The organism is Pseudomonas sp. MBLB4136 (assembly GCF_051904765.1).
Taxonomy (GTDB): Bacteria; Pseudomonadota; Gammaproteobacteria; order Pseudomonadales; family Pseudomonadaceae; genus Aquipseudomonas.
In genome coordinates, this window is the sequence record NZ_CP196713.1 from 787,132 (window position 1) to 1,237,798 (window position 450,667).

A 450,667-nucleotide genomic window follows, 5' to 3' on the forward strand; every position below is an offset into this window, starting at 1 on the left:
CCGGCGAACAGGGCGAACATGCGCATGCTGAAGTTCAGCTTGAGCAGCGAGCCGGCCTTCTGCAGGGCGGGCAACACCACGCCATGCAGGAGCATGCCGTTGAAGGTCAGCAGCATCACGATGGTGATCTTGGCCTGCAGCTTGGGGTTGAGCAGGTAGGACAAGCCGCTGGCACTGATATCCAGCCAGATGATCGCCACGCCACTGAGCCAGAGGACCGCCAGGGCGGCGGAAACGGATTTCTGCAGGCTTTCCATATGCTGGCTGTCTTGCAGGTGGGAGTTTCCACCCTTGAACAATTCTTTGATCATCGCGAAGTCGCTGGTCAACACCATGCCGATGGCGACGCAGCAGGCGATCAGGTGCGCATAAACAATCCCTAGGCGCATAAACTCCATGGTGGTCTTCTGCTCGAACAGCGCAGTAATGAAAGTGAAATCCATGGGTGCCTCTTTTTATCAGGTGAGCCACACAATCAGGGCGTTGTGGGCATTAGGTTTTTACATTTGCAGTTAAGAAACGCTTCCAGAGCCGATCTTCGGTTTCAGGACGAAACGGTCGAACCGGTTACAGCCTGGCGAATGAGCCTTCAGTCATTCGATTTCCTCTTTCAAAAGTAAAAGCTCCCCCTGCACATGACTCGTGCCTGTGAGAAAAAGCTCCTGGTTTGCTGGAAGGCGGGGCGAATGCCTCCGCCGTCGTCTGGCTACTCTCTGAGCGGGCAGAAATCGCTTTGTTCATTTTTTGAGCGGTGGCGGCGACGAACGGTAGTGCCGTTCAGGGTGCGTGAATTACTGGCTATTTAGCGGCCAGGCACCCGCCATCCGCTCTGCAACGAGGCCTGGCCGGTGCATTGCGCGCCGATACCGAGGACGGCTTAATAGGCGCTGGGTCTACAAGCGTCGTGAAGGGCGCTACGTTATCAGTCGGGGTGGTGTTGACCGGGCGCCTGATGCTGCTCATCGAAAGGGGCGTAGCTGGCGCATAGGGCACAATGACGGGCAGGATGGCGTGCTATTGCTGAAAGATCTGCACGCTCGTTATGGCAACGACCTACTGAGCATTTCCAATGAGGGCGTGGTGCGTTTGACTCAGGGAGTCTTTGAGGGCAACAGCGAGTGTAGCAACCGTCCGGAGAAAGGCAGTTAGTCGGGATGTAGTCTGCTGGACAAACAAAAAAGGGCTTAGCTTTCGCTAAACCCTTGTTTTGTTTGGTGGCTACGCAGGGACTTGAACCCCGGACCCCAGCATTATGAATCACCTGAGCGGCTACACTCTGAGCCAGGAAAGCCCATAAAACGGGGCTTTCAGCCTGCCTCGGCCCTCGTCAAAACAGAGCTTTCCAGAAAAACAGGCCGATGTAGTCACCGCTAGCATTGCTCCGCAAGACGATGTCATACACCTAAGATAAGATTGGAGAAATTCTTGGAGGCTAGGAGGGCTGTATGGGGCTTGAGGATCGAGAGTGGCGTCGTGAGGAGCTTCGCCAGCAGGGGCACAAAGCCTCCTGGGATAGCTTCAGGGCTGGTGGGCCCCCGGCTCAGCCCGCTAAGCAGCGTCCTTCAAATGTAGAACGCATTGAGCGATCTGCTAAGTCTCGGACGCCACCTTCTTACGTCCATCTTCAAGCTCAGGAAATTTTGAGTTCACGATCTGTACGTTCTGCTTACTTCTGGCCTGTCACCGTCTGCGTTTCAGCTATTGCTGTTGCTCTAGGCTACGCGTATTTCTTGCTTTGAGGGCAGAGATAAAGAGGTGACACTTTGGGACACCATAGAAGAAGGGGCTGAATAGCCCCGGATTGAGCTCAAGAGGTGCCCATGTGCGGTCGATACGTCAGCCCCGACGAAGCAGCCATGGAGCGCTACTGGCACATCGGCGCGCGCAACTCCGGGCGGTGGATTCAGCGGATCTACAATGTAGCCCCGACCATGACGGTGCCTATCGTCCTGAACAATGACGACGGATCGCCCGAGGTCGTGCCCGCTCGCTGGGGGCTGATTCCGGGGTGGTGGAAGAAGCCAAGCCTGCCGACCCTGACCTTCAATGCCCGCAGTGAAGAAGCCGCCGAAAAGCCCATGTGGCGGCATAGCTACCGTACCCAGCGTTGCCTGATGCCCGCCCAGGGCTGGTACGAATGGAATGCCCACGAATCGGCACGCAGCCCGAGCGGCCGCAAGGTCAAGCAGCCGTACTACATCCATGCCCCTGATGACTCGATGCTGGCCTTCGCCGCGCTGTGGTCCAGCTGGCAGGGCCCGGATGATCAGCAAGTCTTGTCTTGCGCACTGCTCACCACGGAAGCGGCACCGTCCATTCACGCCATCCACAACCGCATGCCCGTTGTCCTGGCCCCGGAGCAGTTCGACCTGTGGTTGTCGGCCAGTCTCTCGACTGACCAGGTTGGCCAAGTGGTGGCCCAGGCTCGGCATGACCTTATCGCCCACCCGGTCAGCACAGAGGTCAACAACACCCGCAATGACTACCCTGAGTTGTTGCACGCCGTGGAGCTATCCACCGGCAATGAACCGCTCTAGTTCCAATGTTTCAGCCTTTGCGGCATTATCCGGTATCGCTAATGGCCAAGTGCCAAGGAATAGGTAGGAACCAGGGATGGCACGTCGCAAGAAAACCTCGCCTTTTGAAGACCTTATTTTCATCGCCAGCCGTCTGCCCTGGTGGGTAAGCCTGCTGATCGCCTTGGCCGCCTGGCTGTATCTCCATTCTGTAGCGACCACGCCGCAAGCGACCTTCACCAGCCACAAGGAGTTTTCTTCTGCACTGACGGGGCAGCTCTGGCAAAGCTCTGCCATGGTGCTTCAGTTCGTCATTCCAGGCGCATTCATCCTTGGTGCTATCGGCTCTGTGCTCGGCCGAGCGAAGCGCCGCAAGCTGATGGAGGACGTGGCTACTGCTACCAAGCCCGGCAAGACCCTCGACGGCATTAGCTGGCAGCAGTTCGAGCAACTGGTGGGCGAAGCTTTTCGCCGGCAGGGCTTCACCGTTACCGAAACGGGCGGCAACGGCCCGGATGGTGGCCTTGACCTGATTCTGCGCAAAGGCAGCGAGAAGCACCTGGTCCAGTGCAAGCAGTGGCGTTCACTCAAGGTCGGCGTTGCCGTGATACGCGAGTTCTTCGGTGTGATGGCGGCGGAAGGGGCGGTAGGTGGCTTTGTCGTCACCTCGGGCACCTTTACCGATGAGGCTAAGACCTTTGCCAGCGGCCGCAACATTCGCCTGGTCGAAGGCGCCGAACTCAATCGTTGGATTGCGGCAACTCGCAGCACGCAAACCAAGCCCCCAACACTAACCCCGACCCCTATAAAACCGCTTCAGCCTCAACAGACACTCGCGCCCAGTTGCCCGGTGTGCAAGTCGGCCATGCTGAAACGGATTGCAAAGCGCGGCTCCAATGCTGGTAATGAGTTTTGGGGCTGTTCGCAGTATCCGAAATGCCGTGGAGTTGTCCCTGTTTAAGGAGGTCAGAGTAGAAAAATAAAACTGCTCCCTTCTATTATTTTATAAATATTCGCTGCGCTCCTGATTCTCCGGTGAGCTAAGCGTTAGGCATAAGTGAGGCACATCGGTATGGCATTCAGAGCAAAGAAGCGTATATCTGAGCGAAACGCCTACAACATGATTTTGGCTCTGGCATTTCATGGCAATCACTACAATGACATTCACGGACAAATTCGGGCAGTGTCTGATGTGAAGGCGCACTATGCTCAGAACGGACGCGACTTCGCACGCGTTGTCGCTCATTGCAGAGATTTTTCGCAGAGCGTGCCCATCTACGAGAACCTCATCGGTGCTCAATGGACTGCGGAGGGAGTAACGGTATCCCGGCCCAATCACATCACAGGTGAGTACGAGTCTGTGGTTAGCGGCGATGGTGTCTATAACGAAAGTGACTATTGGGCGACGTTCGAGATAAGCAAGGAGGATTTCGATAGTGCGATCCAGACCGGTCGTTGGGAGCGCTTCTTAGCTGCGGTGAACGCGGGGATCGCGGCAGTTGAGGCTTTTCTGAATCATCAATACATGACTCGGCTCCGCGCATCCGGCGATAATGTCGCTCTCAGAGAAAATATCGAAACGAAAATGAAGACGTGGCCGGCTAAGCTAACGGGGAGTGCATTCGATCTTTCGGGTCGCTCATGGGCGTCATTTTCTAAACTAAAGAAACTACGCGATGACGGGTTCCAGCATCGCAAGGCGATAACTACCGGTATTTCGCGGAAACAACATCTTGAGCTGTTGAATGAGTACAAGCAAGCAGTGCCACGACTGCTCTTTGATCTTCACGTTCATTTTGATGTCCGTTGTCCAAGCGCGATCATTCGCTATGCGTATTATCCAGAAATCGAAATGGAGTCGCGCGCACATGCTTAACACGGTACTTCAGAGTGACCTACAACCGTACCACCCCTTTCGCCGTTCTGCGGCAGCGGTCGCCTAAGCTTGGTCTTTACGTATAAATATATGGGGGCAAGGCTAAAGGGGTCGGAGTGATCTGATTGTTAATCACTCTGGCCCCTTTAGCTCTAACTTCTTTAGCTAATGTTATGCAACCTTTTGCAGAGGGCAATATGAGTCGAATTATTCTAGCTTTGTCAGCAATAGTTATTCTATCAGGCTGCGGTTCATTCCCGACAATCACAGAGGAGCGGCAAACGGTTTCTTCTGGACACGTTGGCTGCCCACCAGCTGATATTACGATTGCTGATAATGAACGATACACTTGGACTGCAACATGTAATTCTAAGGTTTACTACTGCACTGTCGCGCCAAGCCCTGCATGTACAGAGAGGTCGAACTAAAGTGCTATGCGGTCGCATAATTAGACGCAGCACAAAATTATATATGGGAATAGATCATGGTTTTTAGATGGATAGGGCTACCACGTTTTTTCGCGTAGTCCTTCAATGCACTCCTTTACGTCATCATCAATGACGTTTCCCGGCTTGATGCATTCCTTCATGCTTTTGCGAGTGCCGCGATTGGCTTCCCGCTCGCGCTGATCCTGCATTTTGAGGTTGGCGCGCGCACCTTCGGCCATCGGGCCTTTGCCGCCGGCCATGACCTCGGCAAGGGTTCTGCTTACGCTTTTGCTAAAGGCTTCCACGTAGGGGGAAATGGTTTCTGCCGCTTGGGTAGCGACGGGCTTTTCGTCATCGGCAAAAGCGGGCGCTGACAGGATGAGTAAGGCGATAAGTGCTTGCTTCATGATGTTGCTCCGTTCCATCGGAAATACCGCGACCCGTATGCCTGCCTAGGGGCGTGGCAATGCGATGGTCATGCCGCCCAGCAATGCGCCTACCGAAATCAGCCATAGCAGAGTGCCGATAAGGCTCAGCACGCTGCCGCCGACGATGATGCCCAGGGCGATCTGCTTCCAGAGCCCCGCATATTGGTTAGGCTGATGCCGTCTGAAGGTCGGCGCCTCGCGCTCGGCCCGGATGTTCTCAAAGCTCTCTTTCACTCGATCTCTCCACCTTTCGGGCGTACCAGCGTCTAGTCACTTCCGTTGTGATTGCTATCCCGCGTTTTGACCGATCAAGTTTCGATTGGCTTCGTCATAGTCCGGGCTGGTCTCTCCATTGCCTGGATCAATCCTGCCGGTTCTCAGCCACAGCGAATATTGAGGGTAATGCTCTGCAATGAGGTCGAGCTCATTCGTCCTGAGGTTGGCTCTCTTGTCGTACCTGATGGTTTTGCAGCGCTCCTCTTTGATGCCAGTAGCTTCACTCACCTCTCGGTGACCAAGCTTAGACATAAAGTGCCTAACCCTATCCTGCGTTGATTCCATAAAGGTCTTAAAAACCGTCTGTTGAAATATTCCACCTGCGTGAGCCGGTGGTATTATTCCACTCGAACTGTGGAAATATTCCACGAATCAGTGGTTAAGGTTCATCGGATTATAGGGGCTTTCACATGGAACAGTCTGGAGTAGTGGGGTTCAACGCACAGGGAAACGCAGAGCGCATCACCGACTTCCGTGATTCGCCGTTCTGTTCCCAGCTGGTTTTCGCCGAAATGCTCGGCATCGAAGACGTCACCCAGGACGTGGTGCGCGGCTGGGTGGAGTCGCAAGCCATCCCGACCGTGAAGATCGGCCGCCGCCGCGTCATCAACCTGCACCGCATCCGCCGCGACCTGGAAAAGGGCAAAACCATCTTCTGCGCCGGGGATTACGCCGATGACTAGCGCTCCCTGCATCGTCGAGGTCGCCAGCTTCCATGGTTCAACCCATCAGAAACGCTGGCAGCGCTGCTTTCGGGGCGAGTCTCGCCGCGAATGTCATCGCTTCATTGATCTGGCGGTATCAGCGGTGGTCGCTCACGACCCGCTGACCTCGATGCTCGCCCAGGAACACGCCCGGGAGCATTTCCGCATCACCAGACTGAGGGGATTGGTATGAGCCATGCGACTCGAACACTCCGCGGACTGCGCCTGCTCTGTCTGCTGGTCCAAAGCCGAAATGGCCAGGCCCGATCCTTGCCCATCCACACCATGCGCCCTATGCCGCCGCGCCTCTGCGCTGCCGATTCGCGTCGTCAAGATGGGTTTCGTAGCTGGCGCCTGGAAGGTCCTGCTCTCGGACTGGGCAGTGACACCGGCCTTTATCTGCGAGAAACACACGCCACCGCTCCAGCCGCCGAAGTACTGGAGCGTTGTGCAGGACAGCGGCCCAGCCGTTCCATCACTGCCGCCAGTGGATCTCTTCTATGACTTCTGAACAGATCGTCCTGCTCATCGTCCTGGCGCCGGCTGCCTATATCGTCGGCCACGGCATCACCCGCTACCTGTGGCGCGAGTGGCTGGCCTGCTGGTTCGTCAAACCCGAGCCTCGGCGCGCTTTTGCTTCTCCTTCTTCTCAGGTGCAAACCTGCTTTGCCCAAGGCCCGAGTGGGGCCCCACGTGTGGGGTCGAGGGCTGACAGATATCCACGGGCGCAGCCGGTGGGTATCTGTCCCAGGCAACTCGGTTTGCGCATTCATGCCTCGATTACGCGGGTTGAACATGAGCGATGTTGAAGTTCTGAACGGTGGGGAACCTGACTAAAACAGTGTGTTTCGGACTTACCCCTTCAACTTGATGTTTTTTTAACCGTGAATTTTTGGCTAATTGATCGCGTATAACTAGGTACACATAACCCCCTGCAAGCCGCACCACACCTGGCAGATAGCGAACTTCATCAGTTTATCTGCTCGGGATCGTTCGGCCTGCTGAAAGGCAAAACCGCGCAATAACGCGCAACTCAACGAGGAAATACCAATGGCACGTTCAACTATGGAAGTTGCATTTCTCGGCACTCAGATGACCCAGGTCGATGACGCCAAATACGCCAAGATTTTCTATGGCGATGAACCGGACGGCAAAAGCGAGCACGGTCTTTCCATCATCGGCATGGCCATCGCCGAAGACGTGGCCGATGAAGTGTTCGCCGCCGGCGCCCAGTTCGACCCGCTGCAGAAGGTGCGCATCACCTTCGACGTAGCCCGAGGCGGGCAGAACAAGGGCAAAAATCTCGCCCTGCACATCGAAGCCGTCGACCCGCGCCCGGCCTCCCGCCAGACCCCGGCCAGCCCTCAGCGAGCGGCCCAACAGCCGTCGCCTGACGCGGCCAAGAGTTAAGGGGAGGGCTGCGCCGTGCTGATCTTCGACCGCGTGCTTTGTGACCTGTGCATGGCCCCCATGGGGCAGCTGCACAACATGCCGGCCGCGCAGAGCGACTTGCTCTCGGACTTCCGTACGGCGCCTGACTTTTGCGTCTGCCCTGACTGCCTCGATGTATCTGAGCCAGTCGACGTACCGGGCGACGCCTGAACATGGCCACTGAATTCATTCAGGCCTGCCGCGCCTGGACCACCCACCCGGACAACTCCGTGTCCTGCACGTCACTTGAGTGGATTCAAGGCTATGTGTTGCCGCCCGAGGCGGGAGGCCAGTTGGACCTCCTGATTCAAGGCGGCTTTGACGCCGAACTCTTCCGTATCGGCTTTCTGGGCACGTTGGCCCTGTTCGCCCTGGGGTTCGGAGTCGGTTTGATTATCTCCCAACTGCGCAAACTCAAGAGGTAGCACCCATGAAACAACTGAAACAACACGCGGCCAAGTTCGGTTCCCAGCTGTCCTTCCGCAACGCCTGTATTGGTGTCACCGGCTTCGCCGTGGCTAACAGCGCTTTCGCCATCGACACCACGGCGGTGACTACAGCGATCGATGCCGCCGAATCCGATGCCCTCACCGTTGGCCAATCGGTGATCGCCGCCGTCGCCGCCCTGGTGGTGATCGGCATCGTTATCGCCGTCGTGAAAAAGATCTGATCGATGATCTGGTCACTGCTACTCGGCGTTCTCATGGCGGGCGCCTTCGTGCAAGGCCTCCGTTCCGCCGAGTATCTGTGAGGGGAGGGGTCGCAAGGCCCCTTTTTTATTGATGGTTAATCCGCGCATTAAATTTCTATTATTTTTCCTAGTTAGCCTCTCCAGTTCGGTCGTTTATGCAGCCGATTACTACTGGACGCGGGGCGGATATGGCAATTACTCGAGTGCAGTAGCTGCTTGTCAGGCGATTTATCCAGGAGTAGATAACGGCGCGAAATTCACTCATTTGACTTGGGTCCATGCTGGCAAGGCTGCTTGTAATGCTGCTTTTGCTGGTGGTGAGCCTTTTATGGGTGAAACGGTCGACCGTTCCGGTGACGGTTGCGCACAGGGCCAACAATACAACGGCTCAACAGGTGGTTGCGAAGCGCCGCCTCAGCCGTGCCCGGCAGCCGGCACCTCGATCACCGCTGCCGTGCAATGCTCCCTGGTCGGCGGCAAGTACGTGCACACCGACTCCATCACCGTCGAGGGTTGCGGCTACACCAGCGCCCCCAATGGCTACTTCAAGCCCTACCCGAATCACGACAACAAGGCCCTAACCTTTTGCATGGCGACCTTTGCCGCCACTGGCCTGCCGTCCAGCGCCGGCGAAAACAATCCCGACATCCCGCCTGAGCAAACCGCCCCCACCCCCAGCGAAGGCAACGACCAACCTTCCTGTCTGCGTGTCGATACCCACGAGTTCTGCCAGGACCCCAAGCAACCGAACTGCGGCACCCGCGATGGCAATCCTTATTGCTACGGCGAAACCGACACCTGCGGCGAACTCAACGGCCAATGGGTATGCCTGCCCAACGGTGCGCGCAAGTGCACCTACGTCAACGGCTCCTATGAGTGCGTCGACCAGAAGACCGGCGAGAAGATTAGCTACGACAGCCCCGACCACCCAAACAATGGCGGCAACGCCGACGGCAATCCCAATAACGACGAACAGGCCCCTGGCAACGTCGTGGTCGGCGGCGGCGCCCAGGGCACCGACAAGGGCGCCACCAACAAGGCCATCAACGATCTGCAGCAGGCCCTGACCGAGCGCCTGGACGCCATCGGCGAAGCTCTGACCGAAGAAACCGAGTCCAGCCCCAACGCACCCGAGGCCCCGAATGAACGCGGCAGCTTCGACCTCGATGCATGGGACCAGAAGATCGAGGACGCCAAGCTCGAGCTCTCCACCCTGACCAACCAGTTCGGCGACCTGTTCCAGGGCGTCACCGACCTCGGCCTCTCCGGCAGCGGCGGGCAACTGGCCTGCGAGACCTTCACCGTGGCGGGCAAGACCCACGAAATCTGCCTGAGCGAATACGCCGACCAGCTTTCCGGCATCGGCGCCATCATCGTCTTTCTCGCGGCCCTGCTCGCCACTTACATCATCTTCATTCGCGAGTGAGGCAGGCCATGGACTTCTCCTTCATCACCGACTTCTTCACCGGCATCAACGCCTTCATTCAGGACGCTTGGAACTGGCTGTACCTGGGCATCTATGACTTCATCAAAGAGGTCATGGTGGTGCTGACCAAGGCCATGATTTACGCCTACTTTCAGTCGCTGATCTTCGCCGCCGAGATCGGCTATGAGGTGGTGCAGGACATCTTCCATGACCTGGGCGTCACCCAGCAGGTGCAGAACGCCTACTCGACCATCCCTGAGGACATGCGCAACACCCTGGCGTTCTTCCGCATCCCCGAGGCGCTGACCATCATCTTCTCAGCGGTGCCGACCCGCTGGGCCATGAAGTTCATTCCCTTCATAGGCCGCTGACATGTCGATCAAGATTCACCATGGTCCAAACGGCAGCTTCAAGACCTCCGGCGCCCTGCAGGACGACGCCATCCCGGCGATCAAGGAAGGCCGCACCATCATCACCAACATCCGCGGCTTCACCCTGGATCGGGTCTACGACGTCTTCCCCGACTGCCCCAAGTCCACCGAAGTCATCAACTTGTCGATGGAATCCACCGAGGATCTGGAGAAGCTGCGGCGCTGGTTCATGTGGGCCCCGCGCGGCGCCTTCCTGATCTTCGACGAGACGCAGATCCTCTTTCCCAAGAGCTGGCGAGAAAAAGACCTCGAGCAGTTCGACTACCCCGGTGGCATCGAGAAGGCCAAGGAAGCCGACCGCCCCACCGGCTGGCTCGATGGCTGGACCCGCCATCGCCACTGGAACTGGGACGTGGTGCTGACCACCCCGAACATCCGCTACATCCGCGACGACATCCGCCTGACCTGCGAGAAGGCCTATCTGCACGCCAACCTCGCCCTGATCGGGATCAAGGGTCGCTACAAAGAGGCCATGCACGATGCCCAGGAAAACCGCCCCCTGTCAGATGGTTCTTCCATCGTCGAACTCAAGAAGATCAGCGCCGACACCTTCCGCCTCTACGAGTCCACCGCCACCGGCCAGGTCCGCGATACCGCTGCCGGTAAGAACCTTCTACTGTCGCCTAAGGTTCTGGGTCTTCTGGGCTTTATTGCCGTTCTTGTCGGCTCTATTTTCTCTGGCGACTCCGCTGCTCTGTTCACTGACGGCCTCACTCACCACAAGTCTCAAGCGACTGCTGCTGCCGCCCCTGCGCCTGCTGGGCAAGCTGCTCCTGCGTCTGCTGCTGTGGCTGGCGATCCTCTGGCTGACGGCCAAGCTGATCGGCCTCCTGCTGTAGGACCAGACAAGCCCGGCTCCCACCCTTTTTGGAACCGCACCCTGGTGGTGAAAGTCGCCATGAGCGGTTACCACAATGAAATGGGCAAAGAGCTGGTGTTGTTCCACTTGCTCGACGAGAACGGCTTTTACTTCCCGCAGACCTCCAACGACCTGCGCGCCCTGGGCTATCGCCTGCGGGTGATTACGCCGTGCTACGTCGAGCTGCGGCGCGAGGCCTGGAGTGGGGTGGCCCTATGCCAAGGCTCGGACCCACAACTGGCCCAAGCCGAAGCCGCCAACCGACCGCAGCCATCCGCACCCGAACCGAAGCTCACCGCGCAACAGCGCTTCGAGGCTAACGCCCCGCGCGTCACGATCATCGAGGACACCTCGCGCGATGAAAAACCGTTCTCCAACTAGCGCGCCGCGCGCCGGCGGAGCGGCTCGGTGCAGAGCGACAACGGCGCGCGGCGCGCCCCTGACGTCCCTGTAACACGTCAGATAAACAGAAGTGAACGACCAGACTAAACCAGAGTGAAAGGTGTGAAATGGCCAGAGCAAAGGACTTCTCCCGTATCGATATAGAAACCGGCTTGGAGAATTCGAAAAGTCGTCTTTTCGTCGATCCGGGCCATATGGGCTTCGTCGACCTGTCAGGCGTTCGCCTGCTCCGGTGCGGCGTCGATACGGTGCGGCAGCTGTACCGGGGCATGATCCGCCCGGAAATCATGGCGCTGTTTGAGACGCCGGGCACCATGGTCGATTTTGCCGGCCAGCGCTGGCACTCGGGACGGGTAGGGCGCGATTCGGGCTACCAGTACAAGCTGCAGAACGCCGACCTGGGCATCATCTTGTTGGTGAAGAACTTCAACGCCAAGCTCGACAGCATCGGCCCCCATCTGAAAATCGAGGTGTCGCCTCACGCCATCGACGCCTTCTCGCCCGAGCGTCTGCAAGAGCGCCTGGACTACTACGCCGACGCCGTGCTGACCCATCTGGAAATGAACCAGTGCGCGGTCCATCTGGCGCTGGACCTGCAGGGCTGGGCTCCGCCTGCCGATCTGGTTGCCCGCATGCACTGCAAGGCGCGCACGCACCGCGACATATCCGGCATTAACGAAGTCCATTGGGCCACTAAATCCAGCGTCTACGGGCGTGGGGAAACCTCCATGTTCGGCTCCGCCGGTGGCGTGCAACTGGCCATCTACAACAAGACCGAACAGGCCCGCGCCACGGACAAGCTCGACTACTGGGAAAGCGTCTGGAAGCGCCGCGACAGCTTCGATGAAGGCGACCCGGAGAACTATGATCCGGCGCAAGACGTCTGGCGCGTTGAGCTGCGCTATCACCACTCGATCATCCAGCAATTCGCCAGCGGCTCCATCGACGTCAGTACGGGGGAAGCCATCGACACGCGCTCCTATGCGGCGTTCTCGGGGCATTTGGACGGCCTTTGGCGCTATGGCCTGGGGCAGTTCAAGTTGCTGGCCCGGCCTGGCTATTTCGAGCCGATCTGGACCCTGATCCGCGATGACGTGCGGGTCGATCTGCCGGTGGACTCGTTGCTCGATCAGACCGAATACAAGCGCTACTACAAGACGAGCCGGGGCTTCTCCGGGAAGAACGTCGAGCTATTCCTGGGAAACTTCGTAAGCCTGCTGGCAAGGGAGCGGGTGGGCGCAAAAAAGGCCTTTGAGACCCTCCAGCAGTGGGACTGCTGGCCGGTGATCCGCGACCACTACGCCGCCAAGGACATGAGTGAGCACGACCTGTACAAGCACATCAAGGCGCTGCTCGAGGAACGCAACGTCAGGTGGGGCAGGGCGGTATGACCGTTCGCAAAAACGGCAAAACATGGATGGCGGACTTCTATGAGAATGGCCGCACTGGTCGGCGAATCCGCAAGAAGGGTTTCGCGACCAAGTCAGCCGCCCAGCGTTTCGAGTCGGATTACTTCGCGTCGCTAGAGAAGACCGGAAGGCCGCTCGATGATCGCCTCTCCGATCTGGTCACCGTCTGGTATGACCTGCACGGCTGCTCGCTCAAGGATGAGAAGGCCCGGCTGTCTCGGACCATGGCAGTGGTGCAGCGCCTGGGCGACCCTCGCGTCTCCGACTTCGATGCCCTGGCCTGGGCCCGCTACCGTCAGTCACGCTTGAAAGACGCGACGCCCAGCACGGTCAACCACGAGCAGCGCTACCTGTCCGCCGTGTTTTCCGAACTGATTCGCCTGGGCGCGTGGGCGGGCAACAATCCGTTAGCCAAGGTCCGGCAGATAAAGACCGATCAGACCGAGCTGTCATTTCTGAGTCTGGAGCAGATTAGTCAGCTGCTCGATGAGTGCAGCAGGTCGACGAACAACCACACCTATCCAGTGGCGCTGATCTGCTTGGCTACTGGCGCCAGATGGGACGAAGCGGAGAGTCTGACGCGGGGCGCGATCTTCGGGGGGAAGGCCCATTTTCACCGGACCAAGAATCGGCAGTCGCGCTCGGTGCCGATACCCAGGGAAGTCGAAGACGCCGTGTTCCAGGTGGCAATGCCTGGGAATGGTCGGCTGTTCATGTCCTGCCGGGCTGCATTTCGTAGCGCCTATGAACGCTGCGGCTTCGACACGCCAGGACAGCTAACCCACATCCTCCGGCACACCTTCGCCAGCCATTACATGATGGCCGGTGGTGACATCCTCAGCCTGCAGCGCATCCTTGGGCATTCTTCGATCACCATGACCATGCGGTACGCGCATCTTTCGCCGGATCATCTGGAGTCGGCCTTGAGGTTGTCGCCCCTTGCGCAGTGCAGATACACTTCTGAGTGATTGCAGTGCAATCAATGATTTCATTCGGAGGCGATATGGCCAGCATCACTATTCGTAACCTAGACGACGACCTCAAGGCTCAACTGCGTGTGGTTGCCGCAAGCCATGGCCGTTCGATGGAAGAGGAGGCGAGAGTCATTATTCGTCAGGCGTTGTTCAAGTCGGAAAAGAGCGGTGGCCTGGGTAGTCGCATTCATGCTCGATTCGCTGCCCTCGGTGGTGCAGACCTTGAGCTGCCTGAACGCAAGGACAAGGCGCGTGCGGCGAGCTTTGACGAATGATCTTGCTTGATACCAATGTGCTTTCCGAGCTGATGCGGGCTAAACCTGCTGCCGAAGTCTTGGCTTGGGTTGATGCTCAGCCTTCAAGTGAGCTGTTCACCAGCGCTATCACCGTTGCCGAGATTCTTTACGGCATCGCGCGCATGTCGGACGGTAAGCGCAAGCAAGGTTTACTAGAGCTGGCGACGCTGATGTTCGAGGAAGATTTTGCCGGCCGCATTCTTCCGTTCGATACAGAGGCGGCTGTTCACTATGCCGGCTTGGCGGCTGAGAGTGAGGCGAAGGGGAAGGTCGCGGATATGGCCGATGGGCAGATTGCCGCAATCGCCGCTTTGCATGATGCGCAAGTGGCAACGCGCAACGTGAGGCATTTCGACTACCTGGGCGTCCCCGTAATCAATCCTTGGGAAGCGTGACGCGGTCAGTTCACCGGTAGGCGCTGCGTAGTCACTTGGTAGTCACTTCGGAAAACAAAAAAGGGCTTAGCTTTCGCTAAACCCTTGTTTTGTTTGGTGGCTACGCAGGGACTTGAACCCCGGACCCCAGCATTATGAATGCTATGCTCTAACCAGCTGAGCTACGTAGCCGAGTGGCGCGCATTATTCGCGGATGGCGGGCTGCTGTCAACCCTGTTTCGCGAAGATTTCTGCGCGCGATCAAGCGCTTAGACGTTGAAGCGGAAATGCATGACGTCGCCATCCTTGACGATGTACTCCTTGCCCTCCAGGCGCCACTTGCCGGCCTCTTTCGCCCCCGCTTCACCCTTGAACTGGATGAAGTCGTTGTAGGCGATGACCTCGGCGCGGATGAAGCCTTTTTCGAAGTCGGTGTGGATCACGGCCGCGGCTTGCGGGGCGGTGGCGCCGACGCGTACGGTCCAGGCGCGTACTTCCTTGACCCCGGCGGTGAAGTAGGTCTGCAGGTTGAGCAGTTCGTAGCCGGCGCGGATCACCCGGTTCAGGCCGGGCTCTTCCAGGCCCAGGGACTCGAGGAACATGTCCTTCTCCTCGCCGTCTTCCAGCTCGGCGATTTCCGCTTCGATCTTGTTGCACACCGGGACGACGATGGCGCCTTCCTCGGCGGCGATGGCGTTGACCACGTCGAGCAGCGGGTTGTTCTCGAAGCCGTCTTCGGCGACGTTGGCGATGTACATCACCGGCTTGCTGGTGAGCAGGTGGAAGCCCCTGACCAGCTGCTTCTCCTCGTCGCCCAGGGTCTTCAGCAGGGTGCGCGCCGGCTTGCCTTCGCTGAAGTGGGGGATCAGCTTCTCCAGCAGGGCCTTCTGCGCCACGGCTTCCTTGTCGCCGCCCTTGGCATTGCGCTGGACCTTCTGCAGCTGCTTCTCGCAGCTGTCGAGGTCGGCGAAGATCAGTTCCAGCTCGATGATCTCGATGTCGCGCTTGGGATCGACGGTGTTGGCCACGTGGATCACGTTGTCGTCCTGGAAGCAGCGCACCACGTGGGCGATGGCGTCGGTCTCGCGGATGTTGGCGAGGAACTTGTTGCCCAGGCCCTCACCCTTGGAGGCGCCGGCGACCAGCCCGGCGATGTCGACGAACTCCATGGTGGTGGGGATCACCCGTTCCGGCTTGACGATGGCCGCCAGGGCGTCCAGGCGCGCATCGGGCATGGGGACGATGCCGCTGTTCGGCTCGATGGTGCAGAAGGGGAAGTTCTCCGCGCTGATCCCGGCCTTGGTCAGGGCATTGAACAGGGTGGACTTGCCGACGTTGGGCAGGCCGACGATGCCGCAGTTGAATCCCATGGTGTGTTCCTCGCGGAGGTGAATTCGGTGGAGAGAGGGTCAGGCTTTCTGGCTGTGCAGTTGTTGCATGGCCTTGGACCAGTCGCCGGCGAGCATTTGCGGTAGCACGCCGAGGGCGAAATCGATACTGGTATCGAGCAGTTCCTGCTCGCTGCGCGGGGCGCGGCCGAGCACGTAGCCGGAGACCATGCTGCTGTGCCCGGGGTGGCCGATGCCGAGCCGCAGGCGGAAGAAATTATTCTGATTGCCGAGCTGGGCGATGATGTCGCGCAGTCCGTTATGGCCACCGTGCCCGCCACCCTGTTTGAGTTTGGCGACGCCGGGGGGCATGTCGAGTTCGTCGTGAGCCACCAGGATCGCTTCCGGGGGGATGCGGAAGAATTTCGCCAGCGCCGCCACGGACTGGCCGCTGCGGTTCATGTAGGTGGTGGGGATCAGCAGGCGAACGTCGCGGCCCTGGTGGCTGAACTTGCCCACCAGGCCGAAATACTTGCGATCTGCGCTCAGGTTGGCGCCTTGGCTGGCTGCCAGGCGCTCAACGAAAAGGGCCCCTGCATTGTGCCGGGTCTGGTCGTATTCGGGGCCGGGGTTACCCAGGCCAACGATCAGTTGTACGGCGGTCATGTCAGGAGCCCTTTAGTGAAAATAGCCCGGCCACCAGGGTGGACGGGCTGTTTTCGGCGGTGCGAGGGTTACTCGGCAGCGCCTTCACCTTCTTCGCCTTCGGCTTTGCTTTCGGCTTCGTCTTCTTTCACCACGCGGGAAGCATGGATGTTGGCTACGGCCAGGTCGTTGCCGTGTGCCAGTGCAACCAGCTCGACGCCCTTCGGCAGGGTCAGGTCGGACAGGTGAACGACTTGGCCCAGCTCAACCTTGGCCAGATCGACCTCGATGAACTCCGGCAGGTCCTTCGGCAGGCAGGAAACTTCCACTTCCACCAGGGTGTGGGAGATTTCGCCGCCGCTCTGCTTGACGCCGACTGCGGTTTCTTCGTTGAGGAAGTGCAGCGGTACGTGGGCAGTCAGCTTCTGGCCAGCGATCACGCGCTGAAAGTCGGCATGCAGGACGAAGCCCTTGGCCGGGTGACGCTGCAGCGCCTTGATCAGGACGCTTTCGTTGCTGCCGGCGACGTTCAAGGTCAGAACGTGGCTGAAGGCCGCTTCGTTCTCCAGCAGCTTGGCGAAGTCCTTGGCCAGCAGGCTGATCGATTGCGGGGCTTTCTCGCCACCGTAGATTACGGCAGGAACCAGGCTGGCGTTACGACGCAGGCGGCGGCTCGCACCTTTCCCCAGGTCGGAACGCACTTCGGCATTCAGGGCAAATTCAGTCATTTCATTTCTCCAAAATAACCAAACCGTCCTTCACGCTTGCGACCAGCGACCGGACGGTTGGGCAAAAAGCCCCGCTCGAGGCGGGGCGCATTTCGTTCAGCGGTGATTCCGGGTTAACGGAACATCGCGCTGATCGATTCTTCATTGCTGATGCGGCGGACCGCCTCAGCGACTACCGGTGCGATATCCAGCTGGCGAATACGCGGGCAGGATTGCGCGGCGGCGGACAGCGGGATGGTGTTGGTCACCACCAGCTCGTCCAGCACGGAATTCTCGATGTTCTCGATGGCGCGACCCGACAGCACGGCGTGCGTGGCATAGGCGAAGACCTTGGCGGCGCCATGTTCCTTCAGGGCCTTGGCCGCGTGGCACAGGGTGCCGGCAGTGTCCACCATGTCGTCGACCAGGATGCAGGTGCGGCCTTCCACGTCGCCGATGATGTGCATCACCTCGGAGTGGTTGGCCTTCTCGCGACGCTTGTCGATGATCGCCAGGTCCACGCCGAGGGACTTGGCCACGGCGCGCGCACGCACCACGCCGCCGATATCCGGGGAAACGATCATCAGGTTGTCGAAGCGCTGATCTTCGATGTCGTCCACCAGTACGGGCGAGCCGTAGATGTTGTCGACCGGGATATCGAAGAAGCCCTGGATCTGGTCCGCGTGCAGGTCGACGGTGAGAACACGGTCGATGCCTACAACGGTGAGCATGTCGGCCACTACCTTGGCGCTGATAGCCACGCGGGCGGAGCGCGGACGGCGATCCTGGCGGGCATAGCCGAAGTAGGGGATGACAGCGGTGATTCGAGTGGCCGAGGAGCGGCGGAAGGCGTCGGCCATTACCACCAGTTCCATCAGGTTGTCGTTGGTTGGCGCGCACGTCGGCTGGATCAGGAAGACGTCTTTACCGCGGACGTTTTCGTTGATTTCAATGCTGATTTCGCCGTCGGAGAATTTACCGACAGAGGCATCGCCGAGGGGGATGTGCAGCTGACGAACAATACGTCGCGCCAGATCGGGGTTAGCGTTCCCCGTAAAGACCATCATCTTGGACACGCGCAGTACCTGCCGGCTGAGGGTATACCTGGATGAGTATAGAAATGGCAGGGGCGGCTGGATTCGAACCAACGCATGCCAGGATCAAAACCTGGTGCCTTACCGCTTGGCGACGCCCCTGTATCGTGTGTAACCCAATGCTGTCAGTCGTACTCACAACGCCTGTGGCGTTGATGGCAGGGGCGGCTGGATTCGAACCAACGCATGCCAGGATCAAAACCTGGTGCCTTACCGCTTGGCGACGCCCCTAGTACAACTCACTCTTACGCATTCACTTCTTGGCCAGAGCTGCGAGCCTGCGATGCAACATCGAGATGTTGCGACCTTGAGCGACAAAGCTCGGCAAAGCGGCTGGAAGTTGGCGGGCGACTTTATCAGCATCGTCCCGGTTTGGGAAGCTCCCAAACACACAAGCTCCAGTGCCGGTTAATCTGGTTGGAACAAATTTGTTCAACAAGATCAAAGCGTTACGAACAGCTGGGTAACGCTTCTGGACAACCGGCTGGCAGTCGTTACGACCACCCCCCTCAAGAAGGCTGCGAACTTTAATGGGCGGCGTATCGCGTGTCAACTCGGGGTCGGAGAAAACTTCCGCTGTGCTGACAAGCACTTGCGGGATGGCCACGAGAAACCAGGGTTCGGCGAGCTCGATCGGGGTGAGTTTCTCGCCGACGCCCTCGGCGAAGGCGGCGCGGCCGCGCACGAACACCGGGACGTCGGCGCCGAGGCCGAGGCCAAGCGCGGCCAGGCGGTCCTCGTCCCAGCCCAGCTGCCAGAGGTGATTGAGACCGAGCAGGGTAGTGGCGGCGTCCGAGCTGCCGCCGCCGATGCCGCCGCCCATGGGCAGTTGCTTGTCCAGCCAGATGTCGGCGCCCAGTGGGCAGCCCGACTGCTGCTGCAACTGCCGGGCGGCGCGCACGATCAGGTTGCTGTCGTGCGCCACGCCGGGAATCTCGGTGTGCAGGCGGATCTGTCCGTCGTCGCGCAGGGCGAAGCCCAGTTGATCGCCGTGGTCGAGGAACTGGAACAGGGTCTGCAGCTCGTGGTAGCCGTCGGCGCGGCGACCGAGGATGTGCAGCATCAGGTTGAGCTTGGCCGGCGCCGGCAGGGTCAGCTGGGCGGCGGCGGGAATGGCCGGCTGGGTCATTGGCCGAGCTGGCGCGGTTGCCAGTCCTTGATCACCAGGGTGACCTGCAGGTCGTGGCCGTCGAGTTTGATGCGCTCGGGCAGCCAGTAGCCGTTCTGCTCGGCGTAGCGCAGGTAGTCGACCTGCCAGCCGTCCTGCTTCAGTTGCGCCAGACGGCTGTCGCCATCCAGGGTGACGCGACTCCTGCTGTCGGGCGAGGGCAGGCCGCGGATCCACCAGAGCAGGTGCGAGACCGGCAGGTTCAGGCCCAGCTGCTGTTGCAGCAGGGCTTCCGGCGAGGCGGCCTGATAGCGGCCCTGGTTGGCCACTTCCAGGAGGATCGCCCCCGGGCGCCCGGTCAGGCGGGCGGCGCCGCGGCCCAGGGGGCCGGACAGGCGAATGTCGTAGTAGTCCTGGCGCTGCAGCCAGAACAGCGTGCCGCTGCCGGAGTCGCGCGGGGCGCGGATGCCGACCTTGCCGCTGATCTGCCAGGCGTCGAGGGTGCTGACCTGCTGCTTGTGCAGTTTCCAGCGGGCCGGATCGCCGGCGCCCTCGAGCGCTTCGCGGGAGGTCAGGCCGGCGCAACCGGCGAGCAGGATGGACAGGCCGAGGAGGATGAGGGGGCGGGCGAGCATCACAGGGTCTCGGAACCGGTCAGGCGCAGCAGGGTGCTGCGCAGTACGGTGCTGTCGGGTTGATCCTTGAGGGCACCGGCCCAGACCTTCCTGGCCTCGCGTTGCTTGCCCTGGGCCCAGAGCACTTCACCGAGGTGGGCGGCGACCTCGTGGTCGGGGAAGCTGCGCAGGGCCAGGCGCAGCAGGCGTTCGGCTTCGTCCAGGTTGCCCAGGCGATAGTGCACCCAGCCCAGGCTGTCGAGAATCGCCGGGTCGTCCGGGCTGATCTGGTAGGCCAGCTCGATCAGCTCCTTCGCCTCGGCGTAGCGGGTGGTGCGGTCGGCCAGGGTGTAGCCGAGGGCATTGAGCGCCATGGCGTTGTCCGGCTCGCGCTCGATGATGAAGCGCAGGTCCCGTTCCAACTGGCCCAGGTCGTCGCGCTTCTCCGCCAGCATGGCGCGGGTGTAGAGCAGGTTGAGGTCGTCCGGGAACTGCTCGAGCGCCTGGGCAATCAGGCTCCAGGCGGCTGCATGTTGCTGCTGCTTGGACAGTGCTTCCGACTCGATCAGGTACAGCTGGATTGCATAGTCGGGCTGCGCTTCGCGCGCCTTGCGCAGGCGTGCTGAAGCTTCTGCGCCGCGCTGCTCGGCCAGGAGCAGTTCGGTCTGGCGCGCCTGGGCTGGCAGGTAGTCATTGCCGGGACCGACCAGGGCGTATTCCATCAACGCGTTCTTCGGCTTTTTCAGCGCCTCATAGGCGCGGGCCAGATTGAAGTGGGCGGCGTCGACGTGGCTGCCGCGCTCGACCAGCTCCTGCAGGTAGACGATGGCCTCTTTCCAGGCTTCGGCTTCCAGGCAGACCAGGGCCAGGGAGAAGCGCAGGTCGTCATCCGTGGGGAATTGCTGCAGGAGTTTGGCGAACTCGCCCTTGGCGTCCTCCAGGCGGTCCTGGGTGACCAGTATGCGCGCGTAGGTCAGGCGCAGGCGCTTGTCCTCCGGGTGGCGCTTGAGGCCCCGCTCCAGCAGGGGCAGCGCTTCATCACCACGCTCGAGGCTCTGCAGCAGGCGTGCGCGCAGCAGCAGTGGCGCCACATTGTCGAGCTTGGCGGCCTGCTCCTCGAGCAGTTCGAGGGCCTCCAGGGGGCGTTCGTCCTGCTGCAGCAGCAGGGCCTTGCCGAACAGCAGTTGGCCGTTGTCCGGGTGCTTTTCCAGCAGCTGGTCGAAGCTTTGCAGCAGGCCGGCGCGGGTGTCCGGGTCGGTTTCCGCGGCGGACAGGGCGAGGAAGTCGAAATGGGTATCGCCCTGACGTTGCAGGACGCTCTCCATATAGTGCATGGATTCGTCGTATCGCCCGGCGCGGGCCAGTTGCACGGCGGCGGCGCGCTGGGCGTCGAGGTTGTCGGGGGCGTTCTTCGCCCAGATCAGCGCGGTATCCAGCGCCGCCTGCTCGGCACCGAGGTATTCGGCGATGCGGAAGCCGCGCTCGGCCACCCCGGCGTCCTGGGTGGCGTTGGCCTGCTGCACGTAGTTGCCCAGGGCGATATCGAAGCGGTTGCGCTGCCCGGCCAGCTCGGCGGTGAGCAGGGCGAACAGGGTCTCCTGGCTGAACGAGGCATATTCCTTGGGCGTCGGCGCTTGCGGTGCCGGGGAGGCCTCCTCCACGGGCGGCGTGCCGTCCGGAACGGCAGGGCTGAGCACTTGGCAGCCGCCCAGCAAGGTCAGGGCGGTCAGTAACGCGAAGGATCTATTCATAGGGGCAAAGACGACTAACCTGCGGTCGGGGCATCATGACACAAGCCGTAGGGCAAGCCCATGGGGCAGGCCTCACGGCGCTGCAGTGGCGCACACGCTTGGCTAGGACAGTGGCCGGCGGTGGTTGTTCTCGTACCGGCGAAGTAGGACAATTGCGCGCTTCCCTCTTCTGTCAGCGACCTTGCATGGCCTTCATCGCCCTCGGCATCAACCATAAAACCGCCTCGGTGGACGTCCGCGAACGCGTGGCCTTCACCCCCGAGCAGTTGGTTGAAGCCTTGCAGCAGCTGTGCCTGCGCACGGCGAGCCGCGAGGCGGCGATCCTTTCGACCTGCAACCGCAGCGAGCTGTACCTCGAGCAGGACAGTCTGGCGGCCGAAGCGGTGCTGGCCTGGCTGGCCGAGTTTCACCAGCTCAACCTCGATGACCTGCGCGCCTGTGCCTATGTGCACCAGGACGACGCGGCGGTGCGCCACATGATGCGGGTGGCCTCCGGGCTGGACTCCATGGTGCTCGGCGAGCCGCAGATCCTCGGCCAGATGAAGTCGGCCTACGCCGTGGCCCGCGAGGCCGGCACCCTGGGGCCGCTGCTCGGCAGGCTGTTCCAGGCCACCTTCAGTACCGCCAAGCAGGTGCGTACCGATACCGCGATCGGCGAGAACCCGGTGTCGGTGGCCTTCGCCGCCGTCAGCCTGGCCAAGCAGATCTTCAGTGACCTGCACGACAGCCAGGCGCTGCTGATCGGCGCCGGCGAGACCATCACCCTGGTCGCCCGTCATCTATACGAGCAGGGCGTCAAGCGCATCGTCGTGGCCAACCGCACCCTGGAGCGGGCCAGCAGCCTGGCCGAGCAGTTCGGTGCCCACGCGGTGCTGCTCTCGGACATTCCCGAGGAGCTGGTGAACAGCGACATCGTCATCAGCTCCACCGCCAGCCAGCTGCCGATCCTCGGCAAGGGGGCGGTGGAAAGCGCGCTGAAGCGGCGCAAGCACAAGCCGATCTTTATGGTCGACATCGCCGTGCCGCGGGACATCGAGCCCCAGGTCGGCAAGCTCGACGATGTCTACCTCTATACCGTCGACGACCTGCACGAGGTCATCGCGGAAAACCTCAAGAGCCGGCAGGGCGCCGCCCAGGCCGCCGAGGAGCTGGTCAGTGCCGGGGCCGAGGACTTCATGCTGCGCCTGCGTGAGTTGGCCGCGGTGGATGTGCTCAGGGCCTATCGCCAGCAGGCCGAGCGCCTGCGCGACGAGGAGCTGGCCAAGGCCGTGCGCCTGCTCGGCCGCGGTGCCTCGGCCGAAGAGGTGCTGGCCCAGCTGGCCCGCGGGCTGACCAACAAGCTGCTGCACGCGCCCAGCGTGCAGCTGAAGAAACTCTCCGCCGACGGCCGCATCGATGCGCTGGCCGTGGCTCAGGAACTCTTTGCCCTCGATGAGGGCGTGCCGTCCGACAAAGGCCTGTGATGAAAGCTTCACTGATCAACAAACTCGACTTGCTGCAGGATCGTTTCGAAGAATTGACCGCGCTGCTCGGTGATGCCGAAGTCATAAGCAAGCAGAGCCAGTTCCGCGCCTATTCCAAGGAGTACGCCGAGATCGAACCGGTGATCCTGGCGTTTCGCGAGTTTCGCAAGGTGCAGGGCGACCTCGAGGGCGCCCAGGCGCTACTCAAGGACAGCGACCCGGACCTGCGTGAGATGGCCGAGGAGGAAGTGGCCAGCGCCAAGGCCCAGCTGCTCGAGCTGGAAGACCGCCTGCAGCGCATGCTGCTGCCCAAGGACCCCAACGACGGGCGCAACGTCTACCTCGAGGTGCGGGCCGGTACCGGCGGCGACGAGGCGGCGATCTTCTCCGGCGACCTGTTCCGCATGTACTCGCGCTATGCCGAGAAGCAGGGTTGGCGGGTCGAGGTGCTGTCGGCCAACGAGGGCGAGCACGGCGGCTACAAGGAGGTGATCGCCCGGGTCGAGGGCGACAACGTCTACGCCAAGCTGAAGTTCGAGTCCGGCGCCCACCGCGTGCAGCGCGTGCCGGAAACCGAGTCCCAGGGCCGTATCCACACCTCCGCCTGCACCGTGGCGGTGTTGCCGGAGCCGGACGAGCAGGCGGCGATCGAGATCAACCCGGCGGACCTGCGGGTCGACACCTACCGCTCCTCCGGCGCCGGTGGCCAGCACGTCAACACTACCGACTCGGCGATCCGCATCACCCACATCCCCACCGGCATCGTGGTCGAATGCCAGGAGGAGCGCTCGCAGCACAAGAACCGCGCCAAGGCCATGGCCTGGCTCGCCGCCAAGCTCAAGGACCAGCAGGAGGCCGCCGCGCACAAGGAAATTTCCGACACGCGCAAGCTGCTGGTCGGCTCCGGCGACCGTTCCGAGCGCATCCGCACCTACAACTTTCCCCAGGGCCGGGTCACCGATCACCGCATCAACCTGACCCTGTATTCGCTGTCCGAGGTCATCGCCGGTGGCGTCGACGCGGTGATCGAGCCGCTGCTGGCCGAGTATCAGGCCGACCAGCTGGCCGCGCTGGGCGATTGAGTCCTGTGGTGCACATAGTGCTCCCTATGGCGTGCCATGTAGGGTGCGCCGCGCGCACCACCCACCCTGCGAGAGGAATATGGCCAGCATCGAATCCCTGTTGAGCGCGGCCGAGCTGCCCGACTCGCCGACCCCGCGGCTGGATGCCGAGCTGCTCCTGGCCAGCGCCCTGGGCAAGTCGCGCAGCTACCTGCACACCTGGCCGGAGCGCGAGGTGGAGGCCGCGCAGGCCGAGCGCTTCGCTGCCGACCTGACGCGCCGCCGCGCTGGCGAGCCGGTGGCCTATATCCTCGGCCAGCAGGGCTTCTGGAGCCTGGAGCTGGAGGTGGCGCCGCATACCCTGATTCCCCGCCCGGACACCGAACTGCTGGTGGAGACCGCCCTGGCGCTGCTGCCGGCGACGCCGGCCAGCGTGCTCGACCTTGGCACCGGCAGCGGCGCCATCGCCCTGGCCCTGGCCGCCGAACGGCCGGCCTGGCGGGTCACCGGCGTGGACCGGGTGTCCGAGGCGGTGGCCCTGGCCGAACGCAACCGCCAGCGGTTGAAGCTGAACAATGCCGCCTTCTGCGCCAGCCACTGGTTCGCCGCCCTGGGCGCACGGCGCTATGCCATGATCCTCAGCAACCCACCCTATATCGCCGCCGACGACCGGCATCTGCGCGAGGGCGACCTGCGCTTCGAACCGAGCAGCGCGCTGGTCGCCGGCGCCGACGGCCTGGACGATATCCGCGAGATAGTCGCCCAGGCTCCGCAGCACCTCGAACCGGGCGGCTGGCTGCTGCTCGAGCATGGTTTCCAGCAGGCCGTGGCGGTCCGCAGTCTGCTGAGCGCGCGCGGGTTCGTCGAGGTGCAGAGCCGGCGCGACCTGGGTGCTCATGAACGCATCAGTCTGGGACGTTTTCACCATGAATGAGCCGAACACGCTGAACGATGACGAGCTGCTGCGCTACAGCCGGCAGATTCTCCTGGCGCAGATCGATGTCGAAGGGCAGCTGCGCCTCAAGGGCAGCCGCGTGCTGATCGTCGGCCTCGGCGGCCTCGGCTCGCCGGTGGCGCTGTACCTGGCGGCGGCCGGTGTCGGCGAGCTGCACCTGGCGGACTTCGACACGGTGGACCTGACCAACCTGCAGCGACAGATCGTCCACGACAGCCAGAGCATCGGCCGGGGCAAGGTCGACTCGGCCATGGCGCGGCTGGCGGTGCTCAACCCGCAGGTACGCCTGCAGGCGCACCGCACCGCCCTGGATGCCGACTCGCTGGCCGCCGCGGTGGCGGCGGTGGATCTGGTGCTCGATTGCTGCGACAACTTCGCCACCCGCGAGGCGGTCAACGCCGCCTGCGTCGCCGCGCGCAAGCCCCTGGTCAGCGGCGCGGCGATCCGCCTGGAAGGGCAGTTGTCGGTGTTCGACCCGCGCCGCGACGACAGCCCCTGCTACCACTGTCTGTACGGCCATGGCAGCGAGGCCGAGTTGACCTGCAGCGAAGCCGGGGTGGTCGGTCCGCTGGTGGGCCTGGTCGGCAGCCTGCAGGCGCTGGAGGCGTTGAAGCTGCTGGCCGGCTTCGGCGAGCCGCTGATCGGCCGGCTGCTGCTGGTCGATGCTCTGGGTTCGCGTTTTCGCGAGCTGCGGGTCAGGCGCGATCCGGCCTGCAGCGTCTGTGGCGGTGGCCATGGCCAATAACGCGCCGGTCGGGGTATTCGACTCCGGCGTCGGCGGCCTCTCGGTGCTGCGCGAGATCCGCGCCCTGCTGCCGGGCGAGTCCCTGCTCTATGTGGCCGACAGCGGCCATGTGCCCTACGGCGAGAAGAGCCCGGAATTCATCCGCGAGCGCTGCCGGACGATCGCCGATTTTCTCCTCGGGCAGGGCGCCAAGGCGCTGGTGCTGGCCTGCAACACCGCCACCGTGGCCGGTATCGCCGAGCTGCGCGAGCTGTACCCGCAGCTGCCGATCATCGGCATGGAGCCGGCGGTCAAGCCGGCGGCGGCGGCGACCCGCGCCGGGGTGGTGGGCGTGCTGGCCACCACCGGCACCCTGAAGAGCGCCAGGTTCGCCGCCTTGCTCGACCGCTTCGCCAGCGACGTGCGGGTGGTGACCCAGCCTTGCCCGGGCCTGGTGGAGTGCATCGAGGCCGGCGAGCTGGACGGCGCGGCGACCCGCGAGCTGCTCCAGGGCTTCGTCGCCCCGCTGCTGGCCGAGGGCTGCGATACGCTGATCCTCGGTTGCACCCATTACCCCTTTATCAAACCACTGCTGCGTGAGCTGCTGCCGGCTTCGGTCAGCCTGATCGATACCGGCGCGGCGGTTGCCCGGCAGTTGCAACGGCGTCTCGACGAGCGGCGGCTGCTGGCCGCTGGTCCGGCGCTGGCCGGGCGCTTCTGGAGCAGTGGCGATCCCGGGCAGATGCAGGCGGTGCTGCCACTGCTCTGGGGCGAGGCGGCGGCGGTGCGGAAGCTTTGACAGCGGCCCGGTGGGCTGCTGTTATGCAGGTGTCTGCTTGTATTAATAACCAAGACTTCGATACTTTCAGGTGACTGCACGGGGATGCCCCCGGACCTGGTGATAAAAGGAAATTTCCAATGAAGAAGTTGTTCGCTTTGGCTGCCCTTGCAGCCGTGACCATGGGATCAGTGGTGTCGGCGCAGGCGGCCGATGTGACCTTCTCCGTAGGCAGCACCGACGAGTCGACCATGGTCTACCGCCTCGGTACCCAGTTCGACTTCAGCAGCCGCTGGCTGGAAAGCGGCACCGGCCATCTCGGCGGCTACTGGGATGCCGGCTACACCTACTGGCAAGGCGATGAGTCGGCCAGCAACCACAGCCTGTCGTTCTCGCCAGTGTTCGTTTATGAGTTCGCCGGGGACAACGTGCGGCCCTACATCGAGGCCGGCATCGGCGTGGCCTTCTTCTCCAGCACCGAGCTGGAGGGCAGCAAACTGGGTTCGTCCTTCCAGTTCGAGGATCGCCTCGGCGTCGGCCTGCGTTTCGCCGACCAGGAGGTGGGCCTGCGCGCGTGGCACTACTCCAATGCCGGGCTCAAGGAGCCGAACAACGGCATCGAGGCCTATACCCTGCATTACCGCATGAGTTTCTGAGGCGCGGCGTCAGACCGCAAAAAAACCGGGCCATGGCCCGGTTTTTTCGTTTCGGCGGGGCACCCTCAGCGATAGATGCCGGCCATGCCCTGACGCTCTTCCAGGCACTCGCCCGAGCCCATCTCGAAATCACGGCAGATCTGCGGACGCTGTTCGTAGATGCTGCAGCGCATGCTGTCGCGATCAAGGGCCGCGCACCAGCCGTCGTCGAGGCGGCGCATCACCTCGCCGCCCCAGGCATCGGTGCCGATGAAGCGTTGCGGCACGCCGGTGTCGCTGATCAGCATGACTTCCAGCTGGCAGCAGCAGGCGGCGCAGTTCGAGCAGCTGACGGCCGGCTCATCGGGCAGTTGGGTGTGGGCAATGGGCGGGAGATGACTCATGGGCCGCAGTGTACGCCAGCCGTGGCCGCTGCGGCGCTCAAGCCGACCGGCGCGCGCGCAGGCTCTGCTGGTACTGGCTGCGATAGAGCTTGGCGAAACCGTGCAGCACGGGCATCACCAGGGCCCAGATCAGCGCCAGCAGGGCCAGGGTCGGCCAGGTGCCATAGGGCAGGGTGACGCCGGCCAGCTGGGCGCCGGCATAGTAGGACAGCGGCCCGCCGACGGCGCCGAGCAGGCTGCCACGCCACCAGGGTTGCGCCGTCCAGGCCAGGCAGTGGTTGAGGGTGGTCGCCAGCAGCAGCCAGAGCAGCGCCAGCCACAGCGGGATCAGGGTGCGCGGCTCGCCGAAGTCGAACACCCCGAGGTTGAGCAGGAAGCTGTCCAGGGCGCTGCCGGCGAGGAACACGCTGAACAGCAGCTTGCCTTCGGCGGCCCAGCTGGCGGTCCACAGCAGGTGCACCGCGACGGCCAGGGCCACCAGCAGCAGCCAGGGGCCGCCGCCCAGCACGCAGGCCAGCCAGCCGAGTTGGAACAGCAGGGCGTTGGCGATCAGTTTAGGCATCCAGGCGTCCCAGTAGCGGTTGCGGTCGCGCCGCCGGCTTGGCCAGCAGCAGTTGAGCGGTGCCGATGGTGCGCTCGATGAAGCCGCCCTCGCAATAGCACAGGTAGAACTCCCACAAGCGGTAGAAGTGCTCGTCGTAGCCGAGCTGTTCCAGCTTGTGCCGCGCCTGGCGCAGGTTGTCGTGCCACAGGCGCAGGGTGCGGGCGTAGTGCAGGCCGAAATCCTCCATGTGATGCAGGTTCAGGTCGGTGCGGCTGCCGACTATCTCCAGCATCTTCTGCAGCGAGGGCAGGGCGCCGCCGGGAAAGATATAGCGCTGGATGAAGTCGACGCTGCGCCTGGCCTGCGCATAGCGCTGGTCGCGGATGGTGATGGCCTGCAGCAGCATCAGGCCGTCGTCCTTGAGCAGCTTCGCGCACTGCTGGAAGTAGGTGGGCAGGAAGCGGTGGCCGACCGCCTCGATCATCTCGATCGACACCAGCTTGTCGTACTGGCCGGCGAGGTCGCGGTAGTCCTCCAGCAGCAGGGTGACGCGCTCGCCCAGGCCCTGCTCGGCGATGCGCCGGGCGGTGTAGTCGTACTGCTCGCGGGACAGGGTGGTGGTGGTGACCCGGCAGCCATAGTGGCTGGCCGCATAGATCGCCATGCTGCCCCAGCCGGTGCCGATCTCCAGCAGGTGGTCGTCGGGGCGCAGGGCCAACTTCTGGCAGATGCGTTCGAGCTTGTTCAGCTGGGCCTGTTCCAGGCTGTCGTCGGGGCCCTCGAACTGCGCCGCGGAATACATCATGGTCGGGTCGAGGAACTGCTCGAACAGCGCGTTGCCCAGATCGTAGTGGGCGGCGATGTTCTTGCGCGAGCCGCGCCGGGTGTTGCGGTTGAGCCAGTGCAGGCCCTGGATCAGCGGCCGGCCGAGGCGGGCCAGGCCGCCCTCCAGGGCATCGAGCACCTCAAGGTTGCTGACGAACACGCGCACCACCGCGGTCAGGTCCGGGCTGCTCCAGTAGCCATGGATAAAGGCCTCGCCCGCGCCAATCGAGCCGTTGCCGGCGACCAGGCCCCAGACGGCGCCGTCGAGCACCTCGATCTGCGCGCTGAGGCTGGCCTGCGGGTCGCCGAACGCCAGGCGCTGCTCGCCCTCGATGATCAGCAGGTGGCCATGGCGAAGCTGGCTCAGCTGGTGCAGCACGGCGCGGCGCAGCAGGCCGGCGCCGAGGCCCTGGCCGGCGACCAGGGAGTATTTGCCGGTGGTTGGGCTAGAGCTTTTCATGGGATACGTCCTTCGCGTGTGCCCGGGCCGTGCGGAAGCCGTCGTCCGCGACCTGGTGGCTGAACAGGGGAGTGCGTTTGAGCAGCAGGCGCAGGGCCTGCCAGTAGATGGCGGCGAGGGTCTTGCCGGTCATCCAGGGGAAGCGCAGCAGGTAGCGGTGCAGGCTGGCGCGGTCGAGGGGCTCGCGTTGCAGGCTGAGGCTGGCGTCGAACAGCTTGTCCTCGCCCTGCCAGTCGGCCATGTGCAGGCCCAGGCGCTGGCCGGGCGCGGCGAAGCTCATGCGGTATTGCAGCTCGCGGGGCAGGAACGGCGAGACGTGGAAGGCCTTGGCCACGGCGACGTGCTGGTGGCCCGCGCCTTGTGCCGGCAGCACGTAGTGGTAGCGCTCGCGCCAGGGCGTGTTGCTGACTTCGCAGAGGACTGCCGCCAGGCGCCCGTCGGCCTCGAAGCAGTAGAAGAAGCTCGCCGGGTTGAACGCCAGGCCCCAGCTGCGCGGCTGGGTCAGCAGGCGGATCGCCCCCCCGGGCGCCTCGCCCAGGGCCTCGGCGACCCGCTGGCGTACCGCGTCGACCAGGCGCATGCCGTGCCTGGTGAATTCCGGCAGGTAGTCGCTTTCGCGGAAGGCGAAGGGCGCCCAGCGACCGTCGCCGGCCAGGGGCGAGAGTGCCAGCACCTGCTCCTGCTCGGCCAGATCCAGGTACAGCAGGCCCATGCGGTAGCGGAAGCTATGGCTCCTGGGGGCGAAGCGCCGGTGTTGGACCCAGCCGCTGTACAGGGCGCTGTGCATCAGAGCTCCTCGCCGAAGGCGCGGGCCACGTGCAGGGCGCTGACCACCCCGTCCTCGTGGAAACCGTTGGCCCAGTAGGCGCCGCAGTAGTAGCTGTGCCGGGCGCCGAGCAACTCCTGCCAGCGCGCCTGGGCGGCCATGCCGGCCAGGCTGTACTGCGGATGGGCGTAGCGGTAGCGGCCGAGGATCTTGTCCGGGTCGATCGCCGCGGTCTGGTTGAGGCTGACGCAGAAGGTGGTGTCGCTGTGGATGCCCTGGAGGATGTTCATGTTGTAGGTCACCGCCGCCGCCTGCTCGCTCGGCCCACCCAGTCGATAGTTCCAGCTGGCCCAGGCCAGGCGGCGCCGGGGCAGCAGGCGGGTGTCGGTGTGCAGCACCACATCGTTGTCGGCGTAGGGCAGGGCGCCGAGGATCTCCCGCTCGGCCAGGCTCGGCTGGGCCAGCAGGGCCAGGGCCTGGTCGCTGTGGCAGGCCAGCACCACCTTGTCGAAGCGTTCCGTGCCGGCGGCGCTGTGCAGGGTCACGCCCGCCTCGTCGCGCTCGATGCGCTGCACCGGGCAGTTCAGGCGGATGCGTTCGGCGAAGGGGGCGCTCAGCGGCGCCACGTAGCTGCGCGAGCCGCCTTCGATCACCCGCCATTGCGGGCGGTCGCTGACCGACAGCAGGCCGTGGTTCTTGAAGAAGCGCACGAAGAACTGCAGGGGGAAGTGGAGCATCTCGGCCAGGGACATGGACCAGATCGCCGCGCCCATGGGCACGATGTAGTGCTCGATGAAACGGCTGCCGTAGCCGCCGCGCTGCAGGTAATCACCGAGGGTGACATGCGCCTCCATGCGCCCGGTGCCGAGGTCGGCGAGGGCTTCGCGGTTGAAGCGCAGGATGTCGCGCAGCATGCCCCAGAACACCGGCGACAGCAGGTTGCGGCGCTGGGCGAACAGGCTGTTGAGGTTGTTGCCGTTGTATTCCACGGCGCTGTGCGGATCGCGCACCGAGAAGCTCATCTCGGTGGCTCTGGAGGCGACGCCGAGCCGGTCGAGCAGGCGGATGAAGTTGGGATAGGTCCAGTCGTTGAACACGATGAAGCCGGTATCGATGGCGTAGTCGCGACCGTCCACCCGCACATCGACGGTATGGGTATGGCCGCCGACCCAGTCGCCGGCCTCGAACAGGCTGATGTCGTGACGCCGGTTGAGCAGGTAGGCGCTGGTCAGGCCGGCGATGCCGCTGCCGATGATGGCGATCTTCATGGGCGTTCCTTCGACGATGTTTCGCGGCGCACCATGCGTCGGCCGATGGCCAGTTGCAGGCGCCCCGGCAGGTGGGCGAGCAGCCGCAGCGCGGCGATGAACGGCCGCGGGAAGGCGATCTCCAGTGGCCGCTTGTCCAGGCGGCTGGCGATATGGGCGGCGGCCCGCTGCACCGGCCAGCGCATCGGCATGGGGAAGTCGTTCTGCCGGGTCAGGGGGGTGTCGACGAAGCCGGGACTGACCAGGGTGACGTCGATGCCTTCGTCGGCCAGGTCGATGCGCAGCGCCTCCAGCAGGTAGCGCAGGCCGGCCTTGGAGGCGCCGTAGGCCTCGGCGCGGGGCAGGGCCAGATAGGTCACCGAACTGCCGACGCCGACCAGGTGCGGCTGCCAGCCGCGGCGCAGCAGCGGCAGGGCGGTCTCGATGCAGTAGCTGGCGGCGAACAGGTTGACCCGCATCACCCGCTCGATCATCGCCGCCTCGAAGGTCCGGGCATCGACGTACTCGCAGGTGCCGGCATTGAGCAGCAGGGTATCCAAGGCACCCCAGCGCGAAGCGATGCGCTCGCCGATGTCGCGCACTTGCTCGGCGTCGCCGAGATCGCCGGGGGCCAGCAGCACCTGTTGTGGATAACGCTCGGCCAGGGCCCGCAGTGGACCCGGGCGGCGCGCGCTGAGGGCCAGGCGGTGGCCAGCCTTGAGCAGCAGTTCGGCCAGGGCGGCGCCGATGCCACTGCTGGCGCCGGTGAGCCAGATGCGTCGCGATTCGCTGTTCATGCCAACCTCCGCTTCAGCCAGCGGATCAGCCGGCCGATCAGGGGCGCGTGCTCGTAGAGCAGGGCGCCGGCGTCGAAATAGTCGCGGTGGCGATGGACCTTGCCGTTCCACAACAGATGGGAGCAGCCCTCCACGCGGATCAGCTGGCCGCCGGCCAGGCGTGGGTGGCGGTAGCTCATGGTCCAGCGCAGGTAGCCCTCGCCCTCGCGGACCTGGTCGAAGCCGTAGAAGTCGAAGCGCAGGTCGCTGACGTTGGCGTACAGCTGGGCGAAGTAGCGGTGCAGGTTGTCCAGCCCGCGCACCTCGTGCAGCGGGTCGCAGAACAGCGCATCGTCGCTGTACAGCTGGCCCAGGCGCTCGAGGTTGTCCTTGTCGAGGCTGGCGAAGTCCTTGGCGAAGCGGCGCAGGAAGTCGCTCATCAGCTGGCCTCCCGAAGCAGCGGCGGCAGGTTCTTGAAGGCCGCCAGGGCCCGTTCGCGACTGTGGCTGAGGTCGACGATCGGCCGTGGATAGTCGAGCGCGTCGAACAGCCCGCCGCGCACCGTGCTCGGGTCATGGATGGCCTTGTCGTCGAGCCCGGCCAGCTCCGGCAGCCAGTGGCGGATGAAGCGGCCCTGGGGATCGAAGCGCCGCGACTGGCTGACCGGGTTGAACAGGCGGAAGTAGGGCACCGCGTCGGTGCCGGTGGAGGCGCTCCATTGCCAGCCGCCGTTGTTGGCCGCCAGGTCGCCGTCGATCAGCTGGCGCATGAAGTAGCGCTCGCCGGCGCGCCAGTCGATCAGCAGGTTCTTGGTCAGGAACATGGCCACGACCATGCGCAGGCGGTTGTGCATCCAGCCGGTGGCGTGCAGCTGGCGCATCGCCGCGTCGATCAGCGGGAAGCCGGTGCGGCCCTGCTGCCAGGCGGCCAGCTCGTCCGGGGCGTCGCGCCACGGCAGCGCCTCGGTCTCGGGGCGGAAGGCGCGGTGCCGCGAGACGCGCGGGTAGCCGACCAGGATGTGTTTGTAGAACTCGCGCCAGAGCAGCTCGTTGATCCAGGTGACGACGCCGTTGTTGCCGCCATCGAATTCGCCTTGGTTGACCTGCAGGGCGGCGTGCAGGCACTGGCGCGGCGACAGCACGCCGGCGGCGAGGTAGGCCGACAGCTGGCTGGTGCCGGGCTTGGCGGGGATGTCGCGGGCGTCCTGGTAGTAGTCGATCTGCTCGTCGGCGAAGCGTGCCAGGCGCTCATGAGCGCTGGCCTCGCCGGCCGGCCAGAGCTGGCGCAGCGCCTCGGCCGCCGGGCTGAAACCGGCGGCAGCGGCGGGCACGGTATCGCTCGCGAGCGCCAGGGGCGCCTGCGCCGCCGGGGTCGGCAGCAGGGGCGGCAGGGCGGTGTGCAGGCGCTGGTAGCAGAGCTTGCGGAACTGGCTGTAGACCTTGAAGTAGCCGCCGGACTGGGTCAGCAGGCTGCCCGGCTGGAACAGCAGCTGATCGAGGTGACCGTGGAAGGCCACGTCCTGTTCGTCGAGGCGCCGGGCCACGGCCTGGTCGCGGCGCTGCTCGTTGATCCCGTACTCCTCGTTGACCCGCACGGCGCTGATCCGCAGCTCGCGGCACAGCGCGCCTATCACTGCGGGGGCGGCGTCCCAGCTGTCGGCCTGGCGGATCAGCAGCGGCACGTTGAGCCGGCCCAGGGCGGTGGACAGCTCGGCCAGGTTGCGCAGCCAGAAGTCGACCTTGCACGGCGCGTCGTCGTGCCGCTGCCACTGGCCGGGGCTGAGCAGATAGAGCGCCACGGTCGGCCCGGCCGCCATGGCGGCGGCCAGGGCGCTGTTGTCGCGTACGCGCAGGTCGCTGCGCAGCCAGATCATTTGCCGCATGGGGTCACCTGTGAAGGGGCCTGTAGGTTGAGCTGGTCCAGCGCTCGCAGCGCCGCCAGCGGGTCTTCCGCCAGGCGCAGGTCGGCGCGCGAGGCAGTCAGTTCGGCCAGGGCCTGTCGATGAATACGCACGGCCGGCCCGGCCAGCACCGTGGGGCAGCGGCCGGCGCCGAGCAGGCGTGGCAGCTGCTGGCCGTCGAGGGCCTGGCTGGCGTACAGCAGCAGGGCGCAGGGGCGGATGCGTTCCAGGGCCAGGCCCAGCTCGGCGGTCGGCACCGGCCAGTCGAACACCTCCACCGCATGCCCGGCACTGCTGGCCAGCCAGGCGCTGAGCCACAGGCCGGGCTCCATCGGCGGTTCGCACAGGTTGATCAACAGCACCGGCGCGCCGCCATGCAGACGGTTGTTGTGGTACAGGCGCGCGCCGAGCTTGCTGCGCAGCCAGGAGAGGAAGAACACCCGCTCCAGCTCCGCGCCGAACTGGCCGCGCCAGCGCAGTTCCAGGGCCTGCAGCAGCGGCAGTAGCAGTTGCTGGCACAGGGTCTGCGGCGGGTACAGCGCCATTTCGCCGTTGAAGCAGTCGTCGAGGCGGCGTTCGGCCAGGTCGCCGATGGCCGCCAGCAGCTGGTCGCGCTTCTGACCCCACTGCGACAGGTTTTCCTCCGGTGCGCTGCGTTCCGCTTGCAGCAGGCCCTTGACCTGGCTGACCGAGACGCCGCGCTCGAGCCAGGTAAGGATCGCCTGGACCCGTGCGATGTGCGCTTCGGAGTAGAGTCGATGGCCCTTGGCGGTGCGGTGCGGCACGATCAGGCCATAGCGCCGTTCCCAGGCGCGCAGGGTGACGGCATTGACGCCGGTCAGCCGCGCCACCTCGCGGATCGGCAGCAGGCCCTTGCCCAGCGCCTCGCTGGCCGAGTCGCCGCCGGGGGCAGCAGGGCGGGCGTCGCCGTTCATAGGGCGTTGCGCAGGCTGAGGTTTTCCGGATGGGGCTGCAGGTAGGCCTGCTGCGCCACGTAGGCGTCCGGGTGGCGGCGGAAATGATGCTTGAGCAGGGTCAGCGGCACCACCAGCGGCACCATGCCGTCGCGGTACTGGCCGATCAGCTGGTGCATTTCCTGGCGCTCTTCGCGGCTCAGGCCCTGCTTCAGGTAGCCGCACAGGTGCTGCAGCACGTTGCTGTGGGTGCCGCGGGTGGCGCACTGCTTCAAGGCGGCCATCAGCTCGCTGAAGTAACGCGGCGCCAGTTGCGCCAGGTCATGCCGGCCGAGGTCGCCGAGCAGTCGGCCGAGGGCCTTGTACTGCAACGGCGCGGTGGCCATCAGCAGGTACTTGTAGCGCGAGTGAAAGGCGATCAGGGTCTTGCGCGTCAGGCCTTCGTGAAGCAGGCGCTGCCACTCGGCGTAGGCGAATACCCGGGTGAGGAAGTTTTCGCGCAGCACCGGGTCGTTGAGCCGGCCATCTTCTTCCACCGGCAGATCGGGGTGGCGGGCGATCAGCGCCCTGGCGAAGATGCCCTGGCCACTGGCCTCGCTGGGCCGGCCGCGGTCCTGGTAGACCTTGACCCGTTCCATGCCGCAGGACGGCGACTTCTGCATCAGGATGTAGCCGCAGATGCCGTCCAGTTCCTCGGCCATGCGCGCACCGTAGGCCGCCAGGCGCTCGGTCACATCCAGGGTCGGATCGACCGTGCCGACTGCGCGCGGCGCCTGTGGATCACCGACCAGGCGGATGGGTTCGCGCGGCGTGCCGAGGCCGATGGCGACCTCCGGGCACAGGGGCACGAAGTCGAAGTGTTCACCGAGCACCTGGCTGCACAGGCGCGATTCCTTGTGCCCGCCGTTGTAGCGCACGGTGTTGCCCAGCAGGCAGGCGCTGATGCCGAGCTTGGGTCTGGCGTGGTGGGCTTGGGCAAGGGACATGGCGCGACCTCCGATGAAGACTTGTACAGGTAATATTTCCTGTACAACCTGTGTCCATCATAGGAGTGAGGCTGGCCTTGTACAAGTATTTTGTACAAGATTTGTATAGGTCGTGTGTGGGGAGGGGGGGTTACTGCCAGCCCATGCGCCAGTGCCGGGCGTCCTGCAGGGCGCGCCAGGGCAGGCGCTGGTTGCGTTGACTGAGCACCGCCTGCAGCTCGACCGCGACGACGTTGTCGTCCTCGTCGCGCAGCAGTTCGATGACCAGGAAGTGCTTCTCGCGGTTCTGTGGCTGTACCGCTGTCCACTTGGACAGCAGCAGCTTGCGCGGATTGAGGCGGTGGCGCGGCAACCCGGCGTTCATCGTCCCGCTCCGGCTCCGCTCACTGCAGGTGGCCGAGCAGCTTGCGCGCCGCCTCGTGGCCGCTCAGCCAGGCGCCCTCGACGCGACCGGACAGGCACCAGTCGCCGCAGGCATACAGCCCCAGGTCGGCGTCGGCCAGCGCGCCCCACTGGTGGGCGTTGCCCGGGCGGGCATAGAGCCAGCGATGGGCCAGGCTGAAGGACGGCGCCGGCACGGTGCAGCCGATCATCTCGGCGAAGGCGCCGAGCAGGTGCTCGATCACATCTTCCTTGGGCAGGTCCAGGTGCTGCTTGCTCCAGCTGCTGCTGGCGTGCAGCACCCAGGTGTCCAGGGTGGTCTCGCGGCCGGGCTTGCTGCGGTTGCGCGCCAGCCAGTCGAGGGGGCTGTCGTGCACGAAGCAGCCCTCCACATCGGTGTCCAGGGGGCTGTCGAAGGCCAGCGCGGCGGCCCAGGTCGGCTCCATCGGCACGCTGGCGGCGGCCGCGGCGAGCTTGGGGGCGCTGGCCAGCAGGGCGCTGGCCTGGGGCGCCGGGGTGGCGATCAGGACATGGCTGAAGGGGCCGTGGCTGCGCCCGTCGGCATCCTGCAGGTGCCAGTACTGTTCACCGCGGAACACCTCGGTGATGCGGCAGGAGAAGTGCACCGGCAGGGCGCCGAGCAGGGCGCGGGTGATCGCGCTCATGCGTGGGATGCCGACCCAGCGCAGCTGCTCGTCCGGCGAGGAGGCGAGCTGGCCGTCTCGGTAGTGGTAGAGGCTCGGTTGCCATTCGGCGACCCAGCCGCGGGCCTGCCACTGCTGGACCGCCTCGACGAAGCGGCGGTCGCGCGCGGTGAAGTACTGCGCGCCCAGATCGAGGGCGCCGGCGTCGCTGCGCCTGCTGGCCATGCGCCCGCCGCTGCCGCGACTCTTGTCGAACAGCTGCAGCTCGTGGCCCGCGGCGTGCAGGGTCTGGGCGGCCGACAATCCGGCCATGCCGGTGCCGATGATGGCGATGGGGGCGAGTGCTGTCATGGTCTACCTCATGTGCTAGAGCGCGAGATTACGCTTTAGACAAAAGCTATACAATATTATAGTTGTGTATAAACTTGTGCGGTTCCTCGGCCGTCTCTCTATATTTAGGACAACCTGCCTGGGGATAAAAGGCACGTGCCCCTCTTATAAAACAGACTAGGGCGATAACCCGCTGTTACGCCATGCGAGGAAGATGCCATGCACATATTGCTGACCGGCGGTACCGGTTTGATCGGACGTGCCCTGTGCCGCCACTGGCTTGCCCAGGGCCACCAGCTGACCGTGTGGAGCCGCAGTCCGCAGCGGGTATCGAGCCTGTGTGGCGCCGCGGTGCGCGGCATCGGCCGCCTCGAGGAGCTGGGTGAGGAGCCGCTGGATGCGGTGATCAACCTGGCTGGCGCGCCGATCGCCGATCGGCCCTGGACGCGCAAGCGCAAGACCCTGCTGTGGGCCAGCCGGATCGGCCTCACCGAGCAGCTGCTGGCCTGGCTGGGGCAACGCGGGCAGAAGCCGCAGCTGTTGCTGTCCGGCTCGGCGGTGGGCTGGTACGGCAATGGCGGCGAACGCGAACTGCTCGAGGACAACCCCCAGGTCACCGACGACTTCGCCGCCCAGCTGTGCGGCGCCTGGGAGGAGACCGCGCAGCGCGCCGAGGCCATGGGCATCCGCGTGGTGCTGGTGCGCACCGGCCTGGTGCTGGCCAGGGAAGGCGGCATGCTCAAGCGCCTGCTGCTGCCGTTCAGGCTCGGCCTGGGTGGGCCGCTGGGCGACGGCCGACAGTGGATGCCGTGGATCCACCTGGACGACCAAATCGGCCTGATTGATTTTCTCCTGCACCAGCAGCAGGCCGCGGGTCCCTATAATGCCTGCGCGCCGGCGCCGGTGCGCAACGCCGAGTTTGCCCAGGCGCTGGGCAAAGCCTTGCACCGTCCGGCGATTCTGCCCGCCCCGGCTTTCGTGCTGCGCGCCACCCTGGGCGAGCTGTCCGAGCTGCTGCTCGGTGGGCAGCGCGCGCTGCCGGCGCGCCTGGAGGCGGCGGGCTTTCGATTTCGCTTTACCGATCTGGATGCGGCCCTCGAGGATCTTCTGGCCGGCCGCCATTGAATAGGACTGTTTATGACCGATCACGCCCTGCTGCTGGTCAACCTGGGCTCCCCGGCATCGACCGACGTGGCCGATGTGCGACGCTACCTCAATCAATTCCTCATGGACCCCTACGTCATCGACCTGCCCTGGCCGCTGCGCCGGTTGCTCGTGTCGCTGATCCTGATCAAGCGTCCGGCGCCGTCGGCCCATGCCTATGCGTCGATCTGGTGGGACGAGGGCTCGCCCCTGGTGGTGCTGAGCCGCCGCCTGCAGGAGGCGATGCGCGGGCACTGGAGCCAGGGGCCGGTGGAGCTGTCGATGCGCTACGGCGAACCGTCGATCGAGTCGGTGCTGACCCGGCTGGCCGCCCAGGGCATTCGCCAGGTGACCCTGGCGCCGCTCTATCCGCAGTTCGCCGACAGCACGGTGACCACGGTGATCGAGGAGGCCAAGCGGGTGGTGCGTGACCAGCGCCTGAAGCTGGACTTCGCCATCCTGCCGCCGTTCTACGACCAGCCGGAGTACCTCGATGCCCTGGTGGACAGCGCCAAGCCCCACCTGGAGCAGGACTTCGACCACCTGCTGCTGAGCTTCCACGGCCTGCCCGAACGCCACCTGCACAAGCTCGACCCCAGCGGCCACTGCCTGAAGGGCGCCGACTGCTGCCGCACGGCACCGCCCGAGGTGCTCGCCACCTGCTACCGCGCCCAGTGCCTGCGTAGTGCCGAGGCCTTCGCCGCGCGCCTGGGGCTGCGTCCCGAGCAATGGTCGGTGTCCTTCCAGTCGCGCCTGGGCAAGGCCAAGTGGATCGAGCCCTACACCGAGACCCGCCTCGACGAGCTGGCCGGGCAGGGGGTGAAGAAGCTGCTGGTGATGTGCCCGGCCTTCGTCGCCGATTGCATCGAGACCCTGGAGGAAATCGGCGACCGCGGCCGCGAGCAGTTCCAGGCGGCCGGGGGCGAGAGCCTGCAGCTGGTGCCTTGTCTCAACGATCACCCGAGCTGGGTGGCGGCCCTCAAGCGCCTGTGCGAACGCGCGCCGACGATGCTCTAGAGCCTGGCGGCGATCTTTTCTGGGGGTATTGGTGCGCGTGGCGCACCCTACGGGAAATCGTGAACTGGCTGTAGGCGGCGTGTGCAACGAAGAAGCCCCGCATCGGCGGGGCTGCTTCGTCTGGGCCGCTTAGCCCTGCTCTTCGCTCAGCGCCTTGCTGCGCCAGCCCTGGCCGCCGGGTAGCAGCAGGTTGAGCAGGATGGCGATGATGCCGCACAGGGAGATGCCCTTGAGGCTGACGTCGCCGGCGCCGATGACCATGCCGCCGATGCCGAACACCAGGGTCACGGCGACGATCACCAGGTTGCGCGCCTCGGACAGGTCGACCTGGTGGCGGATCAGGGTGTTCAGGCCGACCACCGCGATGGAGCCGAACAGCAGGCAGAGGATGCCGCCCATTACTGGCACCGGGATGCTCTGCAGGGCGGCGCCGAACTTGCCGATGAAGGCCAGGGCCATGGCGATCAGTGCGGCCCAGATCATCACCTTGGGGTTGAAGTTCTTGGTCAGCATCACCGCCCCGGTGACTTCCGAGTAGGTGGTGTTGGGCGGGCCACCGAGCAGGCCGGCGGCCGAGGTGGCCAGGCCGTCGCCGAGCAGGGTGCGGTGCAGGCCGGGCTTCTTCAGGTAGTTCTTGCCGGTCACCGTGCCGATCGCCAGCACGTCGCCGATGTGCTCGATGGCCGGGGCAATGGCCACCGGCAGGATGAACAGGATCGCCCCCCAGTGCAGCTCCGGGGCGACGAAGTTGGGCATGGCCAGCCAGGGGGCGGCAGCCACGCCGCTGAACTCGACCACGCCGAACAGCACGGCCAAAACGTAGCCCACGGCGACGCCGCAGAGGATCGGGATCAGGCGGAAGATGCCGCGGCCGATCACCGCCACGATCAGGGTGGTGATCAGCGCCGGCAGGGAGATCATCAGCGCCGTGTCATAGGGCACCAGCTGCACGCTGGCGTCGCCGGCCTTGCCCATCGCCATGTTGGCCGCGACCGGCGCCAGGCCCAGGCCGATGGCCATGATCACCGGGCCGATCACCACCGGCGGCAGCAGGCGGTCGATGAAGCCGGTGCCCTTCAGGCGCACCGCACCGGCCAGCAGCATGTACATGCCGCCGGCGGCCACCAGGCCGCCGAGGGTCGCCGGCAGGCCGAAGTCGTTCTTCGCGGCGAGGATAGGAGCGATGAAGGCGAAGCTGGAGGCGAGGAACACCGGCACCTGGTTCTTGGTCACCAGCTGGAAGATCAGGGTGCCGAGGCCCGCGGTGAACAGCGCCACGTTAGGGTCCATACCGGTGATCAGCGGCATCAGCACCAGGGCGCCGAAGGCCACGAAAAGCATCTGCGAGCCGGCCAGGGCCTGGCGCCAGGTGGGGTCCTGCATGTGCTCCTGCATGCTCAGGCGTCCTTCTGCTTGGTGCCGAAGATCTTGTCGCCGGCATCGCCCAGGCCGGGAATGATGTAGCCGTGCTCGTTGAGCCGCTCGTCGATCGAGGCGGTGTAGATCTGCACGTCCGGGTGGGCGTCGTTGACCACCTTGATGCCTTCCGGTGCGGCGACCAGCACCATGGCGCGGATTTCCCTGCAGCCGGCCTTCTTCAGCAGGTCGATGGTGGCGACCATGGAGCCGCCGGTGGCCAGCATCGGGTCGATGATCATCGCCAGGCGCTCGTTGATCTCCGGTACCAGCTTCTCCAGGTAGGTGTGCGCCTGCAGGGTTTCCTCGTTGCGTGCCACGCCCACGGCACTGACCTTGGCCCCGGGGATCAGGCTGAGCACGCCGTCGAGCATGCCGATGCCGGCGCGCAGGATCGGCACCACGGTGATCTTCTTGCCGGAGATCTTCTCCACCTGCACCGGCCCTGCCCAGCCCGGGATCTCGTAGCTTTCCAGGGGCAGATCCTTGGTCGCCTCGTATGTCAGCAGGGCGCCGACTTCCTGCGCCAGTTCGCGGAAGTTCTTCGTGCTGATGTCGGCGCGGCGCATCAGGCCGAGCTTGTGGCGGATCAGCGGGTGGCGGATCTCGAGAATGGGCATGCGGGGTCTCCGACGGGGCTGGCGAAAAATGGCGTTAGAGTAATGCATTGCGCCGGGCAAGTGGTGCGCGGTTTGCCGAGTCTTGCCGGAGGATTGCGTTTAATATCCCCCCGTTCGCCGAGGTAGCCGGCTTGTGGCCACGTTTGTCCGCCGGGGCTTGCTCCGCGCCGGCCGGATGCGTACCTTTGCCGACTTTTATTTTGACGACCCGATCAGGTTCTCTGCCTCGAGCAGGGCCATTCACTCAAGAGGAATCATCATGCCCGCCGATCTCGCGCACATTCGCCAAGTCATGGCGGAAGCCGATTGCCTGTACAGCGAAGCCGAAGTGGAAGCGGCCATCGACCGGGTCGCCGCGGCGATCAACGGCGAGCTGGCCGAGCGCAACCCCGTGGTGTTCTGCGTGATGAACGGCGGCCTGATCTTCTCCGGCAAGCTGCTGCCCAAGCTGAACTTCCCCCTGGAGCTGTCCTACCTGCACGCCACCCGCTACCGCAACGAGACCAGCGGCGGCGAGCTGTTCTGGAAGGCCAAGCCGGAAATCTCCTTTATCGACCGCGACGTGCTGATCATCGACGACATCCTCGACGAGGGGCACACCCTCGGCGCGATCATCGACTTCTGCCGCCATGCCGGCGCGGCGGCGGTGCACACCGCGGTGCTGATCGACAAGGACCACGACCGCAAGGCGCGCCCGGACCTCAAGGCCGATTACGTCGGCCTGCCGTGCATCGATCGCTACATCTTCGGCTACGGCATGGACTACAAGGGCTACTGGCGCAACGCCGCCGGCATCTTCGCGGTCAAGGGCCTGTAACGCCATGGCCGCGCCGCGCTTTCTCGATCTAGCCCTGTTTACCGAGTTGGCCGGGAAGGCCGCGGCCAACCCGCGCCAGCGCCAGCACCATACCTTCCATGCGATGGAGGAGCCCTGCCACCGCATGGCCGTGGGCCTGCAGCCGGACACCTATATCCCGCCGCACCGCCACCTTGCGGCGGACAAGGCCGAGGCCCTGCTGGTGCTGCAGGGGCGCCTGGGCCTGCTGATCTTCGACGAGGCCGGTGCGCTGCAGGACCAGCGGGTGCTGGAGGCCGGCGGCGACTGTGTCGGCGTCGACCTGCCGCCGGGGGTGTTCCACGCCCTGGTGGTGCTGCAGGCCGACAGCATCCTGTTCGAGTGCAAGGCCGGGCCCTACCGGCCGGTCGGCGAGGGCGAGCGCGCGCCCTGGGCGCCGAACGAGGGCGAACCCGGCGCGGCGGCCTACCTGTCGTGGATGCGCGCGCAGTTCGCCTGAGTGCGGCTGTGCCGAATTCGTCAGTTTCCCCGGCTAAACGGCTCAAGCCGCTGCAGGTCCGAGGCGCCACGCTAGCCGTTGGTTAGCAGAGGAGCCGCACCGTGATTCGATTGACCCTGGAACAAGCACGCGAACTGGCGCAGGACATCCTGCGCCGCAATGGCTTCAGCGAGCCCCACGTGCAGGCGGTCAGCGCCACGGTGCTGGCCGGCGAGCGCGACGGCTGCGCCTCCCACGGCCTGTACCGGCTGCTCGGCTGCGTGCGCTCGCTCAAGGCCGGCAAGGTGGTCGCCGACGCCGCGCCCGAGGTGTTCGACCAGGCGCCGGCGATCGTCCGCGTCGATGCCCGCGGCGGCTTCTCCCAGCTGGCCTTCCAGGCCGGCCTGCCGGTGCTGCTGAGCAAGACCCGCGACTGCGGCATCGCCGCCCTGGCGATCAACCATTGCGTACATTTCTCCGCCCTGTGGGTGGAGATCGAGGCCCTGACCGCGGCCGGCCTGGTGGCCCTGGCCTGCACCCCCAGCCATGCCTGGGTGGCGCCGGCCGGCGGCAGCCAGCCGGTGTTCGGCACCAACCCGATCGCCTTCGGCTGGCCTCGGGCCGGGCACGACCCGTTCATCTTCGACTTCGCCACCAGCGTCATCGCCCGCGGCGACATCGAGCTGCACCGCCGCGCCGGCAAGCCGATCCCCGAGGGCTGGGGCGTCGATGAGCAGGGCCGGCCCAGCACCGATGCGGCGGCGGTGCTGCGCGGCGCCATGCAGACCTTCGGCGGGCACAAGGGCTCGGCCCTGGCGGCGATGGTCGAACTGATCGCCGGCCCCCTGATTGGCGACCTGACCAGCGCCGAGTCCAAGGCCTTTGACGCCGGCGGCGACTGCTCGCCCTATCACGGCGAACTGATCATCGCCCTCGACCCGCGGCGCTTCCTCGGCGACGCGGCCGCACAGCACCTGGCGCGGGCCGAAACCCTGTTCGAGAGCATCCAGGGTCAGGGCGCGCGCCTGCCGTCGCAGCGCCGCTATGAGGCGCGGGCGCGCAGCGCCGAACAGGGCGTGCAGATTCCCCAGGCGCTGTACGACGACCTCCAGGCATTGCTTGTCGCCGGATGATGGGCTGAGCGGATAAAAAAGCCCCGGCTCGATAAGCCGGGGCAAGACAGCAACCCTGGGACCTGGCCGACAACTATCAGGTCAGGGCTTGCCGCGTGGTCTCGCCGTCCACCAGGCGGGCGATGCCCAGTGGGTTGGCGTTCTGCAGGGCGGCCGGCAGCAGCGCATCCGGGCAGTTCTGGTAGCAGACCGGGCGCAGGAAGCGCTCGATCGCCAGGCTGCCGACCGAGGTGCCGCGGGCATCGGAGGTGGCCGGGTAGGGGCCGCCATGGACCATGGCGTCGCCCACCTCGACCCCGGTGGGGTAGCCGTTGAGCAGCAGGCGCCCGGCCTTCTGCTCCAGCAGCGCCAGCAGTGGTGCACAGCTGTCCAGGTCCGCCGGATCGGCGATCAGGGTGGCGCTCAGCTGCCCGTGCAGGCCATGCAGGGCCTGGGTCAACTCGGCCATGTCGGCCACCTCGACCACGATGCTGGTCGGGCCGAACACCTCTTCCTGCAGCAGCTCGTCGCCCTCGCGCAGCAGGCGGGCATCGGCCTGGAACAGCTGCGGCTGGGCCTGCTTGCCGGCCTGCGTGCGACCCGCCAGGTGGCGAATGCCCGGGTGGCCGTGCAGCGCCGCCACGCCTCGCTCATAGCTGCGCAGGGTGCCGGCGTTGAGCATGGTCTGCGCCGGCTGCTCGGCCATCCGGGCGGCCAGGTCCTGCACCAAGGCGCTGAACTCGGCCGATCGGATGCCGATCAGCAGGCCGGGATTGGTGCAGAACTGGCCGCAACCCAGCACCACCGAGGCGCTCAGCTCGCTGGCGATCTGCGCGCCGCGCTGCGTCAGGGCTGCGGGCAGCAGCAGCACCGGGTTGATCGAACTCATCTCGGCGAACACCGGGATCGGCTGCGGGCGCGCCGCCGCCAGGTCGCACAGCGCCCGGCCGCCCTTGAGCGAGCCGGTGAAGCCGACGGCCTGGATGGCCGGGTGCCTGACCAGGTCGGCGCCCACGCCGTTGCCGTAGACCATGTTGAACACCCCGGCCGGCATACCGGTCTTCTCCGCCGCCTGGATGATCGCCTGGGCGACCAGTTCTGCCGTGGCCATGTGCCCGCTGTGGGCCTTGAACACCACCGGGCAGCCGGCGGCCAGCGCCGCGGCGCTGTCGCCGCCGGCGGTGGAGAAGGCCAGGGGGAAGTTGCTGGCGCCGAACACCGCCACCGGACCGAGGCCGATGCGGTACTGGCGCAGGTCCGGGCGCGGCAGCGGCTGGCGCTCGGGCAGCGCGCGGTCGATGCGCGCGCCGTAGAAATCGCCACGGCGCAGCACCCGGGCGAACAGGCGCAGCTGGTTGCTGGTGCGGCCGCGTTCGCCCTGGATGCGTGCGGCGGGCAAGGCGGTCTCGCGGCACACCAGGGCAACGAAGTCGTCGCCCAGGGCGTCGATCTCGTCGGCGATGGCCTCGAGGAACTCGGCGCGGCGCTCGGCCGAGAGTTGCCGGTAGCGCGGGTAGGCGGCTGCCGCGGCGCGGGCGGCGGCATCCACCTCGGCCTCGGTGGCCTGGTGGAAGCTGTAGGGCAGCGCCTCGCCGGTCGTGGCGTCGAGGCTCTGCAGGATGACCTCACCGGCGGCGCTGCGGTCGCCGGCGATGAAGTTGTGGCCGATGGTAGCGGGCATTGCTAGCTCCTGTTGGGGGCCTATAAACAGGTACGGAATGTTCGGTTGAACTCGGTTATTGCAGGCCAGATCGGCCGACTGCGCTGGAAGCACCCGGCCGAAGTACCGCGATCAGGCGAGGTTCTGTTCGGCCGACCAGTTGGCGTACCACTGGCGGAACAGGTTGTACTGGGTCTCGGCGTAGTGACGTTGGGCGGCGCTGAGCGCATCGGTTTCGTTGAAGTGCAGGGCGTATTCCTGGTCGCCGCCCAGCACCATCAGGTGTTTGTAGTAGAGAACCAGGTCGGTGCCTTCGTCGAAAGACGACAGCACGTTCAGCGCCTCGGACAGCTCCAGGGCGCGGCGGCGGGCAATGGCGTCGCCCTTGGCGGCCTGCTTGCTCAGTTCCACCAGCTGCAGCACTTCGCGCGGCAGGGCGTTGCCGATACCGGTGATGGCGCCGGTCGCACCGCAATTGACGAAGCCATGCATGACCTGGGTATCGACGCCGGCCATGAGAATCACTTCGTCATCCTGCGAGGTGATGTGCTCGGCGGCGTAGCGCATGTCGGCGGCGCCGCCGAATTCCTTGAAGCCGATCAGATTAGGGTATTGGCGGCGCAGTTTGAAAAACAGTTCGGCGCGGGTTGCAAAGCCGTAGTACGGGCTGTTGTAGATCACCGCCGGAAGCTGCGGCGCCGCTTCGAGAATGGCGGAGAAGTGCGCCTCCTGGGCGGCTGGCGAAGCACCACGGGACAACACGCGCGGGATGACCATCAGGCCATGGGCGCCGACCTTGGCGGCGTGGGCGGCGTGGGATACTGCTTCGCGACTGTTCACCGCACCGGTGCCGACGATAGTCGGGATGCCGGCGGCCACCAGGCGCGCCACCCCTTCCTGGCGTTCGGCTTCGGTGAGCAACGGCCAGTCGCCCATGGAGCCGCAGTAGACCACCGCGCTCATGCCGGCTTCGATCATTTCGCGGCCCTTGCGCACCAGGGCGTCGAAGTCCGGCTTGCGCTCGGCGGTGCAGGGGGTCATCAGGGCGGGGATGGTGCCGGTGAAGATGGTGCTGTTCATGCTGTCGCCTCCTGGGCAGATTAAATGTATTTCGTATACGAAAATTAATGGCCGTTATAAGCCCTTGTTGCCATGGGTTGGGTCCAGGCCCGGTTCATCGCGCCGGCGAGGCGGCGGTTTTCAGATCCTCAAGAAACAGGGTTTACGGCTACAGCTGGACCGGCCAGGTATCCGAGAGGCGGTAACCGGTCGGCCAGGGGTCGCTCGGGTCGAGCAGGTGCTGGTGGGTGCCGGTGATCCAGGCCCGGCCGGACAGGCAGGGGATGATCGCCGGGCGCCCGGCCACCTCGCTCAGGCTGTCGATGCGGCAGTGGAACTCGGAGCCGATGATCGAGCGGCCGATAAAGCGCTCGCCCACCGCCAACTGGCCCCTGGCATGCAGCACCGCCATGCGCGCCGAGCAGCCGGTGCCGGTGGGCGAACGGTCGACCTTGCCGGGGCGGATCACCACGGCATTGGCGGCGCTCAGCACGCCCTGCTGCCGCTGCAGCGGGCCGGCCAGCTGGCAGAAGGAGATATGCTCCCAGTCGGGGTTCAGCGGGTGGACGAAACCCAGCTGCTCATTGGCCGCGCGGGTGATCTTAAGGCCCATGGTCGCCAGGTCGGCGGCCTCGTCGGCGCCCAGGGCAAAGCCCAGGGCCTGGGCGTCGGCGATGACGAAGCTGTCGCCGCCGTAGGCGGTGTCCACCTGCAGCGAGCCGATGCCCTCCACCTCGATCCAGGCGTCGAGCTGGTCGGCGAAGGAGGGCAGGTTCTTCACCTCGACCCGCTCGACCTTGCCGTCGCGGCACTGGGCCAGCGCCTCGATCAGGCCGCCCGGCGCTTCCAGTACCAGGCGGGTCTCGGGCTCCGTCATCGGCAGGATGCCGCTCTCCAGCAGCACGGTGGCCACGCACAGCGAGTTGGAGCCGGACATCGGCGGGGTGTCGGCCGGCTCCATGATGATCCAGGCCATCTGCGCCCGTGGGTCCTTGGCCGGCAGCAGCAGGTTGACGTGGCGGAACACCCCGCCGCGCGGTTCGTTGAGCATGAAGTTGCGCAGCCACTGGTCCTCGGCGATCCAGCGCGATTGCGCCCAGACCGTGTCGCCGGGTGGCGGCGCCACGCCGCCGACTATCACGTCACCCACCTCGCCCTCGGCGTGGCAGCTGACCACATGGATGATCTTCGATGAACGCATGAATGACTCCTGGTGTGCTGTCTCGCTGATCCGTTGTTCAAGCGTCTGCGCTTGGCATCTGTAGGGTGCGCCCCGCGCACCATTGACATTGTTGCTGGTGCGCAGGGCGCACCCTACGCAGCAGGCTAGAGCACGGACTTGAGGAAGTCGGCGGTTTCCGCGCGCTGGGGATTGATCAGCACCTGCTCGGGCGTGCCGATCTCGTGCACCAGGCCGTTGCGGAAGAACGCCACGCGGTCGGACACCTCACGGGCGAAGCTGATCTCGTGGGTCACCAGGACCATGGTCATGCCTTCCTCGGCGAGCAGGCGCATGGTGTCCAGCACCTCGCCAACCAGCTGTGGGTCCAGCGCGCTGGTGGCCTCGTCGAACAGCATATAGTCCGGCGACATGGCCAGGGCGCGGGCGATGGCCATGCGCTGCTGCTGGCCGCCGGAGAGCTTGCCGGGGAACACCTTGAGCTTGTCGCCCAGGCCGACGTGGGTCAGCTGCCTGACCGCCATTTCCTCGGCCTGCTCGCGGCTCTGGCCGAGCACCTTGCGCGGCGCCAGCATGACGTTCTCCAGTACGGTCAGGTGGGGGAAGGCGTTCCACTGCTGGAAGACGATGCCGATCTTCTGCCGCAGCTTGTTCAGGTCGGTGGCCTTGGCGTGCACCTCGGTGCCGTCGACGCGGATGCTGCCCTGCTTGATCGATTCCAGGCCGTTGATGCACATCAGCAGGGTCGACTTGCCCGAACCCGAGCCGCCGATGATCGAGACCACCTCGCCCTTGTTCACCGTCAGGCTGACGCCCTTGATCACATCCAGGTCGCCGAAGGATTTGTGTACGTTGTCGATCTCAATCATTTTCCTGCCACCTTTTCTCCAGTTGGTTGCCCAGGCGGGCAACGACCAGGCTGATGAAGTAGTAGATGAGCCCGGCGATGCACAGCACCAGCAGCGGCTCCTGAATGCGCGTGACGATGGTCTGCGAGGCGCGCAGCAACTCGATGATGCCGATCCACATGACCAGGGCGGTGTCTTTCATCACCGACAGGCACAGGTTGAGCCAGCCGGGAAAGGCGATCCGGGTGGCCATCGGCAGGACGATATGGCGCAGGTCCTGCCAGTAGCTCATGCCGAGCGAACGGGCGGCGCGGCGCACGTTGGGCGACACCGCCAGCACGCCGCTGCGCACGATCTCCGTGCAATAGGCCGCGGCATACACGCCGAGCACCCCGCAGGCGACGGAAAAGGCGCTCCAGTCCAGGCCGGCGATGCTCTTGAGTGAATTGAACAGGACGAACTGGATCAGCAGCGGCACGCTGCGAAACACATCCAGCAGCCAGGCCAGCGGCAGGCTGGCGCGCGGCAGGGTGGCCCGCAGCAGGCCGCAGAGCACGCCGCCGAGGGTGCCCAGGAGCATCGCGCCGAGGGTCAGCAGGATGGTGGTCCAGGCGCCCTGCAGGAGGAACAGCAGGTCGGTCGAGGTAAGGCTGGTAGCGAACATGGCCATGGCCCTCTCAGTAGCGGAACAGGCGCCAGCCCAGCAGGCGGGCGGCCAGTACGATGGCTTTGGCGATCAGGTAGTAGAGCACCGCCGCCAGGGCGAAGTACTCGAAGGTGCGGAAGGTCTTCACGTTGTAGTCCTGGGTGACCCCGGTGAGGTCGTTGTTGAGGCCGACGATCACCCCCAGGGAGGTCATCAGCACCGCCCAGACCATCTGGTTGGTCAGCGGGTAGAAGACGATGCGCAAGAGCTGCGGCACGACGACCAGGCGGTAGGCCTTGAAGGCGCTCATGCCCAGGGAGCGGGCCGCGCGCATCTGCGTCTCCGGCACCGCCTTGAGGCCGCCGCGGAAGTTTTCCGCCAGGTAGCCGGCGTTGTTGAAGGTGATCCCCGCCAGCAGCGCGGCCCAGGAGCTGATATGCAGGCCGAAGGAGCCGAGGCCGAAATACAGCAGGTAGATCTGGAACAGCGACGGCGTGTTGCGCGCCACCGACACCCAGGCATCGGCGAAGCCGCGGGTCAGCGGGTTCTTCATCTGTCGCATCAGGGTCAGGCACAGGGCGATCAGCACGCCGAAGATCATCGACAGGGCGGCGGTCTCGAAGGTCACCCAGGCGCCGCTGAGCATGTCGGGCAGGGCCTTGAGGGCCGAGCGCCAGTGGAAGCTGTAGTCGAACATCGCTCAATGGCCTCCTTCGCTGCTGGTGGCCGGGTTCAGCCAGGCCGGCAGCTCGCCGCTGGCCTGGCCGCTGCACGCGGCCTCGACGCACGCCGACAGGCCGGCGAAGTGCACGCGGCGGCCGACCAGGCCCGGGGCGTAGTGGGCGTACTTGCCGGAGTTGGTCATCAGGGTGGTGGCCGCCACCGGCAGCACCGGCTCGCCGAGCATGCACCAGCAGGTGTCGGTGACGAACTGCGCGCCGAAGGCCGCAAGCGCGGCGACGTGGCCGGCCTGGCGGGCCTGCTCGAGCACCTGGCGACCACAGGTGATTACCAGGGCCACGTCGGGGTGCTTGCGCCGGCCGGCGCAGAGACGGGCCAGGGCGGCGCATTCGCTCAGGGAGAAGTGCGGGTTGCCCAGGGCCACCAGGCCCAGCTGCGGGCTGTCGGCGCTGTTCAGCTCGCGCCAGCTGGCGAGCAGGTCCTGCACAGTGATCCTGAGTCGGCGGCGCGGCGGCATGCCGACCAGGGCCTGCTCGGCCATCGCCGCCTCCGGGGTCACCCCGGCGATATGGAACATCGGTGCGCCGGAGGTGGTGGCGAAGGCCGCACCGAAGGCCTTGAGCTCGTCCAGGCTCGGCGCGCTCTGCTCCAGGCCGGTGATCAGCGGGATCTGGCTGCCGGCCAGGGCGCCGATGTGGTAGCCCAGCAGCGGATAGTAGGCATCGTCGCGCCGCTCCGGCGGCGTCACCTCGACCAGCAGGCTGGGCACCCGGCCGCTGTCGAGATGGCAACCGGAACGTGGCGCGCGGCCGGTCAGGGCGATGCAGATGTCGAGAAAATCCGGGTATTTCTGGGTGCGCGCGGCCAGCACGCTGTTGGCGTACACCACCGCGTTGGACTCGGCCCAGACCACCTGCTCGCCGGCCTTGGGCGCGCTGTCCAGCAGGTAGGGTGCGCAGGTGAAGCTCATCTGCGCACCCATTGCCATGTAGACGTCACCCAGGGCGCTGGCCGGTTCGCCGAAGGCCGGGTCGATGCCCTGGGCGCGCCAGAGACGCTGGTCCACGGAGATGGCATTGAGGGTGGTCGGCACCCGCACCTGCGCGCCCCAGTCGAGCAACTGACGGGCGAAGCGCAGGCTGGCCGGGCCGGTGTAGATGCAGCCATCGATATGCGCCTGGGCGATGTCGATCAGCTCGCTGGCGCCCTGCAGCTCGGCCATCTGCAGGACGATCTGCATGGCCACCTGGGCGGCCTTGCCGTGGTGGCCGTCGAGCAGCGCGCGGTCGCCGTCGCTGAGTCTGAAGCTGCTGGCAACGGGATGGCTCGCGAGATCGTCCGACTTCGGCCGCCAGGCGTCGGCGGGCGGCGCGTCGAAGGCCTCGACCCGACTGCCTTCGACCCGCACGAAGCGGCAGTCCTGCAGGCAGGCGAAGGCCTCCTCGCCAACGCAAACCACCGGCAGGTCGCGCTCGAAAAGGGCCTGGGCCACCAGCACGCCCAGGCTGAGAATCTCCTCGGGCTGCGCCACCACCAGGGCGGCGGGCCCATGACCGTTGAGAATCAGTTCCAGCAGCACGCTGCTGCCGGTGCAGGAGCCGCGACCGCTGGGGATCGCCAGCACGCGCCCGGCGATGACCCGGCCACTCAGGGGGTGATGGCGATCGATCACCTCGCCGCTGCTGGGGTCGACTCCGCCCCAGAAGCTCAAGCCAACATCGGCATACAGCAATTCGCCTTGCGCGTTGCCGGCAACCAGGCTGCGCGCTTGTATCGACAGTTCAGGCATCTGTAGCTCCCGTGCGACCCCTGGGGCCGCACGTTGATTGGTGAATGTGCGCGGGTTTGGCTGGCTGTGCGGCTCAGTAGTACACGCCCGGTACGGCCAGGTTGGCTGGCGCGACCTCTTCGCCGACCCACTTGTTCCACAGTTCCTGGTAGCGGCCGGTGCGCACCTGCTGATTGACGAACAGGTTCATGTAGTTGAGCAGGCCGTACTCGTTGCGCTTGGCCGCCAGGGACACGTAGTCGATGGTGTAGGGCGCGTCGCCGGCGATCTTCAGGCCCTTGTACTTGCCGGATTTGAGGGTCGAGGCGGCCACCGTGTTGGTCACCACCGTGGCGTCGATGTGACCCTGGGTGACGGCGAGGATGGTGTCGTTGAGGCTCTGGTAGGCGCGGAAGCTGCCGCCGCCCCAGGCCTTGACGTCCTTCTCCAGGGCGATGGCCTCGTAGGTGCCGCTGGTGTTGCCGACTGGGCGGCCCTTGAGGTCCTGGTAGCTGCTGATGCCGCTGTCGTCGCGGGTCAGCACGACCATCTGGAAGGCGAAGTAGGGCACGGTCATGCCGACGGTCTTGGCCCGCTCGAGGGTGTCGGAGGTGGAGGCGACGATGACGTCGGCGCGGCCGGAGATCAGCGCAGGGATGCGGTCCGGGAAGGGGGTTTCCACCACCTCAGGGGTGACGCCGAGGATCTTCGCCAGGTCGGCGCAATAGTCGACGTCGAAGCCGGCGGGGTTGTTGCCTTCGTCACGGAAGCCCATGGGCGGGAAGTCCAGGGTCACGGCGCAGCGCAGCTTGCCCGACTCGATGATGTCGTCGAGCTTGTCGGCCTGGGCCAGGTTGATAAAGGAGGTGCTCAGAACAGCGGAGAGGGCTACGGCGATTGTTGGAGTTTTCATAGGGGCCTCGTGGTCTGGTGGGTCGAGCGTTGGGGTATCTGATTTTTCGTATTGCAGATTTCGTATACGATATTAGATATGCACCGACTGTGCCAGAACCCTGGTTGGGGCGACGCGATTGGGCAGGAGAGAGGAGGAGGGGGCCGCAGCCCACGACACGCGGGGCGTCAGGCCTGGCCCGGGCCAGGTCGCAGGCGCGACTGCAGCCGTCGCGGGTGAGCCCTTGGCGGGGCGTGGCGTCACAAAATGAAGCAGGACGAAGCGGGTTTGCACCCAAAGGTGACAATGGGGGTAACAGGCGACGAAGCGATGACAAGGCCGAGGGGCCGCCGGGTGTGGGGTGTTTGGTGCGCGCGGCGCACCCTACGGGTGTTGATGTTTGGCCTGCGGCGGCGCCCTGCCGGTTGGTCGTCGAATCGACGTAGGGTGCGCCATGCGCACCATTGGCTCCGGGTGTGGGGTGTGTGGTGTTTGGTGCGCGCAGCGCAGCGCACCCTACGGGCCGCGTTGGCGTTCGCGGTACTGGCTGGGAGAGAGGCCGGTGAGGGCCTTGAACTGGCGGCTGAAGGCGCTGTGGTCGGTGTAGCCGCAGCGCAGGGCGATCTCGGTGATTGGCAGTTCGCCGCTCAGCAGCTGGGAAGCGGCGCCCAGGCGTGCGCGGTGGATCATCTGCCGCGGGTTGAGGCCGAAGATGCGCTTGCACAGGCGCTCCAGCTGGGCGACGGACAACCCGGCGATGGCGCAGAGGTCCTTCACCGCGATGGGCTGGGCATAGTGCTGGCGGATATGCGCGTCCACCGCCGCCAGCTTCTGGTAGGCCGGGTGGCTGGCCTGGGGCGCCTGCAGGTCGGCGGAGATGCCGGCCATGCCGATGATCGCGCCGTCACGGTCGCGCAGGGCCAGCTTGTGGGTCAGGCACCAGCCGGGCTGGCGGCCGGGGTAGAGGTGCAGCTCCAGCTGGTCGCGCAGTTGCTCGCCGCCCTCCAGCACGCGACGGTCCTGCTCGGTGTAGAGCGGGCCGAAACGCGAGGGGAATACCTGTTCGGCGGTCATGCCGAGCAACGCCTGGCGCTCCTTGAGGGCGCAGCGTTGCAGCAGGGTCTGGTTGACCAGCACGTAGCGCGCCTCGGTGTCCTTGATGAAGAACACCAGATCGGGCATGGCATCGAGCAGGGGGGCGATCAGCTGCAGGCTGCCGAGCAGTTCCGGCAGGTCGCGGGGCGTGGGCAGGTGCTGGAGCTGGAGCGGCATGCGCAGGCGAGGTCCGGGCAGGGCGGGAAAGGGCGCGCTCGCGAGGCGAGCGCGGCCCTACTCTACGACCCGCGCCGCGCTCGGGGAAGCGCTGGCTCCTCGGCCGGGCGTGTCTGGGGCACGTCGGCCAGTTGCAGCAGGCTGTCGATGCGCGCCGGCGAGAAGGGCGGACGCGGCGCCGGGGCCGGCCAGTCGAACAGGAAGCGGGTGGCGCCGCCACAGATGCGCCCCTGGCAGGCGCCCATGCCGCAGCGGCTGTGCAGCTTGGCGTCGGTCCAGTCGCTGCGCCCGGCGAGCGCGGCATAGGGCACATCCTCGCAGCGGCACACCAGGGTGTCGGCCTCGGCCAGTTGCTTGAGTCGCGGGTCGAGGGCGAAGCGGCGGCCGAGCTGCGCGGCGAAGGCCTGCCAGCGCCGCCGTTGTGGCCACAGGGCGCGGGCTTCGGCCTGTTGGCCGACCGCGGCGTGGCCGGCGATGGCGCCCTCGACCAGGGCCAGCTCGCTGCCGCCGAAGCCGGTGCATTCGCCGGCGGCGTAGTGGCCGTCCAGGCTGCAGGCCTGCCAGGCATCCACGGCGATGGCCTGTTCGGCCAAGTCGCAGCCGAGGGCCTGGCCCAGCTGGGTGTTGGGGATCAGGCCGAAACCACAGGCCAGGCGCTCGCAGGCCATTTCCACGACCTTGCCGTCCTGATTCAGGCGCACCCCTTCCAGACGCTCCGTGCCGAGGGCAGCCAGCACGAAGCTGCCGCTGCGGTAGTGGCGGTCGAACAGCTGGGCGGCCTGCAGCAGCTTGCCGGGCCAGCGCGGCAGTTGCAGGGCGAAGGCCGCCAGGGCGCCGAAGCGAGCCTGCTCGGCGATGCGCAGCAGCTGGGCGCCGGCCTGTTTTGCGGTGGCGGCGCCGGCCAGCAGCAGTGGACCGCTGCCGGCGATCACCAGGCGCTCGCCGGCGACCGGCACGCCGCCCTTGATCAGCGCCTGCAGGCCGCCGGCGCCGGTCACCCCGGGCAGGGTCCAGCCGGGGAAGGGCAGCAGCAGCTCGCGGGCGCCGGTACAGAGGATCAGCTTGGCGTAGCGTGCCTGCCAGACGCTGCTGTCGTCCTCCAGCAGCAACAGCTGCGGGGCGGCGATTGCCACCACCCGGGTGGAGCTGAACAGCTGGATATTGCCCGCCGCGGCCAAGGCCTCGCGGTAACGCAGGGCATTGACCGGCAGCTGCGCCCGCACGCCATCGCGCCAGATCTGCCCGCCGGGCGCCGGGTTGTCGTCGATGATGGCGATGCGCGCGCCGCTGGGGGCGGCGGCCAGGGCCGCAGCCATGCCGGCGGGGCCGGCGCCGATGATCAGCAGGTCGAAGTCGCGGGTCATGGCCGGGTCTCCACCTGCATGCCGGGCTGGCACAGGGTCTGGCAGGCCAGGCGCCGCCGGCCGTCGATGCTGACCCGGCACTCCTGGCATACCCCCATGCCGCACAGCGGCGCGCGACGCTGGCCGCCGACCGCGGTGCGGCTGCTGCCGTCGCCACCCAGGCAGAGCGCGGCCGCCACGGTGCAGCCGGCGGGCACGCGCAAGGGTTGGCCATCGAGGCTGAGTTCGATCATGCGCCTTGCTCTATGGGGACAGTCATGTGGATGAAACGCTCGGGGCGGTAGGGCTCGAGGTCGATGGCCGGGCGCTCGTCGAACAGCTGGGCGGCGAGCAGCCGGGCGCTGCCCGGCGCGGTGGTGACGCCGAGTCCCTCGTGACCGACCGCCAGCCACAGGCCGGGCTGCTGCGGATGCTGGCCGAGCAGCGGCAGGCCGTCCGGGGTGGCGGCGCGAAAGCCGGTCCAGCTGCGGATGGCGTTCATGCTCGCCAGCCCCGGCAGGTAGTCGAGGGCGCGCGCCAGCATGCGCGCCAGCAGTGGGCCCTCGACGGCGGGGTCGAGGCTGTCGAACTGCCGCGAGGAGCCAAGCAGGATCTGCCCGGTCGGCCGGGGCTGGGCATTGAATGCCACCGAGTTGCCGTTGTTGGCGTGGGCGCTGGCGGCATAGCCGAGTTCCACCAGCTGATGCTGGATGCGTCCGGGGTAGCGGTCGGTGATCAGCAGGTGGCCCTTCTTCGGGCGGATCGGCAGTTCCGGGCACAGCTCGCTGGCATGGATGCCGGCCGCCAGCACCACGAACTGGGCCTGCAGCCACTCGCCGCCCTCCAGGCGCAGGCGGTTGCCGGCGACCTCGACGACCCGCGCCCGGCGCTGGCGGATGCGCATGCCGCCCTGGTCCAGTAGCCAGCGCGCGGCATTGGGTGCGTAGAGGATGCTGTCGCCTGGCACCTTCAGGGCGCCGCTCAGGTCCTGGCGCAGCATCGGCTCGGCCTGACGCAGCGCGGCGGCGTCGACCATCTGGCAGGCGATGCCGGCCGCGCTCAGGGTGTCGCGCTTGTGCTCGGCGGCGCCCAGCTCCTCGCGGTCTGTGGCCAGCCACAGGGTGCCGCAGTTATGGTAGGCGCAGTCGGCGGGGAGCTGCGGCGCCCACTGGCGCCACAAATCGATGGAGTAGCGGCTGAGGGCCAGCTCCGCCGGGTTGTCGTCCATCGCCACCAGGTGGCCCATGCCCACCGCCGTGGCGCCGCCGCGCTGGCTGTCCAGCACCAGCACGTCGAGGCCGCGGCGGGCGAACTCATGGGCGCAGGCGCTGCCGACTATGCCGGCGCCGATGACGATGACATCGGCATTCATCCGCGAATGCCCCAGGCGAAAGGATCGTCGTCCTCCAGCAGCAGGGTCGCCTCGGCGCTGATATGGGCGCGGCCGCGGATGGTCGGGACGATGCGGCGCTCGTCCTGCCACTCATAGCTGGCCTCGAACTGGCTGCCGATCACGCTGGCCTGGCGCCACAGCGCGCCGGGCGCCAGCTTGCCGTCGGCGGCCAGGCAGGCCAGCTTGGCGCTGGTGCCGGTGCCGCAGGGCGAGCGGTCGTAGGCCTTGCCGGGGCACAGCACGAAGTTGCGGCTGTCGGCCTCGGGGTCGTCGGCGAACAGTTCGATATGGTCGATCTCTCCGCCGTCCTCGCCGCGCAGGCACTGGCTCTCCAAAGTCTGGCGCACCGCCCAGGTGTAGGCGGTCAGCGCCTCCAGGTTGTCGCCGGCGATGCGCTGGCCGTGCTCGGCGATCAGGAAGAACCAGTTGCCGCCCCAGGCGATATCGCCCGTGACGTTGCCGTGGCCCGGCACTTCCAGGGGCACCGCCTGGCGGTAGCGGTAGGCGGGCACGTTGCGCACGCTGACCGAGCGATCCGCGTGCAGGGTCGCCTCAACAGTACCCACCGGTGTCTCGATGCGGTGCAGGCCGGGCTGGATGCGCCCCAGGTGGGCCAGGGAGGCGATCAGGCCGATGGTGCCGTGGCCGCACATGCCGAGATAACCGCTGTTGTTGAAGAAGATCACCCCGGCGCTGGCACTCGGGTCCACCGGCTCGCACAGCAGCGCGCCGACCAGCACATCGCTGCCGCGTGGCTCCAGCACCGTGGCGGCGCGCCAATCGTCATGGTGCTCGGCCAGGCGCTGGCGGCGTTCGAGCATGCTGCCGCGGCCCAGCTCGGGAAACCCGCCGATTACCAGGCGGGTCGGTTCGCCGCCGGTGTGAGAGTCGATGACTTGGATGCGTTTCATGGCGCCGGCACCTGTACAGAATGGATGCCTGTAAGACTGGCGTCTCGAGGCGGCGCCGGCTTGATGGCTTTCGTGCTGCGCGATGACGAAATCGGCACAGCTCGCACTTTAGTGAACGTGCCTTTGCCTGGCCTCGCAGCAGGCAGGCTTAGGCGCGCTTAAGGCCCTGGCCGGCAATCTCGTCACGGGCCAGGCGCAGCTGGGCGGCGTCCTGATTCATGCGCTGGATCAGGTTCAGCAGTTGCTGGCGGAGCACTTCATCGCCCAGTCGCTCGGCGGCGCGCATCACCGTGACCGTGCCGGCCTCGTTATTGGCGGCCACCATATCCAGGGTCTTGCAGAGGGTGCGGGTTGTTCGGCTCACGTGCCCATCGTCCTTGTGAAAGCGTGCCGGCACTCTAGAACCGGGTTGTTTCAGTTTGATGGCGGCATCTGCGCAGCGGTCCGGGCGCTTGCCAGGCCGCCGGTTTCCTGAGAAAACGCTGCCCGGTAGGCGGCCACCGGCCGGCGAACTGACAGGAGGGTGTGATGATCAGCGAATTGCAGGTGATAGATATTCAGCTGGGCGACGGCAAGGAAGTGGTCAAGGGCGCCTTGATCACCACCCAGTACCGCGGCTTTCTCGAGGATGGCACGCCGTTCGATTCCTCCTACGAACGTGGCAAGCCGTTCCAGTGCGTGATCGGCACCCGGCGGGTGATCCAGGGCTGGGACAAGGGGTTGATGGGCATGCGAGTCGGCGGCAAGCGCAAGCTGCTGGTGCCGGCTCACCTGGCCTATGGCGAGCGGCAGATCGGCGAGCATATCCCGGCCAACTCGAACCTGATCTTCGAGATCGAGTTGCTCGAAGTGCTGACCCGGGACGACTGAGTGCCTGCCCCGGGCGGCGCGATCAGCTGGGGCTGAGCCGGTTCGGCAGGTGCTCGTAGAGGGTGCGGCAGACGCCGACGATGTGCTGCTCGATCAGTTCCGCGGCCTTGTCGGCATCGCCGGCGCGGCAGGCGGCGAGGATCTCGCGGTGTTCCTGGTCGGCGCGGTTCTTGCCGGCGGACAGGCTCATCTGCATGCGCAGGTAGCGCTCGACCTTGTCATGGATGGAGCGGATCAGGTTGACCAGGAAGGGCCGTTGCGCCGGTTCGTAGAGGCAGGCGTGAAGTTTCCAGTTCAGCTCGGCCCAGTGGCCGATGTCGGTCTCGCCGACGAACTCCTGGCAGATGCTTTCGGCGCGGGCGAAGGTTTCCTCGGTCATGTTCGGCACCGCCAGGCGGATCGCCTGCACCTCCAGCAGCACCCGCACCTCGAAGATCTGCGCCAGTTCCGGTTCGGAGATACGCGTCACCACCGCGCCCTTGTTGCGCTGGAACACCACCAGGCCCTCGGCCTCCAGGCGCTTGAGCGCCTCGCGCACGGGGATCTTGCTGACGTTGAACAGGCGCGCGACGTCGTCCTGGCGGATCGGCTCGTCCTCGGCGAAATGGCCGCCGATGATCGCCTCGCGCAGGTGCTTGGTGATGACTTCCGAGGCGGTCGGGGTGACGCCGAGGTTGGGGGCGTTGAAACTGGGCAGCGGCAAGGGAAGGTCCTGCAATGGTCGGTGGTGCGGATATTGTATACGAGGCGCTGGGCCTTGCGCCTGCCGCTCGCCCACTCGGAGCGAGTCGCGCTGGGGGGATCGGTGCTCCGTGAACGCGGTCACGCGTTGAGCGCCGGGGCGTGGCGGAGGTACACTGCCGGCCCCGTGTGGCCTGGTTAGCTGGAGTGAATGATGCGCAAAGACAAGAAGCAGGTGATTGGCGAAGAGATCGGTGACGAGTCGATCAAGCTGTTCCTCGACGTGGAGCCGGCAGATGCCACGCCGCCAGCGCTGCACAAGCTGATCAAGGCCTACCGCGGCCTGCGCATCGACGACTTCGAGCGTTTCGTCGGTTTCTTCGTCGAGGCCGGCTACGACCTCGACGCCAAGGACGAGCAGGGCAACGACTTCATCGCCCTGATCCAGGATCAGCGCCAGGCCGAGCCCTATATCGAGGTGATCAAGGCCGCCCGCGGCTGATCGCTCGAACGAATCGAGAGCCCGCCCAGCCGCGGGCTTTTTTCTGCCTGCGCTACAGCACCCCGGCCTTCTTCCAGGCTAGGTAGCGGCTGACCAGCTGCGGGCCCAGCTCGCTGGGGCGGGCATCGAGCACCGGCACGTTATGCGCGGCCAGGCGTTCATGCAGGCTGGCGCGGGCATTGAGGTAGTCCACCGTGCCGCAATAGGTCAGCGCACCCTCGAAATCCTCCACCGGCGCCTGGCGCAGGTGGTCGAGCACCTCCTCGCGCAGGCTGGCGATCAGTACCCGGTGCTGGCGGCCCAGGCGCCTGACCGCGGCCAGCAGGTCCTCATCGTCTTCGTCGCGCAGGTTGCTCACCAGCACCACCAGGGCGCGGCGCCGCTGACGGCTGAGCAGCAGATCGGCGGCCGCGGCGAAGTCGGCCGGTTGGCCGGTGGTCTGCAGGTCGTACACGGCATTGAGCAACACCTTGAGCTGGGCGGCGCCCTTGACCGGTGGCAGGAAGCGGCTGTGCTCGCCGGCGAAGGTCGCCAGGCCCACCGCGTCGCCCTGGCGCAGGGCCACGTAGCTGAGCAGCAGGCTGGCATTGAGGGCATGGTCGAAGTGCGCCAGCTCGCCGTCCTGGCTGCGCATGCGGCGGCCGCAGTCGAGCAGGAAGACGATCTGCTGGTCGCGTTCGTCCTGGTATTCGCGGGCGATCGGCGTGCGCTTGCGCGCCGTGGCCTTCCAGTCGATCTGGCGCAGGCTGTCGCCGTCGCGGAACTCGCGCAGCTGGTGGAACTCCAGGCCCAGGCCGCGCCGTGGGCGCTGGCGCACCCCGAGCTGGCTGAGCCAGTCGTCCACCGCCATCAGCTGGGCGCCGTAGAGGCGGGCGAAGTCCGGGTAGACCCGGGTTTCCCCGGCCAGCGCCAGGTGGCGCCGAGCCTGCCACAGGCCCAGGGGGCTGGGCAGGCCGATTTCGCACAGGGGGAAGTGGAAGTGGCCGCGTTGCAGCGGGCGCACGCGATAGCCGACACGGGTCAGTTGGCCCGGCAGCAGGGCGACGCGCTGCGGCAGGTGCTCGACGGCCATGCCGGCGGGAACGTGATCGAACAGCTCCAGCTGTAGCGCGCGCGGATAGTCGTGGTGCAGGCACAGCTGCACCCCGTGCCAACGCCCCAGCGGCAGGTTGCCCGGTAGCTGGCGCTCGATGCGCGGCGAGGGCCGGCGGCGCAGGCGCAGGGCATCGAACAGCGCCGCGCCGAGCAGGGTCAGCAGCAGCGCCCACCAGAGCGCCGGCAGCGTCGGCGGCAGCTTGATCGCCAGGGCGTGCAGGACGCCGAGCAGCAGGGCCAGGCCGAACAGACCGGCGACCAGCGCCAGCAGCAGGCGCGACGGCTTCATGACGCCTCCCTGTTCGAGTCGCTCATAGGCGCGGCGCCGCCACCTGGTCGAGCAACTGCTGCAGCACCTGGTCGACCGACAGACCTTCGATATCCAGCTCCGGTGCCAGGCGCACGCGGTGACGCAGCACCGCCAGGGCGCCGCTCTTGATGTCGTCGGGCAGGACGAAGTCGCCGCCGCGCAGCAGCGCACGGGCGCGCCCGCCGCGCACCAGGGCGATGGAGGCGCGTGGCCCGGCGCCGATGGCCAGGCCCGGCCAGCTGCGCGTGGCGCGGGCCAGGCGCACGGCGTAGTCGAGGACCTGGTCGTCGATGGGCAGGTCGCTGGCGATCTTCTGGATGGCCAGCATGTCCTTGGCCTGCAGCAGGGTGCGCAGCGGGGTGACTTCGAGCATGTCGGCCTTGGTCGAGCGGGTGACCTGGCGGACCAGGCGCAGCTCCTCGTCCTGCTCCGGGTAGTCCATGCGCAGCTTGAGCATGAAGCGGTCCAGCTCGGCTTCGGGCAGCGGGTAGGTGCCTTCCTGCTCGATCGGGTTCTGCGTGGCCAGCACCATGAACGGCAGCGGCACCGCCAGAGCGCGGCCCTCCAGGGTCACCTGGCGTTCCTGCATGACCTCCAGCAGGGCCGCCTGGGTCTTGGCCGGGGCGCGGTTGATCTCGTCGGCCAGCAGCAGGTTGGTGAACACCGGGCCCTTGCGCAGCTTGAACTGCTCGCTGGCCAGGTCGTACACGGCATGGCCGGTGACGTCGCTGGGCATCAGGTCCGGGGTGAACTGGATGCGCGCGAACTCGCCGCCGAAGCAGCGCGCCAGGGCGCGCACCAGTAGGGTCTTGCCCAGGCCCGGCACGCCCTCGACCAGCACATGGCCGCCGGCTACCAGGGCGGTGAGCACGTCGTCGATCACCGCGGTCTGGCCGATCAACGCCTTCTGCAGCTCCAGGCGCAGGGCCTGGAGCAGCTGGCTGGCGCGCTGGCGCTGGGGCATCGGATTGACCGGGGCGGTCGCCGGCGCCGTGGCGGCAACTGGGGCGTCGACAGCCGGGCTGTCGGGCTGTTCGGGCGTGTATTCGCTCATAGGGCATTCCTGAGGGTTTGCAGGTGCGCGACCTGACGGGTGAAGTCGGCGGCGGCCAGGCGCTGCTGGGGCAGCGGCCGCATGGCTTGGCTGATGGCTCGGGGTGGCAGGCGGCTGAGGCGGCTGAGCAGCTGCCACTGGTCGGCCACGCCGAGGCGTTCGAATCCGGGGTGACGTTGCCGCGCGCGGCGCTGGATGTCCTGCTGCAGGGCTTGCAGCAGGCTGTGCTGGCCGCTGCGCCGGAGCAGGAAGTCGGCGCTGCCGCGCAGGTGCTCGCGCAGCTGCCGGCGCGCCCGGCTGGCCGCCGGCTGCAGCGGGCCCTGGCGCATGCCGACGTGCCACAGGCCGAGGACCAGCAACAGCCCCAGGGCCGTCAGGGCCAGGGGGAAGTGGCGCAGCAGCAGGCTCGCCAGGCCGTCGCGCTCGGCGCGGTAGAGCAGGGTCACGGCGCTGTCCTGGCTGAGGTACCAGAGCAGCCAGGCGTTGTCGTATTGATCGATCTTGTCGTTGCGCCAGATCCAGGCGTCGCTCAGCACGCTGATCAGGCCGTCGCCGTGGTACAGCTGCAGCATGTGCGTGGCGGCGCCGCTGTTGGCCCAGGCATGGGCACGATTCTGCGCGTCGTACAGGTGGAAGTCGGTATCGAACTCGATGTAGGCCGGTGCGACTTCGTTTTCCAGGTACAGCTGGGTCAGCTGCGGGTAGCGATTGGCCTCTTCGAGGGGCTCGGGCGGCGCATCGCCTGCGCCTGCTTCGGCCTCGCCGTCCTCCTCGTCGAGCGCGTCGCTCTGGTACTGCTGGATGCCCAGGCGATCGAGCAGCAGGTCGCCGCTGGCGCCTGTCTCTTCGTTCCACAGGCGTTCGGCGACGAACAGCAGGTGGCCGCCCTTGGCCGCCCACTCCAGCAGGCGGTCGGTCTGGCGCGGGGTCATGCGCTGACGGTCGCCGAGCAGCAGCAGGGTCTGGCCGGCGCTGGGCAGGCTCGACAGCTGCTGCAGGCTGTCGGCGCGCTGCACCTGCAGGCCCTGGCGGCGCAGGAAGTGCTCGGCGGCCAGGTAGGGATTGACCCGCGCCTCGGGGGCCGGGCCGTGCTCGAGGGTTTCCTGGTAGGGCTCCAGGCGCCCCAGCAGGTACACGCCGAGCAAGCCGAGGGCCAGGCTCAGCGCGCAGACGAGGACGAAGCGGCGCTGTCGGTTCATTGCCGCACCTCGCCTGCAAACAGGCGCCGCCAGCCGTCGCACAGTTGCGCCTTGAGCTCCTCCGGCGGCAGGCGATGGCCATAGGCGAGGTTCTGCCAGTGCTGGGTCAGCGCCCGGCTGAAGCCATCCAGTTCGCCCTGCTCCAGGGTTGCCACCAGGCGCAGCATCTCGGCCTCGGTGTGGGCGCCGCTCAAGGGCAGGCGATAGTCATGCAGCAGGCGGCTGAGCAGGGCGCGGTAGAGCAGGCCGAGGGCGGCGCGGGGCTGCTCGGCCCACAGTCGTTCGGCTTCTCCGGGGACATCCGCGGGCAGGCTTTGCGGCGCGACTTCCAGGCCGAACAACTGGCTCGGCGGCGCGGCTATGGGGCGCGGTGCCACGCCCAGGCGGCCGGCGAACGCCGCGAGCCAGTCGCGGTAGCGCCAGGCCAGCATGGCCAGCAGGGCGAACAGGCTGGCCCACAGCAGTACCTCGAAGAACAGTGCCACGCTGTCCAGGTGCTTCCAGAACTCGACCAGCGCGCGGAGTTTCTCCAGCAGGGCCTCGAGGTCCAACTCCCCGGACTGTTCGGCCGCCTCCTGGGCGCCGAAGCGCCAGAGGGTGACGGTTTCGCGGTGCTCGAACGGCGGCTCATCGAGCAGCTGGGCGATGCTCCGCTGCGCGGCCTGGCTGGTCAGTGGCTGCTGCAACAGGCGCGGCGCCTCGGGGCCATGGGGATCCTCCTGCGGCAGGGGGCAGCTGCTGCCGGCGGCCAGCGCCACGCCCGGCGTCTGCGCCAGCAGCAGGCCCAGGCCGAGGACCAGGGCGTAGGCCACGCCGGTCAGGCGCTGGCGCAGCCGGCGGAAGCTCAGCTCGATGTCCCAGGCCTCCAGCGCAGTGCGCCGGTTGAGGTAGAGGCTGAAGCCACAGGCCACATAAATCGGTTCCCAGAGTACCAGCACCAGGGCGTAGAGCAGGTTGGACAGGTGCTCCAGCCACAGCCAGTCGCTGGCATCGGCCTGAATCAGGCTCTGCCAGCTCCAGTCCAGCTCGATTTGCTGCGGCAGCAGCAGATAGAACAGGCTTACCAGGCCCAGCCACAGGGCCATTTCCAGGTGCACGCCTACCAGGGTCAGCCAGGTCGCCGGTGCCGAGTCACGCTGACCCAGCACCGCCAGTCGCGCGCTGCGCGCCTGTCCGGCCAGGCCTTCGAGCTGCAGCACCGGCAGGTCGAAGCTGCGGGTGGGGCTGAGCCGGCGCCAGGTCAGGCTGGCCAGCAGCTGCGGCTTGAGCAGGCCGGGCCAGGCCTTCAGGGCCTGCTTGAGCGTCGGCGTATCGCCGAACAGGGCGCGGCCGAGGATATACAGTGGCAGCCGCTCGAAGGCCGGCTTCAGCCACCAGAAGGCGAGCATGGCCCAGCCGGGGGAGTCCCACAGCAACAGGCAGAGCAGGGCGAACACCGGCAGGCTGACCAGCGCCCAGCTGGACATCAGCAGCCCGGCATGGCGGCGCGCCAGGAGCACGCCGAGGTCCAGCGCTTCCCAGGCGCTGCGCGGGCGGATCGCCACGCTGGCGTCAGTCAGGCGCATGGCGACCTCGCCCGGCGAGCAGCAGGTAGGCCAGCACCAGGGCCCAGAGCCCGGCCCCGACAAGGTACTTGAGGTTGGCGCTGGCCAGGGTCATCGACGACCAGTAGGCCTCGATGAAGGCCGCCAGCAGGAGGAACAGGATGACCCCGCCGACCAGGCGCACGCTGCGCGCGGCGGCCAGGCGCAGGGCTTCGCCGCGCGGCAGGCGGCCGGGGGCGAGCAGTGCCCAGCCGAGCTTGAGGCCGGCGGCACCGGCCAGGGCGATGGCGGTGAGCTCGAAGGCGCCGTGGCCGATGACGAACGACCAGAAGGTCTGGCCATAGCCGATCTGCGTCAGGTGGCCGGCCACCGCGCCGATCATCAGGCCGTTGAACAGCAGGTAGAACAGGCTGCCGAGGCCCAGCAGCAGGCCGCTGGCGAAGGTCTGAAAGGCGATGCCGATGTTGTTCATGATGTAGAAGCCGAACATCATCCAGTCGTCGCCCGAGTCGCGCTCGGCGAAACGCCCCAGGCGGCTGGCGTCCGGGTCGTACATCCGCTCCATGCTGCCCACCTGCTCCGGGTCGACCAGGCTGTAGACCAGATCCGGGAACAGGTAAACCAGCACGCCCATGCCCAGCAGGCTGCCGAAGAACAGCAGGCTGGCGCTGAGCACGCAGCGCCATTCCTCCCGCACCAGACGCGGAAAACCGCCGAGCAGGAAACCGAGCAGCTGCGCGCCGAGCGGGCTGCGGTGGCGGTAGAACTGCTGGTGGCCGCGCATGGCCAGCTGCTGCAGCTGCTCGACCAGGCGGCTGCTGTAGCCGCGCGTCTGGGCCAGGGCCAGATGCTGGCACTGGCGTCGGTAGGCGGCGGCGAAGCCGCGGCTGTGCTGGCTGTCGGCCTTGCCGCGCTCGAGTGCCTCGAGCTGGCTGGCGAAGGCCTGCCATTCGGCCTGGTGGCGGCTTTCGAACAGGCTCTGCTTCATGTCGACCCCAGCAAGCTGCGGGCGATGCCGTGGAGCCGCTGCTCGGCCTGCTCCGGCGGCACCTGCAGCGGTTCGGCGAGAATCGCCGCCAGTTCGCCGCGGCGGGCGCTGGACAGCTGCTCGGCGCGCTCGGCGAATGCCAGCACGGCGCGCTGTTCGCCCAGGCTGAGGCCGATGGGCGCCGGCACGGGCTCGGCGGACGGCAGGCTCTGCGGCGCTGGCGGCGTGTCGCGATAGACCACCAGGGTGCCGGCGGCGAGATCGCCGAGGCGCTTGAAGGCCGGGTGGTTGAGGCAGCTGAGGATGCCCAGGAAATAGGCGAACGGCAGGATATCGACGAAGCGCAGCAGGTTGCGGGTCAGCGAGGCGGCCCAGCCGACCGGCGTGCCGTCATCGTGCACCACGCGCAGGCCGAGCAGCTGTTTGCCCGGCGAGCGCCCCTGGTTGAGCACCTCGAACAGCACCATGTACCACCAGGTCACCAGGAACAGCATGATGGTCGCCAGGCCCATGCCGAACTGGCCGAGCAGACCGAGGACGATGAACAGCGCCGCCAGCAGCAAGCCGCGGATCAGCAGGTCGACGGTGAACGCCAGGGCGCGCGGCACCAGGCCGGCGGGGCGCAGGCTCAGGTCGATGCCTTCCGGAGTTTCCACCGGGTAGCGGGTGTCCAGTGGCGGGCGTTGCCCGGCGCAAGGGGAAATGGCGGAGAAAAGCGGCATCGGCAGACTGCGTCGAAGAAAGCCCGATGCTAGCCAGCAGCAGGCGGGTAAGCAACCGGGCTCAGTGACGGGCCCGGTGCCTCGGGTGCGTGGCTAGCGAGCCAGTGCTCACTGGGCCACGGGTAACACGCCGAAGATGGTGCGGTAGAGCACGCCCATGGCGACGACGAACAGCGGAACGCTCCAGATCAGGCCGATGCCCAGGGGAAGGACGGCGATCAGGTTGATCAGGCAAAGCAGCAGGAACAGGCCGAAGACCTTGAACCAGTGTTGGCTGATGGCCTTGCGCGAGGCTTCCAGGGCCTGCCAGGGCGACAGGCGCCGTTCGACCACCAGGGGGATCGCCAGCAGATAGGCGATGGACAGGTAGATGCCGGGAATGACCAGCAGCATAGAGCCCAGGTTGACCAGCACCAGCATGATGATGGCGGTCACGATCAGCGGCAGGCTGCGACCGAGGTGGGCGAACACCTCGCTGAACCTGATCGGTTGATCGGCCGCCCGACGGATGCCGACCATGTTGATGCCGGCCATGAAGGGATAGGCCAGGGAGGTGATCAGCAGGGACAGCAGCATCGAGGCGACCATCAGGGTCGTCACGTCGTGGCTGATCATCAGCACGAAGCTGAACGCCTGGCTGAGGACCAATCCGCACAACATCAGGGCCACGAAGCAGGCGATGAAACCGCCGATGATGATGCCTTTGGTGCCTTCGACACGCTGCCAGGATTCGCTCAGCAGTTCGCCGATACGGAAGTCGTAACCACGGCTCAGGGCTTGCTCGATGCTCGGTGCCTGGGCGTCGTCGCGGGCTTCCTGCAGGTCGCTGGTCGGCGTGGCGTAGGGGGTGGGGCTGGTGATTTCGCTCATGGGACATCCTTGTGCGCGAGTTGATCGAGGCAAGCACTCTAGCCCCGCCGGTAGGCCGAGGACAAGGCGCGCGCCGGCCTGGCGTGCGCTGGTGCAAGGTTCGCTGGCGACGATCCGTCGTGGCCCGGATGCTAGACTGCCGCGGCCTCTGACTCAGGACAGCCACGTGACTTCCATCTTCTGGTACGACTACGAAACCACCGGCATCGACCCGCGACGCGACCGCCCCTTGCAGGTCGCCGGCATTCGCACCGACGAAAATCTCCGGGAAATCGGCGAACCGCTGAACATCTACTGCCAGCCCAGCGACGACATCCTGCCCCATCCTGCCGCCTGCCTGGTCACCGGCATCACCCCCGGGCGGCTGGCGCAGCAGGGCCTGGGCGAGGCCGAGTTCATGAGCCGCGTGCATGCCGAGCTGGCGCAGCCCGGTACCTGTGGCGCCGGCTACAACAGCCTGCGTTTCGACGACGAGGTCACCCGCTACAGCCTCTACCGCAACTTCTTCGACCCTTATGCCCGCGAATGGCAGGGTGGCAACAGTCGCTGGGACCTGATCGACCTGCTGCGCACCGCCTACGCCCTGCGCCCGGAGGGTATCGTCTGGCCGGAGGAGGAGGGCCGCGTCAGCCTCAAGCTCGAGCGCCTGACCCAGGCCAATGGCATCGACCACGGCCAGGCCCACGATGCCCTGTCCGATGTGCGCGCGACCATCGCCCTGGCGCGACTGGTGCGCGACAGGCAGCCGAAGCTGTACGACTACCTCTATCAGTTGCGCAGCAAGCAGCGCGTGCTCGATCAGATTCGCCTGCTGCAGCCGTTGGTGCATGTGTCCGGCCGCTTCGCCGGCTCGCGCCATTACCTGGCGCTGGTCCTGCCCCTGGCCTGGCACCCGCGCAATCGCAATGCCCTGATCGTCTGCGACTTGCAGGCCGATCCGGCGCCCCTGCTGGCGAAAGATGGGGAGATCCTGCGCCGACGTCTGTACACCCGGCGTGAGCAGTCGGCCGAAGGTGAGCTACCGGTGCCGCTGAAGTTGTTGCATATCAACCGTTGTCCGGTGGTGGCGCCGTTGAAGGTGTTGCGCGACGAAGATATTCAGCGCCTGCAGTTGGATATGCCGGCCTGCCAGGCGCGGGCCAAGCAGCTCGCGGACACTCAAGCACAGTGGCAGGACAAACTTGCCCAGGTCTACCGCGAGGAAGACTTCGCCGCGAGCGAGGACCCGGAGCAGCAGTTATACGAGGGTTTTATCGGCGATCGCGACCGGCGACTGTGCGAGCAGGTACGTAATGCCGAGCCGCAACTCTTGGCCACGCAGAGTTGGCCGTTTGACGATGCGCGGCTGCCGGAGTTGTTGTTCCGCTATCGTGCGCGAAATTGTTTCTCCAGTTTGACCGCGGCTGAACAACAGCGCTGGCGCGAGTTCTGCCAGCTGCGATTAAGCCGGGCCGAGTACGGGGCGCCGAATACCCTGGCGAGTTTCGAAGCGGCGGTGGCGGAAATAATCCCGACGGCGTCGCCGGAGCAGCAGGCGATATTGGCCGAATGGCAAGGTTACGCGCAGCAGTTGCGTGAGCGTTATGCGCTTTAAAAAGCGTACCGGCACGCGGTTACTGCCGCTGGTGTTTGGTTCGCCATAATTGGACTGCGGGGTCGGCAGTCGATACTGGCCGGTCAATAGTGGTCGCTTGCTGGTGGTGAGAGTCTTGCCGGCGAACGGTGAGTCGAATCGTTCCTGCGTTTCGGTTTGTTTCGCGCATTAACGCAGCCTTCGCCCCGGTGCTGGATGAAGTTGCGCAGTTGGCGATAGCTGCGCTCGGGCTGCTGTTTGCGCTGAGGGGCTTTGCCGGGTTCAGGTGGCGATAGCCCGCGCGTATATCACCGAACCAGCGTCGATGCGCACATTCCTGCAGCCATAAAAAACGCCGGCATGGCCGGCGTTTTCTGTGTGCTGAGAAGCAGCCTAATAGTGGGAATCAACCCAGCAGGGTGGCCCAGCTTTCTACGGTGTCGGCGCCCCACTTGGCTTTCCACTCTTTCAGGGTCTTGTGGTTGCCGCCTTTGGTTTCAATCACTTCACCAGTGTTGGGGTTCTTGTACTGCTTCACCTTGCGCGCGCGCTTGGCGCCAGCGGGCTTGGTGGCACGACCGGCTTTGCTGACCTTGGCTTCCGGGTCGAGCAGGGCGATGATGTCGCGCAGGGACTTCTGGTATTCGCCCATCAGTGCGCGCAGCTTGCCTTCGAACTCCAGTTCCTTCTTCAGTTTGTCGTCTTGCGACAGGGTTTTCAGGCGTTCTTGCAATTCTTTGATGGCTTCTTCGGCGGCGCGATATTCGTTGATCAGCGACATGGGGTTTCCTTGGTGCGCAAGTGGCAGATGGCTAAGTGTCAGTAATAATAGTCAGGCACTTTTCACAAGTAAACTGCTTTGTTGAAAATTGCCAGTAGTTGTCATATTTAGTTGCGCCTTTAGCCGCGAACTAACTCCTGGCTGCGACGGGTGAGGTAATTGTTTGGGGCGTGTAAACGGCGTGGCCGCGACGGCAAACTCCCGGCGTCTCACTCTGGTCCACGGTTTGCTGGTTGCCTCGTACCATTGCATGTGGATTTTTCGATGCCCCAGCCACGCTACTGCAGTTTTCTCGCGTGCTGGCTAGAATGGCCGCCTTTGCGAAAACTCTGGAGTCTCTAATGCGCACTTTTCGTCTGGTCATTGCCTGCCCGGACCGTGTCGGTATCGTGGCCAAGGTCAGTAACTTCCTGGCGACCTATAACGGCTGGATTACCGAGGCGAGCCATCACTCGGATACCCAGAGCGGTTGGTTCTTCATGCGTCATGAGATTCGCGCCGATTCGTTGCCGTTCGATATAGATGGCATGCGCCAGGCGTTCGCGCCCATCGCCCGGGAGTTTTCCATGGTGTGGCGGATTACCGATTCGGCGCAGAAGAAACGGGTTGTGCTGATGGCCAGCCGTGAGTCGCATTGTCTGGCGGACTTGTTGCACCGCTGGCACAGCAATGAGCTCGACTGCGATATTCCCTGTGTCATTTCCAATCATGACGACTTGCGCAGCATGGTCGAGTGGCATGGCATTCCCTACTTCCATGTTCCGGTCGACGCCCAGGACAAACAGCTGGCCTTCGCCGAAGTGGAGCGGTTGGTCAAGGCCCACGCGGCCGATGCCATCGTCCTGGCCCGCTACATGCAAATTCTGCCCGAGCAACTCTGCGCCGAGTTCGCCCAGCGGGTGATCAACATCCATCACAGCTTCCTGCCGTCGTTCGTCGGCGCCAAGCCCTATCATCAGGCGTCGCTGCGCGGGGTGAAACTGATCGGCGCCACTTCGCACTATGTCACCGAGGAATTGGATGCCGGGCCGATCATCGAACAGGACGTGGTGCGGGTGAGCCACCGCGACAGTGTCGAGGAAATGGTTCGTCTGGGTAAGGATGTGGAGAAAATGGTGCTGTCCCGTGGACTACGCTATCACTTGGAAGACCGGGTGCTGGTACACGACAACAAGACGGTGGTGTTTGACTGAAACTTGCTGACGTGGGCCGCTTGGGGTGGACGATACAGGAGTTCGCTAATGCTCAAGTCAATCAAGGTGCGGGACTACATGACGCGCCACCTGGTGACCTTTCGGTCCGACACCGATCTGTTCACCGCCATCAACCGCCTGCTGGAGCACCGCATTTCTGGTGCCCCGGTGGTCGACTCCCAGGGCCATCTGATCGGTTTGCTGTCCGAGGGCGACTGTCTGCGCGGAATACTCTCCGGCGCCTACTACGAGGCCATCGGTGGCACGGTCAGCGGCTATATGGTCACCGAGGTGGAGACCATCTCGCCGGAGGTCGACATCATCGAAGTCTCCCAGCGCTTCCTGCGCGGCCGTCTCGGGCGCATTCCGGTAATCGAGGGCGGCCGGCTGGTCGGTCAGATCAGTCGCAGCGACGTGTTGCGGGCGGTCAAGGAGTTCGCTCAACACGAGCAGGGCGCCAGGCAGGAGTAGCTCCGCTAGCCACTGCTCGGAGCCTGGTCGCGCGACCGGGAGCGGCTGAGCCTTGCGCCGAAGTTGGGCGAGGCGGATGCTGCAAGGCGACTCGCCCCGTCAGCCAACGAGAATCAAGTCATGACCGATCCACTCGAGCGCGCCACCTCCAGGCCGCCGCCGACGCTCGGCGAGGGATGCGTGCGGCGTTACGACCCAGAGGCCATGGATGACAGCGTCGGCAGCGATTTTCCCGGCGCCGCCGAGCTGTGGCAGCAGCTGCAGACCGAACAGGCGCAGGCGCAAAAACCAGAGCCGCCGCACAAATGAAACGGGGCACTGTCTGAGCGCCCCGTTGTCGTTTCCCGGCGGGATCAGATGCGGAAGCTGTCCACCAGCTGCTTCAGGCGCGCGGCTTGCTGCTCCAGGTCACCGCAGGCACGCAGGGTGGCGTGGAGGTTTTCCACGCCTTCCTGGTTGAGGGTGTTGATTTCGATGATGTCCATGTTCAGCGACTCGATCACCGAGGTCTGCTCTTCAGTGGCGGTGGCCACCGACTGGTTCATGCCGTCGATCTCGCCGATGCGCTGGGTCACGCTGCCCAGCCGTTCGCCGGCCTGGTTGGCTATTTCCACGCTCTCCTCGCTGTAGCGCTGGCTCTCGGTCATGGTGGTGACCGATTCGCGCGAGCCGACCTGCAGTTCCTCGATCATCTGCTCGATTTCCTGCGCCGACTCCTGGGTGCGGTGGGCCAGGTTGCGCACCTCGTCGGCGACCACGGCGAAGCCCCGGCCCGCTTCGCCGGCCCGAGCCGCTTCGATGGCAGCGTTGAGCGCCAGCAGGTTGGTCTGTTGGGAGATGCTCTTGATCACCTCGAGGATCTGGCCGATGTTCACCGTCTTGCTGTTCAGCGTTTCGATGTGGCTGCAGGAGCTGCTGATCTTGCCCGACAGGTCGTTCATCGCGCGGATGGTCTGCTCCACCACCTGGCGGCCGTCCTCGGCCTGGCCGCGGGCATCGGAGGCCTGGGTCGAGGCGTCGGCGGCATTGCGGGCGATCTCCTGGGCGGCGGCGCCCAGCTCGTTGATCGCCGCAGCCACGCTGTTGGTGCGGCTGGCCTGCTCATCGGAGTTGAGCATCGAGGAGTTGGAGGCATTGACCACCAGCTTGGCCACCTCGTTGACCTGAATGGTGGCGGAGGACACCTCGCGGATCGAGGCGTGAATCCGCTCGACGAAACGGTTGAAGGACTTGGCCAGCTCGCCGAACTCGTCGTTGGACTGGATCGTCAGGCGCTTGGTCAGGTCGCCTTCGCCCTGGGCGATGTCCTGCATGGCCTTGCCCATCACGCGCAGCGGCTGCATCAGCACGCGGATCAGCATGCTCAGCAGCAGGATGATCAGCACCACGGCGATCAGGGTGGCGACAATGGCCGAGGCGCGGAACTCGCTGAGCATCGCGTAGGCCTTGGTCTTGTCGATGGACAGGCCGATGTACCAGGAGACCGAGGGCAGGCCCTTGACCGGGGTGAAGGTGAACAGGCGGGTGCTGCCCTCCACGTCGGTCTCGCTGAAGTCGCTGCCGATGCGCGGGGTGTCCTGGGGGAACACTTCCTTGAGACTCTTCATCACCAGGGTCTGGTCCGGGTGCACGAGAATCTTGCCGTCGGCGCTCACCAGGAAGGCATAGCCGGTGCCGTTGAAGTCCAGCGAGTTGATGATGTTGACCAGGGTGCTCAGGCTCAGGTCGCCGCCGACCACGCCGGCGGGCTTGGCCGGCGTGGCGATGGTGATGATCAGCTCGCCGGTGGCGGCGTCTACATAGGGTTCGGTGAGGGTGGTGCCGCCAGCGGCCATGGCGTCCTTGTACCAAGGGCGCACGCGCGGATCGTAGTCGGCGGGCATCTCTTCATCGGGACGCATGGTGAAGCTGCCATCGTCGCCACCGAGGTAGGTGAAGGCGAAGGTCGACGTCAGCGCGCGCTGTTCCAGCAGGCTGGCGACCTTGTCGGGCGAGGCGTCCCTGGCGAGCGACTGGGCCGTGTTCTCCACCAGCAGGATGCGCCCGGACAGCCAGTTCTGGATGGTGCCGGCGGTGACGTCGCCCATCTGCTCTAGGTAGTTCTCCAGGTTGGCGCGAATCGCGTTGCGCTGCAGGTAATCGTTGTACAGGGTGAACAGGGCGAAGGCGGCAAATACCACCACAGAGGCGGCGAGCAGGATCTTGTGGCTGAATTTCAGGCTGTGGGTCATGGCTTATGCTGTCCGTTAGAGGCGGCTGCCAGTCTGGGCTGGCTTCAGGTTTCAGGCGGTGCCGGAAATGGGGGGGCAGGCGGCTGGCGCTACCCTTTTGTCGGCATTCGTGGACGAAAGCTTTAACTTTGGAGACACCGAAATGTCCGTATCCGAACAGTTCTTTTTGGGCGCCGACAGCGCCGGTCAGCCGGTTGCGCAGCCTCTGCGCCTTGCCAACCGGCACGGGTTGGTGGCGGGGGCGACGGGCACGGGCAAGACGGTGACCCTGCAGCGCCTGATCGAGGGGTTCAGCGATGCCGGGGTGGCGGTGTTCGCCGCCGACGTGAAGGGTGATCTCTGCGGTTTGGGCGCCGCCGGCGCGCCCCAGGGCAAGGTGGCCGAGCGCATCGCCAGCATGCCCTGGTTGGATCACCGGCCGACGGCTTACCCGCTCACCCTGTGGGATATCCACGGCCAGAGCGGGCACCCGCTGCGTACCACCCTGAGCGAGATGGGGCCCTTGCTGCTTGGCGCGCTGCTGGAGTTGACCGACAGTCAGCAGGCCGCGCTCTACGCCGCCTTCAAGGTGGCCGACCGCGAAGGCTTGCTGCTGCTCGACCTGAAGGACCTGAAGGCCTTGCTGGCTCATCTCAAGGCCCACCCTGAGGTCCTCGGCGACGACAGCGCGCTGTTCACCAGTGCCTCGGCGCAAGCCTTGCTGCGCCGCCTGGCGGGTCTCGAGCAGCAGGGCGCCGAGGCCCTGTTCGGCGAGCCGGCCTTGCAGCTCGAGGATATCCTGCATCCCGATCGCGATGGTCGCGGGCGCATTCATCTGCTCGATGCCAGTCGCCTGGTGCATGAAGCGCCCAAGGTCTATGCGACCTTCCTGTTGTGGCTGCTGGCCGAGCTGTTCGAGCAGCTGCCCGAGCGCGGCGACGCTGACAAGCCGGTGCTGGCGCTGTTCTTCGACGAGGCGCACCTGCTTTTCGCCGATACCCCCAAGGCCTTGCAGGAGCGTCTGGAGCAGGTGGTGCGGCTGATCCGCTCGAAAGGTGTCGGGGTGTATTTCGTCACCCAGTCGCCCAGCGACTTGCCCGATGACGTGCTGGGCCAGCTCGGCCTGCGTATCCAGCATGGCTTGCGCGCCTTCACCACCAAGGAGCGCAAGGCCCTGCGCGCGGTGGCCGACGGTTTCCGCGCCAATCCGGCGTTCGACACCCTGAGCCTGCTGACCGAACTGGGCATCGGCGAGGCCCTGGTCGGCACCCTGGAGGACAAGGGCACGCCGGCCATGGTCCGGCACGTGGCCATTGCTCCGCCGCAGTCGCGTATCGGCCCGCTGAGCGAGCGGGAGCGCGCCGCACTGATCCGCCAATCGCCCCTGGGTGGGCGCTACGACCAGGCGGTCGACCGCGAGTCGGCCTATGAACTGCTGTCAGCCCGTGCCGCCAAGGCCTGTGCCGAGGCCGCCGAGCTGCAGGCGCGACAGGCCAGTGAGCAAGCCGGCAAGTCGACTGGAGGAATCGGCGGCATGGCCGGTGGGCTGCTCGGCAGCCTGGCCAGCCAGGCGGTGAAGAGTGCGGTGCGCCAGGCCGCCAATCAGATCGGTCGACAGCTGGTGCGGGGGCTGATGGGCTCGTTGCTGGGCGGCAAGCGGCGCTGATCGGGCATCCTCGCTGGCCGGCCCGGCCAAGGCAGCGCCGGGTCGGTCATGCGGATCAGCCGCCGTTGCCCGCAGCACCGGCGAGTCGGCGCCGTCAATCTTGCGTTTTTTCGGCTTTGCTCTGCAGGTCTTTTTCGATCTTTTCCAGTTCTTTCTCGAATGCTTGATCGAGAAGATTGGCCTTCTTGCGCCAAGGCTTGCGCTCGGGATCAGGTTGAGCGGCGTAGGTAATAACTTCCCCGCCGTATACGTCCTTGTAACGCTGCGCCTGGCGCTCGAGTTCGGCGCGCAGTTCGTCTTTCGTCACGTGGTTACCCATGGTCTGGAACTAATGAGGTGACAACGTAAGGCTGCCTGCCTTACTGCTACGGTCACCGGTTGCGGTGCAGTCGGAGCTGCTTTGCTTTTCTTGAGTATGTTTTGAGCGATGTTGGATAAGTGATAATTATAGTAAAAACAACAAGTTAGGTTGGTTGGAGGGCATTATCACGGCGCTTGTTAAGGGCGCGGTAATAATTATGGCGAACACGCGCTAAAAGTCTAGCGCTGTCTGGAGTTCAGTTAAGAACAGTGCGTGTGGCCTGTCACGAAAGTCGTGTGCCGGCGATCGTCCATGTAACGCCTCGATATTGATGCGTGCCAGGGAGAATGCAGTAGCGTGACCGCTCGGTCGCTATATGGGCTGGCGTGCCACTTGTATTTTTCTTGATGCCCGTTTGCTCGCCTAACTTCGGCGGAAAAAGAGCGTCGGGCCGCTTTCGTGTTCGTTGCAGCGGACTGTCGCGATGCTCAAGTTGTCCCCCGAGGGTGATGCGGGACCTGGCGCCTGGGAATATGTCGAACTCAACGTTTCCAAGGACCGGCCGACCTGCGATCCTCGCGGACTTCGGCAACCCCTTGCGCATGAGGTAAGCATGCTCATCAGCTCCGACTTCGACAGCGGTAATATCGAGGTACTCGACGCCAGCAATCCACGCCAGGTCCGGCTGGCCATGCGCCCGGACCTCAACAGCCATCATTTTCAGTGGTTCCACTTCAAGGTGGCGGGCATGAGCCCCGGCCAGCGCTACGGCTTCAGCCTGTGCAACGCCGGCCAGTCGGCCTACCGTCAGGCCTGGAGCGGCTACGACGCGGCCGCCTCCTACGACCAGGCCAACTGGTTCCGCGTGCCCAGCCGCTTCGAGGCCGGGGCGCTGCGGTTCGAGCTCGAGCCGCGCGAGGCCCAGGTCTGGTTCGCCTACTTCGAGCCTTACAGCCGCGCCCGCCATGACTGGCTGATCGGCCAGGCGTTGGAGAAAGCCGGCGCCGAGCTGTTCGCCTGCGGCAAGAGCATCGAGGGCCGGGACATCCAGTTGCTGCGGATCCGCCGCACGCCTGAGGCCAGGCGCAAGATCTGGATCATCGCCCAGCAGCATCCCGGCGAGCACATGGCCGAGTGGTTCATGGAAGGGCTGATCGAGCGTCTGCAGGACCAGGACGACGCCGAGCTGAATGAGCTGCTGGCCCAGGCCGAACTGTACCTGGTGCCGAACATGAACCCCGATGGCGCCTTCCGCGGGCACCTGCGCACCAACGCCGCCGGCAAGGACCTCAACCGTGCCTGGCAGTCGGCCAGCGAGGCGGAGAGCCCCGAGGTGTTCTTCGTCCAGCAGCAGATGCGCCGGGTCGGTGTCGATCTGTTCCTCGACATCCACGGCGACGAGGAGATTCCCCACGTGTTTACCGCCGGCTGCGAGGGCAATCCCGGCTACAGTCCACGCCTGGCGGCGCTGGAGGATGAATTCAGGCGTCGCCTGGTGGACATCGGCGCGGAGTTCCAGACCGCCTTCGGCTACCCCCGCGACGAGCCGGGCCAGGCCAACCTGACCCTGGCCTGCAACGCGGTCGGCGAGGAGTTCGACTGCCTGTCATTCACCATCGAGATGCCGTTCAAGGACCACGACGACAATCCCGAGCCGCTGACGGCGTGGAACGGTCGGCGCTCGAAACGTCTGGCCCAGGATGTGCTCAGCGTGGCGGCGGCGATGGTCGGCACGCTGCGCTGATCGGCTCGTCGGCGGTCAGCCGGGGAGCGTGGCCGCGCCGTCGTCTTCGGCGGGGCCCTGCATGGCGGGCAACTGGAAGCAGTTGCCGCCGCTGCCTTTGGCGCCGTACATGGCGTCATCGGCGTGCTTGAGCAGTTGCTCGACCGTATCGCCGTGCTCGGGGTAGAGGGCGATGCCGATGCTGGGCAGGATGCACAGGGCCTGGCCGGCCAGATCCATGGGCAGGTTGAGCAGGCGGCGAATCTTCTCCGCCAGGTGCGCCGCTTGCTCCGGCGTCTGGAGGCTCTCGAGCAGCACCACGAATTCGTCGCCGCCGATCCGGGCAACCGTGTCGACGCCGCGCACGCACTGCTTGAGGCGGCTGGCCACCTCCTGCAGCAGCAAGTCGCCGGCGGCATGGCCGAGGCTGTCGTTGACCTGCTTGAAGCGGTCCAGGTCGAGGTACAGCAGGGCCATTCTGTCCTGTTCCCGCCGCGCCCGTTCCAGGGCCGTCTTCAGGCGATCATGCAGCAGGCCGCGATTGGGCAGCTGGGTCAGCTGATCGTACTGCGCCATGTGCCGCAGGCGGGCCTGCAGCTGCTTGCGCTCTATGGCGGCGGCCACCTGATTGGAGACGAACTGCAGCAGTTCGGTGTCCTTGTCGCTGTACTGCGCGCCGCCGCGGTAGCTCTTCAGCGCCAGGGCGCCGATGACGCCGCCCGGCGAATTGAGCGGCACGCCCAGCCAGCACAGGGCGTCCTGGTCGGTGCTCGGCCGCAGCGGCTCGGCCGGCTGGCCCAGGCTCTCGGAAGTCAGCAGCAGCGCCTGGCCGCTGCGGATCACCTCGGCGCAGAGCGCGCCTGCGGTCGAGTTGCCGGAAGCGTCGGACTGGTCGCGCTCATCGACGTGATAGGGAAAACTCAGCCGGTCGTGGAGCGCATCGTATAGGGCCACGGAAAAGTTCTGCGCCGGCAGCAGCTCGCCGATGATCTGGTGAATCTGCCGAAACAGGGCCAGCAGGTCCTCGGCGACGTGCGCCGCCTCGGAGATGGCGTAGAGCGCGGCGTGCAGAGACTCGGCCTGCTTGCGCTCGGTGATGTCGCGGGCCACGGCAATGCGCAGCTGGTCGGACTCCGACCAGCGCGCCGACCACATGATGTGGGCGATCCGGCCGTCCTTGTGCCGGTAGCGGTTCTCGAAATAGGGCTTGGCCTGCCCTGCCATGATCTCGCGGGCCGTCTCCAGGGTCTTTTCTCGATCCTCGGGCAGCACCAGGTCGATCATGCTCATGCCGATCATTTCTTCCGGGCGATAGCCGAAGATGCGCTCGCAGGCCGCGCTGACGAACACGAAGCGGCCCTCGGCGTCGACCGCGCACACGGCATCGAGCAGCAGGTCCATGAATCCGGTGGGCGGCGAATAGGGGCTCGTGTCCATAGGCGCTACGTACTGCCTCACTGGCTCGGCGTTATGTCTGGAGCCCGACCGCGCCTTGGCCGCTTGGGCCGCCCCATTGCAGCGGGCGAAGATCCAGCGCTCCGCGGTGGCGGCGGGTATCGCGTTGGGCAGAATGACTCGAAAGGTCCGGGCACGCAGTGGCGGGGACTTACCCTGCATTCTGGCTATCAGATCGCGATCGGGCAAGCCATGAGGCGTGCAGCGGGGGCTCTAGCGCGATTGATGCGCCAGGAGGCCCTCGCCGGCAGGCGGCGAGGGCCGGGGGATCAGCCGCGGTAGTAGCGCTGCGGCACGAAGGGGGTCTTGGCTACTTTCATGGCCACGCGCTTGCCGCGCACCAGCGCCCAGACCTCGCTGTCCACCGCCACATGGCTGCTCTGCACGTAGCCCATGGCCACCGGCGCGCCGAGGGTCGGGCCGAAGCCACCGCTGCACACCTGGCCGATCACCTGGCCGTCGGCGTCGACGATTTCCGCGCCTTCGCGCACCGGCACGCGCTCCTGCGGCAGCAGGCCGACGCGCTTGCTGGCGACGCCTTCACGCTGCTGGGCGAAGATCCGCTCGGCGCCGGGGAAGCCGCCGGCACGGGCGCCGTCGGCGCGGCGCGCCTTGGAGATGGCCCACAGCAGGCTGGCCTCGATCGGCGTGGTGCTGGTGCTCATGTCGTGGCCGTACAGGCACAGGCCGGCTTCCAGGCGCAGCGAGTCGCGCGCGCCGAGGCCGATGGCCTCGACTTCCGGCTCGGCCAGCAGGCTGCGGGCCAGGGTCTCGGCGTGCTCGGCCGGGACCGAGATCTCGTAGCCGTCTTCGCCGGTGTAGCCGGAGCGGCTGACGTAGCAGTCGACGCCGAGCAGGCGCACGGCGGCGAACTGCATGAAGGTCATCTTCGCCACTTCCGGGGCCAGGCGCGCCAGCGCGTCCACGGCCTTGGGGCCCTGCAGGGCGAGCAGGGCGCGGTCGAAGTGCGACTCGATCTGGCACTGGCCAGCGATGTGCTGCTGCAGGTGCATCAGGTCCTGCTGCTTGCAGGCGGCGTTGACCACCAGGAACAGGGTGTCGTCGCCCAGGTTGGCGACCATCAGGTCGTCGAGGATGCCGCCATTGTCATCGGTGAACATGGCGTAACGCTGCATACCCACCGGCAGGTCGACGATGTCCACCGGCACCAGGGTTTCCAGGGCCTTGGCGGCCTCGGCGCCGCGCAGAACGATCTGGCCCATGTGCGAGACGTCGAACAGGCCGGCCTGCTCGCGGGTGTGCAGGTGTTCCTTCATCACGCCGAGCGGGTATTGCACCGGCATGTCGTAGCCGGCGAACGGCACCATGCGCGCGCCTAGTTCCAGGTGCAGGGCATGCAGAGGGGTTTTCGCCAGGGTTTCGGTGGTCATGCAATGTCTCCGGTAGGGTGCGCCATGCGCACCGTTAAAGATTTGGGTGCGCCGTGCGCACCGGAAGGGCGTTGGTGCGTGGGCGCACGTGTAGAGCATTGGTGCGCATAGCGCACCCTACAAATCAGCATTCGATGATGTTGACCGCCAGGCCGCCGCGGGCGGTTTCCTTGTACTTGCTCTTCATGTCGGCGCCGGTCTGGCGCATGGTGCGGATCACCTTGTCCAGCGAGACGAAGTGCTGGCCGTCGCCGCGCAGGGCCATGCGGGCGGCGTTGATCGCCTTCACCGAGCCCATGGCGTTGCGTTCGATGCATGGCACCTGGACCAGGCCGCCGATCGGGTCGCAGGTCAGGCCGAGGTTGTGCTCCATGCCGATCTCGGCGGCGTTCTCCACCTGCGCCACCGTACCGCCGAGCACTTCGCACAGGGCCCCGGCGGCCATCGAGCAGGCCACGCCGACCTCGCCCTGGCAGCCGACCTCGGCGCCGGAGATCGAGGCGTTCTCCTTGTAGAGGATGCCGATGGCCGCGGCGGTGAGCAGGAAGCGCACCACGCCGTCCTCGTTGGCGCCGGCGATGAAGCGCATGTAGTAGTGCAGCACCGCCGGCACGATGCCGGCCGCGCCGTTGGTCGGGGCGGTCACCACGCGGCCGCCGCTGGCGTTTTCCTCGTTGACCGCCAGGGCATAGAGGTTGACCCAGTCGAGCACGCTGAGCGAATCACGCAGGGCCGCTTCCGGGTGCTTGCACAGCTGGCGGTGCAGCGCGGCGGCGCGGCGCTTGACCTTGAGCCCGCCGGGCATGATGCCCTCGTTCTGGCAGCCGGCCTCGACGCAGTCCTGCATCACCTGCCAGATCTTCAGCAGGCCTTCGCGGGTTTCCGCCTCGGGGCGCCAGGCGGTCTCGTTGGCCAGCATCACCTGGCTGATCGACAGGTTGTGCTCGGCGCAGTGGGCCAGCAGCTGCTTGGCGGTGGTGAAGGGATAGGTCAGGGGCGTGCGGTCCTCGACGATGCGGTCGGCACCGGCGGCTTCCTCGTCGACCACGAAACCACCACCCACCGAGTAGTACTCGCGCGAGCGGATCTGCAGGCCGGCGCCGTCGAAGGCGCGGAAGATCATGCCGTTGGGGTGGTAGGGCAGGGGCTTGCGGATCATCGCCAGGTGTTCTTTCTCGACGAAGCGGATCGACTTCTCGCCGAGCAGCTTGAGTTCGCCGGCCTTGCGCATCGCCGCCAGGCGCGAGTCCACCGTGCGGGTGTCGACGGTATCCGGTTGCTCGCCTTCCAGGCCGAGCAAGACTGCCTTGTCGCTGCCATGGCCCTTGCCGGTGGCGCCGAGCGAGCCGTACAGCTCGACCTTGATGGATTCGGTGCTGGCGAGCAGGTCGTCGCGGCGCAGGCCTTCGACGAAACGCACGGCGGCACGCATCGGCCCGACGGTGTGCGAGCTGGAGGGACCGATGCCGATTTTGAACAGATCGAAAACGCTAAGTGACATGCTGATCTCCGGCTTCTGGCGGAACGGGCGGCGCGCCCAGGAGTGGGCGCGCTCCGGGCCAGGAAGCGACCTTATCTATTCAGCGTAGACCGGGAAGGTGGCGCACAGGTCCGCGACCTGACCACGGACCCGTTCGATCGCGCTGGGGTTGTCCATCTCGTCGAGGATGTCGCAGATCCAGCCGGCCAGCGCGCGGCACTCGCCCTGCTGGAAACCGCGGGTGGTCACCGCCGGGGTGCCGATGCGGATGCCGGAGGTGACGAACGGCGACTGCGGGTCATTGGGCACGGCGTTCTTGTTCACCGTGATATGCGCCGCGCCGAGCGCCGCGTCGGCGGCCTTGCCGGTCAGGCCCTGCTTGATCAGGCTGAGCAGGAACAGGTGGTTGTCGGTGCCGCCGGAGACCACCTCGAAGCCGCGGCCGACGAACACCTCGGCCATCGCCTGGGCGTTGTCGATCACCTGCTGCTGGTAGGCCTTGAAGCCGGGCTCCAGGGCTTCCTTGAAGCACACCGCCTTGGCCGCGATCACGTGCATCAGCGGGCCACCCTGGGCGCCGGGGAACACCGCGGAGTTGAGCTTCTTCTCGATCTCCTCGTTGGACCTGGCCAGGATCAGGCCGCCGCGCGGGCCGCGCAAGGTCTTGTGGGTGGTGGTGGTGACCACGTCGGCGTAGGGCAGCGGGTTGGGGTACAGGCCGGCGGCGACCAGGCCGGCGACGTGGGCCATGTCGACGAACAGCAGCGCGCCGACCTGGTCGGCGATGGCGCGGAAGCGGGCGAAGTCCAGGGTGCGCGAGTAGGCGCTGAAGCCGGCGACGATCATCTTCGGCTGGTGTTCCACGGCCAGGCGCTCGACCTCGGCGTAGTCGATCAGGCCGTTCTCGTCGATGCCGTACTGCACCGCGTTGTACAGCTTGCCGGAGGAGCTGACCTTGGCGCCGTGGGTCAGGTGACCGCCGTGGGCCAGGCTCATGCCCAGGATGGTGTCGCCGGCGTTGAGCAGGGCCAGGTAGACAGCGGCGTTGGCCGAAGAGCCGGAGTGTGGCTGGACGTTGGCGTAGTCGGCGCCGAACAGTTGCTTGGCGCGTTCGATGGCCAGTTGCTCGACCTTGTCGACGTGCTCGCAACCGCCGTAGTAGCGCTTGCCCGGGTAGCCCTCGGCGTACTTGTTGGTCAGCCCGCTGCCCTGGGCCTGCATCACGGCCGGGCTGCAGTAGTTTTCCGAGGCGATCAGCTCGATGTGGTCCTGCTGGCGGCTCTCTTCGGCGGCGATGGCGTGGGCCAGGGCCGGATCGTAGTCGTTGAGGGTTAGGCTCTTGTGGAACATGGGAGAGGTCCTTGGCGAAGGGCGCGACCGTCAACCGGCCGCGCCAGGGTCATGCGAGGGGTTAGCGTTGTACGACAGCGGCGCCGCCGACGCTGGCCTTGTTGGCGAAATGGTCGCGGGTCAGCTTGACCACCACCGGGCTGAGCAGCAGCAGCGAGAGCAGGTTGGGCAGTGCCATCAGGCCGTTGAGGGTGTCGGCCAGCAACCAGGCGAAGTCCAGCTGGGCGATGGCGCCGAACGGCACGGCCAGCACCCAGATGATGCGGAACGGCATGATCGCCTTGGTGCCGACCATGAACTCCCAGCACTTCTCGCCGAAGTAGCTCCAGCCGAGGATGGTGGTGAAGGCGAAGACCACCAGGGCGATGCTCAGCAGGGCGCCGCCGAAGCCGGGCATGGCCGCTTCGAAGGCCGCCGCCGACAGGGCCGCACCGCTCTCGCCGCTGGTCCACACGCCGGAGGCGATGATCGCCAGGCCGGTCATGCTGCAGATGATGATGGTGTCGATGAAGGTCCCGAGCATGCCGATCATCCCCGAGCGCACGGCGCTGTTGGTGGTGCCGGCCGCCTGGGCGATGCCGGCGGTGCCCAGGCCCGCCTCGTTGGAGAAGATGCCGCGGGCCACACCGAAGCGGATCGCCGCCATCACCGCGGCGCCGGCGAAGCCACCGGCGGCGGCGATCGGGCTGAAGGCGTGGGTGAAGATCAGTTCGAAGGCGCCGGGGATGGCGTCGGCGAAGGCCACCAGCACCGCCACGGCGGCGACGATGTAGGCCACGCACATGAACGGCACCAGGGTCGCGGCGACCTTGCCGATGCGCTGGATGCCGCCGAGGATCACCAGGCCGACCAGCACCATGCTGACCAGGCCGGTGGCCCACAGCGGGATGTCGAAGGTGCTTTCCAGGGCGTGGGCCATGCTATTGACCTGGACCATGTTGCCGATGCCGAAGCCGGCCAGGCCGCCGAAGATGGCGAAGGCGGTGCCCAGCCACAGCCACTTCTTGCCCAGGCCGTTCTTGATCGCGTACATCGGCCCGCCGACGTGCTCGCCGCGGTCGTCCTTCTCGCGGTAGTGCACCGCCAGCACCACTTCGCAGTATTTGGTGGCCATGCCGACCAGGGCGGTGCACCACATCCAGAACAGCGCGCCGGGGCCGCCGAGGAAGATGGCGGTGGCCACGCCGGCGATGTTGCCGGTACCGACGGTGGCGGCCAGGCAGGTCATCAGCGCCTGGAACGGGCTGATCTCGCCGCTGGCCGCATCGTCCTTCTTGCGCCCTTGCCACATCAGGGCGAAGCCGGCGCCGATCTTGCTCAGCGGCATCAGCTTCAGGCGCAGCATGAGGAACAGGCCGGTGCCGAGGATCGCCACCAGCATCGGTGGGCCCCAGACCAGGCCGTTGATTTGATTGACCAGATTGGTGATGAATTCCATGTAACGCTCCTTTTCTTGTTGTTAGGGCGCAGGGGTGGCCTGCTTCGAATAAGGGCTGTTAGGCGGTCGTGCCGCGATGGGAATTGCTGTTTTGCGCTAAACGATCCGCCGTGGAGCGGCGAACCGGTTGTGGGTGCGCGCTATGTGCCATGGGTTTGCCGACACAGGGACGCACACCGCGCACCCACAAACTCCTGCCGGCCTCGAGCCGCTCAACGCCGCTCGAGGCCACGGTTGGCTGGCCCGGCGCGCGGCCGGGCCAGGGCTACTGCTTAGGCGTCCTGGTAGGCCTCGATCGACGGGCAGGCGCAGATCAGGTTGCGGTCGCCGAACACGTTGTCGACCCGGCCGACCGGCGGCCAGTACTTGCCGTCGATCAGGGAGGCGAGCGGGTAGACCGCCTGCTCGCGGCTGTAGCCGTGGGTCCACTCGCCGACCAGTTCCAGGGCGGTGTGCGGCGCGTTCTTCAGCGGGTTGTCCTCGGCGTCCAGGTCACCACGCTCGACCGCGCGGATTTCCTCGCGGATGGCGATCATGGCGTCGCAGAAGCGATCCAGTTCTTCCTTGGATTCGCTCTCGGTCGGCTCGATCATCAGCGTGCCGGCCACCGGGAAGGACATGGTCGGGGCGTGGAAGCCGAAGTCGATCAGGCGCTTGGCCACGTCGTCGACGCTGATGCCGCTGGACTCCTTGAGCGGGCGGATGTCGAGGATGCACTCGTGGGCCACCAGGCCGCCTTCGCCGCTGTACAGCACCGGGTAGTGCTCTTCCAGGCGACGGGCGATGTAGTTGGCGTTGAGGATGGCCATCTGCGAGGCGCGCTTGAGGCCTTCGCCGCCCATCATGGTGATGTACATCCAGGTGATCGGCAGGATGCTGGCGCTGCCGAACGGCGCCGCGCTGACCGCGCCTTCCTTGCGCGCCATCTTGTCGTGGCCCGGCAGGAAGGGGATCAGGTGCGACTTGACGCCGATCGGGCCGACGCCCGGGCCGCCGCCGCCGTGGGGGATGCAGAAGGTCTTGTGCAGGTTCAGGTGCGAGACGTCGCCGCCGAACTGGCCCGGGGCGCAGAGGCCGACCATGGCGTTCATGTTGGCGCCGTCGATGTACACCTGGCCGCCGTTGTCGTGAACGATCTGGCAGATCTCGCGGATGCCTTCCTCGAACACGCCGTGGGTCGACGGGTAGGTGATCATCAGCGCGGCCAGGCGGTGCTGGTGCTCCTGGGCCTTGGCGCGCAGGTCGTCGATGTCGACGTTGCCGCGGGCGTCGCAGGCGGTCACCACCACGCGCATGCCGGACATGCTGGCGGTGGCCGGGTTGGTGCCGTGGGCGGACTGCGGGATCAGGCAGATGTCGCGCTGCTCCTCGCCGCGGCTGCGGTGGTAGGCGCGGATCGCCAGCAGGCCGGCGTACTCGCCCTGGGATCCGGCGTTCGGCTGCAGGGACACGCCGTCATAGCCGGTGGCGGCGCACAGCATGGCCTCCAGCTCGTCGGTCAGCTGCTGGTAGCCCTGGCTCTGCTCGGCCGGGGCGAAGGGGTGCAGGTTGCCGAACTCCGGCCAGGTGACCGGGATCATTTCGCTGGCGGCGTTGAGCTTCATGGTGCAGGAGCCCAGCGGGATCATGCTGCGATCCAGGGCCAGGTCCTTGTCGGCCAGCTTGCGCAGGTAGCGCATCAGCTCGGTTTCGCTGTGGTAGCGGTTGAACACTTCGTGCTGCAGGATCGCCGACTGGCGCAGCAGGGCCTGGGGCAGGCGCGCGGCGGTGGCGGCGGCCAGCTCGGCGAAGTCCGGGAGGTTCTGGCCCGGCTCGGCGAAGACTTCCCACAGGCGCTCGACGGCGGCCTGGTCGGTGGTCTCGTCCAGCGACAGGCCGAGGCGCTCGGCGTCGATCTCGCGCAGGTTGATGCCCATCTCGCGGGCCTGCTGGTGCAGCTGTGCGGTGCGCGCGGCGGTGGCCAGGGTCAGGGTATCGAAGAAGCTCTCCTGCTCGGCGGGCAGGCCCAGCTTGGCCAGGCCCGCGGCGAGGATGGCGGTCAGCTGGTGCACGCGCTGGGCGATGGCGGTCAGGCCCTGGGGGCCGTGGTACACCGCGTACATGCTGGCGATGTTGGCCAGCAGCACCTGGGCGGTGCAGATGTTGCTGGTGGCCTTCTCGCGGCGGATGTGCTGCTCGCGGGTCTGCATGGCCAGGCGCAGGGCCGGCTTGCCGAAACGGTCGACCGAGACGCCGACCAGGCGGCCGGGCATGTCGCGCTTGAAGGTGTCGCGGGTGGCGAAGTAGGCGGCATGCGGGCCGCCGAAGCCCAGCGGCACACCGAAGCGCTGGGCGCTGCCGATGGCCACGTCGGCGCCGAACTCGCCCGGGGCGCTGAGCAGGGTCAGGGCCAGCAGGTCGGCGGCCACGGCGACCAGCGCCTTGGCCTCGTGGAAGCGCTCGACCAGTTCGCGGTAGTCGAAGATGTCGCCGTTGCTGGCCGGGTACTGCAGCAGGGCGCCGAAGTAGGCGCTGGCGTCGTCGATGGCGCGCTCGTCACCGACCACCACTTCGATGCCCAGGGGCTCGGCACGGGTGCGCAGCACGTCGAGGGTCTGCGGGTGGCAATGCTGCGAGGCGAAGAAGGCGTTGCTGGCCTTGTTCTTCGACAGGCGCTTGCAGAAGGTCATGGCCTCGGCGGCCGCGGTGGCTTCGTCCAGCAGCGAGGCGTTGGCGATCGGCAGGCCGGTGAGGTCGCTGATCAGGGTCTGGAAGTTCAGCAGCGCTTCCAGGCGGCCCTGGGAGATTTCCGGCTGGTAGGGCGTGTAGGCGGTGTACCAGGCCGGGTTTTCCAGGAGGTTGCGCAGGATCGGGCTCGGCGTGTGGGTGCCGTAGTAGCCCTGACCGATGTAGGTCTTGAACTGCAGGTTCTTGGCGGCGATGGCCTTGATCTTGGCCAGGGCATCGGCCTCGCTCAGGCCCGGGGTCTGGCCGAGCACGCTGGAGCCCTTGATGCTCTCCGGGATGACGCTGGCGATCAGCGCCTCGACGGAATCGAAGCCCAGGGTGGCGAGCATGGCGGCGGTGTCGGCGTCACGCGGGCCGATATGCCGGGCGATGAATTCGTTCTGGGTCGTGAGTTCAGGCATGGCGCGGCCCTCAGGCTTCGTCGTTGGCTTTGAGCAGACGCTGGTAGGCGTCCTGGTCGAGCAGGGCGGCGACAGCGCTGGCATCGGTGGGGCGGAAGCGGAAGAACCAGCCCTTGTTCAGCGGGTCTTCGTTGACCAGCTCCGGGCTGCCTTCCAGCTCGGCGTTGACTTCGACGATCTCACCGTCCAGCGGCATGGCGATGTTGCTGGCGGCCTTGACCGACTCCAGCACGGCCACTTCGTCGCCCTGGGCATAGCCCTGCGCATCCGGCAGCTGCACGAACACCACGTCACCCAGGGCTTCCTGGGCATAGGCGGTGATGCCAACGGTAACCAGGCCATCGGCATCCTGACGCAGCCATTCGTGATCGACGGTAAAACGCAATTCGCTCATGTGAACTCCTCAAGTGGGCGGGTTCGCCCGTTTCTGCTGCGGGCGTGATCGGGCGCTCGTGTCGGGCAGCGAGCTATCTGCTGGTGATCTAAGCAAAGCTGGTGCCAAGTGACATAAATATAATAAAAACAATGACTTACGATTTATGTGTGGGTGGGATACAAGTGCTGGCTGTATCGAATTCGATACAACTGCTGCCGGCGCAGGCCGTGGCGGCGGGAAAAGGCCCGTGATGTCGCGGTTTGGCAGGTATGCGTCGCTTTTGTGTCGCTTTCGTTACGCCGTATTGAAATCGATACGAGTGGGTCTGCCTTGCCCTACGGCTGCCGCTGCGTGGGTGGCGCTCCCGGCGTCACATCAGCCCATCAGGCGTTCCATGAAGTCTGCCAGCCTGGTCGCCAGGGCGCGGCGCCAGGCCGGGCTGCGGGGATTCGCCAGCACCCGGTCCTCGTGGCGGAAGCTGCTGGCGATGGCGTTGTAGCCGAGCCAGCGCCAGGGCTCCGGCTCCCAGGCGCGCAGGCTGGTCAGCGGCCGCCCGGCGAACACCCAGGGTTGTTCGGTCAGGGGGCTGGTGTGGCCGAGCATGAGGTCGGCCAGGGTGCGCCCGGCCAGGTTGCTGGCGCCGACGCCCTCGCCGCCATAGCCGCCGGCCAGGGCGATGCGGCTTTGCCGGTCGAGCAGCATGTGCGGCTGGATGCGCCTGGCCATGCCGAGGTTGCCGCCCCAGGCATGGCTGATCTCGACATTGCGCAGCTGGGGGAACAGCTCGCCGAGCAGCTCGCGGCGCAGGCCGATTTCCCCGTCATCGAGGGTGAAGTCCTGGCGCAGCCGGCCGCCGAAGCGGTAGCCGCCGCGGGCGCCGAATACCAGGCGGTCGTCGGCGCTGCGCTGGCCGTAGGTGACCTGGCGGCTGAACTCGGCGAAGGCCTGGCCGCGGTCCAGGCCGATCTCCTGCCACAGCGCGCGCGGCAGGGGCGCGGTGGCCACCATCAGGCTCTGCACCGGCAGTTGATAGCGGCCCAGAGGCGGCAGTTCGGCGGCATAGCCCTCCACGGCCGGCACTATCCAGTCGGCCCGCAGCTCGCCCTGGGCGGTACGCAGCAGGCCCGGCTGCCAGTGGCTGACCCGGCTCTGCTCGAACAGCCGTACCCCCAGGCGCTCGACCGCCAGGGCCAGGCCACGGACCAGCCTGGCCGGCTGGATGGTGGCGCAGTGCGGGCTGTAGATGGCGCCGAGCGCGCCGTTGAGGCGCAGCTGCCGGTTCAGCTCGGCCGGCGTCAGCCAGCGGTAGTCGGCCTCGCCCAAGCCCAGGCGATGCAGCGCGTCGAGCCAGGCGCGCAGGCGCCCGGCCTGCTCCGGATAGCGCGCCGCGCAGTGCAGCACGCCGCCCTTGCGGTAGTCGCAGGCGATGCCCTCGCGCTGCAGCACCGTCGCCACCTCGTCGGGAATGCCGTGCAGCAGCGCGAAGGCCGCGTGGTGGCGCTCGGTCGGCAGGTCGCCGAGCAGGCGTTCCTCGCCCAGCAGGCCGCCCAGCAGCCAGCCACCGTTGCGCCCCGAGGCGCCGAAGCCGGCGTACTCGGCCTCGAGCAGGGCGATGCGCAGCGTGGGCGCCTGGCGCTTGAGGTAGTAGGCGGTCCAGAGGCCCGTGTAGCCGGCGCCGATGATCGCCACGTCGACTTCCAGGCTGCCGGCCAGCGCCGCACGGGTCGGCGCGGGCGGGTCGGCTTGCTCCATCCACAGGCTGATCGGCGGCCGGGCCGGCATCGCGGAGCTCCTTCTGGTGTGTGGCGCGGCGCGGCGGCGTCAGTGCAGCGCCGGGCTGGCGCTTAGCCGACGCAGGCGCTCGCCGAGCTGCAGGCGCTGGGCCGGCTCGTCGCACAGCAGCAGGGCGCGCTGCAGGTCGAAGCGTTCGGCCTGGGGGCAGTCCAGCTGGTGGTAGAGGTCGGCGCGGGCCAGGTGGTCGGCGACGCTCGGCGGGCCCAGCTGCAGCACCCGCTCGGCATCCTTGAGGGCGGCCAGCGGGTCGTCGTTGAGCTGATGCAGCTGGCGCAGGTTGCGCGACAGGCGCTGCAGCATGGCCCCGGCATCGCAGCTCAGCAGATGCGCGGCCGTCAGTTCGGCGTGGCCACCGAGCTGGCGCAGCAGCAGCTCGCGGCAATCGCGGGTGTACAGGCGCCGCCCGCCGCAGGGGTCGAGCAGGTGGTCGGCACCCGGCACGCGCAACAGAAAGCGTCCGGGGAAGTTCACCCCCTGCAGGGGAATCTCCAGGCGCCTGGCCAGCTCCAGGGCGATCAGCGCCAGCGACAGCGGCTGCCCGCGGCGCTGGCGCAATACCAGGTGCAGCAGGGCGCCACGCGGTTGTGGCGGACTGACATCGTCCTCGTGGAAGTCCAGCTCGTTGAGGCGGCGCAGCAGCGGCTGCGCCAGTTCCCGCGCGGGCAGGTCCGGCAGGCCGTTGGCCACCAGCTGCTGCAAGGAGTGCAGCTCGCGCAGCAGCTGCTGCGGCTGCAGCGCCGGGTCGTGCTCGGCGGCAATCCACAGCGCCGCCTCGAACAGGGCGGGCGGCTCACGGTCCAGGCAGGCAAGGCAGGATTGGCGGGGGCTCATGGTCACCTCGGCGGATCACTGGTTTGTAGCCGGCCAGGACGCTGGCGTCCAGTCTTGTGTCGGCTTGCCCCGGCGCCTGCGAAGGGCCTGCCTATACTGGCGATAACGACGATGCTCGGCGGTAGCGGCAAGCGGATCGAGCGCCGCGCCGTCGCGAGCCCAAGGAGCCACAGCATGTTCGCCATGATGGAAGCCTCGCGACTGGAGGAACTGCACCTCGCCCAGGACCCGGCAACCGGGCTCAAGGCGGTGATCGCCATCCACAGCACCCGCCTGGGTCCGGCCCTCGGCGGTTGCCGCTACCTGTCCTACCCCGACGAGCAGAGCGCCATTCGCGACGCCATCGGCCTGGCCAAGAGCATGAGTTACAAGGCGGCGCTGGCGGGCCTGGAGCAGGGCGGCGGCAAGTCGGTGCTCATCCGCCCGGCCCATGTGGCGAATCGCGGCGCGCTGTTCGAGGCCTTCGGCCGCATGATCGAGAGCCTGGGTGGGCGCTACATCACCGCCGTGGACAGCGGCACCTCCAGCGCCGACATGGACTGCATCGCCCAGCACACCAATCACGTCACCAGCACCACCCGCGGCGGCGACCCCTCGCCGCACACGGCCATGGGCGTGTTCGCCGGGATTCGCGCCACCGCCCTGGCCCGCCTGGGCAGCGACGACCTGACGGGCCTGCGCGTGGCCATCCAGGGCCTCGGTCACGTTGGCTACGCCCTGGCCGAGCAGTTGCACGCAGTCGGCGCCGAGCTGCTGGTCAGCGACCTGGACGCCGGCCGGGTGCAGCTGGCGGTCGAGCAGCTGGGCGCCCAGGCGGTGCCCAGCGAGTCCCTGCTCGCCACACCCTGCGACATCCTCGCGCCCTGCGGCCTGGGCGGCATCCTCGACGCCGAGACGGTTCAGCAGCTGCGCTGTTCGGCGGTGGCGGGGGCGGCGAACACCCAGCTGGCCAGTGCGGAGGTCGCCGACACCCTGCAGGACCGGGGCATCCTCTATGCGCCGGACTACGTGATCAATTCCGGCGGGCTGATCTACGTGGCGCTGCAGCACCGTGGCGCGAGCCTGGCCACCATTACCGCGCACCTGACCAAGATCAGCGAGCGCCTGACGGAAATCTACGCCCACGCCGAGGCCGAGAAACGCTCGCCGGCACGGGTCGCCGACAGCCTGGCCGAGCGCCTGCTGTACGGCCGCTGAGGGGGCGTGCCGAGCGCCTTGCGACAGAGCGGGATGCCCGCCTACCGGCGGCGCCCCGGGTCAGCCCGCCGCCACGAGCGGCGGGTGCCGCTCAACCACCTACCAGGTGCCGAGGAGGTTTTGCATGCCTGAGAGTCTGAAACTGCCCTACACCCGTTACCTCGATCCGCATGGCGGCCTGCTCGGCACGCTGCCGGATTGGGCCGACGACTTCGACCTGCTGATCCGCCTGTACCGGCAGATGGTGCTGACCCGCCTGTTCGACCAGAAGGCCGTGGCCCTACAGCGCACCGGACGCATCGGCACCTACGCGCCGACCGTCGGCCAGGAGGCCATCGGCGTGGCCATCGGCGCGCGGATGCGCCCCGAGGACGTGCTGGTGCCCTACTACCGCGACACCGCGGCGCAGGTCATGCGCGGGGTGAAGATGGAGGAAATCCTCCTCTACTGGGGCGGCGACGAGCGCGGCAGTGCCTACGTCGATCCGGCCGTGGGGCAGGACTTCCCGCTCTGCGTGCCGATCGCCACCCAGGCCCTGCATGCCTGCGGGGTGGCCACGGCGATGAAGATCCGTGGCGAGCACCGGGTGGCGGTGACCACCTGCGGCGATGGTGCCACCAGCAAGGGCGACTTCCTCGAGGCGCTGAACGTCGCCGGCGCCTGGCAGTTGCCGGTGGTGTTCGTGGTCAACAACAACCAGTGGGCCATCTCGGTGCCGCGACGCATCCAGTGCGGCGCCCCGACCCTGGCGCAGAAGGCCATCGGCGCGGGCTTTCACGGCGAGCAGGTGGACGGCAATGACATCCTCGCCGTCTACGACCGCATGGGCAGCGCCCTGGAGCGCGCCCGCCAGGGCAAGGGACCGGTGCTGCTGGAATGCCTCAGCTACCGCCTGGGCGACCACACCACCGCCGACGACGCCAGCCGCTACCGTCCGGCCGCCGAGGTCAAGCAGGCCTGGCAGGAGGAGCCGATCAAGCGCCTGCAGAGCTACCTGGCGGCCCAGGGGGTGTGGGACGAGAAGCGCGAGCAGGAACTGGTTGGCGAGTGCCAGACCCGGGTCCAGCGGGCGGTGGAGGCCTTCGAGGCGGCCGGCGAGCAGCCCGTCGACAGCGTCTTCGACTACGTCTACGCGCAGTGGCCGGCGGCCCTGGCCGAACAGCGCGAGGCGCTCAGGGAGCGGGCCGCGCGCCGCGAGGAGAAGCGCCATGAGTGAGCAGAAGCTGAGCCTGCTGGAGGCGGTCAACCTGGCCCTGCACCGGGCCATGGCCGAGGACGAGAATGTCGTGGTGCTCGGCGAGGACATCGGCGTCAACGGCGGCGTGTTCCGCGCCACCCTCGGCCTGCGCGAGGCCTTCGGCTTCAAGCGGGTGATCGACACGCCGCTGGCCGAGACCATGATCGCCGGCCTGGCGGTCGGCATGGCCGCCCAGGGCCTCAAGCCGGTGATGGAGATCCAGTTCATGGGCTTCATCTACCCGGCCCTGGACCATCTGGTGTCCCACGCCAGCCGCCTGCGCAACCGCACCCGCGGCCGCCTGACCTGCCCCATGGTGCTGCGCACGCCGATGGGCGCCGGCATCCGCGCCCCGGAGCACCACAGCGAAAGCACCGAGGCGATGTTCGCCCAGGTGCCCGGTCTGCGCGTGGTCATCCCCTCGTCGCCAGCGCGGGCCTATGGCCTGCTGCTGGCGGCCATCGACGACCCCGACCCGGTGATCTTCCTCGAGCCGACCCGGTTGTACCGGATGAACCCCCAGGTGCTGGTCGACGACGGCAAGCGCCTGCCGCTCGATAGCTGCTTCACCCTGCGCGAGGGCAGCGACCTGACCCTGGTCAGCTGGGGCGCCAGCGTACACGAGACCCTGCAGGCCGCCAGCCAGCTGGCCGAGCTGGGCATCGCCGCCGAGGTGATCGACGTCGCCTGCGTCAAGCCGCTGGACCTCGACACCCTCGAGGCCTCGGTGCGCAAGACCGGGCGCTGTGTGATCGTCCATGAGGCGCCGAAGAGCTGCGCGGTCGGCGCGGAGATCGCCGCCAGCCTCTACGAGCGGGCGTTGCTCGACCTGCAGGCGCCGATCCAGCGGGTCACCGCGCCGGACATTCCGCCGCCGCTGTACCGCCTGGAGCAACTCTATATCCCGGGCGTCGAGGACATACTCGCCGCCTGCGAGACGGTACTGAACTACGCCTGAGGCGCTGCCGCGCCGATGCGCCCTCGTGCACGGCGCATCCTCCGTAGGGTGCGCCCCGCGCACCGGCAACACTGGCGGTACGACGGAGCGCGCAGCGCACCCTACCCAGGCAAACCGTAGGGTGCGCCGTGCGCACCGGCAGCACCACCGCAGGACGACGGTGCGCAGAGCGCACCCTACTCAGGCAAACCGTAGGGTGCGCCGTGCGCACCGGCAGCACCACCGCGGGACAATGGTGCGCAGAGCGCACCCTACGCGGGCTCAAGGCCAACGAGGAGATGCAACGATGAAATACTTCAAGCTGCCCGACCTGGGCGAAGGCCTGCAGGAAGCCGAGATCGTCGAGTGGCACGTCAAGGCCGGCGACGAGGTGAAGACCGACCAGCTGCTGGTCTCGGTGGAAACCGCCAAGGCCATCGTCGACATCCCCGCGCCCTACGACGGCGTGGTGCACAAGACCTTCGGCACCGAGGGCGACATCCTGCATGTCGGCGAGCCGCTGCTGGCCTACGAGGGCGAGGCCGACTCCGGTACCGTGGTCGGCCGCCTGGAGGGCGGCGGCGAGGCCCAGGCCGACAGCTTCTTCGTCGGCGCCGCGCCCTCGACCCGCGAGCACCTGGCGCCGCGCGCCACCCCGGCGGTGCGCCAGCTGGCGCGCCAGCTGGGCGTCGACCTGGGCAGCCTGAGCGGCACCGGCAGCGACGGCCTGATCACCCGCGCCGACGTCGAGGCCGCCACCCAGACCGCCCGCGACAAGTTCGGCGGCGAGAAGCTGCGCGGCGTGCGGCGCAGCATGGCGATCAACATGGCCCGCTCCCACGCCGAGGTGGTGCCGGTGGTCATAGTCGGCGACGCCGACCTGCATCGCTGGAAGCAGGCCCGCGACCCGCTGGTGCGTCTGGCCCAGGCCATCGCCGCGGCCTGCGCGGTGGAACCGGTGCTCAACAGCTGGTTCGACGGCAAGAACCTGTCGATCAAGCAGCACGAGCAGCTCGACCTGGGCATCGCCGTGGACAGTCCCGAGGGCCTGTTCGTGCCGGTGCTGCGCAACGTCGGCGCGCGCAGTGCCGAGGACCTGCGCGAAGGGGCGACGCGCCTGCGCGCGGACGTCAAGGCGCGCTCCATTCCGCCCCAGGAAATGATGGGCGCGACCCTCACCCTGTCCAACTTCGGCACCCTGTTCGGCCGCTACGCCAACCCCATCGTGGTGCCGCCGCAGGTGGCGATCATCGGCGCCGGCGGCATCCGCGACGAGCCGGTGGCGGTGGACGGCAAGGTGGTGGTGCACCCGATCCTGCCGCTGTCGCTGACCTTCGACCACCGCGCGGTCACCGGCGGCGAGGCGGCGCGCTTCCTCAAGGCGCTGGTGCAGGCCCTCGAGCAGCCGGACGGCTGATCCAGCGTCTGCGCCCCAACCTATAATTTCTCTTGGGAGACTCCTCGCCGGTACCTGCGCCCGGTTACGCAGTCGGCGAACCGCCATGGCAAGCGCGGGCGTCCTTGCCTGGGGCTGCGCGCCGAACGCAGCCGAGGAGGCCAGATGACTCGCTGGAGCTTCGAGGCGGACTACTTCACCGCCTGCAACTGCGACTGGGGCTGCCCGTGCAACTTCAACGCGCGACCCACCGAGGGGCGCTGCATGGGCTGGGGCGCCTGGAGCATCCTCACTGGCCAGTTCGCCGAGCTCAAGCTCGATGGCCTGCGCTTCGCCCTCTATTACAAATTTCCCGGGCTGGTCGAGGAGGGCCAGGGCAGTGCCTGCCTGTACCTCGACAGCCGCGCCGACACCGAGCAGCGCCAGGCCTTGCAGGCCATCGGCAGCGGCCAGGCCGGCGGCGGCATCTTCGAGCTGTTCGGCACGCAACTGGTCAGCCAGTGGTTGCCGACCAAGGTGGCGCCGATCGACTTCGAGTTCGCCGGCGGCCAGGGCCGGGTGCGCATCGAGGGCTTCGCCGAGGCCGAGAGCGAACTGCTCAGCTACCCCGATGGCAGCGTCATCGAACCCTGGGTCGACCTGCCCCACGGCATCGAATACAAACGCGGCCTGATGACCAACGCCAGGCGCTGGTGGTGGCGCGACGAGCAACTGCTGGCGAGCTACGCCAACAAGTACGGCGCCGTGGCGCGGGTCCGGTTCAGCGAGCAGGGCTGCGTCGGTTGAGTGCTTGGCGGATCTGGACGGGTCATCTGGGCCTACTTCAGCCCTTGCCCCGCCTCGCCAGCAGTTCGCTCGCGCCCCGGGGCTTGCGGGTGAACCACAGCACGCGGCTGACGCCGCGGGTGATGGCGACATACGCCAGGCGCAGGCTTTCGTCCTGCATGGCCTGGTCGTAGCTGTTGCGGAAGAACCCCGACTGGGCGTAGAGGGCGTTGCGCAGCGGGTGCTTTTCCGGCGGCACGCAGTCGTCGACGATGACGGCGACCTCGGCCTGCAGTCCCTTGGCGCGGTGGATGGTGTAGGCCTTGACCGGTAGCTTGCGGTCCAGCTGGGCCTGGATGGCCTGCAGGGGCTGGTTGCGCCGGCTCAGCACCAGCACGGCGGTGCGCTCGCGGCCGGGGCGTGCGGCGGCATGCCGGCACTGCGCCTCGATTTCCTTGATCAGCTCCGGCAGGCGCGCCTTGAGGTCGAAGCCCGCTACCAGCCTGACGCCGTGATCGCCCGGCTGCGCGGCCTTGAACGCCTGGCTGCGCTTGGCCTGCTTGAACTCCACCGCCGCCAGCACCGCCTCGCCGTCGCGGATCACTGGCTCGATGGAGCGGTAGTTGGTTTCCAGCATGAGCACGGTGCTGTGCTTCGCGCGGCCGCGGCCGGGGAAATGCCTGTCGAAGTCCATGAACAGTTCGGGCGAGCTGCCGCGCCAGCCGTAGATCGACTGCCAGTCATCGCCGATCGCCATCAGGCTGACCGCCTGTTTCTGGCGCTGCAGGGCGCGGTGCAGGGCCTGCAGCCACTGCACGATCTGCGGCGAGATGTCCTGGAACTCATCGATCAGCAGGTGCTGGAAGGGCGCCAGGGCCTGGGCCGGGACGCCGGGCGCGCCAGTGGCGAGGCTGTCGGTGAGGCGCTGGAAGGCGCCGTTGAAGGTCATCAGGCCCTGGGCCTGCAGGCTGGCCTGGAAGCAGCGCCAGAACGGGATCAGGGCCTCGACGAAGGTGCGCTCGCCGGCGCCGCAGGACAGGCCCGCCGGCTGCAGCCGCTCGATGCGCAGGCCGATGCTTTCGATGAAGCCGGCCTGGGCATGGAAGGCCTCGTACAAGGGCGCCGCGGTGAGCTCGCCAGCCAGCTTGAAGCCGCCCAGGGGCGCCTTGGCGGCCGCCTGGCGCCGGCCTGCGTCGGCGGGCGGCAGCCCCAGCAGGCTGTGCACCCGCTGGCGAAACTGCGCGTCCTGGTCGTAGCAATCCTGATACGCCTGCTTGAGCACGCGCGCCTGGGCCGGGCGCAGCCGCGCACCGGTCAGTGGGTTGTCCGGCTCGCCGCCGGCCTTGTCGTCCAGCTGTTCGAACCAGGCCGGCTGGTCGAGCACTTCCCGGGCCAGGGCGGCCATCGCCGAGTGGAAGGTGCGCACCGTTTGCCGGGCCATGGCGGCGTCGAAGGGGAACTGCCAGAACGCCAGGACCCGCCGCAACTGCTCGCGCAGCTCGGCGCAGGAGGCGTTGGTGAAGGAGATCACCGTCAGCCGGCCGGGCTCGATTCCCAGGTGGCAGAGCATGAACACCACGCGCAGCACCAGGGTGGTGGACTTGCCCGAGCCGGCGCCGGCGAAGATGCGCGTGGCCGGCGCGCGGCAGAGGATCATCGCCCATTGTTCCTCGGAAGGCGGGCTGATCACCCTCGCGGCCACGGCGGCGGCGGCCCGCTCGCGCATCGCCTGTACCTGCTCATCTGCGACCGGCAGCGGGGCCGGGCCGTAGATGCCGGTGCTGGCCTGCTGGGTGGCCTTGCTAGGGCCGGGCGCCTTTTTCCGGGGAGTGCTCGGCTTCCTGGCACTGGCGGCGCCGGGCTTGCTCGAGCGGCGGGCGGGAGGCGGCTCGCCAAGGCCGGCCTCACGCTCGGCGCGCAGGTAGGCGGTGGTGCGTGGGAAATAGCGTGCCAGCGCCCCGGAGAGCAACAGCTTGTAGCGGGCGACGGCAGCCAGCATTCGATGAGGTTCCCTTGGTCATTAGGTATCTCATTGAATGATATGTGTTTTCTGCATGCGCCTGGCAGCTGTCGGGTTGTTTGCGCCGCGCTTGGGTAAGCGCGGCCGCTCCCGGGCGCGCAGCGGCTCCAGTTGGCGGCGAGCTAGAAGTAGCCTTCGATCTTCTTCTCCATCGCGCCTTCCTGATCGTGGTCGATGATCCGCCCCTGGTGCTCCGAGGTGGTGCCGGTGAGTATTTCCTGAATGATCTGCGGCAGCTCGCGGGCCGTGGAAGCCACCGCGCCGGTCAGCGGATAGCGGCCGAGGGAGCGCAAGCGCACCCAGCGCGGCTGGACGCTGGCACGCTGCTGCGCCGTCGGGTGCGGCAGGAATGAATGATGGCGTTCATGGCAGCCTCAGGGGTTGCACAGCTGGCAATCGGCCGGGTCGGCCCAGCCCTGGATTTCGCGGCTTTCGCCATGGCTGCAGGCCGGGCACAGCCAGTGCTCGCGCGTCGCCCTCCGGGTCGGGTAGTCGCAGGCGCGGCAGCGTTGGCCGGCGTCGATGCGGGCCAGGGCGAAGCCCGGTGCCGTGCATTGCGGGCAACGGCAGCTGAGGCGCTCGGCCAGTCGCCCCGCGGCGCTGCGGATCACCCGCTGGCGGCTCGGGTTGAGGTGCGCGCGCATGTCGCTTTCCAGCCAGAGCTCGCCCTGTGCGGCGAGTATCGCAGCGGCCTGCTGCAGGGCGCCGGCCACGCGCAGGCCCTTGCTGAACCAGGGCTCGCCGCTGCGCCCGAGGATCAGTCCGTGCTCGGGGAAACCGATCTGGGTGGCGAACTGCTCCACCTCGTCCAGGCGGGTGACCAGGCGCTGCGCATAATTGGTGTCGCTCGAACCCTGGCTGGCGTAGACCGGGTAGCCGCGCTCGCGGTCCCACCAGCACAGCAGCTCGCTGTCCCAGGGCAGGCAGCCGAGATACGGGTCGCGGCCGAAGCTGCCCTCGCTGCCCAGGCCGAAGCGCGAGCCGGCGCGCTCGGCAGCCATGCGCGCCTTGGCCAGGGCGGTTTCCTGGGCGCTGCCGGGGCGCTCGACTTCGCGGCTGAAGGTGCCGAAGCGGTCGGTGTCGTAGTCGCCGACCGTCAGCACCTGGTAGCCGCAGGCGGCCAGGGGCTCGGCCACCAGCGGCGTCTTGCCGTGGCAGGTCAGGAAGGCCAGTGTCTGCATGGGATGCCCCTCAGCCGTGGACCGCGGCGTAACCGGGTGCGCCGTCGAAGTTGTAGAGGTTCTCGGTCTTGATCGGCTCGAAGCCGGCCATGTACAGGCGGGTTTGCAGTGACAGCAGCTCGCCGAAGTCGAGGGTATCGCCTGAGTCCGCGAGGAAGCGGCAGCGCCAGTGGTCGACGCAGAAGGTCTCGGGGAAGCCCTTGGGCCACACCTTGACCCCGCGGTTGGTGATCACCGACAGCGGCAGGCCGGGGATGCCAAGGGACTTGAGGCGCTGGCCGAGGGCGTCGGCATCCCGGCCCTTGTGCTGCAGGAAGATGTCCACGCCCACCAGCTGTTTGCGCGCGGCCGGGCGCTCGGCCAGCGGTTTCAGGGTGATGCGGCTGTCGTCGGGGTAGTCCACGGCCTTGAGCCGCTCGGGGCGTTGGCCGAGGCGGGCGATGATGGCCTCGGCGAACTCGCGGGTGCCGAGTTTCTGACGGCTGTGCTCGGCATCGAAGATGTCGTAGGTGTGCAGGCCCTCTTCCAGGGTGCGCAGCCAGGCGTTGTGGATGCGCGTGGCCACTTCGCCCTGGCCGATGTGCAGGAGCATGAGGATGGCGCCCTGCAAGAGGCCCGAGGGGTTGGCCAGGTTCTGCCCGGCGCGCCGCGGCGCCGAACCGTGGATGGCCTCGAACATCGCGCACTGCTGGCCGATATTGGCCGAGCCGGCCATGCCGACGCTGCCGGCGATCTGCGCGGCGACATCGGAGAGGATGTCGCCGTAGAGGTTGGGCATGACGATGACGTCGAACAGCTCCGGCGTGTCGGCCAGCTTGGCCGCGCCGATGTCGACGATCCAGCAGTCCTGCTCCAGCTCCGGGTAGTCGCGGCCGATCTCATCGAAGACCTGGTGGAACAGGCCGTCGGTGAGCTTCATGATGTTGTCCTTGACGAAGCAGCTGACCTTGCGCCGGCCGTGCTGGCGGGCGTATTCGAAGGCGTAGCGGACGATGCGTTGGCAGCCTGGGCGCGAGATCAGCTTGAGGCACTGGTAGACCTCGTCGCTCTGGCGGTGCTCGATGCCGGCGTAGAGGTCTTCCTCGTTCTCGCGGACGATCACCAGGTCCATGCTCGGGTGGCGGGTCGCGACGAACGGCGCGTAGGCCACGCAGGGGCGCACGTTGGCGAACAGGCCGAGGGCCTTGCGGGTGGTGACGTTGAGGCTCTTGTAGCCACCGCCCTGGGGAGTGGTGATCGGCGCCTTGAGGAACACCCGGGTGCGCCGCAGCGAGTCCCAGGCCTCGGGGGCGATGCCCGCGCTCTCGCCGCGCAGGTAGACGGCCTCGCCGACCTCGATCACCTCGGGCGCTATCGCCGCGCCGGCGGCCTCGAGGATCTGCAGGGTGGCCTGCATGATTTCCGGGCCGATGCCGTCGCCGTAGGCCACGGTGATGGGCGTCTTGTACATGGGAACCTCGTCGTTTCGGGGGGCGAGGCTATTCTCGGAAGAATTCTTCATTGTTGATAATCGATTTAACTGCAAACAAGCATCGCGGATAAGCAATGGAAAGACTGCGTTTTCACACTCGCCAGACCACCTTCCGTCAGCTGGAGATCTTCCGCGAGGTGGCCGAGCGCCTGAGCGTTACCGAGGCCGCCCATGCGTTGCACCTGGCCCAGTCGTCGGTGTCCAGCCAGTTGGGCAAGCTGCAGCAGGCCCTGGGCCTGAGCCTGTTCGAGCAGATCGGCAAGCGCCTGTACCTGACCGATGCCGGACGCGAGGTGCTGCACAGTACCCGCGAGCTGTTCGATACCCTCGACCGCCTGGAGATGCGCCTCGGTCAGTTGCATGGCCTGACCGCTGGCCAGTTGCGCCTGGGCGTGGTGACCACCGCCAAGTACCTGGTGCCGCGCCTGCTCGGCCCGTTCTGCCAGGCGCACCCGGATGTCGAGGTGCAGTTCAACGTCGCCAACCGCTCCGAAGTGATCCGGCGCCTGCAGGACAACCTCGATGATCTCTACGTGTTCAGCCAGCCGCCCGAGCACCTGGATATCCAGGCCACGCCCCTGGCGGACAACCCGCTGGTGGTGATCGCCCCGGCCCGCCACCCGCTGGCCGAGCGTCGCAACCTGCGCTGGGAGGACCTGGCCGACCAGCGTTTCATCAGCCGCGAGGCCGGCTCAGGTACCCGGCGCGCCATCGAGGAGCATTTCGCCCGCTGCGGCTGGACCCTCAAGCCGCACATGACCATCGAAAGCAACGAAGCGATCAAGGAGTCGGTGGCCGCCGGCCTGGGCATTGCGATCCTGTCACGCCATACCCTGGTGCATACGGCACCGGGCAACCTGGTGGAGTTGGATGTGGAGCAGTTCCCGATCCCCAACCGCTGGTACCTGGTGCGCTGGCGCAGCAAGCCGCCATCGCCGGTGGCGCAGGCGTTCTCCCGCTTCGTCAGTTCGGGCGCTTCATTGCTGTAGGGCGGCGCCGGGTTCCGCCGCCGGATCGATGGATTGGCCGTCGGCGGGCGCTGACTGCGGTTAAAATCGCCGGCCACGCCTTAGTGAATGCGAGTCATGAATCCTGCCGCCCTCGACACCCTGCAGCAACACCTGCTCGACGCCTTGAATCCGCCGCCGGCCGAGGCTCGCCGGCTCTTGCACGGCCGCGGGCGACGCTGGCCGGGCCTGGAGCAGCTCACCGTCGACTGGTTGCAGGGGGTGCTGCTGGTGGCGCTGTTTCGCCAGCCGCAGGCGGACGAGCTGGCCGGGCTGCGGCGGACGTTGCTGGCGCTGGCCGAGTCGGCGGCCTGGCGCGCCAGCCAGGCCCAGGCGATTGTGCTGCAGCACCGCTACCTGCCGGACAGCCCCGGCGAGTGGTTGCTGGGCGAGCCCCGCGAGCATTGGCTGATCAGCGAAGGTGGCCTGCGTTTCCAGTTGGACCTGGGGCGAAAGCAGAACACCGGCCTGTTCCTCGACATGCGTTATGGCCGCAGCTGGGTGCGTGAGCACGCCCGAGGCAGGCGGGTGCTCAACCTGTTCGCCTACACCTGCGGTTTCTCGGTGGCGGCGCTCGCCGGTGGCGCCGAGCATGTGCTGAACCTGGACATGGCCAAGGCCGCGCTAAGCCGGGGGCGGGACAATCACCGGCTCAACCGGCACGACCTCGCCCGGGTCAGCTTCCTCGGCCATGACCTGTTCAAGTCCTGGGGCAAGGTGAGGAAGTCCGGGCCCTACGACCTGCTGATCATCGATCCGCCTTCCTTCCAGAAGGGCAGCTTCGTGCTGACCCAGGACTACCAGAAGGTGCTGCGGCGCCTGCCCGACCTGCTGGCGCCGCAGGCCATGGTGCTGGCCTGCCTCAACGATCCAGCCATCGGCGCGCAGTACCTGATCGAGGCGATGGCCAGCCAGGCGCCGGCGCTGCGCTTCGTCGAGCGCCTGGACAATCCCCCCGAATTCGCCGACGTCGATCCGCAGGGCGGGCTCAAGGCGCTGGTGTTCAGCCTGGCTGCGCCGGCCAGCTGAGCGCCCCGCGGGTCTTTGCCGCTCAGTCGCTCAGCACCTGGTCCAGCGCCTGTTCCAGGGTGTCGACGGTGCGCTGGATGTTGTTCAGCTTGTCCAGGCCGAACAGGCCGATGCGGAAGGTCTGGAAGTCGGCCGGTTCGTCGCATTGCAGGGGCACCCCGGCGGCAGTCTGCAGGCCGTGGGCGGCGAACTTCCTGCCGCTCTTGATGCCCTCGTCGTCGGTGTAGCAGACCACCACGCCGGGCGCCTGGAAGCCCTCGGCGGCCACGCTGCTGAAGCCGCGGGCGGTCAGCAGGGCGCGCACCCGCTCGCCGAGCTGCAGCTGTTCGTCGCGCACCTTGGCGAAGCCGTAGGCCTGGGTCTCCAGCATCACGTCGCGAAAGCGCGCCAGGGCGTCGCAGGGCAGGGTCGCGTGGTAGGCGTGGCCGCCCTGTTCGTAGGCCTGCATGATCTGCAGCCACTTCTTCAGGTCGCAGGCGAAGCTGCTGCTCTGGGTCGCCTCGACCCGTGCCAGGGCCCGTTCGCTGAGCATCACCAGGGCGCAGCAGGGCGAGCCGCTCCAGCCTTTCTGCGGGGCGCTGATCAGCACGTCGATGCCGCAGGCCTGCATGTCGACCCACAGGGTCCCGGAGGCGATGCAGTCGAGCACGAACAGGCCGCCGACCGCATGCACGGCATCGGCCACGGCGCGCAGGTAATCATCCGGCAGGAGCATGCCGGAGGCGGTTTCCACATGGGGGGCGAACACCAGCTGCGGGCGCTCGGCGGCAATGCTCGCCAGCACTTCGTCGAGGGGCGCGGGGGCGAACGCGGCCTGGCGGCCAGGCTCGACCGGGCGGGCCTTGAGCACCGTGCAGGCGGCCGGGATGTGGCCCATCTCGAAGATCTGGCTCCAGCGGTAGCTGAACCAGCCGTTGCGGATGACCAGGCACTGCTGCCCGGTCGCCAGCTGGCGCGCCACCGCCTCCATGCCGAAGGTGCCGCTGCCCGGCACCACCGCCACGCCCTGGGCGTTGTAGACCTGCTTGAGAGTGCGCGAGATGTCGTTCATCACCTGCTGGAACGACTGCGACATGTGGTTGAGCGAGCGGTCGGTGTAGACCACCGAATATTCGATCAGGCCGTCGGGATCGATACTGGGGAAGAGCTTCGACATGGGGGCTTCCTGCGGCAGAGACGTTGGTCTGGTGACCCTGCCGCAGTCCCGGGCAAATGACAAGCTTGTGCCAGTGCCAGCCGCTGCGCCTTACTCGGCGCTGTCGTCCTGGCCCAGCTCGCTCAGGGCGTCGGGCTGGTTCTTGAAGGCCTTGGCGAAGATGTCACGGTTCTTCGCCATGTAGATGCCCAGTTCCTCGCCCTGTTGCTCGTTCAGCGAGGGCACCGCCTTCTGCAGCACCTCGGTGAGCAGCTCGGCCAGTTCGAGCATCTTGTCGTGACGGTCGGCTTCGGCCTTATCCATAAACAAACGCTCCAGATCTCGACTGCTGCGGTACACCACTTCGACGGCCATTCATCACCTCTACGCCTTCACGCTGATAGGGTTGCTAGAAACTGTTTATTTATACAGTGGTGGCGCAGTGTAATGCACTCGCGTCGGCCTGCAAAGCCCATGGCGCGGAAGGCGCCGGCGCCGCGCCTGTGGGCGGACGGCGATTCAGTCGGTGTAGCGCCGGACGATCCGCTCGATCTCCTGCGATTTCTGCAGCTGCCGCAAGGCCGTGTTCAGCTGGCGGACGAAATCCTGTTTGTAGGGGAAACGCCCACCGCTGCGGGCGCTGAAGCCGACGTAGCTGTTCTCCATCGAGATGGTCGGGCCCTCGACTATCAGCGTGGCGTCGCTGTCGGCCAACCGGCCTTCGCGGCGCATCTGCGTCAGTTCGGCGAGGATCGACAGGCGTTCGTTGAAGTAGCAGTCGATACGCCGGTGCAGCAGCTTCTGCAGGTTGGCCCGGTTGCCCGGGGCATCCTCGACGGCGATCAACTCGAGATCCACCGCCCGCCAGAACGCCGGGTCCGCCGACAGGTAGCCCGGGTTGTTGCCGAAGCGCAGGCCCAGGTAGTCGTCCGGCCAGCGCGGTCGCGGCGCCTCGGCAAACACCTCGTGGTGGCAGAACACCACCACCCGCTCCTGCAGGATCGGCACCGAGTAGGGGTTGATCCATGGCCGCTCCTTGGGCCGGTAGTAGGGCGGAACCACCGCCAGCGCCCGACCGGCCTCGATCTCGGTCATCGCCCGGCGCCAGGGCATGGGCTGGAACTCGAGGCGGTAGCCGCGCAGAAGCGGCGCGGCGGCGCGCAGCACGTCGACGTAGATGCCGGCGGCCACGCCCTCGGCCGCGCGATAGGTGAAAGGCGGGTAGTCCTCGTCGACCAGCAGGGTCACCAGCGTATCGGCGCGCGGCGCCATTGGCGCCAGCAGCATCAGCAGGCTCAGGAGCAGCGAGCCGGCTCGCCAGGGCTTGAAGTGGTGCATCGGCGGGTTCCCTCGGTGGTGGCCATTCGGCGGCGATAGGGGCGGGCGGCTCGGCCAGGCATCGCCCCAGCGCGCCTCAGGCGATCCGATCCACTCCCTGTGAACTATGGTGATAGCTAAGGCTTCACCCCGTCCTTCTCGCGCTGCCGATTCCGGTGCCCGTTGACTACGCCTGGGATCGGCGGGGGTAGGTGATGAGAAACAGCATAGCTTTTCGCCTCAATGCGCTGTTCGTGGTGCTGGTCACCCTGTTGCTCGGCTGTTCCGGCGCGCTGGCCTACTGGAGCATGCGCAGCCAGTTGCTCGAGCAGTACCAGGGCACCCGCGACAGCGTGCAGCAGCGCCTGCAGACCAATCTGGTCAACCCGTTGTGGAACTTCGACACCACCACCCTGCAGGAGAACCTGGCGGCCGAGCTGAAGCCCCCGGTGCTGGGCATCCTGGTGCAAAGCGAACACGGCGAGCAGGTGGCCGCGGTCGGTGTGCTGGAGCCGGCGCGCAGTCGGGCCGGCGACTACGAGCAGCTGAGTTTTCCGGTGTACAACCGTGGCCGCAACGAGCAGCAGGTGCTCGGTCGGACGCAGGTGCTGCTGTCGCGCCAGGCCATGCAGGACACCCTGAACGAACAGGTGTGGCGGCGCTTCCTGGAGATCCTCGCCCTGGACGTGCTGCTGGTCGCGGCGCTGTCGCTCAGCCTGCGCCTGCAGGTGCTCAAGCCTCTGGCCGGGCTGCGCGACGCGCTCAACCAGGCGGCCGAGCACCGCGGTCCGCCCGAGTCGCTGGAGCTGCCGAGCACCCGCCTCGACGAGTTCGGCGAGGTGCTCGGCGGTTTCAAACGCATCACCCGGCGCCTGGCCGAGGACCTGGATGCCAGGCGCCAGGCCGAGGGCGATATCCGCCGGGCCTACGAGGAGCTGCAGCGCGCCCAGGCCACGCTGATCCAGGCGGAGAAGCTGGCGGCCCTGGGCGGCCTGGTCGCCGGCGTCGCCCACGAGATCAACACGCCCCTGGGCATCACCCTGACCGGCGCCAGCGTGCTGGCCGAGCAGACCCGCCGCTTTGACAGCCAGTTGCAGGCCGGGCAGCTCAGGAAGTCCGATGTCGAGGGCTACCTGCGCACCGCCGCCGAGAGCGTCGAGCTGATCCTGGCCAACGCCAACCGCGCCGCCCATCTGGTGCACAGCTTCAAGCAGGTGGCGGTGGACCAGACTAGCGAGGCGCGGCGCGAATTCAACCTCTCCCGCTACCTCGACGAGGTGGTGGAGAGCCTGCGGCCGACCTACAAGCGCCTGCCGATCGAGGTGAGCAACAGCTGCCCGGCGGACATCCAGCTGGACGGCTACCCCGGCGCCCTGGCCCAGGTGGTGACCAACCTGCTGGTCAATGCGGTGACCCATGCCTTCTCCTCCGGCGCGGCGGGGCGGGTCGAGCTCAGCGCCCGGACCGAGGGCGAGTGGGTGGTCCTGCGCTTCGAGGATGACGGCCAGGGCATCGCCGCCGAGCACCTGCCGCACATCTTCGAGCCGTTCTTCACGACCAAGCGCGGCGTCGGCGGCAGCGGTTTGGGCCTGCATGTGGTCTATAACATTGTGACCCAGCGCCTGGGCGGGCAGATTCAAGTGGCAAGCACGGTCGGCAGTGGCACCTGCTTCACCCTGCACGTGCCGCGCACGGCCCCGCACCCGGCGGAGGAGGCGACGTGAGCAACGAACATCCTGACGAGGCGGACAACTGGCTGCTGGACGACAGCGCCGTCGCCGCTCCCGACAAACCGCTGGCGCCGTGGCGGCTGCTGATAGTCGACGATGAGCCGGACGTACACCGGGTCACCCAGCTGGCGCTGCGCGGCATCGAATACAAGGGGCGTGGCCTGGAGTTGCTCAGTGCCTATTCCGGTGAAGAGGGCTATGCCCTGCTGCGGGACCAGCCGGATATCGCCCTGACCCTGCTCGACGTGGTGATGGAGACCGATGACGCCGGTCTGCGCCTGGTCCAGCGGGTGCGCGAGGAACTGGACAACCAGCTGGTGCGCATCGTCCTGCGCACCGGCCAGCCGGGGCAGGCGCCGGAGCAGGAGGTGATAGTCGCCTACGACATCAACGACTACAAGGCCAAGACCGAGCTGACCCTGCAGAAGCTCTACACCACGGTGATTTCCTCCCTGCGCGCCTACGAGAGCCTGCTGGCCATCGAGCGCAGCCGCCAGGGCCTGAGCAAGATCCTCGAGGGCTCGGCCAACCTCTACCAGATGCACTCGTTGCGCGAATTCGCCTCCGGCGTACTGGCGCAGATCGGCGCCATCCTCGACGTCGGCACCCATGGCATCCTCTGCGTGCGCCGCGGCGCCGGTTCGGGGTCGGTGGCCCTGCAGGTGCTCGGCGCCACCGGCAGCTTCGCGGACATGGCCCAGCACGACGAGCTGGACGAGCAGCACCCGGCCTACCCGCTGATGCTGAAGGCGATCGAGACTCGCCAGAGCCTGTATGACTACCCCAACGAGGTGCTCTACATCCCGACCCAGACCCGCCACGAGTTCCTCCTCTACTTCACCCCGCCCTGGCCGCTGACCGCGGTCGACAAGGACCTGCTGGAGGTGTTCTGCAGCCGCATCGCCTCGGCCTTCGACAACCTGCACCATCACCTGCAGATGACCCGCGCGCAGGAGGCGACCGTGGTGGCCCTGGCCGATCTGGCCGAGTACCGCGACAGCGACACCGGCGACCACGTGCTGCGCGTCGAGCGCTGGACCGCGCGCACCGCCCGGCGCATGGCCGAGCGCGGCGACTACCCCGAGCTGCTGACGCCCCGCTTCCTCGAACTGGTCGGCATGGCCAGCATCCTGCACGACGTCGGCAAGGTCGCGACCCCCGACCTGGTGCTGTTCAAGCCCGGGGTGCACGACGACGCGCAACGCGAGGTGATGCGCCGCCACGCCAGCATCGGCGCGGCCATCCTGCAGCGTTCGGCGCGCATGGTGGAGGGCCAGAGCTACCTGTCGATCGGCGCCGAGATCGCCGGTGGCCACCACGAGCATTTCGACGGCAACGGTTATCCACAGGGGCTCAGGGGCGAGGAAATACCGCTGGCGGCGCGCATCGTCGCGGTGATCGACGTGTTCGATGCGCTGATGCACCGCCGCCCGTACAAGGAACCCTGGTCGCTGTCCGCGTCCCTGGACTACATCCAGGAACGCAGCGGCAAGCAGTTCGACCCGAAGGTGGTCGCCGCCTTCCTCGAGGTGGCCGCGGAAGAGTACTCCTAGGGCCGGGCGCCATGCTCCATCCGGCCCCGAGGCGCGGCGTTGGCGGCTCGCTGCACTAAACTGACAAAGAGGCGGTGATGATGGCCGCCAGGCTCGCCAGGGAGGTTGGCGGCCGCCCGTGGCGCGCAACCGGCGCGCGGCGACAACGACCGGCGGCGCAAGCACCGGTTCTCGCGGGTTTCATCGGGACGATGGGGCCGGCGTCAATCCTCAGGCCAGCGGCAGGAGGTGCAGCATGACCATGGCCAATCGTTTGCAAAACTATCTGTCGGAGCATCATTCGCGTTACGACATGCTCCAGCACGACCCCTCGATGACCAGCCGTGAGGCGGCCCGGCGTGCCGGCGTGCCGCCACACCTGATGGCCAAGTCGGTGATCCTCGACGACTTCCAGGGCCACTGGCTGATGGCGGTGGTACCGGCCACGCGCCAGGTCAACCTCAACAAGGTGCGCAAGCTGACCAAGCGCCATTGGCGCCTGGCGCGGGAGAACGAATTCACCCCGCGTTTCAGCGACTGCGCCAACGGCGCGATTCCGCCGGTGGGCAGCGCCTTCGAGATGGACACCGTGATCGACGAGTCGCTCAAGGAAGTCAAGGACCTGTACTTCGAGTCCGGTGACCATGAGGGACTGGTGCACATGAGCGCCAAGCAGTTCCTCAAGCTCATGCCGACCGCCCAGTGCGGCGCCATCAGCGAGTGACCCGGGCGGCGCCCTGATCAGGGCGCTCCTTTCTTGAACTCTGCGGCGATGCGCCGCAGAGCCTTCGTGCTGCATCCAGTTAGTATCGTTCGCGCGAGCCGGCCCGTTCGGCGGCGGGCTGGCCCCGTTGCTGCATAAGTAATTGTCACTTGGGGGGCTCGACCTGGCGCCGTCCAACCTGCCGGCGTGCAGCGCTGCGCGGCACACGCCCTGCTGGGGGGCGGTTTCGAGGCTCATGCCCCCATTAGGCGTTTTCGTGCAGCCTGCTGGCCGGCGAGCCCAGCTGTCACTGTTTCTGGACTGATTTGAGGTAACCGAGGATGAAGTGGGCCGTAAGCAGCCGCAAGCGTATGCATGATGGGGCAAACTCCATAGGGAATCTGCTGGTCGAGGGGTTCCACTACCTGGGCTTGTTCGTCATCGGGGCGGCCACCGCGTGGGCCTCCGTGATGGCGTTCATGGACATGCTCGACAAGGGCCACGCGAGCATAGACGACATCCTCTTGCTGTTTATCTACCTCGAGCTGGGGGCGATGGTCGGCATCTATTTCAAGACCAACCATCTGCCCATCCGTTTCTTGCTGTACATCGCGATCACCGCACTGACGCGCTACCTGATCGGTGACGTGTCGCACCACAAGGCGCCGGATATCGGACTGCTTTACCTGTGCGGCGGGATATTCCTGCTGTCGCTCTCGGTCCTGGCGGTCCGGTTCGCCTCATACAAGTTTCCTTCCAGCAAGGCGATCGACGCGAACGGGGAGGTGGTCGGGGACAATGTTTTGGACAGTTGATCTGCCGGCTGCGCAGGCGCCGCCACCTGGCCGGTGGTACGGCGGAAAGAAGGCGAGCAGTGAGGCCGCGCTCTGCACACCTTTGGTGCTGACCGTAGCCCGGATGTAATCCGGGACAAAGATCGATGAAACATCGTGCCCGGATCTCCTCCGGGCTACGGGCTGGGCCGATCCGTCAGTCCAGGGGGGCGAACAGCGCTTGCAGGTCGTCCTCGCTCAGTTGCCACTGCGCCTGGCTGCCGCCCTCCAGCACGCCCTTGGCCAGGTCGGCCTTGGCCTGCTGCAGTTGCTGGATCTTCTCCTCGACGCTGCCGCGGGCGATCAGCTTGTAGACGAACACCGGCTTGTCCTGGCCGATGCGGTAGGCGCGGTCGCTGGCCTGGGCCTCGGCCGCCGGGTTCCACCAGGGGTCGAAGTGGATCACCGTGTCGGCGGCGGTGAGGTTGAGGCCGGCGCCGCCGGCCTTGAGGCTGATCAGGAACACCGGGAACTGCCCGGCCTGGAACTGCTGCACCGGGGTGCGGCGGTCCTGGGTGCTGCCGGTGAGCTTGGCGTAGGCGATGTGCCGGGCCAGCAGCTCCGCCTCGATCAGCTCGAGCATCGAGGTGAACTGGGAGAACAGCAGCACCCGCCGGCCTTCCTCGACCAGTTCCTCGAGCATCTCCAGCAGGGCGCTGAGCTTGCCGGAGTCGCCGCTATGCAGCTGACCCGGCTCGTCGCCGAGCAGGCGCAGGTCGCAGCAGGCCTGGCGCAGGCGCAGCAGCGCCTCGAGGATGACGATCTGGCTGCGCGCCAGGCCCTGGCGGGCGATCTCGGCGCGGACCTTCTGGTCCATGGCCAGGCGCAGGGTCTCGTAGCGGTCGCGCTGGGCCTCGCTCAGCTCGACCCAGTGGGTGATCTCGGTCTTGGGCGGCAACTCGCGGGCCACCTGCTCCTTGGTGCGGCGCAGCAGGAAGGGCTTGATGCGCCCGTGCAGGTGCGCCAGGCGCTGGGCGTTGGCCTGCTTCTCGATCGGCGTGCGGTAGTCGCGGGTGAAGCTCTTGCTGTCACCGAGCCAGCCGGGCATCAGGCAGTTGAACAACGACCACAGCTCGCCCAGGTGGTTTTCCAGCGGCGTGCCGGTCAGGCACAGGCGCTGCCGCGCCCTTAGCTGCCCGGCGGCGAGGGCCGCCTTGCTGCGCGGATTCTTGATGTTCTGCGCCTCGTCGAGAATCAGCAGCTGGTAGGGCTGCGCGCCCAGCACCTTGAGGTCGCGCGGCAACAGGGCGTAGGTGGTGAGGATGATGTCGTGCTCGCCGATCAGGGCGAACTGGCTGCGGCGCTTGGCCCCGTGCAGCGCCAGCACCTTCAGTTGGGGGGCGAAGCGCGCCGCCTCGTCCTGCCAGTTGGGGATCAGGCTGGTGGGCATGACGATCAGCGCCGGCCGGCCGAGGCGCCCGGCCTGCTTCTCGCAGAGGATGTGCGCCAGGGTCTGCAGGGTCTTGCCCAGGCCCATGTCGTCGGCCAGCACGCCGCCGACTTCCAGCTCGGCGAGGGCCTGCATCCAGGCCAGGCCGTGCAGCTGATAGGGGCGCAGCTTGGCCTGCAAGCCGGCCGGGGCCTTGACCCGCTTGCTCGGCAGCGCCTGCAGGCGCAGGGCGAAGCCGCGCAGCTGTTCGCCGCCCTGCCAGCTGAGTGCCGGACCCTGTTCCAGGCCGCTCAGGCGCGCGGCATCGGCGCGGCCCAGGCGCAGGCGCTGGCCGAGTTCGTCCGGCTCGCGGAAGAACAGCTCGCCGAGGGTGCCGAGCAGCGGCTTGAGGCGGGCGAAGGGCAGGGCGATGCGCCGCGCGCTGTGCGGCAGGTTGACCAGCAGCATCTCCTCATCGGCGCGCTGGGCCAGGGCGTCGCCGGTGAGCAGCCAGGGTTTCTGGCGGATCGCCTGCAGCAGGATCGGCAGCAGGCTGATGCGCTGGCCCTCGACCTCGATGCCCAGCTCCAGGTCGAACCAGTCGTGCTCTGGAGCATCCTCGACCTCGGCGTACCAGTCATCCACCTGCGCCAGGTTGTACTGGAAGTCCGGCTGCATGCGCACCAGCCAGCCCTCGGCGCGCAACTGCGGCAGCTGCTGCTGAACGAACGCCAGCCAGGCCGCCTCGTCGAGCAGCTCGAAGTGCTCGCCGGGGTGCTCGGCCAGCGCCTCGCTCTGGCGAAGCGCCACCTGCAAGCCGCTGCCGAGCAGGCGCTGGCGCAGCGCGGCCTCGGCGCCTGCGTCGCGGACGATGCGCAGGTTGAGCCTGGCGCTCTGGCGCACCACCAGGTCCTTGGCGACCTTGCCGTAGGCCAGGTGGCCCTGGTAGTCGAAGGCCAGGGCGGCGCGGTGCTGGGTCTGCTCGTGCATGCGCCCCTTGCGCGCATCGAAGTGCACCCGCACGTGGCTGCCGAGGCTCAGCACCGGCTGCGGCGCGAGGCCCTCGAGGCGCTGCTCCTCGGCGTCCTTGCTCGGCACGATCAGCGGGCTCAGGTCGATGCCGGCGAGCTGTTGCTGTTCCAACGTCAGCAGGGCGGCGACCACGTGCTTGCAGTTGAACCCCACCGGGCAGTCGCAGTGGCCGGTGACGTCCCAGTGCTGGCCGCGCGGATGCAGGCTGATGCGCTGGCGGTAGGTATTCGCGCCGGAGCCGCGGCAGCTGGCCAGCAGGGTATGGTCCTTGAGGCTGAGCAGGCGGCTGCGGCCCTGCCGGGCATAGCCGAGGCCGCGGGTGAAGTCGCCGTCGCCGACGGCCGCCCGCCACTCGTCCTGGTGCAGGTGCAGAATATCCAGGCTCATCGGCTGAGCCCCGTGGGCAGGTGGTCGAGTCTTGGCATGCTGGTGCCGAACGCTGAACAGCCGATGATTTTGACACAGCCGCGCCGGCTTGCGGGCGTCAGCCGGCGAATGCGCTGCGGTACTGGCCCGGGGTGGCGGCGAACGCCTGGCGGAAGCGATTGCTGAAATGGCTGGCGCTGGCGAAGCCGCAGGCCAGGGCGATTTCGCCGAGGGGCAGGGCGCTCTGGCGCAACAGCACCTGGGCGCGGGCCAGGCGCAGGTTGAGCAGGTAGCGGTGCGGCGGCAGGCCGAAGCTCAGCTGGAACATCCGCGCGAAGTGGTATTCGGACAGCGCGCAAAGCGCGGCCAGCTGGCCCAGGCTCAGGGGCTCGGCCAGGTGGCTGTCGATGTACTCGCGCAGCCGCCGCCTTTGCACCGGCGCCAGGCCGCCGGCCAGGCGCAGGTCGGCGCGGCGACCGACCTGGGACAGCAGCGCGCGATCGAGCAGTTCGTGGGCCAGGCTGCTGGTCAGCAGGCGCTCGCCGGGCTCGTCCCAGTCCAGCTGGGTCAGGCGGCGGAACAGGCTGGCCTGCAACGGATCATCGAGGAAGGTGCGCTCGCGCAGCTGCAGCTCGCGCGGTTCGCGGTCGAGCAGGCGCACGGCGCCGAGGGCGAACTGCTCCTGGCTGACATACAGGTGCGCCAACTGGATCTCGCCATTGATCACCCAGGCCGACTGGTGGCCGGCCGGCAGGATGCACAGCTTGTCAGGCCCGCCCTTGCTGTGCGGCTGGTCACGGCGGAAGGTGCCGGTGCCACCGGCCAGGTAGCAGGACAGGGTGTGGTGGCTCGGCGCCTGGTAGTCGCGGCAGTCGTGGTGGTTGCTCCACTGCGCCGCCCCCAGCCCGTCGCCCAGCGCGGCACTGCGCAACAGGCGCGCGTGCGGCGAGCTGTTCATGCTCTGGAAGACCTGCAGCTGATCGAGTGGTGCCATCGATTGTTCCTCTGACCCGGCCATGCTACGCCACTGCTGCGCAACCGCCAGCCTGTGGATCGAGAAAAGCGCAGCTCATCCCAGGGGCGGGATTCTCTCCGTCACGCCGACGCCCATCTGCGCCCGTTCCCTCACTCCACGTGTCTTGTCCGCCAGGTGCCATAAGCGCCCATCGCTGACCAATTGCACCTCCGACATCACTGGACCCTGTTCGCCGCCCGACGCGGTCGGGTGAGTGCACGAATGGATCGCAGATAAACGGCCATTGACAGCACCATCGCAAGCGATGTTTATTGTGCATATCAAAAATATATTTCAAATATTGTTTGGATAGATGAGCGCAGACATGACCTACACCCGAAATCTCCCCGCCGGATTCAAGGCCGAGTTGAATTGCTTCGGTCACTTCGATGTCGTTGTGGTCGGTGGCGGCCCGGCAGGCATCGCCGCCGCCGTCACCGCCGGCGAGCGCGGACTCAGCGTGCTGCTCATCGAGCGCCTGGGGTTCTGTGGCGGCGCCGCGGTGGCTGGCCTGTCCGGCACCATCTGCGGCCTGTACATGACGGTCGAGGACCCGAGCAAGGCCACGCCCGAACAGATCATCTTTGGCTTCGCCGAGCGCTTTCGCGATGCCCTGTACCGCGAGGGCGGCCTGACCGAGCCGCAGATCTACGGCAAGACCTGGGTCGCCACCCATGACTGCGCCAAGTACAAGAAGGTCGCCACCGACATGTTGCGGACGGCCAGGGTGACCGTGCTCTACCACACCCAGATGATCGATGTGATCGCCGAGGAGGAGGAGCTCAAGGGCATGGTGCTGCACACCAAGTCGGGGTTCACCGCGGTGTATGCCAGGAAGGTCATCGACGCCAGCGGCGACGCCGATGTGGTCTACAAGATGGGCCTGAAGACCACCAAGGGCAACAACGGCGTCATCCAGAACCCCTCGATGATGTTCAAGGTCGGCAACGTCAACCTGCCGAAGTACCTCGCCTACTGGGGCCAGGACACCATCTCGCCGCCCAAGGTGGTAAGCATGTTGGAAGCCCAGGACGAACTGCTGCGCAAGAAGGTCTGGCTATTCCCCACGGTCAATCCCGGTGAACTGCTGGTCAATGCCACCAAGATCACCGGCTTCGACAAGCGTGCGCTGGACGTCACCGACCCGGTCGACCATAGCGAGGCGGAGCAATTCTCCATCTACCAGGCCAAGGCCTTCTTCGACTTCATGAAGGCCAACCTGCCGGGCTGCGAAGACAGCTACTTCATCGACTACGCCACGGAAGTGGGCGTGCGCCAGACCCGCTCCATCGACGGCGTGGCGCGCCTGACCAATGACGACGTGACCAGCAAGCGCAAGTTCAGCGACGCCATCGCCAGAACATCCTGGCCGATCGAGCTGCACTACGGCGCCAAGCCGAAGACCGAGTGGCTGGTCGACGACTACTACGAAGTGCCGTTCCACACCCTGGTGCCCAAGGTCGGCAGAAACCTCATCGTCGCCGGTCGCTGCCTGAGCAGCGAACACGAGGCGCTGGCCAGCTGCCGGGTCACCGCGCAGTGCTTCGAATACGGCCGGGCGGCCGCGTTGGCGGCGGACCTGGCGATCAAGGAAGACCTGGCGTTTCAGGTCATCGAAGGCGGACATATGGCCTTCCTGATGCAGCAGTCCGGTTGACGGGCCGGTTGTTCAAACAATTCGTGGCAACTACAACAACAAGAGGTGCTTCAGTGAACATAAAAGCAATGGATATTCCAGCCGAGGAGGCTGCGGTCGAGCGCATCGCCATGCCCATCGAAACCAACCGGCAGATGCAGATCATCAGCCTGTTGATCATCTGCGCGGTGGCGATTCCGCTGGTGGCGTTCCCGGACGAGGGCGCCAGCACCATCAATGCCGTTTTCAAATGGATGACCCACACCTTCGACTTCGTCTTTCTCGCCGTCGGCCTCGGTGCACTGCTCTTTATGCTGGCCCTGGCCTGCTCCAAATACGGTGAGATCAAGCTCAGTGCCGACAAGAACGCCGCGCCCGAGTTCACCAGGTTCGGTTGGGGCACCATGGTGTTTCTCGCCGGCATCGCCTCGGGCCTGATGCTCTGGGCCGGTACCGAGTGGGGCTACCACTTCGCCTGGACGCCGTTCGGCCTGGAGGCCAAGACCAGGGAGATGTACACCGTGGGCCAGGCCTACGGCATCTTCCACTGGGGGCCTACCGCCTGGGCCATGTACTGTGTGCCGACCATCGCCATGTCGTACATCTACTACGTGCGCCAGAAACACATCTACAAGATCAGCGAGGCGTGTCGCGGGGCGCTGGGCGACCTGGTGGACGGTCCTGTAGGGACGTTCATCAACTACCTGTTCATTCTCGGCGTGCTGGGTGCGTCCGCCACCTCGCTGGGGCTGGGCACACCGATGATCGGCGGCGCCCTGGCCGAGGTGCTGGGCATTAGTGGCAGCATCTACCTGGACATGGCGATCATCCTCGTCTGCACCGCGGTCTTCACCGTCAGCAGCGGCCTGGGCCTGGCCAAGGGGATCAAGCGTCTGAGCACCTTCGCCACCGTGGTTACCCTGGCGATCGTGGTCTACGTCCTGCTGGTCGGGCCGACCAAGTTCATCCTGGGGCTGGGCATGGACTCGCTCGGCTATATGGTGGAGAACTACATCCGCATGAGCACCTGGACCGACAGCGTCAACCAGAGCGGCTTCCCGCAGGCCTGGACGGTGTTCTACTGGGCCTGGTGGGTGGCCTACGCGCCGTTCATGGGCATGTTCGTCACCCGCATTTCCCGTGGCCGTACCATCCGCGAGGTGATCGTCGGCATGCTCACCTATGGCACGTTCGGCTGTGCGCTGTTCTACATCGTGCTGGGCGGTTATGGCATCAACCTGCAAATGACCGAGACCCTGGCGCTGTCCGAGCTGGTGAACACCAACGGCGTCGCGCCGGCGATTCTCGAGATGTTCAAGACCCTGCCCATGAGTGGTCTGGTGCTGCTGGCGGTCGCGGTCTCCGGGATCGTGATGCTGGCCACCACCTTCGACTCCGCCGCCTACGTGATGGCTTGCGCCACCACCAAGCAGCTTGGCGAGGGGCAGGAGCCGCAACGCTCCAACCGCCTGTTCTGGTGCTTCGCCATCGCCATCCTGCCCCTGGCGCTGCTGTTTCTGGGCGGCCTGAAAACCATGCAGACTACCTCGGTGATCATCGGCTTGCCGCTGATGGTGATCATGGTGCTGATGATGTTCACCACCATTAAATTCATCAAAGAAGACAACGCCTGATATGACCCAGCCAATTGTGAAAAACATCGAGATCTTCGCGATTGGCCCGGACGGCGAGAAGATCAGCTGGTCTTCTCACCTGGGGCCCATGTACGAAGCGCTGATCGTCGCTCGCCTGACCTTCGATGACGGCCTGCAGGGCATCGCCGGCCTGACCACCTATACCGAGCATGAGTTCGACCAGACGGCCTTCCATAGCCTGGCGTTGATGGCGCCGTTCCTGCTGGGCAGGGGGCTGTACGAGGCGCCGCAGATCGCCAAGGCCATGGCCGGCAAGTACGTGCCGCTCAAGCACCTGGCGATGTCCCTGTTCGACATCGCCCTGCACGATGCCAAGGCCAAGGCGCTGAACCTGCCCATCTACCAGATGCTCGGCGCCGCCAAGCACAAGATCCGCGCCTATGCCTCCAGCCCGGTCATGGCCGGTGTCGATGAGTACATCGAGTACTGCCACCGGATGCTGGGGCAGGGCTTCAACGCCATCAAGATCCACCCGCGCTGCGTCTTCGCCGAAGACGTCGCCCTGGTCCATGCGCTGCACGAGGAGTTCGGCGGGCGCAATATCGGCTGGAGCCTGGATATCGACGCCAACTACGGCTTCCAGGAGGCCCTGCAGATGGGCCGCCTGCTCGACCGCTACCAGTGGGAGTTCTTCGAGGAACCGCTGCCGGACGCCGACCTCGATGGCTACAAGAAGCTGGCTGCGGCCCTGGACCTGGACGTGATCAGCGGCGGCAACTCGCTGCCCAACCTGCAGTTGATCAAGCACGGCCTGCAGAACCACTGCTGGGACCGCAGCCGCTTCGATGTCACCAGCATCGGCGGCTACACCGGCGCGGCCCAGGTCATGGGCGTAACCCGCGCCCAGGGCCTGAAGGCGGAGCTGCAGTCCTGGGGCTATACCCTGACCCAGGCGGCCAACCTGCACCTGATGCTGGCCTATGACAATTGCGAGTATTTCGAGCAGGCCGCGCCCTACGAGAAGTACGAAGTGGGTGCCCGGCAGGTATTTCGCCCGGACAGCGAGGGCTTCATCCACCCCACCGGTTTGCCGGGCCTGGGCGTCGAGCTGGATTGGGATGTGCTGGAACCCTTCATCTACCAGCAGCGCCAGTTCAGCTTGGGGGGCGGACAATGAGCGTGCGGATCGACAGTGTCGAGGTCATCTGCCTGCAGGACCCGCAAGCGGACTTCGTCCGCTTCGAGGGCAGCTACCAGAACGCCCTGGTCGTGGTGCGCGGCGACAACGGCCTGTATGGCATCGGCGAGACCGACTCGCCGCCGCAGGTGATCAAGGCGCTGATCGAGTCGCGGCCCTACAACTGCCTGTCTTCGGGACTGGCCAGCGTGCTGGTCGGCGAAGTGCTGGATGACCCGCGGCGCCTGTGGCGCAAGATGTACCAGGGCAGCAACTGGCATGGCCGCTACGGCGTCGCCATCCATGCCATCAGCGCCCTGGATATCGCCCTGTGGGATCTGTTCGCGCGCAGCGAACGGCGGCCCTTGCACAGCTACTTCGGCGGGATGAGGCACAGGCAGCTGCCGGTGTACGCCACCCTCTACCCGATGCAGGCGGAGCCGGAGCTGTTCCAGCAGCAAGTCGGCGCCTGCCTGGAACAGGGCTTCAGGCGCATCAAGATCTGCGTCGAGCCTTGGTGGCAGGCCCCGGCGAAGGCTATCGGCAACCTCCAGCGCCTGCGCGAGTTCGTCGGCCCCGACATCGAGCTGATGCTGGACGTGGCCATGGAGTTCACCCGTTTCGAGCAGCTCGGGCCGTTCCTCGACACCTTGCAGGCGCTGGACTTCAAATGGATCGAAGCCCCTTTCGATGCGGACAACCTCGACGACCATCGGCGGCTGCGCGCCACGACCGCCATCCCGGTGGGGGTGGGCGACCTTGGCTTCACCACCTGCAAGGAATTTCAGCCCTACCTGGCGGCCGATGCATTCGACATCGCCCAGCCGGACCTCACCCTGTTCGGTGGCGTCAGCGAGGTGATGAAGCTTCGCGATCTGCTGGCGCCGCAAGGCAAGCGCATCGTGCCCCACGCCTACAACACCGACCTGACCATAGCGGTAAACGCCCAGTTCCTCTGCACGCAGGCGCGCATCGAGCCGCTGGAGTATTCGACCAGTCCATCGCTTCTTCGCCGGCAGCTGGTGGTCAATCCACTTCGCCCGGACGAGCAGGGTATGATCACCCTCGAAGAAGGCGCACACGGGCTCGGACTCGAGCTCAACTGGGACTTGATCGACGCATGCAGAACACCGTAGATAAACGCAGCAAGGCTGAAATCGCCCATGACGAACTGGAGGCGGCGATAGTCGACTGCCGCCTCGCCCCGGGCACGGTCATGACGGAAACCGAGATCAGCGAGTACCTCGGCCTGGGCCGTACCCCCGTGCGTGAGGCGCTGATCGAACTGGCCAACGAGAACCTCGTGCGCCTGTCGCGCGCCGGCGTGGTGATCCCCGAACTCAACCCGCTGACCATGCTCAAGCTGCTGGAGCCACGGGCGCTGATCGAGCGCCTGTGTATCGAGAAAGCGGTCGAACGACTGGTCGAGGACGACAAGCCACCGATCCGCGAGGTGATCCAGGCGCTTGAAAGCCTGGCGAGCGATGACCGCAAGGGCTTCATGGCCCAGCTGCGGCGCATGCATCACATCCTGGCGCGTTCCTCGAAGAACGAGTTCATTCTCTCGAGCATCAGAACCACCCAGGGCCTTTCCCGGCGCTTCTGGTGCTACTACGCGACGGCTGAAGATCAGGCCTACTGCACCCGGCTGTACATCAAGCAGATGCGCGCCCTGGTCGATCAGGACAAAGACGTCGCCGTGGGGGCTTCTGCCGAGCTCATGCACTACCTGCACGAGTTCACCAGGGCGCATCTGGAACACTTCAAGTAGGCCCAGGCTAGAGGCTGGCCGACCTTTCTCGGTAGTGAACCTGGGCGGCATCAGGCGCTGCGAGAGCTCCTTGCCGCCGCAAGGCCGGCCGGACAATGGCGCTGGGCAGGGTGGACAAGGAGTACTTGTCCGCCAACTTCTGCGGCTGGCCGCAATGCATCGACTGCTGCCGGCCTTGACTGGCCTCAACCGGCCAGGCGCTGCCCCTGGGCGCCTACGAAACCCCAGGGCGGCTCACCGGGAGGAGCCCCCAAGAAACGGAAACGGCCCCTCGCGGCTGAGAACCACTTCTGGGCAGAACTGATTTCGGGGGGCAGGCCGCGCTACTTGTCCTGCATGCGAACCTGACTGGCACGCCGGGAGGCAGACTCGAAGGTATCGTGATAGCAGTAGCTGTTGCGGATGGGCTCGATGATCTTCCAGGTTGCGCTGGCGCCCGCCTCGATCGTCAGGAAATCGCCTGGTTGCAGGTCAACCACCTCGCCGTCCGAGAAGGTCAAGTCGGCTCTTCCCTGATGCACATAGAGCGAAACCCTGCGCGCGTAAGCGTATTGGAACTCGGGATCGGCACAGTCCCATGTGGCCCAGTTGGCGATCTTGCGTTTGGTGTCTTCGGTGGCCTTGCGGCGCTTGAAGAACCGGGAATCGACGATACGTTCGTGCAGACGGGTCATAACGCTCTCCTTTTCAGATGGCACGGTGATACGCAACGAACTCTGGAGTCAGAGGCGTTTTGCCGAGGATCAGGTCGGCGGCCTTCTCGGCGATCATGTACACGCAGGCATTGATATTGGCGCTGGGCACGGCGGGGATCACCGAGGCATCGACGATGCGCAACCCTTCGATGCCGCGCAGCTTGAGGTTCAGGTCCACCACGGCGCGCTCATCGCCGCTCGCCCCCATGCGTGCCGTGCCGCAGGGGTGGAAGGCCGAGGAGGCATCCTTGCGGATGAATTCATCCAGCTCCGCATCCGTTCGCACATTCACGCCGGGCAGGTCCTCCCGTCGGTGGAAGCCCTTGAAGGCAGGCTGCGACAGCAGCTCGCGGCCCATCTTCAGGCCCTGGCGCATCTCGTACCAATCCCGCTCGGTGGCGAGGTAGTTGGGGTCGATCAGCGGCGCATCCAGCGGATTGGCCGAGGCCAGCCGGACCCTGCCGCGGCTTTCCGGGCGCATCGGGCCTGCCCCCAGGCGATAGCCGTTTTTCGCCGGGTTCGGGATCCAGTTTTCGCCGAAGAACACCGGGAAGAAGTGGAACTGGATATTCGGGTGCGTGACATCCGCATCGGTGCGCAGGAACGCCCCGACATTGCATTGGTTGATCGAGGCCACGCCGCCCTTCCAGCCGAACCACTGCAGCCCGGCCCAGAGCATCAGATGGGGCTTGAGGTATCGATTCAGGGACACCGGCTGGTCCGTCTCCACCTGGATATGCGCCTCCAGGTGGTCCTGCAGGTTCTCGCCCAGCATGGGCGCAGGGTGGACGACCTCGATGCGGTGCTCGCGCAGATGCTTCTCGGGGCCGATCCCCGAGAGCATCAGAATCTGCGGCGTGCCGAACACCCCGGCCGACATCACCACCTCGCGTGAGGCTTGCACCCTGTGGATGCGCCGGCCCTTGGCCAGTTCCACGCCCGTTGCGCGGCCGTTCTGGACGATGACCCGCAAGACCTTGACGCCGGTGACCACATGCAGATTGGCGCGCTTGGCCTGGGCATGCAGGTAGGAACGCGCGGAGCTGCTGCGCACGCCTTTTTCCACCGACATCTCGAAGCGGCTCACGCCTTCCTGCGCATAGCCGTTCACATCCTCAGTCAGCGCATGCCCGGCCTGCTGGCCCGCCTCGAGGAACGCGGCGTTCAACGGGTTGAGGTCCTGCTGGGTCTTCACCCCCACCGGGCCCGAATGACTGCGGTAGTCGTCCGCCGGACCGTCGCGCCGCTCGAGCTTCTTGAAATACGGCAGGCAATCGGCGAAGGACCAACCGCTGCAGCCTTCGATATCCGCCCAGTCGTCATAGTCGCGCGGATTGCCGCGCAAGAAGGTCATGCCGTTGATCGAGGACGACCCGCCCAGCACCTTGCCGCGTGGCTGGTCGATCGCACGATTGTTCAGCTGGCGCTGCGGCGTGGTCTTGAACCAATAGTTGTACGTGCTCGTCGGCTTGAATGCCGAACGCAAGCCGGCCGGCATCTGGATGATCCAGCTGCGGTCATCGCCGCCATGCTCCAGCAACAGCACCGAATACTCGCCGCTTTCGCTCAGCCGATGGGCCAGCACGCAGCCGGCGGTGCCCGCGCCAACGATGATGTAGTCGTAACGGCTGTTCACAGATAGTCCTCCTCGAACGGGCAGTCGCTCAGCGGCACGGGACCATCCTTGGTGATCAGCACGGGCTGTTCGAGCTTCACCCCTTCATCGCCACCGACCGCGCCGATGTAGCTCTCGACGCACACGCACATGCCCTCCTGGAAGGTGCCGGCGTACTGCCAGGTTTCGTGGTCCTCGGGGTAGTAGATCACCGGGAACTCCACGCCGAAGCCGATGCCGTGGACCATCTCGGCATAGCGGTTGGGCACATAGATGTCGGGCATCTTCCAGGACAGTTCGCCGAATTCAGCGAAGCTCATGCCCGGGCGCAGCAGCGCCATGTTGTGCTGCAACTGCTCATGGGCGTGGGCATACAGGCGCCGTTGCTCCGCCGTGGGCCGCCTGTCGCCGATCACGAAGGCGCGGGTCTGGTCGACGAAGACGCCGTCCGGGCCGATCAGGTCGCTGTCGAAGACCAGCATCTCGCCCGCCTCGATCACCTTGCTCGAGGTCTCGGTGAACCAGGGGTTGGTGTGATGCCCCGAGCTCAGCAAGCGCGTCTCCTGCGCTTCGCCGCCATGCTCCAGGTTGTACTGGTTCATCAGCGACATCAGGTAGTTCTCGGTCACCCCGGGCACGGCGTGCTGACGCATGAAGGCGATGGCATCGGTGCAGACCTGCATCGAGTTCCTGATGATCGCCACCTCATCGGCCGACTTGATCGAGCGGGCGATCTCCATTGGCGCCTTGGCGTCCATCATCTGGATACCGCGCTTCTGCAGGGCCAACAGCGGCAGCAGATCGGCCCGGTCGATGCCCAGGGTGGCGCCGCGTCCGCAGGTGGTGTGCAGCAGGTCGACGATCTCTTCGGCCCACTTGCCGGCGTGCTCTTCGGCGCGGCTGCCGGAGCCGAAGTAATCCCAGGACTTCGCCGGTCGGGCCTCGTCGATGGTTTCCAGGTCATCGGACAGGTGCAGCGCACCGCCGTAGTCGAACAGCACCACGGGTCCTGCCGCCGGGACGAAGACGTAGCGCGCCAGGTGGTGCGAGGTCCAGACCTGCATGTTGCGACAACCGGTCGCGTAACGCAGGTTCAGCGGATCGAAGAGCACCGCCGCGTCCATCTTGAAGTGGGCCAACAGTTCGCGCGTGCGCTCGAGCCGATAGGCACGGACGCGTTTCTGGTCGAGGGTGGCGGACAGATCCAGCATGACTCACTCCAAAGGAAGGCTGTTGGGCGAGTATGGAAGGCTGCTATGGTTAATAAAAACTAAATAATTTTACCTTGTAGGTAAGGGAAATTTAATCATGTTGCCGGCGCTAGACCTCGAACTCATTCGGACGTTCCAGACCGTCCTGCAGGAAGGTGGCTTCAAACCCGCGGCCGAAAGGCTCAATAAAACCCCCGCCGCTGTCAGCATGCAGATCAAGCGGCTCGAAGAGTTGCTGGGCCAGCGGCTTCTGGAACGCAGCAATCAGGGGATTGCCCTGACCGCCGCCGGGGACATCCTCAAGGAGAAGGGCGAAAAGCTGCTGGGCCTGAACTACGAACTGCTCAGCGATCTGCGCCAGGGCGAGTTGTTCGGCAAACTGAGTTTCGGCACCCCCACCGACTATGCGCCGACGCTGCTGCAGAAACTTCTGCCCATCTTTGGCCGTGAGTTCCCCAAGCTCACTCCCACCATCATTCTCGAACCCAGTCGCTCGCTGCGAGCACGCATCCAGTCCGGTGCACTGGATATGGCCATCGTGGCGCAAGAGCCCGGAACCGATGAGGGGGCTCATCTCTGGTCGGAAGAAATCGCCTGGTTTGGTGGCGCAAGAACCCAGGACGGCAAAGCCAAGGTGGGGGTGCTGACGACCAACTGCATCTTGCGTGATCGCGCGCTCGAAGACCTGAAGACCGTGCCCCGTGAGCACAAGCTGGTGCTTGAGGCCGCGACAGTCGCCTCCCTGCGAGATGGCGTCGAAGAAGGGTTCTGCCAGGCCTTTTTGCCGGTATCCATGGCCGGCAGACTCGTGCGCTCCAAGGAGATCAGGCCGTCCCATTCGCTGATGCTGAACTTCGTCCTGATTGCCGGCGTCGGTGCCGACGGCAGCAAGACTCATAGTGTCGCGTCCAAGTTCAGGCGAGCGCTCCTGGGTTAATCCCAGCGTTCGCCTGGATCAGCAGACCACTACACTGGTCTTTCAGCTAAATGACCCTGTGAGACAAGGCTATGTTGGATTTGCCATATACGTCGGTGATTGAAGGGAATGCAGTGAGGTGGGGACGCTGTGGCAGTGGTGCCCCCTTGGTCGCTATCCATGGCACACCGTTCTCATCCCAGGTCTGGCGCAGAATCATTCCCCATCTGGTCGATCAGAGGACGGTTTATTACTTCGATCTGGTGGGGTACGGGCAGTCCGAAATGCGGGCGGGCCAGGATGTCTCCCTGGCAATCCAGAACAAGGTGCTCGCCGCCCTCTTCGAGGAGTGGGGCATCAGCCGACCTGACGTTCTGGCCCACGATTTTGGCGGAGCCACGGCCCTGCGTGGCTACTACCTGAACGGGCTTCGCTATTCCTCTCTCACGATCTTCGACGCTGTGGCGTTAGCCCCATGGGGCTCGCCATTCGTCCGCCATGTTCGTCAGCATGAGGCCGCATTCGCCGGCATGCCGGACTACATGCACCAGGCTTTGCTCAGGGCGTATCTGCAAACCGCCGCGTGTAATCCACTGTCCGAGGAGGCGATGCAGCTGTACAGCAATCCATGGGTGGGAGCAGTCGGCCAGGCGGCCTTCTATCGACAGATTGCGCAGATGGATGAACGGTTTACCGATGAGGTTCAGGGCCTCTATGGCGCAATGGATTGTCCTGTCAGGGTCTTGTGGGGGCAGGAGGATGCCTGGATCCCAGCGGAGAAGGGCAAAGTGCTCGCCGAGTCGATCTCGGATCGGCCGTGTTTCCTGGTTGAAAACTCCGGGCACCTCATGCAAGAGGATCGCCCGGAGGCGATCGTTGCGGCAGTGCTCAAACAGATCGGCTCCGCCTGAAGCCGAGTGTCGGCTATTGGCTGGTTTTCGCCTGATACGACAGGCGCCTTGGGGCGACTTCCGCCAGGCAGCGGACGCGGAGCCCGGCAAGGAGCGAGCGTTCACTGCAAGTCGGGTAGTTCCGCCCCTCTCTCGCTCATAAGCCACTGCCGAACCGCCTGGGTCGGCTCGGGGTGGCGTTGCCGGCGGGGGGCCACGACGTAGAAGTCCTGGGTGCCGCGCATTTCGGCAGTGAACGGTTGCACCAACAGACCCGAGGCCAGTTCTGCCTGCACCAGAAAACGGCTGGCCAGGGCGAACCCCTGGCCAGCAATGGCTGCATCTATGGCCAGGCTGGTCTGGTTGAACTGCATGCGCTTGCTCCCGATGGCATTGGCCTGGCCCAGGGCCCGTTCAAGATACTCGGGCCAGAGGTTGTGGCTGTCCTCGAGCAGCACCTGGCCGCGCAGGTTCGCCGGGGTCATCGGTGCGTCCAGGGACGCAAGCAGGGCGGGGCTGCAGACTGCAATCAGTGTCTGCGCAAACAGAAAATCCACTTCCAGCCCCGGCCCGAACGGCGGTCGTCCCTGGCGAATGGCCAGGTCGACGCCATCGGCGTGGAAGCTCGACAGCTGCTCGCTCGCCAGAATGCGCAGGTCGATCAGCGGATGGGCGGCGACGAATCCGGGCAGCCTGGGCAGCAGCCATTTGGCCGCAAAGGTCGGGGTCGCGCTGATCGTCAGGCGAGTGGGGGCGGTGCGCAGGTTTGCCGTGGCGTCGCCGATCAGTTCGAAGGCCCGGCGGATGTTAGGCAGGAAGGTCCGTCCCGCGTCCGTCAACGCCACCCCATGCGCCTCGCGTATGAACAGGCGGATGCCCAGATCATCCTCGAGCTTGCGAATCTGCTGTGCCACCGCCCCCTGGGTGACGTTCAGCTGTTCGGCCGCCAAGCGGAAGTTCAGCTGCTGCGCGACCACGTCGAAGACGCGCAGGGCATTGAGCGGCGGCAGCCGCGTTGAGTTAGTTGTAGTCATGTAGTTTTTCTATAGTCACAAGGCAGTCGATCTGGTTCGAACGCGGGCGCTCATATCCCTATAGTTCAGGGAATTCATACGGATTTCCAGCAGCGATTTCCGGCATTCATGAGGAGGCAGCATGACTATAGAAAAAGTAGCCATCATTACCGCCGGTGGCAGCGGCATGGGGGCAGCCAGCGCCAAACGGCTGGCCAGCGACGGCTTCAAGGTGGCGATCCTGTCGGCTTCGGGCAAGGGCGAGGAGCTGGCCAAGCAACTGGGTGGGCTGGGCGTCACCGGCTCCAACCAGTCGAACGATGATCTGCAACGCCTGGTAGACCTGACGCTTGAACGCTGGGGGCGCATAGATGTGCTGGTCAACAGCGCCGGCCATGGGCCGCGCGCACCGGTGCTCGAGCTGAGCGACGAAGAGTGGCACAGAGGGCTGGAGGTCTACCTGCTGAACGTGATCCGCCCGACGCGCCTGGTGACGCCAGCCATGGTCGCCCAGCAGTCCGGCAGCATCATCAACATCTCGACCTTCGCGGCGTTCGAGCCCGACCCGGTGTTTCCGACTTCTGGTGTCTTCCGCGCCGGCCTGGCGGCGTTCAGCAAACTCTTCGCCGATCGCCATGCGGCCGACAACGTGCGCATGAACAATGTGCTGCCAGGCTTCATCGACAGCCTGCCGGAGAAGGAGGAGTTCCGTACGCGCATCCCCATGGGCCGTTACGGACGCGCCGAGGAGATAGCCGCGACCATCGCCTTCCTCGCCAGCGAGGGGGCGGGCTACATCACCGGGCAGAACCTGCGGGTCGATGGCGGCATCACCCGCTCGGTCTGATCAAGGGAACGACCCTAGCGGGAGCAGGGAGCCGGCAGAAGCCAGCCAAGAGCAAACTGATCCGTACCAAGCTGAACGGGTCTCACGTAGAGGCGTCTAGGCATCTAGGCGCGCGGGCCGATTCAATACTCCGCACCCGGCAGCGCCTGGTCCCAGTAAGGTTCCTCACCAAAATACTCGGCGTAGAAATCGATAAAGGCCCGCACCTTGGGGGCTAGCAGGCGTGAACTGGGGTACATCGCCCAGATCGCGGTTTGTGCAAGCAGCGGGCTGTGCGGTAGCACCTGGACCAGTTCGCCACGCGCCAGGTGTTGGTAGACGCTCCAGGTCGAGCTGATGGCGATGCCCAGTCCGCTGACACAGGCGTCACGCATGGCCTCACCGTTGTCGGTACGCAGCTGGCCATGGGTTTTGATGCTGAGCGGGCCATTCGCCGTGGCGAAGACCCAGGTCTCCAGCCCCAGCAGATTGATGCATTGATGATTGAGCAGATCCTGGGGCGAGAGCGGTTCTCCGTAATGCTTCAGATATTCCGGCGCGGCGCAGAGGATGCGCCGGTCCGGCGCCAGCCGGCGGGCCACCAGGCTGGAGTCCTTGAGCTCGGCATTGCGGATCGCAATATCGAAGCCGCCCTCGACCAGGTCGACGATCGAGTCGGACAGCCGCAGATCCAGCGACAGGTGCGGATAACGGGTGAGAAACGTCTTCAGCGAAGGCAGCAGATGCATGCGCCCGAACGAAGCGGGTGCCGTGACCCGCAACGTCCCCCTGGGCGCCGTGCTGCCCGCGCCCACCGAGGCGCGCGCCATCTCCACACTGGCCAGCACTTCTTCGGCATAGGGCAGAAAGGCCTCGCCCTCCTGAGTGAGCGACACCTTGCGTGTGGTGCGATGCAGCAAACGCACGCCAAGCCCTTGCTCCAGCTTGCTGATATGGGCGCTGGCCACCGCCGGCGACAGGCCCAATTCCTGGCCGGCCTGGCTGATGTTGTGGGTGACCGCCAGCCTGACGAAGAGCTTGAGATGCTCGATGTTCATGGTCGATATTCAACAAAATCTAAAAAGTTATTGCTTGTGATGGTCGATTATCAATGGTCTGTCTGTCAAATATGCTGACCCCATCAAGCACACAGCGCTCACGGCAAGCCGTCAGTTCAGGGTGCTCGAATCATGGGCTGGATGAGTCAGCCTGAAGCATCACACCGAGTGGTCCGCACACAGCCTGTATTGCTCTCAGTGCCTCGACCACTTCCCGATATAAGCAGGAGATTTCCCCATGAAAGCGATGATCCTCGAGCAGTACGGCGAAAACGCCGCCTTCCAGGTTGCCGATCTGCCGAAGCCGGTGGTCAGGGCAGGCCATGTGCTGGTGCGCATCGCCGCCACCAGCGTGAACACCGTCGACACCATGATCCGCCAGATGGGCCAGGACCTGCCGCTGTCGCCGGCCCTGCCCGCCGTGCTGGGGATGGATTTCGCCGGCACCGTCGAGGCCGTCGGTGAAGGCGTCAGCGGCTTTGCGCCGGGCGATGAGGTGTACGGCTGTGCCGGTGGTCTGGCCGACCTGCAAGGCACGCTGGCCGAGTACATGCTGGCCGACGCCCGCTTGCTGGCCCACAAGCCCAAGTCGCTGTCGATGCGTGAGGCGGCCGCCTTGCCACTGGTGGGCATCACCGCCTACGAAGGGCTGCAGCGCGCCGGCACCCACGCCGGGCAGCGCGTGCTGGTGCACGGTGGTGCCGGTGGAGTTGGCCACGTGGCCGTGCAACTGGCCAAGCACCTAGGCGCGGAGGTGTACGCCACCTGCTCGGGTGAGCAGCAGGCCAGCGTGATTCAGGGCTATGGCGCCACGCCGATCAACTACAGGAGCGAGTCGGTCGCCGACTATGTGGCGAAGCACACCGACGGGAAGGGGTTCGAGGTCGTCTTCGACAGCGTTGGCGGCGCCAACATGGCCAATTCCTTCGAGGCCGCCGCGCTGAATGCTCAGGTGGTGACCACCGTTTCCATGCTGGAGCTTGACCTGACGCCCGTGCACTTCAAGGGCCTGTCGGTGCACGTGGTGTTCATGCTGATCCCCATGCTGCACAACCACAAGCGTGAAGAGCATGGCGCCATTCTCACCAAGCTCGCCGAGATCGCCGATGCCGGGGCCCTCAAGCCGCTGCTGGACGACCCGCGGTTTGCCCTCGAAGACATCGGCCAGGCCCATGCACGCCTGGGCAGCGGCCAGGCGATCGGCAAGGTAGTGGTCGAGGTCTGACCACGCACGGTGGGGCGGGCCCAGGGTTGGAGCCCGCCGCACTCATGGCAAGAGGTGCAGCAATGCTGTCCGAACAACAGGGGTTCGCCCCCATCAATCAGGGCTACGAGGCTGTCTTTCGCCTGAACAGGCTAAGCCTCGGCCTCGTGGTGCCCATCGAGCGCTATGCGGACAGTCCTGTTCCCTCGATGCGCGCTCACCTCGAGCGGGTCAGGCTGGCCGAGCAGCTGGGGTTCGCCGCGGTCTGGCTGCGCGATGTGCCGTTCAACGTGCCGTCATTCGGCGATGCCGGCCAGCTCTACGATCCCTTTGTCTACCTGGGCCTGCTGGCCGGGCAGACCGAACGCATCGCGCTGGGCGTCGCCAGTCTCGTGCTGCCCTTGCGTCATCCGGCCCATGTGGCCAAGGCCGCTGCCAGCGCCGACGCCCTGTCGGGCGGTCGCCTGCTTCTGGGCGTCGCCTCGGGCGACCGGCCGGACGAATACCCGGCCCTCAAACTGAACTATGAGGATCGTGGCACGCGCTTTCACGACAGCCTCGACTACATCCAGCGGGTCTGGCAGCACGCGCCTGCGTTCGACAACCGCTATGGCAGCCCTGGCGGGGGCATGGACATGCTGCCCAAGCCCGTCGCAGAAAAAGTGCCGTTGCTGATCACCGGCGCCAGCCAGCAGAACCCGGACTGGCTGGCCAGTCATGGCGACGGCTGGATTACCTACCCGCGGCCCGTGGCGGTTCAGCAGCAGATCATCGGCGACTGGCGAGCTCGGGCAGCTGCCGCCGGCCACGGGATCAAGCCCGCCATGCAGTCGCTCTATATCGACCTGCTCGAGAAGGATGATGCGCCGCCCCAGGCGATCCACCTCGGCTTTCGCGCGGGCATCCACTACCTGCGGGCCTACCTGAAATCGCTCGAATCCATCGGCATCAACCATGTGGCGCTGAACCTGCGCTTCAACCAGGCCGATATCGAAACCACGCTGCAGCGCATCGCCGACGCGCTGTTGCCGGACTTTACTGCGTGAGGAGGTGACCCATGCAAAAGACCATTCTGATTACCGGCGCCACGGACGGCATCGGCCTGGAAACGGCCAAGCTCCTGTGTTCCCAGGGGCATCGGGTGCTGTTGCATGGCCGCAATCCGGCAAAGCTGGAGGCGGCCCGGCAGGCGCTGTCGGGCGGCTACACGGAGACATACCTGGCCGACCTGTCCGACCCGAGCGAAGTCGTGGCGCTCGCCCAGGCCATCATCGAGCAGCACGACAGGCTCGACGTGCTGATCAACAACGCGGGCATCTTCCGCTCCGAGCAAAGCCGCACAGCCGAGGGTTTCGATGTGCGCTTCGCGGTCAACACCCTCGCCCCCTACCTGTTGACCCAGCGGCTGCTGCCCGTGCTGGGCCCGGATGCCCGGGTGGTCAACCTGTCGTCTGCCGCGCAGGCGCCCGTTGACCTGGATGCGTTGGCTGGGCGGACGCCGATTGCCGACCAGTTCGAAAGCTATGCCCAGAGCAAGCTGGCCCTGACCATGTGGACCCATGGCATGGCGCATGCGCTGAAGGGCAGGGGGCCGTTGCTGGTGGCGGTGAATCCCGGCTCCCTGCTGGCCACCAAGATGGTCAAGGAAGGCTTCGGCATGGCCGGCAAGGACCTGCGTACGGGGGCGGACATATTGGTCAGGGCGGCACTCTCGGATGAGTTCGCCACAGCCTCCGGCCGTTACTTCGACAATGACGCCGGCTGCTTCGCCGCGCCGCATCCTGACGCGCTGGATCTGCAGAAGTGCCAAGAGGCCGTTCAGCTTATCGAGGTGGTGCTGGCGAAATATAGCTAGCGCCACTCTTGTCTGTCCTGACATCACCAAGCTGGATTTAGATGCATGTCAGCACTGTCTACTTCGGGCCGACGCCCCTTGGGCAGATGCCCGCTTTCGGCCGATTCTGTTGAAAAAGTAGCTGCCACCCCGAGACGCCGGCAGAATTGCTCTGTCAGCGAGCGCGGGGGCGAACAGCATGATGGGACAGTTACCGGGAGGACAGCAGCGGCTGTTCTACTCGTTCAACTTGGAAGAGCATGTCCCGCCGCAACACCTCCTGCGCAGCATCGACCAGTGCCTGGATCTCAGTGACCTGCGCGCCCACCTGGCGGATTTCTATAGTCCCATCGGGCGACCCTCGATTGACCCGGAGTTGATGGTGCGCATGCTGGTCGTCGGCTACTGCTATGGCATCCGCTCCGAACGACGGCTATGCGAAGAAGTGCACCTCAACCTGGCCTACCGTTGGTTCTGCCGGTTGGGTCTGGAGGATGAAGTCCCCAATCACTCGACCTTCTCGAAGAATCGCCACGGCCGCTTCCGTGACAGCGGCCTGTTCCGCTGGTTGTTCAATGAGGTGCTGCGACGCTGCATGGCGGCCGGCCTGGTCAAGGGCGAAGGCTTCGCCGTCGACGCCAGCATCATCAAGGCGGATGCCAGCCGGCAACGTGGGGTGGCGGGAGATGAAGTCGATTGGAGTGATCCAAAGCTCAGCAGCCGCGCCGTACGCGAGTACCTCGAAGCCCTTGATGAAGAGGCGCTGGCTGAGACTCTTCCCAAGAAAATTTCGCTCACCGACCCTCAGTCCCGTTGGACAGCAGCGCCAGGCGGCCCGGCTTACTTTGCCTACTCCACCAACTACCTGATCGACACCGAGCACGGCGTGATCATGGATGTAGAGTCGACTCCGGCGCATCGTACCGCCGAGGTCGATTCGACCAGGACGATGGTTGAGCGTGTCGAAGCGCAGTTCGACCTCACACCGGAACGCCTCATCGGCGACACCGCCTATGGCACTGCGCCGATGCTGGCCTGGATGGTCGAAGAGAAGAACATCGAGCCGCATGTGCCGGTGTGGGACAAGACCGAACGCAAGGACGACAGCCTCTCCAGTAATGACTTCCACTGGAATCAGGAGGCCAATGAATACCGCTGCCCAGCCGGCAAACCGCTGCGCAGTGCATGGCGCACCTTCACCCAGCAAAGATCGCGGGTGACCAAGGCCAACACCATCATCTACCGCTCCAGCCAAACTGACTGCGCCACCTGCCCGCTGAAAGCGAAGTGCTGCCCCAATACCGCATTCCGCAAGATCGCTCGGAGCATCCATGAAGCGGCCCGTGACGTGGCGCGACGCATCGCCAAGACGCCGGAATACCTCGTCTCTCGTTGCGAACGGAAGAAGGTGGAGATGCTGTTCGCCCACCTCAAACGGATCATGAAACTCGACCGTTTACGACTGCGTGGACTGACGGGTGCGACTGACGAATTCACCTTGGCGGCGACCGTGCAAAACCTGAGACGTATGGCCAAGCTACTGCCTCACGGGCCGCCGATCACGGGATAGGTGCGCCTGCGGCGAGCAGAAACCCTCGAAATAACCTTCAGACCTGGGCAAGGAAGCTCAGTGATACGCCGAAAGGCAACTTGAAGTGGCTTCCAGCCACTTCGACAGCAGGCACATCCGGCCGGCTGGCTGCCGCTGAACCTACTTTTTCAACAGAATCGGCCAGTAGCGGCCGCTTGTATAGAGCCTGAGAATCCCGGGGCGATTCATAGTGGACGCTGCCGTACGAGCACATTCAAGCATGCTGCGCATTCGGTAAGCGACGTTCGTACCACCAAATCAGCAGGTAGATCAGCGTGACGACGCTACCTGCAACCGCCATTACTGTGAAGATCAGAGCCGCTTGCCTAGGGATGAATTCCAGCAGTGAGGTCAGAAACTGGCCCGAGAAGATGGCCATCGACAGGTAAGCTAAATTGCAGCCACGCCTTGCGGCTGGTGTGCGCGCCACTGTCATGTGGTTCACCAGCGGAATCGAGAAGCCGAAGCCGATACCGGAAAAGAGGGCGCCGAGACTCATTAACTGCATGTCCTCGGCGAGGCCGAACAGGATCAGACTGGTCGTGAAGCTTGCAAAGGCCAGCGTCAGGGTAATGATCTCGCCGATCTGCCTGGCAACCCAAGGCAGTAGCATGGCTGCCGCAACCGCTACCAATGAGATGGCAGCCAGAAAGAAGCCGATCTGCGTCTCGCCCAAGCCCATGCCGGATAACTCCAGTGGTAGCAATACAAAGGGCGTGAAGAACAACATCATCGCTGCTGTGGCTGCGAGGTAGACCCATCCCATGCCGGTAACAGAATCAGAGGATGTATCTGTCGCTATGTCAGCGTGTTCATCTGAGGGTGTGCGACTGGGTACCCATGCACGCAACATCAACAGCATGACCCAAGCCAGCAGGTAGACCGCAAAGGGCCAATGCCAGCCGATCCCGGCAAGAATGCCGGCGGCAGTGAGGAACAACACGCCACCTAGTTCGATAGCCATGCCTTGCTGGGCGAGCACCTTGAGACGCTCATGCCCCTGATACCAATGCGAGATCAGGCTGGTACCAGAGACCATCACCACGGCTGTAGCGCCTCCCAATAATACGCGGTCGGCAAACACCAGCGCCGGGCCTGACAGCATGGCGCCAGCTACGCCCAGCAGACCGTAGCTGGCCAGGCCCATTTGCAGCGCCGTATAGGCACCAACACGATCAATCAAGCGCCCGGCCAGTGGCGCAAAAAGAATAACGCCCAGTGCTGGAAGGGTGACCAGCCAGCTGGCGTGGCTACTCACACCCAGAGCAGAAGAAATGATGGCCAAGCCGGGCGCTACTACCGAGCCCACCATGATGATCAGGCAGGCCACGGCCAGCAGGGTAAAGCGTCCGCGTGACGAGAGAGAGGCTGGGCAGGTGTTGGGTTTTCCATTCATGAACAGGAACCTTGTTTGATGATGGCGCGACGGGTTCCCCGCGCACTGTTATCCGGCGCTATACAACCGGCTCTTGGGGATAAAAATGTTGCCTACGATCAGGCGGCAGCCGATTCGAAGCTCTTGTCTGTCCAGCGCATGGCAACGTGCAGAAGCAGTGCGCTCGCTGACAGGGCGACGCTGAGCCCCATCACACCCTGCCAGCCGTATGCCGTCATCATTCGGACGCCGGAGGCGGAGCCAATGGCGGCGCCGAGGTAATAGGACAGCATGTACACGGCGTTCAGCCGGCTTTGCGCGGATGGCTCGATAGCGAATACGCGCACTTGATTGGGCACCTGGGCGGCAAACACACCGAGGTCTATCAGTACGATGCCGGTGACCAAGCCGATGAGTGAGTACGAATAGCCCCACATCACCAAGGTGCCTACCAGCAATACCAAGAGCGCCGAACAGATAGTCCTCCAGGTGCCCAATGCCCCGACCCAGCGACCGGACACTTTGGCGCCGACAACGCCGGCCATGCCGGCGATACCGAACATGCCCGCCTGTTGCAGGTTCAGGTTGAGTGGTGCATTGGTGAGGTGCAGCGAGAAGCTCGCCCAGACCGCGTTGAAGGCGGCGAACCACAGCGCGCCGGTCAGTGCCGAGACCCTCAGCAGGGCATGCCTGCGCAGGAGGCTGAACATCGAGCCGATCAGCGCTGGGTAACGCATGACGGCGACCTGCGAGGTTTCGTTTGGCAGCAGGCGCCAGAGCAACAGCCCCCAGATCAGCGCTGTGGAAGCGGCCATCCCGTACACGGCCCGCCAGCCCGTGTGCTCGGCGATACTGCCGCTGAGCACGCGAGACAGCAAAATGCCTGCGGTCAGCCCACTCATCAGCGTGCCCAGCACTCGACCGCGCTGTTGTGGTGAGGACATAGAGGCGGCGAGTGGAATCAGTTGCTGGGTGATGTTGGCGCCGAGGCCCATCAGAAAAGTGCCAAGCACCAGGATCAGACCGCTCACCGTCGTGGCCTGCAGCACCAGCGCGCCCACAAGAAGGCAGGACAACAACCCAATCAGTTTGCGGCGTGGCATGACATCGCCCAGCGGCGAGATCAAGAGAATGGCGGCGGCGTAGCCGATCTGGGTGGCGAAAGGCACCAGGCCCAACTGCGTGTCGCTCAACGATAGGTCATCACGCAGCGCGGGTAATAAAGGTTGGTAGTAGTAAAGGTTGGCCGCCGTGAAGGCGACGGCCATGGCCATGAGTACTAGCAACACGCAGGAGGGCGCCTCTATCCCGGCAGGGGGTACTGATGCCTGGTTCGCGTGGGTAGATGACATATTTGAGTCTCTGCGAATGTGCCCGTGTAGCGAGCAATGCGCAGATTCTAGTGATGCCTATCTAATAACAGAAATGATGATACGGTATCTAACCTATGCTGGATTGGTATCAATCAAGGCGGCGTGATGGAGCTCAAAACCCTCAGAACCTTTGTCGCGGTGGCGGAGTTACGCAACTTCTCGGCCGCTGCACGTCTGCTGCATACGGTCCAACCCGCCGTCAGCCGGCAGATTGCCGAACTGGAAGAGGAGCTGGGTACGCCGCTGCTGTGGCGCAGCACGCGGGAGGTGAGGGTTACTGCCGCCGGTGAGGTGCTGCTGGAGGATGCCCGTCGTTTACTCGCGCTTGAGGTCGAGGCGCGCGAGCGGGTGACGCGCGCGGCCCGTGGCCAAAGTGGTCAGCTGCGAATCGGCTACATGAGTTCGGCCTCTGCACGCTTCTTGCCTACTCTATTGCAGCACTTCAGTCAGCGTAATCCGGAGGTGCACGTCGAGCTTTTCGAGATGACTGCTCAACAGCAGCTTGAAGCCTTCGCCCGCGACGAAATTGACCTGGGTTTCTCACGGCCGTTGCCCAAGCCTGCGCCTCCGGGTCTGGAAAGCCTGTTGCTCTACCAGGACCGTTTGATGGCAGTCCTGCCGCAAGCGCATCCGTTGGCCAAGGGTAAGCAGCTGTCACTCAAGGCATTAGCTCGAGAAGATTTCGTGCTTTTCGAACGTGGGCAAGCCAGTGGCCTGTTCGACGGAATCATCAGCGCATGCGGGGAGGCGGGCTTTTCCCCGCGAGTGGTACGCCAGCCAGCGCAGATGCAGACACTGCTCAGTCAGGTAGCCAGCGGCATGGGCTTGGCGATCGCGCCGGCCTGCATTCGTTATCTGCAAAGTGACGGCTGTGTCTTTCTCAAACTGTATCCAGCTCCGCCGCCCATTGCGCTAGAGCTGCACTACCTTGGGAATCCACTGCGGCCGACCGTTGAAGTCTTCTTGGAGGAGGTCGGCCAGATGCGAGAGCAGATTAAAGCGCAGATGGAACCTGAGTGATCTGCGTTGATTCATCGCTCTGAATGCGCCGGTCGTGTGCCGAAAGAATGGTTCCCTTCTTGTAAAACGCAGCCGTGCATCAGTAATGAAGTGTTTGGAATCTAGTCGTCGACACCACCACCTAAAGCCTTGTACAGGGTGATGCGATTGGTTTGTTCGATCAGGCGCAGGCTGATCAGGTTCTGCCGCGCGGCATACAGCTCACGCTGCGCATCGAGGACATCCAGATAGCTGCTGGCACCGTTGCGATAAAGGGCATCAGCCAGTTGAAAACTCTTGGCGGTAGCGTCAGTGAGTGCCTGCTGTGCATCCAGGCGTTCCGTGAGGGCGTCGCGTGAGGCCAGTGCATCGGCAACTTCCTTGAAGGCGACCTGAATACTCTTCTCATAGGTAGCAACCTGGATCGCCTTCTCGCTTTGCGCGGCATTCAGGTTGGCTCGGTTGCTGCCCGCGTCGAAGATCGGCAGGGTTATGCTTGGGGCGAAGCCCCAGGTGCCGGCGCCTTTGAACAGTGAGCTGAGTTCGCTGCTGCCCACACCGGCGACAGTCGTCAGGTTGATACTCGGAAAGAATGCCGCACGAGCAGCGCCGATGTTGGCATTCGCCGCCTTCAAACTGTGTTCGGCGGCCAGCACATCGGGTCGCTGTAACAGCAGGTTTGACGACAGACCGTTGGGGATACTCAGGAGCTGTGCGGCGTCGTCGGCCAGTCCCGCTGGCAGGACTGACTCTGACAGACTTTCACCGACCAGCAGATTGAGTGCATTGATATCCAGCCGTACCTGGCTGCGATAGTTGGCTACATCGCCCCGGGCCGACTCAACGGTGGTTTGCGCCTGAGCCAAGGCCAGGCCAGAGGTGTTGCCTAGGGCATGGCTGCGTTGTTGCAGGTTGTAGCTGGCCTGCTGATTGGCCAGGGTTTCCTCGGCCAGTTTAAGCAAGTCGCGGTCGGCGGCCAGGGTCAACCAGGCATTGGCGATTTCGGCCACCAGGCTGATCTGCGTGCTGCGCTGGGTCTGCTCAAGAGAGAGGTAGTCTTCCAGGGCGGCGTCGCTGAGGTTGCGGATACGGCCAAATACATCCAGCTCGTAAGCGCTAAGGCCCAGTTCGGCACTGTATTGGTGACTGGTGCTAGCTGTACCGCTCAGGCTGTTCGACGTACGGCCGTGGCTGGCGCTGGCTCCTGCGTCTAGCGTGGGCAGAAGCTCGGCACGTTGCACCCGGTACAGAGCCTGCGCCTTCTCGACATTCAGTGAGGCCACACGAAGATCACGGTTGTTGGCCAAACTTTGCTTAACCACTTGCCGCAGGCGTGTGTCGAGCAAGAAAGCTTGCCAGCCGATCTGTATCGAGGTGCTGCCGGATGTGTTCGTTACCGACCATTGTTCGGGAATCGGTGCCGGTGGTTGTTGATAGTCCGGGGCCAGGTTGACGCAGCCAGCCAACAGCAGGGCTGACAGCAACGGGATGCAACGAGATGGGCGAATCATGCTTCTACTCCTGCGCCATGGGGCGCTGGAGCGCGCCGGGCGGCTAGCTGTCGGACCAGAACAAAGAACAGCGGTACGAAGAAAACCCCCAGCACGGTGGCGCTGAACATGCCGCCGAGTACGCCGGTACCGATGGCCTGGCGCCCGCCGGCGCCAGCGCCGCTGCTCAGGGCTAGCGGCAGCACGCCGAACATGAACGCCAGGGACGTCATCAGGATTGGTCGCAGGCGCTGACGGCAAGCTTCTAGCGTCGCGCCGACGAGATCCTGACCCTGTTCTTGAAGCTGCTTGGCGAACTCGACGATGAGAATCGCGTTTTTCGCCGCCAGGCCCACGGTGGTCAGCAGACCGACCTGGAAGTACACGTCGTTGGCCAGCCCGGCGCCAGCGGTGCCGAGCACGGCACCGACGATGCCCAGCGGCACCACCAACATGACCGCGAAAGGCACTGACCAGCTTTCATACAGCGCGGCCAGGCAAAGAAATACGAACAGGATTGAGATTGCATACAGCAACGGTGCTTGCGAGCCGGAGAGGCGCTCCTGGTAAGACTGTCCCGACCATTCATAGCCAATGCCGGCCGGTAGCTGGGCGAGCAGGGTTTCCACTTCATCCATGGCTTCACCGGAACTGACCCCGGCGGCCGGATCGCCCACGAGCTCTACTGAAGAGTTGCCGTTGTAGCGTTCAAGCAGGGGCGCGCCGACGCTCCAGGTGCTGCTGGCGAAGGCGCTGAAGGGCACCATCTCGGCACTGCTGTTGCGTACGTACCAGCGATTGATGTCTTCAGCCTGCATGCGCGCCTGGATATCACCCTGTACGTAGACCTTCTTTACCCGGCCATTGTGGATGAAGTCATTGACGTAGCTGCCGCCCATGGCGGTGCCCAGGGTGCTGTTGATGTCGCTGGTGGCCAGGTTGTAGGCGCCGGTCTTGCGGTCGTCGATCGCCACACGCAGCTCCGGCGTGTCGTCGAGGCCAGTGTTGCGCACCCCCACCAGTTTGCTGCTTTGTCTGGCCAGGCTGAGGAACTGGTCGCGCGCGGCAATCAACGCATCGTGCCCGACCCCACCGACATCTTTGAGTTGCAGGCTAAAGCCGGAACTGCTGCCAAGACCGCGAATGGCCGGTGGTTGAATGACGAAAATGTTCGCATCGCGCAATGACGACAAGGCGATGGTGGCCCGTCTGGCGATGGCGGCAGCGGCCTGCTCGGCGTCTTCACGCAGGCTCCAGTCTTTCAACTTGATGAAGGCACGACCAGAGTTCTGCGCATTACCATTCAGCCCCAGGCCGGTGATTGTGACCACTGCATCGACTTCCGGCTGAGCGCGGATGTAGTCGACAAACTGCTGGGTGGCAGCCTGAGTGCGCGCATCGGTGGCGCCGACCGGGAGCTGGATCATGGCCATCAGCATGCCTTGGTCTTCATCGGGCAGGAATGAGCCCGGCAGGCGCGTATAACCCACGGCCAGCGCCACCAGAATCAGTGCGTAGAGGGCCAGCATGCGTGGCTTGTGGCGCAGCACACTGCCAATGTTGCGCTGATAGAGCTGAGCATTGCGCTCGAAGGTGCGGTTGAACCAGCTAAAGAAGCCGCGGCGCGGAGTGTCACTGTGGTTGGGTTTGAGCAGGGTGGCGCACAGGGCCGGGCTGAGGGTCATGGCCACCAGAACAGACAACAGCATGGCACTGACGATGGTGACCGAGAACTGCCGATAGATCACTCCGGTGGAGCTGCCAAAGAAGGCCATCGGAACAAACACCGCCGACAACACCAGGGCTATGCCGACCAGGGCACCGCTGATCTCCCCCATCGATTTGCGCGTTGCTTCCAGCGGTGACAAGCCGTCTTCGGCCATCACCCGTTCGACGTTCTCTACGACTACGATGGCGTCATCCACCAGCAGGCCGATCGCCAAGACCATGGCGAACATGGTCAGGGTGTTGATCGAATAGCCGAACATGGCCAGTACACCAAAGGTGCCGAGCAGCACCACCGGCACGGTGATGGCAGGTATCAGGGTTGCGCGCCAGTTCTGCAGAAACAGAAACATGATCAGCACCACCAGAGCGATGGCTTCAAACAGCGCTTTGACCACTTCCTCGATGGACAGGCTGACGAACGGCGTCGTGTCGTACGGCACGGAGGTTTCCAGCTGCATTTCGGCCGGGAAGTTCGCTGCCAGTTCGGCCACCTTGGCCTTGACTGCCGCGGCGGTATCCAGCGCATTGGCACCTGTGGCCAGGGTTACGCCCATAGCCGAATTGGGCTTGCCGTTGAGCGCGGTCACCACGTCGTAGCTCTCGCTGCCCAGCTCTACTCGCGCGACATCAGACAGCAGCACCAGAGAGCCGTCGCTGGCGGACTTGAGGACGATGTTGCGAAATTGCTCTACGCTCTGCAGCTTGCTACGTGCGCTGATGGTGGCATTCAGTTCCTGCCCCGCGGCAGCTGGCAATGCGCCGAGCTGGCCGGCGGATACTTCGGTGTTCTGCGCCTCCAGTGCGTTGCTCACATCACTGGGCATCAGCGCGTACTGTTGCAATTTGGCCGGGTTCAGCCAGATACGCATGGCATACGCCGAGCCGAGCATCCGCACTTCACCGACGCCGTCGACACGACTGACCTGGTCAAGCAGTGTGCTGTCGATAAAGTCGCCAATGTCGGTGCTGCCGACGGTCGGGTTGCTTGAGCTCAGGGCGACGATCAGCAAAAAGTCGGAACTGCCTTTGGTGACGGTGATGCCCTGGTTCTGTACCGCCTGGGGCAGACGTGATTCGGCCTGCTGCAGCTTGTTCTGCACCTGCATTTGCGCCACATCGGCATCGGTGCCGGCGGCAAAGGTCAGGGTGATGCTGGCGCTGCCTGCCGAGCTGCTGCTGGCGGACATGTACAGCAAGTTATCGAGCCCCTTCATTTGTTGCTCGATCACTTGGGTCACCGAGTCCTCGATGGTTTTCGCCGAGGCCCCGGTGTAGGTCGCAGAAATACGCACGGTGGGCGGCGCGATACTTGGGTATTGCTCCAGCGGTAGCTGGCTGATGGACAGGCCGCCGGCCAGCATGATGACGATCGCAATGACCCAGGCGAAGATTGGCCGGTTTATAAAGAAATGTGCCATGTGCAGCCCTCAGTTACTCGCCACTGCTGCGGGGCCAGCCGATGGCTGGACCTTCACGCTGCTGACGGCATCGCCAATGCGTACTTTTTGCCCGCCTTCGACAATGACCTGGTCGCCCGCGGACAATCCGCTACTGACCCACCATTGGTTACCAACGCTGCGTTCGATGCTGACCACGCGCTGCTCAACCTTGTCATCGGTCACTACCAGCACGCTGGTCGCACCGCTGTGGCTGCGCGTGACCGCGCGTTGCGGCACCAGTAGCGCTTGCGGGTCGATGGCTGCTGTCACTACGGCACGCACATACATACCCGGCAGCAACAGGCCGTCGGGGTTCGGCACTACGGCGCGCAAGGTCACGCTGCCGGTACTCTCGGATACGCTGGCCGCGCTGAATTGCAGCTGTCCGGCGTGGGCATAGTGGCTGCCGTCCTCAAGAATCAAGTCGATATTCACACTGTCCTGATCGGCTCCTGCGAGGGTTCCAGCCGCCAGCTCGCGCTTGAGGCGCAGCACTTCGGCGCTGGACTGGGTAATGTCGACATACAGCGGATCAAGCTGCTGCACGGTGGTCAGCACGCCGTCCTGACTGGCTGTCACCAGTGCCCCAGGGGTGACGCTGGAAGCCTCGATGCGGCCGGTGATGGGGGCCGTGATGGTGGTGTGGCCGAGATTGATGCGCGCACTTTCAACATTGGCCTGGGCCGCTTGGTATGCAGCCTCGGCGCTGTAGAGGCTGGCTTGGGCGTCCTCATTGTCTTGCTGGCTGACGGCATCTATTTTCGCCAGTTCGACGTAGCGCTTGGCTTTGAGCTGGGCGGATGCAAGCGTGGCCTTGGCTTCGGCTGCACCGGCCTTGGCCTGGGCGTAAGTCGCTTGATAGGGGGCTGGATCGAGTTGGTACAGCGCATCTCCGGCCTTGACTACGCTGCCTTCGGTGAACAGCCGTTGTTTGACGATGCCACTCACCTGGGGGCGAATCTGCGCACTCATCCACGCCTTGGTGCGCCCTGGCAGTTCCCTGGTCAGGGTTTGTGGTTGTGGCGTCAGGGTGATGATGCCAACTTCCCTTGGGCCTTTCTGTGGCGGCTTGGGCGCGGGCGAGCAACCGGTTAACGCAAGGCTTATCGCCAAGGCAAGGGTAGCGAGGGTGCGAGGGGTGAGGCTGGGCATGGAAGGTCTCCAACCGGCAGGGCCGTGCTGTGTCTATGCCGTTCATCCTGCTGGGCAAATGTGCAGAAAATTTGGAGATTCCTCCCTAAGCGTTGAAAGCTGTGGGGCGCTCGCTCTTAATACGCACATATATCCGCACATTGGCTCGTCATGAAACTCAGCTTGTCACGCAAACTCTTTCTCGCCGTACTGGGCACTTCCTTGCTGGCTGTTCTAGCCATGGGCGTGGCCGACAAGGTGAGTTTCGCGAGCGGGTTCCTCGGCTATATCAACGGCCAGGCCGAGGAGCGCATGAGCAGCGTGGTACCCAACCTGCGTGATTACTACATCCAGCACGGCAGCTGGGATGAGCTGCGTGCTGAGCATAGGAACTGGCTAAAGCTGATACGCCCGCCCAGCAGGCTGGACCCGAACCCGGCCAATTGGACGGTGCCGGTCTCTGACCTGACTGGCGCGATGTTCCGTATCGCCTTGCTGGATGAGCGTCAGCAGCTGCTCGTCGGTTTTGTCGAGCCGCGCGCGAGCGACCCGCACATACCGATCGAGGTACAAGGAAAAACGGTCGGCTGGTTGGCCATGGCGCCGTTCCAAAGCGTCACCGAAGCAGGCGGTGCGGCGCTGCTCAAACGACAGTTATTGGCCAGCATTGGTATCGGGACGCTGGCCCTACTGATGGCCGCACTGATTGCCGGATGGACCTCACGACGGTTGCTGGCGCCGGTTCGCCAGGTGGCTGCGGCCACTCACCGCTTAGCCGCAGGCGACTATGCCGAGCGTGTAGTGGTCCCCGAAGATGACGAAGTGGGGCAGCTGGCCCGTGACTTCAATCAGTTGGCCCACACCTTGGAGCGCAATGAGCGAATGCGCCGTGATTTCATGGCGGATATTTCACACGAACTGCGCACCCCGTTGGCGGTGCTTCGTGGCGAGCTGGAGGCGCTCGAAGATGGCGTGCGCAAGCTTGACGGCGACTCGCTGTGTTCATTGCAGCAGGAAGTCGCTCAACTGAGCAATCTGGTCGATGACCTCTATGAGCTCTCCCTGGCTGACGTTGGCGCGCTGACCTATCGCAAGAGCCGCGTGGATCTGGTGGTGTTGCTGCAGCAATCCCTGGCGGGCGCTGCCGAGCGTTGCCAGGAAAGAGGCCTGTCGCTGGAGTTGGAACTGCCTACGGCGCCGCTGCCGGTACTTGCAGATGCAGATCGCCTGCGCCAGTTGTTCGGCAATTTGCTGGAAAACAGCCTGCGCTATACCGAGTCCGGCGGGCGTCTGTGCATTCATCTATACGGCGAGCCCGGACAGGTCGGCCTCGATTGGCTAGATTCTTCGCCCGGGGTGGCCGAGGCTGATCTACCGCGCCTGTTTGAGCGTTTTTATCGTGGTGAGGCGTCGCGCCGGCGGGCCAGTGGTGGCTCCGGCCTGGGTCTGGCGATCTGCCGCAGTATTGCCGAAGCCCATGGCGGTAGCCTTGAGGCTCGGCCATCTCCGTTGGGCGGGCTATGGCTGTGTCTGCGCCTGCCGCGGGAGCCCATCCAATGCTGAGCAATGAGGCGTTGCGCCCTGCGCGCATCATGGTGGTGGAGGACGAGCCCAAGCTGGCCGCGATACTTCGCGATTATCTGCAGGCGGCCGGCCATCAGGTGGATTGCCTTGCTGATGGTCTAGCCGTGGTTCCGGCGGTCCGTGCGGTCGAGCCCGAATTGATCTTGCTCGACATCATGCTGCCGGGAATGGATGGTCTGGCGATCTGTCGCGAGCTACGCACATTCAGCGAGGTGCCGATCATGCTGATCACTGCGCGAGTCGAGGAGGTGGATCGCCTGCTTGGGCTGGACCTGGGCGCAGACGATTACATCTGCAAGCCGTTCAGTCCCCGTGAGGTGATGGCCCGCGTTCGCGCTATCCTGCGGCGCCGTCCGGTACAGGCATCCAGTGGCTTGCAGCTGGATGCCGACGCTTACCGGGCCCGCTTTGCCGGAATCGATCTTGGCCTGACCCCGGTGGAGTTCCGTCTGCTGCACTGCTTGGCGGCGGCGCCGGGGCGGGTGTTCTCCCGTGATCAGCTGATGAACCATCTGTACGACGATCATCGAGTGGTAACCGACCGCACCGTCGACAGCCATGTGAAGAATCTTCGCCGGAAATTAGAGCGGGTTGCCCATGGGGAGGGTCTGATCCATTCCATTTATGGGGTGGGCTATAAGCTGGAGCTTTAGGCATTGGGGGGCGCTCACATTCTCTCCAAAGTTTTAGAGGAATCTGGCTTCAGAGAAAGCGATGGTCATCCCGGGGTAATTTAGTACTCACTGAGTCGCCACTGACTTTGTAGACAGCCAATGGCAGCTTCTGGCCCAGGCCGTGTAAAAACGTTGGCATCGACCTTGCTGTGATTTGATGGATTCAAATCAGCGGGGGATGCCGATGAAGCGTTTTATCCAGGGAGAGCATCGAGGCCAAAGCGCGCTGCTTCCCGAGAGCCTGGATGACTACGTGGCGGACACCAACCCGGTGCGGGTGGTCGATGTTTTCGTCGATGAACTCGACCTTGGCCAACTGGGTTTCGAGGGTGTCGTCCCGGCTGAAACAGGTCGGCCCGCTTACCATCCTGCCGACCTGCTGAAGATCTACATCTACGGTTACCTCAACCGCATCCAGTCCAGTCGACGTCTCGAACGCGAGGCTCAGCGCAACGTTGAGTTGATGTGGCTGACCGGACGGTTGATGCCGGACTTCAAGACCATCGCCAACTTCCGCAAGGATAACGGCAAGGCAATCCGCGGTGTCTGTCGGCAGTTCGTGCTGCTGTGCCAGCAGCTTGGCCTGTTCTCGGAAGCGCTGGTAGCCATCGATGGCAGCAAGTTCAAGGCGGTCAACAATCGCGACCGCAACTTCACCAGCGCCAAGCTTCAGCGGCGAATGGAGGAGATCGAGTCCAGCATCAACCGTTACCTGACCGCACTGGATACCGCTGATCGTCAGGAACCGGCCGTGGCGAAGGTCAAAGCCGAACGCCTCCACGACAAGATCGCGACCTTGAAAACTAAGCTCCGGGAACTCAAGGAAATCGAGGGTCAGCTCAACGAAACACCGGATAAACAGATCTCCCTGACCGATCCCGATGCCCGCTCAATGAAGACCCGGGGCAGCGGAATGGTCGGCTACAACGTGCAGGCGGCGGTCGACGCGAAGCACCACCTGATCGTGACGCACGAGGTCACGAACGACGGAGTCGATCGAGACCAACTGAGCTCCATGGCCAAGCAGGCGCGAGAGGCCATGGGTGTCGAGGAACTCTCGGCGGTCGCAGACAGAGGGTATTTCAAAGGCGAAGAAATCCTGGCGTGCCATGAGGCTGGAATCACCGTTTTCGTGCCCAAGACGCTGACCTCGGGGGCGACAGCGGCTGGCCGCTTCGGCAAAGGTGATTTCATCTATGACGCAGCCAAGAACGAGTACCGCTGCCCTGCTGGGCAAAGCCTGATCTGGCGTTTTGCAAGAGTCGAGAAAGGGCTGAAGCTGCACCGCTACTGGAGTTCGCACTGCCAAGGTTGCGCGTTAAAAGAGCACTGTACGCCGAGCCCACAGCGCCGGGTGAGCCGCTGGGAGCATGAGGCAGTGCTCGAAGCGATGCAGAGTCGCCTGGATCAAGCGCCCGAGATGATGCGGATCCGTCGCCAAACGGTGGAGCATCCGTTCGGCACATTGAAGGCCTGGATGGGCGCCACCCATTTCCTCACCAAGACGCTCGATCGAGTGAGCACAGAAATGAGCCTGCATGTGCTCGCCTACAACTTCAAACGGGTGCTGAGCCTGCTGGGCAATAGTGCGCTGATGGCCGCGATGAAGGCCTGAACCCCATTAGCGGCCCGCTGAGATCGTCGCACAGCATCGCGGAAGCAGCACTTGCCCGAATCAGTTGAATGACCCGGATGGACATGCCAGGCGCCCATAGGGCCTCTGGGCGCCGCTAAGACCATCCAATCTCCAGCTGTCCATCACCCGCTGCGTTTTTACACGGCCTGGGCCGAAAGCGGTCACTCTGCGACCGCTGCCCTAGCCATCAGTTGAGACTATTAAGGCCCCGAGGCCAGTACCAACTGGGGCCCGCTCGCCATTTTCTGAATCGTGGTCTGCCCCTGATAACTTGAATAAACCTTTCCGCTTTCCGCTTTCCGCTTTCCGCTTTAAGCGCGGGAGCCTTGGGCGCCGCGAGCGTATTTCTTCTGCAGGATTATCGATGCTTCGCTGTAGGCATTCTGGAAAGCCTCGCCGCTGATCCAGTCCACCGCCGTGTCTTCGTCTTCATCGTGGAAGAGCCCCCGGTAGGTGATCAGCAGGCCCATCATGAAGTCGATCGCCGGGTCTTCCTCTTCCTCGGCGACCACCAGCTCCAGCACCGGGTACTGCAGGAACACCAGGCACATCGCCAGCAGGCTGATGTCTTCGGCGGCTTTCATCGCCCGGAACAGGTCGTCGAAGTGCGCCGGGTCGAAACCGTTCTCTTCGATGTCCTTGAAGTCGAAGGTGCTCAGGTCGATTTCGACATCATCGAAGGGCTCGTCGATCAGCGGATTGGCCAGCAGCGGATGCACCGCATGGGCTTTGGACTTGCCCGAGCGGTTCTGCTTGGCCTTGGCTTTGGCCCTCTGGGCGCGTTTCTTCTGTTTGTCTGGGGAGGCCATGGAGGCGAGTTCCTTGTTCGGTGCAGCCATATTCATGGCCCGGGATAATCGGGCGCTTATTGTATTCGGTCGGCCAAAAGGGGCAGATCTATTTTTCCTGCGCTGAGCGTCCGCCTTGGGCCGGCTACTCCTCGAAGCGCCCCGTGGCCTCGCGGTCGTGGGCGTATCGCCGGCTAAGGGGAAACGCCGGCAGCCAGGACTCGCGGCGGACGGTCCAGCTCTCGTAGGTGGGCGTCAGTTGGTCGGGGGCATCCAGGGCGCCCAGGTTCACTTCGATCTCGTCTGCGCTGCGGGCGAAAACCGATGAGCCGCAGCGGGGGCAGAAATACCGCCCGGCGTAGTCGCGGGTTTCGCCCTCGATCTTCACCGCATCCTGGGGGAAGATCGCGGATGCGTGGAACAGCGCGCCATGGTGCTTGCGGCAGTCGAGACAGTGGCAAAGGCCGACCCGGTAGGGGCGTCCCGAGGCCTCGATGCGCACGTTGCCGCACAGGCAATCGCCGGTGAATCGCTCCATGCCGCGTCTCCTCTGCAATCGGACGGTCGAAATCTTTACAGCTCGGGCGTCGATAGACGTTGCGCAAGCGTGCCGGCCAGCTCATGTTTGGGCACTGTGCCGGGGCGACGACCTTCCAGCTGCTCGCTCAATTATCCCCGGCGGCCAGCTGTTCCAGGATGCGCGTGTAGTTCTCCACCCCTTGCGCACCGCTGACGAGGTGGCGACGGTTGAAGATCACCGCCGGCACACCGCGAATGCCTTGGTTCAGCCATGCGTTCTCGGCCGCACGCACCGCTGAGGCAAAGCGCTGATCCTGAAGCACCGCCAGGGCCTCGGCTCGCGCCAAGCCGACTTCGGCGGCTACGTCCGCCAGCACGCCGAGGTCGGACAGGTCGCGGCGGTGGGTGAAGTGGGCGGTAAACAGGGCCTGTTCCAGGTCGTGCATGCGCCCCTGCTGATCGGCCCAATGCAACAGTTGATGCACGTTGAAGGTGTTGTGCATGCGCATGTCGTCGGCAAAGCGGAACGCGAAGCCGAGTTCTGCACCGATCGCGGTCAACCTGGCCCGGCTGTCCTCCGATTGCTCCCGGGTGGTGCCGTATTTCTCGGCCACGTGGTCGCGCAGGTTCTGCCCCTCGGGCGGCATGTCGGGGTTCAGCTCGAACGGATGCCAATGGATCTCATGCGGCGTGCCGGTCGCCTGCAGCGCCGTGGCCAGCTGTCGGTAGCCGATGATGCACCAGGGGCAGACCACATCGGAGACGATGTCGATCCGCAGCCTTTGCGGTGGGGTGGTCATGGAGCCTCCTTGGATCGTATTCGAGGTGTTGCCCGGCGCTCAGTCTGCAGCCGGTACCGACGCTATGGCGACCTGTTCGATGCCACCGGGCCCGCTGAATATAGTCGAGCGGCTGGCGCTCAGGGCCGGGTGCGCCCCGGCACCAGACTCAACTCGCTGACCGTGCCGCGCCGCTGGCTGAGAAAGCGTGTGCAGCTGACCCGCAGGAAGGAGGCGAAGTTGACCACCTCGCCACGGTAGTCGATGACCTCCTCGTACAGCTTGGTGATCAACTGACTGGTGGTCATGCCATCGACTTCGGCGATCTCGCGCAGGATGTCCCAGAACTGGTTCTCCAGGCGCAGGGTGGTGACCACGCCGCGAATCCGCAGCGACCGGGAGCGCGACTCGTAGAGAATCGGGTCGGCTTTGACGTAGAGCTCGCACATATTCCAAGACCTCTCGAGCGGGATGCTGTGGCGGCGACCGCGGTCGCTGGCAGGGGACCCGATTGTCGCTTACCGGGTCGCCTTGCGGCCGCTGCCACAGCTGAACGTTCCTCTTACAGGCTGATCCTGGTGCCCAGCAGCGTGAGGAAACCGGCCAGCCAGGCCGGGTGCGCCGGCCAGGCCGGTGCGGTGACCAGGTTGCCCTGGATATGCGCTTGATCCACGGCGATGTCCATGTACTCGCCGCCGGCCTGCCGCACTTCCGGGGCACAGGCCGGGTATGCGCTGCAGGCACGGCCTTGGAGCACGCCCGCCGCCGTCAACAGCTGGGCACCGTGACAGACCGCGGCAATCGGCTTGTCGGCCCTGGCGAAGGCCCGGACCAGCTCCAGCACCTGCTCGTTCAGCCGCAGGTATTCCGGGGCACGCCCGCCGGGAATCAACAGCCCCTGGTAATGCTCGGCCTCGACCTTGGCGAAGTCGTAGTTCAGGACGAAGTTGTGCCCGGGCTTTTCGCTGTAGGTCTGATCGCCCTCGAAGTCATGGATGGCGGTGCGCACGCTCTGCCCGGCGACTTTGTCCGGACAGACCGCATGCACGACGTGACCGACCATCTGCAGGGCCTGGAACGGCACCATCACTTCGTAATCTTCGACGTAGTCGCCGACCAGCATCAAAATATTCTTCGCAGCCATGCTGTCCTCCTGACAGGTTGATGACCCGACGAGTTTCCGCCTTCGAGTGTGCAGGCGGGTAATAGCCTGGAACTACGTCGGGGAAAACGGCAGTCGGCATCCAGACGGAGCGCGCGAGGCCCGCCGTCACTGCGTCAGGGTCAGTAGAATATCCGCGTACCAGGTGCAGTTCAGGCCGAGCGCCTCGTCCAGCTCCAGGTCGCGGGTGCCCAGGTCGAGGCGCGCCGAGTGCACGCCCAGCAGGCGCCAGGGCAGCTCGTTCGCGTTGTCCTGGCGGTTGGGCAGGCGCAGCACCACCGGGGCGCCGCTGGTGCCGCGGTGGGTGCGGCCGTCGGTGAGGAAGTAGCCCTGGCCCTGGAAGCGCAGGCCGAAGGAGGAGGCGAGCACCGCGTGGCGCACCACTGGCATGTGGTGCAGGGTGTCGTGGAAGCCGAGGGGGAAGCCCACCACCAGCAGCGACGAGCCGACCTCGACCGGCTCCTCCGGCCCCGGCAGGTGCTCGGGGGTGAAGGCGCTGTAGACCATGTCCTCGGGCAGGGCGGCGCGGTCCAGCTCGATGGCCGCCACGTCGATCTCGCCGGCGCTGTCCAGGCCCTGGCGCCAGAGACTCTTGCCGTCGCGGTACAGCGGAATGGAGAAGCCGGTGGAGCTGGCCATATTGGCCTCGGCGGTGTGCACTTCGATGACGATGCGATCGGGAAAATGCTTGCTCGGCTCGTCGATCATCACGTGGCGGCTGGTCACCACGAACAGGCGTTCGCCGCGGGCGAAGAAGAAGCCGCTGGCGTTGGTCAGCTGGCGCTGGCCGTCGTAGGTGCAGATGCGCGCCGCGGTGAGCAGCAGGGACTCGATCTTCGGCATGGCGGTGCATCCTCTGGGTGGTGCGAAGCGGTTATCGACTGGCACCTTAGCACGCCGGCGGTGAGCGACCGGCGCGCACAACCCGCCGTCAGCGTGCTGGCGCGAGTTGGCGCGGCTGCACCCGCGCGCCATCGCTCAGCTCGGCGCCGGGGTAGAGGATCACCTGGGCGCCGGCGTCCAGGCCGCCGAGCAGCTGCGCCTGGCGGCCGTTGTTGGCACCGACCTCGACCGGGACCAGGCGTGCCCGGCCGCCCTCGACGGCGAACAGCGCCCAGCCGCCGTCCTCGCGGAACAGGGCGCTGGACGGCACGCTGAGGGTCTCGGCGGACTGCCAGACGACGATCCGCGCCAGCACCCGGTAGCCGTGGCCGAGGCCGACGCGGCGTGCGGGCGGGTCGCTCAGGCGGATCAGGGTGTTGACCCGTTGTTCCTCGACGCCGAGGGCGGAGAACTTGGTGAAGCCCGCCGGTTCGACCCGCGCGACTTCGCCGTGCAGCGGGTCGGGGCCGCCCCAGTTGTCGATGATCACCGGGTTGCCCGGGGCGACCCGCACCGCATCGCTGGACAGCAGTTCGACGAGCACCTCCAGATCATTGTCCACATCGCCGATCTCGAGGATGGGCGCGCCGTCGGCCAGGCTGGTGGCGCTCTCCTGGAGCAGGCGCAGGATCTGTCCGGAAACCGGCGCGAGCAAGGGCACCGCGTCCCCGTTGGCCACCGTGTCCGGGGCGACCTGGCCCAGGCGCGCCCGGGCACTGGCCTGCTCGGCCTCGGCCCGGGCGACGGCGGCTTCGGCACGCTGTCTTGTCGCGGCGGCCGTGCGGGCGCTGCGCTCGGCGCGCTCCAGTTCGGCCTGGGCGAGGGCATCGCGGGCGTGCAGGCGGCGGGCGCGCTGCAGTTCGCGGTCGGCCAGGCGCCGCTCGGCGTCGGCGCCGGCCAGTTCGGCCGCGGCTGCGCGCAGGGCCGCGGTGCTGGCATCGAGCTGGGCGCGGGCCTGCTCGCGGTCGCGGCGGTCCAGCGGCGGCGGATGGCTCGGCAGCATGCGGGCGACCACGCTTCGGCCGCCCTCGACCCGGTCGCCGGGCTCCACCTCGACCCGCAGCAGGCGCCCGGCGAACGGCGCCGACAGCACATAGGGCTCGCGCACCCGGGTGCGGCCTTCTTCATCGATGCTCAGCTGCATGGGCGCGCGCTGCGCCGTGCCCAGGTCGACCGGCAGCGCGCGCGGCCAGAAGGCATAGGCCAGGGCAGCGGCGAGCAGGGCGCCGAGACCGAGGCTGATCCAGATGCGTGAACCGTTGTGCGCCACCGTTCGGGTCACTCCTGTGTCTTCAACGCCGCGACCAGCTCGAGGCGGTCGATGTCGCGCTTGACCAGCCAGCCGGACACCACCGCCGCCGCCAGCACCGCCAGGGCCGCGCTGCCATAGCTCTGCGGCACCAGCAGCAGCGGGATGCGGTACAGGTCGGTGCTGAAACCGGCCGATATCGCCTGGGTTAAGTAGTAGCCGAGCAGCGCGCCGAGCGGCAGGGCCAGCAGGGTGATCAGCGCCAGTTCGCCGAGCAGGACGAAGGCCGTCTCGCCGCGGGTGAAGCCCAGCACCCGCAGGCTGGCGAGGTCACGGGCGCGTTCGGCGAAGGCGATGCGCGCGCTGTTGTAGACGATGCCGAAGGTGATGACCGCGGCGATGGCCGCCATCACGTAGCGGATCGCCCCGGCGCCGCTGTCCAGCAGCTGCTTGAAGGCGGCCCGGGCGTCGCGGCGCAGACTGACGCCGGCCACCGCCGGCATGTCCTTGAGAGCGCGGTAGAGCGCCTCGCCCTGCAGGCTGTCGACCCGCAGGTAGGCGCCGGAGACCCGCCCGGGCTCGCCCAGCGCCCGGTTCAGTGCGTCCAGCTCGAGGTAGGCCGGGGCGCCGAGCAGGGTCTGGGCGATCCCCGCCACCGGCAGTTGCAGCCGTGGCCGGCGGCCCTCGCGCACCTCGACGGTCAGGTACTGGCCGGGGCGGATGTGGAGGATCTGCGCCAGGGATTCGGCGAGGATCAGGCCGTCGGCGCGGATGAAGATGCCCTGCATGTCGGCGTCGACCGCGCGGTTCAGGCGCGGCTCGGCGACCAGGCCGCTGATCGCCCCGCGGTAGCCGTGGCGGCCGTGGCGCAGGAGCACCGGCACGCTGCGCAAGGGCTCGACTTCGATCACCCCGGCCATGCGCCCCAGCTCCAGAAGGGTCTTGTCGGACAGCGGCTCGATGAAGCTGACCGTGGCGTCGCTGCGGTCTATGACGCTGAAGCTCAGCTCCAGGCTGCGCTCGAAGGCGCTCATCAGGCTGAGCATCGCCACCGACAGGGCCATGCCGGCGCCGATCCCGCAGGCGGCGGTGAGGGTGCGCGCCGGCTGGCGCAGCAGGCGGCGCAGGACCATGCGACTGGGCTGGTCGAGCAGGCGCAGCAGGGCCTTGCCCAGGCGCGCCGAGTGGCTGTAGTCGGCCGGCGCCGGCGGTCGCATGGCGGTGGCCGGGGTTAGCGCAAAGACCTGGCGGAGCACCAGCAGGCCGCCGGCCGAGGCCACCAGCACGCTGATCGCCACCCCGGCGAGGAACACCCCGGGATCGACCCGGAACAGCAGGAAGGGAAACTTGTAGTAGGCCAGGTAGACGTCCACCAGGCTGCGTCCGGCCAGCACCCCGAGCAGGCAGCCGAGCAGGGCGCCGGCCACGGCGATGGCCAGGACGAACTTGGCGTAGTGCAGGCCCACCGCCCGACTGCTGTAGCCGAAGGCCTTGAGCAGGCCGATCTGCTCGCGCTCGGCCTGGATCATCCGCGCGATGACGATGTACAGGAGAAAGGCGGCGACGCCGAGGAAGATCGGCGGCACCACCCGCCGGGAAGCCTTGAGGCCCTCGATCTCCTCGCTGATGAAACGGTTGGACAGCTGGTCGGCCAGGCCGAAGGCGCCGCTGCTGCCATAGGGCGCGAGCAGGCGCTCCAGGCCCTCGAGCACTTCGGCCAGGCGGGCGTCGCGGCTCAGGGCCAGCAGCGCCTGGTTGAACGCGCCGTCCAGGTCGAAGGCCGCGGCCAGGGCCTCCTCGTTCATCCACAGCACGGCGAAGCGCGCGTCGTCCGGGGCCAGCTCGCCCGGCGCCACGGCGTAGAGAAACTCCGGGGCCTGGGCCAGGCCGACGATGCGCAGGGTGCGTCGTGCGCCGTTGAGATTGACCCGCAGCGGGTCGCCGGGCGCCAGGCCCCGGGCCACGGCGAAACCGTGCAGCAGCAGGACCTCGTCGCGGCGCGCGGGGTCGAGCCGGCGCCCCTCCACCAGGTGAACCGCGTTCAGTCGCGGCGGGCGCAAGGCCGGCAACGACACGGCCTGGGCGCGGATCGGCACCGCCACCCCCGGCAGGTCGATCAGCGCGCCGCCGCTGATGCGTCCCTCGACGGCGGCGACCCCAGGCAGCGCGGCGACCTGCCCGAGCAACTGGCGCGGCGCCCGCTTGACCGGAGCGAACACCTCGGCCAGGCGATAGCGCTGGTAGTAGGCGCGCTTGCTGTCCTCCAGGGAGTTGACCAGGCCGTCCATCATCACCAGCAACAGCACGCCGAGGGCGATGACCACGGCGATGGCCAGGGCCTGGCCGCGCACCCGGTACAGGTCGCGCAGCAGCTTGCGGTCGAGGGGGCTCATGGCTGACGCCGTCCTGCCTTCACCAGGCGATCTCTTCGGCCGGGCGCTTGTCGGCGTTGCGCTCGACCTGGCGGATGCGCCCGTCGGCGAAGTGCAGGACGCGGTCGGCCATGGCCGCGGTGGCGGCGGCGTGGGTGATGATCAGCACGCTGGTGCCGAGTTCCTGGTTGATGTCCTGCAGCACCCGCAGCACGGCGCGTCCGGTCTCGCTGTCGAGGGCGCCGGTGGGTTCGTCGCAGAACAGCACGGTCGGGCGCTTGGCGATCGCCCGGGCGATGGCCACGCGCTGCTGCTCGCCGCCGGACAGTTGCGCCGGGAAGTGCTGCAGGCGCTGCTGCAGGCCGACCAGGGCCAGGGCCTCGGCCGGCGCCAGCGGGTCGTCGGCGATCTCGGTGACCAGCTCGACGTTCTCCTCGGCGGTGAGGCTGGGCATCAGGTTGTAGGACTGGAACACGAAGCCGACATGCCGCCGGCGGTACTGGGTGAGCTGGCCGTCGCTCATGGCCGTCAGCTCCTGCTCGAAGAAGTGCACGCTGCCGGCGCTCGGCCGGTCCAGGCCGCCGAGGATGTTGAGCAGCGTCGACTTGCCGCTGCCGGAGGCGCCGAGCAGCACCACCAGCTCGCCGCCGGGCAGCTCCAGATCGACCCCGCGCAGCGCGCGCACGGCCGACGGGCCCTCGCCATAGACCTTGGTGACCCCCCGGGTGCGGAACACCGCCGCTGCGCTGTTGCTGGAACTGGCCATATACCCCTCAGTATGGGCGCTGGCGCCCCGGGGTCGAGAAAGCCGCAACTTTGTGCAAGCGCGGACCAGCCAAGGCGGCGCAGACTGACGGCCATTCACCGGGAGTCGTGCGATGAGCCTGTCGTTGTATCTGTTGACCGTCCTGATCTGGGGCACCACCTGGATCGCCATCAAGCTGCAGATGGGCGAGGTGGCGATCGCCGCGTCCATCGCCTACCGCTTCGCCCTGGCCGCGGCGGTGCTGTTCGCCGTGCTGCTGCTCAGCGGCCGGCTGCAGAAGCTCGACCGCCGTGGTCAGCTGATCTGCCTGGTGCAGGGGCTGTGCCTGTTCTGCATCAACTTCCTGTGTTTCTACACCGCCAGCCAGTGGATCCCCAGCGGCCTGGTGGCGGTGATTTTCTCCACCGCGACGCTGTGGAATGCGCTGAACGCCCGGTTGTTCTTCAAGCAGCGGATCGCCGCCAACGTGCTGGCCGGCGGCGCCCTGGGCCTGGCCGGCCTGGCCCTGCTGTTCTGGCCGGAGCTGGCCGACCATCCGGCCAGCCGCGAATCGCTGCTGGGCATCGGCCTGGCGCTGCTCGGCACCCTGTGCTTCTCCGCTGGCAACCTGCTCTCCAGCCTGCAGCAGAAGGCCGGCCTCAAGCCGCTGACCACCAATGCCTGGGGCATGCTCTACGGCGCGCTGATGCTGGTGGCGATCTGCCTGGTCAGTGGCACGCCGTTCGGCTTCGAGTGGAGTACACGCTATGTCGGCTCGCTGCTGTACCTGGCCATCCCCGGCTCGGTGATCGGCTTCACCGCCTACCTGACCCTGGTCGGCCGTCTCGGCCCGGAGCGCGCGGCCTATTGCACCGTGCTTTTCCCGGTGGTGGCGTTGAACATCTCGGTATTCGCCGAGGGCTATCAGTGGAGTGCGTCGGCGCTGCTCGGCCTGCTGCTGGTGATGCTCGGCAACGTGCTGGTGTTCAGGAAGCCCAGGCCGGCCGCGCCGCTGGCGCAGGGCCTGGGATTGGGCCGCTAGGCGAAGCACAGGGGTAGGGTGCGCCGTGCGCACCCAGCACCCCGCGGCCCGGTCACCCGCACTCAGTGCCAGCTGGAGCGGGCTTCCCAGGCGCGGAACTTGTCGGCGGGCAGCGGCTGGCTGATGGAGAAGCCCTGGGCGATGTCGCAGCCGAAGTTGCCCAGGCGGGTCAGGGTCTCGTGGTTCTCCACGCCCTCGGCGACCACCTCCAGGTCGAGGTTGTGGGCCAGCTCGACGATGGAACGTACGATCTTCGCCGAGTCATCGTCGTCGCTGAGCATGCCGCTGACGAAGGACTGGTCGATCTTCAGCGAGTCCACCGGCAGTCGTTGCAGGTAGGCCAGGGAGGAGTAGCCGGTGCCGAAGTCGTCGATGGTCAGGCGGCTCTCCAGGTTCCTCAGCTGCACCAGGGTTTCCAGCGCCGTCACCGGGTCGTCCATCAGCGCGCTCTCGGTCAGCTCGAATTCGATCCAGTCCGGCTCGGCCCCCCAGGTGGCGAAGGCGCCGCGTACCCGTTCCACCAGCTTGGGATCGCGCAGGTCGCGGGCCGACAGGTTGACCGAGATCGGCCGGCTGTCGCCTTCCTCGCGCCAGGCGTAGCCCTGGCTCAGGGCATGATCCAGCACCCAGTAGGTCAGCGGGGTGATCAGTCCCGAGCTTTCCGCCAGCTTGATGAAGTCGTTGGGCGGCAGCAGCCCGTGCTGCGGGTGCTGCCAGCGCACCAGGGCCTCGGTGCCGCAGACCAGACGGCTGGCGATCTGCAGCTTGGGCTGGTAGTACAGCAGCAACTGGTTGCCGTCGATGGCTCGGCGCAGGTCGCTCATCAGGGTCAGGTGCTGCGCGCATTCGCGGTCCAGACCGCCGTGGAACAGGGCGTAGCCGTTGCCCGAGCGCCTGGCCTGATCCTGCGCGCTGCCGGCCCGCCGCAGCAGGGTGTCGGCGTCGGTGCCGTGCCCCGGATAGAGGGCGATGCCGATGCTGGCGCGGGCATCGAGGCACAGCCCGGACAGGTCGACCGGCTCGTACAGCGCCACCAGGATCTGTTGCGCCAGCTGGGCCGCCTGCTCGGCGCCGCCGCTGGGCATGAGCACGGCATATTCCTTTTCGCCGATGCGCGCCACCGGGCAGCAGGCGCCGACGGCCTGCTGCAGGCGGGCGGCGATGGCCTGTTGCAGGCGGTCGCCTTCGCGATAGCCGAGGGTGTCGTTGATCTCCTGGTTGCTGCCGACTTCCAGGCGCAGTAGGCCGAGCGGGTGGTGCTCCTGCCTGGCCCGGGCGATCGCCTCTTCCAGCAGTTCGCCCAGGCGCAGGCGGTTCGGCAGGCCGGTGAGGCAGTCGGTAAAGGCCATGCGCCTGATGGTGGCCTCGGCCTGCAGCGCCCTGGCCCGGGTGCGCAGGGTGGCGATGCCGAAGCCCAGGTCGTTGGCCGTGGCGAACAGCAGGTCGACTTCCCGGGCGTCGAAGGCGTCGGCCTCCGAGGCCATGATCACCAGCTTGCCCAGCGGCGCGCCGTCGAGGCGCAGCGGCAGCACGATCGAGGCGGCGAAGCCGCGCCGGCTGGCTTCCTCGCGCAGCGGCAGGGGTGGCCCATCGGGGCGCTCGCGGATCACCAGCGGCCGTCCGTCCGCCAGCTCCTGGTCCAGCTTGCGGATATAGGCCTGGCCATCGGCGCTGGCCGCCCAGGCCTGGCCGATGGCGAGAAAACCCTTGTCGACGCCGGCATAGGCGACATGCCGGGACGGTTGTGCGGGGGCCTCACCGGGGTAGCTGACCCAGGCCAGGCGGTAGCCGCAGTCGTCGACCAGGACCCGGCAGATTTCCTGCAACAGCGCCGGTTCGTCGCTGGCATGAATGAGCGCATGGTTGACCGCCACCCGCGTCGCCAGGGCGCGGTTGAGGCGCTGCACCTCCTGCTCCGCCAGGGCACGGCGGGTTTCGAGGCGCAGGGTCTGGAGGCCGAAGGCCAGGTCCTCGGCGGCCTCGCCGAGCAGGTCCAGCTCCTGCTCACCGAAGGCATCCGGCTCCGGCGCGCCGATGCCGAGGGCACCGAAGATCTCGCCCTCGACCCGCAGCGGCAGCGACAGTACCGAGGCGATCCTGTGCTGGATGGCGCCCTCGCGCCAGCGTGCGGTGTCCGGGTCGGTCAACAGGTTGCGCGACAGGGTCAGGCGACCGGTGCGGATCGCCGTGGCGGTGGGCGCCCGGCCCCGTTCATTGTCGCCCCAGGAAATGTTCAGCGAGTCGATATAGGCCTTCTCGACCCCGGCGAAGGCCACCGGGGTGATCGACTTCGCCGCATCCGTCTCGGCACGGCCGACCCAGGCCAGGCTGTAGCCGCATTTCTCGACGATGATCCGGCAGATGTCCTGCAGCAGGCTGGCTTCGTCCTTGGCGCGCAGCAGGGCGCGGTTGCAGCCGCTGAGGGTGCGTAGCGCACGGGTGAGTTGCTGGTGCTCCTGGTTGGTGGCGCTTGGTTCTGGCATGGCTGGCCTCCAACCCATGCACGACCTGGCTTGAGTATAGAGCCACCCTGCAGGTGCCGGGTTCCGCGCGCCGAGGCGGCTGCGCCCGCCATGGCGGGCGCTAGCCTCTGCTACTGGTTGCGTGGGTCATCCGCTGGATCGTGATAGCTGATGCCCCAGGGGCCGGTGCCATGCAGCTGCAGGACGGCTTCCTCGGCGCGGGTGCCCGCGGACATGGCCATGCCCGCAGGAATGACCAGGCTGTCGCCGGCCCGGTAGGTCGTGGCCTTGGCCGGGTCGAGGTTGTCGCCGGTGCCGAGGTAGAAACTGCCCGAGAGCACGGTGACCCGTTCGGTGGTGGGGTGGGTATGCACGCCTACGCTCGAGTTGGCGGGCAGTTTCAGGCGGAAGGTAAAGGGGCCGGCGGCCTTGGGGTCGCCCTCGATGACCGCCATCATCGCGCCCGGGCCCACCGAAGGCGCCGCGGACCATTGCAGTTCGGACGCTTTGGCGGCGATCAAGGCGCCTTCTTCGGCCGCGGTCGCAGGCATCAGCCAGGTGGCGCCCAGCATGCTCAGGGCTACGGCGAGGGTGTTCAAGTGGCTCATGATGGTTTCCTCTTGCAGGGTTGAGCCGGGTGGGCTCATCGTCATGCAGGCAACCCGGGAATCACTGCACCCGAGGGGGCTCTGGGCGATCGAGTCCTATCGAATTCTAGTGCCGACGATAGCCGGGGGGCAGGGCCCGCTTATGCCAGTTTGGAACAGTTCCAGAACGCCGCGCTATGGCCTGCCAGGCCAGGGGGCGGGGCGGCAGGCCAGGCCCGTTTCCGGCATGGCCCGCAGGCGGCTGAGCAGCTGGCCGCTGGCCACTACTGTGGCCGGCTGCAGCGGGCAGCCACTGGCGCCAAGGGCCTCGGCCAGCCAGGTGTTGCAGGTGCGTCGCAGCGAGTAGCGGCCTTCGGCCCGATAGAAACGGCTGTCGCGGTACAGCCCCGGCCCGAGGTCGTCCAGCCGGCCTGGCGCCGGGCGACTGAAGCTTGCGCCGATAAACGCGAGCAGCCGCCGGTAGCCTGGTGCGTCCAGGTGCACGGCGATGAACTCGCCCTCGTCCATGTGCCGCGGATCGACGCTGATGCCGCGTACATGCAGTACCGCCGGCGTTGGCCCGAGCAGCGCCTTGAGGGCCAGGCCGAGGCCGGCCTGCGGAGTCCGGTAGAAGGCTTCGTCGCCCCAGCCGAGTTCGACCCACTCGCCCTGACCGATCGTTTCGCCCAGCGCCGGAAGCGCCTGCAGCAGATCGTTGCGGGCGATCAGCAGGCCGGCATGCAGGCCGTGATCCAGCACCAGAACCAGCCGCCCTTCCTCGGTCATCGCCGGGCCAGATGCTGGCGCCGGCGCGACGGCGCAGCCGCACAGGATCAGGCCCAGAAGCAGCACAGTCAGGCTCGGCCTCACGGGGCTCGCGCGCCTTCGCCGTGATTCAGGAGGCGCTGGTCAGTTGCTGGTAGAGCTCCCAGGCGCTGCGCTCGACCCAGCATTCGGCCAGGCGGCCGTCGCGCACCGTCCAGATGGCGACACCGCTGAAGCAGATATCGCGACCGTCGGCCGGCGTGCCGAGCATGCCGTTGTTGCGCCCCGAGCACAGCCAGCGTGATACCACGCGGTCACCGCCGGGGCTGGCGAACACGTCCTGGCTGTCGGTGCGCGCATCCAGCAGCAGGGTCTGAAAGGCCTTGACCCAGGCCTTGAAGGCATCGCGGCCGCGAACGGTCTGGCCACCGGAGGTGATGACGTAGTCCTCGGTCATCAGCTCGTCGATGGCGTCCAGGTCATGGGGCGGTTGCCATACCCGGTCGAGAAAGGTCAGGGCCAGTTGCTCGGCCTGGCGGCTGGCGGCGGCGTCGAATGGCTGGGTCATCTCGGGGACTCCCGTGCAGTGGCAGGTCGAAAGTCGCTGGTGCGGCGAGCGGCATCAGCGGCAAAGTATCGCCATTGTTATACACCCGGTTTTTTCGACCTGGCCAGGCTCCGGGGGGCGGCCTGGCTCAGAGCTGAAGGTTCAAGCCGAAGCGCCTTTTCAGCAGCAGGGCCAGCAGGCTTCTGGGCAGCAGCGCGGCCAACAGCGGCATGCTGCGGCTGCCGTTGCCCAGGCGCAGCAGCGTCGGGCGCTTGCGCCGTTGCACGGCGGCCAGCAGGTCGCCGGCGAACCGCCCGGCGGGGGTCGGATTGTTCTGGGAGGCCTTGGCCCGCGCGCGAATGCCCGCGCGGACCGGCCACCAGGGCGAGCCTTCGGCGATCAGCTGTTCCGCCTCGCGGCTGGCGTTGACGGCGAAGCTGGAGGCGATGGCGCCGGGCTGCACTTCCATCAGCTCGATGGAGAAGGGCGCCAGCTCCAGCCGCAGGGCGTCGGACAGGGCATGCACGGCCGCCTTGGAGGCGCAGTAGGCGCCGGCGAAGGGAGTCGCCAGGACGCCGGAGACGCTGCCGATGTTGACCACCAGGCCGCGGCTCTGGCGCAGCAGCGGAAACAGCGCGCGGGTGACGCCGACCAGCGCGAACACGTTGGTCTCGAACTGCCGTCGCATCGCCTCGACGCCGCCGTCGAGCAACGGGCCCATGGCGCCGTAGCCGGCATTGTTGATCAGCACATCGAGGCCGCCGGCTTCCTGCTGCAGGCGCACGGCCAGTTGCTCGAGCGCCGCCCCATCGTTGACATCCAGCTGCACCGCGGTGAACCCCGCGGCCTCCAGCGTGGCGAGGTCTGCGGCCTTGCGTGCGCTGGTCCAGACCCGATAGCCGGCGCCATGGAAGGCATCGGCCAGGGCGCGACCGATGCCGCTGGAGCATCCGGTGATCAGGACGACGGGCTGGCTCATGGGTGCTTCCTTTCAGTGGGAGATAAATCGCGGACGCGGCTCGCTGCGGCGGCCCGTTCAGTCGGCGAAGTGGCCCTGCAGGCGTTCGGCGCGGAACTCCAGGGTGCTGGCGCGGTAACCGCTGCGCAGGGTCGGCAAGGGCAGGCAGTCCTGCCAGGTGGCGCCGGGGAGCAGGTCGCCGGGACCGCTGTAGCGCGGCGAGTCATACAGCTGGCGAGCCAGGTTGACGGTCTCCCCGGGGCGGTAGGCGGCGACCTGCCAGTGCAGCTCCTGCAGGGTGGCGTCGCTGCCATTGCTCAGCTCCAGGGCCAGCGGGCGATTGCCCGGGCAGCGCTCGGGGGCGTACTCCAGGCGCAGCTGCAACTGGCCCAGGCGCTGCGATTCGCGGCTTTCCTGCCAGATCACCCAGCTGGCGACCAGGCCCAGGCCGAGCAGCGCAGCCATGGAGATCGGCAGGGCCCTGCTCGGGTAGCGGAGCAGCAGGATCAGCCAGGTCAACAGCAGAAAAGCGCCGATAAGCATGGGGGCGACCTTGATGGACGGACACCGATCCATCCTACACAAGGCCGAGCCGGCGGGCATGTCTGGCGGCGGGAAAAACCTCGCCGAGGCTCAGTCCTGCGGCTGGTCGCGCAGGAACACCAGCTTGTCCGCGTTGGACTGCTCCGCGGCGAAGCGGTAGCCCTGGTAGTTGAAGTCCTTGAGGCCTTCCGGGTCGCTCAGGCGCTCCTTGATCACGTAGCGGGCCATCAGCCCGCGGGCCTTCTTGGCGTAGAAGCTGATGATCTTGTACTGGCCGTTCTTCAGGTCCTTGAACTCGGTGTCGATGATCCGCGCGTCCAGGGCCTTGCGCTTGACCGCGCCGAAGTACTCGGTGGAGGCCAGGTTGAGCAGCACCCGGTCGCCCTGGGCCGCCAGGGCCTCGTTCAACCAGCCGCTGATGCGTTCGCCCCAGAAGGCGTAGAGGTCCTTGCCACGCGGGTTGGCCAGCTTGGTGCCCATCTCCAGGCGATAGGGTTGCATCAGGTCCAGCGGGCGCAGTACGCCGTACAGCCCGGAGAGCATGCGCAGATGCCGCTGGGCGAAGTCGAAGTCCTCCTCGCTGAAGGATTCGGCATCGAGCCCGGTGTAGACGTCGCCCTTGAAGGCCAGCAGTGCCTGCTTGGCGTTCTCGGGGGTGAAGGACGGGGTCCAGCTGCCGAAGCGCGCGGCGTTCAGGCCGGCGAGCTTGTCCGACAGGTGCATCAGCTCGGCGATCTGCGCGGGGCTGAGGTCGCGCAGCTGGGCGATCAGGTCCTGAGCGTGGTCGAGGTGTTCGGGTTGGGTGTAGCGTGGGGTCGCCGGCGGCGTCTCGTAGTCGAGGGTCTTGGCCGGGGAAATCACCATCAGCATCGGGCGGCTCCTTGAAGTCTTGGCGGCGATTCTAGGCCGAGTGGGGGCTACGGCTCTACCTATCGCTGCGATGCACTGCCCGATGGTCGCCCCGCCGATCCGCCGGCATGGGTTGACCTGGGGGCCGCCCCGGCCTTTTAGTGTGGGCAGGAACCTATGGGCTACAAGGAGTCCTGATGAGCGCTTGCAACCATTCCCGCTGGGAACCATCCCACGACTACCGTCCGCTGGAGAGTCGCGCCGAGCGCCAGGCCTGGCGGGTGGCGGCACTGACCGGGGCGACCATGCTGGTGGAGATCGCCGCCGGTTACGCCTTCAACTCCATGTCCCTGCTGGCGGACGGCTGGCACATGGCCTCGCACATGCTCGCCATCGGCCTGACCGCCCTGGCCTATCTGCTGGCGCGGCGTTACGCCAACGACCCGCGCTTCGCCTTCGGCACCTGGAAGGTGGAGGTGCTGTCCGGTTTCGCCAGCTCGCTGCTGTTGCTGGTGGTGGTGGCGATGCTGGCTTTCGAATCCCTGTGGCGGCTGTGGCAACCGCAGGAGATCGCCTTCGACCTGGCCCTGCTGGTGGCGGTGATCGGCCTGCTGGTCAACCTGGCTTCGGCCTGGCTGTTGCGCGATCAGCATGAGCACAGCCACGTCCATGCTCACGGCGACCACGACCACGACCACGACCACGACCATTCCCATGGCCGCGACCTCAATCGCCACGCCGCCTTTCTCCACGTGCTGGCCGATGCCCTGACGTCGGTGGCGGCCATCGTCGCGCTGCTCGGCGGCTGGCTGTTCGGCTGGAACTGGCTGGACCCGCTGATGGGGGTGATAGGCGCGGTGATCATCGCGATCTGGGCCAAGGGCCTGCTGCTGGACACGACCAAGGTGCTGCTCGACCGCGAGATGGACAGCCCGGTGGTGGCGCGGGTGCGGCAGACCCTGGAACAGGAACCGGATACCGAACTGGCGGACCTGCACCTGTGGCGGGTGGGGCGCGCGCAGTTCGCCTGCATCGTCAGCGTGGTGACCCATGGCAATGGTTCGGCCGATCGTTACAAGGCGCGCCTGGCGAATATTCGCGAGCTGGTGCACGTCACGGTCGAGGTCAACCGCTGTGCTGCTGTCGAAGGTTGAAGAACGGCAAAAGTGCGTTTTCTGGCGTCAATTACGCCGATAGGACTTCCGACTTTAACGAGGCACAGGGTACTCGCCAAGCATTATTCGTCCTCAGGCAAAATAAACTTCAAAAAACTGAAAAGTCGTTTTCCTGTCATCTTTTTTGGAGTAATTAAAAAGCAAGACCGCCGAACCCTGCAGACAGGTGGCGGCCACCGGCCCCCATCCTGCTTGCACTTTCTCAGCCCCGTCTGAGACGTCGGCGGCCTCCCGCGGCGGAGCGCTGCACTGGCATTCCGTCGCATGGCTACTAGAAGAAGGTGACCGAGTATGGATGACCATGGATGCTCTACGCGCACCGCTCCGACCCTCTACGCTCTCGACACCAATGTCCTGATCCACGACCCCAATGCGTTGCTGAATTTTCAGGAACACCACGTCGCCATCCCGATGACCGTGCTGGAGGAACTGGACAAACTGAAGACCGGTAAAGCCGGCGTCGCCGCCGAATGTCGCCAGGCCATTCGTCTGATCGACAAGATTCTCGGCAGCGCCGCGCCCGACGAAGTCGAACTTGGCGTACCCATCCAGCGGGAGAAGAGCGGGCCCTGCGGGTTCCTGTCGATTCTCATGAGCAAGAGCGCCTCGCCGATCACCTGGCTGCCGGAAGACCTCAACGACAACAAGATCATCAACCAGTTGGTCGAGCTCAAGTCGCGGCGTCCGGGCATGTCCGTGGTGCTGGTGACCAAGGACATCAACATGCGCCTGAAGGCGCGCGCCTGCGGCATCGATTCGGAGGACTATCACACCGACCAGCTGGTCGATGACGTGTCCCTGCTGTCCCAGGGCTACCACAGCATGGACGGCTCGTTCTGGGACCGCGTGAGCACCGTGGAGACCCGTCAGGACCATGGTCGCACCTGGCACCGCGTGCAGCTCACCGACAACCTGCCGGCGGTGCACGTCAACGAGTTCATCGTCGACGAACAGGGCTTCGTCGGCTGGATCAAGGGCATCGAGGGCAGTGAGCTGGTGATTCTCGACCTGCACCAGGAGCCCTTGATGCATCAGGAGGCCTGGGGCCTGCGTCCGCGGGACATCTACCAGGCTTTGGCGTTGTACGCCCTGCTGGACCCGGACATCCACCTGGTCAACCTGTCCGGCGCCGCCGGTTCGGGCAAGACCATCCTGGCCCTGGCCGCGGCCATCGAGCAGACCATGGTCAGCAAGCGCTATCGGCGCATCATCGCCACCCGCAGCGTGCAGGGGCTCGATCAGGAGATCGGCTTCCTGCCCGGTACCGAGGCGGAGAAGATGGAGCCCTGGCTCGGCGCCATCACCGACAACCTGGAAGCGCTGCATATGGAGGACGAGAACACCCACGGCAGCGTCGACTACATCCTGCAGAAGGTGCCGCTGCAGTTTAAATCGCTGAACTACATCCGCGGCCGCAGCTTCCAGCAGAGCCTGATCCTCATCGACGAGTGCCAGAACCTCACCCCGCACCAGATGAAGACTATCATCACCCGCGCCGGCAGCGGCTCCAAGGTGGTCTGCCTGGGTAACCTGGCGCAGATCGACACCCCCTACCTGTCGGCGCCCAGCTCAGGGCTGACCTACCTCACCGAACGCTTCAAGGATTTCGAACACGGCGTGCACATCACCCTGCAAGGGGTGCCGCGCTCGATCCTCGCCGAGTTCGCCGAAAGCCATATGTGACGCTCGCTCAAACCCATCCGCCGCGCCGGGGCTTTCCCGGCGCTCGCTCCAGACCCAGCATTCCTGTCCCGACCCTTGGCATTCACAGGTGCCGAAAGCTGACTCGCGGGTTTACAATCGGCGGATACCCGCCTGGAGCAAGCCTGTGTTGACCCATCTCGATTCCCAAGGTCGCGCCAATATGGTCGATGTCAGCGACAAAGCCCTGACCGTCCGTGAAGCCGTGGCCGAAGCCCGGGTGCGCATGCGCCCGCAGACCCTGAAGATGATCGTCGACGGCGATCACCCCAAGGGCGATGTGTTCGCCGTGGCACGCATCGCCGGCATCCAGGCGGCGAAGAAGACCGCCGACCTGATCCCCCTGTGCCATCCGCTGATGCTCACCAGCGTCAAGGTCGAACTGGCCGCCGAGGGCAGCGACGCGGTGCGCATTACCGCGCGCTGCAAGCTGACCGGGCAGACCGGTGTGGAGATGGAGGCGCTGACCGCCGCCAGCGTCGCCGCGCTGACCATCTATGACATGTGCAAGGCGGTGGACCGCGGCATGCTGATCGAAAGCGTGCGCCTGTTGGAGAAACTCGGTGGCAAGAGCGGCCACTACAAGGCCGAGGACGAACAATGATCCGCGTGCAGTATTTCGCCCGTTACCGCGAGGCGCTGGGCCTGGACGGTGAGCAGCTGCGCGACAGCCAGGACTTCGCCACCCTCGACGACCTGCGCCGGCACCTGCTGGCCCGGGGCGGGGTGTGGCAGGTGCTCGCCGAGCAGAACCTGATGTGCGCGCGCAACCAGGAGCTGTGCAGCCTCGACGAACCTCTGGAGGAGGGCGACGAGGTGGCCTTCTTCCCCACCGTGACCGGGGGCTGAGCATGGCCATTCGAGTGCAGGTCGAGGCCTTCGATCCGGGGGTCGAAACCAATGCGCTGCACGCGGCCAACGTCGGCGTCGGTGCGGTGGTCAGCTTCGTCGGCTACGTGCGCGACTTCAACGAGGGCCGCGAGGTCGGCGGCATGTTCCTCGAGCACTTCCCCGGCATGACCGAGAAGGCCCTCGGCAAGATCGCCGAGGAGGCCGGGCAGCGCTGGCCGCTGCTGAATATTCAGATCATCCACCGCATCGGTCGCCTGGAGCCGGGCGAGCCGATCGTCTTCGTCGGCACCAGCAGCGCCCACCGCCAGGCGGCGTTCGACGCCTGCGCCTTCGTCATGGACTACCTGAAGACCCGCGCGCCGTTCTGGAAGAAGGAAGACACCAGCGAAGGCCCGCGCTGGGTCGAGGGCCGCGCCAGCGACCAGGATGCCGCCGAGCGCTGGCGCAAGGCCTAGCGCTCAGGCGCGTAATCGTGACGGCGACAGCCGCTCGGCGCTGACGCCGAAGCCGGTCAGCTGCGCCGGCAACTGCGCCCCGCGCACCAGGGCGGCGCAGGCCTGGCCCATCGCCGCCGAAGTCTGGATACCGTAGCCGCCCTGGGCGGCGACCCAGAAGAACCCCTGCCCCCCTGGCTCGTAGCCGCCGACCAGGTCGCCGTCGGCGACGAAGGAGCGCAACCCGGCCCAGCTGTGTTGCGGGCGACGAATGTGCAAGTCGGTTGCCTGCTCGATGCGGTAGATGGCGGTGGCGATGTCCAGTTCCTCCGGCTGCACGTCATGGGGCTCGACCGGGTCGGCATTGGCCGGCGAGCCGAGCAGCAGACCGGCATCGGGCTTGAGGTAGAAGCTGTCGTCGAGGGCCAGCAGCATCGGCCAGCTGTGCACATCCAGCTGCGGCGGCGGGGCGAAGGTGAAGGCCGAGCGGCGCTTGGGCACCAGCCCCAGAGGCCTGACCCCGGCCAGCTCGGCGATCCGGTCGCACCAGGCGCCAGCGGCATTCACCAGGGGGCGGGCGTGGTAGTGCTGCTCGCCGCACTGCACGTGCCAGGTTTCGCCGCGCCGCTCGATGGCGGTCACCTCGCGGTTGCAACTGATCTGCCCGCCATGCTGGCGGATGCCGCGCAGGTAGCCCTGATGCAGGGCGTGGGTATCGATGTCGGCGGCAGTGGGGTCGTAGAAGGCGCCGAAGACTCGCTCCCGGCGCAATGCCGGCAGCAGGGTGCAGGCCTGTTCGGGCGTCAGCCGCCGGGTCTCGGCCACGCAGGCCCTGGCGGCCTGGTACTGGCGCTCGAACTCCTCCGGATCGCCGTTGAAATCCACCGTCAGCTCGCCGCGCGGGCTGAGCAGCGGCTGCTCGGCGAAGCCGGGCGGCGGGGCGTCGTAGAAGGCCCGGCTGGCGGCGGTCAGCGCGCGCACATGGGGCGGGCCGTAGGCCACGGTATAGAGCGCGGCCGAGCGCCCGGTGGCGTGATAGCCGGGCTGCGCCTCGCGCTCGAGCACCTGCACCCGGCCGTGGGGCGCCAGCCAGTAGCCGGTGGAGGCGCCGGCGATGCCGGCACCGATGATCAGGTAGTCCGCTTCATGCATGGCGATGGCTCCTTGCGTGGGGGCCGGCGCTGTCTAGTGATTGCGCAACGCCGGCAGAACGGCCAGCAGGCCTTTGGGCAGGTGGGTGCGCAGGCCGCCGCTCAGCCGCTGGCGATGGCGCTGGTAGAGCAGGCCGAGGCCGATCACCGCCAGGCCGATCAGGCTGAGCAGGATGGGAAACAGCAGCGAATCGGCGAACACCTCGTAGGCCAGATGGCCCAGATAGCCGGCCACGCCGAGCGCGCCGAACACCATGAACTGCACCCGACGCAGCAGCACGGCCAGGGCCATCAGCACCAGGTTGATCAGGCAGTAGAGGGCCTTGCCCAGTTCGCTGTCGCTGTCCATCAGGCTCAGGCCGCCCCAGAACGCGGCGAGTCCGGCGAGGTAGCCCCAGAAGGCATAGTCCTGGCGCGTGCGGCCATCCAGGCCGAGGCTGGCCAGCAGCAGTCCCAGGCCGAACCAGAGTGACACCCAGCGGCGCTGCTCCCAGTCGAACGGGCTGCCATAGAAGAGCTCGGTGAGGTCCATGGACATGAACCAGAGCGCCACGGCCATCGGCATGACGATGAAGGGAAGCGGCAGCAGGCGCAGCATCAGCGCGCCGACCAGCAGCGTCGCGGCCTCCATGGCCAGCCAACCGCCCTGTACGTAGCGGTAGTAATGCTGGTAATCGTGCTGCTCGTCCTCCAGTGGCCACAGGCCACTCAGGCGTTGCACGGCGAACACCGCCAGCGGTGTGAGGCTGACCGCCACGGCACCGAGCAGGCCGCCGGGAATCTGCTGACCGTGGCGCCACAGGCCGAGCCCGCACGCGCTGAACAGTCCCATGTAGCCGAGGGCGAGCAACAGCAGTGCGCCATCGCCCACCTGCATCCAGGCCTCGGTCAGCAGCCAGCCGAGGGCGCCGATGATCAGCACGGCGCCGCAGTAGTAGCTGACGTGGGCGAGCTGGAAACTGGCGTGCGGCGGCGCGCTGTGCTCGAGGAACTGCAGCAGGGCCCGGGCCTGGCCGGGCTGCAGGATGCCGGCGGTGGTCGCCCGGTCGAGGTCGGCGGCAGTGAGCTTGACGGACATGCTGTGGCTCCTCCCTTTCCCTGATGGACGCCGGTTGCGCCGCTGCGGGGCACAAAAAAGGCGAAGCATCCGCTTCGCCTTGTCATGCGCCGTCAGTGCTTGCGCGGCACCGGCTTGAGCAACTCGTCCGGCGGCATCTCGCAGTTGATCTTGCGCCCGAGCAGCTCTTCGATCGGCGGCAGGGCGAAGGCGTCGTCCTCGCCGGCGAAGCTGATCGAGGTGCCGCTGCTGCCGGCGCGGCCGGTGCGGCCAATGCGGTGCACGTAGTCGTCCGGGTCTTCCGGCAGGGTGAAGTTGATCACGTGGCTGATGCCTTCGACGTGGATGCCGCGGCCAGCCACGTCGGTGGCCACCATCACCTTGATCTTGCCTTCGCGGAAGCCTTCCAGGGCGCGGATGCGCTTGTGCTGCGGCACGTCGCCGGACATCTGCACGGCGCTGATGCCGTCGCGGGTCAGGCGTTCCTCGATGCGCCGCACCTCGTCCTTGCGGTTGGCGAAGACCATCACCCGGCTCCAGTCGTTCTGGGTGATCAGGTTGTACAGCAGCTTGTACTTGTCGGCGCCGGCCACCGCGTAGACGTGTTGCTCGACCGTGTCGCTGGCGACGTTTTCCGGCTCGATCTCGACGATGGCCGGGTTGACCGTCCACTGCTTGGCCAGGTTCATCACGTCTTCGGTGAAGGTGGCGGAGAACAGCAGGGTCTGGCGTTCGCCCTTCATCGGGGTCTGGCGGATGATCTGCCGGACCTGGGGGATGAAGCCCATGTCGAGCATGCGGTCGGCCTCGTCGAGCACCATCACCTCGACCATGTCCAGGTGCACTTCGCCACGCTGGTTGAAGTCCAGCAGGCGGCCCGGGGTGGCCACCAGGATGTCGCAGAAGCGCGATTCCAGTTGCTTGAGCTGTTTGTCGAAGTCCATGCCGCCGACGAACTGCATGACGTTGAGCCCGGTGTACTTGGTCAGCTCGGCGGCATCCTTGGCGATCTGCACCACCAACTCGCGGGTCGGCGCGATGATCAGCGCCCGCGGCTCGCCCATGTAGCGCTCTTTCGGCGGCGGGGTCTGCAGCAGCTGGGTGATGATCGAGATGAGGAACGCCGCGGTCTTGCCGGTGCCGGTCTGGGCGCGGCCGATGGCGTCCTGGCCCTTGAGGGTATAGCCCAGCACGCCGGCCTGGATCGGCGTGCAATAGGGGAAGCCGAGGTCGTGGATGGCGTGCATCAGCTCCGGGGCGAGCTTGAAGTCATGGAAGCGGGTCTTGCCTTCGGCCGGCTCGACCTTGAAATCTTCCAGCTTCCAGGTGTCGACGGGCTTGGCCGTGCGCGCGCGGCGGGGCTTGGCGGCGTTGTCCTTGCCATCGCGTGGGGGCTTGGCCGGCTTGCTTGCAGGTTCTTCGCTGGCCGTGTTGGCGGGCGCCGCGTCGTCGCTGCGCTTGGGCTTGGCGGGGCTGCTGGTCGATTCGGGCGAGGCGGCGTTGCCACGCGGCGTTGCGGGAGTGGCGGGCGTGCTGGGCTGCTCGCCTTCGGCTTTGCCGAACATCTTCTTGAGTGCTTTGAGCACGGTCATCTCATCAATTGGTTAAGGAGTGAACGGCGGCCAGTGTAAAGCAAGAAACCGGCGCGGCGAAGTACCATGCTCGGGGCGCTTGTCAATGCCTGGCGCGCGATACGCCTGAATCCTCTCGCCGGTCGGCTCGATCAGTCCGGCGGCAGGTTGGCGAGCAGCAGCCGCTGGACGTTGCCGCCCATGATCGCGGCGACCTCGCTCTGGTTGAAGCCGGCCGCCAGCAGCCCTTCGGTGAGCTGGGCCAGGCCGCTGACGTCGAAGGGCGTATGCACGGTGCCATTGAAGTCAGAGCCGAGGGCGACATGCTCGACGCCGATCAGCTCGGCGCTGTAGAGGATGGCCCGGACTATGGCCTCCACCGAGGTGGCGCACACGGCCGTGTCCCAGTAGCCGATACCCACAATCCCACCGCTGGCGGCAATGGCCTTCAGGTGGCGGTCGCTGAGGTTGCGCGTACCGGGGCAGGTGCCTTCCACCCCGGTATGGGAGACCAGCAGTGGCCGCCGGGCCATGGCCAGCACGTCGTCGATCAGGGTGCGGGAGGCATGGGCCAGGTCGATCAGCATGGCCTTCTCCTCCAGGCGCGTGATCACCTGGCGGCCCAGGGGGGTCAGGCCGCCCTTGTCCAGGCCATGGGCCGAACCGCCGACTTCGTTATCGAAGAAGTGGGTCAGGCCGGCAATGCGGAAGCCGGCATCGTAGAGCCGGTCGAGGTTCTCCAGGCGCTCCTCGAGCGGATGCAAGCCCTCGGTGGCGAGCAGGGCGGCGACCCGTTGCGGATCCTGCTGCCAGGCCTCGACGAAGCGCTCCAGGTCGCCGCGGGTGCGGATCAGCACCAGGCGCCCGGCGCTGTTCGCGGCGGCCGACTCGAGCTTGCTCGCCTGGTACAGGGCGCGCTGCAGCAGGCTGCTCCAGGTGGCGCGCGGCCAGCGCTGGGCCATGGCCAGCAGGGTGATGTTGTCGCTGTCGGCGCCATTGCGTTCGTAGTTGAGTCCGCGTGGGGTCTTGGTCACGGTGGAGAACACCTGCAGCGCCACCCGTCCTTCGAGCTGGCGCGGCAGGTCGGAATGGCCGTAGCTGTGGCGCTGCAGCGGGTCGCGCTGCCAGAGCAATGCGTCATCGTGCAGGTCGGCGACAAACAGCCGGTCATGCAATTGCCGGGCGCCATCACCGGCCGGGTAGGGCGGTGGGCTGGCGACGCTGTTCAGCGTGCGGTCGAGGATGTGCGGCAGGGTCAAGAACACCAGGGTCGAAAGGAGCAGCAGTAGCAGGGCGATCAGCAGCTTGCGCATGTCCGGGCCATCCAGGCTTGTCGTTTTGCCGGTCACTCTACAAGAGCGTGTGTGACGATAGCAGCGCACTGGCCGCTAAACGGCGGCGGGTCAGGGCTCTATCCACACAGGCAGTTACGGCCCTGCTGCTTGGCCCGGTACAGCGCGCTGTCGGCCCGGGCGATCAGGCTCGGCAGGCTGTCCTGGTGGCGCATCTGTGTCAGGCCGATGGACAGGGTTACCCCCGGCAGCACGCCGATCGGCGCATAGAAGGAGGGAATGTGCTGCAGGGCAAGACGCAGCCGCTCGCCGATACTCCGCGCTTCCTGCTCGCCGATCTCCGGCAGCAGAATGACGAACTCCTCGCCGCCATAGCGGATCAGGCTGTCCTTGGGGCGCAACTGGCCGCGCAGGGTCTGGGCGACCAGGCTCAGCGCATAGTCGCCGGCCAGGTGGCCGTGCTGGTCGTTGTAGGCCTTGAAGTGGTCGACATCCAGCATCAGCATGCTCAGCGGCTGCTGGTTGAATGCGCAGCGGGTGCTTTCCCGGTCGAAGACATGCTCCAGCCAGCGGCGGTTGTATGCGCCGGTGAGGCTGTCGATGTTGGCGTTCTGCTCGCTGTCCAGCAGGCTTCGGTTGCCCGTGCGCACGCGCTCGCAGAGCAGGCTCAGCAGGTTGTGCATCAGGTCCGGCGATTGCTGGAACAAGTCGATCAGTGCGCTGCGGTGCAGGCGCAGCACGCGGCTCGGCTCGCTGGCCACCACGTAGGCCGAGGGTGGTTGGCTGTCGATGAGGCTGATCTCCCCGGCGCAGTCGCCCACCTGCAACGTATCCACCGGCTGGTTGTCCAGCGAACCCAGGTAGACCTTGAGCCGGCCCTTGACCAGCAGGTAGAGGTGTTCGTTGCGGTTGAACGGCGAGAGCAGTATCTCGCCGGCTTCCAGCTCGCAGGCACGGAACGCCTCGAGCACTTGGTTCACGCTGCCGGCGGCGACGTTGTTGAACAGCCGCTGCTGGCGGACGTGCTGCAGGTCGGCCTGCCACTGCGCCTCGTTCATCGCAGGCGCGAGTGACGCGGGCCATGGGGGATGGTGGGCATCGCGAACACTCCCTGTCGTATGGCGATTTCCAGTCCCGACAGTATGCCGGCCAAGCCGGGCTGGCAATCCTCTGGCCGCGACTCAATGACCGGCGGCCGAGGGTTCTGACTACCCCGTCACGTTTCGTGGCTCGGCGCGCCCGTTGGGGCGTCATGGCGCGGTGCTGGACCCCGGGGTGCGGCGGCTGAGGCGTTCTTCCAGCCATGCGGCTATGTCGCGTATTTGCTCCGGCAGGACCTCGTGGGCCATCGGGTACTCGCACCAGTTCGCGTCGACGCCCTGGGCGGTCAGATAGTCATGGGCGGTGCGGCCCAGTGCGGGCTGCACCACGTCATCGAAGGTGCCGTGCAGGCACAGCACCGGTACCTGCCTTTTGTCCTCTGTCAATTGGATGTCGTCGTTGAACGTCGGGGCGTAGGTGGACAGCGCCAGGACCCCGCCCAGCGGCCCCTGCCAGCGCAGGAACGCCGCATGCAGGACCACCGCGCCCCCCTGGGAGAACCCGGCCAGGAAGATCCGCGTCGGGTCTATGCCGCTGTCGCGCTGCGCTTCGATCAGGGCGATCACCTGCTGCGCCGAGGCTTCCAGTTGTTCCTGGTTGATTGCCCGGGCCGGACTCATGGCGAGGATGTCGTACCAGCTGGGCATGGCCCAGCCGCCGTTGATGGTCACTGCCTGGGTGGGGGCCTGGGGCAGGACGAAGCGGGTGCTGGGCAGGCGATCCTGCAGCGCTTCGGCCACCGGCAGGAAGTCGTAGCGGTCCGCGCCCAGGCCGTGCAACCAAATGACGCAGGCGTCGGCGCTGGGTGTGGGGTGAAGAATCAGGGGTTCGCTCATGTGTGGCTCCAGTTCGGTGCGGCCGCGCTCATATTGGGCGGCTGGCTTTTCGTCCAGTGACAAATATCGGAAGAAGATGTCGCAAGGTTACAAGTTTTGCGCTTGACCTGTCCGTATGGTGGTAATGGCAAGGTGCTGGTACGGGCTTTGCTACAGCCAAGTGGACTGATGACGTTGCCCGGTGCGGTAACACATTGTGCCAGGCCGGGCGCGGAACAGATGGGAAGCCAATTCGATGGGGTTTCCAAAGGTTCGCCTAGCATTGCATGTGTGGCGATGAGCAAATGGCTATCCGTCTCTGACCCATTCGACCAATGGGTGAGCGAGAGTTTTATGGCCGAAGGAAGATTCGCCAACTAGACTCTCGCACAGGTCTATCCCGCCAGTTGAGGGCGTTGCTGCAGACGCGTTCGACGTGCCCCAAAAGGGTATGGTGGTAGGGCCGAGACTCCTACACAAAAAAAGCAACTGGAGGTTTTAATGAAGATGGTGAAATCCACCCTGGCGGTACTGACTACCGCAGCCGTACTCGGGGTAAGCAGCTTCGCGCAGGCGGGCGCTACTCTGGATGCAGTGCAGAAGAAAGGTTTCGTGCAGTGCGGTATCAGCGATGGTCTGCCGGGCTTCTCCTATGCGGATGAGAAGGGCAACTACCTGGGCCTCGACGTTGACGTGTGCCGTGCCGTGGCAGCCGCTATTTTCGGTGACGCGACCAAGGTCAAGTACAGCCCGCTGACCGCCAAGGAGCGCTTCACCGCGCTGCAGTCCGGCGAAGTCGACATCCTCTCGCGTAACACCACCTGGACCAGCTCGCGCGACGCAGGCCTGGGCCTGAACTTCGCCGGCGTCAACTACTACGACGGTCAGGGCTTCCTGGTGAACAAGAAGCTTGGCGTTTCCAGCGCCAAGGAACTCGATGGCGCCACCGTCTGCATCCAGGCCGGTACCACCACCGAGCTGAACCTCTCCGACTACTTCCGCGCCAATGGCATGAAGTACACCCCGATCACCTACGATACCTCCGACGAGAGCGCCAAGTCGGTTGAGGCCGGTCGTTGCGACGTGCTGACCTCCGACCAGTCGCAGCTGTACGCGCAGCGTATCAAGCTGGCCAATCCGGAGCAGTACGTGGTGCTGCCGGAAGTGATCTCCAAGGAGCCGCTGGGCCCGGTTGTCCGCCAGGGTGATGACGAGTGGTTCAACATCGTGCGCTGGTCGCTGTTCGCCATGGTCAACGCCGAGGAGCTGGGTGTGACTTCGTCCAACGTCGTGGAAATGGCCTCGTCCACCAAGAACCCGGATATCGCTCGCCTGCTGGGCGCCGAGGGTGAGTTCGGCAAGGATCTGAAGCTGCCGAAAGACTGGGCAGTACAGATCGTCAAGCAAGTGGGTAACTACGGCGAAAGCTTCGAGCGCAACGTTGGTGCCGGCAGCGAGCTGAAGATCGAGCGTGGCCTCAACGCCCTGTGGAACAAAGGTGGTCTGCAGTACGCACCGCCGGTGCGCTGACCGTCTTTGCTGGCGTCCCATTCTGGGCCGCCAGCATCGTTCTGATTAAGTGAACCCCTTGCCCGCGGACGCGGGCAAGGGTGTTCCAAGAGGGCTCCTATGCAAAACACCGCAGATACCCCGCACCCCAAAGGCTCGGTCTGGACCGACCCCAAGGTCCGCGCATGGATTTTCCAGATTCTTGCCGTTATCGCCGTCGTGGCGATCGGTTGGTACTTGTTCGACAACACCCAGTCCAACCTGGAGAAACGCGGGATCACCTCCGGCTTCTCCTTCCTGAGCAACAGCGCCGGTTTCGGTATCGCTCAGCACCTGATCGAGTACACCGAAAGCGATACCTACGGACGGGTCTTCGTCATCGGCCTGCTCAACACCCTGCTGGTTTCGGTCATCGGCATCGTCCTGGCGACCATCCTCGGTTTTGTCCTCGGCGTCGCGAGGCTGTCTCACAACTGGCTGATCAGCCGGCTTGCCACCATCTACATCGAGACGTTTCGTAATATCCCGCCACTGTTGCAGATTTTCTTCTGGTACTTCGCGGTCATGCTGTCCCTGCCGGGACCGCGGGGCAGCCTCGAGATCGGCCAGACCTTCTTCCTCAACAGTCGCGGACTGTACATGCCGGCCCCGGGCGCGTCGGAGGCCTTTGGCACCTTCATCGGTGCACTGTTGATCGCCATTGTCAGCACCGTGCTGATCGGTCGCTGGGCCAAGGCGCGTCGGGAAGCGACGGGCAAGGTCTTCCATGTCTCCATCGCCGCGCTGGTGCTGATCATCGGATTGCCGGGGCTGGCGATCATGGTGGCGGGTAATCCGCTGGTATGGAGCACGCCCGAGCTGACCGGCTTCAACTTCACCGGCGGCTGGGTGATGATCCCCGAGCTGATCGCCCTGACCCTGGCACTGACCATCTACACCGCCGCGTTTATCGCCGAGAACGTGCGTTCCGGGATCATGGCAGTCAGCCATGGCCAGACCGAGGCGGCCCACTCCCTGGGCCTGAGTCGTGGCCTGACGCTGCGTTTCGTGGTGATTCCCCAGGCGCTGCGGGTGATCATTCCGCCGCTGACCAGCCAGTACCTGAACCTGGCGAAGAACTCCTCACTTGCGGCCGGTATCGGTTACCCGGACATGGTCTCGCTGTTCGCGGGCACCGTGCTCAATCAGACCGGCCAGGCGATCGAGGTCATCGCCATTACCATGAGCGTGTACCTGGCGATCAGCATCAGCATTTCCATGCTGATGAACTGGTACAACAAGCGCATTGCGCTGATCGAGCGGTAAGGAGCAGCCCATGCAGACTCATACATTCAAACCCGACATGCAGCCTCCGGTGCTGAGCGTCGGCGTGCTCGGCTGGTTGCGTGCCAACCTGTTCTCCAACTGGTTCAACACCCTGCTGACCTTTCTCGCCATCTATCTGGTCTGGCTGATTGTTCCTCCGATCATTCAGTGGGCCCTGATCGACGCCAACTGGGTCGGGACCACCCGCGCGGACTGCACCAAGGAAGGCGCCTGCTGGGTCTTCGTGCAGCAGCGTTTCGGCCAGTTCATGTACGGCTTCTACCCGACCGAACTGCGCTGGCGCGTCGACCTGACCCTGTGGATGGCGGTGATCGGGGCGGCCCCCCTGTTCATCCCGCAGATGCCGCGCAAGGCCGTATATGGCCTGAGCTTCCTGGTGGTGTATCCGCTGCTGGCCTTCTGGCTGCTGCATGGCGGCTTCTTCGGCCTGAGCGAGGTGGAAACCAGCCAGTGGGGTGGCCTGATGCTGACCCTGGTGATCGCCGCGGTCGGGATTGTCGGCGCCTTGCCGCTGGGCATCGTGCTGGCCCTCGGGCGGCGCTCGGACATGCCGGCGATCCGGGTGATCTGCGTGACCTTCATCGAGTTCTGGCGCGGCGTACCGTTGATCACCGTGCTGTTCATGTCCTCGGTGATGCTGCCGCTGTTCCTGCCGGAGGGGCTCTCCTTCGACAAGCTGATGCGTGCGCTGATCGGGGTGATCCTGTTCCAGTCGGCCTATATCGCCGAGGTGGTGCGCGGCGGTCTGCAGGCCATTCCCAAGGGCCAGTACGAAGCGGCCGCAGCCATGGGCCTGGGCTACTGGCGGATGATGGGCCTGGTGATCCTGCCGCAGGCGCTGAAGCTGGTGATCCCCGGCATCGTCAACACCTTCATCGCGCTGTTCAAGGACACCAGCCTGGTGATCATCATCGGTCTATTCGACCTGCTCAACAGCATCAAGCAGGCGACTACCGACCCGGCCTGGCTGGGCATGGCCACCGAAGGCTATGTGTTCGCCGCCCTGGTTTTCTGGATTTTCTGTTTTGGCATGTCCCGCTACTCCATGCATCTGGAGCGCAAGCTGGACACCGGCCACAAGCGTTAGGAGTTTTGTCATGAGTGAAGCTATCAAGCAGTCGATCAGCGCCGCGCCGGGAATCATCCAGATGGACGGCGTGCATAAGTGGTACGGCCAGTTCCATGTGCTCAAGGACATCAACCTGAACGTGCAGCAGGGCGAGCGCATCGTCCTGTGTGGCCCCTCCGGTTCCGGCAAGTCCACCGCCATTCGTTGCCTCAATCGCCTGGAGGAGCACCAGCAGGGGCGCATCGTCATCGACGGTACCGAGCTGACCCACGACCTCAAGCACATCGAGGCGGTGCGCCGCGAGGTCGGCATGGTGTTCCAGCACTTCAACCTGTTCCCGCACCTCACCGTACTGCAGAACTGCACCCTGGCACCGATGTGGGTGCGCAAGATGCCCAAGCGCGAGGCCGAGGAAGTGGCGATGCATTACCTCGAGCGGGTGCGCATCCCTGAACAGGCCAACAAGTACCCGGGGCAGCTGTCCGGCGGCCAGCAACAGCGCGTGGCCATTGCCCGCGCGCTGTGCATGAAGCCCAAGATCATGCTGTTCGACGAGCCGACCTCGGCGCTCGATCCGGAGATGGTCAAGGAGGTGCTGGACACCATGGTCGGCCTGGCCGAGGACGGCATGACCATGCTCTGCGTGACCCACGAGATGGGCTTCGCCCGCACCGTGGCCAATCGCGTGCTGTTCCTCGACAAGGGCGAGATCGTCGAAGAAGCCGATCCGGACACCTTCTTCACCAACCCGAAGAACGAGCGTACCCAGTTGTTCCTCAGCCAGATCCTGCACTGAGGATTGCCCGCCGTCGGAAAGGGAGCCCGCGGGCTCCCTTTTTTATGCCGCACCGTGGGCTGCCAGTGTCGCGCCGCCGCGCTGCGGCCAGTGGCTTTTCGCCGCGGGCACGAGGGTAATGTTAGTCTGCCAAGGTCTGAGCCTTCAGCCATTCCTGGGCGCAAGTGGCGCAACTGCGCTATTGGTTGAAGATGAGCCAGCCTTCAGGAGCCCGATGATGAGTGTGATACTGCTGAGCGCAAGCAAAGCCAAGGCCTGGACCGTGCACGCAATGACCGCCAGCGGCGTGATTCTCGCGCTGCTGGCCTTGCTCGCGGTACTCGATGGGCGGCCCCAGGTGTGCCTGCTGTGGCTTGGTCTGGCGCTGCTGGTCGATGGTCTCGACGGCACCCTGGCCCGCCACTTTCACGTCAAGTCCGTGCTGCCACATTTCGATGGGGTGACCCTGGACCTGGTGATTGATTACCTGACCTACGTGTTCATCCCGGCGATCTTCGTCTACCGCTTCATCCCCCTGCCCGAGTACACCCTGTTGCCTGCGGTCGGGCTGATCCTGCTGTCCTCGCTGTTCTGTTTCTGCAACGTCAACATGAAGAGTCAGGACAACTACTTCGTCGGCTTTCCGGCCGCCTGGAACGTGGTGGTGGTGTACCTGTACCTGCTGGATTTCACCCCCTGGCTGAGCTTCGCCACCATCCTGCTGCTGTCCGGCCTGACCCTGACGCGGATGAAGTTCCTGCATCCGTTCCGGGTCAGGCAGTTCATGGCGGTCAATATCGCGGTGACCCTGGTGTGGATGCTCGCCTGTGGCGTGCTGATTCTCCTGTACCCGGCCAACCCGACCTGGCTGCTGGCGATCTGGTTGCTGGCATCGGCCTATTTCGTCGGCATCTGTCTGTGGCGCACGTCCCGGGAATGGTTCGCCACCGATGCCTGAAACCCTCGACAAGGCCTGGTTCGTCTATCTGGTGCGTGCCGGCAATGGCGCCCTGTACTGCGGCATCAGCGACGATCCGCGGCGGCGCTTCGCCCAGCACCAGCGTGGCAGGGGCGCGCGCTTCTTTCATTCCAGCCCGGCGGTGGCGCTGGTCTACACCGAGGCCTGCGCCGGCAAGGGTGACGCGCTGCGTCGCGAGCTTGCGATCAAGCGCTTGGGCAAGGCCGCCAAGGAAAGCCTGGTGGCCAGCGGCGGCCTAATCGGCGTGGCTGATGACGGGCTATCAGGGTAGCCGGGTAGGCCGTCGCGGCACAGCCGAGTAAGCTTTGACTTTACCCCACACGTTGCGGAGCCATTCATGCACGAGCTGATCCTGCACCATTACCCGACCTCGCCGTTCGCCGAGAAGACCCGCCTGATGCTGGGCTTCAAGCAACTGTCCTGGCGTTCGGTGATGATCCCGCCGCTCATGCCCAAGCCGGATCTGACCGCGCTGACCGGCGGCTATCGCAAGACCCCGGTGCTGCAGGTAGGGGCGGACATCTACTGCGACACGGCCGCGATCGCCCGCCGCCTGGAGGCGGAGAAAGCCACCCCGGCGCTGTTCCCCGAGGGCCAGGAGTGCAATGTCGCCAGCTTCGCCCAGTGGGCCGATTCGCTGGTGTTCCAGCATGCGGTGAGCCTGGTGTTTCAGCCCGAGTCCGTGGCGGTGCGTTTCGCTTCCCTGCCGCCGGACTTCCTCAAGGCCTTCGTCGCCGACCGCAGCGCCCTGTTCAGCGGTGGCCAGGCCACCCGCCTGCCTCTCGAACAGGCCAGGCACCAGTGGCCGACCCTGATGGCTCGCCTGCAACAGCAGTTGAGCCGGGAGCAGGGCGATTTCCTGTTCGGCGAGCCGTCCCTGGCCGACTTCGCCATGGCCCATCCGCTGTGGTTCCTGCGCGGCACCCCGGTGACCGCGCCGCTGGTCGATGACTACCCACTGGTCGCCGCCTGGCTGGCGAGGGTGCTGGGCTTCGGCCACGGTTCGCTCAGCGAGATGAGCGCCGAAGAGGCCATCGCCGTGGCGCGCGAGGCCACGCCAGCGGCCTTGCCGGATGAGCCTTTCGACGATGCCAATGGCTTCCAGCCTGGCCAGCGGGTGGCGATCGCCGCCACCGACTACGGCGTCGACCCGGTCGAGGGCGAGTTGCTGTTCTCCGGTACCGAGGAGCTGATCCTGCGCCGCGAGGATTCGCGCGCCGGCTGCGTGCATGTGCACTTCCCACGCTTCGGCTTTCGCATCGAGGCGCGCTAGTCCGGGCCTGAGCTGGCCTGGCGGCGCGCGCGTGCCGCTAGGGGCTGCGGCAGAGGGGGCACTGCCCGGGCACCTGGGCCTGGCGCAGGTCGGGCAGTTGCGCGGCGAGCGTCTGGAAGTGCTCCAGGCGCTCGTAGCAGAGCACCAGCTCGGCGCCGGTGCGGTTATACCAGGCGTCCGGTGCGCCGCAGTTGCTCAGGCGCAGCACCAGTTCGCGGGGTAGCCGGTAGGTCTCGCTGGCCCGGCGGGCGATGGCTTCCACCTCGCCGGAGCGGCGCAGCTGTTCGAGCAGGTAACGGCCATTGCCCAGGCGCAGGCTCGGTGGCTCGTAGATCACCCGAATAGTGTGGCGGACCGCCTCGTCGGGACGACGGCCATGTTGCCGCTCGACCCAGGCCAGGGCCGTGCGTACCTGGGCGTATTCCTGGTCGCAATACAGGGCGCGTTCTACCGGCAGGCCGGTGACCTTGGGGATCCACTCCAGGCGGTCCGGATCGCTGCCATAGATCAGGCAAGCGAGGTTGTAGAAGCGCTGGGCGTCCAGGCCGTGGGCGGCCCAGGCGAAGACCTCCTCGGATTCCGGTTTCGCGCGCTGCCATTCCAGGCGCCAGTAGTCGGCGACATCCAGCAGCCTGGCGTAGAAGTCGGCGTCGCGGTGGCGCCCTGAGGAGAGGAACAGGCTGATGAAACCGAGCTGGTCGGCGGCGTCCTCTTCGCGACCGAGCACCGGCAGGCCCAGTTCGGCGATCAGCAGGTGCCCCATCTCGTGCAGCAGGGTGAATTCGACATTGACCGCGACGAAGCGTGCAGTGTCGCTGCGCAGAGCAGCCGGCGGCGGCTCCTCGCTGGTCATGACCGTGGCCGGGGCAGCGCAGAGCTGCAGGCCCAGCAGGCCCTGCAGCAGCCAGTGGCGGCCTTGTGTGCGCATGCTTGCCCGGCGGCAGGGGGACTTCATCTGCGGTTCCTGGCGACTGAGGCTGGACCCCGATCCTCTGACTCTAGTTCAGCATGGCGCGCCGCGGATCAGTCCTTGCGTCGCTTCAGCTGATCGGTCAGCTGGGTCGGCAGGTTGCGGATGATCAGGGTGTCCTGGGCCTCGTCGTACTCGATCTTCGAACCCAGCAGGTGGGACTCGAAGCTGATCGACAGGCCTTCGGCGCGACCGGTGAAGCGGCGGAACTGGTTGAGGGTGCGCTTGTCCGGCGGAATCTCCGGCGACAGGCCGTAGTCCTTGTTGCGGATGTGTTCGTAGAACGCCTGCGGGCGCTCCTCGTCGATCAGTCCGGAAAGCTCCTGCAGGGTCATCGGCTCGCCCTGCTTGGCCTGGCTGCTGGCGTAGTCGACCAGGGTCTTGGTCTTCTCCCGGGCCGACTCTTCCGGCAGGTCTTCGCTCTCCACGAAGTCGCTGAACGCCTTGAGCAGGGTGCGGGTCTCGCCTGGGCCATCGACGCCCTCCTGGCAGCCGATGAAGTCGCGGAAGTATTCCGAGACCTTCTTGCCGTTCTTGCCCTTGATAAAGGAGATGTACTGCTTGGAATTGGCGTTGTTGCGCCATTCCGAGAGGTTGATCCGCGCCGCCAGGTGCAGCTGACCGAGGTCCAGGTGCTTGGCCGGGGTGACATCCAGGGCCTCGGTCACCGCCACCCCTTCGCTGTGGTGCAGCAGGGCGATGGCCAGGTACTCGGTCATGCCCTGCTGGTAATGGGCGAACAGCACGTGGCCGCCGACCGAGAGGTTGGATTCTTCCATCAGCTTCTGCAGATGTTCGACCGCCTGGCGGCTGAAGGCGGTGAAATCCTGGCCGTCCTCGACATAGGCCTTCAGCCAGCCGCTGAAGGGGTAGGCGCCGGACTCCTCGTGGAAAAAGCCCCAGGCCTTGCCCTGCTTGGCGTTATAGCTCTCGTTGAGGTCGGCGAGCATGTTCTCGATGGCCTGGGAGCTGCCCAGTTCGCTGTCGCGGGCGTGCAGCACGGCGGGGCTGCCGTCGGGCTTCTTGTCGATCAGGTGAACGATGCAGTGGCGGATCGGCATGGGTGACTCTCTCGGCATTCTTCAGCGGTAAGCGCGGTCGTGGCGACGTGCGGGCGCAGTTCCACGACCTTGGGGCGCGCAGTTTACCCGACGGACTCTCCCTGGGTCGCCCGTCGTCGCTGCAAGGCCTGCAAGCGTTCGATGACGTAGCGCAGGTGCATGTGCAACTGGTACAGCTCGTTGGAGTAGGACAGCGGCACCTCGACCTTGGACAGGCTGTCCTCGAGGCGTTCCAGGCGCTGGATCTCGCTGCCCAGGCGCTCCGGCAGGGTGCCGGCGTCCAGCTGCCGGTCGATCTCGCGCAGGTATTTGTACCAGCGGTAGATGCGTGCACGGATGCGCCAGCGGTAGAGCGGGCCGACCGCCTTGAACAGGGGGATCAGCACCATCAGCAGGGGGATCAGCAGGATGATGTAGCGGTCGGCCAGGGAGGCGATGCGAAACGGCAGGTAGCGCTGCAGCAGCGGCAGGCCGTTGTTGTAGTAGTGCGCGGCATCGCCGGCCAGGGCAAAGGTGCGCGGCTCGGCGCTGGGGAAGCTGCCGGCCGGGTCCAGCAGGCTGCCGTCCTTCATCACCTGGCGCGCCGCCTCGAGGAACAGCGGCGCCAGCCCCGGGTGGAAGTCCTGGTTGACCACCAGGGTGGCGACCGGCGAGAGGATGTCGGTGTCCCGGGCCGGCGCGTTCAGGCGCAGGTTGAGCAGGCCCTCATGGACCGTGACGCGCTTGAGGAAGGGCAGGTGCGCCTGGTACGCCGCGGCGCGGCTGAAGTGCGCCAGAGCCAGCGTGGGCGTGGCGGCCAGGCGCTGGATTCGGGCATTCTCCGCCGGGCTGACGAAGAAGGCGGCGTCCAGTTCGCCGGCGATCAAGGCGTCGGCGGCCGGGTTGCCGCCCAGGGGCTGCCAGCTGCCCGGGTACTGCTCGGCGGTGATGCCGTTGGCCGCGAGCAGCGCCTCGCTGGCGGCGCGGGTGCCGCTGCCGAAACCGCCCAGGGCCACCCGCAGGGGGCGCAGGTCGGCGAGCGCCTGGAAGTCGAGGTCCGCTCGGAGGAACAGCCACAGCGGTTCCTGGTACACCGCCCCCAGGCTCTCCAGACGCTCCCGGTCGGCGGCGCTAAGCTGGCGCTCCAGGCCGCTCTGCACCAGGGCGACCTGTACCTGTGGCTCATCCGCCAGCAGCCGTTGCAGATTGTCCCGCGAGCCGGCGCTGGGCTGCAGGGTCAGCTCGAAGCCCTGCTTGGCCAGTTCTTCCTTGAGCTTCTCGGCGAAGGCCCGGTAGCCGCCGCCCTCCGAGCCGGTGGCCATGCTCGCGTTCATCGGCGGTGGCGGCGCGACGAAGTAGAACAAGGCGCCCACCAGGCCGGCCACCACCGGCACTATCCACAGGTTGGCCAGTAGGATGATCTTCAGGTCTTTGAGCACACGGCGCATGGGGCGTCCTTTCGGCGGGTTCGCCCCAAGCATAGAGCCAGCTGCCGTCCGCGGTCATCCCGAAGCCCGCCGGGCCGTTGCTAGAGGGTGGTGCGCGTGGCGCCCGGCAGCTTGCGCGGCCGCAGGTTGCGGGCAACGTCGAGCAGCGCCAGCAGGCCTAGCAGCCCCAGGGCATACCAGGCGTCCATGCCGAGCATCGCCAGCACCAGGGTGCAGAGCAGGGTGCTGAGCCCCGCCAGCCAGCGCCACAGGCCTTTGAGCAGATGCCAGCCGGCCGCCATGCTCAGCAGGTAGATCAGCACGAAGTTGCCGTTGGCGTAGCGGATCAGCTGATCGACCGACAGCGACAGGCCCCAGGCCAGGGTCGCGCACAGGGCACAGCTCAACACCACCAGCAGCAGGGCGCGGCCGGGCACGCCATGGCGGTTGCGCCGGGCCATGGCGGCGGGCAGCTTGCCTTCGTCGGCCAGGCTCCAGATCAGCCGGGCGAAGCCCTGGATATACACGTTCATCGAGGCGAAACAGGCCAGGTAGCCGACCAGCGCGCTGAGCCAGCGGGCCTTCTCGCCCAGCAGCAAATCGAGCATGCGTGGCAGCGAGGCGGCGTCCGAGTGCACGTCGCCATAGGCCTGGAAGCTCAGCACGGCGACCGAACAGGCCCAGTACACCAGGCCGGCCAGCAGCACGCCGAGCAGCAGGGCCAGGGGGAAGTCACGCTCGGGGCGCTTGAACTCCTCGCCTAGGTGGGTGAAGGCCTCGATGCCGACGAAGCACCAGAACATCACTCCCAGCGCCGCCGGCAGCAGCTGCCAGGAACCCTCGATGGGCGGCAGCAGCGCCTGGCGCGCCAGCGGCAGTTCGCCGACCCACCAGATCAGCGCGACGGTGGCGATGATCGCCAGGGCGATGGCGCCCTGCACGGCCCCGGAGGCCTTGGCCGGGCGCTGTCCCAGCAGCAGGATGGCGCCCAGGGTGGCGAGCTGGATGGCGAGGATCTGGCCGTGGCCGAGGTCGAACAGCGCCAGCCAGAAACCGCTGGCGATGCTCAGCGCCGCCGGCAGGCCGACCGGCAGCACGGCCAGGAACAGCCAGGCGCTGATGCGTTCCAGGCGTGGGCCGAAGGCGCGGCCGATCAGGTGCGGCGCACCGCCGGCATGGGGAAAGTGGCGACCCAGTTGGGCGAAGGTGAAGGCCACCGGCAGCACCAGGGCGATGAGGATCAGCCAGGCCCACAGCGAGGCCTCGCCTGCGGCCGTGGCGACCAGGGCCGGCACGACGAAAATTCCGGTGCCCAGCAGCGAAGTGCTCAGCAGGCCGATCCCTTGCAGCAGGCCCAGTTCTTGGTTGAGGCGGCTCATGATGTATGCTCGTGCGTCCTTTTTGGCCCTGCCATGTTACGCCGCCCAGTGACCTTCGATGGCTGGCGAAGCGCCGGCTTTGACCGGCAAAATGGCGGTACTGCCCGTCAATCTGTTCTTTGCGTGAGACCCCCGAGTGGACAAGTTCGATCAGCAGATCCTCGCCCTGTTGCGCGCCGACGCCCGTCTGGCCGTGAGCCAGATCGCCCGCGACATCAACCTGTCGCGCTCCGCGGTCGCCGAGCGCATTCGCCACCTGGAGCAGGCCGGGGTGATCAGGGGCTACCATGCCCGGGTCGCCGAGCCCGCCGGCGCGGTGGTCAAGGCCTACCTGGAGCTGTTCTACCAGGGCGGGCGCTGCGAGAACTACGTGCAGCGCATGCGCAGCTTCAGCGAAGTGCGCCGCTGCAGCGGCATCAGCGGCGAGACCGACATGCTGGTGTATATCGAGGCGCCGTCCATGGAGCGGCTCAGCGAGATTCGCGGACAGATCGAAAACTACCCCGGCATGCACAAGGTCAAGACCCATATGGTGGTCACGGACTGGCCGATGTGAGTGGCCCCATGCGCATCCTCCACACCTCCGACTGGCATCTCGGCCAGCACTTCATGGGCAGGACCCGTCAGGCCGAGCATCGGGCCTTCTGCGCCTGGCTGATCGAGCAGGTCCGCGAGCATGCCGTCGATGCGCTGCTGATCGCCGGCGATGTGTTCGACACCGGCGCGCCGCCCAGCTATGCCCGCGAGCAGTACAACCGGCTGATCGTCGAGTTGCGCGACAGCGGCTGCGCGTTGGTGGTGCTTGGCGGCAACCATGATTCGGTGGCCATGCTCGGCGAAAGCAAGACCCTGCTCGAGCAGCTGGGTACTCGGGTGATTCCCGGGGTGAGCGAGGACCTGGCCGAGCAGCTGCTGGTGCTCACGCGCCGCGATGGCCGGCCCGGCGCGATCCTCTGCGGCATCCCCTTCATTCGTCCGCGCGATGTGCTGCAGAGCCAGGCCGGGCAGAGCGCTGCCGACAAGCAGCAGTCCCTGCAGCAGGCGATCCAGGCGCATTACCGCGAGCTGTATGCCCTGGCCGAGGCCAGGCGCGCCGAGTTGGGCGGTGACTTGCCGATCATCGCCACGGGGCACCTGACCACGGTGGGCGCCAGCGCCAGCGAGTCGGTGCGCGAGATCTACGTCGGCAGCCTGGAGGCTTTCCCCACCAGCGCCTTCCCGCCGGCCGCCTATATCGCCCTGGGGCACATCCACCGGCCGCAGAAGGTCGGCGGCCTGGAGCACATCCGCTATTGCGGCTCGCCTATCGCGCTGAGCTTCGACGAGGCGCGGCAGCAGAAGGAGGTGCTGCTGGTCGAGCTGGATGGCGGCGGCCTGCGCGAGGTCAGGGCGCTGCCGGTGCCGCGTTTCCAGGCGCTGCTGTCGTTGGCCGGGACGCTGGCCGAGCTGGCGCCGGCGATCGCCGAGGCGGCGGCCCAGGGCAGCGCCGAGCGGCCGGTGTGGCTGGAGGTGCGGGTCGCTGGCGACGACTACCTGAGCGACCTGCAGCAGCGCGTCGCGGCCCTGTGCGAGGGGCTGCCGGTAGAGGTGCTGCGCATTCGTCGTGAGCGCGGCAATGCCGTAGCGGGCCTGTACAGCCAGGCCCGCGAGACCCTGGATGAACTGAGCGTGGACGAGGTGTTCGCCCAGCGCCTGGCCGGCGAAAGCCTGGACGAGGCCGAGCAGGCGCGCCTGCAGGCGCTGTATCGCCAGGTGGTCGGCGAGCTGCGCGAGGGCCAGGCATGAAGATCCTCAGCCTGCGCCTGAAGAACCTCAACTCGCTCAAGGGCGAGTGGAAGGTCGACTTCGCCGCCGAGCCGTTCGCCGGCAATGGTCTGTTCGCCATCACCGGGCCGACCGGCGCCGGCAAGACCACCCTGCTCGATGCCATCTGCCTGGCCCTGTATCACCGCACGCCGCGCATGAGCACGCTGTCGGCCAGCGGCAACGAGCTGATGACCCGGCACACCGCCGACTGCCTGGCCGAGGTCGAGTTCGAGGTCAAGGGCACCGCCTACCGCGCGTTCTGGAGCCAGCGCCGGGCCCGGGACAGACTGGAGGGCGCGCTGCAGGCGCCCAAGGTGGAACTGGCGACGGCGGACGGGCAGATCCTCAGCGACAAGATCAGCGAGAAGCTGCGCGAGACCGAGCGCCTGACCGGCCTGGATTTCGAGCGTTTCACCAAATCCATGCTGCTGGCCCAGGGGGGCTTCGCCGCGTTCCTCGAGGCGGGTGCCAACCAGCGCGCGGAACTGCTGGAGGAGCTGACCGGCACCGACATCTATGGCCAGATATCCGTGCGGGTGTTCGAGCAGACCCGCGAGGCGAAGGCCGCCCTCGAACAATTGCGCGCCAGGGCCGAGGGCGTCGAGCTGCTCAGCGAGGAGCAGCGCGTCGAGCTGCTGGCGGAGGCCGAGCGCCTCGGCGCCGAGGAAGGAGTCTTGAGCCAACGGCAGGCCGAGTTGCAGCGCCAGCGCCAATGGCACGAGGACCTGGCCAAGGCGCAGGGCCAGGAGCAGGCCGCGGTCCGCGCCGAACAGCAGGCCCAGGCCGAATGGCAGGCGGCTCAGGCACAGCTGGCGCGCCTGGCGGCCAGCGAGCCGGCGGCCGAGCTGCAGCCGGCGCATCGTGAATGGCAGCGCGCCCGGCAACAGCTGCAGGACAGTCAGGCCGAGCTGCGCCAGATCGACAATGAACAGCGGGACATGGCCGAGGTCCTGTGCCGCTCGGCCTGGCAGGGCGAGCAGCTGAGCCGGCAGGCGCTGCAGACGCAGCAGCAGCGCCTGGATGCGCTGGGCGAGCGCTGCGCCGAGCTATCGCAGCGCCTGGCGGTGCAGCCGCAGCGCAGCCGCCTGGGCGAGTTCCTCGGCCTCTGGGGTAGTCAGTTCGAAGCCTTGGACAAGGGGCGAGCAGAACGGCTGGAACTGGAGTCCCGTCAGCAGCGCGTGCAGGCTCAGCTCGCTGAGTTGGCCGAGCGCCTGCAGCAACAGCAGGCGGCGCTGGATCAGGCGCAGGCGGCGCGCGCCGCGGCGCAGCAGTTGCAGGCCAGCCAGCAGGCGCAGTTGCACGAGTTGCTGGACGGCCAGGATGACGCCGCGCTGCGTGCGCAATGGCAGCAACTGCTCGAGCAGCAGCGCCAGTTGGAGCGCCTGGCGCAGTTGGCCGGCCAGCGCCGGCAACTGGCCACGCAGCTCGCCCAGCTGCAGCCACAACTGACCGAGCAGCAGGCCGAACGGGCCAGGCTGAGCGCCGCGCGCGACGAGTTGCGCCGGCGCTTCGGCGAACTGCGCCAGCGGCTCGCGGAGCAGAACAAGCTGCTCGAACAGGAGCGGCGCATCCAGCAACTCGAGCAGTACCGCGCCGCCCTGCAGCCAGGCGAGGCCTGCCCGCTGTGTGGCTCCTGCGAGCACCCGGCGATTGCCGAGTACCAGGCGCTGAACCTGTCGGCCACCCAGCAGGCGCTGCAGGAGACGCAGCAGGCGCTCGACGCGGTGCATGGCCAGGGCGATCGACTGAACCAGCAACTGGCCCGGGTCGAGGCGCAGGTCGAGCAGCTTCAGCAGGGCCTCGAGCGCTGCCGGCAGGAAACACAGCAGAGCGATGAGGCCTGGGCGCAGGCGTGTCGACAGGCGGGCCTGGCGCTGGACGATGAGCCGGCGCTGGCGCTCGAGCAACAGCGGGCGGGCGAGCGTCAGACCGCCCTGCAACAACGCCTCGCCCTGCTCGATCGGCTCAAGTCGGCACTGCAACAGGCCAGCGAGGCGCTGCTGCAGCGCGACGGCGAGCTGAATGCCAGCCGCAATCAGCTGGCCATGCTGGAAAAGGACCGGCTCAACTTGCAGCAGGCCTTGCTCGACGCCGGCCAGCGCCTGGAGCAGCTGGTCGTGGCCCAGGCCGCGCAGCGCCAGCGTCTGGCTGACAGCCTGGCCGAACTGGGCTACCGGCTGCCGGAGGAGGGCGCCGGCTGGCTGGCCGAGCGCGGCCGCGAGTGGCAAGCCTGGCAGCAGGATCGCCAGCAGTTGCAGGAGCTGACGCAGCAGCAGGGTGAACTGCGGCCTCTGCTCGGCCGTGACGAAGAGCAGGCCCGGCTCTGGCAGCAGCGCTGGCGCGAACAGCAGCGGGACGACCTCGCCGCGCCGCCGGCGGTCGCCGATGCGCACGCCGCCTTGCTGCAGCTGGAGCGCGATTGGGCGCAGGCGCAGCAGCGCCATCTGCACCTGCAAGGCAGCGCGCAGTCGCTGCAGCGGCGCATCAAGGGCGAACGCCAGGGACTGGAGGAGGCCATCGGCGCCTGGCAAGCCGCGCTGGCGGCCAGCCCCTTCGCCGATGAAGCGGCCTTTCTCGCGGCCGTGCTGGACGATCGGCAGCGCCGCGAGCTGCGCGAACTGCAGGCGCGCCTGCAGCGTGGCCTGAACGAGAGCCAGGCTCTGGCCCAGGCGGCCCGGCGACAGCTGGCCGAGCTGCGGGCCAGTGGCCAGGCCGAGCCGGACCGGGAGCAGCTGGAGGCGCGCCTGCTGGAGGTCGGCGGGCAGCTGAAGGGACTGAGTCAGCGCCAGGGCGAGATCCGCGCGCAGCTGCAGGGCGACGCCGCGCGGCGGCTGAACCAGCAGGCGCTGTTCGCGGCGATCGACGCCCGCCAGGCCGACTACGACCTGTGGCAGCAGCTCAACAGCCTGATCGGCTCGGCCGATGGCGCCAAGTACCGCAAGTTCGCCCAGGGCCTGACCCTCGATCACCTGGTCTACCTGGCCAATCGTCAACTCGAGCGCCTGCACGGCCGCTACCAGCTGGCGCGCAAGGCCGGTGGCGAGCTGGAACTCGAGGTGATCGACACCTGGCAGGCCGATGTGGCCCGCGACACCCGGACGCTGTCCGGCGGCGAGAGCTTCCTGGTCAGCCTGGCCCTGGCCCTGGCGCTGTCCGACCTGGTCAGCCACAAGACCAGCATCGACTCGCTGTTCCTCGACGAAGGCTTCGGCACCCTCGACGGCGAGACCCTGGAGGTGGCCCTGGATGCCCTCGACAGCCTCAACGCCAGTGGCAAGATGATCGGCGTGATTAGCCATGTGGAGGCGCTCAAGGAGCGCATCCCGGTGCAGCTGAAGGTGCACAAGGGCATCGGCCTGGGCTACAGCGGCCTGGACAAGCGCTTTGCCCTGTAGCGGCCGGCGGCGCTAGGTGGGCTGTGGCGTCCGGTCGGGGCAGAACTGGTTCAGGTCACGCTCGGCCTTGAAAGCAGTGCAGTCGAAGGCCCGGGCGAAGGAGTCGACATGCTCAGGCGGCAGTGGCCTGGCGATCAGGTAGCCCTGCATCCAGTTGCTGCCGACCGCGCCCAGCCTGACAAATTGCTCGGCGGTTTCGATGCCCTCGGCGATGACCTTGAGCCCGAGGCGCTGGGCCAGCGCCGCGAGCGTTTCGCAGATGGCCAGGCCCTGCTCGGTGTCGGTGTCGGTGACGAAGCTGCGGTCGATCTTCAGCACGTCCAGCGGCAGCTGGCGCAGGTAGCTGAACGAGGAGTAGCCGGTGCCGAAGTCGTCCAGGGCCACCTTGACGCCGAGGGCGCGCAGCTCGTGCAGCAGGTGGATATTGGCTTGCGGATTCTGCATCAGCATCGATTCGGTCAGTTCCAGGCTCAGGGCCTCGGCCGGGATACCGGTCTGCCGGATGGTTTCCTGCAGGCGCGCGGCGAAGCCCGGCTGGGTTAGCTGCCCGATCGAGACGTTGACGCACATCTGCTTGATCGGCGACGCCTGGTCCTGCCAGGTCTTGAGTTGGCGGCAGGCGGTATCCAGGGTCCACTGGCCGACGTCGAGGATCAGCGCCGACTGCTCGAGCATGGTGATGAAGTCCGCCGGGTAGATCAGCCCGAGCGTCGGGTGTTGCCAGCGGATCAGTGCCTCGACGCAATCGATCTGGCCGCTGGCCAGATTCAGTTCCGGTTGGTAGTGCAGGGTGAATTGTCCCTGGGCCAGGGCCGAGTGCAGGTCACTGAGCAGCTGCAGGCGCTGCCGCGACTTCTCGTCCAGGTCCTGCTGGAACACCACGGTCTGCCCGCGGCCCTGGCGTTTGGCCAGGTACATGGCGGTATCGGCGCTGCGCAGCAGTACCGCGCCGTCGTTGCCGTGCTCCGGATACAGGGCGATACCGATGCTGGCGTGCACGTAGACCTGCTCGCGGCCCAGGTTGATCGGATCGCGCAGGCTCTGCTGCAGACGATCGGCGATGCCCAGGATCTGCTCCAGGTTGGCCTGGTCCGGCAGCAACACGAGGAACTCGTCACCGCCCAGGCGGCCGACCATCGAGGCGTTCTCGTCCTGTGCCTCTTCGTCCATGGGCAGCTGCAGCACCTCGTCCGAGGCCCGCAGGCTCTGCACGAAGCGCTGTGCGACCTCGATCAGCAGGCGGTCACCGACTTCGTGGCCAAGGGTGTCGTTGACCTCCTTGAAATCGTCCAGGTCGATCATCAGCACGGCATAGCGCTCGCACCGGGGCGGCTTGCGGCTAAGTGCGCTGCTCAGGAGTTCGGCGACCAGACGCCGGTTGGGCAAACCGGTCAGGGCGTCGTAGTTGGCCATCCGGGTCAGGGTCCGGGTCGAGCGTCGCTGCACCGCGAAGACTCGCGCCACGGCCAGCCCCAGTCCGGCCAGAAGCAGGCTGAGCAGTCCCAGGCGCAGCCACATCTCACGCTGGATGGGGGCGATGGCCACGTCGAGGTCGGCCGCCGACTTGTAGCGGTGCAGACGCCAGGCCGAGGAGTAGGGCAGGGCCAGTGCCTGTTCCAGGTGAATCGCCGGCTGCTCCTGGCCGCCGAGAAAGCGCGGCAGACTGACGCTGCGGCGGTCCATGATGCGGTCGCCGGTTTCGCGGTTCTCCAGCACGTACTCGGCGGGAGCGGTGCTCAGATCGGTGTGGCGCCGGGCCAGGAGCTGTTTGTCCAGTTCGGTGATGGGCAGGCGAGGCCAGCCCAGCAGCGCGGCTTCCAGTACGTTGGCGCGCAGCACGGCGGTGACCAGGCCCTTGAAGCGCTTGCTGGACAGATCGTAGACGGGTACGGACAGCAGCAGGCCGTGGCTGTCGCGCTCGTCGCCGTTGGCCAGCGAGGTGTACTGGGAGTTGTCGCAGGTACGCAGCAGCGCCGATGTGATCGCGGCCACGCCGTTGGGCGCCTCGGCAGGCAGCCAGGGTGCGTGGTGGCGCAGGTGATTCAGCTGCTGGACATACTCGATATATTCAGCGTCCTCGTATTCCTCGTATTCCTCGGGCTCGTCGGCGTCGTGGGTCGGCTCCGCCTCCTTGGCCAGGCTGATGCGCTCGAGCAGCACCTGGTCGAACATCAGGAAGGGCACCTGGCCCCGCCCGGGGTCGAAGCCGTCATAGACCAGGTAGATCTCCGACACGTCGATATCCGCGGCGATATGGTTGTACAGCTGCTGGATGATGGTGGCGTCGCTGTCGCGAAAGTGGCCCTGCTCGACGACATCCTCCTCATCGCTGTCACGGTTGAGCGGTGTCGCGGCGCGCACCGCCGGCAGCAGCGAGATGGTTCTGATGGTGAGGTAGGTACGTTCGAGCATCCCCGCCAGGGTTTCCGCCATGGCACGGGTTTCGATGCGCATCTCGGTGGCGATCTTGGCTTGTGTGTCGGCGGTCAGGTGCTGGGCGTCACGGTAGATGGCCAGCGCGCCGATCAGCCACAGGGAAACGAAGCCGAGGGCAATGGAATAGCGCGCCCAGCCTCGAAGTCGACGCTTCGACCGGGCGGTCGGCTTGAGGCGAGCGGATTGAGTGCTCATGGTTCCAGCCATTCCTTGCACCTGAATTCTGGGCGTAGGGCTGCGACGTTCGCCGCAGCCGAGCTACCCGCTTACGTCCAACCGACGGAAGTCGCCGATCGCTAGGCTTCGCTGGCATGTGGGGTTATAGCCTAGTCGCTAAGCATCTGGCGAGCCATGGCGCGCGCGGTACGTGGCAGGCCGCCGGCTGACCTTGGCGGCGGGGAGCGCTTGTCGGTCCGCGGTCGTGGCGGTGGCCTGGGGCTCGACGCATCGCCATACTGGCGGCCCAGGCGCGGCCGGCAGGGCCCGCCCAAACTTCGAACCCATGGCATCAGGGGCTTCCGTGCTCAGCGTATTTCTCGTCAACAGCCTGGTGGTGATCGTGGCGGTGATCATCCACTACGAGTTCCTCTATCGCCTCACCCGGTTGCTGCCGAAACTCAGGGTTCGCCATCGTTTTCGCCTGGTGCTGGGCGTTGGCGGGGCGCTGCTGGCCCATGCGGTCGAGGTGTGGCTCTTCGCTTTCGCCTATTTCCTCATGCACGGTGCCGACGGCTGGGGGCGGCTGGCGGGCAACTTCGACGGCAGCTTCATGGCCTGTGTGTACTTCTCCTTCACCACCTTCACTACCCTGGGTTTCGGCGACATCGAGCCGCTGGGCGAGTTGCGCTACCTGACCGGGATCGAAGCACTGACCGGACTGGTGCTGATCACCTGGACGGCCTCGTTCCTCTTTGTGGAAATGCAGCGCTATTGGCGCTCAAGCTAGCGGCTGGCGCCAGGCGCGCTGTCGTGCCTACTGCCAGCGCGCCTGGCGCCAGCGCTGGTGCTGTTCGACGCTCTGAAAGGTCCAGGCGACGAAGCGACTCTGCTTCTGTCCCTGGGCCATTTCCACCGTGTGCACCACACGGGCGCCGGCTTTTTGCAGGGCGGCATGCACGCCTGGCAGGTTGCTCGCCTTGGAGACCAGGGTGCTGAACCACAGCACCTGCTCCGGGCACTGCGCGCTTTCGCGGATCAGCCGGCCGATAAAGGCCGCCTCGCCGCCCTGGCACCAGAGTTCGGCGGCCTGGCCGCCGAAGTTCAGCAGCGGCAGCTTGCGCTTGGGGTCGAGCTTGCCCAGGTTGCGCCACTTGCGCTTGCTGCCGCTGGCCGCTTCGGCGGCCGAGGCATGGAAGGGGGGGTTGCACAGGCTCAGGTCGAAGCGCTCGTCGGCCTGCAGCAGGCCCTGGAAGATGTGCTCGGCGTCGCCCTGCTGGCGCAGTTCGATGGCCTCGCTCAGGCCTGGGTTGCTCTGCACGATGGCCCTGGCCGAGGCGATGGCATTGGCGGCTATGTCGGCACCGAGGAAACGCCAGCCGTACTCGCGGTTCCCCAGCAAGGGGTAGATGCAGTTGGCGCCGACGCCGATGTCCAGGGCGCGCACCCGGGCGCCGCGCGGGATCACGCCGCCGTTGCCGTCGGCCAGCAGGTCGGCCAGGTAGTGCAGGTAGTCGGCGCGACCGGGGATCGGCGGGCACAGGTAGTCCGCCGGGATGTCCCAGTGATCGATGCCGTAGAACTGCTTGAGCAGGGCGCGATTGAACACCTTGACCGCCGCCGGGTTGGCGAAGTCGATGCTCTGCTTGCCGTAGGGGTTGAGGATGACGAACTCAGCCAGTTCCGGGCTGGCCGCGATCAGCGCGGGGAAGTCGTAGCGGCCCTGGTGGCGGTTGCGCGGGTGCAACTGGCCCTTGTCTGCCTGGGCGGCGGGTTTTGGCGGGCTGGGGCGTTGGCGGCGAGACATGGTAATCCGTGGGGGCGAGGACTGGCCGGGGCATTATTCACAATGCGGCGGCCGTGGCTAGCCGCTGGCGATATTCAGCCATATGGCCAGGTAGTCGAAGAACAGGCAATACAGGGCGATCGGCAGCGGCAGGCCGAGCAGGGTGCCGAGCAGGTAATGGCGAAAGGGCACCCCGGCCAGGGCCAGGCTGTAGTTCAGCGCCGGAACGGTCTGGAACAGCATGCGCAGGGCGACGATGCTGGCCAGCGGATGCCGGTCCAGGCCCGCCAGCAGGCGCTGGGCCAGGGGGCTGTCGAGTGTGCGCAAGGCATTGCCGCCGAGCAGGCGGATGATGAAGAAGGTGAACACGCAGGAGAAACTGGCGGCCAGGTAGGTGGCCAGCCCGCCCTGGACCCGGCCCAGGGCCAGCACGGCGGCGGCGAGGAACAACCAGCCGGGGATCTGGATCAGGTTGCCCAGGGCGAACAGCAGGGTGAACAGCAGGAGGCCGAGCACCGGGTGCATCAGGATCAGTTCCTGCAGCGCCCGCAGGCTGAACTGGGCGCGCAGGCCCAGCACCTCGAACAGCAGGAACAGGCCGAGGAGGAACAGGGCCACCAGCAGCAGGCGGAGGGAGCTGCGCATGTCGGCCTCCGGATCAGGGATACCCGAGTATGGCCTTGATCTGCGCCAGGTGGCTGGCGATCCACTGCGGGTCGATGGCGCCCCAGTCGCGGATCGCATAGTGGCCGGCGTTGTTGCGCTCGCCGGCCTGCTGGACGAACTCGCAGTGGATATCCAGGTCGGCGAGGGCGCTCAGGGTGTCCTGGGCAGTGCGCCGTGGCATGCCGGTGGCGGCCATCAGTTCCGGCACGCTGCACGCGCTGCCACTGTCGATCAGCCAGGCGACGTACAGGCGCCGGTAGAAACTGCTGCGGGTTTTGCTGGTTTCCATGGCATGCACCTTGAGAAAGGCAACGGGTGCCTGGCGAAGCACCCGTGCTATTCCATGAGCTAGAGGGCGAAGATGGCCATATAGGTCATCGCACCGGCGATATAGCCGGCGAAGGCCAGGCCGGTAATGTACTTGAGGTACCAGAGAAAGTTGATTTTCTCCATGCCCATGGCCGCCACGCCGGCCGCCGAGCCGATGATCAGGCAGCTGCCGCCGGTGCCGGCGCAGTAGGCGAGCATCTCCCAGAAGTTGCCGTTGACCACGAAATTGCTCAGCCACGGCACCTCAGCGGCGGCGGCCTCTGCCAGGGCTTGCGGGCTGACCAGCGGGTACATCTTCATGGCGCCGGCGACCATCGGCACGTTGTCCACGAGGGCCGAGAGCAGGCCGATGGAAATGGCGATGCTGTAGATGTTGCCCAGGCTGTCCTTGAGGTAGGTCGCCACCTCGAGCAGGTGGCCGGCGGTCGACAAGCTGGAGACCGCCAGCAGGATGCCGAGGAAGAACAGAACGCTGGGTACGTCTACGCGGCGCAGTACGCCGACCACCGAGAGCGGGTCTTTATCTTCGCTGTTCTTGCTGCGGTGGATGATTTCGGTGGTGATCCAGAGGATGCCCAGGCCGAAGAGGATGCCCATGTAAGGCGGCAGTCCGGTGACGGTCTTGAATACCGGGACGAAGACCAGGGCAGCCAGGCCTAGGCAGAACACCAGATTGCGTTCGAAGGGGGTCGTGGGGTCACGGCGGCTCTCCAGGGTTTCCTTGGGCTTTGGCGCCTTGATGTCGCCCTTGAGCACGAAGCTCATGATGATCAACGGGACCAGCAGGCACACCAGGCTTGGCACGATCAGCTTGACCACGATACCGCTGGCGGTGATCTGGTGGCCGATCCACAGCATGGTGGTGGTGACGTCGCCGATCGGCGACCAGGCGCCGCCGGAGTTGGCGGCGATGACCACGATGCCGGCGTAGAACCAGCGTTCGTGCTGGTCGGCGATCAGCTTGCGCAGCAGGGAAATCATGACGATGGTGGTGGCCAGGTTGTCCAGCGCGGCGGACAGGAAGAAGGTGATCAGCCCGACCAGCCAGAGCAGGTGTACGCGCTTGGTGGTGCGGATGCGGTCGGTGATGACCTTGAAGCCTTCGTGGGCGTCAATCAGCTCGACGATGGTCATGGCGCCCATCAGGAAGAACAGGATTTCAGAGATCTCGCCGAGGTGATGACGCAGTTCGCTCACTGCATAGTGAGCACTGTCGCTACTGCCATGCTCCAGGGCGGCGGCAATCAGCGGGGGGATGCTTTCGGCGCCGAGCACCAGTACGGTCCAGGCCAACACGGCGGTCAGCAGGGCCGAGGCCGCTTTGTCGATCTTCAGCGGGTGCTCGAGGGCGATACACAGGTAGCCGAGTATGAATATCAGGGCCATTAGGGCGTACATAGGCGGGTTCCAGTCAGCAGGTTGTTGTTATTCGGGTCTGAAAGCGGCGGGGAGCATGCCTCAAGCACAGGGTCCGTGGAAAGGCTTGCGCCGCGCCTGGGGGCCTCGCGGCCAAGCGCTAGGCGTTGCCACGGGTGCAAAAAGGCCCGCACGGGGCGGGCCTTATATTTGGCTTAGAGGCTGGCGATGCGGGCGCGCTGGTCGACCAGCTTGCCCAGGGCCTGTTCCGCCTCGGCGAGCTTGGCGCGCTCCTTGTCGAGCACCTCGGCCGGCGCCTTGGCGACGAAACCCTCATTGGCGAGCTTGCCGCCGACGCGCTTGACCTCGCCGTCCAGACGGGCGATTTCCTTGTCCAGGCGGGCCAGTTCGGCGTCCTTGTCGATCAGCCCGGCCATCGGCACCAGCACCTGCATCTCGCCGACCAGGGCGGTGGCGGACATCGGCGCTTCCTCGCCGGCCGCAAGCACCCGCACCGACTCCAGCTTGGCCAGCTTGTTCAGCAGCGGCAGGTTGTCGGCCAGGCGGCGTTGGTCTACGTCGCTGGCGTTCTGCAGGATGATGTCGATGCGCTTGGCCATGGAGATCTTCATCTCGCCGCGAATCTGCCGCAGGCCGAGCATCAGCTGCTTGACCCACTCGATGTCGCCTTCGGCGGCGGCGTCGATACGGCTCTCATTGGCCACCGGCCAGGCCTGCAGCATGATGGTCTCGCCGCTGACGCCGGCTTGCGCCTTGATCCGCTGCCAGATCTCTTCGGTGATGAACGGCATGAACGGGTGGGCCAGGCGCAGGGCCACTTCCAGCACGCGGATCAGCGTGCGGCGGGTGCCGCGCTGGCGCTCGATGGGTGCGTTCTCGTCCCACAGCACCGGCTTGACCAGCTCCAGGTACCAGGCGCAGTACTCGTCCCAGATGAATTCGTACAGGGCCTGCGCGGCCAGGTCGAAGCGGAAGGCGTCGAGCTGGCGGGTCACTTCGGCTTCGGTGCGCTGCAGGGCAGAGATGATCCAGCGATCCACAGAGGACAGCTCGACCGGCTCGCCATTCACGCCGGTGTCCTGGCCGTCGGTGTTTTCCAGGACGAAGTTGGCGGCGTTCCAGATCTTGTTGCAGAAGTTGCGGTAACCCTCGACCCGGCCCATGTCGAACTTGATGTCGCGGCCGGTAGAGGCCAGCGCCAGGTTGGTGAAGCGCAGGGCGTCGGTGCCGTAGGCGGCGATGCCATCGGGGAACTCGGCGCGGGTCTGCTTGGCGATCTTCTCCGCCAACTTGGGCTGCATCATGCCGCTGGTGCGTTTCTCCAGCAGGGCGTCGAGGCTGATGCCGTCGACGATGTCCAGCGGGTCGAGCACGTTGCCCTTGGACTTGGACATCTTCTGCCCCTGGCTGTCGCGGACCAGACCGTGCACGTACACGGTCTTGAACGGGATCTGCCCGGTCAGGTGGGTCGACAGCATGATCATCCGGGCGACCCAGAAGAAGATGATATCGAAGCCTGTTACCAGCACATCCGTGGGGTGGAAGGTCTTCAGGTAGTCGGTCTGCTGCGGCCAGCCGAGGGTGGAGAAGGTCCACAGGCCGGAGCTGAACCAGGTGTCCAGCACGTCTTCGTCCTGGCGCAGATTGGCGTCGCCGAGATTATGGGTGGCACGCACTTCCGCCTCGTCACGACCGACATAGACGTTGCCGGCGTCGTCGTACCAGGCCGGGATGCGGTGGCCCCACCACAGCTGGCGGCTGATGCACCAGTCCTGGATGTCGCGCATCCAGCTGAAGTACATGTTCTCGTACTGCTTGGGCACGAACTGGATCTCGCCGCTTTCGACCACGGCGATGGCCTTCTCGGCCAGCGGCTTGGTGCTGACGTACCACTGGTCGGTCAGCCACGGCTCGATGATGGTGCCGGAGCGGTCGCCCTTCGGCACCTTCAGCGCGTGCTCGTCGATCTTCTCCAACAAGCCGGCGGCTTCGAACACGGCGACGATCTGCTTGCGCGCGACGAAGCGGTCCAGACCGGCGTATTCAGCCGGCAGGCGGCCGTCGACCTGGCTGTTGACGCTGCCGTCGATATTGAACACCTGGGCCTGCGCCAGCACCGCGGCGTTCTTGTCGAAGATGTTGATCAGCGGCAGGTTGTGGCGCTTGCCCACTTCATAGTCGTTGAAGTCGTGGGCCGGGGTGATCTTCACGCAGCCGGTGCCGAACTCGGGATCGCAATAGTCGTCGGCGATGATCGGAATGCGCCGGCCGACCAGGGGCAGTTCGACGAAGGTGCCGATCAGCGCCTGGTAGCGCTCGTCTTCCGGGTGCACGGCCACGGCGGCGTCGCCGAGCATGGTTTCCGGGCGGGTGGTGGCGACGATCAGGTAGTCCTTGCCGTCGGAGGTCTTGTGGCCGTCGGCCAGCGGGTAGCGCAGGTTCCACAGGCTGCCCTTCTCGTCGTGGTTCTCCACTTCGAGGTCGGAGATGGCGGTGTGGAACTTGGTGTCCCAGTTGACCAGACGCTTGCCGCGGTAGATCAGGCCGTCCTGGTGCAGGCGCACGAAGGCTTCCTTGACCGCCTCGGACAGGCCCTCGTCCATGGTGAAGCGCTCGCGCGACCAGTCCACCGAGCTGCCCAGGCGGCGGATCTGCCGGGTGATGGTGCCACCGGACTGCTCCTTCCATTCCCAGACCTTCTCCAGGAATTTCTCGCGGCCCAGGTCGTGGCGGCCGATGCCGTCGGCGGCCAGCTGGCGCTCGACCACCATCTGGGTGGCGATCCCCGCGTGGTCGGTGCCCGGCTGCCACAGGGTGTTGCGCCCCTGCATGCGGCGGAAGCGGATCAGCGCATCCATGATCGCGTTGTTGAAGCCATGGCCCATGTGCAGGCTGCCGGTGACGTTCGGCGGCGGGATCATGATGGTGTAGGGCTCGCCCGAACCCTGTGGGGCGAAATAATTGTTCGCCTCCCAGTTCTCGTACAGGGCGGTTTCAATGGCGTGCGGCTGGTAGGTCTTGTCCATGCGCGGCGGGACCCTTTTGACGGCTGATCGGAAAAGCCGGCAAGTATAACGGGGAAGGCGTGGAGGGCGTAAGGCCGCGCGCGGGGAAGCTGACTGGTGGGGCGCGTGTCGTCGGCGGCTGTCAGCCGCGGCGCGGCGGCAGCAGGCGGGTCAGGCGCGCCTCCAGGCGGCGTTTGAGCTCGGCCTCGATCTGCGGCACGAAATCGTCGATGACATCCTGCAGGATCAGCTGGGCGGCGGCACGCAGCTCGCTGTCCAGGCGCTTCATCTCGGCGCCGCTGTCGCGTTGCACCGCCTGCTCCAGGGCGCTGCGCAGGTCTGCCGGGGTGCTGGGCTGGGCCGGCTTGGCCGTTGCCGTGGGGCGGTAGCTGGGCGCCGGAGCCGGGGTGGTTGTCGCGGGCGCGCTGACGATGTCCGAGAGCACGGGGATGCTGTCCGGGTCGAGGGCGTCGACCAGCAGCGGCGGCTCGAGGTCCTGATCGCCCAGGAGCTCGCGGATCGACTCCAGGTCGTTCAGCAGCTGGGTGGGTTTCTGCGGCGGCTTCGGTTTGTCCATGGCGGGCGGCTAGAGGTCGACTCGTTTGGGATCATAGCCGCGTTGGCGGTAGCTGCGGAAATTCTCCCGGCAGGCGGTCAGCAGGTCCGCCTCCTGGTTGACGATCTCGATGACCCGGCTGAAACGGTCGACGAGCGGCGAGAGGCTCGGATTGAGATTGATCAGCACGCCTTGCTCGGCCGCCGGCGGCTCGTCCTGACCGATCACCACCGGGGCGTGCGGATCGTCCTGGTGCAGTTCGTGGGGTACGAAGGCCTCCGCCTTGAAGCGCCACAGCAGCTCATCCAGTTCCGCGCACTGCCGGGCATCGGTGCCGCGCAGGAACACCGGCAGGCCGGCGCGCCAGGCCTTCATCGCCAGCTGGCAGGCGGCGCGCAGGCGTTCGGCCGGGGTGGCGGAGGAGAGGACGTAGAACTCGATTCGGGGCATGGTGGCTTCGATGATGGGCGGCAGTGGCCGGGGGCGGGCAGGGCCGCCCCGGCGCGGGTCAGGCCTGGCTGCGGTCGAGCAGGTACTGGGTCAGCAGCGGCACCGGGCGGCCGGTGGCGCCTTTCTCCTTGCCCCCGCTGATCCAGGCGGTGCCGGCGATATCCAGGTGCGCCCAGGGGTACTTCTTGGCGAAGCGCGAGAGAAAGCAGCCGGCGGTGATGGTACCGGCCTTCGGGCCGCCAATGTTGGCGATGTCGGCGAACGGGCTGTCCAGCTGCTCCTGGTACTCGTCGAACAGCGGCAGCTGCCAGGCACGGTCGTCGGCGTGTTGGCCGGCGGCCAGGAGTTGCTCGATCAGCTCGTCGTTGTTGCCCATCAGGCCGGAGGTGTTGGCGCCCAGGGCGACGATGCAGGCACCGGTGAGGGTGGCGATGTCGATCACCGCCTGGGGCTTGAAGCGTTCGGCGTAGGTCAGGGTGTCGCACAGCACCAGGCGGCCTTCGGCGTCGGTGTTGAGGATCTCCACGGTCTGCCCGCTCATGCTGGTGACGATGTCGCCGGGGCGGGTGGCCCGGCCGCTGGGCATGTTCTCGGCGCAGGCCAGCAGGCACACCAGGTTGATTGGCAGCTGCAGTTCGAGCACGGCTTTCAGGGTGCCGAACACGCTGGCGGCGCCGCACATGTCGTACTTCATCTCGTCCATGCCGGCCGCCGGCTTGATGCTGATGCCGCCGGTGTCGAAGGTGATGCCTTTGCCGACTAGGGCGAAGGGCTTGTCGGTCTTCTTGCCGCCCTGGTAATTGAGCACGATCATCCGCGGCGGTTGCTCGCTGCCCTGGGCGACGGCGAGGAAGGCGCCGGCGCCGAGCTCCTTGAGCTTCTTCTCGTCGAGGATCTCCACCTTTAGATTCTTGTGCGCCTTGGCCAGGCCCTTGGCCTCCTCGGCCAGGTAGCTGGGGTGGCAGAGGTTCGGCGGCAGGTTGCCCAGGTCGCGGGTGAAGGCCATGCCAGCGGCGATGGCCTGGGCGTGCGCGGTGGCGCGCTCGACCTCCGCCAGGTTGGCTTTGTCGCAGCTTAGGGTCAGCTTCTTCAGGGCGCGCGGCTCGGCTTTCTGGCTCTTGAAGCGATCGAACTGATAGTCACCGTCGGCCAGGCTCTCTACCATCAGGCGCGTCTTGCCGTAGGCATCGCGGCCCTTGACGCTGAGGTCCTGCAGGGCCAGCACGGCGTCGCTGCCGCCGAGTCCCTTGAGCACCGCGTGGGCGGCGCCGATCAGTTTGCGCAGCTGGCGGTCCGACAGCTCGGCGTCCTTGCCGCTGCCGACCAGCAGCACACGCTCGGCCTTGAGGCCGGCCAGGTTGTGCACCAGCAGGGTCTGACCAAGCTTGCCGGCCAGGTCGCCACGCTTGAGCAGGGCGCTGATTGCGCCGGCGCAGGCGTTGTCGACAGCGCGCGCCGTTTCACCGAGCTTGCGGCCTTCACCGACGGCGATGACCAGGGTGGCGGTTTTCAGGGTTTCCGGGCGAGCGCTTTTGGCTAGAAATTCCATGGCGTAGTGTCCCCAAGACAAGAAGTCGGTATTGCAGGATAATGCCGGCTATTTTTTCAGTGGTTCGTCCGTGGGCGAGCCGGCATGCAGTGCGGCTAGTTTGATCGTAGCCGCCTGAGCCTGACAACCCTGGAGTGTCTGGTTTGATCGTCTTCCGTTATCTGTCCCGTGAGGTCTTGATTACCCTGAGTGCGGTGAGCGCCGTGCTGCTGGTGATCATCATGAGTGGCCGCTTCATCAAGTACCTGGCGCAGGCCGCCCAGGGACTGCTCGATCCCGGGGTGCTGTTTCTGATCATGGGGTTTCGCCTGCCCGGCTTTCTCCAGCTGATCCTGCCATTGGGGCTGTTCCTGGGCATCCTGCTGGCCTACGGACGGCTCTACCTAGACAGCGAGATGACCGTGCTGTCGGCCACCGGCATGAGTCAGCAGCGCCTGATGGTTTACAGCCTGGCGCCTGCGCTGCTGGTGGCGCTGCTGGTGGCCTGGCTGAGCCTGGGCCTGGCGCCGCAGGGGGTGGCCGGGCAGATGCGCATCCTCAATGAGCAGGACGCCCTGACCGAGTTCGATACCCTGGTGCCGGGTCGCTTCCAGGCCATGAGGGACGGCTCGCGGGTGACCTACACCCGGGAGCTGTCGAAGGACCGCGGCGAGCTGGCCGGGATCTTCATCTCCGAGAAGCGCTTCTCCCGCGAGGGCAGCAAGGAGCGCGGCATCACCGTGCTGGTGGCGGAAAGCGGGCGCCAGGAATTGCAGGCAGACGGCAGTCGTTACCTGATCCTGGAGAACGGCTACCGCTACGACGGCAATCCCGGTCAGGCGGACTACCGGGCGATACAGTACGACACCTATGGCGTATTGCTGCCCAAGCCCTCGGTCAGTGGTGAAATCAGCGAGCGCGAGGCGGTGCCGACCCGGGAGCTGATCGGCAGCGACGATCCGCGCCTGCAGTCCGAGCTGCAGTGGCGCCTGTCGATTCCGTTGCTGGTGTTCGTCGTCGCCCTGCTGGCGGTGCCCTTGTCGCGGGTCAATCCGCGCCAGGGCCGCTTCCTCAAGCTGCTGCCGGCGATTCTCCTGTACATGGCCTACCTGGCGCTGCTGATTGCCGCGCGTGGCGCCCTGGACAAGGGCAAGATTCCCCAGGCGCTGGGTTTGTGGTGGGTGCACGGGGTGTTCGTGTTGATCGGTCTGTTGTTGCTGTACTGGGAGCCGCTGCGCTTGAAGTGGGCCGCTCGTCGTGCTGTGCGGGAGGTGGCTCGTGGTTAGGTTGGATAGGTACATCGGCACCCAGGTATTCGTCGCGATTCTTTCCGTGCTGGGGATCATCGTCGGGCTGGCCCTGATGTTCGCCTTCATCGATGAGTTGGGTGACATCGAGGGTGATTACAGCCTGGGCGAGGCTGCCTGGTACGTGTTTCTCACCCTGCCGCGGCGGGTCTACGAGATGTTGCCGATGGCGGCGCTGATCGGTTGCCTGATCGGCCTGGGTAGCCTGGCCAGCAACAGCGAGCTGACCGTCATGCGCGCGGCCGGCGTGTCGATCGGGCGCATCGTCTGGGCGGTGATGAAGCCGATGCTGGTGCTGATGCTGGCCGGCATCCTGATCGGCGAGTACCTGGCGCCCTGGAGCGAGAATCAGGCCCAGGCCAATCGCGCCATGGCCCAGGGCGGTGGCGAGGCGCAGAGCGCCAAGCGCGGCATGTGGCATCGCCAGGGGCAGGAGTTCGTGCATATCAACGCGGTGCAGCCCGACGGCGTGCTGTACGGGGTGACGCGCTACCGTTTCGACGAGCGGCGCCACCTGCTGTCCTCCAGCTTCGCCCGGCGGGCGCAGTACCAGGGCGATCACTGGCGGCTGGAGAACGTCGCCACCACGCATTTTCGTGAGCGCAGCACCGAGGTGGTCAAGTCACTCAGCGAGCGCTGGGACGTCGAACTCAATCCGCAGTTACTCGGTACCGTGGTGCTGGAGCCGGATGCGCTGTCGGTGACGGGCTTGTGGCGCTACATCCAGTATCTGGGTGAGCAGGGCCTGAACAATGGTCAGTACTGGCTGGCCTTCTGGACCAAGGTGTTGCAGCCGTTGGTGACCGCGGCCCTGGTGCTGCTGGCGATTTCCTTCATCTTCGGCCCGCTGCGCTCGGTGACCCTGGGGCAGCGGGTATTCACCGGGGTGCTGGTCGGTTTCGTCTTCAGCATCGCCCAGGACCTGCTCGGGCCTTCGAGCCTAGTGTTCGGCTTTTCGCCGCTGCTCGCCGTGCTGATTCCTGCGGTCATCTGTGCGGTCGCGGGCATGGGGCTGCTGCGCAGGGCAGGCTAGTTCATTCGCGCGCAGAAAAAAGCCGGCTCAGCGCCGGCTTTTTTCTGCAGCCTCACTTCTTGTGGATGTTCTTCGGCAGCTGCACGGTACGGCTGGCGGAATAGATGTCGTGCCAGCTGCGTTTTTCCTTGTCCCAGAGGACCCAGAGAAAGCCCAGGCCGAGGCAGAGCCAGGAGGCGGTGGCGACCAGGAAGCGCAGCAATGCCTGCCACAGGGAGATGGCGCTGCCGTCCTGGTTCTGGATCCGCAGGCCCCACACCTGCATGCCCAGGGTCTGGCCGTTGTGCGTCCAGAACTTGGCGAAGAAGCCGAACAGGCTGAACAGCAGGAGGGTCGAGAGCAGCGGGTCGCCATCCAGGGCGCCGGCGTCGGAGAGTCGCTTGAGTTGCGCCTCGCCATAGAAGCCCATCAGCACCAGCTTGTAGATGAAGGTCACCACTATCAGCAGGGCGATGCACAGCAGGAAGTCGTAGAACATGGCCGCGAGGCGTCGAATCAGGCCGGCGGCGGGAAATTCACCCTGCGGGCGCAACAGGTGTTTCGGCATGGAGGGCTCGTCGGGTAATGGTGCGGTTGGGTCTATGTCAGTTTTTTTGCCTGCAAATGGGCATAAAAAAACCCCTGATGATGCCATCAGGGGTTCTTCAAAGCGGCAGGATCAGCTCAGGACTTGAACCTGGTCAGCCTGCATGCCTTTTTGACCTTGCACTGCAACGAAGCTGACTTTCTGGCCTTCTTTCAGGCTCTTGAAGCCGTTGCCTTCGATCGCGCGGAAGTGCACGAACAGATCCGGACCGCTTTCTGGAGTGATAAAACCAAAACCTTTTTCGTCGTTAAACCACTTGACGGTACCGTTCTGACGATTCGACATGTCTTATTTCCTTGAAACTAGAGTTGATGACAGCCCCTAAATAATAGAGGACTGAGACTGGTTGCAAAGAGTAATAGAAGTCGAGCGGGATGTAGCGGATCGAGAGGATCTACTGCATCAGGTCACGATTCACGGCGACCCATGCAAACACAGTTCAATCACTCTACGCTAACTTTTGGGCAAATGCCAACCCCTGCGGAGCCCGAGAATCAAGGCGGATCGAGGTTGTTTGCGGACTATCGAAGATAGCTGCACGGGAGGGGATCTGGGGCTTCTCGAGGGGCAGTGCGATGGACTGCTGGGTATCGCTTTGCGCTGGTTGCAGCGACTGGATTATTGGTGCCCCGGGGGAGACTCGAACTCCCACTCCTTTCGGAAACGGATTTTGAATCCGCCGCGTCTACCGGTTCCGCCACCGGGGCACAATGGCGGCGCAGTATAGGGAGGGCGCTGCGCCTGGTCAATCCACTTGCGTGGCCAGTATGCGTGATTTCCGGTAAGCTTTGCCGCCCTGAAATACGACCCCTTTCTGCCATGCGTGTTGCCGACTTTCATTTCGAGCTGCCTGATTCCCTGATCGCCCGTCATCCGCTGGCCGAGCGCCGCGCCAGCCGCCTGCTGGTGCTCGATGGCCCCAGCGGCCAGCTCGCCCACCGCCAGTTCAGCGACCTGCTGGAGTACCTGCGACCCGGCGACCTGATGGTGTTCAACAATACCCGGGTGATCCCGGCGCGACTGTTCGGCCAAAAGGCTTCGGGCGGCAGGCTCGAGGTGCTGGTCGAGCGCGTGCTGGACGAGCACCGGGTGCTGGCCCATGTGCGCTCGAGCAAGTCGCCCAAGCCGGGCTCGACCATTCTGCTCGACGGCGGTGGTGAGGCGCAGATGCTGGCGCGCCATGATGCGCTGTTCGAACTGCGCTTCAGCGAGGACGTCCTGCCGCTGCTCGAACGCATCGGTCATATGCCGCTGCCGCCCTATATCGACCGACCGGACGAGGCGGCCGATCGCGAACGCTATCAGACCGTATATGCCGCACGCGCCGGTGCGGTGGCTGCGCCTACGGCCGGGCTGCATTTCGATCAGCCGATGCTCGCGGCGATCGCCGAGATGGGCGTCGAGACCGCCTTCGTCACCTTGCATGTCGGCGCCGGCACCTTCCAGCCGGTGCGGGTCGAGCGCATCGAGGATCACCACATGCACAGCGAATGGCTGGAGGTCAGCCAGGAGGTGGTGGACGCCGTGGCGGCCTGTCGTGCCCGCGGCGGTCGGGTGATCGCGGTCGGCACCACCAGCGTGCGCTCGCTGGAAAGCGCCGCACGGGACGGGGTGCTCAAGGCGTTCAGGGGTGACACCGACATTTTCATCTACCCGGGGCGCCCGCTGCATGTGGTCGATGCCCTGATCACCAACTTTCACCTGCCGGAGTCGACCCTGCTGATGCTGGTATCGGCGTTCGCCGGCTATCCGGAAACCATGGCGGCCTACCAGAGCGCGGTCGCCGAGGGCTACCGCTTCTTCAGTTACGGTGATGCCATGTTCGTCACCCGCAATCCCGCGCCGCGCGGGCCCGAGGAAACACTATGACGCGCACCTGTCGCATGTCCTTCGAGCTGTTGGCGACCGACGGCAAGGCCCGTCGCGGGCGCCTGAGCTTCCCCCGGGGCGTGGTCGAGACGCCGGCGTTCATGCCGGTCGGCACCTATGGCACGGTGAAAGGCATGCTGCCCCGGGATATCGAGGCGATCGGCGCGCAGATCATTCTCGGCAACACCTTTCATCTTTGGCTGCGCCCGGGTACCGAGGTGATCAAGCGCCATGGCGATCTGCATGACTTCATGCAGTGGCAGGGACCGATCCTCACCGATTCGGGTGGCTTCCAGGTGTTCAGCCTGGGCGCCATGCGCAAGATCAAGGAGGAGGGCGTGACCTTCGCCTCGCCGGTGGATGGCAGCAAGGTGTTCATGGGGCCGGAGGAGTCGATGCAGGTGCAGCGCGACCTCGGATCGGACATCGTGATGATCTTCGACGAGTGCACGCCCTATCCGGCCGAGTTCGACGTCGCCAAGCGCTCCATGGAGCTGTCGCTGCGCTGGGCCAGGCGCTCCAAGGAGGCCCATGGTGACAGCAGCGCGGCGCTGTTCGGTATCGTTCAGGGTGGCATGCATGAGGAGCTGCGCATGCGCTCGCTGGAGGGCTTGAGCGAGATCGGTTTCGATGGTCTGGCGATCGGCGGGCTCTCGGTCGGCGAGCCCAAGGAGGAGATGATCCGCGTGCTGGACTATCTGCCGGCGCAGCTGCCGGCGGACAAGCCGCGCTACCTGATGGGCGTCGGCAAGCCGGAAGACCTGGTCGAGGGGGTGCGGCGCGGCGTCGACATGTTCGATTGCGTGATGCCCACGCGCAATGCGCGCAACGGTCACCTGTTCGTCGACACCGGCGTGCTGAAGATCCGCAATTCGGTGCACAAGCACGACGACTCGCCGCTCGATGCGACCTGCGACTGCTACACCTGCCAGCACTTTTCCCGGGCCTACCTGCATCATCTGGATAAGTGCGGCGAAATGCTGGGAAGCATGCTCAATACCATCCATAACTTGCGCCACTATCAGCGCCTTATGGCTGGTTTGCGCGAGGCAATTCAACAGGGTACATTGGCCGCCTTTGTCGATGCCTTCTATGCGCGACGCGGGCTGCCGACACCGCCGCTCGCCTGATCTATCGCTGTTCTAAAGACCTTATCCAACAGGAGTGTTAAATGAGCTTTTTGATCCCCGCTGCTTATGCCGATGCCGCTGCCCCGGCTGCCGGTCCTGCCGGTACCGGTTTCGAGTGGGTGTTTCTGGTCGGTTTCCTGGTCATCTTCTACCTGATGATCTGGCGTCCGCAGGCCAAGCGCGCCAAGGAGCATAAGAACCTGATCGGCAACCTGCAGAAGGGTGACGAAGTGGTGACCAGTGGCGGCATCGCCGGCAAGGTTACTAAGGTCAGCGACGATTTCGTGGTGATTGAGGCGTCGGACACCGTGGAGCTGAAGATCCAGAAAGTGGCCATCGCCGCCACTCTGCCCAAGGGCACGCTGAAAGCCATCTGAGTCACACATCATTACCATTCGACGGGGCGCTTAATGCGCCCCGCGTCATAACGGGCGGCGTCATGCTCAATAAATTTCCTCTGTGGAAGTACCTGCTGATCGCGGCTGTGCTGACGATCGGCTTTATCTATTCGGCACCCAACCTCTATCCGGACGATCCGGCGATCCAGATCAGTGGCAACAGCACGGCGATGCGCGTCGAGCAGGCCGACCTGGAGCGTGCCGCTCGCGCCCTGAGCGATGCCGGCATCGAGGTCAAGGGTGTGAGCCTGGCGGAGCAGGGCCGCGCCGGTCTGCTGCGTCTGGTCAGCAAGGAGGATCAGCTGCCGGCCAAGGACGTGGTGCGCAAGGCGTTGGGTGGCGATTTCGTGGTCGCCCTGAACCTGGCGCAGACCACCCCGGACTGGCTGCGCAATATCGGCGCCGGGCCGATGAAGCTGGGTCTGGACCTGTCCGGTGGCGTGCACTTCCTGCTGGAGGTGGACATGGACAAGGCGCTGGATGCCCGCCGCAAGGTCTACGAGGGCGAGGTCAAGAGCCTGCTGCGCAAGGAGCGGGTGCGCTATCGCAGCCTGCCGGAAGCCAATGGCGCGATCCAGCTGGGCTTTGCCGATGAGGCGACCCTGGAGCAGGCGCAGCGCCTGATTCGCCGTGACTTCATCGATTTCGAACTGAATGCCGTCGAGCGTGGCGAGCAGCAGGTGCTGCGCCTGACCCTGACTCCGGCCAAGCTCGCCGAGATTCGCGAGTATTCGATCAAGCAGAACCTGACCACCGTGCGCAACCGGGTCAACGAGCTGGGCGTGGCCGAGCCGCTGGTCCAGCGCCAGGGCGCCAACCGCATCGTCGTGGAGTTGCCGGGCGTGCAGGACACCGCCGAGGCCAAGCGGATTCTCGGCAAGACCGCCAACCTGGAGTTCCGCCTGGCCGCCGAGCTGGATGCGCCCAGGGCGTCGACCGAAACCTTCGAGTTCCGCGAAGAGGGTCGCCCGCCGGTGCAACTGGAGCGCGAGCTGATCATCACCGGTGACCAGGTCACCGACGCCCAGGCCAGTTTCGACGAGAACGGTCGTCCGCAGGTGAACATCCGCCTGGATAACCACGGCGGCGACCTGATGAACCGCGCCACGCGCAACAATGTCGGGCGCAGCATGGCGGTGATCTTCATCGAGCAGAAGCCGGTGACCCGTTACGCGCGCCAGGTGGTCGAGGGCGTCGAGCAGGAAGTGGCGATAGCCAGCTTCGTCGAGGAGAAGAAGATCATCAGCCTGGCGACCATCCAGTCGCCGCTCGGCAGTCAGTTCCGCATCACCGGCCTGGACGGCCAGGGCGAATCCTCGGAGCTGGCGCTGCTGCTGCGCGCCGGTGGTCTGGCGGCGCCGATGTACTTCGCCGAAGAGCGCACCATCGGTCCGAGCCTGGGTGCCGACAACATCGCCAAGGGTGTCGATGCGTCGCTGTGGGGCATGCTCTTCGTGTCGCTGTTCATCATCGTGATCTACCGCTTCTTCGGCGTGCTGGCGACCATCGCGCTGGGCTTCAACATGGTCATGCTGCTGGCGCTGATGTCGCTGTTGAGCGCCACCCTGACCCTGCCAGGCATCGCCGGTATCGTGTTGACCATGGGTATGGCGGTGGATGCCAACGTGCTGATCTTCTCGCGCATCCGCGAAGAGATCGCCAATGGCATGTCGGTGCAGCGGGCGATTCACGAAGGCTTCGATCGCGCTTTCTCGGCGATCATCGACGCCAACCTGACCACTCTGCTGGTCGGCGGCATCCTCTTCGCCATGGGTACCGGGCCGGTCAAGGGCTTTGCCGTGACCTTGTCGCTGGGCATTCTCACCTCGATGTTCACCGCCGTGCTGGTGACTCGCGCGATGGTCAACCTGATCTTCGGTGGGCGTGACTTCAAGAAGCTGTGGGTTTAAGAGGTCGAGATGAATCGTACGATCAACTTCATGGGTGTGCGCAATCTTGCGTTTGCCCTCACGCTGTTCCTCACCCTGCTGGCGCTGGGCAGCTGGGCGTTCAAGGGCCTCAACCTGGGCCTGGATTTCACCGGCGGCACGCAGATCGAGCTGGGCTACGAGCAGCCGGCCGACCTGGGTGGGATTCGCCGGCAGCTCGCCGCGGCCGGTTTCGCCGACGCCGTGGTGCAGAGCTTCGGGGCGACCACCGATGTGGTGGTGCGCATGCAGGGCGATGATCCGGATCTGGGCAACAAGGTGGCCGAGGCGCTGGCGCAGTCCGGTGCTGCGCCTGAGGTCAAGAAGGTTGAGTTCGTCGGCCCCCAGGTGGGTGAGGAGCTGCGTGACCAGGGCGGCATCGGCATGCTCCTGGCGCTGGGGGGGGTGCTGCTGTATCTGGCATTTCGTTTCCAGTGGAAGTTCGCCGTTGGTGCCATCGTCTCGCTGATCCACGACGTGGTGGTGACGATGGGCATCCTGTCGTTCTTCCAGGTGACCTTCGACCTGACGGTGCTGGCGGCGATCCTGGCGATTATCGGTTATTCGCTGAACGACACCATCGTGGTGTTCGACCGGGTGCGGGAGAACTTCCGCGTGCTGCGCAAGACCAGCCTGATCGACAACATCAATATCTCCACCACCCAGACCCTGTTGCGTACCCTGGCGACCTCGATTTCCACTTTGCTGGCAATCGGCGCGCTGCTGGTGTTCGCGGGCGACAACCTGTTCGGCTTCTCCATTGCGCTGTTCATCGGCGTGCTGGCGGGTACCTATTCGTCCGTGTACATCGCCAACGTGGTGCTGCTGTGGTTGGACCTCACGGTCGAGGACCTGATCCCGCCGGTGGTGGCCGAAGAGGTCGACGAGCGTCCCTGAGTCTGTGCGCTCTGTCGCAGTTGGATCGAGCGGCCATGGCGGTGGTGGAACTTGCCGTGGATTGCCTCGGTCCAACCGTGCGAACAAGGCGAAATTCGCCGGGTAGCTAGAGCGTGAGCCAGGAGAAGCCATGAACAAATCGATGCTCGTGGGCGCAGTATTGGGCGCCGTAGGGGTCACTGCCGGGGGCGCTGTCGCGACCTACAAGTTGGTCAGCGGTCCCGAGTACGCCGAGGTGCTGGCCGTGCAGCCGGTCAAGGAGACCATCCAGACTCCGCGTGAGGAGTGTCGTGAAGTCACCGTGACCCGGCAGAAGCCGGTCAAGGATCAGCATCGTATCGCCGGCACGGCGATCGGCGCGGTGGTCGGTGGCTTGCTCGGTAATCAGGTGGGCGGTGGCAATGGCAAGAAGATTGCCACGGTCGCCGGCGCGGTTGGCGGCGGTTACGCCGGCAACAAGGTGCAGGAAAACATGCAGGCCAGCGACACCTATACCACCACCGAGACGCGCTGCAATACGGTCACCGACACCAGCGAGAAGCTGGTCGGCTACGACGTGAAGTACCAGTTGGGCGGAAAAGTGGGTCAGGTGCGCATGGATCATGATCCGGGTCGCCAGATTCCGGTAAAGGACGGCCAGTTGGTATTGGCGGCGTCTGCGCAGTAAGGCGTTCGCCAGTTGCAACGACAAGGCGCCCCGCGGGGCGCTTTTTCTATGGGCGATAAAAAACCGGCGCTAGGCCGGTTTTTCTGGAGCGGAGCGATCAGCGCTTCAGTGCGGTCGACAGGTGCGGCTGGATCGCCGTCAGCACCGCCTTGAAGCACTTGGTGTTGCCGGCGACGATCTGGCCCTTCTCGAGGAATTCGTGGCCGCCACTGAAGTCGCTGACCAGGCCGCCCGCTTCCTGGATCAGCAGGGCGCCAGCAGCCATGTCCCACTCGGACAGGCCGAACTCCCAGAAGGCGTCGAAGCGGCCGGCTGCCACATAGGCCAGGTCCAGGCTGGCGGCGCCGGCGCGGCGCACGCCGGCGGTCTGGCCGACCAGGCTGCGGAACATGCCCAGGTAGTTCTCCAGATTGTCCAGCTGGCTGTCGCGGAACGGGAAGCCGGTGCCGAGCAGGGCGCCTTCCAGGCTCTTGCGGGTGCTGACCCGCAGGCGGCGGCCGTTGAGGGCGGCGCCACGACCGCGGCTGGCGGTGAACTCTTCCTGGCGAACCGGGTCGATGATCACCGCGTGCTCGAGGCGGCCGCGGTATTTGCAGGCCACGCTGACCGCGAAGTGCGGCACGCCGCGGATGAAGTTGGTGGTGCCGTCCAGCGGGTCGATGATCCATTGGTAGTCCGCGCCCTCACCGCTGCCTTCGATCAGGCCGCCTTCCTCGCCGAGGAAGCCGTGATTCGGATAGGCCTTGCGTAGGGCCTGGATGATCAACTGCTCCGCGGAGCGGTCGATTTCGGTCACGTAATCTTTGGCATCCTTCTCGTCGACCGAGATGACGTCCAAGCGTTCGATCGAGCGGAAAATCATTTCACCGGCGCTACGGGCTGCGCGCAGCGCGATATTCAGCATGGGCTGCATGGATGTTCACCTGGGTCGTTAAAGAAAGCCGGCCATTCTAGCAGAAACGTCGCGCGGTTGAAGTGCCGCCTGTGCCGTGCATGGCATAAATCGGGGGGGTTCTGTAAGATTTGTTCCCCTTCGTTTTTCATGTGAGCATCTACGTTGCTGCAGAACATTCGCGTGGTTTTGGTCAATACCAGTCATCCGGGCAATATCGGCGGTGCTGCGCGGGCCATGAAGAACATGGGGCTGTCGCGCCTGGTGCTGGTCGACCCGGTCGACTTTCCCAGTGGCGATGCGGTCGCACGCGCCTCCGGGGCGACCGATATCCTCGATTCCGCTCAGGTGGTCGGTACGCTTGAGGAGGCGCTGGTCGGGTGCAGCCTGGTGATGGGCACCAGTGCCCGTGATCGGCGCATTCCCTGGCCCTTGCTGGACCCGCGCGAATGTGGTGTGGCGGCCTGCGAGCAGGCTGCGCAGGGTGGCGAGGTGGCGCTGGTGTTCGGGCGCGAATACGCCGGCCTGACCAACGAGGAGCTGCAGCGCTGTCAATATCATGTGCATATACCGTCCGACCCGCAGTTCAGTTCGCTGAATCTGGCGGCCGCCGTGCAGGTGCTGGTGTATGAAGTGCGCATGGCCTGGTTGACGGCGCAGAATCAGCCGACCAAGGTCGCCAAGGTGGAGGCCACGGCGATGCTCGACATGCAGCCGGTGACTGCCGACGAGCTGGAGTCCTTCTATGCGCACCTGGAGTTGGCGCTGGTGGAGATCGGTTTTCTCGATCCGGCCAAGCCGCGGCACCTGATGAGTCGTTTGCGTCGCCTGTACGGGCGCAGCGGCGTCAGCAAGCTGGAAATGAATATCTTGCGTGGCATTTTGACGGAGACCGTCAAGGCCGCGCGTGGTCAGCACCATGGGCAGGGGAAATCTGATGTTTGAGCGCATGCGAGAAGATATCCAGAGCGTGTTCCATCGCGATCCGGCGGCGCGCAATACGCTGGAAGTGGTGACCTGCTACCCAGGCTTGCATGCGGTGTGGCTGCATCGCGCGGCGCACGCCTTGTGGGGGGCGGGCTGGAAGTGGCTGGCGCGGGTGGTGTCGAATTTCGGGCGCTGGTTGACCGGGATCGAGATTCATCCCGGGGCGAAAATAGGTCGGCGCTTTTTCATTGATCATGGCATGGGCATCGTCATCGGCGAGACCGCCGAGATCGGCAACGACGTCACGCTTTACCAGGGGGTGACCCTGGGTGGCACCAGCTGGAACAAGGGCAAGCGTCACCCGACCCTGGAGGATGGCGTGGTGGTCGGTGCCGGCGCTAAGGTGCTGGGCCCCTTCACGGTCGGCGCGGGCGCGAAGATCGGTTCCAATGCCGTGGTGACCAAGGCGGTGCCGGCCGGGGCCACGGCCGTGGGGATTCCCGGGCGGATCATCGTCAAGGTCGATGGCGAACAGGAGGCCAAGCGTCAGGCCATGGCCGAAAAGCTCGGCTTCGACGCCTATGGTGTTGGCCAGGACATGCCGGACCCGGTTGCGCGGGCGATCGGCCAGTTGCTCGATCACCTGCAGGCTGTCGACGGGCGTCTGGAGGGTATGTGCAGCGCGCTGACGGCTCTGGGGAGCGACTACTGCGCGAAGGAGCTGCCGGCGCTACGTGACGAGGATTTCGCCGGCGTCTGCAAGGATCAGGACGACAAGCCCGCCGCGTGATGCGCGGCGCGCAGCATTTTGTTATGCTGCGCGCCCTTCGCGCCGTCTAATTCCCGAGTAAAACCATAGGTCTTATAGTTGACTTAAATACTCGGGAATTGCATACTCGCGGCACATAGTGATCCCGTGGTAACCCTCCATGCGTCTGACCACCAAAGGCCGCTACGCCGTCACGGCGATGCTCGACCTCGCGCTTCACGCGCAGCATGGTCCGGTGTCCCTCGCCGACATATCCGAACGCCAGGGCATCTCCCTGTCCTATCTGGAGCAGCTGTTCGCCAAGCTGCGTCGCGGCAACCTGGTTTCCAGCGTGCGCGGCCCGGGCGGCGGCTACCAGTTGGCGCGTGACATGTGCGGCATTCAGGTGGCCCAGGTGATCGATGCGGTCAACGAGTCGGTCGATGCCACCCGTTGCCAGGGGCAGGGTGATTGCCATGCTGGCGACACCTGTCTGACCCACCATTTGTGGTGCGACCTCAGTCAGCAGATTCACGAATTCCTCAGCGGCATCAGTCTCGCCGATCTGGTGACGCGCCGCGAGGTGCAGGAGGTTGCTCAGCGCCAGGATCAGCGTCGCTGCAGCAGTGGCTTGATGCCGCATTTGGACAAGATTGAAGCGTCCACCGTCGATTGAATGCAAGGGCGCCGGGCTGCGAGGTCCGAGACCTGATAGGAGAGAGTCAATGAAATTGCCGATTTACCTCGATTATTCCGCCACCACGCCGGTCGACCCGCGTGTCGCCCAGAAGATGAGTGAGTGCCTGCTGGTCGATGGCAACTTCGGTAACCCGGCCTCGCGCTCCCACGTATTCGGCTGGAAGGCCGAGGAGGCGGTGGAGAATGCTCGCCGTCAGGTCGCCGAGCTGGTCAATGCCGATCCGCGCGAGATCGTCTGGACCTCCGGTGCCACCGAGTCCGACAACCTGGCGATCAAGGGTGTGGCCAATTTCTACAGCAGCAAGGGCAAGCACCTGGTCACCTCGAAGATCGAGCACAAGGCGGTCCTCGACACCATGCGCCAGCTGGAGCGCGAGGGCTTCGAGGTCACCTACATCGAGCCCGGCGAAGACGGCCTGATCACCCCGGCCATGGTCGAGGCGGCGCTGCGCGATGACACCGTGCTGGTGTCGATCATGCATGTGAACAACGAGATCGGCACGATCAACGACATCGCCGCCATCGGCGAGCTGACCCGTTCGCGCGGCGTGCTGTTCCATGTGGATGCCGCGCAATCCACCGGCAAGGTGGAGATCGACCTGGAGAAGCTCAAGGTCGACCTGATGTCCTTCTCGGCGCACAAGACCTACGGCCCCAAGGGCGTCGGTGCGCTGTACGTGCGCCGCAAGCCGCGCGTGCGCCTGGAGGCCCAGACCCACGGCGGCGGCCATGAGCGAGGCATGCGCTCCGGCACCCTGGCCACGCACCAGTGCGTCGGCATGGGTGAGGCGTTCCGTATCGCCAAGGAAGAAATGGCCCAGGAAAACCAGCGCGTGCTGGCCCTACGGGACCGCTTCTTTGCCCAGGTCGATGGGCTGGAAGAGCTCTACGTCAACGGCAGCCTGACGGCCCGCGTGCCGCACAACCTCAACCTCAGCTTCAACTACGTCGAAGGCGAGTCGCTGATCATGGCGCTCAAAGATCTGGCGGTTTCCTCCGGCTCGGCGTGCACCTCGGCCTCCCTGGAGCCGTCCTACGTGCTGCGGGCCCTGGGGCGCAACGACGAGTTGGCGCACAGCTCCATCCGTTTCACCTTCGGTCGCTTCACCACCGAGGAGGAAGTCGACTACGCCGCGCAGAAGGTTCGCGAGGCGGTCACCAAGCTGCGCGAGTTGTCGCCGCTGTGGGACATGTACAAGGACGGTGTCGATCTGTCGAAGATCGAGTGGGCAGCACACTAACTAGCGAGCTGCCGAAGAGCGGCACCTGATGAGAGAGGAATAGCAGCATGGCATACAGTGAAAAGGTCATCGACCATTACGAAAACCCGCGCAACGTCGGCAAGATGGATGCGGAAGACCCCAGCGTCGGTACCGGCATGGTCGGTGCGCCGGCCTGCGGTGACGTGATGCGCCTGCAGATCAAGGTCAACGAGCAGGGCGTCATCGAAGACGCCAAGTTCAAGACCTATGGCTGCGGTTCGGCCATCGCCTCCAGCTCCCTCGCTACCGAGTGGATGAAGGGCAAGACCCTGGATGAGGCCGAGACGATCAAGAATACCCAGCTGGCCGAAGAGCTGGCCCTGCCGCCGGTGAAGATCCACTGCTCGGTGCTCGCCGAGGACGCCATCAAGGCGGCCGTGCGCGACTACAAGCAGAAGAAAGGTTTGCTCTAAGGAGGTATGTCGATGGCTATCAGCATGACCGAAGCTGCCGCGCAGCACGTGCGCCGCTCCCTCGAGGGGCGCGGCAAGGGCGAGGGTATTCGCCTGGGTGTGCGTACGACCGGCTGTTCCGGCCTGGCTTATGTGCTGGAGTTCGTCGATGAGCCGGCCAGCGAAGACCAGGTGTTCGAGAGTCACGGCGTCAAGGTGATCATCGATCCGAAGAGCCTGGTCTATCTCGATGGCACCGAGCTGGACTTCGTCAAGGAAGGGTTGAACGAGGGATTCAAGTTCAACAACCCCAACGTGCGCGGCGAATGTGGCTGCGGCGAGAGCTTCAACATCTGAGGCGCTTGTGGGAAGTCCTTGTCATTTTGCCCTGTTCGACCTGAAGCCGAGTTTCCGCCTGAACCTCGACGAGCTGGCGGCGCGTTATCGCGAGTTGGCGCGCACCGTTCATCCGGACCGCTTCGCCGATGCCTCCGAGCGCGAGCAGCGGCTGGCCCTGGAGCGCTCGGCGAGCCTCAACGAGGCCTACCAGACGCTCAGGCATGCGCCGCAGCGGGCGCGCTACCTGCTGACCCTGAGTGGCCCCGAGCTGCCGCTCGAGGTCACGGTGCAGGACCCCGGTTTCCTGATGCAGCAGATGCACTGGCGCGAAGAGCTCGAGGACCTGCAGGACAGCGCCGATGTGGCGGGGGTGGCTGCATTCAAGCGACGCCTCAAGGTCGCTCAGGACGAGCTGAACGAAAGCTTTGCCAGCAGCTGGGACGATCCGGCGCGGCGCGAGGAAGCCGAGCGCCTGATGCGCCGGATGCAGTTTCTCGACAAGCTCGCCCATGAGGTGCGCCAGCTGGAAGAGCGCCTCGACGACTAACGCTTGCGCAGCTCGCCTGCGCACCTGAAATCCAGATAAGCATTTATTAATCATGGCCTTACTGCAGATCGCTGAGCCCGGACAGAGCCCCCAGCCACACCAGCGTCGATTGGCTGTGGGGATCGATCTGGGTACCACCAATTCCCTGGTCGCTGCATTGCGCAGTGGCCTGTCCGAACCCCTGCCGGATGCCGATGGTCAGGTCATCCTGCCGTCCGCGGTGCGCTACCACCCCGACCGTATCGAAGTGGGCGAGGCCGCCAAGGCCGCCGCTTCCAGCGATCCGCTGAACACCGTGTTGTCGGTCAAGCGTCTGATGGGGCGCGGCCTGGAAGATGTCAAGCAGCTGGGCGAGCAGTTGCCCTATCGCTTCGTCGACGGTCAGTCGCACATGCCCTTCATCGAGACGGTGCAGGGACCGAAGAGTCCGGTCGAGGTATCCGCCGATATTCTCAAGGTGCTGCGCCAGCGAGCGGAAAGCACCCTGGGTGGTGAGCTGGTCGGCGCGGTGATCACGGTGCCGGCCTACTTCGACGAAGCCCAGCGCCAGGCGACCAAGGATGCCGCGCGACTGGCCGGCTTGAACGTGTTGCGCCTGCTCAATGAACCGACCGCGGCGGCCGTCGCCTATGGCCTGGATCAGCAGGCCGAGGGTGTCGTGGCGATCTACGACCTGGGCGGTGGCACCTTCGATATTTCCATCCTGCGCCTGACCCGCGGAGTATTCGAGGTGCTGGCTACCGGCGGCGACAGCGCCCTGGGTGGCGACGACTTCGATCACGCCATCGCTGGCTGGATAGTCGAGCAGGCCGGCTTGTCCGCCGACCTCGATCCCGGTGCCCAGCGCAGCCTGCTCAGCGCCGCCTGTGCGGCGAAAGAGGCGCTGAGTGGCAGCGCCTCGGTGGAGCTGAGTCATGGCGAATGGCGCGGAGAGCTCAGTCGTGAGCAGTTCGATGCGCTGATCGAGCCCATGGTGGCGCGCAGTCTCAAGGCCTGTCGGCGCGCGGTGCGCGATGCCGGCATCGAGCTGGAGCAGGTCGAGGCGGTAGTCATGGTCGGTGGCTCGACTCGAGTGCCGCGGGTGCGTCAGGCCGTCAGCGAAATGTTCGGTCGCGAGCCCTTGACCGATATCGACCCGGATCAGGTGGTCGCCATAGGCGCGGCGATCCAGGCCGATACCCTGGCTGGCAATCAGCGCGGTGAGGGTGAGGAGTTGCTGCTGCTAGATGTGATCCCGCTGTCCCTCGGTCTGGAGACCATGGGCGGCCTGATGGAGAAGGTAATTCCGCGCAACACCACTATTCCGGTGGCGCGCGCCCAGGAATTCACCACCTACAAGGATGGCCAGACGGCCATGATGATCCATGTGCTGCAGGGCGAGCGCGAGCTGATCGGCGACTGCCGCTCCCTGGCGCGCTTCGAGCTGCGCGGCATTCCGCCCATGGTGGCCGGCGCGGCGAAGATCCGCGTGACCTTCCAGGTCGATGCCGACGGCCTGCTCGGGGTGTCGGCCCGCGAGCTGGCGTCCGGGGTGGAGGCGAGCATCCAGGTCAAGCCGTCCTACGGCCTGACCGATGGCGAGATCGCGCGCATGCTGCAGGACTCCTTTCAGCATGCCAGCGACGACAAGGTCGCCCGTGTTCTGCGTGAGCAGCAGGTCGATGCCCAGCGCCTGCTCGAGGCCGTGCAGGCGGCCCTGGAGGCCGATGGCGAGCGCCTGTTGAGCGCCGACGAGCGCCTGGCGATCGAGGCGCAGATGGACGAGTTGCGCGAGCTGATGGCGGGCAACGATGGCCTGGCCATCGAGCAGCAGACCAAGCGCCTGACCCAGTTGACCGATGCTTTCGCCGCGCGTCGCCTGGATGCCACGGTCAAGGCCGCGTTGGCCGGCCGTAGTCTTAACGAGATTGAGGAATAAGCATGCCGCAGTTGATTTTTCTGCCCCACGCCGAGCACTGCCCCGAGGGTGCGGTCATCGAGGTGGAGTCGGGCGAGACGGTGCTCAATGCCGCCCTGGCCCATGGCATCGATATCGAGCATGCCTGCGAGAAGTCCTGTGCCTGTACCACCTGTCACGTGGTGATCCGCGAAGGCTTCAACTCCCTGGAACCGTCCGACGAGCTGGAAGACGACATGCTCGACAAGGCCTGGGGTCTGGAGCCCAATTCGCGGCTGTCTTGCCAGGCGGTGGTGGCGGATCAGGATCTGGTGGTGGAGATTCCCAAGTACACCATTAACCAGGTTTCCGAAGGTCACTGAACCCTTTAGTGAAGGAGCAGGTCATGAGTCTGAAATGGACCGATGTGCTGGAGATCGCCATCCAGCTGGCGGAAGCCAAGCCCGAAGTCGATCCGCGCTACGTGAACTTCGTCGATCTGCACCGCTGGGTGCTGGACTTGCCGGAGTTCTCCGACGATCCGCAGCGCGGCGGCGAGAAGGTCCTCGAGGCGATCCAGGCCGCCTGGCTCGAAGAGATAGATTGAGCCGGGCGCCGAGCCGGCGCCGCCCTACGCATTTAACCGGAACCCGCGTATAATTCGCGGGTTTAATTTTTCGCTTTAATCCCTGTTTCTGGAGTTTTTCATGGCTGTTCAACGTACCTTCTCCATCATCAAGCCCGACGCCGTTGCCAAGAACGTCATCGGTGAGATCACCACCCGTTTCGAGAAAGCCGGCCTGCGTGTCGTCGCTTCGAAGATGGTCCAGCTGTCCGAGCGCGAAGCCGCCGGCTTCTACGCCGAGCACAGCGAGCGCGGCTTCTTCAAGGACCTGGTTGCCTTCATGACCTCCGGTCCGGTCATCGTCCAGGTGCTGGAAGGTGAAGACGCCATCGCCAAGAACCGCGAGCTGATGGGCGCCACCAACCCGAAGGAAGCTGCCGCCGGTACCATCCGCGCCGACTTCGCCGTGTCCATCGACGAGAACGCCGTGCACGGCTCCGACTCCGAGGCTTCCGCCGCTCGCGAGATCGCCTACTTCTTCGCTTCCACCGAAGTGTGCGCACGCATTCGCTAAGGCGAACCATGCGAGGGTGAAGCCATGACTGAAGCTACCGGCAAGATCAACCTGCTGGGTCTGACCCAGCCAGAAATGGAGCAGTTCTTCGAGAACATCGGGGAGAAGCGCTTCCGTGCCGGCCAGGTGATGAAATGGATTCACCACTTTGGCGTCGATGACTTCGATGCCATGAGCAATGTGGGCAAGGCCTTGCGCGAGAAGCTCAAGGCCTGTGCCGAGATTCGCGGTCCGGAAGTGGTCAGCGAAGACATTTCCACCGACGGCACTCGCAAGTGGGTCGTGCGGGTGGCGTCCGGCAGTTGCGTCGAGACCGTGTACATTCCCCAGGGCGGGCGTGGCACCCTGTGCGTCTCCTCCCAGGCTGGCTGTGCCCTGGACTGCAGCTTCTGCTCCACCGGCAAACAAGGTTTCAACAGCGATCTGTCTGCCGCCGAAGTGATCGGCCAGGTGTGGATCGCCAACAAGTCTTTCGGCTCCGTGCCGGCGAAGATCGATCGCGCCATCACCAACGTGGTGATGATGGGCATGGGCGAGCCGTTGCTGAATTTCGACAACGTGGTCGCCGCCATGAAGATCATGATGGACGACCTCGGTTATGGCATCTCCAAGCGCAAGGTGACCCTGTCCACCTCCGGCGTGGTGCCGATGATCGACAAGCTGGGCGAGGTCATCGACGTGTCGCTGGCCCTGTCGCTGCACGCGCCGAACGATGAACTGCGCAACCAGCTGGTGCCGATCAACAAGAAGTACCCCCTGGACATGTTGCTGGCAGCCTGCAAGCGCTACGTGTCGCGTCTCGGCGAGAAGCGCGTGCTGACCATCGAGTACACCCTGCTCAAGGATGTCAACGATCAGCCGGCTCATGCTGAGGAAATGATCGCACTTCTCAAGGATGTGCCTTGCAAGATCAACCTGATTCCGTTTAATCCCTTTCCCCACTCTGGGTACGAACGGCCGAGCAATAATGCCATCCGCCGTTTCCAGGACCTGCTGCACAAGGCCGGGCACAACGTCACGGTGCGCACCACCCGTGGCGAGGATATCGACGCCGCCTGTGGTCAGCTGGTCGGTCAGGTCATGGATCGTACCCGCCGCAGTGCGCGTTATATCGCCGTGCGCGAATTGAGCAGCGAGGCGGATGCTTCGCCATCCGCCGCCGATCGAACCTGAAGAGAGGAAACCCATGACCCTGCGCCCAGCGCTGTTCTTGTTGTTCGCCGGCCTGCTGGCCGGATGCGTATCGACTGGCGATGTCGACCCGATGAGAACCGATAAGGGGCGCGACGAGGCGCGTGATGCCTATGTGCAGCTGGGTCTCGGCTATCTCCAGCAAGGCGCCAGCGGGCGTGCCAAGGTGCCGCTGAAGAAGGCCCTGGCCCTCGATCCTTCGAGTGCCGACGCCCACGCGGCCTTGGCCCTGGTGTTTCAGATCGAGATGGAACCCAAGCTGGCCGATGAGCACTATCGCAAGGCGCTGTCGCAGCGCGGCGATGACGCCCGTCTGCTGAACAACTACGGCAGCTTCCTGTTCGAGCAGAAACGCTACGAGGAAGCGCTGCAGCGCTACCAGGAGGCGGCTCGCGACAATCTCTATCCGGAGCGTTCGCGGGTGTTCGAGAACCTCGGTCTGACCGCCATGATGCTCAAACAGCGCGAGCAGGCGAAAACCTATTTCGAGCGTTCGCTGCGGCTCGACAGTCGCCAACCGCGGGCGCTGCTGGAGATGGCGCAGTTGCACTTCGAGGATCGGCAGTACGTGCCGGCGCGCCGCTACTACGAGAGCTACAGCGCACTGGCCGAGCAGAGTGCTCGCAGCCTGTTGCTGGGGGCCCGCCTGGCGGCGATCTTCGAGGACCGCGACCAGGCGGCCAGCCTCGGCCTGCAGTTGAAACGTCTTTATCCGGGGACCCCGGAATATCAGCAATACCTGTCGGAGCAAAGATGAAAGCGGCGCATTCCGAAGAAGCAGTGGCCCAGCAGGTCAATCCCGGCGAATCCTTACGCATCACCCGCGAAAGCAAGGGCTGGAGCATCGCCGAGGTGGCCGCGCAGCTCAACCTGACGCCCCAGCGCCTGGGGCAGATCGAAGACGGTGCCTTCGACAAGTTGCCGGGGCACACCTTCGCCCGCGGTTACATCCGCGCTTATGGCAAGTTGCTGGGCATGGACCAGGCGCGCCTGGTGCTGGAGTTCGATCAGTTCACCGGCAGCAACGCGGCGGGCAGCAGCGTGCACAGCCTCGGCCGCATCGAACAACCATTGAGCCACTCGCAGCACATCCTGCGTTTCGCCGTGCTGGCCGTGCTGGTGGTCCTGGCCGGGGCCGGCCTGTACTGGTGGCAGGAGCAGGCCCAGCGGGCGGCTGAGGAGCCGGCGAGCAGCTTCGAACATGTCGAAGTGGAAGGCGCCGACGGTACCACCCAGATCCATGTGCTGGACGAACCCGAAGACCAGGCGGTAGCCGAGGCCCAGCAGCCCAGCGAGCTCAATCTGTCCGCTACCGCGCTCGAGCCGGCACCGCAGACCGATGAGTCGGCGGCCGAGTCGAACGGCGATGCGGGCTTGGCCGAGCCGGTTGTGGCGGCGCCAGTCGCGCCGGCGCCGAGTCCAGCCGAACCTGCGCCGCAGGCGGCGGTGGCACCGACCCCCGGCGAGCCGGTCGCGCCGGCATCCGCCGCCGAGCAGCCGCCCGTGGCGGCGGCCGGCGAAGGCGTCGTCGAGCTGAGCTTTTCCGCCGATTGCTGGACCCAGCTGACCGATGCCAATGGCAAGATCCTGGTCAGCTCACTCAAGCGTGCCGGCGACAGCCTGCGGCTGGTTGGCAAGGCGCCGCTCGAACTGCGCCTGGGGTTTGCCCGTGGCGCCCAAGTCACCTACAACGGCCAGGCGGTCGATGTGGCGCCCTTCACAACCGGCGAAACCGCGCGCCTGAAACTGGGTGGGCAATAACATGCATTGCGAATCACCGATCAAGCGGCGTCAGTCGCGCAAGATCTGGGTCGGCTCGGTACCGGTGGGCGGCGATTCGCCCATCTCGGTGCAGAGCATGACCAACACCGATACCAATGATGTCGCCGCGACGGTCGCACAGATCCGCCGCCTGGAAGAGGCGGGTGCCGATATCGTGCGCGTCTCGGTGCCGGACATGGACGCCGCCGAGGCCTTCGGCAAGATCAAGCAGCAGGTCGCCCTGCCGCTGGTCGCCGACATCCACTTCGACTACCAGATCGCCCTGCGCGTGGCTGAGCTGGGGGTCGACTGCCTGCGCATCAACCCCGGCAATATCGGCCGCGAGGATCGCGTCCGTGCCGTGGTCGAGGCCGCGCGGGACAAGGGCATTCCGATCCGCATCGGGGTCAATGCCGGCTCCCTGGAAAAAGACCTGCAGAAGAAATACGGCGAGCCGACGCCCCAGGCCCTGGTCGAGTCGGCGCTGCGCCATGTCGAACACCTGGACCGCCTGAACTTCCCGGACTTCAAGGTCAGCGTCAAGGCCTCCGACGTGTTCATGGCGGTGGAGGCCTATCGCCTGCTGGCCAAGCAGATCGAGCAACCGCTGCACCTGGGCATCACCGAGGCCGGCGGCCTGCGCTCCGGCACGGTGAAGTCGGCGGTGGGCCTGGGCATGCTGCTGGCCGAGGGCATCGGCGATACCATCCGCATCTCCCTGGCCGCCGACCCGGTGGAGGAGATCAAGGTCGGCTTCGACATCCTCAAGTCGTTGCGGCTGCGTTCGCGCGGGATCAACTTCATCGCCTGCCCGAGTTGCTCGCGGCAGAACTTCGATGTGGTCAAGACCATGAACGAACTGGAATCGCGCGTCGAAGACCTGCTGGTGCCGCTGGACGTGGCGGTGATCGGTTGCGTGGTCAACGGCCCGGGCGAGGCCAAGGAAGCACATGTCGGCCTGACCGGCGGCACGCCGAACAACCTGGTGTATATCGACGGCAAACCGGCACAGAAACTGACCAACGACAATCTGGTGGATGAGCTGGAGCGGCTGATCCGCCAGAAGGCGGCCGAGAAGGTCGCCGCAGACGCCGCCTTGATCGTGCGCAGCTGAGCCTTCGCGCACCCGTAACAGCTAAGGAATAGAATTGAGCAAGTCCCTGCAAGCCATTCGTGGCATGAACGACATCCTGCCCGAGCAGACCCCCCTCTGGCGTTATTTCGAGGACAAGGTGGCGCGTCTGTTGGATGGCTACGGCTATCGGCAGATCCGCATGCCGATCGTCGAGTTCACCGAGCTGTTCAAGCGCTCCATCGGCGAGGTCACCGACATCGTCGAGAAGGAGATGTACACCTTCGATGATCGCAACGGCGACTCCCTGACCCTGCGTCCGGAAGGCACCGCGGCCTGCGTGCGGGCGGTGCTCGAGCACGGCCTGGCTGGTGGCGGGCAGACCCAGAAGCTCTGGTACATCGGCCCGATGTTCCGTCACGAGCGCCCGCAGAAGGGCCGCTATCGCCAGTTCCATCAGATCGGCGTGGAAGTGTTCAACATCGACGGTCCGGACATCGACGCCGAGCTGATCGTGCTGACCTGGCGCCTGTGGGGCCTGCTGGGGATCCGCGATGCGGTGACCCTGGAGCTGAACAGCCTGGGTACCAGCGAAGCCCGCGCGGTCTACCGCGAGGCGCTGGTCGACTACCTGTCGGCGCGCGCCGATCAGCTCGACGAAGACAGTCGCCGCCGCCTGACCAGCAATCCGCTGCGCGTACTCGACAGCAAGGTGCCGGAAACCCAGGCGCTGCTGGCCGATGCGCCCAAGCTGGCGGACTATCTGGACGAGGACTCGCGCACCCACTTCGAGGGCCTGAAGGCGCGCCTGGATGCTGCCGGCATTCCTTATGTGATCAATCCCAAGCTGGTGCGCGGCCTGGATTACTACAGCAAGACCGTGTTCGAGTGGGTCACCGCCAGCCTCGGTGCCCAGGGCACGGTCTGTGCCGGTGGCCGTTACGACGGCCTGGTCGAGCAGATGGGCGGCAAGCCGACGCCGGGCGTGGGCTTCGCCATGGGCATCGAGCGCCTGGTGCTGCTGATCGAGACGCTGGGCAAGGTACCAGCGGAGATCGCCCGTCAGGTAGATGTCTACCTGTGCGCCTTTGGCGAGCCGGCCGAGCTGGCCGGTCTGGCCCTGGCCGAGCGCCTGCGCGACCAGCTGCCGGGCTTGCGCCTGCAGGTCAACGCCGGCGGCGGCAGCTTCAAGAGCCAGCTGAAGAAGGCCGACAAGAGCGGCGCGCTCTATGCGTTGGTCCTGGGTGAAGACGAACTGGCCCAGCGAGTGGTAGGTTGCAAGCCGCTGCGCGACCAGGGCGAGCAGCAGACTATTGCCTGGGATGCTCTGGTCGAGCGCCTGGCACCCTGCCTCGAGCAGGCTTAAAGCATCAAGCACACGCCGATTTAGCGAACAGGAGTATTGGGGTGGAATCGCGTACCGAAGAAGAACAGCTGGCGTTGATCAAGGAATGGTGGCAGCGCAACGGCATGCCGTTGCTCACCGGCGCGCTATTGGCCCTGGTGGCGGTATTCGGCTGGCAGGGCTGGGAGCGATACCAGAGTAGCCAGGCGCAGAACGCCTCGATGCTTTACCAGCAGCTGCTGGAAACCGCACTCAATCCGAGTGGCGAGCCCGACGCGGCCAAGGTCGTCGAGCTGGGCAATCAGCTCAAGAGTGAATTCGGCGGCAGCCAGTACGCCCAGTACGGCAGCTTGTTCGTCGCCAAGGTCGCGGTCGAGTCCGGCAAGCTGGACGACGCGGCGAACGAGTTGCAGGCGATCGTCGATCAGCCGGCGGACAAGACCCTGGAAGAGCTGGCCCGTCAGCGTCTGGCCAGCGTGCTCGCCGCGCAGGACAAGACCGAAGATGCGCTGGCGCTGCTCGAGGGTGACGCCGCTGCGGCCTATCTGGCCAGCCGCGAGGAGCTCAAGGGCGACCTGCTGGCCCAGCTCGGGCGCGACGATGAGGCCCATGCCGCCTACCTGAAGGCCAAGGCCGCATTGGCGGAGGACGCCGCCGTGGGCGGTTTACAGATGAAGCTCGACGACCTGGCAAAAGGGGATGCGTGACGTGATGCGCTGGAAGAATGCCGCACTGCTGGCCCTGGCCGTTCTGGCCGTAGGTTGCAGCAGCAACAGTAAAAAGGAATTGCCGCCGGCCGAACTCACCGACTTCGAGGAAGAGGTGGTGCTGCAGGAGGAGTGGAGTCGCTCGATTGGCGAAGGCCAGGGTGACACCTTCAACATGCTGGTTCCGGCCGTCGACGGCGAGCGCATCTTTGCCGCCGACGTCGAAGGCCTGGTCATGGCGCTCGACCGCCTGAGCGGCAAGGTGCTCTGGAAGCAAGAACTCGACGCCCCGGTTTCCGGCGCGGTCGGCGCCGGCTATGGCCTGGTCCTGCTGGGTACGCTGAAGGGCGAGGTGATTGCCCTGGACGCGTCCAGCGGCGATGAGAAATGGCGCTCGCGGGTGACTAGCGAAGTGCTGGCGGCGCCGGCTGTCAACGGCGACGTGGTGCTGGTGCAGACCCAGGACGATCGCCTGATCGCCCTCGATGCCGACACCGGCAATCAGCGCTGGATCTTCGAGAACACCCCGGCGGTGCTGACCCTGCGCGGCACCGGTAGCCCGGTGCTGACCAACCGTCTGGCGATTGCCGGGCTGTCCAGTGGCAAGGTCATCGCCATCGACACCCAGCGAGGCCTGCCGGTCTGGGAGCAGCGCGTGGCGATTCCCCAGGGTCGCTCGGAGCTCGATCGGGTGGTCGACATCGACGGTGGCCTGCTGCTGTCCGGTGGCACGCTCTATGTCGTGAGCTACCAGGGCCGCGTGGCGGCGCTGGAGCTGGAGAGCGGTCGCGTGCTCTGGCAGCGCGAGGCGTCCAGCTCGGTCGGCGTGGCCCAGGGCTTTGGCAACGTCTACGTCAGCCTGGCCAACGGCAGCGTCGAAGGCATCGACGAGCGCAGCACCTCGGCGCTGTGGAACAACGATGCATTGGCCCGTCGCCAACTGTCGGCGCCGGAAGTGTTCTCCAGCTATGTCGCCTTCGGGGACCTGGAGGGTTACCTGCACTTGATCAGCCAGGTGGATGGCCGTTTCGTCGGCCGCAAGCGGATCGACAGCGACGGCCTGCGCGCTCGCCCGCTGGTGGTCGGCAACTGGCTGTACGCCTATGGCAACGGTGGCAAACTGGTCGCGCTGACCATCAAGTGACCGAGCGCTAGAGGGCTTGGCTATGCTGCATGGCGACGCCGTGCAGCGGGTCGGCCCCAATTGTGAATTCGGCCGCTGCCCTGGCAGCGGCCTTTGTATTTTCTGAAATAACGTAGTGGAGAGCCTAATGGTTCCCGTAATTGCCCTGGTGGGTCGTCCGAACGTCGGCAAGTCCACCCTCTTCAACCGCTTGACCAGGACCCGCGACGCCATCGTCGGTGACCTCTCCGGCCTGACCCGCGATCGCCAGTACGGCGAAGCCAAGTGGCAGGGGCGCACCTATATCGTCATCGACACCGGGGGCATCTCCGGTGACGAGGAGGGGATCGACGCGAAGATGGCCGAGCAGTCGCTGCAGGCCATCGAAGAGGCCGATGCCGTGCTGTTCCTGGTCGACGCCCGGGCCGGGCTGTCGGCCTCCGACCAGATGATCGGCGAGCACCTGCGCAAGCGTAACAAGCACAGCTTCCTGGTGATCAACAAGGTCGACAACCTCGACCCCGACCTGGCTCGCGCCGAGTTCAGCCCCCTGGGCATGGGCGAGGCCCTGGCCATTGCCGGCGCCCACGGCCGCGGCATCAGCCAGATGCTCGAGGCGGTGCTCGGCGGCTTCCCCAAGGACGAGGGCGAGCCGCAGGAAGGCGAGGAGCTCGAGGAGGTCGCCGAGGGCGAGGAAGCCAAGCGCATTCCCGGACCGAGCGAGAAGGACGGCATCAAGCTGGCGATCATCGGCCGCCCCAACGTCGGCAAGTCGACCCTGGTCAACCGCATGCTCGGCGAAGACCGGGTCATCGTTTACGACCAGGCCGGCACCACCCGCGACAGCATCTACATCCCCTTCGAGCGCGACGACGAGAAGTACACCCTGATCGACACCGCCGGCGTGCGCCGCCGCGGCAAGATCTTCGAGGCGGTGGAAAAGTTCTCGGTGGTCAAGACCCTGCAGGCGATCCAGGACTCCAACGTGGTGGTGTTCGTCATGGACGCCCGCGAAGGGGTGGTCGATCACGACCTCAACCTGCTCGGTTTCGTGCTGGAAAGCGGCCGCGCCCTGGTCATCGCCCTGAACAAGTGGGACGGCATGGAGCCGAGCGAGCGCGACTATGTGAAGACCGAGCTGCAGCGCCGGTTGTTCTTCGTCGACTTCGCCGACATCCACTTCATCTCGGCGCTGCACGGCACCGGCGTCGGCCACCTGTACAAGTCGGTGCAGGCCTCGTTCCAGTCGGCCATCACCCGCTGGCCCACCAGCCGCCTGACCCAGATCCTCGAGGACGCGGTGCGCGAGCACCAGCCGCCGCTGGTCAATGGCCGGCGCATCAAGCTGCGCTACGCCCACCTCGGCGGCGCCAACCCGCCGCTGATCGTGATCCACGGCAACCAGGTCGAGTCGGTGCCGCGCGCCTACTCGCGTTATCTGGAGAACACCTATCGGCGCGTGCTCAAGCTGGTCGGCACGCCGATCCGCATCGAGTACAAGGGCGGCGAGAACCCCTACGAGGACAAGAAGAACACCCTGACCGACCGTCAGGTCAACAAGAAGCGCCGGTTGATGAGCCACCACAAGAAGGCCGAGAAGAAGCGCAAGGACAAGAAGCGCTGATTCTGCCCGTCCGGCTCGAACGGAAGGCGCCTGCTGGCGCCTTTTTCGTGTCCGGTCGATCGGCTATCCTGGCTCATCGGCACCGCCAGCCGTTCGCGGTGATCAGCAGGAAGACCTCATGTTCAACAGCAAGCTGCCGACTGTCGGCACCACCATCTTCACCCGCATGTCCCAGCTCGCCGCCGAGACCGGCGCCCTCAACCTGTCCCAGGGCTTTCCCGATTTCGATGGCCCCCAGGCGCTGCGCGACGCGGTCGGCCGGCACATCGCCGCCGGCCACAACCAGTACGCACCGCTGGCCGGGCTGCCGGCGCTGCGCCAGCAGGTGGCGGCGAAGATCGCCCGCAGCTATGGCCGCACGGTCGACATGGACAGCGAGGTGACCATCACCCCCGGCGCCACCCAGGCGATCTTCTGCGCCATCCAGACGCTGATCCACCCGGGCGACGAGGTCATCGTCTTCGATCCTTGCTACGACAGCTACGAGCCCTCGGTGGAGCTGGCCGGCGGCCGCTGCGTGCACGTGTCCCTGGCGCTACCGGATTTCGCCATCGACTGGCAGCGCCTGGCCGACGCGCTGAGCCCCAGGACCCGGCTGATCGTCCTCAACAGCCCGCACAACCCCAGCGGCGCGCTGATTTCCCGCGCCGACCTGGACCGCCTGGCCGCGCTGATCCGCGACCGCGACATCTACCTGGTCAGCGACGAGGTCTACGAACACCTGGTGTTCGACGGCGCCCGGCATGCCAGCGTGCTGGCCCACGAGGAGCTGTACCAGCGCGCCTTCGTGGTCAGCTCGTTCGGCAAGACCTATCACGTCACCGGCTGGAAGACCGGCTACGTGGTGGCGCCGCCGGCGCTCACCGCCGAGCTGCGCAAGGTGCACCAGTACGTCAGTTTCTGCGGGGTGACGCCGCTGCAGTGGGCCCTGGCCGACTTCATGGCCGAGCACCCCGAGCATGTCGAGGAGCTGCCGGCCTTCTACCAGGCCAAGCGCGACCTGTTCTGCGACCTGCTCAAGGACTCGCGCTTCAGCTTCCAGCGCGCGCCCGGCACCTATTTCCAGCTGGCCGACTATTCGGCGATCCGTGATGACCTGGACGATGTCGCCATGGCCGAGTGGCTGACCCGCGAGCACGGCGTGGCGACCATTCCGGTGTCGGTGTTCTACCAAGAGCCGCCCAAAGACCTGCGCCTGGTGCGCTTCTGCTTCGCCAAGCGTGAGGACACCCTGCGCCAGGCCGCGGAGAAGCTATGCGCGATCTGACGGCGTTACCCGACCTGCAGCTGGCGCTGGTGCAGACCGAGCTGGTCTGGCACGACCCGGCGGCCAACCATGCCCGCTTCGAGTCCCTGCTGGAACAGGCCCGGGGCGCCGACCTGGTGGTGCTGCCGGAGATGTTCACGACCGGTTTCTCCATGGACTCGGCCGGCCTGGCCGAGCCGGAGGACGGTCCGAGCAGCCAGTGGTTGCTGGCCCAGGCCGTGCGCCTGCAGGCGGTGGTGACCGGCAGCCTGATCATCCGGGCGGCCGATGGCAGCTACCGCAACCGCCTGCTCTGGGCGCGCCCGGACGGCTCGCTGGCGCACTACGACAAGCGCCACCTGTTCCGCATGGCCGGCGAGCACAAGCACTACGCCGCTGGCGAGCAGCAAGTGCTGCTGGAGCTCAAGGGCTGGCGGGTCCGTCCGCTGATCTGCTATGACCTGCGCTTCCCGGTGTGGAGTCGCGATCCGCACGACACCGACCTGCTGCTGTACACCGCCAACTGGCCGGCCGCGCGCCGTCACCACTGGAACCGCCTGTTGCCGGCGCGGGCCATCGAGAACCTGTGCTACGTGGCGGCGGTCAACCGCGTCGGCGAGGACGGCAAGGGGCATGCCTACAGCGGCGACAGCCAGATGCTGGATTTCCAGGGCGAGACCCTGCTCAACGCCGAAGCCGCTGGCGGCGTGTTCCGTGTGACCCTGTCGGGCGCCGATCTGGCCGCGTACCGCGAGCGTTTCCCCGCCTACCTGGATGCCGATGCCTTCGAGCTGCAGCCGTAGCCTGGGTGTGGCGTAGCGATATCCCAAGCCAGTGGCGTCGCTGCGCTCGACTCATGCAGCAGATGCGACAGCGCCAGCCAGTCTCGGAGGGTGGATGGCGCTTCACCGATCCACCCATGGCGATGGTGGATGAAAAGGGCGTCATCCACCCTACGCAGCGCCCGTAATCCGGATTGCGTCAGTTAAGCAAACGCCGGGAGTGCCCGGCGTTTTTTGTGCGGTCCTCGGTATTAGGCGGCCTGTTCGGCGGCCTGACCCATGGCCCGGTTAAGGGCGCTAAACAGGGCGCGGAAGCTGGCGGTGGTCAGGTTCTCGTCGATGCCCACGCCGTGCAGGGCTCGACCGCCTGCCACCCGCAGCTCGATGTAGGCTGCAGCCTTGGCGTTGGTGCCGGCGCCGATGGCGTGCTCGCAGTAGTCCATGATCTCCACGTCTACCGGCAGGCCGGCCACCAATGCCTCCAGGGGGCCCTTGCCGATGCCGCGCCAGTGCTGGCTCTCGCCGTCAGCGACGACCTCGATATCCACCGCGCTGGTGCCGTTCTCTTCCTGCAGACGATGCCCCTTGAGCGCGTAGGGCGCGCTGGCTTGCAGGTACTCGCGGTCGAACAGCTGGTAGATCTGCGCCGCGCTCATCTCCAAGCCCAGGCGGTCGGTCTCCCTCTGCACCACCTGGCTGAACTCGATCTGCATGCGCCGCGGCAGGCTGATGCCGTACTCCTGCTCCAGCAAATAGGTGATGCCGCCCTTGCCGGACTGGCTGTTGACGCGGATCACCGCCTCGTAGCTGCGGCCAATGTCGGCCGGGTCGATGGGCAGGTAGGGCACCTCCCAGATACCCTCGGGGTCTTGCTGGGCGAAGCCCTTGCGGATGGCGTCCTGGTGCGAGCCGGAGAAGGCGGTGTGCACCAGATCGCCGACATAGGGGTGGCGTGGGTGCACCTGAATCTGGTTGCACTCCTCGACCACCTTGCGCACCGCGTCGATGTCGGAGAAATCCAGGCCGGGGTGGATGCCCTGGGTGTAGAGGTTCAGCGCCAGGTTGACCAGGTCGACGTTGCCGGTGCGCTCGCCGTTGCCGAACAGGCAGCCCTCGACGCGGTCGGCGCCGGCCATCAGGCCTAGTTCGCTGGCGGCCACGCCGGTGCCGCGGTCGTTGTGGGTGTGCAGGCTGATCAGCACGCTGTCGCGGCGGCTGATATGGCGGCAGAACCACTCGATCTGGTCGGCGTAGACGTTGGGCGTGGACACTTCAACGGTGGCCGGCAGGTTGAGGATGGCCTTGTTCTCAGGGGTCGGCTGCCAGACGTCGAGCACCGCGTCGCAGACCTCGACGGCGAACTCCAGTTCGGTGGAGGTGAAGATCTCCGGCGAGTACTGGAAAGTCCACTGGGTGCCCGGCTGCTGTTCGGCCAGGTCCTTGATGATCCGCGCGGCATTCACCGCGATATTCACCACCCCGGCCTTGTCCTGGCTGAACACGATGCGGCGGAACGAGGGGGCGGTGGCGTTGTAGACGTGGACGATGGCCTTCTTCGCGCCCTTGAGCGACTCGAAGGTGCGGGTGATCAGGTCTTCGCGGGCCTGGGTCAGCACCTGGATGGTGGTGTCCTCGGGGATATGCCCGCCCTCGATCAGCTCGCGGACGAAGTCGAAATCGGTCTGCGAGGCGGAGGGGAAGCCCACTTCGATCTGCTTGACGCCGACCTGCACCAGGGTCTTGAAGAAGCGCATCTTCTTTTGCGCGTCCATCGGCTCGATCAGCGACTGGTTGCCGTCGCGCAGGTCGGAGCTGCACCAGACCGGTACTGCGGTGATGGTCTTCGACGGCCAGGTGCGATCGGGCAGGTCGATGGCGGGAAAGGCGCGGTACTTGCTGGACGGGTCTTTGAGCATGCTCATGGGGAAATCCTTGTGGGCGGCGGCCGCTGAAGGGCCAGGCAATATCGGCAAGATCAAAAAGGGGGGGCGTTAGCCACGCAGTCGCTGGCTGACCAGGCAGAGGTTGGCGTGTTGCCGCAGCAGGATGAGGGTATGGGTAGCGTTCATGGCGTCAACCCTACCTATTTGGGGTAAATGCTGGCAAGCATTGTTGAAAACTTGGCAGAAGTCGTCGTTTTGGTGTCTATGTTGGTTGCCAGTTGCGAGAAGGCGCGCTGGAATGCCGACCGATTGCGCAGCGCTTTCGCCCGGCCCGGCCCGGCCCGGCCCGGCCTGCGCCCAGGCCGGGGCCAGGGCTCAGCTGGGTGCTCAAGAGGGCGTGCTTGCCGGCGGCAGCGGGCGCCCTAGTTCGCGCATGTCCGAGCCGCTCGGATGCTGGAACACGCGCAGGCCGAATTCCGGCAGGATCGCCAGCATGTGGTCGAAGATATCCGCCTGGATGCCCTCGTAGCGCGCCCAGGCGGTGGTGTTGGTGAAGCAGTAGAGCTGCAGCGGCAGGCCGTCGGCGGTCGGGCTGAGCTGGCGCACCAGCTGGGTCATCTCCTGATGCACCCCGGGGTGTTGGCGCAGGTACTGCTCCACGTAGGCGCGGAAGGTGCCGATATTGGTGACGCGGCGGGTGTTGACCGGCTCGCGGCCGGCGTCGGCCAGGGCGCCGTTCCATTCCTGCAGCTCGCGCTGCTTGTCCTGCAGGTAGTCGCCGAGCAGGCGGAAGCGCCCCAGGCGCTCGATCTGCTCCTGGTCGAGGAAGGCGATGCTGGTCTGGTCCAGGTACAGGTTGCGCATGATCCGCCTGCCGCCGCATTCCTGCATGCCGCGCCAGTTCTTGAACGGGTCGCTGATGAAGCGCTTGGTCGGGATGCTGGTGATGGTCTTGTCCCAATTTTGCACCTTGACCATGTGCAGGGCGATGTCGATGACGTCGCCGTCGGCATTGAGCTGCGGCATCTCCACCCAGTCGCCGACCCGGATGATGTCGTTGGAGGAAATCTGCACGCTGGCCACCAGCGACAGCAGGGTGTCCTGGAAGATCAGCATCAGCACCGCGGCCATGGCGCCGAGGCCGGACAGCAGGATCAACGGCGAGCGGTCGATCAGGCTGGCGACCATGAGGATCGCGGCGATGGCGAAGATCACGATCTTGAGCAGCTGCAGGTAGCCCTTGATCGGCTTGAGGTGGGCGTCCGGGCGGCGCTGGTAGAGGGTGTTGAGCAGGCTCAGGGTGCCGCTCATGGCCAGGGCCACGGTCAGCACGATAAAGGCGCTGCAGACGTTGTCGACCACGGTCACCGCGGCATCGGGCAGGTGCGGCACCAGGTGGATGCCACTGGAGAGAATCAGCGCCGGCACTATGTTGGCCAGGCGCGCGCTGATCTTCGACTCCGACAGCGCCTGGTCCTGCCCCAGGGGCGTGGCCTCAAGCGCGCGATAGAGGCCGCGCAGGAGGATGCGCTTGACCAGCCAGTTGGCGATCCAGGCGCCGAGCACCAGCAGGCCGAGGCTGATCAGGCTGAGCAGGTGCGGGTAGCGCTCGAGCCATTCGAGGGTGGCGGCGTAGTGTTGCTTCATGACGATCCTCGTTTGCTGCGTACGATGGTCGCGCGGGGTGAGCGCCCCGAGTCTGGCTCAGGGCGCGGAGCTCGGGGGCAGGCGGGCGACGAGGGCGCACCTTAACAAAGCGGGCCGGCGTTTGCCGTTACCGGTGTCTTGCGAGGTATTGCAGCTAGGGCTTGAAGGCGCCGATAAAGATCGCCGGGTCGATGCGCGCGTCGTTCAGGCTCACATTCCAGTGCAGGTGCGGCCCGGTGGCGCGGCCGGTGGCGCCGACCTTGCCGAGCACGCCGCCACGCGGCAGCTCCTGCCCCAGCTTCACGTCGATCGCCGAGAGGTGGCAGAACATGCTGATCAGGCCCTGGCCGTGGTCGACGAACACCGTCTTGCCGTTGAAGAAGTAGTCGCCGATCAGGATCACCTGGCCCGCCGCCGGCGCCTTGATCGGGGTGCCACGCGCGGCGGCGAAGTCCAGGCCCGAATGCGGGTTGCGCTCCTCGCCATTGAAGAAGCGGCGCAGGCCGAAGGGGCTGGACAGCGGCCCGTCGACCGGCCTGTCGAACAGCAGGTTGCTCGGCTGGCGCGGGCTGAACTGGCGATAGGCGCGGGTCTGTTCGTCCAGCTCGCGCTCGATGCGCTTGAGGTTGGCCGGGTTGGGATTGACCTGCTGCTGGTTCTTCAGGGTGATGCGCTGCTCGGCATAGGCGCGACCGCCGACCTGGAAGCTGTGCCTCCGGCCGTCCACCTCGATCTGTTGGCTGCCGGGGCGGACGCTCAGGGGCAGGCCGACGATGGCGATCCAGCGCTGGCCGTCCTCGTGGATCACCAGCAGCGGCTTGCCCTGGTAGGTGGCGCGTGGCGCCGTGGCGGCCGGGCCGAGATCGACCACGGCGACTCCGCCCGGCACGGGCTTGTTCAGCAGGCGGCTGATGAAACCCTCGGCCTGGGCGGGCAAGGCGAGCAGGAGGGTGATCAGCAGTGGGATGAGGCGCATGGTGTACTCCCGGGCAGGGTGGCTGACGCGCTGTTCATCCACCATCGGTAAGGGTCAATCCAGCAGCGACAGGGTCGCCGGCTGCACATGGTTGTCTTCGACCCGCACGTCCAGCTCGCCCTCGCCCAGGCGGGCCTTGAGGCGCTGGCCCGGCTGGGTGTCGCCGGCCCTGCGGATGGCCCGGCCGCGCTCGTCGAGGAGGATGCTGTAGCCGCGGCCCAGGGTCGCCAGGGGGCTGACCGCATTGAGCGTCTGCACCTGGCTGTGCAGTTGCAGGCGGCGCTCCTTGAGGCCTTCGCGCATGGCCCGCGGCAGGCGCTCGGCGAGGCTGGCCAGGCGCTGGCGCAGGAGCTGCAGGGCGCGTTCCGGGTGCTGGCCGGCCAGGCGGGTCTGCAGGCGCGCCAGGCGTTCCTGGCGGGCGGTCAGCTGGCGCGTGAAGGCGCGCTGCAGGCGCATCTCCAGGTCATCCAGGCGCTGCGCCTGCTGGCGCAGGCGTTCGCCGGGGTGACGCAGGCGCCGACGCAGGCCATCCAGTTGCATGTGTTCGCGCGCCAGGCGGCCCTTGATGTAGAGCAGCAGGCGACGCTGCAGGCCGTGCAGGCGCTGCACCAGCTCGCTGGAGTCGGGCGCCAGCAGCTCGGCGGCGGCCGAAGGCGTCGGCGCCCGCACGTCGGCGACGAAATCGCTGATCGAGACGTCGGTCTCGTGACCAACGGCGCTGACGATGGGGGTGGCGCAGGCGTCGATGGCGCGGGCCACCGCTTCTTCGTTGAAGCTCCAGAGGTCTTCCAGGGAGCCGCCGCCGCGCGCCAGGATCAACGCATCGAAGCCCCGGCGGTCGGCCAGTTGCAAGGCGCGGACGATCTGTCCAGTAGCCTCGCGGCCCTGTACGGCGGTGGGGATCAGGGTCAGTTCGACCTGCGGCGCGCGGCGGCGGAACACGCTGACGATGTCGCGAATCACCGCGCCGGTGGGCGAACTGACGATGCCGATGCGCCGCGGGTGGGCGGGCAGGGCAACCTTGCGCTCGGCGGCGAACAGGCCTTCGCCGCTGAGCTTTTCCTTCAGTGCCTCGAAGGCCAGGCGCAGGGCGCCGTCACCGGCCGGCTCCACCGCATCGAGGATCAGCTGGTAGTCGCCGCGCCCCTCGAACAGCGAGACCTTGCCGCGCACCTTCACCGCCAGGCCGTCGCGCAGTGCCTGGCGCACCCGCGCGGCGTTCTGCCGGAACAGCGCGCAACGCACCTGGGCCTGGCTGTCCTTGAGGGTGAAATAGATGTGCCCGGAGGCTGGCTTGGCCAGGTTGGAAATCTCGCCCTCGACCCAGATACTGGCAAACACGTCCTCCAGCAGCAGGCGGGCGCGGTTGTTGAGCTGGCTGACGCTGAGCACCTCGCGGTCGAGGTTCAGGCGCTGGAAGGGGTCTTTGATCATGGCCGGCATGATAAAGACTTTGCCGGGCCGGCCATAGGCCGCCGGCCTTGACCGCTGCGCCATTGGCATTAAGCTGCGCGCCTTTCCTGCAGAGTGGGTCGCTCCATGGCTGAACAACAGACCATCCTCGTGCCGCGTATATCCAGCTTTCCCGGGCATGAGGCGCGGGCGCGGGCGATCGTCCGCTGGCTGGTGCAGCAGGGCATAGTCGATGAGCGGCTGAGCACCTGCGGCGGCCTGGGCAATCGCATGGCCCATGCCATCGGTCCCGGCGCGCGGCGGGTGGTCGAGCGCCCGCAACTGCTGCCCTTCGACCGCCCGGCCAATGGCCTGGAGATCGTCAGCAAGCGCTGCATCTATACCCCGACCAGGGACTTTCTCGAGGAAGCCGGCTGCCCCGAGTGTCGCCAGGAAATCGGCGAGGCGCTGTTCGACAGCCTGGAGGAGTGGATGCCCGGGGGCACCGACAACTTCATCTGCCCCGAGTGCGGTCATGAGGACGACATCAACGGCTTCCTGTTCCTGCAGCCTTGCGCCTTCTCCAACCTGGGTTTCGTCTTCAACGGCTGGGGCGCCGCTAGGTTCAGGCAGCGCTTTCTCGATGAGTTCGCCGAGCGCCTCGGTCATCCGCTCTCACAGGTCCACGTGGAGCTGTGAGCGTCGGCCACGGGTTGCAGCTCGTCGCCCGGCCTGCCGGTCCTGAGCCTTCGGTGCATTCTTTGCATTGAGTGGACGAGGTCGCCTGGGTATAATGGCGCGCTTCCAATTTTCCCGTCTGGGAGCCCCCGCCATGCTGCGTATCAGTCAAGAAGCCCTTACCTTCGACGACGTTCTACTTATTCCTGGTTATTCCGAAGTTCTGCCGAAGGATGTCAGCCTCAAGACTCGCCTGACCCGTGGCATCGAGCTGAATATCCCGCTGCTGTCCGCCGCCATGGACACCGTCACCGAGGCCCGTCTGGCGATCGCCATGGCCCAGGAAGGCGGCATCGGCATCATCCACAAGAACATGACCATCGAGCAGCAGGCTGCCGAGGTGCGCAAGGTCAAGAAGTTCGAGGCCGGCGTGGTCAAGGACCCGATCACCATCGAAGCCGACGCGACCATCCGCGACCTGTTCGAGTTGACCCGGCAGAACAACATCTCCGGCGTGCCGGTGCTGTCCAACGGCGACCTGGTGGGCATCGTCACCTCCCGCGACGTGCGCTTCGAGAACCGCCTGGACGCTACAGTGCGGGAAGTGATGACGCCGAAAGAGCGTCTGGTCACGGTCAAGGAAGGCGCCGACAAGGAGACCGTGCGCGAGCTGCTGCACAAGCACCGCATCGAGAAGGTGCTGATCGTCGACGACGGCTTCAACCTCAAGGGCATGATGACCGTCAAGGACATCGAGAAGGCCAAGGCCTACCCGCTGGCCAGCAAGGACGACCAGGCTCGCCTGCGCGTCGGCGCCGCGGTGGGCACCGGTGCCGATACCGGCGACCGGGTCGCCGCGCTGGCCGCAGCCGGCGTGGATGTGATCATCGTCGACACCGCCCACGGCCATTCCAAGGGCGTGATCGACCGGGTGCGTTGGGTCAAGCAGAACTTCCCCGATGTCCAGGTGATCGGCGGCAACATCGCCACCGGCGACGCCGCCAGGGCCCTGGTCGAGGCCGGCGCCGACGGCGTCAAGGTCGGCATCGGTCCGGGTTCGATCTGCACCACGCGCATCGTCGCCGGTGTCGGCGTACCGCAGATCTCCGCGGTGGCCAACGTCGCCGCCGCCCTGGCCGGCAGCGGCGTACCGCTGATCGCCGACGGCGGCATCCGCTTCTCCGGCGACCTGTCCAAGGCCATCGTGGCCGGCGCCTCGGCGGTGATGATCGGCTCCATGCTGGCCGGCACCGAAGAGGCGCCGGGCGAGGTCGAGCTGTTCCAGGGCCGCTCCTACAAGGCCTATCGCGGCATGGGCTCGCTGGGCGCGATGTCCCAGGCCCAGGGTTCCTCGGATCGTTACTTCCAGGATTCCTCCGCCGGTGCCGAGAAGCTGGTGCCCGAGGGCATCGAGGGCCGGGTGCCCTACAAGGGCGCCATGGCGGCCATCGTCCACCAGCTGATGGGCGGCCTGCGCGCCTCCATGGGCTACACCGGCTGCGCGACCATCGAGGAGATGCGCACCAAGCCCGAGTTCGTGCGCATCACCGGTGCCGGCATGGCCGAGTCCCATGTGCATGACGTGCAGATCACCAAGGAAGCTCCGAACTACCGGGTCGGTTGATTCGCTGTAGGGTGGATAACGGCGCAGCCTTATCCACCATCGCGCAGGTGGAAAAGCGCGTTGCGCGTTTTCCACCCTACGCACGGGGCTGTTCGATTCAGCCCCGTGTCATTTGTGAATTCCGCTACGAGAGACGGCCATGGCCCATCCTGATATTCACGCCCACCGCATCCTGATCCTGGATTTCGGTTCCCAGTACACCCAGCTGATCGCCCGCCGCGTGCGCGAGATCGGCGTGTATTGCGAGTTGCACCCCTTCGACATGAGCGACGAGGACATCCGCGCCTTCGCCCCGCGCGGCATCATCCTCGCCGGCGGCCCCGAGTCGGTGCATGCGGCCGACAGCCCGCGCGCGCCGCACGCGGTGTTCGACCTCGGCGTGCCGCTGCTCGGCATCTGCTACGGCATGCAGACCATGGCCGAGCAGCTGGGCGGCAAGGTGCAGGGTTCGGACATCCGTGAGTTCGGCTACGCCCGCGTCGACGTGGTCGGCAAGGGTCGCCTGCTCGATGGCATCGAAGACCATGTCGACGACGATGGCGTGTTCGGTCTGGACGTGTGGATGAGCCACGGCGACAAGGTCACCGCCCTGCCGAAAGGCTTCCATATCCTCGCCAGTACCCCGAGCTGCCCGATCGCCGCGATGTCCGACGACGAGCGCCGCTACTATGGCGTGCAGTTCCACCCGGAAGTGACCCACACCAAGCAGGGCGGCCGCATCCTCTCGCGCTTCGCCCTGGATATCTGTGGCTGCGAGGCGCTGTGGACGCCGTCGAATATCGTCGAGGACGCCATCGCCCAGGTGCGCGCCCAGGTCGGCAGCTCCAACGTGCTGCTGGGGCTGTCCGGCGGTGTCGACTCCTCGGTGGTCGCGGCGCTGCTGCACCGCGCCATCGGCGATCAGCTGACCTGCGTGTTCGTCGACAACGGCCTGCTGCGCCTGCACGAGGGTGAGCAGGTCATGGCCATGTTCGCCGAGAACATGGGGGTCAAGGTGATCCGCGCCAACGCCGAGGAGCAGTTCCTCGGCAACCTGGCCGGCGAGGCCGACCCGGAGAAGAAGCGCAAGATCATCGGCCGTACCTTCATCGACGTGTTCGATGCCGAGGCCAGCAAGCTGCACGACATCAAGTTCCTCGCCCAGGGCACCATCTACCCGGACGTGATCGAGTCGGCCGGCGCCAAGACCGGCAAGGCCCACGTGATCAAGTCGCACCACAACGTCGGCGGCCTGCCGGAGGAAATGAACCTCAAGCTGGTCGAGCCGCTGCGCGAACTGTTCAAGGACGAGGTGCGCAAGATCGGCCTGGAGCTGGGTCTGCCCTACGACATGGTCTACCGCCACCCGTTCCCGGGGCCGGGCCTGGGCGTGCGCATCCTCGGCGAGGTGAAGAAGGAGTACGCCGACCTGCTGCGTCGAGCCGACCACATCTTCATCGAGGAGCTGCGTAACTTCGACTGGTACCACAAGACCAGCCAGGCCTTCGTGGTGTTCCAGCCGGTCAAGTCGGTCGGCGTGGTCGGCGATGGCCGTCGCTACGCCTGGGTCGTGGCCCTGCGCGCGGTGGAAACCATCGACTTCATGACCGCACGCTGGGCGCACCTGCCTTACGAGCTGCTGGAGAAGGTCAGCAACCGCATCATCAATGAGATCGAAGGCATCTCCCGCGTCACCTACGACGTGTCGAGCAAGCCGCCTGCCACCATCGAGTGGGAGTGATGTCGGGTCCTTCTGGGCTCATTGAGATGTATCGATAGCCAATTGCAACGTGTTGATTTAAAAGAAAATTCGTTGCAATGGTTATCGAGGCTTATCGCCGATTAGCAGAACGGATTGGCGGTAGCGGTGACGGTAGTAAACAGCGGTCGGATTGAGACCGTTCTGTTTACTATCCGGTCAGAACCGGTCTTTGACGGTAAATCGCTCCTTGGGAAAGCTTGCCCCGTGCGGCTTTCCCGGCATCAACAGGTCTCCTGACCCTTGACGGTAAAAGCCGTCATGAACAGGAGTAAAAACCTCGATGCTTACTGATACCAAACTGCGCAATCTCAAGCCCAAGTCCAAGCTGTACAAGGCTTCCGACCGCGATGCTATGTACGTGACGGTCTCGCCTACCGGTACCGTCACCTTTCGCTACGACTACCGTCTCAATGGACGCCGAGAAACGCTGACCATCGGGCGCTATGGGCTGACTGGCATTTCCTTGGCTATGGCCGCGAGAAGCTACCCGATGCCAAGCGCCTGGTCGCCCAGCGCAAGTCTCCCTCCCTGGAGAAGCAGCGGGCTAAACGACGAGTGAAACGTATTGGTGGTTACCACCAGGCCCACAAAGCGCAGGTCGGTTCCACAGGATGCCTTTGGGCACGAGCCGCGCATGGCTGTTCGTAACGCTCCCAGGGAGCGACGGCCAGGGTAGGCTCATCCTGGCTTCTCGGGGTAGTCTGACTTTATCAGGCCACCCCGAAAGCAGTTAGCCTCTCGAGAGAATGTCTTGCCCGGTCATGTGCCTATGGAGTACCCAGCTTTCCGTCTGACCAGGCGGATTCACTGTCGCTCAGCGCGCTGGCAATGACCGAGACCTTGTCGTCGGGAAGGGCCCTCGGCAAAGGGTCGAGGCCTACACTGGCGAACAGTTGACCATAGCTGTTGCGCAGTTCGGCATAGGCCAAATCGCGGCGTAGCTGCGCGTTAAGTGTATTGAGTTCGCCCTGGATCAGTTCCAATTCGCCGATGTCCTGGGCTTGGCGACGATTGCGCAACTGTTCGACGATCTGCTCGTCCAGAGTGGCCAGTTCCTGACTGGTGGCGAACTGGCGTCTAGCCTCATGGAAATTGGCGTTGGCCACATGCAGCTGCGCGAGGACCGCCATGGACATGGCCTGGCGCCGTGCTCTGGTGACCTCTTCGCTGGCCTTGGCCACATCTATGGCAGCGGGGGCCGAAAGCACATTGAACAGGTTCCAGGTCACCTTCACGCCATAGTCGGCCCAGCTCTGATTGACCAGGAAACTGTTGCTGTCATAGTGCCCGCCGATGGAGAACTCCAGGCCGGGCAGCAGACGCAGCATGGCTTTGCGGGTTTCCGCGGCGCCGATGCGGGCCTGGTAGTCCTGTTCGCGCAGTTCGGGGCGCAGGGCCAGCGCGTGCTGCTCGAGGTCGGCCATCTCGGCCTTCAGCTCCGGTACGGCATAGCCTGCCTCCGGTGCAAGACTCAGATCGCTTCCCAGCGGAAGGTTGATCAGGGTTGCGAGCTCGGTCTTGGCCAGGGACAAGGCGCGACGTTGCTCTTCTAGCTGGCGGGTGGCCTCGATCAGTGCGCGCTGATAGCTCAGGGCTTGCACCGGGTCGCCGATGCGCTGTTCGCCGAGGCGCATGCTATCGCGACGGGCCTGTTCGACTCGCGCCATCAGGCCGTCGATCTGCTCGAGCAGACGGTCTGCGGCGACGGCGCGCCAATAGGCCGAGCGCACGTCTTGGGTGATGGTGTGGATCACTTTTCGCCGACGTTCCTGCACGATCAGGCGCTGGTCGGCCTGTTGCTTGGCGTTGACGTAGCTGACACCGAAGTCCAGCACGTTCCACACCATGGTCAGGTCGGCAACATTGCGGTTGCGATCCTGCGAAGTGGAGGGCTCCAGCGACTGGGTGCCGGTCTCGATGCTTTGGCTGCTGGAAGCGCTGACGTTGCTGCGCCCGGCATAACCGGCCGACATTGCCATGCGCGGCAACATGTCGAAGCTAGCAAGATCGACTTGGCGCTTGGCCAGGGCTTCTTCCATTACCTTGAGGCGCGCCTCCAGATTGTACTTGATGGCGCGGGCCATGGCCTGATGCAGCGTCAGCGCACCGGACAGCGGCTCCTGGCCCTGGAACATCTGCACTAGATCCTCACGGGCACGCTGCTCGACTTGGGCTTGCTCGATGGGCTGGCTGGTCACGGCGCAGCCACCAATGCTCAGAGCCAGCAGGCTCAGGTTCAGTCCTTTGGAAAACTTATTCATGTGCTGCCGCTCCCCTTGTCGGCGATCTTGTTCGTTTGTGTGCAGATCAGATATTGGTTTGTACAGGCAGGTCCCTCAGGGCCTTGGCCAACTCGGCTATCTGCTGCTGTTCCCGGTACTGCATGTCTTGCAACTGCTGGCCCAGTGAAGGGGCGCTGCGACGCCACTGCTCTTGATCGAAAATCGGTTCCTGCTCGCCAATGCCCGGGCGAGCTTCGGCGAATATATTGGCAAAAGTGCTCCTACCCAGGACATTCGCGTCGCCTCCAGCGAAACCGAGGGATGTACTGGCTGAATCGTTGCTTGAGCTGCTGGCGAACACCTGGGCGATGAAGCTTGGCGCCAGTGAGCCGTTGCGGATGAAGATGTTGCCCAGGGTCGGCATACCGCTGCCAATGCTGGGAGCCTCGAACAAGGCCGTTGGAAGCACTGGTGAGGAGGAGGGCGGCGCTATTACTGGTACGGCTGGTTGCAATGGTGCGTTGGGTGCGCTCGACTCGTTTGAAGTCGAGGTGATGCGGAACTCTGGATCCCCTTCGCTCTGCCCTACTACTGTGACTGCCAGGCTGTCGCGATCGACGTTACCGGTCGAATCGCTTGACTGGATGCTGATGGTTTGCGCGCCAGCCCTGCTGGGGGTGTATGTCATGCCTTCCAGGGCGGCATTTACCTCGGCGGCGCTGCCGGTGATGGTGACGCTGCCAGTGCCGTTGCCGGTTATCCCGGCTGTTCCGCCGGTAGAGGCGAAGAGGGTGCCGCTGCCGACAGAAATCACTACGTTGAGGTGGCCCGCATCGGTCACGGTAATGGCGTTGCCGTTAGCCCGGCTGAAGATCAGTGGGGTCTGAGAGTCTGTGACTTGCGCGCTAGGCAGGTGATTAACGGGTACTACCGTATCCAGGTTGTAGTTGTTGGAGGCGGTGATACTGCTGCCCGCATTACCTGCTGCATCCAAGTAGCCCGAGTTGGCCAGGGTGAGCAAATTGTTGGCACTGGTCACGCCTGCGGTGGGGGTCAGGGTCGCCGTCCAGGTGGCGCCGCCATCGCTGCTGCTCAGGCCGCTCAGGCTGCCGTTAGCGACGGTGAAATCGTCAATAGTCAGGCCGGTCACGGCCTCGCTGAAGGTGATGGTCACCAGCGAAGTTTCACCCGCAGCCAGGGCCGTGTCGCTCACCACAATGGTGGCAGTGGGGCGCAGGGTATCGATGGAGTAGTTGTTGGAATCGGTGCTGCCGGTGCCGATATTACCTGCCGCATCAGTCACCCCGGTGTTATTCAGGGTGATGACATTGGTGGTGTCTTCAATATTGGCTGACGGGGTGAATGCCGCCGTCCAGGTGATGCCGCCACCGCTGGTGGTGACGGTGCTCAGTGTGCCGTTGGCAATGGTCAGATCGGCGTTGGTGAAGCCGGCGACCGCCTCGCTGAAGGTGATGGTCACGAGCGAAGTTTCACCCGCCGCCAGAGCGTTATCGCTTACCACAATGGAGGCAGTGGGGCGCAGGGTATCTATGGCGTAGTTGTTGGAATCGGTGCTGCCGGTGCCGGTATTGCCCGCCGCATCAGTCACCCCGGTGTTGTTCAGGGTGATGACATTGGTGGTGTCTTCAATATTGGCTGACGGGGTGAATGTCGCCGTCCAAGTGATGCCGCCATCGCTGGTGGTGATGGTGCTCAGTGTCCCGTTGGCAATGGTCAAATCAGCGTTGGTAAAACCGGTAACGGCCTCGCTAAAGGTGATGGTGACCAGCGAGGTTTCGCCAGCCGCCAGCGCCGTATCACTCACCATAATGGTGGCGGTGGGGCGCAGGGTATCTATGGCGTAGTTGTTGGAATCGGTGCTGCCGGTGCCGGTATTGCCCGCCGCATCAGTCATCCCGGTGTTGTTCAGGGTGATGACATTGGTGGTGTCTTCAATATTGGCTGACGGGGTGAATGTCGCCGTCCAAGTGATGCCGCCATCGCTGGTGGTGATGGTGCTCAGTGTGCCGTTGGCAATGGTCAGATCGGCGTTGGTAAAACCGGTAACGGCCTCGCTAAAGGTGATGGTGACCAGCGAGGTCTCGCCAGCCGCCAGCGCCGTATCACTCACCATAATGGTGGCGGTGGGGCGCAGGGTGTCAATGGCATAGTTGTTGGAGTCGGTTGTGCCGGTGCCGGCGTTACCCGCCGCATCAGTCACCCCGGTGTTGTTCAGGGTGATGACATTGGTGGTGTCTTCAATATTGGCTGACGGGGTGAATGTCGCCGTCCAAGTGATGCCGCCATCGCTGGTGGTGACGGTGCTCAGTGTGCCGTTGGCAATGGTCAGATCGGTGTTGGTGAAGCCGGTAACGGCCTCGCTAAAGGTGATGGTGACCAGCGAGGTTTCGCCAGCCGCCAGCGCCGTATCACTCACCATAATGGTGGCGGTGGGGCGCAGGGTATCTATGGCGTAGTTGTTGGAATCGGTGCTGCCGGTGCCGGTATTGCCCGCCGCATCAGTCATCCCGGTGTTGTTCAGGGTGATGACATTGGTGGTGTCTTCAATATTGGCTGACGGGGTGAATGTCGCCGTCCAAGTGATGCCGCCATCGCTGGTGGTGATGGTGCTCAGTGTGCCGTTGGCAATGGTCAGATCGGCGTTGGTAAAACCGGTAACGGCCTCGCTAAAGGTGATGGTGACCAGCGAGGTCTCGCCAGCCGCCAGCGCCGTATCACAGATCACGATGGTGGCGGTGGGGCGCAGGGTATCTACGGCGTAGTTGTTGGAATCGGTGCTGCCGGTGCCGGTATTGCCCGCCGCATCCGTCACCCCGGTGTTGTCCAGGCTGATGACATTGGTGGTGTCTTCAATATTGGTTGAGGGGGTGAGCGTGGCTGTCCAGGTGATGCCGCCATCGAGGGTGCTTAAATCGCTCAAGCTGCCATTAGCGACGCTGAAGTCGCCGGTGGTTAAGCCGGTCACTGCCTCGTTAAAGGTGATGGTCACCAGCGAGGCTTCTCCTGCCGAGAGTGCTGTGTCGTTAACCACAATACTCACTGCCGCAGGGCGCAGGGTATCTATAGCGTAGTTGTTGGAATCGGTGCTGCCTGTGCCGACGTTACCCGCCGCATCTGTCACCCCGGTGTTGTCCAGGGTAATGACATTTGTGGTGTCTTCAATATTGGCTGACGGGGTGAATGCCGCCGTCCAGGTGATACCGCCATCGCTGCTGGTGACGCTGCTCAGTGTGCCGTTGGCAATGGTCAGATCGGCGTTGGTAAAGCCGGTAACGGCTTCGCTAAAGGTGATGGTGACCAGCGAGGTTTCACCCGCCGCCAGCGCCGTATCGCTCACTACAATGCTGGCTGTGGGGCGCAGGGTATCTACGGCGTAGTTGTTGGAATCGGTGCTACCGGTGCCTGCGTTGCCCGCCGCATCAGTCACCCCGGTGTTGCTCAGGGTGATGACATTGGTGGTGTCTTCAATATTGGTTGAGGGAGTGAGCGTGGCTGTCCAGGTGATGCCGCCATCGCTGCTGCTTAACCCGCTCAAGCTGCCATTGGCCACGGTGAAGTCGCCAGTGGTTAAGCCGGTGACGGCCTCGCTAAAGGTGATGGTCACCAACGAAGTTTCACCCGCCGCCAGGGCCGTGTCGCTCACCACAATGGTGGCCGTGGGGCGCAGGGTGTCGATGGCGTAGTTGTTGGAATCGGTGCTGCCGGTGCCGGTATTACCCGCCGCATCCGTCACCCCGGTGTTGCTCAGGGTGATGACATTGGTGGTGTCTTCAATATTGGTTGAGGGGGTGAGCGTGGCTGTCCAGGTGATGCCGCCATCGCTACTGGTGACGCTGCTCAGTGTGCCGTTGGCAATGGTCAGATCGGCATTGGTAAAGCCGGTGACGGCTTCGCTAAAGGTAATGGTCACCAGTGAGGTTTCACCCGCCGCCAGGGCCGTGTCGCTCACCACAATGGTGGCCGTGGGGCGCAGGGTGTCTATGGCGTAGTTGTTGGAGTCGGTTGTGCCTGTGCCAGCGTTACCTGCCGCATCCGTTACCCCGGTGTTGTTCAGGCTGATGACATTGGTGGTGTCTTCAATATTGGTTGAGGGGGTGAGCGTGGCTGTCCAGGTGATGCCGCCATCGCTGCTGGTGACGCTGCTCAGTGTGCCGTTGGCAATGGTCAGATCAGCGTTGGTAAAACCGGTGACGGCCTCGCTAAAGGTGATGGTGACCAGCGAGGTTTCGCCCGCCGCCAGCGCCGTGTCGCTCACCACAATGGTGGCGGTGGGTGGAACGGTTTCAATCACCGAGACAGTCACATCGGCGTTGTTGGAGGTGCCACCATCACCGTCGTTAACGGTGACGCGGATGGTGCGATCCGCCTGGTCAATGGCGTTGCTGGCATTGCTGTTGTTGTAGGTCAGGTTGCGCACCAGCGCCTGGACTTCGGTGGCAAAGGCATTGCTGTTGAGGGTGATGACCAGGTTGGCGCCGCCCGTGCCGCCGGTAAAGCTGCCAATGGTTAGGCCGCCATAGGTCACATTGCTACCGGAGACGCCAATCTGACCGGCGCCTGAGCCTTGGTTGTTGATGCCCAGCACATCTTCCCCGGCGACACCGTTGGTGATAATCGCCACAGTCACGTTGCCGCCATTAAAGTCCCGCAGGTCGGCATCGGTAAGGCTCGCGTCGTTGCCACTGTCCAAGACTATGGCGCCGGCGCCCTGGGTATAGGTGCGGGTATCGCCATTGAGGTTGCCGATGGCCGGGGCACTGTTAATCGGTGCGGTCAGAACAAAGTCATTGCCGGTGCCGCCGGCGTAGTTGGCCGTTAGTTCGGTACTGTTGCCGCCTGCTGTGAGTGTGCCGCTTTGTGCCAGCCCACTAAAGGTGCCGGTAATGGCATCGCTGGCGTCGTTGCTGATGAGGATATAGCTGTCACCACTGCCGGGGGTGTAGCTGTGGGTAACAGACAGGTTAGCCCCCGAGACATCCACCTGCCCATTGACGATGACCTGGTCGTACTGGGTGCCTGGGGTGGTGCCGTTAATTTCAACGGCCAGGGTGCTGCCCGCCGCCATGGTCAGGTCGCCGTTGATGGTGATGCTGCCAGGGCTAAGGCCCGGTGCCAAACTGCCGCCACTCTGTACCGAGACACTGCCGCCCAGGGTGCCACTACCCGCCAGGGTGCCGCCACTGGCTACAGTGGTATTGCCGTTGGTGCTGCCAGTGACCGCCAGGGTACCGGCGGAAATGCTGCTGGTGCCGGTGTAGGTGTTTGCCGCTGAGAGGGTCAGGGTGCTGGCGCCGGTCTTAGTCAGGCCGCCAGAACCGCTAACCACACCCGATAAATTCGCTGCCGCCGCCGCATGGATTGTCACTGTACCGGTTAATGCCAGCGCATTGTCGATGGTGGTATTACCCGTAATACTCAGGCTGGTGCCGCTGGCCAGGTTAACCGTGCTGGCACCGAGATTGGCATCGCTGGCCACACTCAGAGTGCCCGCATTCACATTGGTAATCCCTGTATAGGTGTTGGTACCGCTCAGGGTCAGGGTTGAAGCGCCGGCTTTGCTCAGGTTGCTGCCACTGACAACGCCCGACAGGGTGACATCCGCCGAGTTGTTGAGGGTGGCTGTACCGGTGATAGCAATGTCGTTATCGATAGTTGTCGCACCTGTCACCACCAGGGTAGTGCCATTGGCCAAGGAGACTGTATTCCCGCCTAAATTACTATCGCTGGTCACGCTCAGGGTGCCGGCGCTGACACTGGTAGTGCCGGTATAGCTATTGGAACCACTCAGTGTCAGGGTAGAGGCACCGGTCTTGGTCAAGTTATTACTGCCGCTGATGACACCCGACAGGGTCACATCGGCGGTGTTGTTGATGGTGGCATTGCCGCTGAGGCTGATGTTGTTATCAATGGTAGTGGCGCCAGTGATCGTCAGGGTGGTGCCACTGGCCAGGGTCACAGTACCTGAACCGAGGTTACTGTCACTCGCGACACTCAGGGTGCCTGCACTGACGGTGGTTCCCGCGTAACTGTTGGTGCCGGATAGCGTCAGCGTACTGGAACCTGATTTCGTCAGCTCATGGGCGCCGCTGATAGCTCCTGACAAGGTCACGGCGGCCGAATTGTTCACCGTCGCATTGCCGCTTAAGACGATTGCGTTATCGACAGTCGTGGCCCCCGTTACCGTAAGGGTGGCGCCGCTGGCCAGGGTCACTGAACCATTGCCCAGATTGGCGTCGCTGGCAATGGACAGGGTTCCGCCGGATACCGTGGTGGTGCCACTGTAAGTGTTGGTGCCGACGAGCGTCATGGTGCCAGTGCCTTGCTTGACGAGGTTGCCGGTACCGGTGATGACGCCAGAAACACTCGTTGAGGTGTTATCCCCACCTGCGCTCAGCGTGTAGCTGCCCAGATTGATCGTGGCGCTGCCGCTGTTGCTGGACAGGCTGCCGATGGTCTGATCCGAGAGCAGGGTGAGCACGCTGCTGCCGTTGACGCGTACCTGGCTGCTGTTGGACATAGAGGCATCGCCGTCCAGCCTTAGCGAGCCGAAGCTCGCGAGGGTCGTCGTGCCTGTGTAGGTATTGGTGCCCGACAAAGTTAGCGCGTAGGTGGCCGAACCGCCCTGGGTGACGGTGAACCCGCCACTGCCACTGATATTGCCGGAGAAAGTCGTATCGGCGGTCAGCAATGTAGATAGGGTGCTGCTACCCAGATTGATCAAACCGGCGCCGGACAGATTGCCAATGCCTTCGTTATTGGAGAGCGCGAGGGTCGCACCGCTGGCCAGGGTGACGCTGCTGTTGACCGAAATGGCATCGCCACCGCTGACAGTCAGCGTACCGGCGGAAATAGTCGTGGCGCCGGAATAGGTGTTGCCGTTGTAGGAGAGCGTGAGTGTGCCGGCCCCCGACTTGGTCAAGGCGCCGCCCCCAATCAGCCTGCTGGAGATGGTAGCGGTATCGCCAGTGCTGTTGTGGAGCGTCAAGGTGCCGGCGTCGATGGAGATAATACCGCTGGTCAGAGACATGCCGCTGGCGGCATCCATATCGAATGTCAGGCTTTCGCCCAGGGATACGCTGTTGATTGTCAGGGCTGTGCTCGCCAGGTTACTGGCAAACACGATGGTCTGGCTGCCCGTTACATCCGCCGCCGCTATTGCGATAGCTTCGCTGAAACTCACCCCATCGGAGAGATTAATGGTGGCGGTGTCGGTGGCGTTGGTGACGTAGATAAAGTCGCTGCTGACCGTCACATCGGCGGTGGTGTTATTTGTCCCATCGCTTAAGGTAAAGCGGACTGTGGCATCGCCCGAGGGTGTGTCATTTTGGTAGGTAATGCGCTGGGCTACATCGTTGACCAGGGCGGTGGTGGCGGTGGTGGCGCTGCTGGTGAAGTTGATGGTGAGCACACCGCCGCTGTGGGTAAAGGTGGCAAAGGTCTGGCCACCGGATTGCAGGTTGCTGCCGCTCACTGTAAAGAGTGCGCCTGAGGTGTTAAAGCCTAAAACATCGCTGGTGACCGCCGTGCCAGAGCGTTGTACCACCAGGCTGGCACCGGCCCAGTTGCCGTTGCCGCCATTGAGCGCTTGCAGTTCGGTGTCTCCCAGGCTGGCATTGCCGCCGGCATCCAATACCACCGTACTGCCAACCCCGGCCCAGGCCACGCTGTCACCGTGGAGGTTGGCGGTGGTGGGAGCGGTATTGGTGGAGTAGCTTGAATCGATCGTGCCTGGGCCAGATAAACTCTCGGCGCCTGTATTGCTGCCAGCCCCTGCCGAGCCAGCGCCATTGCCGTTTTGCGCATTGGAGCCGCCGCTGCCGCCTGCCCCGTAGTTGGCTTTGTCGGTACCCACAAGGTTGACGGTAGCGAGCTCGTAATTAAACGTACCCTGGACATAAATACCGCCTACGCCGAAGCCACCGTTCGCAGCATTGCTGCTGAGACTGGAACCGGCGCCGCCGCCGCCGGCGCCGAGGTTATCCGTTACTGTACTGGTTGCCATGTTGACCGTGGCGCCCGTGGCGATATAGAGCGCACCAACGGCACTGCCCCCACGTCCTACGGCGGGGGCGCCCGATGCGCCCGCACCAGCACCGCCACCGCCAATGGTTGCACCGCCGGTACCGGCAGTACCACCGGCACCACCGGCAGAGAAGCCTCCGGTCTGTGAGCCGCCCGCACCGCCAATGCCCGAATTGGTTCCCCCCTTGCCCGCCTGTGCAGTGGCGCCATAGTTGCCGCCAATACCGCCAGAACCTCCACCACCACTGCCTCCGGTTTGGCTCAAACTGTAAGCGCCACCATTGCCGCCACCGATGCCGGAGAAACCGCCGCCACCCCCTCCGCCGTAGCCATAGGAGCCACCGGCACCCCCGCCGTTGCCGCCGCCACCGGAAGCCCGGTTGCTGGTAATGGCCACCCCGCTAAGGGTGAGTGTGCCGCCGCTGGCACGGATGCCTGCGCCCAGGGCATCCTGGCCGTTGAGGTTGTTGTAAGCCCCACCGTTGCCGCTGATTAGCCCTTCGCGAATCGTCAGATTGGAGATGGTCACTGTGCCATTGCGCATCTCCAGAGCGCGTCCGTAATAGTTGGCATCCAGGTTGTAGCCACCACCGACGATGGTTAATTCCTGTCCATCGGTGATGTTGATGTCGACAAAGGTACGGAATCCGTCGGCGGCACTGTTGAGCATGTCACCGGTTCCTGTGGCTGAGATGTTGCCAAGAAACGTAATGGTATCGACAGCATTGTTGGTGGCCGCGGTGGAGAGCGCAGAGCGTAGCTCGGCGATGTTACTGACCGAGAAGGTTTGTAACTGGTAGCCGTAGTTGCGCAGGTCATAGGTATCCAGCGCGTAGCTGGAAGCGATCTGTCCGGTGGCGACTTCCAGGGTCCAGTTGCCGCCGCTCAGGGTCCCCCCGGTGCTGTCGGTGGAAGCCGCCACGTCTGCGCCGGTCGCCTGGGCCAGCGCCGCGATGAACGCTTGGCCCTTGTCGCCGGCCGCCACGTCGCAGCCGTAAAGGAGAATGTCGCCATCGGCTTTCAGAGCGGAACCGATGGCCGCCAATTGACTGGCATAGGCCTCGAGATTACCGCCGTGCAGCGGGCCGCTGCCCAGCAGCAGCACCCCGCCATCGCCGTGGGATAGGATGTGGATGGCATCGATATCCGAGCGTCCGGCCAATGCATCGGCGAGCTGCTGAACGCCATCGCGCTGGCTGTCGATCAGCACCACCTCGGCGGAGGCGCTGATCGAGCTCAGCAGGCCCTGGTAGTCCGGCAGGCGGGTATCGACGAAGACGATTTCCCGGCGCTGGGCATCGCCGGCGGTTTGTGGCACTTCCTGGAGAGTGTCCGGAGCGTCGCTGGCGGGCGTGGTGTCCTGGGCTGCGGAATTATCGACGACCGTGGCGGCGACCGCGCCGTCGAACATCAGGCGCGGTTCCAGGGCGAGCATCAGGCTGGAGCGGGGCGTGCTGGCGGGGGTGTCTAGTGCCTGGGGCTTACGCTTGGTCCACCACATGGTTGGGTCTCCGGAGTCGCCGTTACTGAGAGGTCGCAGGGGTTGGTTTGGCTTGGATCAGGCTGGCTGCCGTGGGGGCGCCGTCCCGCCAGAAGCTGAGCGGGTTGAATTCGTCGAACAGGTCCGGCGGCAGTATGGTCTGGCGGGGCTGCCAGGTGACCTGCGGACGAACCCGGTGCAGGCCGCTCACGCCCAGGGCCTGGTCGAATTCAGGGGCGTCGTACTGGACGCTTTCGAAGTCGTGTTCGTACCAGGGCTCGCCGAGGAACTCGTAAACCAGGCGCAGCACCTTGTCCGGCGCCTGGGTCAACAGCTCGTACTCGACCAGCAGCAGGGAACCGGCCTGTTCGCTGAAGTAGGCCTCCTTCAGTGCGCTCCAGGAGTAGCCCACCAGGCGGTTCGGCTGGCCCAGGGTGCGTACCCTGCTGTACACGGTGTTGCGTTCGCCGTCGTCCAGGAACAGCTTGGTGTTCTCGAAGGGGTTGCCCCGGTACAGGCGTTCCAGGCTGTCCATGATCCAGGCCACGTTACGCACGCAGGCGATGACCTTGGCCTGGGGAAACAGGTCGCTAAGCGCGGGCAGGCGGGCGCACCACTGGCGGTTGGTGTCGAAGATCACCGGCTTCTGGCAATCGGCGTAGTAGCTGTCGAACAGGCTGCGCAGCAGGCGGCGACGCTGGTCTTGGTCGATCACCGGGCCGAACTCGCTGCCGGCACTGAATTGGTTAAGCATGCCGCTAAACAGGGCGCCCACCGGGCTGGTCATGCCGGCGTGGAAGCGCGGGTTTTGCTTGAGCAGCGCGGCCAGCAGGGTAGAGCCGGAGCGCGGCAGGCCGCTAATGAAATGGAACGCAGGCAACGACAGACTCCTTATCGCGAGCAGCTCCTGCTGGACGAACCGGGTTCAACGGCAGCGGGATAGCAGTATAGAGGGAAGGTCTAGCAATGATGCAAGCGTAGCGTAGGCGTTTACAAGCACACGCATTGGGTGGCCTCAAAACTCAGCGCCAGCGCTCGGCAGTGTGTAGCAAATCGCTACCAGGCAAGTTTTTTACTTCCACCGGCTTTGGTCTACACCTATCAGGTTCGCTCATAGGCGTCAGGGGCGATCAGCATGCCCGGGTTGCAGGCACGGCGTATCTGGACCATGCCGGCGGGCTGGGCGGTCGTAGTAGAGAAACCACAAGGAGTTCTTTCATGGAAGTTTTCATCGGAACCATCCAGCCCTTTGCCTTCAATTTCGCGCCGCGTGGCTGGTCGCTGTGTGCGGGGCAAATCATGCCCATCGCACAGAACACTGCCCTGTTCTCGTTGCTCGGCATCCACTACGGGGGTAATGGGCAGACCACCTTCGGCTTGCCGGACCTGCAGGGCCGCATGCCGATCGGCATGGGCCAGGGTCCGGGTTTGCCGGATTACTCGATCGGCGAAAGGGCTGGCGCTCCCAGCGTGACCCTGGTCAGCAGCCAGATGCCGATGCACACCCACGCAGTACAGGTCCAGGTGGGCGCAGAGCCGTCCTCGCCCAGCACCGCCCCTGGCCAGGCCAACCCCTATCTGGGCGCCTCCCAGTCTGGTGGACAGGCAGCGGCGGCGATCTGGTCCAGCGAGCTGGTAGCTCCGGTCGCACTGGGCGGCGTTCAGGCGGGCCCCGCCGGGGGCAGTCAACCGTTGGAGGTCATGAACCCCTACCTGGCACTCAACTTCTGTATTGCGGTGATGGGCATCTTCCCCTCCCGCGACTGATCTGCCGCCCTCAGGCGGCTTGGTGCGTAGGTGCCTGGGGGCGCTTTGCCTCGGTCACGCAGTAAGTCGCCAGCGTCGCTCGCCGGGCGCGGGCGGCGTCCTCTTTTCCACGCTCATTCAGGATTGTTAGCCATGCTGCATCTGATCGAAGCCGAGCATTTCCGCCAGCTGCTGGGTCAAGTCCGCGAATTCACAACGGATGGCGGCGAGGTGCTGCGCCTACGGATCGACTCCGTTACCCTCAAGCCGCATTCCCGTATCCCTGACAACACGCGAGTCCTACGCATGCCCTTCGCGGTGGGGTTGACCGCCACTGAGCCGACGCGCTGCCTGGATAGCCTCTGTACGTTAGAGCTTCCGCCGCTGGGGCGTGTCGAGGGACTGATGGTGTTGCGCGAGGCTTCTCTGGGGCGAGAACCTACGCAGAGTTATTTCCAGATACTGTTCAACTGACCACGGCATTGGGATACCAGACCAGTCGCTCAGCAAAGGGGTGGGCTTCCTCAACTTGGAAGCCCAGTTCCAGGTACAAACGCCTGGCCTGCGGGTTGCCGCGCCAGACCACCACCACCAACGGGCACGCTAGCCTATGCGCGACTTGCTGGATGCCCTTGAGCAGTACCCGGCCATAGCCGCGGCCTCGGGCAGCTGGAACAAAAGCCAGGTAGACGAGGCGGACCTCGTTGTGGCCGAAGTCGCAGGTCATGGCGCCAATGGCATCACCTGCCTTCTCGATGACGAAGTGCAGCGCATTCGGGTACCAGTCGCCGGTGCCCTGCTGTTGCGCACGATACTGTCCCTCGACGACGCTGTGGATGATCTCGGGGTCGCCGTCGATCCATTGAAGTTCGGGCCTGACCGAGCGATACAGGTCTTGCAGGAATGGCTCGTCGCTGGCCCTTGCCGGCCGCAGGCTCAAGCCGTTTGCCAAGGATGACGCATTGAGCATTCGCTTATCTCCATGATCGATGCCCAGGGCAGCAAGCCCAGCTGTCAGAACCCGCTCTCGCGGATGACCAGGGCGGCCAGGCGGCGCCACAGCCCGCCCAGGATGGACTCGCTGCGCCCCTCCAGCACGACCACCCCGGGAACAGGACTGAGGATGGCCGGCGTCTCGCCAGTGGCCTGCAGTCGGGCCGAGTACTGGCCCTGTAGGGGTTCCAGCTGGCCCTGTTCGTTGCGGCGCGTGGCGACGGGCCCGCCATGCTCCGAGGTCAGGGCGGCAATCTCCAGCTGGCGGCTGCCGGTGACGTCGAGCTCCAGCAGCTCGACCGGCAGGGCGGCGCGCAGCGGATCGCCGCTGGCCAGGAACAGCCCCTGGCTGCCGGGATCCACGCGGCCGAGCGCCGCTTCGTCCAGGTAGCCGCGCAGGCGCACGCCATCGTCCACTACCCGTAGCAGCGGCTGCTGGGGCGCAAGCCAGCGGCCTTCGTGCAGGTCGGCCGGCAGGTCGCGGATCACTCCCTCGTGCGGGGCGCGCAGTTGCAGGCGCGCCCGTTGCGCCGCCAGGCCGCGGTATTCGGCCAGCGTCTGGGCCAGGCTCTGCTCGAGGATGCCGGTCTCGGCCGCCGTTTCGCTGCGTCCGGCCAGGCGGCGCAGTTGCAGCTGGATGATCCTCGCCTCCAGGCGCACGATGACCTGGCGGGCATCCAGGTCGGGGGATTCGAGTTCCGCCAGCAGGTCGCCGGCATTGACCCGCTGGCCCTCCCGTACATGCAGCTGCTTGAGTCTGGCGGGCAGCGGCGCGTGCAGGGCGCTGGCCCGGCTGGCCTCGAGCACCGCGGGCAGCTCCACCTGGCTGTGCCAGGGCAGGGCGAGAAGCATCAGCAGCGCGAGCAGTGCCGCGCCGCTCAGCAGCGTGCGGCGCGGCGCGGCCTGGCCGCGGCGCTGCCACCACTCCCGCCACTCGCGCCAGATAGGCAGGCCGATGAACCAGGCCAGCTCCACCAGCATCAGGAAGATGCCCAGCAGCTTGAAGAACATGTGGTAGACGGCCAGGGCGATGGCGAGGAACAACGCGGCGCGCCACAGCCAGGCGCAGTAGCCCCAGGCCAGCAGGCGCAGGCGCAGGCCGTCGGAGAGCGGCTCGGGCATGGGGTCGCGATAGCCGAACAGGCTCTCGCGCAGGCGCCAGCGGCACAGGGCGAAGGCGCGCTGCTGCAGGTTGTCCACGCCCCACAGGTCGCTGAGCAGGAAGTAGCCGTCGAAGCGCATGAAGGGGTTGAGGTTGACCGCCAGGGTGGTCAGCCAGGTGGCGCTGGCCAGCATGAAGGCGGCGGTGCGCAACGGTCCGTCCGGCAGCAGCGACCAGGCCAGCAGCGCCAGCACCGCCAGCAGCAGTTCGGCGAGTACGCCACCGGCGCCGATCAGCAGGCGGGCGCGGCGGTCGTTGACCCGCCAGGCGTCGCTGACATCGGTGTAGAACATCGGCAGCAGCACCATGAAGGCCAGGCCCATGCTCTGCACCCGGCAGCCGGCGCGCTTGGCCAGGTAGGCGTGGCCGAACTCATGGCACAGCTTGGCGAAGGTCAGGGCGACGCCGAAGGCCACGGCGCCGCCCAGGCTGAACAGGTGCGGGAAGGTGGCGAGAAAGCGATCCCAGTCGCGCGCCACCAGGAACAGGCCCAGGGCGAACAGCAGCGGCAGGACATAACGCAGCAGGAGCGGGCCGTGGCGCTCGAGCCAGGGCCAGCTGCGTTCGAGAAAGGCGTCCGGCCGCCACAGGGGAATGCGAAAGAACAGGTACTGGTGCAGCAGGGCGGTCCAGAAGCCCGGGCGCTGGCGGGCCGCCTTGGCCGCGTAGCCGGCACGCTGCTCGGCATCGGTGGCGCCGATCAGGTCGTGGCCACGGAGAAAGGCCAGCAGTTCCTGCAGGTCGCGCTCGGCCAGGGGCTGCCCGGGTTCCCGGTTGGCCTCCTGCAGCACCCGCCCCGGGTCGCCCAGGTGCCAGTGGCGCAGCAGGCGCATGGCCGCGGCGCCGAGCTTGAAGTAGCGGCCGCGCAGCGGGTCGGCCAGGGTCCACTGCGGTGCACCGTCCAGCGCCGGGGCGGCGGGGGAGAGCTGCAGGTCGGGGCGGAGCGGCGGCAGGCGCATTTACAGGCCCAGGATCTGGCGCAGGGCGGCCAGCGGACGGCGCAGCAGGTAGGCCAGCAGCGGCCCGCGCTGGCCGTGCAGCTTGGCGGTGCCGCGCAGGCCGATGCGTGGCGGCGCGGCGTCGAACTGGGCGTCCAGGCGGTAGGCCAGCTGGCCGCCGGCGATCTCCTGGGCTTCGTAGGCCAGGCGTTGCAGGCGCGCCGAATGGCGCTGCAGCGGGTCGCTGTCGAGGAACAGCGCGACCTCGCTGCCGGTCTGGAAGTCCAGGGCGTCGGCCACGGCCAGGTCGATGCGCAGGGCGGCCTGCTCGGGGTCGGCGATCTCCATCAGCCGTTCGCCGGTCTGCACCGGCCTGCCGGTCCAGCGCTGGGCATCGGCGAACACGGCGATGCCGTCGCGTTCGGCGCGGATCTCGCTGCGTGCCAGCAGGGCCCGGGCATGGGCAAGCTCGGCGCGCTTCTGCTCGGCGCGCGCGGCCAGCAGGTCGAGGCGCGCGCCGGACTCGGCATCGCTGAAGGCCAGCTGGCCGCTGGCCTTGAGTTCCGCCTCGGCGACCCGCAGGCCGCGCTCGGCGACGTCGGCCTGGGCCTTGAGCACGGTGGCGTCGAAACGCACCAGCACCTCGCCCTGGCTCACCTGCTGGTTGGGCTTGACCAGGAATTCGGCGATCACGCCATCCAGGGGGGCGGCCACCACCTGGCCGTTCAGGGCGACCACCTCGGCGGGCGCCAGCACCGACTGGCGCACCGGCAACAGCAGCAGGGCCATGGCCGCGGCGAGCAGCGCCAGCACCCGCCGCCGGGGCCAGCGCAGGCGCCAGGGCGCGCGCGGCTGCAGGGCCAGCCAGGCATGGGCGTAGCAGTCGCCGAGCTGACCGAGCAGGGCTCGCTCGCCCTCGCTCCAGGGCTGCTCGCGGGCGATCCACAGGCCGCCGAACGCCTGGCCCTTACGATCAAGCAGGGGGAGCCAGAATACCGCCGCGGCCGACAGGTCTTTCCAGTCGGCCCTGGCCTGCTCGTCCAGCGCGTCGGCCTTGACCACCTGGGCCTGAAGTGCGCGCCCCTGGACGAGTAGCTGGTTGGCAGCCTGTTCGGCGAAGGCTACGAAAGGGGCGTTGCTCTCCACCAGGCTGACCCCGGTCAGGGCGCGCACCTTACCGGCGATCAGCAGGGCGGCATGGCGGTAACCGAACAATGCCTGGCCGTCGTTGACCATGGTGTAGGCGAGGGCGTCTAAGCTGGTCGTGGCGCGTGCCTGGCGTTCCAGGCCAAGCAACTGGGCAACGGCCCGCTCGGCGAGTCCTGTCGCCTGGGCCGTCACTGCTTCACCGGGAAGCGCGCGGTGCCGCTCATGCCGGCCAGCAATCCCTCTGCAGAAGGGCTCAGGACACCGATCAGCAGCAGGGTCTGGCTGCCTTCGTCGATGCGAGCGCCGAATCGCTTCACCTCCACCTGCAAGGGCTGCCCGGTTTCGTCAGGTGTGAACTCGAAGTGGCTGCCGGGCTCTAGTCGGCCGAGCCACGCGGAGGGGACCAGCAGGTGGGCCTCCAGGCTGCGGTTGTCCACTATCTCGAGCAGAGCGGTCCCGGCAGCCACGCTCTCGTGGGGGCGGGCCTTGCGTTGCACCACCTGGCCGTCGAAGGGAGCGGTCACGCTGCAGCGGCGAACCTGGACCTGGTACACCTGGGCCTCGGCCTGGGACTGCGCCTGGCGGGCCTCGGCCAGGGCCACTTCGAAACGGCCCACCGAGTTCAGTGCGGCCAGTTGCTTCTTGTGCCCTAGCTCCTCGCGGGCGGCGCGCACCGCGGCCTGGGCTGCGTTGAGCTGGGCCTGGTAGGCGCTGCAGTCGAAGCGCACCAGCACCTCGCCCTTCTTGAACGCCTCGCCCTCGGCGAAGGGCATCTCGACGACGCGGCCGGCCAGCTCACTGGACAGAGTGGCCTGGTCGCGCGCTCTCAGTATTCCGCGGGCTGAGCTTTCCCGGGCAGCTTCGGCGGCTGGGGGCTCCAATAGCGGATCATGGGCCAAAGGATCATCCGCCCAGGCGACGGCAACTGTTCCGGCCACGCCTAGCAGCGACCACAAGATGCTTCTCATAGTGGTTATACCTGAAGTTGATCGAGAGGCAGTGTATGAGAGCGGTCGGACAATAGGAACTGACCAACTCGATAATCAGCCTCGTCTTATCCAATGTGCCTGATGAGCAATTCCAAACAGCTCTCGAGTGGGAGCCTCTCGGTCGGCAGGGTCAGGTTCGGCTGGAGAGGCGGCTCATAAGGGGAAGAAATGCCAGTAAAATTCTCGATCTCGCCCTTTCGGGCTCTCTTGTATAAGCCCTTGGCGTCGCGAGACTCGCAGGCCTGCAGGGAGCACTCCAGATAAATCTCTGAAAAATCACCCGGTCCGATGATTCCTCTCACCATTTCGCGGTCTTGGTGCGTGGGCGAAATAAAAGCGGCGATGCAGAGCATCCCGGACTCGACGAATAACTTGGCCACTTCCGCGGCTCGACGAAGATTCTCGCGCCGACCTTCTGGCGTGAAGTTCAGGTCGGCACACAAGCCGTATCGAATATTGTCGCCATCAAGCACTACGCAGCGTCGCCCAAGGTGATGGAGTCGCGTCTCTGCAGCGTAGGCAAGCGTTGACTTGCCGGCGCCCGACAAACCCGTCAACCAGAACACTTGGCCGCGCTGGCCGTTCATTTGTTCCCGCTGCTCGCGAGTTGGCCTAGCGTTTTGTGAGGTGAAATAAGGCAGTCTACTGTTCATGGTACGGCTCATGCAGGCGAAGGCGCAGGTAGTCCATCACTAGGTACGGTCTACAGTCGCCTTGAGTCGCCCTTGGGGCTCGTGGAAGCCATTTCGTTGACATCGGGCAGCGATGGCCTGACTGTTCGTTGTTGGTAGAAGTTTGCCGCAGTCTCCTTGGGCAGGATATAGCCGATGTGGCTCGGTAGGTGTTCCTTGTTGTGCGGCTGCTAATCCCGCTAGGGATCGCCTTGTGTGATTCATCGCGACTGGCGCACTAGTCCGATGATTTTGGGACCGCAATCTACCTTGGCGCAGTTGTGTTGCTTTGCTGAACAGCATCTGATGTAGCGTATTGGTTTGATTGGTTTTTGACGAACCGAAGGCAGCTGATTCAGGTAGCATTCTGGTCGACGATGGCGATGGTGTCACCCGCGCGCTGTCCCCGCAAAAACACTTCTGCGCCTCCGCCTGTAAAGCTTTGCCCACGTGGCGGGAAAGGCGATGGTGCGGCCCTAGGACAATCGCGAAGAGTCCGTTTTATCGCACGGGCTTGGGCGACCTAATGAAGATCGAATGGAAGCGATCTGGATGACGAGGGCTGCCCAGGTCATATCTGCATGCCGTTGCGTCGATACGTCCACTTCCCAGGGTCGCCAGCAGTGGGGTTTAAATGAGAAAATCTTTCATTTAAACCTGTCGGCCTCGCTGAGAGCCGATGTTTTCCCGGCGTGGCGCCGGGCTACGGAAGTGAATATGTCCTTTACCCGCAGACAGATACTTGCCGGCATGGCCGGGCTCGGCGTCGTCGGCCTCGGTGCCGGCGGCGTGCGCTATTGGCTGGGGCGGCCGCTGGTCGCCGCCGAGTACGATTACCAGCTGATCGCCGCGCCGCTGGACCTCGAGCTGGTGCCGGGGCATCTCACCCCGGCCTGGGCCTTCGGGGGGCAGGCGCCGGGCATGGAGATCCGCGCCAGGCAGGGCGAGTGGCTGCGGGTGCGCTTCATCAACCGCCTGGAGGTGCCGACCACCATTCATTGGCACGGCATCCGTCTGCCGCTGGAGATGGACGGCGTGCCCTATGTCTCGCAGTTGCCGGTGCTGCCGGGCGAGTACTTCGACTACCAGTTCAAGACCCCGGATGCCGGCAGCTTCTGGTATCACCCCCATACCACCAGCAGCGAGCAGCTCGGCCGTGGCCTGGTCGGTCCGCTGATCGTCGAGGAGCGTGAGCCGACGGGCTTCGTGCACGAGCGCACGCTGTGCCTGAAGAACTGGCACCTGGACGAGCAGGGCGCCTTCAGCGCCTTCAGCGTGCCACGCCTAGCGGCGCGCGAGGGCACCCGCGGGCGCCTGAGTACGGTCAACGGCGCCCATGCGCCGACGCTGCGGTTGCCGGCCGGGCAGGTGGTGCGCCTGCGTCTGATCAATGTCGACAACACCGTGACCTACCGGCTCAACCTGCCGGACGCCGAGGCGCGCATCTACGCCCTGGATGGCAATCCCGTCGAGCCGCGGCCGCTGGGCGAGGAGTACTGGCTGGGCCCCGGCATGCGCCTGGACCTGGCGCTCAAGGTGCCGGCCGCCGGCAGCGAGCTGGCCCTGCGTAACGGCCCGCTGCGCCTGGCGACGATCGAGAGTACGGCCAGCGATGCGCCGGTCGGCGACTGGCCGCCGGCCTTGCCGGCCAACCCGGTGGCCGAGCCGGACCTGGCCAGCGCGGAAACCCTGCGCTTCAACTTCGAGTGGGCGGCGATGCTCTCGCAGAATGCCGAGCAGGCCGGCTACCGCTATTGGCAGATCAATGGCCAGGCCTGGAACATCAATGACAAGACCTGCGCAGACCGGCCCATCGCCACCCTGAAGCGCGGCGGCCACTACATCTTCCTGTTGCGCAACATGGCCCAGTACCTGCACCCGATTCACCTGCACGGCATGACCTTCAAGGTGCTGGATTCGGATCGGCGCCAGATCACCCCGTACTTCACCGATACCTACCTGCTGGGCAAGCACGAGACGGCGCGCATCGCCCTGGTCGCCGACAATCCCGGGGTGTGGATGCTCCATTGCCATGTCGTCGATCATATGGAAACCGGCCTGATGGCCGCGATTCAGGTGGTGTGATGCGTCAGCCGAAAATCATCGACCGCAGCCAGGATCAGCATTTCATGCGCGAGGCCCTGGCGTTGGCCGCCGAGGGGGCGGCGCTCGGCGAGGTGCCGGTCGGCGCCGTGCTGGTGCTGGGCGGCGCCGTCATCGGTCGGGGCTTCAACTGCCCGATCTCCACCCACGACCCCAGTGCCCATGCCGAGATGGTGGCGATTCGCGCGGCGGCGCAGGCGCTCGGCAATTACCGCCTGCCCGGCAGCACCCTGTATGTAACGCTGGAGCCGTGCAGCATGTGCGCGGGCCTGATCGTCCACTCACGGGTCGAGCGGGTGGTGTACGGCGCTACCGAGCCCAAGGCCGGGGTGGCGATGAGTCGCGGCGAGTTCTTCAGTCAGGGCTTTCTCAACCATCGGGTGCTGATCGAGGGTGGGGTGCTGGCGCAGGAGTGCAGCGAGTTGCTCAGCGCCTTCTTCAAGGCCCGGCGCGGCGCGCGTTAGGGCTTAGAGCGGCGGCAGCTCGTCGCGCGGCGGGTTCTTGTTGACGCCCGGCACGTGCATGCCGGACTCGGCCACCTGGGTGCCTTCCAGCTGTGGCTGTGTGACCCAGGTGAGGATGTCGTAGTAGCGGCGGATGTTGCGCACGAAGTGCACCGGTTCGCCGCCCCGGGCGTAGCCGTAGCGCGTCTTGCTGTACCACTGCTTCTGCGCCAGGCGCGGCAGGATCTTCTGCACGTCCAGCCACTTGTCGGGGTTCAGGCCTGCGGCCTCGGTGAGTTTGCGCGCGTCCTCCAGGTGGCCGGCGCCGACGTTGTAGGCGGCCAAGGCAAACCAGGTGCGGTCCGGCTCGACGATGCTGTCGGGCAGCTGCTTCTTCACCTTGACGATGTACTTGGCGCCGCCGTCGATGCTCTGCTTCGGGTCGAGGCGGTTGGATACGCCCATGGCCTGGGCGGTGCGCAGGGTCAGCATCATCAGGCCGCGCACCCCGGTCTTGGAGGTGGCGGTCGGTTGCCACAGCGATTCCTGATAACCCATGGCGGCGAGCAGGCGCCAGTCCACGCCCTCGACCCGGGCGGCTTCGCGAAAGTACTTTTCGTAGCGCGGCAGGCGCTGCTGCAGGTGCTTGGCGAAGGTATAGGCACCGACATAGCCGAGCACGTCGACATGGCCGTAATAGCGTTCGGTCAGGCGTTTGAGGGTACCGTTTTCCTGGGCGCGGGCGAGGAAGGCGTTGATCTCGTCCAGCAGGCTGCTGTCCTCGCCGGGGGCGACCGCCCAGCCCAGGCCCTGGGAGTCGCCGAAGTCGAAGGCCACGCGCACGTTGGGGAAGTACACCTGGTTCATCGCCAGCTCGTTGGAGTCGACCAGGGTCAGGTCGATCTGTCCTTCGTCGACCATGCGCAGCAGGTCGACCACCTCCACCTCGGCCGATTCCTCGTACTTCAGTTCCGGCAGTTCGGCCTTGAGCGCCGCCAGTTGCTCGGCATGACTGCTGCCCTTGAGCACCAGGATGCGCTTGCCGAGCAGGTCCTGCGGGCGGGTCGGGCGCTGCTGGGCGTTGCGGTAGATGACTTGCGGGGTGATCTGCAGGTAAGGGCGGGAAAACCGGGCGATCTGCTGCCGTCCGTCGCTTGCCACCAGACCGGCGGCGGCCAGTACTGGCCCCTTGGCCTCGCCGAGGCGGGCGAACAGCTGGTCGAGGTTGTCGGCGGTCTCGATCTGCAGCTCGACATCCAGGTCGCTGGCGAAGCGCTTGAGCAGTTCGTACTCGAAGCCGGTTTCGCCGTTGCGGTCCTGGAAATAGGTGGACGGGCTGTTGCGGGTGATCACGCGCAGCACGCCGTCCGCCTGGACGCGCTCGAGGGTGCTGGGTTCTTCAACGCAGCCGCCGAGCAGCAGGAGGACCCCGATCGCTGACAGCCAGCTGGCGCAGCGGGAGCGGAACGCGGATTGGGCAAACATTACCGCAGTATACGCAAAGCACCCGGCGCGCCATATCTCGACAGCAGCAACCTTCTCTGCTAGTGCTCGAGGTGCCGCGCAGGCTGCGCTACGGGTGCCGCGGCGCGCTGCTTTAGGCTAGAATGCACGGCCTCAAAGTACACCCCCTTCCCAGAGGCTGTCCCCGATGTTGATCCTGCGCGGCGCTCCCGCCCTTTCTGCTTTCCGCCACGGTAAATTGCTCGAGCAACTGACCGGCAAAGTACCTGCTGTGACCGGGCTGTACGCCGAGTTCGCGCATTTTGCCGAGGTCACCGATGTGCTCAGCGCCGACGAAGAGCGGGTGTTGGCCCGTCTGCTGAAGTACGGCCCGAGTGTGCCGGTGCAGGAGCCCAACGGCCGCCTGTTCCTGACCATCCCGCGCTTCGGCACCATCTCGCCCTGGTCGAGCAAGGCCAGCGACATCGCCCGCAACTGCGGCCTGACGAAGATCCAGCGCATCGAGCGCGGCATTGCCTATTACGTGGCCGGTGAGTTGAGCGCGGTCGAGGCCGAGCAGGTCGCCGCCCTGTTGCACGACCGCATGACCCAGCTGGTGCTGGACACCCTGGAAGGCGCCGCGGCGCTGTTCAGCCACGCCGCGCCCAAGCCGCTGACCGCGGTGGACGTGCTCGGCGGTGGCCGCGCCGCCCTCGAGCAGGCCAACGTCGAGCTGGGACTGGCCCTGGCCGAAGACGAGATCGACTACCTGGTGCAGAGCTTCAATGACCTGGGGCGCAATCCCCATGACATCGAGCTGATGATGTTCGCCCAGGCCAACTCCGAGCACTGCCGGCACAAGATCTTCAACGCCAGCTGGGATATCGACGGTCAAGCCCAGGAGAAATCCCTGTTCGGCATGATCAAGAACACCTACCAGATGCACAGCGAAGGCGTGCTGTCGGCCTACAAGGACAACGCCGCGGTGATCGTCGGCCACAAGGCCGGGCGCTTCTTCCCGAACGGCGAGACCCGCCAGTACGGCGCGGTCGAAGAGCCGGTGCACATCCTGATGAAGGTGGAGACGCACAACCACCCGACCGCCATCGCACCCTTCCCGGGCGCCTCCACCGGCTCCGGTGGCGAGATCCGCGACGAAGGTGCCACCGGTCGCGGCGCCAAGCCCAAGGCCGGCCTGACCGGCTTCACGGTTTCCAACCTGCAGATCCCCGGTTTCGAGCAGCCCTGGGAAGTGCCCTACGGCAAGCCCGAGCGCATCGTCACCGCGCTGGACATCATGATCGAGGGTCCGCTGGGCGGCGCCGCGTTCAACAACGAATTCGGCCGCCCGGCGCTGACCGGCTACTTCCGCACCTTCGAGCAGGCGATCAGCACGCCGCGCGGCGAAGAGGTACGCGGCTACCACAAGCCAATCATGCTGGCCGGCGGCATGGGCAACATCCGCGGCGAGCACGTGCAGAAGGGCGAGATCACAGTCGGCGCCAAGCTGATCGTGCTCGGCGGTCCGGCCATGCTGATCGGCCTGGGCGGCGGTGCCGCCTCGTCGATGGCCACCGGCACCAGCTCGGCCGACCTGGACTTCGCCTCGGTGCAGCGCGAGAACCCGGAGATGGAGCGGCGCTGCCAGGAAGTGATCGACCGCTGCTGGCAGCTCGGTGACGACAACCCGATCGCCTTCATCCACGACGTCGGCGCCGGCGGCTTGTCCAACGCCTTCCCCGAGCTGGTCAACGACGGCGGCCGCGGCGGACGATTCGAGCTGCGCAACGTGCCCAACGACGAGCCGGGCATGGCGCCGCTGGAAATCTGGTGCAACGAGTCCCAGGAGCGCTATGTGCTAGCGGTCGACGCCGCCGATTTCGAGCGTTTCAAGGCGATCTGCGAGCGCGAGCGCTGCCCGTTCGCGGTGGTCGGCGAGGCCACCGAGGAGCCGCACCTGACCGTCGCCGACAGCCATTTCGGCAACAACGCCGTGGACATGCCGCTCAACGTGCTGCTAGGCAAGGCGCCGCGCATGCACCGTTCGGCCTCCCGCGAGGCCGAACTGGGCGATGACTTCGATGCCGGCAGCCTGGACCTCGAAGAGTCCGTCAACCGCGTGCTGCGTCACCCGGCCGTGGCCAGCAAGAGCTTCCTGATCACCATCGGCGACCGTACCATCACCGGCCTGGTCGCCCGCGACCAGATGGTCGGACCCTGGCAGGTGCCGGTGGCCGATTGCGCGGTCACCGCCACCAGCTTCGACGTCTACACCGGTGAAGCCATGGCCATGGGCGAGCGCACGCCGCTGGCCCTGCTCGACGCCCCTGCGTCCGGGCGCATGGCGATCGGCGAGACCCTGACCAACCTGGCGGCCTCGCGCATCGAGAAGATTTCCGACATCAAGCTGTCGGCCAACTGGATGGCCGCCGCCGGTCATCCGGGCGAAGACGCGCGCCTGTACGACACGGTCAAGGCCGTCGGCATGGAGCTATGCCCGGAGCTGGGCATCACCATTCCGGTGGGCAAGGACTCGATGTCGATGAAGACCCGCTGGCAGGACGCGGGCGCCGAGAAGAGCGTCACCGCGCCGCTGTCGCTGATCGTTACCGGCTTCGCCCCGGTCAGCGACATCCGCCAGACCCTGACCCCGCAGCTGCGCATGGACAAGGGCGAGACCGACCTGATCCTGATCGACCTGGGCCGCGGACAGAACCGCATGGGCGCCTCGATCCTCGCCCAGGTTTACGGGCAGATCGGCCGCCAGGCGCCGGATGTCGACGATGCCGAAGACCTCAAGGCGTTCTTCGCGGTGATCCAGGGGCTCAATGCCGACGGCCACCTGCTGGCCTATCACGACCGCTCCGACGGCGGCCTGCTGGTCACCGCGCTGGAGATGGCCTTCGCCGGCCACTGCGGCCTCAACCTGCAGCTCGACGCCCTGGCCGATGGCCGCGAGGAGCTGGCCGCGGTGCTGTTCAACGAGGAACTGGGCGCGGTGATCCAGGTGCGCCAGGATGCCACGCCGGACGTGCTGGCGCAGTTCAGCGCCGCCGGCCTGGGCGACTGCGTGGCGGTGATCGGCCAGCCGCTCAACAACGCCGAGGTCAGGATCAGCTTCGACGGCCAGGCGGTATTCGACGGCGAGCGTCGCCTGCTGCAGCGCCAGTGGTCCGAGACCAGCTACCAGATCCAGCGCCTGCGCGACAACGCCCAGTGTGCCGATCAGGAGTTCGATGCGCTGCTCGAAGAGGACAATCCGGGCCTGAGCGCCAAGCTGGGCTACGACGTCAACGAGGACATCGCCGCGCCCTATATCAAGAAGGGTGTGCGTCCGCAGATCGCCGTGCTGCGTGAGCAGGGCGTCAACGGTCAGGTGGAGATGGCAGCGGCCTTCGACCGCGCCGGCTTCAATGCCGTCGACGTGCACATGAGCGATATCCTCGCCGGTCGCGTCGACCTGGAAGCCTTCAAGGGCCTGGTGGCTTGCGGCGGCTTCTCCTATGGCGACGTGCTCGGCGCCGGCGAGGGCTGGGCCAAGTCGATCCTGTTCAACAGCCGTGCCCGCGATGCCTTCCAGGGCTTCTTCGAGCGCAGCGACAGCTTCGCGCTGGGCGTGTGCAACGGCTGCCAGATGCTGTCGAACCTGCATGAACTGATTCCCGGCAGCGAGTTCTGGCCGCACTTCGTGCGCAACCGCTCCGAGCAGTTCGAGGCCCGGGTGGCGATGGTCCAGGTGCAGGAGTCGGCATCGATCTTCCTGCAGGGCATGGCGGGTTCGCGCATGCCGATCGCCATCGCCCACGGCGAAGGCCATGCCGAGTTCGAGAGCGAAGAGGCGCTGCTGGAGGCCGATCTGTCCGGCTGCGTGGCCATGCGTTTCGTCGACAACCACGGCAAGGTCACCGAGACCTATCCGGCCAACCCCAACGGTTCGCCGCGCGGGATCACCGGCCTGACCAGCCGCGATGGCCGGGTCACCATCATGATGCCGCACCCGGAGCGGGTGTTCCGCGCCGTGCAGAACTCCTGGTGCCCGGACGACTGGCAGGATGACGCTGGCTGGCTGCGCATGTTTCGCAACGCCCGGGTCTGGGTGGACTGATGCCCATGGCGCGGAGCCAGGCTCTCTGGTTCCGCGCTTCTCGAGCGCTTTTGTCCCGTCCGTCGGTAAAGGGCAGCCGTCGCGCCATGGCTGTCCCGCCGTGTTGCCGACTCCGCTGCTCGTCTACTCTTTAATCTGTGACGGAGGTCCGGGCTCGCCGGCAACCTTTGGCGCTGCCAGGCGGCTGCGCTCGGTTCGGCGAGGCTTGTTGGGCCCAGCTGCGGAGATCGCGATGTACAAGCTGTGTTTCTGCGTGCAATTAAAAAAATCCTTATAAATCAGTAGTTTGTAAGGATTGATCCTCCAGAATTCTACCCAATTTTTCTACCCAATCTTCCTGAGCAGATGCGGGGCGACAGTGAGAGCTGACCAGCGGCTAGCTGCACCTGCGCTACGGCCTGTCACAAGGGACAGACGAGTGGGATAAGCGGTCCTGCTTTGGCTGAAGTTTGCTGTTACGATGCCACCAGCTCAGCCGATACAGGCAAAACACAATATGTTGTGAGAAGGGCAGAATTTTTTTTCACGGGGATTAAGGCGGTAGTTGCCGGGATTCAAACCCTTATACACGCACAATCCACAAAGTTATCCACAGACTGGCATCAAAGAGTGGCTTGCACCCTTTAAATTCCGACGTATCATTGGTCAAGCGCTGTAGGAGAGGGACCACAACATGTAGTGGTTCTGATCTTTCTGGCGGTTAGGCTGGAGCTAGCGAGTAGCACTTTTGAAGGGGGCGGCAGTCACTGCCAAGCCTTTTTTGAGGCAAAAAGAAACAGGGTTTGACTTCAGACGAAGCACCCCGTTAGCATTCAAGCTGCTGTATGTATATACATGGTAAACGCCCCCGCGCCACCGTTAGGTGGCGAGGGAACCAGCATCAAGGGATCACTTCTCAGGGCGGCCCTTGGTGCATCACTAAGCCCAGCTAAGGGCATCGCGGAGTAGGAGTCTATGGTTTTGCGCACCTCCTTTCAACATTTGGTTTAGATGCTTTAGACCTTGCGTGCAAGGATTGCGGAATAGATTTCGCACCAGATGCCCGGCTGCTGGCACCGCTACGGAGGTCCAGATATGGACAGCCTTGACACCAGCAACCCCCCTCCACCAGAGGGCTATGAGTACATTTACTGTCGTTATCGTATGTGCGGGAAGCGCCGGCTGGACGCCCATTCTTATGGGCTGAAAGCTTGGCGGTTGTGTGTGCGAATCAGGAAGGAGGACTGACGAATGGTAGACCGTTACTCCATGCGTCCGCACCATCCCGACCTGAAATCCGTGCACGTCGATCCCTACTTCCGCTTCCGCTATGGAAGGTGGGAAATCGTATGCGAGCACTGGCGTAGCCTGCCAGGAACGCAGCTAACCCTTGAATTTTAAAGGGGGGAGGGGGCAGGAAACCGCCCCCTTTTTCATGCCTAGCGTTAACTGATTTCTCCTAGCCGCTTGAGGCCCTTTGAATGCTTGAAGGCATTGTACTGCTCCAGCACTTCTCGGCGGGCCATGTGCTGGCGACCTTTGGCAGTCAGAGAAAGGGGGTCACTCAATAGCCGCTTCTTCTGAAGGAGGCCCATACCTTTAAGCTGGTCTGCAATCGCATCGATGACAAAGACCGGAGTGTTATGGATTTGGGCTAGTTCTGTAGAGGAGCAGGAACTGCTGGAGTCGTGACTGAGTGCAACCCAAAAAAGGACATGGGTCTGGTTGATGTCTAGCTCTGGGTTGGCCGGATTCTTCAGCTCTTCAAGCTCAGCCTGGAGGCGAGCATTCTCTCCCGACGCTGCGTGCGCTCTCTTTATTTGAGTGGCTATGCGAGCAACGCCAGCGAAAATGCCAATGAAGTTCAGGAGGATAGCCCATCTAGGGAGGGAGGTCTGGGCGGTTAGCTGTCCTTTAAGCCAAGCGAGGACCAAAGGGAAGAAGGCGATTAGCCAATCCCAAGCCCATAAGACGAACGTTGAGAGCAGAACTACTAAAACGCCCACAATTAGCTGGTTCTTATGCTCCCGGTACAGCCCCCGCATAGCTTCCTTGCCCCTTCACATGAAAGGTCGGATAGTAGCAAGGTGATAGTGCTTATCCTACAGCACCGCCGCCCCCCGCCAGAAAAATCAGCCTCTCTCTATAGAAAGCCGATTTCCAACCTGAAAAGTATCAGCCCGTGTTCTAGCCGAAGGGCTAAGCAGCCCGCCAAGGGGCGAAGGCTGAGGCGCCGGAATCGCCAAATATCTGAGGGGTAGTAGGAGGGCTGAGAGCAGGGCTGTGTGGGTCTATGAATGAACCCACGCACGGGGAGAGCTGGCCGCTACACGCGGACGGCTGGGCGGCTTGATCAAGGCCCGCTCTGTGCTGAGGGGGGGCGGGGGGTACTACTTATTCCAGGCCCGTTTGACTGTAGACAGCGACACCCCCAATTCAGTAGCTACGGCAGATTGCGACAAACCAGTAGCCTTCAGCTTGGCCACATCCCCTACTGAGACGGCGACAGGGCGCCCAAGGGACTTGCCTTCAGACTTGGCACGTTGCAAGCCTGCCTGTGTCCTTTCAATCAGCAAATCACGCTCAAACTCTGCGACAGCGCCCAACACCTGCATCGTCATCTTCCCGGCTGGGCTGGTTAGGTCTACACCCCCAAGAGCTAGGCAGTGAACCCTGATGTTCTGACTAGCCAACATCTCCACAGTGGATCGCACATCCATGGCGTTGCGGCCAAGGCGGTCTAGCTTGGTTACTACCAGCACGTCGCCGGACTCCATCCGCTCCAGCAGCTTTTGAAAGCCTTTACGCTCACTGGCCGGAACTGAGCCGCTAACTGTCTCCTCGATAACTCGCTGAGCCTGTACATCGAACCCAGCAGCCTTCACCTCCATCACTTGGTTCTGAGTGTGTTGGTCGGATGTGGAGCAGCGTGCATACAGGAAGACGCGGGACATGTGCAGACCCTCCAAAGGGTTCATTAACGTGGTGTCATTATAGGGATGGGTTCAAAACCACACAATAGCTATTTTGTGACACCGGATAGCAGCACTGATCATGCTGGTAGCAGAAACGGTCGTTTATGACCCTGTGTGAGTCGCCCGCTGCCTGGGGCTTGGCTAAGCCTGTCAGTGATCCTGGGCGGATGGTGATCCTGGGTGGACGGTCTTTCCCCGGCAAGCAGATATGACCATCCGTTGAGGAGGGCCGCAGAAAGACCCGCTCCGTACCGTCGTCTCCGATCTTGGAAACTGCCTCAGGAAGGGCACTGGCTCCGTCCCGTCGCGGGAATGGGGTGCGCCTGCACTGATAGGTAGGCCCTATAAAATTCAATTTGTTAAAGAGCTTTTTCAATAATCAATTGAGGGTTGAAGAATTGAAAAATTAAATTTCAGGTGTAGAGAAGCTGCTTTGCTTAAAAATAGTTAGCTCGCCCTACGGAAATACTGGGCTGTAGGGGTGGTTGTTTAGAGTTAGAAATTTTTTCAGGGTTTTTTCTTTCTGTTTTTTGGTCTGTTCTTAGCAGCTTTCAGTCAAAGGTATAGCCTATTTTTTCTATAGGCTATGCCTCTGTACTGCCTCAGAATGGCCGCTGACAGGAAGAGCTTGGCCGCTAGCGGCTTGTTATGTCGAGATGAGATAGCACACGGTAAATAGCTGAAGCCTTAGTGCGGCTAGGCTTTGCGCTAAATCTCACCGTGGAAATAACATCTCTACTGCGCAGCAGCAAAAGAATTCTCTGGTGCTGGTAGGTGACTCCCTAGTAACTCTGCTAATTCTTCATGGTTAGATGGCATCCCGTGCAGCGTGTTGAAGATGAGTTTATGACATTCAGCTAAAGCGTTAGTTGGTATAATGTCGTTGTCAAACTCTTCAGACTCGTATGAGTAAAATGGTTCTACTCTTTCCCAAATAGAGGTCATGTCTGATAATTCTGGTCTGTAGTGGCTGTGGCGCTTCAGTTCGTGTAGGAATACCGTTTCTGTACAGTGGTAGTAGTTCGGGATGCGAAACACTTCCTTGCCCTCCATTTCGGCTTTCAGTTTTTGTAAGGCTTGTGTCGTCATTGGTTCAAGTTTTTCAGGGCTGGGGCTGTCTTTCTGCTTTTCAAACCACAATAGAATTTTATGTCGTTTGGATGGTTGGAGCTTGGCTCTGGCCTGAAAGTTACTGATGATTTCGTTGCCTAAGTAGCTAAAAATTTTATTAATTGTATCCTTGTTTGAGGCGTCGTCTTCTACTCGCCACTCCGGCCGGAGAATCGCGCTGTCAATCGACAAGCCTTCGCCCAGATGTTTGTTCTGGTGACGGCGATTCATTAGTTTTGGTGCAACTACCAAGTTTCTTGCATGTAAGAGTCCGATGCAGTTATCGCCCTTGCGTGGTGCGATGTGGCTGATTTCGTAAGTGTCTGTAGTGGATGAGCCTGTCTTGCTTGCTCGCATGGTGTAGACGTACACGCCGTAAAGCTCCAAAAGCCCCTCGACTGTGGCGCCATGCAAGATTTCCACGGTCCCGGCCTTAATTGCTTCGCTGGCAAGATAGTGCATAAATGGTGAGTGCCCTAAGCGTTCTTTCCGTTGTGTTAATTTTTGTGCTGCTCTTGCAGCATACCTACAGCTATCCTGGCAGAACTTCTTGCGTTCTGATGTTGTGCTGAAACGCTTCTTGCAGTGTCCGCAGTATGGGTGCAGGCGACGCTTTTTCCTTGGGTTCTTATTGGCTTGCTTCTTCGTTTTTAGCCCCATCTCGGTTGGCTCCTTCATCTGGGTTTAGTTGTTTGTATGAGTGGCGACAGAGCGCCTTGCAAAACTGCTGTAACTTGGATGCATAAAACACATGGTTACAGGTGTGGCAGGTGCAAAGTTTCATGGTTTACTCCTAAGTGAGTAGTGGAGGATTTATTTAATACGTACACATCGCCAGCGCTCCAGGGCGAAACGCGGGCAAAGAAATGCCCATGCTCGATACCGGCGTGTTATGGGTGGTGAGGTGTAGTGGGGTGTAGCTGGAATGAATCAGGTGTTAACAGGCATACGGAATTTCCTTAATTTAGCTATTACATAGACAAAGCCTCATGTGGTTGCTGGTGTGACCACTTTCTCAAAGCCCAGAAATGACAAAACCTCCGTGCAATGGAATACGTTTCCGTAATCGTCGCGTGGAGGTTCAGCGTCTGGTATTTGGTTCCGCCCTTCGGGGCGGGTGGCGAACTATACAGGAGATCGCTAAGTTGTCAAGATAAGGGGGCGGGAATTTCTCGTGTTCGAACTATGCGAACTGAAACGGCAGCGTACAGATCGCTTCTCGCTTCTGCTCAAGGGTCGGTCCTGCGCTATAGGTGTCAAAAGTTATGTGGCCTACCTCATGGCCCAAGATGAAGGGTATTACCAATGTGGGAACATTGGCTTGGTGGAGTAGTGTGGCCGTGCATTTTCGGAAGCTATGGAATACATGTTTGTTCCCAAATCCTTCCTTACGTTTTAGCTTCGTAAAGCGCTGTGATAGGCCGTTCAGACGTAGGCCGTGCTTAGTCTTGTCATTCCCTGGAAACAGTGCCTGCGTGGCGCCTTGGGGGTGCTGTAGACGTTTCTTGTAGATGGGTAGGAGGGCTGGGTGTATTGGTATCTCACGAATCCCAGATGGCGTTTTAGAGTCATCCACACGGAAGCCTACCGGCTGGCCTGCCTCATCAAATAAGGTGGTGTCCCGGCGGATGCGGCCTAGCTCCTCGATACGGCATCCCGTGAAGCACGCGAAGGCAATCAGGTCGGCTAGGTCCATATCTTCATTGGCTAGGGCGGCTGCGTGCAGCCTTTCGGCCTCTTGCTGGGTGTAGGCTGTCCAGCTCTCCCCGGCATTTTCGCCCACTCGTGCGTGCGTGTGGCCATCAAGCGGACTGCTCTTGGTGGCGAAGAGGTCGCGGTAATGCTGGTCATACCGGATCGCCCACTTGTGGAATTTGCGCAGGGCGGCGAGGTGGCCAAGGCGGGTTTGACGCGCCTTCGATACGGAGTCCAGGTACTCGGCCACGGTATCGAAGGTCAGCTCCTTTCCGTTGGTGGTTAGCCATGCGGAGAAGCGCTTGATGTTGGACAAGTAGACATCTCGGGTGCGCGGATTGTCATTCTGTTCTGCAAAGTGGCTGGCGAATCGGGCCTGGGCGCTGGTGCTGATTGGGGACTTCGGTTTGTAGGTTCCTGGGGCAGATGCAATCTCCAGGGCCTCGGTTAAGTCAGTCTGTGTAAGCAGGTTGCGTGCCTTCGCACTGTGGGCTAGAACGCGTTGTTGAGCCTCAGAAAAGCGCTGAACTTTTGTAGCTACCGGAAGGTCGCTGACAAGGATGGCGTCCATTTCCTCTAGCAATCCGGGCACTCCAAGTGCGCGCTCTAGGCTGTAAGTGTCTTGGTAGAGTGCTTGGGCACTATCCCTGAAAGCCTGGATTACTTGCTCGCTGCTCGCGGTTGAAAGCTGTGGCCGATTCTGTGGCAACAGGGTGCCTTTTACGGCACTCAAAATTACTGCGTCTGCGTGGACATGGTGTTCTTTGGCTACCTGGGCGAGATCAGCTTTCCATTGTTCCCCGGCTTGTACCCGTGCTTCCCGCAGGGATCGAAACTCCGCTTTCCACTGTCCTACCTGAGTGGCGGCCAGTGCTCTCGCTAACACCTTGTCACCAGTCCGAAGGCTCTTGCTCAGGACGCGGCGGTTGCCATAGGCGGGGCGGAGGTCGGTGGGGATATCGATTCGGCAATGCCAGGTTGAGGACCGCAGCACAAGGTGGGAGTTAGATGCTGGCATAATGCTTTCACCGGGAGATGATTCTACCCATGAATTCTACCCAAAAATTCTACCCAAAATGAACTGGAATCCCCGTAACCCGCGTATCTACTGGGCTGTAAGGTGATTTATGTATAAGCTGTGTTTCTACGTGCCGGAAAGCCACCTGGAGGCGGTAAAGCAGGCAGTCTTCGCTGCCGGCGGCGGGCGCATCGGCGGCTATGACAGCTGCTGCTGGCAGGCCCTCGGGCAAGGCCAGTTCCGCCCCTTGGCCGGCAGCCAGCCGTATCTCGGGCAGACCGGCAGGCTGGAGCAGCTGGCGGAGTGGAAGGTCGAGCTGGTGGTGGCCGATGAGTTGATCCATGACACGGTCAAGGCGCTCAAGCACAGCCATCCCTACGAGACACCGGCGTTCGAGGTGTGGCGCCTGTCCGATCTGCAGTTCTAGTTCGGCTAATGCCAAAGAAAGGCGCCGCGAGGCGCCTTTTTCATGCCCGCAGCTCAGGCCGTGGGTTCAGGGGCGGATCTCGATCAGGGTGCCGTCCTTGACCAGTTGCCACACCTCGCGCATGTCGTCGTTCTTCATGGCGATGCAGCCCTCGGTCCAGTCCAGGGTGTGGAAGAACCACTCCGGATACTCCTCGTCCAGGGGGGTGCCGTGGATCATGATCATGCCCCCGGCAGGTACGCCCTGTTCGCGAGCGCTGGCCAGGTCGCGGGCGTTGGGATAGGAGATGTGCAGGGACAGCTGGTATTTGTCGCTGGTCTTGCGCCAGTCGATCCAGTAGAGCCCCTCCGGGGTGCGCTTGTCGCCCTCGCGCTGCTTGGCGCCATTGGGTTGCTTGCCGAGGGAGATGCGATAGGACTTGAGTGGCTGGCCGCGGCTGATCAGCTGCAGCTTGCGCTCGGATTTGACCACCAGCACCTTGTCCACGCTGGGACCGTCGAGGCTGGTGGTGGTGCTGGCCTGGGCGGGGAGGGCCAGGGACAGGCAGAGCAGGGCGAGCAACCGGCGCATGGGGGTATCCAGGGGTCAGAGTGGTTTCTTGTAATGCGCGCGCAACGCCTCCAGGGGCTCGTTGCGTACCGGATACACGTGTTCCCGGCGGTCGGCGAAGAAGCATTCTAAGGTACGGCCCACGGTCGGGAAAGCCAGCTCTGACCAAGGGATATCGCCTTCGTGAAACAGCTGTACCTCGAGGCTTTCCTCGCCCACGGCGAAATCCAGATCGACCAGCTCGGCACGGAAGAACAGGTACACCTGGTTGATGTGCGGCAGGTCGAACAGGGTGTAGAGGGACAGGTCGCGCACCCGGGCGCAGGCTTCTTCCTGGGTTTCCCGGGCCGCCGCCTGCTCCAGGGTCTCGCCGTTCTCCATGAAACCGGCGGGCAGGGTCCAGTAGCCACGCCGCGGCTCGATGGCGCGTCGGCACAGCAGCACCTGCTCGCCCCAGATCGGCAGGCAGCCGGCGACGATGCGCGGATTCTGATAGTGAATGGTATGGCAGTGTTCGCAGACGTAGCGCGGGCGATTGTCGCCGGCGGGAACGCGCTGGCTGACCGGGTTGCCGCAATGGCTGCAGAACTTCATGCCGATTCCTCCGGGCTCATGAGCTATCTTGGCGCGCCAGCAGGCCTGGCCGCAAGCGTCGTGGGCGATGCGGTCGAATGGCCGGGGAAACCGGCGAGGCTGGCAGGACTTGGGTGGCGGTCGGCTTTCATGCGATTATCCGGGGCAGAAAAACAAGCTCGAGAGTGCCCATGCTGGACGAGTTGCTCCACCGCGTGCGCGGACACCGGCCGCGTCTACTGGAGGCCGACCGCGACTTTCCCGAGGCGGCGGTGCTGGTGCCGATAACCCGTAGCGACGAGCCGGAGGTGGTACTGACCCTGCGCGCCAGCGGGCTGTCCACCCACGGCGGCGAGGTGGCCTTTCCCGGCGGTCGCCGCGATCCGGAAGACCCGGACCTGATCCACACCGCCCTGCGCGAGGCGGAGGAGGAGATCGGTCTGCCGCCTGGCCTGGTCGAAGTGATAGGGCCGCTCAGCTCCGTGGTGTCGCGCCACGGCATCCACGTCACACCCTATGTCGGCCTGGTGCCGGACTACGTCGAGTACCAGGCCAACGACAGCGAGATCGCCTCGGTCTTCTCGGTGCCGCTGGCGTTCTTTCGCGACGATCCGCGGGAGGTGACCCATCGCATCGACTACCTCGGCCAGAGCTGGTATGTGCCGAGCTACCGCTATGGCGAATACAAGATCTGGGGGCTGACGGCGATCATGCTGGTCGAGCTGGTCAACCTGCTGTACGACGCCGAGATTGCGTTGCACCAGCCGCCCGCGCATTTCATCGCGCTCAACTGAACCGCAAGACGAGGAGCAGCTCATGATGTACCGCCTGGGACAGGTGCAGGTCGAAGCCCACCCCGACAGCTGGGTGGCGCCCAATGCCACGCTGGTCGGCAAGATCAGGCTCGAGGCGCAGGCCAGCGTCTGGTTCAGCGCGGTGTTGCGCGGCGACAACGAGCTGATCCACATCGGCGAGCAGAGCAATGTGCAGGACGGCACCGTGATGCACACCGACATGGGCTTTCCGCTGTCCATCGGCAAGGGCGTGACCATCGGCCACAAGGCCATGCTGCACGGCTGCTCGGTGGGCGATTACAGCCTGATCGGCATCAATGCCGTGGTGCTCAATGGCGCCAAGATCGGCAAGTACTGCATCATCGGCGCCAACACCCTGATCGGCGAGGGCAAGGAAATTCCCGACGGTTCGCTGGTGGTCGGCTCGCCGGGCAAGGTGATCCGCACCCTGAGCGAGGAGCAGAAGAAGATGCTCGAGGCCAGCGCCGCCCACTATGTACACAACGCCCAGCGCTATGCCCGCGAGCTGGCCGAGCAGGCGCCTTGACCCGCGCGGATCGCCCGGTCGCCTCGCCCTGCGTGCAGATTTGCGCATTGGATGACGAGGACATCTGCATCGGTTGCCAGCGCAACGTCGCCGAAATTACCCGTTGGAGCCGCATGGACGACGACGAGCGGCGACAGGTGCTGGCGTTCTGTCATGAGCGTGCCAAGGCCAAGGGCGTGCTGCTGTAGGCGGGCCGCCTGCCCGTCGCTACATGATTGTTCCCTCTCTTATATACGTAACCTCTCGAGGATGAGTTATGCCCCGTATCGGAACCCCGCTGTCGCCGAGTGCGACCCGCGTCCTGCTCTGTGGCGCTGGCGAATTGGCCAAGGAAGTGGTGATCGAGTTGCAGCGCCTGGGCGTCGAGGTGATCGCCGTGGATCGCTACGCCAACGCCCCGGCCATGCAGGTGGCCCATCGCAGCCATGTCCTGGATATGCTCGACGGTGCGGCGCTGCGTGCGGTGATCGAGCTGGAGCGGCCGCACTACATTGTCCCGGAGATCGAGGCAATCGCCACGGCGACCCTGGTCGAGCTGGAAGCCGAAGGCTATACGGTGATACCCAGCGCGCGGGCCGCGCAGTTGACCATGAATCGCGAGGGTATCCGCCGCCTGGCGGCCGAAGAACTGGGACTGCCGACCTCGCCCTACCAGTTCGCCGATTCCCTCGAGCAATGCTGTGAGGCTGTGCAGGCGCTTGGCTTTCCCTGTCTGATCAAACCGATCATGAGTTCCTCGGGCAAGGGCCAGTCGCTGCTCAGGAGCATCGACGATTTGCCGGCGGCCTGGGACTACGCCCAGGCGGGCGGACGGGCCGGCAAAGGCCGGGTGATAGTCGAGGGCTTCGTCGACTTCGACTACGAAATCGCCCTGCTTACCGTGCGTCACGTCGGCGGCACCACCTTCTGCGCGCCGGTCGGTCATCGCCAGGTCAAGGGCGATTACCAGGAGTCTTGGCAGCCGCAGCCGATGAGCGCCAAGGCCCAGGCCGAGGCCGAACGCATCGCCCTGGCGGTAACCGCCGCGCTGGGTGGGCGCGGGCTGTTCGGCGTCGAGCTGTTCGTCAAGGGCGACCAGGTGTGGTTCTGCGAGATTTCCCCGCGGCCCCACGACACGGGTCTGGTAACCCTGATCTCCCAGGATCTGTCCGAGTTCGCCCTGCATGCGCGGGCCATCCTCGGCTTGCCGATACCGCTGATCCGCCAGCTGGGGCCCTCGGCTTCGGCGGTGGTGCTGGCCGAAGGCGAGTCGCAGCAGGTGCGCTTCGGCAATCTCGGCATGGCCCTGGCCGAGCCGGACACCGCCTTGCGCCTGTTCGGCAAGCCCGAGGTCAGGGGGCAGCGCCGCATGGGCGTGCTCTTGGCTCGCGACGAGTCGTTGCAGGCGGCCCGCGACAAGGCGGCGCGCGCGGCCCGGGCGGTCAGCATCGAGCTGTGATGGGTTGGCGCGAACTGGGGTGGTGGCTGCTGCTGGTGCCGGCGCTGCCGCTGCTCGTGCCGCTGGCCCTGCATACCCGTCGCCAGGCGTTGCGCTTGGCGCCGGCGGCGGGACCGACGCACGGGGTGATGGGCGCCGATTTGCCCGCGCAGCCCTTGCGCCTGCTGGTGCTCGGTGAGTCGACGGTGGCCGGGGTCGGCGTCAGTTGCCTGCGGCATGCCCTGGTCGGCTGCCTGGCGCAGGCCCTGTGCGAGCGCCATGGGCGGCCGGTCGTCTGGCGCGCCTGCGGCGAAAATGGCATTACCGCGGCGCAGGCCCGCGAGCGCCTGCTGCCGCAGGCGCTCGCGGACTCGCCGGAGCTGGTGCTGCTGGTCTTCGGGGTCAACGACAGCACCGGGCTGACCTCGATGGGGCGTTGGCAGCGGGCGCTTGGGGGGATGGCCGAGGCGTTCCGCTCACATGGTGCGCGGGTGGCCTTCAGTGCGGTGCCGCCCTTGCAGCACTTTCGTGCCTTGCCCTGGCTGCTGCGGGCGTTGCTCGGTGCGCGGGCGGCGTTGCTGGATGCGCGCCTGCGCCGGGTGGCGCGGCTGGTGGAGGCTGACTACTGTTCGGTGAGCCTGCCGTTCTCTCCGCAATACCTCACGCTGGATGGCTACCATCCGTCCGCGCTGGGCTATCGGCTGTGGGCGCGGGGGCTGGCCGAGCGCCTTACTCTTCCAGGGACTCCGGCTGAGGCGTAGTGCTGGCCTGCCAGACTCGCACGCTCTTCACGCGGTTCTCCGAGGATTGCAGGATTTCCAGGCGGTAGGGGCCGATTTTCAGGCATACCGTGCTTTCGGGAATGCTTTCCAGCGCCTCGGTGATCAGGCCGTTGAGGGTCTTGGGGCCGTCGCAGGGCAGGTGCCAGTCGAGGGCCTTGTTCACCTCGCGGATATAGGCGGCGCCGTCTATCACCTGGGTGCCGTCTTCCTGGGGGTGGATGTCCGGGCTGCGCAGGCTGTCCTGGTTGTTGAAGTCGCCGACTATCTCTTCGAGGATGTCCTCCAGGGTGACGATGCCGATCACGTCGCCATACTCGTCGACCACTATGCCGATGCGTCGCTTGTGCTTCTGGAAGTTGAACAGCTGGGTCGACAGCGGCGTGCTTTCCGGCACGAAGTAGGGCTCGTTGCAGGCGCCGAGCAGGGCCTCCTTGGTCAGCTGGTCGTGGCTGAGCAGGCGGGCGATCTGGCGCATGTGCACCACGCCCTCGATCTGGTTGATGTCCTCGCGGAACACCGGCAGGCGGGTGTGCGGGGTGGTGCGCAGCTGGGCGATGATGGTCTCGAGGTCGTCTTCCAGATCGATGCCGACCACCTCGTGGCGCGGGATCATGATGTCGTTCACCGTGACCTTCTCCAGGTCGAGGATGCCCAGCAGCATGCTCTGGCGGTTCTTCGGCAGCTCGTGGCCGGACTCGCGCACCACGCTGCGCAGTTCCTCGGTGGTCAGGCTGTCGCTGCTCTTGCTCGCGGGGTCGACGCCGAGCAGGCGCAGCAGGCCGTTGCTGATCCAGCTGAGCAGCACCACCAGCGGGTAGAGCAGCTTGAGCAGCAGCAGCAGCGGCAGGCTGAACGGATAGGCGACCCGCTCCGGGTGCAGGGCGGCCAGGGTCTTCGGGGTGATCTCGCCGAAAATCAGCAATGCGATGGTCAGGCCGATGGTGGCGATGGCGATTCCCGCTTCGCCCCACAGCTGGATGGCCAGCACGGTGGCGATGGCCGAGGCGAGGATGTTGACGAAGTTGTTGCCGATCAGGATGGTGCCGAGCAGCCGATCCGGGCGGCTCAGCAGGTCGCTGACCCGCTTGGCGCCGCGATGCCCCTCCTTCGCCAGGTGGCGCAGGCGGTAGCGATTGAGGCTGAGGATGCCGGTCTCCGAGCTGGAGAAGAAGGCCGAACAGGCCAGCAGGAAGATCAGCAGACCGAGCAGGAAACCGGGGTGTACGTTGTCCACGGAGAGGGGCCTAGATATGCAGGATGAATTCGCGGACCAGTTTGCTGCCGAAATACGCCAGCATCAGCAGGCAAAAGCCCGCCAGGGTCCAACGGATGGCCTTGTGTCCGCGCCAGCCGAGCTGATGGCGTCCCCACAGCAGCACGGCGAAGACCACCCAGGCGAAGCTGGAGAGTATGGTCTTGTGCGCCAGGTGTTGGGCGAACAGGTCGTCGAGAAACAGCGCGCCGGACAGCAGTGACAGCGACAGCAGTGCCCAGCCGGCCCAGAGGAAGCCGAACAGCAGGCTTTCCATGGTCTGCAGTGGCGGGAAGCTCTTGATCAGTCCGGACGGATGCTTGTGCTTTAGCTGGTGATCCTGCAGCAGCAACAGCAGCGACTGGAAGGCGGCGATGGTGAGAATGCCGTAGGCGATGATCGACAGCAAGATATGGGCGAGGATGCCTGGGCTCTCGTTGAGCGGTCGCAGGGTGCCGTTGGGCATGAGCTGGGCGAGCAGCACGGTCAGACAACCCAGCGGGTACAGCAGCAGCAGCAGGTTCTCCACCGGCATGCGCACGCAGGCCAGCAGGCTGAGCAGGATCACCGCGAAGGCGATCAGGCTGGCGGCGTTGAAGAAGTCCAGCGCTAGGCCGGCCGCATGGTTCATCTGCACGAACAGGCTGGCCCCATGAAAGAGCAGGGCGAGGACGCCGAGCAGGGTCAGCAGGCGTTTGTCCGGCGCGCTGCGCCGGCTGAGTCGAAAGCTTTGGTAGGCAGTGGCGCCGGCGTACAGGCAGGCGGCTGCGAGGCTGGGCAGCAGAGGGTGCATAAATCCTTGTTAGGCAGGCCCGAAAGGCGCTGAGTGTGGCATACAACCGGCGCCCCACGAAAGACCGCTGGCGGTGTCGGTGCCCTGGAGTCTCCGCTATAATCCGCCGCCTGCCGCAAGCTCAGCCTCGGTTCCGCAGAACCTGAAAGGAACGCGCATGTTCGAAAATCTTACCGACCGCCTCTCGCAGACCCTGCGAAACGTCACTGGCAAAGCCAAGCTGACCGAGGACAACATCAAAGACACCCTGCGCGAAGTGCGCATGGCCCTGCTCGAGGCCGACGTCGCCCTGCCGGTGGTCAAGGACTTCGTCAACAAGGTCAAGGAGCGGGCGGTCGGCACCGAGGTGTCGAAGAGCCTGACGCCGGGCCAGGCGTTCGTGAAGATCGTCCGCGCCGAGCTGGAAAGCCTGATGGGCGCGGCCAACGAAGACCTGGCGCTGAATGTCGCGCCGCCGGCGGTGGTGCTGATGGCCGGCCTGCAGGGCGCGGGCAAGACCACCACGGTGGGCAAGCTCGCGCGCTTTCTCAGGGAGCGTAAGAAGAAGAGCGTGCTGGTGGTTTCCGCGGACGTCTACCGGCCGGCGGCGATCAAGCAGCTGGAGACCCTGGCCGCCGATATCGGCGTGACCTTCTTTCCCTCGGATATCACCCAGAAGCCGGTGGCGATCGCCGAGGCGGCAATCAAGGAGGCCAAGCTCAAGTTCATCGATGTGGTGATAGTCGATACCGCCGGTCGCCTGGCCATCGATGCCGAGATGATGGCCGAGATCCAGGTGTTGCACGGGGCGATCAAGCCTGCCGAGACGCTGTTCGTGGTCGATGCCATGACCGGCCAGGATGCGGCCAATACCGCCAAGGCCTTTGCTGATGCGCTGCCGCTGACCGGCGTGGTACTGACCAAGGTCGATGGCGATGCCCGCGGCGGTGCGGCGCTGTCGGTGCGCCACGTCACCGGCAAGCCGATCAAGTTCATCGGCATGGGGGAGAAGAGCGAGGCGCTCGAGCCCTTCCATCCGGAGCGGATCGCCTCGCGCATCCTCGGCATGGGCGACGTGCTCAGCCTGATCGAGCAGGCCGAACAGACCCTCGACCGCGAGAAGGCCGAGAAGCTGACCAAGAAGCTGAAGAAGGGCAAGGGCTTCGATCTGGAAGACTTTCGCGACCAACTTCAGCAGATGAAGAACATGGGCGGTCTCGGCGGTCTGATGGACAAGCTGCCGCAGATGGGCGGCGTCAACCTGGCGCAGATGGGCAATGCCCAGGGCGCGGCCGAGAAACAGTTCAAGCAGATGGAGGCGATCATTAATTCGATGACGCCTGCCGAGCGCCGCGACCCGGAGATCATCAGCGGTTCGCGCAAACGCCGTATCGCCATGGGCTCCGGCACCCAGGTGCAGGATATCGGCCGGCTGATCAAGCAGCACAAGCAGATGCAGAAGATGATGAAGAAGTTCACCGCCAAGGGCGGCATGGCCAAGATGATGCGCGGCATGGGTGGCATGTTCCCCGGCGGCGGCCTGCCGAAGATTTGATCCCGGCCTGGCCTCGGGCGCGGTGGCGCGGCCGCTGTGCGCCCCGCGCCCCGGGGCTTGTCGCCGGCACCGACCGGCGGCCGGAAAAAGAGATTTGCAAAAGGCCGGATAATCCTTAGAATATGCGGCCTTTCGGGCCTAGTGCCCTATGCGTGCATTTCAGTTTTGCAGCACCGACTACAGGAACGAAGTTCAATGGTAACCATCCGTCTTGCCCGTGGCGGCTCCAAAAAGCGCCCTTTCTACCACCTGACCGTGACCAACAGCCGCAATGCGCGCGATGGTCGCTTCGTTGAGCGCGTCGGTTTCTTCAACCCGGTTGCCTCGGGTGCCGAAGTGAAGCTGTCCGTGAATCAGGAGCGTGTCAGCTACTGGCTGAGCCAGGGCGCACAGCCGTCTGAGCGTGTTGCTCAGCTGCTCAAGGAAGCTGCCAAGGCTGCTGCCTAAGCACTCCTTATGAGCACGATGCCGGCGCCCGCCGAGGACCTGGTTGTACTCGGCAAGATTGTCTCGGTGCATGGCGTGCGGGGTGAGGTGAAGGTGTACTCCTTTACTGATCCCGTGGATAACGTGCTCGAATACCGCCGTTGGACGCTCAGGCGTGACAACGAGGTAAAGCAGGTCGAATTGGCCAGTGGGCGCTTGCAGGGCAAGGTCCTGGTGGCAAAGCTCAAGGGACTCGATGATCGCGAAGTGGCTCGTACCTTCGCCGGTTTCGAAATTTGCGTGCCCCGCAGCGAGCTGCCGGAACTCAGCGATGGCGAGTTCTACTGGTATCAGTTGGAAGGTCTCAGGGTCATAGATCAGGCTGGGCAGCTGCTTGGCAAGATCGATCACCTGTTTGAGACTGGCGCCAACGATGTAATGGTGGTCAAGCCCTGCATCGACAGTCTGGACGAGCGCGAGCGCCTGTTGCCCTATACCGAGCAATGCGTGCTGTCGATCGATCTGGCTGCCGGCGAAATGCGGGTTGACTGGGATGCGGACTTCTAAGCGTCATGCCGAGCTTGCGCGTTGAAGTCATTACGCTGTTCCCGGAGATGTTTGCCGCCATCGGCGATTACGGCATTACCAGCCGTGCGGTGAAGCAGGGGCTGTTGCAGCTGACCTGTTGGAACCCGCGCAGCTACGCGACAGACCGTCATCACACCGTGGATGACCGGCCTTTCGGTGGCGGTCCCGGCATGGTGATGAAGATCAAGCCGCTTGAGGATGCTTTGCTCGATGCCAAGCAGGCCGCAGGTGGTCAGGCGAAGGTGATCTACCTGTCGCCGCAAGGTCGTCAGCTGACCCAGTCAGCGGTACGCGAGCTGGTGAACGAGGAGGCGCTGATCCTCATCGCCGGCCGCTACGAAGGCATCGACGAGCGCTTTATCGAGGCGCATGTCGATGAGGAATGGTCGATCGGGGATTATGTCCTGTCCGGCGGTGAGCTGCCGGCCATGGTGCTGATCGATGCGGTAACGCGCCTATTGCCTGGTGCACTAGGTCATGCGGACTCGGCCGAGGAGGATTCCTTTACGGATGGCCTGCTCGACTGCCCGCACTACACCCGCCCGGAGGTGTATGCGGATAAACGTGTTCCCGAAGTGTTGCTTAGTGGCAACCACGAACACATCCGGCGCTGGCGTTTGCAGCAGTCCCTTGGTCGGACCTGGGAACGCCGTGCCGATCTTCTGGATAGCCGCTCGCTTTCTGGAGAAGAGAAGAAGCTGCTGGAGGAATTCATCCGCCAGCGGGACGATAGTTAACGTATCGATGACCGGCCCGACGGCCTGTCTTAGGAGCGCAGCATGACCAACAAAATCATTCAGCAGATCGAAGCTGAGCAGATGACCAAAGAGATCCCGACCTTCGCCCCGGGCGACACCGTGGTCGTTCAGGTCAAGGTGAAGGAAGGCGACCGTCAGCGTCTGCAAGCCTTCGAAGGCGTGGTGATCGCCAAGCGTAACCGTGGTCTGAACAGCGCGTTCACCGTGCGCAAGATCTCCAACGGCGTTGGCGTTGAGCGTACCTTCCAGACCTACAGCCCGCTGGTCGACAGCCTGGCTGTCAAGCGTCGCGGCGATGTGCGCAAGGCCAAGCTGTACTACCTGCGTGACCTGTCCGGTAAGGCCGCACGCATCAAGGAGAAGCTCGCCTAAGGCGCGCTTCCCTGCAGAAAAAAGCAGCCCTCGGGCTGCTTTTTTTGTTTCTGGAGTTGGCTCCTGTTCTGCCGCATCTTGTCGCCGTGCGCCTGGGCGAGTCCCGGGGCAGCCGGGGCCGTCGACTTCACGCGCTCGATCATTTTCCTGGAGTCCGGGTGGATGTCTGGGGCGCAGAATAAGCTTGACGTCGGTCGCGTGGGCGTGAAGGCCGCCGTGGCCTGGAATGTCGCTATCGCCGGTAGAGGCTGCCAGCGCAGGTCTTGCCCCGGAGGCGCCGAGCCGAGCGCCGCCTGGGTGGCGGCGCTCGGTAGTCCGATGTACGGGTTCGTTTAGGAGGCCTGCAGGCTTTCCTGCTTGGCCTTCGCGGTATCGGTGGTCTGGGGCTCTATCAGGGCCACCAGGATCCAGCCGGCTTGCGGGTGCATAGTGCTCTGGGGCGTGACCACGTGCACCCAGCCTTCGCGGTCGCGGGCGAACAGCAGTGTGGCTCGCGCACCATGCAGGGCCTGGTAGTCCTCCCAGCTGAAAGCGTCGGTCAGGGTCGTGCTGTACAGCTCGGCATCCTTGGCCAGGCGGCTGGCTGCCTGGGGGTAGGTCAGTGGCTGGCTGCCCAGGGGGCGGCCACGGTGCTCGTCACTGGCGCGGTGCTTGTCGCTGCGCCGGCTTTCCTGGCCACTGGCCAGGCTGAACAGTCGGGTGTGCCCGAAGTCGTGGCGAAAGCGCATGCTCGCCAGGGTGTTCAACTCGCCGGCCGGGGACAGCGCCAGCAGGTGGCCGATGCCGACCAGGTCGAGGTGGGCTTCGGCGTGCTGGGAGGCCGGGTTGCCGAAATAGGTCGGCAGGTTGTCCATGCGGGCGGCGCGAATGTTTTCCCAGCTCGAGTCGGTCAGCAGCACGCGGCAACCGAGCTGCTGCAGGGCCTTGCCGATGGTTCGTGCGACCGGGTTGGCGCCAATGATCAGGAAACCGCTGGGGGCGGGCTCGGCGACGTTCAGCAGGCTCGCCAGGGGGCGCGCGGTGGCGCTCTGCAGCACCACGGTGCCGATGATCACGGCGAAGGTCAGCGGAACCAGCAGTTCGGCGCCGGCGTGGCCGGTTTCGCTCAGGCGGATGGCGAAGATCGCGGAAACCGCCGCGGCGACGATGCCGCGCGGGGATATCCAGGCGAGCAGGGCGCGCTCGCGCCAGCTCAGGCTGGAGCCGAAGGTCGACAGGGCGACGTTCAGTGGGCGGGCGATGAACTGGATGATCGCCAGCAGCAACAGCACCGCCGGGCCCAGCGCCAGCAGGGCGCTTAGGTCCAGGCGCGCGGCGAGCAGGATGAACAGGCCGGAAATCAGCAGCACGCTGAGGTTTTCCTTGAAGTGCAGGATGTGCCGGACATCCACGCCTTTCATATTGGCCAGCCACATGCCCATCAGGGTCACCGCAAGCAGGCCGGACTCGTGCATCACCTCGTTGGAGGCGATGAACACCCCGAGCACCGTGGCCAGCACGGCGAGGTTGTGCAGGTAGTCGGGCAGCCACTGGCGGCGCAGCACCTGGCCGAGGGCCCAGCCGCCCGCCACGCCGAACAGGCTGCCACAGAGGATGACCCCGGCGAAGGTGGTCAGGCTCTGGCTCCAGCCTTCGCCCTCGCCGCTGGCGATGATGAAGCTGAACACCACGACCGCCAGCAGGGCGCCGATCGGATCGATGACGATGCCTTCCCAGCGCAGGATATTGGCCACCGAGGCCTTCGGGCGTACCACCCGCAGCATCGGCACTATCACCGTCGGGCCGGTGACCAGGGTTAGGGTGCCGAACAGCAGGGCCATCTCCCAGGTGAAACCGAGCAGGTAGTGGGTGGCGACGGCGATCACGCCCCAGGTGGCCAGGGCGCCGACGGTCACCATGCGCTTGACCACGCTGCCGATCTCCCGCCATTCGGACAGGTGCAGGGTCAGGCTGCCCTCGAAGAGGATCAGCGCGACGGCCATCGACACCATGGGGAACAACAGCGAGCCGAACAGCGCCTGTGGATCGAGCCAGCCGAGTACCGGCCCGGCGAGAATCCCGCAGATAAGCAGGAACAGGATCGCCGGCAGGCGCAGGCGCCAGGCCAGCCACTGGCAGGCGAGGGCGGAAGCGCCTATGGTGGCGAAGGCGAAGAGGATTTGCTGTTCGTTCATCGGATGTCCTTGGAATGCGGGGCGCTGGCCGTACTTGGCCAGGCTGTGAAAGACTAACCCGCTTTAAGATGCCGCCATAGTCCCGCATGCCTGCCATAGACCATCCCCTGATCGACCGCTTCCTCGATGCCCTGTGGCTGGAAAAGGGCCTGTCAGCGCATACCCGTGCGGCCTATCGCAGTGACCTGGCGCATTTCAACGGCTGGCTCGTTGAGCGCGGCCTGCTGCTCGAGCGCGCCGGGCGCGAGGCGATTCTCGACCACCTGGCCTGGCGCCTGAATGAAGGCTACAAGGCGCGCTCCACCGCGCGCTTCCTCTCGGCTGCCCGCGGTCTCTATCGCTACCTGTTGCGCGAGGGCCTGATCGCGCTCGATCCGACCCTGCAGGTCGACCTGCCCCAGCTCGGTCGTCCGCTGCCCAAGTCGCTCTCAGAAGCCGATGTCGAGGCGCTGCTGGCGGCCCCGGACCTGGGCGAGCCGCTCGGCCTACGCGATCGGGCCATGCTCGAGGTGCTCTATGCCTGCGGCCTGCGGGTCAGCGAGCTGGTCGGTCTGACCCTGGAGCAGGTCAACCTGCGTCAGGGTGTGCTGCGGGTCTTCGGCAAGGGCAGCAAGGAGCGCCTGGTGCCGCTTGGGGAGGAGGCCATCGCCTGGATCGAGCGCTACAGCAAGGAGGCGCGTCCGCTGCTGCTCGACGGCAAGCCCAGCGTCGTGCTGTTTCCCAGCCTGCGCGGCGAGCAGATGACCCGGCAGACCTTCTGGCACCGCATCAAGCTGCAGGCGCGGGTCGCAGGGATTTCCTCGGCGCTGTCGCCGCACACCCTGCGCCATGCCTTCGCCACCCATCTGCTCAACCATGGCGCGGATTTGCGTGTGGTGCAGATGCTGCTGGGGCACAGCGACCTGTCGACCACGCAGATCTATACCCATATCGCCCGTGCGCGCCTGCAGGAGTTGCACGCCCAGCACCATCCGCGGGGCTGAGATGGCCGTCCGGCTGCCGCGGTCTGTCATTGCCGGCTTCTATGGTAGGCTGTGCCAATCTTCGTTAGTCCCTCGTTCGACAGGAGTTTCCATGCGTTTGACCCGCATCTCTGCGGCCCTGGCTGTCGCCCTGGCCAGCACCTTTGCCCTGGCCGCAGATCCCGATCAGGCAATCCGTCAGAGCCTGCTGTCGATCCAGCCCGACATGCCGATTGAGGCGATCGCCGAGAGTCCGATGCCGGGTCTCTATCAGGTCCAGCTCAAGGGCGGACGCCAGCTGTATGCCAGCGCCGACGGCCAGTTCCTCCTGCAGGGTTACCTCTACCAGTTCAAGGACGGCCAGGCGATCAACCTGACCGAGCAAGAAGAGAGTCGTGCCATCGCCAAGCAGGTCAATGGCATCGCCGCCGAGGAAATGGTGGTGTTCCCGGCCAAACAGGCCAAGACCCACATCACCGTGTTCACCGATACCGATTGTGGCTACTGCCAGAAGCTGCACAGCGAGGTGCCCGAGCTCAACCGTCTCGGCGTCGAGGTGCGTTATGTCGCCTTCCCGCGTCAGGGCTTGCAGAGCCCGGCCTACCAGGAACTGGTCAGCGTCTGGTGCGCCCAGGATCGTCTGGCGGCAATGGATCTGGCCAAGGCCCGCAAAGACGTGCCCGAGGCGCAGTGCGACAACCCGGTCGCCCAGCAGTACGCCCTGGGGCAGATGATCGGGGTCAACGGTACGCCGGCGATCGTCCTGGCCAACGGCAAGCTGATTCCCGGTTATCAACCGGCGCCACAGCTGGCCCAGCAGGCCCTGGAGGCCAAGTAGCCGCGGGCTCGACTCGATTGACTAATAATCGGCCGCTTCGTAAGGTGCGGCTCATTTTCCACGGCCGGAGCTTGCTCCGGCCGTTTTACGCAGTGCAGATGGGGAGTTCAGTGTGAAACCGGTCAAAGTAGGCATCTGTGGGTTGGGCACCGTCGGTGGCGGTACCTTCAACGTGCTCACGCGCAACGCCGAGGAAATCGCGCGTCGTGCCGGGCGTGGCATCGAAGTGGCGCAGATTGCGCTGCGTTCGCAGAACCCGCAGTGCGACATTACCGGTATTGCGATTACCCAGGATGTCTTCGAGCTGGTCGACAATCCCGAGATCGAGATCGTCATCGAGCTGATCGGCGGCTATACCCTGGCACGCGACCTGGTGCTCAAGGCCATCGACAACGGCAAGCATGTGGTCACCGCGAACAAGGCGCTGATCGCCGTGCATGGCAACGAAATCTTCGCCAAGGCCCGCGAGAAGGGCGTGATCGTCGCCTTCGAGGCGGCCGTGGCCGGCGGCATTCCGGTGATCAAGGCGATCCGCGAGGGCCTGGCCGGCAACCGCATCAACTGGCTGGCCGGGATCATCAACGGCACTGGCAACTTCATCCTCAGCGAGATGCGTGAGAAAGGTCGCGCCTTCGAGGACGTGCTCAAGGAAGCCCAGGCCCTCGGCTATGCCGAAGCCGATCCGACCTTCGACGTCGAAGGCATCGACGCGGCGCACAAGCTGACCATCCTCGCCTCCATCGCCTTCGGCATCCCGCTGCAGTTCGACAAGGCCTACACCGAGGGCATCACCAGGCTGACCACGGCCGACGTCAACTACGCCGAGGCCCTGGGCTACCGCATCAAGCACCTGGGCGTGGCGCGCAGCACCGACGCCGGCATCGAGCTGCGCGTGCACCCGACCCTGATCCCGGCCGACCGCTTGATCGCCAACGTCAACGGCGTGATGAACGCGGTGATGGTCAACGGCGATGCCGCTGGCAGCACCTTGTTCTACGGCGCCGGCGCCGGCATGGAGCCCACCGCTTCCTCGGTGGTGGCCGACCTGGTCGACGTGGTGCGCGCCCTGACCACCGACCCGACCAACCGCGTGCCGCACCTGGCGTTCCAGCCGGATTCGCTGTCCGATCACCCGATCCTGGCGATCGAGTCGTGCGAGAGTGCCTATTACCTGCGCATCCAGGCCAAGGACCATCCGGGCGTGCTGGCCCAGGTGGCGAGCATCCTGTCCGAGCGCGGCATCAACATCGAGTCGATCATGCAGAAGGAAGTCGAGGAGCATGACGGCCTGGTGCCGATGATCCTGGTCACCCACCGGGTGGTCGAGGCGCGCATCAATGGGGCCATCGCCGCCCTGGAGGCGCTGGACGACGTGGTCGGCAGCGTCGTGCGCATCCGTGTCGAGCAACTGGTCTGAGGAACAGAGTCATGCGTTATATCAGTACCCGCGGCCAGGCACCGGCCCTGAATTTCGAAGACGTGCTGCTGGCCGGTCTGGCCAGCGACGGCGGCCTCTACGTGCCGGAGAACCTGCCGCGCTTCACCCAGGAGGAGATCGCCTCCTGGGCCGGCCTGCCCTACCACGAGCTGGCCTTCCGGGTGATGCGCCCGTTCGTGACCGGCAGCATCAGTGACGGCGACTTCAAGAAGATCCTCGAGGAAACCTACGGCGCGTTCGCCCACAACGCCGTGGCGCCGCTGCGCCAGCTGAACGGCAACGAGTGGGTGCTCGAGCTGTTCCACGGCCCGACCCTGGCGTTCAAGGACTTCGCCCTGCAGCTGCTCGGCCGCCTGCTCGATCACGTGCTGGAAAAGCGCGGCGAGCGCGTGGTGATCATGGGCGCCACCTCCGGCGACACCGGCTCGGCGGCCATCGAGGGCTGTCGTCGCTGCGACAACGTCGACATCTTCATCCTCCATCCGCACCAGCGGGTGTCGGAGGTGCAGCGCCGGCAGATGACCACCATCCTCGGTGACAACATCCACAACATCGCCGTGGAAGGCAACTTCGACGACTGCCAGGAGATGGTCAAGGACAGCTTCGCCGACCAGAGCTTCCTCAAGGGCACGCGCCTGGTGGCGGTGAATTCGATCAACTGGGCGCGGATCATGGCCCAGATCGTCTACTACTTCCACGCGGCCCTGCAGCTCGGCGGCCCGGCCCGTTCGGTGGCCTTCTCGGTGCCCACCGGCAACTTCGGCGACATCTTCGCCGGCTACCTGGCGCGCAACATGGGCCTGCCGATCAGCCAGCTGATCGTCGCGACCAACCGCAACGACATCCTGCACCGCTTCATGAGTGGCAATCAGTACGTCAAGGACACCCTGCACCCGACCCTGTCGCCGTCCATGGACATCATGGTCTCGTCGAACTTCGAGCGGCTGCTGTTCGACCTGCACGGACGCAACGGCGCGGCGATCGCCGAGCTGATGGCCAACTTCAAGCAGGGTGGCGGTTTCAGCGTCGAGGAGGACCGCTGGACCGAGGCGCGCAAGCTGTTCGACTCCCTGGCCGTGGACGACCGGGCCACCTGCGAGACCATCGCCGAGGTGTTCAAGGAGTGCGGCGAGTTGCTCGATCCGCACACCGCCATCGGCGTGCGCGCGGCGCGCGAATGCCGGCGCAGCCTGGCCGTGCCCATGGTGATCCTGGGTACCGCCCACCCGGTGAAATTCCCGGAAGCGGTGGAGAAGGCCGGTATCGGCCAGTCGCCACAGTTGCCGCCGCACCTGGCCGACCTGTTCGAGCGTGAAGAGCGTTGCACCGTGCTGGCCAATGATCTGAAGACCGTGCAGGGCTTCGTGACGGCCCACGGTAATCGCGGCAAGCCGCTGTAAGCGCCTCCTGAGCATGCGCGAAGCCCGTTGTCGCCCCTGGCGGCAGCGGGCTTTCGCGTTTCTGCGGGCAGCGCTGTCAGCCGTGGCCGGCTAGGCTCAGAGTGTTACAGGCGTGGCGGCGCGAGGCAGGCCATGAATGAGCAGCGCGATGAATTGCCGCCCCAGGTGATGGCGGCGTTGCAGCAGGGGCACAAGGTCGAGGCGATCAAGGTGCTGCGCGAAAGTCGTGGGCTGGAGCTGCGGCAGGCCAAGGCGGTGGTGGACGCTTACCTGCATGCCCATCCGGAGTTGCTTGCGGCTCGGCCCGCGAGCAGCCATCGGCATGGACTGCGCTTCTGGGTGTTGCTGAGCCTGCTGCTGGGCGTGCTTCTGCTGCTGTTCAGCAATCGCCTTTAGCGCTTCGATTTCGCCCCTCAGCTGGCCAGCAGCAGGTACGCCAGGCCCATCAGCACGATCAGCGCGACCCACACCAAGGCATTGAGCCTGCTGGAGGCCACGATGCCGGGGCCGCGCAGGGGGATCGGTGGGTTCTCCTCCAGGTAGCGGTCGATGCGCGCTTCGGCCTCCTTGGCGCCGATGGCCGAGTGGGCGCGCAGCAATCCGATGGCCCTCACGCGGTGACCGGCTTGCAGGGCCCGGAGCACGTCAGGCGGCAGTTGCTCTTCGGCCTGCTGCATCGCATGCCTCCCGGTCGCCTTCAGATGACGCCGCTGCGCCGAAGCTCGGCGACCTGCTCTTGCTCATAGCCTAGTTCAGCGAGCAGGGCCTCGGTGTGCTCGCCGAGCTTGGGGCCTATCCACTCGGCAGAGCCCGGGGTGTCCGACAGCTTGGGCACGATGCCGGGCATCTTGAACGGCTTGCCGTCCGGCAGCCTGGCGCTGAGGAACATCTCGCGGGCCAGGAACTGCGGGTCGGTGAACATGTCTTCGGCGCTGAAGATGCGACTGGCCGGCACCTCGGCCCGACCCAGGGTGGTCAGCACCTCGTCCAGCGGCAGTGAGCCGACCCAGCGGTCGATCACCCCGTAGAGCTCGTCGCGGCGAGCGTCGCGGCCGTCGTTGCTGGCCAGTTGCGGGTCGTCGGCCAGGTCGTGGCGGCCGATGGCGCGCATGAAACGCTTGAAGATGGCGTCGCCGTTGGCGCCGATCTGCACATGCCTGCCGTCGGCGCTGGTATGGATGGAGGAGGGGGTGATGCCCGGCATGATGTTGCCGCTGCGCTCGCGGATGAAGCCGAACACGTCAAACTCCGGCACCATGCTCTCCATCATGGCGAACACCGCCTCGTACAGCGCCACATCCACCACTTGGCCCTGACCGCAGTTGACCTCGCGATGGCGCAGGGCCATGAGTGCGCCGATCACCCCCCAGAGGGCGGCGATCGAGTCGCCGATGCTGATGCCCGTGCGCACCGGCGGGCGGTCCTCGAAGCCGGTGATGTAGCGCAGTCCGCCCATGGACTCGCCCACCGCGCCGAAGCCCGGCTGGTCCTTCAGCGGGCCGCTCTGGCCGAAGCCGGACAGGCGCACCATCACCAGTCCGGGGTTGAGTGCATGCAGCACCTCCCAGCCCAGGCCGAGCTTCTCCAGGACCCCGGGGCGGAAGTTCTCGATCAGGATGTCGGCCTCGGCGAGCAGCTTCAGCAGTACCTCGCGGCCCTCTTCGTGCTTGAGGTTGAGAGTGATCGAGCGCTTGTTGCGTGCCTGCACGAACCACCACAGCGAGGTGCCCTCGTACAGCTTGCGCCACTTGCGCAGCGGGTCGCCGCCGTCCGGTGACTCGACCTTGATCACCTCGGCGCCGAATTCGGCGCAGATGCGCGCGGCGAAGGGGCCGGCGATCAGGCTGCCGAGTTCGATGACCTTGAGGCCGGCGAGGGGTTTGCTGGGATTCATGCATGACTCCGTGTGGATGGTGCGTCGCGCCTAGCCTATTCGATTGCACGGGGCCTGGGGCACGCGCCGGACGAGAAAAAATCGATGTCCCGTCCCGGGACAGGCCTGCAGCGCCACAGGCATTGGCGGCTGTGTCCTGCAGGGCGATAGGGGGGCAATTCGCGCGGCGATGCTGGTCCCTCCTGCGGCCGCCCTGGCTTGACGCACCGGGGGTGTTTCACCTACACGAGGGCAGGGGGCAATTCCTTCGCAATTCATTCAGCCCATCAGGAGTACGCATGCCGCTGCGCAACGCTGTCCAACTGATCACCTATCCCGACCGTCTTGGTCGCAACCTCGGCGAACTCTACCAGCTGCTCGATCAACACCTGGGCGATGCCCTGGGCGGGGTGCATCTGCTGCCGCTGTATCCGTCCAACGCCGATGGCGGTTTCTCGCCCCTGACCCACATGGAGGTCGATCCGCGCTATGGCGAGTGGGCCGATGTCGAACGCATTTCCGCGCGCTTCGATCTGTGCGTCGACCTGATCATCAGCCATATCGCCGATGAGTCGCCGCAGTTCCTCGACTTCCTCGCTCGCGGCCAGGACTCCCCCCATGCCGAGCTGTTCGTCCAGGTCGACAAGCTGGGCGAGATCAGCCTGGAGGACCTGGCGAAGATCCATATCCGCCGGGAAAAGGAGCCCTTTCGCCAGGTGCGGCTGGCCGATGGCACGCAATGCCGGCTCTGGTGCACCTTCACCGAGCAGCAGATCGACCTGAACTACGAGTCGCCGCAGACCTATCGGCTGATGGAGGAGTACATGGCCTTCCTCGCCGCGCGCGGGGTCAAGCTGTTCCGCCTGGATGCCTTCGGCTACACCACCAAACGCATCGGCAGCAGCTGCTTTCTGGTGGAGCCGGAGGTCTACGGGATTCTCGAGTGGTTCCGCGAAACCGGGGCGAAGTACGGTGCCGAGATGCTCCCCGAGGTGCACGATCACATCAGCTACCAGTACGCCATCTCGCGGCGCAACATGCGGCCCTATGCCTTCGCCCTGCCGCCGCTGGTGCTGCATGCCTTTCTCGCCGGCAACAGTCGCTACCTCAAGCAGTGGTTGCGCATGTGCCCGCGCAACCAGCTCACGGTGCTCGATACCCACGACGGCATCTGCATTCCCGATGTCGAGGGCGTGCTGCCCGAGGCGGAGATCCGCTACCTGGTCGACGAGGTCTCGACCCGCAGCGCCGATCCGATCATGCGTCGCTCGGCGGTCAACGTGCACAGCGTGGGGGCCATCTATCAGCTGACCTGCACCTTCTTCGAGGCGTTGATGCGCAACGAGGAGGCCTATATCGCCGCGCGGGCCATCCAGTTCTTTACCCCCGGCATCCCCCAGGTCTACTACGTCGGCCTGCTGGCCGGCTGCAACGATTTCGAGCTGGCCGAGGCCAGCGGCGAGGCGCGTGACGTCAATCGCCACTTCTACAGCCTCGACGAAGCGCAGGCGGCCCTGCAGCAGCCTGTGGTGCAGCGCCTGCTGAGGTTGATGCGCTTGCGTTGCCAGCACCCGGCCTTCGCCGGCCGCTTCGAGCTGATCCAGTCCAGCGACAGCAGCCTGGCCATGGCCTGGCGTCACGGCGAGCATTACTGCCGGCTGCAGGTCGAGCTGAGCACCAGTCAGGCAATCATCCATTACCGCGACCCCGAGGACGGCAGCGAGCGGCAGATGCGCTGCTGACCCGACGCTTCGACGCTTCGACGCTTCGACGGTCCGGCGATCCGGCGATCCGGCGGCGGCCGTTTCGGGTTAGACTTGCGGCCTTTTCGCCCAGCCAAGAAGCCCGCCCATGGCCCTGCCGTCCACCACCTACAAGATCGACCTGAACCTCACCGACATCGATCGCAGCGTCTACGAGAGCCTGCGTTTCACCGTCGCCCGCCACCCCTCGGAAACCGAGGAGCGCCTGGCCGCCCGGCTGATCGCCTACGTGCTGTTCTACCACGAGCAGCTGGCCTTCGGCCGCGGCCTGTCGGATGTCGACGAGCCGGCGCTGTGGGAGAAGAGCCTGGATGATCGCGTGCTGCACTGGATCGAGGTCGGCCAGCCGGACAGCGAGCGCATCACCTGGTGCTCGCGGCGTACCGAAAAGTTCAGTCTGGTGGCCTATGGCAACCTGCGGGTGTGGCAGACCAAGGAACTCGATCCGGTGCGCAGCCTGAAGAACATCAACGTCGTGGCGGTGGGCCAGGAAGCCCTGGCCAGCCTGGCCCTGGACATGCCGCGGGCGCTGAGCTGGAGCGTGATGATCAGCGACGGTGAGCTGTTCGTCACCGACGAGCGCGGCCAGCACGAGATTCCCCTGGAGTGGCTGGTCGGCGAACGCTGAGCGCTTGCGCCGGGTGGTTCAGCGATCTGCCTCCTCCGGCTTGTGGTGGAAAACCCTTCGCGCATTCCACCCTGCGGCCCCTATCCGCTAGTGAAGAACAGAGTCTGGAAATCCGATGCGTATCGAACCCCGCCCGCTGCCTGAAACCCTGCCCGACCTGGGCGAACTGCCGCCGTTGCTGACCCGCCTGTATGCCGCCCGTGGCGTGCAGTCGGCGGCCGAGCTGGACAAGGGCCTGGCGCGGTTGCTTCCGTACCAGCAGCTCAAGGGCATCGAGGCGGCGGTCGAGTTGCTGGTGCAGGCTCTGGAGCAACGCCAGCGCCTGCTGATCGTCGGTGACTTCGATGCCGACGGCGCCACGGCCAGTACGGTCGGGGTGCTGGGCCTGCGCCTGCTCGGCGCTGCCCAAGTCGACTACCTGGTACCCAACCGCTTCGAGTACGGCTACGGCCTGACCCCGGAGATCGTCGCCGTGGCCCTGGAGCGCCGGCCGCAGCTGTTGATCACCGTGGACAACGGCATCTCCAGCGTCGAGGGCGTGGCGGCGGCCAAGGCCGCCGGGCTCAAGGTGCTGGTCACCGATCATCACCTGCCCGGGGCCGAGTTGCCGGCGGCCGACGCCATCGTCAATCCCAACCAGCCGGGCTGCGCCTTCCCCAGCAAGGCCATGGCCGGGGTCGGGGTGATGTTCTACGTGCTGCTGGCCCTGCGCGCGCGCCTGCGCGAGCTGGACTGGTTCGCCCGGGCCGGCGTGGCGGAGCCGCGTCCGGCCGAACCGAACCTGGCCGAGCTGCTCGACCTGGTGGCCCTGGGCAGCGTCGCCGACGTGGTGCCGCTGGACGCCAACAACCGCATCCTCGTCCATCAGGGCCTGGCGCGCATCCGTGCCGGCCGTGCCCGTCCGGGGCTGCGGGCGATTCTCGAGGTGGCCGGCCGCGACCATCGGCGGATCACCTCCACCGACCTGGGCTTCATCCTCGGCCCACGCCTGAATGCCGCCGGGCGCCTGGACGACATGAGCCTGGGCATCGAGTGCCTGCTCTGCGAGGACGAGGCGCTGGCCCGCGACATGGCCCAGCAGCTCGATCAGCTCAACCAGGACCGCAAGGCGATCGAGCAGGGCATGCAGCGCGAGGCTCTGGCCCAGCTCAAGGAACTGGCGCTCGAGGACCTGCCGTTCGGCCTGTGCCTGTTCGAGCCGGACTGGCACCAGGGGGTGATCGGCATCCTCGCCTCGCGCCTGAAGGAGCGTTACCACCGGCCGACCATCGCCTTCGCCGACGCCGGCGAGGGCGTGCTCAAGGGCTCGGCGCGTTCGGTGCCGGGCTTCCATATCCGTGATGCGCTGGATGCGGTGGCGGCCAGGCATCCGGGGCTGATCAGCAAGTTCGGCGGGCATGCCATGGCCGCCGGCCTGTCCCTGCCGCAGGAGCATTTCGGCGCCTTCGCCGCGGCCTTCGATGCCGAGGTGCGGCGCCAACTGGTGGAGGATGACCTGACCGGACGCCTGCTCTCCGATGGCAGCCTGGCGGTGGAGGAGTTCCACCTGGAGCTGGCCCGGGCGCTGCGCAATGCCGGGCCCTGGGGCCAGCACTTCCCGGAGCCACTGTTCCACGGCATCTTCCAGATCGTGCAGCAGCGGGTGGTCGGCGAGAAGCACCTCAAGCTGGTGCTCAAGACCGAGTGTGGCGGCCAGACCCTGGACGGCATCGCCTTCAACGTCGACCGCGAAGTGTGGCCCAATCCCACGGTGCGCTGGGTCGAGCTGGCCTACAAGCTGGACGTCAACGAGTACCGCGGCCAGGAAAGCGTGCAGCTGATTGTCGCGCATATCGCCCCGCGCTGAGGCGGGGCGTTCGCCGTTTTGGTCTCAGGACGGCGCGATCTGCGTCCCGTGCGGGGCCGCAGCAGGCGCTGAGACGTTAGCCTCCCATGACGCCGGCCAGTGGAACTCGGCGCAGTTCTTGCCCGCGCGCTTGGCGCGGTACAGGGCCTTGTCGGCCAACTCCAGAGCCTGTTCGATTGCCCTTTGGCCCCGAGTCCAGATGGCGCAGCCCCAGAGCAGTAATGCTGTGTTGCAGTTCATGGGCCGGGGCCTAGGCCTCGTCCACCGGCATGGGGGCGACCACGGTCCAGCCCAGGCCCGCCCTGGCGGAGGCTCAGGCCGGTCAGGTAGTGCCCGCCGTGCGGCCAGCGCTCCAGGCTCTAGCGGCGCTGGCCTTGGATTTTGCTGCGCCGTCGGTCCGCATCGCGGCAAAACAGGGTGGTCGTCGTGCTGCCAGGCGCCGGCCGAGTCGGGTATACTCGCCGGCTTTTCCGAAAGTTTCACCTGCGAGTGCCGCCAGCCATGGAAATCAACCCGATCCTTAACAGCATCAAGGACCTGTCCGAGCGCACCCAGACTATTCGGGGGTATCTTTGACTACGATCACAAGCATGATCGTCTGGTCGAAGTAAACCGCGAGCTGGAAGACCCGAACGTCTGGAACAACCCCGAGTACGCCCAGAACCTGGGGCGTGAGCGTGCCTCCCTGGCCCTGATCGTCGAGACCCTCGATGACCTGGGCGGCAGCCTGGCCGACTCCCGCGACCTGCTGGAAATGGCCGCCGAGGAAGGCGACCAGGGCGCCGTCGACGATGTCGCCGCCGAGGTCGAACGCCTGCGCGGCATTCTTGAGAAACTCGAGTTCCGCCGCATGTTCAGCGGCGAGATGGACCCGAACAACGCCTACCTGGACATCCAGGCCGGCTCCGGTGGCACCGAGGCCCAGGACTGGGCCAACATGCTGCTGCGCATGTACCTGCGCTGGGCCGACAAGCGCGGTTTCGACGCCACCATCATGGAGCTGTCCGCCGGCGAAGTGGCGGGGATCAAGGGCGCCACTGTGCATATCAAGGGCGAGTACGCCTTCGGCTGGCTGCGCACCGAGATCGGCGTGCACCGCCTGGTGCGCAAGAGCCCGTTCGACTCCGGCAACCGTCGTCACACCTCGTTCACCGCGGTGTTCGTCTCCCCGGAGATCGACGACAACATCGAGATCGAGATCAACCCGGCCGACCTGCGCATCGACACCTACCGCTCCTCCGGCGCCGGTGGTCAGCACGTCAACACCACCGACTCGGCGGTGCGAATCACCCACGTGCCGACCAACACCGTGGTCAGCTGCCAGAACGAGCGCTCCCAGCACGCCAACAAGGACACCGCCATGAAGATGCTGCGGGCCAAGTTGTACGAGCAGGAGATGCAGAAACGCAACGCCGCCTCCCAGGCCCTGGAAGACTCCAAGTCGGATATCGGCTGGGGCCACCAAATTCGCTCCTATGTACTCGACCAGTCGCGGATCAAGGACCTGCGCACCGGCATCGAGAACAGCAACTGCGATGCGGTGCTCGACGGCGATCTCGATGAGTTCATCGAGGCCAGCCTGAAACAGGGCCTGTAAGGCTTTTTACTGCCTCCCCCTTAGCCGGGGAGGACGGGGGTGAGGGGCCGGCGCCTGGCGTTTCCGGCCCGCCCCCTCACCCCGACCCTCTTTCCGCTGGGAAGAGGGGCCGAACCAGTTACGGAACCAAGCGATCATGAGCGACCAACAACTCGACCAGCACGACCACCAAGAACTGCAGCAGGAAGAAAACAAGCTGATTGCCCAGCGCAAGGAAAAGCTTGCCGCAGCGCGTCAGCAGGGCAATCCCTTCCCCAATGACTTCCGCCGCGACAGCTACTGCGCGGACCTGCAGAAACAGTACGTCGACGCGACCAAGGAAGAGCTGGCCGAGGCCGCCATTCCGGTCAAGGTCGCCGGGCGCATCATGCTCAACCGCGGCGCCTTCATGGTGATCCAGGACATGAGCGGGCGCATCCAGGTCTACGTCAACCGCAAGACCCTGCCGGCCGAGACCCTGGAAGCCATCAAGCACTGGGACCTGGGCGACATCATCGGCTGCGTGGGCACCCTGGCCCGCTCCGGCAAGGGCGACCTGTACGTCGAGATGACCGACGTGCGCCTGCTGACCAAGTCGCTGCGCCCGCTGCCGGACAAACACCACGGCCTGACCGACACCGAGCTGCGCTATCGCCAGCGCTACGTCGACCTGATGGTCAATGAGGAGGTGCGCCACAGCTTCCGCGTGCGCTCCCAGGTGATCGCCCATATCCGCAACTTCCTGATGCAGCGCGACTTCCTCGAAGTGGAAACGCCGATGCTGCAGACCATTCCCGGCGGCGCCGCGGCCAAGCCGTTCGAGACCCACCACAACGCCCTGGACATGCAGATGTTCCTGCGCATCGCCCCGGAGCTGTACCTCAAGCGCCTGGTGGTCGGCGGCTTCGAGCGGGTCTTCGAGATCAACCGCAACTTCCGCAACGAGGGTGTGTCGACCCGGCACAACCCCGAGTTCACCATGCTCGAGTTCTACCAGGCCTACGCCGACTACGAAGACAACATGGACCTGACCGAGGAGCTGTTCCGCGAGCTGGCCCAGCTGGTGCTCGGCAGCACCGACGTGCCCTACCAGGGCAAGGTGTTCCATTTCGGCGAGCCCTTCGCCCGCCTGTCGGTGTTCGACTCGATCCTCAAGTTCAACCCGGAGATCAGCGCCGCCGACCTGATGGACGTCGACAAGGCCCGCGCCATCGCCAAGCAGGCCGGCGCCAAGGTGCTGGGCTTCGAGGGGCTGGGCAAGCTGCAGGTGATGATTTTCGAGGAGTTGGTCGAGCACAAGCTGGAGCAGCCGACCTTCATCACCAAGTACCCCTTCGAGGTGTCGCCGCTGGCCCGGCGCAACGACCAGGACCCGAGCGTTACCGACCGCTTCGAGTTGTTCATTGGCGGCCGCGAAATCGCCAACGCCTACTCCGAGCTGAACGATGCCGAGGACCAGGCCGAGCGCTTCATGGCCCAGGTGGCCGACAAGGATGCCGGTGACGACGAGGCCATGCACTACGACGCCGACTTCGTCCGCGCCCTGGAGTACGGCATGCCGCCCACCGCCGGCGAAGGCATCGGTATCGACCGCCTGGTCATGCTGCTCACCGACGCGCCGTCGATCCGCGACGTGATCCTCTTCCCGCACATGCGCCCACAGGCCTGACGGGGATGCAAGCCGCCTTAGGGCGGCTTTTTTGTGAGCGGACCATGGCCTATCCTGCGGGCTAGAGGCAGTACCTGAAGTCAGTTCGTTCGCGCTAGAGGATTGTTCCACCGTGATTCTTACGCCTGCTCAAGAAAACGCCACCCGCGTGGCCACCGCCGTCGCCGAGAGTGTCCAGTACCTGGGGCGCAAGGCCAGTCGGCGCGGCAGCGAACAGCGCCGCCAGGCGATTCTCGACGCCGCCATGCGCATTATCGTGCGCGAGGGCGTGCGGGCGGTGCGCCATCGTGCGGTGGCTGCCGAGGCCGGGGTGCCGCTGTCGGCCACCACCTACTATTTCAAAGACATCAACGACCTGATCACCGACACCTTCGCCCAGTTCGTCGAGCGCAGCGCCGCCTACATGGCCAAGTTCTGGAGCAGCACCGAGGGCGTGTTGCAGGAGTTGGTCGGCCAGCTCGACGGTACCCGCGAGGCGCGGCGCCAGCTGGCCGATGAGATTGCCCGGCTCGCCGTGGAGTACGTGCGCTATCAATTGGTCAACCGCCGCGATCACCTGCTGGCCGAGCAGGCGTTCCAGCAGGAGGCCCTGCTCAACCCGCGGCTGCACGGGCTGGTGAGTGCCCACGCGCAGATCCTCGCCCAGGGCGTCATCCAGTTCTTCGAGGTGCTGGGCTCGCAGCAGCCGGAGCAGGATGCCCGGCTGCTGAACGCGATCATCCTGCGCATGGAGTACCAGGGCCTGCTCGACGGCGTCGAGCACCTGGACAACCAGGGCATGCTGGCCACCCTCAAGCGCTATATGCACCTGGTGCTGGGCCTCTGAGCGCCAGGGCCACGCCACGCCGAGGTGGGCCCGGGGCAAGCGGCTGTGTTATACGCTTAAGTTATATGTGAGCCTTGAGCTGGTGGCGAACCTCTCAACGGCGGGGTTTGTCTTATATGACGAGCCGGCTGAGTCCGGCGGGCAATGCCTATTCGTTTCACAAGGAGAGCGTAATGAGAGCCTGGCGCATGGTAGTCGCCGTGTCCTTCCTGCTGTTGAGTGGCTGTCTGGTCACCGTCAAGGACCCGATCCCGGCCAACGAGGCGGCGCCGATCCCGCTGCTCGGCGAGTGGGCGCGCACCAACGAGTGGGGCGAGGAGCAGTTCCTGCAGATCAGTCGTTCCGGCGCCAATACCTACAAGGCCGAGACCTATGACGACCACCCGGACAACCTCGACAGCCGCAAGGAGTACGGCTTCACCGTGGCCCACCACGGTCGGCGCTGGTACCTGTCGCTCGGCCTGCCCAAGCGCCTGGGGGCGAACTTCGCCATCGCCGGTTTCGAGCTGACCCATGGCAACGAACTGGTGCTCTATAGCCTGGATGTCGATCGCATCATGCAGGTGCTGGAGCAGGGCGTGCTCGAGGGCGAGCTGGTGGAAACCGCCCAGGGCGACGGCGCGCTGATCACCAGCCCGCTGGACAAGGTCTTCGCCTACCTCGACGACCCGGCCAACTCGGACGTGTTCGTCGAGGTGGCGCGCTATCAGCGCGTCGGCCAGTAACCGGCCCTTCAGCCATGAGTTCGCGCTGCAACGAGGATTCGATGAACAGTCTTAGTGAGCTGGACGAGTATCAGATGACCGTGCGGGGGCTGTCCGACCGCATCGTCGAGGCGCAGACCCCGATTCGCGTGCTGGATGCGGTGAAGTGGGATGAAAATGTCCGCGCCGACTTTCTCAAGCACAAGGGCAAGAAGCTGCCGGCGGTCGATCGCGACTACTACGCCGGGCGCCCGCTGGCCTTCGACACCGCGGCGAAGAAGCTGGAGTTCCAGAACATCGAGCGTGACATCACCCGCCAGCTCGGCCAGTTCAATCCGGTCGGCCAGATCATGCGGCGCATGTGCCGCGAGTACCGCATGGTCATCCGCATGCTCGAGGCGCGCGGCACCGAGGATTTCGGCCTTATCTCCCAGGACCTCTATGGCGCGGCGTCCGACGCTTTCCATGCCGGCGACCCGACCCTGTCCGACCTGGGGCTGATGTTCTCCGAATTCCTGAACAACATCGACGACCGCGGCGACCTCAAGGACGAACCGAAGGACCTCACGGCCAAGCAGGCCGTCGATCTGTTGCAGCATCGCCTGAACAAGGTGTTCGGCGAGGCGGAGGAGACCATCCGGGTGTTCGAGTCCGACGGCATCCTCGCCGATGCGGCGGCCGGTGCCGACTACATCAAGATCCGCACCGACGCCATGTTCAACGAGCGCGACGTCAGGGCCCTGGAGGTGCACGAGGGCCTGGTCCACGTGGCCACCACGCTCAATGGGCAGAACCAGCCGATCTGCACCTTCCTGGCCAAGGGGCCGCCGTCCTCCACCGTGACCCAGGAAGGCCTGGCGATCCTCATGGAGGTGATCGCCTTCGCCTCCTACCCGACCCGGCTACGCAAGCTGACCAATCGCACCCGTGCCATTCATATGGCCGAGGAGGGCGCCGACTTCCTCCAGGTGTGCGGCTTCTACCGCGAGCAGGGCTTCAGCCTGGAGGACAGCTACAGCAATGCCAGTCGCGCCTTTCGTGGCTCGTCGCCGACCGGGCTACCCTTCACCAAGGACCTGTCCTATCTGAAGGGTTTCATCATGGTCTACAACTACATTCAACTGGCGGTGCGCAAGGGCAAGCTGGAGCAGATCCCGCTGCTGTTCTGTGGCAAGACCACCCTGGAGGACATGCGCACGCTACGCCAGCTGGTCGACGAGGGCCTGGTGGTAGCGCCGAAATACCTGCCGCCGCAATTTAGCGACCTCAACTCGCTGTCGGCCTGGATGTGCTTCTCCAACTTCCTCAACCACCTGAGCCTGGATCGGATCGAAGCCGATTACGCCAATATCCTCTGAATGCTGCCGCATGCGACCCTGCGGCACCGGAGATGAGGCCGAAAGCACTCACTTACCCCGGTAAATACCGCTTTTCGGCCCCATCTTCGCCCAGCCTGAACTGCGTTCACGATGCCTTCAGGCGCAGTGCCCGGCCCTCCAGCGGGGGGCTATCCCGGATGAAGTCCGGGAGGCACTCAACCCTATAGCCGGAGCCTTGTGCAGTGCCCAGCCACCAGCTCGAATACGAAATCCTCGGGACCTCGGCGCAGAGCGTGGAGATCATCCTCGATCCGGGCGAGACGGTGATCGCCGAGGCCGGGGTGATGAACTACATGACCGAGGGCGTGCGTTTCGAAACACGCATGGGCGACGGCTCGGCGAGCGGGGTGCTGGGCAAGCTGTGGGGCGTCGGCAAGCGCCTGCTCACCGGCGAGTCGCTGTTCATGACGCACTTCAGCAATGCCGGCAAGCGCCCGGCGCGGGTGGCGTTCGCTGCGCCCTACCCGGGCACCGTGGTGCCGATCCAGCTGGCCGAGGTGGGCGGCCGGCTGATCTGCCAGAAGGACGCCTTCCTCTGCGCCGCCCACGGTACGGCGCTGGGTATCAGTTTCAACAAGCGCCTGGGCGCCGGTTTCTTCGGCGGCGAGGGCTTCATCCTGCAGAAGCTCGAAGGTGACGGCCTGGCCTTCGTGCATGCCGGTGGCACGGTGATTCGCAAGGAGCTGAACAACGAGACCCTGCGCCTGGACACCGGTTGCCTGGTGGCGTTCAGCACGGGTATCGACTACGACATCGCCCTGGCCGGCGGGCTGAAGAGCATGCTGTTCGGCGGCGAGGGCATCCTCCTGGCGACGCTCAAGGGCAGCGGTACGGTGTGGATTCAGAGCCTGCCGTTCTCGCGCCTGGCCGAGCGGGTCTACGAGGCGACCTACAAGGCGCGCGAGGAAACTCGCGCCGGCGGCAAGTGAAACGCTGCGCCTGGCTCCTGGCCGCGCTGCTGTCGCTGCACGGCTGCAGCGAATTGCTGTTCTATCCCGAGCGGGGGTTGCCTTTCACCCCGGCCAACGCGCGCCTGGACTACCGCGACGAATACCTGCAGGCGGCCGACGGCACCCGTCTGCATGCCTGGTGGCTGCCGGCCAAGGAAGGAGTGGAGGTCAAGGGCACGGTGCTGCATCTGCATGGCAATGGCGGCAACCTGTCCAGCCACCTGGGCGGCACCTGGTGGCTGCCGGAGCACGGCTACCAGGTGTTGATGCTGGATTACCGCGGCTATGGCCTGTCCCAGGGCTCGCCGAGTCTGCCGGCGGTGTATCAGGATATCGAGGCCGCCTTTGCCTGGCTGGAGCAGGCGCCACAGGTTCAGGGCGCCCCCTTGTTCGTCCTCGGCCAGAGCCTGGGGGGCGCCTTGGCCATTCGCTTCCTGGTCGAGCAGCCGCGCCGCCGCGAGCGCCTCAGCGCACTGATCCTCGACGGTGTGCCGGCCAGCTATCGCGAGGTCGCCCGCCATGCGCTGGGCAGCAACTGGCTGACCTGGCCGCTGCGGGTGCCGCTGAGCTGGCTGGTGCCCGACGATGACAGTGCCATCCACGCGATGGAGCGACTGGAGGACCTGCCGCTGCTGATTTTCCACAGCGTCGACGATGCGCTGGTGCCCCTTTCCAACGGCGAGCGCTTGTATCAAGCTGCGCCGCCGCCGCGGGTGTTCCAACCGACCCGCGGCGGCCATGTGCAAACCTTTGAGGACCCGGACTGGCGTCAGGTCATGCTGCAGTTCATGCGCGACCCGCGTGGCTTCGCCGGCCTGCGCCATCTGGCGGAACTCCCCGATTCTGAGAAACGACCATGAGTGAACGCGACCCCATTCCCCTGATTCTCACCGCCATCGGCAGCGTCTGCGCAACGGTCGCGGTGCTCTGGTACTACGGCTACCTGCATATCGCCAAACCCGAGGACGCCCTGCTGCTGTCCGACTTCACCATGCTCAAGACCATCCCGGGCGAAGACTACAAGGTCTCGCTCAAACCGGCCGAGCAGGTGGCGCAGTGCATCGATGGCGTGCTGGTGATGTTCGACTTGCAGCAGAAGGGGCTGACCGGCGTGCTGGTGGACAATCGCAAGCGGGCCGTGCGCTGCCTGGGCGAGCAAGCCCAGGCGGCAGCGCAATAAACAGGCGCGGCGTCAGTGCTCGGCGCTGTTCTGTTGCTGCATCAACTCGCGCAGGTACTTGCGTGACAGGGCGAGGAAGCGCGGGGTCGGGCCGATGTCCTCGTACAGCGGATCGCCCTGTTCGTCGGTCGCCACGACCTGGCTGCCCTTGACGTAGGGCAGGCTGGCCTCCAGTTCCTCCAGCGCCGCACCGATCAGCTCGCCGAGCAGTTCTTCGGTGTGGTGCTTGGGGTACATCTCGGTCAGCGCCGCCAGGCGCGCGGCCGCTTCCAGATCGAGGTGGATCTGGTAGGTGTTGCGGGTCAGGCGGCCCTTGGAGTTCTGTTCCCAGTGATGGACAAGCTCGCGAATCTTCATAACTACCTCGTCCTGTGCCTGCTGCGGGTAAGCGGTTGGTAAGCCGCTGCTGAGGCAAGTCGTTGCGGGCTCGCCCTCTTCTTTAGACTAGACCGCTCCTGGCGTTCGCAGGTTCGACGTCGCACGCTTGTAAGAAGTCGCCGCGCTGGGCACTCTTGAGCCACGCACTGACGGAGGACTGACCGTGACGGAAATTGACGCGCGTTTGCGCGAGGACGTGCACCAGCTCGGCGAACTGCTGGGCAACACCATCAGTGCCCAGCTGGGCGAGGCCTTCCTGGGCAAGATCGAGCGCATCCGCAAGGGTGCCAAGGCGGCTCGCCGTGGCTCGGCCGCCGGCGCCGAGCAACTCAGCGAATCCCTCGACGGCCTCGACGACGATGAACTGCTGCCGGTGGCGCGGGCGTTCAACCAGTTCCTCAACCTGGCCAATATCGCCGAGCAGTACCACCGCGTCCGCCGCCGCGGCAGCGACGAGCCGGAACCCTTCGAGTCGCGGGTGCTGCCGGAACTGCTGCAGCGCCTGCGTGCCAGCGGCCACGCCCCCGAAGAGCTGGCGCGCCAGCTCGGCAACCTGGAGATCGAGCTGGTGCTGACCGCCCACCCGACCGAGGTGGCACGGCGCACCCTGATCCAGAAGTACGACGCCATGTCCGCCCAGCTGGCCGCCCAGGACCACAGCGACCTGTCCGCCGCCGAGCGCGAGCTGGCCGCCCAGCGCCTGCAACGCTTGATCGCCGAGGCCTGGCACACCGAGGAGATCCGCCGCAGCCGGCCCAGCCCGGTGGACGAGGCCAAGTGGGGCTTCGCGGTGATCGAGCATTCGCTGTGGCAGGCGGTACCCAATTTCCTGCGCCAGGCCGACCGCGCGCTGCACGCCGCGACCGGCCAGCGCTTGGCACTGGAGGCCGCGCCGGTACGCTTCGCCTCCTGGATGGGCGGCGACCGCGACGGCAACCCCAATGTCACCGCCACGGTGACCCGCGAGGTGCTGTTGCTGGCGCGCTGGATGGCCGCCGACCTGTACCTGCGCGATATCGACCAGCTGGCGGCCGAGTTGTCCATGCAGCAGGCCAGCCCCGAGCTGCGCGCCCGGGTCGGCGACAGCGCCGAACCCTACCGCAGCCTGCTCAAGCAGCTGCGCGAGCGCCTGCGCGCGACCCGCGCCTGGGCCCACGACGCCCTGCAGGGCGCCGTGACGCCGCCTGCGGCCGTGCTGCAGGACAACGACGAGCTGCTCGAGCCGCTGAACCTCTGCTACCAGTCCCTGCATGCCTGTGGCATGGCCGTGATCGCCGATGGTCCGCTGCTCGACTGCCTGCGCCGGGCGCGCACCTTCGGCCTGTTCCTGGTGCGCCTGGACGTGCGCCAGGATGCCAGCCGCCATGCCGCGGCGCTCGACGAGATCACCGACTATCTGGGCCTGGGCCGCTACGCCGAGTGGGACGAAGAGGCTCGCCAGCAGTTTCTCCTGACCGAGCTGGACAACCGTCGGCCGCTGCTGCCGGCACACTTCCAGCCGAGCGAGGAGACCGCCGAGGTGCTGGCCACCTGTCGCGAGGTGGCGGCCGCCCCGGCCGCTTCGCTGGGCTCGTATGTGATCTCCATGGCCGGCGCGCCCTCCGATGTGCTGGCCGTGCAGTTGCTGTTGAAGGAAGCCGGCCTGCAGCGCCCCATACGCGTGGTGCCGCTGTTCGAGACCCTGGCCGACCTGGACAACGCCGGTCCGGCCATCGACCGCCTGCTGAGCCTGCCCGGCTACCGCTCGCGCCTGCAGGGGCCGCAGGAGGTGATGATCGGTTACTCCGACTCGGCCAAGGACGCCGGCACCACCGCGGCGGCCTGGGCCCAGTACCGCGCCCAGGAGAGCCTGGTGCAGGTCTGCGCCCACCATCGGGTCGAGCTGCTGCTGTTCCACGGTCGCGGTGGCACCGTGGGCCGCGGCGGCGGCCCGGCCCACGCGGCGATCCTGTCGCAGCCGCCGGGCTCGGTGGCGGGGCGTTTCCGCACCACCGAGCAGGGCGAGATGATCCGCTTCAAGTTCGGTTTGCCGGACGTTGCCGAGCAGAACCTCAACCTCTACCTGGCCGCCGTGCTGGAGGCCACCCTGCAGCCGCCGCCAACTCCCGAGCCGGCCTGGCGCGAGCTGATGGACCGGCTGGCCGCCGATGGTGTCAGCGCCTACCGCGGCGTGGTGCGCGAGCATCCGCAGTTCGTCGACTACTTCCGCCAGGCCACCCCGGAACAGGAGCTCGGTCGCCTGCCACTCGGCAGCCGTCCGGCCAAGCGCCGCGAGGGCGGGGTGGAGAGCCTGCGAGCGATCCCCTGGATCTTCGCCTGGACCCAGACGCGCCTGATGCTGCCGGCCTGGCTCGGCTGGGAGTACGCCCTGGGCAACGCCCTCAAGCGCGGCGAGGGCGAGCTGCTCGGGCAGATGCGCGAGCACTGGCCGTTCTTTCGCACCCGCATCGACATGCTCGAGATGGTCCTGGCCAAGGCCGACGCGGCCATCGCCCGACTCTACGACGAACGCCTCGTGCAATCGGATTTGCGACCATTGGGCGAGCATCTGCGCGACCTATTGTCGCAGGCGGTGGCGACGGTGCTGGGACTGACCGGGCAGTCGCAACTGCTGGCGCACAGTCCCGAGACGCTCGAGTACATCACCGTGCGCAACACCTATCTGGACCCCTTGCACCTGCTGCAGGCCGAGCTGCTGGCCCGCTCCAGACAGCGCCAGAATGAGGCCGACAGCCCTTTGGAACAGGCCTTGCTGGTCAGCGTCGCGGGTATCGCCGCGGGGCTGCGCAACACCGGCTGAAGGGGCCGCGCCTGCGTCCCTCCGGGGCGCGGGGCGGTGGCTGCAAGTGGCTTGGCGGGCGTCTTTCAGGCGCCCGGGCTGCGACCCGGTGTGCGACTTTTGGCGGCTTGTGCGCCAGAGGTGCGCTGTGTATCTTGATCGGCCTTCTGGCAGTCAGGCACCCGTGCGCAGTGCTGCCGAAACTATTCTGAGATTGGCCCCATGAGGCGAGTCCGACGATTTCTACTTAAATCTTGAGGAGCACATCGATGCGCGTGATTCTGCTGGGGGCGCCCGGTGCCGGTAAAGGTACCCAGGCTGGCTTCATCACCAAGAAGTTCGGCATTCCGCAAATCTCCACCGGCGACATGCTGCGCGCGGCGGTCAAGGCTGGCACCGAGCTGGGCCTGCAGGCCAAGAGCGTCATGGACGCCGGTGGCCTGGTCTCCGACGACCTGATCATCAACCTGGTCAAGGAACGCATCGCCCAGGCGGATTGCGCCAATGGCTTCCTCTTCGATGGCTTCCCGCGCACCATTCCCCAGGCCGAAGCCCTGAAGGAAGCCGGCGTGAGCATCGACTACGTGGTCGAAATCGCCGTCGAGGACGAGGAAATCGTCAGCCGCATCGCCGGCCGTCGCGTGCACCCGGCCTCGGGCCGCGTCTACCACACCGAGCACAACCCGCCCAAGGTCGCCGGTATCGACGACGAGAGTGGCGAGGAGCTGATCCAGCGCGACGACGACAAGGAAGAGACCGTGCGTCACCGCCTGTCGGTCTACCACTCGCAGACCAAGCCGCTGGTGGACTTCTACCAGCAGCTGGCCGCCCGTGAAGGCACGCCGAAGTACAGCGCCATCGCCGGCGTCGGTTCGGTGGACGAGATCACCGCCAAGGTACTGGCCGCGCTCAGCTGAGCCTGCGCCCTCCTTGAAACAACGGCCCGCTTGCGGGCCGTTGTCGTTTCTGGCGCTGGGTCGGCCAATTTGCTGTCGTTCTCAGAACAGTAACCTTGTTCGCCTAAGCTAGCATCGGTATCTGGTCTAGACCATTGCGAGATGCTCCTAGACCTTAGGACTTAACCCATACTTAGGAAGAGGGCGCGTTCAATGACTGAAAAAGCAGCAAAGAGAGCTATCTGGCTGGGCCTTGCGGTGTCGCTGTTGGCTATTCCCGCGGCCTTTGCCGATACATCTGCGAAGCCCAAGACGGAGTGCGCTGTCGCCGAGTTCACCATGGGCCTGCGTTTCCAGCAGCAATCGGCGGAAGTTCAGGCGCTGCAGCTGCAGGCCTACAACATCGCGACGCTGAAGCTGGATGCGGCCGTGGCCGCCGCGAAAGATCCGTCGAAGTTGGCCATCGTGACTGACCTGGATGAAACCGTTATCGATAACAGCGCCCTGTTGGCGAGGGACCTGGCCAACTGTCACACCTATGACGCCTGGGACACCTGGTTGCCCTGGGAGCGTGATGGCACCCCGCAGCTGATCCCCGGTGCCAAGCAGTTCCTGCAGCACGCCGACAGCCTGGGCGTGACCATTCGCTATATCTCGGACCGTTCCGACGAGCAGAAGCAGCACACCCTGGCCACCCTGAGCAAGCTCGGCCTGCCGCAGATTTCGGCGCAGAGCGTGCTGCTGCTGGGGCCGCCCAAGGTCGAGCGACGTGCCATAGTCAGCGCCGATCATCAGATCGTATTGCTGCTGGGCGATACGCTGCACGACTTTGATGCGCGTTTCCGCAAGACGCCGCTGGCCGATCAGCGCGCCACCGTGGCCGCCGAAGGCGGCAAATGGGGCACCGAGTGGATCGTCTTCCCCAATGCGACCTACGGCACCTGGTCCAAGGCGCCCCTGCAAGCCTGGGAAGCGGAGACTGTTATCGAGGCCTGGTAAGCCGCTGTTGGCTGAGGCTGCGCCGGGCCGTGCTGGCCCGGCGCGTGCTTGCTGTCCGGCAGGCCAGGGTGATTGCGCTGGAAAAAAAAGCCTCAAGCCGTTCTAATGCCGATCCATTTCGTCACCTGTCCGAATGCAATGACCACTCTGCTGGCCCTCGATACCGCCACCGAAGCCTGTTCCGTCGCCCTGTTGCACGACGACCGGGTGTACAGTCATTACGAAGTGATTCCGCGCCTGCATGCCCAGCGGCTGTTGCCGATGATCAAGGCCTTGCTGGAAGAGGCGGGCGTCGCCCTGTCGGCGCTGGATGCGATCGCCTTCGGTCGTGGCCCCGGCGCCTTCACCGGCGTGCGTATCGCCATCGGCGTGGTCCAGGGCCTGGCGTTCGGCCTGGATCGGCCGGTGCTGCCGGTCTCCGACCTGGCCGTACTGGCCCAGCGGGCCCTGCGCGAGCAGGGTGCGCAGCAGGTGGCCGCGGCCATCGATGCGCGCATGGACGAGGTCTACTGGGGCTGCTACCGGGCCGAGCAGGGCGAGATGCGCCTGCTCGGCGCCGAGGCGGTGCTGCCGCCGGAACTGGCGGGCCTGCCGCGCGATGCGGCCGGCGATTGGTTCGGTGCCGGTACCGGCTGGGGTACTCACGCCATCCGACTGCCGGCGATGCTGGCGGGCCAGGATGGCGCCATGCTGCCCCATGCCGAAGACCTGCTCAGCCTGGCCCGCTTCGCCTGGGCCCGTGGCGAGGCGCTGCCGGCCGATGAGGCGCAGCCGGTGTACCTGCGCGACCAGGTTGCCACGCCCAAGGCGCCGCAGTAGCCCGCGCCGGTCATCCAGCCCTTACGCCTACCCGGATGCTCGATTGCCAAGCCTGGCCGGCGGCGGTAGATTGGTCGAACCCCCCTCACAGTTGGCCCACCCGGCCGAGCAGTAACTGATGCGCATCGACGGCTCCATCGCTCCCTACTCGCCAGATCGCGGCCCCCGCTCGGGGACGGCGGTCACGCCCTATCGCGAGGCCCAGCGGGAAGTCGAGGCGCGTCGCGAGCAGCCGGCCGCGCCGGCCAGCAGCCAGGGTTTCGAGCAGCTGCCGCAGTTGCGCCGCGTGCAGGCCAGCAACGGCGGCAGCGACAACCTGGCGGCGCGTAGCCAGGAGCCCGACTACCGGCCGGCGCTGAGCAACCGCGCCGCCCAGGCCCTTGCCAGCTACAGCAGCACCGCCGCCTTCGCCAGCGAGTCCGACGCGCAGCAGGTGCTGGGTATCGACCTCTACGCCTAGTGCTGCCTTATTTCCTCGGTTGCCCGTCCTGGAGCGAGCCGGCCTGGCGCGGCGCGCTGTACCCGGAAACCGCCCGGTCCAACGACTTCCTGCCGCTCTACACACAGCTGTTCAATGCCGTGGAGGGCAACACCACCTTCTATGCCAGCCCCACGGCCGACACGGTGGCGCGCTGGGCCCAGGCGATGCCGGCGCAGTTCCGCTTCTGCGCCAAGCTGCCCCGGGACATCAGCCACGGCGGCGACCTGCGCGAGCAGCTGGCCGCCGCCGATAGCTTCCGCCGCCTGCTGGTGCCCCTGGGTGGTCGCGTGGCGCCGTTCTGGCTGCAGCTGCCGGCCAGCTTCGGCCCCTCGCGCCTGGTCGAGCTGGCCGCCTTTATCGAGCACTGGGCGGGGGACGAGCTGGCGGTGGAGCTGCGTCATCCGGCGTTCTTCGCCAAAGGCGAGGAGGAGCGCGCGCTCAACCGTCTGCTGCTGGGGCGCGGCATCGAGCGCATCTGCCTGGACTCGCGGGCGCTGTTCAGTTGCAGTTCCGACGATCCGGCCGTGCTGCATGCCCAGGCGAAGAAGCCGCGCCTGCCGGTGCGCCCGACTGCCTTCAGCCAGGCGCCGCAGCTGCGTTTCATCGGCCATCCGGAGCTGGCGGCCAACGATGCCTTCATGGCCCCCTGGCTGGACAAGCTCGCCGCCTGGATCGAGGCGGGGCGCACGCCCTACGCCTTCCTGCACACCCCGGACAACCGCCTGGCGGCGCAGCTGGCGCGGCGTTTCCATGCCCAGCTGATGCGGCGCCTGCCCGGTCTTCCCGAGCTGCCCGCGCCGGTGGTCGCGGCGCCCAGCCCGCAGCTGGGCCTGCTGTGACAGCCGCGGCGCCTAGTACTCGACCTCGACGGCGCCGCTGACCCGGGTGCAGCAGCTCAGCACATAGCCCTCGGCTATTTCCTCCTCACTGATGCCGCCGTTGTGCTCCATGGCGGTCTCGCCGCTGACCACACGCACCTTGCAGGTGCCGCAGATACCCATGCCGCAGGCCTTGGGGATGGTCAGGCCGGCGCTGGCGGCGGCCTCGTACAGGGTGCTGCCCAGTGCCGCCTGCACCGACTTGCCGGACTCGCTGAAGGTGACCCAGTGGCTGGCCTGGGGTTCCTCGGCCTGGGCTATCGCTGCCTGTTCCTCGGCGGCGGCGATATCCTCGCCCGGCGTCGCGCCGAAGGATTCCTCGTGGTAGCGCGTCATGTCGAAGCCGGCCTCGCCGAGCAGGCGTCGTACCGCGCGCATGTAGGGCGCCGGACCGCAGCAGAATACCTCGCGCTCGAGGAAGTCCGGGGCGATCAGCTGCAGCATCTCGCGGCTGAGGAAGCCGCGGTAGCCGCCCCAGATCTGCCCGGTCTCGTTGCGTTCGCAGATCAGGTGCAGCTTGAAGTTGTCGATGCGCGTGGACATGTAGTCCAGCTCGGCGCGGTAGATGATGTCGGCCGGGGTGCGCGCGCTGTGGGCGAACACCATGTCGACTTCGCCGTTGGTGTTGAAGAACCAGCGGGCCATGGACATCACCGGGGTGATGCCGACGCCGCCGGACAGCAGCAGCACCTTGTCGGCCGGAAAGTCGATGCAGTTGAACTGGCCGACCGGGCCGTGCACGGCGATCACCTCGCCTTCGGTGAGGTGCTCGTGCAGCCAGTTCGACACCCGCCCGCCGGGCACGCGCTTGACCGTGATGGAGAAGCTGTAGGGAATCGAAGGGGCGCTGGAGATGGTGTAGGAGCGCATCACCTGCTCGCCGTCGATCTCCAGTTCCAGGGTGACGAACTGCCCGGGTTTGAAGAAGAACAGCACCGGCTCCTGCATGCTGAAGCAGTAGGTGATGACGTCCGCGGTCTCGCGGATGACCTTGAGGCAGCGCACCAGATGGCGGCCGTTGACCCAGGTCTGGGTGTTGACCGGGTTGAGGTACTCACTGCTGGTGAGATGGTTCATGGGTGACTCTCGGCAATAGGCAAAGCCCCCTCGCCGTCGGTTGCCGGGAGGGGACTGTCGATTTCTTTGGGGGGCGGCCGCGCGCGCGGCCGCGTACGCCTGGTGCTAGGACAGCTGGATCCAGGTGGTTTTCAGTTCGCAGTACTGGTCGTGGGCGTAGATCGACTTGTCGCGGCCGCCGAAGCCGGACTGCTTGTAGCCGCCGAACGGCGTGCAGATGTCGCCCTCGGAGAAACAGTTGACCGACACGGTGCCGGCGCGGATCGCCGCCGACATGCGGTGCGCGGTGTTGATGTTGGCGGTCCACAGCGAGGCGGCCAGGCCGTAGCAGGTGTCGTTGGCGATGGCGATGGCCTCTTCCTCGGTGTCGAAGGCGATCACCGCCAGCACCGGCCCGAAGATCTCCTCCTGGGCCACCGAGGCGGCGTTGGAGGGGGCTTCGAAGATGGTCGGGGCGACGAAGTAGCCGCCGCTCTCGGCGTGCAGGCGCACGCCGCCGGTGACCAGCCTGCAGCCCTCGGCCTTGGCCTGCTCGATATGCCCCAGGACTTTTTCCATGTGCGCCTCTTCGATCAGCGCACCGAGGCGCACGGCCGGGTCCAGCGGGTCGCCGGTGACCCAGTCCTGCAGCTGGCCGAGCATCTCCTCGAGCAGGGCGTCCTTGAGCGAGCGGTGGACGATCAGCCGCGAGCCGGCCGAGCAGTTCTCGCCCATGTTCCAGAAGGCCGCGGCGAGCACGTTGCTGGCTACCGCAGCGAGGTCGCCGGCATCGCCCATCACCACCTGGGGGTTCTTGCCGCCGCACTCGAGCACCACGCGCTTGAGGTTGCTCTTGGCCGAATACTCGAGGAACAGCCGGCCGACCTCGGTGGAGCCGGTGAAGGCCGCCAGGTCGATGTCCGGGTGCAGGCCGATGGCCTTGCCGGCGCTGTGGCCGAGGCCCGGCACCACGTTGAGCACGCCGGCCGGGATGCCGGCCTGATGGGCCAGCTCGGCCAGGCGCAGGGTGGCCAGGGAGGTCAGCTCGGCGGGCTTGAGAACCACACTGTTGCCGGTGATCAGCGCCGGGCCGAGCTTCCAGCCGGCCATCATGCAGGGGAAGTTCCACGGCAGTACGGCGCCGACCACGCCGATCGGCTCGCGGCGGATCATGCCGACGTTGCCCGGGCTGGACGGCGAGATGGCGTCGTACAGCTTGTCGCCGGCCTCGGCGTGCCAGCGGATGGTGTTGGCGGTGTCGGGGATGTCAATGCCGTAGCACTCGCCCACCGGCTTGCCGGCCTCCAGGGATTCCAGCACCGCCAGCTCCAGGCGGTGGGCGTCGATCAGGTTGGCGAACTCCAGCATGATCGCCTTGCGCTCGGCCGGCGCCAGTTTCGACCAGACCCCGGCGTCGAACGCGGCGCGGGCGGCCCGCACGGCGGCGTCTACGTCTTCGGCGTCGCAGGCGGCCACCTCGGTGATGACCTGGCCGGTGGCCGGGTTCAGGGTGGTGAAGGTGGCGCCGGAGCGGGCGGCGACGAAGCGGCCGTCGATAAAGGCCTGATTGCGGTATTCCAGGCGCTCGAGCTGCTGGTCGATGGCGCTGCGGGTGAGGGCGTCGGTCATTGTTTTTCTCCTGAAGGTTGAGGCAGTTTCAGAGCTCCACGCCGGCGGTCCACTCTTTCCAGGCGATGGAGGAGCGCACGCCGATCCCGAGCAGGGGTTCGGGTGGATTGCGGCTGGGTTTCGGTTGTTCGAGCATGATGCGCAGCAGGTCGCTGTCCATTCCCAGGGCGTACTCGGCGATCAACTTGCCGGAGATGGTCCCGCGGGTCAGGCCCAGGCCGTTGCAGCACACCGCGCTGAACACCCCGGGGGCGATTTCGCCGAACACCGAGCCGGCGTTGCGCGCCAGGCACAGGGCGCCGCCCCAGGTGTATTCGAAATCGACCTCCGGCAGCATCGGGAAGCGCCGCTCGAAGGACTTGCGATGGGCCTTGAGCACCCGCTGCAGGGTGCCGGCCGAGGCATGTACGTCCGGGTTGTAGGTGAAGGAGTTGCGCACGCAGATGCGCCCGTTGGCCAGGCGGCGCACCGTGGAGCCCAGCGGGTCGGCCGGGATCAGCCCCCAGCTGTCCTCGCCGCCGAGGCGTGCCAGTTCCTCCTGGGTCAGCTGGCGGGTCATGCTGCCGTAGGTGTAGACCGGCAGCAGCCGGCCCTTGAGCCCGAGTTCGCCGAAGTTCGAGGCGTAGGCGTTGTTCGCCAGCACCATGCGCGGCGCCTTGATGCAGCCCTGGGCGGTGGTCAGGGTGTGGGGCGTGCCCACCTGGATGTCCAGTACCGGGCTTTCCTCGAAGAGCCGCACGTTGGCCGGCAGGCTCTGGCCCAGGCCGCGCGACAGCGCCGCCGGCTGCACCAGCACCGCGCCCGGCGCATGCAGGCCGGCCTGGTAGAAGTCGCTGCCGGTGACGGCCTTCATCTGCTGGGCATCGAGCAGGCGATAGGGCTCGCCGAGTGCCGACAGGCCCTTGGCGAATGCCTCCAGGGCCTGGCCGCCACGCTCGTTGGCGGCGCCATGCAGCTTGCCCTGTTCGCGCCAGTCGCAGTCGATGCCGTGGCGCTGGACGATCTCGCGGGTGTAGTCGATGGCCCCGCGGCTCAGGCGGATGATCTTGTGGTCGGCCTCGTGGCTGCTGGTGTAGCTGTGCGAGGTCAAATCGTGGGGCAGATCGACCATGAAGCCGGAATTGCGTCCGGCCGCGCCGAAGCCGACGCGCTTGGCGTCGATCAGCACCACCGAGGCCTCGGGCTGCAACTCGGCCAGGCGGCGGGCGGCGGCCAGGCCGGCATAGCCGGCGCCGAGCACCACCCAGTCGGCCTGCACGGTGCCACGCAGCGGGGTGCATGGCGGCGGTGGCGGCAGGGTTTCGTACCATCCGCAGCGCCCGTCGGCCTGGGGCAGGAAGTTGCAGTGCAGTTGCATGGGGAGTGCCTCCAGGCCGAGGGGGTTAGCCGCGATGGGCGATCAGCTGCTCGTAGGTCTGCTTGAACGCGCTCTTCTCGGCGTCGCTCAGCGGCAGCAGCGGACGACGGGTCACGCCCACCGGCAGGCCGGCCAGCTCGCAGCCGTGCTTGATGTACTGGCAGAACTTGCCGCCGCCTTCGAGCAGGTTGAGCATCGGCAGCAGGCGCTGGGCCAGCTGGCGGCCCTTGAGCATGTCCTGCTCGACCACGCAGGCCTGGTACAGCGCCACGTGCTCGCGGGCGAGGAAGTTGGAGGCGCCGCAGACCCAGCTGCGCGCGCCCCAGGTGAAGAACTCGAGGATCTGGTCGTCCATGCCGCAGCTGGTCTGCAGCTGGTCGGCGTACTCCTGGGTCAGGGTGTGCATGCGCTCGATCGAGCCGGTGCTTTCCTTGATCGCCTGGAAGTTCGGCCGGCCCTTGAGGGCGTCGATGAACTCGAAGCTCATCGGCGTGCCGGTCCGCGCCGGGAAGTTGTAGAGCATGATCGGCAGGTCCAGGGCGTCGTCCACGCACAGGGCATGGGCGAGCAGCTCCTCCTGGGTCGGCTGGCAGTAGTACGGAGCGGCCAGGAGGATGCAGTCGAAGCCGGCGGCCTTGGCGTAGTGGCCCAGGTCGAGGCTTTCCTCGGTGCTGGTGGCGTTGATGCCGGCCATCAGGGTGATGCGGCCCTTGGCCTGCTCGGCGACCGCGTCGAACAGCTGCTTGCGCTCGGCGTTGCTCAGGGCGTAGTACTCGCCGGTGGTGCCGCCGATGATCAGGCCGTGCACGCCGTCGCCGATCAGGCTGTCGATGACCTCGCGCAGGGCGGCGAAGTTGATCGCGCCGTCCTGGTTGAAGGGCGTTACCACGGGAGTCCAAATGCCATCGAAGTTCATGCGTTCACCTGAGTGGAAGAGGTTGAATTTGTTGTCGATTTCGAGAAAAAGGTTACGGCCGTTCGGCGCCGGGCAATAAGCAACTTTTAGGGCCGTTAATTAATAATCAAAGGTTATGGATGGGCCGTAAGCGCGGACTGCAGGCATAAAAAAACCTGCACTCGGCAGGTTTTCTTATTGATCGGGCGACAGGGCGGAAAGTTGGCTGTGCTTCTGGCGGGTTTTGAATAACCAGAAGTGCGGGCTAACAATAACGTCCGGTTATCAAAGTTGCGCCATCAGCCAGTCGCGCAGCCGGCCGCAGGCCTCGTCGTCTTCCTTGTCTTCGTTGAAGGTCAGGTAGTGCTGGCTCTCCTTGTGCACCACCTGCTCGTGCACCGGGCGCACCAGCAGGCCCTGCTCGACCAGGTGGCCGACCAGGTGGTGCCAGCCGAGCGCCACGCCCTGATGGTTGAGGACCATCTGCACCAGCATGTTGTAGTCGTTGGCGTTGAAGAAGTGCGGGCTGTCGCTGCCGCGCGCCTCGATGTCGACGTCATGGAAGGCTAGCCAGACGCCCCAGTCGACGTGCTCGGCCACCTGCGAGCGGCCGTAGGGGCTGAGGTTGAGCAGCACGCTGTCGCGCAGCCCCTCCAGGCTGTTCAGCTCCGGGTGCTGTTCGAGGTAGCGCGGGGTGCATACCGGGTAGATGACGTCGTGGAACATCGGCAGGCTGCGGTAGCCGGCGCGGATCTTGGCCATCTTGGTGATGAAGATGTCCGGGCGCACCCCGGGCTCCATGGACAGGAAGTTCTGCGTGGTGATCAGGTTGAGGTCCACGTCCGGGTTGGCGCTGAAGAAACTCGGCAGGCGGTGCGCCAGCCACATCGCCGAGAACGCCGGCGAGCAGCACAGGGTCAGCACCCGCTTGCCGACGTTGCGGCTGCGGATGCGCTCGGCCGCCTGGGCGATGTTGACGAAGGACAGCTGCGCGGCATCGAAGAAGATCGCCCCGGCGGCAGTCAGCTCCACCGCGCGGCCGGCGCGCTTGAACAGTTCGGCGCCCAGGTAGGTCTCCAGTTCGCGAATCTGCCGGCTGATGGCCGCCTGGGTCACGCACAGGGCTTCGGCGGCGCGGGTGAAGTTCTGGTACTTGGCCGCCGCCACGAAGGATTTGACCGCGCGCAGCGACGGCATCTTGATCAGCGTCTGATCGGGTTCTGTGTGTTTAACCATAACGGCAGGTATTCAATTTCCTGAATAAAAAGTCGGTTCTGCCGACTATAGCCCCGCTCTAGACTTTCGACAGTGCCAAAAGCGGCGCTGGTGGCTGCATAGGGGCGCGTAAGTTATCGGAAAGCGCCCGCTGGATCATCCGGATTAGTGTTGGAGTGCCTAGAAAGTGAATAACAAAGCGAAGGTTGCAGAACTCATTCAACAGCGTAAGCCGCGTCATGCGCTGCCGACCGCTTTGTACAGCGACCTCGAGGTATACCGCCAGGACCTCGAGCAGATCTGGCACAAGGAATGGATCTTCGCCGGGCACACCTTCGAGCTGGAAAAGCCCGGCCAGTACCTGACCCTGCAGATCGGCGACTACCCGGTGGCGGTGGTGCGCGGCGGCGACGGACAGATCCGCGCCCTGCACAACGCCTGCCGCCATCGCGGCTCCAAGGTCTGCAGCGAGGCCAGCGGCAAGGTCGCCAAGCTGGTCTGCCCCTATCACAAGTGGACCTTCGACCTGGACGGCAAGCTGCTGTTCGCCGGCAACATGGGCGTGGACTTCAACAACGCCGAGTACGGCCTCAAAGCCGCCCACTGCGAGGTGGTCAACAGCTACATCTATGTCTGCGTCGCCGAGCAGGCGCCGGACTTTCAGAAGTTCCGCGCCGCCCTGTCGCCCTTTATCGCCCCGCACAACCTCGACTACTGCAAGGTGGCCTTCGAGTCCAACCTGGTGGAGAAGGGCAACTGGAAGCTGGTGTTCGAGAACAACCGCGAGTGCTTCCACTGCGACGGCACCCACCCCGAACTGATGAACTCCTTCGTCGAGAACCTCTCGGTGGCCGGGGTCGGCGGAGAGGAAGACCCCGAGCTGGTCGAGCACTGGAACCGCTGCGAGGCCGGCGGCCTGCCCAGCCGTTTGGTGATGGACGATAACGGCCAGTTCCGCATGACCCGCATTCCGCTCTCGTCCGGCGCCGTCAGCTACACCATGAACGGCAAGCCGGCGGTGGCCCGGCGCCTGGACAGCAGCGGTGTGGAGAACATCGGCGCGCTGCTGTACTTCAACTACCCCTCGACCTGGAACCACTTCCTCGGCGACCACGCCCTGAGCTTCCGCGTGCTGCCCCAGGGGCCGAACGAGACCCTGGTGACCACCAAGTGGCTGGTGCCCAAGGATGCCCAGGAAGGCCTCGACTACGACCTGGAGACCCTGACCCGGGTATGGCTGGCCACCAACGACCAGGATCGCCGCCTGGTCGAAGGCACCCAGGCCGGGGTCAACTCGCCGGCCTACGAGCCGGGGCCTTACTCCTCGATCGCCGAGAACGGCGTGTGCCAGTTCGACGACTGGTACTGCGCCACCATGGCGCGCAAGCTGGCCGACTGACGGTCCCTGGCATGCAACCGGCGGCCCCGCATAACTCTCAGGGTTATGCGGGGCCTAGTCTTGGCCGATCCTCGCTCAGCAGGTCTCCCCAATCATGCACAGTGCGTCTCCCCTGGTCCTGAACGATGGCTACGCCCGGGGCTTCTTCCTCGTGCTGCTGTCGGCCTTCTGCTACGGCCTGCAACCGCTGTTCGCCCAATACGCCTATGCCGGCGGCGCCGACCCGGTGGGCCTGCTGCTGGTGCGCTTTGCCATCGCCGCCGTGATCCTGCTGCTGTTCCTGCGCCTGCGCGGCATACGCCTGCCGCGCGGGCGCCTGGCCGGGCAGAACCTGCTGGTGGGCATCGGCTACGGGCTGGCGGCTCTGGGCTACTACACCGCCAGTCGCAGCACCTCGGTGAGCCTGGCGGTGATCCTGATGTTCTCCTTTCCGGCCTTCGTCACCGCCATCTCCATCGCCTACCTGGGCGAGCGTACCAGTGCGCTGAAACTGCTCAGCCTGGTGCTGGCCCTGGGCGGCGTGCTGCTGGCGACCGGCCTGAGCCTGCGCGGCAACCTGACCGGGGTGCTCTGGGCGCTGTTCTCCGCCCTGAGTTACGGCGCGGCCATCGTCTACGGCACCCACAGCATCCGCCACGAACAACCCCTGGCCTCGGCGGCCATGGTGCTGCTGGGCTGCGCCCTGACCTTCGCCGTGGCCGCGCTGTTCTGGGGGGCTAGTACTCCGTCCGGGGTGTCGGCCTGGTGGTCGATGCTGGGCCTGGCGCTGTTCGCCACCATCCTGCCGGTGGCCTTCTTCCTCGCCGGCTCGCCGCTGATCGGCCCGTCCGCGGCCTCCACCCTGTCCACCCTGGAGCCTGTAGTGGCGGTGACCATCGCCGTGCTACTGATCGGCGAGCAGATCAGCGCCGGCATGCTCGGCGGCGGCCTGCTGGTGGTGATCGCGGCGATCATCCTGTCGCGCCAGGGCGGCACCCTGCCGGAGCCTGCCTTGGTGCCGGTACCTGTGGCGGAGGAGCCGGGCGAGGGGCTGTAGTGCCCTCGGCCCAGAGGCCCATCGCCTTACGAAAAAAGCCCCCGAAGTTCGGGGGCTTTTCTATTCAGCTCACTGCCTTGCATTGGCCGCACAGGCTTCGATTTTTCCAGCGTAGAGCGAGCTACAGAGTGGCCAGGGCGATAGCGCACAGAACAGGCCGGACATACGAGTGCAACCGCACTGACGACAGGCTTGAAAGGCGATTCTTCATCTACTTGTGGGGATTACCGCTCCACAGGTATCAGGAGTCACTGTCTGGTTAGGGTTTTACCGCCAACGCCTCGTTTATAGCCACGTCGCCTGCACCGATCTTGGTCGCCCCACCGAAAACGAATATGCGATCACCGATAGCGCCGGCCGCCGCCCCATGTCGTGGCGTCTTCATGTCTGGCAAGGCTTTCCAGGCATCCGCAGACGGATCATAAACCCAGCTATTGGCGAGCACTTCCTTGGTCGGGGTCCACTGCTCACCGCCGAAAACGTAGAGTCTTCCGTCGAGTGTGGTTGCGGCGATGCCACCCGCAGCCCTCGGCATCGGCGCCTTTACTGACCACAGCCCGGTCTTTGTATTGAAGACCTCGAGCGCTGCCACGTTCACATTGACTGCGTTGCCGTTCGACTCAAGATACTGGCGACCACCCACGACGTAGATTCTGTCGCCAATTACCACACCCGCCGCACTGTTTCGCGCAGTTGGCGCGTCGATACCGCGCGACCAGGTTCGGTTGGCTGTATCAAAAACATCGACGCGACCCGTATCGCGGTGATCCTTGTAATGAGCTGCGTTCGGTGTTCCTCCGACCCGTCCGCCAATTACGTAGATTTTTCCATCTACCGCCGCCGCGACATGCTCACCTCGTGCAACAGGCAGAGATGGGAGCGTGCTCCACTTACCTGTCTCGAGGTCGTAGGTATAGGCCGAGCTTTCCGATTTCCAGTTTGGGAACGCGCCGGAAAAACCGCCCACTGCGTAAATTGCGCCGTCCAGTGCTGACAGGGTGACGTGATGGCGAGGGGCGGGCAGCCTGGCCAGCTCCAGCCAGCGATTTTCCTGCGGATCAAACGCGTTAAATTCGTTCCGTACGGCAGAAGCCCCTTCTCCAAGCCCGCCGGCCGTGAAAATCATCTGGTTGTGCGTAGTGGCGTAAATTTCCTGTCGTGGCGAGGGCAATGGTGCCGCGTCTGACCAAACAGATTGTGCATCCGCCGTACCGCTGAGAAGCATGGCTCCTGTTAAATAAATGGCGCTCAATGAGCCAGTTATCGACTGTCGCATGGTCGCTAGTCTCCTCGGTTGAGAGCACGATGGCTTTCGTATTGAGTGGTGGTTCTGGCATGCGCGGAGTTTGCTGTGTCGTAGCCCGCCAGTCGTTGTGCTGGAGCGCAGTTGCTTTGCTGAACAACTATTCCGTATGCAGCCCGTAACTAAAATTAGACGCCAGTTGGTGGGTTAGACGCACCGTTTTTAGGGTGACATTTCTTTTCGCCTTGGGTGTTCCTTGCCTGTTTGGGGCGCCAGCGGGGGCATCAAGAAAGTGATGCGCCATGCACGAAAGACCCAGTATTGCCGGTCGGTGCTGAGGCAGTTCGCGCATTCAACAGTATTCGACTGCTGTTGGCTGAGGTGCCGGTTTTGCCAGGCTGCAACGGGGTCAAGCCGAAGGTCGTCGTATGCCGATGCTGCTCGTGCTCTGGGCCGTACTGCTTGCCAACTATCGAGAGTTGGATATTCGCGCTCGGCCCGCGATAGCAGGTCAGCTACCTGCTGCCGGAGGGCGTGGGCGAGATAGGAGGGGCGAGGGCAACCTGCGAGGAAGAAAGGCACATGACGGTCCGATCGTCATGTGCTCATGGTGTCTGGTGGCCCGTTAGGCCAGGCGCCTAGAGGTCCTTAACCAGGCGCAGGGCGTCGTAGATGGCGGCGTGGGTGTTGCGCGCGGCCACCGCGTCGCCGATGCGGAACAGCTGGAACTCGCCGTCCGGGTTGTCGTCGCGGGTCTGCGGCTGGCCGACGATCAGGTCGGCGTACTCGACCGCGCCGAGGTTGCGCGAGTAGGGCTTGAGCTCGAAATACAGCTCGTCCATCGGCCGGGTGCCGTGGTTGACCACCACCTGGTCGACCCGGCGCTGCTTGCGCACACCGCCGTAGTCGCTGTCGATCTCGGCCAGCAGGCCGTCGCCGTCGCGCGCCACCGAGGACAGGCGGTAGGTGACGGTGAAGGTGGTGTCGAGCTTCTGCAGCGAGCGCATGTAGGGCACCAGGTTCATCGCCATGACTTCCGGGGCGAAGGCGCGGTCGGGGGTCATGATCTCCAGCTTGGCGCCGCTCTGGGCGATCAGCTCGGCGGCCTGCAGGGCGGCGTGGTCGCCGGCGTCGTCGAACAGCAGCACATTGCTGCCGGGTTTGACGTCGCCGGAGATGATGTCCCAGGCCGACACCACGTTCTCGTTGCCCGCGCTGAGGATCTCTGTGTGGGGGAAGCCGCCGGTGGCGACTATGACCACGTCCGCCTGCTCGGCGCGGACGGTCTCGGCGTCGGCCCAGGTATTGAAGCGGAACTCCACGCCCAGCGCCGTGCATTGCTCCATGCGCCAGTCGATGATGCCGAGCATCTCGCGCCGGCGTGGGCTGCGCGCGGTCAGGCGCACCTGACCGCCGGCATGGTTGGCCGCCTCGAACAGCACTACTTGATGACCGCGTTCGCCGGCGACCCGGGCCGCTTCCAGGCCGGCCGGGCCGGCGCCGATGATCACCACCTTGCGCCGCGTGGCGGCCTTGGGGATTTCATGGGGCATGCTGGTTTCGCGGCCGGTGGCGGCGTTGTGGATGCAGTAGGCCGCGCCGCCCTGGTAGATGCGGTCGAGGCAGTAGTTGGCGCCGACGCAGGGGCGGATGTCCTGCTCGCGGCCTTCGATCAGCTTGCGCACCAGGTGCGGGTCGGTCATGTGCGCGCGGGTCATGCCGATCATGTCGACCTTGCCCGAGGCGATGGCATGGCGCGCCGTGGCGACATCGGAAATTTTCGCGGCATGGAAGGTCGGGAAGTCGGTGGCCGCGCGGATCTGTCCGGCAAAGTCGAGGTGCGGCGAGCTGGCCATGCCCTGGATCGGAATCACGTCGGTCAGGCCGGCGTCGGTGTCGATGTGCCCGCGAATCACGTTGAGAAAGTCGACCATGCCGCTGGCCTTGAGCCGGCGCGAGATGTCCAGGCCTTCATCGGCGTTCAGGCCGCCGTTGAGCATTTCGTCCGCGGTGTAGCGCACGCCGACGATGAACTGGTTGCCGACGCGCTGGCGAATGGCGCTGAGCACGTCGAAGGTGAAGCGCAGGCGGTTGTCCAGCGAGCCGCCATAAGGCGCATCCAGTTCGTTGGTCAGCGGCGACCAGAACTGGTCCATCAAGTGGCCGTAGGCCTGCAGTTCGATGCCGTCGAGGCCGGCCGCCTGCATCCGCTCCGCCGCATCGGCGTAGTCCTTGATGATGCGCTCGATGTCCCAGTCTTCCAGCTGCTTGGGGAAGGCGCGGTGCGCCGCCTCGCGGTTGTGCGAAGGCGACACCACGGGCAGCCAGTCGCCCTTGTCCCAGCGGGTGCGCCGGCCCAGGTGGGTCAGCTGGATCATCACCGCGGCGCCGTGCTCGTGGCACTCGTCGGTAAGGTCCTTCATCCAGCCCACTACCTCATCCTTGTAGGCGAGGATGTTGTTGAACACCGGCGGGCTGTCCCGCGACACCGCGGCCGAGCCGGCGGTCATGGTCAGGGCCACGCCGGCCTTGGCGCGCTCGACGTGATAGGCGCGGTACAGCGCCTTGGGCATGCCGTCCTCGGGGTAGGCCGGCTCATGGGAGGTGGTGATGATGCGGTTGCGCAGGGTCAGGTGCTTGAGCTGGTAGGGCTGGAGAAGCGGGTCGTTGGACATGGTCTGGGCTCCACGCAGAGAAGGAACTCGGGTCGGCGTTCGGGATTAATGTACATGAGTGTCTATTTAATGATCCTCTATGTACATTTACGCGGGCCGCCGATGTCGCTCTCGACTATCTGGTGTCGCTCGCGGTGGTGCTGATCATCGGTTAAAGGCAGGTTTAAGCCTGCTGACTGTCGTTTGTTGGAATATCCAGGCAGTGGCAGGAGGCGGCTTAAATGTACATAGCTGTCGCTTTTATCAACGTTAGTGGACATTGCGCTTGTGCCGCGGGGGAGCGGCCGCTAGCATCGGCCCATGAGCACACCGACGAAATCCCCCGAGAGCGGCTGGCGCGGTTCTGCCGAGGGCTGGCTGCAGGCGGCCTATGACAGCCTGGTCGAGTCCGGCGTCGAGGCCGTGCGTATCCAGCCGCTGGCGAAGAAACTGAACCTGTCGCGCACCAGCTTCTACTGGTTCTTCAAGGACCGCGATGAGCTGCTGGAGGCGCTGATCGAGCGCTGGCGGGCGAAGAACACCGGCAACCTGGTCAGCCAGGCGGACGCCTATGCCGAAAGCATCGCCGAGGCCATCCTCAACGTCTTCGACTGCTGGTTGAACCCAACCCTGTTCGATTCCCAGTTCGAGTTCGCCGTGCGCAGCTGGGCGTTGCAGGAGCCCAGGGTGGCCGAGGAGGTCGATGTCGCCGACAAGGCGCGCCTGGCCGCCCTGAGCGGCATGTTCGAGCGCTTCGGCTTCGACGGCATGAGCGCCGACGTGCGGGCCCGTTCGACCTACCTGACGCAGATCGGCTACATCAGCATGAACACCCACGAGGATGCCCTGACACGCATGCAGCGCATTCCCGAGTACGTGAAGATCTTCACCGGCCAGCCGCCGCAGCCCCGCGAGCTGGAGCGCTTCTATGCCCGCCACGGCTATGCGGTGCAGGCACCGACCCTGGTGGCCCTGGCGGCGAAGGGCCCGCTGCACACCTAAGCGCCATGGTGGGCAAGCCTTCGGCGTTGCCCACCCTACGGGGGCGCAGATACGTAGGGTGGATGGCCGTAGCCATCCACCAGGGAGGGGCAGGCCCCTGGCGTTGCCCTTGCTTGAATGAACGGCCTTGCGCCGCAGGGGAGGAGAAATGGCACAGGCAATCACGCTCGGCATCATCGGTGGCGGCGGCTGGCTGGGGCGCGCCATCGGCGGCGCCATGCTCGAAAAGGGTGTGCTGGCGCCGGCCGGGCTGATCCTCTCCAGCCGCAGCGGGCGGGTCGAGGGCTTCGCGGCCTGGCCCGACGTCCGGCTGACCCAGGACAACCGCCAACTGGCGCAACTGGCCGAGATCATCGTGCTGTCGGTGCGTCCCGAGCAGTTCGCCGATGTGCATATCGAGGCCGCCGACAAGCTGGTCATCTCCTTCATGGCCGGGGTCTCGGTCGATACCCTGATCGCCCGCACCGGCAGCCGGCGCATCATCCGCGCCATGCCCAATGCCGCCGCGGAGATTGGCCAGTGCTACACCCCCTGGTTCGCCACGGCGCAGGTCACGGCGGCCGACAAGGCCTTCACCCAGGCGATGTTCGAGGCCTGCGGTAGCGCCGACGAAGTGGCCAGCGAAGCCGATCTCGATTACCTGACCGGGCTGGCCGGCTCAGGCGCGGCCTATCCGGCGCTGCTGGCCGAGGCCATGCTGGCCCATGCCCTGGCCAGGGGCTTGCCGCGCCAGGTGGCCGAGAACGCGGTGCGTGGCGTGGTGGTCGGCGCGAGCCAGCTGCTCGGCCGCGACGGCATGCCGCCGGCGCAGATGGTGCAGGCCATGCTCGACTACCGCGGCACCACCGCCGCCGGGCTGCAGGCCATGCTCGATGCCGGTTTCAGGCAGGCCATCGAGGCCGGTCTGGAGGCGGCCGAAGCGGCTGCCCAGCGCATGAAAGCCGATAATTCGCCGCGTAAGTAATATCTGCGTCGGCCGTTCGTTCGGCCAATCACTTAGGCGCCCGCCCGGGCGCCTGTTTCCCGCCTTTCGCGTTTGTCGCGCCCGGTTGTCGCCGGTGACCGTCCGGTCAATCAATAACATCAGGTTATTGTTTTGACCGAACAAATGTCGTTGGACGCTCAGCCCCCCGAACTCTAACTTTGACTCACCCCGACGGCACGCCCAGCAGGCGGCCGCCAAGGGCCTATTCGCGGTGATCCAGACCATTTGAAGGGTCGGCAGAAACTTGTCCAAGAGTTCGTGCTGGCGGGATTTCTTCGCCCTGGATAAAGCGCCGAGCGGCGTCACCAAGGTCACGTTTATATATCGATAAGAAGAGGGCGCAATGACCCAAGCCGACGAGATACTTTCGGTCAAGAACATATTCAAGGTATTCGGCGCGCAGCCGGAAGTGGCCATGGATATGTTGCGCAAGGGCGCCGACAAGAACGAGATATTCCAGAAGACCGGGCAAGTGGTCGGCGTATTCGACGCCAGCTTCTCGGTCAAGCGCGGCGAGATCTTCGTCATCATGGGCCTGTCCGGTTCCGGCAAGTCGACCATGGTGCGCCTGTTCAACCGCCTGATCGAACCGACCTCCGGCAGCATCCACCTCAACGGCCGGGAGATCACCGGGCTCTCCGACAAGGAGCTGACCAACGTGCGGCGCAAGGAAATGGGCATGGTGTTCCAGTCCTTCGCCCTGATGCCGCACATGAGCGTGCTGGACAACGCCGCCTTCGGCCTGGAGATCTCCGGGATCAGCGAGCAGGAGCGCCGCGCCCGGGCCATCGAAGCCCTGGCCCAGGTCGGCCTGGCCGGCCACGAGAACAGCTACCCGCACCAGCTGTCCGGCGGCATGCAGCAGCGCGTCGGCCTGGCCCGCGCGCTGACCAATGACCCGACCATCCTGCTGATGGACGAGGCCTTCTCCGCTCTCGACCCGCTGATCCGCAGCGAGATGCAGGGCGAGCTGATCCGCCTGCAGGCCGAGCAGCAGCGCACCATCATCTTCATCTCCCACGACATCGAAGAGGCCATCCGCATCGGCCATCGCATCGCCATCATGGAAGGCGGCCGGGTGGTGCAGATCGGCACCCCGCAGGAACTGCTGTGCAACCCGGCCAACGAGTATGTCGAGGCCTTCTTCAAGGGCTTCGACAGCTCGCGGGTGCTCAAGGCCGGCGATGTCGCCGCGCTGGACCCGGCCACGGTGTGCCGGGTCAACGGCCATGTGCCGGCCTTCGCCGCCGGCGTGCCGTTCGGCTACCTGGTCAACGAGCAGGACCAGCTGCTCGCCGTGGTCGACGCCGCGCAGCTGCGCGACGGCGCCGACTCCGCGCGGATCGAGCAGCTCAAGCTGGATTGCCACCAGCCCATCTACATCGACACGCCCCTGCACGACGTGCTGGATATCGTCGCCGAGGTGCCTTACCCGGTGCCGGTCATCGACCACGCCGGCGCGCTCAAGGGCACCATTTCCAAGAGCTTGCTGCTGCACACCATGAGTCGCCACTGAGCGGCAGACCGTCGAGCCGGCACGCGCCGCAGAACCCCAGAATAGGTAACCACGATGTCAGAGTTCAGCCTTCTCGATCCCTTCCAGACCTTGAACATCCCCCTGGGCGACTGGGTGGAAAGCAGCCTCAACTACCTGGTGCAGAACTTTCGCGACTTCTTTCGCGCCATTCGCTGGCCGATCGACCAGGTGCTCAACGGCTTCGAATTCACCCTGCAGAGCATCCCGCCGACCATCGGCATCCTCCTCGCCTCGCTGTTCGGCTGGCAGATGGCCGGGCCGCGCATGGGCCTGCTGTGCGCCGTCACCCTGACCCTGCTGGGCCTGATCGGGGTCTGGTCGGAGTCCATGACCACCCTGGCCCTGGTGCTGACCTCGGTGTTCTTCTGCGCCCTGATCGGCGTGCCCCTGGGCATCCTCTCGGCCCGCAGCGACCGCCTGGAGAAGGTGGTGCGGCCGGTACTCGACGCCATGCAGACCCTGCCGGCCTTCGTCTACCTGGTGCCGGTGGTGATGCTGTTCGGCATCGGCAACGTGCCGGGCGTGCTGGTGACCATCGTGTTCGCCGTGCCGCCGCTGGTGCGCCTGACCAACCTGGGCATCCGCCAGGTGCCGGACGACAAGATCGAGGCGGCCCGCGCCTTCGGCTGCACGCCCTGGCAGATGCTCCGCCGCGTGCAACTGCCCTTGGCCGCGCCGACCATCATGGCCGGCGTCAACCAGACCCTGATGCTGTCGCTGTCGATGGTGGTGATCGCCTCGATGATCTCGGTAGGCGGCCTGGGGCAGATGGTGCTGCGCGGCATCGGCCGCCTGGACATGGGCCTGGCCACGGTCGGCGGTGTCGGCCTGGTGCTGCTGGCGATCTTCCTCGACCGCCTGACCCAGGCGATGGGCGAGCGCAGCAGCGACCCCAGCCGGCGCTGGTACCACAGCGGCCCCGTCGGCCTGCTGCTGGGCCTGCTGGGCAGCCGCCCGGCAACCGCCAAAGCCCAGGCCTGAGGCCTGAGGCCTGGTTCCTGAACCCAATCGAAATACCCGACGAACAACAAAACCCAGAGGTAGATGACGATGAGTTTCGAAAAGCGTGGCTTCACCCAGAAGGTCCTGCACTGCGCCGCCGTGGCGTCCCTGAGCCTGCTGCCGCTGTATGGCCAGGCGGCGAGCGCCGAGAAACCCGGCGAGGGCGTGGAAGTGACGCCGATCTTCCCGAGCATCGCCGAGGAGCGCTTCCGCGGTGAGGTGGCCATGGCCGGCCTGCGCGAGCTGGGTTACGAGGTACAGGAACCCAAGGAAACCGAATACGCGGCGATGATGCTGGCGCTGTCCTACGGCGATGCCGACTTCTCCGTGCACCTGTGGGACAAGCTGCACGACACCTTCTATCAAAAGGTCGGCGGCGACGACACGCTGGTCAAGGCCGGCGACGTGATCCCCGGGGTGCTGCAGGGCTACCTGATCGACAAGAAGACCGCCGAGGCGCACAACATCAAGTACCTCACCGACCTGAAAAAGCCAGAGATCGCCAAGTTGTTCGACAGCAACGGCGACGGCAAGGCCGACCTTACCGGCTGCAACCCGGGCTGGGGCTGCGAGCTGGTGATCGACCACCACCTCAAGGCCTACGACCTGGAGCAGAGCGTCAGCCACAACCGCGGCTCCTACTTCGCGCTGATGGCCGACACCATCGCCCGCTACAAGGAAGGGCAGCCGATCCTCTACTTCACCTGGGTGCCGCAGTGGATCGCCGGCGTGCTGGTCGAGGGCAAGGATGTGGTCTGGCTGGAAGTGCCGCACACCGATCTGCCGGACGGCAACAACGACGTCAACACCAGCTTCGCCGGCAAGAACCTCGGCTTCGCCGTGGACGAGGTCAAGGCAGTGCTGAACAAGGACTTCGCCAAGGAGAATCCGGCCGCCCTGAAGTTCCTCTCGCTGGTGCAGATCACCACCGATGACGAGAGCGCACAGAACCTGAAGATGCAGAACGGTGAAAGCAGCGCCGCCGACATCAAGCGTCACGCCGCCGACTGGGTCGCCGCCCACCGCGAGACGTTCGACGGCTGGCTGGCCGCTTCCCGCGCCGCGGCCAACTGAGTCCAGGGCTCAGCGTGAAGAACCTTTATTGGCGCCCCTGACGGGCGCCTTTTTTTTACCTGTCGACCCGCCTTAGACCTGTGGAGTAAGCGCATGTCGCTCTATTCGTTCGTCCGTGATTTCACCTTCAGCCAGGCACCGCAGCACACCCGCACGCTGCTGCAGACCTGCCTGCTGGACATCCTCGGGGTCGCCGCCGGCGCCCGCGACAACCAGACCAGCCAGGCCCTCAAGGGCTACGCGGTCGAGCATTACCCGGCCGGTGCCCTGGCCAGCCGCCTGCTGTTCGACGGGCGCTCGGTACATCCCCTGGGCGCGGCCTGGGCCGGCGGCTTCAGCGTCGACAGCCTGGATGCCCACGAGGGCCACTTCACCTCCAAGGGCCACGCCGGCGCCACCGTGGTGCCGGCGTTGCTGGCGCTGGTCGACGCCTGCCGCGAGCAGGGCCGCGCCATCAGTGGCGAGGAACTGCTCAGCGCCCTGTGCATCGGCTACGAGACGGCGCTGCGCGCCGGCGCCGCGCTGATGGCCACCGCGCCGGAATACCACGCCTCCGGCTCGTTCTCCGGGCTCGGCGTGGTCTGTGGCGGCGCGCGCCTGCTCGGCCTCGACGAGCAGACCTTCCGTCATGCCCTGGGCATCGCCGAGTACTTCGGCCCGCGCTGCCCGATGATGCGCCTGGTCGATCATCCCTCGATGCTGCGTGACGCCCACGGCGCCGGCGCCCATGCCGGGCTCAATGCCTTGCTGCTGGCCCAGGCCGGGGTCACCGGCGCGCCGGCCGAGACGGTCGAGACCACGGCGGTCGCCGCCCAGTGGCACGACCTCGGCCAGCGCTGGGAGATCGATGCCCAGTACTTCAAGCCCTGGCCGGTGTGCCGCTGGGCCCAGCCGGCCCTGACCGCGATGACTGCGCTGCTGGCCGCGCATCCGCAGATCAGCGGCGAGGCCATCGAGAAGATCCAGGTCGAGACCTTCCACGAATCCATGCGCCTGCAGGGCCACACCCCGGCCAATGCCGACGAGGCCCAGTATGCCCTGGCCTTCCCGCTGGCGGCGCTGGTCGCCCGTGGCCAGGTCGGCCCGCTGGAGGTGACCGGGGAGGCAATCCATGCTGCCGACATCCTCGCCGTCAGCCGGCGCATCGAGATCGTCGAGGCCGACGATCTGTCGGCGCGCTTCCCCAATGAGATCCTCTCGCGGGTCTCGGTGTCGCTCAAGGATGGCCAGCGCTTCGCCAGCCCGATCACCGCGGCCAAGGGCGACCCGGCCACGGCCATGAGCCAGGCCGAGTTCAGCGCCAAGTTCCACCTGCTCGCCGGCGTCAGCCTGGACCAGGTGCGCCGGGAGGCCATCGAACAGGCCGTCGCCGCGCTGCCGGCCAGCGCCGACTGCACCGAGCTGTTCGAGTTGCTGTTCCACACCGACATCGCCCGGGCAATGCCCGAGGCCGCTCAGCTCATGGAGATCGCCCTATGAAGTTCGCCGAGAAAGTCACCCTGATCACCGGCGCCGCCGGCGGCGTCGGCCAGGCCCTGGCCCTGCTGTTCGCCCGCGAGGGCGCGCGCCTGATGCTCTCCGACCGCGACGTGGTGGGTTGTGCGGCCATTGCCGAGCGGGCCCGCGCCCTCGGTGCCGAGGTCAGTTACCTGGCCGGCGACCTCAAGCAGAAGAGCTATTGCGAGGCGCTGGTCAGCGCCGCGGTGGAGGCCTTCGGCGGCCTCGACATCGTGCTCAACAATGCCGGCATCATCCCCCGCGGCACCATCGAGGAAACCACCGACGAGATGTGGTTCGACGCCATGGGCGTGAACCTCAACGCGGTGTTCTACATCTGCCGCGCCGCCATTCCACACATGAAGGGGCGCAAGGGCGCGGCCATCGTCAACACCTCCTCGGTGTGGGGCGTCTACCCGGGGCCGGGGCATGTCGCCTACTGCACCAGCAAGGGCGCGGTGGCGGCGCTGAGCAAGAACCTCGGCCGCGACTGCGCGCCGCTGGGCATCCGGGTCAACGCCGTGTGCCCGCATGAAATCAACACGCCGATGATCCGCAGCGGTTTCGAGCGCCGCGGCCTGGACCCGGACAAGGCGGTCGAGGAGCTGAACAAGAGCGTGCCCCTGGGGCGCATCGCCGAACCGGAGGACATCGCCGATGTGATCGCCTTCCTGGCCTCGGACGAGGCGCGTTACATCGCCGGCGAGACCCTCGAGGTCACCGGTGCCAAGCCGGTTTCGGGCTGAGGAGATGACCATGCTTTTGACAGGAAAAAATGCCCTGGTGACCGGCGGCGGCCGTGGCATCGGCCGCGGCATCACCGAGAAACTGCTGGCCGCCGGCGCGCGGGTGCTGGTGGCCCAGCGCCAGGCACTGGACGCCGAGCTGGCGGATCACCCGGATGTGTTCTTCGTCGAGGCGGACCTGGCCGAGTCCGGCGCGCCGCTGCGCATCGCCCAGGCGGCGGCCGAACTGCTCGGCGGCATCGACGTGCTGGTGAACAACGCCGGCTTCATGTTCGAGCAGCCGATCGAGGCCATGAGCGAGCAGGACTGGGACCGGATGCTGGTGGTCAACCTGCGCGCGCCGGTGTTCCTGGCCCGCGAGCTGCTGGCGCAGATGCGCCAGCGCGGCGGCGGCAGCATCATCAATATCGGCTCGATCGAGGGCCTTGGCGCCAACCCCCAGCACGCCGCCTACTGCGCCTCCAAGGCCGGCATCCACGGCCTGACCCGGGCCCTGGCGGTGGACCTCGGCCGCGACGGCGTGCGCTGCAACGCCATCGCCCCGGGCTGGATCGACTCGGACCTGAGCAACGCCTACATCGACGTCCAGGCCGACCCGCTCGGCGCCCGCCAGGGCCTGCTGGCCATGCACCCGGTCGGCCGCACCGGCACCCCGCAGGACGTCGGCGGCGCGGTGGTATTCCTCGCCTCCGACGAGGCGGCCTTCGTCACCGGCCAGATCCTGGTGGTCGACGGCGGCCGCACCGCCAAGCTGCCCCTGCCGTTCTGAGGCGCTGTACGCGGCATGCCCCAGGTGTCGGAAATAGGCACCTGGGGCGTGCGCGCTTGTAATAAAGTGCGGGCCTCAGGCTGGATACCAGGAGGCGCCGCCCCCGGAGCCAGCCAGCAGTTTTCAGCCGTGGAAGGCCTGGCATGTTCGATGACTTGACGGTGTTGGTGGTGGATGACGAAGTCATCACCCGCGAGTGCCTGTGCAACTACTTCGCCGAGGAACGCTATCGGGTGCTGGCCGCCGCTACGGCGGAGGAGGCCGAGCAGATCCTCGCACGCGAGGCGGTGGACCTGATCCTCCTGGACATCCGCATGCCCGGCAAGGACGGCCTGACCTTGACCCGCGAGCTGCGGGTGCATTCGGAGGTCGGCATCATCCTGATCAGTGCCCGCCAGGACGCCGTCGACCAGCTGATCGGCCTGGAGTGCGGCGCCGACGATTACGTCACCAAGCCTTTCAACCCGCGCGAGATCCTCGCCCGGGCCAAGAACCTGTGCCGTCGCGTGCGTCTGATCCGGGCCCAGACGCCAACCCGCGCCGAGGCGGACTTGTTGCGTTTCGATGAATGCACGGTGGAGCTTGGCCTGCGTCAGGTCACCGATCGCGATGGCCAGGTCAGCCAGCTCACCGGCGGCGAGTTCCAGTTGCTCAGCGTGCTGCTAAGCCACATCGGCAAGACCATGAGTCGCGACCAGCTTCTGGACCAGATGCGCAACCGCGAGTGGGCGCCGAACGACCGCACCATCGACGTGCTGGTTGGTCGTCTGCGCCGCAAGCTCAGGGACGACCCGGCCAACCCGCGGATCATCCTCACCGTCCATGGGGTCGGCTATCTACTCGCGCCCAAGGCGCTGCAGCCCCGGTGAAACGCGCGGCCCTGGCCCTGCTGCTGGCCCTGCTGGCGCCGCTGGCCCTGGCCCTGCTGCTGGCCCTGCTGGCGCCGCTGGCCCAGGCGCGTGAGCTGTTGGCATGCGGTCATCCGTACTATCCACCGGTGTCCTGGCATTCCCAGGGCGAGCTGGTGGGCCTGGCGCCGCAGGTGGCGCGCGAGTTGTTCGCCGAGTTGGGCCACGAGGTGCGCCTGCTGGTGCCGGGCAACTGGAAACGCTGCCTGCTGGAGGTCAAGCAGGGGCGTGTGGATATCGTCGTGGCGGCCTACCGCACCCGCGAGCGGGAAGCCTGGATGGGCTTCACCGAGGCGGCGCTGGTGGCCGACCCCATCCTGTTGTTCACCCGTCGCGACAAGCCGATCCGTTTCCGCGACTGGGACGACCTGCGCGGGCTGACCGTCGGCCTGTTGCTTGGCGACAGTTTCGGTGACCGCTTCGACCGCTTCGCCGAGCGGCACCTGAATATCGAATGGGTCTCCAGCGGCGAGCAGAACTTCGCCAAGCTGGCCCAGGGGCGCATCGACTTCATGCCGGTCGGCCTGTACAGCTGGACCCTGCAGAACCGCCGCTTCGGCTACGGCCAGCTGATCGTCAAGCAGCCGGGAGAGCTGGTCACCGAGCACTACCATATCGGCGTGCGCCGCGACCCCGAACTGCTGGCCCTGTTGCCGCGCCTCGACCGGCGCCTGCGTGAGCTGGCGGCGGACGGCACCCTCGGCCGCCTGAGCGACCACTACAGCGCCCGTTACCTCGCCGAACCCCACCGCATGCCCAGTCTCTATGACCCAGCCCCCTGAAAGCCACTGGCGCAAACTGCTCACCTATCGCCAGGAGCACCCGCTCGGCTACCGCATGATGCTCTATGTGCTGGTCTGCAGCCTGCTGTTCGTGGTGCTGTCCACCGCCATCCAGGCGGTCATCGAGTACCGGCGCGAAATGCGCGTGATCGAGCAGCGCATCGAGCTGATCCGCAACGTCTACCTGGGCAGCCTGGCCAAGAGCATCTGGGATGTCGACCAGGAGCAGTTGCGCCTGCAGATGCGCGGCATCCTCGACTTTCCCGACATCAGTGCGCTGACCCTGGAGGATGCCGACACCGGCGAAAGCCTGGTCCTGCGCGCGGGGCTGCGGCCCGCTCGGCGCACGGCGCAGCACCGCTTTGACCTGCTTCACCAGACCTCCCTGGGGCCGCGAAAGCTGGGCCAGTTGGTGGTGCATACCGACCTGGGCGCGGTCTATGCGCGCCTCGGTCGCAGCGCCCTGACCCTGTTTCTCGGCCAGACCCTGACCGTCTTCCTGGTCGTACTGGTGGTCATGCTGATCTTCCAGCGCCTGGTCACCCGGCATCTGGAGAGCATGGCCCGCTATGCCCGCAGCCTGGGCAGCGGCCCCCGCGACGCGCCGCTGCAACTGGAGCGCCAGCCCGGCGGGCGCAGTGACGAACTCGATGCGGTGGCCGAGGCGCTCAACGACATGCGCCTGGCCATCAACCAGGACATCGATCGCCGCGAGCGGGCCCATGAGCAATTGTTGTTCAGTCGCGAGCAGTTGCGCCGCAGGGTCGAAAAGCGCACCCGCAGCTTGCGCCAGGCCAAGGAGGCGGCGGAGGCCGCCAGCCAGGCGCGCTCGCAGTTTCTCGCCGGCATCAGCCACGAGATCCGCACGCCCATCAGCGGCATCCTCGGCATGACCCAGCTGCTGGCCCACTGTCCACAGTCCGAACAGGCCCACGCCTACCTGCAGGCCCTGCGGCAGTCCGGCGAGAACCTGCTGGCGATCCTCGACGGCGTGCTCGACTACGCCAAGCTGGAGGAGGGCGGTTATGTGCCAGAAGAGCAGCTGTTCGACCTGCGACAGCTGGTCGAGGAGCAGGCCCTGTTGGCCGCAGCGCAGGCGCAGGCGCAGGGCAAGGGGGTTCGGGTCGGTAGCCAGACCGCGGCGGATCTGCCCGGCTACTATCGCGGTGCCGCCGGTTGCCTGCGCCAGGTGCTGTCCAACCTGCTCAGCAATGCCGTGAAGTTCACCGAGCGCGGCAGCATCGAGGTGCGGGTTGGCGCGAGCGAGCGCGGAGGCCGGCACCTGCGCTTCGAGGTGCGCGACACGGGCATGGGCATCGGTACCGAGCAACAGCAGCGGATCTTCGAGCGATTCACCCAGGCCGACGAGAGCATCACCCGCCGCTTCGGCGGTACCGGACTGGGCCTGGCCATCTGCCAGAAGATGGTCGCGGCCATGGGCGGCGAGATCGGCGTGCACAGCGTCGAAGGGCAGGGCAGCACCTTCTGGTTCGAGGTGGCGCTGCACCCCGCCGAGGCACCGCCGCCGCAGCCCGTCGCCGGTGCCGCCCCTGTGCCGCTGGCGAGCCTGAGCCTGTTGTTGGTGGAGGATACGCCGATCAATCAGCAGGTCATCCGCGGCCTGCTGGAGCACGCCGGGCATCTGGTGCAATTGGCGGCGGACGGCGAGCAGGCCCTGGCGGTGTGCCGGCAGCAGGCCTTCGATGCAATTCTCATGGACATGCACCTGCCGGGGATGAGCGGTATCGAGGTGACCCACGCCATTCGCACCGCCGGCGACAGCCTCAACGCCGCCACCCCGGTGATCGCCCTGACGGCCAGCGTCGGCGTGGCGGACATCAAGGCCTATCAGGCCGCCGGCATCGCCGCTGTGCAGGCCAAGCCGCTGCAGCTCGAGGCCTTGCAGCAGGTGCTGGCGGACCTGAGCCACGAAGGGAACCCTGGCACTGGCGACGAGGTCGGCGTATTGCCGGCGCCAGCCGTGGCGGGGGTCGATCTGCAGCTGCTGGGCATGCACCGCCAGGTGTTCGGCCTGGCGCGTCTGGATAAGCTGTTCGCGCAGTTCGAGGAGCAGGCCGCAGCCTTGCTGGCGCAGCTGGAGGAGGCCCTGCAGCTGGACGATCTGTATGAGGTCGGCGAGCTGGCCCACAAGTTGGCCGGCAGTTGCCAGACCCTCGGCCTGCTCGAGGCGGCCGGGCGGGCGCGGGCGCTGGAGGACAGCAGCCGGCACGAGGACGGCGCGGGTTGTCCGGCGCTACTCGCCGAGTTCAAGAGCGTGCTGCAGCGCACCCTGGCCAGTGCCCGCCAGGCCTTCGCGCGCTGAGGCGGCGGTGGCGCATGGTCCTTGTCAGACGCTACGCGACAGGGCCGGTCGTCTGGTGACGGCCGGCCCTGTGGGTCAAGCGAGATTCGGGTGGCACTCGGCCTGCGGCCTCAGTCGGCCACGGCTGCGGCGCGGTAACCCGGTTCGTCGACTGCGCAGACCTGTATTGCCTCGCCTTGCGCTTTCCAGTTCGCCCGTTCCAGCGCCGAGGCCTTCGGCGAGAACCAGCCCAGGTAGGCGTAGGCGATGCCAATCAGCGGTGACAGCCAGCAGGCGAAGGCCAGCGGTATATACAGCAGGTTCTCGAAGTTGCCTTCGCCCACCGTCAGCCCCAGGGACGCGATGACGATGGCGCCACCGGCGTTCCAGGGCACCAGCGGCGAGATCAGGGTGCCGCCTTCCTCGACCGCGCGGGACAGGTTGAGGGTCGAATAGCCCTTGCCGCGATAGGCCGGGGCATACATGCGTCCGGGCAGGGCGATGGACAGGTAGGGGTCGCCGGCGACCAGGTTGGTGGCGATCGAGGTGCCAATTGCCGAAGCCTGCATGCTGCCGAAGCTGCGGGTGCGCTTGAGCACGGCCTCGACAATCACTTCCAGGCAGCGGGTACGCTCTAGGGCGCCGCCCAGGGCCAGGGCGATCATCACCAGGGTGATGACCCAGGCCATGGACTGAATGCCGCCGCGGTTGAGCAGGCTGTCGATTTCCTTGATCCCGGTGTCGATGCTGTAGCCGCTCTGCATGAAGCTGAATACCTCATGCAGGCTGGCGCCCTGGTAGACCATGGCCAGAATGCCGCCGGTCAGCGCACCGGCGAACAGCGAGGGCAGCGCCGGCATCTTCTTCAATGCCAGGCCGATGACCAGCACGGCGGGCAACAGCAGCACCCAACTCAGCTCGAAGTTCTGCGCGATGCCGTTGGTGATCTGGTCGATCTTGCTGGCGTCGACGTCCTGGCTGCCGATCAGGTGGAAGCCCGCCAGCAGGTAGATGACCAGGGCGATGAGCATCGCCGGGACGGTGGTGGGCAGCATGTTGCGGATGTGATCGAACAGGTTGACGCCGGTAACGGCCGGAGCCAGGTTGGTGGTGTCGGACAGCGGCGAGATCTTGTCGCCGAAGAAGGCGCCGGAGACCACGGCGCCGGCGGTCCAGTACATAGGCACGTCAAAACCTGCGCCAATCCCCATCAGCGCCAGGCCGACGGTGCCAACGGTGCCCCATGAGGTGCCGAGCGAAACGGATACCACGGCGCACATCAGCATGGCGACGCCAAGGAACAGCTCGGGTGAGAGCAGTTTGAGGCCGCCGTAGATCATCAGCGGTACGGTGCCACTGGCGATCCAGGTACCGATGATCATGCCGACCACGATGAGGATACCGATCGACTGCAGGCCGATGGAGACCACGTGCAGCGAGCCATCCTCGATGTCTTTCCAGCGGTAGCCCTGGAACCAGCCGATCAGCGCGGTGATGGCCAGGCCAATGGCCAGAGGGACGTGGGGGGTGAAATCGCCGTAATAGAAGAGTTGGATGCCAAGCACCCCGAGCGTCAGGACGATCGGGACCAGGGCGAGGACGAGCGAAGGTCGATTATTGTCGTTTCTGTTCACGTGCTTCCTCCAGGGAGCGATCGCCTCGCTGAGCCGGCGATCTTTTTTGTAGTTGTTGGAGGAAGCAACCTAACAAGCCGGTGTGAACCGCTTTGCCGTGTGCTGTATCAGCTTGTAATGCGGCTGTTACATGACATTTACATCATTTTTTCTCGCGGAGTGACCGGGCCGTCAGGGTATGCTGGCAGGCCTCGCGCCGTCGCCCGTGCGGCGCGGCGGGCGTGATAGAACGCCCGAGCGGAATAACTAGAATATCCCCATGGCTTTCATGTCTGACCGAGTTGCTAGATGAGATCGTCCTTCGAGAGCGTGCTGAAAAACAAGAACATGGCTCACCTCGACAAGATGGTGGGTGCCGGACCCGTGCTGCCGCCGCGGCGGGTGGCCTTCGTGCTGCAGGAAAACTTCTCGATGATGGCCTTCACCGGCGCGGTGGATGCCCTGGTCACCGCCAACCTGATGAGTTCGGCGCCGCTGTTCGAGGTGCTGGTGGTCGGGGGGGCCGAGGAACTGGTGGTCAGCGACCTGGGCATCGCCATTTCCGCCGGCTGCCGCCTGGCCGAGCTGGAGGAAAAGAAGCTGGACATCCTGGTGGTATGCGGCGGTTTCCGCGTGCGCCTGCAGGGCGAACCCCTGCTGCGCAGCAAGCTGCGTTCGGCCGAGGCCGCCGGCGCCATCCTCGGCGGCCTGTGGAACGGCGCCTATTTCATCGCCGAGGCCGGGCTGCTGAACGGCTACGAGTGCGCCTTCCATCCCGATGGCCGGGCGATGATGGCCGAGCTGTTTCCCAGCGTGAAACTGTCCAGCCACGCCCATGTGGTCGACCGTGAACGGATCAGCTGCGCCGGGGCCAACAGTTCCCTGGGCATGATGCTCGAGGTGGTGCGCTGCAGCGGTGGTGAGCAGCTGGTCAGCGCGGTGGAGGAGGTGCTCAGCTGCGACAAGATGCGCGAGGTCATGGACGTGTCGGTGGTCTCGGTGGACTACGATCCGACCCTGCCGCAGGCGCTGAAGCTGGCCCTGGAACTGATGCACAACAACATCGACGAACCGCTGGTGGTCGATGAAATCGCCGACTGCGTGGGCATCTCCCGGCGTCACCTGGAGCGCCTGTTCTGCCGTCACGTCAACGCCACCCCCTCGCGCTACTACCTGGAATTGCGCCTGACCCGCGCGCGCCAGTTGCTGCAGCAGACCAACAAGTCCATGGCCGAGATCGCGGTGGCCAGCGGCTTCGTTAGCATTTCCCATTTCCGCCGCTGCTTCCGCGAGTTCTTCGACGTCGCCCCGGGGCGTTTCCGCGCGACCTCGCAGCAGGGCCGCTGAGCCGCGCCGCCGTCCGGCCGTTGACTGTCAGCGGGGTGGCGGCGGCAGCCCCAGCACCGCTCCAGGGGCGGTGAGGCGGGCGCAGGCGTTGCTGGCATCGGCCAGCAGCACCAGGCTCAGGTGATCGACGGGCTGCGGGCGGGCGCGCAGATATTCGCCGTGCTCGAGGGTCAGCCGCGCCAGGTAGTCCGCATAGTCCGCATCGACGGCTTCCTGCGCTGGTGCCGGGAGCGGAGCCGGCTCTGGCGCGGCGTCGCTGGCCCCGTCCGCTGTTGCCACCGGCTGCTGGGGCAGCAGCTTGCTCAGCAGCAGCTGAAAGTCGACATAGCCGCGGACTTGCGCCTCGCTGCTCACCGCGGGCAGGTTGCGGCCGGCGGCGGAGGAGGGCTGGAGCGTGGCGAGGCCGTTGATCATGGACAACTCGTTGCGGCTGGACGGGGCCGGGTCTGGCAGAATGCCGACCCAAACTGGTTATCGGCCGACGCGCGGCCGAATTGAACGATCTCGAGTGTGATTGCCCATGAGTGACCAACAGCCCAGCGCCAGCATTCGCATGGACGCCCTGGCCGCCCATCTGCACGAGGCCGCCGACGCCTGGGCCGCACGCCTGGGCCTGCCGCGCGCCGGTGAGGCGCAGTACGCCCTGCAGTTGGGCGAGGCGGGCCTGCAACTGGTCGAGCTGGGCCCCCAGGCACCGGGGCCGGTACGGGTGGACTTCGTCGAGGGCGCCATGGCCCATCGCCGCCAGTTCGGCGGCGGCAGCGGGCAGATGATCGCCAAGGCCGTGGGCGTGCAGCCGGGCGTGCGCCCGCGGGTGCTGGATGCCACCGCCGGCCTGGGGCGCGATGGTTTCGTCCTGGCCAGCCTGGGCTGCGAGGTGACCCTGATCGAGCGCCAGCCGCTGATCGCCGCCCTGCTCGAGGATGGCCTGGGGCGCGCCGCCGGCGACGCCGAGGTGGGGCCGATCGTCGCCCGCATGCGCCTGCTGGCCGGTAACGCCATCGAACTGATGGACGCCTGGCAGGACGAGCCGCCCCAGGTGATCTACCTAGACCCGATGTTTCCCCACCGCGACAAGAGCGCCCTGGTGAAGAAGGAAATGCGCCTGTTCCGGCCCTTCGTCGGCGACGACCTGGATGCTCCGGCGCTGCTCGCCGCGGCCCTCGAACTGGCCAGCCACCGGGTGGTGGTCAAGCGTCCGCGCAAGGCGCCGCTGATCGACGGGGCCAAGCCCGGCTATGCCCTGGAAGGCAAATCCAGCCGCTACGACATCTATCCCAAGAAGTCCCTGGCCAAGGCCTGACTAGCCTGGCCGGTAGGCGCGCATGAACATCGCCACCACGTTGCGCACATGCTGCTCGGCCACCGCCCCCTGCTGCGCCTCGCCGCAGCCGATCAGCAGGCGGAAGTTGGCGCCGCCCTTGACCAGGCAGAAGAACTGGTCGGCCGCTTCCAGCGGGTCGTCGATGCGCAGCTTGCCGGCGCGCTGGGCCTGGCGCAGCAGATGCTCCATTTCCTGCAACACGCGCTGCGGCCCGGCCTCGTAGAAGACCCGCGACAGCTTGGGGTCCTGGGCGCCCAGGCCGACCATCACCCGGTGCAGCTCGATCGATTCGCGGCTGTTGATCAGCGCGTGGAAGCCACGGGCGATGTTCAGCAGCACGCTCTCGAGCGGCGCGTCATCCGCCAGCTCAAACAGCAGCTCGGGCAGCTGTTCCTGGCACTTGGCCTTGATGGCCTCGGAAAACAGCGTCTCCTTGTCGGTGAAGTGGCTGTACACCGTCAGCTTGGACACCCCGGCCTCGGCGGCGATGGCGTCCATGCTGCTGCCGTCGTAGCCGTGGCGCAGGAACAGGTTCTTCGCCGCGTCCAGGATGGCCTGGCGCTTGGCGAGGTCTTTCGGGCGACCGGGGCCGCTGGGTGGTAACAATTTGTCGGGCATTGGCAGCTTTTAATACTGGACTGGCGAGTTTGCTATTTTTACTATACCCGTCGGTTCAAATATTCCAAACCTCCGCGAAAGGTCGTTCATCATGTTGCGCCATGTCCTGTCCGTCGCTCTGCCCGCCAGTCTAATCGCGCTGCTCGCCGCCTGTGGCAATGGCGAGCAGGTCGAACAGTCCATCCGTCCGGCCCTGGTGGTGCAGCCGCAACCGGCCGCCGAGCTGATGGACAGCTACCCCGGTGAGGTGCGCGCGCGCTTCGAGCCGGAGCTGGCGTTCCGCATCGCCGGCAAGGTGACCAAGCGTCTGGTCGAGGTCGGCGACCAGGTGAAGAAGGACCAGCCCCTGGCCGAACTGGACCCCCAGGACGTGCGCCTGCAGCTGGAGGCCATCCGCGCCCAGGTGGCCGCCGCCGAAGCCAATCTGCGCCTGGTGCGCGCCGAGCGCGACCGCTACAAGACGCTGCTGGAGCGCCAGCTGGTCAGCCGCTCGCAGTACGACAACGCGGAGAACCTCTATCGCTCCGGCGAGGCGCGGCTCAAGCAGGTCAAGGCCGAGTTCGACGTGGCCAGCAACCAGGCCGGCTACGCCGTGCTGCGCGCGTCCCAGGACGGCATCATCGCCAAGCGCATGGTCGAGGTGGGTCAGGTGGTGGCAGCGGGGCAGAGCGTGTTCACCCTGGCCGCCAATGGCGAGCGGGAGGTGCTGATCAGCCTGCCCGAGCAGGCCTTCGAGCGTTTCAAGGTCGGCCAGTCGGTGGCGGTCGAGCTGTGGTCGCAGCCCGACCAGCGCTTTTCCGGGAAGATCCGCGAGATGTCGCCGGCCGCCGACCCGCAGTCGCGCACCTTCGCCGCCCGGGTTTCCTTCGTCGAAGGCAAGGTGCCGGCCGAGCTGGGGCAGAGCGCCCGGGTGTTCATCGCCCACGACGGCGAGGTGCCGCTGGCGGTGCCGCTGTCGGCGCTGAGCGCCGAGCAGGGCCGGCCCTTCGTCTGGGTGGTCGACCCGGCAGACTCCAGCCTCAAGCGCACCCCGGTGCGTATCGGCGCCTATGGCGAGAAGACCGTGCCGGTGCTCGAAGGCCTGAAGGCCGACGACTGGGTGGTGGCCGCCGGCGTGCAGGTGCTGCGCGAGGGCCAGCAGGTGCGCCCGGTCGACCGTGACAACCGTGCAGTCAAGCTGGTGGCCAAGGAGTAGTCCCGATGGCTTTCAACCTATCCGCCTGGGCGCTGAACAACCGCCAGATCGTCCTCTACATCATGCTGCTGCTGGGTATTGTCGGGGCCATTTCCTACACCAAGCTGGGGCAGAGTGAGGACCCGCCGTTCACCTTCAAGGCCATGGTGATACGCACCAACTGGCCGGGGGCGACGGCCGAGGAAGTGTCCCGCCAGGTCACCGAACGCATCGAGAAGAAGCTGCTGGAGACTGGCGAGTACGACAAGATCGTCTCCTTCTCCCGCCCGGGCGAGTCCTCGGTCACCTTCATCGCCCGCGACTCCATGCATTCCAAGGAGATTCCCGACCTCTGGTACCAGGTGCGCAAGAAGGTCGGCGACATTCGCCACACCTTGCCCCAGGGCATCCAGGGGCCGTTCTTCAATGACGAGTTCGGCACCACCTTCGGCAATATCTACGCGCTGACCGGCGAAGGTTTCGACTACGCCGTGCTTAAGGACTACGCCGACCGCGTCCAGCTGCAATTGCAGCGGGTCAAGGATGTCGGCAAGGTCGACCTGCTCGGCCTGCAGGACGAGAAGATCTGGATCGAGCTGTCCAACACCAAGCTGGCCACCCTCGGCCTGCCCCTGGCGGCGGTGCAGCAGGCGCTGGATGAGCAGAACGCGGTGTCCTCGGCGGGCTTCTTCGAGACCGCGTCGGATCGCGTGCAGCTGCGGGTGACCGGCAGCTTCCAGTCGGTCGAGCAGATCCGCGACTTCCCCATCCGCGTGGCCGAGCGCACCTTCCGCATCGGCGACGTGGCCGAGGTCAAGCGCGGCTTCAACGATCCGCCGGCGCCGCGCATGCGCTTCATGGGCGAGGACGCCATCGGCCTGGCGGTGTCGATGAAGAGCGGTGGCGACATCCTGGTGCTGGGCAAGGCCCTGGAGGGCGAGTTCGCCCGCCTGCAGGAGACCCTGCCGGTCGGCATGCAGCTGCGCAAGGTGTCGGACCAGCCGGCCGCGGTGAAGACCGGGGTTGGGGAGTTCGTCCGCGTGCTCACCGAGGCGGTGATCATCGTCCTGCTGGTGAGCTTCTTCTCCCTCGGCCTGCGCACCGGCCTGGTGGTGGCGCTGTCGATCCCGCTGGTGCTGGCGATGACCTTCGCCGCCATGTACTACCTGGACATCGGCCTGCACAAGATTTCCCTCGGCGCCCTGGTGCTGGCCCTCGGCCTGCTGGTGGACGATGCGATCATCGCGGTGGAGATGATGGCGATCAAGATGGAGCAGGGCTACGACCGCCTCAAGGCGGCCAGCTACGCCTGGAGCAGCACCGCCTTCCCGATGCTCACCGGCACCCTGATCACCGCCGCCGGCTTCCTGCCGATCGCCACCGCGCAGTCTGGTACTGGCGAGTACACCCGCTCGATCTTCCAGGTGGTGACCATCGCCCTGTTGGTGTCGTGGATCGCCGCGGTGGTCTTCGTGCCCTACCTGGGCGCCAAGCTGCTGCCGGATTTGGCCAAGCTGCATGCGGCCAAGCATGGCGGCAGCGACCAGGGCCACGACCCCTATGGCACGCCCTTCTATCAGCGCGTGCGGCGCATGGTGGAGTGGTGCGTGCGCCGGCGCAAAACGGTGATCCTGCTGACCCTGGCCCTGTTCGTGGCGTCCATCGCGCTGTTCCGTTTCGTGCCCCAGCAGTTCTTCCCGGCTTCCGGGCGCCTGGAGCTGATGGTCGATCTCAAGCTCGGCGAGGGCGCCTCGCTGGCGGCCACCGAGGCCGAGGTCAAGCGCCTCGAAGCCCTGCTCGAAGGCCATGAGGGCATCGACAATTTCGTCGCCTATGTCGGCAGCGGCTCGCCGCGCTTCTACCTGCCGCTGGACCAGCAGTTGCCGGCCGCGAGCTTCGCCCAGTTCGTCATCCTGGCGAAAAGCATCGAGGAGCGGGAGAAGATCCGCAGCTGGCTGATCGACACCCTGGGTCAGGAGTTCCCCAGCCTGCGCACGCGCATCTCGCGCCTGGAGAACGGCCCGCCGGTGGGCTATCCGGTGCAGTTCCGCGTGTCCGGCGAGCACATCGACGAGGTGCGCGCCCTGGCCCGCGAGGTGGCGAACAAGGTGCGGGCGAACCCCCACGTGGTCAACGTCCACCTGGACTGGGAGGAGCCGAGCAAGGTGGTGCGCCTGAACATCGACCAGGAACGCGCCCGCGCCCTGGGGGTGAGCACCGCCGACCTGTCGCGCTTCCTGCAGAGCTCGCTGACCGGCGCGCCGGTCAGCCACTACCGCGAAGGCAACGAGCTGATCGAGATCCTCCTGCGCGGCACCCAGGGCGAGCGCCAGCAGCTGGGCCTGCTGCCGAGCCTGGCGGTGCCCACCGAGAGCGGCAAGCGCGTGCCCCTGGCGCAGATCGCCGTGCTCGAGTACGGCTTCGAGGAAGGGGTGATCTGGCATCGCAACCGCCTGCCGACGGTCACCGTGCGCGCCGACATCTACGGCCAGCAGCAGCCGGTCACCCTGGTCAAGCAGATCCTGCCGACCCTGGAACCGATTCGCGCCGCGCTGCCGGACGGCTACCTGCTGGACGTCGGTGGCACCGTGGAGGACTCGACGCGCGGACAGCAGTCGGTGAACGCCGGCGTGCCGCTGTTCATCGTGGTGGTGCTGACCCTGTTGATGCTGCAGCTCAAGAGCTTCTCGCGCTCGGCCATGGTGTTCCTCACCGCGCCGCTGGGGCTGATCGGCGTGACCCTGTTCCTGCTGATCTTCCGCCAGCCGTTCGGCTTCGTCGCCATGCTCGGCACCATCGCCCTGTCCGGGATGATCATGCGCAACTCGGTGATCCTGGTCGACCAGATCGAGCAGGACATCGCCGCCGGCCTGGACCGCTGGCAGGCGATCATCGAGGCCACGGTGCGGCGCTTCCGGCCGATCGTGCTGACCGCCCTGGCGGCGGTGCTGGCGATGATCCCGCTGTCGCGCAGCATCTTCTTCGGGCCGATGGCGGTGGCCATCATGGGCGGCCTGATCGTCGCCACGGCGCTGACCCTGCTGTTCCTGCCGGCTCTCTATGCGGCCTGGTTCAGGGTCAAGCCGGCGCGCTGAGTGCCATGACTAGAAGCCCGGTCATCCGACCGGGCTTTTTTCTTGCCGCGTCACGGCGGCGTCGGGCCAGGCCCGGCGCCCTCGGCCGCGCATTGCTGCAGCCAGTCGATGAACAGCTGCAGGCGCATGGGCAGCGGCTCGCGCGCCGGGTGAACCAGGTAATAGGCGCAACCCCCGACCGGGGCGAAGCCGCCGAGCGGCAGCAGCAGCTCGCCGCGGGCGATGCGCTCGCGCACCAGCTGGTAGCGACCCATGGCGATACCGGCATGGTGGCTGGCAGCCAGGGCGCAGAGGTCGGAGCGATCGAAGCTGAGGCTGCGTTGCGGCAGTTCGAACGTCGTCCTCTGCTGTGCGGCCCACAGTTGCCACTCGGCGTCGCTGGCGGCGTTGTCCCAGGCCAGGGCATCGTGCAGCAGGGTGCAGTGGCGCAGGTTGCTTGGGTCCTCCAGCAGGCCGTGCTGGCGGGCATAGGCCGGACTGCACACCGGGGCGAGCCACTCCTCCAGCAGCCGCGTGGAGACCAGGCCGGGAAACTCGTCCCGGCTGTAGTACAGGGCCAGGTCGAGGTGCTGGGTGCGGAAGTCGATGCGGGCGTTGCCCACCCGGATATCCAGGGTGATCGCCGGGTAGCGCTGGGTGAACTCGGCCAGGCGCGGCACCAGCCAGCACTCGGCGAGGGAGGGGCGCACATAGATTGCCAGCGGCCCGGCGACTTCGGCGGCGGGGCCGTGCTGCAGGGCCTCGCGCAATTCGTCCAGAGTCTCCAGGAGAATGGCGAAGATGCGTTGGCCGTCCTCGGTCAGGCGGATCTGCCGCGGCAGGCGCTGGAACAGTTGCAGGCCCAGGCCGCGCTCCAGGCGGGCGATGCGGTGGCTGACGGCGCTCGGGGTCAGGCACAGCTCCTCGGCGGCACGGGCGAAGCTCAGATGCCGGGCCGCGGCCTGGAAGGTGTAGAGGTTGGCGAACTGGCTGCTGTTGAGCCCGGCGCCGAGGCGCGGTGGCAGGTTCAGCATGGCGGTGTCCTCGCGGTGGGGCGACAGCCTGGGCGCTCAGGCGCGTTCGGCCTGCAGCAGCGCCCGGCCTTGGCCCAGGTAGGCGGCCATCTCCGCCGCGGGCACCATGCTGCCGCCGGTGGCCCAGACCAGGTGGGTGGCGCGGGCCAGGCGCTCGGGCGTCAGCCCCAGGCGCTGGCGATAGCCCTGCTGTTCGCCCAGCACCTGCAGCATGCCCGGTACCCCGGCCAGCGCCGACGGCTCCAGGCGCTGGCCCTCGCTGCTTTCCATCAGCGCCAGCAGGCGGAACAGCTCCTCGTCGTCGATCGTGTAGTAGCCGTCGATCAGGCGCTGCATGGCGCGGCCGACGAAGCCGGACGGGCGGCCGACCGCCAGGCCGTCGGCGGCGGTGCGGTTGTCGATGCCGAAGTCCTGCACCGATACCGCCTCGTGCAGGCCGGTATGCACCCCGAGCAGCATGCAGGGCGAGTGGGTCGGCTCGGCGAACAGGCAGTGCACCGCATCGCCGAACGCCAGCTTGAGGCCGAAGGCCACCCCGCCGGGACCGCCGCCGACGCCGCAGGGCAGGTAGACGAACAGTGGATGCTCGGCGTCGACGCGGATGCCGGCGGCACGCAGCTGCTCCTTGAGGCGTTCGGCGGCCACCGCATAGCCGAGGAACAGGTCCGGCGAGTTCTCATCGTCGATGAAGTGGCAGAACGGATCGGCGCTGGCCTGCTTGCGCCCCTCGGCCACCGCCACGCCGTAGTCGCTGGCGTATTCGACCACGCTGACGCCGTGGGCGCGCAGTTTGTCCTTCTTCCACTGGCGGGCGTCGGCCGACATATGCACCGTGGCCTGGAAGCCCAGGCGCGCGGCCATGATGCCGATCGACAGGCCGAGATTGCCGGTGGAGCCGACGGCGATCCGGTGGCGCCCGAACAAGGCCTGGGCCGCCTCGCCATCGAGCGCCCGGTAGTCGCCCTCCAGGCGCAGCAGACCGGCGCCCAGGGCCAGGTCTTCGGCGTGCTTGAGCACCTCGTAGATGCCACCGCGGGCCTTGATCGAGCCGGAGATCGGCAAGTGACTGTCCTGCTTGAGCCACAGCGAGCCGTGCAGCGTCAGGCCGTAACGCGCGGCCAGGGCCGCCTGCAATTGCGCCACCGGGACCAGCGGCGACTCGATGATGCCGCCACTGGCCGCGGTCTCGGGGAAGGCCTGGGCGATGTAGGGCGCGAAGCGCGCCAGGCGTGCGCTGGCGGCGTCGACGTCGGCTTGGCTCAGACCGACGTCGCCCAGGGCCTCGGCCGTGGGGGCGATCCCCGGGTTGAACCAGCTGAGCGGCTGCAGCGCGACCAGCCGGGCGATCAGCGGGTAGTCCTGGAACCAGGTGGCGAGCGGTTTTCCGAGGGGCATGAGCGAACTCATCGAGAAGACTCCGAGGAGGATTGGGGCCACCTGGGCGATCCCGGTGGAGGCCCTATTAGACGCAGCAGTCGCTCTCCTGGCAAAGGATGCGTGTTCAGGCCATGGGTGATAACAGGTCAGCCACAAGCACAGTAAAAGGCCCGGCGAGTGCCGGGCGGGGGTGTCGCGCCGCCTTGGCTACGGCGGGAAAGGGGTGGACATCAGGGTGAAACGGCGGCGATCACTGAGATCTCCACCAAGAGCTCCGGGCTGGCCATCGAGGCCTCGACGCAGGCGCGCGCCGGGGCATGGCCGGCCGGCACCCAGTTGTCCCACACGGCGTTCATCTCGGCGAACAGGCTCATGTCCTTCAGGTACAGGGTGGCGGAGAGGATCTGCTCGCGGCTGCTGCCGACCGACTCCAGCAAGGTGTCGACCTTCGCCAGCATGGTGCGGGTCTGATCGGTTATGCCGGCGTTGCGGTCCTCGGCCACCTGTCCGCACAGGTAGACGGTGTGGTTGTGCACGACGATTCGGCTCATGCGCGCGCTGGTTTCGTAACGTGAAATGTTCATGACGACTCCTGTGTCGAGTGTGGGATGGGGATGCTTCGTGGTGGCCGCGCCGTTGTGCCGGGCGGTGCGAGGGGCCCGACCGGGCCGGGCAAGTCGAGTCGCTGGCTGGGCGTTGCGTTCGCTCGGGTTGCGCCGATGGCGCCGGCAACAGGCGGGGCTGAGCCCGCGCGGGCCTCAGCGAGGGTGCGGGGCCGCTCAGAGCGCGCCGAATACCTTCTTCGCCAGGCTGGTGGCCGCACCGGCGGGATTCTTGCGGATGCTCGCCTCCTGCTCGGCGATCATGGCGAACAGGCCGTCCAGCGCCTGTTCGGTGACATAGCCCTCGATATTGGCGTTCTTGGCGTCGAGCATGCCGAAGTTGGCCGCCTGGCCGGCGAAGGCGTTGTACTGCTGGGCCAGGCCGACCCGGTCGGTGGCCTGCTTGACGATGGGCAGGAAGCGCGCGCGAATCTGTTCGCGGCTGCTGCGGTCCAGGTACTGGGTGGCGGAGTCCTGCGGTCCGGTGAGGATGCCCTTGGCGTCCTGCACGGTCATCTTCTGCACCGCCTCGACCAGCAGCGCCTGGGCCTCGGGCACGGCAGCCTCGGCGGCGCGGTTCATGCTCAGCTCCAGCTGCTCGACCTGATTGCCCATGCCCATCAGCTTCATGGTCTGCGCCGCCTTGCCGAGGTTGCCCGGCAGCTCGATGCGTACCTGCGGGTTGTCGTTGAAGCCGCCGGGGGCGCCGAGCTGCCTGACCGCCACCTGGGCACCCTGGATCAGCGCGTCCTTGAGGCCGCCGCTGGCGTCCTGCTGGGTCAGGTCGGCGAGCGACAGGGCGAAGGCGCTGGCGGACAGGGCCAGGCCGGCGAGCAGTGTGGAAAGGCGCAGCATGGGGCGATCCTTTTGACGGAGGGCATGGGTCGAGCTTAGCGGAGCGGCAGGGCTGCGCAAACCCCGGCGTGGCGCCGCCCGGGCCGGTTGCAGGGCGGGCGCCCGCTATCCGCCGGCGCGGTGCCGCGGTTTGCGCTGGGGCGCCACAGGCGTTATTACTGAAAGGCCTTTACCGTTGCAAAGGCTGTCGACGCAATGCCCCAAGACCTCGAATTCAAGCTGCCCCCTGTGACCTGCAAGGAGGACGGCGAACCGCGCCGGGTCGGCATCGAGCTGGAGTTCACCGGCCTCACCCTGGAGCAGACCGCCGCCGCGGTGCAGGAAGCTCTGGGCGGTGAGCTGTCGCGAACCTCGGCCAGCGAGCGGGTTCTGCAGGTGGACGGCCTGGGCACCTTCAACATCGAACTGGACTGGGACTTTCTCAAGCGCCAGGCGCTCAAGGCCGAGGAGGAGGACGAGGGCGGCGCGCAGTGGATGGACCTGCTCAGCCAGGCGGCGAGCCTGGTGGTGCCACTGGAGGTGGTCTGTCCGCCCATCGCCATCGGCGAGCTGCATCGCCTGCACCGCATGGTCGACGGCCTGCGCCGGGCCGGGGCGGTGGGCACCGAGAATTCGCCACTGGCGGCCTTTGGCGTGCACCTCAACCCCGAGATACCGCGGCTCGAAGCGGCCACCATCGGTGCCTACCTGCGCGCCTTCGGCTTGCTGCAGTGGTGGCTGGTGGATGCCCATCGGGTGGACCTGTCGCGCAAGATCAGCCCCTACATCGACCTGTATCCGGAGGACTACGTGAAGTTGCTGGTCGAACAGGCGCCGCCCGCCATGGGGCAGCTGTTCGATGACTACCTCGAGCACAACGCCACGCGCAACCGCGCCCTGGACCTGCTGCCGTTGCTGGCGCAGATCGATGGCGAGCGGGTGCGCCAGACCGTGGTCGACCCCAAGATCAAGGCCCGGCCGACCTTCCACTACCGCCTGCCCAACTGTCAGATCGAGAAGGCCGACTGGTCCCTGGCCGGGTCGTGGAACCTCTGGTGGCTGGTCGAGCAGCTGGCCTCCCGGGAAGACGAGCTGCAGGCGCTCGGCGCGGCCTTCGTCGAGCATTGGCGGCCGCTGCTGGGGCTCAATCGTGGGGCATGGCTGGAGTACGTCGGACGATGGCTGAACGACCGCGGGTGGGGGTAACCGGCAACTCGCGCCGCTGGTCGCCGTCCTGGTGGTCGACCCGCCTGGCGCTGCGCCTGGCCGGCGCGCAGGCCGAGCGCATCAGCGTGCGCCATGCCGGCAGCGGCCGGCCGCTGAGCGCGCTGATCATCGGCGGCGGCGACGACATAGGGCCGGAGCACTACGGCGGCGAGATCACCGCCAAGGTGCGCAGCGATCCGGCGCGCGACGAGCTGGAGATGCGCTGGATCGAGCGGGCCCTGGAGCAGGGCATCCCGCTGCTCGGCATCTGCCGCGGCGCACAGCTGATCAACGTGGTGCTCGGCGGCAACCTGCACCAGGACATCCGCCCGATGCGCGTGCACACCTACAACCGCCCGGGCCTGCTGCCGACCAAGCAGGTGCGCGTCGATCCCGAGTCGAGGCTGGCCGGGCTCTGCGGCAAGCTCCGCCTGCGGGTTAACAGCCTGCATCATCAGGCGGTGCGCCACCCTGGCGAGGGGCTGCGGGTCGTGGCCTGGGACCTGGACAATATCGTCCAGGCGGTGGAGGCGGACGGCCGGCCGATCATCGGCGTGCAGTGGCATCCGGAGTACCTGTGCTACCTGCCGGCGCAGCTGGCGCTGTTTCGCTGGCTGGTCAGCGCGCGGGCATGAGGGGGCGGGCGCCGTGCGCATGATTTCCCCTCGCGTCGCCCTGGATACAAGTCGCTTGCCTTAGCGGCTCTTCACCTTTTCTTTACGAGCCTTTCACAGGCGCTGCGGCACAGTAACGCGGGCGTGTCGCCGTGAGAGACCGGTTCGCCCGGCAGTCAACGCGCCGCTGCTGTCGCCGTGGGTGATGCTCAGGGCCTTTGCCCGTGCGGCTTCGTCCAGGGGGCTCGATGCGGTCGGCGGCGCCCGTCCCTCGAACCCGCCAGCGCTCGCCGTCTGCCGGCAGCTGAACACCCTTTCCCCTATCCGTGAGCGGCAGTTACGCGATCGAGACGCTGCCGGCTCGCTGCGAGTCATATGACCATGAATAGACGAGTGCTGTGCTGCATCCTGACTTTCCTGCCGGGCATCGGCCTGGCGGCGCCCGCGCCGGATGCGTCGCGGTTTTCCTGGGAACACCTCGGCGCAGCCGCCGCTGGGGCGGCCCGGGAACCGGGCTCCTGGGGCCCCCTGGCTGCCGCCGTGGTGATCGCCGCGGGAGGCTGGGACAGGCAATGGCAGCATTCCGCAGCCAAGCATCAGTACCTGTTCGGCGAGGATGCCGAGGAGCGTAGCAACGACCTGATGGCCGCCAGCTCGCTGCTCTACGGCGTCAGCGCCCTGCTGGCGAAGCCGGCGGATGTCGGTGCCGCTCAGGTCTGGGAGTGGCGGGCGAGCAACCTGGCGGTGATGCTGGCCGACAAGGCCCTGGTCGACGGTCTGGTCGGTGAGTGGAAGAGCGCGTCCGGGCGCGACCGTCCGGACGGCATCGCCGACGATGCCTTTCCCTCCAGGCACAGCGCCACTGTGGCGACCCAGACCAGCCTGACCCGGCGCAATCTGGAGCATATCGACCTCGATCCCGACCTGCGCCAGCTGGCTTCCCTGGGGCTATACGGCGTCGACGGGCTGACCGCGCTGGCGCGCATCGAAGCGGACAAGCACTACCCGACCGACACCCTGGTCGGCATGGCCCTGGGCAGCTTTCTGGCCAACTTCAGCTACCGGCTGCTGCTCGAGTCGCCGCCCAGCCAGGACCTCAGCTTCGCCCTGCAGCCTTCGGCCGCGGGCCTGGCGCTTAGCACCCGTTTGCGCTTCTGAGTCGGCGCCCAGCTGGCCCCGAGGATTTTCACCGCCGATGCCCAGACCTGCTTTCGCCGGCGTGCTGCTGGAGTGGCGACGAATTTTTCACATCGCCCCGACATTCCGCCGACAGCGGCCCGCCTAGCCTGCGCACCTGTCCTGATTCTCGCCTAGGAACGATCGTGAACCACACTCGGCCAACCCCTGACGCTGCGCCCCCCTCGGCCGCCTGGACGCTCAGCGTCGGCCGCCCGCTGATGACCCTGCTGACGGCGCTCTGGCTGCTGCTGTTCAGCAACCTGTCGTTCTGGCGCGATGTCTGGCAGGGGGTGGGTGGCCTGGACAACGGCAACTGGCTGTTCCTGCTCAGCCTGCCGTTGTTCGCCTGGCTCTGGCTCTATCTGCTGCTCAGCCTGCTGGCCTGGGGGCGGATGACCAAGGCGGTGCTGGGCGTCATGCTGCTGGTCTCGGCGGTGGCCAGCTACTTCATGGGCCGCTACGGCATCGTTATCGACTCCAGCATGCTGACCAATGTGCTGCAGACCGACGGCGCCGAGGCCGCCGAGCTGCTCGGTTGGCGCCTGCTGGTCTGGCTGGCGCTGGTCGGTGGCTTGCCGCTGCTGGCGCTCAGCCGCCTGCGCAGCCGGCCGCGCGGCTGGCGTCGGGAGCTGGGCATCAAGCTGGGCAGCATGGCTTTGGCCCTGGTCTGCCTGCTGGGCATCGCCCTGAGCCAGTACCAGTCCTATGCCTCGCTGCTGCGCAACCACCACGAGCTGCGCCTGCTGCTGACGCCTTCCAATGTGCTGGCGGCGCTGCATGGCTACCTGCGCCGCGAGTTCCAGGCGCCGCCAAGCCTGCAGGTGATCGGCGCGGACGCCCATCGCCTGACCAGCGTCGGCGCCGCGCGCAAGCCGAGGCTCACCGTGCTGCTGGTCGGCGAGACCGCGCGGGCGGCGAACTTCTCGCTCAATGGCTATGCCCGCGAGACCAACCCGGAGCTGGCCAAGGCCGGGGTGATCAGCTTCAGCCACGTCAGCTCCTGTGGCACCGCCACGGCGGTGTCGGTGCCCTGCATGTTCCTCGAGGTCGGCCACGACCAGTACCGCGAGTCGATGTCGCGCAACCGCGAGGGCCTGCTCGACGTGCTGCAGCGTGCCGGGGTCAGGGTGTTGTGGCGCGACAACAATTCCGGCTGCAAGGGCGCGTGCGACCGGGTGCCGAGCGAGGACGTCTCGCACCTCGAGCTGGCCGATCTGTGCGCGGACGGCGAGTGCCACGACGAGGTGTTGCTCAGCGGCCTGCAGGGCTATCTCGACAAGCTGGACGACGACGCCGTGGTGGTGCTGCACATGAAGGGCAGCCATGGCCCGGCCTACTACAAGCGCTACCCGGCGGCCTTCGAGAAGTTCGCCCCGGTCTGTCGCAGCAACGAGCTGGACCAGTGTTCGAGCCAGAGCATCGTCAACGCCTATGACAACAGCCTGGCCTACACCGACCACGTGCTGGCGCAGACCGTCGCGCTGCTCAAGCGCAACGCCGCGCGCCTCGACACGGCCATGCTCTATGTCTCCGACCATGGCGAGTCCCTGGGCGAGGGCGGCCTCTACCTGCACGGACTGCCTTACGCCATGGCGCCCGACGAGCAGACCCATATCCCCATGGTGCTCTGGGTCTCGGAGGGCCTGCAGCAGCATGACGGCCTGCAGGCCCATTGCCTGGCGGGCCTGAAGGACCAGCGCCTGTCCCACGACAACCTGTTCCACTCGGTGCTGGGCCTGATGGCCGTGCAGACCTCGACCTACCGGCCCGAACGCGACCTGTTTCGCCAGTGCCTGGCGCCGCAGCAGGCCGCCGCGGAGCTGGACCGCGCGGCGAATGACGTCAACTAGCGCCGAGCCGCGCGTCTCGTCGGGCGGCGGCTCAGAGGCTGTCCTGGGCGTCCTCGCCGCGGTCCAGCGCCACCTGGCGGATCGACAGGCGCAGCTCGGCCGGCAGCACGCGCTTGGCGGCGCCCTCGACCAGCTCGCCCAGTTTCTCGTGGTGACCGAGCTTGCCGGCCTCGTCCTGGCGCAGCACGCCCTGTTCCTGCAGGGTCTGGATGAAGTGGCGGAACAGGCTCTTGTCGAAGAACTCCGGGGCATTGAGGCCGTGCAGGATCGACAGGCGCTGGGCCATCACCGTGCACAGGTCCTCCAGCTGCTCGGCGCTGATGACGTTCTGCCCGGCGTTGAGCAGCAGGGCGATGGCCATGTAGAAGCGCTGCAGGGTCTGGGCGATGGCCCGCGACAGCAGGGTCAGCAGGACGAACTGGCGCGAGCTCGGCGCCGGACGCACATAGACATCGTCCTCGACCTTGAGCAGGCCCTGCTCGACGAAGGCTTCCAGCCACTGATCGACGACGCTCTCCAGTTCCTCCACTTCCCAGCGGATAAACAGCTCGGCCTGCAGGTAGGGGTAGAGCGCCTCGGTGAAGCGCAGGATCTGCTCGCGGCTGATCCGCGCGCTGCTCTGGAAGAAGCTCGCCAGCAGCGCCGGCAGGGCGAAGATATGCAGCACGTTGTTGCGGTAGTAGGTCATCAGCACCGCGTTGTGCTCGTCCAGGTAGAGGATCTTGCCCAGGGCGTCGCGCTGCTCGGCGAGCAGGTCCATGCCCTTGACGTAGTCGATCAGCGCCTGGCCGTCGCCCTCCGGCAGGGTGGTGTGGGGCGAGTAGGGCACCCGGCGCAGCAGCGCCAGGTAGAGGTCGAGGACCCGCGCCAGGGCGTTGTCGTCCAGGGCCAGCTTGCTGGTAGACAGCAGCGCCAGGGCCACCAGGTTGACCGGGTTGACCGCCGCCGCCTCGTTGAGGCGTTGCGCCACCCGCGCGCCGAGGCGGCTGGTGGTGTCGTTCAGCCAGGCCGGGCGGAACTGCCCGGCGTAATCCTGCTCGCGCCAGCCCGGTTGCTGCTGGTCGAGGAACTCGGCCAGCTTGATCGGCTCGCCGAAATTCACCCAGACCTGGCCGAAGCGCTGCTTGAGCGCGCCGATGACCTTGAAGATGTCGAAGATCGACTCCTTCTTCTTGCTCGCCCCGCGCAACTCGCCCAGGTAGGTGCGGCCTTCGAGGACTCTTTCATAGCCGATATACACCGGCACGAACACCACCGGCAGGCGGTGGCTGCGCAGGAAGCTGCGCAGGGTGATGGCCAGCATGCCGGTCTTGGGCTGCAGCATGCGCCCGGTGCGCGAGCGCCCGCCCTCGACGAAGTACTCGACCGGGAAGCCCTTGCTGAACAGGCTGTGCAGGTATTCGTTGAACACCGCGGTGTACAGCGGATTGCCCTTGAAGGTGCGGCGCATGAAGAAGGCGCCACCGCGGCGCAGCAGGCCGCCGATCAGCGGCATGTTGAGGTTGATGCCGGCGGCGATGTGCGGCGGGGTCAGGCCGTTGCGAAACAGCAGGTAGGACAGCAGCAGGTAGTCGATATGGCTGCGGTGGCAGGGTACGTAGATCACCTCGTGGCCCTGGGCGACGTCCTGCACGCCCTCGATGTGGTTGACCCGGATGCCGTCGTAGATCTTGTTCCAGAACCAGCTGAGCACCAGCTCGAGGAAGCGGATGGCGGTGTAGGCGTAGTCCGAGGCGATCTCGTTGCCGTAGCGCAGCGCCTGGGCTTCGGCCTTTTCCAGGCTTATGCCGGCGCGCGCGCTTTCCTCGCTGATCGCCTGGCGTACCAGCGGGCCGTGCACCAGGCCCTTGACCAGGTTGCGCCGGTGCGACAGGTCCGGGCCGATGACCGCGCTCTTCTGGTTGCGGAAATGCACACGGAGCATGCGCTGGACCATGCGCAGGGTGCGCTCGTGGCCCTTGTCCTGCTCGACCAGCTCGCGCAGGTGAATGGGCGTGGAGAACTGCACGCGGGTCTTGCGCCCGAGGATCAGGATGCTGACCAGCCGGCGCAGGCGCCCGGTGACCGCCCAGCTGTCGGCGAACAGCAGCTTCCAGGGGCTGGTTTCGCGGTCCGGCGACTGCCCCCAGAACACGCTGACCGGCACGATCTGCGCATCGTCGACGGCGTTCTGCCGTAGCGCGCTCACCAGCCGCGCCAGGGTCGGCGAGCTGCCGCGCTTGTCCTGGCGGCCGAGCCAGTCCGGCTCCGGGGTCAGGTAGAAGAAAGCCGCCGGCTCCTCCAGGTCGCCGACCCGCACCGCCACTACCGGGCGCGGCAGGCCGGCCTTGCGGCATTCGCGGTCGACCACCGCCAGGTCGCTCAGCGACGGCTGCTGCAGCACGAAGAACACCGGCTTGCTGCGGTCGAGCTTGAGGGTGAAACCCGACTGGTTGATGGTTTCCGAGCGTACCCACAGGTACAGCAGGCGGCGCAGGGTGCCGAACACGAGGCGATGGAGCGGGGAGCGGGTCATACGGAATCTGCTGATGGTGTAAAACGAGCGATTGCTCGGGCCGGCTAGTGTGCCGTATCGCCGCCGCGCCGGCAAAAATCTTGTCGGGCGCCGCGCTGGGCGCGGCCGCGCAACATTTGCGCAAATTCCCGGTCTTGCACTGGCGAAGGCGGACTCCTTATAGTCCTGCGCGCATTCGAAGGGCCCGTCTCGCTGCTGTACGGGTAGCGGACAGGGTTTGACCGCGATGGTGAGAGACCATGATCGAGATAAGAAATCTTACGAAGCGTTTTGCACAGCACACGGCGGTGGACAACCTGTCCTTCCGCGTCCAGCCCGGTGAAGTGCTGGGCTTCCTCGGCCCCAACGGCGCCGGCAAGTCCACCACCATGAAGATGCTCACCGGCTTTCTCGCGCCGACCTCCGGCAGCGCCAGCATCCTCGGCTTCGATATCCAGAAGGACACCCGCCAGGCGCAGCGGCAGATCGGCTACCTGCCGGAAGGCGCGCCCTGCTACGGCGACATGACGGTGCAGGGTTTCCTGCAGTTCATCGCCGAGGTCCGCGGCTATCGCGGCCAGGAAAAGCAGCAGCGGGTGCAGCAGGCGGTGGCCCAGGTCGAGCTGGAGAAGGTCCTGGAGCAGTCCATCGAGACCCTGTCCAAGGGCTTCAAGCGCCGGGTCGGCCTGGCCCAGGCGATTCTTCACGATCCCAAGGTGCTGATTCTCGACGAGCCCACCGACGGCCTCGACCCGAACCAGAAGCATCAGGTGCGCAAGCTGATCCAGAGCCTGGCCCGGGACAAGATCGTGATCATCTCCACCCACATCCTCGAGGAGGTCTCGGCGGTCTGCACCCGCGCCGTGGTGATCGGCCACGGCCGGCTGCTGGCCGATGGCACGCCGCTGGAGTTGGAGAGCCGTTCGCGCTACCACCAGGCGGTGACCCTGCTGGCCGAGGAGCCGCTGGACCATGAGGCGCTGGCGGCGCTGCCCGGCGTGCTCGGGGTGGAGGCCAATGCCCTGGAGCACAGCCTCAGCGTGCTGGCCCGGCCGGGGGCGGTGATCTTTCCCCAGGTCAGTGGCTTGATCGCCGAGCGCGGCTGGAAGATCAAGGAGTTGAATGTCGAGCGCGGCCGCCTGGATGAGGTGTTCCGCAGCCTGACCCGCGGGGAGGTGGTATGAAGCAGTTGTCGGTGATCTTCAAACGCGAGCTGGCGAGCTACTTCGCCACGCCGCTGGCCTATGTGTTCATCGTGATCTTCCTGGTGCTGTCCGGGGTGTTCACCTTCTACCTGGGCGGCTTCTTCGAGAGCGGCCAGGCCAACCTGGCGCCGTTCTTCAACTTCCACCCCTGGCTGTACCTGTTCCTGGTCCCGGCCATCGCCATGCGCCTGTGGGCCGAGGAGCGCAAGTCTGGCTCCATCGAGCTGCTGATGACCCTGCCGATCAGCCGCTTCGAGGCGGTCACCGGCAAGTTCCTCGCCGCCTGGGTGTTCGCCGGCCTGGCGCTGCTGCTGACCTTCCCGATGATCATCACGGTCAACTACCTGGGCCAGCCGGACAACGGCGCGATCGTCACCGGCTACCTCGGCAGCTGGCTGCTGGCCGGCGCCTACCTGGCCATCGGCTCGTGCATGTCGGCCCTGGCGAAGAACCAGGTGATCGCCTTCATCCTCGCGGTGGGCCTGTGCTTCCTGTTCATCGTCAGCGGCTTCCCCATGGTCCTCGACGCCTTCAGCGGCTGGGCGCCGCAATGGCTGGTCGATGCCGTCGCCTCGTTGAGCTTCCTGACCCGTTTCGATGCCATCAGCAAGGGCGTGATCGACCTGCGCGACCTGCTGTATTTCCTCACCCTGATCGCCGCCTGGCTGGCCGCGACCGCGGTGGTCATCGACCTGAAGAAAGCCGACTGAGGACGCGCCCATGAAAAAGCTGATGGTATCCAGCGCCGGGCTTGTGCTCATCGCCCTGGCGTTTCTCGCCTTCAACCTGGTCTCCGGGCTCAGCCTGAGCGGCGCCCGCCTGGACCTGACCGAGCAGAAGCTCTACACCATTTCCACCGGCACCGAGCAGATCCTCGGCAGCCTGGAGGAGCCGATCGAGCTGAGCTTCTTCTACTCCGACAACACCGCCAAGGACCTGCCGGCGCTGCGCACCTACGCCAGGCGCGTCGAGGAAATGCTCAAGGCCTACCAGCGCGAGGCCGGCGACAAGCTGAAGCTGCAGATCATCGACCCGGCGCCGTTCTCCGAGGACGAGGACAAGGCCGCCGAGTTCGGCCTGCAGGCCATCCCGCTGCAGCAGGGCGGCGACTCGCTGTACTTCGGCCTGGCCGGCAAGAACGCCCGGGGCGACACCCAGGTCATCCCGTTCTTCGCCCTGGATCAGGAGGAGTTCCTCGAATACGAGCTCAGTCGCCTGGTGCAGAGCCTGGCCGAGCCCGAGCGGCCGGTGGTCGGCGTGCTCTCGGGGCTGCAGATCAACGGCGGCTTCGACATGATGGCGCGCCAGCCGACACCGCCGTGGATGGTCATGGAGGAGATCCGCCAGCTGTTCAAGATCGAGAGCCTGAAGCGCGACATCGACGCAATCCCCGAGCAGGTCTCGGTGCTGCTGCTGGTGCACCCGAAGCAGCTGCCGCAGCAGACCCTCTACGCCATCGACCAGTTCGTCCTGCGCGGCGGCAAGCTGCTGGCCTTCGTCGACCCGTTCAGCGAGGCCGACACCCAGGCCGAGATGCCCGGGGAGATGGCTGTCGACAAGTCCTCCGACCTGGCGCCGCTGTTCAAGGCCTGGGGCCTGCGCATGCTGCCCGATCAGGTGCTCGGCGACGGCGCCTACGCCATGTCCGTGAGCATGGGCCAGGGCGCGCGCCCGGTGCGCCACGCCGCCTGGCTTAGCCTGCCGAAGAATGCCCTGGATCAGGACGACATCAGCACCGCGGCGCTGGAGAACCTGACCGTGGCCAGCGCCGGCATGCTCGAGCCGCTGGAGGAGGCTAAGACCTCCTTCATCCCGCTGGTGCAAAGCTCGCCGTACGCCATGCCGTTCGATGTGAAGCGTTTCGGCCTGCTGCACAACCCCGAGGAGCTGATCCGCGACCTGCAGCCGACCGGCGAGCGCTACACCCTCGCCGCGCGCATCAGCGGTCCGGTGCAGTCGGCCTATCCGGACGGTATCGAGGGGCGCAAGGACGGCCTCAAGCAGGCGGACAACATCAACGTCATCGTGGTCGCCGACACCGACCTGCTGAGCGATCGCATGTGGGTGCGGGTGCAGGACTTCTTCGGCCAGCGCATCCCCCAGCCCTGGGCGGACAACGCCGGTTTCGCGATCAACGCCCTGGACAACCTGGCCGGCTCCGAGGCGCTGATCAGCGTGCGTTCGCGCGGCCGCTTCAGCCGCCCGTTCGAGGTGGTCGAGGCGCTGCAGCGCGAGGCCGAGGCGCGCTTCCGCGAGAAGGAGCAGACCCTGCAGGCACGCCTGGCCGATACCGAGCAGAAGCTCGCGGCGCTGCAGCGCAACGACGACCCGAGCACGACCCTGGAGCTGACTCCGGAAGAGCAGGCCACGGTGCAACAGTTCCTCCAGGAGAAGCTGAAGATCCGCAAGGAACTGCGTGAGGTGCGTTATCAGCTCAACGCCGATATCGAGGCACTGGGGCGAACCCTGAAGTTCGTCAATATCGCCCTGATGCCGTTGGCGTTGACGCTCGGGGTGCTGGCCCTGTGGCTGTGGCGTCGCCGCCGCCACGGCTGACGGCCATCTCGCGGGTCGGGCGGCGCCACGCCCGACCCGTCGGCAGGGTACCGGGCGAGCACCTGGCATGTCTTGTAAATAACGCTGCAGGCCTTGTCCTGTATGGCCTGCAGCCCATCCCAAAAAGTGCTTTTCAGGCCCCGGGCTTGCTTTATACTCCGGCAGCGGTCGTTGTTATAACGCCATCGTCAATACCCGCTCCTCGCTTACTTCGGCCAGGGTCGGATACGACTGGAGCAACGTTTGCGCCGGACCGTCGAAGCGCCTTTACGGGACAATAAAAAACTGCGAGTTGGAGAGTGTAGTAATGGCTGATCGTGAGACTGGAACCGTCAAATGGTTCAATGATTCCAAGGGATATGGCTTCATTCAGCGCGAGAGCGGCGCCGATGTGTTCGTGCACTATCGGGCTATCCGCGGTGAGGGCCACCGCTCCCTGGTCGAAGGGCAGAAGGTCGAGTTCGCCGTGACCCAGGGTCAGAAGGGCCTGCAGGCCGAAGACGTGTCCGCGCTCTGAGCGCCGGCGCCACAGTAAAAAGCCCGTCATCGACGGGCTTTTTTGTGCGCGGCTGAAAATGGCGGCCGGGCTCAGCCGGTGCGCCAGGTGATCTCCTCGACGCCATCGGCGCTGATGCGCATCCAGCGGTCGGCCTGCTCGTCGCTTTCCTCCTCCTGCCAGCCGCCGGGGGCGCAGCGCACCTCGACCTGCAGCGCGGCGAAGGCCGCCTGGGCGCAGGCCAGGTCGTCCGCCCAGGGCGTGGCGTCACTCTCCAGATAGAGGCTGTGCCATTTGCCGACGGCCTTCGGCAGCCAGGTCACTGGCACTTCCCCGGCGCGGCATTTGAAGGTCTGGCCCTTCTGTTGCCAGGGGGTGCAGGGGCCGAGTGCCTGCCCCAGCCATTCGGCGACGGCCTGGTGCTCGGCGTCCTTCAGGTAAATCTCGATATCCGGTTGGCGCATGGGGCAGGTCCCTAGAGTTTCTCGATCCAATCGTAGCGTATGGCGACGGTCACCTCGAACGGCGCGGCGATCACCGCGTTGCGCCGCTCGACGCTGGCGCGCCAGCCGTGGGGGGTCATGGCCAGCAGGTCGGCGCGGGCTTCGGCGCTGTCCAACTGCAGGGCGAAGCGCAGGGTTTCGCTGTGGGCCAGGCGCATGCCGTCGGGGATCAGTTCCAGATGCTTCTGATCGTCATAGTCGCGCACCTGGTCATAGAGTTTCTGGCGCAGCTCCAGCAGATGCTCGCGGCTCGGGCCCATGCGCAGCAGGCCGCCGCCGGGGGCGAGCAGGCGCCTGGCCTCCTGCCAGTCGAGCGGGCTGAATACGCTGGCCAGCAACTGGCAGCTGGAATCGCTCAGCGGCACCCGGGCCATGCTCGCCACCAGCCACTCGAGCTGGGTTGCGCGCTTGCAGGCGCGCTTGACCGCCTCGCGGGAGATGTCCAGGGCATAGCCCTGGGCCTGGGGCAGGGCCTCGGCGATCCGCGCGGTGTAATAGCCCTCGCCGCAGCCGATATCCAGCCAGCGGGCCGGGTTTCGCGCGGCGGCCAGTTCGGCCAGGCGCGTGGCCAGGGGCGCGTAGTGGCCGCCGTCGAGAAAGCGCCGCCGGGCCTCGACCATGGCGGCGTTGTCGCCGGGGTCGCGGCTGTTCTTGTGCTGCACCGGCAGCAGGTTCAGGTAGCCCTGGCGGGCGCGGTCGAAGCGATGGCCGGCCGCACAGACCACGCCGTTGTCGACCGCGCCCAGGGCGCCCTGGCAGATCGGGCAGGTGAGCATCAGGCGAGCAGCTTGACGAGGGTCTGGTAGTAGATCTCGGTCAGCACATCCAGGTCGCTGGCCAGCACCCGCTCGTTGATCTGGTGGATGGTTGCGTTGACCGGGCCGAGCTCGACCACCTGGGTGCCCAGGGTGGCGATAAAGCGTCCATCGGAAGTACCACCGGAGGTCGAGGGCGTGGTCTCGCGCCCGGTCACCGCCTTGATGCTGGCAGCCACCGCATCGAGCAGGGCGCCGGGCTCGGTGAGGAACGGCAGGCCAGACAATGCCCACTCCACGTGGTAGTCCAGGCCGTGCTTGTCGAGGATGGCTTCGACGCGCTTCTGCAGGCCCTCGACCGTGGACTCGGTGGAGAAGCGGAAGTTGAAGATCGCCTGCAGCTCGCCGGGAATCACGTTGGTCGCGCCGGTGCCCGAATTCAGGTTGGAGACCTGGAAGCTGGTCGGCGGGAAGAAGGCGTTGCCGTCGTCCCAGTGTTCGGCGGCCAGCTCGGCCAGGGCCGGGGCGGCCAGGTGGATGGGGTTCTTGGCCAGGTGCGGGTAGGCCACGTGGCCCTGCACGCCGCGCACCGTGAGCTTGGCGCCGAGGGAGCCGCGGCGGCCGTTCTTGACCACGTCGCCGACCAGCGAGGTGCTCGAGGGCTCGCCGACGATGCACCAGTCCAGGCGTTCCTGGCGCGCCGCCAGGCGCTCGATCACCGCCTTGGTGCCATGCTGGGCCGGGCCTTCCTCGTCGCTGGTGATGAGAAAGGCGATGCGCCCCTTGTGCTTGGGGTGGTCGGCGACGAAACGCTCCACCGCGATGATCATCGACGCCAGGCTGCCCTTCATGTCGGCGGCGCCGCGGCCGCAGAGCATGCCGTGTTCGTCGATCAGGGCGTCGAACGGCTGGTGCTGCCAAGCCTGCAACGGGCCGGTCGGGACCACGTCGGTGTGGCCGGCGAAGCACAGCACCGGACCGTCCTGCTCGCCGTGGCTGGCCCAGAAGTTGTCCACCTCCTCGATGCGCATCGGCTCGACCGCGAAGCCGACGGCTTGCAGGCGGCGCATCATCAGCTCCTGGCAGCCTTCGTCGACCGGCGTGACGGACGGGCGGCGGATCAGGTCGCAGGCGAGTTCCAGGGTGGCGGAAAGGGTCGGCGAGGGGGCGGTCATTGCGGCTCCAGGGCGGGGTCTAGCGGAAAGGCCGCCATCTTAAAGCAAAATGTCGTTCGATGGCCGCCGTCAGGCGCCGCAGTTCGTCCAGCTGAGTGGGTCAGAGCGCAGGCCCGGGTGGCCGCAGCCGCTGTGCGCACCGGTATAATGCGGGCCCGCTCGATTTCTGGCTGTTGAGGTGAGTAGATGCCGTTCGACGATCAACGCTTTGCTGGAATTGCCCGTCTGTACGGCCGCGAAGGTGCGGAGCGGCTGTTGGCCGCCCATGTCGCGGTGGTCGGCATCGGCGGCGTGGGTTCCTGGGCGGCGGAGGCGCTGGCGCGTTCGGGGGTCGGCGAAATCTCGCTGTTCGACCTGGACGATGTGTGCATCAGCAACACCAACCGCCAGGTGCACGCGCTGGACGGCGCGGTCGGCCAGGCCAAGGTCGAGGCCATGGCGGCGCGCATCCGCGCCATCAACCCGGCCTGCGTGGTGCACGCGGTGGCCGACTTCGTCACCCGCGAAACCATGGCCGAGTACATCACCGAGCAGTTCGACGCGGTGATCGACTGCATCGACAGCGTGGCCGCCAAGGCCGCGCTGATCGCCTGGTGCAAGCGGCGCAAGATCCAGATCGTCACCACCGGTGGCGCCGGCGGCCAGGTCGACCCGACGCAGATCCAGATCGCCGACCTCAACAAGACCTACAACGACCCCCTGGCGGCCAAGGTGCGCTCGATGCTGCGCCGCGACTACAACTTCTCGCGCACCCCGGGGCGCACCTACAGCGTGCCCTGTGTGTTCTCCACCGAGCAGCTGCGCTACCCCAAGCCGGACGGCACGGTGTGTCAGGCCAAGGGCTTCGTCGGCGAAGGGGTCAAGCTCGACTGCGCCGGTGGTTTCGGCGCGGTGATGATGGTCACCGCCAGCTTCGGTATGGCGGCGGTGGCCAAGACGGTGGACAAGCTGGTGGCCGGCGCACGGCGACCGGCCGAGCGCGTGGCGAAAACGTCCTAGTCTTCCGAGTGCTCCGCCGCCAGCTGGCGCATCCGCTGCAGCACGGCATTCAGGCCGTTGCTGCGTGAAGGCGACAGCTGGCGCGACAGGCCGAGCTGGGCGAACCAGTCCGCCAGGTCGACTTCGCCCAGTTGCGCGCCGCTGAGGCCATCGACCCGCGCGAGCAGCACCGCCAGCAGGCCGCGTAGCAGGCGGGCATCGCTGGCGGCGCGAAAGTGCCAGTGACCCTCCTGCTCCTCGCCCACCAGCCAAACCTGGCTTTCGCAGCCGTGCACCCGGTTGGCCTCGTTGCGCTCGTCCTCAGTCAGCGGCGTGAAGCGCTCGCCCCACTGCATCAGCAGGCGGGCGCGCTGTTCCCAGCCCGGGCATTGGGCGAAGGCGTCGAGCGCTTCCTGGGCACCGCAGGGGATACTCATCGCAGCAGCTCCAGGGCCCGGTCCAGGGCGGCGAAGAAGCGCTGCAGGTCGGTGCCGTCGTTGTACAGCCCCAGGGACACCCGCACCGCACCGGCCAGGCCCAGACTGCTGAGCAGCGGCATGGCGCAGTGATGGCCGGCGCGCACGGCGATGCCTTGGTCGGTCAGCAGGTGGGCGAGGTCGGCGTTGTGCACGCCGTCGACGACGAAGCTGGCCAGGGCCACCCGCGGGGCGCCGAGCAGCTGGATGCCGTCGCGGGCGGCCAGGCCGGCCAGCAGCTTGGCGTGCAGCGCCGCCTCGTGGCCGCTGACCGCGGCGGCGTCCAGCGCGTCCAGGTAGTCGAGGGCGGCGCCGAGGGCTATCACCCCGGCGATCGGCGGCGTGCCGGCCTCGAAACCCAGGGGGGCGCCGCGAAACTCGGCGTACTGGTAGTCGGCCAGGCGCACCATCTCGCCGCCGTACTGCCAGTGCGCGAGGCGGCGCAAGGCTTCGCGACTGCCGTAGAGCGCGCCGACCCCGTCCGGGCCGTAGAGCTTGTGACTGGAGAACACGTAGTAGTCGCAGCCCAGGGCCTGCACGTCATGGCGGCCGTGGACCACGCCCTGGGCGCCGTCGATCACGGACAGGGCCCCGTGGGCCCTGCCCAAGGCGATCAGCTCGGCCAGTGGCTGCCAGCAGCCGAGCACGTTGGACAGCTGGCTGAGTGCCAGCAGGCGGGTGCGCGGGCCGATCAGCTCGGCGGCCTGCTGCAGGTCGACCCGCCCCGCGTCGTCCAGGGGCAACACCACCAGCTTGAGTCCGCGGCGCAGCGCCAGCTGTTGCCAGGGCAGCAGGTTGGCGTGGTGTTCCGCAGCGCTGACGGCGATCTCGTCGCCGGCGCGGAACTCGGCCTCCAGGCCATAGGCCAGCAGGTTGAAGGCCTCGGTGGCGCCGCGGGTGAAGACGATCTGACTCGCTTCGGCGGCGTTCAGCCAGCTGGCGACCTTGTCGCGGGTCGCCTCGAAGGCGCGGGTGGCACGCTCGCCGGGCAGGTGCTGGGCACGGTGCACGTTGGCCGCGCCGCCGGCGTAGTAGCCGAGCAGGGCATCGAGTACCGCCTGGGGCTTCTGTGCGGTGGCGGCGCTGTCCAGGTAGGTCTGGCCCTCGGCTTCTAGCGCCAGGATGCCGGGGAAATCGGTGCGCCAGGGGGAAATCAGGGACATGGGGTTCAGGCCTGAAAAAGTCCCGAGAGTGCGGGGATGGTCATGTAGGGTGCGCCGTGCGCCCCCAGTGCTGAACCGCGCACGAAGGGTGCGCGCGGCACAGCCTGCTCGGGGTCAATTATGCGCGTGCAGGGCTTCGTTCAGCTCGATCGCCGACTTGTGGGTCTTGCACTCCACGGCGCCGGTCTGCGAGTTGCGGCGGAACAGCAGGTCCGGCTGGCCGGCCAGTTCGCGGGCCTTGACCAGCTTGACCAGCTGGCCCTGGTCGTCGAGCAGCGCCACCTTGGTGCCGGCGGTGACGTACAGGCCCGATTCCACGGTGTTGCGATCGCCCAGGGGGATGCCGATGCCGGCGTTGGCGCCGATCAGGCAGCCTTCGCCCACCGAGATCACGATGTTGCCGCCGCCGGACAGGGTGCCCATGGTCGAGCAGCCGCCACCCAGGTCCGAGCCCTTGCCGACGAATACCCCGGCCGACACGCGACCTTCGATCATGCCCGGGCCGGCGGTGCCGGCGTTGAAGTTGACGAAGCCCTCGTGCATCACCGTGGTGCCCTCGCCGATGTAGGCACCCAGGCGCACGCGGGCGGTGTCGGCGATGCGCACGCCGGCCGGCACCACGTAGTCGGTCATCTTCGGGAACTTGTCCACCGAGAACACTTCCAGCAGCTTGCCCTTCAGGCGCGCTTCCAGCTGGCGTTCGGCCAGTTCGGCGAGGTCCACCGCACCCTGGCTGGTCCAGGCGACGTTGGGCAGCAGCGGGAAGATGCCGGTCAGGTTGACGCCGTGGGGCTTGACCAGGCGGTGCGAGAGCAGGTGCAGCTTGAGGTAGGCCTCGGGGGTGCTGGCCGGCGCGGCGTCTTCGGCGAGGAAGGTGGCGACCAGGGGGTTGTGGCTTTCGGCCAGGCGGGTCAGCAGCTTGGCCTGCACGGGGTCGATGCCCTTCAGGGCCTCGGCCAGTTCGCCGGCCTGGGTGGTGGTGAAGGCGAGCGCCTGGTTGCCGCCGCTGTAGCCGAGCTTCTCGGCGGCCTTGGCGACCAGCTCGCTGGCCGGGTTGAGCAAAGGCTGCGCGTAGAACACTTCCAGCCAGGTGCCCTGGCGGTTCTGGGTGCCGACACCGAAGGCGACGCTGAAGAGTTGGGTGGACATGGGTTTTCCTCTTGCTGAATTAGGTTGGATCAGGCGGGCCGGCGGCTGAGCAGCAGGCCCAGGCCGGCGCCGCCCAATAGGGCGGCGCAGCCACGGTTGAACAGCTGCCGAGCCCGAGGCGCGGCGAGCAGGCGGCCGAGATGCAGCCCGGCCAGTGAGTAGAGCAGCACGGCCAGCCACTCCAGGAGCAGGAAGGCCAGGCCGAGGGCCGCGAACTGCAGCGCCACCGGCTGCTGCGGGTTGACGAACTGCGGCAGGAACGCGGTGAAGATCAGGATGGCCTTGGGGTTGCCGGCGGCGACCCAGAACTCCTGGCGACTCAGCGTCCACAGCGAACGGCTTGCTGCGCCGGCCCGGCCGTCGAGTTGCGCCGATGGCGCGCGCCACAATTGCAGCGCCAGCCAGAACAGGTAGGCCGCGCCGAGCAGCTTGATGGCCAGGAACAGGCTGGCCGAGGCCTGCAGCACCAGGGCCAGGCCGGATGCCGCCAGGGCGATCATGCCACTGAACGCCAGCAGCCGGCCACTGGCGGCCAGGCAGGCGACGCGCAGGCCCTGGCGGGCCGCGTTGTTCAGCGACAGCAGGTTGTTCGGTCCCGGCGCCAGGTTCAGGGCGAAGCAGGCGGGGATGAACAGCAACCAGGCGATCTCCATGGCGATGCTCCGTGGTTCAGGACAGCGCGGCAGCGTAGCGCTCGGGCTTGAAGCCGACCAGGGTCTTGTCACCCAGGTCCAGCACCGGACGCTTGATCATCGACGGCTGGGCCAGCATCAGTTCGATGGCCTTGGCCTGGTCGAGGTCGGCCTTCTGCGCCTCGTCGAGCTTGCGGAAGGTGGTGCCGGCGCGGTTGAGAATGGTCTCCCAGCCGTGCTCCTCGCACCACTGCTGCAGGCGCTCGCGGTCGATGCCGAGCGCCTTGTAGTCGTGAAAGGCATAGTCCACGCCGTGCTCGTCGAGCCAGGTGCGGGCTTTCTTCATGGTGTCGCAGGCTTTGATGCCAAACAGGGTCTTGCTCATGCTTGCAGGCTCTTCACGAATTCACGGATGCGCTCGGCGGCCTCGACGCACTCGGTCAGCGGCGCGACCAGGGCCATGCGCACGCGCCCGGCGCCCGGGTTGCAGCCCTCGACGCTGCGCGACAGGTAGGAGCCCGGCACCACGGTGACGTGCTCGCGGGCGAACAGTTCGCGGGTGAAGGTCTCGTCGTCCACCGGGGTCTTGGCCCACAGGTAGAAGCCGCCGTCGGGCCGCTGCACCTCGAGCACGCCGTCGAGGATCGCCAGCACCGCGTCGAACTTCTCGCGGTACAGGGCGCGATTGGCCCGCACATGCACCTCGTCGCTCCAGGCGGCGACGCTGGCCAGCTGGGTCTGCACCGGCATGGCGCAGCCATGGTAGGTACGATACAGCAGGAAGGCCTTGAGGATGTCGGCATCGCCGGCGACGAAGCCGGAGCGCAGGCCCGGCAGGTTCGAGCGCTTGGACAGGCTGTGGAACACCACGCAGCGGGCGAAATCGCTGCGGCCCAGCTCGGCGCAGGCGCTCAGCAGGCCGGCGGGCGGCTGCTGCTCGTCGAAGTACAGCTCGCTGTAGCACTCGTCGGCGGCGATGACGAAGTCGTACTGGTCGGCCAGGGCGATCAGCTTCTTCAGGGTGTCCAGGGGAATCAGCGCGCCGGTGGGGTTGCCCGGCGAGCACAGGAAGAGGATCTGGCAGCGCTGCCAGATGTCCGCCGGCACCGCGTCGAAGTCCGGGTTGAAGCCCTGTTCCTCCAGGCACGGCAGGTAGTGGGGCTGGGCACCGGCGAGCAGCGCCGCGCCCTCGTAGATCTGGTAGAAGGGGTTGGGGCTGACCACCAGGGCCTGCTCGTCGCGCCGGACCACGGCCTGGGTGAAGGCGAACAGCGCCTCGCGGGTGCCATTGACCGGCAGCACGTGGCGCGCCGGGTCGAGCCAGCCGCTCGGCAGGTTGAAACGCTGGCCGCACCAGTTGGCGATCGCCTCGCGCAGCGCCGGCACGCCCAGGGTGGTCGGGTAGACCGCCAGCTGGTCGAGGTTGGCGCTCAGGGCCTCGGCGACGAAGGCCGGCGAGCGATGCTTGGGCTCGCCGATCGACAGGGCGATGGCCTTCTTCTCGCTGGACGGCTGGGCGCCGGCCAGCAGGGCGCGGAGCTTCTCGAAGGGGTAGGGCTGCAACTGGTTCAACGCATCATTCATGGCAATTTCCTGGTACTGCTACGGCTTGCCGACGGGCCTAGTTGGGCACCGCGGCGGTGCAAGGCTGTCGGTCAGATACTGATTCGGTTGGGCTCGCTCAGCAGCTCGCTGGCTTCGGTGAGCTGGGCGACGATGGTTTCCTGCAGGCGCACGCACAGCGCCGGATCGGACAGCGGCTGGTTGTCCGCGTCGGTAACGAAGAACACGTCCTCCACCCGTTCGCCGAGGGTGGCGATCTTGGCATTCTGCACCGACAGGTCGAAATCGAGGAATATCCGCCCGACCCGCGCCAGCAGGCCGGGGCGGTCCGGGGCGGTCAGCTCGAGCACGGTCACCGGCCGCTGGGCGTCGTTGTAGATGGTCACCCGCGGCGGGAAGTCGAAATGCTTGAGCTGGCGCGGCACCCGGCGCTGGATGATGCTCGGGTACTCGTCCGGGTTCTTCAGCGCATCGATCAGGCCCTGGCGGATCTGGCGGATCCGCGCCGGGTTGTCGCCGATCGAGCCGCCTTCGCCCTCCAGCACTATATAGGTGTCGAGGGTGAACTGGCTGGTGGAGGTGAGAATCCGCGCGTCGTGGATGTTCAGGTTGAGCTGGGCCATCGCCGCCACGGTCACGGCGAAGAAGTCGTGTTGATCCTGGGCGTAGATGAAGATCTGGGTGCCGCCCTCGAACTCGCGCTGGGTGGTTTCCTTGATCAGCACCAGGGGGTTGCTGTTGTTGCCGTGCTGGAGGATCGCCTCGGTATGCCAGGCCACGTCGCCCGCCGTGTGGCGCAGGAAATAGTCGTCGCCGAGCTGCGCCCAGAGCTGTTCGGCATCGTCCTGGTCGGTGCCGCCGCGCACCAGGATGTCCAGGGCCGCGCCCTGGGTCAGGCGGATCTGCTCCTCGCGCTCCAGGCGATTCTCCAGGCCGCGGCGCAGGGCGCGCTTGGTCTCGGTGTAGAGCTGGCGCAGCAGACTGGCGCGCCAGGAGTTCCACAGGCTCGGGTTGGTGGCGTTGATGTCAGCCACGGTGAGCACGTAGAGGTAGTCCAGGTGGGTCTGGTCGCCGACGAACAGGGCGAAGTCATGGATCACCTGGGGGTCGGAGAGGTCCTTGCGCTGCGCGGTGGTGGACATCGTCAGGTGCTGCTGCACCAGCCAGACCACCAGCTTGGAGTCCCACTCGGGCAGTTGGTGGCGGGCACAGAAGACCTCAGCGTCCAGCGCGCCGAGCTCCGAGTGGTCGCCGCCGCGGCCCTTGCCGATGTCGTGGTAGAGCCCGGCCAGGTAGATCAGCTCGGGCTTGGGCAGCCTGTCGATCAGCTTGCTGGCCAGGGGGAACTTCTCCGCCAGCTCCGGCCACCTGAACTTGCGCAGGTGCTTGATCAGGTTGAGGGTGTGGGCGTCGACCGTGTAGATGTGGAACAGGTCGTGCTGCATCTGCCCGACGATGTGGCCGAACTCCGGCAGGTAGCGACCGAGGATGCCGTAGCGGTTCATCCGCCGCAGGTTGCGGTGGATGCCCTGGCCGCTCTTGAACAGCTCGATGAACAGGCTGGTGTTGCGGATGTCGTTGCGGAATTCGTCGTCGATCAGGTGGCGATGGTCGCGCAGCAGGCGGATGGTGTCGGCGCACACGCCGCGGATCTCGGTGTGCTGGGCCATCAGCACGAAGACCTCCATGATGGCGAACGGCGTGCGTTTGAAGACGTTCGGGTGGGTCACCTCGATATAGCCGTCGCGCACTTGGAAGCGACTGTTCAGCGGGCTCGCCGGCGCCTTTTCGCCGGCGCGCAGGATGACCTCCTCGAAGTGCTGTTTGATCAGGTCGCTGAGCTCGGCGATGCTCATCACCACCCGGTAGTACTTCTGCATGAAGCGCTCGATGGCCCGTTGGTTGCCGCTGCCTTCGAAGCCGAGCAGGGCCGCGACCTGGGCCTGGTGATCGAACAGCAGGCGGTCTTCGGCGCGGCCGGCGAGCATGTGCAGGGCGTAGCGCACACGCCAGAGGAACTCCTGGCTGGAGGCGAGCAGGGCCTGTTCACTCTCGAGGAGGAAGCCCTGGCCGACCATCGCGTGCAGGTTCAGCGTGCCGAAGTGGCGGCGGGCGACCCAGAGGATGTTCTGGATGTCGCGCAGGCCGCCGGGCGAGCCCTTGACGTTGGGTTCGAGGTTGTACTCGGTGTCGTTGTACTTGCGATGGCGGGCCCGCTGCTCCTCGCGCTTGGCCAGGAAGAACTGCTTGCTCGGCCACATCCGCTCGCTGCTGGTGACCTCCAGCATGCGCTGGCGCAGGCGTTCCGGGCCGGCGATGGTGCGGCTTTCCATCAGGTTGGTGATCACCGTCAGGTCGGCGCGGGCTTCCTCGGCGCACTCATCGACCGAGCGCACGCTCTGACCGACCTCCAGGCCGATGTCCCAGAGCAGGGTAAGGAAGTGCTCGATCGGCTCACGGAAGGTCTCGTGGTCGGCACTGTCGAGCAGAATCAGCAGGTCGATGTCGGAAAACGGGTGCAGCTCGCCGCGCCCGTAGCCGCCGACCGCTAGCAGGGCGATGTCGGCGTCCTCGCTCCAGTCCAGGCGACTCCAGGCCTCGCGCAGGATCTGATCGGCGAACCAGGCGCGATCCTCGACCAGACGGCGCACTTCGCGGCCCGCCCGAAAACGTGCGTCGAGCACGTCCTTGGCGCGGCGAATGGCCTTCTTGAAGGCAGCGATGGGGCTGGACTTCAGGGCCAGTTCCGCCTGGAACTGGCCGCGGTCGAACAATTCCGGGTCTACCTGCGGCATGCAACGGCTTTCCTATATGGGCGGCGGATCAGGCCGAGGTGCGGGCGATGGTGTCGTCGCTGCGCAACGTGAAGATCTCGTAGCCGTCGGCGGTGACCAGAATGGTGTGCTCCCACTGGGCCGAGAGCTTGCGGTCCTTGGTGATGGCGGTCCAGCCGTCGCCGAGCAGGCGGGTCTCCGCGCGGCCCTGGTTGATCATCGGCTCGATGGTGAAGGTCATGCCTTCCTTCAGTTCCATGCCGGTGCCGGCGCGGCCGTAGTGCAGGACCTGCGGCTCCTCGTGGAACACCTTGCCGATGCCGTGTCCGCAATATTCGCGCACCACCGAGAAGCCGTTCTTCTCGGCGTGCTTCTGGATCACTTCACCGATGTCGCCGAGGCGGGTGCCCGGGCGGACCAGTTCGATGCCCTTGTACATGCACTCCTGGGTGACCTTGGCCAGGCGCTCGGCCCACTCGGGCGCCTTGCCGACCATGAACATCTTGCTGGTGTCGCCGTGGTAGCCGTCCTTGATCACGGTGACGTCGATATTGACGACGTCACCGTCCTTGAGCGGCTTTTCATTGGGGATGCCGTGGCAGACCACATGGTTGACCGAGGTGCAGATCGACTTGGGGAAGCCCTTGTAGTTGAGCGGCGCGGGGATGGCCTGCTGCACGTTGACGATATAGTCATGGCAGATGCGGTCCAGCTCATCGGTGGTCACGCCGGGCTTGACGTGCTCGCCGATCATTTCCAGCACCTCGGCGGCCAGGCGGCCGGCCACGCGCATTTTCTCGATTTCTTCGGGCGTCTTGATGGTGACGGTCATGCGGTCTCTCTCGGCGCTCGGCGGCGCAAGGCAAAAAAAGGAAAGCCGGGATTCTATCAGAGAAGGCGACGACCGGCGGCATGGGCGAGGGCGCGGGGCTGGATGGTGGTGGAGCGCACCCGGGATTATCTGTCGTTGTGGGTAGCTTATGGGGCGCTGCTATGGTATAAAACGCGCCGCTTTCAGGGCTGCCAGCCCGAAGGCACAAACCCACACACGTATCGACACGGTTTCCTGGGTGCCCGCAAGGGTTGGAAATTGGGATGCGTGGAGGCCTAACCCGACTTATCAAGGAACTATCATGTCCCAAGTCAATATGCGCGATATGCTGAAGGCCGGTGTGCACTTCGGCCACCAGACCCGTTACTGGAACCCGAAAATGGGCAAGTACATTTTCGGCGCGCGCAACAAGATCCACATCATCAACCTGGAAAAAACCCTGCCGATGTTCAACGAGGCGCTGTCCTTCGTTGAGAAGCTGGCTGCGGGCAAGAACAAGATTCTGTTCGTCGGCACCAAGCGTTCCGCTGGCAAGATCGTTCGCGAAGAAGCCGCTCGTTGTGGCTCGCCGTTCGTCGATCACCGCTGGTTGGGCGGCATGCTGACCAACTACAAGACCATCCGCGCTTCGATCAAACGTCTGCGCGACCTGGAAACCCAGGCTCAGGACGGCACCTTCACCAAGCTGACCAAGAAAGAAGCCCTGATGCGCACCCGCGACCTGGAAAAACTGGATCGCAGCCTGGGTGGTATCAAGGACATGGGCGGCCTGCCGGACGCACTGTTCGTGATCGACGTCGACCACGAGCGCATCGCCATCACCGAAGCCAACAAGCTGGGCATCCCGGTCATCGGCGTGGTCGATACCAACAGCAGCCCGGAAGGTGTGGACTACATCATCCCGGGTAACGACGACGCCATTCGCGCCATCCAGCTGTACATGGGTGCCATGGCCGACGCCGTAGTGCGTGGTCGCAGCAACGCTGGCGGCGGCACCGACGAGTTCGTCGAAGAAGCCCCGGCCTCCGAAGCGGCTGAAGGCTAAGCGGTAAGCTTCTAGCGTTACTCGCTGCGCAAAAAGGGGGCTAGGCCCCCTTTTTGCCACTCACAGAATTAATTGCCCGGCCTGACGGGTGAAGTGGTTGAAGACCTATCCAAGAGGATTCGAACATGGCAGAGATTACTGCAGCCCTGGTTAAAGAACTGCGCGAGCGCACCGGCCAAGGCATGATGGAGTGCAAGAAGGCTCTGGTTGCCGCCGGTGGCGACATCGAGAAGGCCATCGACGACATGCGCGCTTCCGGCGCCATCAAGGCCGCCAAGAAGGCCGGCAACATCGCCGCCGAAGGTTCGATCGCCGTACGCGTCGAAGGCGGCCGTGGCCTGATCATCGAAGTCAACTCGCAGACCGACTTCCTGGCCCTGCAGGATGACTTCAAGGCGTTCGTCAAGGACAGCCTGAACGAAGCCTTCGAGCAGAACCTGACCGATGCCGCGCCGCTGATCGCTTCCCGCGAGTCCGCGCGCGAGGCGCTGGTTGCCAAGTGCGGCGAGAACGTCAACATCCGTCGCCTGACTGCCGTTTCCGGCGACACCGTCGGTGCCTACCTGCACGGCCACCGCATCGGTGTTCTGGTGGTCCTGAAGGGCGGCAACGACGAGCTGGCCAAGCACGTTGCCATGCACGTTGCTGCGTCCAACCCGGCTGTTGTCAGCCCGGATCAGGTTTCCGAAGAGCTGGTTGCCAAGGAGAAGGAAATCTTCCTGCAGCTCAACGCCGAGAAGATCGCCGGCAAGCCGGAAAACATCGTCGAGAACATGGTCAAGGGCCGTATCAACAAGTTCCTGGCCGAAGCCAGCCTGGTTGAGCAGGCGTTCATCATGGATCCGGAAGTCAAGGTCGGTGATCTGGTGAAGAAGGCCGGTGCCGAGATCGTTTCCTTCGTACGTTACGAAGTAGGCGAAGGCATCGAGAAGGCCGAGACCGACTTCGCTGCCGAAGTCGCTGCTCAGGTTGCTGCCAGCAAGCAGTAAACTGGTCTAGCAGTCTACTCAGGCTGTCGCCCCGAAGAGGCTGCCCGCTCGCGCGTGCGGCCTCTTTTTCGAAGTGGGACGGCAAATTGGCCTGGGGAGCGAGTCGCGGTGCTTGGCACCAAAGGCTCTGGGTGCGGTCAAAGCGCCCGATTACTGCGGGAATTTTCGCCCGCACAGAATTCAAACGCCGCAGGAGAGACTGGTAATGGCTCAGCAGGTGAGTGGTCGTCAACCGCGCTACAAGCGCATTCTGCTCAAACTTAGCGGCGAAGCGCTGATGGGCTCGGAAGATTTCGGCATCGACCCCAAGGTGCTCGATCGCATGGCCCTGGAAGTCGGCCAGCTGGTCGGCATCGGCGTGCAGGTCGGTCTGGTGATCGGCGGCGGCAACCTGTTCCGTGGCGCGGCCTTGAGTGCGGCGGGCATGGATCGGGTGACCGGCGACCATATGGGCATGCTGGCGACCGTGATGAACGCGCTGGCCATGCGCGATGCGCTGGAGCGCTCGAACATCCCGGCCATCGTCATGTCGGCGATCTCCATGGTCGGCGTGACCGATCACTACGATCGGCGCAAGGCGATGCGTCACCTGAAGACCGGCGAGGTGGTGATCTTTGCCGCCGGTACCGGCAATCCCTTCTTCACCACCGACTCGGCGGCCTGCCTGCGGGCCATCGAGGTCGATGCCGACGTCGTGTTGAAGGCGACCAAGGTCGATGGCGTATACACTGCCGATCCGTTCAAGGACCCGCATGCCGAGAAGTTCGAGCGCCTGACCTACGATGAGGTGCTCGACCGCAAGCTGGGGGTCATGGACCTGACGGCCATCTGCCTGTGTCGCGATCACCAGATGCCGCTGCGCGTTTTCAATATGAACAAGCCTGGCGCCCTGCTCAATGTGGTAGTCGGTGGCACCGAAGGCACTCTGATTGAGGAAGACAAGCAATGATCAACGAGATCAAGAAAGACGCCCAAGTGCGCATGCAGAAGAGCCTGGAATCCCTGGCCCATGCGTTTAGCCGTATCCGTACCGGCCAGGCTCATCCGAGCATCCTCGCCGGTGTCATGGTGCCCTATTACGGTACCGACACGCCGATCAATCAGGTCGCCAACGTGACCGTGAAGGACTCCCGCACCCTGCAGGTGGTGGCCTTCGAGCGCAACATGCTGGCGGCCGTGGACAAGGCGATCCAGAGCTCCGGTCTGGGCTTCAATCCGACCAACCTGGGTGAACTGCTGCTGGTGAGCATGCCGGCATTGACCGAGGAAACCCGCAAGGGCTTCACCAAGCAGGCGCGTGATGCCGCCGAAGACGCCCGTGTGGCGGTGCGCAACATTCGCCGTGACGCCCTGAGTCAGCTCAAGGATCTGGTCAAGGAGAAGGAAATCAGCGAGGACGAGGAGCGTCGCGCCGCCGATGAGGTGCAGAAGCTGACCGACAAGTTCGTCGCCGAAATCGACGCCGCGATGAAGCAGAAAGAAGCGGATCTGATGGCCGTCTGACGGTCAGGATATCGTCATGGAAAAGACCAGCCGCGGCGGCCAGTTAGCCGTGCCACGACACGTGGCGATCATCATGGACGGCAACAATCGCTGGGCGAGGAAGCGCTTGCTGCCTGGCGTGGCCGGGCACAAGGCGGGCGTCGACGCGGTGCGCGCGGTGATCGAGGTGTGCGCCGAGGCGGGGGTCGAGGTGCTGACCCTGTTTGCCTTCTCCAGTGAGAACTGGCAGCGTCCCGCCGACGAGGTGGGAGCGCTGATGGAGCTGTTTCTCGGCGCATTGCGCCGCGAGGCCAGGAAGCTCGACGAGAACGGCATCAGCCTGCGCATCATCGGCGATCGCTCGCGCTTTCATCCGGAACTGCAGGCGGCCATGCGCGAAGCCGAGGCGCAGACAGCCGGAGAGAAGCGCTTCATTCTGCAGATCGCCGCCAATTATGGCGGTCAGTGGGATATCGCCCAGGCCGCGCAACGCCTGGCTCGCGAGGTGCAGGGCGGGCATCTGCGGCCGGAGGACATCACTCCACAGCTGCTGCAGGGTTGCCTGGCGACCGGCGATCTGCCGCTGCCCGACCTGTGCATCCGTACGGGCGGCGAGCACCGCATCAGCAATTTCCTGCTATGGCAGCTGGCCTACAGCGAGCTGTACTTCTCCGACCTGTTCTGGCCGGACTTCAAGCACGAAGCCATGCGCAAGGCGCTGGCCGACTTCGCCAGGCGCCAGAGGCGCTTTGGTAGAACCAGTGAGCAGGTCGAAGCCGAGGCGCGCACTTAATGCTTAAACAACGAGTGATTACCGCGCTGGTGCTGTTGCCCATCGCGCTGGGCGGCTTTTTTCTGCTCGAGGGCGCGGCCTTTGCCCTGTTCATCGGCGCGGTGATCGGCTTGGGCGCCTGGGAGTGGGCGCGTCTCGCCGGGTTCGAAGGGCAGCCCCAGCGCGTCGCCTATGCGGCGCTGGTGGCGCTGTTGCTGTTCGGGCTGTACCACTTGCCCGGGCTGGCGGCTGGGGTTGTGGCGCTGGGCGTGCTCTGGTGGGGGCTGGCGACCCTGTTGGTTTTGGGTTACCCCGCCAGCAGTCGCTACTGGCAGGGCGCTGCGCGCAAGTTGCTGATCGGTCTGTTGATTCTGCTGCCGGCCTGGCAGGGCTTGGTGCTGTTCAAGCAGTGGCCGATGGCCAATGGCCTGATCCTGGCCGTGATGGTGCTGGTGTGGGCGGCCGATATCGGTGCCTATTTCTCCGGCAAGGCTTTTGGCAAGCGCAAGCTGGCCCCGCAGGTCAGTCCGGGCAAGAGCTGGGAGGGGCTGCTCGGCGGGTTGTTTGTCTGTCTGCTGTTGACCCTGGCGGTCGGGCTGTACCGCGGCTGGGGCGGCGCTTCGCTGTTGCTGGCCCTGGCGGGTGCCGTCGTGGTGGTGCTGATTTCGGTGGTCGGTGACCTGACCGAGAGCATGTTCAAGCGCCAATCCGGGGTCAAGGACAGCAGTAACCTGCTGCCCGGCCATGGCGGCGTGCTCGACCGTATCGACAGTCTGACTGCGGCGGTGCCGGTGTTTGCCGCGTTGCTGTGGCTGGCGGGCTGGGGGGTGCTGTGAGCGCCCCGCAGCAGGTCACCGTGCTGGGAGCCACCGGCTCCATTGGCCTCAGCACCCTCGATGTGATTGCCCGTCATCCCGAGCGCTATCGGGTCTTCGCCCTGTCGGGTCATAGCCGCATCGCCCAGCTCGAGGCCTTGTGCCTGCTCCATCGGCCGCGTTTCGCGGTGGTCGCCGATGAACACTCTGCCCGCCAGTTGCAGGGTGGCTTGCATGCCGCGGGATTGAGCACGCGGGTGCTCAGTGGCGAGGAGGGGCTGTGCCAGGTGGCCGGGCATGCGCAGGTGGATACCGTGATGGCGGCCATCGTCGGCGCGGCCGGACTCAAGCCGACCCTGGCGGCGGTCGAGGCCGGCAAGAAGGTGCTGCTGGCCAACAAGGAGGCGCTGGTGATGTCCGGCGCCTTGTTTATCGAGGCCGTACGCCGCAGTGGTGCGATCCTGTTGCCGATCGACAGCGAGCACAATGCGATTTTCCAGTGCCTGCCCGGCGATTATGGGCGCGGTCTGGAACAGGTCGGGGTGCGGCGCATCATGCTGACGGCCTCGGGTGGGCCGTTCCGCGAGACGCCGCTGGCTGAACTGGCGGCGGTTTCACCGGAGCAGGCCTGCGCTCACCCCAACTGGTCGATGGGGCGCAAGATCTCCGTGGATTCCGCGAGCATGATGAACAAGGGGCTGGAGCTGATCGAGGCCTGCTGGTTGTTCGATGCCCGACCGGAGCAGGTCGAGGTGGTGATTCATCCGCAGAGCGTGATCCATTCCCTGGTCGACTATGTCGACGGTTCGGTGCTGGCGCAGCTGGGCAATCCCGATATGCGCACGCCGATCAGCCACGCCCTGGCCTGGCCGCAGCGAATCGACTCGGGGGTGGCGCCGCTCGACTTGTTCGCCGTGGCGCGCCTGGACTTCCAGGCGCCCGATGAGCAGCGCTTTCCCTGCCTGCGTCTGGCCCGGGCGGCAGCCGAGGCCGGTGGTACTGCGCCGGCCATGCTCAATGCCGCCAACGAAGTGGCGGTGGCCGCCTTTCTCGACCGGCGCATTCGCTTCCCCGATATCGCGAGTATCATCGACCAGGTGCTGAACACAGAGCCGGTGGTTGCGGTCGAAAGCCTGGAAACGGTGTTGGCGGCCGACCTGCAGGCGCGTCAACTGGCCAGCCAATGGCTGAGTCGCCGTGGTTAAGCGGCGCGGAGAAGCCCTATGAGTACGCTGTATATGATTATCGGCACCCTGGTTGCGCTTGGGGTGCTGGTGACTTTCCATGAGTTCGGCCACTTCTGGGTGGCGCGGCGTTGCGGGGTCAAGGTCCTGCGCTTTTCGGTCGGCTTCGGCACGCCGCTGCTGCGCTGGCATGATCGCCAGGGCACCGAGTTCGTAATCGCCGCCATTCCCCTGGGCGGCTACGTCAAGATGCTCGATGAGCGCGAGGGCGAGGTGCCGCCCGCGCAGCTCGACCAGTCGTTCAATCGCAAGGATGTGCGCCAGCGGATTGCCATAGTGTCCGCCGGTCCCATCGCAAACTTCCTCCTCGCGTTGCTGTTCTTCTGGCTGGTGGCCATGCTCGGCAGCCTGCAGGTACGCCCGGTGATCGGCGCGGTCGAGAGCGGCAGCCTGGCCGCCCAGGCCGGTTTGCAGGCTGGCCAGGAGATCGTCGCGGTAAACGACGAACCGACCGGTGGTTGGGCGGCGGTCAATCTGCAGCTGGTGCGGCGGCTGGGGGAGAGTGGCAGCCTGCCGGTCACCGTGCGTGAGCCGGGCTCGACGCTCGAGAGTCCGCGGCACATCGTCCTGGCCGACTGGCTGCAGGGCGTCGATCAGCCGGACCCCATTGCTTCCCTGGGGATTCGGCCGTGGCGGCCGACCTTGGAGCCAGTGCTGGCGCAGCTGGACGACAAGGGCCCGGCCAAGGCCGCCGGGCTGCAAGTTGGCGACCGCATCCTGGCGCTGGATGACGAGGTACTCGAGGACTGGCAGCAGCTAGTCGATCGCGTGCGCGCCATGCCGGGCCAGGCCGTGCGCCTGCTGATCGAGCGCCAGGGGCATGAGCGCGAGATCGCCCTGACGCTTGCCGTGCGCGGCGAGGGCGAAGCGCGCAGCGGCTATCTCGGCGCTGGCGTGGCGGGGGGCGAATGGCCGCCCGAGATGCTCCGCGAAGTCAGCTTCGGGCCGCTCGAGGCGGTTGGCGAGGCGCTCTCGCGTACCTGGACCATGAGCCTGCTGACCCTTGATTCGTTGAGGAAAATGCTGTTCGGCGAGCTCTCGGTAAAAAACTTGAGCGGGCCGATAACCATTGCTAAAGTGGCGGGCGCTTCGGCTGAGTCGGGTCTGGGGGATTTCCTGAACTTCCTCGCCTACCTGAGCATAAGTCTGGGGGTTCTCAATTTGTTGCCAATCCCCGTGCTGGATGGGGGGCATCTGCTTTTTTATCTGGTCGAGTGGGCGCGCGGTCGTCCGCTGTCGGAACGGGTGCAGGGTTGGGGGATGCAGATCGGCATCAGCTTGGTGATAGGGGTGATGCTGCTGGCCCTGGTCAACGATCTCAGTCGGCTGTAATTGCTACTGAATTACAAATCTGTCGCCCCGAGCGACAGATTTTTTATTGTCAGTTGAAATAAGAAAGGACTTCATGAAACGTCTGCTGCTACCTGCGGTGCTTGCCGCATTGATGATCGCCGAAGTTCACGCCGAGTCCTTCACTATCTCCGATATTCGCGTCAACGGCCTCCAGCGGGTCTCCGCCGGCAGCGTGTTCGGTGCCTTGCCGCTGAATGTCGGCGAGCAGGTCGATGACCGCAGCCTGGTGGAAGCCACTCGCGAACTGTTCAAGACCGGTTTCTTCCAGGATATCCAGTTGGGTCGCGATGGCGACGTGCTGGTCATCACCCTGGTGGAGCGCCCGTCTATCTCCAGCATCGAGATCGACGGCAACAAGGCAATCACCAGCGAAGACCTGCTCAAGGGGCTCAACCAATCCGGCCTGGCGGAAGGCGAGATCTTCCAGCGGGCGACCCTCGAAGGTGTGCGCAACGAGTTGCAGCGCCAGTACGTGGCCCAGGGTCGCTACTCCGCGGAGATCGAGACCGAAGTGATTCCGCAGCCGCGCAACCGCGTGGCGTTGAAGATCAATATCAATGAAGGCTCGGTCGCGGCCATTCAGCATATCAACGTGGTGGGTAACAGCGTCTTCGCCGACGAAGACCTGATCGACCTGTTCGAGCTGAAAACCAGCAACTGGCTGTCGTTCTTCAAGAATGATGACAAGTATGCCCGGGAAAAACTTTCCGGCGACTTGGAGCGCCTGCGTTCCTACTATCTGGACCGCGGCTACATCAACATGGATATCTCTTCCACTCAGGTGTCCATCACCCCCGACAAGAAGCACGTCTACATCACGGTCAACGTCGATGAGGGGCAGAAGTACAGCGTGCGTGAAGTCAAGCTGGCCGGCGATCTGAAGGTGCCGGAGGAGGACATTCGCAGCCTGCTGCTGGTCAAGGAAGGCCAGGTGTTCTCGCGCAAGGTGATGACCACCACGTCTGAGCTGATCACCCGTCGCCTGGGTAACGAAGGCTATACCTTTGCCAACGTCAACGGCGTTCCAGAAGCCCATGACGAAGATGGCACGGTCTCCATCACCTTCGTCGTCGACCCGGGCAAGCGCGCCTACGTCAACCGCATCAACTTCCGTGGCAACACCAAGACCGAAGACGAAGTGCTGCGTCGGGAAATGCGCCAGATGGAAGGCGGTTGGGCCTCGACCTACCTGATCGACCAGTCCAAGACCCGCCTGGAGCGTCTCGGCTACTTCAAGGAAGTCAACGTCGAAACCCCGCCGGTGCCGGGCAGCGATGACCAGATCGACGTCAATTACAGCGTCGAGGAACAGGCTTCCGGCTCGATCACCGCCAGCGTTGGCTTCGCCCAGAACGCCGGCCTGATCCTTGGCGGCTCGATCAGCCAGAGCAACTTCCTCGGTACCGGCAACAAGGTCAGCGTCGGCCTGAATCGCAGCGAGTACCAGACCAGCTACAACTTCGGCTTCGTCGATCCCTACTGGACGGCGGATGGCGTCAGCCTGGGTTACAACGCCTTCTACCGCACCACCGACTATGACGAGCTCGATACTCAGGTCTCCAGCTTCGCGGTGGACAGTCTCGGTGCAGGTGTGAGCATCGGTTATCCCATCAGCGAAACCTCGCGCCTGACCTATGGCCTGACCGTCCAGCAGGACACGCTCAATACCGGTGTCTTCACTGTCGACGAGATCTTCAAGTTCATCGAGCAGGAAGGCGACAACTACCTGAACCTCAAGGCCTCGGTGGGCTGGTCGGAGTCGACCCTGAACCGTGGCGTGCTGGCGACGCGTGGCCATTCTCAGAGTCTGGTGTTTGAAACCACTGTGCCGGGCAGCGACCTGTCGTTCTACAAGGTCGACTACCGTGGACAGATCTTCAAGCCGCTGAGCAACACCTATACCCTGCGCCTGCACACCCAGCTGGGCTACGGCGACAGCTACGGCTCCACCGCCGAGTTGCCGTTCTACGAGAACTACTACGCCGGCGGTTTCAATTCGGTGCGTGGTTTCGACGACAGCAGCCTGGGGCCGCGCAGTACGCCGAGCAAGGGAACCAATCCAGGAACCCAGCTTGATCCCGATCAGGATCCGCTGCCCTTCGGCGGTAACGTGCTGGTTCAGGGTGGTGTCGAGCTGCTGTTCCCGATGCCCTTCGTCAAGGATCAACGTTCGCTGCGTACAGCACTGTTCTGGGATGTGGGTAACGTCTTCGACACCAGCTGTGGCAAGACCCAGACCAGTTGTCATGGCATCGATGCTGGCGAGCTGGCCAGCTCCGTCGGTGTCGGCCTGACCTGGATCACCGCGCTGGGGCCCTTGAGCTTCAGTCTGGCGATGCCGGTGGTCAAGCCAGACGACGCCGACACCCAGGTATTCCAGTTCTCCCTCGGCCAGACCTTCTAAGCGGCTGGCCTCTGAACAACAACGGTTTTTTGCAGGAGTTGCATCGTGCGTAAGTTGACTCAACTGGTTCTGTTAAGTGCGGCCCTGCTGGCGATGCCGGCCTTCGCCGAAATGAAGGTGGCGGTGCTCAACTATCAAATGGCGCTGCTCGAGTCCGATGCGGCCAAGCGTTACGCCGTGGATGCCGAGAAGAAGTTTGGCCCGCAGCTGAACAAGCTCAAGACCCTGGAAGGCGACGCCAAGCGCATCCAGGATCGCCTGGTCAAGGACGGCGAGAAGATGCAGACCGCCGAACGCGAGCGCCTGGAGCTGGAATTCAAGCAGAAGGCCCGTGATTTCCAGTTCCAGTCCAAGGAGCTGAACGAAGCCAAGGCCATAGCCGATCGCGACATGCTGAAGAAGCTCAAGCCGAACCTGGACAAGGCAGTCGAGGAAGTGATCAAGAAGGGCAACTACGACCTGGTGCTCGAGCGTGGCGCAGTGATCGATGTCAAACCCCAATTCGACATCACGCTGCAGGTCATCGAGCGCATGAATCAGATGCGTTGAGCATGAAGGCGCCGCTCTTTACCCTCGGTCAGTTGGCCGAGCGCCTGGGCGCCACCCTGCGTGGCGCCGAAGGCAAGCCGATCAGTGGCCTGGCGACCTTGCAGGAAGCCGGCCCGGATCAGCTGAGCTTTCTGGCCAATCCGCAATACCGCAAGTACCTGGCTGACTGCCAGGCCGGCGCCGTGCTGCTGACCGCAGCCGACGCCGAGGGGTTCGCCGGCGACGCCCTGATCGTCGCCAATCCCTACCTGGCCTACGCCGAGATCTCCCATCTGTTCGACCGCAAGCCGCAGCGGCTCGCCGGCGTGCATCCGACCGCATCGATTGCCGCGGACGCGCAGATCGACGCCAGCGCCAGCATCGGCGCCTACGTGGTGGTCGAAAGCGGTGCGCAGATCGGCGCCGGCGTGACCCTGGGCGCGCACTGCGTGGTCGGCGCGCGTTCGGTCATCGGTGAGGGCGGTTGGCTGGCGCCACGGGTGACCCTGTATCACGACGTGCGCATCGGCAAGCGGGTGGTGATCCAGTCGGGCGCGGTGATCGGCGGCGAGGGCTTCGGCTTCGCCAACGAGAAGGGTGTCTGGCAGAAGATCGCGCAGATCGGCGGGGTGCTGATCGGCGATGATGTCGAGATCGGCGCCAATACCACCATCGACCGCGGCGCGCTGGCCGACACCCTGATCGGCAACGGCGTGAAGCTGGATAACCAGATCATGATCGCGCACAACGTGCAGATCGGCGACAACACGGCCATGGCCGGCTGTGCGGGCATTTCCGGCAGCACCAAGATCGGCAAGAACTGCATGATCGCCGGCGGCGTGGGCATGGTGGGGCATATCGAGGTCTGCGACGGGGTGTTTGTCACCGGCATGACCATGGTCACCCGCTCTATCACCGAACCTGGCTCCTATTCCTCCGGTACGGCCATGCAGCCGGCCGGGGAATGGAGGAAGAGTGCGGCACGCATTCGTCAGTTGGACGAGATGGCACGGCGTCTGAAAGAACTGGAAAAACAGTTGGCGGCCGTGACCTCGGGCGGCAATGCCTCATCTGATGCCTGAGCCCGGCGGACGCCGGCTCCCCTCTTTTTACTACAGGCTTCTCTGGACATGATGGACATCAACGAAATTCGCGAATACCTGCCGCATCGCTATCCGTTCCTGCTGGTGGACCGGGTCGCCGAGCTGGATGTTGAAGGCAAGTGCATTCGTGCCTATAAGAATGTCAGCATCAATGAGCCGTTCTTCAACGGGCATTTTCCCGAGCATCCGATCATGCCTGGTGTGTTGATCATCGAAGCCATGGCCCAGGCCGCCGGTATCCTGGGCTTCAAGATGATGGGGGCCAGGCCTTCCGATGGTACGCTGTACTACTTCGTCGGCTCGGACAAGCTGCGCTTCCGCCAGCCCGTGGTGCCCGGTGATCAGCTGATGCTCGAGGCCAGGTTCCTCAGCACCAAGCGAGGCATCTGGAAGTTCGAGTGCCAGGCCACCGTCGATGGCAAGGAAGTCTGCTCGGCCGAGATCATCTGTGCGGAACGCAAACTATGAGTTTGATTGACCCTCGCGCCATCATCGACCCCAGCGCCAAGCTGGCGGACGACGTGGTCGTCGGTCCCTGGTCGATTGTCGGCGCCGATGTGGAAATCGGCGCGGGCACGGTGATCGGCCCGCATGTGGTGCTCAAGGGGCCGACCCGGATCGGTGAGCACAATCGCATCTTCCAGTTTTCCTCGATCGGTGAAGACACGCCCGACCTGAAGTACAAGGGCGAACCCACGCGCCTGGTGATTGGCGACCACAACGTGATTCGCGAAGGGGTCAGCATCCACCGTGGCACGGTGCAGGATCGCAGCGAAACCACCATCGGCGATCACAATCTGATCATGGCCTACGCGCATATCGGCCACGACAGTGTCATTGCCAACCATTGCATTCTGGTGAACAACACCGCTCTGGCCGGGCATGTCCATGTCGGCGACTGGGCGATTCTCTCCGGCTACACCCTGGTGCATCAGTACTGCCATATCGGCGCGCACAGCTTCTCCGGCATGGGTACGGCCATCGGCAAGGATGTACCGGCCTATGTCACGGTCTTCGGCAACCCCGCCGAGGCACGCAGCATGAACTTCGAAGGCATGCGCCGTCGCGGTTTCAGCACCGAGGCCATCGCCGCGCTGCGGCGTGCCTACAAGACCGTGTATCGCCAGGGACTGACGGTCGAGCAGGCGCTGGCCGAGCTGGCCGAGCCTTCGGCGCAGTTCCCCGAGGTCGCGCTGTTTCGCGACTCGATCCAGGCCTCGAAACGCGGCATCACCCGTTAATCCATGACTCAGGTATTGCGCGTCGCACTGGTGGCTGGCGAAGCCTCGGGTGACATTCTCGGTGTCGGCCTGATGCAGGCGCTTAAGGCGCGGCATCCTCGGGTCGAGTTCATCGGCATCGGCGGGCCACGGATGGAAGCCGAGGGGCTGAAGTCCTACTTCCCCATGGAGCGCCTGGCGGTGATGGGGCTGGTCGAGGTGCTCGGCCGCCTGCCGGAGTTGCTGGCGCGCCGCCGACGCCTGCTGCGTGATCTGATTGCCGCCAGGCCGGACGTGTTCATCGGCATCGATGCCCCGGACTTCAACCTCGATCTCGAGCTCAAGCTGCGTCGCGCCGGGATCAAGACCGTGCACTATGTCAGCCCCTCGGTCTGGGCCTGGCGGCAGAAGCGGGTATTGAAGATCCGTCAGGGCTGCGACCTGATGCTGACCCTGTTCCCCTTCGAGGCGCAGTTCTACGACGCTCAGCAGGTGCCGGTGCGTTTCGTCGGTCACCCCCTGGCCGATGCCATCCCCCTGGACGCCGATCGTGCAGCGGCGCGCCTGGCCCTCGACCTTCCCGTCGATGGTCCGGTGGTGGCCCTGCTGCCGGGCAGCCGCGGCGGCGAGGTGGCGCGCCTGGGCGCTCTGTTCCTCGATGCCGCCTCGCGCCTTCGGGCCCTGCGTCCCGGCATTCGCTTCGTGCTGCCCAGCGCCAGTCCCGAGCGGCGTGCCCAGCTCGAGCAGATGTTGGTAGGCAGGGACCTGCCTCTGACCCTGCTCGACGGCCGTTCCCACGAGGCGTTGGCCGCCTGCGACGCGGTGCTGATCGCCTCCGGTACCGCGACCCTGGAGGCGCTGCTGTACAAGCGGCCGATGGTGGTGGCCTACCGGGTCGCGCCGTTGACCTACCGGATACTCAAGCGCCTGGTAAAGAGCCCCTATATCTCATTGCCCAATCTGCTGGCCGAGCGCCTCTTGGTGCCCGAGCTGATCCAGGACGCGGCCACTCCCGAGGCCCTGGCCCAGCACGTGGCGCCGCTACTGGGAGACGGCGAGGTGCAGACCGAAAGCTTCGACCTGATCCATCGCGCGCTGCGCCGTGACGCGTCCGCCCAGGCCGCCGATGCCGTGCTCAATCTGGTCGGACGCGCCTGATGCAGCTGGGGCTGGATTTCACCCAGGTGCAGGAGCTGGTCGCCGGCGTCGACGAGGTCGGCCGTGGCCCGCTGTGCGGCGCGGTGGTCACCGCGGCGGTGATTCTCGACCCGCAGCGACCGATCGTCGGCCTGAACGACTCGAAGAAGCTCACTGAGGCGCGACGCGAGCGGTTGTTCGAGGAGATTCAGGAGAAGGCCCTGGCCTGGTGTGTCGCCCGCGCCGAGGTCGAGGAGATCGATCGGCTGAATATCCTGCAGGCCACCATGCTGGCCATGCAGCGCGCGGTCGAAGGGCTGAGCGTCAGGCCCAGGCTGGCCCTGATCGACGGTAATCGCTGTCCGCGCCTGCAGGTGCCGAGCGCCGCCGTGGTCAAGGGCGACAGCCAGGTGCCGGCGATCGCCGCCGCGTCGATCCTGGCCAAGGTCAGTCGCGATCGCGAGATGCAGCAGCTCGACCTGCTGTACCCCGGCTACGGCATCGCCGGGCACAAGGGCTATCCCACCCCGACCCACCTGGAGGCCCTGCGCCGTCTGGGGCCGACACCGATACACCGGCGCTCCTTCGCCCCGGTTCGCGCACTGCTGGAGCCCTGAGGGCGTCTACGCGCCGCTCGCGGGCCAGGCGCCTGCGGTCAGCTGAGCCGGGTTGCGCGTCTCTGGTCTTTATCCCCGAGCCCGGTACAATCCGGGCCTTGTCGTTTTCGTGTTCTGCATAGGCTTGCCATGACCGTTTCCTTCGTCCACCTGCGTCTGCATTCCGAGTACTCCCTGGTCGACGGCCTGGTGCGGGTCAAGCCGCTGATCAAGGCCACCGCAGGCGCCGGTATGCCGGCGGTGGCGATTACCGACATGAGCAACATGTGCGCCCTGGTGAAGTTCTACAAGGCAGCCATGGGCGCCGGGATCAAGCCGATCTGCGGCGCCGACATCTGGCTGGCCAGTCCCGACGAGGACGGCCCCCTGAGCCGCATGACCCTGCTGGCGATGAACGCCAAGGGGTATCGCAACCTCACCGAGCTGATCTCGCGCGGCTGGATGGAGGGGCAGAGCAACGACCTGGTGATCATCCAGCGCGACTGGGTCAAGGCCGCCTCCGAGGGCCTTATCGCCCTGTCCGGGGCGAAGGAGGGCGAGGTCGGGCATGCCCTGCTCGAGGGCGATCAGGCTGAGGCCGAGGCGCGGCTGCGCGAGTGGCTGGAGGTCTTTCCCGGGCGCTTCTACCTGGAGGTGCAGCGCACCAACCGGGTCAACGACGAGGAACACCTGCATGCCGCCGTCGCCCTGGGCGAGCGGCTCGGTGCGCCCCTGGTGGCGACCAACGACGTGCGCTTCATCAAGCAGGAAGACTTCGCCGCCCACGAGACCCGCGTGTGCATCGGCGAAGGCCGCTCCCTGGACGATCCGCGGCGCCTGCGTACCTATTCGGACCAGCAGTACCTGAAGACCCCGGAAGAGATGTGGGAGCTGTTCAGCGACCTGCCCGAAGCGCTGGAAAACTCGGTGGAGATCGCCAGGCGCTGCAACATCGAGGTCCAGCTCGGCACCTACTTCCTGCCGAACTTCCCGATCCCCGATGGCATGACCATGGACGAGTACTTCCGCAAGGTCTCCTTCGATGGCCTGGAAGAGCGTTTGGCCGTGCTGCTGCCGCCGGACACGCCGGACTACGAGGCGAAGAAGCAGGTCTATGTCGATCGCCTGAACTTCGAGCTGGACATCATCATCCAGATGGGATTTCCCGGCTACTTCCTCATCGTTATGGACTTCATCCAGTGGGCGAAGAACAACGGCGTGCCGGTCGGCCCGGGGCGGGGCTCGGGCGCTGGCTCGTTGGTGGCCTATGTACAGAAGATCACCGACCTCGATCCGCTTGCCTACGACCTGCTGTTCGAGCGCTTCCTCAACCCCGAGCGGGTGTCGATGCCCGACTTCGACGTCGACTTCTGCATGGACGGCCGCGACCGGGTGATCGACTACGTCGCCGAGAAATACGGGCGCAACGCGGTGAGTCAGATCATCACCTTCGGCTCCATGGCGGCCAAGGCGGTGGTCCGCGACGTGGCCCGGGCCCAGGGCAAGTCCTATGGCCTGGCCGATCGCCTGTCGAAGATGATCCCCTTCGAGGTCGGCATGACCCTGGAGAAGGCCTACGAGCAGGAGGAAGCGCTGCGCGACTTCCTCAAGGTCGATGAGGAGGCCGCGGAAATCTGGGAGATGTCGCTCAAGCTCGAGGGCATCACCCGCGGTACCGGCAAGCACGCCGGTGGCGTGGTGATCGCGCCGACCAAGCTCACCGACTTCTCGCCGATCGCCTGTGACGAAGAGGGCGGTGGCCTGGTGACCCAGTTCGACAAGGACGATGTCGAGGCCGCCGGCCTGGTCAAGTTCGACTTCCTCGGCCTGCGTACCCTGACCATCATCAAGTGGGCGATGGAAACGATCAACCGCGAGCAGGCCAAGAAGAATCTTCCGCCGCTGAACATCGACTTCATCCCGCTGGATGACAAGCCGACCTTCCAGATGCTGCAGAAAGCCGAGACCACCGCGGTGTTCCAGCTCGAATCGCGCGGGATGAAGGAGCTGATCAAGAAGCTCAAGCCCGACTGCTTGGAAGACCTCATCGCCCTGGTGGCGCTGTTCCGCCCCGGCCCGCTGCAGTCGGGCATGGTCGACGACTTCATCAACCGCAAGCACGGCCGCGCCGAGCTGGCCTACCCGCACCCGGACTACCAGTACGAAGGCCTCAAGCCGGTGCTGGCGCCGACCTACGGCATCATCCTGTATCAGGAACAGGTGATGCAGATCGCCCAGGTCATGGCCGGCTACACCCTAGGCGGCGCCGACATGCTGCGCCGCGCCATGGGCAAGAAGAAACCCGAGGAGATGGCCAAGCAGCGCGGCGGCTTTATCGAGGGCTGCGCCAACAACGGCATCGACGCCGACCTGGCGGGCAACATCTTCGACCTGGTGGAAAAGTTCGCCGGCTACGGCTTCAATAAGTCGCACTCGGCCGCCTACGGCCTGGTTTCCTACCAGACCGCCTGGCTCAAGGCCCATCACCCGGCGCCGTTCATGGCCGCGGTGCTCTCGGCGGACATGCATAACACCGACAAGGTGGTGACCCTGATCGAGGAGTGCCGCAGCATGAAGCTGCGCCTCGACGCGCCGGACGTGAACACTTCGGACTTCAAGTTCACCGTCAACGATGACGGCCGTATCGTCTACGGCCTCGGTGCGATCAAGGGGGTCGGCGAGGGGCCGGTGGAGGCCATCGTCGAGTCGCGTCGCGAGGGCCCGTTCAAGGACCTGTTCGATTTCTGTTCGCGGGTCGACCTCAAGCGCATCAACAAGCGCACCCTCGAGGCGCTGATCCGCAGCGGCGCCCTGGATCGCCTGGGTCCGCATTTTCATGACGAGATCAAGGCCTACCACGCCAACATCGATCGCAACCGCGCGGTGCTGCTGGCGGCCATGGAAGAGGCGGTGCAGGCCGCCGAACAGACCGCGCGCAGCCACGACAGTGGCCACATGGACCTGTTCGGCGGGGTCTTCGCCGATGCCGAGACCGACGTCTACGCCAACCATCTAAAGGCTCGCGAGTTGACCCTCAAGGAGCGTCTGAAGGGCGAGAAGGATACCCTCGGCCTGTACCTGACTGGTCATCCGATTGACGAGTACGAGGGCGAGGTGCGCCGATTCGCCCGCCAGCGCATCGTCGACCTCAAGCCGGCCCGTGACAGCCAGACGGTGGCTGGGCTGATCGTCGCCCTGCGGGTGATGAAGAACAAGAAGGGCGACAAGATGGGCTTCATCACCCTCGACGACCGTTCTGGACGGATCGAGGCCTCGCTGTTCGCCGACGCCTTCGCCGGCGCCCAGGCGCTGCTGCAGACCGACGCCCTGGTGGTGGTCGAGGGCGAGGTGAGCAACGACGACTTCTCCGGCGGCCTGCGCCTGCGTGCCAAGCGTGTGATGAGCCTGGAGGAGGCGCGCACCGGCCTGGCCGAAAGCCTGCGCCTGAAGGTCGCCAGCGCGACCCTCAAGGGCGACCGCCTGCGCTGGCTGGCCGAGCTGTGCAGCCGTCATCGCGGCGCCTGCCCGATCACCCTCGATTACACTGGCGAGGAGGCCAAGGCGCTGCTGCAGTTCGGCGAAAGCTGGCGAATCGACCCGGCCGACAGCCTGATTCAGGCATTGCGTGACCAGTTCGGGCGAGACAACGTCTTCCTGCACTACCGCTGATAGACGAGGCCGCGCCTCGCCAGTTGGCCCGACACACTATTGGGTGTCGACCTCGATGCGCCTGATCCCTTAAGGTAGGGCGCGAAACGGATACAGCTCCCCGGCCGCTTGGCCGTCGACGCAAGACGGATGACTATGAACCCGAACTTTCTCGATTTCGAACAGCCGATCGCCGACCTGCAAGCCAAGATCGAAGAGCTTCGCTTGGTGGGTAATGACAACGCGTTGAACATCAACGAAGAGATCGCCCGCCTGCAGGACAAGAGCAGCGCCCTGACCGAAAGCATTTTCGGCAACCTGACCAGCTGGCAGATCGCCCAGCTCGCCCGTCATCCGCGCCGCCCCTATACCCTCGACTATCTGCAGCACATCTTCACCGAGTTCGATGAACTGCATGGCGACCGCCATTTCTCCGATGACGCCGCGATCGTCGGTGGCGTGGCGCGTCTGGACGGCGAGCCGGTGATGGTCATCGGTCACCAGAAGGGCCGCGATGTGCGCGAGAAGGTCCGGCGCAACTTCGGCATGCCGCGTCCGGAAGGCTACCGCAAGGCCTGCCGCCTGATGGAGATGGCCGAGCGCTTCAAGATGCCGATCCTCACCTTCATCGACACCCCAGGCGCCTATCCGGGTATCGACGCCGAAGAGCGCGGGCAGAGCGAGGCCATCGCCTGGAACTTGCGCGTGATGGCGCGCCTGAAGACCCCGATCATCGCCACCGTGATCGGCGAGGGCGGTTCCGGCGGGGCCCTGGCGATCGGCGTGTGCGACCGTCTGAACATGCTGCAGTACTCGACCTACTCGGTGATTTCCCCGGAAGGCTGTGCCTCGATCCTGTGGAAAACCGCGGAGAAGGCGCCGGATGCTGCCGAGGCCATGGGCATCACCGCCGAGCGCCTGAAGGGCCTGGGCATCGTCGACAAGGTCATCGCCGAGCCCCTGGGTGGCGCTCACAGCGATCCGGTCGCAGCGGCCGAGTCGATCCGCCAGGAGCTGAAGGCCCAGCTGGCGACCCTGAAGAAGCTCGATACCGCCGAGCTGCTGGCCCGTCGCTATGAGCGCCTGATGAGCTACGGCGTCGCCTAAATGAGTCTGCACGCCAAGGTGCTGGGGAATCTGGCTCCTTGGCGTGCTGCGCCGGCCTGGCGCGTGGCCTTTTCCGGTGGCCTGGACTCCACCGTGCTGCTCCATCTGCTGGCTGAGCTCGCGCAACGCGAGGTCCTGCCGCCTCTTTCCGCCATCCATATCCAGCACGGCCTGCAGGCTGCGGCCGAGGCCTGGCCGGCACATTGTCGGCGGGTGTGCGATCGGCTGGGGATTGCCTTGCAGGTCCGGTCTGTCGAGGTGAAACCGGGTGCCAGCCTCGAGCGCGCCGCGCGCGAGGCGCGCTATGCCGCCTTTGCCGCGGCGCTGGGGGGCGGCGAGGTGCTGCTCAGCGCCCAGCATCGCGATGATCAGGCCGAAACCCTGCTGTTTCGCCTGCTGCGCGGTGCCGGCGTGCGCGGTCTGGCGGGCATGCCACAGAGCCGGCCGCTGGGAATGGGCCAGCTGCTGCGCCCGCTGCTGCACTGTTCGCGCGCCGAGCTGGAGGCCTACGCCGCCGAGCGGTGCCTGTCCTGGGTCGAGGACCCGTCCAACGCCGATGGGCGTTTTTCGCGCAACTACCTGCGTCATCGGGTGATGCCGATGCTGGCGGCGCGCTGGCCCCAGGCGGCCGCCAACATGGCGCGCAGTGCCGCGCTGCTGGGGGAGTCCACGCAGCTGCTCGATGAGCTGGCGCAACTGGACCTGGCGCCGGCGCTGGCGCCCAGTCCATTGACCTGGCTGCCATTGCCGAGCCTGGCCTTGGCCTCGTTGCGCACCCTCAGCCCGGCGCGCCAGCGCAACGCGCTGCGCTACTGGCTGCGCGAGCGGACGCCGATGCCGGATGTCGAGCACTGGGCGGGCTGGGACGCGCTGCTCTCGGCCGCCGGCGACGCGGCGCCGATCTGGCGCCTGGCGAGCGGTGAGCTGCGTCGTGCCGACGAGCAGCTGTGGTGGCTTTCCGGTGACTGGCTGCGAGCGCCGGCGGCGCCTTCGGTTGTGCCGCAGATCAATCAAGCGCTGGAACTGCCGGGTAATGGCTGTGTGCGTATCGATGGCAGCCTCGGCGGCGCAGGCCAGTGGCGCCTGGCCTATCGCCAGGGGGGCGAGGTGATGAATCTGCCTGGTCGCGGCCATCGAGATCTCAAGCGCCTGCTCAACGAACGTCAGGTGCCGGCCTTCGTTCGCGGTCGTTTGCCGCTGTTGCTGTGTGACGGCGAGGTGCGGGCGGTGGCCAATCTGCCCGGATTGGACGGACCGCTCGACGACCAGTGGCGGCTCAGTTGGCAGCCGCCATCCAGCGATCCGGGTTTGAGCTGATAAGGCCTTTCCGGTAGACTACGCTCCCGTCTTATCAGAGCTTTTGCTGACTCCCTTTCCTCGCGAAAACCGGAGTCGGCGATGGCTTGCCAATTGCGGCAATTCCGTGATTGGAGCTTCGGCTTTCCTTCGCTTTCCCCGGCGGCGCTGACCGCTTAAACGCAGACTTCTAGGGTTTTTCATGACGCGCTACATCTTCGTCACGGGTGGTGTTGTTTCTTCTTTGGGGAAAGGCATCGCCTCGGCTTCATTGGCGGCCATCCTGGAGGCGCGGGGCCTGAAGGTCACGATGCTCAAGCTGGACCCCTATATCAACGTCGATCCGGGCACCATGAGCCCGTTCCAGCACGGCGAGGTGTTCGTCACCCACGACGGCGCCGAGACCGACCTCGACCTGGGCCACTACGAGCGGTTCATCCGCACCACCATGACCCAGAACAACAACTTCACCACCGGCCGCGTCTACGAAGACGTGCTGCGCAAGGAGCGCCGTGGTGATTACCTGGGCGCCACCATTCAGGTCATTCCGCACATCACCGACGAGATCAAGCGCCGCATCATCAAGGGCGCCGGCGCTGCCGACGTGGCCATGGTCGAGATCGGCGGTACGGTCGGCGACATCGAGTCGCAGCCGTTCCTCGAGGCCATCCGCCAGCTGCGCGTGGAAGTGGGCGCCAAGCGCGCCATGCTGATGCACTTGACCCTGGTGCCCTACATCGCCACCGCCGGCGAGACCAAGACCAAGCCGACCCAGCACTCTGTGAAGGAGCTGCGCTCCATCGGCCTGCAGCCGGACGTACTGGTGTGCCGCTCCGACCATCCGGTCGATGTGTCTTCGCGGCGCAAGATCGCCCTGTTCACCAACGTCGAAGAGCGTGCGGTGATCAGCCTGGAAGATGTCGACACCATCTACAAGATCCCTTCGGTGCTGCATGCCCAGGGCCTGGACGACTTCGTCGTCGAGCGTTTCGGCCTGGACTGCGGCGGTGCCGACCTGTCCGAGTGGGACCGCGTGGTCGACGCCAAGCTCAACCCCGAGCGCGAAGTCAATATCGCCATGGTCGGCAAGTACATGGAGCTGCTGGATGCCTACAAGTCGCTGATCGAGGCGATGAGCCATGCCGGCATCCAGAACCGCACCAAGGTCAACCTGCGCTATATCGATTCCGAAGACATCGAAAACCAGGGCACCTCGCTGCTGGAAGGCGTCGATGCCATCCTGGTCCCCGGCGGCTTCGGCCTGCGTGGCGTGGAAGGCAAGATCAAGACCGTGCAGTACGCCCGTGAGAACAAGATTCCCTACCTGGGCATCTGCCTCGGCATGCAGGTCGCGGTGATCGAATTCGCCCGCAACGTGCTGGGCTGGCAGGACGCCAACTCCACCGAATTCGACAGCGGCAGCGGCCATCCGGTGGTCGGCCTGATCACCGAGTGGCAGGACGCCACCGGCGCCACCGAGCAGCGCACCGAAGCCTCCGACCTCGGCGGCACCATGCGCCTGGGCGCCCAGGATTGCCAGCTGGAAAGCGGCTCCCAGGTGCGTGAGTGCTACGGCCAGGATGTGATCGTCGAGCGCCATCGTCATCGCTACGAGGTCAACAACAACCTGCTGCCGCAGCTGATCGAGGCCGGCCTCAAGGTCACCGGGCGCTCCGGCGACGGCGCGCTGGTGGAAGTGGTCGAGGCGCCGGATCACCCGTGGTTCGTCGCCTGCCAGTTCCACCCCGAGTTCACCTCGACGCCGCGTGACGGCCACCCGCTGTTCAGTGGCTTCGTCAATGCCGCGCTGGCGCAGCAAGCAAAGAAGGCCTGAGGACATGACGCAGAAGACTATTCGCGTCGGCGCGATCGAGATCGCCAACGACAAGCCCATGGTGCTGTTCGGCGGCATCAACGTCCTCGAGTCGCGCGATCTGGCCATGCAGGCCTGCGAGGAATACGTGCGGGTCACCGAGAAACTCGGTATTCCCTACGTGTTCAAGGCCAGCTTCGACAAGGCCAACCGTTCTTCGGTGGCCTCGTTCCGTGGCCCGGGCCTGGACGAGGGGCTGAAGATCTTCGAGGAAGTGAAGAAGACCTTCGGCGTGCCGGTGATCACCGACGTGCATGAGCCCTATCAGGCACAGCCGGTCGCCGAGGTCTGCGACATCATCCAGCTGCCGGCCTTCCTCTCGCGGCAGACCGACCTGGTGGTGGCCATGGCCAAGACCGGCGCGGTGGTCAACATCAAGAAAGCCCAGTTCCTCGCGCCCCAGGAAATGAAGCACATCCTGGCCAAGTGCGTGGAAGCCGGCAACGACCAGCTGATCCTCTGCGAGCGCGGCACCTCGTTCGGCTACAACAACCTGGTGGTGGACATGCTCGGCTTCGGCATCATGAAGCAGTTCGACTACCCGGTGTTCTTCGACGTCACCCATGCCCTGCAGATGCCCGGCGGTCGCGCCGACTCTGCCGCAGGAAGGCGTGGCCAGGTCACCGACCTGGCCAAGGCGGGTATGAGCCAGGGCCTGGCCGGCCTGTTCCTCGAGGCCCATCCGGATCCGGACAACGCCAAGTGCGACGGCCCGTGCGCGTTGCGCCTGGACAAGCTGGAGCCGTTCCTCACTCAGCTCAAGCAGCTGGATGATCTGGTCAAGAGCTTCGCACCGATCGAGACTGCCTGACGCGGTGGTTTCCCGGTAAGGTGCTAGTTGTATACAGTTTTGTTTGTTAGCCGGTACAATTTTCTCGTCTGTCCATTTGGCAACGGGCAATGGCTGTCCAGTCCGGCGCTATCCTTTCGTCAACTTTTGGAGTGCTCAACGCAATGGCAAAGATCGTCGACATCAAAGGCCGTGAGGTTCTCGACTCCCGTGGCAACCCGACCGTGGAAGCCGATGTGATCCTCGAGGGCGGCATCATCGGCAGCGCCTGTGCGCCGTCCGGTGCCTCCACCGGTTCGCGTGAAGCGCTGGAGCTGCGTGATGGCGACAAGAGCCGTTACCTGGGCAAGGGCGTGCTCAAGGCCGTGGCCAACATCAACGGTCCGATCCGTGACCTGCTGCTCGGCAAAGACGCCGTCGACCAGCAGACCCTGGACCGCGCGATGATCGAGCTCGACGGTACCGAGAACAAGGCCAGCCTGGGCGCCAACGCCATCCTCGCCGTGTCCCTGGCCGCCGCCAAGGCCGCCGCCCAGGCCAAGGGCGTGCCACTGTACGCGCACATCGCCGACCTCAACGGCACGCCGGGCCAGTACTCCATGCCGGTGCCGATGATGAACATCATCAACGGCGGCGAGCACGCCGATAACAACGTCGATATCCAGGAGTTCATGGTTCAGCCGGTCGGCGCCAAGACCTTCTCCGACGCCCTGCGCATGGGCACCGAGATCTTCCATCACCTCAAGGCCGTGCTCAAGGCGCGTGGCCTGAGCACCTCGGTGGGCGACGAGGGCGGCTTCGCGCCGAACCTGGCCTCCAACGAGGACGCCCTGGCGGCCATCGCCGAAGCCGTGGCCAATGCCGGCTACAAGCTGGGCGACGACGTCACCCTGGCCCTGGACTGCGCTTCCAGCGAGTTCTACAAGAACGGCCAATACGACCTGGCCGGCGAAGGCAAGGTGTTCGACGCCGCCGGTTTCGCCGACTACCTGGCCGGCCTGTCCCAGCGTTACCCGATCATCTCCATCGAAGACGGCATGGACGAGTCCGACTGGGCCGGCTGGAAGGTGCTGACCGACAAGATCGGTGCCAAGGTGCAGCTGGTCGGCGACGACCTGTTTGTCACCAACACCAAGATCCTCAAGCGCGGTATCGACGAGTCCATCGCCAACTCGATCCTGATCAAGTTCAACCAGATCGGCTCGCTGACCGAGACCCTGGAGGCCATCCAGATGGCCAAGGCCGCTGGCTACACCGCGGTGATCTCGCACCGCTCCGGTGAGACCGAAGACAGCACCATCGCGGATCTCGCCGTGGGCACCGCCGCCGGGCAAATCAAGACCGGCTCGCTGTGCCGCTCCGATCGCGTGTCCAAGTACAACCAGCTGCTGCGCATCGAAGAGCAGCTGGCGGGCAAGGCGGTCTATCGTGGTCGCGCCGAGTTCCGTGGTTGAACTCAGTCGTGGTAAAAGAGGGGCGGCGCGAGTCGCCCCTTTTTCGTTCGGATACTTTTTCCTCTATGCGTAGCCCCTATTGGTTGTGGCTGGTACTGGTTCTGCTGCTCGCCGGCTTGCAGTACCGCTTGTGGATTGGTGATGGCAGCCTGGCCCAGGTCGCCGACCTGAAGCAGCAGATCGCCGACCAGCAAGGCGAGAACCAGCGCCTGCTGGAGCGCAACCGCATCCTCGAGGCCGAGGTGCTGGAGCTGAAGAAAGGCATGGAAACCGTCGAGGAACGCGCCCGCCATGAGCTGGGCATGGTCAAAGAGGGCGAGACCCTCTTTCAGCTGACCGAATGACTGCTTCCAGCCTGCCTCCTTTCTGGGCGCTGATTCCGGCTGCCGGGGTCGGCAGCCGGATGCGCGCCGACCGCCCCAAGCAGTATCTGGTGCTGGCCGGTCGGACCATTCTCGAACACACCCTGGCCTGCTTTCTCGATCATCCGCAGCTGCGTGGGCTGGTGGTCAGCCTGGCCAGTGACGATCCCTACTGGCCGACCCTGGCCTGCGCCGCCGATGCGCGCATTCAGCGCGCCGACGGTGGCCGCGAGCGTGCCGACTCGGTGTTGGGCGGCCTGCGCCGCCTGGCCGAGCTGGGCGCCCAGGAGCGGGATTGGGTGCTGGTGCACGACGCCGCGCGGCCCAACCTGTCGCGCGGCGATCTCGATCGCCTGCTCGGCGAGCTGGCCGACGACCCGGTCGGCGGCCTGCTGGCGGTGCCGGCACGCGACACCCTCAAGCGCGCCGGTGCCGATGGCCGGGTGCATGAGACCGTAGATCGTGCGCCGATCTGGCAGGCCTACACCCCGCAGATGTTCCGCCTCGGCCAGTTGCACCGGGCCCTGGCCGACGCCCTGGTGTCTGGCGTGGCGATCACCGACGAGGCGTCGGCCATCGAGTGGGCCGGTTGCGCGCCACGGCTGATCGAGGGGCGGGCCGACAACCTCAAGGTCACCCGTCCGGAAGACCTGCAGAGCCTGGCGCTGCTCTGGCGTAAAGCCTAAGCGCCGCTCCCGCCGCTTGCCGGTCAGGCGTTCGCGCGGTATTCGTGGCGCTGCGCCAAGCCGTCCTTGAGGTAGTCCACCAGTTGCCGCACCTTGGGCGACAGGTGGCGCTGTTGCGGATAGAGTGCCCAGACCGCGGTGTTCGGCGGCTGCTGGTTGCCCAGCAAGGACACCAGGGCGCCGCTGCGCAGGTGCTCCAGCACGTAGTAGTCCGGCAACTGGCACAGCCCCAGTCCACGCAGGGCCGCCTCCAGCACCGCCTGACCGCTGTTGCAGCGCCAGTTGCCCTGGACCCGCTGGGCCGACTCGCGGCCGTTGAGCTGGAAGGTCCAGGTATCCGAGCTGCCGATCAGGCAGTTGTGTCGGCTCAGCTCGGACAGGCTGTGCGGGCGGCCGTAGCGCTGCAGGTAGGCCGGCGCCGCGCACAGGTACATCTGCCGCGGCGCCAGGCGCGTGGCCACCAGGCGCGAGTCCTGCAGGCGGCCGAGGCGAATGGCCAGGTCGAGGCCTTCCTGGACCATGTCCAGGGTGCGGTTGCTCAGCTCGATCTCGACCCGCAACTGGGGGTGCCTGCTCATGAAGTCGGTCACCAGCGGCACGATGAAGCGCTCGCCGTAGGCCACCGCGCAGGTCATGCGCAACAAGCCCTTGGGTTCGCTGCCGAGATCGCCGACCGCGCGCAGCGCCTCTTCGCGGGCGTCCTGCAGGCGCTGGCAGTGCTGCAGGAAGGTCTGGCCGGCCTCGGTCAGTGCCACCCGGCGGGTGCTGCGGTAAAACAGGCGGGTCTGCAGGCGGTCTTCCAGGCGAGCGATCTGCCGGCTGACCTGTGAAGAAGACAGGCCCAGGCGTTCGGCGGCGGCGGTGAACTGGCCGCATTCGGCCACGGCGACGAATTCATCCAGGCCTTCCCAGCGGCTCATCGCGGCGCTCCTAGGGTAGTGGGGTGGCCACAGATTCTAAGCTGGCAGGCCTGCGATTGTCCCTGGTTGGCAATAATGTTTTGCATGGTGGCCGATTATTGATGATTGGTGGCTGATCTATACTTTCCGCCACTTTTGCACCCATCGGAGAGCGAACATGATCAAGTCCCGTGCTGCCGTGGCCTTTGCCGCCAACCAACCCCTGCAGATCGTCGAAGTGGACGTCGCGCCGCCCCAGGCCGGCGAAGTGCTGGTGCGCATCGTCGCCACCGGCGTGTGCCACACCGACGCCTACACCCTGTCTGGTCAGGATTCCGAAGGCGTATTCCCCTGCATCCTCGGTCACGAGGGCGGTGGCGTGGTCGAGGCGGTCGGCGAGGGGGTGACCTCAGTCAAGGTGGGCGATCACGTGATCCCGCTGTACACCGCCGAGTGCGGCCAGTGCAAGTTCTGCAAGTCCAACAAGACCAACCTGTGCAGCTCGGTCCGGGCCACCCAGGGCAAGGGCCTGATGCCGGACGGCACCACGCGCTTCTCCTACCAGGGTCAGCCGGTCTACCACTATATGGGCTGCTCGACCTTCTCCGAGTACACCGTGCTGCCGGAAGTCTCCGTTGCCGTGATCCCGAAGGAAGCGCCGCTGGACAAGGTCTGCCTGCTGGGCTGCGGCGTCACCACCGGCATCGGTGCGGTGCTCAACACCGCCAAGGTCGAAGAGGGCGCCACCGTGGCGATCTTTGGTCTGGGCGGCATCGGCCTGGCGGCGATCATCGGTGCGAAGATGGCCAAGGCCTCGCGCATCATCGGTATCGACATCAACCCGGCCAAGGAAGCCGTGGCCCGTGAGCTGGGCATGACCGACTTCGTCAATCCCAAGGACCATGCCAAGCCGATTCAGGAAGTCATCGTCGAAATGACCGACGGTGGTGTCGACTACAGCTTCGAGTGCATCGGCAATGTGCAGCTGATGCGTGCGGCGCTGGAGTGCTGCCACAAGGGCTGGGGCGAGTCGACCATCATCGGCGTGGCGCCGGCTGGTGCCGAGATCAGCACCCGTCCGTTCCAGCTGGTCACCGGTCGCGTCTGGCGCGGTAGCGCCTTCGGTGGCGTCAAGGGCCGCACCGAGCTGCCGGGTTATGTCGAGAAGTCGCAGAAGGGTGAGATTCCGCTGGACACCTTCATCACCCACAATATGCCGCTGGACGACATCAATCAGGCCTTCGAACTGATGCACGAAGGCAAGAGCATCCGCACCGTCATCCACTTCTGATTGCGCCGGGTGGATGCCGCATGCGGCATCCACCGTCCAGTGGTGGAAAACGCCTCGCGACTTTCCACCCCACGGAGATTGTCATGACCTTGGAAAACCTGTCTTGCCAGAAAAGCTTCGGCGGCTGGCACAAGCGTTACCGTCACCGCTCCAGCACCCTCAACTGTGACATGGTGTTCGCCGTCTACCTGCCGCCGCAGGCCGAGCAGGGCGCCAGGCTGCCGGTGCTGTACTGGTTGAGCGGCCTGACCTGCACCGACGAGAACTTCATGCAGAAGGCCGGCGCCCAGCGCCTGGCGGCCGAGTTGGGGCTGATCATCGTGGCGCCGGACACCAGTCCGCGTGGCGACGACGTGCCCGGCGACCCGGATGGCGCCTGGGACTTCGGCAAGGGCGCGGGCTTCTACCTCAACGCCACCCAGGAGCCCTGGGCACGCCACTACCGCATGCACGACTACGTGGTGCAGGAGTTGCCGGCGTTGATCGAGTCCAACTTCCCCGTCTCGGACAAGCGCGGCATCAGCGGCCACTCCATGGGCGGCCATGGCGCGCTGGTCTGCGCCCTGCGCAACCCCGGGCGCTACCAGTCGCTGTCGGCCTTCTCGCCGATCAACAACCCGATGAACTGCCCCTGGGGCGAGAAGGCGTTCACCCGCTTCCTCGGTGAAGATCGCTCGCGCTGGCGCGAGTGGGACGCCTGCGCGCTGATCGCCGAGGCCTCGGAGCGCTTGCCGATCCTGGTCGACCAGGGCGACCGCGACGACTTCCTCGCCAATCAGCTCAAGCCCGAGGCCCTGCAAGGCGCCGCCCAGGTCGCCGGGCATCCGCTGACCCTGCGCCTGCAGCCGGGCTATGACCACAGCTATTACTTCATCGCCAGTTTCATCGATGACCATCTGCGTCATCATGCGCAGGCGCTGCAGAGCTGAAAGACTCCCAGTCGTCGAGAGTCCTGTAGAATCACGCCCTGAATTTTCAGGGCGTTGTTCTTTATGCGTATTGGTCACGGCTACGATGTGCACCGCTTCGGCGAGGGCGATCACGTCACCCTCGGTGGCGTGCGGATTCCCCACAGGTTCGGGTTGATTGCCCACTCCGACGGCGACGTGCTGCTGCATGCGCTCAGCGATGCGTTGCTCGGCGCGGCGGCCCTCGGCGATATCGGCCGGCATTTCCCTGACACCGACCCGCGCTTCAAGGGCGCCGACAGCCGGGCGCTGCTGCGCCACGTGCTCGGCCTGGTGCAGGCCAAGGGCTGGCGGGTCGGCAATGTCGACGTCACCATCGTCGCCCAGGCGCCGAAGATGGCCTCGCATATTCCGGCCATGCGCGAGCGAATCGCCGCAGACCTGCAGGTCGATCTGGATCAGGTCAACGTCAAGGCCACCACCACCGAGAAGCTCGGTTTCACCGGGCGTGAGGAGGGCATCGCGGTGCATGCCGTGGCGCTGTTGGTCGGCCTATGACCGAGCTCGAACTGCTGGGCCCGCGCGCCCATGGCCCGGCCTGCGGCAGTGCGGTGCTCAAAGCCAGTGCGGAAGACTTCCAGGTCGACGAGGTGCTGGAAATCCCATTGGCCGGCGAGGGCGAGCACCTCTGGTTGTGGGTGGAGAAGCGCGGGCTGAATACCGAGGAAGCGGCCAAGCGCATCGCCCGCGCCGCCGGGGTGCCGTTGCGGATGATCAGCTATGCCGGCCTCAAGGATCGCCAGGCCCTGACCCGCCAGTGGTTCAGCCTGCACCTGCCGGGCAAGCTCGATCCTGATCTGCGCGCGGCGCAAGACGCCAGCCTGAGTGTCCTCAAGCAGGTGCGGCATAGCCGCAAGCTGCAGCGTGGGGCGCATGCCGCCAATGGGTTTACCCTGCGCCTGACCCAGCTCAAGGCCGACCTCGCAGCCCTGGATGGACGCCTGCAGCAGATCGCCGCCCAGGGTATCCCGAACTACTACGGCTTGCAGCGTTTCGGCCACGAGGGCGGAAACCTGGCCCATGCCCGGCACTTTGCCGCAGGCGGCAGCCTGCCCGAGAAACGCAACGTGCGTTCGCGGGTGCTCTCGGCGGCGCGCAGTTATTTGTTCAATCGTGCCCTGGCCGAGCGAGTCGCCGCCGGCACCTGGAACCGGGCGCAGGTCGGCGATCTGCTGGCCTTCACCGACAGCCGCAGCTTCTTCATGGCCGGCGCGGCCGAGTGCGAGGATCCGCGCTTGGCGCTGCTCGACCTGCACCCGACCGGACCGCTGTGGGGCGCCGGCCAGTCACCGGCCGGCGGGCTCACCCAGGAACTGGAACAGCGCCTGGCGCAAAGCGACAGCGAGCTGGTCGCCTGGCTGGCAGAAGCGGGCCTGGAGCACGAACGGCGCATCCTGCGCCTCCCCATCGGCGGTTTGACGTGGCATTATCCGGAGCCTGACATTCTGCAACTGGAATTCGTCCTGCCGGCTGGATGCTTCGCCACTGTCTTGGTGCGCGAACTCGTCGATCTACTGCCGGCAGGGCAGACGGATAACCCATGCGTATTCTGATTTCTAACGACGACGGCGTGGCGGCGCCGGGCCTCGCCGCGCTGCACGCTGCGCTGCTCGACTATGCCGATTGCACGGTGATCGCGCCCGACCAGGACCGCAGTGGCGCCAGCAGCTCGCTGACCCTGGACCGGCCGCTGCACCCGCAAACCCTGGCCAACGGTTTCATCAGCCTCAACGGCACGCCCACCGACTGCGTGCACCTGGGGCTCAACGGCCTGCTCCCGGAGCTCGCCGATCTGGTGGTCTCGGGCATAAACCTCGGCGCCAACCTGGGCGACGACGTGCTCTACTCCGGCACCGTGGCCGCCGCCCTGGAGGGGCGTTTCCTGGTCCGTCCGGCCTTTGCCTTCTCCCTGCTGTCGCGGGCGCCGGACAACCTGCCGACCGCGGCCTATTTCGCCCGCAAGCTGGTGGCCGCCCATGAGCGCCTCGACTTGTCGCCGCGCACCGTGCTCAACGTCAATGTTCCCAACTTGCCACTGGATCAGGTGCGCGGTGTCCAGTTGACGCGCCTTGGCCATCGCGCCCGTGCCGCGGCACCGGTCAAGGTGGTCAATCCGCGCGGCAAGGAGGGCTACTGGATTTCCGCGGCCGGCGCCGCCGAGGACGGTGGCCCGGGAACGGATTTCCATGCGGTGAGCCAGGGCTACGTGTCGGTGACGCCGCTGCAGCTGGACCGCACCTTTAAGGAAGGCTTCAACGGCCTGCAACCATGGCTGGAGAGCTTGCTCTGATGAATCGGGACCAGGACGAACTGCAGCGCCGGGGCATCGGCATGACCTCGCAGCGCACCCGCGAGCGACTGATCCAGCGTCTGTACGAGGAGGGCCTGTCCAACGCCCATGTGCTCGAGGCCATCCGCCGCACGCCGCGCCATCTGTTCGTCGATGAGGCCCTGGCGCACCGTGCCTACGAGGACACCGCGCTGCCGATCGGCAGCAACCAGACCATCTCGCAGCCCTACATGGTCGCGCGGATGAGCGAGCTGCTGCTGGCGGCCGGTCCGCTGGACAAGGTGCTGGAGATCGGCACCGGCTCCGGTTACCAGACCGCGATCCTGGCCCAGCTGGTCGAACGGGTGTTCACCGTCGAGCGCATTCAGGGCTTGCAGGAGCGGGCCAAGGAGCGCCTGGTCGAGCTGAACCTGCGCAACGTGGTGTTCCGCTGGGGCGATGGCTGGGAGGGCTGGTCGGCGCTGGCGCCGTACAACGGCATCATCGTCACTGCGGCTGCCTCCGAGGTGCCCCAGGCCCTGCTCGACCAGCTGGCTCCGGGCGGGCGCCTGGTGATCCCGGTTGGCGCCGGCGATGTGCAACAACTGCTGCTGATCGTTCGCGAGGAACACGGTTTTGCCAGGCATGTGCTGGATGCCGTGCGCTTCGTGCCTCTGCTCAATGGGCCGCTGGCCTGACCTCACGCTTAACCGGATGGATCCATGAAGAAACAATTCCTGCTCTATGCCAAGGGCATCGCCATGGGCGCGGCCGATGTGGTGCCCGGCGTGTCCGGCGGCACCGTGGCCTTTATCAGTGGCATCTATGACGAGTTGCTGCGCTCGCTCGCCAGCGTGCCGGCGGCCTTGGGCATGCTCCTGCGCGGGCGTATCGTGGCGGCCTGGCAGGCGGCCAACGCGACCTTCCTGCTGGTGCTGCTGGCCGGCATCCTCACCAGCGTGCTCAGCCTGGCGCGGTTGATCAGCTACCTGCTGGTGGCTCAGCCCATCGCGGTCTGGTCGTTCTTCTTCGGCCTGATCCTGGTTTCCGCGCACATAGTGGCGCGGGAGATCCAACGCTGGAATTGGTCTCGCGGGCTTAGCTTCGTCCTGGGGATGGGCTTTGCCTACTGGATCACCGTGGCCGCGCCGGTGCAGTGGGGGCATGATCCGCTGAGCCTGTTCCTCGCCGGCGCCATCGCCATCTGCGCGATGATCCTGCCGGGGATATCCGGTAGCTTCATCCTGGTCCTGCTGGGGCTCTATCCCTTCGTCCTCGGCGCGGTCAAAAGCCTGGATGTCGGTGTGCTGGCCTTGTTCGCCAGCGGCTGCCTGGTGGGCATCGTCAGCTTCGCCAGCCTTCTGCGTTGGCTGCTGGTGCGCTGGCGCGACCTGAGCCTGGCCTTCCTCACCGGCTTGATGCTCGGCTCGCTGAACAAGATCTGGCCCTGGAAGGAGACCCTGACCTGGCGGACCGACCGTCACGGCGAGCAGGTGCCGCTGCTGCAGGCCAACCTGTTGCCTGGGCGGTTTGCCGAGATCAGCGGCCAGGATCCGCAGCTGCTGCTGGCCATCCTCCTGGCTCTGTCCGGGGTGCTGCTGGTGCTCGGCCTGGAATGGCTGGCCGGCCGCTTGCAGCAAAACACTGGTTGCCGCAATTAATTGCGGCACAATACGCGCCTACCATCCCATGCCGTTTGCCAAATAGGGGAGACACGGGTGAGCTTCACTGCCATTCAATCGCCAGCTCGCTGCAGCCGCCTCCGTTGCCTGCTGAGTGGCCTGGTCCTGGGCGTGTTGCTGAGCGGTTGCGCCAACCCTCCATCCGGTGGGGTGCAGGTGGTTGACCGTAATCACCGTGCGGCGGCGGCCCAGCAGCGCCCGACCGTAACCAGTGGGCAATACGTGGTGCGTCGTGGCGATACGCTCTATTCGATCGCCTTTCGCTTCGGCTGGGACTGGAAGGCGCTGGCCGCACGAAACGGCATCACGGCCCCCTATCTGATCCGGGTGGGGCAGATCATTCGCTTCGATGGCCAGCCCGTCGCGCGTCCCGCCCCTGTGGCGACGGCGGCTCCGGTGGTCAGCCGGCCGGCGCCTGTCGCGCCGTCGGTGGCCACTGCTCCAGCGCCCGTCACGCCAGTGCGCAGCGCCCCGCCCACGCCGGTTCAGACCACGCCAGCCACCACGCCGGTGCAGCCGGTTCAGCGTTCCGCGAGCGGCTGGGCCTGGCCGTCGAACGGCGCCGTGATCGGGCGTTTTTCGTCAAACGGTAGTTTGAATAAAGGCATTGATATCGCGGGGGAATTAGGCCAGCCTGTTTTGGCTGCGTCTGATGGATCAGTGGTGTACGCCGGGAGTGGTTTACGGGGCTACGGCGAGTTGTTGATCATCAAACACAGCGATACCTACGTCAGTGCCTACGGACATAACCGCAGGCTGTTGGTACGGGAGGGGCAGCGGGTCAAGGCCGGGCAGACAATTGCCGAGATGGGTTCCACGGGAACCGACCGGGTGAAGCTTCACTTCGAAATTCGCCGTCAGGGTAAACCTGTAGATCCATTGCAATACTTGCCTCGCCGTTGATCAGTCGCCGGCCTGTTCCATTTCGTGGGAGGAACGGGCTCAGGTGTAGCCAGGGATCCAGGCGACGCTCGGGCTTGCTGTCGAACTCAGCAAGGAGCAACCACAATGGCTCTCAAAAAAAAAGAAACGCCGGAGTTTGACGTCGACGATGAAGTGCTCCTGATGGAGCCTGGCATTGTTTTGGACGGCGGCTTGAAAGAGGAGAAGCCAGCACCGGCTTCTCGTTCCAAGGCCAAGAATTCGGCAAGCAGCAAGCAGCACAAGTACATCGACTACACCCGGGCGCTCGACGCCACTCAGCTGTACCTCAACGAAATCGGTTTTTCTCCCCTGCTTACTCCCGAAGAAGAGGTGTTCTTCGCGCGTCTGGCGCAGAAGGGTGACCCCGCCGGGCGCAAGCGCATGATCGAAAGCAACCTGCGCTTGGTGGTGAAGATCGCCCGCCGCTATGTCAATCGCGGCCTGTCGCTGCTCGACCTGATCGAGGAGGGCAATCTCGGGCTGATTCGCGCGGTGGAGAAATTCGACCCCGAACGCGGCTTCCGCTTCTCGACCTATGCCACTTGGTGGATTCGCCAGACCATCGAGCGGGCGATCATGAATCAGACCCGCACCATTCGCTTGCCGATCCATGTGGTCAAGGAGCTGAACGTTTACCTGCGCGCCGCTCGTGAGTTGACCCAGAAGCTCGACCATGAGCCCTCGGCCGAAGAGATCGCCAATCTGCTGGAGAAGCCGGTGGGTGAGGTCAAGCGCATGCTGGGCCTGAACGAGCGGGTGTCTTCGGTGGATGTGTCCCTCGGCCCGGATTCGGACAAGACCCTGCTCGATACCCTGACCGATGATCGGCCGACCGATCCCTGTGAGCTGTTGCAGGACGATGATCTGTCGCAGAGCATCGACCAATGGCTGTCGGAACTGACCGACAAGCAGCGTGAAGTCGTGGTACGTCGATTCGGCTTGCGGGGCCATGAGACCTGCACCCTGGAGGAGGTCGGCCAGGAAATCGGTCTGACTCGCGAGCGAGTCCGGCAGATCCAGGTTGAGGCGCTCAAGCGCCTGCGCGAAATCCTCGAGAGCAATGGCCTGTCGAGTGATTCGTTGTTTCAGTGAGCGATACAGGCAGCAAGAGGCCCGGCTGATGCCGGGTTTTTTGTGGCTGTTCATGTAAGTCATTGCTTACAAGGGGTGTAAGCAATTGCAGGAAAGTGCCGCGGGCTAGTGGCTCTTCTGGGTCGTATAGATAGCGTAACTATATGATATTTTTGATTATTATCTTTTCTCATGTACGCGTTCGAGCGCTTCTGATGAGCTGATGCTGGCTTGTAGGTGCTCCGGAAATCGCTAATATCACACCTGTGTCGAGGGACAGACACAGGTCGCTAAGGAAGGTGACCAGGACAACCGCCGGATGCGGTTTCATCAGGATGATGAGCTGGGAAATAAAGGGAGTAGGGACAAAAGAGTGGGCGGGTAAAACCGCCCCTTTTTTTTGGTTCATCGCACTTTCCCGGGGAAGGCGGCCTTGATTTTCAGGAAGAAGTAGTCCGAGTCGCGGAAGCCATAGGCCATGCGCTTGATGACCTTGATGCGGTTGTTCACCCCCTCCAGCACGCTGGTGTGCATCGGGAAGCGGGCACTGGCGAGGATGCCGCGGAGGTAACGCCTGAGGTTCTTGGCGAAGCGCTGCAGCGGCGCCAGGCTACTGTCCCGGACGTGCCGTTGCCAGTCCCGCCAGCGCCGCCAGCCCTCCCAGACGCCGGGCGCGTACCAGATGTCCTTGAGCGCATCCTTGAGCAGGTAGACGGTGGCCAGTGATTGATTGGCTTGCAGCAGCTCCTGCAACTGCACCGCCTGCTCGCTCTTGAGGTTGGCCCGGTTGCGCAGCAGCAACCAGCGACTGCGCTTGACCACTTGGCGCGCCGGTTTGTCATGCCGTAGCAGGTTGGCCTGGTCGACGCGGATACGGTCGATCACCTCGCGGCCGTAGCGCGCCACCACATGGAACAGGTCGTACACCACCTCGGCCCGCGGGCAATGGCGCTTCACCTCCAGGTCGAAGGCCGTGTTCATGTCCATCGCCACCGCCTCGATCTGCTGGCAGCGCTCGCCAAGCAGCTCGAAGAACGGCCGAACAGCCTCGCGGCTGTTGCCGTGCCCGACCCACAGCACGCGGGTTCGCTCGGCATCCATGATCACCGTGGCGTAGCGATGGCCCTTGTGCAGGGCGAACTCGTCCATCACCAAGCGCCGCACGTCAGCGGGCTCGAAGGCGCCCACTGCGGCTTCCAATCGACGCTTGTCGATGGCCTTGAGGGTGTGCCAGTGCAAGCCGGTCAGGCGACTGACATGGCTTATCGGCAAGAGCTGCAACAGGCCTTCGAGCCAGATCTGCAAGCGCCGAGTCAGGCGTGCGGCCGGTCCCAACCAGTCGATACGCTCGGTCACGCGTCCACAGGTCAGGCAGTCGATGCGGCGCACGGGTAACTGCAGAACAACACGCCGATCCAGCAGGTCACGGTCACGCACCTGGCGCATGCGCCGTTCGTGGATCAACGGACAGGGCTGGCCACAGCGCCCACACTGGGGTAGCCGGTTGGCCTGGGGCTCCAGCTCAATCAGCAGGGTGTTTTCAGCGGCGGGGCGGCAGGCGACGACCTCGTAGCCTGGCCAGAAAGCGGCAAGATCAATAGGATGCACGGCGACAGCAGGGACTGGGAGTTGGTGTGTTTGGCGACTGCCAATCTACCCATTTCCCTGACTGTCAACTCGCTCTTTCCCCAGAGTCCGCGAAGAACCTTTTTTTTGTCCGCAGAAAAGTAAAAGGCCCGCGCATGGCGGGCCTTTCCTTGAGCTGTTGCTGAGGCTCAGCGCTCCAGGTGCTGCAGCTTGTCCTTCACCCCGTCCCACTCCTCGGCATCCGGCAGCGCGTCCTTCTTCTCGGTGATGTTCGGCCAGACTTCCGCCAGGTCGGCGTTCAGTTCGATGTATTCCTGCATGTCCTCCGGGACTTCGTCTTCGGAGAAGATCGCCTGTGCCGGGCACTCGGGCTCGCACAGTGCGCAATCGATGCACTCGTCCGGGTGAATCACCAGGAAGTTCGGGCCTTCGTAAAAGCAGTCGACAGGGCAGACTTCCACGCAGTCGGTGTATTTGCACTTGATGCAGTTGTCGGTAACGACGAAGGTCATGGCTTGATTCTCTCCTCGGGCGGCAGCCTGGCCCCATCTGTGCGGGGTGTGCAGGCGTTCGTTATTGGCCGCGGCTCAGGCTTTAAACCGGGCAGTCATAAAAATGCGCGCGATTCTATCAGCTTGCGCGAGTCAGCGTTAGATGCGTGACTTCCATGTATATAACAGCTCCAGTGCCTTGCGTGGCGTTAGATCATCCGGATTGAGCCTCGACAATTCTTCCAGCACGGGGTGCGGCAGGCTGGCGAACAGGTCGCTCTGCAGGGGAACACTGGTTTGTCCCGGTTCCTGCTGGGGCAATTCGTGGGGCAGGCTGGTGGTTTCCAGGCGCGCCAGATGCTCGCGGGCGCGGGTGATGACCTCGCCGGGCACCCCGGCCAGCTGCGCCACCGCCAGGCCATAGCTCTGGCTGGCCGGGCCGGGCAGCACGTGGTGGAGGAAGACGATGCGCTCGTTGTGCTCGGTGGCGTTGAGGTGCACGTTGGCGACGATCGGCTGGCTCTCCGGCAGCACGGTGAGCTCGAAGTAGTGGGTGGCGAACAGGGTGTAGGCGCGCAGCTTGGCCAGCTGCTCGGCAGCGGCCCAGGCCAGCGACAGGCCGTCGAAGGTGCTGGTGCCGCGGCCCACCTCGTCCATCAGCACCAGGCTGCGTTCGCTGGCGTTGTGCAGGATGTTGGCCGTCTCGCTCATCTCGACCATGAAGGTCGAGCGACCGCCGGCCAGGTCGTCGCTGGAGCCGATGCGGGTGAAGATGCGGTCGACCGGCGACAGCTCGCAGCTGGCCGCCGGGACGAAGCTGCCGATATGGGCCAGCAGCACGATCAACGCGGTCTGGCGCATGTAGGTGGACTTACCGCCCATGTTCGGCCCGGTGATGATCAGCATGCGCGTGGCGTCGTCCAGGCGCAGGTCGTTGGCCACGAACGGCGTGGTCAATACCTGCTCCACCACCGGATGGCGGCCCTGCTCGATGCGCATGCAGGGCTCGTCGACGAAGCGCGGGCGGTTGAGATCGAGCGTCAGCGCACGCTCGGCCAGGTTGCTCAGCACGTCCAGCTCGGCCAAGGCGGCGGCGCTGTCCTGTAGCGGTGCCAGGTGTTCGATCAGCAGCTCCAGCAGGGCTTCGTAGAGCAGCTTCTCGCGGGCCAGGGCGCGGCTCTTGGCCGACAGCGCCTTGTCCTCGAACTCCTTGAGCTCGGGGGTTATGAAGCGTTCGGCGCCCTTGAGGGTCTGGCGGCGGATGTAGTCGGCGGGCGCCTGTTCGGCCTGCTTGCTCGGCAGCTCGATGAAATAGCCATGCACGCGGTTGTAGCCGACCTTGAGGTTGGCCAGGCCGGTACGGGCCTTCTCTCGGGTTTCCAGGTCCATCAGGTACTGGCCGGCGTTTTCGCTCATCGCCTGCAGCTCGTCCAGCTCGGCGTCGTAGCCGGTCTTCAGCACACCGCCTTCGCGAATCACCGCCGGCGGGTTGTCGATGATCGCCCGGGCCAGCAGGTCCGCCAGTTCCGGATAGGTGCTCACGCTGGCGGCCAGCGCCTTGAGGTGCGGCGCCTCCAGCTCGCTCATCGCCTGCTGTAGCTGCGGCAGCGCCGCCAGGGCATCGCGCAGGCGGGCCAGGTCACGCGGGCGGGCGTTGCGCAGGCCGATACGGGCGAGGATGCGCTCCAGGTCGCCGATTTCCTTGAGCTGCGGCTGCAGGGTCTCGAAGCGATAACGCTCCAGGAAACAGTCGATGGACTCCTGGCGCGCCTCCAGCACCGCACGGTCGCGCAGCGGGCGATTCAGCCAGCGACTGAGCAGGCGGCTGCCCATTGCAGTCTGGCAGCGATCGACCACCGACTGCAGGGTATTGTCCCGTCCGCCGGCGAGGTTGATGTCCAGCTCCAGATTGCGCCGGCTGGCGCCGTCGAGGATCACTGTGTCGTCGAGGCGCTCATGGCGCAGGCTGCGCAGGTGCGGTAGCGCGGTGCGTTGGGTTTCCTTGGCGTAACCGAGCAGGCAGCCGGCAGCGCCGATGGCCAGGGTCAGGCTCTCGCAGCCGAAGCCCTTGAGGTCCTGGGTGCCGAATTGCTGGCACAGGCTCTTGTGTGCGGAATCGCGCTCGAAATCCCAAGGGGCCCGGCGTCGCGCGCCGCGGCGTTTTTCCGCCGGCAGGCCTTGGGGCCAGTCATCGGGAATCAGCAATTCGACCGGGTTGAGCCGCTCCAGCTCGGCGAGCAAATTTTCCCAGCCCTTGATCTCGAGCACGCTGAAGCGGCCGCTGGTGATGTCCAGCACCGCCAGGCCGAACAGGCGTTCGTCGCCGAGCACGGCGGCCAACAGGTTGTCGCGGCGCTCGTCGAGCAGGGCTTCGTCGCTGACCGTGCCGGGGGTGATGATGCGCACCACCTGACGCTCCACCGGGCCCTTGCTGGTGGCCGGATCACCGACCTGCTCGCAGATCACCACCGACTCGCCGAGCTTGACCAGCTTGGCCAGGTAGCCCTCGACGGAATGGAAGGGGATTCCGCACATCGGAATGGCCTGTCCGGCAGACTGGCCGCGGGCGGTGAGGGTGATGTCCAGCAGCTTGGCGGCCTTCTTGGCGTCCTCGTAGAAGATCTCGTAGAAGTCGCCCATGCGGTAGAACATCAGCTGGTCCGGGTGCTGGTTCTTCAGTTTCCAGTACTGCTGCATCATCGGGGTGTGGGCGCTGAGATCGCTTTGGCTCATCGTGATTAACTGTCCGGCTGAATCGCAAAAGCGCCTAGTGTAGGGTATCGCCCTTACCCGTTTCACCCCGGAGCGCGAAAGACTGTGGATGATCGAGAGCTGACCCGGCTGGCCGCCGAGCTGGGTGCGCGACTGCTGGCCGCCAAGGCCCAGGTGAGCACGGCCGAATCCTGTACCGGCGGCGGTATCGCCGAGACCATCACCCGGGTTCCCGGCAGCTCGGCCTGGTTCGAGGCCGGCTACGTCACCTATTCCAATGCCCAGAAGAGCAAGCAGCTGGACGTGCCCGAGGCGCTGTTCGCCACTGTCGGGGCCGTCAGTCGCGAGGTGGTCGAGGCCATGGTGCGCGGCGCCCAGAGCGCCAGTGGCGCGCGCTACGCCGTGGCGGTCAGCGGCGTGGCCGGCCCGGATGGCGGTTCGCCGGATAAGCCGGTGGGCACCGTATGGCTGGCCTGGAGCGATGGCGCTGAGCTGTTCAGCGTGCGCCGGCAGTTCAGCGGCGACCGTGGCGAAGTCCGCCGACAAACGGTCGAGGCCGCCCTAGAGGGGTTGCTGCGGCTGTTGGCGAAAGAAAATCCGGAGGCGGGGTAGGCGGGCGACTTGCCCTGTGGAATAATACTGGCTACTTATACAGTTGTTGGCCGTCAGGCCCTCTTGATCACGTGAGGACTTCAATGGACGAGAATAAGAAGCGCGCCTTGGCGGCTGCCCTGGGCCAGATCGAAAAGCAATTCGGCAAGGGCGCGGTGATGCGCATGGGCGACCACGAGCGCCAGGCGATTCCGGCCATCTCCACCGGCTCGCTCGGCCTGGACATCGCCCTGGGCATCGGCGGTTTGCCCAAGGGGCGTATCGTCGAGATCTATGGCCCTGAGTCCTCGGGCAAGACCACCCTGACCCTGTCGGTGATCGCCGAAGCGCAGAAGCTCGGTGCCACTTGCGCCTTCGTCGATGCCGAGCACGCGCTGGACCCGGACTACGCCGGCAAGCTGGGGGTCAACGTCGACGACCTGCTGGTCTCGCAGCCGGACACCGGTGAGCAGGCCCTGGAGATCACCGACATGCTGGTGCGTTCCAACGCCATCGACGTGATCATTGTCGACTCCGTGGCGGCCCTGGTGCCCAAGGCGGAAATCGAAGGCGAGATGGGTGACATGCATGTCGGCCTGCAGGCCCGCCTGATGTCCCAAGCGCTGCGCAAGATCACCGGCAACATCAAGAACGCCAACTGCCTGGTGATCTTCATCAACCAGATCCGCATGAAGATCGGTGTGATGTTCGGCAGCCCGGAGACCACCACCGGCGGTAACGCCCTGAAGTTCTACGCATCGGTGCGCCTGGATATCCGTCGCACCGGCGCGGTGAAGGAAGGCGACGAGGTGGTCGGCAGCGAGACCCGGGTCAAGGTCGTGAAGAACAAGGTGGCGCCGCCTTTCCGTCAGGCGGAGTTCCAGATCCTCTATGGCAAGGGCATCTACCGTAACGGCGAGATCATCGACCTGGGCGTGCAACTCGGCCTGCTGGAGAAGTCCGGTGCCTGGTACAGCTACCAAGGCAGTAAGATCGGTCAGGGCAAGGCCAACTCGGCCAAGTACCTGGAAGACAACCCGGAAGTGGCGCGCACCATCGAAGGCCTGATCCGCGAGAAGCTGCTGGTGTCCAGCGTGCCGGCCAAGGGCACTGCCGACGAGCTGGCTGGCGCCGAACTCGACGCCTGAGTCCGGGGGCGGCGAGCGTACGGCAGGGGCTTAGCGCATGCCCGTGGTCCTCGATAATCCGCTGGCGGTGCGCCGCACGGCCATGGATCTGCTGGCGCGCCGCGAGCATGGTCGGGTCGAGCTGACGCGCAAGCTGCGTCAGCGCGGCGCCAGCGCCGAGCTGATCGAGGCGGCCCTGAATCGCCTGGCGGAGGAGGGCCTGCTGTCCGAGGCGCGCTATCTGGAGAGCTTCATCAGCCATCGCGCGCGCTCCGGCTACGGACCGCAGCGCATTCGCGAAGAGCTCACCCAGCGTGGGCTGGCCCGGGCCGAGGTCGAGCAGGCACTGCGTGACAGCGGTATCGACTGGGCCGAGCAGCTACGCGCGGCCTGGCAACGCAAGTATGCCGGCAAACTGCCTGAGGACGCCCGCGAGCGCGCTCAGCAAGGGCGCTTTCTCAGCTACCGCGGTTTTCCCCTCGAGTTGATCGGCCGCCTGCTGCGCGGCATCGACGACTGAGCCGGCAGGCGCCCGCTACCCTGTCCTCTTCCTGATCCCCCGCTACTGCACTGGCGACTGAGCGGCTCGGCACGCATATCCCTGGCGCTTCAGGCTCATGGCGATTCGACGCCAAGGACCGGCCGTTGGCGAACGGTCGATCAATGCGCGACTGGCTTAGGCGTTATTCGCCCGGTTCTGTGGCAGGTTGATGAAGTTCAACAGCTCGCGCAGGCGCCCGTGGTCGCGGCCGTTGAAGGCGAAGGCCAGACGCGTCAGGTGGCAGAGCTCCGGCTCGTCCTGCTCCAGATCGGACGGCGGTTGCTGTTGGAATGCGCCCTTCTTGCACAGGTCCTTAAAGTCGTGATTGACCTGTTGCATGGCCGCATCGCTGAGAGGGTGGTTGAGGCGGATGACGAACAGGCCCTTCAGCCAGCGGCTGGAATGGAAGTTGCTGTAAAACCGGGCAATCTCCTCGGCTGCCTCCTCGGCGCTGTGCACCAGGCGTATCAGTTGCAGGTCGCTGGGCAGGATGTAGCCGTGGCCGAGCAGCTGCTTCTTGATAAAGGCCAGGTGCTCCTCCCAGTAGCTGCCGCCCGGCTGGTCCAGCAGTACCACCGGCACTATCGGGCTCTTGCCGGTCTGAATCAAAGTCAGCACTTCCAGGGCCTCGTCCAGGGTGCCGAAGCCCCCCGGACAAAGCACCAGGGCGTCGGCTTCCTTGACGAAGAACAGCTTGCGCAGAAAGAAGAAGTGGAACGACAGCAAGTGTCCGCTGCCCTCAACGGTGGCGTTGGCGCCTTGCTCGAAGGGCAGGGTGATGTTGAAGCCCAGGCTGTTCTCCAGACCGGCACCCTCATGGGCAGCGGCCATGATCCCGCCACCGGCGCCGGTCACCACCATCAGGTCGTAACGCGCCAGGGTGGCGCCCAGTTCCCGGGCCAGCCGGTAGACCGGATGGTCAACCGGGGTGCGCGCCGAGCCGAACACCGTGACCTTGCGCCGCCGCTTGAACTGTTCAAGGGTGCTAAAGGCGTGCTCCATTTCCCGCAGGGTCTGCAGCATGATCTTGGCGTCCCAGCGATTGCGGTCGGCCTGGGCCATGCGAACCACGGTGATGAACATTTCCCGATACAGCGACAGGTTGGGGCTGTCCGGGGGGACGGCCAGTGAGGTGAGCTCCTCCACCTTGCCAGTGAGGTCGATGCCGGCGGTCTGGAAATGCCGAGACAGGTAGTCGTCCGATTCGTCAGGCATGGAATTTCTCCTTTTTCTAATGCGGACCGGATCGTTTCGACTCCCTGAAATGCCCAGCCCTGTACAGGAGTATGGCTGGGTCGCGACGTTTCTGCGGCTGGAGACCGAGCCATGAGGGCGCCGCATGTGGAGCTACAGGGCGATCTGTTCGCCGGGTTCGGGGATGTTGGCGATCCAGTGCAGGCGCTCGCGCAGCACCTGTTGCAGGACTTTCATCTTCTCCAGTTCGCCGTGCACCAGATACAGCTCCGGGTGGTGCTCGAAGTGGCTGACCCAGTCGAGCAGTTGCGATTGCCCGGCATGGGCGGAGAAGCCGCCGAGGGTGTGTATCTTGGCCTTCACTGCGATGCGCTGGTGCAGCACCTTCACCGTTTCCGCGCCGTCGACGATCGCCCGGCCGGTTGTGCCCCGCGCCTGGAAACCCGGAAACACCAGGTGGCAATCGCTGCGCCAGAGGTTGTGCTTGAAATGGTGGACGATGCGTCCGCCGTTGCACATGCCGCTGCCGGCGATGATGATCGCGCCGCTCTTGATTCGGTTGATCGCCATGGACTCTTCCGGTGACGGCGTGCAGCGCAGGATCGGCAGCCAGTCCTCGACGCGCCTGACCCCCTTGGCCTTGATCTCCGCCTGGTTGCTCAGGTCGAACTGCTCGTGATAGCGCGCGTAGATGGCGTTGGCGCGAATGGCCATGGGGCTGTCGAGGAACACCGCCTGCTGCGGCAGGCGACCCTCCTGATAGAAGCGCCCGAGGTAGTAGATCAGGTCCTGGGTGCGGCCGACGGCGAAGGACGGAATCAGCACGTTGCCGCCGTCGCGATGGGCCTGCTGGAGGATCTGCGCCAGCTCGTCGAGGGTTTCCCGGTTGTTGCGGTGGTCACGATCGCCGTAGGTGGATTCCAGCAGCACCACATCGGCGCGCTCCAGCGTGGCCGGATCGCACATCAGCGGCGAGCAGGTATTGCCCAGGTCGCCGGAGAACACCAGGCGGCGGGTCAGGTGATGGTCCTGCACTTCGAGTTCGACGATCGCCGAGCCGAGGATGTGACCGGCATCGTGATAGGTGACCTGCACGCCCTTGGCCACTTCATGGGGCCTGCCGTAGGGCAGTGGCTGGCGCAGCGCCAGGGTCTTCTCGGTGTCCTTGGTGGTGTACAGCGGTTTGACCGGCGGCTTGCCCTGGCGCACCCGCCACTTGCTCTCCCATTCGGCGTCCTTCTCCTGAATATGCGCCGAGTCCAGCAGCATCAGTTCCATCAGCTCGCAGCAGGCCTCGGTAGCGAAGATCGGGCCACGGTAGCCGGAGGCGACCAGGCGCGGCAGCAGGCCGGTGTGATCGAGGTGGGCATGGGAGATCACCACCGCGTCCAGGCTGCCGGGATCGAAGGGGAAGGGCGCGTGGTTGCGATCTTCCTCCTGGCGGCGGCCCTGGTGCATGCCGCATTCGAGGAGGACCCGCGCGCCATCGCGGCTTTCGACCAGGTAGCAGGAGCCGGTGACCTGCTGAATGGCCCCGTAGAAGTTGAGTAGCGCCATGGGTGAGTTCCTTGGCAGTGCGGGATGGGCATGGCCACAGGCTGCACCAAGGCGAGTCGGGTGGACTTGACCCAGGTCAGCACGGCCCTGCATCGGCCTCGTGGCGAGCCTGAATGGGCCGCTGCCGGCTGGCAGTCGGTAGGCGGTTCGCGACGAGCCCCTCTCGTCTTTAGCCTAGTCGGATAGCCGTTGCAGCCGGCGCCGCTGCACTGCCGCTCATCCGTTGATACGGCTTATCTGCCTTGGCGGTTGGTGCTGTAGCGCGCTCAAGGCATGCCGCAGTCGGCCTTGGCGAAACGTTCGCTGGTAACCGGGCGGTTGCTCTGGTACTCGCTGAACTGGTAGCGCAGCACTGCCCCCTGGGCCAGCAAGCGACGGAAGCCGGCATTGCGGCATACGCTGTCGGCCAGCTGCGCCCGCACCGTGTCGGGATTGCCGCGCATCTGGGCGGCATGGCCGGCGCGCACGCTGAGGTGGTTGATCAGTTCGTTGCCCTCGACCGTGTAACCACGGTCTAGGATGTCGGCGTTGATGGCCCGTGGCGTGCCCTGGCTGCTCTGGCGGGCGACCTGTTCCAGCATCTTGGTCAGCTCATGGTCCTTGAGCGAGGCGGCTTGGGCGCCGAGCGGCAGGCTCAGGGCGATGATCAGGGCGGTGGCGCGCAGCATGGGGGGCTCCGGTAGGGGTGAGAGCGTTGGACCTGCAGGCGGCGCAGGAGGTTCAGCCGCCGCGCCTTCAGTCGTGTCGGCACGCCGTAGCACGGCGGCTTTGTTAGACTGCCGCGCCTGTCGACCCAGGATCAAGCATGCCGTCTTCATCTTGTCCCCCAGGCGCGGCCCAAATGAGCCACGCCGTTGCCCGTCTACGCGCCGCACGCCTGGCGCGCAGCGTCAAACCCTTCGTCGCGCGGGGTTCCAAAACCATCCGCTGCCCGAGCTGCCGGCTGGCCGCGAGCCACTGCCTGTGCGCCTGGCGGCCGCGGGTCGAGGCGGAGTCGGCGGTGTGCCTGCTGATGCACGACGTCGAGGCGCTGAAGCCGAGCAACACCGGCTGGCTGATCGCCGATGTGGTGGCCGACACCTCGGCCTTCGGCTGGCTGCGCACCGAGGTCGATCCGAGCCTGCCGGCCTTGCTCAGCGATCCGCAATGGCAACCCTACCTGGTGTTTCCCGGCGAGTATGCCGCGCCCGAGCGGGTGGTCAGCGAGGTCGAGGTGGCACCGGGCAAGCGTCCGCTGTTCGTCCTGCTCGATGCGACCTGGACCGAGGCGCGCAAGATGTTCCGCAAGAGCCCCTACCTGGATCATCTGCCGGTGCTCAGCTTCAAGCCGGAGCAGTTGTCGCGCTATCGCCTGCGTCGCTCCACCCGCGGCGATCACCTGTGCACCGCCGAGGTCGCCGCGCTCTGCCTGGAGCTGGCCGGCGACCAGCGCGCTGGCGATGCGCTGGGGGCCTATCTGGATGTGTTCAGCCAGCACTACCTGGCGGCGAAAGGGCAGCGCGCGATCGATCCGGATGATCCGCTGCACCAGCGCTTGCGGGCGTTTCTGTGATCGCCGCGGGCGCCACTGGAACCACCAGCGGCGGCAGTTTGCGCGGCCACAGCTGGGCCAGCAGCATGCCGCCGAACATCAGCGCACAGCCGAAGTAGCCACGCATTTCCAGCGACTCGCCGAGCAGTAGCGCGCCGGCGATGGCGGCGAACACCGCCTCCAGCGAGAGGATGATCGCCGCATGGGAGGCGATTGCATGCTTCTGCGCCACCACCTGCAGGGTGAAGCCGATCGCCACGCCGAACACCCCGCCGTAGAGAATCGCCGGACCGGCGGCGAGGATTGCCTCCAGGCGGATCTCCTCCAGCAGCACGGCCAGCAGCAGGCTGATCAGCGCACAGGTGATGAACTGCACGACGGCCAGGCGCAGCGGGTCGTGGCGCCCGGCGAAATAGCCCACCAGCAGCACATGCACGCCCCAGACGAAGGCCCCGGCCAGCTGCAGCCAGTCGCCGGAGGCCACCTGGAAACCTTCGCCGACGCTCAGCAGGAACATGCCGACCACCGCCAGGCAGGCGCCCAGCCAGATGCCGAGGCCGGTCTTGTGGCCGATCAGCAGGCCGAGCAGCGGCACGATGATCACATACAGGCCGGTGATGAAACCGGAGTTGGTCACACTGGTGAACAGCAGGCCGACCTGCTGCAGGTTGATCCCCAGCGCCAGGGCCAGGCCCATCAGCACGCCGCCAAGCAGCAGCGGGCGATTCACCGGCGGCGTCGGCGCGTCGGGGGAGAGGCGCTGCAGAATGGGCAGCAGCGGCAGCAGGATCAGCGCCGCCAGGGCGAAGCGCAGGCCGCTGTAGAGAAACGGGCCGATCGAGTCCATGCCCAGGCGTTGGGCCACGAAGGCCGAGCCCCAGATCATGGCCGTCAGGAGCATTAACAGGTCGGCGCGCAGGGCTTCCTTTCGCATGGAGCAATCCTAGTTGGGCAAAGACGCAGACTGTGCCGCAAAGCATGGCGCTTGACCACCCCCGTCGCGCTCGGCATGCTGGGCGCCGCTTCAGGCGCGCAGTAGGGCGCTGACAGCGCGGCCCGGCGAGCTGACCTAGGCTTGTCATGGGCACTGCCTGGAACGCCCGGGATCGGCCCGTCGTGGCCTCTAACATAACAAAAACAGGATCTGCCGATGGCTGCCTATGAAATCCTGATTGCCGACGATCATCCGCTGTTTCGCAGCGCCCTGCAGCAGGCATTGACCCTGGGGCTGGGGCCAAACGTGCGCCTGGTGGAGGCCGCCAGCATCGCCGAGCTGGAAGGCGCGCTGGCGAGCAAGGCGGACTGGGACCTGGTGCTGCTCGATCTCAACATGCCGGGTGCCTATGGCTTCTCCGGTCTGGTGCTGCTGCGTGGGCAGTACCCGCAAGTTCCCGTGGTGATGATCTCGGCCCAGGAGGATGCGGCCGTGGTGGCCCGTTCCCGTGAATTCGGCGCCAGTGGCTTCATTCCCAAGTCGAGTGCCCTGGAAACCATCCAGCAGGCGGTGCGCCAGGTGCTCGACGGCGACGCCTGGTGGCCGCCGCAGACCGAGGAAGCGGCGGCGCTGTCGGCCGAGGCCAAGGCCGCCAGCGCCGGTCTGGCCAGCCTGACCCCACAGCAGTTCCGCGTGCTGACCATGGTCTGCGAAGGGCTGCTGAACAAGCAGATCGCCTATGAACTGAGCGTCTCGGAGGCGACCGTCAAGGCCCACGTCACGGCGATCTTCCGCAAGCTCGGGGTGCGCACCCGTACCCAGGCGGCGTTGCTGCTGCAGCAGCTGGAGTCGATTCCCAGCGGCTGAGCCGCGCCTCAAGCCGACTCGACCAGATTCGGCAGGACGATCTCGTGGCTGCGCCTGACCCCGGCGGTCAGCGCCCGGCACTGGACGAGGAACTCGCGCATGGCGGCGGTCTGGTACTTCTGTTTGTGCCAGATGAAGTAGAACTGCCGGCGCAGATCCAGGGTCGGCGTTTCCACCGCCACCAGGCTGCCGCGGCGGAAGGCGTCGCGCAGGGCCAAGCGCGAGATGCAGCCGATGCCCAGGCCCGACTCCACGGCGCGCTTGATCGCCTCGGTATGCTCCAGTTCCAGGCGGATATTCAGCGAGGCCGGATGGTGACGCATGGCCTGGTCGAAGGTCAGGCGCGTGCCGGAGCCCTGCTCGCGGAGAATCCAGGCCTCCCGGGTCAACTCCTCCAGGCTCGCCTCGCGGCGTTGCGCCAGGGGATGCTGGGGGGCGCAGAACACCACCAGCTCGTCCTCCACCCAGGGCTGCACCTCGATATCCGGATGCTGGCAGTCGCCCTCGATCAGCCCCAGGTCCAGCTCGTAATGGGCGATCTGCTGGACCACGTGGGCGGTGTTGTGCACCTGCAGCCTCACCCGGCATTCCGGGTGGCGCTGCATAAAGGTGCCGATCAGCAGGGTCGCCAGGTAATTGCCCACGGTCAGGGTGGCGCCGACATCCAGCGAGCCGAAGCCACTCTTGCCGGCGAGCAGGCGTTCGATCTCCTTGGCCTGGTCGAGCAGGGCCACGGCCTCGGGCAGCAGCTGGCGACCCAGTGCATTGAGGCGCAGGCGCTTGCCGGAACGGTCGAACAGCTGGCAACCGGACTGCCGTTCCAGCTCGCTCAGCGAGGTGCTGGTGGCCGATTGCGACAGGGCCAGGGCCTCGGCCGCGCGTGACACGCTTTCCTGTTGGGCGGCGATGACGAACACATGAAGCTGTCTAAGCGTAAATCGCATATCTATATAACCGATAAGCCATATCAAAATTATCCACTTAACAGATATTCTGCGCCCGCCTAGAATGCCGCGCAATCACCCGCATCGGGTATCTGAGCCTTCGAGGAAGCCAGCATGAGCAATCTGAACGTCGAGCGTGTGCTCAGCGTCCACCACTGGAACGACACCCTGTTCAGTTTCAAGACCACCCGCAGTGCGGGCCTGCGATTCGAGAACGGTCAGTTCGTGATGATCGGCCTGCAGCAGGACAACGGTCGCCCGCTGATGCGCGCCTACTCGATCGCCAGCCCCAACTACGAGGACCATCTGGAGTTCTTCAGCATCAAGGTGCCGGACGGCCCGCTGACCTCCAAGCTGCAGCACCTCAAGCCGGGCGACGAGCTGATGGTCAGCCGCAAGCCCACCGGCACGCTGCTGCTCGACGACCTGCTGCCGGGCAAGCACCTCTACCTGCTCAGCACCGGCACCGGTCTGGCCCCCTTCATGAGCGTGATCCAGGACCCGGAAACCTACGAGCGTTACGAGAAGGTGGTGCTGGTGCACGGCGTGCGCTACGTCAATGAGGTCGCCTACCGCGAGTTCATCACCGAGCACCTGCCGCAGAACGAGTACTTCGGCGAGTCGCTCAAGAGCAAGCTGATCTACTACCCGACCGTGACCCGCGAAGAATTCGAGAACCAGGGCCGCCTGACCGACCTGATGCGCAGCGGCAAGCTGTTCCGCGATATCGGCCTGCCCCCGATCAATCCGCAGGACGACCGCGCGATGATCTGCGGCAGCCCGAGCATGCTCGACGAGACCAGCGCGGTGCTGGATGGCTTCGGCCTGAAGATCTCGCCGCGCCTGGGCGAGCCGGGCGACTACCTGATCGAGCGCGCCTTCGTCGAGAAGTGATCTGCACGGTCTGCGCCAGAGCCCGCCTTCAGGCGGGCTTTTTCGTGGCGCTCGGCACCACCTCGAGCACGCGAATCTGCCCGGGTTGCGGGTAGTGCCAGCGTACGTCCACATCCCAGAAACCGGCGCCGTAGCGGCGCTCCGGTTGTGGTTGCTGATAGGCCGGGCGCGGGTCCTGGGCCAGGCATTGCTCGATCAGTTCGACCAGGGGCTCGTCCAGACGCAGGGCGTGCTGGCGGGCCTGGGCCAGGGCCTGCTCCTGCCAATCCACCGCAATCGGCTGTGGCGCGCTGTCGGCGATGGCGTTTGTCGCGTCCGTCACGCAATCGGCATAGGGCACGTAGGGCTTGATATCCAGCACCGGCGTGCCGTCGAGCAGGTCGATGCCGGAAAGCCAGAGGCGCCCCGGCTCGACCCTGTCCAGCCTGACCACCGACTGGCCGATGCCGTTGGGCCTGTGGGTGGCGCGGCTGGCGAACACGCCGAGCGACTGGTTGCCGCCGAGGCGCGGCGGCCGCACCTTCAGGCGCGGCTTGTCCTCCAGGGTCTGGTGGAAGAGAAACAGCAGCCAGACATGGCTGACCTGCTCCAGCCCCTGCACGGCCTCGCCCTGGTCGAAGGGCGCAAGCAGCTCCAGGACGCCGCGGGCCGCCGGCGCCAGTTGCGGCTGGCGCGGGATGGCGAACTTCTCCTTGAAGCAGGAACGCAGGAAACCTATGGGCGATACGGCGTAGGACATGGGCGGGCGATCGGCGGCGGGGGAGGCCCATCTTACCTGCTGCAGACTCCAGTCTTAAGCCCGGGCTAGGCGTACAGCACCAGCAGGCCCCAGGCCAGCAGCAGGAGCCCGGCCAGGCGCGCGAGCCACAGGCCTTTTGGCAGCACTTTCTCCAGCAGCACATAGGCGCCGATCAGGGCCGCCCACAGCAGGTTCATCACCCCGCCAAGAAACAGCAGGCCCATCAGTGCCCAGCAGCAACCCAGGCAATACAGGCCGTGGGCCAGGCCCATGCGCCAGCCGCCGGCGATACCGGGACGCCAATGCCCCAGGAGAAACAGCACCGGTCCGCGGCAATGGGCCAGGCAGGCGGCTTTGCCCGGCAGCCACTGGTAGGCGCCGGCGCCGATCAGCAGGCTGGCGCCCAGCCACTGGCTGTCACTGCGCATCTGCGGGTTGAGCAGGGCGAGGCGATCCAGGCCCCATTGCGCGGCGGTGGCGAGCAGGCCGAAGCCGCCCCACACCAACAGGTAGGCCAGGCAGAACGCCAGCAGGGCCAGCTGTCTGCGCGGCGAGTGCAGCTGCCGGCGCAGCATCTGCTGGTACAGCAGGATCATCGGCACGGCGCTGGGTAACATCATGCCGACCATCATCACCGCCCACATCGCCAGCATCAGCAGGGCATCGGCGGCGCTCCAGGGCATCGGCATGGCGGCCATGGCCATCTCGGGCATGCTGCCGGCCATCCGCAACAGGGTCCACCAGGCCAGCCCCAGCAGTACCAGCAGGCACAGTGCAGTGCTCCACTGGTCGCGCTGCAGCGGCCAGTGGGGCAGCCGCCGAGCAGGCTCGGCGGCGCCAGGAAGTGCGGGCGATTTCAGCGCACCACCCCCTGGCCGGTGAAGTGCAGGCGGGCGAAGTGGCCGTGGCCCTGCTGCGACTGGATCTTGATCGCGCCGTGGGTCTGGTAGCTGCCGCTGGCCATCTGCGCCTCGGTGAACTCGAAGCCATCGGGCAGTACCAGGCGCGCTTCCTGGGCCTGGCCGCTGACCGGGTTGCGGATCGGTTCACCTGTTACTTCCAGCACCCCGGGGATGCGGGTGTGGGCTTCGCGGCGATCGACATCGACGCTGAACTCGATGGGGACGAACTGCGGCTCGTACAGCTCGCCGAGGGTGCTGGCGAACACCGAGAACACCGTGGCGCCGGGCTCGGTGTCCTCGCCGGCGAGAATCCGCAGCAATGCCTCGCGTTGTGCGGCAGAGGCGCGTTCGTCGATGAACAGCTGGCAGCGGCCATCGCCCTCGTGGATGGCCTTGGGCCAGGCGAAGGTGCCGACCCAGCACAGGCCGTCGAGTTGGATGTCTTTGTAGTGCCCCCGGTCGATACGCATCGACACCACGGCCTCGCAGTTGCCGTGGCTGGGCAGGGCGCTGAATTGACAGGGACAGCCCCAGTTGCAGTTGCAGGTAGCGAACTCGACGCCCTGCATGCGCCAGTCAACCATGCTCATGGCCTTCCTCCCTGCCGCGCTGGCGGCCTGAAGTGGTGACCCCCAATTAGAAGGTTAGCAATGGCGGGGCGCCCGGCGGGCGCGGCGGACTAGCGGCTGTCGCGGGGAGCGGGGCCGAATCCGGTTCGGCCCAGGCGCTCTGTGGCGAAGGTCCGAGCCGGCGATTCAGCCACGCAGGCGCAGGGTCAGGCCCCGGAGGAAGTTGCGCAGGAACTGGTCGCCGCAGGGGCGGTAGTTGCTGTGGCCGGACTTGCGGAACAGCGCGCTCATTTCCGGCTTGGACACCGGGCAGTCGACGCTCTGCATGATCGCGTGCATGTCGTCTTCCTTCAGCTCGAAGGCCACGCGCAGCTTTTTCAGCACCATGTTGTTGGTCACCGGCAGCTCGAAGGGCTGCGCCGGACGGCTGTCGTCCTTGCCGCGCTTGAAGTACACCAGGCCGTCGAGAAAATGCGCCATCAGCTCGTCTTCGCAGGCCTGGAAGCCGTCCTCGTCGTCCTTCTTCAGCACGGCGCTGACCTGCTCTGCGGCGACCTGCAGGCCGCTGAGCTGGATGATATCGGCCATCTGCGCGTCGCTGAGGTCGAGGGAGTAGCGCAGGCTGCGCAGCACATCGTTATTGAGCATGGCTTGATTCCTGGAAATAAGGGGAGCCGCACCGGGGCGGGACGGCGGGGGAGGCGGACCTAGAAGCGTTCCTTGGCGGCCAGATAGCGCCACTGGCCGGCTGGAACCTTGGCCATCGGCACGCCGCCGATGCGGATGCGCTTGAGCCCCAGTACCTTGAGGTCGACGCTGTTGCACATGAACACGATCTGCCCGGGCTGGGGGTTCTTCAGGGCGAAGCGCAGGCGGGTTTCGTTCTGCCAGCTGACCTTGCAGGGTGGCAGCGGCGTGCCGTTGAAACTCAGGCCGTGGTTCAGGCGCTTGAGCTGGGCCGGACTGAGCTGGCCGCTGACTTCGACCACGTACTCCTGCTCCAGCTTGCTCAGGTCTTCCCGCAGCTTGCGTTCGACGCGCCAGTCCTGGGTCAGCACGTGCAGGCCGTCGGCGCCAGCCTGCAGCGGAGCGCAGGGAGTCAGGCGGGCGAAATGGCCCTTCAGTGGGCGGATGCCGGAGGGGTCATCCGGCCAGTGGCTGGCCGGCCCGAGGGTGCTGGTGGCGCTCGCCGGGGCGTGGCCGCTGGGCACGTGGAGCAGCAGGGTCGCCGGCTCCAGCGGTGCGGCGACGGCGTCCGGGAGCAGCTCGACTTGCTGGTCCAGCACCTTGAACTGCGGTTCGTCCACCACTTCGCCATCGACCAGCACCCAGCCGCCCTGGATATACAGCTCGGCCTCGCGGCGCGAGCAGCCGACCAGTTCGATCAGGCGCTTGGAAAGGCGGACGGGGTCGGTCATGGCAACGGTCATCGGCAAGGGGAGGGCGGCCATTGTAACTGGCACGGGCCGTGGCACAGGGATAAAAAAACCGCTCCGAGGAGCGGTTTTCTGATCGCCGGCGTTTCAGCCGCCGAGATAGGCGTCGCGCACCTTGGGGTTGGTCAGCAGCTCATGGCCGCTGCCTTGCATGACGATCCGCCCGTTCTCCAGCACATAGCCGCGATCGGCCAGCTTGAGCGCCTGGTTGGCGTTCTGTTCGACCAGGAAGATGGTCACGCCGTCCTTGCGCAGCTGTTCGATGATGTCGAAGATCTGCTGGATGATGATCGGCGCCAGGCCCAGGGAGGGTTCGTCGAGCAGCAACATCTTGGGCATGCTCATCAGCGCGCGGCCGATGGCGAGCATCTGCTGCTCGCCGCCGGACATGGTGCCGGCGCGCTGGTTGAGGCGTTCCTTGAGGCGTGGGAACAGGTGCAGGACCTTGTCCATCTGCTCGCGGAACTCGCCCTTGGCGGTGAAGAAGCCGCCCATCACCAGGTTTTCCTCGACAGTCAGGCGAGCGAACACCCGGCGTCCCTCGGGGACGATGGCGATGCTCTTGCGCATGATCTCCGGGGTGTCCTTGCCGACCAGTTCCTCGCCCTGGTAGCGGATGCTGCCGCTGGAGGCATGCGGGTTGCCGCAGAGGGTCATCAGCAGGGTCGATTTGCCGGCGCCGTTGGCCCCGATCAGGGTGACGATCTCGCCCTGGCGGACCTCGACGCTGACGTCGTGCAGTGCCTGGATCTTGCCGTAGAAGGTGGAAACCTTGTCGAAAGTCAGCATGGCTCAGGCCTCCCCCAGATAGGCTTTGATCACGTCCGGGTTGTCGCGGACCTGCTCCGGCGTGCCGTCGGCCAGGGGGGTGCCCTGGTTGATCACGTAGATATAGTCGGAAATGCTCATGACCAGCTTCATGTCGTGTTCGATCAGCAGCACGGTGACGTTGTGCTGATCGCGCAGCATGCGGATCAGCGCCTTGAGGTCGTCGGTCTCGCGCGGGTTGAGGCCGGCGGCCGGCTCGTCGAGCATGAGGATGCTCGGGCGCGTCATCATGCAGCGGGCGATCTCCAGGCGCCGTTGCTGGCCGTAGGCCAGGGTGCCGGCCGGGCGGTTGGCGAATTCGGTCAGGTTGACCTGCTCCAGCCAATGCGCGGCGTATTCCATGGCCTGGCGCTCGCTCTTGCGGAACGCCGGGGTCTTCAGCAGGCCAGCGATGAAGTTGGTGTTGAGGTGGCGATGCTGGGCCACCAGCAGGTTCTCCACCGCGGTCATTTCCTTGAACAGGCGAACGTTCTGGAAGGTGCGCACCACGCCCCTGTGGGCGATCTTGTGGCCCGGCAGGCCCTCGATCTGCTCACCGTTGAGGCGGATGCTGCCGCTGGTTGGCTGGTAGAAACCGGTCAGGCAGTTGAACACCGTGGTCTTGCCGGCGCCGTTCGGGCCGATCATCGACACCACTTGCTTCTCGTTGACTGACAGGCCCACCCCGTTGACGGCCAGCAGGCCGCCGAAGCGCATGGACAGGCCGCTTACTTCTAGAATCGGGCGGCTCATGGTTTCAGCTCCAGGTGCGGGCGCTGCATGGGCAGCAGGCCCTGCGGACGCCAGATCATCATCAGTACCATCAAGGCACCGAACATCAGCATGCGGTACTCGTTGAACTCGCGGGCCAGTTCCGGCAGCAGGATCATCACCACCGCGGCGAGGATGATCCCCAGTTGCGAGCCCATGCCGCCCAGCACGACGATGGCGAGGATGATCGCCGATTCGATGAAGGTGAAGGACTCCGGGGTCACCAGACCCTGGCGGGCGGCGAAGAAGCTGCCGGCGAAACCGGCAAAGGTCGCGCCGAGGGTGAAGGCCGACAGCTTGATCACGGTGGGGTTCATGCCCAGCGCGCGGCAGGCAATTTCGTCCTCGCGCAGGGCTTCCCAGGCGCGGCCGATCGGCATGCGCAGCAGGCGGTTGATCACGAACAGGGTGAGCAGCACCAGCAGCAGGGCGATCAGGTAGAGGAAGATCACCTTGTTGATCGAGTTGTAGGCAACCCCGAAGTATTCGTGGAAGGTCTGCATGCCTTCGGCGGCCTTGCGCTCGAACGACAGGCCGAACAGGGTCGGCTTGTCGATATTGCTGATGCCGTTGGGGCCGCCGGTCAGCTCGGTCATGTTGCGCAGCAGGATGCGGATGATCTCGCCGAATCCCAGGGTGACGATGGCCAGGTAGTCGCCGCGCAGCCGCAGCACCGGGAAACCGAGGATGAAGCCGAAGAACGCCGCCATCAGGCCGGCGATTGGCAGGCACACCCAGAAGCCCAGGCCGTAGTAGTGCGACAGCAGCGCGTAGCTGTAGGCACCCACCGCGTAGAAGCCGACATAGCCCAGGTCGAGCAGGCCGGCCAGGCCCACGACGATGTTCAGGCCGAGGCCGAGCATCACGTAGATCAGGATCAGCGTGGCGATGTCCACCGCGCCGCGGCTGCCGAAGAATGGCCAGGCCAGGGCGATCAGGATCAGCGCGAGGACGACCCAGCGCTGGGTGCTCGGCAGGGTGAGGAAGTCACTGGCCTGGCCGGGGACCTTGGGCATGCTGGGCACGCTGGCCCAGGCGGCGCCGATCTGGTCGCGCAGCAGCTGCCAGAAGAACATGGCGATGGCGCAGGCGGCGATGGTCCAGAGCACGGCGGGGCTGGCGCCCTGCACCTGCAGGCTGATGCCCACGGTGGTCAGCTTCAGGCCGATGACCGGATAGGCCACGGCGATCACCAGCAGGGCGCTGAAGAAGGCGGTCTTGAGGTTGCCGCGATTGATCGAAGTCATACCTTTTCAACCTCCGGACGGCCGAGAATACCGGTCGGGCGGAACAGCAGGACCAGCACCAGCAGGCTGAAGGCCACCACGTCCTTGTACTGGTCACCGAAGATGTCGGCGCCGAAGGCTTCGGCCACGCCCAGTACCAGACCACCGAGCATGGCGCCGGGGATGCTGCCGATGCCGCCGAGGACCGCGGCGGTGAACGCCTTGATGCCGGCGAGGAAACCCAGGTGCGGGTTGATCACGCCGTACTGCATGCCCAGCAGAACCGCGGCGACGGCGGCCAGGGCGGCGCCGATGACGAAGGTCAGGGCGATGATGTTGTTGGTGTTGATGCCCAGCAGGTTGGCCATCTTCAGGTCTTCGGCACTGGCGCGGCAGGCGCGGCCGAGGCGCGAACGGGAGATGAACAGGGTCAGGCCGACCATCGCCAGGAAGGTGACGACGAAGATCAGCACCTGGGTGTAGGAGATCACCACGCCGCTCATGGTGCTTTCGCCGAACACGAAGTTGCCCGGCAGCGGGTTAGGGATCGCCTTGTCCTTGGAGTCCTGGGCCAGCAATACCAGGTTCTGCAGGAAGATCGACATGCCGATCGCGGAGATCAGCGGGATCAGGCGGTTGCCGCCGCGCAGCGGGCGATAGGCGACTCGCTCGATACTGTAGCCATAGGCGCTGCAGACGATGATGCTGGCGGCGAAGCCGGCAATCATGATCAGCGGCAGGCTGTCCAGGCCCATCATGGCGAGGAGGGTAATGGCGATGAAGGCTACGTACGAGCCAATCATGTACACCTCGCCATGGGCGAAGTTGATCATGCCGATGATGCCGTAGACCATGGTGTAGCCGATGGCGATCAGGGCATAGGTGCTGCCAACGGTGAGGCCGTTAACCAGCTGTTGCAGGTAGTGATAAAGATCAGGCATTGCCTAACTCCTGGGTCAGCACGCACGGCGGCGCTTGTGGCGCAGCATGAGACCAGAATTCTTCTAATAAACAAAACCCACTGCGGCTGCAGTGGGCTTTGGGTTCAGGCGGGACGCCCCCGGATTAGTGGGTGGCGGCTTCGGACTTGGTGCCGTCCTGGTGCCATTCGTAGACGACGAAGCTGAAGTCTTTCAGATCGCCCTTCTCGTCGAAGGCCAGGGTGCCGGTCGGGGTGTCGAAGCTGTTGGCGCGCAGGGCAGCGGCCACCTTGGCGGTGTCGGTGTCACCGGCCTTGGCGATGCCTTCGGCGATCACCTGTACGGCGGCATAAGCCGGGAACACGAACGGACCGGTCGGGTCCTGGTTCTTGGCCTTGAAGGCCTCGACCAGCGCCTGGTTCTTCGGATCCTGGTCGAAGGACTTCGGCAGGGTCACCAGCAGGCCTTCGGAAGCCTCGCCGGCGATGGCGGAGATTTCCTTGTTACCCACGCCTTCCGGCCCCATGAACTTGGCCTTCAGGCCCTTCTCCGACGACTGGCGCAGCAGCAGGCCCAGTTCCGGGTGGTAGCCGCCGTAGTAGACGAAGTCGACGTTGGCCTGCTTGAGCTTGGAGATCATCGCCGAGAAGTCCTTGTCGCCGGCGTTGATGCCTTCGAACAGGGCGACGTTGACACCCTTGCCTTCCAGGGTCTGCTTGACTGCGGTGGCGATGCCTTCACCGTACTGCTGCTTGTCGTGGATGACCGCGACGCTCTTCGGCTTGACGTGGTCGGCAATGAAGTTGCCGGCGGTCGGGCCCTGCAGGCTGTCCAGGCCGATGGTGCGGAACAGCAGCTCGTAGCCACGGGCGGTGATGTCCGGGCTGGTGGAGGCCGGGGTGATCATCAGGATGCCTTCGTCTTCGTAGATGTCGGACGCCGGCTGAGTGGAGCTGGAGCAGAGGTGGCCAACCACGAACTTCACTTCGTCGTTGACGATCTTGTTGGCTACGGCAACGGCCTGCTTCGGATCACAGGCGTCGTCGTACTTCACGCCTTCGAGCTTGGCGCCGTTGATGCCGCCGGCCTTGTTGATCTGCTCGATGGCCATTTCGGCACCGATGAATTGCATCTCGCCGTACTGCGCAACGGCGCCGGTTACCGGACCAGCCATGCCGATCTTGATGGTGTCAGCCGCTACCGAGTAGCTGGCAACGCCGGCCATGGCCATGGCGGCAAACAGTTTGGAAATCTGCTTAGTAGCCTTGTTCATAGTGCTCCACTCTTATTGGTCTTTCATTGTTGTAGTTCTGGCGGCCAAAGCTGCAGAACCGGGTTGTTTCCCCGGCTGTACCCCCGGCAACTGTACCGGTGCAGTGTAGAGCGGCGGTTCTTGCCTTGAAAAGCCGGCTGCTGGGGGCAAAACATCAGGGCGTCGCTTAAGTGAAAGGAATGTATAGAAATGCGGCGTGCCCAGACAGCCCTCTGGCGTCGCCCTTAATGCTTGCCTGGGCGGCGCCCGAAGTTATCATGGCCGCCGACTGAAACCCGGCTTCCACCATAGGGCACACCATGACTGAACAACCTAGCACCCTCTATGCCAAGTTGCTTGGAGAAACTGCTCCCATTTCCTGGCAAGAGCTGCAGCCCTTCTTCGCCCGCGGCGCGTTGTTGTGGGTCGAGGGCGCCCAGGATCTGGTCGCGGTGGCCGAGGCGGTGGCGGAAAACCATCAGGGCAAGGTGGCCGGCTGGCTGCAGGAAGGCCTGCTGCGCAAGGTCGACGACAGCCTGGCCGAGGACCTGCTGGCGCGTGATCCGCAGCTCTGGGCCGTGGTGGTGGCGCCCTGGGTGCTGGTCCAGGAGCGTGCCGAGCAGCCGCTCTGAACTGCCCCGGTCGGCGGCGATGAGGGCAAACCGGGCGGCGAGCTACTATGCTCGGGGCTGATCCGCAGAAGGAGCGCCGCCATGTTCCAGCCCGGCCACTTGCACCGCGCCAATCCGGTTGCCACCGGTGATCAACCGGCGTTCAGCATCGATCTGTTCTATGAGGTGCGCCAGGACTCGGTCGAGGGACCGATGTTGCACATGCGCATGCGTGGCGAGGTGGCCGGCAAGCAGTTCGAGGAGCGGTTCGAGCTGCACCGCGACACCGCCTTCAACTTCGCCAGCGTCGCCAGCCGTATCGCCCGCAAGCACGGCCTGCCGGCCTCTACCAGCCTGCTGCTGCGCGACCATCAGGAATACGACCATATGTTCGCCGATATCCGGGCCAAGCTCGGCAGTCATACCGGCGATCCGGTCGACCTCGACCATCTGGAGAAGGATGGCCTGTAATCGCTAGGCGCTGATCCAGCGCTGGCGCGCCCAGCCGCTGAGGGCGTCGACCCCCAGCACCAGTATCAGCATCGCCAGGATCACCGCTGCCGCCTGGGCTTGCTGGAACAGGCTGAGGTGGACATAGAGCATCTGGCCCAGGCCGCCGGCGCCGACGAAACCGAGCACGCTGGCCATGCGGATATTGTTTTCCCAGCGGTACAACGAGTAGGCCAGCAGCTGCGGCCAGACCCCCGGCAGGGTGCCGTAGCAGAATGCCGCGACCGCGCCGCCACCGCCCAGGCGGATCGCCTCGGCTGGCGCGTCCGGGGTGTTTTCCAGGGCCTCGGCGAACAGCCGGCCGAGCACGCCGCTGGTGTGCAGCGCCAGGGCCAGGGTGCCCGCATTCGGCCCCAGGCCTGCGGCCAGCACCACCAGCGCCGCCCAGACCAGCTCCGGCACCGCACGCAGGGCGTTGAGCAGCAGGCGTGCGCCATTGCGCGGCAGCCAGCCGAGGCGTCCGGCGGCCGGCAAGGCCAGGGCCAGCCCGACGACTGCCGCCAGCAGCGTACCGATGGCGGACATGGCCAGGGTCTCCAGCGCCGCGTCGCCGATCGAACGCAGGTGCCCGGCGGACAGGTCCGGGCGCAGAAAGCTCGCGGCATAGCTGGCCATCTGCTTGGGGTTGTCGCCGCCGAACAGCCCGCCGAGGTCGATGCCCAGGTAGAGGAAGGAAGCGACCACCGCCGCCAGCAACGCCAGCAGCAGGGCGCCATTGCCCAGGTGGCGCTTCACAGCAGCCGCGCCCGCAGCAGGCGGCTGAGCTGATCGGCCAGCAGCACCAGGGCCAGGAAGGTCAGCAGCATGCTGGACACCTCGGCGCCGGCGAACATGCGCATCGACAGTTCGATCTGCTGGCCCAGGCCGCCGGCGCCGACGAAGCCCATCACCACCGAGGCGCGGATCGCGCATTCCCAGCGGTACACCGTGTAGGAGAGCATCTCCGCCGCGGCATGGGGCAGCACGCCGTAGGCGAATGCCGCCAGGCGCGGACTGCCGGCCAGCAGCAGGGCGCGGCTAGGGCGCGGGTCGACCGATTCGAAGATCTCCGCGTAGACCTTGCCGAGCATACCGCTGTAGGTGATGGCGATGGCCAGCACGCCGGCGGTGGGGCCGAGGCCGACGGCCCGCACGAACAGCAGCGCCCAGACGATCTCCGGCACGCTGCGCAGCACGATCAGCGTGGCGCGCACCGGCCAGCGCAGCGCCTGCGCCCACCAGGCCGGGCGACCGCCGCGGTGCAGCGCGGACAGCGACAGCGCGCGACTGGCCAGCAGCGCGCCGGGCATGGCGATCAGCAGCGCCAGGGCCATGCCGGCGGTGGCAATGGCCAGGGTTTCCAGGGTCGCGCGGCCCAGCAACTGGAGGAACCCGGGATCATGGGCCGGCGGCCAGAAGTCGTGGAGAAAGTGCCCCATGTTCGCGGCGTTGTCGCTGTCGAACAGTACGCCCAGGTCCAGCTCGCTGAGGCGCAGGCCCGGCCACAACAGCAGCAGGGCGAGCAGGGTCAGGGCCAGGCGCGGCAGGGCGGCCGGGTCGCGTGGAGACGGCGTCAGCATCGCGGGATATGGGGGATCGGCTGAGGCGCTGGGGTCGCGGCCGGCGCGGCCTGCAGCTGGTCGTTGGCGTACAGGGCGGCCAGTTGCGCCGGCTGGATCGCCTTGGGCGGCAGGTCGAAGGCGATGCATCCGTCGCGCAGGCCGATGATCCGTGGAAAGTGGGCCAGGGCCAGGTCCACCGCATGCAGGCTGGCCAGCAGGGTCAGGCCGCGGCTGTCGGCCTCGCGGTTGAGCACCCCCAGGGTGTGCCCGGCGAGCAGCGGGTCCATGGCCGATACCGGTTCATCGGCGAGGATGATTTCTGGCGCCTGGTACAGCGCGCGGGCGATGCCGACGCGCTGCAGCTGGCCACCGGACAGCTGGTCGCAGCGCTCGAACAGCTTTTCCGCCAGGTCCAGGCGGCCGAGGGCCGCGGCCGCGCCGGCGCTGTCGAGCGGATGCAGCAGGCTGAGCAGGCTGCGGGCCAGCGTCCACTGGCCGAGCTTGCCGGCCAGCACGGCGGTGACCACGCGCTGGCGTGGCGGCAGCGGCGGGCTCTGGTGGATCAGGCCGATGCGCGCGCGCAGGCGTTGGCGCTGGCGGGCGCTGAGCTGCCAGGGCTGCTGGTCGAGCACGCTGAGCCGCCCGCTGCTGGGCCGCAGGGCGGTGGCGAGCAGGCGCAGCAGGCTGGTCTTGCCCGCGCCGGAGGGGCCAATGATCGCCAGCCGTTCGCCGGGCTGGACGCGCAGGTCGATATTGCTGAGCGCGACCCGGCCGTTGGCGTGGTCCAGGCCCACGCCCTCCAGGCTCAGGCTCACTGCAACAGGCCGGCCGCGCGGGCTGCTTCCTCGATGCCTTGGTAGTTATCCGCCTTGGTTTCGATGAAGCGGCTGGCGCCTTGCAGGTCGAGGATCGCCTTGTGCGCGGGGTTGGCCGGGTCGAGGGCGAGGAATGCACCCTGGAGCTTGTCGCGCAGGGCCGGCTCGAGGCTGCCGCGCACGGTCCAGTTGTAGTCGAAGTAGGGCGGTGTGGTGGCGATCACCCGGACCTTGTCGCTGTCGACCTTGCCGGCGGCGACCAGCTTGTCCCACACCGAGGCATTGAGCACGCCGCCATCGGCCTTGCCGGCCTGGACCCAGGCGGCGGTGGCGTCGTGGGCGCCGGAGTAGGCGATGCGGCTGAAGAACTGCTCGGGCTCGATGCCGTCCTGCAGCATGAAGTAGCGCGGCATCAGGCTGCCGGAGGTGGAGGACACCGAGCCGAAGGCGAAGGTCTTGCCCTTGAGGTCCTGCAGCGACTGCACGGCGGGATCGGCGCTGATGAACTTGCTGGTGAACTTCTCGTCCTCGGCGCGTTGCACCAGGGGAATCGCGTCACCGGTCTTCAGGCGCGCCTGGACGAAGGTGAAACCACCCAGCCAGGCCAGGTCGATACGCTCGGCGGCGAGGGCTTCGACCACTGCGGCATAGTCGGTGACCGGGACGAACTCGACCGGCATGCCGAGCTGCTGCTCGAGGTAGGCCCCCAGCGGCTCGAACTTGCGCAGCAGTTCGGTGGGCGCCTCATCGGGGATGGCCGAGACTCGCAGTACTTCGGCGGCTTGGCTGATGACGCAGGACAGGGACAGGGCGAGGCCGGCGACGAGCGCCAGGGATTTCTTGAGCTTCATGGGTTCTCCGGTTCAATAGCGGGGAAAGCGGGGTGCGGATTATAGGGACATGGGCGCATTTGCGCAGCTTTCATTGGCGGCGCCGACCGTTAAGATGGGCCTTCCGTTGATTTGGGGAATTTGCCACATGACCGCTGCGTTGCCTTCGATCGCCTTCGCCGGCATCGGCCTGATGGGCCTGCCGATGACCCGCCGGCTGCTCGCCGCCGGCTATCCGCTGAGCGTCTGGAACCGTTCGCCGGACAAGTGCGTGCCGCTGCTGCAGCTGGGCGCACGCCGCGCCTCGACGCCGGCCGATCTGTGTGCCGATGCCGAGGTGGTGCTGCTCTGCCTGGCCAATACCGAGGTGGTGCGCGAGGTGGTGTTCGGCCCCGGCGGCATCGTCGAGGGCGGCAAGCCCGGACAGGTGCTGCTGGACATGTCCAGCCTGGAGCCGGCGGCGACCCGCGAGTTGGCCGCCGAACTGCTGCAGCGCTGCGGCATGCGCTGGGTCGACGCGCCGGTGTCGGGCGGCACCGCCGGCGCCGAAGCCGGCAGCCTGGCGATCATGGCCGGCGGGCGGGCGGAGGATGTCGAGCGGGTGCGGCCGATCCTCGCCCACCTGGGCCAGCGTCTCACCCACATGGGCGCGGTCGGCGCCGGCCAGGTGAGCAAGGTGTGCAACCAGATGATCGTGGCCTGCAATGCCCTGGTGATCGCCGAGGTGGTGGCCCTGGCCGAGCGCGCCGGGGTCGACGCCGGGCTGCTGGCCCCGGCGCTGGCCGGCGGGTTCGCCGACTCCAAGCCGCTGCAGATTCTCGCCCCGCAGATGGCCAGCAGCCAGTTCGCGCCGGTCAAGTGGCATGTGCGCACCCTGCTCAAGGACCTGGATACCGCGGTCAAGCTGTCCCGCGAGATCGGCTCGGCGACCCCGCTCAGCGGCCTGGCGGCGCAGCTGATGCGCCTGCATGGCAGCCAGGGCAACCTGGAGAACGATCCGGCGACCCTGGTCGAGCTGTACCGCGAGGGCCAGGCATGAAGATCTCCGCCAACCTGTCGCTGCTGTTCGCCGAGGTGCCGCTGATCGAGCGAGTCGTCGCCGCCGCGGCGGCCGGTTTCGATGGCGTGGAGATCCAGTTTCCCTACGAGGTTCCGGCGATTCGCCTGAAGGAGGCCCTGGCGGCGGCGGGCCTGCCGCTGGTGCTGATCAACCTGCCGGCCGGTGACCTGATGAGCGGTGGCGCCGGCCTGGCGGGCGTGCCAGCGCGCCGCAAGGCGTTCGCCGCGGCGCTGCAGGAGGCCCTGAGCTACGCGGCGATGGTGCGCCCGGCCTGCGTCAATGTGCTGCCGGGACGGCTGGCCGAAGGCGTCAGCCGGGAGCAGGCGTTGGTCATCCTGAGCGATAACCTGCGCCTGGCGGCCGAGGCCTTTGAGCTGCTGGGCATCCGGGTGCTGGTGGAGGCGATCAACCCGCTGGACATGCCCGGCTTCCTGATCAACACGCCACAGCAGCTGGACGAGCTGCTGCGCGCGGTCGATCACCCCAACTGCCTGGCCCAGTACGACCTCTATCACATGGCCCGGCAGGGGCTCGACCCGGTTGCGGGAATCGAGCTGCTGGCCGGGCGTATCGGCCATGTGCAGTTCGCCGACTGTCCCGGCCGTGGGGCGCCCGGCAGCGGCAGCCTGGACTTCAGCCCGGCGCTGGCGGCGCTGCGGCGCAGCGGTTATCGCGGTTGGCTGGGGGCCGAATACAAACCCGGGGCGGCGGGCACCCGGGCCGGCCTGGATTGGCTGGCGAGATGGCGCGCGGACGCCTGAGGCTGGAGTCTCAGCCCGGCGGCGGCACGACGGCGGGGGCGTAGCACTCGATGCGATTGCGCCCGCGCTGCTTGGCCCGGTAGAGCACCTGGTCGGCGCATTTCACCAGCTCGCGCAGGCTCTGTCCGGGTTGCCACTGGGCCACGCCAAAGCTGGCGGTAACGCTGATCTGGGCGGCGGTCGGCTCGTTGGAGATCAGGATGCGCAGTTTTTCCGCGATCACCGCGGCATGCTCGAGATCGATATGCGGCATGAGGATGACGAATTCCTCGCCGCCCCAGCGGCACAGGCAGTCGGATTCGCGCAGCTGCGCCTGGACGCGCTGGGCCACGGCGCGCAGGACCCGGTCGCCGGCATCGTGGCCATGCTGGTCGTTGACCACCTTGAAGTGATCGATGTCGAAGAACAGCAGGCTGAGCGGCAGCCCATAGCGCTCGGCGCGCTTGATCTCGTTGTGCGCCACTTCCTCCAGTTTCAGTCGGGTCCACAGTCCGGTGAGGGGATCGGTGTTGGCCACGCGCTCGAGTTGCAGGTTGCTGTCGCGCAGATCCTGTTCGGCCTGCTTGCGTCGACTAATCTCCTGGCGCAGGCGCCGGGACAGGCGGGCGAAGCGCAGGGCGACGATGGCCATCAGCAGCAGGGCCAGCGCGGCGCCGGCGATGACCTGGTAGAGCAGGCGGTGATCGGGCTGTGTCATGCCCTGGTAGAGGAAGCCGTCGAGATCGCTCGAATCCTCGGCCATGCCGAGTTCCACATAGCTGTCGGCGATCGCCTGCCAGCGTCCGGGGTTCATGTGGCCGAGCTGAACCAGCTCCGGCATGATCAGCTTCTTCAGTTCCTTGGCCTCGAAGCGCAGGTGCTCCATGGTCTTTTCCGGCGCATAGCGCTGCTGGATCAGCAGGATGCTTTCCTCGATGTTGTCCAGGGCGTATTGCCAGCCCTGGAGGCTGGCGTTGACGAAGGCTTCGACCTGCTCGGGGCGCTGCTCAAGCAACGCCTCACGGGTGGTCAGCACATCGTTGTAGAAGTTGACGCCGTATTCGCGCGGGTTGATCAGGCGATAGGGGATCTGCCGCTGTTGTAGCCAGAACGGCTCGTTGGAGGTGTAGCCGTTGTAGGCGTCGGTGTGGCCGTCGACCAGGTCCTGGGGATCGAAACTGGGGGGGCTGACTTGCAGGCGGTCGAGGTCGAGGCCTTCGCGCAGCAGGGTGAGGCGCAACTCGGCGCTTTCCGGTGCGTCGAGCAGCATCGCCCGCTTTCCGGCCAGGTCCTGGGGGGAGTAGATGTTCGAGTCGGCGCGGACGATCCACACCACCGGCGAGGACTGCATGATCGCCGCCAGCGCCACCACCGGCTTGCCGCGCAGGCGGGCGATGACCAGGCCGCTATTGGCGATGGCGAAATCGACTTCGCCGGCCAGCAGGGCGCTTATCGGCCTGGCGGCCTGGGGGCCACCCGGGAGTATCTGCACATCCAGTCCGGCCTCGCGGTAGAAGCCTTTCTCCAGGGCCATGTAGTAACCGGCGAACTGGAACTGGTGCAGCCAACGCAGTTGCAGGCGCAGTTTTTCCGCCGCCAGCGATTCGACCGGCCAGAGCAACTGGGCGATGAACAGGCCGCTGGCCAGCCACAGCGAGCGGCCGGCGGCAGGTGCCGAGGGCGGGGTGGCAGCTTGGCTGGCAATGGGTACTGACATGAAGGCCCGTCGCAGGTCTGGCGTGTTGTTGCCTGCTATGACGATGGACAGCGAACACCGTGGCGTCAACCGGCCGGCGTTCAGCGACAGCGCGACAGCAGGGGCAGGGACTCGCCCGCGGTTGGCTGCTGGCGCAGGAAATCCAGCAGCTGCAACAGCGGCAATGGCCGGCTGAGCAGGTAGCCTTGCAGGTAGTCGCAACCATGTTCCTGGAGGAAGGCCAGCTGTTGCGCGGTCTCCACCCCTTCTGCGACGACTTTCAGGTGCAGGGTGTGGGCCATGGCGATGACCGCCTGGATGATCTCCATGTCCTGGTGTGAGGCGGGCACGTCCTGAATGAAGGAACGGTCGATCTTCAGGGTGTCGAGGGGCAGGCGCTTGAGGTAGGCCAAGGAGGAGTAGCCGGTGCCGAAATCATCGATCGACAGGCTTACGCCCAACTCGCGGATCTGCTGCAGCAGGGCGACGGCCCGGTTGATGTTGCCCATCAGGGCGTTCTCGGTCACCTCCAGCTCCAGGCGATGTGCAGCGACCCCGGAGCTGCCCAGGGCTTCGCGCACTTCATGGAGCAGTTCCTCCCGGCCCAGGTTCAGCGCCGAGCAGTTCACCGCGACGCGCAGCTGCGGGTAGCCGGTATCGCCCAGCAGGCAGAGGTCGCGGCAGGCGCGCAGCAACACCCAGGCGTCGAGTTCGCCGATGAAACCATTGGCTTCGGCGATGCCGACGAAACGGTCCGGGGTCAGCAGGCCGTGCTCCGGGTGCTGCCAGCGTACCAGCGCCTCCAGCTTGCTCACCTGGCCGCTGTGCAGGTCGAGGATCGGCTGGTAGTACAGCAGCAGGCCCTGGTCGCGTTGCAGTGCGGTGCGCAGTTGCTCTTCCAGTTGCAGCTCGAAGCTGGCCTTGATCTTCAGTGGCGCGCTGAAGAACTGGGCGTTGTTGCGGCCGCTGCCCTTGGATTGATAGAGGGCCAGGTCCGCGTGCTTGAGCAGCTCCTCGCAGCTTTCCCCGTCCTTGGGGAACAGGCTGATGCCGATGCTGGTGCTCATCACCATGCTGCGTCCGGCCAGGACCACCGGCTCCTTGATGCGCTGCATCACCCGCTGCGCCAGGTGTCGCGCTTCTTCGTTGTCGATCAGGCTGGCGATCAGGCAGAACTCGTCGCCGCCGAAGCGGGCGATCACGTCGTTGCCGCGCAGCACGCCGCGGATGCGTTCGGCGAACACCCTGAGCATCTCGTCGCCGGCGGCATGGCCGAGGCTGTCGTTGATCCTCTTGAAGTGATCGATGTCGAGGAACATCACCGCCAGCGGCGTGCCCCGCTGCCGATGTTCCAGGATCTTCTCGGCGAAGGCCTCCTCCAGGCCCTGGCGATTGAGCAGGTCGGTCAGGCTGTCGAACTGGGCGACCTGTTGCAGCGAGGCGCGCGCGTGGTCGAGCTGGGTCAGCAGCGAGCTGACCTGCAACTGTTCGCGCTCCTTGTGCTCCTGCTTGCGGTCGGCCCAGGTCGCGGCCAGGCTGGCGCCGATACTCAGCAGGGCCACGCTGCCGACGGTCAGGGCCAGTTGCAGGGCATTGGCGGCGCCCTGCTGGTGCAGGGCGGTGCCCAGTGGCACCGCCAGGCTCAGCGAGGCCATGCCGAGGAAATGCATCGATACCATGGCCAGGCCCAGTAGCGCCCCGGCGGCACCCTGGCAGAGCGCGCGCCGCTTGCCACGCAGCTGGCGCGCATGCCGGTTGAGCAGCAGCGCGGCGAAACTGCAGGCCAGGGTCAGCGCCACTGCCAGGGCCAGCAGCCAGGGCTGGAAGTACAGGGTGGCGGCCGAGCGTATGGCGTTCATGCCGCCGTAATGGCTGGCGCTGATGCCCAGGCCAATGCATAGGGCGGCGAGCGCGCATTGCCGCGCGCCCAGTTGGCGCTGGTCGAGCAGGTGCATCGCCAGCAGGGCCGGAACGAAGGCGGCCAGCAGCGCGAGGAGGGTGACCGGCAGGTCGTAGCGAATGGCAATCGGTGCCTGCAGGGCCAGCATGGCGATGAAGTGCAACGACCAGGCGCCGCCGGCCAGGCCCAGGGCGCCCATCCAGCACCACAGGCTGCGGGTGCCTGGACGCTGGCAGCCGCGGGCGCGTTCGGCCATGTCCAGGGCGGCGTAGCCGGCAGCGGCGGCCACCAGGCAGGCCAGCGCCACCAGCCAGGGGTTGTGAGTGGATTCGAGGATCAGCTGGCCGCCGTGGGGGATGTCAGAGGTCAATCGCAGGTATAGCCAGTCCATAGCGTGCTCTCTCCCTTACACCTGTCGATGGGGGGTCGCGTTATGCCGTCAGTATAGTGAGGGCCCTTGTCCGACAAGGGGGGTTGGGGCGATGGTCGTGACTTTTTGGCGATCAGGCTTATCGCCATTCGATCCAAGAGTCTGGCCCTCGGCGGCCGGCGCTGCACCGCAGAAACGCGACAGGCCCGCATATGCGGGCCTGTCGCGTCGAGGGACGGGGCGTTTAGCCGGCCACCAGTACGCGGATCGCCTCCAGGCGCAGGGCCGCCTTGTCGAGCATGGCCAGGCCCTGCTCGCGCTGCTGGCGCAGGGCGTTCAGCTCGTCGTCGCGCACGCTCGGGTTGACCGCCTGCAGGGCGCTCAGGCGCGCCAGTTCCTCGTCGACCTCGGCGGCCAGGCGACGCTTGGCCTCGGCGACCCGCTCGGCGTGGCGCGGGGCGATCTTGTCCTCGCCGGCGTTGATCAGCGGGCTCAGGGCATCGCGCTGGGCCTGGACGAACTTGTTGGCGCTGGCCCGCGGCACGCTTTCCAGCTGGTCGTTGAGGGTCTCGAAGGCGACCTTGCTGGCCAGGTCGTTACCGTTGGCGTCGAGCAGGCAGCGCAGCGCCGCCGGCGGCAGGTAGCGGCCGAGCTGCAGGGTGCGCGGCGCCACCACCTCGCTGACGTACAGGAGCTCCAGCAGCACGGTGCCGGGCTTGAGCGCCTTGTTCTTGATCAGCGCCACGCCGGTGTTGCCCATGGAGCCGGAACGCACCAGGTCCATACCGCCCTGCACCATGGGGTGTTCCCAGGTGAGGAACTGCATGTCCTCGCGGGCCAGGGCCTGGTTGCGGTCGTAGGTGATGGTGACTCCCTCGTCGCTGCCCAGGGGGAAGCTGGCGTCCAGCATCTTCTCGCTGGGGCGCAGGATCAGGGCGTTCTCCGAGTGGTCCTCGCTGTCGATGCCGAAGGCGTCGAACAGCGCTTCCATGTAGATCGGCAGGGCGAACTGGTCGTCCTGCTCGAGGATCGCCTCGACCAGCGCCTCGCCCTCGCCGGCACCGCCGGAGTTGAGCTCCAGCAGGCGGTCGCGACCGGCGTGCAGCTCGCTCTCCAGGCGCAGGCGCTCCGCCTTGGCTTCGTCCACCAGGCGCTGCCACTGCTCGTCGTCGCCGCCTTCGAGCAGCGGCAGCAGGCGGGCGCCGAACTGGTGCTGCAGGGCGTTGCCGGTGGGGCAGGTGGCGAGGAAGGCGTTGAGGCCCTGGTGGTACCACTGGAACAGGCGTTCCTGCGGACTGTTTTCCAGGTAGGGCACGTGCAACTGGATGCGGTGCTTCTGGCCGATGCGGTCGAGGCGGCCGATGCGCTGCTCGAGCAGGTCGGGGTGGGCCGGCAGGTCGAACAGCACCAGGTGGTGGGCGAACTGGAAGTTGCGACCCTCGCTGCCGATTTCCGAACAGATCAGCACCTGGGCGCCGAATTCCTCGTCGGCGAAGTAGGCGGCGGCGCGGTCGCGCTCGAGGATGCTCATGCCCTCATGGAACACCGTGGCGGGAATGCCCTTGCGCACGCGCAGGGCGTGCTCCAGGTCCATGGCGGTCTCGGCGTGGGCGCAGATCACCAGGACCTTGAACTTCTTGAGCATCTTCAGGGTGTCGATCAGCCACTCGACCCGTGGGTCGAAGTGCCACCAGCGCTGCTCGTCGTCGACCTCGGGTTGGGCCTGGAAGCTGACCTCGGGGTAGAGGTCAGGGTGCTCGCCGATCGGCAGCTCCATGTACTCGTCCGGGCTCGGCAGCGGGTAGGGGTGCAGCTCGCGCTCGGGGAAGCCCTGCACCGCCGCGCGGGTGTTGCGGAACAGCAGGCGGCCGGTGCCGTGGCGGTCGAGCAGTTCGCGCACCAGGCGCGCCGCGGCTTCCTGGTCGCCATCGTTGACCGCGGCGAGCAGGCCTTCGCCCTCCATGCCGAGGAAGTCGTGGATGGTGCGGTGTGCGGTGGTCGACAGCTGGCCCTTGTCCAGCAGCTCCTGCACCGCCTCGGCGACCGGACGGTAATGGGCGCTCTCGGCGCGGAAGGCCTCCAGATCATGGAAACGGTGCGGGTCGAGCAGGCGCAGGCGGGCGAAGTGGCTGTCCTGGCCGAGCTGTTCGGGAGTCGCGGTGAGCAGCAGCACGCCGGGGATGACGCCGGCCAGCTGCTCGACGAGGGCGTATTCCGGGCTGGCATGCTCCGGATGCCAGACCAGGTGGTGGGCCTCGTCGACCACCAGCAGGTCCCAGCCGGCGGCGAACAAGGCATCCTGGGCGCGCTCGTCCTCGCGCAGCCACTCGAGGGCGACCAGGGCCAGCTGGGCGTCCTCGAAGGGGTTGCTGGCGTCGCTCTCGATGAAACGCTCGGCGTCGAACAGCGCCACCTCGAGGTTGAAGCGCCGGCGCATCTCCACCAGCCACTGGTGCTGGAGGTTCTCCGGCACCAGGATCAGCACCCGGCTGGCGCGGCCGGTGAGCAGCTGGCGATGGATCACCAGGCCGGCCTCGATGGTCTTGCCCAGGCCCACTTCGTCGGCCAGCAGCACCCGCGGGGCGATGCGGTCGGCCACTTCACGGGCGATGTGCAGCTGGTGGGCGATGGGTTGCGCGCGGGCGCCGCCCAGGCCCCAGAGCGGTGACTGCAGCTGGCGGCTGGTGAACTCCAGGGTGCGGTAGCGCAGGGCGAACCAGGGCAGCGGGTCGATCTGGCCGGCGAACAGGCGGTCGCTGGCCAGGCGGAACTGGATGAAGTTCGACAGCTGGGTTTCCGGCAGGCTGATGCTTTCGTGCTGGCCGTTGAGGCCGTGGTAGACCAGCAGGCCATCGATGTCCTCGACCTCCTGCACGGTCAGCTTCCAGCCCTCGAAATGGGTGATCTCGTCGCCCGGGGCGAAGCGCACGCGGGTCAGCGGGGCATTGCGCGCAGCGTACTGGCGGGTCTCGCCAGTGGCCGGGTAGAGCACGGTGAGCATGCGGCCGTCCTGCATCAGGATGGTTCCCAAGCCCAGCTCCGCTTCGCTGTCACTGATCCAGCGTTGCCCCGGTTCGTATTGCGCCATGCCTGTCTCCCCGCGTAAAAAAGCCGGCTATGGTAACGGAACGTCGGGCCCAGGCCAAAGGCGCAATACACCTGCCAGGCACTTAACGGCGTCGCCCGAGTCGAAAGTGTAGTTAGGCTGCTCTCAAGTCGGCGTGCAGCTGGCCGACAGCCTGACCAAAGGAGGGCGTAATAACGTGCTACCCCCCATCCCCCACAGTCTGGCACCGGTCACGGTGCAGCAGGACGTGATCAAGCCCAAGCCCGAGGTGCCGCCGGTGACGCCGGCGGCCGAGGGGGCCAAGGAAAGCGGCGTCAGCCTGGACAAGCGCCACCCGCAGGAGGCCGCCGAGCTGCTGCGCGAAGAGCAGCGCCGACGCCAGCGGCGCGGCTACAGCGCCGAAGAGCTGGCCGAGGGCGAGGTGGAGCAGGAGGATGCGCCACTGCTCGACGAGCTGCCGCGCCAGGGCCTGTGGGTGGATGTGGAGGTCTGAGCCGCGCACAATGCCGGCATCCACCCGCCGCTTTTACCGACGAATCACCAGTGAGCCTGTTCCCCGATACCCCGTTGCAGTTGCCCGATGCCCAGCTGGACTTCCAGCCGGGCTGGCTCGATGCGCCGACGGCCGACAGCTGGCTGGGCCAGCTGCTGCAGGAGACGCCCTGGCAGCAGCCGCAGCTGCGTCTCTACGGGCGCCTGCACCCGGTGCCGCGCCTGGTGGCCTGGTACGGCGATGCCGAGGCGAGCTACCGCTATTCCGGCCTGATCCACCGACCGCTGCCTTGGACGCCCTTGCTGGCGCATATCCGCCAGCGCCTGGAGGCGGCGGTGGGGCAGCCGCTCAATGGCGCGCTGCTCAACTACTACCGTGATGGCCACGACTCCATGGGCTGGCACAGCGACGACGAGGCGGAACTGGGCGCCAACCCGTTGATCGTCTCGCTCAACCTGGGCGGCACCCGGCGCTTCGACCTGCGCCGCAAGGGGGGCTCGCGCATCGAGCACTCCCTGGAGCTGGGCCACGGATCGCTACTGGTCATGGCCGGCCCGACGCAGCATTATTGGCAGCATCAAGTGGCGAAGACGCGCCGGCCCAGCGCGCCGCGTCTGAACCTGACCTTTCGCCTAATCCGGTCGCCCG

The 450,667-nt window shown here is 65.7% G+C and carries 408 protein-coding genes, 4 tRNA genes and 6 pseudogenes (2 of these 418 running past the window's edge); 220 read left to right on the forward strand and 198 right to left on the reverse strand.

What is annotated here, in order from left to right; genetic code table 11:
- Positions 1–443, reverse strand: the 5' portion of a protein-coding gene (locus ACSX1D_RS03425; protein ID WP_439860980.1) for a hypothetical protein. Its footprint begins 232 nt before the window's first position; only the first 443 of its 675 coding nucleotides appear in the window; it begins with the start codon at positions 441–443; its stop codon lies off the left edge, out of view.
- 1,377 nt (positions 444–1,820) lie between these two features.
- On the opposite strand from ACSX1D_RS03425, the gene ACSX1D_RS03430 reads away from it, so the two are divergent.
- The 3 genes from ACSX1D_RS03430 (at position 1,821) to ACSX1D_RS03440 (ending at position 4,392) form a co-directional block, all read left to right on the forward strand.
- Complete coding sequence (locus ACSX1D_RS03430; RefSeq protein ID WP_439860981.1) at positions 1,821–2,537, forward strand: SOS response-associated peptidase; 717 nt, start codon at positions 1,821–1,823, stop codon at positions 2,535–2,537.
- A gap of 76 nt (positions 2,538–2,613) precedes the next feature.
- Positions 2,614–3,477 carry a restriction endonuclease gene (locus ACSX1D_RS03435; protein WP_439860982.1) on the forward strand — a complete coding sequence of 288 codons (864 nt, stop codon included), beginning with the start codon at positions 2,614–2,616 and terminating at the stop codon, positions 3,475–3,477.
- A 111-nt stretch (positions 3,478–3,588) separates the two neighbouring features.
- Entirely contained in the window at positions 3,589–4,392 is an 804-nt protein-coding gene (locus tag ACSX1D_RS03440) for a hypothetical protein (protein WP_439860983.1), read from the forward strand.
- A 505-nt stretch (positions 4,393–4,897) separates the two neighbouring features.
- Here the strand turns inward: ACSX1D_RS03440 and ACSX1D_RS03445 are convergent.
- Together ACSX1D_RS03445 and ACSX1D_RS03450 are read right to left on the reverse strand one after the other, a co-directional pair.
- Positions 4,898–5,227, reverse strand: coding sequence for a hypothetical protein (locus ACSX1D_RS03445; protein WP_439860984.1), 330 nt, complete (start codon positions 5,225–5,227; stop codon positions 4,898–4,900).
- Positions 5,228–5,272: 45 nt separating this feature from the next.
- On the reverse strand, positions 5,273–5,482 hold the full coding sequence (locus ACSX1D_RS03450; RefSeq protein WP_439860985.1) for a hypothetical protein: 210 nt from the start codon (positions 5,480–5,482) through the stop codon (positions 5,273–5,275).
- A 452-nt stretch (positions 5,483–5,934) separates the two neighbouring features.
- On the opposite strand from ACSX1D_RS03450, the gene ACSX1D_RS03455 reads away from it, so the two are divergent.
- The 13 genes from ACSX1D_RS03455 to ACSX1D_RS03515 all read left to right on the forward strand — a co-directional run bounded on the left by ACSX1D_RS03455 (position 5,935) and on the right by ACSX1D_RS03515 (position 14,542).
- Positions 5,935–6,207 carry a DNA-binding protein gene (locus ACSX1D_RS03455; RefSeq protein WP_439860986.1) on the forward strand — a complete coding sequence of 91 codons (273 nt, stop codon included), beginning with the start codon at positions 5,935–5,937 and terminating at the stop codon, positions 6,205–6,207.
- Positions 6,200–6,421 carry a hypothetical protein gene (locus ACSX1D_RS03460; protein ID WP_439860987.1) on the forward strand — a complete coding sequence of 74 codons (222 nt, stop codon included), beginning with the start codon at positions 6,200–6,202 and terminating at the stop codon, positions 6,419–6,421. Before ACSX1D_RS03455 ends, ACSX1D_RS03460 begins: the two co-directional genes overlap by 8 nt.
- 3 nt (positions 6,422–6,424) lie before the next feature.
- Positions 6,425–6,739: a lysogeny maintenance protein PflM gene (gene pflM / locus ACSX1D_RS03465; RefSeq protein ID WP_439860988.1), complete on the forward strand. Its 315-nt coding sequence runs from the start codon at positions 6,425–6,427 to the stop codon at positions 6,737–6,739.
- Between the two features lie 539 nt (positions 6,740–7,278).
- Positions 7,279–7,638: a hypothetical protein gene (locus ACSX1D_RS03470; protein WP_439860989.1), complete on the forward strand. Its 360-nt coding sequence runs from the start codon at positions 7,279–7,281 to the stop codon at positions 7,636–7,638.
- Positions 7,639–7,832: 194 nt separating this feature from the next.
- Complete coding sequence (locus tag ACSX1D_RS03475; RefSeq protein ID WP_439860990.1) at positions 7,833–8,084, forward strand: hypothetical protein; 252 nt, start codon at positions 7,833–7,835, stop codon at positions 8,082–8,084.
- 5 nt (positions 8,085–8,089) lie between these two features.
- Positions 8,090–8,329 carry a major capsid protein gene (locus tag ACSX1D_RS03480; RefSeq protein WP_439860991.1) on the forward strand — a complete coding sequence of 80 codons (240 nt, stop codon included), beginning with the start codon at positions 8,090–8,092 and terminating at the stop codon, positions 8,327–8,329.
- A 349-nt stretch (positions 8,330–8,678) separates the two neighbouring features.
- Positions 8,679–9,776, forward strand: coding sequence for a hypothetical protein (locus ACSX1D_RS03485; protein ID WP_439860992.1), 1,098 nt, complete (start codon positions 8,679–8,681; stop codon positions 9,774–9,776).
- Between the two features lie 8 nt (positions 9,777–9,784).
- Positions 9,785–10,147: a DUF2523 family protein gene (locus ACSX1D_RS03490; RefSeq protein ID WP_439860993.1), complete on the forward strand. Its 363-nt coding sequence runs from the start codon at positions 9,785–9,787 to the stop codon at positions 10,145–10,147.
- Between the two features lies 1 nt (position 10,148).
- A complete protein-coding gene (locus ACSX1D_RS03495; RefSeq protein WP_439860994.1) occupies positions 10,149–11,447 on the forward strand; it encodes a zonular occludens toxin domain-containing protein in 1,299 nt (432 codons plus the stop codon).
- A gap of 128 nt (positions 11,448–11,575) precedes the next feature.
- Entirely contained in the window at positions 11,576–12,859 is a 1,284-nt protein-coding gene (locus tag ACSX1D_RS03500) for a hypothetical protein (RefSeq protein ID WP_439860995.1), read from the forward strand.
- Positions 12,856–13,845 carry a phage integrase gene (locus tag ACSX1D_RS03505; RefSeq protein ID WP_439860996.1) on the forward strand — a complete coding sequence of 330 codons (990 nt, stop codon included), beginning with the start codon at positions 12,856–12,858 and terminating at the stop codon, positions 13,843–13,845. The genes ACSX1D_RS03500 and ACSX1D_RS03505 overlap by 4 nt, the downstream gene beginning before the upstream one ends.
- Positions 13,846–13,880: 35 nt before the next feature.
- Positions 13,881–14,126 (forward strand): FitA-like ribbon-helix-helix domain-containing protein, encoded by a 246-nt coding sequence (locus ACSX1D_RS03510; protein ID WP_439860997.1) that lies wholly within the window; start codon positions 13,881–13,883, stop codon positions 14,124–14,126.
- Entirely contained in the window at positions 14,123–14,542 is a 420-nt protein-coding gene (locus ACSX1D_RS03515; protein WP_439860998.1) for a type II toxin-antitoxin system VapC family toxin, read from the forward strand. Before ACSX1D_RS03510 ends, ACSX1D_RS03515 begins: the two co-directional genes overlap by 4 nt.
- A gap of 94 nt (positions 14,543–14,636) precedes the next feature.
- On the opposite strand, the gene ACSX1D_RS03520 is transcribed toward ACSX1D_RS03515, so the two are convergent.
- The 10 genes from ACSX1D_RS03520 to ACSX1D_RS03565 all read right to left on the reverse strand — a co-directional run bounded on the left by ACSX1D_RS03520 (position 14,637) and on the right by ACSX1D_RS03565 (position 21,768).
- Positions 14,637–14,713: transfer RNA gene (locus tag ACSX1D_RS03520), tRNA-Met, on the reverse strand.
- Positions 14,714–14,790: 77 nt separating this feature from the next.
- Complete coding sequence (ychF, locus tag ACSX1D_RS03525) at positions 14,791–15,891, reverse strand: redox-regulated ATPase YchF (protein WP_439860999.1); 1,101 nt, start codon at positions 15,889–15,891, stop codon at positions 14,791–14,793.
- 39 nt (positions 15,892–15,930) lie between these two features.
- A complete protein-coding gene (pth, locus tag ACSX1D_RS03530) occupies positions 15,931–16,515 on the reverse strand; it encodes an aminoacyl-tRNA hydrolase (protein ID WP_439861000.1) in 585 nt (194 codons plus the stop codon).
- A gap of 68 nt (positions 16,516–16,583) precedes the next feature.
- Positions 16,584–17,222 (reverse strand): 50S ribosomal protein L25/general stress protein Ctc, encoded by a 639-nt coding sequence (locus ACSX1D_RS03535; protein ID WP_439861001.1) that lies wholly within the window; start codon positions 17,220–17,222, stop codon positions 16,584–16,586.
- A gap of 113 nt (positions 17,223–17,335) precedes the next feature.
- The gene (locus ACSX1D_RS03540; protein ID WP_439861002.1) at positions 17,336–18,277 is read right to left on the reverse strand and encodes a ribose-phosphate pyrophosphokinase; all 942 of its coding nucleotides are present in this window, start codon (positions 18,275–18,277) and stop codon (positions 17,336–17,338) included.
- Between the two features lie 45 nt (positions 18,278–18,322).
- Positions 18,323–18,397 (reverse strand) — tRNA-Gln (locus tag ACSX1D_RS03545).
- A 54-nt stretch (positions 18,398–18,451) separates the two neighbouring features.
- Positions 18,452–18,526 (reverse strand) — tRNA-Gln (locus ACSX1D_RS03550).
- Between the two features lie 22 nt (positions 18,527–18,548).
- Positions 18,549–19,424 carry a 4-(cytidine 5'-diphospho)-2-C-methyl-D-erythritol kinase gene (gene ispE / locus ACSX1D_RS03555; protein ID WP_439861003.1) on the reverse strand — a complete coding sequence of 292 codons (876 nt, stop codon included), beginning with the start codon at positions 19,422–19,424 and terminating at the stop codon, positions 18,549–18,551.
- Positions 19,421–20,038: a lipoprotein insertase outer membrane protein LolB gene (gene lolB, locus ACSX1D_RS03560; RefSeq protein ID WP_439861004.1), complete on the reverse strand. Its 618-nt coding sequence runs from the start codon at positions 20,036–20,038 to the stop codon at positions 19,421–19,423. Before lolB ends, ispE begins: the two co-directional genes overlap by 4 nt.
- Positions 20,038–21,768 (reverse strand): tetratricopeptide repeat protein, encoded by a 1,731-nt coding sequence (locus tag ACSX1D_RS03565; protein ID WP_439861005.1) that lies wholly within the window; start codon positions 21,766–21,768, stop codon positions 20,038–20,040. The genes lolB and ACSX1D_RS03565 overlap by 1 nt, the downstream gene beginning before the upstream one ends.
- Positions 21,769–21,953: 185 nt before the next feature.
- Between ACSX1D_RS03565 and hemA the strand changes: the two genes are divergently transcribed.
- The 6 genes from hemA (at position 21,954) to ACSX1D_RS03595 (ending at position 27,405) form a co-directional block, all read left to right on the forward strand.
- Positions 21,954–23,231 (forward strand): glutamyl-tRNA reductase, encoded by a 1,278-nt coding sequence (hemA, locus tag ACSX1D_RS03570; RefSeq protein WP_439861006.1) that lies wholly within the window; start codon positions 21,954–21,956, stop codon positions 23,229–23,231.
- Positions 23,231–24,313 carry a peptide chain release factor 1 gene (gene prfA, locus ACSX1D_RS03575; protein ID WP_439861007.1) on the forward strand — a complete coding sequence of 361 codons (1,083 nt, stop codon included), beginning with the start codon at positions 23,231–23,233 and terminating at the stop codon, positions 24,311–24,313. The genes hemA and prfA overlap by 1 nt, the downstream gene beginning before the upstream one ends.
- A gap of 79 nt (positions 24,314–24,392) precedes the next feature.
- Entirely contained in the window at positions 24,393–25,226 is an 834-nt protein-coding gene (gene prmC, locus ACSX1D_RS03580; protein WP_439861008.1) for a peptide chain release factor N(5)-glutamine methyltransferase, read from the forward strand.
- Positions 25,219–25,992 (forward strand): molybdopterin-synthase adenylyltransferase MoeB, encoded by a 774-nt coding sequence (locus ACSX1D_RS03585; protein WP_439861009.1) that lies wholly within the window; start codon positions 25,219–25,221, stop codon positions 25,990–25,992. The genes prmC and ACSX1D_RS03585 overlap by 8 nt, the downstream gene beginning before the upstream one ends.
- Entirely contained in the window at positions 25,982–26,770 is a 789-nt protein-coding gene (gene murI / locus ACSX1D_RS03590; protein WP_439861010.1) for a glutamate racemase, read from the forward strand. The genes ACSX1D_RS03585 and murI overlap by 11 nt, the downstream gene beginning before the upstream one ends.
- 119 nt (positions 26,771–26,889) lie before the next feature.
- Positions 26,890–27,405 carry an acyloxyacyl hydrolase gene (locus tag ACSX1D_RS03595; RefSeq protein WP_439861011.1) on the forward strand — a complete coding sequence of 172 codons (516 nt, stop codon included), beginning with the start codon at positions 26,890–26,892 and terminating at the stop codon, positions 27,403–27,405.
- Positions 27,406–27,470: 65 nt separating this feature from the next.
- Here ACSX1D_RS03595 and ACSX1D_RS03600 read toward each other — a convergent pair whose 3' ends face one another.
- The 12 genes from ACSX1D_RS03600 to ACSX1D_RS03655 all read right to left on the reverse strand — a co-directional run bounded on the left by ACSX1D_RS03600 (position 27,471) and on the right by ACSX1D_RS03655 (position 37,582).
- Positions 27,471–27,788, reverse strand: coding sequence for a YkgJ family cysteine cluster protein (locus tag ACSX1D_RS03600; protein WP_208708472.1), 318 nt, complete (start codon positions 27,786–27,788; stop codon positions 27,471–27,473).
- Positions 27,789–27,825: 37 nt separating this feature from the next.
- Positions 27,826–28,350 (reverse strand): DUF2878 domain-containing protein, encoded by a 525-nt coding sequence (locus ACSX1D_RS03605; RefSeq protein WP_439861012.1) that lies wholly within the window; start codon positions 28,348–28,350, stop codon positions 27,826–27,828.
- Positions 28,343–29,617 carry a class I SAM-dependent methyltransferase gene (locus ACSX1D_RS03610; protein WP_439861013.1) on the reverse strand — a complete coding sequence of 425 codons (1,275 nt, stop codon included), beginning with the start codon at positions 29,615–29,617 and terminating at the stop codon, positions 28,343–28,345. Before ACSX1D_RS03610 ends, ACSX1D_RS03605 begins: the two co-directional genes overlap by 8 nt.
- Positions 29,604–30,404: a DUF1365 domain-containing protein gene (locus tag ACSX1D_RS03615; RefSeq protein WP_439861014.1), complete on the reverse strand. Its 801-nt coding sequence runs from the start codon at positions 30,402–30,404 to the stop codon at positions 29,604–29,606. Before ACSX1D_RS03615 ends, ACSX1D_RS03610 begins: the two co-directional genes overlap by 14 nt.
- Entirely contained in the window at positions 30,404–31,651 is a 1,248-nt protein-coding gene (locus tag ACSX1D_RS03620; RefSeq protein ID WP_439861015.1) for an NAD(P)/FAD-dependent oxidoreductase, read from the reverse strand. Before ACSX1D_RS03620 ends, ACSX1D_RS03615 begins: the two co-directional genes overlap by 1 nt.
- Positions 31,648–32,427 (reverse strand): SDR family NAD(P)-dependent oxidoreductase, encoded by a 780-nt coding sequence (locus tag ACSX1D_RS03625; RefSeq protein WP_439861016.1) that lies wholly within the window; start codon positions 32,425–32,427, stop codon positions 31,648–31,650. Before ACSX1D_RS03625 ends, ACSX1D_RS03620 begins: the two co-directional genes overlap by 4 nt.
- Positions 32,424–32,846 carry a nuclear transport factor 2 family protein gene (locus tag ACSX1D_RS03630; protein ID WP_208708484.1) on the reverse strand — a complete coding sequence of 141 codons (423 nt, stop codon included), beginning with the start codon at positions 32,844–32,846 and terminating at the stop codon, positions 32,424–32,426. Before ACSX1D_RS03630 ends, ACSX1D_RS03625 begins: the two co-directional genes overlap by 4 nt.
- The gene (phrB, locus tag ACSX1D_RS03635; protein WP_439861017.1) at positions 32,846–34,288 is read right to left on the reverse strand and encodes a deoxyribodipyrimidine photo-lyase; all 1,443 of its coding nucleotides are present in this window, start codon (positions 34,286–34,288) and stop codon (positions 32,846–32,848) included. Before phrB ends, ACSX1D_RS03630 begins: the two co-directional genes overlap by 1 nt.
- Complete coding sequence (locus tag ACSX1D_RS03640) at positions 34,276–35,241, reverse strand: MerR family transcriptional regulator (protein ID WP_439861018.1); 966 nt, start codon at positions 35,239–35,241, stop codon at positions 34,276–34,278. The genes phrB and ACSX1D_RS03640 overlap by 13 nt, the downstream gene beginning before the upstream one ends.
- Entirely contained in the window at positions 35,238–36,206 is a 969-nt protein-coding gene (locus ACSX1D_RS03645; protein ID WP_439861019.1) for a YbgA family protein, read from the reverse strand. Before ACSX1D_RS03645 ends, ACSX1D_RS03640 begins: the two co-directional genes overlap by 4 nt.
- Positions 36,207–36,336: 130 nt before the next feature.
- Positions 36,337–36,570: a TIGR02450 family Trp-rich protein gene (locus ACSX1D_RS03650; protein WP_208708492.1), complete on the reverse strand. Its 234-nt coding sequence runs from the start codon at positions 36,568–36,570 to the stop codon at positions 36,337–36,339.
- Positions 36,571–36,589: 19 nt separating this feature from the next.
- Complete coding sequence (locus ACSX1D_RS03655) at positions 36,590–37,582, reverse strand: NAD(P)/FAD-dependent oxidoreductase (protein ID WP_208708494.1); 993 nt, start codon at positions 37,580–37,582, stop codon at positions 36,590–36,592.
- Positions 37,583–37,780: 198 nt separating this feature from the next.
- Between ACSX1D_RS03655 and ACSX1D_RS03660 the strand changes: the two genes are divergently transcribed.
- Both ACSX1D_RS03660 and hemH read left to right on the forward strand, forming a co-directional pair.
- Positions 37,781–38,686, forward strand: coding sequence for a TIGR01777 family oxidoreductase (locus tag ACSX1D_RS03660; protein WP_208708495.1), 906 nt, complete (start codon positions 37,781–37,783; stop codon positions 38,684–38,686).
- 12 nt (positions 38,687–38,698) lie between these two features.
- Positions 38,699–39,721, forward strand: a complete 1,023-nt coding sequence (gene hemH, locus ACSX1D_RS03665) for a ferrochelatase (protein ID WP_439861020.1) — start codon at positions 38,699–38,701, stop codon at positions 39,719–39,721.
- Between the two features lie 129 nt (positions 39,722–39,850).
- On the opposite strand, the gene ACSX1D_RS03670 is transcribed toward hemH, so the two are convergent.
- Positions 39,851–41,116, reverse strand: a complete 1,266-nt coding sequence (locus ACSX1D_RS03670; protein ID WP_439861021.1) for a uracil-xanthine permease family protein — start codon at positions 41,114–41,116, stop codon at positions 39,851–39,853.
- A gap of 2 nt (positions 41,117–41,118) precedes the next feature.
- Positions 41,119–41,757: a uracil phosphoribosyltransferase gene (gene upp, locus ACSX1D_RS03675; protein WP_439861022.1), complete on the reverse strand. Its 639-nt coding sequence runs from the start codon at positions 41,755–41,757 to the stop codon at positions 41,119–41,121.
- Between the two features lie 259 nt (positions 41,758–42,016).
- On the opposite strand from upp, the gene ACSX1D_RS03680 reads away from it, so the two are divergent.
- The 3 genes from ACSX1D_RS03680 (at position 42,017) to ACSX1D_RS03690 (ending at position 44,164) form a co-directional block, all read left to right on the forward strand.
- Positions 42,017–42,574: a hypoxanthine-guanine phosphoribosyltransferase gene (locus ACSX1D_RS03680; protein WP_439861023.1), complete on the forward strand. Its 558-nt coding sequence runs from the start codon at positions 42,017–42,019 to the stop codon at positions 42,572–42,574.
- A 4-nt stretch (positions 42,575–42,578) separates the two neighbouring features.
- Complete coding sequence (locus tag ACSX1D_RS03685; RefSeq protein ID WP_439861024.1) at positions 42,579–43,052, forward strand: WbuC family cupin fold metalloprotein; 474 nt, start codon at positions 42,579–42,581, stop codon at positions 43,050–43,052.
- Between the two features lie 101 nt (positions 43,053–43,153).
- Positions 43,154–44,164, forward strand: coding sequence for an Ldh family oxidoreductase (locus ACSX1D_RS03690; protein ID WP_439861025.1), 1,011 nt, complete (start codon positions 43,154–43,156; stop codon positions 44,162–44,164).
- Positions 44,165–44,240: 76 nt separating this feature from the next.
- Here the strand turns inward: ACSX1D_RS03690 and ACSX1D_RS03695 are convergent, their stop codons facing one another.
- The 14 genes from ACSX1D_RS03695 to ACSX1D_RS03760 all read right to left on the reverse strand — a co-directional run bounded on the left by ACSX1D_RS03695 (position 44,241) and on the right by ACSX1D_RS03760 (position 58,160).
- Positions 44,241–45,824, reverse strand: coding sequence for an aldehyde dehydrogenase (NADP(+)) (locus ACSX1D_RS03695; RefSeq protein WP_439861026.1), 1,584 nt, complete (start codon positions 45,822–45,824; stop codon positions 44,241–44,243).
- A gap of 111 nt (positions 45,825–45,935) precedes the next feature.
- Positions 45,936–46,883 carry a dihydrodipicolinate synthase family protein gene (locus ACSX1D_RS03700; protein ID WP_439861027.1) on the reverse strand — a complete coding sequence of 316 codons (948 nt, stop codon included), beginning with the start codon at positions 46,881–46,883 and terminating at the stop codon, positions 45,936–45,938.
- Positions 46,884–47,031: 148 nt separating this feature from the next.
- The gene (locus ACSX1D_RS03705; RefSeq protein WP_439861028.1) at positions 47,032–48,063 is read right to left on the reverse strand and encodes a trans-3-hydroxy-L-proline dehydratase; all 1,032 of its coding nucleotides are present in this window, start codon (positions 48,061–48,063) and stop codon (positions 47,032–47,034) included.
- A 125-nt stretch (positions 48,064–48,188) separates the two neighbouring features.
- Complete coding sequence (locus ACSX1D_RS03710; RefSeq protein ID WP_439861029.1) at positions 48,189–48,911, reverse strand: amino acid ABC transporter ATP-binding protein; 723 nt, start codon at positions 48,909–48,911, stop codon at positions 48,189–48,191.
- Positions 48,904–49,554 (reverse strand): amino acid ABC transporter permease, encoded by a 651-nt coding sequence (locus tag ACSX1D_RS03715; protein WP_208710149.1) that lies wholly within the window; start codon positions 49,552–49,554, stop codon positions 48,904–48,906. Before ACSX1D_RS03715 ends, ACSX1D_RS03710 begins: the two co-directional genes overlap by 8 nt.
- A gap of 13 nt (positions 49,555–49,567) precedes the next feature.
- Positions 49,568–50,233: an amino acid ABC transporter permease gene (locus ACSX1D_RS03720; RefSeq protein WP_208708506.1), complete on the reverse strand. Its 666-nt coding sequence runs from the start codon at positions 50,231–50,233 to the stop codon at positions 49,568–49,570.
- A gap of 3 nt (positions 50,234–50,236) precedes the next feature.
- Entirely contained in the window at positions 50,237–52,006 is a 1,770-nt protein-coding gene (lhpI, locus tag ACSX1D_RS03725; protein WP_439861030.1) for a cis-3-hydroxy-L-proline dehydratase, read from the reverse strand.
- Between the two features lie 73 nt (positions 52,007–52,079).
- The gene (locus tag ACSX1D_RS03730) at positions 52,080–52,898 is read right to left on the reverse strand and encodes an ABC transporter substrate-binding protein (protein ID WP_439861031.1); all 819 of its coding nucleotides are present in this window, start codon (positions 52,896–52,898) and stop codon (positions 52,080–52,082) included.
- A gap of 495 nt (positions 52,899–53,393) precedes the next feature.
- A complete protein-coding gene (locus tag ACSX1D_RS03735) occupies positions 53,394–54,149 on the reverse strand; it encodes a helix-turn-helix domain-containing protein (RefSeq protein ID WP_439861032.1) in 756 nt (251 codons plus the stop codon).
- A 62-nt stretch (positions 54,150–54,211) separates the two neighbouring features.
- Complete coding sequence (locus tag ACSX1D_RS03740) at positions 54,212–55,513, reverse strand: FAD-dependent oxidoreductase (protein ID WP_439861033.1); 1,302 nt, start codon at positions 55,511–55,513, stop codon at positions 54,212–54,214.
- Positions 55,510–55,746: a (2Fe-2S)-binding protein gene (locus tag ACSX1D_RS03745; RefSeq protein ID WP_208708511.1), complete on the reverse strand. Its 237-nt coding sequence runs from the start codon at positions 55,744–55,746 to the stop codon at positions 55,510–55,512. The genes ACSX1D_RS03740 and ACSX1D_RS03745 overlap by 4 nt, the downstream gene beginning before the upstream one ends.
- Positions 55,743–56,864 (reverse strand): NAD(P)/FAD-dependent oxidoreductase, encoded by a 1,122-nt coding sequence (locus ACSX1D_RS03750; protein WP_439861034.1) that lies wholly within the window; start codon positions 56,862–56,864, stop codon positions 55,743–55,745. The genes ACSX1D_RS03745 and ACSX1D_RS03750 overlap by 4 nt, the downstream gene beginning before the upstream one ends.
- Positions 56,861–57,796: a 4-hydroxyproline epimerase gene (locus tag ACSX1D_RS03755; RefSeq protein WP_439861035.1), complete on the reverse strand. Its 936-nt coding sequence runs from the start codon at positions 57,794–57,796 to the stop codon at positions 56,861–56,863. Before ACSX1D_RS03755 ends, ACSX1D_RS03750 begins: the two co-directional genes overlap by 4 nt.
- A 148-nt stretch (positions 57,797–57,944) precedes the next feature.
- Complete coding sequence (locus tag ACSX1D_RS03760) at positions 57,945–58,160, reverse strand: hypothetical protein (RefSeq protein ID WP_439861036.1); 216 nt, start codon at positions 58,158–58,160, stop codon at positions 57,945–57,947.
- A 164-nt stretch (positions 58,161–58,324) separates the two neighbouring features.
- On the opposite strand from ACSX1D_RS03760, the gene ACSX1D_RS03765 reads away from it, so the two are divergent.
- Entirely contained in the window at positions 58,325–58,666 is a 342-nt protein-coding gene (locus ACSX1D_RS03765) for an FKBP-type peptidyl-prolyl cis-trans isomerase (RefSeq protein ID WP_208708515.1), read from the forward strand.
- Between the two features lie 22 nt (positions 58,667–58,688).
- Here the strand turns inward: ACSX1D_RS03765 and ACSX1D_RS03770 are convergent, their stop codons facing one another.
- Positions 58,689–59,363 carry a GntR family transcriptional regulator gene (locus tag ACSX1D_RS03770; protein ID WP_439862263.1) on the reverse strand — a complete coding sequence of 225 codons (675 nt, stop codon included), beginning with the start codon at positions 59,361–59,363 and terminating at the stop codon, positions 58,689–58,691.
- A 198-nt stretch (positions 59,364–59,561) separates the two neighbouring features.
- Between ACSX1D_RS03770 and ACSX1D_RS03775 the strand changes: the two genes are divergently transcribed.
- Positions 59,562–59,849: a PA4642 family protein gene (locus ACSX1D_RS03775; RefSeq protein ID WP_439861037.1), complete on the forward strand. Its 288-nt coding sequence runs from the start codon at positions 59,562–59,564 to the stop codon at positions 59,847–59,849.
- Between the two features lie 52 nt (positions 59,850–59,901).
- Here ACSX1D_RS03775 and ACSX1D_RS03780 read toward each other — a convergent pair whose 3' ends face one another.
- The 7 genes from ACSX1D_RS03780 to ACSX1D_RS03810 all read right to left on the reverse strand — a co-directional run bounded on the left by ACSX1D_RS03780 (position 59,902) and on the right by ACSX1D_RS03810 (position 67,631).
- Entirely contained in the window at positions 59,902–61,233 is a 1,332-nt protein-coding gene (locus ACSX1D_RS03780; protein WP_439861038.1) for a DUF58 domain-containing protein, read from the reverse strand.
- 22 nt (positions 61,234–61,255) lie between these two features.
- Positions 61,256–62,308 (reverse strand): AAA family ATPase, encoded by a 1,053-nt coding sequence (locus ACSX1D_RS03785; protein ID WP_439861039.1) that lies wholly within the window; start codon positions 62,306–62,308, stop codon positions 61,256–61,258.
- Positions 62,305–63,507 (reverse strand): DUF4350 domain-containing protein, encoded by a 1,203-nt coding sequence (locus ACSX1D_RS03790; RefSeq protein WP_439861040.1) that lies wholly within the window; start codon positions 63,505–63,507, stop codon positions 62,305–62,307. The genes ACSX1D_RS03785 and ACSX1D_RS03790 overlap by 4 nt, the downstream gene beginning before the upstream one ends.
- Entirely contained in the window at positions 63,504–65,072 is a 1,569-nt protein-coding gene (locus tag ACSX1D_RS03795) for a DUF4129 domain-containing protein (protein ID WP_439861041.1), read from the reverse strand. Before ACSX1D_RS03795 ends, ACSX1D_RS03790 begins: the two co-directional genes overlap by 4 nt.
- Complete coding sequence (locus ACSX1D_RS03800) at positions 65,059–66,039, reverse strand: stage II sporulation protein M (protein ID WP_439861042.1); 981 nt, start codon at positions 66,037–66,039, stop codon at positions 65,059–65,061. The genes ACSX1D_RS03795 and ACSX1D_RS03800 overlap by 14 nt, the downstream gene beginning before the upstream one ends.
- Complete coding sequence (locus ACSX1D_RS03805; RefSeq protein ID WP_439861043.1) at positions 66,036–66,761, reverse strand: RDD family protein; 726 nt, start codon at positions 66,759–66,761, stop codon at positions 66,036–66,038. Before ACSX1D_RS03805 ends, ACSX1D_RS03800 begins: the two co-directional genes overlap by 4 nt.
- Before the next feature lie 108 nt (positions 66,762–66,869).
- The gene (locus tag ACSX1D_RS03810; protein ID WP_439861044.1) at positions 66,870–67,631 is read right to left on the reverse strand and encodes a hypothetical protein; all 762 of its coding nucleotides are present in this window, start codon (positions 67,629–67,631) and stop codon (positions 66,870–66,872) included.
- Between the two features lie 166 nt (positions 67,632–67,797).
- Here ACSX1D_RS03810 and sbcB point away from each other — a divergent pair, with 166 nt between their 5' ends.
- Entirely contained in the window at positions 67,798–69,225 is a 1,428-nt protein-coding gene (sbcB, locus tag ACSX1D_RS03815) for an exodeoxyribonuclease I (RefSeq protein ID WP_439861045.1), read from the forward strand.
- A gap of 385 nt (positions 69,226–69,610) precedes the next feature.
- Here sbcB and mvaT read toward each other — a convergent pair whose 3' ends face one another.
- Positions 69,611–69,985: a histone-like nucleoid-structuring protein MvaT gene (gene mvaT, locus ACSX1D_RS03820; RefSeq protein ID WP_439861046.1), complete on the reverse strand. Its 375-nt coding sequence runs from the start codon at positions 69,983–69,985 to the stop codon at positions 69,611–69,613.
- A gap of 341 nt (positions 69,986–70,326) precedes the next feature.
- On the opposite strand from mvaT, the gene purU reads away from it, so the two are divergent.
- The 3 genes from purU (at position 70,327) to ACSX1D_RS03835 (ending at position 71,958) form a co-directional block, all read left to right on the forward strand.
- Positions 70,327–71,178, forward strand: a complete 852-nt coding sequence (gene purU, locus ACSX1D_RS03825; protein WP_439861047.1) for a formyltetrahydrofolate deformylase — start codon at positions 70,327–70,329, stop codon at positions 71,176–71,178.
- Between the two features lie 48 nt (positions 71,179–71,226).
- Positions 71,227–71,649: a CBS domain-containing protein gene (locus tag ACSX1D_RS03830; protein WP_439861048.1), complete on the forward strand. Its 423-nt coding sequence runs from the start codon at positions 71,227–71,229 to the stop codon at positions 71,647–71,649.
- 120 nt (positions 71,650–71,769) lie between these two features.
- A complete protein-coding gene (locus tag ACSX1D_RS03835) occupies positions 71,770–71,958 on the forward strand; it encodes a hypothetical protein (protein WP_439861049.1) in 189 nt (62 codons plus the stop codon).
- 44 nt (positions 71,959–72,002) lie between these two features.
- Here ACSX1D_RS03835 and ACSX1D_RS03840 read toward each other — a convergent pair whose 3' ends face one another.
- Positions 72,003–73,880 carry a methyl-accepting chemotaxis protein gene (locus tag ACSX1D_RS03840; protein ID WP_439861050.1) on the reverse strand — a complete coding sequence of 626 codons (1,878 nt, stop codon included), beginning with the start codon at positions 73,878–73,880 and terminating at the stop codon, positions 72,003–72,005.
- Positions 73,881–74,022: 142 nt separating this feature from the next.
- Between ACSX1D_RS03840 and ACSX1D_RS03845 the strand changes: the two genes are divergently transcribed.
- Positions 74,023–75,525 (forward strand): helicase HerA-like domain-containing protein, encoded by a 1,503-nt coding sequence (locus tag ACSX1D_RS03845; RefSeq protein WP_439861051.1) that lies wholly within the window; start codon positions 74,023–74,025, stop codon positions 75,523–75,525.
- A 94-nt stretch (positions 75,526–75,619) separates the two neighbouring features.
- Here the strand turns inward: ACSX1D_RS03845 and ACSX1D_RS03850 are convergent, their stop codons facing one another.
- Positions 75,620–75,832 carry a hypothetical protein gene (locus ACSX1D_RS03850; protein WP_439861052.1) on the reverse strand — a complete coding sequence of 71 codons (213 nt, stop codon included), beginning with the start codon at positions 75,830–75,832 and terminating at the stop codon, positions 75,620–75,622.
- 607 nt (positions 75,833–76,439) lie between these two features.
- Between ACSX1D_RS03850 and ACSX1D_RS03855 the strand changes: the two genes are divergently transcribed.
- The gene (locus ACSX1D_RS03855) at positions 76,440–77,570 is read left to right on the forward strand and encodes a M14 family metallopeptidase (RefSeq protein WP_439861053.1); all 1,131 of its coding nucleotides are present in this window, start codon (positions 76,440–76,442) and stop codon (positions 77,568–77,570) included.
- Positions 77,571–77,585: 15 nt separating this feature from the next.
- On the opposite strand, the gene ACSX1D_RS03860 is transcribed toward ACSX1D_RS03855, so the two are convergent.
- From ACSX1D_RS03860 to ACSX1D_RS03900, 9 genes are all read right to left on the reverse strand, one after another.
- Positions 77,586–78,986, reverse strand: a complete 1,401-nt coding sequence (locus tag ACSX1D_RS03860) for a diguanylate cyclase domain-containing protein (protein ID WP_439861054.1) — start codon at positions 78,984–78,986, stop codon at positions 77,586–77,588.
- A 287-nt stretch (positions 78,987–79,273) separates the two neighbouring features.
- Positions 79,274–80,395 (reverse strand): glycine cleavage system aminomethyltransferase GcvT, encoded by a 1,122-nt coding sequence (gene gcvT / locus ACSX1D_RS03865; protein WP_439861055.1) that lies wholly within the window; start codon positions 80,393–80,395, stop codon positions 79,274–79,276.
- Positions 80,396–80,519: 124 nt separating this feature from the next.
- Entirely contained in the window at positions 80,520–81,896 is a 1,377-nt protein-coding gene (locus tag ACSX1D_RS03870; protein WP_439861056.1) for an L-serine ammonia-lyase, read from the reverse strand.
- Positions 81,897–81,971: 75 nt separating this feature from the next.
- Complete coding sequence (glyA, locus tag ACSX1D_RS03875; RefSeq protein ID WP_439861057.1) at positions 81,972–83,225, reverse strand: serine hydroxymethyltransferase; 1,254 nt, start codon at positions 83,223–83,225, stop codon at positions 81,972–81,974.
- A 61-nt stretch (positions 83,226–83,286) separates the two neighbouring features.
- Positions 83,287–84,663: an alanine/glycine:cation symporter family protein gene (locus tag ACSX1D_RS03880; RefSeq protein ID WP_439861058.1), complete on the reverse strand. Its 1,377-nt coding sequence runs from the start codon at positions 84,661–84,663 to the stop codon at positions 83,287–83,289.
- Positions 84,664–84,935: 272 nt separating this feature from the next.
- Positions 84,936–87,791, reverse strand: a complete 2,856-nt coding sequence (gcvP, locus tag ACSX1D_RS03885) for an aminomethyl-transferring glycine dehydrogenase (RefSeq protein ID WP_439861059.1) — start codon at positions 87,789–87,791, stop codon at positions 84,936–84,938.
- A 10-nt stretch (positions 87,792–87,801) separates the two neighbouring features.
- Positions 87,802–88,185, reverse strand: a complete 384-nt coding sequence (gene gcvH, locus ACSX1D_RS03890; RefSeq protein WP_439861060.1) for a glycine cleavage system protein GcvH — start codon at positions 88,183–88,185, stop codon at positions 87,802–87,804.
- Between the two features lie 357 nt (positions 88,186–88,542).
- Entirely contained in the window at positions 88,543–89,949 is a 1,407-nt protein-coding gene (locus tag ACSX1D_RS03895; RefSeq protein ID WP_439861061.1) for an NAD(P)/FAD-dependent oxidoreductase, read from the reverse strand.
- A 39-nt stretch (positions 89,950–89,988) separates the two neighbouring features.
- The gene (locus ACSX1D_RS03900) at positions 89,989–90,792 is read right to left on the reverse strand and encodes a SirB1 family protein (protein WP_439861062.1); all 804 of its coding nucleotides are present in this window, start codon (positions 90,790–90,792) and stop codon (positions 89,989–89,991) included.
- A gap of 174 nt (positions 90,793–90,966) precedes the next feature.
- On the opposite strand from ACSX1D_RS03900, the gene ACSX1D_RS03905 reads away from it, so the two are divergent.
- From ACSX1D_RS03905 to ACSX1D_RS03925, 5 genes are all read left to right on the forward strand, one after another.
- Entirely contained in the window at positions 90,967–91,989 is a 1,023-nt protein-coding gene (locus tag ACSX1D_RS03905; RefSeq protein WP_439861063.1) for a Glu/Leu/Phe/Val dehydrogenase dimerization domain-containing protein, read from the forward strand.
- A 124-nt stretch (positions 91,990–92,113) separates the two neighbouring features.
- Positions 92,114–93,205 carry a pyruvate dehydrogenase (acetyl-transferring) E1 component subunit alpha gene (pdhA, locus tag ACSX1D_RS03910; RefSeq protein WP_439861064.1) on the forward strand — a complete coding sequence of 364 codons (1,092 nt, stop codon included), beginning with the start codon at positions 92,114–92,116 and terminating at the stop codon, positions 93,203–93,205.
- Entirely contained in the window at positions 93,198–94,184 is a 987-nt protein-coding gene (locus ACSX1D_RS03915; RefSeq protein ID WP_439861065.1) for an alpha-ketoacid dehydrogenase subunit beta, read from the forward strand. The genes pdhA and ACSX1D_RS03915 overlap by 8 nt, the downstream gene beginning before the upstream one ends.
- A 286-nt stretch (positions 94,185–94,470) precedes the next feature.
- Positions 94,471–95,580, forward strand: coding sequence for a dihydrolipoamide acetyltransferase family protein (locus tag ACSX1D_RS03920; protein WP_439861066.1), 1,110 nt, complete (start codon positions 94,471–94,473; stop codon positions 95,578–95,580).
- Between the two features lie 144 nt (positions 95,581–95,724).
- Positions 95,725–96,345 (forward strand): DUF1326 domain-containing protein, encoded by a 621-nt coding sequence (locus ACSX1D_RS03925; protein WP_439861067.1) that lies wholly within the window; start codon positions 95,725–95,727, stop codon positions 96,343–96,345.
- Positions 96,346–96,382: 37 nt separating this feature from the next.
- On the opposite strand, the gene ACSX1D_RS03930 is transcribed toward ACSX1D_RS03925, so the two are convergent.
- From ACSX1D_RS03930 to ACSX1D_RS03945, 4 genes and pseudogenes are all read right to left on the reverse strand, one after another.
- Entirely contained in the window at positions 96,383–98,323 is a 1,941-nt protein-coding gene (locus ACSX1D_RS03930) for a UvrD-helicase domain-containing protein (RefSeq protein WP_439861068.1), read from the reverse strand.
- A gap of 143 nt (positions 98,324–98,466) precedes the next feature.
- Positions 98,467–98,691: pseudogene (locus ACSX1D_RS03935) on the reverse strand (sulfate adenylyltransferase subunit CysD); the annotation flags it as partial.
- 27 nt (positions 98,692–98,718) lie between these two features.
- Positions 98,719–99,525 (reverse strand): DUF6671 family protein, encoded by an 807-nt coding sequence (locus ACSX1D_RS03940; RefSeq protein WP_439861069.1) that lies wholly within the window; start codon positions 99,523–99,525, stop codon positions 98,719–98,721.
- A gap of 10 nt (positions 99,526–99,535) precedes the next feature.
- Positions 99,536–100,975: an NADP-dependent isocitrate dehydrogenase gene (locus tag ACSX1D_RS03945; protein ID WP_439861070.1), complete on the reverse strand. Its 1,440-nt coding sequence runs from the start codon at positions 100,973–100,975 to the stop codon at positions 99,536–99,538.
- A gap of 95 nt (positions 100,976–101,070) precedes the next feature.
- Between ACSX1D_RS03945 and ACSX1D_RS03950 the strand changes: the two genes are divergently transcribed.
- Both ACSX1D_RS03950 and ACSX1D_RS03955 read left to right on the forward strand, forming a co-directional pair.
- The gene (locus ACSX1D_RS03950) at positions 101,071–101,985 is read left to right on the forward strand and encodes a LysR family transcriptional regulator (RefSeq protein WP_439861071.1); all 915 of its coding nucleotides are present in this window, start codon (positions 101,071–101,073) and stop codon (positions 101,983–101,985) included.
- A gap of 96 nt (positions 101,986–102,081) precedes the next feature.
- Positions 102,082–103,032 (forward strand): class I SAM-dependent methyltransferase, encoded by a 951-nt coding sequence (locus ACSX1D_RS03955; RefSeq protein WP_439861072.1) that lies wholly within the window; start codon positions 102,082–102,084, stop codon positions 103,030–103,032.
- 22 nt (positions 103,033–103,054) lie between these two features.
- Here the strand turns inward: ACSX1D_RS03955 and ACSX1D_RS03960 are convergent, their stop codons facing one another.
- The 3 genes from ACSX1D_RS03960 to ACSX1D_RS03970 form a co-directional block, all read right to left on the reverse strand.
- Positions 103,055–104,188 (reverse strand): aminotransferase class V-fold PLP-dependent enzyme, encoded by a 1,134-nt coding sequence (locus ACSX1D_RS03960; RefSeq protein ID WP_439861073.1) that lies wholly within the window; start codon positions 104,186–104,188, stop codon positions 103,055–103,057.
- A gap of 90 nt (positions 104,189–104,278) precedes the next feature.
- Entirely contained in the window at positions 104,279–104,542 is a 264-nt protein-coding gene (locus tag ACSX1D_RS03965) for a YebG family protein (protein WP_208708557.1), read from the reverse strand.
- Between the two features lie 144 nt (positions 104,543–104,686).
- Positions 104,687–105,505: a substrate-binding periplasmic protein gene (locus ACSX1D_RS03970; RefSeq protein WP_439861074.1), complete on the reverse strand. Its 819-nt coding sequence runs from the start codon at positions 105,503–105,505 to the stop codon at positions 104,687–104,689.
- 194 nt (positions 105,506–105,699) lie between these two features.
- Here ACSX1D_RS03970 and ACSX1D_RS03975 point away from each other — a divergent pair, with 194 nt between their 5' ends.
- From ACSX1D_RS03975 to ACSX1D_RS03990, 4 genes are all read left to right on the forward strand, one after another.
- Positions 105,700–107,208 (forward strand): sensor histidine kinase, encoded by a 1,509-nt coding sequence (locus ACSX1D_RS03975; RefSeq protein WP_439861075.1) that lies wholly within the window; start codon positions 105,700–105,702, stop codon positions 107,206–107,208.
- A complete protein-coding gene (locus ACSX1D_RS03980; protein ID WP_439861076.1) occupies positions 107,205–108,767 on the forward strand; it encodes a DUF3369 domain-containing protein in 1,563 nt (520 codons plus the stop codon). Before ACSX1D_RS03975 ends, ACSX1D_RS03980 begins: the two co-directional genes overlap by 4 nt.
- 235 nt (positions 108,768–109,002) lie before the next feature.
- A complete protein-coding gene (locus ACSX1D_RS03985; RefSeq protein ID WP_439861077.1) occupies positions 109,003–109,470 on the forward strand; it encodes an aminoacyl-tRNA deacylase in 468 nt (155 codons plus the stop codon).
- Positions 109,471–109,790: 320 nt separating this feature from the next.
- On the forward strand, positions 109,791–110,264 hold the full coding sequence (locus ACSX1D_RS03990; RefSeq protein WP_439861078.1) for a phosphate-starvation-inducible protein PsiE: 474 nt from the start codon (positions 109,791–109,793) through the stop codon (positions 110,262–110,264).
- Positions 110,265–110,439: 175 nt separating this feature from the next.
- On the opposite strand, the gene ACSX1D_RS03995 is transcribed toward ACSX1D_RS03990, so the two are convergent.
- Positions 110,440–113,070, reverse strand: a complete 2,631-nt coding sequence (locus ACSX1D_RS03995) for a DEAD/DEAH box helicase (RefSeq protein ID WP_439861079.1) — start codon at positions 113,068–113,070, stop codon at positions 110,440–110,442.
- Between the two features lie 97 nt (positions 113,071–113,167).
- Positions 113,168–114,043, reverse strand: a complete 876-nt coding sequence (locus ACSX1D_RS04000) for a helix-turn-helix domain-containing protein (protein ID WP_439861080.1) — start codon at positions 114,041–114,043, stop codon at positions 113,168–113,170.
- A 346-nt stretch (positions 114,044–114,389) separates the two neighbouring features.
- On the opposite strand from ACSX1D_RS04000, the gene ACSX1D_RS04005 reads away from it, so the two are divergent.
- From ACSX1D_RS04005 to ACSX1D_RS04025, 5 genes are read left to right on the forward strand one after another with little or no spacing between them, the layout of a single operon-like run.
- A complete protein-coding gene (locus ACSX1D_RS04005) occupies positions 114,390–115,721 on the forward strand; it encodes an FAD-dependent oxidoreductase (RefSeq protein WP_439861081.1) in 1,332 nt (443 codons plus the stop codon).
- A 53-nt stretch (positions 115,722–115,774) separates the two neighbouring features.
- A complete protein-coding gene (locus tag ACSX1D_RS04010) occupies positions 115,775–117,334 on the forward strand; it encodes a BCCT family transporter (protein ID WP_439861082.1) in 1,560 nt (519 codons plus the stop codon).
- Between the two features lies 1 nt (position 117,335).
- The gene (locus ACSX1D_RS04015) at positions 117,336–118,472 is read left to right on the forward strand and encodes a mandelate racemase/muconate lactonizing enzyme family protein (protein WP_439861083.1); all 1,137 of its coding nucleotides are present in this window, start codon (positions 117,336–117,338) and stop codon (positions 118,470–118,472) included.
- Positions 118,469–119,608, forward strand: coding sequence for a mandelate racemase/muconate lactonizing enzyme family protein (locus tag ACSX1D_RS04020; protein ID WP_439861084.1), 1,140 nt, complete (start codon positions 118,469–118,471; stop codon positions 119,606–119,608). The genes ACSX1D_RS04015 and ACSX1D_RS04020 overlap by 4 nt, the downstream gene beginning before the upstream one ends.
- Positions 119,593–120,243 (forward strand): GntR family transcriptional regulator, encoded by a 651-nt coding sequence (locus ACSX1D_RS04025; RefSeq protein ID WP_208708569.1) that lies wholly within the window; start codon positions 119,593–119,595, stop codon positions 120,241–120,243. Before ACSX1D_RS04020 ends, ACSX1D_RS04025 begins: the two co-directional genes overlap by 16 nt.
- Before the next feature lie 323 nt (positions 120,244–120,566).
- Here the strand turns inward: ACSX1D_RS04025 and ACSX1D_RS04030 are convergent, their stop codons facing one another.
- The 3 genes from ACSX1D_RS04030 to ACSX1D_RS04040 are packed head-to-tail and all read right to left on the reverse strand — an operon-like array spanning position 120,567 to position 123,764.
- A complete protein-coding gene (locus ACSX1D_RS04030; protein ID WP_439861085.1) occupies positions 120,567–120,917 on the reverse strand; it encodes a cupin domain-containing protein in 351 nt (116 codons plus the stop codon).
- A gap of 13 nt (positions 120,918–120,930) precedes the next feature.
- Positions 120,931–122,574 (reverse strand): choline dehydrogenase, encoded by a 1,644-nt coding sequence (locus ACSX1D_RS04035; protein ID WP_439861086.1) that lies wholly within the window; start codon positions 122,572–122,574, stop codon positions 120,931–120,933.
- Positions 122,571–123,764, reverse strand: coding sequence for a M24 family metallopeptidase (locus ACSX1D_RS04040; protein WP_208708572.1), 1,194 nt, complete (start codon positions 123,762–123,764; stop codon positions 122,571–122,573). Before ACSX1D_RS04040 ends, ACSX1D_RS04035 begins: the two co-directional genes overlap by 4 nt.
- A 97-nt stretch (positions 123,765–123,861) precedes the next feature.
- On the opposite strand from ACSX1D_RS04040, the gene ACSX1D_RS04045 reads away from it, so the two are divergent.
- Together ACSX1D_RS04045 and ACSX1D_RS04050 are read left to right on the forward strand one after the other, a co-directional pair.
- A complete protein-coding gene (locus ACSX1D_RS04045) occupies positions 123,862–124,701 on the forward strand; it encodes a LysR family transcriptional regulator (protein ID WP_439861087.1) in 840 nt (279 codons plus the stop codon).
- A 146-nt stretch (positions 124,702–124,847) separates the two neighbouring features.
- Positions 124,848–125,591 carry an alpha/beta fold hydrolase gene (locus ACSX1D_RS04050; RefSeq protein ID WP_439861088.1) on the forward strand — a complete coding sequence of 248 codons (744 nt, stop codon included), beginning with the start codon at positions 124,848–124,850 and terminating at the stop codon, positions 125,589–125,591.
- Positions 125,592–125,692: 101 nt separating this feature from the next.
- Here the strand turns inward: ACSX1D_RS04050 and ACSX1D_RS04055 are convergent, their stop codons facing one another.
- Complete coding sequence (locus tag ACSX1D_RS04055; RefSeq protein WP_439861089.1) at positions 125,693–126,604, reverse strand: LysR substrate-binding domain-containing protein; 912 nt, start codon at positions 126,602–126,604, stop codon at positions 125,693–125,695.
- A 121-nt stretch (positions 126,605–126,725) separates the two neighbouring features.
- Between ACSX1D_RS04055 and ACSX1D_RS04060 the strand changes: the two genes are divergently transcribed.
- Complete coding sequence (locus tag ACSX1D_RS04060; protein WP_439861090.1) at positions 126,726–127,430, forward strand: SDR family oxidoreductase; 705 nt, start codon at positions 126,726–126,728, stop codon at positions 127,428–127,430.
- A 122-nt stretch (positions 127,431–127,552) separates the two neighbouring features.
- Here the strand turns inward: ACSX1D_RS04060 and ACSX1D_RS04065 are convergent, their stop codons facing one another.
- Complete coding sequence (locus ACSX1D_RS04065) at positions 127,553–128,467, reverse strand: LysR family transcriptional regulator (RefSeq protein WP_439861091.1); 915 nt, start codon at positions 128,465–128,467, stop codon at positions 127,553–127,555.
- 238 nt (positions 128,468–128,705) lie between these two features.
- Between ACSX1D_RS04065 and ACSX1D_RS04070 the strand changes: the two genes are divergently transcribed.
- The 4 genes from ACSX1D_RS04070 (at position 128,706) to ACSX1D_RS04085 (ending at position 133,075) form a co-directional block, all read left to right on the forward strand.
- Positions 128,706–129,692, forward strand: a complete 987-nt coding sequence (locus ACSX1D_RS04070) for a zinc-dependent alcohol dehydrogenase family protein (protein ID WP_439861092.1) — start codon at positions 128,706–128,708, stop codon at positions 129,690–129,692.
- Positions 129,693–129,754: 62 nt separating this feature from the next.
- Positions 129,755–130,717 (forward strand): TIGR03571 family LLM class oxidoreductase, encoded by a 963-nt coding sequence (locus ACSX1D_RS04075; RefSeq protein ID WP_439861093.1) that lies wholly within the window; start codon positions 129,755–129,757, stop codon positions 130,715–130,717.
- Between the two features lie 11 nt (positions 130,718–130,728).
- A complete protein-coding gene (locus ACSX1D_RS04080) occupies positions 130,729–131,526 on the forward strand; it encodes an SDR family NAD(P)-dependent oxidoreductase (protein ID WP_439861094.1) in 798 nt (265 codons plus the stop codon).
- Positions 131,527–131,704: 178 nt separating this feature from the next.
- Entirely contained in the window at positions 131,705–133,075 is a 1,371-nt protein-coding gene (locus tag ACSX1D_RS04085) for a transposase (RefSeq protein WP_439861095.1), read from the forward strand.
- Between the two features lie 235 nt (positions 133,076–133,310).
- Here the strand turns inward: ACSX1D_RS04085 and ACSX1D_RS04090 are convergent, their stop codons facing one another.
- Both ACSX1D_RS04090 and ACSX1D_RS04095 read right to left on the reverse strand, forming a co-directional pair.
- Positions 133,311–134,492, reverse strand: a complete 1,182-nt coding sequence (locus ACSX1D_RS04090; RefSeq protein WP_439861096.1) for an MFS transporter — start codon at positions 134,490–134,492, stop codon at positions 133,311–133,313.
- A 98-nt stretch (positions 134,493–134,590) separates the two neighbouring features.
- Positions 134,591–135,760, reverse strand: coding sequence for an MFS transporter (locus ACSX1D_RS04095; protein ID WP_439861097.1), 1,170 nt, complete (start codon positions 135,758–135,760; stop codon positions 134,591–134,593).
- A gap of 189 nt (positions 135,761–135,949) precedes the next feature.
- Between ACSX1D_RS04095 and ACSX1D_RS04100 the strand changes: the two genes are divergently transcribed.
- Entirely contained in the window at positions 135,950–136,864 is a 915-nt protein-coding gene (locus tag ACSX1D_RS04100) for a LysR family transcriptional regulator (RefSeq protein WP_439861098.1), read from the forward strand.
- Between the two features lie 101 nt (positions 136,865–136,965).
- On the opposite strand, the gene ACSX1D_RS04105 is transcribed toward ACSX1D_RS04100, so the two are convergent.
- Genes ACSX1D_RS04105 through ACSX1D_RS04115 form a run of 3 tightly spaced genes read right to left on the reverse strand, consistent with a single transcriptional unit; the run spans position 136,966 to position 142,652 of the window.
- Entirely contained in the window at positions 136,966–138,354 is a 1,389-nt protein-coding gene (locus tag ACSX1D_RS04105) for an efflux transporter outer membrane subunit (RefSeq protein ID WP_439861099.1), read from the reverse strand.
- Complete coding sequence (locus ACSX1D_RS04110) at positions 138,351–141,479, reverse strand: efflux RND transporter permease subunit (RefSeq protein WP_439861100.1); 3,129 nt, start codon at positions 141,477–141,479, stop codon at positions 138,351–138,353. The genes ACSX1D_RS04105 and ACSX1D_RS04110 overlap by 4 nt, the downstream gene beginning before the upstream one ends.
- Positions 141,480–141,488: 9 nt before the next feature.
- Complete coding sequence (locus ACSX1D_RS04115; RefSeq protein ID WP_439861101.1) at positions 141,489–142,652, reverse strand: efflux RND transporter periplasmic adaptor subunit; 1,164 nt, start codon at positions 142,650–142,652, stop codon at positions 141,489–141,491.
- A 150-nt stretch (positions 142,653–142,802) separates the two neighbouring features.
- Here ACSX1D_RS04115 and ACSX1D_RS04120 point away from each other — a divergent pair, with 150 nt between their 5' ends.
- The 3 genes from ACSX1D_RS04120 (at position 142,803) to ACSX1D_RS04130 (ending at position 146,504) form a co-directional block, all read left to right on the forward strand.
- The gene (locus ACSX1D_RS04120) at positions 142,803–144,194 is read left to right on the forward strand and encodes an ATP-binding protein (RefSeq protein WP_439861102.1); all 1,392 of its coding nucleotides are present in this window, start codon (positions 142,803–142,805) and stop codon (positions 144,192–144,194) included.
- The gene (locus ACSX1D_RS04125; RefSeq protein WP_439861103.1) at positions 144,188–144,868 is read left to right on the forward strand and encodes a response regulator; all 681 of its coding nucleotides are present in this window, start codon (positions 144,188–144,190) and stop codon (positions 144,866–144,868) included. Before ACSX1D_RS04120 ends, ACSX1D_RS04125 begins: the two co-directional genes overlap by 7 nt.
- 205 nt (positions 144,869–145,073) lie before the next feature.
- Positions 145,074–146,504 (forward strand): IS1182 family transposase, encoded by a 1,431-nt coding sequence (locus tag ACSX1D_RS04130; RefSeq protein ID WP_439861104.1) that lies wholly within the window; start codon positions 145,074–145,076, stop codon positions 146,502–146,504.
- 332 nt (positions 146,505–146,836) lie between these two features.
- Here the strand turns inward: ACSX1D_RS04130 and ACSX1D_RS04135 are convergent, their stop codons facing one another.
- The 9 genes from ACSX1D_RS04135 to ACSX1D_RS04175 form a co-directional block, all read right to left on the reverse strand.
- Complete coding sequence (locus tag ACSX1D_RS04135) at positions 146,837–147,334, reverse strand: hypothetical protein (protein ID WP_439861105.1); 498 nt, start codon at positions 147,332–147,334, stop codon at positions 146,837–146,839.
- Between the two features lie 124 nt (positions 147,335–147,458).
- Complete coding sequence (locus ACSX1D_RS04140; RefSeq protein ID WP_439861106.1) at positions 147,459–147,851, reverse strand: GFA family protein; 393 nt, start codon at positions 147,849–147,851, stop codon at positions 147,459–147,461.
- Between the two features lie 127 nt (positions 147,852–147,978).
- Positions 147,979–148,632, reverse strand: a complete 654-nt coding sequence (locus ACSX1D_RS04145; protein ID WP_439861107.1) for a DsbA family oxidoreductase — start codon at positions 148,630–148,632, stop codon at positions 147,979–147,981.
- A 119-nt stretch (positions 148,633–148,751) separates the two neighbouring features.
- Positions 148,752–149,060: a ribbon-helix-helix domain-containing protein gene (locus ACSX1D_RS04150; protein ID WP_439861108.1), complete on the reverse strand. Its 309-nt coding sequence runs from the start codon at positions 149,058–149,060 to the stop codon at positions 148,752–148,754.
- A 113-nt stretch (positions 149,061–149,173) separates the two neighbouring features.
- Positions 149,174–149,755, reverse strand: coding sequence for a DJ-1/PfpI family protein (locus ACSX1D_RS04155; RefSeq protein ID WP_208708586.1), 582 nt, complete (start codon positions 149,753–149,755; stop codon positions 149,174–149,176).
- A 126-nt stretch (positions 149,756–149,881) separates the two neighbouring features.
- Positions 149,882–150,616, reverse strand: a complete 735-nt coding sequence (locus ACSX1D_RS04160) for a S1 family peptidase (RefSeq protein ID WP_439861109.1) — start codon at positions 150,614–150,616, stop codon at positions 149,882–149,884.
- 88 nt (positions 150,617–150,704) lie between these two features.
- Positions 150,705–151,937: an efflux RND transporter periplasmic adaptor subunit gene (locus ACSX1D_RS04165; RefSeq protein ID WP_439861110.1), complete on the reverse strand. Its 1,233-nt coding sequence runs from the start codon at positions 151,935–151,937 to the stop codon at positions 150,705–150,707.
- A complete protein-coding gene (locus ACSX1D_RS04170; RefSeq protein WP_439861111.1) occupies positions 151,934–154,297 on the reverse strand; it encodes an ABC transporter permease in 2,364 nt (787 codons plus the stop codon). The genes ACSX1D_RS04165 and ACSX1D_RS04170 overlap by 4 nt, the downstream gene beginning before the upstream one ends.
- A 19-nt stretch (positions 154,298–154,316) precedes the next feature.
- Positions 154,317–155,042: an ABC transporter ATP-binding protein gene (locus ACSX1D_RS04175; protein ID WP_439861112.1), complete on the reverse strand. Its 726-nt coding sequence runs from the start codon at positions 155,040–155,042 to the stop codon at positions 154,317–154,319.
- A gap of 112 nt (positions 155,043–155,154) precedes the next feature.
- Here ACSX1D_RS04175 and ACSX1D_RS04180 point away from each other — a divergent pair, with 112 nt between their 5' ends.
- The gene (locus ACSX1D_RS04180) at positions 155,155–156,063 is read left to right on the forward strand and encodes a DMT family transporter (protein WP_439861113.1); all 909 of its coding nucleotides are present in this window, start codon (positions 155,155–155,157) and stop codon (positions 156,061–156,063) included.
- A 62-nt stretch (positions 156,064–156,125) separates the two neighbouring features.
- Here the strand turns inward: ACSX1D_RS04180 and ACSX1D_RS04185 are convergent, their stop codons facing one another.
- The 7 genes from ACSX1D_RS04185 to yaaA form a co-directional block, all read right to left on the reverse strand.
- Positions 156,126–158,546, reverse strand: coding sequence for a bifunctional diguanylate cyclase/phosphodiesterase (locus tag ACSX1D_RS04185; RefSeq protein WP_439861114.1), 2,421 nt, complete (start codon positions 158,544–158,546; stop codon positions 156,126–156,128).
- 110 nt (positions 158,547–158,656) lie between these two features.
- Positions 158,657–159,133 (reverse strand): cupin domain-containing protein, encoded by a 477-nt coding sequence (locus ACSX1D_RS04190; RefSeq protein ID WP_439861115.1) that lies wholly within the window; start codon positions 159,131–159,133, stop codon positions 158,657–158,659.
- Between the two features lie 174 nt (positions 159,134–159,307).
- On the reverse strand, positions 159,308–159,964 hold the full coding sequence (locus tag ACSX1D_RS04195; RefSeq protein WP_439861116.1) for a DUF2459 domain-containing protein: 657 nt from the start codon (positions 159,962–159,964) through the stop codon (positions 159,308–159,310).
- Positions 159,965–160,007: 43 nt separating this feature from the next.
- Entirely contained in the window at positions 160,008–160,445 is a 438-nt protein-coding gene (locus tag ACSX1D_RS04200) for an ester cyclase (protein ID WP_439861117.1), read from the reverse strand.
- A gap of 127 nt (positions 160,446–160,572) precedes the next feature.
- Positions 160,573–161,403 carry an SDR family oxidoreductase gene (locus ACSX1D_RS04205; protein ID WP_439861118.1) on the reverse strand — a complete coding sequence of 277 codons (831 nt, stop codon included), beginning with the start codon at positions 161,401–161,403 and terminating at the stop codon, positions 160,573–160,575.
- A gap of 57 nt (positions 161,404–161,460) precedes the next feature.
- Positions 161,461–161,925 (reverse strand): multidrug transporter, encoded by a 465-nt coding sequence (locus ACSX1D_RS04210; protein WP_439861119.1) that lies wholly within the window; start codon positions 161,923–161,925, stop codon positions 161,461–161,463.
- Between the two features lie 90 nt (positions 161,926–162,015).
- The gene (gene yaaA / locus ACSX1D_RS04215) at positions 162,016–162,795 is read right to left on the reverse strand and encodes a peroxide stress protein YaaA (protein WP_439861120.1); all 780 of its coding nucleotides are present in this window, start codon (positions 162,793–162,795) and stop codon (positions 162,016–162,018) included.
- A gap of 176 nt (positions 162,796–162,971) precedes the next feature.
- On the opposite strand from yaaA, the gene dmeF reads away from it, so the two are divergent.
- From dmeF to moaE, 5 genes are all read left to right on the forward strand, one after another.
- Positions 162,972–163,928 (forward strand): CDF family Co(II)/Ni(II) efflux transporter DmeF, encoded by a 957-nt coding sequence (dmeF, locus tag ACSX1D_RS04220; protein ID WP_439861121.1) that lies wholly within the window; start codon positions 162,972–162,974, stop codon positions 163,926–163,928.
- Positions 163,929–164,240: 312 nt separating this feature from the next.
- Positions 164,241–165,632: a PhoH family protein gene (locus ACSX1D_RS04225; RefSeq protein WP_439861122.1), complete on the forward strand. Its 1,392-nt coding sequence runs from the start codon at positions 164,241–164,243 to the stop codon at positions 165,630–165,632.
- 145 nt (positions 165,633–165,777) lie between these two features.
- Entirely contained in the window at positions 165,778–166,254 is a 477-nt protein-coding gene (moaC, locus tag ACSX1D_RS04230; protein ID WP_439861123.1) for a cyclic pyranopterin monophosphate synthase MoaC, read from the forward strand.
- Positions 166,251–166,499 (forward strand): MoaD/ThiS family protein, encoded by a 249-nt coding sequence (locus ACSX1D_RS04235; RefSeq protein ID WP_439861124.1) that lies wholly within the window; start codon positions 166,251–166,253, stop codon positions 166,497–166,499. The genes moaC and ACSX1D_RS04235 overlap by 4 nt, the downstream gene beginning before the upstream one ends.
- 2 nt (positions 166,500–166,501) lie before the next feature.
- Positions 166,502–166,957, forward strand: coding sequence for a molybdopterin synthase catalytic subunit MoaE (gene moaE, locus ACSX1D_RS04240; RefSeq protein WP_439861125.1), 456 nt, complete (start codon positions 166,502–166,504; stop codon positions 166,955–166,957).
- A 3-nt stretch (positions 166,958–166,960) separates the two neighbouring features.
- Here the strand turns inward: moaE and ACSX1D_RS04245 are convergent, their stop codons facing one another.
- From ACSX1D_RS04245 to ACSX1D_RS04270, 6 genes are all read right to left on the reverse strand, one after another.
- Positions 166,961–168,088 carry an NAD(P)/FAD-dependent oxidoreductase gene (locus ACSX1D_RS04245; protein ID WP_439861126.1) on the reverse strand — a complete coding sequence of 376 codons (1,128 nt, stop codon included), beginning with the start codon at positions 168,086–168,088 and terminating at the stop codon, positions 166,961–166,963.
- 33 nt (positions 168,089–168,121) lie between these two features.
- Positions 168,122–169,165, reverse strand: coding sequence for a DUF2157 domain-containing protein (locus ACSX1D_RS04250; RefSeq protein ID WP_439861127.1), 1,044 nt, complete (start codon positions 169,163–169,165; stop codon positions 168,122–168,124).
- Between the two features lie 92 nt (positions 169,166–169,257).
- On the reverse strand, positions 169,258–170,730 hold the full coding sequence (gene rhlB / locus ACSX1D_RS04255; RefSeq protein ID WP_439861128.1) for an ATP-dependent RNA helicase RhlB: 1,473 nt from the start codon (positions 170,728–170,730) through the stop codon (positions 169,258–169,260).
- A 137-nt stretch (positions 170,731–170,867) separates the two neighbouring features.
- Positions 170,868–172,028 (reverse strand): dipeptidase, encoded by a 1,161-nt coding sequence (locus ACSX1D_RS04260; RefSeq protein WP_439861129.1) that lies wholly within the window; start codon positions 172,026–172,028, stop codon positions 170,868–170,870.
- 98 nt (positions 172,029–172,126) lie between these two features.
- Positions 172,127–173,065, reverse strand: a complete 939-nt coding sequence (locus ACSX1D_RS04265; RefSeq protein WP_439861130.1) for a GGDEF domain-containing protein — start codon at positions 173,063–173,065, stop codon at positions 172,127–172,129.
- A 192-nt stretch (positions 173,066–173,257) separates the two neighbouring features.
- Positions 173,258–173,944, reverse strand: a complete 687-nt coding sequence (locus tag ACSX1D_RS04270) for an alpha/beta hydrolase (protein WP_439861131.1) — start codon at positions 173,942–173,944, stop codon at positions 173,258–173,260.
- Positions 173,945–174,424: 480 nt separating this feature from the next.
- On the opposite strand from ACSX1D_RS04270, the gene ACSX1D_RS04275 reads away from it, so the two are divergent.
- From ACSX1D_RS04275 to ACSX1D_RS04305, 7 genes are all read left to right on the forward strand, one after another.
- Entirely contained in the window at positions 174,425–175,453 is a 1,029-nt protein-coding gene (locus ACSX1D_RS04275) for an amino acid ABC transporter substrate-binding protein (protein ID WP_439861132.1), read from the forward strand.
- 99 nt (positions 175,454–175,552) lie between these two features.
- Positions 175,553–176,737, forward strand: coding sequence for an amino acid ABC transporter permease (locus ACSX1D_RS04280; RefSeq protein WP_439861133.1), 1,185 nt, complete (start codon positions 175,553–175,555; stop codon positions 176,735–176,737).
- A 10-nt stretch (positions 176,738–176,747) separates the two neighbouring features.
- The gene (locus ACSX1D_RS04285; protein ID WP_439861134.1) at positions 176,748–177,845 is read left to right on the forward strand and encodes an amino acid ABC transporter permease; all 1,098 of its coding nucleotides are present in this window, start codon (positions 176,748–176,750) and stop codon (positions 177,843–177,845) included.
- A gap of 10 nt (positions 177,846–177,855) precedes the next feature.
- Positions 177,856–178,623 (forward strand): amino acid ABC transporter ATP-binding protein, encoded by a 768-nt coding sequence (locus ACSX1D_RS04290; protein WP_439861135.1) that lies wholly within the window; start codon positions 177,856–177,858, stop codon positions 178,621–178,623.
- Positions 178,624–178,840: 217 nt separating this feature from the next.
- A complete protein-coding gene (gene pcsA, locus ACSX1D_RS04295; RefSeq protein WP_439861136.1) occupies positions 178,841–179,560 on the forward strand; it encodes a phosphatidylcholine synthase in 720 nt (239 codons plus the stop codon).
- Entirely contained in the window at positions 179,553–179,852 is a 300-nt protein-coding gene (locus ACSX1D_RS04300; protein WP_439861137.1) for a GIY-YIG nuclease family protein, read from the forward strand. Before pcsA ends, ACSX1D_RS04300 begins: the two co-directional genes overlap by 8 nt.
- 66 nt (positions 179,853–179,918) lie before the next feature.
- Positions 179,919–180,854, forward strand: a complete 936-nt coding sequence (locus ACSX1D_RS04305) for a glutathione S-transferase family protein (RefSeq protein WP_439861138.1) — start codon at positions 179,919–179,921, stop codon at positions 180,852–180,854.
- Positions 180,855–180,891: 37 nt separating this feature from the next.
- Here ACSX1D_RS04305 and ACSX1D_RS04310 read toward each other — a convergent pair whose 3' ends face one another.
- From ACSX1D_RS04310 to yjeH, 4 genes are all read right to left on the reverse strand, one after another.
- Positions 180,892–181,809, reverse strand: coding sequence for a DUF4344 domain-containing metallopeptidase (locus ACSX1D_RS04310; RefSeq protein ID WP_439861139.1), 918 nt, complete (start codon positions 181,807–181,809; stop codon positions 180,892–180,894).
- A 68-nt stretch (positions 181,810–181,877) separates the two neighbouring features.
- Positions 181,878–182,885 (reverse strand): nucleoid-associated protein YejK, encoded by a 1,008-nt coding sequence (yejK, locus tag ACSX1D_RS04315; protein ID WP_439861140.1) that lies wholly within the window; start codon positions 182,883–182,885, stop codon positions 181,878–181,880.
- A gap of 83 nt (positions 182,886–182,968) precedes the next feature.
- Positions 182,969–184,312, reverse strand: coding sequence for a TAXI family TRAP transporter solute-binding subunit (locus ACSX1D_RS04320; RefSeq protein WP_439861141.1), 1,344 nt, complete (start codon positions 184,310–184,312; stop codon positions 182,969–182,971).
- Between the two features lie 80 nt (positions 184,313–184,392).
- Entirely contained in the window at positions 184,393–185,670 is a 1,278-nt protein-coding gene (gene yjeH, locus ACSX1D_RS04325; RefSeq protein ID WP_439861142.1) for an L-methionine/branched-chain amino acid transporter, read from the reverse strand.
- A 136-nt stretch (positions 185,671–185,806) separates the two neighbouring features.
- On the opposite strand from yjeH, the gene ACSX1D_RS04330 reads away from it, so the two are divergent.
- The 3 genes from ACSX1D_RS04330 to ACSX1D_RS04340 are packed head-to-tail and all read left to right on the forward strand — an operon-like array spanning position 185,807 to position 190,871.
- Positions 185,807–186,226 (forward strand): Lrp/AsnC family transcriptional regulator, encoded by a 420-nt coding sequence (locus tag ACSX1D_RS04330; protein ID WP_439861143.1) that lies wholly within the window; start codon positions 185,807–185,809, stop codon positions 186,224–186,226.
- An 8-nt stretch (positions 186,227–186,234) separates the two neighbouring features.
- Positions 186,235–187,455, forward strand: a complete 1,221-nt coding sequence (gene sbcD, locus ACSX1D_RS04335; RefSeq protein WP_439861144.1) for an exonuclease subunit SbcD — start codon at positions 186,235–186,237, stop codon at positions 187,453–187,455.
- On the forward strand, positions 187,452–190,871 hold the full coding sequence (locus ACSX1D_RS04340; RefSeq protein WP_439861145.1) for an AAA family ATPase: 3,420 nt from the start codon (positions 187,452–187,454) through the stop codon (positions 190,869–190,871). The genes sbcD and ACSX1D_RS04340 overlap by 4 nt, the downstream gene beginning before the upstream one ends.
- 12 nt (positions 190,872–190,883) lie before the next feature.
- On the opposite strand, the gene ACSX1D_RS04345 is transcribed toward ACSX1D_RS04340, so the two are convergent.
- Positions 190,884–193,502 carry a putative bifunctional diguanylate cyclase/phosphodiesterase gene (locus tag ACSX1D_RS04345; RefSeq protein ID WP_439861146.1) on the reverse strand — a complete coding sequence of 873 codons (2,619 nt, stop codon included), beginning with the start codon at positions 193,500–193,502 and terminating at the stop codon, positions 190,884–190,886.
- Between the two features lie 325 nt (positions 193,503–193,827).
- Here ACSX1D_RS04345 and ACSX1D_RS04350 point away from each other — a divergent pair, with 325 nt between their 5' ends.
- A complete protein-coding gene (locus ACSX1D_RS04350) occupies positions 193,828–194,253 on the forward strand; it encodes a potassium channel family protein (protein WP_439861147.1) in 426 nt (141 codons plus the stop codon).
- Between the two features lie 27 nt (positions 194,254–194,280).
- Here the strand turns inward: ACSX1D_RS04350 and rlmF are convergent, their stop codons facing one another.
- The 8 genes from rlmF to ACSX1D_RS04390 all read right to left on the reverse strand — a co-directional run bounded on the left by rlmF (position 194,281) and on the right by ACSX1D_RS04390 (position 203,182).
- Complete coding sequence (rlmF, locus tag ACSX1D_RS04355; protein ID WP_439861148.1) at positions 194,281–195,270, reverse strand: 23S rRNA (adenine(1618)-N(6))-methyltransferase RlmF; 990 nt, start codon at positions 195,268–195,270, stop codon at positions 194,281–194,283.
- 57 nt (positions 195,271–195,327) lie between these two features.
- Positions 195,328–195,894 (reverse strand): VTT domain-containing protein, encoded by a 567-nt coding sequence (locus ACSX1D_RS04360; protein ID WP_439861149.1) that lies wholly within the window; start codon positions 195,892–195,894, stop codon positions 195,328–195,330.
- A gap of 13 nt (positions 195,895–195,907) precedes the next feature.
- Positions 195,908–196,204, reverse strand: coding sequence for a winged helix-turn-helix domain-containing protein (locus tag ACSX1D_RS04365; protein WP_439861150.1), 297 nt, complete (start codon positions 196,202–196,204; stop codon positions 195,908–195,910).
- A 59-nt stretch (positions 196,205–196,263) separates the two neighbouring features.
- A complete protein-coding gene (gene nhaD, locus ACSX1D_RS04370) occupies positions 196,264–197,643 on the reverse strand; it encodes a sodium:proton antiporter NhaD (RefSeq protein ID WP_439861151.1) in 1,380 nt (459 codons plus the stop codon).
- Between the two features lie 173 nt (positions 197,644–197,816).
- Positions 197,817–200,648, reverse strand: coding sequence for a valine--tRNA ligase (locus ACSX1D_RS04375; protein WP_439861152.1), 2,832 nt, complete (start codon positions 200,646–200,648; stop codon positions 197,817–197,819).
- Positions 200,649–200,769: 121 nt separating this feature from the next.
- Positions 200,770–201,204: a DNA polymerase III subunit chi gene (locus tag ACSX1D_RS04380; protein WP_439861153.1), complete on the reverse strand. Its 435-nt coding sequence runs from the start codon at positions 201,202–201,204 to the stop codon at positions 200,770–200,772.
- A gap of 9 nt (positions 201,205–201,213) precedes the next feature.
- Positions 201,214–201,633 carry a DNA polymerase III subunit chi gene (locus ACSX1D_RS04385; RefSeq protein ID WP_439861154.1) on the reverse strand — a complete coding sequence of 140 codons (420 nt, stop codon included), beginning with the start codon at positions 201,631–201,633 and terminating at the stop codon, positions 201,214–201,216.
- Positions 201,634–201,691: 58 nt separating this feature from the next.
- The gene (locus tag ACSX1D_RS04390) at positions 201,692–203,182 is read right to left on the reverse strand and encodes a leucyl aminopeptidase (RefSeq protein ID WP_439861155.1); all 1,491 of its coding nucleotides are present in this window, start codon (positions 203,180–203,182) and stop codon (positions 201,692–201,694) included.
- Between the two features lie 143 nt (positions 203,183–203,325).
- Between ACSX1D_RS04390 and lptF the strand changes: the two genes are divergently transcribed.
- Entirely contained in the window at positions 203,326–204,447 is a 1,122-nt protein-coding gene (lptF, locus tag ACSX1D_RS04395; protein WP_439861156.1) for an LPS export ABC transporter permease LptF, read from the forward strand.
- Positions 204,440–205,501, forward strand: a complete 1,062-nt coding sequence (lptG, locus tag ACSX1D_RS04400; protein WP_439861157.1) for an LPS export ABC transporter permease LptG — start codon at positions 204,440–204,442, stop codon at positions 205,499–205,501. The genes lptF and lptG overlap by 8 nt, the downstream gene beginning before the upstream one ends.
- A gap of 52 nt (positions 205,502–205,553) precedes the next feature.
- Here the strand turns inward: lptG and ACSX1D_RS04405 are convergent, their stop codons facing one another.
- The 3 genes from ACSX1D_RS04405 to ACSX1D_RS04415 form a co-directional block, all read right to left on the reverse strand.
- Positions 205,554–206,048, reverse strand: a complete 495-nt coding sequence (locus tag ACSX1D_RS04405) for an RDD family protein (protein ID WP_439861158.1) — start codon at positions 206,046–206,048, stop codon at positions 205,554–205,556.
- A 111-nt stretch (positions 206,049–206,159) separates the two neighbouring features.
- The gene (locus ACSX1D_RS04410; RefSeq protein ID WP_208708635.1) at positions 206,160–206,372 is read right to left on the reverse strand and encodes a cold-shock protein; all 213 of its coding nucleotides are present in this window, start codon (positions 206,370–206,372) and stop codon (positions 206,160–206,162) included.
- Positions 206,373–206,709: 337 nt separating this feature from the next.
- Positions 206,710–206,794, reverse strand: a tRNA-Leu gene (locus tag ACSX1D_RS04415).
- A 112-nt stretch (positions 206,795–206,906) separates the two neighbouring features.
- Here ACSX1D_RS04415 and queA point away from each other — a divergent pair.
- From queA to ACSX1D_RS04445, 6 genes are all read left to right on the forward strand, one after another.
- Complete coding sequence (gene queA / locus ACSX1D_RS04420; RefSeq protein ID WP_439861159.1) at positions 206,907–207,956, forward strand: tRNA preQ1(34) S-adenosylmethionine ribosyltransferase-isomerase QueA; 1,050 nt, start codon at positions 206,907–206,909, stop codon at positions 207,954–207,956.
- 14 nt (positions 207,957–207,970) lie between these two features.
- On the forward strand, positions 207,971–209,086 hold the full coding sequence (gene tgt / locus ACSX1D_RS04425; RefSeq protein ID WP_208710159.1) for a tRNA guanosine(34) transglycosylase Tgt: 1,116 nt from the start codon (positions 207,971–207,973) through the stop codon (positions 209,084–209,086).
- A gap of 41 nt (positions 209,087–209,127) precedes the next feature.
- Positions 209,128–209,463, forward strand: a complete 336-nt coding sequence (gene yajC / locus ACSX1D_RS04430) for a preprotein translocase subunit YajC (protein WP_208708637.1) — start codon at positions 209,128–209,130, stop codon at positions 209,461–209,463.
- 62 nt (positions 209,464–209,525) lie between these two features.
- On the forward strand, positions 209,526–211,394 hold the full coding sequence (gene secD, locus ACSX1D_RS04435) for a protein translocase subunit SecD (protein ID WP_439861160.1): 1,869 nt from the start codon (positions 209,526–209,528) through the stop codon (positions 211,392–211,394).
- 9 nt (positions 211,395–211,403) lie between these two features.
- Positions 211,404–212,309 carry a protein translocase subunit SecF gene (gene secF / locus ACSX1D_RS04440; protein WP_439861161.1) on the forward strand — a complete coding sequence of 302 codons (906 nt, stop codon included), beginning with the start codon at positions 211,404–211,406 and terminating at the stop codon, positions 212,307–212,309.
- Positions 212,310–212,439: 130 nt separating this feature from the next.
- Positions 212,440–212,976, forward strand: coding sequence for a glycine zipper 2TM domain-containing protein (locus ACSX1D_RS04445; protein WP_439861162.1), 537 nt, complete (start codon positions 212,440–212,442; stop codon positions 212,974–212,976).
- Between the two features lie 97 nt (positions 212,977–213,073).
- Here the strand turns inward: ACSX1D_RS04445 and suhB are convergent, their stop codons facing one another.
- A complete protein-coding gene (gene suhB / locus ACSX1D_RS04450; protein ID WP_439861163.1) occupies positions 213,074–213,889 on the reverse strand; it encodes a type III secretion system regulator SuhB in 816 nt (271 codons plus the stop codon).
- A 144-nt stretch (positions 213,890–214,033) separates the two neighbouring features.
- Here suhB and trmJ point away from each other — a divergent pair, with 144 nt between their 5' ends.
- From trmJ to ACSX1D_RS04555, 21 genes are all read left to right on the forward strand, one after another.
- Entirely contained in the window at positions 214,034–214,813 is a 780-nt protein-coding gene (trmJ, locus tag ACSX1D_RS04455) for a tRNA (cytosine(32)/uridine(32)-2'-O)-methyltransferase TrmJ (protein WP_439861164.1), read from the forward strand.
- Positions 214,806–215,585 (forward strand): serine O-acetyltransferase, encoded by a 780-nt coding sequence (cysE, locus tag ACSX1D_RS04460; protein WP_439861165.1) that lies wholly within the window; start codon positions 214,806–214,808, stop codon positions 215,583–215,585. The genes trmJ and cysE overlap by 8 nt, the downstream gene beginning before the upstream one ends.
- A 139-nt stretch (positions 215,586–215,724) precedes the next feature.
- Positions 215,725–216,219 carry a Fe-S cluster assembly transcriptional regulator IscR gene (gene iscR / locus ACSX1D_RS04465; RefSeq protein WP_208708644.1) on the forward strand — a complete coding sequence of 165 codons (495 nt, stop codon included), beginning with the start codon at positions 215,725–215,727 and terminating at the stop codon, positions 216,217–216,219.
- Between the two features lie 49 nt (positions 216,220–216,268).
- Positions 216,269–217,483, forward strand: coding sequence for an IscS subfamily cysteine desulfurase (locus ACSX1D_RS04470; RefSeq protein ID WP_439861166.1), 1,215 nt, complete (start codon positions 216,269–216,271; stop codon positions 217,481–217,483).
- A gap of 47 nt (positions 217,484–217,530) precedes the next feature.
- The gene (gene iscU, locus ACSX1D_RS04475; RefSeq protein ID WP_090239371.1) at positions 217,531–217,917 is read left to right on the forward strand and encodes a Fe-S cluster assembly scaffold IscU; all 387 of its coding nucleotides are present in this window, start codon (positions 217,531–217,533) and stop codon (positions 217,915–217,917) included.
- Between the two features lie 12 nt (positions 217,918–217,929).
- Positions 217,930–218,253: an iron-sulfur cluster assembly protein IscA gene (gene iscA / locus ACSX1D_RS04480; protein ID WP_208708646.1), complete on the forward strand. Its 324-nt coding sequence runs from the start codon at positions 217,930–217,932 to the stop codon at positions 218,251–218,253.
- Between the two features lie 7 nt (positions 218,254–218,260).
- Positions 218,261–218,782, forward strand: a complete 522-nt coding sequence (gene hscB / locus ACSX1D_RS04485) for a co-chaperone HscB (RefSeq protein WP_439861167.1) — start codon at positions 218,261–218,263, stop codon at positions 218,780–218,782.
- A 52-nt stretch (positions 218,783–218,834) separates the two neighbouring features.
- The gene (hscA, locus tag ACSX1D_RS04490; protein ID WP_439861168.1) at positions 218,835–220,700 is read left to right on the forward strand and encodes a Fe-S protein assembly chaperone HscA; all 1,866 of its coding nucleotides are present in this window, start codon (positions 218,835–218,837) and stop codon (positions 220,698–220,700) included.
- 2 nt (positions 220,701–220,702) lie between these two features.
- Positions 220,703–221,041: an ISC system 2Fe-2S type ferredoxin gene (gene fdx / locus ACSX1D_RS04495; RefSeq protein ID WP_208708649.1), complete on the forward strand. Its 339-nt coding sequence runs from the start codon at positions 220,703–220,705 to the stop codon at positions 221,039–221,041.
- A gap of 23 nt (positions 221,042–221,064) precedes the next feature.
- On the forward strand, positions 221,065–221,265 hold the full coding sequence (gene iscX / locus ACSX1D_RS04500) for a Fe-S cluster assembly protein IscX (protein ID WP_208708650.1): 201 nt from the start codon (positions 221,065–221,067) through the stop codon (positions 221,263–221,265).
- 100 nt (positions 221,266–221,365) lie between these two features.
- Positions 221,366–221,797 (forward strand): nucleoside-diphosphate kinase, encoded by a 432-nt coding sequence (ndk, locus tag ACSX1D_RS04505; protein ID WP_208708651.1) that lies wholly within the window; start codon positions 221,366–221,368, stop codon positions 221,795–221,797.
- Between the two features lie 24 nt (positions 221,798–221,821).
- Positions 221,822–222,970 carry a 23S rRNA (adenine(2503)-C(2))-methyltransferase RlmN gene (rlmN, locus tag ACSX1D_RS04510; RefSeq protein WP_208708652.1) on the forward strand — a complete coding sequence of 383 codons (1,149 nt, stop codon included), beginning with the start codon at positions 221,822–221,824 and terminating at the stop codon, positions 222,968–222,970.
- Positions 222,971–222,983: 13 nt separating this feature from the next.
- Positions 222,984–223,745 (forward strand): type IV pilus biogenesis/stability protein PilW, encoded by a 762-nt coding sequence (pilW, locus tag ACSX1D_RS04515; RefSeq protein WP_208708653.1) that lies wholly within the window; start codon positions 222,984–222,986, stop codon positions 223,743–223,745.
- A complete protein-coding gene (locus ACSX1D_RS04520; protein WP_208708654.1) occupies positions 223,742–224,749 on the forward strand; it encodes a RodZ domain-containing protein in 1,008 nt (335 codons plus the stop codon). The genes pilW and ACSX1D_RS04520 overlap by 4 nt, the downstream gene beginning before the upstream one ends.
- 1 nt (position 224,750) lies before the next feature.
- Positions 224,751–225,863, forward strand: a complete 1,113-nt coding sequence (ispG, locus tag ACSX1D_RS04525) for a flavodoxin-dependent (E)-4-hydroxy-3-methylbut-2-enyl-diphosphate synthase (protein ID WP_208708655.1) — start codon at positions 224,751–224,753, stop codon at positions 225,861–225,863.
- 34 nt (positions 225,864–225,897) lie between these two features.
- Positions 225,898–227,187, forward strand: a complete 1,290-nt coding sequence (hisS, locus tag ACSX1D_RS04530) for a histidine--tRNA ligase (protein ID WP_208708656.1) — start codon at positions 225,898–225,900, stop codon at positions 227,185–227,187.
- Between the two features lie 104 nt (positions 227,188–227,291).
- Entirely contained in the window at positions 227,292–227,873 is a 582-nt protein-coding gene (locus ACSX1D_RS04535; RefSeq protein WP_439862264.1) for a tetratricopeptide repeat protein, read from the forward strand.
- Complete coding sequence (gene bamB, locus ACSX1D_RS04540) at positions 227,866–229,017, forward strand: outer membrane protein assembly factor BamB (RefSeq protein WP_208708658.1); 1,152 nt, start codon at positions 227,866–227,868, stop codon at positions 229,015–229,017. Before ACSX1D_RS04535 ends, bamB begins: the two co-directional genes overlap by 8 nt.
- Positions 229,018–229,144: 127 nt before the next feature.
- Complete coding sequence (der, locus tag ACSX1D_RS04545; protein ID WP_439861169.1) at positions 229,145–230,620, forward strand: ribosome biogenesis GTPase Der; 1,476 nt, start codon at positions 229,145–229,147, stop codon at positions 230,618–230,620.
- A gap of 118 nt (positions 230,621–230,738) precedes the next feature.
- Positions 230,739–231,887 carry a pyridoxal phosphate-dependent aminotransferase gene (locus ACSX1D_RS04550; protein WP_439861170.1) on the forward strand — a complete coding sequence of 383 codons (1,149 nt, stop codon included), beginning with the start codon at positions 230,739–230,741 and terminating at the stop codon, positions 231,885–231,887.
- Complete coding sequence (locus tag ACSX1D_RS04555) at positions 231,875–232,669, forward strand: amidohydrolase (RefSeq protein WP_439861171.1); 795 nt, start codon at positions 231,875–231,877, stop codon at positions 232,667–232,669. The genes ACSX1D_RS04550 and ACSX1D_RS04555 overlap by 13 nt, the downstream gene beginning before the upstream one ends.
- A gap of 230 nt (positions 232,670–232,899) precedes the next feature.
- Here the strand turns inward: ACSX1D_RS04555 and leuA are convergent, their stop codons facing one another.
- The 4 genes from leuA to xseA form a co-directional block, all read right to left on the reverse strand.
- Entirely contained in the window at positions 232,900–234,570 is a 1,671-nt protein-coding gene (leuA, locus tag ACSX1D_RS04560; protein WP_439861172.1) for a 2-isopropylmalate synthase, read from the reverse strand.
- Between the two features lie 348 nt (positions 234,571–234,918).
- The gene (locus ACSX1D_RS04565) at positions 234,919–236,178 is read right to left on the reverse strand and encodes a mechanosensitive ion channel family protein (protein WP_439861173.1); all 1,260 of its coding nucleotides are present in this window, start codon (positions 236,176–236,178) and stop codon (positions 234,919–234,921) included.
- Positions 236,179–236,332: 154 nt separating this feature from the next.
- Positions 236,333–237,154, reverse strand: a complete 822-nt coding sequence (locus ACSX1D_RS04570) for a peptidoglycan DD-metalloendopeptidase family protein (RefSeq protein WP_439861174.1) — start codon at positions 237,152–237,154, stop codon at positions 236,333–236,335.
- A 54-nt stretch (positions 237,155–237,208) separates the two neighbouring features.
- Positions 237,209–238,588 carry an exodeoxyribonuclease VII large subunit gene (gene xseA, locus ACSX1D_RS04575; protein ID WP_439862265.1) on the reverse strand — a complete coding sequence of 460 codons (1,380 nt, stop codon included), beginning with the start codon at positions 238,586–238,588 and terminating at the stop codon, positions 237,209–237,211.
- 105 nt (positions 238,589–238,693) lie between these two features.
- Here xseA and ACSX1D_RS04580 point away from each other — a divergent pair, with 105 nt between their 5' ends.
- The 4 genes and pseudogenes from ACSX1D_RS04580 to ACSX1D_RS04595 form a co-directional block, all read left to right on the forward strand.
- Positions 238,694–239,245 (forward strand): sugar ABC transporter ATPase, encoded by a 552-nt coding sequence (locus ACSX1D_RS04580; RefSeq protein ID WP_439861175.1) that lies wholly within the window; start codon positions 238,694–238,696, stop codon positions 239,243–239,245.
- A gap of 133 nt (positions 239,246–239,378) precedes the next feature.
- On the forward strand, positions 239,379–240,848 hold the full coding sequence (guaB, locus tag ACSX1D_RS04585) for an IMP dehydrogenase (protein ID WP_439861176.1): 1,470 nt from the start codon (positions 239,379–239,381) through the stop codon (positions 240,846–240,848).
- A 139-nt stretch (positions 240,849–240,987) separates the two neighbouring features.
- Positions 240,988–242,568, forward strand: a complete 1,581-nt coding sequence (gene guaA, locus ACSX1D_RS04590; protein WP_439861177.1) for a glutamine-hydrolyzing GMP synthase — start codon at positions 240,988–240,990, stop codon at positions 242,566–242,568.
- 301 nt (positions 242,569–242,869) lie between these two features.
- A pseudogene (locus ACSX1D_RS04595) lies at positions 242,870–243,147 on the forward strand (Arm DNA-binding domain-containing protein); the annotation flags it as partial.
- A 209-nt stretch (positions 243,148–243,356) separates the two neighbouring features.
- Here the strand turns inward: ACSX1D_RS04595 and ACSX1D_RS04600 are convergent.
- The 4 genes and pseudogenes from ACSX1D_RS04600 to ACSX1D_RS04615 form a co-directional block, all read right to left on the reverse strand.
- The gene (locus ACSX1D_RS04600) at positions 243,357–244,850 is read right to left on the reverse strand and encodes a TolC family protein (RefSeq protein WP_439861178.1); all 1,494 of its coding nucleotides are present in this window, start codon (positions 244,848–244,850) and stop codon (positions 243,357–243,359) included.
- Between the two features lie 883 nt (positions 244,851–245,733).
- Positions 245,734–250,224: pseudogene (locus tag ACSX1D_RS04605) on the reverse strand (beta strand repeat-containing protein); the annotation flags it as partial.
- Between the two features lie 93 nt (positions 250,225–250,317).
- Positions 250,318–254,355: pseudogene (locus tag ACSX1D_RS04610) on the reverse strand (DUF4347 domain-containing protein); the annotation flags it as partial.
- Positions 254,356–254,377: 22 nt separating this feature from the next.
- Entirely contained in the window at positions 254,378–255,214 is an 837-nt protein-coding gene (locus ACSX1D_RS04615; protein ID WP_439861179.1) for a sulfotransferase family protein, read from the reverse strand.
- 338 nt (positions 255,215–255,552) lie between these two features.
- Here ACSX1D_RS04615 and ACSX1D_RS04620 point away from each other — a divergent pair, with 338 nt between their 5' ends.
- On the forward strand, positions 255,553–256,101 hold the full coding sequence (locus tag ACSX1D_RS04620; protein ID WP_439861180.1) for a phage tail protein: 549 nt from the start codon (positions 255,553–255,555) through the stop codon (positions 256,099–256,101).
- Between the two features lie 132 nt (positions 256,102–256,233).
- Positions 256,234–256,554, forward strand: a complete 321-nt coding sequence (locus ACSX1D_RS04625; RefSeq protein WP_439861181.1) for a hypothetical protein — start codon at positions 256,234–256,236, stop codon at positions 256,552–256,554.
- Here ACSX1D_RS04625 and ACSX1D_RS04630 read toward each other — a convergent pair.
- From ACSX1D_RS04630 to cysC, 5 genes are all read right to left on the reverse strand, one after another.
- Complete coding sequence (locus tag ACSX1D_RS04630) at positions 256,547–257,050, reverse strand: GNAT family N-acetyltransferase (RefSeq protein ID WP_439861182.1); 504 nt, start codon at positions 257,048–257,050, stop codon at positions 256,547–256,549. The two genes, ACSX1D_RS04625 and ACSX1D_RS04630, sit on opposite strands and share 8 nt — an antisense overlap.
- Before the next feature lie 44 nt (positions 257,051–257,094).
- Positions 257,095–259,194: an HlyD family efflux transporter periplasmic adaptor subunit gene (locus tag ACSX1D_RS04635; protein WP_439861183.1), complete on the reverse strand. Its 2,100-nt coding sequence runs from the start codon at positions 259,192–259,194 to the stop codon at positions 257,095–257,097.
- Positions 259,195–260,514, reverse strand: coding sequence for an efflux RND transporter periplasmic adaptor subunit (locus ACSX1D_RS04640; RefSeq protein ID WP_439861184.1), 1,320 nt, complete (start codon positions 260,512–260,514; stop codon positions 259,195–259,197).
- Positions 260,511–261,290 (reverse strand): efflux RND transporter periplasmic adaptor subunit, encoded by a 780-nt coding sequence (locus tag ACSX1D_RS04645; protein ID WP_439861185.1) that lies wholly within the window; start codon positions 261,288–261,290, stop codon positions 260,511–260,513. The genes ACSX1D_RS04640 and ACSX1D_RS04645 overlap by 4 nt, the downstream gene beginning before the upstream one ends.
- 86 nt (positions 261,291–261,376) lie before the next feature.
- A complete protein-coding gene (cysC, locus tag ACSX1D_RS04650) occupies positions 261,377–261,964 on the reverse strand; it encodes an adenylyl-sulfate kinase (protein WP_439861186.1) in 588 nt (195 codons plus the stop codon).
- Between the two features lie 735 nt (positions 261,965–262,699).
- On the opposite strand from cysC, the gene ACSX1D_RS04655 reads away from it, so the two are divergent.
- Positions 262,700–264,067: a multicopper oxidase family protein gene (locus ACSX1D_RS04655; protein ID WP_439861187.1), complete on the forward strand. Its 1,368-nt coding sequence runs from the start codon at positions 262,700–262,702 to the stop codon at positions 264,065–264,067.
- Positions 264,067–264,549 (forward strand): tRNA adenosine(34) deaminase TadA, encoded by a 483-nt coding sequence (tadA, locus tag ACSX1D_RS04660; protein WP_208708674.1) that lies wholly within the window; start codon positions 264,067–264,069, stop codon positions 264,547–264,549. The genes ACSX1D_RS04655 and tadA overlap by 1 nt, the downstream gene beginning before the upstream one ends.
- A gap of 3 nt (positions 264,550–264,552) precedes the next feature.
- Here tadA and mltF read toward each other — a convergent pair whose 3' ends face one another.
- Positions 264,553–266,013 (reverse strand): membrane-bound lytic murein transglycosylase MltF, encoded by a 1,461-nt coding sequence (mltF, locus tag ACSX1D_RS04665; RefSeq protein WP_439861188.1) that lies wholly within the window; start codon positions 266,011–266,013, stop codon positions 264,553–264,555.
- A 166-nt stretch (positions 266,014–266,179) separates the two neighbouring features.
- Between mltF and purL the strand changes: the two genes are divergently transcribed.
- Complete coding sequence (gene purL / locus ACSX1D_RS04670; RefSeq protein WP_439861189.1) at positions 266,180–270,076, forward strand: phosphoribosylformylglycinamidine synthase; 3,897 nt, start codon at positions 266,180–266,182, stop codon at positions 270,074–270,076.
- A gap of 1,424 nt (positions 270,077–271,500) precedes the next feature.
- On the opposite strand, the gene ACSX1D_RS04675 is transcribed toward purL, so the two are convergent.
- From ACSX1D_RS04675 to ACSX1D_RS04695, 5 genes and pseudogenes are all read right to left on the reverse strand, one after another.
- Positions 271,501–272,100 carry a hypothetical protein gene (locus ACSX1D_RS04675; RefSeq protein ID WP_439861190.1) on the reverse strand — a complete coding sequence of 200 codons (600 nt, stop codon included), beginning with the start codon at positions 272,098–272,100 and terminating at the stop codon, positions 271,501–271,503.
- A gap of 345 nt (positions 272,101–272,445) precedes the next feature.
- Positions 272,446–273,009 carry a recombinase family protein gene (locus tag ACSX1D_RS04680; RefSeq protein ID WP_439861191.1) on the reverse strand — a complete coding sequence of 188 codons (564 nt, stop codon included), beginning with the start codon at positions 273,007–273,009 and terminating at the stop codon, positions 272,446–272,448.
- Positions 273,010–273,765: 756 nt separating this feature from the next.
- Positions 273,766–274,818 (reverse strand): hypothetical protein, encoded by a 1,053-nt coding sequence (locus ACSX1D_RS04685; protein ID WP_439861192.1) that lies wholly within the window; start codon positions 274,816–274,818, stop codon positions 273,766–273,768.
- A 505-nt stretch (positions 274,819–275,323) separates the two neighbouring features.
- The gene (locus tag ACSX1D_RS04690; RefSeq protein ID WP_439862266.1) at positions 275,324–276,406 is read right to left on the reverse strand and encodes a tyrosine-type recombinase/integrase; all 1,083 of its coding nucleotides are present in this window, start codon (positions 276,404–276,406) and stop codon (positions 275,324–275,326) included.
- A 309-nt stretch (positions 276,407–276,715) separates the two neighbouring features.
- Positions 276,716–276,853, reverse strand: a pseudogene (locus ACSX1D_RS04695) (DUF6538 domain-containing protein); the annotation flags it as partial.
- Positions 276,854–276,962: 109 nt separating this feature from the next.
- Between ACSX1D_RS04695 and ACSX1D_RS04700 the strand changes: the two are divergent.
- Positions 276,963–277,280, forward strand: a complete 318-nt coding sequence (locus ACSX1D_RS04700) for an NGG1p interacting factor NIF3 (RefSeq protein ID WP_439861193.1) — start codon at positions 276,963–276,965, stop codon at positions 277,278–277,280.
- Positions 277,281–277,346: 66 nt separating this feature from the next.
- Here ACSX1D_RS04700 and ACSX1D_RS04705 read toward each other — a convergent pair whose 3' ends face one another.
- A complete protein-coding gene (locus ACSX1D_RS04705; RefSeq protein ID WP_208708678.1) occupies positions 277,347–277,850 on the reverse strand; it encodes a L,D-transpeptidase family protein in 504 nt (167 codons plus the stop codon).
- A gap of 15 nt (positions 277,851–277,865) precedes the next feature.
- Positions 277,866–278,423, reverse strand: a complete 558-nt coding sequence (locus tag ACSX1D_RS04710) for an NUDIX hydrolase (RefSeq protein WP_439861194.1) — start codon at positions 278,421–278,423, stop codon at positions 277,866–277,868.
- A gap of 170 nt (positions 278,424–278,593) precedes the next feature.
- On the opposite strand from ACSX1D_RS04710, the gene ACSX1D_RS04715 reads away from it, so the two are divergent.
- From ACSX1D_RS04715 to ACSX1D_RS04735, 5 genes are all read left to right on the forward strand, one after another.
- Complete coding sequence (locus tag ACSX1D_RS04715) at positions 278,594–279,196, forward strand: CoA pyrophosphatase (RefSeq protein WP_208708680.1); 603 nt, start codon at positions 278,594–278,596, stop codon at positions 279,194–279,196.
- A gap of 22 nt (positions 279,197–279,218) precedes the next feature.
- Positions 279,219–279,743: a gamma carbonic anhydrase family protein gene (locus ACSX1D_RS04720; protein WP_439861195.1), complete on the forward strand. Its 525-nt coding sequence runs from the start codon at positions 279,219–279,221 to the stop codon at positions 279,741–279,743.
- On the forward strand, positions 279,740–279,931 hold the full coding sequence (locus ACSX1D_RS04725) for a DUF1289 domain-containing protein (RefSeq protein WP_439861196.1): 192 nt from the start codon (positions 279,740–279,742) through the stop codon (positions 279,929–279,931). The genes ACSX1D_RS04720 and ACSX1D_RS04725 overlap by 4 nt, the downstream gene beginning before the upstream one ends.
- Before the next feature lie 68 nt (positions 279,932–279,999).
- Positions 280,000–281,181: a formate-dependent phosphoribosylglycinamide formyltransferase gene (gene purT, locus ACSX1D_RS04730; protein ID WP_439861197.1), complete on the forward strand. Its 1,182-nt coding sequence runs from the start codon at positions 280,000–280,002 to the stop codon at positions 281,179–281,181.
- Positions 281,181–281,921, forward strand: a complete 741-nt coding sequence (locus ACSX1D_RS04735) for an SGNH/GDSL hydrolase family protein (protein ID WP_439861198.1) — start codon at positions 281,181–281,183, stop codon at positions 281,919–281,921. Before purT ends, ACSX1D_RS04735 begins: the two co-directional genes overlap by 1 nt.
- Here the strand turns inward: ACSX1D_RS04735 and ACSX1D_RS04740 are convergent.
- Together ACSX1D_RS04740 and ACSX1D_RS04745 are read right to left on the reverse strand one after the other, a co-directional pair.
- Positions 281,890–283,176, reverse strand: a complete 1,287-nt coding sequence (locus ACSX1D_RS04740; RefSeq protein WP_439861199.1) for an HlyC/CorC family transporter — start codon at positions 283,174–283,176, stop codon at positions 281,890–281,892. The genes ACSX1D_RS04735 and ACSX1D_RS04740 overlap by 32 nt on opposite strands.
- Positions 283,177–283,186: 10 nt before the next feature.
- Positions 283,187–283,987: a cytochrome C assembly family protein gene (locus ACSX1D_RS04745; protein WP_439861200.1), complete on the reverse strand. Its 801-nt coding sequence runs from the start codon at positions 283,985–283,987 to the stop codon at positions 283,187–283,189.
- 157 nt (positions 283,988–284,144) lie between these two features.
- On the opposite strand from ACSX1D_RS04745, the gene ffh reads away from it, so the two are divergent.
- From ffh to rplS, 5 genes are all read left to right on the forward strand, one after another.
- Positions 284,145–285,521 (forward strand): signal recognition particle protein, encoded by a 1,377-nt coding sequence (gene ffh, locus ACSX1D_RS04750; protein WP_439861201.1) that lies wholly within the window; start codon positions 284,145–284,147, stop codon positions 285,519–285,521.
- A 195-nt stretch (positions 285,522–285,716) separates the two neighbouring features.
- Positions 285,717–285,968 (forward strand): 30S ribosomal protein S16, encoded by a 252-nt coding sequence (gene rpsP / locus ACSX1D_RS04755; RefSeq protein ID WP_208708687.1) that lies wholly within the window; start codon positions 285,717–285,719, stop codon positions 285,966–285,968.
- Between the two features lie 18 nt (positions 285,969–285,986).
- A complete protein-coding gene (gene rimM / locus ACSX1D_RS04760) occupies positions 285,987–286,514 on the forward strand; it encodes a ribosome maturation factor RimM (protein ID WP_439862267.1) in 528 nt (175 codons plus the stop codon).
- Positions 286,515–286,519: 5 nt separating this feature from the next.
- Positions 286,520–287,272: a tRNA (guanosine(37)-N1)-methyltransferase TrmD gene (gene trmD, locus ACSX1D_RS04765; RefSeq protein ID WP_439861202.1), complete on the forward strand. Its 753-nt coding sequence runs from the start codon at positions 286,520–286,522 to the stop codon at positions 287,270–287,272.
- A gap of 42 nt (positions 287,273–287,314) precedes the next feature.
- Positions 287,315–287,665 carry a 50S ribosomal protein L19 gene (gene rplS / locus ACSX1D_RS04770; protein WP_208708689.1) on the forward strand — a complete coding sequence of 117 codons (351 nt, stop codon included), beginning with the start codon at positions 287,315–287,317 and terminating at the stop codon, positions 287,663–287,665.
- Between the two features lie 332 nt (positions 287,666–287,997).
- Here the strand turns inward: rplS and ACSX1D_RS04775 are convergent, their stop codons facing one another.
- The gene (locus ACSX1D_RS04775) at positions 287,998–289,839 is read right to left on the reverse strand and encodes a cation:proton antiporter (RefSeq protein WP_439861203.1); all 1,842 of its coding nucleotides are present in this window, start codon (positions 289,837–289,839) and stop codon (positions 287,998–288,000) included.
- An 86-nt stretch (positions 289,840–289,925) separates the two neighbouring features.
- On the opposite strand from ACSX1D_RS04775, the gene xerD reads away from it, so the two are divergent.
- From xerD to ACSX1D_RS04800, 5 genes are all read left to right on the forward strand, one after another.
- Positions 289,926–290,822, forward strand: a complete 897-nt coding sequence (gene xerD, locus ACSX1D_RS04780) for a site-specific tyrosine recombinase XerD (RefSeq protein ID WP_439861204.1) — start codon at positions 289,926–289,928, stop codon at positions 290,820–290,822.
- A gap of 91 nt (positions 290,823–290,913) precedes the next feature.
- Positions 290,914–291,639 (forward strand): disulfide isomerase DsbC N-terminal domain-containing protein, encoded by a 726-nt coding sequence (locus ACSX1D_RS04785; protein WP_439861205.1) that lies wholly within the window; start codon positions 290,914–290,916, stop codon positions 291,637–291,639.
- Between the two features lie 112 nt (positions 291,640–291,751).
- Positions 291,752–293,056 (forward strand): homoserine dehydrogenase, encoded by a 1,305-nt coding sequence (locus ACSX1D_RS04790; RefSeq protein WP_439861206.1) that lies wholly within the window; start codon positions 291,752–291,754, stop codon positions 293,054–293,056.
- An 11-nt stretch (positions 293,057–293,067) separates the two neighbouring features.
- Positions 293,068–294,477 (forward strand): threonine synthase, encoded by a 1,410-nt coding sequence (gene thrC / locus ACSX1D_RS04795; RefSeq protein WP_439861207.1) that lies wholly within the window; start codon positions 293,068–293,070, stop codon positions 294,475–294,477.
- 132 nt (positions 294,478–294,609) lie between these two features.
- Complete coding sequence (locus ACSX1D_RS04800) at positions 294,610–294,873, forward strand: 50S ribosomal protein L7/L12 (protein ID WP_208708695.1); 264 nt, start codon at positions 294,610–294,612, stop codon at positions 294,871–294,873.
- 17 nt (positions 294,874–294,890) lie between these two features.
- On the opposite strand, the gene ACSX1D_RS04805 is transcribed toward ACSX1D_RS04800, so the two are convergent.
- Together ACSX1D_RS04805 and ACSX1D_RS04810 are read right to left on the reverse strand one after the other, a co-directional pair.
- Positions 294,891–295,154 (reverse strand): hypothetical protein, encoded by a 264-nt coding sequence (locus ACSX1D_RS04805; RefSeq protein ID WP_439861208.1) that lies wholly within the window; start codon positions 295,152–295,154, stop codon positions 294,891–294,893.
- Positions 295,155–295,174: 20 nt separating this feature from the next.
- Positions 295,175–296,371: a CaiB/BaiF CoA transferase family protein gene (locus ACSX1D_RS04810; protein ID WP_439861209.1), complete on the reverse strand. Its 1,197-nt coding sequence runs from the start codon at positions 296,369–296,371 to the stop codon at positions 295,175–295,177.
- 278 nt (positions 296,372–296,649) lie between these two features.
- Between ACSX1D_RS04810 and gtfA the strand changes: the two genes are divergently transcribed.
- The 11 genes from gtfA to ACSX1D_RS04865 all read left to right on the forward strand — a co-directional run bounded on the left by gtfA (position 296,650) and on the right by ACSX1D_RS04865 (position 308,871).
- Positions 296,650–298,092: a sucrose phosphorylase gene (gene gtfA, locus ACSX1D_RS04815; RefSeq protein WP_439861210.1), complete on the forward strand. Its 1,443-nt coding sequence runs from the start codon at positions 296,650–296,652 to the stop codon at positions 298,090–298,092.
- A gap of 109 nt (positions 298,093–298,201) precedes the next feature.
- A complete protein-coding gene (locus tag ACSX1D_RS04820) occupies positions 298,202–298,741 on the forward strand; it encodes a YaeQ family protein (RefSeq protein ID WP_208708708.1) in 540 nt (179 codons plus the stop codon).
- A gap of 115 nt (positions 298,742–298,856) precedes the next feature.
- Entirely contained in the window at positions 298,857–300,587 is a 1,731-nt protein-coding gene (recJ, locus tag ACSX1D_RS04825) for a single-stranded-DNA-specific exonuclease RecJ (RefSeq protein WP_439861211.1), read from the forward strand.
- Positions 300,588–301,088: 501 nt separating this feature from the next.
- A protein-coding gene (gene prfB, locus ACSX1D_RS04830; protein ID WP_439861212.1) for a peptide chain release factor 2 occupies positions 301,089–302,184 on the forward strand; the annotation gives its coding sequence in 2 pieces (ribosomal slippage) (positions 301,089–301,160 and positions 301,162–302,184; 1,095 coding nt in all).
- A gap of 136 nt (positions 302,185–302,320) precedes the next feature.
- Positions 302,321–303,832, forward strand: a complete 1,512-nt coding sequence (gene lysS, locus ACSX1D_RS04835) for a lysine--tRNA ligase (RefSeq protein WP_439861213.1) — start codon at positions 302,321–302,323, stop codon at positions 303,830–303,832.
- Between the two features lie 115 nt (positions 303,833–303,947).
- The gene (locus ACSX1D_RS04840; RefSeq protein WP_439862268.1) at positions 303,948–304,658 is read left to right on the forward strand and encodes a TetR/AcrR family transcriptional regulator; all 711 of its coding nucleotides are present in this window, start codon (positions 303,948–303,950) and stop codon (positions 304,656–304,658) included.
- Positions 304,659–304,831: 173 nt separating this feature from the next.
- Positions 304,832–305,383, forward strand: coding sequence for a hypothetical protein (locus ACSX1D_RS04845; protein WP_439861214.1), 552 nt, complete (start codon positions 304,832–304,834; stop codon positions 305,381–305,383).
- Between the two features lie 41 nt (positions 305,384–305,424).
- Positions 305,425–306,720, forward strand: coding sequence for a flavohemoglobin expression-modulating QEGLA motif protein (locus ACSX1D_RS04850; protein ID WP_439861215.1), 1,296 nt, complete (start codon positions 305,425–305,427; stop codon positions 306,718–306,720).
- 203 nt (positions 306,721–306,923) lie between these two features.
- Positions 306,924–307,670, forward strand: coding sequence for a TIGR00266 family protein (locus tag ACSX1D_RS04855; protein WP_439861216.1), 747 nt, complete (start codon positions 306,924–306,926; stop codon positions 307,668–307,670).
- Entirely contained in the window at positions 307,667–308,551 is an 885-nt protein-coding gene (locus ACSX1D_RS04860) for an alpha/beta hydrolase (protein WP_439861217.1), read from the forward strand. Before ACSX1D_RS04855 ends, ACSX1D_RS04860 begins: the two co-directional genes overlap by 4 nt.
- Positions 308,548–308,871 (forward strand): hypothetical protein, encoded by a 324-nt coding sequence (locus tag ACSX1D_RS04865; RefSeq protein ID WP_439861218.1) that lies wholly within the window; start codon positions 308,548–308,550, stop codon positions 308,869–308,871. Before ACSX1D_RS04860 ends, ACSX1D_RS04865 begins: the two co-directional genes overlap by 4 nt.
- 12 nt (positions 308,872–308,883) lie before the next feature.
- Here ACSX1D_RS04865 and ACSX1D_RS04870 read toward each other — a convergent pair whose 3' ends face one another.
- Positions 308,884–309,228: a pilin assembly protein gene (locus tag ACSX1D_RS04870; RefSeq protein WP_208708718.1), complete on the reverse strand. Its 345-nt coding sequence runs from the start codon at positions 309,226–309,228 to the stop codon at positions 308,884–308,886.
- Between the two features lie 184 nt (positions 309,229–309,412).
- Here ACSX1D_RS04870 and ppc point away from each other — a divergent pair, with 184 nt between their 5' ends.
- The 6 genes from ppc to ACSX1D_RS04900 all read left to right on the forward strand — a co-directional run bounded on the left by ppc (position 309,413) and on the right by ACSX1D_RS04900 (position 316,062).
- A complete protein-coding gene (gene ppc / locus ACSX1D_RS04875; RefSeq protein WP_439861219.1) occupies positions 309,413–312,049 on the forward strand; it encodes a phosphoenolpyruvate carboxylase in 2,637 nt (878 codons plus the stop codon).
- Between the two features lie 248 nt (positions 312,050–312,297).
- A complete protein-coding gene (gene adk, locus ACSX1D_RS04880; RefSeq protein WP_439861220.1) occupies positions 312,298–312,945 on the forward strand; it encodes an adenylate kinase in 648 nt (215 codons plus the stop codon).
- A gap of 318 nt (positions 312,946–313,263) precedes the next feature.
- Entirely contained in the window at positions 313,264–313,923 is a 660-nt protein-coding gene (locus ACSX1D_RS04885; protein ID WP_439861221.1) for a 5'-nucleotidase, lipoprotein e(P4) family, read from the forward strand.
- 138 nt (positions 313,924–314,061) lie between these two features.
- Positions 314,062–314,742, forward strand: a complete 681-nt coding sequence (gene tsaB / locus ACSX1D_RS04890) for a tRNA (adenosine(37)-N6)-threonylcarbamoyltransferase complex dimerization subunit type 1 TsaB (protein ID WP_439861222.1) — start codon at positions 314,062–314,064, stop codon at positions 314,740–314,742.
- 118 nt (positions 314,743–314,860) lie between these two features.
- On the forward strand, positions 314,861–315,202 hold the full coding sequence (locus ACSX1D_RS04895) for a hypothetical protein (protein ID WP_439861223.1): 342 nt from the start codon (positions 314,861–314,863) through the stop codon (positions 315,200–315,202).
- Positions 315,202–316,062: a DUF72 domain-containing protein gene (locus tag ACSX1D_RS04900; protein ID WP_439861224.1), complete on the forward strand. Its 861-nt coding sequence runs from the start codon at positions 315,202–315,204 to the stop codon at positions 316,060–316,062. Before ACSX1D_RS04895 ends, ACSX1D_RS04900 begins: the two co-directional genes overlap by 1 nt.
- Before the next feature lie 12 nt (positions 316,063–316,074).
- On the opposite strand, the gene ACSX1D_RS04905 is transcribed toward ACSX1D_RS04900, so the two are convergent.
- The 5 genes from ACSX1D_RS04905 to ACSX1D_RS04925 all read right to left on the reverse strand — a co-directional run bounded on the left by ACSX1D_RS04905 (position 316,075) and on the right by ACSX1D_RS04925 (position 322,274).
- Positions 316,075–317,178, reverse strand: a complete 1,104-nt coding sequence (locus tag ACSX1D_RS04905) for an FAD-binding oxidoreductase (protein WP_439861225.1) — start codon at positions 317,176–317,178, stop codon at positions 316,075–316,077.
- Between the two features lie 105 nt (positions 317,179–317,283).
- On the reverse strand, positions 317,284–318,786 hold the full coding sequence (locus ACSX1D_RS04910) for an aldehyde dehydrogenase (protein WP_439861226.1): 1,503 nt from the start codon (positions 318,784–318,786) through the stop codon (positions 317,284–317,286).
- 28 nt (positions 318,787–318,814) lie between these two features.
- Positions 318,815–320,143, reverse strand: a complete 1,329-nt coding sequence (locus ACSX1D_RS04915) for an NAD(P)/FAD-dependent oxidoreductase (RefSeq protein ID WP_439861227.1) — start codon at positions 320,141–320,143, stop codon at positions 318,815–318,817.
- A gap of 25 nt (positions 320,144–320,168) precedes the next feature.
- Entirely contained in the window at positions 320,169–321,059 is an 891-nt protein-coding gene (locus tag ACSX1D_RS04920; protein WP_439861228.1) for a dihydrodipicolinate synthase family protein, read from the reverse strand.
- A 264-nt stretch (positions 321,060–321,323) separates the two neighbouring features.
- On the reverse strand, positions 321,324–322,274 hold the full coding sequence (locus ACSX1D_RS04925) for a LysR family transcriptional regulator (protein WP_439861229.1): 951 nt from the start codon (positions 322,272–322,274) through the stop codon (positions 321,324–321,326).
- A gap of 166 nt (positions 322,275–322,440) precedes the next feature.
- On the opposite strand from ACSX1D_RS04925, the gene ACSX1D_RS04930 reads away from it, so the two are divergent.
- Entirely contained in the window at positions 322,441–323,652 is a 1,212-nt protein-coding gene (locus ACSX1D_RS04930) for an aromatic ring-hydroxylating oxygenase subunit alpha (RefSeq protein WP_439861230.1), read from the forward strand.
- A gap of 94 nt (positions 323,653–323,746) precedes the next feature.
- On the forward strand, positions 323,747–324,688 hold the full coding sequence (locus ACSX1D_RS04935) for a DMT family transporter (protein WP_439861231.1): 942 nt from the start codon (positions 323,747–323,749) through the stop codon (positions 324,686–324,688).
- 259 nt (positions 324,689–324,947) lie between these two features.
- On the opposite strand, the gene ACSX1D_RS04940 is transcribed toward ACSX1D_RS04935, so the two are convergent.
- Both ACSX1D_RS04940 and ACSX1D_RS04945 read right to left on the reverse strand, forming a co-directional pair.
- Positions 324,948–325,964 carry a Kelch repeat-containing protein gene (locus ACSX1D_RS04940; RefSeq protein WP_439861232.1) on the reverse strand — a complete coding sequence of 339 codons (1,017 nt, stop codon included), beginning with the start codon at positions 325,962–325,964 and terminating at the stop codon, positions 324,948–324,950.
- A 605-nt stretch (positions 325,965–326,569) separates the two neighbouring features.
- Positions 326,570–328,606: an FAD-dependent oxidoreductase gene (locus ACSX1D_RS04945; RefSeq protein WP_439861233.1), complete on the reverse strand. Its 2,037-nt coding sequence runs from the start codon at positions 328,604–328,606 to the stop codon at positions 326,570–326,572.
- Between the two features lie 300 nt (positions 328,607–328,906).
- On the opposite strand from ACSX1D_RS04945, the gene ACSX1D_RS04950 reads away from it, so the two are divergent.
- From ACSX1D_RS04950 to ACSX1D_RS05000, 11 genes are all read left to right on the forward strand, one after another.
- The gene (locus tag ACSX1D_RS04950; protein ID WP_439861234.1) at positions 328,907–329,587 is read left to right on the forward strand and encodes a TetR/AcrR family transcriptional regulator; all 681 of its coding nucleotides are present in this window, start codon (positions 328,907–328,909) and stop codon (positions 329,585–329,587) included.
- A 148-nt stretch (positions 329,588–329,735) separates the two neighbouring features.
- Complete coding sequence (locus ACSX1D_RS04955) at positions 329,736–330,551, forward strand: pyrroline-5-carboxylate reductase family protein (RefSeq protein WP_439861235.1); 816 nt, start codon at positions 329,736–329,738, stop codon at positions 330,549–330,551.
- A gap of 364 nt (positions 330,552–330,915) precedes the next feature.
- Positions 330,916–332,088, forward strand: coding sequence for a quaternary amine ABC transporter ATP-binding protein (locus ACSX1D_RS04960; protein ID WP_208708752.1), 1,173 nt, complete (start codon positions 330,916–330,918; stop codon positions 332,086–332,088).
- Between the two features lie 54 nt (positions 332,089–332,142).
- Positions 332,143–333,090, forward strand: coding sequence for a glycine betaine/L-proline ABC transporter permease ProW (gene proW / locus ACSX1D_RS04965; RefSeq protein ID WP_439861236.1), 948 nt, complete (start codon positions 332,143–332,145; stop codon positions 333,088–333,090).
- 69 nt (positions 333,091–333,159) lie between these two features.
- Positions 333,160–334,185 carry a glycine betaine/L-proline ABC transporter substrate-binding protein ProX gene (proX, locus tag ACSX1D_RS04970; protein WP_208708754.1) on the forward strand — a complete coding sequence of 342 codons (1,026 nt, stop codon included), beginning with the start codon at positions 333,160–333,162 and terminating at the stop codon, positions 334,183–334,185.
- A 93-nt stretch (positions 334,186–334,278) separates the two neighbouring features.
- On the forward strand, positions 334,279–335,664 hold the full coding sequence (locus tag ACSX1D_RS04975) for an MmgE/PrpD family protein (RefSeq protein WP_439861237.1): 1,386 nt from the start codon (positions 334,279–334,281) through the stop codon (positions 335,662–335,664).
- Positions 335,661–336,428 carry an SDR family NAD(P)-dependent oxidoreductase gene (locus tag ACSX1D_RS04980; protein WP_439861238.1) on the forward strand — a complete coding sequence of 256 codons (768 nt, stop codon included), beginning with the start codon at positions 335,661–335,663 and terminating at the stop codon, positions 336,426–336,428. Before ACSX1D_RS04975 ends, ACSX1D_RS04980 begins: the two co-directional genes overlap by 4 nt.
- Positions 336,429–336,438: 10 nt before the next feature.
- On the forward strand, positions 336,439–337,197 hold the full coding sequence (locus ACSX1D_RS04985) for an SDR family NAD(P)-dependent oxidoreductase (RefSeq protein ID WP_439861239.1): 759 nt from the start codon (positions 336,439–336,441) through the stop codon (positions 337,195–337,197).
- A 143-nt stretch (positions 337,198–337,340) separates the two neighbouring features.
- Entirely contained in the window at positions 337,341–338,066 is a 726-nt protein-coding gene (locus tag ACSX1D_RS04990) for a response regulator (RefSeq protein ID WP_439861240.1), read from the forward strand.
- Positions 338,063–338,887 (forward strand): substrate-binding periplasmic protein, encoded by an 825-nt coding sequence (locus ACSX1D_RS04995; RefSeq protein ID WP_439861241.1) that lies wholly within the window; start codon positions 338,063–338,065, stop codon positions 338,885–338,887. The genes ACSX1D_RS04990 and ACSX1D_RS04995 overlap by 4 nt, the downstream gene beginning before the upstream one ends.
- Positions 338,871–341,210 carry an ATP-binding protein gene (locus ACSX1D_RS05000; protein WP_439861242.1) on the forward strand — a complete coding sequence of 780 codons (2,340 nt, stop codon included), beginning with the start codon at positions 338,871–338,873 and terminating at the stop codon, positions 341,208–341,210. The genes ACSX1D_RS04995 and ACSX1D_RS05000 overlap by 17 nt, the downstream gene beginning before the upstream one ends.
- Positions 341,211–341,320: 110 nt before the next feature.
- Here the strand turns inward: ACSX1D_RS05000 and nhaC are convergent, their stop codons facing one another.
- On the reverse strand, positions 341,321–342,823 hold the full coding sequence (gene nhaC / locus ACSX1D_RS05005; RefSeq protein WP_439861243.1) for a Na+/H+ antiporter NhaC: 1,503 nt from the start codon (positions 342,821–342,823) through the stop codon (positions 341,321–341,323).
- A gap of 288 nt (positions 342,824–343,111) precedes the next feature.
- On the opposite strand from nhaC, the gene ACSX1D_RS05010 reads away from it, so the two are divergent.
- Complete coding sequence (locus ACSX1D_RS05010) at positions 343,112–344,149, forward strand: GlxA family transcriptional regulator (RefSeq protein ID WP_439861244.1); 1,038 nt, start codon at positions 343,112–343,114, stop codon at positions 344,147–344,149.
- A 27-nt stretch (positions 344,150–344,176) separates the two neighbouring features.
- Here the strand turns inward: ACSX1D_RS05010 and ACSX1D_RS05015 are convergent, their stop codons facing one another.
- Positions 344,177–344,563: a hypothetical protein gene (locus tag ACSX1D_RS05015; protein ID WP_439861245.1), complete on the reverse strand. Its 387-nt coding sequence runs from the start codon at positions 344,561–344,563 to the stop codon at positions 344,177–344,179.
- A gap of 110 nt (positions 344,564–344,673) precedes the next feature.
- Here ACSX1D_RS05015 and ACSX1D_RS05020 point away from each other — a divergent pair.
- A pseudogene (locus ACSX1D_RS05020) lies at positions 344,674–345,452 on the forward strand (class I SAM-dependent methyltransferase).
- On the opposite strand, the gene ACSX1D_RS05025 reads toward ACSX1D_RS05020, so the two are convergent.
- Positions 345,453–346,091, reverse strand: a complete 639-nt coding sequence (locus ACSX1D_RS05025) for a TetR/AcrR family transcriptional regulator (protein ID WP_439861246.1) — start codon at positions 346,089–346,091, stop codon at positions 345,453–345,455.
- Positions 346,092–346,182: 91 nt separating this feature from the next.
- Here ACSX1D_RS05025 and ACSX1D_RS05030 point away from each other — a divergent pair, with 91 nt between their 5' ends.
- Both ACSX1D_RS05030 and ACSX1D_RS05035 read left to right on the forward strand, forming a co-directional pair.
- Positions 346,183–347,286 (forward strand): efflux RND transporter periplasmic adaptor subunit, encoded by a 1,104-nt coding sequence (locus tag ACSX1D_RS05030; RefSeq protein WP_439861247.1) that lies wholly within the window; start codon positions 346,183–346,185, stop codon positions 347,284–347,286.
- A 5-nt stretch (positions 347,287–347,291) separates the two neighbouring features.
- A complete protein-coding gene (locus tag ACSX1D_RS05035; protein WP_439861248.1) occupies positions 347,292–350,360 on the forward strand; it encodes an efflux RND transporter permease subunit in 3,069 nt (1,022 codons plus the stop codon).
- 50 nt (positions 350,361–350,410) lie between these two features.
- On the opposite strand, the gene dsdC is transcribed toward ACSX1D_RS05035, so the two are convergent.
- The 4 genes from dsdC to ACSX1D_RS05055 all read right to left on the reverse strand — a co-directional run bounded on the left by dsdC (position 350,411) and on the right by ACSX1D_RS05055 (position 354,207).
- Positions 350,411–351,373 (reverse strand): DNA-binding transcriptional regulator DsdC, encoded by a 963-nt coding sequence (gene dsdC / locus ACSX1D_RS05040; RefSeq protein ID WP_439861249.1) that lies wholly within the window; start codon positions 351,371–351,373, stop codon positions 350,411–350,413.
- Positions 351,374–351,409: 36 nt separating this feature from the next.
- Positions 351,410–352,768, reverse strand: coding sequence for a D-serine ammonia-lyase (gene dsdA / locus ACSX1D_RS05045; protein WP_439861250.1), 1,359 nt, complete (start codon positions 352,766–352,768; stop codon positions 351,410–351,412).
- Between the two features lie 212 nt (positions 352,769–352,980).
- Positions 352,981–353,334: a RidA family protein gene (locus ACSX1D_RS05050; protein ID WP_439861251.1), complete on the reverse strand. Its 354-nt coding sequence runs from the start codon at positions 353,332–353,334 to the stop codon at positions 352,981–352,983.
- A 195-nt stretch (positions 353,335–353,529) separates the two neighbouring features.
- Positions 353,530–354,207, reverse strand: a complete 678-nt coding sequence (locus ACSX1D_RS05055) for a DUF4197 domain-containing protein (RefSeq protein WP_439861252.1) — start codon at positions 354,205–354,207, stop codon at positions 353,530–353,532.
- 195 nt (positions 354,208–354,402) lie between these two features.
- Here ACSX1D_RS05055 and ACSX1D_RS05060 point away from each other — a divergent pair, with 195 nt between their 5' ends.
- The 4 genes from ACSX1D_RS05060 to ACSX1D_RS05075 all read left to right on the forward strand — a co-directional run bounded on the left by ACSX1D_RS05060 (position 354,403) and on the right by ACSX1D_RS05075 (position 359,035).
- Positions 354,403–355,392 carry an amidoligase family protein gene (locus ACSX1D_RS05060; protein WP_439861253.1) on the forward strand — a complete coding sequence of 330 codons (990 nt, stop codon included), beginning with the start codon at positions 354,403–354,405 and terminating at the stop codon, positions 355,390–355,392.
- Positions 355,365–356,027, forward strand: a complete 663-nt coding sequence (locus ACSX1D_RS05065) for a gamma-glutamyl-gamma-aminobutyrate hydrolase family protein (RefSeq protein ID WP_439861254.1) — start codon at positions 355,365–355,367, stop codon at positions 356,025–356,027. The genes ACSX1D_RS05060 and ACSX1D_RS05065 overlap by 28 nt, the downstream gene beginning before the upstream one ends.
- A 360-nt stretch (positions 356,028–356,387) precedes the next feature.
- Positions 356,388–357,164: a phosphatase PAP2 family protein gene (locus ACSX1D_RS05070; protein ID WP_439861255.1), complete on the forward strand. Its 777-nt coding sequence runs from the start codon at positions 356,388–356,390 to the stop codon at positions 357,162–357,164.
- Between the two features lie 164 nt (positions 357,165–357,328).
- Positions 357,329–359,035: a phosphoethanolamine transferase gene (locus ACSX1D_RS05075; RefSeq protein WP_439861256.1), complete on the forward strand. Its 1,707-nt coding sequence runs from the start codon at positions 357,329–357,331 to the stop codon at positions 359,033–359,035.
- Positions 359,036–359,066: 31 nt separating this feature from the next.
- Here ACSX1D_RS05075 and plsB read toward each other — a convergent pair whose 3' ends face one another.
- Positions 359,067–361,550 (reverse strand): glycerol-3-phosphate 1-O-acyltransferase PlsB, encoded by a 2,484-nt coding sequence (gene plsB, locus ACSX1D_RS05080; RefSeq protein ID WP_439861257.1) that lies wholly within the window; start codon positions 361,548–361,550, stop codon positions 359,067–359,069.
- 239 nt (positions 361,551–361,789) lie between these two features.
- Here plsB and ACSX1D_RS05085 point away from each other — a divergent pair, with 239 nt between their 5' ends.
- The 4 genes from ACSX1D_RS05085 (at position 361,790) to ACSX1D_RS05100 (ending at position 365,807) form a co-directional block, all read left to right on the forward strand.
- Complete coding sequence (locus tag ACSX1D_RS05085) at positions 361,790–362,713, forward strand: ABC transporter ATP-binding protein (RefSeq protein WP_439861258.1); 924 nt, start codon at positions 361,790–361,792, stop codon at positions 362,711–362,713.
- Positions 362,710–363,444, forward strand: coding sequence for an ABC transporter permease subunit (locus tag ACSX1D_RS05090; protein WP_208708774.1), 735 nt, complete (start codon positions 362,710–362,712; stop codon positions 363,442–363,444). The genes ACSX1D_RS05085 and ACSX1D_RS05090 overlap by 4 nt, the downstream gene beginning before the upstream one ends.
- A 10-nt stretch (positions 363,445–363,454) precedes the next feature.
- On the forward strand, positions 363,455–365,290 hold the full coding sequence (locus ACSX1D_RS05095; RefSeq protein WP_439861259.1) for a GldG family protein: 1,836 nt from the start codon (positions 363,455–363,457) through the stop codon (positions 365,288–365,290).
- Between the two features lie 307 nt (positions 365,291–365,597).
- Positions 365,598–365,807: a cold-shock protein gene (locus tag ACSX1D_RS05100; protein WP_208708776.1), complete on the forward strand. Its 210-nt coding sequence runs from the start codon at positions 365,598–365,600 to the stop codon at positions 365,805–365,807.
- A 71-nt stretch (positions 365,808–365,878) separates the two neighbouring features.
- Here the strand turns inward: ACSX1D_RS05100 and ACSX1D_RS05105 are convergent, their stop codons facing one another.
- From ACSX1D_RS05105 to dapE, 3 genes are read right to left on the reverse strand one after another with little or no spacing between them, the layout of a single operon-like run.
- Entirely contained in the window at positions 365,879–366,250 is a 372-nt protein-coding gene (locus ACSX1D_RS05105; RefSeq protein ID WP_208708777.1) for a hypothetical protein, read from the reverse strand.
- An 11-nt stretch (positions 366,251–366,261) separates the two neighbouring features.
- Positions 366,262–367,065, reverse strand: a complete 804-nt coding sequence (locus ACSX1D_RS05110; RefSeq protein WP_439861260.1) for a putative RNA methyltransferase — start codon at positions 367,063–367,065, stop codon at positions 366,262–366,264.
- Complete coding sequence (dapE, locus tag ACSX1D_RS05115) at positions 367,065–368,219, reverse strand: succinyl-diaminopimelate desuccinylase (RefSeq protein WP_439861261.1); 1,155 nt, start codon at positions 368,217–368,219, stop codon at positions 367,065–367,067. The genes ACSX1D_RS05110 and dapE overlap by 1 nt, the downstream gene beginning before the upstream one ends.
- Before the next feature lie 186 nt (positions 368,220–368,405).
- Between dapE and tcdA the strand changes: the two genes are divergently transcribed.
- The gene (gene tcdA / locus ACSX1D_RS05120; RefSeq protein WP_439861262.1) at positions 368,406–369,218 is read left to right on the forward strand and encodes a tRNA cyclic N6-threonylcarbamoyladenosine(37) synthase TcdA; all 813 of its coding nucleotides are present in this window, start codon (positions 368,406–368,408) and stop codon (positions 369,216–369,218) included.
- On the opposite strand, the gene ACSX1D_RS05125 is transcribed toward tcdA, so the two are convergent.
- The 8 genes from ACSX1D_RS05125 to map all read right to left on the reverse strand — a co-directional run bounded on the left by ACSX1D_RS05125 (position 369,215) and on the right by map (position 377,786).
- Positions 369,215–369,634: a SufE family protein gene (locus ACSX1D_RS05125; protein ID WP_439861263.1), complete on the reverse strand. Its 420-nt coding sequence runs from the start codon at positions 369,632–369,634 to the stop codon at positions 369,215–369,217. The two genes, tcdA and ACSX1D_RS05125, sit on opposite strands and share 4 nt — an antisense overlap.
- Positions 369,631–370,836, reverse strand: a complete 1,206-nt coding sequence (locus ACSX1D_RS05130; RefSeq protein ID WP_439861264.1) for an aminotransferase class V-fold PLP-dependent enzyme — start codon at positions 370,834–370,836, stop codon at positions 369,631–369,633. The genes ACSX1D_RS05125 and ACSX1D_RS05130 overlap by 4 nt, the downstream gene beginning before the upstream one ends.
- 114 nt (positions 370,837–370,950) lie before the next feature.
- Positions 370,951–371,985 (reverse strand): 2,3,4,5-tetrahydropyridine-2,6-dicarboxylate N-succinyltransferase, encoded by a 1,035-nt coding sequence (gene dapD, locus ACSX1D_RS05135; RefSeq protein ID WP_208708783.1) that lies wholly within the window; start codon positions 371,983–371,985, stop codon positions 370,951–370,953.
- Positions 371,986–372,014: 29 nt separating this feature from the next.
- Positions 372,015–372,638 carry a LysE family translocator gene (locus tag ACSX1D_RS05140; RefSeq protein ID WP_439861265.1) on the reverse strand — a complete coding sequence of 208 codons (624 nt, stop codon included), beginning with the start codon at positions 372,636–372,638 and terminating at the stop codon, positions 372,015–372,017.
- A gap of 16 nt (positions 372,639–372,654) precedes the next feature.
- Positions 372,655–373,002, reverse strand: coding sequence for an ArsC family reductase (locus ACSX1D_RS05145; RefSeq protein WP_439861266.1), 348 nt, complete (start codon positions 373,000–373,002; stop codon positions 372,655–372,657).
- Entirely contained in the window at positions 372,999–374,201 is a 1,203-nt protein-coding gene (dapC, locus tag ACSX1D_RS05150; RefSeq protein ID WP_439861267.1) for a succinyldiaminopimelate transaminase, read from the reverse strand. Before dapC ends, ACSX1D_RS05145 begins: the two co-directional genes overlap by 4 nt.
- A 71-nt stretch (positions 374,202–374,272) precedes the next feature.
- A complete protein-coding gene (locus ACSX1D_RS05155; protein ID WP_439861268.1) occupies positions 374,273–376,975 on the reverse strand; it encodes a [protein-PII] uridylyltransferase in 2,703 nt (900 codons plus the stop codon).
- Between the two features lie 28 nt (positions 376,976–377,003).
- Entirely contained in the window at positions 377,004–377,786 is a 783-nt protein-coding gene (map, locus tag ACSX1D_RS05160; RefSeq protein WP_439861269.1) for a type I methionyl aminopeptidase, read from the reverse strand.
- 301 nt (positions 377,787–378,087) lie between these two features.
- On the opposite strand from map, the gene rpsB reads away from it, so the two are divergent.
- From rpsB to ispD, 23 genes are all read left to right on the forward strand, one after another.
- The gene (rpsB, locus tag ACSX1D_RS05165; protein WP_208708789.1) at positions 378,088–378,831 is read left to right on the forward strand and encodes a 30S ribosomal protein S2; all 744 of its coding nucleotides are present in this window, start codon (positions 378,088–378,090) and stop codon (positions 378,829–378,831) included.
- A gap of 125 nt (positions 378,832–378,956) precedes the next feature.
- Positions 378,957–379,820 carry a translation elongation factor Ts gene (gene tsf, locus ACSX1D_RS05170; RefSeq protein WP_208708790.1) on the forward strand — a complete coding sequence of 288 codons (864 nt, stop codon included), beginning with the start codon at positions 378,957–378,959 and terminating at the stop codon, positions 379,818–379,820.
- 205 nt (positions 379,821–380,025) lie between these two features.
- On the forward strand, positions 380,026–380,769 hold the full coding sequence (gene pyrH, locus ACSX1D_RS05175) for a UMP kinase (protein WP_208708791.1): 744 nt from the start codon (positions 380,026–380,028) through the stop codon (positions 380,767–380,769).
- The gene (gene frr / locus ACSX1D_RS05180; protein ID WP_208708792.1) at positions 380,766–381,323 is read left to right on the forward strand and encodes a ribosome recycling factor; all 558 of its coding nucleotides are present in this window, start codon (positions 380,766–380,768) and stop codon (positions 381,321–381,323) included. The genes pyrH and frr overlap by 4 nt, the downstream gene beginning before the upstream one ends.
- A 16-nt stretch (positions 381,324–381,339) precedes the next feature.
- On the forward strand, positions 381,340–382,095 hold the full coding sequence (uppS, locus tag ACSX1D_RS05185; RefSeq protein ID WP_439861270.1) for a polyprenyl diphosphate synthase: 756 nt from the start codon (positions 381,340–381,342) through the stop codon (positions 382,093–382,095).
- The gene (locus tag ACSX1D_RS05190) at positions 382,095–382,910 is read left to right on the forward strand and encodes a phosphatidate cytidylyltransferase (protein ID WP_439861271.1); all 816 of its coding nucleotides are present in this window, start codon (positions 382,095–382,097) and stop codon (positions 382,908–382,910) included. The genes uppS and ACSX1D_RS05190 overlap by 1 nt, the downstream gene beginning before the upstream one ends.
- A complete protein-coding gene (gene ispC, locus ACSX1D_RS05195) occupies positions 382,907–384,094 on the forward strand; it encodes a 1-deoxy-D-xylulose-5-phosphate reductoisomerase (RefSeq protein WP_439861272.1) in 1,188 nt (395 codons plus the stop codon). Before ACSX1D_RS05190 ends, ispC begins: the two co-directional genes overlap by 4 nt.
- A gap of 18 nt (positions 384,095–384,112) precedes the next feature.
- Positions 384,113–385,465, forward strand: coding sequence for a sigma E protease regulator RseP (rseP, locus tag ACSX1D_RS05200; RefSeq protein ID WP_439861273.1), 1,353 nt, complete (start codon positions 384,113–384,115; stop codon positions 385,463–385,465).
- A 73-nt stretch (positions 385,466–385,538) separates the two neighbouring features.
- On the forward strand, positions 385,539–387,890 hold the full coding sequence (gene bamA, locus ACSX1D_RS05205; protein WP_439861274.1) for an outer membrane protein assembly factor BamA: 2,352 nt from the start codon (positions 385,539–385,541) through the stop codon (positions 387,888–387,890).
- Between the two features lie 45 nt (positions 387,891–387,935).
- Complete coding sequence (locus ACSX1D_RS05210; protein ID WP_208708798.1) at positions 387,936–388,439, forward strand: OmpH family outer membrane protein; 504 nt, start codon at positions 387,936–387,938, stop codon at positions 388,437–388,439.
- A gap of 2 nt (positions 388,440–388,441) precedes the next feature.
- Positions 388,442–389,500 carry a UDP-3-O-(3-hydroxymyristoyl)glucosamine N-acyltransferase gene (lpxD, locus tag ACSX1D_RS05215; protein ID WP_208708799.1) on the forward strand — a complete coding sequence of 353 codons (1,059 nt, stop codon included), beginning with the start codon at positions 388,442–388,444 and terminating at the stop codon, positions 389,498–389,500.
- Between the two features lie 48 nt (positions 389,501–389,548).
- Complete coding sequence (fabZ, locus tag ACSX1D_RS05220) at positions 389,549–389,989, forward strand: 3-hydroxyacyl-ACP dehydratase FabZ (protein WP_439861275.1); 441 nt, start codon at positions 389,549–389,551, stop codon at positions 389,987–389,989.
- On the forward strand, positions 389,986–390,762 hold the full coding sequence (lpxA, locus tag ACSX1D_RS05225; RefSeq protein WP_208708801.1) for an acyl-ACP--UDP-N-acetylglucosamine O-acyltransferase: 777 nt from the start codon (positions 389,986–389,988) through the stop codon (positions 390,760–390,762). The genes fabZ and lpxA overlap by 4 nt, the downstream gene beginning before the upstream one ends.
- A gap of 3 nt (positions 390,763–390,765) precedes the next feature.
- Positions 390,766–391,899: a lipid-A-disaccharide synthase gene (gene lpxB, locus ACSX1D_RS05230; RefSeq protein ID WP_439861276.1), complete on the forward strand. Its 1,134-nt coding sequence runs from the start codon at positions 390,766–390,768 to the stop codon at positions 391,897–391,899.
- On the forward strand, positions 391,899–392,495 hold the full coding sequence (gene rnhB / locus ACSX1D_RS05235; protein ID WP_439861277.1) for a ribonuclease HII: 597 nt from the start codon (positions 391,899–391,901) through the stop codon (positions 392,493–392,495). Before lpxB ends, rnhB begins: the two co-directional genes overlap by 1 nt.
- A 129-nt stretch (positions 392,496–392,624) precedes the next feature.
- Positions 392,625–396,143, forward strand: a complete 3,519-nt coding sequence (gene dnaE, locus ACSX1D_RS05240; protein WP_439861278.1) for a DNA polymerase III subunit alpha — start codon at positions 392,625–392,627, stop codon at positions 396,141–396,143.
- A 135-nt stretch (positions 396,144–396,278) separates the two neighbouring features.
- Positions 396,279–397,229, forward strand: coding sequence for an acetyl-CoA carboxylase carboxyl transferase subunit alpha (gene accA / locus ACSX1D_RS05245; RefSeq protein ID WP_208708805.1), 951 nt, complete (start codon positions 396,279–396,281; stop codon positions 397,227–397,229).
- Positions 397,230–398,546: a tRNA lysidine(34) synthetase TilS gene (tilS, locus tag ACSX1D_RS05250; RefSeq protein ID WP_439861279.1), complete on the forward strand. Its 1,317-nt coding sequence runs from the start codon at positions 397,230–397,232 to the stop codon at positions 398,544–398,546.
- Positions 398,547–398,727: 181 nt separating this feature from the next.
- Positions 398,728–400,359: a CTP synthase gene (locus tag ACSX1D_RS05255; protein ID WP_439861280.1), complete on the forward strand. Its 1,632-nt coding sequence runs from the start codon at positions 398,728–398,730 to the stop codon at positions 400,357–400,359.
- A 4-nt stretch (positions 400,360–400,363) separates the two neighbouring features.
- Positions 400,364–401,209 (forward strand): 3-deoxy-8-phosphooctulonate synthase, encoded by an 846-nt coding sequence (gene kdsA / locus ACSX1D_RS05260; protein WP_439861281.1) that lies wholly within the window; start codon positions 400,364–400,366, stop codon positions 401,207–401,209.
- 143 nt (positions 401,210–401,352) lie between these two features.
- Positions 401,353–402,642, forward strand: coding sequence for a phosphopyruvate hydratase (eno, locus tag ACSX1D_RS05265; protein WP_439861282.1), 1,290 nt, complete (start codon positions 401,353–401,355; stop codon positions 402,640–402,642).
- Between the two features lie 65 nt (positions 402,643–402,707).
- Positions 402,708–402,986: a cell division protein FtsB gene (gene ftsB, locus ACSX1D_RS05270; protein ID WP_439861283.1), complete on the forward strand. Its 279-nt coding sequence runs from the start codon at positions 402,708–402,710 to the stop codon at positions 402,984–402,986.
- On the forward strand, positions 402,983–403,690 hold the full coding sequence (ispD, locus tag ACSX1D_RS05275) for a 2-C-methyl-D-erythritol 4-phosphate cytidylyltransferase (RefSeq protein ID WP_439861284.1): 708 nt from the start codon (positions 402,983–402,985) through the stop codon (positions 403,688–403,690). The genes ftsB and ispD overlap by 4 nt, the downstream gene beginning before the upstream one ends.
- 23 nt (positions 403,691–403,713) lie before the next feature.
- Here ispD and ACSX1D_RS05280 read toward each other — a convergent pair whose 3' ends face one another.
- The gene (locus ACSX1D_RS05280) at positions 403,714–404,610 is read right to left on the reverse strand and encodes a LysR substrate-binding domain-containing protein (RefSeq protein ID WP_439861285.1); all 897 of its coding nucleotides are present in this window, start codon (positions 404,608–404,610) and stop codon (positions 403,714–403,716) included.
- Positions 404,611–404,767: 157 nt separating this feature from the next.
- Between ACSX1D_RS05280 and ACSX1D_RS05285 the strand changes: the two genes are divergently transcribed.
- From ACSX1D_RS05285 to rpoS, 9 genes are all read left to right on the forward strand, one after another.
- On the forward strand, positions 404,768–405,880 hold the full coding sequence (locus ACSX1D_RS05285) for an S-(hydroxymethyl)glutathione dehydrogenase/class III alcohol dehydrogenase (protein ID WP_439861286.1): 1,113 nt from the start codon (positions 404,768–404,770) through the stop codon (positions 405,878–405,880).
- Between the two features lie 83 nt (positions 405,881–405,963).
- Positions 405,964–406,809 carry an S-formylglutathione hydrolase gene (fghA, locus tag ACSX1D_RS05290; RefSeq protein ID WP_439861287.1) on the forward strand — a complete coding sequence of 282 codons (846 nt, stop codon included), beginning with the start codon at positions 405,964–405,966 and terminating at the stop codon, positions 406,807–406,809.
- A gap of 63 nt (positions 406,810–406,872) precedes the next feature.
- Positions 406,873–407,346, forward strand: a complete 474-nt coding sequence (ispF, locus tag ACSX1D_RS05295) for a 2-C-methyl-D-erythritol 2,4-cyclodiphosphate synthase (RefSeq protein ID WP_439861288.1) — start codon at positions 406,873–406,875, stop codon at positions 407,344–407,346.
- On the forward strand, positions 407,343–408,401 hold the full coding sequence (gene truD, locus ACSX1D_RS05300) for a tRNA pseudouridine(13) synthase TruD (RefSeq protein ID WP_439861289.1): 1,059 nt from the start codon (positions 407,343–407,345) through the stop codon (positions 408,399–408,401). The genes ispF and truD overlap by 4 nt, the downstream gene beginning before the upstream one ends.
- Entirely contained in the window at positions 408,389–409,138 is a 750-nt protein-coding gene (gene surE / locus ACSX1D_RS05305; RefSeq protein WP_439861290.1) for a 5'/3'-nucleotidase SurE, read from the forward strand. The genes truD and surE overlap by 13 nt, the downstream gene beginning before the upstream one ends.
- A gap of 41 nt (positions 409,139–409,179) precedes the next feature.
- Positions 409,180–409,815, forward strand: coding sequence for a protein-L-isoaspartate(D-aspartate) O-methyltransferase (locus tag ACSX1D_RS05310; protein ID WP_439862269.1), 636 nt, complete (start codon positions 409,180–409,182; stop codon positions 409,813–409,815).
- Between the two features lie 24 nt (positions 409,816–409,839).
- A complete protein-coding gene (locus ACSX1D_RS05315; protein ID WP_208708817.1) occupies positions 409,840–410,778 on the forward strand; it encodes a DUF368 domain-containing protein in 939 nt (312 codons plus the stop codon).
- Between the two features lie 57 nt (positions 410,779–410,835).
- A complete protein-coding gene (locus ACSX1D_RS05320) occupies positions 410,836–411,702 on the forward strand; it encodes a peptidoglycan DD-metalloendopeptidase family protein (protein WP_439861291.1) in 867 nt (288 codons plus the stop codon).
- Positions 411,703–411,807: 105 nt separating this feature from the next.
- Positions 411,808–412,815, forward strand: a complete 1,008-nt coding sequence (rpoS, locus tag ACSX1D_RS05325) for an RNA polymerase sigma factor RpoS (RefSeq protein ID WP_208708819.1) — start codon at positions 411,808–411,810, stop codon at positions 412,813–412,815.
- Positions 412,816–413,199: 384 nt separating this feature from the next.
- Here rpoS and ACSX1D_RS05330 read toward each other — a convergent pair whose 3' ends face one another.
- From ACSX1D_RS05330 to mutS, 3 genes are all read right to left on the reverse strand, one after another.
- Positions 413,200–414,402 carry an ISL3 family transposase gene (locus tag ACSX1D_RS05330; protein WP_439861292.1) on the reverse strand — a complete coding sequence of 401 codons (1,203 nt, stop codon included), beginning with the start codon at positions 414,400–414,402 and terminating at the stop codon, positions 413,200–413,202.
- Between the two features lie 167 nt (positions 414,403–414,569).
- Positions 414,570–414,893 carry a ferredoxin FdxA gene (gene fdxA / locus ACSX1D_RS05335; protein WP_208708820.1) on the reverse strand — a complete coding sequence of 108 codons (324 nt, stop codon included), beginning with the start codon at positions 414,891–414,893 and terminating at the stop codon, positions 414,570–414,572.
- Positions 414,894–415,031: 138 nt separating this feature from the next.
- A complete protein-coding gene (mutS, locus tag ACSX1D_RS05340; RefSeq protein ID WP_439861293.1) occupies positions 415,032–417,605 on the reverse strand; it encodes a DNA mismatch repair protein MutS in 2,574 nt (857 codons plus the stop codon).
- Between the two features lie 84 nt (positions 417,606–417,689).
- Between mutS and ACSX1D_RS05345 the strand changes: the two genes are divergently transcribed.
- The 3 genes from ACSX1D_RS05345 to recX all read left to right on the forward strand — a co-directional run bounded on the left by ACSX1D_RS05345 (position 417,690) and on the right by recX (position 419,822).
- Positions 417,690–418,196: a CinA family protein gene (locus tag ACSX1D_RS05345; RefSeq protein WP_439861294.1), complete on the forward strand. Its 507-nt coding sequence runs from the start codon at positions 417,690–417,692 to the stop codon at positions 418,194–418,196.
- An 83-nt stretch (positions 418,197–418,279) separates the two neighbouring features.
- Positions 418,280–419,323 carry a recombinase RecA gene (gene recA, locus ACSX1D_RS05350; RefSeq protein ID WP_439861295.1) on the forward strand — a complete coding sequence of 348 codons (1,044 nt, stop codon included), beginning with the start codon at positions 418,280–418,282 and terminating at the stop codon, positions 419,321–419,323.
- A 37-nt stretch (positions 419,324–419,360) separates the two neighbouring features.
- Entirely contained in the window at positions 419,361–419,822 is a 462-nt protein-coding gene (gene recX, locus ACSX1D_RS05355) for a recombination regulator RecX (protein WP_439861296.1), read from the forward strand.
- Positions 419,823–419,978: 156 nt separating this feature from the next.
- Here recX and ACSX1D_RS05360 read toward each other — a convergent pair whose 3' ends face one another.
- From ACSX1D_RS05360 to ACSX1D_RS05370, 3 genes are all read right to left on the reverse strand, one after another.
- Positions 419,979–421,058: an LOG family protein gene (locus tag ACSX1D_RS05360; RefSeq protein WP_439861297.1), complete on the reverse strand. Its 1,080-nt coding sequence runs from the start codon at positions 421,056–421,058 to the stop codon at positions 419,979–419,981.
- A 132-nt stretch (positions 421,059–421,190) separates the two neighbouring features.
- Positions 421,191–422,594, reverse strand: a complete 1,404-nt coding sequence (locus ACSX1D_RS05365) for an MBL fold metallo-hydrolase RNA specificity domain-containing protein (RefSeq protein ID WP_439861298.1) — start codon at positions 422,592–422,594, stop codon at positions 421,191–421,193.
- 266 nt (positions 422,595–422,860) lie between these two features.
- Positions 422,861–423,262 (reverse strand): quorum-sensing-regulated virulence factor family protein, encoded by a 402-nt coding sequence (locus tag ACSX1D_RS05370; RefSeq protein ID WP_439861299.1) that lies wholly within the window; start codon positions 423,260–423,262, stop codon positions 422,861–422,863.
- Positions 423,263–423,435: 173 nt separating this feature from the next.
- On the opposite strand from ACSX1D_RS05370, the gene ACSX1D_RS05375 reads away from it, so the two are divergent.
- A complete protein-coding gene (locus ACSX1D_RS05375; protein ID WP_439861300.1) occupies positions 423,436–424,146 on the forward strand; it encodes a tRNA-uridine aminocarboxypropyltransferase in 711 nt (236 codons plus the stop codon).
- Here ACSX1D_RS05375 and ACSX1D_RS05380 read toward each other — a convergent pair.
- The gene (locus ACSX1D_RS05380) at positions 424,061–425,059 is read right to left on the reverse strand and encodes a DMT family transporter (RefSeq protein WP_439861301.1); all 999 of its coding nucleotides are present in this window, start codon (positions 425,057–425,059) and stop codon (positions 424,061–424,063) included. The two genes, ACSX1D_RS05375 and ACSX1D_RS05380, sit on opposite strands and share 86 nt — an antisense overlap.
- Positions 425,060–425,275: 216 nt before the next feature.
- Between ACSX1D_RS05380 and erdR the strand changes: the two genes are divergently transcribed.
- Complete coding sequence (gene erdR / locus ACSX1D_RS05385) at positions 425,276–425,926, forward strand: response regulator transcription factor ErdR (RefSeq protein WP_439861302.1); 651 nt, start codon at positions 425,276–425,278, stop codon at positions 425,924–425,926.
- Between the two features lie 8 nt (positions 425,927–425,934).
- On the opposite strand, the gene ACSX1D_RS05390 is transcribed toward erdR, so the two are convergent.
- Positions 425,935–426,870 carry a LysR family transcriptional regulator gene (locus ACSX1D_RS05390; RefSeq protein WP_439861303.1) on the reverse strand — a complete coding sequence of 312 codons (936 nt, stop codon included), beginning with the start codon at positions 426,868–426,870 and terminating at the stop codon, positions 425,935–425,937.
- Positions 426,871–426,984: 114 nt separating this feature from the next.
- On the opposite strand from ACSX1D_RS05390, the gene fpr reads away from it, so the two are divergent.
- Positions 426,985–427,764 carry a ferredoxin--NADP reductase gene (fpr, locus tag ACSX1D_RS05395; protein ID WP_208708832.1) on the forward strand — a complete coding sequence of 260 codons (780 nt, stop codon included), beginning with the start codon at positions 426,985–426,987 and terminating at the stop codon, positions 427,762–427,764.
- Positions 427,765–427,792: 28 nt separating this feature from the next.
- Here fpr and tsaA read toward each other — a convergent pair whose 3' ends face one another.
- The 10 genes from tsaA to ACSX1D_RS05445 all read right to left on the reverse strand — a co-directional run bounded on the left by tsaA (position 427,793) and on the right by ACSX1D_RS05445 (position 436,407).
- Positions 427,793–428,503: a tRNA (N6-threonylcarbamoyladenosine(37)-N6)-methyltransferase TrmO gene (gene tsaA / locus ACSX1D_RS05400; protein WP_208708833.1), complete on the reverse strand. Its 711-nt coding sequence runs from the start codon at positions 428,501–428,503 to the stop codon at positions 427,793–427,795.
- A gap of 65 nt (positions 428,504–428,568) precedes the next feature.
- Entirely contained in the window at positions 428,569–429,216 is a 648-nt protein-coding gene (locus ACSX1D_RS05405; protein ID WP_439861304.1) for a DUF2182 domain-containing protein, read from the reverse strand.
- 143 nt (positions 429,217–429,359) lie between these two features.
- Positions 429,360–429,995, reverse strand: a complete 636-nt coding sequence (locus tag ACSX1D_RS05410) for a DUF1326 domain-containing protein (protein WP_439861305.1) — start codon at positions 429,993–429,995, stop codon at positions 429,360–429,362.
- A 165-nt stretch (positions 429,996–430,160) separates the two neighbouring features.
- Complete coding sequence (locus tag ACSX1D_RS05415; protein ID WP_439861306.1) at positions 430,161–430,622, reverse strand: DUF1456 family protein; 462 nt, start codon at positions 430,620–430,622, stop codon at positions 430,161–430,163.
- 59 nt (positions 430,623–430,681) lie between these two features.
- The gene (locus ACSX1D_RS05420; protein WP_439861307.1) at positions 430,682–431,392 is read right to left on the reverse strand and encodes an rRNA pseudouridine synthase; all 711 of its coding nucleotides are present in this window, start codon (positions 431,390–431,392) and stop codon (positions 430,682–430,684) included.
- A 105-nt stretch (positions 431,393–431,497) separates the two neighbouring features.
- Positions 431,498–432,199: an ABC transporter ATP-binding protein gene (locus ACSX1D_RS05425; RefSeq protein WP_208708837.1), complete on the reverse strand. Its 702-nt coding sequence runs from the start codon at positions 432,197–432,199 to the stop codon at positions 431,498–431,500.
- Between the two features lie 3 nt (positions 432,200–432,202).
- Complete coding sequence (gene livG, locus ACSX1D_RS05430; protein ID WP_439861308.1) at positions 432,203–432,970, reverse strand: high-affinity branched-chain amino acid ABC transporter ATP-binding protein LivG; 768 nt, start codon at positions 432,968–432,970, stop codon at positions 432,203–432,205.
- On the reverse strand, positions 432,967–434,235 hold the full coding sequence (locus tag ACSX1D_RS05435) for a high-affinity branched-chain amino acid ABC transporter permease LivM (protein WP_439861309.1): 1,269 nt from the start codon (positions 434,233–434,235) through the stop codon (positions 432,967–432,969). The genes livG and ACSX1D_RS05435 overlap by 4 nt, the downstream gene beginning before the upstream one ends.
- Complete coding sequence (livH, locus tag ACSX1D_RS05440; protein WP_439861310.1) at positions 434,232–435,155, reverse strand: high-affinity branched-chain amino acid ABC transporter permease LivH; 924 nt, start codon at positions 435,153–435,155, stop codon at positions 434,232–434,234. The genes ACSX1D_RS05435 and livH overlap by 4 nt, the downstream gene beginning before the upstream one ends.
- A gap of 124 nt (positions 435,156–435,279) precedes the next feature.
- The gene (locus ACSX1D_RS05445; RefSeq protein ID WP_208708841.1) at positions 435,280–436,407 is read right to left on the reverse strand and encodes a branched-chain amino acid ABC transporter substrate-binding protein; all 1,128 of its coding nucleotides are present in this window, start codon (positions 436,405–436,407) and stop codon (positions 435,280–435,282) included.
- Between the two features lie 299 nt (positions 436,408–436,706).
- On the opposite strand from ACSX1D_RS05445, the gene ACSX1D_RS05450 reads away from it, so the two are divergent.
- The gene (locus ACSX1D_RS05450; RefSeq protein WP_439861311.1) at positions 436,707–437,018 is read left to right on the forward strand and encodes a DUF2288 domain-containing protein; all 312 of its coding nucleotides are present in this window, start codon (positions 436,707–436,709) and stop codon (positions 437,016–437,018) included.
- A gap of 81 nt (positions 437,019–437,099) precedes the next feature.
- A complete protein-coding gene (locus ACSX1D_RS05455; RefSeq protein WP_439861312.1) occupies positions 437,100–437,468 on the forward strand; it encodes a DUF5064 family protein in 369 nt (122 codons plus the stop codon).
- Positions 437,469–437,471: 3 nt separating this feature from the next.
- On the opposite strand, the gene phnE is transcribed toward ACSX1D_RS05455, so the two are convergent.
- From phnE to ACSX1D_RS05475, 4 genes are read right to left on the reverse strand one after another with little or no spacing between them, the layout of a single operon-like run.
- Positions 437,472–438,242: a phosphonate ABC transporter, permease protein PhnE gene (phnE, locus tag ACSX1D_RS05460; protein WP_439861313.1), complete on the reverse strand. Its 771-nt coding sequence runs from the start codon at positions 438,240–438,242 to the stop codon at positions 437,472–437,474.
- Complete coding sequence (locus ACSX1D_RS05465; protein ID WP_439861314.1) at positions 438,239–439,066, reverse strand: PhnE/PtxC family ABC transporter permease; 828 nt, start codon at positions 439,064–439,066, stop codon at positions 438,239–438,241. The genes phnE and ACSX1D_RS05465 overlap by 4 nt, the downstream gene beginning before the upstream one ends.
- Positions 439,060–439,863 (reverse strand): phosphonate ABC transporter ATP-binding protein, encoded by an 804-nt coding sequence (locus tag ACSX1D_RS05470; protein WP_439861315.1) that lies wholly within the window; start codon positions 439,861–439,863, stop codon positions 439,060–439,062. Before ACSX1D_RS05470 ends, ACSX1D_RS05465 begins: the two co-directional genes overlap by 7 nt.
- Positions 439,860–440,714, reverse strand: coding sequence for a putative selenate ABC transporter substrate-binding protein (locus tag ACSX1D_RS05475; protein WP_439861316.1), 855 nt, complete (start codon positions 440,712–440,714; stop codon positions 439,860–439,862). The genes ACSX1D_RS05470 and ACSX1D_RS05475 overlap by 4 nt, the downstream gene beginning before the upstream one ends.
- 127 nt (positions 440,715–440,841) lie before the next feature.
- Here ACSX1D_RS05475 and ACSX1D_RS05480 point away from each other — a divergent pair, with 127 nt between their 5' ends.
- Entirely contained in the window at positions 440,842–441,732 is an 891-nt protein-coding gene (locus ACSX1D_RS05480) for an NAD(P)-dependent oxidoreductase (RefSeq protein WP_439861317.1), read from the forward strand.
- On the forward strand, positions 441,729–442,514 hold the full coding sequence (locus ACSX1D_RS05485; protein ID WP_439861318.1) for a hydroxypyruvate isomerase family protein: 786 nt from the start codon (positions 441,729–441,731) through the stop codon (positions 442,512–442,514). The genes ACSX1D_RS05480 and ACSX1D_RS05485 overlap by 4 nt, the downstream gene beginning before the upstream one ends.
- Positions 442,515–442,524: 10 nt before the next feature.
- On the opposite strand, the gene ACSX1D_RS05490 is transcribed toward ACSX1D_RS05485, so the two are convergent.
- The 3 genes from ACSX1D_RS05490 to rapA form a co-directional block, all read right to left on the reverse strand.
- Positions 442,525–444,210 carry a diguanylate cyclase gene (locus tag ACSX1D_RS05490; RefSeq protein WP_439861319.1) on the reverse strand — a complete coding sequence of 562 codons (1,686 nt, stop codon included), beginning with the start codon at positions 444,208–444,210 and terminating at the stop codon, positions 442,525–442,527.
- 80 nt (positions 444,211–444,290) lie between these two features.
- Positions 444,291–446,480 (reverse strand): putative bifunctional diguanylate cyclase/phosphodiesterase, encoded by a 2,190-nt coding sequence (locus ACSX1D_RS05495; protein ID WP_439861320.1) that lies wholly within the window; start codon positions 446,478–446,480, stop codon positions 444,291–444,293.
- 223 nt (positions 446,481–446,703) lie between these two features.
- The gene (rapA, locus tag ACSX1D_RS05500; RefSeq protein ID WP_439861321.1) at positions 446,704–449,547 is read right to left on the reverse strand and encodes an RNA polymerase-associated protein RapA; all 2,844 of its coding nucleotides are present in this window, start codon (positions 449,545–449,547) and stop codon (positions 446,704–446,706) included.
- 175 nt (positions 449,548–449,722) lie between these two features.
- Between rapA and ACSX1D_RS05505 the strand changes: the two genes are divergently transcribed.
- Both ACSX1D_RS05505 and ACSX1D_RS05510 read left to right on the forward strand, forming a co-directional pair.
- On the forward strand, positions 449,723–450,019 hold the full coding sequence (locus ACSX1D_RS05505) for an aspartate-semialdehyde dehydrogenase (protein WP_439861322.1): 297 nt from the start codon (positions 449,723–449,725) through the stop codon (positions 450,017–450,019).
- 50 nt (positions 450,020–450,069) lie between these two features.
- Positions 450,070–450,667: the 5' portion of an alpha-ketoglutarate-dependent dioxygenase AlkB family protein gene (locus ACSX1D_RS05510; RefSeq protein ID WP_439861323.1), read on the forward strand. The gene runs 5 nt beyond the window's last position; 598 of the gene's 603 nt are visible here — the first part of the coding sequence; its start codon is at positions 450,070–450,072; its stop codon lies beyond the right edge, outside the window.

Coding starts and splice junctions, on each gene's coding strand:
- phrB (WP_439861017.1), bottom strand. CDS start 34,288: ATGCGGCAAATGATCTGGCTGCGCAGCGACCTGCGCGTACGCGACAAC.
- ACSX1D_RS04985 (WP_439861239.1), top strand. CDS start 336,439: ATGCTTTTGACAGGAAAAAATGCCCTGGTGACCGGCGGCGGCCGTGGC.
- ACSX1D_RS04380 (WP_439861153.1), bottom strand. CDS start 201,204: ATGGACAAACCGAAGCCGCCGCAGAAACCCACCCAGCTGCTGAACGAC.
- proW (WP_439861236.1), top strand. CDS start 332,143: ATGTCAGAGTTCAGCCTTCTCGATCCCTTCCAGACCTTGAACATCCCC.
- ACSX1D_RS04320 (WP_439861141.1), bottom strand. CDS start 184,312: ATGCGCCGTGTGCTCAAAGACCTGAAGATCATCCTACTGGCCAACCTG.
- ACSX1D_RS04980 (WP_439861238.1), top strand. CDS start 335,661: ATGAAGTTCGCCGAGAAAGTCACCCTGATCACCGGCGCCGCCGGCGGC.
- ACSX1D_RS03735 (WP_439861032.1), bottom strand. CDS start 54,149: ATGCCGCTCCAGCTCCAGCACCTGCCCACGCCCCGCGACCTGCCGGAA.
- ACSX1D_RS03860 (WP_439861054.1), bottom strand. CDS start 78,986: ATGGACACGAGCCCCTATTCGCCGCCCACCGGATTCATGGACCTGCTG.
- ACSX1D_RS04775 (WP_439861203.1), bottom strand. CDS start 289,839: ATGAACGAACAGCAAATCCTCTTCGCCTTCGCCACCATAGGCGCTTCC.
- ACSX1D_RS03900 (WP_439861062.1), bottom strand. CDS start 90,792: ATGAGCCCCCGCCAATCCTGCCTTGCCTGCCTGGACCGTGAGCCGCCC.
- ACSX1D_RS05125 (WP_439861263.1), bottom strand. CDS start 369,634: ATGAGTATCCCCTGCGGTGCCCAGGAAGCGCTCGACGCCTTCGCCCAA.
- rplS (WP_208708689.1), top strand. CDS start 287,315: ATGACCAACAAAATCATTCAGCAGATCGAAGCTGAGCAGATGACCAAA.
- ACSX1D_RS04935 (WP_439861231.1), top strand. CDS start 323,747: ATGCACAGTGCGTCTCCCCTGGTCCTGAACGATGGCTACGCCCGGGGC.
- yejK (WP_439861140.1), bottom strand. CDS start 182,885: ATGCCGATCCGCCACTGCATCGTTCACCTGATCGACAAGAAGCCCGAC.
- ACSX1D_RS03830 (WP_439861048.1), top strand. CDS start 71,227: ATGCTCAAGTCAATCAAGGTGCGGGACTACATGACGCGCCACCTGGTG.
- ACSX1D_RS03565 (WP_439861005.1), bottom strand. CDS start 21,768: ATGAATAGATCCTTCGCGTTACTGACCGCCCTGACCTTGCTGGGCGGC.
- ACSX1D_RS03615 (WP_439861014.1), bottom strand. CDS start 30,404: ATGCACAGCGCCCTGTACAGCGGCTGGGTCCAACACCGGCGCTTCGCC.
- ACSX1D_RS03720 (WP_208708506.1), bottom strand. CDS start 50,233: ATGTTCGACTACAGCTTCCACTGGCGCTCGGCCCTCAAGGCCCTGCCC.
- fpr (WP_208708832.1), top strand. CDS start 426,985: ATGAGCAATCTGAACGTCGAGCGTGTGCTCAGCGTCCACCACTGGAAC.
- ACSX1D_RS03785 (WP_439861039.1), bottom strand. CDS start 62,308: ATGAGCGAATACACGCCCGAACAGCCCGACAGCCCGGCTGTCGACGCC.
- ACSX1D_RS03685 (WP_439861024.1), top strand. CDS start 42,579: ATGGCCGCGCCGCGCTTTCTCGATCTAGCCCTGTTTACCGAGTTGGCC.
- bamB (WP_208708658.1), top strand. CDS start 227,866: ATGCGTGACGTGATGCGCTGGAAGAATGCCGCACTGCTGGCCCTGGCC.
- ACSX1D_RS05380 (WP_439861301.1), bottom strand. CDS start 425,059: ATGCGAAAGGAAGCCCTGCGCGCCGACCTGTTAATGCTCCTGACGGCC.
- lysS (WP_439861213.1), top strand. CDS start 302,321: ATGAGCGACCAACAACTCGACCAGCACGACCACCAAGAACTGCAGCAG.
- ACSX1D_RS04915 (WP_439861227.1), bottom strand. CDS start 320,143: ATGCAACTGCACTGCAACTTCCTGCCCCAGGCCGACGGGCGCTGCGGA.
- ACSX1D_RS04110 (WP_439861100.1), bottom strand. CDS start 141,479: ATGGCACATTTCTTTATAAACCGGCCAATCTTCGCCTGGGTCATTGCG.
- ACSX1D_RS03775 (WP_439861037.1), top strand. CDS start 59,562: ATGCGCAAAGACAAGAAGCAGGTGATTGGCGAAGAGATCGGTGACGAG.
- ACSX1D_RS04055 (WP_439861089.1), bottom strand. CDS start 126,604: ATGACTACAACTAACTCAACGCGGCTGCCGCCGCTCAATGCCCTGCGC.
- ACSX1D_RS04625 (WP_439861181.1), top strand. CDS start 256,234: ATGCTGCATCTGATCGAAGCCGAGCATTTCCGCCAGCTGCTGGGTCAA.
- ACSX1D_RS03960 (WP_439861073.1), bottom strand. CDS start 104,188: ATGTCGAAGCTCTTCCCCAGTATCGATCCCGACGGCCTGATCGAATAT.
- ACSX1D_RS04940 (WP_439861232.1), bottom strand. CDS start 325,964: ATGCGACAGTCGATAACTGGCTCATTGAGCGCCATTTATTTAACAGGA.
- ACSX1D_RS03470 (WP_439860989.1), top strand. CDS start 7,279: ATGGCACGTTCAACTATGGAAGTTGCATTTCTCGGCACTCAGATGACC.
- moaE (WP_439861125.1), top strand. CDS start 166,502: ATGGCCATTCGAGTGCAGGTCGAGGCCTTCGATCCGGGGGTCGAAACC.
- eno (WP_439861282.1), top strand. CDS start 401,353: ATGGCAAAGATCGTCGACATCAAAGGCCGTGAGGTTCTCGACTCCCGT.
- ACSX1D_RS04715 (WP_208708680.1), top strand. CDS start 278,594: ATGCTGGACGAGTTGCTCCACCGCGTGCGCGGACACCGGCCGCGTCTA.
- rlmF (WP_439861148.1), bottom strand. CDS start 195,270: ATGTCTCGCCGCCAACGCCCCAGCCCGCCAAAACCCGCCGCCCAGGCA.
- ACSX1D_RS05025 (WP_439861246.1), bottom strand. CDS start 346,091: ATGCCCGACAAATTGTTACCACCCAGCGGCCCCGGTCGCCCGAAAGAC.
- ACSX1D_RS04205 (WP_439861118.1), bottom strand. CDS start 161,403: ATGAGCCAGCCCGTCGTCCTGATCACCGGATGCTCCAGCGGCATCGGT.
- ACSX1D_RS04340 (WP_439861145.1), top strand. CDS start 187,452: ATGAAGATCCTCAGCCTGCGCCTGAAGAACCTCAACTCGCTCAAGGGC.
- ACSX1D_RS04150 (WP_439861108.1), bottom strand. CDS start 149,060: ATGTGCGAGCTCTACGTCAAAGCCGACCCGATTCTCTACGAGTCGCGC.
- ACSX1D_RS05375 (WP_439861300.1), top strand. CDS start 423,436: ATGAGCCACGCCGTTGCCCGTCTACGCGCCGCACGCCTGGCGCGCAGC.
- ACSX1D_RS04280 (WP_439861133.1), top strand. CDS start 175,553: ATGCAAAACACCGCAGATACCCCGCACCCCAAAGGCTCGGTCTGGACC.
- ACSX1D_RS03880 (WP_439861058.1), bottom strand. CDS start 84,663: ATGGAATTCATCACCAATCTGGTCAATCAAATCAACGGCCTGGTCTGG.
- hemH (WP_439861020.1), top strand. CDS start 38,699: ATGACCGATCACGCCCTGCTGCTGGTCAACCTGGGCTCCCCGGCATCG.
- ACSX1D_RS04800 (WP_208708695.1), top strand. CDS start 294,610: ATGAATGAGCAGCGCGATGAATTGCCGCCCCAGGTGATGGCGGCGTTG.
- leuA (WP_439861172.1), bottom strand. CDS start 234,570: ATGAGCATGCTCAAAGACCCGTCCAGCAAGTACCGCGCCTTTCCCGCC.
- suhB (WP_439861163.1), bottom strand. CDS start 213,889: ATGCAGCCCATGCTGAATATCGCGCTGCGCGCAGCCCGTAGCGCCGGT.
- ACSX1D_RS04385 (WP_439861154.1), bottom strand. CDS start 201,633: ATGCCCCGAATCGAGTTCTACGTCCTCTCCTCCGCCACCCCGGCCGAA.
- ACSX1D_RS03795 (WP_439861041.1), bottom strand. CDS start 65,072: ATGCGCCTGACTGACGCCAGCGTGGCGATCCGCCCGCGCAGCGCCTGG.
- ACSX1D_RS04735 (WP_439861198.1), top strand. CDS start 281,181: ATGGGTTGGCGCGAACTGGGGTGGTGGCTGCTGCTGGTGCCGGCGCTG.
- ACSX1D_RS03740 (WP_439861033.1), bottom strand. CDS start 55,513: ATGACCCGCGACTTCGACCTGCTGATCATCGGCGCCGGCCCCGCCGGC.
- ACSX1D_RS03715 (WP_208710149.1), bottom strand. CDS start 49,554: ATGTTCGCTACCAGCCTTACCTCGACCGACCTGCTGTTCCTCCTGCAG.
- ACSX1D_RS04045 (WP_439861087.1), top strand. CDS start 123,862: ATGTTGCCGGCGCTAGACCTCGAACTCATTCGGACGTTCCAGACCGTC.
- yaaA (WP_439861120.1), bottom strand. CDS start 162,795: ATGCTGATGGTGATTTCCCCGGCCAAGACCCTCGACTACGAGACGCCG.
- ACSX1D_RS05105 (WP_208708777.1), bottom strand. CDS start 366,250: ATGCGCCAACCGGATATCGAGATTTACCTGAAGGACGCCGAGCACCAG.
- xseA (WP_439862265.1), bottom strand. CDS start 238,588: ATGATCAAAGACCCCTTCCAGCGCCTGAACCTCGACCGCGAGGTGCTC.
- ACSX1D_RS03705 (WP_439861028.1), bottom strand. CDS start 48,063: ATGCGTTCATCGAAGATCATCCATGTGGTCAGCTGCCACGCCGAGGGC.
- ACSX1D_RS04310 (WP_439861139.1), bottom strand. CDS start 181,809: ATGAAGTCCCCCTGCCGCCGGGCAAGCATGCGCACACAAGGCCGCCAC.
- ACSX1D_RS04300 (WP_439861137.1), top strand. CDS start 179,553: ATGCCTGAAACCCTCGACAAGGCCTGGTTCGTCTATCTGGTGCGTGCC.
- ACSX1D_RS04190 (WP_439861115.1), bottom strand. CDS start 159,133: ATGAGCCACTTGAACACCCTCGCCGTAGCCCTGAGCATGCTGGGCGCC.
- fabZ (WP_439861275.1), top strand. CDS start 389,549: ATGATGGACATCAACGAAATTCGCGAATACCTGCCGCATCGCTATCCG.
- ACSX1D_RS05285 (WP_439861286.1), top strand. CDS start 404,768: ATGATCAAGTCCCGTGCTGCCGTGGCCTTTGCCGCCAACCAACCCCTG.
- ACSX1D_RS04290 (WP_439861135.1), top strand. CDS start 177,856: ATGAGTGAAGCTATCAAGCAGTCGATCAGCGCCGCGCCGGGAATCATC.
- ACSX1D_RS03650 (WP_208708492.1), bottom strand. CDS start 36,570: ATGAACGCCGGGTTGCCGCGCCACCGCCTCAATCCGCGCAAGCTGCTG.
- ACSX1D_RS04345 (WP_439861146.1), bottom strand. CDS start 193,502: ATGAGCACTCAATCCGCTCGCCTCAAGCCGACCGCCCGGTCGAAGCGT.
- ACSX1D_RS05015 (WP_439861245.1), bottom strand. CDS start 344,563: ATGATCAACGGCCTCGCCACGCTCCAGCCCTCCTCCGCCGCCGGCCGC.
- ACSX1D_RS05085 (WP_439861258.1), top strand. CDS start 361,790: ATGATCGAGATAAGAAATCTTACGAAGCGTTTTGCACAGCACACGGCG.
- gtfA (WP_439861210.1), top strand. CDS start 296,650: ATGCCGCTGCGCAACGCTGTCCAACTGATCACCTATCCCGACCGTCTT.
- ACSX1D_RS05255 (WP_439861280.1), top strand. CDS start 398,728: ATGACGCGCTACATCTTCGTCACGGGTGGTGTTGTTTCTTCTTTGGGG.
- ACSX1D_RS03765 (WP_208708515.1), top strand. CDS start 58,325: ATGATCAGCGAATTGCAGGTGATAGATATTCAGCTGGGCGACGGCAAG.
- surE (WP_439861290.1), top strand. CDS start 408,389: ATGCGTATTCTGATTTCTAACGACGACGGCGTGGCGGCGCCGGGCCTC.
- ACSX1D_RS04600 (WP_439861178.1), bottom strand. CDS start 244,850: ATGAATAAGTTTTCCAAAGGACTGAACCTGAGCCTGCTGGCTCTGAGC.
- ACSX1D_RS04445 (WP_439861162.1), top strand. CDS start 212,440: ATGAACAAATCGATGCTCGTGGGCGCAGTATTGGGCGCCGTAGGGGTC.
- ACSX1D_RS04645 (WP_439861185.1), bottom strand. CDS start 261,290: ATGAGAAGCATCTTGTGGTCGCTGCTAGGCGTGGCCGGAACAGTTGCC.
- ACSX1D_RS05490 (WP_439861319.1), bottom strand. CDS start 444,210: ATGTCAGTACCCATTGCCAGCCAAGCTGCCACCCCGCCCTCGGCACCT.
- ACSX1D_RS04885 (WP_439861221.1), top strand. CDS start 313,264: ATGGGCCTGCGTTTCCAGCAGCAATCGGCGGAAGTTCAGGCGCTGCAG.
- ACSX1D_RS04375 (WP_439861152.1), bottom strand. CDS start 200,648: ATGGACAAGACCTACCAGCCGCACGCCATTGAAACCGCCCTGTACGAG.
- ACSX1D_RS04285 (WP_439861134.1), top strand. CDS start 176,748: ATGCAGACTCATACATTCAAACCCGACATGCAGCCTCCGGTGCTGAGC.
- ACSX1D_RS05410 (WP_439861305.1), bottom strand. CDS start 429,995: ATGAGCATGGTTGACTGGCGCATGCAGGGCGTCGAGTTCGCTACCTGC.
- ACSX1D_RS04960 (WP_208708752.1), top strand. CDS start 330,916: ATGACCCAAGCCGACGAGATACTTTCGGTCAAGAACATATTCAAGGTA.
- ACSX1D_RS03800 (WP_439861042.1), bottom strand. CDS start 66,039: ATGAAGCAGAGCCTGTTCGAAAGCCGCCACCAGGCCGAATGGCAGGCC.
- ACSX1D_RS03430 (WP_439860981.1), top strand. CDS start 1,821: ATGTGCGGTCGATACGTCAGCCCCGACGAAGCAGCCATGGAGCGCTAC.
- prfA (WP_439861007.1), top strand. CDS start 23,231: ATGAAAGCTTCACTGATCAACAAACTCGACTTGCTGCAGGATCGTTTC.
- ACSX1D_RS04030 (WP_439861085.1), bottom strand. CDS start 120,917: ATGACCCGTCTGCACGAACGTATCGTCGATTCCCGGTTCTTCAAGCGC.
- ACSX1D_RS03460 (WP_439860987.1), top strand. CDS start 6,200: ATGACTAGCGCTCCCTGCATCGTCGAGGTCGCCAGCTTCCATGGTTCA.
- ACSX1D_RS04805 (WP_439861208.1), bottom strand. CDS start 295,154: ATGCAGCAGGCCGAAGAGCAACTGCCGCCTGACGTGCTCCGGGCCCTG.
- ispD (WP_439861284.1), top strand. CDS start 402,983: ATGACTGCTTCCAGCCTGCCTCCTTTCTGGGCGCTGATTCCGGCTGCC.
- ACSX1D_RS04895 (WP_439861223.1), top strand. CDS start 314,861: ATGCGCATCGACGGCTCCATCGCTCCCTACTCGCCAGATCGCGGCCCC.
- ACSX1D_RS05000 (WP_439861242.1), top strand. CDS start 338,871: ATGACCCAGCCCCCTGAAAGCCACTGGCGCAAACTGCTCACCTATCGC.
- pcsA (WP_439861136.1), top strand. CDS start 178,841: ATGAGTGTGATACTGCTGAGCGCAAGCAAAGCCAAGGCCTGGACCGTG.
- ACSX1D_RS04180 (WP_439861113.1), top strand. CDS start 155,155: ATGAGCCTGTCGTTGTATCTGTTGACCGTCCTGATCTGGGGCACCACC.
- secD (WP_439861160.1), top strand. CDS start 209,526: ATGCTCAATAAATTTCCTCTGTGGAAGTACCTGCTGATCGCGGCTGTG.
- ACSX1D_RS04550 (WP_439861170.1), top strand. CDS start 230,739: ATGTTCAACAGCAAGCTGCCGACTGTCGGCACCACCATCTTCACCCGC.
- ACSX1D_RS05420 (WP_439861307.1), bottom strand. CDS start 431,392: ATGACCGACCCCGTCCGCCTTTCCAAGCGCCTGATCGAACTGGTCGGC.
- ACSX1D_RS03680 (WP_439861023.1), top strand. CDS start 42,017: ATGCCCGCCGATCTCGCGCACATTCGCCAAGTCATGGCGGAAGCCGAT.
- ACSX1D_RS05060 (WP_439861253.1), top strand. CDS start 354,403: ATGCCCCAAGACCTCGAATTCAAGCTGCCCCCTGTGACCTGCAAGGAG.
- ychF (WP_439860999.1), bottom strand. CDS start 15,891: ATGGGATTCAACTGCGGCATCGTCGGCCTGCCCAACGTCGGCAAGTCC.
- ndk (WP_208708651.1), top strand. CDS start 221,366: ATGGCTGTTCAACGTACCTTCTCCATCATCAAGCCCGACGCCGTTGCC.
- ACSX1D_RS03955 (WP_439861072.1), top strand. CDS start 102,082: ATGAATCCTGCCGCCCTCGACACCCTGCAGCAACACCTGCTCGACGCC.
- ACSX1D_RS04690 (WP_439862266.1), bottom strand. CDS start 276,406: ATGGACGCCATCCTTGTCAGCGACCTTCCGGTAGCTACAAAAGTTCAG.
- rapA (WP_439861321.1), bottom strand. CDS start 449,547: ATGGCGCAATACGAACCGGGGCAACGCTGGATCAGTGACAGCGAAGCG.
- ACSX1D_RS05455 (WP_439861312.1), top strand. CDS start 437,100: ATGTTCCAGCCCGGCCACTTGCACCGCGCCAATCCGGTTGCCACCGGT.
- ffh (WP_439861201.1), top strand. CDS start 284,145: ATGTTCGAAAATCTTACCGACCGCCTCTCGCAGACCCTGCGAAACGTC.
- ACSX1D_RS03670 (WP_439861021.1), bottom strand. CDS start 41,116: ATGCAGGAGCACATGCAGGACCCCACCTGGCGCCAGGCCCTGGCCGGC.
- livG (WP_439861308.1), bottom strand. CDS start 432,970: ATGAGCCGCCCGATTCTAGAAGTAAGCGGCCTGTCCATGCGCTTCGGC.
- gcvP (WP_439861059.1), bottom strand. CDS start 87,791: ATGCCTGAACTCACGACCCAGAACGAATTCATCGCCCGGCATATCGGC.
- pflM (WP_439860988.1), top strand. CDS start 6,425: ATGCGACTCGAACACTCCGCGGACTGCGCCTGCTCTGTCTGCTGGTCC.
- ACSX1D_RS03965 (WP_208708557.1), bottom strand. CDS start 104,542: ATGGCCGTCGAAGTGGTGTACCGCAGCAGTCGAGATCTGGAGCGTTTG.
- ACSX1D_RS04275 (WP_439861132.1), top strand. CDS start 174,425: ATGAAGATGGTGAAATCCACCCTGGCGGTACTGACTACCGCAGCCGTA.
- ACSX1D_RS04025 (WP_208708569.1), top strand. CDS start 119,593: ATGCAGAACACCGTAGATAAACGCAGCAAGGCTGAAATCGCCCATGAC.
- ACSX1D_RS03730 (WP_439861031.1), bottom strand. CDS start 52,898: ATGAAAACTCCAACAATCGCCGTAGCCCTCTCCGCTGTTCTGAGCACC.
- ACSX1D_RS05360 (WP_439861297.1), bottom strand. CDS start 421,058: ATGCCTGACGAATCGGACGACTACCTGTCTCGGCATTTCCAGACCGCC.
- ACSX1D_RS03475 (WP_439860990.1), top strand. CDS start 7,833: ATGGCCACTGAATTCATTCAGGCCTGCCGCGCCTGGACCACCCACCCG.
- ACSX1D_RS04905 (WP_439861225.1), bottom strand. CDS start 317,178: ATGAACCATCTCACCAGCAGTGAGTACCTCAACCCGGTCAACACCCAG.
- ACSX1D_RS04680 (WP_439861191.1), bottom strand. CDS start 273,009: ATGTCCCGCGTCTTCCTGTATGCACGCTGCTCCACATCCGACCAACAC.
- ACSX1D_RS03975 (WP_439861075.1), top strand. CDS start 105,700: ATGAGAAACAGCATAGCTTTTCGCCTCAATGCGCTGTTCGTGGTGCTG.
- ACSX1D_RS03595 (WP_439861011.1), top strand. CDS start 26,890: ATGAAGAAGTTGTTCGCTTTGGCTGCCCTTGCAGCCGTGACCATGGGA.
- ACSX1D_RS03485 (WP_439860992.1), top strand. CDS start 8,679: ATGGGTGAAACGGTCGACCGTTCCGGTGACGGTTGCGCACAGGGCCAA.
- ACSX1D_RS04655 (WP_439861187.1), top strand. CDS start 262,700: ATGTCCTTTACCCGCAGACAGATACTTGCCGGCATGGCCGGGCTCGGC.
- ACSX1D_RS04470 (WP_439861166.1), top strand. CDS start 216,269: ATGAAATTGCCGATTTACCTCGATTATTCCGCCACCACGCCGGTCGAC.
- ACSX1D_RS03640 (WP_439861018.1), bottom strand. CDS start 35,241: ATGAACGGCGACGCCCGCCCTGCTGCCCCCGGCGGCGACTCGGCCAGC.
- ACSX1D_RS03925 (WP_439861067.1), top strand. CDS start 95,725: ATGACTCGCTGGAGCTTCGAGGCGGACTACTTCACCGCCTGCAACTGC.
- ACSX1D_RS05190 (WP_439861271.1), top strand. CDS start 382,095: ATGCTTAAACAACGAGTGATTACCGCGCTGGTGCTGTTGCCCATCGCG.
- ACSX1D_RS05310 (WP_439862269.1), top strand. CDS start 409,180: ATGACCTCGCAGCGCACCCGCGAGCGACTGATCCAGCGTCTGTACGAG.
- ACSX1D_RS04070 (WP_439861092.1), top strand. CDS start 128,706: ATGAAAGCGATGATCCTCGAGCAGTACGGCGAAAACGCCGCCTTCCAG.
- ACSX1D_RS03790 (WP_439861040.1), bottom strand. CDS start 63,507: ATGAACCGACAGCGCCGCTTCGTCCTCGTCTGCGCGCTGAGCCTGGCC.
- rpoS (WP_208708819.1), top strand. CDS start 411,808: ATGGCTCTCAAAAAAAAAGAAACGCCGGAGTTTGACGTCGACGATGAA.
- ACSX1D_RS04685 (WP_439861192.1), bottom strand. CDS start 274,818: ATGAAGGAGCCAACCGAGATGGGGCTAAAAACGAAGAAGCAAGCCAAT.
- ACSX1D_RS03970 (WP_439861074.1), bottom strand. CDS start 105,505: ATGCACCACTTCAAGCCCTGGCGAGCCGGCTCGCTGCTCCTGAGCCTG.
- ACSX1D_RS04520 (WP_208708654.1), top strand. CDS start 223,742: ATGAAAGCGGCGCATTCCGAAGAAGCAGTGGCCCAGCAGGTCAATCCC.
- tgt (WP_208710159.1), top strand. CDS start 207,971: ATGTCCTTCGAGCTGTTGGCGACCGACGGCAAGGCCCGTCGCGGGCGC.
- ACSX1D_RS05130 (WP_439861264.1), bottom strand. CDS start 370,836: ATGTCCCTGATTTCCCCCTGGCGCACCGATTTCCCCGGCATCCTGGCG.
- prmC (WP_439861008.1), top strand. CDS start 24,393: ATGGCCAGCATCGAATCCCTGTTGAGCGCGGCCGAGCTGCCCGACTCG.
- trmD (WP_439861202.1), top strand. CDS start 286,520: ATGCCGAGCTTGCGCGTTGAAGTCATTACGCTGTTCCCGGAGATGTTT.
- pilW (WP_208708653.1), top strand. CDS start 222,984: ATGACCCTGCGCCCAGCGCTGTTCTTGTTGTTCGCCGGCCTGCTGGCC.
- ACSX1D_RS04580 (WP_439861175.1), top strand. CDS start 238,694: ATGGCTGAACAACAGACCATCCTCGTGCCGCGTATATCCAGCTTTCCC.
- ACSX1D_RS03845 (WP_439861051.1), top strand. CDS start 74,023: ATGTCCGTATCCGAACAGTTCTTTTTGGGCGCCGACAGCGCCGGTCAG.
- iscA (WP_208708646.1), top strand. CDS start 217,930: ATGGCTATCAGCATGACCGAAGCTGCCGCGCAGCACGTGCGCCGCTCC.
- ACSX1D_RS03495 (WP_439860994.1), top strand. CDS start 10,149: ATGTCGATCAAGATTCACCATGGTCCAAACGGCAGCTTCAAGACCTCC.
- plsB (WP_439861257.1), bottom strand. CDS start 361,550: ATGACCCGCTCCCCGCTCCATCGCCTCGTGTTCGGCACCCTGCGCCGC.
- ACSX1D_RS04245 (WP_439861126.1), bottom strand. CDS start 168,088: ATGCATGAAGCGGACTACCTGATCATCGGTGCCGGCATCGCCGGCGCC.
- ACSX1D_RS05390 (WP_439861303.1), bottom strand. CDS start 426,870: ATGCGATTTACGCTTAGACAGCTTCATGTGTTCGTCATCGCCGCCCAA.
- ACSX1D_RS04265 (WP_439861130.1), bottom strand. CDS start 173,065: ATGAACGAGGCGCAGTGGCAGGCCGACCTGCAGCACGTCCGCCAGCAG.
- ACSX1D_RS04850 (WP_439861215.1), top strand. CDS start 305,425: ATGAACAGTCTTAGTGAGCTGGACGAGTATCAGATGACCGTGCGGGGG.
- ACSX1D_RS03585 (WP_439861009.1), top strand. CDS start 25,219: ATGAATGAGCCGAACACGCTGAACGATGACGAGCTGCTGCGCTACAGC.
- ACSX1D_RS04140 (WP_439861106.1), bottom strand. CDS start 147,851: ATGGAGCGATTCACCGGCGATTGCCTGTGCGGCAACGTGCGCATCGAG.
- ACSX1D_RS03505 (WP_439860996.1), top strand. CDS start 12,856: ATGACCGTTCGCAAAAACGGCAAAACATGGATGGCGGACTTCTATGAG.
- ACSX1D_RS03710 (WP_439861029.1), bottom strand. CDS start 48,911: ATGATTGAGATCGACAACGTACACAAATCCTTCGGCGACCTGGATGTG.
- rpsP (WP_208708687.1), top strand. CDS start 285,717: ATGGTAACCATCCGTCTTGCCCGTGGCGGCTCCAAAAAGCGCCCTTTC.
- truD (WP_439861289.1), top strand. CDS start 407,343: ATGACCGAGCTCGAACTGCTGGGCCCGCGCGCCCATGGCCCGGCCTGC.
- ACSX1D_RS04185 (WP_439861114.1), bottom strand. CDS start 158,546: ATGCCAGAACCAAGCGCCACCAACCAGGAGCACCAGCAACTCACCCGT.
- ACSX1D_RS04210 (WP_439861119.1), bottom strand. CDS start 161,925: ATGCTTATCGGCGCTTTTCTGCTGTTGACCTGGCTGATCCTGCTGCTC.
- rseP (WP_439861273.1), top strand. CDS start 384,113: ATGAGTACGCTGTATATGATTATCGGCACCCTGGTTGCGCTTGGGGTG.
- ACSX1D_RS05495 (WP_439861320.1), bottom strand. CDS start 446,480: ATGGACTGGCTATACCTGCGATTGACCTCTGACATCCCCCACGGCGGC.
- ACSX1D_RS03745 (WP_208708511.1), bottom strand. CDS start 55,746: ATGATCGAACTCAGCCTCGATGGCCAACCCTTGCGCGTGCCCGCCGGC.
- yajC (WP_208708637.1), top strand. CDS start 209,128: ATGAGCTTTTTGATCCCCGCTGCTTATGCCGATGCCGCTGCCCCGGCT.
- ACSX1D_RS03855 (WP_439861053.1), top strand. CDS start 76,440: ATGCTCATCAGCTCCGACTTCGACAGCGGTAATATCGAGGTACTCGAC.
- ACSX1D_RS03940 (WP_439861069.1), bottom strand. CDS start 99,525: ATGCAGACACTGGCCTTCCTGACCTGCCACGGCAAGACGCCGCTGGTG.
- ACSX1D_RS03835 (WP_439861049.1), top strand. CDS start 71,770: ATGACCGATCCACTCGAGCGCGCCACCTCCAGGCCGCCGCCGACGCTC.
- iscU (WP_090239371.1), top strand. CDS start 217,531: ATGGCATACAGTGAAAAGGTCATCGACCATTACGAAAACCCGCGCAAC.
- ACSX1D_RS04085 (WP_439861095.1), top strand. CDS start 131,705: ATGATGGGACAGTTACCGGGAGGACAGCAGCGGCTGTTCTACTCGTTC.
- ACSX1D_RS03620 (WP_439861015.1), bottom strand. CDS start 31,651: ATGAAGATCGCCATCATCGGCAGCGGCATCGCCGGCCTGACCAGCGCC.
- ACSX1D_RS04175 (WP_439861112.1), bottom strand. CDS start 155,042: ATGGCCAGTTCCAGCAACAGCGCAGCGGCGGTGTTCCGCACCCGGGGG.
- dapD (WP_208708783.1), bottom strand. CDS start 371,985: ATGTCCACCCAACTCTTCAGCGTCGCCTTCGGTGTCGGCACCCAGAAC.
- cysC (WP_439861186.1), bottom strand. CDS start 261,964: ATGAACAGTAGACTGCCTTATTTCACCTCACAAAACGCTAGGCCAACT.
- ACSX1D_RS04990 (WP_439861240.1), top strand. CDS start 337,341: ATGTTCGATGACTTGACGGTGTTGGTGGTGGATGACGAAGTCATCACC.
- ACSX1D_RS05140 (WP_439861265.1), bottom strand. CDS start 372,638: ATGGAGATCGCCTGGTTGCTGTTCATCCCCGCCTGCTTCGCCCTGAAC.
- ACSX1D_RS04090 (WP_439861096.1), bottom strand. CDS start 134,492: ATGAATGGAAAACCCAACACCTGCCCAGCCTCTCTCTCGTCACGCGGA.
- ispF (WP_439861288.1), top strand. CDS start 406,873: ATGCGTATTGGTCACGGCTACGATGTGCACCGCTTCGGCGAGGGCGAT.
- ACSX1D_RS03610 (WP_439861013.1), bottom strand. CDS start 29,617: ATGAAAAGCTCTAGCCCAACCACCGGCAAATACTCCCTGGTCGCCGGC.
- ACSX1D_RS05435 (WP_439861309.1), bottom strand. CDS start 434,235: ATGACTTCGATCAATCGCGGCAACCTCAAGACCGCCTTCTTCAGCGCC.
- ACSX1D_RS04105 (WP_439861099.1), bottom strand. CDS start 138,354: ATGATTCGCCCATCTCGTTGCATCCCGTTGCTGTCAGCCCTGCTGTTG.
- tadA (WP_208708674.1), top strand. CDS start 264,067: ATGCGTCAGCCGAAAATCATCGACCGCAGCCAGGATCAGCATTTCATG.
- ACSX1D_RS03905 (WP_439861063.1), top strand. CDS start 90,967: ATGTTCGCCATGATGGAAGCCTCGCGACTGGAGGAACTGCACCTCGCC.
- tsaB (WP_439861222.1), top strand. CDS start 314,062: ATGACCACTCTGCTGGCCCTCGATACCGCCACCGAAGCCTGTTCCGTC.
- ACSX1D_RS05480 (WP_439861317.1), top strand. CDS start 440,842: ATGACCGCTGCGTTGCCTTCGATCGCCTTCGCCGGCATCGGCCTGATG.
- tsf (WP_208708790.1), top strand. CDS start 378,957: ATGGCAGAGATTACTGCAGCCCTGGTTAAAGAACTGCGCGAGCGCACC.
- kdsA (WP_439861281.1), top strand. CDS start 400,364: ATGACGCAGAAGACTATTCGCGTCGGCGCGATCGAGATCGCCAACGAC.
- ACSX1D_RS04405 (WP_439861158.1), bottom strand. CDS start 206,048: ATGCCGAAACACCTGTTGCGCCCGCAGGGTGAATTTCCCGCCGCCGGC.
- proX (WP_208708754.1), top strand. CDS start 333,160: ATGAGTTTCGAAAAGCGTGGCTTCACCCAGAAGGTCCTGCACTGCGCC.
- ACSX1D_RS03500 (WP_439860995.1), top strand. CDS start 11,576: ATGGCCAGAGCAAAGGACTTCTCCCGTATCGATATAGAAACCGGCTTG.
- ACSX1D_RS05050 (WP_439861251.1), bottom strand. CDS start 353,334: ATGAACATTTCACGTTACGAAACCAGCGCGCGCATGAGCCGAATCGTC.
- nhaD (WP_439861151.1), bottom strand. CDS start 197,643: ATGTACGCCCTAATGGCCCTGATATTCATACTCGGCTACCTGTGTATC.
- ACSX1D_RS03700 (WP_439861027.1), bottom strand. CDS start 46,883: ATGAACAGCACCATCTTCACCGGCACCATCCCCGCCCTGATGACCCCC.
- ACSX1D_RS03660 (WP_208708495.1), top strand. CDS start 37,781: ATGCACATATTGCTGACCGGCGGTACCGGTTTGATCGGACGTGCCCTG.
- ACSX1D_RS03445 (WP_439860984.1), bottom strand. CDS start 5,227: ATGAAGCAAGCACTTATCGCCTTACTCATCCTGTCAGCGCCCGCTTTT.
- der (WP_439861169.1), top strand. CDS start 229,145: ATGGTTCCCGTAATTGCCCTGGTGGGTCGTCCGAACGTCGGCAAGTCC.
- hscA (WP_439861168.1), top strand. CDS start 218,835: ATGGCCTTACTGCAGATCGCTGAGCCCGGACAGAGCCCCCAGCCACAC.
- ACSX1D_RS04200 (WP_439861117.1), bottom strand. CDS start 160,445: ATGACCCAGCCATTCGACGCCGCCGCCAGCCGCCAGGCCGAGCAACTG.
- ACSX1D_RS04710 (WP_439861194.1), bottom strand. CDS start 278,423: ATGAAGTTCTGCAGCCATTGCGGCAACCCGGTCAGCCAGCGCGTTCCC.
- ACSX1D_RS05095 (WP_439861259.1), top strand. CDS start 363,455: ATGAAAAAGCTGATGGTATCCAGCGCCGGGCTTGTGCTCATCGCCCTG.
- upp (WP_439861022.1), bottom strand. CDS start 41,757: ATGCCCATTCTCGAGATCCGCCACCCGCTGATCCGCCACAAGCTCGGC.
- erdR (WP_439861302.1), top strand. CDS start 425,276: ATGGCTGCCTATGAAATCCTGATTGCCGACGATCATCCGCTGTTTCGC.
- yjeH (WP_439861142.1), bottom strand. CDS start 185,670: ATGAGCCGCCTCAACCAAGAACTGGGCCTGCTGCAAGGGATCGGCCTG.
- ACSX1D_RS04630 (WP_439861182.1), bottom strand. CDS start 257,050: ATGCTCAATGCGTCATCCTTGGCAAACGGCTTGAGCCTGCGGCCGGCA.
- ACSX1D_RS03600 (WP_208708472.1), bottom strand. CDS start 27,788: ATGAGTCATCTCCCGCCCATTGCCCACACCCAACTGCCCGATGAGCCG.
- pth (WP_439861000.1), bottom strand. CDS start 16,515: ATGACCGCCGTACAACTGATCGTTGGCCTGGGTAACCCCGGCCCCGAA.
- ACSX1D_RS03435 (WP_439860982.1), top strand. CDS start 2,614: ATGGCACGTCGCAAGAAAACCTCGCCTTTTGAAGACCTTATTTTCATC.
- ACSX1D_RS03805 (WP_439861043.1), bottom strand. CDS start 66,761: ATGCCGCTTTTCTCCGCCATTTCCCCTTGCGCCGGGCAACGCCCGCCA.
- ACSX1D_RS04145 (WP_439861107.1), bottom strand. CDS start 148,632: ATGACCACCCCACCGCAAAGGCTGCGGATCGACATCGTCTCCGATGTG.
- ACSX1D_RS04125 (WP_439861103.1), top strand. CDS start 144,188: ATGCTGAGCAATGAGGCGTTGCGCCCTGCGCGCATCATGGTGGTGGAG.
- ACSX1D_RS04135 (WP_439861105.1), bottom strand. CDS start 147,334: ATGGCCTCCCCAGACAAACAGAAGAAACGCGCCCAGAGGGCCAAAGCC.
- ACSX1D_RS04705 (WP_208708678.1), bottom strand. CDS start 277,850: ATGCGCCGGTTGCTCGCCCTGCTCTGCCTGTCCCTGGCCCTCCCCGCC.
- accA (WP_208708805.1), top strand. CDS start 396,279: ATGAACCCGAACTTTCTCGATTTCGAACAGCCGATCGCCGACCTGCAA.
- dapC (WP_439861267.1), bottom strand. CDS start 374,201: ATGAATGATGCGTTGAACCAGTTGCAGCCCTACCCCTTCGAGAAGCTC.
- ACSX1D_RS03915 (WP_439861065.1), top strand. CDS start 93,198: ATGAGTGAGCAGAAGCTGAGCCTGCTGGAGGCGGTCAACCTGGCCCTG.
- ACSX1D_RS05110 (WP_439861260.1), bottom strand. CDS start 367,065: ATGCTCACCTGCCCGATCTGCCAGGGCGCCCTGGGCGCGGTCGACAAC.
- guaA (WP_439861177.1), top strand. CDS start 240,988: ATGGCCCATCCTGATATTCACGCCCACCGCATCCTGATCCTGGATTTC.
- purT (WP_439861197.1), top strand. CDS start 280,000: ATGCCCCGTATCGGAACCCCGCTGTCGCCGAGTGCGACCCGCGTCCTG.
- ACSX1D_RS04720 (WP_439861195.1), top strand. CDS start 279,219: ATGATGTACCGCCTGGGACAGGTGCAGGTCGAAGCCCACCCCGACAGC.
- ACSX1D_RS04870 (WP_208708718.1), bottom strand. CDS start 309,228: ATGAAGATTCGCGAGCTTGTCCATCACTGGGAACAGAACTCCAAGGGC.
- ACSX1D_RS04920 (WP_439861228.1), bottom strand. CDS start 321,059: ATGAACTTCGATGGCATTTGGACTCCCGTGGTAACGCCCTTCAACCAG.
- tsaA (WP_208708833.1), bottom strand. CDS start 428,503: ATGTCCTACGCCGTATCGCCCATAGGTTTCCTGCGTTCCTGCTTCAAG.
- rpsB (WP_208708789.1), top strand. CDS start 378,088: ATGTCCCAAGTCAATATGCGCGATATGCTGAAGGCCGGTGTGCACTTC.
- ACSX1D_RS04555 (WP_439861171.1), top strand. CDS start 231,875: ATGCGCGATCTGACGGCGTTACCCGACCTGCAGCTGGCGCTGGTGCAG.
- ACSX1D_RS03645 (WP_439861019.1), bottom strand. CDS start 36,206: ATGTCCCTTGCCCAAGCCCACCACGCCAGACCCAAGCTCGGCATCAGC.
- iscR (WP_208708644.1), top strand. CDS start 215,725: ATGCGTCTGACCACCAAAGGCCGCTACGCCGTCACGGCGATGCTCGAC.
- ACSX1D_RS03985 (WP_439861077.1), top strand. CDS start 109,003: ATGACCATGGCCAATCGTTTGCAAAACTATCTGTCGGAGCATCATTCG.
- ACSX1D_RS04810 (WP_439861209.1), bottom strand. CDS start 296,371: ATGAATCCCAGCAAACCCCTCGCCGGCCTCAAGGTCATCGAACTCGGC.
- ACSX1D_RS04060 (WP_439861090.1), top strand. CDS start 126,726: ATGACTATAGAAAAAGTAGCCATCATTACCGCCGGTGGCAGCGGCATG.
- rlmN (WP_208708652.1), top strand. CDS start 221,822: ATGACTGAAGCTACCGGCAAGATCAACCTGCTGGGTCTGACCCAGCCA.
- thrC (WP_439861207.1), top strand. CDS start 293,068: ATGCGTTATATCAGTACCCGCGGCCAGGCACCGGCCCTGAATTTCGAA.
- mvaT (WP_439861046.1), bottom strand. CDS start 69,985: ATGTCGCTGATCAACGAATATCGCGCCGCCGAAGAAGCCATCAAAGAA.
- ACSX1D_RS05035 (WP_439861248.1), top strand. CDS start 347,292: ATGGCTTTCAACCTATCCGCCTGGGCGCTGAACAACCGCCAGATCGTC.
- secF (WP_439861161.1), top strand. CDS start 211,404: ATGAATCGTACGATCAACTTCATGGGTGTGCGCAATCTTGCGTTTGCC.
- mutS (WP_439861293.1), bottom strand. CDS start 417,605: ATGAGCCAAAGCGATCTCAGCGCCCACACCCCGATGATGCAGCAGTAC.
- ACSX1D_RS03895 (WP_439861061.1), bottom strand. CDS start 89,949: ATGCCGGCCCGGCCGCCGATCAGCCTGTGGATGGAGCAAGCCGACCCG.
- ACSX1D_RS04785 (WP_439861205.1), top strand. CDS start 290,914: ATGCGTTTGACCCGCATCTCTGCGGCCCTGGCTGTCGCCCTGGCCAGC.
- recA (WP_439861295.1), top strand. CDS start 418,280: ATGGACGAGAATAAGAAGCGCGCCTTGGCGGCTGCCCTGGGCCAGATC.
- ACSX1D_RS03655 (WP_208708494.1), bottom strand. CDS start 37,582: ATGACAGCACTCGCCCCCATCGCCATCATCGGCACCGGCATGGCCGGA.
- ACSX1D_RS04675 (WP_439861190.1), bottom strand. CDS start 272,100: ATGCGGGGGCTGTACCGGGAGCATAAGAACCAGCTAATTGTGGGCGTT.
- dnaE (WP_439861278.1), top strand. CDS start 392,625: ATGACCGTTTCCTTCGTCCACCTGCGTCTGCATTCCGAGTACTCCCTG.
- pyrH (WP_208708791.1), top strand. CDS start 380,026: ATGGCTCAGCAGGTGAGTGGTCGTCAACCGCGCTACAAGCGCATTCTG.
- ACSX1D_RS03630 (WP_208708484.1), bottom strand. CDS start 32,846: ATGAGCGACTTCCTGCGCCGCTTCGCCAAGGACTTCGCCAGCCTCGAC.
- uppS (WP_439861270.1), top strand. CDS start 381,340: ATGGAAAAGACCAGCCGCGGCGGCCAGTTAGCCGTGCCACGACACGTG.
- ACSX1D_RS05055 (WP_439861252.1), bottom strand. CDS start 354,207: ATGCTGCGCCTTTCCACACTGCTCGCCGGCCTGGCCCTGTCCGCCAGC.
- ACSX1D_RS04945 (WP_439861233.1), bottom strand. CDS start 328,606: ATGTCCAACGACCCGCTTCTCCAGCCCTACCAGCTCAAGCACCTGACC.
- lolB (WP_439861004.1), bottom strand. CDS start 20,038: ATGCTCGCCCGCCCCCTCATCCTCCTCGGCCTGTCCATCCTGCTCGCC.
- ACSX1D_RS05370 (WP_439861299.1), bottom strand. CDS start 423,262: ATGCTGCGCGCCACCGCCCTGATCATCGCCCTGAGCCTGCCGCTCGGC.
- ACSX1D_RS04100 (WP_439861098.1), top strand. CDS start 135,950: ATGGAGCTCAAAACCCTCAGAACCTTTGTCGCGGTGGCGGAGTTACGC.
- ACSX1D_RS03995 (WP_439861079.1), bottom strand. CDS start 113,070: ATGAGCCTGGATATTCTGCACCTGCACCAGGACGAGTGGCGGGCGGCC.
- ACSX1D_RS04910 (WP_439861226.1), bottom strand. CDS start 318,786: ATGACCGACGCCCTCACCCGCAGCGCCATCGACCAGCAGCTCGAGCGC.
- ACSX1D_RS03950 (WP_439861071.1), top strand. CDS start 101,071: ATGGAAAGACTGCGTTTTCACACTCGCCAGACCACCTTCCGTCAGCTG.
- ACSX1D_RS03625 (WP_439861016.1), bottom strand. CDS start 32,427: ATGAACAGCGAATCGCGACGCATCTGGCTCACCGGCGCCAGCAGTGGC.
- purL (WP_439861189.1), top strand. CDS start 266,180: ATGTTGATCCTGCGCGGCGCTCCCGCCCTTTCTGCTTTCCGCCACGGT.
- ACSX1D_RS05090 (WP_208708774.1), top strand. CDS start 362,710: ATGAAGCAGTTGTCGGTGATCTTCAAACGCGAGCTGGCGAGCTACTTC.
- ACSX1D_RS04635 (WP_439861183.1), bottom strand. CDS start 259,194: ATGCGCCTGCCGCCGCTCCGCCCCGACCTGCAGCTCTCCCCCGCCGCC.
- adk (WP_439861220.1), top strand. CDS start 312,298: ATGCGCGTGATTCTGCTGGGGGCGCCCGGTGCCGGTAAAGGTACCCAG.
- ACSX1D_RS04270 (WP_439861131.1), bottom strand. CDS start 173,944: ATGAGCGAACCCCTGATTCTTCACCCCACACCCAGCGCCGACGCCTGC.
- ACSX1D_RS04040 (WP_208708572.1), bottom strand. CDS start 123,764: ATGCTGGATCTGTCCGCCACCCTCGACCAGAAACGCGTCCGTGCCTAT.
- dmeF (WP_439861121.1), top strand. CDS start 162,972: ATGAGCGCTTGCAACCATTCCCGCTGGGAACCATCCCACGACTACCGT.
- sbcD (WP_439861144.1), top strand. CDS start 186,235: ATGCGCATCCTCCACACCTCCGACTGGCATCTCGGCCAGCACTTCATG.
- dsdC (WP_439861249.1), bottom strand. CDS start 351,373: ATGCTGAACCTGCCACCGCGCCTCGGCGCCGGGCTCAACAGCAGCCAG.
- ACSX1D_RS04020 (WP_439861084.1), top strand. CDS start 118,469: ATGAGCGTGCGGATCGACAGTGTCGAGGTCATCTGCCTGCAGGACCCG.
- ACSX1D_RS04410 (WP_208708635.1), bottom strand. CDS start 206,372: ATGTCGAATCGTCAGAACGGTACCGTCAAGTGGTTTAACGACGAAAAA.
- ACSX1D_RS04390 (WP_439861155.1), bottom strand. CDS start 203,182: ATGGAATTTCTAGCCAAAAGCGCTCGCCCGGAAACCCTGAAAACCGCC.
- ACSX1D_RS05445 (WP_208708841.1), bottom strand. CDS start 436,407: ATGAACAAGGCTACTAAGCAGATTTCCAAACTGTTTGCCGCCATGGCC.
- ACSX1D_RS03990 (WP_439861078.1), top strand. CDS start 109,791: ATGAAGTGGGCCGTAAGCAGCCGCAAGCGTATGCATGATGGGGCAAAC.
- recX (WP_439861296.1), top strand. CDS start 419,361: ATGCCCGTGGTCCTCGATAATCCGCTGGCGGTGCGCCGCACGGCCATG.
- ACSX1D_RS04570 (WP_439861174.1), bottom strand. CDS start 237,154: ATGCGCCTCATCCCACTGCTGATCACCCTCCTGCTCGCCTTGCCCGCC.
- ACSX1D_RS03920 (WP_439861066.1), top strand. CDS start 94,471: ATGAAATACTTCAAGCTGCCCGACCTGGGCGAAGGCCTGCAGGAAGCC.
- dapE (WP_439861261.1), bottom strand. CDS start 368,219: ATGACCGCCCCCTCGCCGACCCTTTCCGCCACCCTGGAACTCGCCTGC.
- ACSX1D_RS05465 (WP_439861314.1), bottom strand. CDS start 439,066: ATGCTGACGCCGTCTCCACGCGACCCGGCCGCCCTGCCGCGCCTGGCC.
- rnhB (WP_439861277.1), top strand. CDS start 391,899: ATGCAGCTGGGGCTGGATTTCACCCAGGTGCAGGAGCTGGTCGCCGGC.
- ACSX1D_RS05485 (WP_439861318.1), top strand. CDS start 441,729: ATGAAGATCTCCGCCAACCTGTCGCTGCTGTTCGCCGAGGTGCCGCTG.
- ACSX1D_RS03870 (WP_439861056.1), bottom strand. CDS start 81,896: ATGTCACTTAGCGTTTTCGATCTGTTCAAAATCGGCATCGGTCCCTCC.
- ACSX1D_RS03840 (WP_439861050.1), bottom strand. CDS start 73,880: ATGACCCACAGCCTGAAATTCAGCCACAAGATCCTGCTCGCCGCCTCT.
- ACSX1D_RS03930 (WP_439861068.1), bottom strand. CDS start 98,323: ATGCTGGCTGCCGTCGCCCGCTACAAGCTGTTGCTCTCCGGGGCGCTG.
- ACSX1D_RS05145 (WP_439861266.1), bottom strand. CDS start 373,002: ATGAGCAAGACCCTGTTTGGCATCAAAGCCTGCGACACCATGAAGAAA.
- ACSX1D_RS04160 (WP_439861109.1), bottom strand. CDS start 150,616: ATGCCGAAGATCGAGTCCCTGCTGCTCACCGCGGCGCGCATCTGCACC.
- pdhA (WP_439861064.1), top strand. CDS start 92,114: ATGCCTGAGAGTCTGAAACTGCCCTACACCCGTTACCTCGATCCGCAT.
- ACSX1D_RS04365 (WP_439861150.1), bottom strand. CDS start 196,204: ATGGAAACCAGCAAAACCCGCAGCAGTTTCTACCGGCGCCTGTACGTC.
- ACSX1D_RS04865 (WP_439861218.1), top strand. CDS start 308,548: ATGAGTGAACGCGACCCCATTCCCCTGATTCTCACCGCCATCGGCAGC.
- ACSX1D_RS04820 (WP_208708708.1), top strand. CDS start 298,202: ATGGCCCTGCCGTCCACCACCTACAAGATCGACCTGAACCTCACCGAC.
- lpxD (WP_208708799.1), top strand. CDS start 388,442: ATGAAGGCGCCGCTCTTTACCCTCGGTCAGTTGGCCGAGCGCCTGGGC.
- ACSX1D_RS04305 (WP_439861138.1), top strand. CDS start 179,919: ATGCACGAGCTGATCCTGCACCATTACCCGACCTCGCCGTTCGCCGAG.
- glyA (WP_439861057.1), bottom strand. CDS start 83,225: ATGTTCCACAAGAGCCTAACCCTCAACGACTACGATCCGGCCCTGGCC.
- ACSX1D_RS04745 (WP_439861200.1), bottom strand. CDS start 283,987: ATGCACCCTCTGCTGCCCAGCCTCGCAGCCGCCTGCCTGTACGCCGGC.
- ACSX1D_RS04080 (WP_439861094.1), top strand. CDS start 130,729: ATGCAAAAGACCATTCTGATTACCGGCGCCACGGACGGCATCGGCCTG.
- ACSX1D_RS04225 (WP_439861122.1), top strand. CDS start 164,241: ATGGATGACCATGGATGCTCTACGCGCACCGCTCCGACCCTCTACGCT.
- mltF (WP_439861188.1), bottom strand. CDS start 266,013: ATGTTTGCCCAATCCGCGTTCCGCTCCCGCTGCGCCAGCTGGCTGTCA.
- fghA (WP_439861287.1), top strand. CDS start 405,964: ATGACCTTGGAAAACCTGTCTTGCCAGAAAAGCTTCGGCGGCTGGCAC.
- map (WP_439861269.1), bottom strand. CDS start 377,786: ATGACCGTCACCATCAAGACGCCCGAAGAAATCGAGAAAATGCGCGTG.
- ACSX1D_RS05030 (WP_439861247.1), top strand. CDS start 346,183: ATGTTGCGCCATGTCCTGTCCGTCGCTCTGCCCGCCAGTCTAATCGCG.
- ACSX1D_RS04235 (WP_439861124.1), top strand. CDS start 166,251: ATGATCCGCGTGCAGTATTTCGCCCGTTACCGCGAGGCGCTGGGCCTG.
- ftsB (WP_439861283.1), top strand. CDS start 402,708: ATGCGTAGCCCCTATTGGTTGTGGCTGGTACTGGTTCTGCTGCTCGCC.
- ACSX1D_RS05405 (WP_439861304.1), bottom strand. CDS start 429,216: ATGCCCGAGATGGCCATGGCCGCCATGCCGATGCCCTGGAGCGCCGCC.
- ACSX1D_RS03605 (WP_439861012.1), bottom strand. CDS start 28,350: ATGCCTAAACTGATCGCCAACGCCCTGCTGTTCCAACTCGGCTGGCTG.
- ACSX1D_RS05065 (WP_439861254.1), top strand. CDS start 355,365: ATGGCTGAACGACCGCGGGTGGGGGTAACCGGCAACTCGCGCCGCTGG.
- ACSX1D_RS04950 (WP_439861234.1), top strand. CDS start 328,907: ATGAGCACACCGACGAAATCCCCCGAGAGCGGCTGGCGCGGTTCTGCC.
- rimM (WP_439862267.1), top strand. CDS start 285,987: ATGCCGGCGCCCGCCGAGGACCTGGTTGTACTCGGCAAGATTGTCTCG.
- ACSX1D_RS04130 (WP_439861104.1), top strand. CDS start 145,074: ATGAAGCGTTTTATCCAGGGAGAGCATCGAGGCCAAAGCGCGCTGCTT.
- bamA (WP_439861274.1), top strand. CDS start 385,539: ATGAAACGTCTGCTGCTACCTGCGGTGCTTGCCGCATTGATGATCGCC.
- ACSX1D_RS04120 (WP_439861102.1), top strand. CDS start 142,803: ATGAAACTCAGCTTGTCACGCAAACTCTTTCTCGCCGTACTGGGCACT.
- frr (WP_208708792.1), top strand. CDS start 380,766: ATGATCAACGAGATCAAGAAAGACGCCCAAGTGCGCATGCAGAAGAGC.
- ACSX1D_RS04535 (WP_439862264.1), top strand. CDS start 227,292: ATGCCGTTGCTCACCGGCGCGCTATTGGCCCTGGTGGCGGTATTCGGC.
- ACSX1D_RS05100 (WP_208708776.1), top strand. CDS start 365,598: ATGGCTGATCGTGAGACTGGAACCGTCAAATGGTTCAATGATTCCAAG.
- ACSX1D_RS05475 (WP_439861316.1), bottom strand. CDS start 440,714: ATGAAGCTCAAGAAATCCCTGGCGCTCGTCGCCGGCCTCGCCCTGTCC.
- ACSX1D_RS04360 (WP_439861149.1), bottom strand. CDS start 195,894: ATGCGCAGCTCCCTCCGCCTGCTGCTGGTGGCCCTGTTCCTCCTCGGC.
- ACSX1D_RS03535 (WP_439861001.1), bottom strand. CDS start 17,222: ATGACTGAATTTGCCCTGAATGCCGAAGTGCGTTCCGACCTGGGGAAA.
- ACSX1D_RS04975 (WP_439861237.1), top strand. CDS start 334,279: ATGTCGCTCTATTCGTTCGTCCGTGATTTCACCTTCAGCCAGGCACCG.
- ACSX1D_RS04170 (WP_439861111.1), bottom strand. CDS start 154,297: ATGAGCCCCCTCGACCGCAAGCTGCTGCGCGACCTGTACCGGGTGCGC.
- ACSX1D_RS03780 (WP_439861038.1), bottom strand. CDS start 61,233: ATGAAGCCGTCGCGCCTGCTGCTGGCGCTGGTCGCCGGTCTGTTCGGC.
- gcvT (WP_439861055.1), bottom strand. CDS start 80,395: ATGACCACCGAAACCCTGGCGAAAACCCCTCTGCATGCCCTGCACCTG.
- ACSX1D_RS04155 (WP_208708586.1), bottom strand. CDS start 149,755: ATGGCTGCGAAGAATATTTTGATGCTGGTCGGCGACTACGTCGAAGAT.
- iscX (WP_208708650.1), top strand. CDS start 221,065: ATGAGTCTGAAATGGACCGATGTGCTGGAGATCGCCATCCAGCTGGCG.
- ACSX1D_RS03945 (WP_439861070.1), bottom strand. CDS start 100,975: ATGTACAAGACGCCCATCACCGTGGCCTACGGCGACGGCATCGGCCCG.
- cysE (WP_439861165.1), top strand. CDS start 214,806: ATGTTTGAGCGCATGCGAGAAGATATCCAGAGCGTGTTCCATCGCGAT.
- ACSX1D_RS04700 (WP_439861193.1), top strand. CDS start 276,963: ATGTATAAGCTGTGTTTCTACGTGCCGGAAAGCCACCTGGAGGCGGTA.
- lhpI (WP_439861030.1), bottom strand. CDS start 52,006: ATGCCTGAACTGTCGATACAAGCGCGCAGCCTGGTTGCCGGCAACGCG.
- ACSX1D_RS03510 (WP_439860997.1), top strand. CDS start 13,881: ATGGCCAGCATCACTATTCGTAACCTAGACGACGACCTCAAGGCTCAA.
- ACSX1D_RS05365 (WP_439861298.1), bottom strand. CDS start 422,594: ATGGCGCTACTCAACTTCTACGGGGCCATTCAGCAGGTCACCGGCTCC.
- ACSX1D_RS03515 (WP_439860998.1), top strand. CDS start 14,123: ATGATCTTGCTTGATACCAATGTGCTTTCCGAGCTGATGCGGGCTAAA.
- ACSX1D_RS04065 (WP_439861091.1), bottom strand. CDS start 128,467: ATGAACATCGAGCATCTCAAGCTCTTCGTCAGGCTGGCGGTCACCCAC.
- ACSX1D_RS03480 (WP_439860991.1), top strand. CDS start 8,090: ATGAAACAACTGAAACAACACGCGGCCAAGTTCGGTTCCCAGCTGTCC.
- tilS (WP_439861279.1), top strand. CDS start 397,230: ATGAGTCTGCACGCCAAGGTGCTGGGGAATCTGGCTCCTTGGCGTGCT.
- ACSX1D_RS05280 (WP_439861285.1), bottom strand. CDS start 404,610: ATGAGCCGCTGGGAAGGCCTGGATGAATTCGTCGCCGTGGCCGAATGC.
- recJ (WP_439861211.1), top strand. CDS start 298,857: ATGCGTATCGAACCCCGCCCGCTGCCTGAAACCCTGCCCGACCTGGGC.
- ACSX1D_RS05315 (WP_208708817.1), top strand. CDS start 409,840: ATGAAGAAACAATTCCTGCTCTATGCCAAGGGCATCGCCATGGGCGCG.
- guaB (WP_439861176.1), top strand. CDS start 239,379: ATGCTGCGTATCAGTCAAGAAGCCCTTACCTTCGACGACGTTCTACTT.
- ACSX1D_RS04000 (WP_439861080.1), bottom strand. CDS start 114,043: ATGGCACCACTCGATCAGCTGCAGGTCTTCCAGAGCATGAACAGCTCG.
- ispG (WP_208708655.1), top strand. CDS start 224,751: ATGCATTGCGAATCACCGATCAAGCGGCGTCAGTCGCGCAAGATCTGG.
- ACSX1D_RS05450 (WP_439861311.1), top strand. CDS start 436,707: ATGACTGAACAACCTAGCACCCTCTATGCCAAGTTGCTTGGAGAAACT.
- ACSX1D_RS03455 (WP_439860986.1), top strand. CDS start 5,935: ATGGAACAGTCTGGAGTAGTGGGGTTCAACGCACAGGGAAACGCAGAG.
- ACSX1D_RS03695 (WP_439861026.1), bottom strand. CDS start 45,824: ATGCCCGCTACCATCGGCCACAACTTCATCGCCGGCGACCGCAGCGCC.
- ACSX1D_RS04955 (WP_439861235.1), top strand. CDS start 329,736: ATGGCACAGGCAATCACGCTCGGCATCATCGGTGGCGGCGGCTGGCTG.
- fdxA (WP_208708820.1), bottom strand. CDS start 414,893: ATGACCTTCGTCGTTACCGACAACTGCATCAAGTGCAAATACACCGAC.
- ACSX1D_RS03490 (WP_439860993.1), top strand. CDS start 9,785: ATGGACTTCTCCTTCATCACCGACTTCTTCACCGGCATCAACGCCTTC.
- ACSX1D_RS03755 (WP_439861035.1), bottom strand. CDS start 57,796: ATGAAACGCATCCAAGTCATCGACTCTCACACCGGCGGCGAACCGACC.
- ACSX1D_RS05070 (WP_439861255.1), top strand. CDS start 356,388: ATGAATAGACGAGTGCTGTGCTGCATCCTGACTTTCCTGCCGGGCATC.
- ispE (WP_439861003.1), bottom strand. CDS start 19,424: ATGACCCAGCCGGCCATTCCCGCCGCCGCCCAGCTGACCCTGCCGGCG.
- ACSX1D_RS04075 (WP_439861093.1), top strand. CDS start 129,755: ATGCTGTCCGAACAACAGGGGTTCGCCCCCATCAATCAGGGCTACGAG.
- lpxB (WP_439861276.1), top strand. CDS start 390,766: ATGACTCAGGTATTGCGCGTCGCACTGGTGGCTGGCGAAGCCTCGGGT.
- ACSX1D_RS04015 (WP_439861083.1), top strand. CDS start 117,336: ATGACCCAGCCAATTGTGAAAAACATCGAGATCTTCGCGATTGGCCCG.
- ACSX1D_RS05415 (WP_439861306.1), bottom strand. CDS start 430,622: ATGCTCAATAACGATGTGCTGCGCAGCCTGCGCTACTCCCTCGACCTC.
- ACSX1D_RS03440 (WP_439860983.1), top strand. CDS start 3,589: ATGGCATTCAGAGCAAAGAAGCGTATATCTGAGCGAAACGCCTACAAC.
- ACSX1D_RS04620 (WP_439861180.1), top strand. CDS start 255,553: ATGGAAGTTTTCATCGGAACCATCCAGCCCTTTGCCTTCAATTTCGCG.
- livH (WP_439861310.1), bottom strand. CDS start 435,155: ATGCCTGATCTTTATCACTACCTGCAACAGCTGGTTAACGGCCTCACC.
- ACSX1D_RS05425 (WP_208708837.1), bottom strand. CDS start 432,199: ATGCTGACTTTCGACAAGGTTTCCACCTTCTACGGCAAGATCCAGGCA.
- xerD (WP_439861204.1), top strand. CDS start 289,926: ATGCCTGCCATAGACCATCCCCTGATCGACCGCTTCCTCGATGCCCTG.
- fdx (WP_208708649.1), top strand. CDS start 220,703: ATGCCGCAGTTGATTTTTCTGCCCCACGCCGAGCACTGCCCCGAGGGT.
- ACSX1D_RS04565 (WP_439861173.1), bottom strand. CDS start 236,178: ATGAAGCAACACTACGCCGCCACCCTCGAATGGCTCGAGCGCTACCCG.
- ACSX1D_RS03810 (WP_439861044.1), bottom strand. CDS start 67,631: ATGAGCGAAATCACCAGCCCCACCCCCTACGCCACGCCGACCAGCGAC.
- ACSX1D_RS05155 (WP_439861268.1), bottom strand. CDS start 376,975: ATGCCGCAGGTAGACCCGGAATTGTTCGACCGCGGCCAGTTCCAGGCG.
- ACSX1D_RS04260 (WP_439861129.1), bottom strand. CDS start 172,028: ATGCGCAAGCTGCTGATCGCCCTGCTACTGCTGCTCCTTTCGACCCTG.
- tcdA (WP_439861262.1), top strand. CDS start 368,406: ATGCCGTTCGACGATCAACGCTTTGCTGGAATTGCCCGTCTGTACGGC.
- dsdA (WP_439861250.1), bottom strand. CDS start 352,768: ATGCCCCTCGGAAAACCGCTCGCCACCTGGTTCCAGGACTACCCGCTG.
- ACSX1D_RS04925 (WP_439861229.1), bottom strand. CDS start 322,274: ATGGTTAAACACACAGAACCCGATCAGACGCTGATCAAGATGCCGTCG.
- gcvH (WP_439861060.1), bottom strand. CDS start 88,185: ATGAGCGAATTGCGTTTTACCGTCGATCACGAATGGCTGCGTCAGGAT.
- queA (WP_439861159.1), top strand. CDS start 206,907: ATGCGTGTTGCCGACTTTCATTTCGAGCTGCCTGATTCCCTGATCGCC.
- ACSX1D_RS05010 (WP_439861244.1), top strand. CDS start 343,112: ATGAGATCGTCCTTCGAGAGCGTGCTGAAAAACAAGAACATGGCTCAC.
- ACSX1D_RS04005 (WP_439861081.1), top strand. CDS start 114,390: ATGACCTACACCCGAAATCTCCCCGCCGGATTCAAGGCCGAGTTGAAT.
- ACSX1D_RS04115 (WP_439861101.1), bottom strand. CDS start 142,652: ATGCCCAGCCTCACCCCTCGCACCCTCGCTACCCTTGCCTTGGCGATA.
- hemA (WP_439861006.1), top strand. CDS start 21,954: ATGGCCTTCATCGCCCTCGGCATCAACCATAAAACCGCCTCGGTGGAC.
- ACSX1D_RS04250 (WP_439861127.1), bottom strand. CDS start 169,165: ATGTCCGTCAAGCTCACTGCCGCCGACCTCGACCGGGCGACCACCGCC.
- purU (WP_439861047.1), top strand. CDS start 70,327: ATGCGCACTTTTCGTCTGGTCATTGCCTGCCCGGACCGTGTCGGTATC.
- ACSX1D_RS04845 (WP_439861214.1), top strand. CDS start 304,832: ATGAGAGCCTGGCGCATGGTAGTCGCCGTGTCCTTCCTGCTGTTGAGT.
- ACSX1D_RS03750 (WP_439861034.1), bottom strand. CDS start 56,864: ATGAATGCCGATGTCATCGTCATCGGCGCCGGCATAGTCGGCAGCGCC.
- lpxA (WP_208708801.1), top strand. CDS start 389,986: ATGAGTTTGATTGACCCTCGCGCCATCATCGACCCCAGCGCCAAGCTG.
- murI (WP_439861010.1), top strand. CDS start 25,982: ATGGCCAATAACGCGCCGGTCGGGGTATTCGACTCCGGCGTCGGCGGC.